The organism is Stenotrophobium rhamnosiphilum (genome assembly GCF_003052265.1).
GTDB classification, from domain to species: Bacteria; Pseudomonadota; Gammaproteobacteria; order Nevskiales; family Nevskiaceae; genus Stenotrophobium; species Stenotrophobium rhamnosiphilum.
In genome coordinates this window covers 400844-862216 of the sequence record NZ_QANS01000001.1, presented here as the reverse complement: position 1 = coordinate 862216, position 461373 = coordinate 400844, and the positions used below count along the sequence as shown (strand labels likewise).

At 54.5% G+C, this 461373-nt stretch carries 393 protein-coding genes, 4 tRNA genes, 2 pseudogenes and 1 riboswitch (2 of these 400 only partly in view); of the genes and pseudogenes, 170 read left to right on the top strand and 229 right to left on the bottom strand.

Going from position 1 to position 461373, the window contains the following annotated elements:
* From CJD38_RS18410 to CJD38_RS03850, 9 genes are all read left to right on the top strand, one after another.
* Window positions 1–1155: the final stretch of a pilus assembly protein gene (locus CJD38_RS18410; protein WP_161554152.1), read on the top strand. It extends 2343 nt beyond the left edge of the window; 1155 of the gene's 3498 nt are visible here — the last part of the coding sequence; the start codon falls outside the window, past its left edge; it ends in the stop codon at window positions 1153–1155.
* Window positions 1156–1181: 26 nt separating this feature from the next.
* The gene (locus tag CJD38_RS03885) at window positions 1182–1634 is read left to right on the top strand and encodes a type IV pilin protein (protein WP_240783514.1); all 453 of its coding nucleotides are present in this window, start codon (window positions 1182–1184) and stop codon (window positions 1632–1634) included.
* A 288-nt stretch (window positions 1635–1922) separates the two neighbouring features.
* Entirely contained in the window at window positions 1923–2465 is a 543-nt protein-coding gene (locus CJD38_RS03880; protein ID WP_146165911.1) for a GspH/FimT family pseudopilin, read from the top strand.
* Window positions 2466–2476: 11 nt separating this feature from the next.
* Complete coding sequence (gene pilV, locus CJD38_RS03875) at window positions 2477–3025, top strand: type IV pilus modification protein PilV (protein WP_146165910.1); 549 nt, start codon at window positions 2477–2479, stop codon at window positions 3023–3025.
* 17 nt (window positions 3026–3042) lie between these two features.
* On the top strand, window positions 3043–4047 hold the full coding sequence (locus tag CJD38_RS03870) for a PilW family protein (RefSeq protein ID WP_107938957.1): 1005 nt from the start codon (window positions 3043–3045) through the stop codon (window positions 4045–4047).
* A complete protein-coding gene (locus CJD38_RS03865; RefSeq protein ID WP_107938956.1) occupies window positions 4044–4697 on the top strand; it encodes a pilus assembly PilX family protein in 654 nt (217 codons plus the stop codon). The genes CJD38_RS03870 and CJD38_RS03865 overlap by 4 nt, the downstream gene beginning before the upstream one ends.
* 12 nt (window positions 4698–4709) lie before the next feature.
* Complete coding sequence (locus CJD38_RS03860) at window positions 4710–7265, top strand: pilus assembly protein (protein WP_107938955.1); 2556 nt, start codon at window positions 4710–4712, stop codon at window positions 7263–7265.
* Complete coding sequence (locus tag CJD38_RS03855; RefSeq protein ID WP_107938954.1) at window positions 7265–7726, top strand: type IV pilin protein; 462 nt, start codon at window positions 7265–7267, stop codon at window positions 7724–7726. The genes CJD38_RS03860 and CJD38_RS03855 overlap by 1 nt, the downstream gene beginning before the upstream one ends.
* Before the next feature lie 3 nt (window positions 7727–7729).
* Window positions 7730–8200: a type IV pilin protein gene (locus CJD38_RS03850; protein ID WP_107938953.1), complete on the top strand. Its 471-nt coding sequence runs from the start codon at window positions 7730–7732 to the stop codon at window positions 8198–8200.
* Window positions 8201–8202: 2 nt separating this feature from the next.
* On the opposite strand, the gene CJD38_RS03845 is transcribed toward CJD38_RS03850, so the two are convergent.
* Complete coding sequence (locus CJD38_RS03845; RefSeq protein ID WP_161554150.1) at window positions 8203–9138, bottom strand: NAD(P)/FAD-dependent oxidoreductase; 936 nt, start codon at window positions 9136–9138, stop codon at window positions 8203–8205.
* 233 nt (window positions 9139–9371) lie between these two features.
* Between CJD38_RS03845 and CJD38_RS03840 the strand changes: the two genes are divergently transcribed.
* Window positions 9372–11942, top strand: coding sequence for a DUF1302 domain-containing protein (locus CJD38_RS03840; RefSeq protein ID WP_107938951.1), 2571 nt, complete (start codon window positions 9372–9374; stop codon window positions 11940–11942).
* Between the two features lie 118 nt (window positions 11943–12060).
* Here the strand turns inward: CJD38_RS03840 and CJD38_RS03835 are convergent, their stop codons facing one another.
* Window positions 12061–13323 (bottom strand): MBL fold metallo-hydrolase, encoded by a 1263-nt coding sequence (locus CJD38_RS03835; protein ID WP_146165908.1) that lies wholly within the window; start codon window positions 13321–13323, stop codon window positions 12061–12063.
* Window positions 13324–13522: 199 nt separating this feature from the next.
* Here CJD38_RS03835 and CJD38_RS03830 point away from each other — a divergent pair, with 199 nt between their 5' ends.
* Complete coding sequence (locus tag CJD38_RS03830) at window positions 13523–15751, top strand: molybdopterin-containing oxidoreductase family protein (protein WP_107938949.1); 2229 nt, start codon at window positions 13523–13525, stop codon at window positions 15749–15751.
* Window positions 15752–15820: 69 nt separating this feature from the next.
* Here the strand turns inward: CJD38_RS03830 and CJD38_RS03825 are convergent, their stop codons facing one another.
* The 6 genes from CJD38_RS03825 to lgt all read right to left on the bottom strand — a co-directional run bounded on the left by CJD38_RS03825 (window position 15821) and on the right by lgt (window position 20373).
* Complete coding sequence (locus tag CJD38_RS03825; RefSeq protein WP_107938948.1) at window positions 15821–16387, bottom strand: NnrU family protein; 567 nt, start codon at window positions 16385–16387, stop codon at window positions 15821–15823.
* Window positions 16388–16506: 119 nt separating this feature from the next.
* A complete protein-coding gene (locus CJD38_RS03820) occupies window positions 16507–16764 on the bottom strand; it encodes an acyl-CoA-binding protein (RefSeq protein WP_206362865.1) in 258 nt (85 codons plus the stop codon).
* Window positions 16765–16812: 48 nt separating this feature from the next.
* Complete coding sequence (locus CJD38_RS03815; protein ID WP_107938946.1) at window positions 16813–18102, bottom strand: BamA/TamA family outer membrane protein; 1290 nt, start codon at window positions 18100–18102, stop codon at window positions 16813–16815.
* Window positions 18099–18590 (bottom strand): dihydrofolate reductase, encoded by a 492-nt coding sequence (locus CJD38_RS03810; protein ID WP_107938945.1) that lies wholly within the window; start codon window positions 18588–18590, stop codon window positions 18099–18101. The genes CJD38_RS03815 and CJD38_RS03810 overlap by 4 nt, the downstream gene beginning before the upstream one ends.
* 142 nt (window positions 18591–18732) lie before the next feature.
* Window positions 18733–19527, bottom strand: coding sequence for a thymidylate synthase (locus CJD38_RS03805; protein WP_107938944.1), 795 nt, complete (start codon window positions 19525–19527; stop codon window positions 18733–18735).
* Window positions 19528–19572: 45 nt separating this feature from the next.
* Window positions 19573–20373 carry a prolipoprotein diacylglyceryl transferase gene (gene lgt, locus CJD38_RS03800; RefSeq protein WP_107938943.1) on the bottom strand — a complete coding sequence of 267 codons (801 nt, stop codon included), beginning with the start codon at window positions 20371–20373 and terminating at the stop codon, window positions 19573–19575.
* A 116-nt stretch (window positions 20374–20489) separates the two neighbouring features.
* Here lgt and CJD38_RS03795 point away from each other — a divergent pair, with 116 nt between their 5' ends.
* Window positions 20490–20687 (top strand): hypothetical protein, encoded by a 198-nt coding sequence (locus CJD38_RS03795; RefSeq protein ID WP_107938942.1) that lies wholly within the window; start codon window positions 20490–20492, stop codon window positions 20685–20687.
* Window positions 20688–20741: 54 nt separating this feature from the next.
* Here the strand turns inward: CJD38_RS03795 and CJD38_RS03790 are convergent, their stop codons facing one another.
* From CJD38_RS03790 to CJD38_RS03735, 12 genes are all read right to left on the bottom strand, one after another.
* Window positions 20742–21911: a class I SAM-dependent rRNA methyltransferase gene (locus tag CJD38_RS03790; protein WP_107938941.1), complete on the bottom strand. Its 1170-nt coding sequence runs from the start codon at window positions 21909–21911 to the stop codon at window positions 20742–20744.
* Between the two features lie 164 nt (window positions 21912–22075).
* On the bottom strand, window positions 22076–23008 hold the full coding sequence (locus CJD38_RS03785) for a carbohydrate kinase family protein (protein WP_107938940.1): 933 nt from the start codon (window positions 23006–23008) through the stop codon (window positions 22076–22078).
* 54 nt (window positions 23009–23062) lie between these two features.
* On the bottom strand, window positions 23063–23422 hold the full coding sequence (locus CJD38_RS03780) for a diacylglycerol kinase (RefSeq protein ID WP_107938939.1): 360 nt from the start codon (window positions 23420–23422) through the stop codon (window positions 23063–23065).
* Window positions 23415–24887: an aminomethyl-transferring glycine dehydrogenase subunit GcvPB gene (gene gcvPB / locus CJD38_RS03775; protein WP_107938938.1), complete on the bottom strand. Its 1473-nt coding sequence runs from the start codon at window positions 24885–24887 to the stop codon at window positions 23415–23417. The genes CJD38_RS03780 and gcvPB overlap by 8 nt, the downstream gene beginning before the upstream one ends.
* A 90-nt stretch (window positions 24888–24977) precedes the next feature.
* Entirely contained in the window at window positions 24978–25478 is a 501-nt protein-coding gene (gene tpx, locus CJD38_RS03770; protein WP_107938937.1) for a thiol peroxidase, read from the bottom strand.
* A 13-nt stretch (window positions 25479–25491) separates the two neighbouring features.
* Window positions 25492–26850 carry an aminomethyl-transferring glycine dehydrogenase subunit GcvPA gene (gcvPA, locus tag CJD38_RS03765; RefSeq protein WP_107938936.1) on the bottom strand — a complete coding sequence of 453 codons (1359 nt, stop codon included), beginning with the start codon at window positions 26848–26850 and terminating at the stop codon, window positions 25492–25494.
* Between the two features lie 8 nt (window positions 26851–26858).
* The gene (gene gcvH / locus CJD38_RS03760) at window positions 26859–27251 is read right to left on the bottom strand and encodes a glycine cleavage system protein GcvH (protein WP_107938935.1); all 393 of its coding nucleotides are present in this window, start codon (window positions 27249–27251) and stop codon (window positions 26859–26861) included.
* A 34-nt stretch (window positions 27252–27285) separates the two neighbouring features.
* Entirely contained in the window at window positions 27286–28368 is a 1083-nt protein-coding gene (gene gcvT, locus CJD38_RS03755; protein ID WP_107938934.1) for a glycine cleavage system aminomethyltransferase GcvT, read from the bottom strand.
* 129 nt (window positions 28369–28497) lie between these two features.
* Window positions 28498–28587, bottom strand: a riboswitch (glycine riboswitch).
* A gap of 90 nt (window positions 28588–28677) precedes the next feature.
* Entirely contained in the window at window positions 28678–29832 is a 1155-nt protein-coding gene (locus tag CJD38_RS03750; protein ID WP_107938933.1) for a UbiH/UbiF/VisC/COQ6 family ubiquinone biosynthesis hydroxylase, read from the bottom strand.
* Window positions 29829–31025 carry a 2-octaprenyl-6-methoxyphenyl hydroxylase gene (gene ubiH, locus CJD38_RS03745; protein WP_107938932.1) on the bottom strand — a complete coding sequence of 399 codons (1197 nt, stop codon included), beginning with the start codon at window positions 31023–31025 and terminating at the stop codon, window positions 29829–29831. The genes CJD38_RS03750 and ubiH overlap by 4 nt, the downstream gene beginning before the upstream one ends.
* A complete protein-coding gene (locus CJD38_RS03740; protein WP_107938931.1) occupies window positions 31015–32340 on the bottom strand; it encodes an aminopeptidase P N-terminal domain-containing protein in 1326 nt (441 codons plus the stop codon). Before CJD38_RS03740 ends, ubiH begins: the two co-directional genes overlap by 11 nt.
* Window positions 32341–32355: 15 nt before the next feature.
* Window positions 32356–32925, bottom strand: coding sequence for a UPF0149 family protein (locus CJD38_RS03735; RefSeq protein WP_107938930.1), 570 nt, complete (start codon window positions 32923–32925; stop codon window positions 32356–32358).
* Window positions 32926–33089: 164 nt separating this feature from the next.
* Here CJD38_RS03735 and argA point away from each other — a divergent pair, with 164 nt between their 5' ends.
* The 3 genes from argA (at window position 33090) to CJD38_RS03720 (ending at window position 36661) form a co-directional block, all read left to right on the top strand.
* Entirely contained in the window at window positions 33090–34409 is a 1320-nt protein-coding gene (gene argA / locus CJD38_RS03730; protein ID WP_107938929.1) for an amino-acid N-acetyltransferase, read from the top strand.
* Entirely contained in the window at window positions 34406–35755 is a 1350-nt protein-coding gene (locus CJD38_RS03725) for an adenosylmethionine--8-amino-7-oxononanoate transaminase (protein WP_107938928.1), read from the top strand. The genes argA and CJD38_RS03725 overlap by 4 nt, the downstream gene beginning before the upstream one ends.
* Window positions 35756–35932: 177 nt before the next feature.
* Window positions 35933–36661, top strand: coding sequence for a 16S rRNA (uracil(1498)-N(3))-methyltransferase (locus CJD38_RS03720; protein WP_107938927.1), 729 nt, complete (start codon window positions 35933–35935; stop codon window positions 36659–36661).
* A gap of 103 nt (window positions 36662–36764) precedes the next feature.
* Here the strand turns inward: CJD38_RS03720 and CJD38_RS03715 are convergent, their stop codons facing one another.
* On the bottom strand, window positions 36765–37529 hold the full coding sequence (locus CJD38_RS03715) for a hypothetical protein (protein WP_107938926.1): 765 nt from the start codon (window positions 37527–37529) through the stop codon (window positions 36765–36767).
* Window positions 37530–37539: 10 nt separating this feature from the next.
* Window positions 37540–39630: a molybdopterin-dependent oxidoreductase gene (locus CJD38_RS03710; protein WP_107938925.1), complete on the bottom strand. Its 2091-nt coding sequence runs from the start codon at window positions 39628–39630 to the stop codon at window positions 37540–37542.
* A gap of 65 nt (window positions 39631–39695) precedes the next feature.
* On the opposite strand from CJD38_RS03710, the gene CJD38_RS03705 reads away from it, so the two are divergent.
* The 3 genes from CJD38_RS03705 to CJD38_RS03695 all read left to right on the top strand — a co-directional run bounded on the left by CJD38_RS03705 (window position 39696) and on the right by CJD38_RS03695 (window position 42638).
* Window positions 39696–40142, top strand: a complete 447-nt coding sequence (locus CJD38_RS03705; RefSeq protein ID WP_107938924.1) for a GNAT family N-acetyltransferase — start codon at window positions 39696–39698, stop codon at window positions 40140–40142.
* 61 nt (window positions 40143–40203) lie between these two features.
* Window positions 40204–41847, top strand: a complete 1644-nt coding sequence (locus CJD38_RS03700; protein WP_107938923.1) for an ExeA family protein — start codon at window positions 40204–40206, stop codon at window positions 41845–41847.
* Window positions 41844–42638, top strand: coding sequence for a general secretion pathway protein GspB (locus CJD38_RS03695; protein ID WP_107938922.1), 795 nt, complete (start codon window positions 41844–41846; stop codon window positions 42636–42638). The genes CJD38_RS03700 and CJD38_RS03695 overlap by 4 nt, the downstream gene beginning before the upstream one ends.
* A gap of 64 nt (window positions 42639–42702) precedes the next feature.
* Here the strand turns inward: CJD38_RS03695 and CJD38_RS03690 are convergent, their stop codons facing one another.
* Window positions 42703–44679: a hypothetical protein gene (locus CJD38_RS03690; protein WP_107938921.1), complete on the bottom strand. Its 1977-nt coding sequence runs from the start codon at window positions 44677–44679 to the stop codon at window positions 42703–42705.
* Window positions 44680–44714: 35 nt separating this feature from the next.
* A complete protein-coding gene (locus tag CJD38_RS03685; RefSeq protein WP_107938920.1) occupies window positions 44715–45791 on the bottom strand; it encodes a hypothetical protein in 1077 nt (358 codons plus the stop codon).
* A 129-nt stretch (window positions 45792–45920) separates the two neighbouring features.
* On the opposite strand from CJD38_RS03685, the gene CJD38_RS03680 reads away from it, so the two are divergent.
* Window positions 45921–47717 (top strand): ATP-binding response regulator, encoded by a 1797-nt coding sequence (locus CJD38_RS03680; protein ID WP_107938919.1) that lies wholly within the window; start codon window positions 45921–45923, stop codon window positions 47715–47717.
* A gap of 75 nt (window positions 47718–47792) precedes the next feature.
* Complete coding sequence (locus tag CJD38_RS03675; protein WP_161554149.1) at window positions 47793–48380, top strand: LuxR C-terminal-related transcriptional regulator; 588 nt, start codon at window positions 47793–47795, stop codon at window positions 48378–48380.
* Between the two features lie 64 nt (window positions 48381–48444).
* Here CJD38_RS03675 and CJD38_RS03670 read toward each other — a convergent pair whose 3' ends face one another.
* The 4 genes from CJD38_RS03670 to CJD38_RS03655 form a co-directional block, all read right to left on the bottom strand.
* Window positions 48445–49668, bottom strand: a complete 1224-nt coding sequence (locus CJD38_RS03670; RefSeq protein WP_107938917.1) for an acetylornithine/succinyldiaminopimelate transaminase — start codon at window positions 49666–49668, stop codon at window positions 48445–48447.
* Between the two features lie 104 nt (window positions 49669–49772).
* On the bottom strand, window positions 49773–50813 hold the full coding sequence (gene plsX / locus CJD38_RS03665; protein WP_107938916.1) for a phosphate acyltransferase PlsX: 1041 nt from the start codon (window positions 50811–50813) through the stop codon (window positions 49773–49775).
* Window positions 50814–50834: 21 nt separating this feature from the next.
* Window positions 50835–51032 carry a 50S ribosomal protein L32 gene (rpmF, locus tag CJD38_RS03660; protein ID WP_107938915.1) on the bottom strand — a complete coding sequence of 66 codons (198 nt, stop codon included), beginning with the start codon at window positions 51030–51032 and terminating at the stop codon, window positions 50835–50837.
* A gap of 37 nt (window positions 51033–51069) precedes the next feature.
* Window positions 51070–51582 (bottom strand): YceD family protein, encoded by a 513-nt coding sequence (locus tag CJD38_RS03655; RefSeq protein WP_107938914.1) that lies wholly within the window; start codon window positions 51580–51582, stop codon window positions 51070–51072.
* A 67-nt stretch (window positions 51583–51649) separates the two neighbouring features.
* On the opposite strand from CJD38_RS03655, the gene CJD38_RS03650 reads away from it, so the two are divergent.
* Window positions 51650–52237, top strand: a complete 588-nt coding sequence (locus CJD38_RS03650; protein WP_240783513.1) for a Maf family protein — start codon at window positions 51650–51652, stop codon at window positions 52235–52237.
* A 93-nt stretch (window positions 52238–52330) separates the two neighbouring features.
* Here the strand turns inward: CJD38_RS03650 and CJD38_RS03645 are convergent, their stop codons facing one another.
* Window positions 52331–52981, bottom strand: a complete 651-nt coding sequence (locus CJD38_RS03645; protein WP_107938912.1) for an HAD family hydrolase — start codon at window positions 52979–52981, stop codon at window positions 52331–52333.
* A gap of 9 nt (window positions 52982–52990) precedes the next feature.
* A complete protein-coding gene (locus tag CJD38_RS03640) occupies window positions 52991–53986 on the bottom strand; it encodes an RluA family pseudouridine synthase (protein WP_240783512.1) in 996 nt (331 codons plus the stop codon).
* A gap of 243 nt (window positions 53987–54229) precedes the next feature.
* Between CJD38_RS03640 and CJD38_RS03635 the strand changes: the two genes are divergently transcribed.
* Together CJD38_RS03635 and CJD38_RS03630 are read left to right on the top strand one after the other, a co-directional pair.
* Window positions 54230–56989 carry an Rne/Rng family ribonuclease gene (locus CJD38_RS03635; RefSeq protein WP_107938911.1) on the top strand — a complete coding sequence of 920 codons (2760 nt, stop codon included), beginning with the start codon at window positions 54230–54232 and terminating at the stop codon, window positions 56987–56989.
* Window positions 56990–56999: 10 nt separating this feature from the next.
* Window positions 57000–58340, top strand: a complete 1341-nt coding sequence (locus tag CJD38_RS03630; protein WP_107938910.1) for a UDP-glucose dehydrogenase family protein — start codon at window positions 57000–57002, stop codon at window positions 58338–58340.
* Window positions 58341–58385: 45 nt separating this feature from the next.
* On the opposite strand, the gene kdsB is transcribed toward CJD38_RS03630, so the two are convergent.
* Genes kdsB through msbA form a run of 4 tightly spaced genes read right to left on the bottom strand, consistent with a single transcriptional unit; the run spans window position 58386 to window position 62072 of the window.
* Complete coding sequence (gene kdsB / locus CJD38_RS03625) at window positions 58386–59144, bottom strand: 3-deoxy-manno-octulosonate cytidylyltransferase (RefSeq protein WP_107938909.1); 759 nt, start codon at window positions 59142–59144, stop codon at window positions 58386–58388.
* Complete coding sequence (locus CJD38_RS03620) at window positions 59141–59323, bottom strand: Trm112 family protein (RefSeq protein ID WP_107938908.1); 183 nt, start codon at window positions 59321–59323, stop codon at window positions 59141–59143. Before CJD38_RS03620 ends, kdsB begins: the two co-directional genes overlap by 4 nt.
* A 6-nt stretch (window positions 59324–59329) precedes the next feature.
* Window positions 59330–60319, bottom strand: coding sequence for a tetraacyldisaccharide 4'-kinase (gene lpxK, locus CJD38_RS03615; RefSeq protein WP_107938907.1), 990 nt, complete (start codon window positions 60317–60319; stop codon window positions 59330–59332).
* Entirely contained in the window at window positions 60297–62072 is a 1776-nt protein-coding gene (gene msbA / locus CJD38_RS03610) for a lipid A export permease/ATP-binding protein MsbA (protein ID WP_107938906.1), read from the bottom strand. The genes lpxK and msbA overlap by 23 nt, the downstream gene beginning before the upstream one ends.
* A 65-nt stretch (window positions 62073–62137) precedes the next feature.
* Between msbA and CJD38_RS03605 the strand changes: the two genes are divergently transcribed.
* On the top strand, window positions 62138–62479 hold the full coding sequence (locus CJD38_RS03605; protein WP_107939024.1) for a histidine triad nucleotide-binding protein: 342 nt from the start codon (window positions 62138–62140) through the stop codon (window positions 62477–62479).
* A gap of 148 nt (window positions 62480–62627) precedes the next feature.
* Here CJD38_RS03605 and CJD38_RS03600 read toward each other — a convergent pair whose 3' ends face one another.
* From CJD38_RS03600 to trhO, 14 genes are all read right to left on the bottom strand, one after another.
* Complete coding sequence (locus CJD38_RS03600) at window positions 62628–64148, bottom strand: sulfite reductase subunit alpha (protein WP_107938905.1); 1521 nt, start codon at window positions 64146–64148, stop codon at window positions 62628–62630.
* Complete coding sequence (locus CJD38_RS03595; RefSeq protein WP_107938904.1) at window positions 64141–65139, bottom strand: FAD:protein FMN transferase; 999 nt, start codon at window positions 65137–65139, stop codon at window positions 64141–64143. The genes CJD38_RS03600 and CJD38_RS03595 overlap by 8 nt, the downstream gene beginning before the upstream one ends.
* A gap of 70 nt (window positions 65140–65209) precedes the next feature.
* Window positions 65210–66025, bottom strand: a complete 816-nt coding sequence (locus CJD38_RS03590; protein WP_107938903.1) for a DUF4198 domain-containing protein — start codon at window positions 66023–66025, stop codon at window positions 65210–65212.
* A gap of 20 nt (window positions 66026–66045) precedes the next feature.
* Window positions 66046–66606: a DUF2271 domain-containing protein gene (locus CJD38_RS03585; RefSeq protein ID WP_107938902.1), complete on the bottom strand. Its 561-nt coding sequence runs from the start codon at window positions 66604–66606 to the stop codon at window positions 66046–66048.
* 16 nt (window positions 66607–66622) lie between these two features.
* The gene (locus CJD38_RS03580; protein WP_107939023.1) at window positions 66623–67255 is read right to left on the bottom strand and encodes a PepSY-associated TM helix domain-containing protein; all 633 of its coding nucleotides are present in this window, start codon (window positions 67253–67255) and stop codon (window positions 66623–66625) included.
* 14 nt (window positions 67256–67269) lie between these two features.
* Window positions 67270–67956, bottom strand: coding sequence for a Fe2+-dependent dioxygenase (locus CJD38_RS03575; protein WP_107938901.1), 687 nt, complete (start codon window positions 67954–67956; stop codon window positions 67270–67272).
* A gap of 10 nt (window positions 67957–67966) precedes the next feature.
* The gene (locus CJD38_RS03570) at window positions 67967–70246 is read right to left on the bottom strand and encodes a TonB-dependent siderophore receptor (protein ID WP_107938900.1); all 2280 of its coding nucleotides are present in this window, start codon (window positions 70244–70246) and stop codon (window positions 67967–67969) included.
* A gap of 188 nt (window positions 70247–70434) precedes the next feature.
* Window positions 70435–71286: a M23 family metallopeptidase gene (locus tag CJD38_RS03565; RefSeq protein WP_107938899.1), complete on the bottom strand. Its 852-nt coding sequence runs from the start codon at window positions 71284–71286 to the stop codon at window positions 70435–70437.
* Window positions 71286–73187, bottom strand: coding sequence for a threonine--tRNA ligase (gene thrS, locus CJD38_RS03560; protein WP_107938898.1), 1902 nt, complete (start codon window positions 73185–73187; stop codon window positions 71286–71288). Before thrS ends, CJD38_RS03565 begins: the two co-directional genes overlap by 1 nt.
* Before the next feature lie 131 nt (window positions 73188–73318).
* The gene (gltX, locus tag CJD38_RS03555) at window positions 73319–74737 is read right to left on the bottom strand and encodes a glutamate--tRNA ligase (RefSeq protein ID WP_107938897.1); all 1419 of its coding nucleotides are present in this window, start codon (window positions 74735–74737) and stop codon (window positions 73319–73321) included.
* A gap of 76 nt (window positions 74738–74813) precedes the next feature.
* Window positions 74814–76022, bottom strand: a complete 1209-nt coding sequence (locus tag CJD38_RS03550) for a hypothetical protein (RefSeq protein ID WP_107938896.1) — start codon at window positions 76020–76022, stop codon at window positions 74814–74816.
* A complete protein-coding gene (locus CJD38_RS03545; RefSeq protein ID WP_107938895.1) occupies window positions 76022–77572 on the bottom strand; it encodes an MBOAT family O-acyltransferase in 1551 nt (516 codons plus the stop codon). Before CJD38_RS03545 ends, CJD38_RS03550 begins: the two co-directional genes overlap by 1 nt.
* Window positions 77573–77706: 134 nt before the next feature.
* Entirely contained in the window at window positions 77707–78480 is a 774-nt protein-coding gene (locus CJD38_RS03540; RefSeq protein ID WP_107938894.1) for a glutathione S-transferase, read from the bottom strand.
* Entirely contained in the window at window positions 78473–79420 is a 948-nt protein-coding gene (trhO, locus tag CJD38_RS03535; protein WP_107938893.1) for an oxygen-dependent tRNA uridine(34) hydroxylase TrhO, read from the bottom strand. Before trhO ends, CJD38_RS03540 begins: the two co-directional genes overlap by 8 nt.
* A gap of 134 nt (window positions 79421–79554) precedes the next feature.
* On the opposite strand from trhO, the gene hisI reads away from it, so the two are divergent.
* Entirely contained in the window at window positions 79555–80025 is a 471-nt protein-coding gene (hisI, locus tag CJD38_RS03530; RefSeq protein WP_107938892.1) for a phosphoribosyl-AMP cyclohydrolase, read from the top strand.
* 58 nt (window positions 80026–80083) lie between these two features.
* Here the strand turns inward: hisI and CJD38_RS03525 are convergent, their stop codons facing one another.
* The 3 genes from CJD38_RS03525 to CJD38_RS03515 all read right to left on the bottom strand — a co-directional run bounded on the left by CJD38_RS03525 (window position 80084) and on the right by CJD38_RS03515 (window position 85024).
* On the bottom strand, window positions 80084–81274 hold the full coding sequence (locus CJD38_RS03525; protein WP_107938891.1) for a fatty acid desaturase family protein: 1191 nt from the start codon (window positions 81272–81274) through the stop codon (window positions 80084–80086).
* A gap of 152 nt (window positions 81275–81426) precedes the next feature.
* Window positions 81427–82533: a ferredoxin reductase gene (locus CJD38_RS03520; RefSeq protein WP_107938890.1), complete on the bottom strand. Its 1107-nt coding sequence runs from the start codon at window positions 82531–82533 to the stop codon at window positions 81427–81429.
* Between the two features lie 154 nt (window positions 82534–82687).
* The gene (locus tag CJD38_RS03515; RefSeq protein WP_107938889.1) at window positions 82688–85024 is read right to left on the bottom strand and encodes a DNA internalization-related competence protein ComEC/Rec2; all 2337 of its coding nucleotides are present in this window, start codon (window positions 85022–85024) and stop codon (window positions 82688–82690) included.
* 128 nt (window positions 85025–85152) lie between these two features.
* Here CJD38_RS03515 and CJD38_RS03510 point away from each other — a divergent pair, with 128 nt between their 5' ends.
* The gene (locus tag CJD38_RS03510; RefSeq protein ID WP_107938888.1) at window positions 85153–85488 is read left to right on the top strand and encodes a hypothetical protein; all 336 of its coding nucleotides are present in this window, start codon (window positions 85153–85155) and stop codon (window positions 85486–85488) included.
* Here CJD38_RS03510 and lolD read toward each other — a convergent pair.
* The 3 genes from lolD to CJD38_RS03495 all read right to left on the bottom strand — a co-directional run bounded on the left by lolD (window position 85483) and on the right by CJD38_RS03495 (window position 88758).
* Window positions 85483–86172 carry a lipoprotein-releasing ABC transporter ATP-binding protein LolD gene (gene lolD, locus CJD38_RS03505; RefSeq protein WP_107938887.1) on the bottom strand — a complete coding sequence of 230 codons (690 nt, stop codon included), beginning with the start codon at window positions 86170–86172 and terminating at the stop codon, window positions 85483–85485. The genes CJD38_RS03510 and lolD overlap by 6 nt on opposite strands.
* On the bottom strand, window positions 86165–87412 hold the full coding sequence (locus CJD38_RS03500; protein ID WP_107938886.1) for a lipoprotein-releasing ABC transporter permease subunit: 1248 nt from the start codon (window positions 87410–87412) through the stop codon (window positions 86165–86167). The genes lolD and CJD38_RS03500 overlap by 8 nt, the downstream gene beginning before the upstream one ends.
* Window positions 87413–87513: 101 nt before the next feature.
* Entirely contained in the window at window positions 87514–88758 is a 1245-nt protein-coding gene (locus CJD38_RS03495; protein WP_107938885.1) for a DUF3089 domain-containing protein, read from the bottom strand.
* 364 nt (window positions 88759–89122) lie between these two features.
* On the opposite strand from CJD38_RS03495, the gene moaCB reads away from it, so the two are divergent.
* From moaCB to CJD38_RS03480, 3 genes are read left to right on the top strand one after another with little or no spacing between them, the layout of a single operon-like run.
* Complete coding sequence (moaCB, locus tag CJD38_RS03490) at window positions 89123–90031, top strand: bifunctional molybdenum cofactor biosynthesis protein MoaC/MoaB (RefSeq protein WP_107938884.1); 909 nt, start codon at window positions 89123–89125, stop codon at window positions 90029–90031.
* A complete protein-coding gene (locus tag CJD38_RS03485) occupies window positions 90028–91221 on the top strand; it encodes a molybdopterin molybdotransferase MoeA (RefSeq protein ID WP_107938883.1) in 1194 nt (397 codons plus the stop codon). The genes moaCB and CJD38_RS03485 overlap by 4 nt, the downstream gene beginning before the upstream one ends.
* Complete coding sequence (locus CJD38_RS03480; protein ID WP_107938882.1) at window positions 91218–92228, top strand: uroporphyrinogen-III synthase; 1011 nt, start codon at window positions 91218–91220, stop codon at window positions 92226–92228. Before CJD38_RS03485 ends, CJD38_RS03480 begins: the two co-directional genes overlap by 4 nt.
* On the opposite strand, the gene CJD38_RS03475 is transcribed toward CJD38_RS03480, so the two are convergent.
* The 4 genes from CJD38_RS03475 to CJD38_RS03460 all read right to left on the bottom strand — a co-directional run bounded on the left by CJD38_RS03475 (window position 92181) and on the right by CJD38_RS03460 (window position 100636).
* The gene (locus tag CJD38_RS03475; protein ID WP_107938881.1) at window positions 92181–94856 is read right to left on the bottom strand and encodes a nitrate reductase; all 2676 of its coding nucleotides are present in this window, start codon (window positions 94854–94856) and stop codon (window positions 92181–92183) included. The genes CJD38_RS03480 and CJD38_RS03475 overlap by 48 nt on opposite strands.
* A 107-nt stretch (window positions 94857–94963) precedes the next feature.
* On the bottom strand, window positions 94964–96553 hold the full coding sequence (gene nirD / locus CJD38_RS03470; protein ID WP_107938880.1) for a nitrite reductase small subunit NirD: 1590 nt from the start codon (window positions 96551–96553) through the stop codon (window positions 94964–94966).
* Entirely contained in the window at window positions 96550–99099 is a 2550-nt protein-coding gene (gene nirB / locus CJD38_RS03465; protein ID WP_107938879.1) for a nitrite reductase large subunit NirB, read from the bottom strand. The genes nirD and nirB overlap by 4 nt, the downstream gene beginning before the upstream one ends.
* A gap of 175 nt (window positions 99100–99274) precedes the next feature.
* Window positions 99275–100636, bottom strand: coding sequence for an MFS transporter (locus tag CJD38_RS03460; protein WP_107939022.1), 1362 nt, complete (start codon window positions 100634–100636; stop codon window positions 99275–99277).
* A 93-nt stretch (window positions 100637–100729) separates the two neighbouring features.
* On the opposite strand from CJD38_RS03460, the gene mobA reads away from it, so the two are divergent.
* Window positions 100730–101347, top strand: a complete 618-nt coding sequence (gene mobA / locus CJD38_RS03455; RefSeq protein ID WP_107938878.1) for a molybdenum cofactor guanylyltransferase MobA — start codon at window positions 100730–100732, stop codon at window positions 101345–101347.
* Between the two features lie 754 nt (window positions 101348–102101).
* Here mobA and moaB read toward each other — a convergent pair.
* Genes moaB through moaA form a run of 4 tightly spaced genes read right to left on the bottom strand, consistent with a single transcriptional unit; the run spans window position 102102 to window position 104311 of the window.
* On the bottom strand, window positions 102102–102617 hold the full coding sequence (gene moaB, locus CJD38_RS03450; RefSeq protein WP_107938877.1) for a molybdenum cofactor biosynthesis protein B: 516 nt from the start codon (window positions 102615–102617) through the stop codon (window positions 102102–102104).
* Between the two features lies 1 nt (window position 102618).
* Window positions 102619–103044 (bottom strand): molybdenum cofactor biosynthesis protein MoaE, encoded by a 426-nt coding sequence (locus CJD38_RS03445; RefSeq protein ID WP_107938876.1) that lies wholly within the window; start codon window positions 103042–103044, stop codon window positions 102619–102621.
* 1 nt (window position 103045) lies between these two features.
* Window positions 103046–103291, bottom strand: coding sequence for a MoaD/ThiS family protein (locus CJD38_RS03440; protein WP_206362864.1), 246 nt, complete (start codon window positions 103289–103291; stop codon window positions 103046–103048).
* A gap of 3 nt (window positions 103292–103294) precedes the next feature.
* The gene (gene moaA / locus CJD38_RS03435; RefSeq protein ID WP_107938875.1) at window positions 103295–104311 is read right to left on the bottom strand and encodes a GTP 3',8-cyclase MoaA; all 1017 of its coding nucleotides are present in this window, start codon (window positions 104309–104311) and stop codon (window positions 103295–103297) included.
* A gap of 185 nt (window positions 104312–104496) precedes the next feature.
* Between moaA and CJD38_RS03430 the strand changes: the two genes are divergently transcribed.
* From CJD38_RS03430 to CJD38_RS03400, 7 genes are all read left to right on the top strand, one after another.
* Complete coding sequence (locus CJD38_RS03430) at window positions 104497–104871, top strand: hypothetical protein (RefSeq protein WP_107938874.1); 375 nt, start codon at window positions 104497–104499, stop codon at window positions 104869–104871.
* Window positions 104872–104942: 71 nt separating this feature from the next.
* Window positions 104943–105989, top strand: a complete 1047-nt coding sequence (locus tag CJD38_RS03425; RefSeq protein ID WP_107938873.1) for an agmatine deiminase family protein — start codon at window positions 104943–104945, stop codon at window positions 105987–105989.
* 14 nt (window positions 105990–106003) lie between these two features.
* Window positions 106004–106663: a sterol desaturase family protein gene (locus CJD38_RS03420; RefSeq protein ID WP_107938872.1), complete on the top strand. Its 660-nt coding sequence runs from the start codon at window positions 106004–106006 to the stop codon at window positions 106661–106663.
* Window positions 106664–106677: 14 nt separating this feature from the next.
* Window positions 106678–107577 carry a carbon-nitrogen hydrolase gene (locus CJD38_RS03415; protein ID WP_107938871.1) on the top strand — a complete coding sequence of 300 codons (900 nt, stop codon included), beginning with the start codon at window positions 106678–106680 and terminating at the stop codon, window positions 107575–107577.
* A gap of 113 nt (window positions 107578–107690) precedes the next feature.
* Window positions 107691–108170 (top strand): DUF6265 family protein, encoded by a 480-nt coding sequence (locus CJD38_RS03410; protein ID WP_107938870.1) that lies wholly within the window; start codon window positions 107691–107693, stop codon window positions 108168–108170.
* 30 nt (window positions 108171–108200) lie between these two features.
* Window positions 108201–109340, top strand: coding sequence for an acyl-CoA dehydrogenase family protein (locus CJD38_RS03405; RefSeq protein WP_107938869.1), 1140 nt, complete (start codon window positions 108201–108203; stop codon window positions 109338–109340).
* Between the two features lie 260 nt (window positions 109341–109600).
* Window positions 109601–110386, top strand: a complete 786-nt coding sequence (locus CJD38_RS03400) for a rhomboid family intramembrane serine protease (protein WP_107938868.1) — start codon at window positions 109601–109603, stop codon at window positions 110384–110386.
* A 180-nt stretch (window positions 110387–110566) separates the two neighbouring features.
* On the opposite strand, the gene CJD38_RS03395 is transcribed toward CJD38_RS03400, so the two are convergent.
* The 3 genes from CJD38_RS03395 to CJD38_RS03385 form a co-directional block, all read right to left on the bottom strand.
* The gene (locus CJD38_RS03395; RefSeq protein WP_146165907.1) at window positions 110567–110884 is read right to left on the bottom strand and encodes a hypothetical protein; all 318 of its coding nucleotides are present in this window, start codon (window positions 110882–110884) and stop codon (window positions 110567–110569) included.
* Window positions 110885–110959: 75 nt separating this feature from the next.
* Entirely contained in the window at window positions 110960–111352 is a 393-nt protein-coding gene (locus tag CJD38_RS03390) for an MAPEG family protein (RefSeq protein WP_107938866.1), read from the bottom strand.
* Window positions 111353–111407: 55 nt separating this feature from the next.
* A complete protein-coding gene (locus CJD38_RS03385) occupies window positions 111408–111911 on the bottom strand; it encodes a DUF4124 domain-containing protein (protein ID WP_161554148.1) in 504 nt (167 codons plus the stop codon).
* A gap of 170 nt (window positions 111912–112081) precedes the next feature.
* On the opposite strand from CJD38_RS03385, the gene ettA reads away from it, so the two are divergent.
* From ettA to CJD38_RS03365, 4 genes are all read left to right on the top strand, one after another.
* A complete protein-coding gene (gene ettA / locus CJD38_RS03380; protein ID WP_107938864.1) occupies window positions 112082–113746 on the top strand; it encodes an energy-dependent translational throttle protein EttA in 1665 nt (554 codons plus the stop codon).
* Between the two features lie 177 nt (window positions 113747–113923).
* Window positions 113924–114730 (top strand): TIGR00266 family protein, encoded by an 807-nt coding sequence (locus tag CJD38_RS03375; RefSeq protein ID WP_107938863.1) that lies wholly within the window; start codon window positions 113924–113926, stop codon window positions 114728–114730.
* The gene (locus CJD38_RS03370) at window positions 114730–115872 is read left to right on the top strand and encodes a M48 family metallopeptidase (protein WP_107938862.1); all 1143 of its coding nucleotides are present in this window, start codon (window positions 114730–114732) and stop codon (window positions 115870–115872) included. The genes CJD38_RS03375 and CJD38_RS03370 overlap by 1 nt, the downstream gene beginning before the upstream one ends.
* Window positions 115869–116909, top strand: coding sequence for a potassium channel family protein (locus tag CJD38_RS03365; RefSeq protein WP_107938861.1), 1041 nt, complete (start codon window positions 115869–115871; stop codon window positions 116907–116909). Before CJD38_RS03370 ends, CJD38_RS03365 begins: the two co-directional genes overlap by 4 nt.
* 1 nt (window position 116910) lies before the next feature.
* Here CJD38_RS03365 and CJD38_RS03360 read toward each other — a convergent pair whose 3' ends face one another.
* Together CJD38_RS03360 and CJD38_RS03355 are read right to left on the bottom strand one after the other, a co-directional pair.
* Window positions 116911–117906 carry an LLM class flavin-dependent oxidoreductase gene (locus tag CJD38_RS03360; protein WP_107938860.1) on the bottom strand — a complete coding sequence of 332 codons (996 nt, stop codon included), beginning with the start codon at window positions 117904–117906 and terminating at the stop codon, window positions 116911–116913.
* A gap of 7 nt (window positions 117907–117913) precedes the next feature.
* Window positions 117914–118972: an NAD(P)-dependent alcohol dehydrogenase gene (locus CJD38_RS03355; RefSeq protein WP_107938859.1), complete on the bottom strand. Its 1059-nt coding sequence runs from the start codon at window positions 118970–118972 to the stop codon at window positions 117914–117916.
* A 129-nt stretch (window positions 118973–119101) separates the two neighbouring features.
* Between CJD38_RS03355 and CJD38_RS03350 the strand changes: the two genes are divergently transcribed.
* The gene (locus tag CJD38_RS03350; RefSeq protein ID WP_240783511.1) at window positions 119102–119902 is read left to right on the top strand and encodes an ATP-binding protein; all 801 of its coding nucleotides are present in this window, start codon (window positions 119102–119104) and stop codon (window positions 119900–119902) included.
* A 20-nt stretch (window positions 119903–119922) separates the two neighbouring features.
* Here the strand turns inward: CJD38_RS03350 and CJD38_RS03345 are convergent, their stop codons facing one another.
* From CJD38_RS03345 to cysM, 8 genes are all read right to left on the bottom strand, one after another.
* Complete coding sequence (locus CJD38_RS03345) at window positions 119923–121314, bottom strand: TAXI family TRAP transporter solute-binding subunit (protein ID WP_206362863.1); 1392 nt, start codon at window positions 121312–121314, stop codon at window positions 119923–119925.
* A 63-nt stretch (window positions 121315–121377) separates the two neighbouring features.
* The gene (locus CJD38_RS03340; protein ID WP_107938858.1) at window positions 121378–122145 is read right to left on the bottom strand and encodes an S-methyl-5'-thioinosine phosphorylase; all 768 of its coding nucleotides are present in this window, start codon (window positions 122143–122145) and stop codon (window positions 121378–121380) included.
* Complete coding sequence (locus CJD38_RS03335; protein ID WP_107938857.1) at window positions 122142–122693, bottom strand: hypoxanthine-guanine phosphoribosyltransferase; 552 nt, start codon at window positions 122691–122693, stop codon at window positions 122142–122144. Before CJD38_RS03335 ends, CJD38_RS03340 begins: the two co-directional genes overlap by 4 nt.
* A 1-nt stretch (window position 122694) precedes the next feature.
* Window positions 122695–123672 (bottom strand): beta-N-acetylhexosaminidase, encoded by a 978-nt coding sequence (gene nagZ, locus CJD38_RS03330; RefSeq protein WP_240783510.1) that lies wholly within the window; start codon window positions 123670–123672, stop codon window positions 122695–122697.
* Window positions 123656–124132 carry a L,D-transpeptidase gene (locus tag CJD38_RS03325; RefSeq protein WP_107938855.1) on the bottom strand — a complete coding sequence of 159 codons (477 nt, stop codon included), beginning with the start codon at window positions 124130–124132 and terminating at the stop codon, window positions 123656–123658. Before CJD38_RS03325 ends, nagZ begins: the two co-directional genes overlap by 17 nt.
* Window positions 124116–124601 (bottom strand): CYTH domain-containing protein, encoded by a 486-nt coding sequence (locus CJD38_RS03320; protein ID WP_107938854.1) that lies wholly within the window; start codon window positions 124599–124601, stop codon window positions 124116–124118. Before CJD38_RS03320 ends, CJD38_RS03325 begins: the two co-directional genes overlap by 17 nt.
* On the bottom strand, window positions 124601–125935 hold the full coding sequence (rlmD, locus tag CJD38_RS03315; RefSeq protein ID WP_107938853.1) for a 23S rRNA (uracil(1939)-C(5))-methyltransferase RlmD: 1335 nt from the start codon (window positions 125933–125935) through the stop codon (window positions 124601–124603). Before rlmD ends, CJD38_RS03320 begins: the two co-directional genes overlap by 1 nt.
* Before the next feature lie 5 nt (window positions 125936–125940).
* Window positions 125941–126843: a cysteine synthase CysM gene (cysM, locus tag CJD38_RS03310; protein WP_107938852.1), complete on the bottom strand. Its 903-nt coding sequence runs from the start codon at window positions 126841–126843 to the stop codon at window positions 125941–125943.
* Between the two features lie 48 nt (window positions 126844–126891).
* Here cysM and CJD38_RS03305 point away from each other — a divergent pair, with 48 nt between their 5' ends.
* Window positions 126892–129165, top strand: coding sequence for a response regulator (locus tag CJD38_RS03305; RefSeq protein ID WP_107938851.1), 2274 nt, complete (start codon window positions 126892–126894; stop codon window positions 129163–129165).
* Window positions 129166–129177: 12 nt separating this feature from the next.
* Here the strand turns inward: CJD38_RS03305 and acpS are convergent, their stop codons facing one another.
* From acpS to CJD38_RS03210, 18 genes are all read right to left on the bottom strand, one after another.
* Window positions 129178–129561, bottom strand: coding sequence for a holo-ACP synthase (acpS, locus tag CJD38_RS03300; protein ID WP_107938850.1), 384 nt, complete (start codon window positions 129559–129561; stop codon window positions 129178–129180).
* Window positions 129562–129568: 7 nt separating this feature from the next.
* Entirely contained in the window at window positions 129569–130351 is a 783-nt protein-coding gene (gene pdxJ, locus CJD38_RS03295; RefSeq protein WP_240783509.1) for a pyridoxine 5'-phosphate synthase, read from the bottom strand.
* Window positions 130348–131049, bottom strand: a complete 702-nt coding sequence (recO, locus tag CJD38_RS03290; RefSeq protein ID WP_107938848.1) for a DNA repair protein RecO — start codon at window positions 131047–131049, stop codon at window positions 130348–130350. Before recO ends, pdxJ begins: the two co-directional genes overlap by 4 nt.
* A 7-nt stretch (window positions 131050–131056) precedes the next feature.
* Entirely contained in the window at window positions 131057–131947 is an 891-nt protein-coding gene (gene era / locus CJD38_RS03285) for a GTPase Era (protein ID WP_107939018.1), read from the bottom strand.
* The gene (gene rnc, locus CJD38_RS03280; RefSeq protein ID WP_107938847.1) at window positions 131940–132626 is read right to left on the bottom strand and encodes a ribonuclease III; all 687 of its coding nucleotides are present in this window, start codon (window positions 132624–132626) and stop codon (window positions 131940–131942) included. The genes era and rnc overlap by 8 nt, the downstream gene beginning before the upstream one ends.
* Complete coding sequence (locus CJD38_RS03275; RefSeq protein ID WP_107938846.1) at window positions 132623–133006, bottom strand: DUF4845 domain-containing protein; 384 nt, start codon at window positions 133004–133006, stop codon at window positions 132623–132625. The genes rnc and CJD38_RS03275 overlap by 4 nt, the downstream gene beginning before the upstream one ends.
* 33 nt (window positions 133007–133039) lie before the next feature.
* Window positions 133040–133840, bottom strand: a complete 801-nt coding sequence (lepB, locus tag CJD38_RS03270) for a signal peptidase I (protein ID WP_107938845.1) — start codon at window positions 133838–133840, stop codon at window positions 133040–133042.
* 36 nt (window positions 133841–133876) lie between these two features.
* Window positions 133877–135685, bottom strand: a complete 1809-nt coding sequence (gene lepA / locus CJD38_RS03265; protein WP_107938844.1) for a translation elongation factor 4 — start codon at window positions 135683–135685, stop codon at window positions 133877–133879.
* A gap of 110 nt (window positions 135686–135795) precedes the next feature.
* The gene (locus CJD38_RS03260) at window positions 135796–136044 is read right to left on the bottom strand and encodes a glutaredoxin family protein (RefSeq protein WP_107938843.1); all 249 of its coding nucleotides are present in this window, start codon (window positions 136042–136044) and stop codon (window positions 135796–135798) included.
* Entirely contained in the window at window positions 136041–137582 is a 1542-nt protein-coding gene (locus tag CJD38_RS03255) for a Do family serine endopeptidase (protein WP_240783508.1), read from the bottom strand. Before CJD38_RS03255 ends, CJD38_RS03260 begins: the two co-directional genes overlap by 4 nt.
* 432 nt (window positions 137583–138014) lie before the next feature.
* Window positions 138015–138554 (bottom strand): DUF1254 domain-containing protein, encoded by a 540-nt coding sequence (locus tag CJD38_RS03245; protein ID WP_161554147.1) that lies wholly within the window; start codon window positions 138552–138554, stop codon window positions 138015–138017.
* Complete coding sequence (locus CJD38_RS03240; protein ID WP_107938841.1) at window positions 138551–139123, bottom strand: DUF1214 domain-containing protein; 573 nt, start codon at window positions 139121–139123, stop codon at window positions 138551–138553. The genes CJD38_RS03245 and CJD38_RS03240 overlap by 4 nt, the downstream gene beginning before the upstream one ends.
* Before the next feature lie 12 nt (window positions 139124–139135).
* The gene (locus tag CJD38_RS03235) at window positions 139136–141259 is read right to left on the bottom strand and encodes a DUF1302 domain-containing protein (protein ID WP_107938840.1); all 2124 of its coding nucleotides are present in this window, start codon (window positions 141257–141259) and stop codon (window positions 139136–139138) included.
* 31 nt (window positions 141260–141290) lie between these two features.
* Window positions 141291–142967, bottom strand: a complete 1677-nt coding sequence (locus CJD38_RS03230) for a sulfatase-like hydrolase/transferase (RefSeq protein WP_107938839.1) — start codon at window positions 142965–142967, stop codon at window positions 141291–141293.
* Between the two features lie 31 nt (window positions 142968–142998).
* A complete protein-coding gene (locus CJD38_RS03225) occupies window positions 142999–144363 on the bottom strand; it encodes a DUF1329 domain-containing protein (RefSeq protein WP_107938838.1) in 1365 nt (454 codons plus the stop codon).
* A 156-nt stretch (window positions 144364–144519) separates the two neighbouring features.
* Entirely contained in the window at window positions 144520–145470 is a 951-nt protein-coding gene (locus tag CJD38_RS03220) for a patatin-like phospholipase family protein (RefSeq protein WP_107938837.1), read from the bottom strand.
* The gene (locus CJD38_RS03215) at window positions 145457–146965 is read right to left on the bottom strand and encodes a flavin-containing monooxygenase (protein WP_107938836.1); all 1509 of its coding nucleotides are present in this window, start codon (window positions 146963–146965) and stop codon (window positions 145457–145459) included. The genes CJD38_RS03220 and CJD38_RS03215 overlap by 14 nt, the downstream gene beginning before the upstream one ends.
* Window positions 146962–147810, bottom strand: a complete 849-nt coding sequence (locus tag CJD38_RS03210; RefSeq protein WP_107938835.1) for an SDR family oxidoreductase — start codon at window positions 147808–147810, stop codon at window positions 146962–146964. Before CJD38_RS03210 ends, CJD38_RS03215 begins: the two co-directional genes overlap by 4 nt.
* Before the next feature lie 111 nt (window positions 147811–147921).
* On the opposite strand from CJD38_RS03210, the gene CJD38_RS03205 reads away from it, so the two are divergent.
* The 4 genes from CJD38_RS03205 (at window position 147922) to CJD38_RS03190 (ending at window position 150928) form a co-directional block, all read left to right on the top strand.
* A complete protein-coding gene (locus CJD38_RS03205; RefSeq protein WP_107938834.1) occupies window positions 147922–149031 on the top strand; it encodes an AraC family transcriptional regulator in 1110 nt (369 codons plus the stop codon).
* Between the two features lie 446 nt (window positions 149032–149477).
* Window positions 149478–149969 carry a hypothetical protein gene (locus CJD38_RS03200; protein ID WP_107938833.1) on the top strand — a complete coding sequence of 164 codons (492 nt, stop codon included), beginning with the start codon at window positions 149478–149480 and terminating at the stop codon, window positions 149967–149969.
* Window positions 149970–150032: 63 nt separating this feature from the next.
* A complete protein-coding gene (locus CJD38_RS03195) occupies window positions 150033–150452 on the top strand; it encodes a hypothetical protein (RefSeq protein ID WP_107938832.1) in 420 nt (139 codons plus the stop codon).
* Window positions 150453–150577: 125 nt separating this feature from the next.
* On the top strand, window positions 150578–150928 hold the full coding sequence (locus CJD38_RS03190; RefSeq protein ID WP_107938831.1) for a hypothetical protein: 351 nt from the start codon (window positions 150578–150580) through the stop codon (window positions 150926–150928).
* A 175-nt stretch (window positions 150929–151103) separates the two neighbouring features.
* Here the strand turns inward: CJD38_RS03190 and CJD38_RS03185 are convergent, their stop codons facing one another.
* From CJD38_RS03185 to CJD38_RS03170, 4 genes are read right to left on the bottom strand one after another with little or no spacing between them, the layout of a single operon-like run.
* Window positions 151104–151982: a metal-dependent hydrolase gene (locus tag CJD38_RS03185; RefSeq protein WP_107938830.1), complete on the bottom strand. Its 879-nt coding sequence runs from the start codon at window positions 151980–151982 to the stop codon at window positions 151104–151106.
* 14 nt (window positions 151983–151996) lie between these two features.
* Window positions 151997–153238, bottom strand: a complete 1242-nt coding sequence (locus CJD38_RS03180) for an NADH:flavin oxidoreductase/NADH oxidase family protein (protein WP_107938829.1) — start codon at window positions 153236–153238, stop codon at window positions 151997–151999.
* Between the two features lie 2 nt (window positions 153239–153240).
* Entirely contained in the window at window positions 153241–153990 is a 750-nt protein-coding gene (locus CJD38_RS03175) for an acetoacetate decarboxylase family protein (protein WP_107938828.1), read from the bottom strand.
* Window positions 153990–154784 (bottom strand): SDR family NAD(P)-dependent oxidoreductase, encoded by a 795-nt coding sequence (locus CJD38_RS03170; protein WP_107938827.1) that lies wholly within the window; start codon window positions 154782–154784, stop codon window positions 153990–153992. Before CJD38_RS03170 ends, CJD38_RS03175 begins: the two co-directional genes overlap by 1 nt.
* Window positions 154785–154877: 93 nt before the next feature.
* Between CJD38_RS03170 and CJD38_RS03165 the strand changes: the two genes are divergently transcribed.
* Window positions 154878–155945: an AraC family transcriptional regulator gene (locus tag CJD38_RS03165; protein ID WP_107938826.1), complete on the top strand. Its 1068-nt coding sequence runs from the start codon at window positions 154878–154880 to the stop codon at window positions 155943–155945.
* 183 nt (window positions 155946–156128) lie between these two features.
* Here CJD38_RS03165 and CJD38_RS03160 read toward each other — a convergent pair whose 3' ends face one another.
* A complete protein-coding gene (locus CJD38_RS03160; protein WP_107938825.1) occupies window positions 156129–156638 on the bottom strand; it encodes a DUF1993 domain-containing protein in 510 nt (169 codons plus the stop codon).
* Between the two features lie 474 nt (window positions 156639–157112).
* Between CJD38_RS03160 and CJD38_RS03155 the strand changes: the two genes are divergently transcribed.
* Window positions 157113–157931 (top strand): class I SAM-dependent methyltransferase, encoded by an 819-nt coding sequence (locus tag CJD38_RS03155; RefSeq protein ID WP_107939016.1) that lies wholly within the window; start codon window positions 157113–157115, stop codon window positions 157929–157931.
* A 230-nt stretch (window positions 157932–158161) separates the two neighbouring features.
* Here CJD38_RS03155 and CJD38_RS03150 read toward each other — a convergent pair whose 3' ends face one another.
* The 3 genes from CJD38_RS03150 to CJD38_RS03140 all read right to left on the bottom strand — a co-directional run bounded on the left by CJD38_RS03150 (window position 158162) and on the right by CJD38_RS03140 (window position 163478).
* A complete protein-coding gene (locus tag CJD38_RS03150; protein ID WP_107938824.1) occupies window positions 158162–159319 on the bottom strand; it encodes an alpha-hydroxy acid oxidase in 1158 nt (385 codons plus the stop codon).
* Between the two features lie 84 nt (window positions 159320–159403).
* Window positions 159404–160909, bottom strand: coding sequence for an alpha/beta hydrolase-fold protein (locus tag CJD38_RS03145; protein ID WP_107938823.1), 1506 nt, complete (start codon window positions 160907–160909; stop codon window positions 159404–159406).
* Complete coding sequence (locus CJD38_RS03140; protein WP_161554146.1) at window positions 160899–163478, bottom strand: TonB-dependent receptor; 2580 nt, start codon at window positions 163476–163478, stop codon at window positions 160899–160901. Before CJD38_RS03140 ends, CJD38_RS03145 begins: the two co-directional genes overlap by 11 nt.
* Window positions 163479–163603: 125 nt before the next feature.
* Between CJD38_RS03140 and CJD38_RS03135 the strand changes: the two genes are divergently transcribed.
* The 3 genes from CJD38_RS03135 (at window position 163604) to CJD38_RS03120 (ending at window position 166072) form a co-directional block, all read left to right on the top strand.
* Window positions 163604–164245 (top strand): TetR/AcrR family transcriptional regulator, encoded by a 642-nt coding sequence (locus tag CJD38_RS03135; RefSeq protein ID WP_107938821.1) that lies wholly within the window; start codon window positions 163604–163606, stop codon window positions 164243–164245.
* A gap of 234 nt (window positions 164246–164479) precedes the next feature.
* Complete coding sequence (locus CJD38_RS03130) at window positions 164480–164809, top strand: hypothetical protein (protein ID WP_107938820.1); 330 nt, start codon at window positions 164480–164482, stop codon at window positions 164807–164809.
* 471 nt (window positions 164810–165280) lie between these two features.
* A complete protein-coding gene (locus CJD38_RS03120) occupies window positions 165281–166072 on the top strand; it encodes a fatty acid desaturase family protein (RefSeq protein ID WP_107938818.1) in 792 nt (263 codons plus the stop codon).
* A gap of 52 nt (window positions 166073–166124) precedes the next feature.
* Here CJD38_RS03120 and CJD38_RS03115 read toward each other — a convergent pair whose 3' ends face one another.
* The 6 genes from CJD38_RS03115 to CJD38_RS03090 form a co-directional block, all read right to left on the bottom strand.
* Window positions 166125–167135, bottom strand: coding sequence for an alpha/beta hydrolase (locus CJD38_RS03115; protein WP_107938817.1), 1011 nt, complete (start codon window positions 167133–167135; stop codon window positions 166125–166127).
* A gap of 2 nt (window positions 167136–167137) precedes the next feature.
* Entirely contained in the window at window positions 167138–167434 is a 297-nt protein-coding gene (locus CJD38_RS03110) for a helix-turn-helix domain-containing protein (protein WP_107938816.1), read from the bottom strand.
* A gap of 9 nt (window positions 167435–167443) precedes the next feature.
* Entirely contained in the window at window positions 167444–170785 is a 3342-nt protein-coding gene (locus CJD38_RS03105; protein WP_107938815.1) for a glycosyl hydrolase, read from the bottom strand.
* A gap of 41 nt (window positions 170786–170826) precedes the next feature.
* Window positions 170827–173346, bottom strand: a complete 2520-nt coding sequence (locus CJD38_RS03100) for a TonB-dependent receptor (protein ID WP_107938814.1) — start codon at window positions 173344–173346, stop codon at window positions 170827–170829.
* A 45-nt stretch (window positions 173347–173391) separates the two neighbouring features.
* Window positions 173392–175077, bottom strand: a complete 1686-nt coding sequence (locus CJD38_RS03095; RefSeq protein WP_107938813.1) for a carboxylesterase/lipase family protein — start codon at window positions 175075–175077, stop codon at window positions 173392–173394.
* A gap of 216 nt (window positions 175078–175293) precedes the next feature.
* On the bottom strand, window positions 175294–176208 hold the full coding sequence (locus tag CJD38_RS03090) for a helix-turn-helix transcriptional regulator (protein ID WP_146165906.1): 915 nt from the start codon (window positions 176206–176208) through the stop codon (window positions 175294–175296).
* A 333-nt stretch (window positions 176209–176541) separates the two neighbouring features.
* On the opposite strand from CJD38_RS03090, the gene CJD38_RS03085 reads away from it, so the two are divergent.
* The 5 genes from CJD38_RS03085 (at window position 176542) to CJD38_RS03065 (ending at window position 181889) form a co-directional block, all read left to right on the top strand.
* Window positions 176542–178152, top strand: a complete 1611-nt coding sequence (locus CJD38_RS03085; RefSeq protein ID WP_107938811.1) for a GMC family oxidoreductase — start codon at window positions 176542–176544, stop codon at window positions 178150–178152.
* 29 nt (window positions 178153–178181) lie between these two features.
* A complete protein-coding gene (locus CJD38_RS03080) occupies window positions 178182–179360 on the top strand; it encodes an MFS transporter (RefSeq protein ID WP_107938810.1) in 1179 nt (392 codons plus the stop codon).
* Window positions 179361–179382: 22 nt separating this feature from the next.
* Window positions 179383–180621 (top strand): serine hydrolase domain-containing protein, encoded by a 1239-nt coding sequence (locus CJD38_RS03075; RefSeq protein WP_161554145.1) that lies wholly within the window; start codon window positions 179383–179385, stop codon window positions 180619–180621.
* An 83-nt stretch (window positions 180622–180704) separates the two neighbouring features.
* The gene (locus CJD38_RS03070) at window positions 180705–181085 is read left to right on the top strand and encodes a hypothetical protein (RefSeq protein WP_146165905.1); all 381 of its coding nucleotides are present in this window, start codon (window positions 180705–180707) and stop codon (window positions 181083–181085) included.
* Window positions 181086–181139: 54 nt separating this feature from the next.
* The gene (locus tag CJD38_RS03065) at window positions 181140–181889 is read left to right on the top strand and encodes a hypothetical protein (protein WP_107938807.1); all 750 of its coding nucleotides are present in this window, start codon (window positions 181140–181142) and stop codon (window positions 181887–181889) included.
* An 18-nt stretch (window positions 181890–181907) separates the two neighbouring features.
* On the opposite strand, the gene CJD38_RS03060 is transcribed toward CJD38_RS03065, so the two are convergent.
* Entirely contained in the window at window positions 181908–182261 is a 354-nt protein-coding gene (locus CJD38_RS03060) for a response regulator transcription factor (protein WP_107938806.1), read from the bottom strand.
* 304 nt (window positions 182262–182565) lie between these two features.
* Here CJD38_RS03060 and CJD38_RS03055 point away from each other — a divergent pair, with 304 nt between their 5' ends.
* Complete coding sequence (locus CJD38_RS03055) at window positions 182566–182961, top strand: RidA family protein (RefSeq protein ID WP_206362862.1); 396 nt, start codon at window positions 182566–182568, stop codon at window positions 182959–182961.
* Between the two features lie 9 nt (window positions 182962–182970).
* Here CJD38_RS03055 and CJD38_RS03050 read toward each other — a convergent pair whose 3' ends face one another.
* The 6 genes from CJD38_RS03050 to CJD38_RS03025 form a co-directional block, all read right to left on the bottom strand.
* Window positions 182971–184155 (bottom strand): glycine C-acetyltransferase, encoded by a 1185-nt coding sequence (locus tag CJD38_RS03050; protein WP_107938805.1) that lies wholly within the window; start codon window positions 184153–184155, stop codon window positions 182971–182973.
* Between the two features lie 13 nt (window positions 184156–184168).
* A complete protein-coding gene (gene tdh / locus CJD38_RS03045; RefSeq protein WP_107938804.1) occupies window positions 184169–185197 on the bottom strand; it encodes an L-threonine 3-dehydrogenase in 1029 nt (342 codons plus the stop codon).
* Between the two features lie 68 nt (window positions 185198–185265).
* Window positions 185266–185553 (bottom strand): hypothetical protein, encoded by a 288-nt coding sequence (locus CJD38_RS03040; RefSeq protein WP_146165904.1) that lies wholly within the window; start codon window positions 185551–185553, stop codon window positions 185266–185268.
* Between the two features lie 10 nt (window positions 185554–185563).
* Window positions 185564–186547 (bottom strand): N-acetyl-D-Glu racemase DgcA, encoded by a 984-nt coding sequence (gene dgcA, locus CJD38_RS03035; protein WP_107938802.1) that lies wholly within the window; start codon window positions 186545–186547, stop codon window positions 185564–185566.
* Window positions 186547–187614, bottom strand: a complete 1068-nt coding sequence (locus CJD38_RS03030; RefSeq protein WP_206362861.1) for an N-acetyltransferase DgcN family protein — start codon at window positions 187612–187614, stop codon at window positions 186547–186549. The genes dgcA (CJD38_RS03035) and CJD38_RS03030 overlap by 1 nt, the downstream gene beginning before the upstream one ends.
* A gap of 123 nt (window positions 187615–187737) precedes the next feature.
* Entirely contained in the window at window positions 187738–188874 is a 1137-nt protein-coding gene (locus CJD38_RS03025; RefSeq protein WP_107938801.1) for an NAD(P)/FAD-dependent oxidoreductase, read from the bottom strand.
* Window positions 188875–189024: 150 nt separating this feature from the next.
* Here CJD38_RS03025 and CJD38_RS03020 point away from each other — a divergent pair, with 150 nt between their 5' ends.
* A complete protein-coding gene (locus CJD38_RS03020) occupies window positions 189025–190134 on the top strand; it encodes a helix-turn-helix transcriptional regulator (protein ID WP_107938800.1) in 1110 nt (369 codons plus the stop codon).
* Between the two features lie 24 nt (window positions 190135–190158).
* On the opposite strand, the gene CJD38_RS03015 is transcribed toward CJD38_RS03020, so the two are convergent.
* The 5 genes from CJD38_RS03015 to CJD38_RS02995 form a co-directional block, all read right to left on the bottom strand.
* Window positions 190159–191520 (bottom strand): L-serine ammonia-lyase, encoded by a 1362-nt coding sequence (locus CJD38_RS03015; protein WP_107938799.1) that lies wholly within the window; start codon window positions 191518–191520, stop codon window positions 190159–190161.
* An 82-nt stretch (window positions 191521–191602) separates the two neighbouring features.
* Window positions 191603–192832, bottom strand: coding sequence for a metal-dependent hydrolase family protein (locus tag CJD38_RS03010; RefSeq protein ID WP_107938798.1), 1230 nt, complete (start codon window positions 192830–192832; stop codon window positions 191603–191605).
* Window positions 192833–192853: 21 nt separating this feature from the next.
* Window positions 192854–194308, bottom strand: a complete 1455-nt coding sequence (locus CJD38_RS03005; RefSeq protein WP_107938797.1) for a M81 family metallopeptidase — start codon at window positions 194306–194308, stop codon at window positions 192854–192856.
* 99 nt (window positions 194309–194407) lie between these two features.
* On the bottom strand, window positions 194408–195391 hold the full coding sequence (dgcA, locus tag CJD38_RS03000) for an N-acetyl-D-Glu racemase DgcA (RefSeq protein ID WP_107938796.1): 984 nt from the start codon (window positions 195389–195391) through the stop codon (window positions 194408–194410).
* A complete protein-coding gene (locus tag CJD38_RS02995) occupies window positions 195388–196422 on the bottom strand; it encodes an N-acetyltransferase DgcN family protein (RefSeq protein ID WP_107938795.1) in 1035 nt (344 codons plus the stop codon). Before CJD38_RS02995 ends, dgcA (CJD38_RS03000) begins: the two co-directional genes overlap by 4 nt.
* Window positions 196423–196636: 214 nt before the next feature.
* On the opposite strand from CJD38_RS02995, the gene CJD38_RS02990 reads away from it, so the two are divergent.
* From CJD38_RS02990 to CJD38_RS02975, 4 genes are all read left to right on the top strand, one after another.
* Window positions 196637–198094 (top strand): M81 family metallopeptidase, encoded by a 1458-nt coding sequence (locus CJD38_RS02990; RefSeq protein WP_107938794.1) that lies wholly within the window; start codon window positions 196637–196639, stop codon window positions 198092–198094.
* A gap of 113 nt (window positions 198095–198207) precedes the next feature.
* On the top strand, window positions 198208–199584 hold the full coding sequence (locus CJD38_RS02985; protein WP_107938793.1) for an MFS transporter: 1377 nt from the start codon (window positions 198208–198210) through the stop codon (window positions 199582–199584).
* A gap of 66 nt (window positions 199585–199650) precedes the next feature.
* On the top strand, window positions 199651–201264 hold the full coding sequence (locus CJD38_RS02980) for a serine hydrolase domain-containing protein (RefSeq protein WP_161554144.1): 1614 nt from the start codon (window positions 199651–199653) through the stop codon (window positions 201262–201264).
* A 5-nt stretch (window positions 201265–201269) separates the two neighbouring features.
* Window positions 201270–202922 carry a serine hydrolase domain-containing protein gene (locus CJD38_RS02975; protein ID WP_161554143.1) on the top strand — a complete coding sequence of 551 codons (1653 nt, stop codon included), beginning with the start codon at window positions 201270–201272 and terminating at the stop codon, window positions 202920–202922.
* A gap of 191 nt (window positions 202923–203113) precedes the next feature.
* Here CJD38_RS02975 and CJD38_RS02970 read toward each other — a convergent pair whose 3' ends face one another.
* Window positions 203114–204115: a hypothetical protein gene (locus CJD38_RS02970; RefSeq protein WP_107938790.1), complete on the bottom strand. Its 1002-nt coding sequence runs from the start codon at window positions 204113–204115 to the stop codon at window positions 203114–203116.
* A 601-nt stretch (window positions 204116–204716) separates the two neighbouring features.
* Between CJD38_RS02970 and CJD38_RS02965 the strand changes: the two genes are divergently transcribed.
* Complete coding sequence (locus CJD38_RS02965) at window positions 204717–206888, top strand: DUF349 domain-containing protein (RefSeq protein ID WP_161554142.1); 2172 nt, start codon at window positions 204717–204719, stop codon at window positions 206886–206888.
* Window positions 206889–207031: 143 nt separating this feature from the next.
* On the opposite strand, the gene CJD38_RS02960 is transcribed toward CJD38_RS02965, so the two are convergent.
* The 9 genes from CJD38_RS02960 to CJD38_RS02920 all read right to left on the bottom strand — a co-directional run bounded on the left by CJD38_RS02960 (window position 207032) and on the right by CJD38_RS02920 (window position 221463).
* Complete coding sequence (locus tag CJD38_RS02960; RefSeq protein WP_107938788.1) at window positions 207032–207901, bottom strand: alpha/beta fold hydrolase; 870 nt, start codon at window positions 207899–207901, stop codon at window positions 207032–207034.
* Window positions 207902–207904: 3 nt separating this feature from the next.
* A complete protein-coding gene (locus tag CJD38_RS02955; protein ID WP_161554141.1) occupies window positions 207905–210502 on the bottom strand; it encodes a TonB-dependent receptor domain-containing protein in 2598 nt (865 codons plus the stop codon).
* Between the two features lie 291 nt (window positions 210503–210793).
* Entirely contained in the window at window positions 210794–211732 is a 939-nt protein-coding gene (locus CJD38_RS02950; RefSeq protein ID WP_107938786.1) for a spermine/spermidine synthase domain-containing protein, read from the bottom strand.
* Window positions 211729–213564, bottom strand: coding sequence for an RNA polymerase sigma factor RpoD (gene rpoD / locus CJD38_RS02945; RefSeq protein WP_107938785.1), 1836 nt, complete (start codon window positions 213562–213564; stop codon window positions 211729–211731). Before rpoD ends, CJD38_RS02950 begins: the two co-directional genes overlap by 4 nt.
* A 460-nt stretch (window positions 213565–214024) precedes the next feature.
* On the bottom strand, window positions 214025–216763 hold the full coding sequence (locus CJD38_RS02940; protein ID WP_107938784.1) for a winged helix-turn-helix domain-containing protein: 2739 nt from the start codon (window positions 216761–216763) through the stop codon (window positions 214025–214027).
* A gap of 123 nt (window positions 216764–216886) precedes the next feature.
* Complete coding sequence (gene choxAB, locus CJD38_RS02935; protein ID WP_107938783.1) at window positions 216887–218503, bottom strand: cholesterol oxidase; 1617 nt, start codon at window positions 218501–218503, stop codon at window positions 216887–216889.
* Between the two features lie 16 nt (window positions 218504–218519).
* Complete coding sequence (locus CJD38_RS02930; protein WP_107938782.1) at window positions 218520–220127, bottom strand: AMP-binding protein; 1608 nt, start codon at window positions 220125–220127, stop codon at window positions 218520–218522.
* Window positions 220124–220489, bottom strand: coding sequence for a helix-turn-helix domain-containing protein (locus tag CJD38_RS02925; protein WP_107938781.1), 366 nt, complete (start codon window positions 220487–220489; stop codon window positions 220124–220126). Before CJD38_RS02925 ends, CJD38_RS02930 begins: the two co-directional genes overlap by 4 nt.
* A 203-nt stretch (window positions 220490–220692) precedes the next feature.
* Window positions 220693–221463 carry an HAD family hydrolase gene (locus tag CJD38_RS02920; protein WP_107938780.1) on the bottom strand — a complete coding sequence of 257 codons (771 nt, stop codon included), beginning with the start codon at window positions 221461–221463 and terminating at the stop codon, window positions 220693–220695.
* A 225-nt stretch (window positions 221464–221688) separates the two neighbouring features.
* On the opposite strand from CJD38_RS02920, the gene CJD38_RS02915 reads away from it, so the two are divergent.
* Window positions 221689–222501 (top strand): TOBE domain-containing protein, encoded by an 813-nt coding sequence (locus CJD38_RS02915; protein ID WP_107938779.1) that lies wholly within the window; start codon window positions 221689–221691, stop codon window positions 222499–222501.
* Between the two features lie 3 nt (window positions 222502–222504).
* Here CJD38_RS02915 and CJD38_RS02910 read toward each other — a convergent pair whose 3' ends face one another.
* The 3 genes from CJD38_RS02910 to CJD38_RS02900 all read right to left on the bottom strand — a co-directional run bounded on the left by CJD38_RS02910 (window position 222505) and on the right by CJD38_RS02900 (window position 224211).
* Window positions 222505–223140, bottom strand: coding sequence for an ATP-binding cassette domain-containing protein (locus CJD38_RS02910; protein WP_107938778.1), 636 nt, complete (start codon window positions 223138–223140; stop codon window positions 222505–222507).
* Entirely contained in the window at window positions 223137–223844 is a 708-nt protein-coding gene (gene modB, locus CJD38_RS02905) for a molybdate ABC transporter permease subunit (RefSeq protein WP_107938777.1), read from the bottom strand. Before modB ends, CJD38_RS02910 begins: the two co-directional genes overlap by 4 nt.
* Before the next feature lie 100 nt (window positions 223845–223944).
* On the bottom strand, window positions 223945–224211 hold the full coding sequence (locus CJD38_RS02900; protein WP_107938776.1) for a DUF1244 domain-containing protein: 267 nt from the start codon (window positions 224209–224211) through the stop codon (window positions 223945–223947).
* 288 nt (window positions 224212–224499) lie between these two features.
* Here CJD38_RS02900 and CJD38_RS02895 point away from each other — a divergent pair, with 288 nt between their 5' ends.
* The 3 genes from CJD38_RS02895 (at window position 224500) to CJD38_RS02885 (ending at window position 229155) form a co-directional block, all read left to right on the top strand.
* Window positions 224500–225603 carry an efflux RND transporter periplasmic adaptor subunit gene (locus CJD38_RS02895; protein ID WP_107938775.1) on the top strand — a complete coding sequence of 368 codons (1104 nt, stop codon included), beginning with the start codon at window positions 224500–224502 and terminating at the stop codon, window positions 225601–225603.
* Between the two features lie 24 nt (window positions 225604–225627).
* Complete coding sequence (locus CJD38_RS02890) at window positions 225628–228795, top strand: efflux RND transporter permease subunit (protein WP_107938774.1); 3168 nt, start codon at window positions 225628–225630, stop codon at window positions 228793–228795.
* Window positions 228796–228909: 114 nt separating this feature from the next.
* The gene (locus CJD38_RS02885) at window positions 228910–229155 is read left to right on the top strand and encodes a hypothetical protein (protein WP_107938773.1); all 246 of its coding nucleotides are present in this window, start codon (window positions 228910–228912) and stop codon (window positions 229153–229155) included.
* On the opposite strand, the gene CJD38_RS02880 is transcribed toward CJD38_RS02885, so the two are convergent.
* The gene (locus CJD38_RS02880; RefSeq protein ID WP_107938772.1) at window positions 229152–229970 is read right to left on the bottom strand and encodes an LOG family protein; all 819 of its coding nucleotides are present in this window, start codon (window positions 229968–229970) and stop codon (window positions 229152–229154) included. The two genes, CJD38_RS02885 and CJD38_RS02880, sit on opposite strands and share 4 nt — an antisense overlap.
* Before the next feature lie 193 nt (window positions 229971–230163).
* Here CJD38_RS02880 and CJD38_RS02875 point away from each other — a divergent pair, with 193 nt between their 5' ends.
* Complete coding sequence (locus CJD38_RS02875; protein ID WP_107938771.1) at window positions 230164–231573, top strand: WS/DGAT/MGAT family O-acyltransferase; 1410 nt, start codon at window positions 230164–230166, stop codon at window positions 231571–231573.
* A gap of 169 nt (window positions 231574–231742) precedes the next feature.
* Window positions 231743–232819, top strand: coding sequence for a glycosyltransferase family 4 protein (locus CJD38_RS02870; RefSeq protein WP_240783519.1), 1077 nt, complete (start codon window positions 231743–231745; stop codon window positions 232817–232819).
* 107 nt (window positions 232820–232926) lie between these two features.
* Here CJD38_RS02870 and CJD38_RS02865 read toward each other — a convergent pair whose 3' ends face one another.
* The 5 genes from CJD38_RS02865 to CJD38_RS02845 form a co-directional block, all read right to left on the bottom strand.
* Window positions 232927–233739, bottom strand: a complete 813-nt coding sequence (locus CJD38_RS02865) for a hypothetical protein (RefSeq protein WP_107938769.1) — start codon at window positions 233737–233739, stop codon at window positions 232927–232929.
* 117 nt (window positions 233740–233856) lie between these two features.
* Entirely contained in the window at window positions 233857–234441 is a 585-nt protein-coding gene (locus CJD38_RS02860) for an HNH endonuclease (protein ID WP_107938768.1), read from the bottom strand.
* 237 nt (window positions 234442–234678) lie between these two features.
* Entirely contained in the window at window positions 234679–235689 is a 1011-nt protein-coding gene (locus CJD38_RS02855) for a hypothetical protein (RefSeq protein WP_107938767.1), read from the bottom strand.
* On the bottom strand, window positions 235676–236233 hold the full coding sequence (locus CJD38_RS02850; RefSeq protein ID WP_107938766.1) for an RNA polymerase sigma factor: 558 nt from the start codon (window positions 236231–236233) through the stop codon (window positions 235676–235678). Before CJD38_RS02850 ends, CJD38_RS02855 begins: the two co-directional genes overlap by 14 nt.
* A 71-nt stretch (window positions 236234–236304) precedes the next feature.
* Window positions 236305–238092, bottom strand: coding sequence for a vWA domain-containing protein (locus CJD38_RS02845; protein ID WP_240783507.1), 1788 nt, complete (start codon window positions 238090–238092; stop codon window positions 236305–236307).
* A 164-nt stretch (window positions 238093–238256) separates the two neighbouring features.
* Here CJD38_RS02845 and clpB point away from each other — a divergent pair, with 164 nt between their 5' ends.
* The 4 genes from clpB to CJD38_RS02825 all read left to right on the top strand — a co-directional run bounded on the left by clpB (window position 238257) and on the right by CJD38_RS02825 (window position 246725).
* Window positions 238257–240854 (top strand): ATP-dependent chaperone ClpB, encoded by a 2598-nt coding sequence (gene clpB / locus CJD38_RS02840; RefSeq protein WP_107939013.1) that lies wholly within the window; start codon window positions 238257–238259, stop codon window positions 240852–240854.
* A gap of 107 nt (window positions 240855–240961) precedes the next feature.
* Window positions 240962–243589 carry an MMPL family transporter gene (locus tag CJD38_RS02835; protein WP_161554140.1) on the top strand — a complete coding sequence of 876 codons (2628 nt, stop codon included), beginning with the start codon at window positions 240962–240964 and terminating at the stop codon, window positions 243587–243589.
* A gap of 18 nt (window positions 243590–243607) precedes the next feature.
* Window positions 243608–244198 carry an ABC transporter substrate-binding protein gene (locus CJD38_RS02830; protein WP_107938763.1) on the top strand — a complete coding sequence of 197 codons (591 nt, stop codon included), beginning with the start codon at window positions 243608–243610 and terminating at the stop codon, window positions 244196–244198.
* Window positions 244199–244244: 46 nt separating this feature from the next.
* Window positions 244245–246725 (top strand): TonB-dependent receptor, encoded by a 2481-nt coding sequence (locus CJD38_RS02825; RefSeq protein WP_161554139.1) that lies wholly within the window; start codon window positions 244245–244247, stop codon window positions 246723–246725.
* A 49-nt stretch (window positions 246726–246774) separates the two neighbouring features.
* Here CJD38_RS02825 and CJD38_RS02820 read toward each other — a convergent pair whose 3' ends face one another.
* The gene (locus tag CJD38_RS02820; protein ID WP_107938761.1) at window positions 246775–247617 is read right to left on the bottom strand and encodes an HDOD domain-containing protein; all 843 of its coding nucleotides are present in this window, start codon (window positions 247615–247617) and stop codon (window positions 246775–246777) included.
* A gap of 123 nt (window positions 247618–247740) precedes the next feature.
* The gene (locus CJD38_RS02815; protein WP_107938760.1) at window positions 247741–248343 is read right to left on the bottom strand and encodes a DUF937 domain-containing protein; all 603 of its coding nucleotides are present in this window, start codon (window positions 248341–248343) and stop codon (window positions 247741–247743) included.
* Between the two features lie 84 nt (window positions 248344–248427).
* Here CJD38_RS02815 and rlmKL point away from each other — a divergent pair, with 84 nt between their 5' ends.
* Complete coding sequence (rlmKL, locus tag CJD38_RS02810; protein WP_107939012.1) at window positions 248428–250749, top strand: bifunctional 23S rRNA (guanine(2069)-N(7))-methyltransferase RlmK/23S rRNA (guanine(2445)-N(2))-methyltransferase RlmL; 2322 nt, start codon at window positions 248428–248430, stop codon at window positions 250747–250749.
* A gap of 123 nt (window positions 250750–250872) precedes the next feature.
* Window positions 250873–252333, top strand: a complete 1461-nt coding sequence (locus CJD38_RS02805) for an alkaline phosphatase family protein (protein WP_107939011.1) — start codon at window positions 250873–250875, stop codon at window positions 252331–252333.
* 72 nt (window positions 252334–252405) lie between these two features.
* Here the strand turns inward: CJD38_RS02805 and CJD38_RS02800 are convergent, their stop codons facing one another.
* Window positions 252406–253599 (bottom strand): hypothetical protein, encoded by a 1194-nt coding sequence (locus CJD38_RS02800; protein WP_107938759.1) that lies wholly within the window; start codon window positions 253597–253599, stop codon window positions 252406–252408.
* A 338-nt stretch (window positions 253600–253937) separates the two neighbouring features.
* Between CJD38_RS02800 and CJD38_RS02795 the strand changes: the two genes are divergently transcribed.
* Window positions 253938–254225 (top strand): hypothetical protein, encoded by a 288-nt coding sequence (locus CJD38_RS02795; RefSeq protein WP_107938758.1) that lies wholly within the window; start codon window positions 253938–253940, stop codon window positions 254223–254225.
* Between the two features lie 73 nt (window positions 254226–254298).
* Window positions 254299–256704: a TonB-dependent receptor gene (locus tag CJD38_RS02790; protein ID WP_107938757.1), complete on the top strand. Its 2406-nt coding sequence runs from the start codon at window positions 254299–254301 to the stop codon at window positions 256702–256704.
* 66 nt (window positions 256705–256770) lie between these two features.
* Here CJD38_RS02790 and CJD38_RS02785 read toward each other — a convergent pair whose 3' ends face one another.
* The 3 genes from CJD38_RS02785 to apbC form a co-directional block, all read right to left on the bottom strand.
* Window positions 256771–257697, bottom strand: coding sequence for an alpha/beta hydrolase (locus CJD38_RS02785; RefSeq protein WP_161554138.1), 927 nt, complete (start codon window positions 257695–257697; stop codon window positions 256771–256773).
* A 157-nt stretch (window positions 257698–257854) separates the two neighbouring features.
* Window positions 257855–258424 (bottom strand): dCTP deaminase, encoded by a 570-nt coding sequence (gene dcd / locus CJD38_RS02780; protein WP_107938755.1) that lies wholly within the window; start codon window positions 258422–258424, stop codon window positions 257855–257857.
* 251 nt (window positions 258425–258675) lie between these two features.
* Window positions 258676–259764, bottom strand: coding sequence for an iron-sulfur cluster carrier protein ApbC (apbC, locus tag CJD38_RS02775; RefSeq protein WP_107939010.1), 1089 nt, complete (start codon window positions 259762–259764; stop codon window positions 258676–258678).
* Between the two features lie 81 nt (window positions 259765–259845).
* Between apbC and sbcB the strand changes: the two genes are divergently transcribed.
* Window positions 259846–261297, top strand: coding sequence for an exodeoxyribonuclease I (gene sbcB, locus CJD38_RS02770; RefSeq protein ID WP_107938754.1), 1452 nt, complete (start codon window positions 259846–259848; stop codon window positions 261295–261297).
* 174 nt (window positions 261298–261471) lie between these two features.
* Here sbcB and CJD38_RS02765 read toward each other — a convergent pair whose 3' ends face one another.
* Together CJD38_RS02765 and aqpZ are read right to left on the bottom strand one after the other, a co-directional pair.
* Window positions 261472–262914, bottom strand: coding sequence for an aldehyde dehydrogenase family protein (locus CJD38_RS02765; RefSeq protein ID WP_206362859.1), 1443 nt, complete (start codon window positions 262912–262914; stop codon window positions 261472–261474).
* A 129-nt stretch (window positions 262915–263043) separates the two neighbouring features.
* On the bottom strand, window positions 263044–263745 hold the full coding sequence (gene aqpZ, locus CJD38_RS02760; protein ID WP_107938753.1) for an aquaporin Z: 702 nt from the start codon (window positions 263743–263745) through the stop codon (window positions 263044–263046).
* Between the two features lie 131 nt (window positions 263746–263876).
* Between aqpZ and metG the strand changes: the two genes are divergently transcribed.
* From metG to uvrB, 6 genes are all read left to right on the top strand, one after another.
* The gene (gene metG / locus CJD38_RS02755) at window positions 263877–265934 is read left to right on the top strand and encodes a methionine--tRNA ligase (protein WP_107938752.1); all 2058 of its coding nucleotides are present in this window, start codon (window positions 263877–263879) and stop codon (window positions 265932–265934) included.
* 36 nt (window positions 265935–265970) lie between these two features.
* Window positions 265971–266663 (top strand): RnfABCDGE type electron transport complex subunit B, encoded by a 693-nt coding sequence (locus tag CJD38_RS02750; RefSeq protein WP_107938751.1) that lies wholly within the window; start codon window positions 265971–265973, stop codon window positions 266661–266663.
* On the top strand, window positions 266663–267295 hold the full coding sequence (nth, locus tag CJD38_RS02745) for an endonuclease III (RefSeq protein ID WP_107938750.1): 633 nt from the start codon (window positions 266663–266665) through the stop codon (window positions 267293–267295). The genes CJD38_RS02750 and nth overlap by 1 nt, the downstream gene beginning before the upstream one ends.
* A gap of 13 nt (window positions 267296–267308) precedes the next feature.
* Window positions 267309–267677 carry a hypothetical protein gene (locus CJD38_RS02740; RefSeq protein WP_107938749.1) on the top strand — a complete coding sequence of 123 codons (369 nt, stop codon included), beginning with the start codon at window positions 267309–267311 and terminating at the stop codon, window positions 267675–267677.
* Window positions 267678–267772: 95 nt separating this feature from the next.
* Window positions 267773–267849 (top strand) — tRNA-Arg (locus tag CJD38_RS02735).
* Between the two features lie 34 nt (window positions 267850–267883).
* Window positions 267884–269950, top strand: a complete 2067-nt coding sequence (gene uvrB, locus CJD38_RS02730; RefSeq protein WP_107938748.1) for an excinuclease ABC subunit UvrB — start codon at window positions 267884–267886, stop codon at window positions 269948–269950.
* Here the strand turns inward: uvrB and CJD38_RS02725 are convergent.
* Window positions 269947–271248, bottom strand: a complete 1302-nt coding sequence (locus CJD38_RS02725; protein ID WP_107938747.1) for a cytochrome-c peroxidase — start codon at window positions 271246–271248, stop codon at window positions 269947–269949. The genes uvrB and CJD38_RS02725 overlap by 4 nt on opposite strands.
* Before the next feature lie 154 nt (window positions 271249–271402).
* On the opposite strand from CJD38_RS02725, the gene acpA reads away from it, so the two are divergent.
* From acpA to CJD38_RS02710, 3 genes are all read left to right on the top strand, one after another.
* Window positions 271403–273055 (top strand): acid phosphatase, encoded by a 1653-nt coding sequence (acpA, locus tag CJD38_RS02720; protein ID WP_107938746.1) that lies wholly within the window; start codon window positions 271403–271405, stop codon window positions 273053–273055.
* Between the two features lie 131 nt (window positions 273056–273186).
* Window positions 273187–273263 (top strand) — tRNA-Val (locus CJD38_RS02715).
* 415 nt (window positions 273264–273678) lie between these two features.
* Complete coding sequence (locus tag CJD38_RS02710) at window positions 273679–274035, top strand: hypothetical protein (RefSeq protein WP_107938745.1); 357 nt, start codon at window positions 273679–273681, stop codon at window positions 274033–274035.
* 148 nt (window positions 274036–274183) lie between these two features.
* On the opposite strand, the gene CJD38_RS18335 is transcribed toward CJD38_RS02710, so the two are convergent.
* The gene (locus tag CJD38_RS18335) at window positions 274184–274486 is read right to left on the bottom strand and encodes a hypothetical protein (protein WP_146165903.1); all 303 of its coding nucleotides are present in this window, start codon (window positions 274484–274486) and stop codon (window positions 274184–274186) included.
* Window positions 274487–274595: 109 nt separating this feature from the next.
* On the opposite strand from CJD38_RS18335, the gene CJD38_RS02700 reads away from it, so the two are divergent.
* The 6 genes from CJD38_RS02700 (at window position 274596) to CJD38_RS02675 (ending at window position 279537) form a co-directional block, all read left to right on the top strand.
* Window positions 274596–275684 (top strand): phage/plasmid replication protein, II/X family, encoded by a 1089-nt coding sequence (locus CJD38_RS02700; RefSeq protein WP_107938743.1) that lies wholly within the window; start codon window positions 274596–274598, stop codon window positions 275682–275684.
* A gap of 65 nt (window positions 275685–275749) precedes the next feature.
* Window positions 275750–276058, top strand: a complete 309-nt coding sequence (locus CJD38_RS02695; protein ID WP_107938742.1) for a hypothetical protein — start codon at window positions 275750–275752, stop codon at window positions 276056–276058.
* Window positions 276059–276356: 298 nt separating this feature from the next.
* On the top strand, window positions 276357–276611 hold the full coding sequence (locus CJD38_RS02690) for a hypothetical protein (protein WP_107938741.1): 255 nt from the start codon (window positions 276357–276359) through the stop codon (window positions 276609–276611).
* A 735-nt stretch (window positions 276612–277346) separates the two neighbouring features.
* Window positions 277347–278159 carry a virulence factor TspB C-terminal domain-related protein gene (locus tag CJD38_RS18330; RefSeq protein ID WP_146165902.1) on the top strand — a complete coding sequence of 271 codons (813 nt, stop codon included), beginning with the start codon at window positions 277347–277349 and terminating at the stop codon, window positions 278157–278159.
* Entirely contained in the window at window positions 278159–278443 is a 285-nt protein-coding gene (locus CJD38_RS02680; RefSeq protein WP_107938739.1) for a DUF2523 domain-containing protein, read from the top strand. Before CJD38_RS18330 ends, CJD38_RS02680 begins: the two co-directional genes overlap by 1 nt.
* Window positions 278443–279537, top strand: coding sequence for a zonular occludens toxin domain-containing protein (locus CJD38_RS02675; protein WP_107938738.1), 1095 nt, complete (start codon window positions 278443–278445; stop codon window positions 279535–279537). The genes CJD38_RS02680 and CJD38_RS02675 overlap by 1 nt, the downstream gene beginning before the upstream one ends.
* Window positions 279538–279584: 47 nt before the next feature.
* On the opposite strand, the gene CJD38_RS02670 is transcribed toward CJD38_RS02675, so the two are convergent.
* Window positions 279585–280325, bottom strand: coding sequence for a ParB/RepB/Spo0J family partition protein (locus CJD38_RS02670; protein WP_107938737.1), 741 nt, complete (start codon window positions 280323–280325; stop codon window positions 279585–279587).
* 368 nt (window positions 280326–280693) lie between these two features.
* Between CJD38_RS02670 and CJD38_RS02665 the strand changes: the two genes are divergently transcribed.
* The 9 genes from CJD38_RS02665 to CJD38_RS02620 all read left to right on the top strand — a co-directional run bounded on the left by CJD38_RS02665 (window position 280694) and on the right by CJD38_RS02620 (window position 287496).
* Window positions 280694–281491: a tyrosine-type recombinase/integrase gene (locus CJD38_RS02665; protein ID WP_107939008.1), complete on the top strand. Its 798-nt coding sequence runs from the start codon at window positions 280694–280696 to the stop codon at window positions 281489–281491.
* Between the two features lie 372 nt (window positions 281492–281863).
* Window positions 281864–282397: a translation initiation factor IF-3 gene (infC, locus tag CJD38_RS02655; RefSeq protein ID WP_107939007.1), complete on the top strand. Its 534-nt coding sequence runs from the start codon at window positions 281864–281866 to the stop codon at window positions 282395–282397.
* A gap of 118 nt (window positions 282398–282515) precedes the next feature.
* On the top strand, window positions 282516–282713 hold the full coding sequence (gene rpmI / locus CJD38_RS02650; protein WP_107938735.1) for a 50S ribosomal protein L35: 198 nt from the start codon (window positions 282516–282518) through the stop codon (window positions 282711–282713).
* Between the two features lie 15 nt (window positions 282714–282728).
* A complete protein-coding gene (gene rplT / locus CJD38_RS02645) occupies window positions 282729–283088 on the top strand; it encodes a 50S ribosomal protein L20 (protein WP_107938734.1) in 360 nt (119 codons plus the stop codon).
* A gap of 79 nt (window positions 283089–283167) precedes the next feature.
* Window positions 283168–284172 (top strand): phenylalanine--tRNA ligase subunit alpha, encoded by a 1005-nt coding sequence (pheS, locus tag CJD38_RS02640; protein WP_107938733.1) that lies wholly within the window; start codon window positions 283168–283170, stop codon window positions 284170–284172.
* A gap of 57 nt (window positions 284173–284229) precedes the next feature.
* The gene (gene pheT / locus CJD38_RS02635) at window positions 284230–286596 is read left to right on the top strand and encodes a phenylalanine--tRNA ligase subunit beta (protein ID WP_107938732.1); all 2367 of its coding nucleotides are present in this window, start codon (window positions 284230–284232) and stop codon (window positions 286594–286596) included.
* Between the two features lie 24 nt (window positions 286597–286620).
* Window positions 286621–286914, top strand: coding sequence for an integration host factor subunit alpha (locus tag CJD38_RS02630; protein ID WP_107938731.1), 294 nt, complete (start codon window positions 286621–286623; stop codon window positions 286912–286914).
* Complete coding sequence (locus tag CJD38_RS18865; protein ID WP_107938730.1) at window positions 286901–287335, top strand: MerR family transcriptional regulator; 435 nt, start codon at window positions 286901–286903, stop codon at window positions 287333–287335. Before CJD38_RS02630 ends, CJD38_RS18865 begins: the two co-directional genes overlap by 14 nt.
* 84 nt (window positions 287336–287419) lie before the next feature.
* A tRNA-Pro gene (locus CJD38_RS02620) sits at window positions 287420–287496 on the top strand.
* 260 nt (window positions 287497–287756) lie between these two features.
* Here CJD38_RS02620 and xseA read toward each other — a convergent pair.
* Window positions 287757–289142: an exodeoxyribonuclease VII large subunit gene (gene xseA / locus CJD38_RS02615; protein WP_240783506.1), complete on the bottom strand. Its 1386-nt coding sequence runs from the start codon at window positions 289140–289142 to the stop codon at window positions 287757–287759.
* A 101-nt stretch (window positions 289143–289243) separates the two neighbouring features.
* Here xseA and guaB point away from each other — a divergent pair, with 101 nt between their 5' ends.
* The 5 genes from guaB to CJD38_RS02590 all read left to right on the top strand — a co-directional run bounded on the left by guaB (window position 289244) and on the right by CJD38_RS02590 (window position 294630).
* Window positions 289244–290707, top strand: coding sequence for an IMP dehydrogenase (gene guaB, locus CJD38_RS02610; protein ID WP_107938729.1), 1464 nt, complete (start codon window positions 289244–289246; stop codon window positions 290705–290707).
* Between the two features lie 41 nt (window positions 290708–290748).
* Window positions 290749–292323: a glutamine-hydrolyzing GMP synthase gene (gene guaA, locus CJD38_RS02605; RefSeq protein ID WP_107938728.1), complete on the top strand. Its 1575-nt coding sequence runs from the start codon at window positions 290749–290751 to the stop codon at window positions 292321–292323.
* Between the two features lie 107 nt (window positions 292324–292430).
* Window positions 292431–293576, top strand: a complete 1146-nt coding sequence (locus CJD38_RS02600; protein ID WP_107938727.1) for an HPP family protein — start codon at window positions 292431–292433, stop codon at window positions 293574–293576.
* A 23-nt stretch (window positions 293577–293599) separates the two neighbouring features.
* Window positions 293600–294070, top strand: a complete 471-nt coding sequence (gene tadA / locus CJD38_RS02595; RefSeq protein ID WP_107938726.1) for a tRNA adenosine(34) deaminase TadA — start codon at window positions 293600–293602, stop codon at window positions 294068–294070.
* 110 nt (window positions 294071–294180) lie between these two features.
* Window positions 294181–294630, top strand: a complete 450-nt coding sequence (locus tag CJD38_RS02590) for a MaoC family dehydratase (RefSeq protein ID WP_206362856.1) — start codon at window positions 294181–294183, stop codon at window positions 294628–294630.
* A 27-nt stretch (window positions 294631–294657) separates the two neighbouring features.
* Here the strand turns inward: CJD38_RS02590 and CJD38_RS02585 are convergent, their stop codons facing one another.
* The 16 genes from CJD38_RS02585 to CJD38_RS02510 all read right to left on the bottom strand — a co-directional run bounded on the left by CJD38_RS02585 (window position 294658) and on the right by CJD38_RS02510 (window position 319522).
* A complete protein-coding gene (locus CJD38_RS02585) occupies window positions 294658–295320 on the bottom strand; it encodes an ankyrin repeat domain-containing protein (protein WP_107938725.1) in 663 nt (220 codons plus the stop codon).
* An 85-nt stretch (window positions 295321–295405) separates the two neighbouring features.
* A tRNA-Val gene (locus CJD38_RS02580) sits at window positions 295406–295480 on the bottom strand.
* A gap of 71 nt (window positions 295481–295551) precedes the next feature.
* Window positions 295552–296973, bottom strand: a complete 1422-nt coding sequence (locus CJD38_RS02575; RefSeq protein ID WP_107938724.1) for a TolC family outer membrane protein — start codon at window positions 296971–296973, stop codon at window positions 295552–295554.
* A gap of 2 nt (window positions 296974–296975) precedes the next feature.
* Window positions 296976–298256 carry a condensation domain-containing protein gene (locus CJD38_RS02570; protein ID WP_107938723.1) on the bottom strand — a complete coding sequence of 427 codons (1281 nt, stop codon included), beginning with the start codon at window positions 298254–298256 and terminating at the stop codon, window positions 296976–296978.
* On the bottom strand, window positions 298237–299367 hold the full coding sequence (locus tag CJD38_RS02565) for an ABC transporter permease (RefSeq protein ID WP_107939004.1): 1131 nt from the start codon (window positions 299365–299367) through the stop codon (window positions 298237–298239). The genes CJD38_RS02570 and CJD38_RS02565 overlap by 20 nt, the downstream gene beginning before the upstream one ends.
* A 38-nt stretch (window positions 299368–299405) precedes the next feature.
* Window positions 299406–300533, bottom strand: a complete 1128-nt coding sequence (locus CJD38_RS02560; protein WP_107939003.1) for an ABC transporter permease — start codon at window positions 300531–300533, stop codon at window positions 299406–299408.
* Window positions 300534–300579: 46 nt separating this feature from the next.
* Window positions 300580–301272 (bottom strand): ABC transporter ATP-binding protein, encoded by a 693-nt coding sequence (locus tag CJD38_RS02555; RefSeq protein WP_107938722.1) that lies wholly within the window; start codon window positions 301270–301272, stop codon window positions 300580–300582.
* Window positions 301269–302483: an efflux RND transporter periplasmic adaptor subunit gene (locus tag CJD38_RS02550; RefSeq protein WP_107938721.1), complete on the bottom strand. Its 1215-nt coding sequence runs from the start codon at window positions 302481–302483 to the stop codon at window positions 301269–301271. The genes CJD38_RS02555 and CJD38_RS02550 overlap by 4 nt, the downstream gene beginning before the upstream one ends.
* A complete protein-coding gene (locus CJD38_RS02545; RefSeq protein ID WP_107938720.1) occupies window positions 302480–303688 on the bottom strand; it encodes a hypothetical protein in 1209 nt (402 codons plus the stop codon). Before CJD38_RS02545 ends, CJD38_RS02550 begins: the two co-directional genes overlap by 4 nt.
* Complete coding sequence (locus tag CJD38_RS02540) at window positions 303688–304518, bottom strand: alpha/beta fold hydrolase (RefSeq protein ID WP_107938719.1); 831 nt, start codon at window positions 304516–304518, stop codon at window positions 303688–303690. The genes CJD38_RS02545 and CJD38_RS02540 overlap by 1 nt, the downstream gene beginning before the upstream one ends.
* A 2-nt stretch (window positions 304519–304520) precedes the next feature.
* Window positions 304521–305696: a glycosyltransferase gene (locus CJD38_RS02535; protein ID WP_107938718.1), complete on the bottom strand. Its 1176-nt coding sequence runs from the start codon at window positions 305694–305696 to the stop codon at window positions 304521–304523.
* A gap of 6 nt (window positions 305697–305702) precedes the next feature.
* Window positions 305703–305996: a hypothetical protein gene (locus tag CJD38_RS02530; RefSeq protein ID WP_107938717.1), complete on the bottom strand. Its 294-nt coding sequence runs from the start codon at window positions 305994–305996 to the stop codon at window positions 305703–305705.
* A gap of 22 nt (window positions 305997–306018) precedes the next feature.
* Entirely contained in the window at window positions 306019–310395 is a 4377-nt protein-coding gene (locus tag CJD38_RS02525; protein ID WP_107938716.1) for a type I polyketide synthase, read from the bottom strand.
* Window positions 310392–317585 (bottom strand): type I polyketide synthase, encoded by a 7194-nt coding sequence (locus CJD38_RS02520; protein WP_107938715.1) that lies wholly within the window; start codon window positions 317583–317585, stop codon window positions 310392–310394. Before CJD38_RS02520 ends, CJD38_RS02525 begins: the two co-directional genes overlap by 4 nt.
* Before the next feature lie 48 nt (window positions 317586–317633).
* Complete coding sequence (locus CJD38_RS02515) at window positions 317634–318647, bottom strand: ABC transporter permease (RefSeq protein ID WP_107938714.1); 1014 nt, start codon at window positions 318645–318647, stop codon at window positions 317634–317636.
* Window positions 318644–319522: an ABC transporter ATP-binding protein gene (locus CJD38_RS02510; protein ID WP_107938713.1), complete on the bottom strand. Its 879-nt coding sequence runs from the start codon at window positions 319520–319522 to the stop codon at window positions 318644–318646. Before CJD38_RS02510 ends, CJD38_RS02515 begins: the two co-directional genes overlap by 4 nt.
* A gap of 512 nt (window positions 319523–320034) precedes the next feature.
* Here CJD38_RS02510 and CJD38_RS02505 point away from each other — a divergent pair.
* The 11 genes and pseudogenes from CJD38_RS02505 (at window position 320035) to CJD38_RS02460 (ending at window position 333189) form a co-directional block, all read left to right on the top strand.
* A complete protein-coding gene (locus tag CJD38_RS02505) occupies window positions 320035–320496 on the top strand; it encodes a MarR family winged helix-turn-helix transcriptional regulator (RefSeq protein WP_107938712.1) in 462 nt (153 codons plus the stop codon).
* Window positions 320497–320512: 16 nt separating this feature from the next.
* A complete protein-coding gene (locus tag CJD38_RS02500; RefSeq protein ID WP_107938711.1) occupies window positions 320513–321940 on the top strand; it encodes an efflux transporter outer membrane subunit in 1428 nt (475 codons plus the stop codon).
* Window positions 321937–323082, top strand: a complete 1146-nt coding sequence (locus CJD38_RS02495) for an HlyD family secretion protein (protein WP_107938710.1) — start codon at window positions 321937–321939, stop codon at window positions 323080–323082. The genes CJD38_RS02500 and CJD38_RS02495 overlap by 4 nt, the downstream gene beginning before the upstream one ends.
* A 26-nt stretch (window positions 323083–323108) precedes the next feature.
* Window positions 323109–324632 (top strand): DHA2 family efflux MFS transporter permease subunit, encoded by a 1524-nt coding sequence (locus CJD38_RS02490; RefSeq protein ID WP_107938709.1) that lies wholly within the window; start codon window positions 323109–323111, stop codon window positions 324630–324632.
* Window positions 324633–324746: 114 nt separating this feature from the next.
* Window positions 324747–326399 carry an isovaleryl-CoA dehydrogenase gene (locus tag CJD38_RS02485; protein ID WP_206362855.1) on the top strand — a complete coding sequence of 551 codons (1653 nt, stop codon included), beginning with the start codon at window positions 324747–324749 and terminating at the stop codon, window positions 326397–326399.
* A 210-nt stretch (window positions 326400–326609) separates the two neighbouring features.
* Window positions 326610–327476, top strand: a pseudogene (gene prmA, locus CJD38_RS02480) (50S ribosomal protein L11 methyltransferase); the annotation flags it as partial.
* Between the two features lie 9 nt (window positions 327477–327485).
* Complete coding sequence (locus tag CJD38_RS18860) at window positions 327486–327932, top strand: protein tyrosine phosphatase family protein (protein WP_366511304.1); 447 nt, start codon at window positions 327486–327488, stop codon at window positions 327930–327932.
* Between the two features lie 110 nt (window positions 327933–328042).
* Window positions 328043–328306, top strand: a complete 264-nt coding sequence (locus tag CJD38_RS02475) for a helix-turn-helix domain-containing protein (RefSeq protein WP_107938706.1) — start codon at window positions 328043–328045, stop codon at window positions 328304–328306.
* Window positions 328307–328387: 81 nt separating this feature from the next.
* Window positions 328388–329956 (top strand): bifunctional phosphoribosylaminoimidazolecarboxamide formyltransferase/IMP cyclohydrolase, encoded by a 1569-nt coding sequence (purH, locus tag CJD38_RS02470; protein WP_107938705.1) that lies wholly within the window; start codon window positions 328388–328390, stop codon window positions 329954–329956.
* A 268-nt stretch (window positions 329957–330224) separates the two neighbouring features.
* Window positions 330225–332675, top strand: a complete 2451-nt coding sequence (locus CJD38_RS02465) for a DUF6351 family protein (protein ID WP_107938704.1) — start codon at window positions 330225–330227, stop codon at window positions 332673–332675.
* A gap of 145 nt (window positions 332676–332820) precedes the next feature.
* Window positions 332821–333189, top strand: coding sequence for a NirD/YgiW/YdeI family stress tolerance protein (locus CJD38_RS02460; RefSeq protein ID WP_107938703.1), 369 nt, complete (start codon window positions 332821–332823; stop codon window positions 333187–333189).
* A gap of 209 nt (window positions 333190–333398) precedes the next feature.
* Here the strand turns inward: CJD38_RS02460 and CJD38_RS18325 are convergent, their stop codons facing one another.
* Window positions 333399–334016 carry a hypothetical protein gene (locus CJD38_RS18325; RefSeq protein WP_146165901.1) on the bottom strand — a complete coding sequence of 206 codons (618 nt, stop codon included), beginning with the start codon at window positions 334014–334016 and terminating at the stop codon, window positions 333399–333401.
* Between the two features lie 76 nt (window positions 334017–334092).
* Window positions 334093–335079 carry an AraC family transcriptional regulator gene (locus CJD38_RS02455; protein WP_240783502.1) on the bottom strand — a complete coding sequence of 329 codons (987 nt, stop codon included), beginning with the start codon at window positions 335077–335079 and terminating at the stop codon, window positions 334093–334095.
* A gap of 187 nt (window positions 335080–335266) precedes the next feature.
* Between CJD38_RS02455 and icmF the strand changes: the two genes are divergently transcribed.
* Window positions 335267–338527 carry a fused isobutyryl-CoA mutase/GTPase IcmF gene (icmF, locus tag CJD38_RS02450; RefSeq protein WP_107938701.1) on the top strand — a complete coding sequence of 1087 codons (3261 nt, stop codon included), beginning with the start codon at window positions 335267–335269 and terminating at the stop codon, window positions 338525–338527.
* A gap of 197 nt (window positions 338528–338724) precedes the next feature.
* Window positions 338725–339681, top strand: coding sequence for a KAP family P-loop NTPase fold protein (locus CJD38_RS02445; RefSeq protein ID WP_107938700.1), 957 nt, complete (start codon window positions 338725–338727; stop codon window positions 339679–339681).
* A 148-nt stretch (window positions 339682–339829) separates the two neighbouring features.
* On the opposite strand, the gene CJD38_RS02440 is transcribed toward CJD38_RS02445, so the two are convergent.
* Entirely contained in the window at window positions 339830–341122 is a 1293-nt protein-coding gene (locus tag CJD38_RS02440) for an adenylate/guanylate cyclase domain-containing protein (protein WP_107938699.1), read from the bottom strand.
* 358 nt (window positions 341123–341480) lie between these two features.
* On the opposite strand from CJD38_RS02440, the gene CJD38_RS02435 reads away from it, so the two are divergent.
* Both CJD38_RS02435 and CJD38_RS02430 read left to right on the top strand, forming a co-directional pair.
* On the top strand, window positions 341481–342248 hold the full coding sequence (locus CJD38_RS02435; protein WP_107938698.1) for an FkbM family methyltransferase: 768 nt from the start codon (window positions 341481–341483) through the stop codon (window positions 342246–342248).
* Between the two features lie 89 nt (window positions 342249–342337).
* Window positions 342338–342547, top strand: coding sequence for a hypothetical protein (locus CJD38_RS02430; RefSeq protein WP_107938697.1), 210 nt, complete (start codon window positions 342338–342340; stop codon window positions 342545–342547).
* A 100-nt stretch (window positions 342548–342647) separates the two neighbouring features.
* Here CJD38_RS02430 and CJD38_RS02425 read toward each other — a convergent pair whose 3' ends face one another.
* The 3 genes from CJD38_RS02425 to CJD38_RS02415 form a co-directional block, all read right to left on the bottom strand.
* Window positions 342648–343616 (bottom strand): esterase/lipase family protein, encoded by a 969-nt coding sequence (locus tag CJD38_RS02425; RefSeq protein ID WP_107938696.1) that lies wholly within the window; start codon window positions 343614–343616, stop codon window positions 342648–342650.
* Between the two features lie 109 nt (window positions 343617–343725).
* Entirely contained in the window at window positions 343726–344061 is a 336-nt protein-coding gene (locus tag CJD38_RS02420; protein ID WP_107938695.1) for an addiction module antidote protein, read from the bottom strand.
* A gap of 3 nt (window positions 344062–344064) precedes the next feature.
* The gene (locus CJD38_RS02415) at window positions 344065–344358 is read right to left on the bottom strand and encodes a type II toxin-antitoxin system RelE/ParE family toxin (protein WP_107939002.1); all 294 of its coding nucleotides are present in this window, start codon (window positions 344356–344358) and stop codon (window positions 344065–344067) included.
* 356 nt (window positions 344359–344714) lie between these two features.
* On the opposite strand from CJD38_RS02415, the gene CJD38_RS02410 reads away from it, so the two are divergent.
* From CJD38_RS02410 to CJD38_RS02390, 5 genes are all read left to right on the top strand, one after another.
* Window positions 344715–346853 (top strand): PQQ-dependent dehydrogenase, methanol/ethanol family, encoded by a 2139-nt coding sequence (locus CJD38_RS02410; protein ID WP_107938694.1) that lies wholly within the window; start codon window positions 344715–344717, stop codon window positions 346851–346853.
* 173 nt (window positions 346854–347026) lie between these two features.
* Window positions 347027–347449 (top strand): CC0125/CC1285 family lipoprotein, encoded by a 423-nt coding sequence (locus CJD38_RS02405; RefSeq protein ID WP_107938693.1) that lies wholly within the window; start codon window positions 347027–347029, stop codon window positions 347447–347449.
* 11 nt (window positions 347450–347460) lie between these two features.
* On the top strand, window positions 347461–348291 hold the full coding sequence (locus CJD38_RS02400) for a hypothetical protein (protein ID WP_107938692.1): 831 nt from the start codon (window positions 347461–347463) through the stop codon (window positions 348289–348291).
* A gap of 136 nt (window positions 348292–348427) precedes the next feature.
* Window positions 348428–349189, top strand: coding sequence for an SDR family oxidoreductase (locus CJD38_RS02395; protein ID WP_107938691.1), 762 nt, complete (start codon window positions 348428–348430; stop codon window positions 349187–349189).
* Window positions 349190–349491: 302 nt separating this feature from the next.
* Window positions 349492–350058 carry a lipocalin family protein gene (locus CJD38_RS02390; RefSeq protein ID WP_107938690.1) on the top strand — a complete coding sequence of 189 codons (567 nt, stop codon included), beginning with the start codon at window positions 349492–349494 and terminating at the stop codon, window positions 350056–350058.
* A 6-nt stretch (window positions 350059–350064) separates the two neighbouring features.
* Here CJD38_RS02390 and CJD38_RS02385 read toward each other — a convergent pair whose 3' ends face one another.
* The gene (locus tag CJD38_RS02385) at window positions 350065–353013 is read right to left on the bottom strand and encodes an HD domain-containing phosphohydrolase (protein WP_107938689.1); all 2949 of its coding nucleotides are present in this window, start codon (window positions 353011–353013) and stop codon (window positions 350065–350067) included.
* 170 nt (window positions 353014–353183) lie between these two features.
* On the opposite strand from CJD38_RS02385, the gene yjgA reads away from it, so the two are divergent.
* Entirely contained in the window at window positions 353184–353762 is a 579-nt protein-coding gene (gene yjgA, locus CJD38_RS02380) for a ribosome biogenesis factor YjgA (RefSeq protein WP_107938688.1), read from the top strand.
* Window positions 353763–353968: 206 nt separating this feature from the next.
* Window positions 353969–355591, top strand: coding sequence for a DUF1631 family protein (locus tag CJD38_RS02375; protein WP_107938687.1), 1623 nt, complete (start codon window positions 353969–353971; stop codon window positions 355589–355591).
* Here the strand turns inward: CJD38_RS02375 and CJD38_RS02370 are convergent.
* Window positions 355588–356037: a PaaI family thioesterase gene (locus tag CJD38_RS02370; RefSeq protein ID WP_107939001.1), complete on the bottom strand. Its 450-nt coding sequence runs from the start codon at window positions 356035–356037 to the stop codon at window positions 355588–355590. The two genes, CJD38_RS02375 and CJD38_RS02370, sit on opposite strands and share 4 nt — an antisense overlap.
* 82 nt (window positions 356038–356119) lie before the next feature.
* Here CJD38_RS02370 and CJD38_RS02365 point away from each other — a divergent pair, with 82 nt between their 5' ends.
* The 3 genes from CJD38_RS02365 to CJD38_RS02355 all read left to right on the top strand — a co-directional run bounded on the left by CJD38_RS02365 (window position 356120) and on the right by CJD38_RS02355 (window position 358359).
* A complete protein-coding gene (locus CJD38_RS02365) occupies window positions 356120–356971 on the top strand; it encodes a phytanoyl-CoA dioxygenase family protein (RefSeq protein WP_107938686.1) in 852 nt (283 codons plus the stop codon).
* 63 nt (window positions 356972–357034) lie between these two features.
* Entirely contained in the window at window positions 357035–357943 is a 909-nt protein-coding gene (locus CJD38_RS02360) for an MBL fold metallo-hydrolase (RefSeq protein WP_107938685.1), read from the top strand.
* A complete protein-coding gene (locus CJD38_RS02355; RefSeq protein ID WP_107938684.1) occupies window positions 357940–358359 on the top strand; it encodes a PaaI family thioesterase in 420 nt (139 codons plus the stop codon). The genes CJD38_RS02360 and CJD38_RS02355 overlap by 4 nt, the downstream gene beginning before the upstream one ends.
* Window positions 358360–358370: 11 nt before the next feature.
* On the opposite strand, the gene CJD38_RS02350 is transcribed toward CJD38_RS02355, so the two are convergent.
* The 3 genes from CJD38_RS02350 to CJD38_RS02340 all read right to left on the bottom strand — a co-directional run bounded on the left by CJD38_RS02350 (window position 358371) and on the right by CJD38_RS02340 (window position 360659).
* Window positions 358371–358613 (bottom strand): hypothetical protein, encoded by a 243-nt coding sequence (locus CJD38_RS02350; protein WP_107938683.1) that lies wholly within the window; start codon window positions 358611–358613, stop codon window positions 358371–358373.
* 91 nt (window positions 358614–358704) lie between these two features.
* The gene (gene fghA, locus CJD38_RS02345) at window positions 358705–359550 is read right to left on the bottom strand and encodes an S-formylglutathione hydrolase (RefSeq protein ID WP_206362854.1); all 846 of its coding nucleotides are present in this window, start codon (window positions 359548–359550) and stop codon (window positions 358705–358707) included.
* On the bottom strand, window positions 359550–360659 hold the full coding sequence (locus CJD38_RS02340) for an S-(hydroxymethyl)glutathione dehydrogenase/class III alcohol dehydrogenase (protein ID WP_107938681.1): 1110 nt from the start codon (window positions 360657–360659) through the stop codon (window positions 359550–359552). Before CJD38_RS02340 ends, fghA begins: the two co-directional genes overlap by 1 nt.
* A 142-nt stretch (window positions 360660–360801) precedes the next feature.
* On the opposite strand from CJD38_RS02340, the gene CJD38_RS02335 reads away from it, so the two are divergent.
* From CJD38_RS02335 to CJD38_RS02320, 4 genes are all read left to right on the top strand, one after another.
* A complete protein-coding gene (locus tag CJD38_RS02335; protein ID WP_107938680.1) occupies window positions 360802–361671 on the top strand; it encodes a DUF1295 domain-containing protein in 870 nt (289 codons plus the stop codon).
* A gap of 117 nt (window positions 361672–361788) precedes the next feature.
* Window positions 361789–362610 (top strand): SDR family oxidoreductase, encoded by an 822-nt coding sequence (locus CJD38_RS02330; RefSeq protein ID WP_107938679.1) that lies wholly within the window; start codon window positions 361789–361791, stop codon window positions 362608–362610.
* A 246-nt stretch (window positions 362611–362856) separates the two neighbouring features.
* Window positions 362857–363897 (top strand): Rieske 2Fe-2S domain-containing protein, encoded by a 1041-nt coding sequence (locus CJD38_RS02325; protein ID WP_107938678.1) that lies wholly within the window; start codon window positions 362857–362859, stop codon window positions 363895–363897.
* An 87-nt stretch (window positions 363898–363984) separates the two neighbouring features.
* Complete coding sequence (locus tag CJD38_RS02320) at window positions 363985–364308, top strand: 2Fe-2S iron-sulfur cluster-binding protein (RefSeq protein WP_107938677.1); 324 nt, start codon at window positions 363985–363987, stop codon at window positions 364306–364308.
* A 52-nt stretch (window positions 364309–364360) separates the two neighbouring features.
* Here CJD38_RS02320 and CJD38_RS02315 read toward each other — a convergent pair whose 3' ends face one another.
* On the bottom strand, window positions 364361–365218 hold the full coding sequence (locus CJD38_RS02315) for a PA4780 family RIO1-like protein kinase (protein ID WP_107938676.1): 858 nt from the start codon (window positions 365216–365218) through the stop codon (window positions 364361–364363).
* Window positions 365219–365316: 98 nt separating this feature from the next.
* On the opposite strand from CJD38_RS02315, the gene CJD38_RS02310 reads away from it, so the two are divergent.
* The 5 genes from CJD38_RS02310 to CJD38_RS02285 all read left to right on the top strand — a co-directional run bounded on the left by CJD38_RS02310 (window position 365317) and on the right by CJD38_RS02285 (window position 370253).
* Entirely contained in the window at window positions 365317–365592 is a 276-nt protein-coding gene (locus CJD38_RS02310) for a FeoA family protein (protein WP_107938675.1), read from the top strand.
* Entirely contained in the window at window positions 365589–367436 is a 1848-nt protein-coding gene (gene feoB / locus CJD38_RS02305) for a ferrous iron transporter B (protein ID WP_107938674.1), read from the top strand. Before CJD38_RS02310 ends, feoB begins: the two co-directional genes overlap by 4 nt.
* A gap of 4 nt (window positions 367437–367440) precedes the next feature.
* The gene (locus tag CJD38_RS02300; protein ID WP_107938673.1) at window positions 367441–367638 is read left to right on the top strand and encodes a hypothetical protein; all 198 of its coding nucleotides are present in this window, start codon (window positions 367441–367443) and stop codon (window positions 367636–367638) included.
* A 117-nt stretch (window positions 367639–367755) separates the two neighbouring features.
* The gene (locus CJD38_RS02295) at window positions 367756–368943 is read left to right on the top strand and encodes a hydroxymethylglutaryl-CoA reductase (RefSeq protein WP_107938672.1); all 1188 of its coding nucleotides are present in this window, start codon (window positions 367756–367758) and stop codon (window positions 368941–368943) included.
* Between the two features lie 341 nt (window positions 368944–369284).
* Window positions 369285–370253 (top strand): NAD(P)H-dependent flavin oxidoreductase, encoded by a 969-nt coding sequence (locus CJD38_RS02285; protein ID WP_107938670.1) that lies wholly within the window; start codon window positions 369285–369287, stop codon window positions 370251–370253.
* Window positions 370254–370334: 81 nt separating this feature from the next.
* Here the strand turns inward: CJD38_RS02285 and CJD38_RS02280 are convergent, their stop codons facing one another.
* The gene (locus CJD38_RS02280) at window positions 370335–372608 is read right to left on the bottom strand and encodes a beta-glucosidase family protein (RefSeq protein ID WP_107938669.1); all 2274 of its coding nucleotides are present in this window, start codon (window positions 372606–372608) and stop codon (window positions 370335–370337) included.
* A 272-nt stretch (window positions 372609–372880) separates the two neighbouring features.
* Between CJD38_RS02280 and CJD38_RS02275 the strand changes: the two genes are divergently transcribed.
* Window positions 372881–373525, top strand: coding sequence for a lysophospholipid acyltransferase family protein (locus CJD38_RS02275; RefSeq protein WP_107938668.1), 645 nt, complete (start codon window positions 372881–372883; stop codon window positions 373523–373525).
* 2 nt (window positions 373526–373527) lie between these two features.
* The gene (locus tag CJD38_RS02270; protein ID WP_107938667.1) at window positions 373528–373803 is read left to right on the top strand and encodes a YcgL domain-containing protein; all 276 of its coding nucleotides are present in this window, start codon (window positions 373528–373530) and stop codon (window positions 373801–373803) included.
* A gap of 24 nt (window positions 373804–373827) precedes the next feature.
* On the opposite strand, the gene CJD38_RS02265 is transcribed toward CJD38_RS02270, so the two are convergent.
* Window positions 373828–376230, bottom strand: a complete 2403-nt coding sequence (locus CJD38_RS02265) for an FAD-binding oxidoreductase (protein ID WP_107938666.1) — start codon at window positions 376228–376230, stop codon at window positions 373828–373830.
* 42 nt (window positions 376231–376272) lie between these two features.
* Between CJD38_RS02265 and CJD38_RS02260 the strand changes: the two genes are divergently transcribed.
* Window positions 376273–377298 (top strand): methyltransferase domain-containing protein, encoded by a 1026-nt coding sequence (locus tag CJD38_RS02260; protein ID WP_146165900.1) that lies wholly within the window; start codon window positions 376273–376275, stop codon window positions 377296–377298.
* Window positions 377299–377442: 144 nt separating this feature from the next.
* Here CJD38_RS02260 and CJD38_RS02255 read toward each other — a convergent pair whose 3' ends face one another.
* The 4 genes from CJD38_RS02255 to CJD38_RS02240 are packed head-to-tail and all read right to left on the bottom strand — an operon-like array spanning window position 377443 to window position 381942.
* Window positions 377443–378531: a calcium:cation antiporter gene (locus tag CJD38_RS02255; protein ID WP_107938664.1), complete on the bottom strand. Its 1089-nt coding sequence runs from the start codon at window positions 378529–378531 to the stop codon at window positions 377443–377445.
* The gene (locus tag CJD38_RS02250; RefSeq protein ID WP_107938663.1) at window positions 378528–379241 is read right to left on the bottom strand and encodes a glutathione binding-like protein; all 714 of its coding nucleotides are present in this window, start codon (window positions 379239–379241) and stop codon (window positions 378528–378530) included. The genes CJD38_RS02255 and CJD38_RS02250 overlap by 4 nt, the downstream gene beginning before the upstream one ends.
* A gap of 36 nt (window positions 379242–379277) precedes the next feature.
* Window positions 379278–380645 carry a glutathione-disulfide reductase gene (gene gorA, locus CJD38_RS02245; RefSeq protein WP_107938662.1) on the bottom strand — a complete coding sequence of 456 codons (1368 nt, stop codon included), beginning with the start codon at window positions 380643–380645 and terminating at the stop codon, window positions 379278–379280.
* A 58-nt stretch (window positions 380646–380703) separates the two neighbouring features.
* Window positions 380704–381942: a DUF445 domain-containing protein gene (locus tag CJD38_RS02240; protein ID WP_107938661.1), complete on the bottom strand. Its 1239-nt coding sequence runs from the start codon at window positions 381940–381942 to the stop codon at window positions 380704–380706.
* Window positions 381943–382076: 134 nt separating this feature from the next.
* Here CJD38_RS02240 and CJD38_RS02235 point away from each other — a divergent pair, with 134 nt between their 5' ends.
* Both CJD38_RS02235 and CJD38_RS02230 read left to right on the top strand, forming a co-directional pair.
* Complete coding sequence (locus CJD38_RS02235) at window positions 382077–382874, top strand: dienelactone hydrolase family protein (RefSeq protein WP_107938660.1); 798 nt, start codon at window positions 382077–382079, stop codon at window positions 382872–382874.
* A 106-nt stretch (window positions 382875–382980) separates the two neighbouring features.
* Window positions 382981–384045 (top strand): SDR family oxidoreductase, encoded by a 1065-nt coding sequence (locus tag CJD38_RS02230; protein ID WP_107938659.1) that lies wholly within the window; start codon window positions 382981–382983, stop codon window positions 384043–384045.
* Between the two features lie 243 nt (window positions 384046–384288).
* Here the strand turns inward: CJD38_RS02230 and CJD38_RS18855 are convergent.
* Together CJD38_RS18855 and CJD38_RS02220 are read right to left on the bottom strand one after the other, a co-directional pair.
* A pseudogene (locus CJD38_RS18855) lies at window positions 384289–384513 on the bottom strand (DUF1161 domain-containing protein); the annotation flags it as partial.
* Window positions 384514–384638: 125 nt separating this feature from the next.
* Window positions 384639–385007, bottom strand: coding sequence for a VOC family protein (locus CJD38_RS02220; RefSeq protein WP_107938657.1), 369 nt, complete (start codon window positions 385005–385007; stop codon window positions 384639–384641).
* A 136-nt stretch (window positions 385008–385143) separates the two neighbouring features.
* On the opposite strand from CJD38_RS02220, the gene CJD38_RS02215 reads away from it, so the two are divergent.
* The 6 genes from CJD38_RS02215 to CJD38_RS02190 all read left to right on the top strand — a co-directional run bounded on the left by CJD38_RS02215 (window position 385144) and on the right by CJD38_RS02190 (window position 389708).
* Entirely contained in the window at window positions 385144–385809 is a 666-nt protein-coding gene (locus CJD38_RS02215; RefSeq protein ID WP_107938656.1) for a glutathione S-transferase family protein, read from the top strand.
* A gap of 7 nt (window positions 385810–385816) precedes the next feature.
* Entirely contained in the window at window positions 385817–386833 is a 1017-nt protein-coding gene (locus CJD38_RS02210; protein WP_107938655.1) for a synaptic vesicle VAT-1 family membrane protein, read from the top strand.
* Between the two features lie 4 nt (window positions 386834–386837).
* On the top strand, window positions 386838–387215 hold the full coding sequence (locus CJD38_RS02205; RefSeq protein ID WP_107938654.1) for a cupin domain-containing protein: 378 nt from the start codon (window positions 386838–386840) through the stop codon (window positions 387213–387215).
* 30 nt (window positions 387216–387245) lie between these two features.
* Window positions 387246–387785, top strand: a complete 540-nt coding sequence (locus CJD38_RS02200) for a YaeQ family protein (protein ID WP_107938653.1) — start codon at window positions 387246–387248, stop codon at window positions 387783–387785.
* A 39-nt stretch (window positions 387786–387824) separates the two neighbouring features.
* Window positions 387825–388700, top strand: a complete 876-nt coding sequence (locus CJD38_RS02195; RefSeq protein WP_107938652.1) for a transglutaminase family protein — start codon at window positions 387825–387827, stop codon at window positions 388698–388700.
* 102 nt (window positions 388701–388802) lie between these two features.
* Window positions 388803–389708: an oxidoreductase gene (locus CJD38_RS02190; protein WP_107938651.1), complete on the top strand. Its 906-nt coding sequence runs from the start codon at window positions 388803–388805 to the stop codon at window positions 389706–389708.
* 3 nt (window positions 389709–389711) lie between these two features.
* On the opposite strand, the gene rssA is transcribed toward CJD38_RS02190, so the two are convergent.
* On the bottom strand, window positions 389712–390611 hold the full coding sequence (gene rssA / locus CJD38_RS02185) for a patatin-like phospholipase RssA (RefSeq protein ID WP_206362853.1): 900 nt from the start codon (window positions 390609–390611) through the stop codon (window positions 389712–389714).
* Between the two features lie 100 nt (window positions 390612–390711).
* Entirely contained in the window at window positions 390712–391050 is a 339-nt protein-coding gene (locus tag CJD38_RS02180; RefSeq protein ID WP_107938649.1) for a BON domain-containing protein, read from the bottom strand.
* Window positions 391051–391320: 270 nt separating this feature from the next.
* Here CJD38_RS02180 and CJD38_RS02175 point away from each other — a divergent pair, with 270 nt between their 5' ends.
* Window positions 391321–391617 carry a hypothetical protein gene (locus CJD38_RS02175; protein ID WP_107938648.1) on the top strand — a complete coding sequence of 99 codons (297 nt, stop codon included), beginning with the start codon at window positions 391321–391323 and terminating at the stop codon, window positions 391615–391617.
* A 15-nt stretch (window positions 391618–391632) separates the two neighbouring features.
* Here the strand turns inward: CJD38_RS02175 and CJD38_RS02170 are convergent, their stop codons facing one another.
* The gene (locus tag CJD38_RS02170) at window positions 391633–393348 is read right to left on the bottom strand and encodes a sulfatase-like hydrolase/transferase (protein ID WP_107938647.1); all 1716 of its coding nucleotides are present in this window, start codon (window positions 393346–393348) and stop codon (window positions 391633–391635) included.
* Window positions 393349–393509: 161 nt separating this feature from the next.
* On the opposite strand from CJD38_RS02170, the gene CJD38_RS18850 reads away from it, so the two are divergent.
* The 5 genes from CJD38_RS18850 (at window position 393510) to CJD38_RS02145 (ending at window position 399791) form a co-directional block, all read left to right on the top strand.
* A complete protein-coding gene (locus CJD38_RS18850) occupies window positions 393510–393791 on the top strand; it encodes a hypothetical protein (RefSeq protein WP_107939000.1) in 282 nt (93 codons plus the stop codon).
* A gap of 268 nt (window positions 393792–394059) precedes the next feature.
* Window positions 394060–395244, top strand: coding sequence for an acetyl-CoA C-acyltransferase (locus tag CJD38_RS02160; protein WP_107938646.1), 1185 nt, complete (start codon window positions 394060–394062; stop codon window positions 395242–395244).
* Window positions 395244–396209 (top strand): hypothetical protein, encoded by a 966-nt coding sequence (locus tag CJD38_RS02155; RefSeq protein WP_107938645.1) that lies wholly within the window; start codon window positions 395244–395246, stop codon window positions 396207–396209. Before CJD38_RS02160 ends, CJD38_RS02155 begins: the two co-directional genes overlap by 1 nt.
* Window positions 396210–396296: 87 nt before the next feature.
* Complete coding sequence (locus CJD38_RS02150; protein WP_107938644.1) at window positions 396297–397619, top strand: cellulase family glycosylhydrolase; 1323 nt, start codon at window positions 396297–396299, stop codon at window positions 397617–397619.
* A gap of 129 nt (window positions 397620–397748) precedes the next feature.
* On the top strand, window positions 397749–399791 hold the full coding sequence (locus tag CJD38_RS02145; protein ID WP_107938643.1) for an NADPH-dependent 2,4-dienoyl-CoA reductase: 2043 nt from the start codon (window positions 397749–397751) through the stop codon (window positions 399789–399791).
* Window positions 399792–399857: 66 nt separating this feature from the next.
* On the opposite strand, the gene CJD38_RS02140 is transcribed toward CJD38_RS02145, so the two are convergent.
* The 21 genes from CJD38_RS02140 to CJD38_RS02040 all read right to left on the bottom strand — a co-directional run bounded on the left by CJD38_RS02140 (window position 399858) and on the right by CJD38_RS02040 (window position 422042).
* Complete coding sequence (locus CJD38_RS02140; protein ID WP_107938642.1) at window positions 399858–400742, bottom strand: FecR family protein; 885 nt, start codon at window positions 400740–400742, stop codon at window positions 399858–399860.
* 27 nt (window positions 400743–400769) lie between these two features.
* Window positions 400770–402236, bottom strand: coding sequence for an O-antigen ligase family protein (locus CJD38_RS02135; RefSeq protein WP_107938641.1), 1467 nt, complete (start codon window positions 402234–402236; stop codon window positions 400770–400772).
* Entirely contained in the window at window positions 402233–402931 is a 699-nt protein-coding gene (locus CJD38_RS02130; protein ID WP_146165899.1) for a tetratricopeptide repeat protein, read from the bottom strand. Before CJD38_RS02130 ends, CJD38_RS02135 begins: the two co-directional genes overlap by 4 nt.
* Before the next feature lie 45 nt (window positions 402932–402976).
* Window positions 402977–405106, bottom strand: coding sequence for a GumC family protein (locus tag CJD38_RS02125; protein WP_161554136.1), 2130 nt, complete (start codon window positions 405104–405106; stop codon window positions 402977–402979).
* Between the two features lie 71 nt (window positions 405107–405177).
* The gene (locus CJD38_RS02120; RefSeq protein WP_206362851.1) at window positions 405178–405732 is read right to left on the bottom strand and encodes a polysaccharide biosynthesis/export family protein; all 555 of its coding nucleotides are present in this window, start codon (window positions 405730–405732) and stop codon (window positions 405178–405180) included.
* Window positions 405733–405766: 34 nt separating this feature from the next.
* Window positions 405767–407008 carry an outer membrane beta-barrel protein gene (locus CJD38_RS02115; RefSeq protein ID WP_107938638.1) on the bottom strand — a complete coding sequence of 414 codons (1242 nt, stop codon included), beginning with the start codon at window positions 407006–407008 and terminating at the stop codon, window positions 405767–405769.
* A gap of 27 nt (window positions 407009–407035) precedes the next feature.
* Window positions 407036–408466 carry an undecaprenyl-phosphate glucose phosphotransferase gene (locus CJD38_RS02110; protein WP_107938637.1) on the bottom strand — a complete coding sequence of 477 codons (1431 nt, stop codon included), beginning with the start codon at window positions 408464–408466 and terminating at the stop codon, window positions 407036–407038.
* On the bottom strand, window positions 408463–409785 hold the full coding sequence (locus tag CJD38_RS02105; RefSeq protein ID WP_146165898.1) for a glycosyltransferase family 4 protein: 1323 nt from the start codon (window positions 409783–409785) through the stop codon (window positions 408463–408465). Before CJD38_RS02105 ends, CJD38_RS02110 begins: the two co-directional genes overlap by 4 nt.
* Window positions 409701–410945, bottom strand: coding sequence for an O-antigen ligase family protein (locus CJD38_RS02100; RefSeq protein WP_161554135.1), 1245 nt, complete (start codon window positions 410943–410945; stop codon window positions 409701–409703). Before CJD38_RS02100 ends, CJD38_RS02105 begins: the two co-directional genes overlap by 85 nt.
* Window positions 410946–411066: 121 nt before the next feature.
* Complete coding sequence (locus CJD38_RS02095) at window positions 411067–412206, bottom strand: glycosyltransferase (RefSeq protein WP_107938634.1); 1140 nt, start codon at window positions 412204–412206, stop codon at window positions 411067–411069.
* 6 nt (window positions 412207–412212) lie between these two features.
* Entirely contained in the window at window positions 412213–413250 is a 1038-nt protein-coding gene (gene galE / locus CJD38_RS02090; protein WP_240625584.1) for a UDP-glucose 4-epimerase GalE, read from the bottom strand.
* Window positions 413251–413261: 11 nt separating this feature from the next.
* Window positions 413262–413936, bottom strand: coding sequence for a CDP-alcohol phosphatidyltransferase family protein (locus CJD38_RS02085; protein ID WP_107938633.1), 675 nt, complete (start codon window positions 413934–413936; stop codon window positions 413262–413264).
* Window positions 413933–414328 carry an FAD synthase family protein gene (locus CJD38_RS02080; RefSeq protein WP_107938632.1) on the bottom strand — a complete coding sequence of 132 codons (396 nt, stop codon included), beginning with the start codon at window positions 414326–414328 and terminating at the stop codon, window positions 413933–413935. Before CJD38_RS02080 ends, CJD38_RS02085 begins: the two co-directional genes overlap by 4 nt.
* Window positions 414325–415239, bottom strand: a complete 915-nt coding sequence (locus tag CJD38_RS02075) for a glycosyltransferase family 2 protein (RefSeq protein WP_107938631.1) — start codon at window positions 415237–415239, stop codon at window positions 414325–414327. Before CJD38_RS02075 ends, CJD38_RS02080 begins: the two co-directional genes overlap by 4 nt.
* Window positions 415239–416180 carry a glycosyltransferase family 2 protein gene (locus CJD38_RS02070; protein WP_107938997.1) on the bottom strand — a complete coding sequence of 314 codons (942 nt, stop codon included), beginning with the start codon at window positions 416178–416180 and terminating at the stop codon, window positions 415239–415241. Before CJD38_RS02070 ends, CJD38_RS02075 begins: the two co-directional genes overlap by 1 nt.
* A gap of 14 nt (window positions 416181–416194) precedes the next feature.
* The gene (locus CJD38_RS02065; RefSeq protein ID WP_107938630.1) at window positions 416195–417157 is read right to left on the bottom strand and encodes a glycosyltransferase family 8 protein; all 963 of its coding nucleotides are present in this window, start codon (window positions 417155–417157) and stop codon (window positions 416195–416197) included.
* Window positions 417154–418107 (bottom strand): glycosyltransferase family 8 protein, encoded by a 954-nt coding sequence (locus CJD38_RS02060; RefSeq protein ID WP_107938629.1) that lies wholly within the window; start codon window positions 418105–418107, stop codon window positions 417154–417156. The genes CJD38_RS02065 and CJD38_RS02060 overlap by 4 nt, the downstream gene beginning before the upstream one ends.
* Window positions 418108–418111: 4 nt before the next feature.
* A complete protein-coding gene (locus CJD38_RS02055; RefSeq protein WP_161554134.1) occupies window positions 418112–418960 on the bottom strand; it encodes an FkbM family methyltransferase in 849 nt (282 codons plus the stop codon).
* Window positions 418957–419697, bottom strand: a complete 741-nt coding sequence (locus CJD38_RS02050; RefSeq protein WP_107938627.1) for a class I SAM-dependent methyltransferase — start codon at window positions 419695–419697, stop codon at window positions 418957–418959. Before CJD38_RS02050 ends, CJD38_RS02055 begins: the two co-directional genes overlap by 4 nt.
* On the bottom strand, window positions 419690–421195 hold the full coding sequence (locus CJD38_RS02045) for a lipopolysaccharide biosynthesis protein (RefSeq protein WP_107938626.1): 1506 nt from the start codon (window positions 421193–421195) through the stop codon (window positions 419690–419692). Before CJD38_RS02045 ends, CJD38_RS02050 begins: the two co-directional genes overlap by 8 nt.
* An 85-nt stretch (window positions 421196–421280) precedes the next feature.
* Complete coding sequence (locus CJD38_RS02040; RefSeq protein WP_206362850.1) at window positions 421281–422042, bottom strand: TylF/MycF/NovP-related O-methyltransferase; 762 nt, start codon at window positions 422040–422042, stop codon at window positions 421281–421283.
* Window positions 422043–422277: 235 nt separating this feature from the next.
* Between CJD38_RS02040 and CJD38_RS02035 the strand changes: the two genes are divergently transcribed.
* Genes CJD38_RS02035 through CJD38_RS02020 form a run of 4 tightly spaced genes read left to right on the top strand, consistent with a single transcriptional unit; the run spans window position 422278 to window position 426042 of the window.
* Window positions 422278–423306: a putative sugar O-methyltransferase gene (locus CJD38_RS02035; protein ID WP_107938624.1), complete on the top strand. Its 1029-nt coding sequence runs from the start codon at window positions 422278–422280 to the stop codon at window positions 423304–423306.
* Window positions 423303–424235, top strand: coding sequence for a glycosyltransferase family 8 protein (locus CJD38_RS02030; protein WP_107938623.1), 933 nt, complete (start codon window positions 423303–423305; stop codon window positions 424233–424235). The genes CJD38_RS02035 and CJD38_RS02030 overlap by 4 nt, the downstream gene beginning before the upstream one ends.
* Entirely contained in the window at window positions 424232–425122 is an 891-nt protein-coding gene (locus CJD38_RS02025; RefSeq protein WP_107938622.1) for a glycosyltransferase family 2 protein, read from the top strand. The genes CJD38_RS02030 and CJD38_RS02025 overlap by 4 nt, the downstream gene beginning before the upstream one ends.
* Window positions 425059–426042, top strand: a complete 984-nt coding sequence (locus CJD38_RS02020) for a glycosyltransferase family 8 protein (protein WP_161554132.1) — start codon at window positions 425059–425061, stop codon at window positions 426040–426042. The genes CJD38_RS02025 and CJD38_RS02020 overlap by 64 nt, the downstream gene beginning before the upstream one ends.
* A 3-nt stretch (window positions 426043–426045) precedes the next feature.
* Here the strand turns inward: CJD38_RS02020 and CJD38_RS02015 are convergent, their stop codons facing one another.
* From CJD38_RS02015 to CJD38_RS02005, 3 genes are all read right to left on the bottom strand, one after another.
* Complete coding sequence (locus CJD38_RS02015) at window positions 426046–427014, bottom strand: bile acid:sodium symporter family protein (protein WP_107938620.1); 969 nt, start codon at window positions 427012–427014, stop codon at window positions 426046–426048.
* A gap of 55 nt (window positions 427015–427069) precedes the next feature.
* Window positions 427070–428149, bottom strand: a complete 1080-nt coding sequence (locus tag CJD38_RS02010; protein WP_107938619.1) for an acyltransferase family protein — start codon at window positions 428147–428149, stop codon at window positions 427070–427072.
* Window positions 428150–428321: 172 nt separating this feature from the next.
* Window positions 428322–429047, bottom strand: coding sequence for a Bax inhibitor-1/YccA family protein (locus tag CJD38_RS02005; RefSeq protein ID WP_107938618.1), 726 nt, complete (start codon window positions 429045–429047; stop codon window positions 428322–428324).
* Window positions 429048–429268: 221 nt separating this feature from the next.
* On the opposite strand from CJD38_RS02005, the gene CJD38_RS02000 reads away from it, so the two are divergent.
* Window positions 429269–429919, top strand: a complete 651-nt coding sequence (locus tag CJD38_RS02000; RefSeq protein ID WP_161554131.1) for a class I SAM-dependent methyltransferase — start codon at window positions 429269–429271, stop codon at window positions 429917–429919.
* Between the two features lie 31 nt (window positions 429920–429950).
* Here CJD38_RS02000 and curA read toward each other — a convergent pair whose 3' ends face one another.
* From curA to CJD38_RS01930, 14 genes are all read right to left on the bottom strand, one after another.
* On the bottom strand, window positions 429951–430991 hold the full coding sequence (curA, locus tag CJD38_RS01995) for an NADPH-dependent curcumin/dihydrocurcumin reductase (RefSeq protein WP_107938616.1): 1041 nt from the start codon (window positions 430989–430991) through the stop codon (window positions 429951–429953).
* 94 nt (window positions 430992–431085) lie between these two features.
* On the bottom strand, window positions 431086–432225 hold the full coding sequence (locus CJD38_RS01990; RefSeq protein ID WP_107938615.1) for a DUF5938 domain-containing protein: 1140 nt from the start codon (window positions 432223–432225) through the stop codon (window positions 431086–431088).
* Between the two features lie 59 nt (window positions 432226–432284).
* Window positions 432285–433112, bottom strand: a complete 828-nt coding sequence (locus CJD38_RS01985; RefSeq protein ID WP_107938614.1) for an SDR family NAD(P)-dependent oxidoreductase — start codon at window positions 433110–433112, stop codon at window positions 432285–432287.
* Window positions 433109–434032 carry a poly(3-hydroxyalkanoate) depolymerase gene (phaZ, locus tag CJD38_RS01980; RefSeq protein WP_206362849.1) on the bottom strand — a complete coding sequence of 308 codons (924 nt, stop codon included), beginning with the start codon at window positions 434030–434032 and terminating at the stop codon, window positions 433109–433111. The genes CJD38_RS01985 and phaZ overlap by 4 nt, the downstream gene beginning before the upstream one ends.
* Window positions 434019–435728, bottom strand: a complete 1710-nt coding sequence (locus CJD38_RS01975) for an alpha/beta fold hydrolase (protein ID WP_107938613.1) — start codon at window positions 435726–435728, stop codon at window positions 434019–434021. Before CJD38_RS01975 ends, phaZ begins: the two co-directional genes overlap by 14 nt.
* Window positions 435725–436486, bottom strand: coding sequence for a glucose 1-dehydrogenase (locus tag CJD38_RS01970; protein ID WP_107938612.1), 762 nt, complete (start codon window positions 436484–436486; stop codon window positions 435725–435727). Before CJD38_RS01970 ends, CJD38_RS01975 begins: the two co-directional genes overlap by 4 nt.
* 57 nt (window positions 436487–436543) lie before the next feature.
* Window positions 436544–438604 carry an acetoacetate--CoA ligase gene (locus CJD38_RS01965; protein ID WP_107938611.1) on the bottom strand — a complete coding sequence of 687 codons (2061 nt, stop codon included), beginning with the start codon at window positions 438602–438604 and terminating at the stop codon, window positions 436544–436546.
* 104 nt (window positions 438605–438708) lie between these two features.
* Window positions 438709–439188 (bottom strand): DUF3237 domain-containing protein, encoded by a 480-nt coding sequence (locus tag CJD38_RS01960; RefSeq protein WP_107938610.1) that lies wholly within the window; start codon window positions 439186–439188, stop codon window positions 438709–438711.
* 99 nt (window positions 439189–439287) lie between these two features.
* Complete coding sequence (locus CJD38_RS01955) at window positions 439288–440103, bottom strand: glucose 1-dehydrogenase (RefSeq protein ID WP_107938609.1); 816 nt, start codon at window positions 440101–440103, stop codon at window positions 439288–439290.
* Window positions 440104–440589: 486 nt separating this feature from the next.
* Window positions 440590–442956: a DUF1302 family protein gene (locus CJD38_RS01950; RefSeq protein ID WP_107938608.1), complete on the bottom strand. Its 2367-nt coding sequence runs from the start codon at window positions 442954–442956 to the stop codon at window positions 440590–440592.
* A gap of 61 nt (window positions 442957–443017) precedes the next feature.
* Window positions 443018–443896 carry a WD40/YVTN/BNR-like repeat-containing protein gene (locus CJD38_RS01945; RefSeq protein ID WP_161554130.1) on the bottom strand — a complete coding sequence of 293 codons (879 nt, stop codon included), beginning with the start codon at window positions 443894–443896 and terminating at the stop codon, window positions 443018–443020.
* Between the two features lie 89 nt (window positions 443897–443985).
* Window positions 443986–445368, bottom strand: a complete 1383-nt coding sequence (locus CJD38_RS01940) for a DUF1329 domain-containing protein (RefSeq protein WP_107938606.1) — start codon at window positions 445366–445368, stop codon at window positions 443986–443988.
* A 133-nt stretch (window positions 445369–445501) separates the two neighbouring features.
* The gene (locus CJD38_RS01935) at window positions 445502–447940 is read right to left on the bottom strand and encodes an efflux RND transporter permease subunit (RefSeq protein WP_107938605.1); all 2439 of its coding nucleotides are present in this window, start codon (window positions 447938–447940) and stop codon (window positions 445502–445504) included.
* A 331-nt stretch (window positions 447941–448271) separates the two neighbouring features.
* Window positions 448272–451001 carry a winged helix-turn-helix domain-containing protein gene (locus tag CJD38_RS01930; protein ID WP_206362848.1) on the bottom strand — a complete coding sequence of 910 codons (2730 nt, stop codon included), beginning with the start codon at window positions 450999–451001 and terminating at the stop codon, window positions 448272–448274.
* Between the two features lie 192 nt (window positions 451002–451193).
* On the opposite strand from CJD38_RS01930, the gene CJD38_RS01925 reads away from it, so the two are divergent.
* Window positions 451194–452168 (top strand): tRNA dihydrouridine synthase, encoded by a 975-nt coding sequence (locus CJD38_RS01925; protein ID WP_107938603.1) that lies wholly within the window; start codon window positions 451194–451196, stop codon window positions 452166–452168.
* A gap of 86 nt (window positions 452169–452254) precedes the next feature.
* On the opposite strand, the gene tssC is transcribed toward CJD38_RS01925, so the two are convergent.
* The gene (gene tssC, locus CJD38_RS01920) at window positions 452255–453793 is read right to left on the bottom strand and encodes a type VI secretion system contractile sheath large subunit (RefSeq protein ID WP_107938602.1); all 1539 of its coding nucleotides are present in this window, start codon (window positions 453791–453793) and stop codon (window positions 452255–452257) included.
* A gap of 46 nt (window positions 453794–453839) precedes the next feature.
* Entirely contained in the window at window positions 453840–454355 is a 516-nt protein-coding gene (tssB, locus tag CJD38_RS01915; protein ID WP_107938601.1) for a type VI secretion system contractile sheath small subunit, read from the bottom strand.
* 338 nt (window positions 454356–454693) lie between these two features.
* Between tssB and tssK the strand changes: the two genes are divergently transcribed.
* The 5 genes from tssK to tssH all read left to right on the top strand — a co-directional run.
* Window positions 454694–456043 carry a type VI secretion system baseplate subunit TssK gene (tssK, locus tag CJD38_RS01910; protein ID WP_107938600.1) on the top strand — a complete coding sequence of 450 codons (1350 nt, stop codon included), beginning with the start codon at window positions 454694–454696 and terminating at the stop codon, window positions 456041–456043.
* A gap of 13 nt (window positions 456044–456056) precedes the next feature.
* Window positions 456057–456719, top strand: a complete 663-nt coding sequence (locus CJD38_RS01905; protein ID WP_107938599.1) for a DotU family type IV/VI secretion system protein — start codon at window positions 456057–456059, stop codon at window positions 456717–456719.
* A complete protein-coding gene (locus tag CJD38_RS01900) occupies window positions 456719–458398 on the top strand; it encodes an OmpA family protein (RefSeq protein WP_107938598.1) in 1680 nt (559 codons plus the stop codon). The genes CJD38_RS01905 and CJD38_RS01900 overlap by 1 nt, the downstream gene beginning before the upstream one ends.
* A 56-nt stretch (window positions 458399–458454) precedes the next feature.
* Window positions 458455–458940 carry an Hcp family type VI secretion system effector gene (locus tag CJD38_RS01895; RefSeq protein WP_107938995.1) on the top strand — a complete coding sequence of 162 codons (486 nt, stop codon included), beginning with the start codon at window positions 458455–458457 and terminating at the stop codon, window positions 458938–458940.
* Window positions 458941–459047: 107 nt separating this feature from the next.
* A protein-coding gene (gene tssH / locus CJD38_RS01890; RefSeq protein WP_107938597.1) for a type VI secretion system ATPase TssH crosses the window boundary here: on the top strand, window positions 459048–461373 show its 5' portion. The gene runs 410 nt beyond the window's last position; 2326 of the gene's 2736 nt are visible here — the first part of the coding sequence; the start codon lies at window positions 459048–459050; its stop codon lies off the right edge, out of view.

Sequence of the window (461373 nt, the reverse complement as noted above, 5' to 3'; positions counted from 1 at the left end):
GCACTCGATATCACAGATGCGACGGCACCTATATTCTTATGGGAACGTTCCGCCGCTGACGGGCTCACCAACAGCGGTTACATCGGCCAAATCACCGGTCAACCTGTAATCGCACAAACTGCCAACGGCACTTGGTCTGTTCTCACAGGCAACGGTTACAACAGCGCTCAAAACAAAGCAGCGATGCTTCAGTTCGACCTGATGAGTGGCGCATTAACCGTTCATACAACAAGTACCACGACCGATAACGGACTCGCCGCACCCGTGGCTTGGATCGGCACACTGGCCAACAACATCAGTACGATCGCCTACGCAGGTGATCTCAAAGGCAAGGTTTGGTCATTCAGCCTTTATGATGAGACGACTTTGGCCGCCACGCCGAGTAGCACAGGTAGCTTGATCTTCTCTGCCACTGACGGAACTAAAGCGCAGCCGATCACCGCTGGCCTGTTGGCAGGCAAAGATCCAAAAACCGGCAATCTCTGGCTATTCTTCGGCACTGGCCAGTACTTTACGCAAACCGATCTTGATAACAGAGATGTACAAACCTGGTACGGCATCATCGTAAAGAGCGCAGACAGTACGCTCGTCCCCAACTTGGCGGCGTGGACTGGCAATCGAACATCCAGCTCCAGCAATGCCCTTGTACCGCGAAGTATTACTGCCCAACGGGATGCTACTTCAAGCACGCTGGCTGCTAGAACCGTGACTGTTCCAACAGATGGCGACATGGTTGGAAAATCTGGCTGGTTCCTTGATCTCGTGAAGCCACCGTCAACCGCACAAGGTGAGCGCATGGTTACGCCGAATCAGTTCCAAGGCAGTTTGCTGCTCGGCACTTCTCGCGTACCTATCGTCAGCGATGCGTGCAACCCTTCAGGTTCAGGCTGGATCATGGCGCTGAATCCTTTTACGGGCGGAAACCCATTAGCTGCTTTCTTTGATCTCAATAGCGATCAGCTATTTAACTCAGGCGATAAGATCGACGGCATTGCGGCAGCAGGTATCGGTTTCGGCTCAGTAGCCAACAATCCGATTTTCGTTGGCAACACGATGCTAACCAGCTTCGATAACGGCACGATCAGTAGTATCGATACTGCAGGCACGGTTGGAGCAGTTGCCCGATTGTCATGGCGCGAATTGGTTACGCACTAATGACCTCACACATTCAGAGAATGCATATGCATAAACGTCGCAACACCGGATTTTCATTGATCGAGCTTGTGATCGTCATGCTTGTTGTGAGCATCTTGGTTGGAATCGCACTGCCCTCTTACACGCAGCACGTCACTAAAACGCGACGTGCAGCAGCTGAGGCTTGCTTATCAACCTATGCAAACTATATGGAACGCTTCTACGCGACCAATATGGCATATGACAAAGACAGTACCGGTACAGACATCGTGCTACCTGGACTCGATTGCGCCACCGCGGCGAATACAGGCCAATACTACGACTACGCTCTCGATACCACTGCTGTCACCACCACATCAACTTATAAACTGCTCGCAACGCCAAGGGACGGCTCTGCGCAACAGAAAAACGATACAAAGTGCGGGACCTTGAGCATTAACCAAACTGGTTCACGTGGAAAAACAGGAACCGGCTCACTAACTGATTGCTGGCCGCACTAAAGAACAAAAAGACTCAGCAGCAAGTGCGGCGCTTACTCAAATTTAAGCGCCGCACAAATCAGCACCATCTTCGAATAGTCCACATCCTCGTCCATGCGTTAACTGCGACGAAATCGCTCCTCTAAACAGCGGAGCGGACTTTTGCATATAGGCAAAAAAATCCAATGAGCAGCGGTAACACGTCTCATAAATTTGCCTCGCGCGCGAATAATCTGCCAACAGAAAGCAAATCGCGCGGCCAGTAACTTCACAACTCTGTCGGCCGCACGCTCAATCTGGAGTGTGATAGTGCCGCATCAACGTTTCGACATCTTTCTTTCAGCAGAAACCGTACGAGCAAGGCCTCGCTTAAAAAATAGCGGCTTCTCCTTAATCGAGCTTCTTGCGGCGCTGCTGATTACAGGAATTTTGTCCCTCGTCGCCCTCCCCAGCTTTGCCAGCTTAATCCGCAACAATCGCATCGTTTCAGAAAGCAATTCATTACTTAGCACGCTGATGCTCACCCGCAGTGAAGCCATCAAACGTCGCGAGCCAGTTACCTTATGTAAGTCCAGAGATGGAAAATCTTGCAGCGCATCAGCAGCGCTTGATTGGAATCACTGCGCGATCATGTTTGCTGACAGCAATTCGAATCGGGTGCTGGATGAAGGTGAAAAGGTCATTCGGATTGAAGCGCCATTCAGCATGGCCCAAACGATTACGTTTAGCGGGGGCAACACTCTCAGCTATCGCGCAGATGGTTCGTCAACCAGCGGCACATTCACAATCAAGTCTGAAGATGTTCAGAAGCAGGTTGTCGTGAGTCTTGCCGGCCGGGCTAGGATCAAATAATCGTGCGCGTGATGTCTCGTTCTCTGCAAATCGGGATATCACTCATCGAAGTTCTGGTCGCAACAAACATCCTTGCAGTTGGTTTACTTGGTGTCGCCGGATTACAAACATCTTCGGCCGCCAATATGTACATCGCGTACCAGCACGGGCAAGCCGCTACGCTTGCACAAAGCATGCTAGAAAAACTTAGGGCGAATCGAACAGCCACGCTAGCTGGCTTGTATCAACACGAAAAAGGAAAAGCCCCCACAGCGCCCAGCAAGGATTGTTCAGAAGCAAGCTGCACTCCGGCAGAACTCGCCGCTTGGGATCTTGCGATTTGGCATTCGATGATTGCAGATACCAGCGCCAAGCCCTATACAAAAATTCCGCCCGGCCCGATGGCGATGTTGCCCTCAGGCCAAACCTCAATCACCTGCAAAGATACAAATTGCAGCGCAGCCTCAGTACGCCTAATCACGATCTACTGGGACGCTCATCGAAATGGCGCAACCGGTTCAAATTGCAATCCGGAATCTGCGTCTGATTTAGCTTGCTTTCGCTTGGCCTATGTTCCGTGAATTGTAGTTCGAGACAAATGGGCCTCTCTCTAATTGAGGTCATGATTGCCATGACCTTAGGTCTGCTAATCCTCGCCGGCGCCAGCTCAATTTTTATCAGCAGCAAGCAAGGATTTCGTGTTCAAGACAGCGCTGGTCGAATGCAAGAAAACACTCGTTATGCAATGAACCATCTGTCGCAGATTCTTCGTTCGGCGGATTTCTGGAGTGGCGTAGAGCCAGAACTTATTGCTATCGGCCCTCATGCGATCAACGGCCCAAGCGCAGCCAAGACCTGCAATAGCGATTGGATCGCCAACGTCCGCGATGGCCTGCATGGATACGAAGGCGCGGCAACTCCACCGATTGATTGCGTGAGCGCGAATGACTATGTCGCTAATTCAGACATGGTTGCGATTCGAAACGTCGATCCCAAGACGTTTACTGCTCCTGAAGATGTCGCATTAGCGACAAATGCCAAGCGACACTACGTTCGCACACGCGTTGGCGCCAATGGGTATTTGTATCAAGGCGAGATGCATAGCGATGCCGATAGTCACATCCCCAGCGGCGACGGTGTATTCAACTACGAATACGATTTTCAGCTTTTGTTTCTACGTCCTTGCAGCGTTAAAGCAGGCAATGCTTGCTCAAAATCTGACGACAATGGAAAGCCCGTTCCAACACTGGTTTCATTGCAACTGCAAACAGACGGTGGCGTTTCGCAAGTTGCTTTGGTTGATAACGTCGAACAGATGCAATTCGAATACGGCATTGATAGCGACAACGATCTCGTTGTTGATAGCTATCAGAAAGCCAGCGCAATCAGTGATTGGCGCAAAGTCATTTCAATACGCGCCGGCATCATCGTTCGCGGCGATGCCTTAGATCACTTCACAGATACAAAAACGTACTTCATGCCGAGTGGCTTTTGTTACGGCCCTAAATCGTCGAAATGTGCCGCCAAGTACACAGGCTACGAGCGTTACCAGCGGCGACTCGTCGTAAAAGACATTCTGATCCGTAATCGGATACGACAATGATGCTGCGTGCTCGAAACAATCGTCCCTCGCATGGATACGCATTGGTCACAGGCATCGTTTTCCTCGCCGTACTGACAACCGTCGGTGTATTGGCGCTCAAAAACGCCGGGCTGGAAAGCAGGATGAGCGCGAATAACAATCTGAACACCCAAGCTTTCGAGGCCGCGGAAGCGACGAGAACTTTAGTCAGTCAATTAATTGATCCCCACGTCTACAACCGCGGATGGCCCGTAGCTATTGGCGGCACGATCCCAAACAAAATTTTTAACCATCCCATCCCTGCCGGGATGACGCTCACTAGTAGCACCGGCAGCGCAGCACCCATCGATTGGTACAGCGCGCCATTAGAGCTCGCTTCTAGTTTTGACCGACTGGATATGAGCAGCATCCAGGTTCATTACAGCCGCAATGTCGCCAATGCCGAATCGCCCGAATTTGTACTGCAGGCATCTGCCACGGTTAAGAGACTTCGCGCCGATCTCAATTCAGGCTCCGACGTGGCAATGGCCTCCGGGTACGAAAGCCTAGGAAAGAGCGCGGCATCGGGTGGTAGCAGTCTGTATTTCAATGTAACGGCCCGCGGACAAGATCCAAATTCACAGGCAGTCGACTTCACCTCATCAATCTATCGCCACGTCATCAGGAATTAGCCGGAGAATCTCATGCCCTGGAGACTGGTCCGTCAAATCGCTCTTCCGATTGTTATTGGCACGTTGTGTCTAGGCCTTGCACTTTTATCACTACGAACGCAGGCCTCGCTGGCCAAACACATTTCGAGTCAATCAGAAGATTACTTTTACGATAGGCCTCTCGGCGCAACGGCTGTTTCTATTGCAGCGCATGCAAGCAGCGGCGCTGGTGCGGCGTATCAAGCGACGTACGCTGCTTCATTTACTGACGCTCAAAATAATACAGCGACTTGGATAGGATCACTGCATGCCGTATTCATCGACTCGATTGGGAATCTTCGCGAAGACGGTAACGGCGATGGCGTTCTGCAAGATAGCGATTACAGCGTTGATCCCGCAGTACGCATCTTCTTTGACGAAACAGACCATCAACAAAAAATAGCTCGCTTTAAGTTCAAGGTTTATCCCAGCGCGAATACAAGCGCCGCAACTGAGATCAAACCTCTAGCAGATCTGCATACGCTATGGGACGCAGGCAAACGATTATCTGATTTAAGCGACGTCACAACACAGCGTAACTACAGCGCAAAGGCGGACACCGGCCGCCACATTTTTACTTACCTCGACCTCAATGGCGACGGCGCTGCCGACAGCGACGAAGTTAAAGATTTTGCGCCTAAAAATTTTGGCGCCGGTAGCTTTGGGATTCTGAATGTTCCAGATGCAGTTTCAGCAAATGCTCTGGTCAACTACGTTCGCGGAGACGAATCCAATAACACCAAACTAGGCATGCGTAACCGAACATTGGATTACAACAATGATGGTGCAACTGAAGTGATGCGTCTGGGCGATATCGTCAATTCCAGCCCAACAGAAGTCGGAACTCCAGCGGAAGCGTTTGACCTGCTCTACAACGACAAGAGCTACGGGAAATTTCGGTCGAAATATTCGCAGCGCAGAAATATGGTTTACGTCGGCGCCAACGACGGCATGATCCATGCGTTTAATGCTGGCTTCTACAACTCGCAAACTCAGTCTTATGAGCTCCAAGGCTCAAAGTCTGAAACTCAGCATCCTCTAGGCTCAGAGATCTGGGCTTACATTCCTTACAACCTCTTGCCGCATCTCTACTGGCTTCAGTCCAAAAACTACGACCATGTCTGGTACATGGATGCCAAGCCACGCGTCTTTGATGCGCGCATATTCTCTGATGATGAAACGCACCCCGGTGGATGGGGAACAGTGATGGCGATCGGCATGCGCTTTGGCGGGGCTCCAATTAGCTTGAATGTTCGTGCCAATGCAAAAGGATTTAGCAATTTCACATCCAAGGGCGCGCCAATCACTGCGCTGACTCAACGCTCTGCCTATGTCCTCATGGATATCACTGACCCAGAGCAGCAACCAACACTTATTGCTGAGCTCACTGATCCCACTGACAACATGGGATTTACAACTTCTTACCCTACCGTCGCGGCATTTCGATCTAACGGAAGTGAAGACGATCAGTGGTATCTGATCTTTGGTTCTGGTCCCGAACCTAGCACGTCAAAAAACTCGTTTACAGCGACGACAAAGCGTTCTGCAAAACTGTATGTCTACGATCTAAGTCGCAAAGAATTCGTTACCAGCGGCAAAGACACCTATCTCTACGATCTCGGAACGCAGCAACAAACTGGTGCGCCGAATAGTTTTGTTGGCGATCCCGTTACTGTTGATTGGAATTTGGACTTTAGCGCGGATGCCTTGTACTTCGGCACGGTCGGCGGCACTGAAAGTAAACCTTCAGGCAAGCTGTTTAAATTGGACTTCAATTCCTCAAAAGCAGGGGCTAGCAAGAGTCCAAGTGATTGGTCAGCGCCAGCACTGCTCCTCAATCCGGGCAATCCGATTGTCGCTTCGCCTTCAATCACCAGAAACGAGCAAGGTGATCACTGGGTAATGACTGGCACGGGTCGCTACTTTTCTGAAGCAGATAAAAGCAGCAGTAAAGTACAAAGCCTATTTGCGGTTATCGACACCTTGCCTGAGGTCACGCCGAGTTTTAACAAGCTTGTGGACGTAAGCGACGCCAAGGTGATGAGCACAGGAGAGATACAAGGTATCAATGGCGCGACAACACATAGCGCACTCGCAAACCTAACCGCAGCTAGTAAGGGCTGGAAGCGTTCACTGAAGCAGAGCAAAGATGGCACCGCCGAACGCGTTATCACTCGATCTTCATTACTCGGAGACACACTCTTCGTCAGCAGCTTCGTGCCCTGCCTTGCGCCATGCATGACAGAAGCCAAGAGTTATCTTTATTGCTTGAACTACAAAACCGGCACAGCAAGTTTTGATTCTGCAGCTTGCGGCAGCCCTGAAGAAAAAGGCGATGCAACATCCAGTAGTTCTACTGCTGACCCTGTCAGTCTCGGAACAGGAATGAGCGCCGCTCCAAGCTTGCATCTCAATGGCGCAGAAAGAAAACCCAGCAATGAATTGAGTGTGATCACTCAAACTTCAACGGGCGGAATCACTCAGTTTCAAATAAAGCCTGGTTCTAAAACACGCAATGGAGAAATTGATTGGCTTGAGGCCAACAAGTGATGATCTCCGCGCGACTGACAGAGACAGGCTTTACGCTCATCGAACTGATCATCGCCGCATTAATTGTCAGCATCACTGCCGCCATCGCGATTCCCAGTTATTCCAGCTATCGCCTCCGCGCTGAGCGCAGCAATGGCGTAGCGTGCATGATCAATCTGGCGCGCCTTCAAGAAGCTTATTTCACTCGCCACAACAGTTACGCCATTGATCTGAGAGCGCTGGGTTACAACGCCACGAGTGCCGCAAGCTGCGCGCACACGAGCCAATATCTTTTAAGCGCATTTATTGTTGACGAGAAGACCTGCCCTTTGAGTCGCTGCTACCGCCTGCAAGCCGTACCGCAACACGCGCAGGCCTCTGATGGTGACTTGCATCTGATCTACAACTCCGCCGAGCCTGATCCTAACCTTCGCCTCAAAAAAGAGCGCGGCACATTGGGATCAGGAACACCGTGGATTTAATTAATGGAAAAACATCAGTCCGGCTTCACGCTTTTAGAATTACTAATCGCCGGAATGATAATGGCTGTGCTCACTGCAATCGCAGTGCCCAATTATCAAAGCTATGTTCTACGCAGTAATCGCGCCTTAGCTCAAGGCATGCTGTCTGATTTATCCGGCAAACAAGAAGCGCAGGCCTTAAATCAAGGCAAATACGCAACGAATCTTTCTGCGCTGCTAGGGAGCAACAATACAAATGCCACGCACTTCTTTCTGAATCGCCAAGGCCAAATCTCAAAAACTTTGAATGGCAGCGGCTCGAGTATTTACAAGATAGAACTGCTCGATCCCAGCGCAGCATCATTCACGCTGCATGCGGCCGCAGTCGGCACGCAAGAAAAAGATAAGGATTGCCGAACGTTTGCGCTCACTTCAGTCGGTCAGAAAAGTGCAACCGCGTTCAACGGTGCAACTTCAGCGCGCTGCTGGCGATAAATTCAGCCCGTCACACTCAGCAACAAGCGCTTCGCTGACGCAAGCGAGAGCGTAACGCCCAATCGAAAGTGCCCGGTGTTAACGAGCAGCCCCGGCGTCTCCGGCGCAGGGCCGATCAGCGGCGACGGCTGATCGGGATAAGGCCGCAAATTGGCCCATTGATGTTCAACTTCTAACTCCGCCGCCTGTGGCCAGAGGCGCACAGCACAGTCCAACAGAAAAGTTTTGGCTTGCGGTGTTGTGGTGACGTCAAAACCCGCTTCTTCCAAAGTGCTGCCGACGAGCACACGACCATCACGCCGTGGAATCACATAAGCCCGCTCATCCATGCAGATATGGTTGAGCAGCCCCGGCTCGCCTTTGAGCAAAAGCATTTGCCCTTTAACCGGTCTCACGGGCACAGCCGCTAAACCACCCGACCAAGCACCCGCAGCCAACACAGCCCATCGGCAAGCGATAACGCCCTTCCCGGTCAAAACCCCGGTCAGACGACCATTTTCTTTTTGCCAAGCAATCACAGGCGTCTGTTCAAGCAAGGTCACGTTTTCATGTTGCAGTGCTGCAACCAAAGCCTTGAGCAAATGTGGATTCCGGACTTGAGCGATGTCGGGAAACCAGCGCTCGCCGCTTGCGTCAACCATCGTCGCGCCACAGCGCCAGAACTCAGGATCGATGCCGGTTTGCTGATGAAGCGCCGCACAGTACTCCGGGAATAGCGCGAGGCTTTCGTCCAGCAATTCGCGGATCTCCGGCACCGGATCATCCGGTGGCAGCTGCGACAAAATCCCGCCCGCAGCCCAAGACGCTTCACGACCCGCCAACCCACGCTCAACCACACAGACTTTCAGCCCGGCACGCGCCAGTTCCAGCGCGGTCGTGAGACCAATAATGCCGGCACCAACAACGACAACGTCAGCAGATCGTGGAGCAGAGTTCACAGGCGGAATGATTACGCTTTTAGGAGCGCGAAAGGATACACGAAGCCCCGTTTCTATTGGCTTTTCCGCCTTCAATCGGCGCACTTTGAGCACTAGCCAAAAAGGGGCAAGGCGGATATTGTCGCGCCCAGCGAGTTGCCGCACCGTACCTGCATAAAGCAGGGCGCAAAAACCACCAAATGAGTGGTTCGGCAGGAGGATAAAAATGTCCATCCATTAGGGGGTACCCACCCATGTCCGCTAACACCTTTCGAGTATCGCGTTGTAGTGCCTTTTTGGCGCTTGCCGCCGTTCTACTCGCGCCGTTCAACGCATCCGCGCTTTCTTTTGACGCCGCCGTTGGCGACAGCTCGATCAACGGCGTGCTCAACACCACCATCACCATTGGCGGCGCTTGGCGTATGCAAAACCGCGCTGCTGATCTGGTCGGCAAGAGCAACTTGAATCCCGACGTCTGTGCAGATTTCCAATCCTGCCAAGGCGTGTTCAAAGACCAGACCACCCCGGCCCGCACACTCGCCGCGGCGCCCGGACAGTTTTCTTTAAATGCGGATGACGGCAACTTAAATTACGACCGCCACGATCTGGTTTCGGCCGTCGCCAAGGTCACGCAAGATCTCAAACTCAGCTACGAGAACTTCGAATTCTTTGCACGCTGGCTATATTTCTATGACGCGGTGAATAACAACTTCACCGAATATCACCCCAACCGCGTGACTCGCGAAAACTATCAGCAAGTTGGTTTCGCACCCGGCGATCGCGGCTTTGTAAACACCGGCGATCCTGTCACTACAGCGATCTTGCGCAACTTGGTTTACTTCCCGAACAACCGCATTTACGGCGCTGGTGGCGTTGTTCGCAATCGCCGCACGGACAGCTCAACGCTGAAACAAGTCGGCACCAATCTGCAGCTGATGGAAGCCGTACTCAGCGGCAAGTTTGAAATTGCCGGTGAGCGCTCACTCAACGTGAAACTCGGCCGCCAAACCGTTAACTGGGGCGAGAGCACACTGTTGGTCATCAACAGCCTCAACCAAGTGAATCCAGTTAACGCCAACAATCTTTATCGCGTTGGCTTCCAGTTAGAAGAAGTGTTCACGCCTGTTGGCATGCTCTACGCCAGTACGGAAATTGCTCCTGGCGTCGACCTTGGCGGGTTCTATCAGTTGGAATGGCAGCCGGTAGAAATTCCCGCACCGGGCAGCTTCATGAGCTTCCTTGATGTCGGCACCAACAACGCTGGCCGCAATGTTTCGATCAGCTTTGGTGGCGGTGCTGAAGATCCCAGCAGCTTGGCGCGTCCGCAAAACAATCCGCTAGCACTCATCGCTGGCACCTCGCTCAATATCGAACGCCTGCGCGACCACACGCCATCGCACTCTGGTCAGTACGGCGCGTCGCTCAAGTACTACGCTGAATGGCTAGGCAATGGCACCGAGCTCGGCGCCTACTTCATGAACTACCACTCGCGCCTGCCTTACGGCAGCTTCTACGCCACGCAAAATAGTTGCGCGCGTGCAGGTGGCAACTCGCAACATCGCGATGCCACCAATGCGCTCGATATCGTCAGCGTTGTCGGCGGCAATCTCTGCCCCGATCTGCCCATCAATCGCGTACTCCTCGGCCAAGATCCGAATCTTGCGAAGAGCAGCGTTGCGCCTTTAGATACCGCGCGCTTCCAGCTGGAATACCCGGAGAACATCAAGCTCTACGGCTTCAGCTTTAACACCACGCTGGGCGATTTATCGTTGCAAGGTGAAGTAGCCTATCGCCCGAAAGCACCGCTACAAATTGCGACCGTCGATTTGGCCTTCGCTGCATTCGGCCCAACACTCACGCGCTGCCACGACAACATCGGATGCGCAGGCTCCAGCAACGGCAGCATCGGCGTTGACGGCACCACGCATCACCCTAGCGACTTCACCACGGATGTCGCAGGCACCAACAATCCATTCCGCGACACGATTGATGCGGGCGTTGCTTTGCCAATCACGGTGGAGCTGACCAATACCTTGCTCGCTTTGGGTCTTGATCCGACCCAGCTCAATCTTCCGTCTGCAGTTTCGCTGGGACACATTCCTGGCTCTGCACGCGCCTTTCCTAACTTTGTGATTCCTTATCGTGGCGGCATGATTGGTGACAACGCAGCCACCGATTTGAGTCGACCACTCAATAGCAAAAACCCGGGTTACATTCGCGGCTACGAGTATTTCAAAACGCTGCAGTACAACTTCGGCGGCACTTATATCTCGGGCGCCAGCGATCCTTTGGCAGCCATCATCAACGCCGATCAGGTTCAGTCCGTATTTGAAATCGGCGCAACCCATGTGCCGAATATGCCTTCATGGAGCGAGCTGCAAATTGAAGGTCCCGGCACTTATACCAGCGCCACCGCAGGTGCAGACGGCACCGGTGCCGATGGTTCACAACGCGCCTGTTCCACCAACAAGAGTTGCACCGTCGGCCCTGATGGCCTGCGCTTTAACCCAACGCAGCAGCGCGATGGTTTTGCAACGCGCTTCTCGTGGGGCTATCGCATCATTAACGTCATCAAATACGAAAGCGTTCTGCCCGGCATCAGTATTCAGCCAACGATCATTTTTGCCCACGATGTCTCAGGTACCGCACCCGGCCCTGCAGAAAACTTTGTCGACGGCCGCAAGAGCATCGTCAGCTTCGTCGAGACGCGCTACAAATCAGCCTTCTCGTTCACGCTTGGTTACACATGGTTCACTGGTGGCGGTAGCCACAACCTCTACCGTGACCGCGACTTTGCACAGGCGTTTGCTAAGTATCAGTTCTGAGTTTTGTCTGCCTTCACGAAAAAGCCCCGGCATAACCGGGGCTTTTTTTATGGCCATGGATGGCCTGTACGTCGCGGGCGCAGGATGCGCAGGAGCGACGGGACTCAATTCAGAACATTTAAAGCGCCGCGCAAGAAGAGCCCGGCATCGGTTCTTTCCACTTGGGATCGTTAACCCAGTAATTGCGAACCTTCAAGTAATCCTCTGGATCCTTGAGGTAGTCGAGCTCCGGCGCATTCGGCAACGACGCAACCTCCGCACGCCATTGCACTTCATAAGACTCATCGCCAGGCCCAACCACTGGCAGCCAAGCATCGTGATGGTTAGGCAGCGAAAGACGTGGATGCGCGTGTTGCACATAGAGGCTCACATCTCGCAAGCCACTGGTGATCGCGCCGAAGCCGACGATCGTGCCGACCTGCACATCAACACAAGCCGGGAAACTATCTAGCGCGCATTGGATGTCTTCAGCAAAATCTTTTCCATCGGCAATCGGCCCCGCCGAGTCGTGCCAGAGCAAAGTGAAGTCACCCACTTTGAAGTGATAAGCCCAAGCACCACCGGGAGGTGAGTTGCCCGCCTCATCATCGAGAGACTCGAAGAACCACTGAATCTCCTGCGGATCAGTATTCAGATTCTGTAGAAAGACCAAAATCTCTGGCACAAATACCAAGGGCAGATTGCCGGTAGCCAAGTCGGCAGGATCAGCCGCCGAATGCACATGGCGGAGCACGCTGACTTCTTCCATGTCTTTCCAGATCTTGATGCTCTGAATCGTGCCGGGTGCAGGCACATTGGCATCACCCAGCAGCAGGCAAGAAAACGCATCTTGATTGCCATCACGCGCAGCCTGTCCGCGTGCGTTGTTGCAGGTGGTTACGCCGCCAACAATAGGTGCACCGGTGCGACCTGCGACATAGCCCATGTCTGCAGCATGATCGAAATGTCCGTGGCCAATAAAAATGATCTCAGGCGCAATCGCCACCAAGTCTTCGCGGCCAAGCGGCAAATAATCTTTATGCAGGCCAACAATCTCCCAAGCATCGAGCAAGAACAGATGTCCGCCCATCGAGGCGATAAAGCTGGCAACGCCCACCCACCACAGCTTGACCTGCGCCGGATCGGTAGCGCCCGGGCCGAGCAAGCGATCACGAGCGGCCTGCACTTCTGCGCTCACTGCGATTGGCGCAGCAGGTAGCGGCTTCCAATCCGTCGAGTACGACGCAACGCGCTTAACCGCGCACTTGGCTGTAGGAGGATTTGAAGCGCCATCCGTAGGGGCACTTGAACGGCCACAAGCCGCAATCGCCAAGATTAAGACAGCAGCAATCGTGCGCCTGGCTCGGCCTCGGAATTGATCGCTACAAGTACGCTCGCCCATGGTTATTCCTTTTTAAAATCAGAGCATTCAAACAGCACAATAATTTGAGCCCACGGCCAATGCCACTCACTTGGCCCTATCTCCACGAATTTACTACTGCGATAAGTGGTTTAAGGCCATCGAGTCGTCCATCAGGATGAGTCCCCTCCCCAGCCTTGTCCCTAGTATCTAGTCATCAGGGATTAAAGGCAGGGCCGCCATGCAAGAAACCAAGCACACCTTCTGCAGAATCTGCGAAGCCTCTTGTGGGCTCGTCGCTGAGATGGAAGGCGGCAAGATTATTGAGCTGCGTCCCAATAAGGATCACATCGGCACCGATGGTTTTGCTTGTATGAAAGGGCTAAACCAACACAAGATGTATGACTCACCAGATCGTCTGCAATATCCGTTGAAACGCGTCGGCGACAAGTTCGAACGCATCAGTTGGGCACAAGCCATCTCCGAGATCGGCGCAAAAACCAAAGCACTGCGTAAAGTCAGCGCCAATGCGATCTCGATGTACGTCGGTACCGCTGCAGGCTTCAGCTTGCTACATCCGATCTTTGCCGAAGGCTTCATGAAAGGCATCGGCTCGCACAACGTCTACTCCTCTTCAACACAAGACTGCGCAAACCGATTCGCTTCAGCGACAGAGATGTACGGCTTTCCTTTTCATCAACCGATTGTTGATCTCGACCATGTGAAGTACATGCTGATCATCGGCACCAATCCGGTGGTCTCCAAGTGGACGTTCATGCAGGTTGCGCACCCGGTGAAACGCTTGAAGGAAGTGCGCAAACGCGGTGGCAAAATTGTTGTGGTTGATCCGCGTGAAACCGAAACGGCGAAGGTTGCCGATGAACATCAATTCATCCGTCCGAACACCGATGTGTTTTTCTTCCTGTCGTTCTTGCACGAGTTGTTTGCACAGAACGGCGTAGATCGCGTGCGCGCGACACAACACATGACAGGTCTGGCTGATATCGAACAGTTGGCCAAGCAATGGCCAGCCGACAAGACTGCAACGCTGACGGGCATCCCTGCTGAACGCTTGCAGGGCATCGTGCGTGATTACATCAGCGCCGGTGCATCGGCCATCGTCACTGGCACAGGCCTAGGCATGGGTCGTCACGGCACGCTGGCGCATTGGCTGTCGGAGTGCATCAACGCACTCAGCGGCAATCTTGATCGCAAAGGTGGCACGCTCATCGGCGAAGGCATGTTTGATTTCGCGGCTTACGCCAAAAAGAACAAATTATTTAATCGTATCCAACGTTCACGCGTCGGCAATTTCCGCGAACTCAATGGTGGTTTCCCGGGCGGCATTCTCGCCGACGAAATTCTCAAGCCAGGACCAGAGCAGATCAAAGCGCTGTTTGTCACCGGCGGCAATCCGCTGATGACGATGCCCAACGCCAATCGCCTGCGCAAAGCCTTCAATGAGCTCGAGCTGCTGGTGGTGACGGATATCTATCTCAACGAAACAGCGAGCCTTGCACATTACGTGTTGCCCGCGACCTCGCCGCTAGAACGCGCGGATCTGCCGTTCGTGTTTCCGCTATTTCTTGGCATGCAGTCCAAGCCTTATATCGCCGCGACCGACGCCATCGTCAAAACAACTGGCGAGCAACGCGATGAAGCAACCATCTACACCGATCTCGCAAGCGCCAGCGGTGTAAGTCTGTTTGCAACCAAACCACTGCAGTGGATCATGCAGCTGATGAAACTTGCCAACGCACCGTTCCGCATTGGCAAGCAGCCTTCACTGCCGATCGTGTTCATCCTTGATCTGATCTTGCGCCTAAGCAAAGTCGGTCGTTTCCGCGATCTGGTCGATCAGCCGCAAGGCATGCAATGGCGCGGCGGCACGACGCCTGAAAGTTACTTGAGTAAACGTGTGGTCACGGATGATAAAAAAGTACAGCTCGCACCTGCGATGCTGATGGAACAAACCGCGCGATTGGAAAAAATATTTGCAGATGAAAGTGCAAGTTACGCACGTGGCGAGATGCGCCTGATCAGCAAACGCATGCATAGCACGCACAACTCATGGACGCAGAACATCGCCGAACTCACTAACGGCGAAATGGGCCAGACCAACTACGTGTACATGCATCCGGATGATGCGCTGGCTAAAGGTCTATCGGAAAAATCTGCTGCCGATATTCACTCAAGCACCAACACCATTCGCCTACCAGTAAAACTGCTCAGCACTTTGTTGCCGGGCACTGTGGCGATCCCACATGGCTGGGGACATCAAAACGCGCGCGGCCTTGGCATTGCCAGCAAACTTGGTGGTGCCAACGTCAACATTCTGGCAGCAGATGGCGCGGATGCGATTGAGTCGGTGTCTGGCATGGCGCATCTCACCGGCATTCCGGTGCGCGTAGAAAAAGCTGCGGGGCCGATTGATACCGGCAGTTGGAGTGGAATTACAGAAGCCGCTTAATCGTAGGCCGGGAGCATCCCGACTTTGGCAGTTCAGATGCGCGGAAGGCGGGATTCTCCCGCCCTACAGTTAGAACCCACCGCTAATGATTGGCATACCAGTGAAATAACGGTGCGTGAATATCAGCACCGCAGTCACCACTAATCCGATCACTGCAGAGATGATGGTCTTCGTCGCCCCAACCGGCGCAGGCTTCTGCCATACACCATCACGCCGATTGATAAAAATCACTTCCAGTACAGCCCACGCGAGCATGCCAGTGAACAGAATCACCGAGCGCGTCTCACCATTCGCCAGTAAGTGCGCGACAGCCCAGAGCTTCACACTCGTCAATTGCGGATGACGGATGATTTGCTTGATATCCGTCGGCGCTCTCGCGCTCAAAAATAAAATAACGGCAATCGGCATCAGCAACGTCGTCAGATGGCGCAGACCTGCAGGCGGCGAATACAACACGCCTTCTGGCATCGCCTTCCAACCGATGACGATCAGCACCAGCGAAAGAACCAGCGTCAGTGAGAACAATCCTTTGTAAGGATTAAGACCGATCGTGGCGATTACTTGCTTGCGAGTATCCACAGCAAGCGCAACGAAGAGATGGGTAACAGCCCAAAGCAGGATGCCGAGTACGAGCATGGCCAAAGTCCTCACTGATTGAACTTAGAGACTACAACATTACGGCGACGTTTTTCATGCACAAAAAAAGCGGCCTAGGCCGCTTTTTTGCACATCTCATTGCAGATTAAAACTGAGCTTTAGCCCAACAGCGACTTAACCTTGTCGATGTACTTCTGCATGGCTGCATCTTTGCCGGTGCCCTTGAGCTTGGCCCAAGCGTCGTACTTTGCACGACCGACCATATCCAACATGCCTGGGCGGGCGCCCGATACATCGCCGTCGCTGCCCTGCTTAAACAACGAATAAAGCGACAGCAAATCATCATTGCTGGGGCGCTTGGTCAGTGTTTTGACGTCTTTTAACGCCTGTTCGAATGCTGCCTTGATATCGGCCATTGCCATCTCTCCGTATTAATAAAAATCCCGACGTTTTATAGCACAGGCCTAGTGGCGTCCGCCAAAGAATCGGCCCTTGCTGCTGCCGTCCAGCGGTATCGCCCACCCGGCTTCAAATTCCAAGTTGATGAACCACGAGATACGCAGTCGCAGGCCCAGCAACACGTCTGCAGAAATATCCTGAAACAGCACAGAATTTGCGCTCTGCGCTACGTTGCCAGCTTCAATGCCCGCCACCACCCTTAACCAGTCCCAGCCAACAGGCCGCTGATAGGTCGCTGAAGCAAAGTAGAAAGAATTGCCCTCAAACGTATAGCGACGATATCCACGCAAACCCGCGCCACCGCCCAAGGAAAAAGGCTCGACTTGTTGGGGGCCATTAAATCCGGCTCCGAAAGACGAAGAAAGTTGAATCGTCTGATGTGGCACTTCACCAACAGGAATATAGCGATCGTATCCCGCACGAATTTTGGTATAGCCGTAATCGGAGACCAGGCCATTGATCGCATGCTCAGTGCGCAAAGTGAACAAGGTGCCTTCTTCGCTGTAGATCTTCAGGTGTAGATCGCGATATTCGGCAGTTCCCACCAATGCCGTGGCCTCGCCATATGGCGGTGCCGCACCAAGCCCGTTCCGATCTTCGTGCTGATAATAAACACCGCCGCCAACCGTCCACCCTTGGCTGGCCGCAGTCGTCGAGAAAGTTCGCGTCAATAGCGCTTGTGCCGCGACTTGGTTTTCCTTATACGGATCGCCCGTCAATGTATTGTTGCGCGGTGTTGCACTACGACTCAAAGACAACGATAAGTTTTGATTGGAGTCGGCAATAAATGGAGCGTAGTAGCTCGCCTCGTAATTGGTTTGCTTACCGTAACCATCTCGATTGGCATCGCTCTGCGACGCAGTGATCTCAAGACTATGGTTAAGCCCGCGCAAGTTGTTCCACTCCAGCTGTGCGCCATAGCTGTACTGGCCATCAACATTGGCACTCAGGCGTGGATAAGGCAGCAGAAAGAATTTTTCTTTGACGACAAAAACCACACGCACACCATCAGGCATGGGTTCTTCGCGCACAGTGACTGATTTGAATAAATCCAAATCCTGTATCGCCTGACGACTGCGCTCAAGCTGGTCCGGATCTGCAACATCGCCAACCTTCAGCGATATTTCACGCAGCATGGTCTTGGGCTGTGTTGTCTTATTGCCGGCAAAAGTGATTTCGCGAATCCGCGCAGATACGGGAATCGTCGCAAGTGACGTTGGCGTTGCCGGAGGCTCAGTTACTTGCGCAAAGGCGATGCCTGTCTGCAAAAGCAGTAGGCATAGCCAGAACCTCATCCGCGCTCCAGCGTCAGAAAGCTGTAGGCGTAAGCGTGACGTTCATCCGCAGGATGATCTTCACGCGAAGTTTCAGTGAGATTAATGCTGGAGAAATCGGGGAACCAGGTATCGCCCTGCTCACGTGCGTGCACCTGCGTGAGATAGAGACGTTGCGCGTGTGGCAAAGCTTGGCGATATAAATCTGCGCCACCAATCACCATCAATTCGCCTTGGCTATGTGCAGCCAAGGCATCTTCAAGTTTGATAAATGCGCGGCAGCCTTCTGCTGCAAAAGCAGGATCGCGACTCAACACCCAGTTCTCACGTTGCGGCAAAGGGCGACCGAGTGAGTCCCAAGTCTTGCGCCCCATCAAAATGGTTTTGTTCAGCGTCAGCGATTTGAAATGCTTGAGGTCATTCGGCAAACGCCAAGGCAAATCGCCATCGCGGCCAATCAGGCGATTATCGTCACAGGCAACGATCAGGCTGATGCTTTTATCAGTCACTACGCGAGACACCTCAAACTGCAACGGGGCGAGACGGAATAGCAGAACGTCCAGTGGACGTTCTGCCCGTCGAGCGCACGCGCATGGATGCGCGGGCCGGGGGTAGTGCGAATGCCTGAAGTAACGCCATGGATGGCCTGAATCAAACAGCCACGGGGGCTTTAATGTGCGGATGCGGATCGTAATCGGTCAGTTCAAAATCTTCGAACTTGAACGCGAACAGATCAGTCACATTCGGATTCATTTTCATCTTAGGCAAAGCGCGTGTTTCACGCGACAACTGCAGTTTGGTTTGTTCGAGGTGGTTCGTATATAGGTGACAATCACCCCCTGTCCACACAAAGTCACCGGGGCGCAGACCACACACTTGCGCGACCATCATCGTCAGCAATGCGTAGCTCGCAATGTTGAAAGGCACACCGAGAAAAATATCGCAGCTGCGCTGATAAAGCTGGCAAGACAAACGCCCATCGGCAACATAGAACTGGAAGAACGCATGGCAAGGCGGCAGCGCCATCTTGTCGATTTCACCGACGTTCCATGCCGACACAATCAGGCGACGTGAATCAGGATTCTTTTTGATCTGATCGAGCAATTGCTGGATCTGGTCGATATGACGACCATCCGCTGCCGGCCACGAGCGCCACTGCGAGCCATACACCGGACCCAGTTCGCCGTTCTCATCAGCCCATTCGTCCCAGATGGTGACGCCGTTTTCTTTCAGATAACGCGTGTTGGTTTCGCCTTTCAGGAACCACAGGAGTTCATGAATGATCGAACGCAAATGCACTTTCTTGGTGGTCAGCGCAGGGAATCCCTGCTCAAGATCAAAGCGCATCTGATGACCAAACACCGAGATGGTGCCGGTGCCGGTGCGGTCAGATTTTGTCGTGCCGTTTTTCAGCACGTGATCCATCAGGTCTAGATATTGGCGCATGGAATCCGAAACTTGTTTGTAGGGTTAACCCGCTTGGGGTCTATCTTACCTGCGACGCGTGTATGCCAGCACCAAGAAACAGGTGCCCGCGACAAACATTGGTGCCGACAGCGTCATGCCCATGGTGATCCAGTTCGTACCGAACAGATATCCCAGTTGCACGTCTGGCGTGCGCACCGTCTCGACCAACACGCGTGAGCAGGAATACAGCACGAGGAACAGGCCAGACACCGCCATGCGCGGGCGTGGCTTGCTGGCGAACCAGTACAGCACGGCAAACATCAGCAGACCTTCTAAAGCGGCCTCATAAAGCATGCTGGGATGACGTGGCAAAGGGCCGCCATGCTTGAACACCATGCCCCAAGGCAGCGTTGTTGGCGCGCCCCACAACTCACCGTTGATGAAGTTGCCAATGCGGCCCGTGAACAGACCGATAGGAATAACCGGCGCAGCAAAATCGGCAATCTCGAAAACATTGATTTTGCGCTGCCAGGCAAAAATGAAGTACGCGACGATGACGCCAATCAAGCCGCCGTGGAAAGACATGCCGCCTTCCCAGATGCGGAAGATGACCATTGGGTCATGCAGAAAAATCAGCTGCCCTTGATCGTCAAAGTTGTAGAACAGGGTGTAACCGATCCGGCCGCCGAGAATGACGCCCATGACGACGTAAAACAGCAGATCGCCAACGCGCTCCGCAGGCCAGTTGTTATGCGGCATCCGCGCACGGCGCAGCGCCAGCCACCAGGCACCCCAAAATCCCAGCAGATACATCAGTCCGTACCAGCGCACGGCCAGCGGACCCAAATGGATGGCAACGGGATCAATATCTGGATGTATCAACATAAATATTTTATTAATTCTTTATAAAATTCAAATGCCTAGGAACGGATTCTCGACAGATTCATAATCAATCACCCGCACATCGCGGGCATATTAAATCACCCTACATGGAGTAGAAAATGAAGCACACCGTTGCCACCCTGAGCGTACTCGTTGCAGCCCTGATTGGCGCACCTGCGATGGCCGCTGACGCTGCACCTGCTGATGCACCTGCCGCCGCTACCGCCGCTCCAGCCAAATCTGCACACAAAGCCAAGCACCATCGTGCACACAAAAAAGCTGCTGCACCTGCTACCGAAGCCGCGCCAGCCAACTAAGTTTTACACGACTTGCGGTGTTGCGGCGCTGTTCGAAAGAGCAGCGCCGTCTGTTCAAACAACGCGGCAAATATATCCCTTGAGATAACGCGTCTCAGGAATTGCAGGATGCACCGGATGATCCGGCCCCTGCCCGCCCTGCTCGAGAATCTGTAAACGGCGATTAGCCGTGCGTGCCTCGCGCAGCAACACGCGCTGCAACTGCTCCAGCTCCAAGTGGTGCGAGCAAGAGCAGGAAATCAAAATTCCGCCTGGCACCAACAACTGCATCGCCACGCGATTAAGGCTGGCGTAATGCTCCAAGCCTGCTTCCGCATCCTTCTTGCGCTTAATCAGCGCAGGCGGATCGACAATGATCACATCGAACTGACGCGTCTGATCACGCAGCTGCTTGAGCATATCCAGTGCTGAGCCTTTAATCGTCTCCAGCGTCGCGCCATTGAGTTGTGCATTGCGCTGCGCTGCGTCGAGAGCTGGCGCAGAGCTATCAATGCAGCTCACGGTCTTGGCGCCGAAGCCATGCGCACGCATCGCCCAGCCGCCGATGTAGCTGAACACATCAAGCACACGTGCATCACGCACGTAACGAGAGAGACGATCACGGTTGTCGCGTTGATCGTAGAACCAGCCAGTCTTCTGACCAGTCTTCAGCGGAATCTCGAAGCGCACACCAGATTCGTCGATCTCAACCGTATCCGGCACATCGCCAATTTCTTCGACAACGAGCGGCAGGCCTTCAGTCTCACGCATCGCCACGTCGTTGCGCAGCAAGATGCCACGTGGCTTGAGTGCAGATTGCAGTGCTTCAATCACCACAGGCTTCAGCGCATCCATGCCCGCTGTGCTCATCTGCACCACGAGCACATCACCGTAGCGATCAACGATCAAGCCCGGCAAGCCATCGGACTCGCCGTAGATCAACCGATAGTGCGGCGTCGGATACAAACGCTCACGCAAAGCCAGTGCGGACTTGATGCGGCCGACAAACCACTCAACATTGATATCGGCGTTGGCATTGCTTGAGAGCATGCGCACCGCCATCAATGTTTTCGGATTGATGTAACCAACGCCCAGCGCTTTGTTACGCGAGTCGAATACTTTGCAAAGGCTGCCCGCAGCGATATTGCGGAAGCCTTCGCCCGTATCAATCTCGTTGGAAAAAACCCAAAGATGACCTGCACGCAAACGACGTTCTTCGTGAGCCTTCAGCTTGATGGATAGCACGTCGGCTCCCGAATAAATTTGGTGCAGGTTTTAAAGCAAATCTGCTAAATCGTCATTCCCGCGTAGGCGGGAATCCAGTTGTTCTAAAACTTGCTGAGAGTGCAAAAACTGGATTCCCGCCTGCGCGGGAATGACAGAGCATTTTTAAACTGCATTGCGCTTACTTAAGCGAGGTCGTAGCGGAATTCTTTCTTGAAGCGTTCGCGGAACGAGGCCTGCGTAAAGCTGTAGTTCTGCGTGCCCGGACGTTCAATGTTGTACGCGCCCATCAGAGCAGCGATACGGCCGGTGGTTTCCCAATCCATGCCCTTGTCCAAACCGTACAGCAGACCGCCACGATATGCGTCGCCGCAGCCCGTAGGATCAGCGAGTGAATCTGCTTTAGCGCAAGCGACTTCCTGCATCTTGCCCTTGCTGTAAATCTGCGAGCCCTTGCCACCGCGCGTCACGATCAATGCATCGAGACGATCTGCAATCTGCTTCAGCGACCAGCCGGTGCGTTCCATCACGATTTCGGATTCGTAATCGTTCACAGCCAAGTAGCTGGCCTGTTCGATGAACGCTTTCAGCTCATCGCCGCTGAACATCGGCAAGCCCTGACCCGGATCAAACAGGAAAGGAATATTGGCTTCTGCGAATTGCTTCGCGTGCAGCAACATGCCGTCACGACCATCTGGAGAAACCGTGCCAACCTTGATGCCCTTGGTCACAACATCCTGCGTGTGCGCAAAATTCATCGCGCCCGGATGGAAAGCGGTGATCTGGTTGTCGTCCAGATCCGTCGTGATGTAAGCCTGCGCGGTGTAAGCGTCTGCAATCGTTTTGATGTACTTGCGATTGATGCCGTTCTTATCGAGCCAAGCGGTGTAACGATCGAAATCATTGCCGACCGTGCCCATTGGCAGTGCGTCACCACCGAGCAGATGCAATGCATACGCGATGTTGCCGGCGGTGCCGCCGAACTCACGACGCAGCTGCGGCACAAGGAAGGCGACATTCAGAATGTGCACCTTGTCCGGAAGAATCTCGTTCTTGAACTGGCCCGGAAACACCATGATGGTGTCGAACGCGAAAGAACCGCTAATCAATGCAGACATCACTCACTCCATATTTTTGTGCCGCTGCATTTCGTTGCAGCGACGTTTTGCTTTTTAGCTAAACAGCACCAAGCCCCAAACCACGGGAACCTGTACCAGCGAAAGATGTACGGCGGCAGAACCAAGATCCTTCGCACGTCCAGACAACTCGTGACGCTCAAGACCAATGCGATCGACCACGACTTCTACAGCGGTGTTGAGCAGTTCGGTGATCACTACACAGAACAGACTCATGATCATGATCGCGCGTTCAATGCCGCTGTCGCCAAGCCACACAGCCAGCGGCACCATAAGCAGACACAATATCGCTTCGATACGGAAAGCTTCTTCTTCACGCAGCGCCCAACCGAGACCGATGTACGACACCTTCGTCGCACGGAACAGTCTCGGCAGACCTTTCATTCCATCAGCCATGGGTCTGCGCCGGTTGATTCCAACGAACATCAAGCTGACGCACAGCACGCACGTCATCCAAGCGGCGCACTGGCATCGTATAAGGCGCGCCCTTTACATAGGCAACGTCTTTCTTGGCTTCTTCATAAATCGCGCACAGCGCTTCAATGAAGCTATCCAGCGTTTCCTTGTCTTCGGTTTCGGTCGGCTCAATCAACAAGCATTCCGGCACCAGCAGCGGGAAGTAAATCGTCGGTGCGTGGAAGCCGTAATCGAGCAAGCGTTTGGCAACGTCGGTCGCCGTCAGTTCAATTTCTTTCTTCTGACGCTTCAGCGTAATGATGAACTCGTGGCTTGCGCGGCGTTTCGGGAACGCCAGATCAAAGCCCTTCTCGCTCAGACGAGCCTGCAGATAGTTGGCGTTGAGCGTTGCGAACTCAGCAACGCGATGCATGCCTTCGCGACCCAGCAAGCGAGCGTAGATGTATGCACGAAGCAACACGCCAGCGTTACCCATGAATGCAGACAGACGACCAATGCTTTGTGGCAAATCGTTTTCATCGAGCCAGCGATAGCTGTCGCCTTCCTTGCCAACTACAGGAATTGGCATGAATGGCAGCAAGCGCTTGGACACGCCCACCGCACCCGCACCCGGACCACCGCCGCCGTGTGGCGTCGAGAAAGTCTTGTGCAAGTTCATGTGAATCACGTCGAAGCCCATATCGCCCGGGCGAACCTTGCCGAGAATGGCGTTGAGGTTGGCTCCGTCGTAATACAAAAGGCCACCGGCCTGATGCACGATCTCAGCGATTTTCTTGATGTTGCGTTCAAACACGCCGAGCGTCGACGGGTTGGTCAGCATGATGCCTGCGGTCTGCGGACCGACAGCAGCCTTCAGCGCTTCGATATCAACGTCGCCATCGGCATTCGTTGGAATCTCGCGCACGCTGCAACCGAGCATGACTGCCGTTGCAGGGTTGGTGCCGTGTGCTGCGTCAGGAACAAGAATTTCCGTACGTGCCGAATCACCACGTGCCTTGTGATAGGCGTTGATCATGGCGACGCCAGCAAATTCACCCTGTGCACCCGCCATTGGCGTGAGCGAGACACCAGCCATGCCGGTAACTTCTTTCAGGATCTCTTGCAGGTCGTACATGCAAGACAGGAAACCCTGGCTATGCGATGCCGGCGCAAAAGGATGACGTGCGAGGAACTCCGGCAACATCGCCAGCGAGTTACAAGCGCGCGGGTTGTACTTCATCGTGCACGAACCCAGCGGATAGAAGTGCGTGTCGATCGAGAAGTTCTTCTGCGACAGACGCGTGTAGTGACGCACGGCCTGCATTTCGGAGACTTCCGGCAACATCGGCTTGTCTTTGCGACGCAGATGTTCCGGGATCGCCGAAACATCTACTGCAGCAGAAGGCATCTGCGCCGTTGCCGTGCGAGTCGCACGTGAGTGTTCAAAAATCAGTTTTTCAGTCATGGTTTATTCACTAATTTATTCGTCTTGTAGGAGCGCCTCTTAGGCGCGATTAGCGCCATCGCGCCTAAGAGGCGCTCCTACACAAATTGCTTACGCAGCTGCCTTCAGAGCAGCTTCGTAATTGGGTTCTTCAGCGATTTCTTTAACCAGTTCGGAATACAGCACTTCGTTGTCCTCATTCAGAACAACAACCGAACGTGCAGCCAAACCTGCGAGCGGGCCGGTTTCGATCAGCACGCCGTAGTCCTTCGAGAAGGAATGACCGCGCATCGTCGACAGCGTCACCACATTGTCCAAACCTTCTGCGCCGCAGAAACGCTTCTGCGCAAACGGCAGGTCAGCAGAGATGCACAGAACAACTGCATCTTTAAGCTGTGATGCGCTCTGATTGAACTTGCGAACCGAGGTCGCGCAGGTCGGCGTATCAACGGAAGGAAAAATGTTGAGGATTTTTTTCTTGCCGACGTAATCGTGTAGCGAGACATCTTTCAGGTCAGCGCCAACCAAACGGAAACCAGGTGCAGCCGCGCCTTTTGCTGGCAGGTCGCCACTGGTTTGAATTGGATTGCCTTTCAACGTAATCGTAGCCATGGTCTTCTCCGATTTATGCCAGCACTTGTTTCAGTGCTTCGGCGTAGCGCTTGATTTGAGTATCTGTCTTCGTTTCTGTCGCACACACCAACACAGCATTGCCCAACTCTGGGTAGTGACGTGAAAGATCGAAACCACCGAGGATTCCGAGTGCTGCCAACTTCGGCAGTACTTCAGCAGCAGACTCTGGCAACTTGATGACTGCTTCATGGAAACGTGCGCCGCTAAACGCAACGCTCACGCCAGGAACCGCCGCCAACGCAGCAACCAACTTGCCGGTGTTGGCGATGCTGGCCGAAGCCACACGTGCCAAACCTTCTGGACCGACGAGCGACATGTAGATCGTCGCCGCAGTCACCAACAAACCTTGGTTGGTGCAGATGTTCGAAGTCGCCTTCGAACGACGGATGTGCTGCTCACGCGCCTGCAGCGTCAGTGAGAAGCCTGGCTTGCCGTCGAGATCCAGCGTACGACCGACAATACGGCCCGGCATCTGACGCACGAATTCCATCTTCGTGGTGAGGAAGCCGAAGTAAGGACCACCGGATGCGAGTGGCGCGCCGAGAGGCTGGCCTTCACCGCAAACGATGTCTGCACCCTTCGCGCCCCACTGGCTCGGCGGCTTGAGCAGCGCGAGTGAAGTTGGGTTGACGACAGCAACCACAAGTGCGCCCTGTGCGTGCGCCCAATCGGTGATCGCATCGACGTCTTCCAGCGTGCCGAAGAAGTTCGGCTGCTGAATGACGACGGCGGTGATGCCCTGTCCTTCGTGTTCTTTCAGCGATTCAAGCAGCGTCTTGCCTTCTTTAGGGCAGTAAGCGAGTTCAATCTGACGCAGACCTTGTGCATGCGTCGTCGACGTGACGACTTCCTTGTAAAACGGATGCACGGTCTTCGGCATCAAGATGCGGCCGGAGTCGTTCTGCTTGTTCGAGCGCACGGCCATCAGCAGTGCTTCGCCCAGTGCAGAGGCGCCGTCGTACATCGAGGCATTGGAAACATCCATGCCCGTCAGCGCCGTCATCATGCTCTGGAATTCATACAGAACTTGCAGCGTGCCTTGGCTCGCTTCTGCCTGATACGGCGTGTATGCCGAATAGAACTCACCGCGCGTAGTGATCTGCCACACCGCTGCTGGAATGTGATGCTCGTAAGCACCAGCACCGATGAAGTTCAGGCCAACAGCGTCCAGATGAGCGCGCTCGGACAGGATCGCGGCGACTTCCATTTCTGGCAGGCCTTCTGGAATTTTATCCAACTTGCCACTGCGCAGTTCGAGAGGAATCTCGTCGAACAGATCATCAATTTTCTTGGCACCAATTGCCGCGAGCATGTCGCGGACATCGGTTTCCGTGTGAGGAATAAACGGCATGCTTTATCTCAATTCAGTTCGTCAATCAGCTGCTGATAACCCGCTGCGTCGAGCAGTGCATCAACGTCAGCAATGTTGTTTGGCTTCATCTTCCACATCCAACCAGCTTCATACGGATCGGAGTTGAGGATTTCTGGCGTGTTGTTGAGCGCGCCGTTGGCTTCGGTCACTTCGCCAGCAATCGGCGCATAGACGTCGGAGGCGGCTTTCACCGATTCAACAACCGCGCAGGATTCATTCGCAGCCAGCTTGCGGCCAACCTTAGGCACTTCAACAAACACCAGATCGCCCAAAGCGTTCTGTGCGTGGTCGGTGATGCCGATCACGACGGTGCCGTCAGCGAGTTTCTTGATCCACTCGTGGCTTTTTACGTACTTGAGGCCTGCAGGAACATTGCTCATTTTTGTCTCCTTGAATCGAATATCGAGTGAAAAATTAAACTAGAACTTTACCGTTACGAACAAAAGGCGCTTTGACCAGTTTGGCCGCGACCCATTGCCCACGTATTTCAACTTCGCATGCACCTTCGGCTTTCGCATCAACGCGAGCAAAGGCAATCGAGCTCTTCATGGTCGGCGCAAAACCACCGCTGGTGGTTTCACCTTCTGCGCCGTTGGCGAAGCGCACTTTCATGTGCGCGCGGACGACACCGCGGCCTTCCAATACGAGTGATACAAATTTTTGCGGCGACTTGCCACGCAGCGCGCTGAGCGCGGTGCGGCCGATGAAGTCGCGATCTGCTGGATCCCAGCCGATGGTCCAACCCAAGCCAGATTCCAAGGGATGCTTGGATTCATCCATGTCCTGACCATACAGGTTCATGCCTGCTTCGAGACGCAGCGTGTCGCGCGCGCCGAGGCCGCAAGCACGAACGCCATCAGCTTCCAATTTCTGCCAGAGCTTCACGAGATCAGCATGCGGCAGCATCAATTCAAAGCCGTCTTCGCCGGTGTAGCCGGTGCGGCCAACAAACCAGTCGCCTGCGTACACGGCTTGGAAAACGCCAACAGCCTGTGCCGCAGCTGCGAGTTCCGACGGTAATTGTTTGATGACTTTGTCGCGGGCCTCTGGACCTTGTACGGCAACAATGCCGAGGTCATCACGGTATTTCACGCTCACGCCGAAAGCGGCAGCCTGCTGACTGATCCAAGCCAAATCTTTTTCGGTGGTGCCTGCGTTAACAACGAGACGGAACCAGTCTTCATTAATGAAGTAGGCAATCAAGTCATCGATGATGCCGGCGTCTTCACGCAGCATGCAGGAGTAAAGGGCTTTGCCCGGCGCGGTCAGCTTGGCGACATCATTGGCCAGAAGCTTGCGCAGGAATTCGCGGGTGCGCGGGCCGTGCAGATCAACGGCGGACATATGCGCCACGTCGAACATGCCAGCGCCAGCGCGCACAGCGTGGTGTTCATCAAGCTGAGACTGGTACTGGATCGGCATTTCCCAACCAGCGAAATCGACCAGACGAGCGCCCAAACGGACGTGCTCAGCGTGCAATGCAGTTTTTTTAAGCATACGGTTCCCGCGTTAATGAAGGTTTGCGAAAACCGCTCCTCTGTCCTTGGACCTGAAAGTTCGAAAGCGGTGTAACCCGCTTCTGCCTCGTCGGTGGCTCGTTTTGGCGAGCGCTCTCCAGAGTTTTACTACAGCACCGCGCTCCTTTTGCCTGAGCGATTCCGAGCGGTTTGCGCCTTCGGCCCCACCATTGAAGGTGGTTTCTCGCGCGGTACTGTGTTTACAAATACAACTGGCGCCATCTTAACCTTTCAAGTTGCGGGCTGGAAGTTTTAAATCCAAATTCAAGCACTTGAGACAGGTCAATATTTAGCCAACCGCGCGCCGCATTAATAAATTCTTCAACGGCGTCATGCGGTTGACCGCACTTATTCCGAGATTACGTAAGCTGTCCCAACTGTCTGTGCGCAATCCAAATGCGCGATTGAGACCATCGGTGACGGCGAGCATGTCGAGGTTGTCCGCTTTGCGCTCGCGCTCATAGCGCTTGAGCAGGCGCAGGCTGCCGAGGTCACGGCCAGCTTCGCGAGCGGCAGATAACTCGCGGACCATCACAACCGCATCAGCCAAGCCAAGGTTCACACCCTGCCCGGCCAAGGGATGCACCACGTGAGCAGCGTCGCCAGCCAGTGCGAAGCGAGGCAATGCATAGTCTTGTGCATGCAGCAGACGCAGCGGGAATGCGACGCGACGTGTACAGCCGGTGATCGCGCCCAACTCATTTTGTAGCGCCAACGCGAGACGCGCGCGGAACTCGTCTTCGTCCAACTCCAATAAATCTTCGGCGTCTTGCGCCGACCAAACGATAGAGCTGCGGCCATCGGTCAACGGCAGAAACGCGAGCGGTCCGCCGGGCAAGAACCGCTGACGCGCGACGCCGCGGTGTGGCAGTTCAGTCTCAACATGGCAGACGACGGCTTCTTGCGGATACGACCAACGCACGCATTCAATGCCCGCCCAATCACGCAGCTGTGAGTCAGCGCCATCAGCAGCAATCACCAGCGATGCAGAAATCTCTCGGCCATCATCCAATTGCAGGCGTGCAGCATCGTCATCTAATTGCAGGCCGGTGATTTGGACTTTTGTGTAAGTCGGCACCGACGCCAACGCTTTCCACAATTCGTCTAGCAGCAAACTGTTTTCAACAATGTGGCCGAGTTGTGCCACGCCCAAGGCTGAAGCCTCGAATTGCAAAGCCTCACCCGGACGCTCGTCCCAGATGCGCATGCCTTGATAGGCACTGGCGCGTTGCTGCGCAATGCGCGGCCACACGCCGAGTTCATTCAGAAAACGTGTTGAAGCTGGCGACAATGCATAAACACGCAGATCGTAATCCGACGCGTCATAAGGCTTGGGCGCTGCGCCGCGTTCAATCAAAGCGGTGTCGATGCCTGCACGATGTAGTGCCAGCGCTAAAGCTGCACCGACAACACCGCCACCGACGACTGCGACTTGATGCTTCATTCGCGTGCGAACTTCGAAGGTAAACCGCCGAGGCCAAGATTCTGGCGCATCACGGCGTCTTTCAACGGTGGCGTGAGATCCAGTGCGAGCAAACCGAGATGACGCAAACCACGTAGGCCTGGCACACGATTAGAGAAGGTGCGGACCAGACGGTCCGTAAATCCTGAAACACGCTCGCGATCATCGCTACGACGACGTTCGTACTCAGCGAGTGTTTCGGCAGAGCCCGGATCAGCAGCAGTCGCCAGCACATCAGCAACCGTCGCAACGTCACGCAGTCCCAGATTAAAACCTTGCGCCGCCACCGGATGCAGCGACTGCGCGGCATTGCCTGCAAAGATCACGCGTGGCGCAGTGAGCTGTGCACTCATCACCTGCGTCAGCGGATACGCATTACGACGACCAATTTCTTTGAAATTGCCCAATCGCTCGCCGAAGGTTTCGTAAGCCTGCTTCAAGAATTCGGCATCACTCCAAGCCAACATCGCTTCAACGTGATCGCTCGGCACCGTCCACACCAGCGAGCAAGCGTTGTCTGGTTTTGGCAACACGGCAATCGGGCCGCCGGGCGTAAAGCGCTCATACGCCACGCCACCGTGCGGACGGGTGACTCGAATTGCCGTAACGATGGCGGACTGTTTGTAGTCTTGCGTCTGCGCTGTAATACCCAGCAGTTTGCGTACGGCAGATTGCGCGCCGTCGGCAGCAACCACCAATCGCGTTGAAATTTTTTCGCCGCTATCTAGCAGCAACTGCACCGCATCCGCACTCTGCTCCATCGCCTGCAAACGCGCGGGGCAGATCAAACGAGCGGCAGTTTTCTGCGCAGCCTGCCAAAGCGTTTGGCCGATGTGACGAAACGGAATGTTGTAACCAAGCGCTGGCAGGCCCACGTCAACGGCAGCAAAGCGCGCTACGCCAAAGCGGCCGCGCTCAGAAATATGCGTTGAGGTAATGGGCGATGCTTCACTGAGTAGCGCGGGCCAAACGCCCAGGCTTTCGAAGATGCGGTGACTGCCGTCGTTGATGGCGATGCAACGCTCGTCCCATGAAGGACCAGTCTGCGGTGGAGTCGATGCTTCGATCAACGCCACACGCAAATTCAATGGCGCAAGCGCAACAACGAGACTCGCGCCGACGAGACCGCCGCCAACGATGACTACGTCATATTGATCGACGACTTCAGGCTGCACGCATCAAGCCTTCAATGCCCTTCACATCTTTCGGCACATCACCGGTCAGCACGCGCGGTGCTTTGTCAGTGACGACGACATCGTCTTCGATACGAATGCCGATGCCCCAGTATTTTTCATCAACGCCTTTCGTGCCCGGCTGAATGTAGAGGCCCGGCTCAACCGTCATCACCATGCCCGGCTCAAACGTGCGGAACTCGCCATCCATTTTGTAGCGACCGACGTCATGCACATCCATGCCCAACCAGTGGCCTGTGCCGTGCATGTAGAACTGGCGATACTTTTCAGTCTTGATCAGATCTTTGACGTTGCCTTTCAGCAAACCAAGATCAACCAAACCTTGCGTGAGAATTTGCACGGCGACTTGGTGCGGCTTGCCAACGGACTCGCCCGTTTTCAGTGTTTTGGTCGCCTGCAGATTGGCTTCAAGCACGACTTCGTAAACAGCTCGCTGTGCCTTGCTGAATTTTCCGTTGACCGGGAACGTGCGCGTGATGTCGGCGGTGTAACCGTCAAGCTCACCACCCGCATCAATCAGCAGCAGATCGCCATCGCGCAGCGCTTGATTGTTTTCAACGTAATGCAGGATGCAGGCGTTATCGCCACCACCAACAATCGAACCGTAACCCGGCTCCATATTGTTGCGGCCGAAGTGTGCGTTGATTTCGGCAGCGACCTGCCACTCATTAATACCCGGCTTGGCATAACGCATGGCGATGCAATGAGCTTCAGCGCTGATCTCGCAGGCTTTGGCCAAGATTGCGATTTCGGCAGGCGTCTTACGCAGACGCATTTCGTGCAAGCTGGTTTCCAGTGCGACGAATTCTGTTGGTGCAGCGCCGCCGCGACGTGAGACTTCGCGAATAGTGCGCACACAGGCCGTGATCTTGGGATCAAGCTCGGCGTGTTCGCCAAGGTTGTAAACCACGCGACTACGGCCCGCGAGCAGCGACGGCAGAATTTCCTGAAAGTCACCAATCGCGAATGCTTGGTCAGCACCGTAATTACGCACTGCGCCTTCTGGACCTTGGCGACGGCCATCCCAGATTTCGCGCTCGGTGTTGCGATCACGCACAAACAGCACGAAGGCACCCGCCTTGCGACCCGGCGCGAACACGGCGATGCAATCTGGCTCAGGAAAACCCGTCAGATACTGAAAGTCGCTGTCCTGACGAAAGCGGTAATGCGTGTCACGCGCGCGGATGACTTCACTGGCAGACGGAATAATCGCAACACCGCCCGGGCCAATCTGCTTCATCAGCTTGGCGCGGCGTGCGGCGAATTCCTTGAAATGGTTAGCTGCGGCGGGCTTCATGTTCAGCTCGGCTGATTAATGCAGTTTCTTCGAGCTCTGCGGGTCTGGCGTTGGGCGTGGACGCATTTCCATATAGACCAACTGCGCGCCGACGCGGATGTATTCCACCAGTTCGGCGTAAGCGGTTTCTTCCAGCTCGACGTTGTCTTCGCCATCAATGCTGGCGCGAGTGAACTGGGTGAAGTCCTCAATGATTTCTTGCAACTCTTCCGAGCAGGATTCCAGATCGAGGTTTGGCCGGGTCGACAAACCAAACAAAAAGCCCTCGCACCATGCGACCAACGCAGCCACGCGCGATGGCAGTTCGCTATCGTCATGCGGCAGCAGCGGCGCAAAAGCGCCTTCGTTGTCTTGCAGCGAGATCAAGGTCTGCTCGCGCGCCTCGACCAACGCCTTTTGAGCAGACGTATCAATCGTTAGCGATTGATCGCCAGCAGGATCGAGAAGGAGAAGGAGATCGACTTCATTCGACTGCTTAACGCACAGCGCGCCACACAGCGCGCCATGAAAAGCAGCGGTCTCATCGACAAAACCGACCTGTGCCAACACGCTGCTCAGGCCTTCATATTGGATAGTTTCTTGCATGTGGCGATTATACCGCTGCGACCTCTCCACGGTCGCATTGACGCCGAATCAACACGATTATTCGCTGAATATTTGCCTAGCGACGCTGTGATTATTTGTCGAATTATTTTCAATAAAATCAATCGTCGCTGACGTTGCGCGCCGTGCATCCCTATAATCGCCGCATGAAACCGACTGACTTCGTTTCCGCACTGCGCGGTTGTGCACCTTATGTGCACGCCCACAACGGCTCCGTTTTTGTCGTCGCCTTTGGCGGCGAGGTCGCGGCGCGTCCGGATTTCGACGCCTTTATCTATGACCTCGCGCTGCTGCACAGCCTCGGCGTGAAGCTGGTGTTGGTACATGGCGCGCGCCCGCAGATCGACAAGCAGCTAGAACTCAACAGTCTCAAAACCGTCTACAACCACGGCCTGCGCGTCACCGATCGCGCCGCACTGGAGTGCGTCAAAGCTGCAGCCGGTGCGCTGCGTATGGATATCGAAGCCAAACTCAGCACCGGTCTGGCCAGCACCCCGATGGGCGGCGCGCAGTTGCGCGTCGCCAGCGGCAACTGGGTCACCGCGCGGCCGGTTGGCGTGCGTGGTGGCGTTGACCATCAACACACCGGCGAAGTGCGGCGGATTGATGTCGATAGCCTGCACGACGTGCTGGCGCAGGATCGTATTGCTCTACTCTCCAACACCGGCTACTCGCCCACCGGCGAGATCTTCAATCTGCGTCACGAAGACGTTGCCACCGCCACCGCGCAAGCGCTTGGTGCGGACAAGCTCATCTTTGTGGTGCCGTCAGATCCGGATCATTGGAAGCTCGCTGAAGACACCGGCGACGACGGCCAAATTTCGCTCGTCGTTGCCGAAAAGCTGCTGACCGCCAAACATCTCAAGGATCAGGATCGCGCTTATCTGCAAGCTGGTATCACTGCCAGCCGCGGTGGTGTGAAACGCGTGCATCTGGTCGGAGCCGACAAAGACGGCGCACTGCTGCGTGAGTTGTACACGCGCGACGGCGTTGGCCTGATGCTCTATGCCGATGAAGATTACGAGTCGACACGCCAAGCCACCATCGAAGACGTTGGCGGCGTGCTGAGCCTGATCAAACCACTGGAACAAGCAGGCGTTCTGGTGCCGCGTTCACGCGAGCAGTTGGAACTCGACATCGAAAACTTCAGCATCATTGTTCGCGACGGCACCGCCATCGCCTGCTGCGCGCTGTTCCCCTTCCCACAGAATCAGATGGGCGAACTCGCCTGCGTCGCTGTGCATCCGGACTACCAAAGCGCCGGTCGCGCCGCTGCGCTACTCAAGCGCGTCGAAGCCGAAGCTAAGAAGCGCAAGCTCAAAAAACTCTTCAGCCTCACCACGCACACGCCACACTGGTTCATCGAACACGGCTTTGAGCGCGGCAAGATCAAAGATCTGCCGGTGCAGAAGCAGCGTCTCTATAACTACCAGCGGAATTCGCTGGTGCTCATTAAAAGCTTGTGAGCAACGCCGAGTGGGTTGCCCGTAGCCGGGCACGCGTCTGGAACCCCTGCACGCAGATGAAAGATCACGAGTGGCTGCCACTCGTGCCGATCAAGAAAGCCGAAGGCGTCTGGCTCGAAGATTTCGAAGGCAAACGCTATCTCGATGCAGTGAGTTCGTGGTGGACCAATGTCTTCGGCCATCGTCATCCGCATATCGTTTCATCGCTCAAACAGCAGCTCGACGAAATCGATCACATCATGCTCGGCGGCTTCACGCACCAGCCTGCGGTGGAGCTGGCTGAGCGCTTATGCACGATTGCGCCGCCGGGACTCACGCGTTGCTTCTATGCGGACAATGGTTCGTCAGCAGTAGAAGTCGCGCTGAAGATGAGCTTTCACTACTGGCGCAATGTCGGCAAACCTGCCAAGCAGAAGTTCATCGCACTCTCCAACGGCTATCACGGAGAAACACTGGGCGCGCTCGCAGTTGGTGATACTGGCTTGTATCGCGAGACTTATGCGCCGCTGTTGATTCAACCGATCATCGTGCCCTCGCCTGATTGCTATGAGCGTCGTCCCGGCGAATCCTGGGAAGATCACACGCGCCGCCAGTTCGAACACATGGAAGCCGCGCTAAAGAAGCACGCGCACGAAGTCAGCGCCGTGATTCTGGAACCGCTGGTGCAATGCGCGGGTGGCATGCGCATGTATCACCCGGTTTATCTGACGATGTTGCGCGAGGCCTGTGATCGTCATGGCGTGCATCTCATTGCAGATGAAATTGCTGTCGGCTTTGGCCGCACCGGCAAACTCTTCGCTTGCGAGTGGGCCAAGATCACGCCGGACTTTTTGTGTCTCTCGAAAGGCCTTACCGGCGGCACACTGCCACTCGCCGTCACGCTAACTCGCGAAGAAATCTACACCGCCTTCTACGATGAATACCGTAGCGGCAAAGCTTTTCTGCATTCGCACTCTTACACCGGCAATCCATTAGCTTGCCGCGCCGCACTGGCAACGTTGGATTTATTTGCGGACCCAACCGTCCTCGCACGCAATCGCCAACTCGCGCAGATGATGTGGGCTGGCACAGACGAGCTGCGCCGTCATCCTTACGTTGCTGAAGTCCGTCAGCAAGGCATGATTCTCGCCATCGAAATGGTCAAAAACGCACGCAAGCGCGAACCCTATCCAAGCGAAGAACGCCGCGGCATGCGCGTCTATCAATATGGTCTTGAGCATGGCGTGCTGCTGCGCCCGCTCGGCAATGTCGTTTACTTCATGCCGCCGTACGTGATCGATCCAGAAGAAATTGGTTTGATGTGCCGCATTGCCACCGAAGGCATCATGGAAGCCACCAGTGACTAGCACTAGCTGTTTCTTTATTCCCTCTCCCCGCTTTAGCGGGGAGAGGGCAAGGGTGAGGGGCGCCGACGTAGTCGGCATACGCGCTCCAATGAAAGGTTTGCTCCAGCTTCAAGAGCCCCTCACCCCGCCCTCTCCCCACATTCGTGGGGAGAGGGAGCACATAACGAGACCCGTGCAATGACTAGCCGCGTCTATATCGATCAGCCGCTGTCCGCAGGCGGAACAATCACGCTACCGGAAGACGCCGCACGCCATCTCGTGCAAGTACTTCGCATGCGACTCGGTGACAGCTTCATCACCTTCAACGGTCAAGGCGGCGAATACGCTGCAACACTTAGCACCGTCAGCAAGCGTGAAGCGCAGGCCAGCATTGGCGAGTTCAATACCGTTGATCGCGAATCACCTCTCAACATCACCCTCGCCCAATGCGTCTCCAAAGGCGATCGCATGGACTACACCTTGCAGAAGGCGGTAGAACTCGGCGTCAGCAACATCGTGCCACTGATCTCTTCACGCACCGTCGTCAAACTGGACGCCGAACGCTGGGCCAAGAAAATCGAACACTGGCAAGGCGTGATCATCTCCGCCTGCGAACAATCTGGCCGCACACGCGTGCCACAACTCGCAGCGCATCAAGATTTGGATTATTGGTTGCGCAGCAGTGCGAATGACAGTTTGAAATTGGTGCTTGCACCGGGCGCTAGCAAACAGCTTCGCCAACTTGATCCCACGTCACGCGCCATCACACTTTTGATTGGCCCTGAAGGTGGACTCAGCGAAGTGGAATGCACACTTGCAGCCAAACATGAATTCATCCCACTCGCGCTAGGCCCACGCATCCTTCGCACTGAAACGGCAGGCGTCGCTGCCCTCGCTGCTATTCAGGCTCAGTGGGGCGATTGGTAGTAGAAGCGCTTTGTAGGCTGAGTTAAAGCGCAGCGAAACCCAGCACTCAACTTGCAAGAACTGCTGGGTTTCGTTTCACTCCAACCCAGCCTACAAGCTATTTTCATTCTTTCAGCTGTTGATTTCGACGACTAATCGATTCTTCCGCCGTTGCGATAATGCTAGGCGCCCAAGGATCCGGTGCATTCATGCCCTCTCGATACACCACTTGCGCTACTCGCGCCTTTGAAATTGCGCATTCAAAATTACCTTGAGCTAGACAAAGACGAGCGTACTCACTGAGCAGGAAGTGATGAGATGTTGTGGCCAGCGCTAGCGACATACGATTTTCAGGCTTTTTATTTTTGCGCTCGAAATTGTAAGCTCCCAATAACTTAGGAGCCGCTATATCCAAATCGTTTTGTGCAAGTGAATATTGGCCCATGCTTCTGAATACCCCAGATCTATAGACAAATGTATTCATTGCTGACCACGTATCATTTAGATACTGCGCGTATTTAATGGATTGCGTTAAGTAATGAATTGCGCTATTTGCGTGGCGCAAGCTGAACTCATTAAGTCCAAGTTGCTGATAAATTGGATAGCCTTGAGCATCTGAACCGCTAAGGTCCACAATTGTCCTTAAACCTGCCTGGCAGATTTCCAATGCCTTTGTAAATTGATCCTGCAGAGATGTAAACGCCGCTCGATTTTGCTGAGACGCAGATCGGCACTCTGCATAAATCGATTCATAAGGACCCACGGGCTTAATGGCAATATCCTTATATTCTTGACTTGTCGACGTCAACTGCGAGCACGAAGCCAAAGTGAGTGCCAGTAAAGGCAAGAAAGCAAGAAGTCGGATTATTTTACGGATCGTAATCAGCATTGATTACCACCTACGCCGCACGCTCAACAGATACCAACACACCATTAAGCGCAGCATTGCCCGAGATATCGAGATAGGTTTCATCGGTTAAATCATTGCTGCTCGTGCCCGCATGTGCCGTGGCAATAGCAACACGAGTACCTTCACGGTGGTGCCCCCAGCCATGCGGCAAGCTGACGACGCCCGGCATCATTTCGTCGCTGGATTTCACAGCAACGGTGACTTCGCCAACACGCGAACGCACGCGAACATTTTGTCCGTCGCTCAAACCACGTGAGCCAAGATCGCTTGGGTGCATCAGTAGCTGATCGCGCGCTTCGCCTTTTACCAAGCGATGGAAGTTGTGCATCCATGAGTTGTTGCTGCGGACATGGCGGCGGCCAATTAAACGTAGTTCATCTTTGACCGGCGCAACGTGAAGTTCTTTGGCGAAGGCGACCATTTCTTGCAGCAGCTCTGGCGGCGCGGCTTGAATGCGTTTGTCTTTATGGAACAGACGCTGCGGCAATGAAGGTTTCAATGCGCCGAGATCAACGCCATGCGGATGTTGTTTGAGTTGATCGAGTGAAAGTTTATTGGGTCCGATGCGCAGGCCCATGTCGACAATCTGATCTGGACGAGGCGAAGGCCGCACGGGTTGACCAAGCGCCGCAGAAATACGTGCGCCGAGTGCGGCGAAGATTTCCCAGTCGTGCATAGTGCCTTCTGGTTTTTCGAATAGTGGCGTGTTGAAGCGCGCGGTGTTGCGGACGGCGAAGTGATGGAAGATCAGATCGTAATGATCATGTTCCAGTGTGCAGGTCGGCGGCAGAATGACATCGGCATGGCGCGTGGTCTCGTTCATGTAGAGATCAACGCTGACCATGAAATCCAGCGATTCCAGCGCACCTTCCAGACGACGACCATTCGGCGTCGACAACACGGGATTGCCTGCGATGCTGATCAACGCGCGCACCTGCCCTGCTCCCGGCGTTTCGATTTCTTCTGCCAGTGCAGCAACAGGCAACTCGCCACCAAACTCCGGCAATCCACGCACACGCGTTTTCCACTGCGCAAAGTGGCCGGGCTTGCTCATCGGGTTGTGCACTAGATCTAGCGCAGGCTGCGGGAACAGCATGCCGCCTTCGCGATCAAGATTACCGGTGAATAGATTGATCAACTGAATCAACCACTGACACAGCGTGCCATAGCGTTGCGTTGAAACGCCCATGCGGCCGTAACAAGCTGCGCCGTCTGCGCTGGCGAATTCACGAGCGATGCGCTGGATGTCTGCCGCTTGCACATTGCAGTATTGAGCGAGCACGTTGATATCCAGCGATTGAACGGCACGCGCTGCATCTTCAAGGCCATCGGTGAATTCACCGACACGACCCGGCTTCGCAAGATTTTCATCGAGAATGGTTTTGAGCAGTGCCGCCAAAAATGCAGCATCGCCGCCGGGCTTGATGAAGTGATGCTCATCGGCCACCAGCGCAGTTTCACTACGCCGCGGATCAATCACCACCATCTTGCCCCCGCGCGCATGCAGGGCTTTAAGGCGTGTGCGGAAAGCAGGCACCGTCATCAAGCTGCCGTTAGACGCCATCGGATTAGCACCGAGCACGAGGAAATAGTTGGTGCGGTCGATATCGGTAATCGGCACCATCAGTTGGTGCCCGTACATCCACATCACCAGAAGTTGGTGAGGCAATTGATCAACTGACGTTGCCGAATAACGGCTACGTGTTTTGAGCGGGCCGATGAAGCTTGATGACGTGGTCAGCACGCCATAGTTGTGAACACTCGGATTGCCCAGATAAGCAGCAATGCTGTCGGCGCCGTTTGCCTTATGAACCGCGACGAGTTTCTCGGCGACGAGATCGAAAGCCGCATCCCAACTCATCTCTTCCCAACGATCACCGACTCGACGCATCGGACGACGCAGCCGATCTGGATCTTCATAGATATCTTTGAGCGCGACGGCCTTGGGGCAGATGTGGCCATGCGAAAGCGGGTCCGCGTCATCGCCGCGTATCGACAGAATCTCATTGCCATCGACGCGAAATTCCAAGCCGCAGATGGCTTCGCAAAGATTGCAGGCGCCGTAATGAGTGCGTTCCATAGTGACCCCACCTTTAAACTGATGGTGCAGAATCTACTCTTTCTGCTGCTGACTGAGAAACACTGATGATTTCCGACTGGCACCTCTGGTCGACACTGACGCCGGATACGCTCCACGACTTTCTGCGCCTTCGTAGCGATATCTTCGTGGTGGAGCAGAACTGCGCTTACTCGGATATGGACGGCGTAGACCCGCAATGCGAGCACCTTTGCATACGGGGCGCTGAACAGCAGTTGCTCGCCTATTTGCGTCTGGTCCCGCCCGGCCTCAAAGCGCCACAGCCTGCGATAGGCCGACTCGTGGTCGCTCAGAGCGCACGTAAATCCGGACTTGGCCGCGCCGCCATGCTGGAGGGCATCCTCCGCTGCACCGAACGCTATCCCGGCCAGGACATCTTCTTGTCTGGCCAGCAGCACTTGGAGGCCTTCTACGCCTCGCTAGGCTTCGTCACATTTACGGAACCCTATCTGGAAGATGGCATCCAACACGTCAATATGCTCAGAAAAGCCTGAATATGCTCAGGAAAGCCTGACCGCTATACTCCAACCCACTATAAGCACTAGATAAAGAGCCGTGTACGCAGAATATTTCCAACTTCGGGAGATGCCTTTCACCATCAGCCCGGACCCTGCCTATCTGTATATGTCGCAGCGCCATCAAGAAGCGCTGGGGCATCTGCTATACGGCACCGGTCAATATGGTGGCTTTGTACAGCTCACCGGCGAGGTCGGCACCGGCAAAACCACGATGATCCGTACGCTTCTGGAACAGCGCCTGCCAGATGTCGATGTGGCGATGATTCACAACCCACGTCAGGGCGAGCAAGAGTTTGTTCAAACGGTGTGCGACGAGTTGGGCATCAAATATCCCAAGCGTGGCACGACGATGAAAGTTCTCGTTGATGCGCTCAACGAACACCTACTGAAAACGCACGCTGAAGGTCGTCGCACCGTTTTAATCATCGACGAAGCGCAGAACCTGCAGCCAGAAGTATTGGAGCAAGTGCGCTTGCTGACTAATCTGGAAACGCACAAAGAAAAACTCTTGCGCATCATGTTGGTCGGTCAGCCTGAGTTGTCTGATTTGCTGGCACGACCCGATCTGCGTCAGTTGGCTCAGCGCATCACGGCGCGTTATCACTTGATGCCGTTGTCAGAAAATGAAACCGCCGAATACATTCGCCATCGCCTGCGTGTTGCTGGCAATGACCAAGAAATATTTTTGTCTACCGCGCTTCGCGAGGTTCATCGTCACTCTGGTGGCGTGCCTCGATTGATCAACATCATCTGCGACCGCGCTCTGCTCGGTGCCTACGGCAGTAATAGTCGTATCGTCATTGGCGATATGGCCGTTAAAGCCGCAGGTGAATCGATGAAGATCGAAACGTCACGGTCGCGTAACAACGCCATCCTAGATTTCTTTAGTCGAATGGAAATTGTTTTCGCGCCGCTGGCCGTGATCTTGACCGCTTTGTTGGCCTATCAAGTTGTAATGGATCGCCGTGCAGCGCCTGAGCTGGCACCGCCACTGGGCGTTACAGCGCCAGCCGTTCAAGCACCTGCTGTACAAGCTCCGGCCCCGACTACGCCGGTTGTTGCTGCCACCGCATCAGCGCCACAACTGTTGCAAGCCACGCAACCACTACCCGTTGTGATGTCGCGTTTGATCTATCTGTGGGCACCCGCTTTCCACATGCCTCCTGATGGCAACTTTTGCCAAGGGCTGCGTAGCGAAGGGCTGGAATGCTTTAAAGAGCGTGGACGATGGAGCGACTTAACTGCGCTCAATCGCCCAGCAATATTAACGCTGCAAACTTCGAACTCTGCAGAGCACCATGTATTGCTACGCGAACTGAGCGCAACGCATGCAACGCTAGATACCGCGATGGGTCCACAGCGTTACACGCGCGAAGAAGTAGAGCGGCTCTGGAACGGCGAGTTCTTGCTGCTGTGGCGTCCAGAAGTCAGCGTGAAAATTATTGGGCCTGATAGCCGCGGTGATGCCGTTGTCTGGCTGCGCCGCCGTTTAGCCACACTGAATGGCAAACCAGCGACGGGTCCGCTCTCCGCATTCTTTGATAAAGAATTGCGCGCCGACGTTCTACGTTTTCAATCTGCACGCGGGCTGGAGAAATCAGGTACCGCACGTATACGCACCTTGATTGCCTTGGGCGACAATCAACCCAATACGCTCGTGCTCGCGAGAATTATGCCGTGAGCTACATCCTTGAGGCGTTACGCAAAGCTGAGCGTGAGCGCAATCCCACGCAATCAGAACAGACGCCGGCCGTTCAGCGGCCACGCTTTTCTCAGATTTCAAATCTGAACCAATTGCGTCGCTATCGTCCTGTCATCGTTGCCGGGCTTTGCTTGAGCTTGATGATCGCGCTGTCCGTCTCATTGTTAATCCCTCATGCGCCTGTAGTTGCTGCAACAGATGTTGCACAAGCCAACACATCTCAAGCAGCAACACCCGAAGCACAAGCACTGAATAGTGCCTACACGCCCATGCTCAATCAGGTGTATGGCGATGGCCGAGTGCCGACAACGCTTGATGATTTGGTCGATGCAGGCAGCGAAACCCCAAGCGAGGAGTACTCGTCATTAGGTGACGCAGAAAGTGCTGCGCCGCTTGGCGATACCGCATCGTTGGCCGCAGTCGATAACGTCGAAGAACCCGCTAGCGTTGAACCACAGCCAGCGCCTAAACGCGCCGTTGTCGTTCCCGCGACCTCGGTAGAACGCGTGCGTCTCGACCCTGCCCCGACAACGTCACAATTCACCAAGCTGAGAGATATGCCTGCAGATTATCGCGCGGCGTTTCCTGTGATCAGTCTTGATGTGCACTCTTACGATGGCGCACCACAAAAACGCTTCATCATGACTGCGGGCAAACGCTACAACGAAGGCGACGCACTGCCCGAAGGTCCGCGTGTTATGCAGATTATTCCTGAGGGTGTGGTATTTGAATTTCACGGCGAACAGGTGTTGTTCACTATTCCGCACTAAGGCATTTATTTTCTCCAAAACAAAAATCCCCCGCAATTGCGGGGGATTTTTGTTGGGTCGAAACCTATAACTGCGGCGAGCAAGAATAAGTGTTAGCGGGATTTGTGAGATCACCATTCGAGTAAAGGACACCCTTGGTTTTCATGTCTGCTCCCAAACTGATCGCCAAAGTCTTTTGATCCGGGAAAGTCTTAGGCTCGACGTAGGAAATACTAGCCGTCTTGCTCGCACTGTTTTCAGCATTCGGAAATACCAGCGGGTCTTTCATCTCCGATAGCGTCTTTGCAAGGAAACTCAGGCTGCCGATCTGCGCCGAACCATCGCTATTGATCGTCAGAGTCGTCGGCGTTTTGACATTGCTACCCGCACCGAAGACGGGGCTGCAATCCACTGTTTCGGTGCGTGCCTGAGCCGCCACAATGTTCTTCAGATCAGCTGAGGCAGTCGATGTTGTTGCTGGCGCCACGTTTCCTGCGTTCCCAAAACAACTCAAGGTGCGGTTGGTACCACCCTCTTCCACATGCACGCTGTTCGGATAAAAAGTGCCATCAGGTTTGAAACCCAGAACCACGTAATCACCACCATCATCGCGATTAAACGACAACGTGAAGAAACTGGATTCTGGGCCACCAGAACTGCTCACGCTGCCCGAGCTGTTGGGGCCAAGTAGTTCCTTATTTCTGAATGTGCTACTGCCGTTTGTGGCGATAGAAAAGCTAAAAGTCTCGACCGGCTGCCCAGGCGAAGCAGTGCACTTGAGCGTGTAATTGCCTACGTAAATCGACTTCAGCGATTTTCCAAACAAGCTTGTGCTCGCTGTCGGCGTCACTGGATCATTGGTCGGGGTGCCAATACGGAAGTGTCCCTTAACCGAAATCGAATCCTGCGTGTTGACCGCCTGACCCGTTTTGTACAACTGGGCATCGAAGCTGCCTTCGATTGCGCCGCTGTAGTTACTGCCGCTACGCGTACCCACCTTGGTAATGGTGAGAGAGCAACGGAAGCCCGGGCTAAACGTACCCGCGCCAGTACGCGTGCCAGCGGTGTTGTAACCATTGCTCACGGCAAAACCAATTTCGACATTGGCGAGTTGCGCACTCACACCATAACCACAGTCGTAGGTGCCTAGTGCATCCGGAATATTGCGGAAATTGACGTAGCTGTTGGCCTCTGGACCAAACACAGTCACTTCATTCAGCAAGCCAGCTTGGCTACCAACGTTGATCGTGCCGGGACCGGCCCAGTAGCGCAGCTTGTTACTTTCAACTGAGCCAAGCACCTTGCCGGTCGTTACATAACGCACGCCGGTTTCGCTCGCTGACAATGCAGTGTCGGGCGTGTCACCAGGACCAGTGTCATCACCTGCTTCTGGCAAGCCAGCGCCATCTACATAATCGTCGCGGGCGTCTTCGTAGCTACTGCCTGCATCGGCGAGTGCTTGCTTGTAGGCCTCCAAAATAAGGTCATACAAATCTTCTGCACCACCGGCCACGATGGCGGAGGTCAAAGGATCAAAGCTGCCGGGAGGCAAGTCATATCCTGCGTCGGCGAGCGCTGTACGCAACTGAGCCACAGCTGCGGCAATGCCATTAGCCACTTGCTGACGCAGCTCGGGCGAATTATTCGCAAACCACACATCGAGGGCTTCTCCACCACCTGCAGAATTGACCACGGCTGCAACAATCAGATCAGACAGCGGTGTGATGTTGGCCGTGCTGGTCGTTGCCGATCCACTCGGCGTTTGCGCGATCGAATAGAAAGTGCCCGCTGGTGTGCCGCCGGAAACTTTCACATAACAAGGCAAGGAATCAGCCGGAACCGATGTGCTCCACTGCCCGTTGCTTGATGTGATGGCATTCGCGGTAACGCCATTGCCACAACGCAAATTCACATTGCCGCCGAAAATCGGCGCACCGGTAGCAGCAACGCCACTTACAGTAGTGGAACTCACCGCGCTATCTACACCGTTATCATTAATATTGCAGCCCGCAAGCGCGGTGATGCCTAACGCCATAAAGGCGTACTTCAATTGGTATTTCATGGATTCCTTTCCTGAGTATTGTTAGTGCGAAAGACTTACTTCGCCGCACCTAACGCTTTTGCAAACGCTGTAGCCGTCGTCGTGATCACCTGGCCTGCGTCCTTGCGATAAGCCTCCGCACTGTTGGCGGTTACGTCATAGGTTTTCTTTTTGGTGGAATCGATGCTGCTGTTACCCAGCAAGAGTCCCATCGTCATGCTCACAGCATTGGCAACGCCATCACTGCGTTTTTGTTCGCCGCTGGTAGTTTCAGTGCCGGTGTAAATGCTTTCATCGCTCTGCAACGCTGAGTCCAGATAAACCGCGCCGCTGTGGCGAGGACGAGTGCTGGTGGTAAAGGTGCGCGCACCACTGTCGGTAACAAATTGCCACTCGGTGTCTTGTGCAGACAGATTGGTTCCCCACTCCGACTTCACTTTCGCACTGCCCGTTGAGAACAAAACTTTGTGCCCGTGATCTTTGATCGTTGCAAAGCCGACGATGTAGTGCACATGCAGCAGCGTTGCGCCTAAGGACTTGGCCACATCACCTTCGATAGAGCCGCGCTTTTGATTTTGCGAATCAAAGCGTTGACCGAAGGTGCCGCGATTGGTTTTGTTGCTGCCGGAATAAAACGCCTTCAGTCCTTGCGAGGTAAAAATCTTGCTCAACCAGGGATCACCCTTGCCAAAGGTGCTATCGCTAATGCTGTAGGGCGCTTCGTTGCCATATTTTTGTACCAGCTCTTGATAGCCGGAATTCGCTGTCAGCACTGCAGGATCGACGACTTCGAAACCTGCTTCCTTCAACGCAGCTACGGTATCGGCATAAGCCTGATCGGCAATCGTTTGGAAGTCGCTGTCTGCGACGCCACGCAGGCTCGAAGTCATAAATGCAGAGGTTCCAGACTGATTACTGCCACCACCCATTTGCGTGTAAAACTCCACGCCAAATTCGGCAATCGCTACTTTTTGAACACCTTTGATCGCTGAAGCCTTGTCGTCACCGACATCAGCCGTCGCTGCTTGCACCCATGCAGGCGATAGCAATAGTGTGAGTGCCAGCATCGCGTGGCGAGACAGCTGCATGGGCTGCCAGGTGAATGAAGAAAATTTGAGGTTTAATATTTTCATGGGAATTATTCATGGCTGTCTTTGGTGATCGAATTGGATTCTTTATGCCCCACCTCCAACAATCCCCCCGTGTGGGGGTGTTACAACAAATTGCGACAGAATTTCGCGTAAAGCATTTATGCTGTGCTTATGCACAATAGAGAAATCAAATTATTTCAACATCAGGTTTATCCGCATCATTTAGCGGTAGAGCTGTTGGCGATGGGTGCGCGAAACATCAAGCCTTATTTGGCGCTGATCGTTGCGATCGCGCTGTCAGTGCATTCCATCAATACATCCAACCCAACGATTGTTGCGCTGTGGTTGTCTGGCGCTTTCCTGTTGTTTTTCGCAGGCAGTTGGTTTCGTTGGCGCTACAAAGATCTGAAAGCAAAGAGCACCAACCACAATGAATTGAGACGAGCCGAATTCATCATCGTGTTCTATTCACTGCTAGTTGGATTGCTCTGGGGCAGCAGCAGTGATTTGCTGATGGTGAAAGGCGAAATACGTCAAAACATGATCGTGGTAATCGTGTATCTGGGCTTTTGCGCTGGCGCCAGTTCAATGGCGATGTTCGGACGTGCGCACCTTATCGTCGGCGGCCTCAGTAGCCTGATCGTTTTCTTATGGCCACTTCGAACGATCTTTCCCGAAGATTGGTGGTGGCTCGCGCCAGTGATCGGTTTGTATGGGTTCTCGCTGCTACTCGCTGCGATCGACCGCAATAAAATTCTTGTCAGCAATCTCTTGCTGCGCGATGAAAAGCACGCGTTGTTAGAACAGCAACGCATTGAGACTGAGCGTGCGAATAAAGCGAATCATGAGAAGTCCGCATTTCTTGCAGCGGCCAGTCATGATCTGCGACAACCACTGCATGCTTTGATGCTGACCAGCCACGCACTCTCGCTGAGAACGCCTGAAGGCGAGAGTCAGGTATTAGTGCAGCGCATTGTTGAAGCGGGCCGCGCGCTGTCGTATCAGTTCAATCATCTGATGGATCTGTCACGACTTGAGAGTGGCACTTACAAACTCAATGCCAATATTTTTTCTCTTTCGTCGTTATTGCAGCAAGTGATCGCAACGCACCGACAGGTTGCAGATCACAAGCACATCGATCTCCGCCTGCGAATCGATCGCCGTCTATTGGAGACAGGCCTACAAACTGATGCAGCCCTACTCAATCGAGCGCTCGATAATCTGATTGATAACGCACTCAAGTTTTCGACTGGAGGCGGTCGCGTGTTGATCACAGCACGTCTGAAGAAAAAACATATTCAACTCGCTGTGCATGATCGCGGCATGGGTATCCCTCTTGATCAGCAAGAGTGGATCTTCAAGCCTTACGTACAGCTCAATAACCCCACACGTGAATTGAGTCATGGCATTGGCCTTGGCTTAAGTATCGTGCGTGAAGCTATTTCATTGTTGGGCGGCCAACTGACGTTGCGTTCAAAGCTAGGGCACGGCAGTAGCTTTGTGTTTTCCTTGGATCGCGCAATCTGTTGCCAAGTGCCGCAGATCGCTAGCAGCAAAGCGCCGTTGTCTCACGAACAATTACTCGGCAAAAAATTGCTGTTGGTCGAAGACGATGCGATGGTCGCCAGCGCATTAATCAACTGGGCTCAAAACTGGGGCCTGCGCGTTGAGCACTATATGGATCCGCGCAAAGTGCCGGCCTCTGTAAATCCTGATCTGATCTTGAGCGACATCCGTCTGCCGGGCGAACGCGACGGCATTCAATGGCTCGTGGAATGGCTGGCACTATGGCCAAAGACGCGCGGTCTGTTGCTCTCTGGAGAAATCTCTGCAGAGACCGATCAACGTGCCGAGGCCGAAGGACTGCTGCTGTTATCAAAACCTGCCGACCCTGAATTGCTGCTGCAAACGCTCATCAGCATGACCCCTCCAGAGAGGGATGTTCAGTCGACCAAGGCAACGGTCTAATACGCCATGATTGCAGCCCATCCTTCCGCAGTGCGAGACTTCCAACCCTCAAGCGATTCCGAGGCCACTACGGCTATGCGTCTGTTGATTGTGGATGATCATCCGATGACCTGCGCAGGACTCAAGAGTCTGCTGCAAGCCTGTTATCCCAATGCACTGATCAATGCTCAGCACGACACGCTCGCGCTGGAGCAAAACGCAGCGCAATGCGATTACGTCTTTCTCGACATGCATCTGCCGGGCGTGCGTTTTGTGGAGTTGTTGGACACGCTGCACATTCATTTGCGACACGTCATTCTGATCTCGGCATCACCCGAGCCAGAGATCGTCGAACAAGCTCGTGCACGCGGCGTGCTTGGCTTGCTGCTAAAGAATGCAAACGCAGAAAAGATTCTTGATGGCTTCAGTCGCATCCAAGCGGGCGAAAGAGTGTTTGAAGAATCCAGCGAATTACTGGGCACTCGCCAGCCGACTCTGACTGCACGCCAACAACAAGTGTTTGATGCACTCGTCGGCGGACTTTCGAATAAACAAATCGCACGCAAGCTCGATATCAGCGAACACACAGTGAAGGATCATGTTGCTGCAATCCTGACGCTGTACGGTGCACGTAATCGGCTGGAGCTGTTGTTGTTACAGCAACGTCAAACTGCGATCGTCTAAAAAAATACTTCAGAAATAATGAAGCCCCCTGCATCTACATGCAGGGGGCTTTTTACATAGCGACTTAAGCGTTAACAGCTTGCGGCTGAGCGCAGAGTTCGGCACAAGCAGCATCAAGATGCTGCAAGCCTGCAGCGACTTCTGCTTCAGTGATGTTGAGCGGTGGCGCAAAACGCAGAACGTCTGGACCTGCAACCAAGCACCAAACACCTTGTGCCAAGCCAGCATTCACGACATCTTTTGCGCGACCTTTCCAAGCAGCACTCATCGGCGCACCAACAAGCAAACCTTTGCCGCGTGATGCATCAACGATGCCGTAGCGCTTACCGATCGCATCAAGGCCCGCGCGCAGTTGCGCGCCACGTGCGAGCACGTTCGCCATCACTTCAGAGCCTGTGATCTCATCGAACACAGCTTCTGCGACAGCACAGGCCAGTGGATTGCCGCCGTAAGTAGAGCCGTGCGTACCGAATGCCAACGTTTCTGCATAGGCAGCCGTTGTCAGCATCGCGCCAATCGGAAAACCACCGCCTAGACCTTTAGCGGTCGTCATCACATCAGGCGTTACGCCCATGCCCATGTAGGCGTACAAATCACCGCAGCGACCATTGCCGGTCTGCACTTCATCAAAGATCAGCAGTGCATTGTGCTTGTCGCAAAGTGCGCGCACGCCCTTCGCAAATTCTGCTGTCGCTGGCGTCACGCCGCCTTCGCCCTGCACGGGCTCCATAACAACAGCGCAAGTGTTCGATGACATCGCAGCTTCCAACGCAGCGAGGTCATTGAATGGCAGATGCGTGATGTTGCCCGGCAGCGGCTCAAAGCCCTGCGAATATTTTGGCGTGCCGCCAACCGTGACTGTGAACAGCGTACGGCCATGAAAAGCGTTGGTGAACGAGATGATTTCGTTCTTGCCTGCTGCCTGCTTATTGCCCCACAGACGCGCCAGCTTGAACGCAGCCTCGTTCGCTTCTGCACCGCTATTGCAGAAGAACACGCGATCAGCAAACGTGGCTTGCGTGAGCTTCTTCGCCAAACGCAGTGCAGGTTCGTTGGTCATTACATTTGAGACATGCCAGAGCTTGGTCGCCTGTTCCGTAAGAGCGGCAACCAGTTTTGGATTGGCGTGGCCCAGTGAGTTCACGGCGATACCGCCCGCAAGGTCAATGTACTCGCGGCCCTGTTGGTCCCAGAAACGCGCACCCTCGCCTCGCACCGGCACCATCGCGGCAGGCTGATAATTGGGAACCATCACCTCGTTGAAGGTTTGGCGCGTTACTGTAGACATGGCACTCACTCTCTAGGTAGAAAAAACTCAAAGCCCGCACGAAGGCGAGCTGGAAACCACAGCGAATTTTAACGGATTTTTGTGCGCGCCATCAGCGCGCGGGCCTACTTGAGCGGTTCAAGTGCCGGTTCAGAGCCCAAGGTCGCGGCCAGCAGCGCTGCGATGCGTTTAGGCACGTCCTGCTTCACTTCGCGCACGGCGACGTGAATGGCGTTGGAAAATGCCAGCGCATCAGCACTGCCATGCGATTTGATGACGATGCCGTTCAAACCAGCAAAGCTGGCGCCGTTGTAATGGCGTGGGTCCATACGCTTGCCGAGTGCCTTCAGCGCAGGCATGGCCATCGCTGCAGCGGCTTTAGTGAAGATGTTGCGGGTGAATTCTTCCTGCATGAACTGCTTCATCATCTTGGCCACACCTTCGCCGGTTTTCAGCGCGATGTTGCCGACAAAGCCGTCGCAGACAACGACGTCGACGTCCTTGAGGAAAATGCCGTCGCCCTCAACGAAGCCGATGTAGTTCAGGCCAGACGTGGCAAGCATGCCAGCCGCGGCCTTGATTACTTCGTTGCCTTTGATTTCTTCTTCGCCGATGTTGAGCAGCGCAACCGTCGGACGTTCAATGCCATGCACCGCATTGACAATCGCAGAGCCCATCACCGCGAATTGCAGCAGCTGCTGCGCATCACACTCGGCGTTGGCGCCCAGGTCCAACATGTGGACATGGCCGTTGATCGAGGGAATGGCGGAGACAATCGCTGGGCGTTCAATGCCCGGCAACATCTTCAGCACGAAACGGGCGGTCGCCATCAGCGCGCCAGTGTTACCAGCGGAGACAGCAGCCTGAGCCTCACCCTCTTTAACGAGGTTGATGGCTACCCGCATCGAAGAATCTTTTTTGTTGCGCAGCGCCTTGGAGGGCGACTCATGCATCTCGACGATTTCGCTCGCGTGGCGAATCGAGATTCGACTGACGTCGACATGCTTATGCGCAGCCAGCGACGCAGCGAGTATCGCTTCATCGCCAACTAGGATCAGCTTCAGTTCTGGGATCTCCGACAACGCCAAAAGAGCTGCGTCCACAGTCACCGTGTGACCGTGATCGCCGCTCATGGCGTCGATGGAGAGAACTACGGGTGCGACCATTAGAGGGCGCCCGTATCAGGCTTATTCGCCTGCGACTTCCGGGGCAGCGCCCTTGTCGATAACTTTCTTGCCGCGATAGAAACCGTCTGCAGTCACGTGGTGACGCAGGTGGGTTTCGCCCGAGGTGGCGTCAACCGACAGTGCTGGTGCGGTCAGACCGTCATGTGAACGGCGCATACCACGCTTGGAGCGGGACTTCTTTGATTTCTGAACAGCCATTTCAAACTCCGTGGATCTATGCGATCCCTAACAAAAGCTACAACTTAAATTTCTTAAGCGCCGCGAAAGGATTCTCTCGACGCGGTTCCTGTTTTGGTGCGGCAGATTCTGTCGCACCAGCACCAATACCATTGACAATATTTTCGCATGAATCACAGCGCGGCAACATTGGCAGCGCGAGCAGCAATTCATCTTCCAGCAAATCTCTTAGCGCCAGCTCGTCGTCCTGCACCCAGTAAGGCTCGCAGTCCTGCATCAAGCGCTGCTCTTCTTCTTCACTCGACACCAGCCGCAAATCCAGCTCGTGTCGCAGGCCCAACTGATACGGTTTGTTACAACGGCTACATTCCAGTTTCAGCGGCCCTTCAACCACACCGGTCAACGCCGGCAACCCGATGATCTTGCAAGCCAGCAGATCTACCTGCATCACGCTTGCATCGTCTGCCAACAAGCCTGATAACTTAGGCAGTGTGCTCAGCGCCAATTCACCGACATAATGTTCGCGGCGATTAACAGCTGTAGAAACGCGAATTTTCTGCGGTATTGGCATGACGGCCCTCACGGGGGCGCGAATGATAGAGTTCGCCCCCTTTCAAGTCAAAGATTTGGACACATTTGTGGATCTTTCAGCACAAAATCCGCTGATTCTGGCGTCTGGCTCTAAATATAGGGCCGAATTGCTGTCGCGCCTGCAGCTTCCCTTTGTCGGAATTGCGCCGAATCTGGACGAATCGCCACTCTCGGATGAACTGGCTCGCCCCCTGACTCAGCGGCTGGCGCTGGCCAAAGCACAGAGCCTTGCCAAGCAGTATCCAAATCGATGGGTCTTGGGCTCCGATCAGGCCGCCAGCAGTCAAGGGCGCATTCTCGGCAAACCGGGAACTGTTGAACGAGCCGCCGAGCAACTCAGCTTTCTGTCCGGCAAGAATGTTGAGTTCTTTACCGCCGTAGCGCTGCTGCGAAATGATGAAGTCTTTACGGCGCTGGATGTCACGACCGTTCAATTCAGAATGCTCAGCCCATTCGAAATTGATCGCTATCTGAAAGCAGAGTCGGTGCTGGATTGCGCTGGCAGCTTTAAGTGCGAGGGCTTGGGCATCACTCTGTTTGAGAGCATTCGCAGCGAAGACCCGACGGGGTTGATTGGTTTACCGCTGATCTCAGTCAGACGATTGTTGGCGCAGGCCGGATTAGCACTGCCCTAACGTAGGGTGGGTAGAACGCAGTGAAACCCACCATCGCGGCTATATAAGACAACGGTGGGTTTCGCTCCGCTCTACCCACCCTACATGTGTGTCTTAACTTTTAAGCCAGTTCGGAAGATGTCGAACGCTTTCCAGCAATGCACCAGCGCCCGCATCCAACATGCGCTGCGGCGCATGAACGCCACAAGTCACACCTAAACCCGGCATACCAATAGCGCGCGCCATGGCCATGTCGTATTCGGTGTCACCAATCATGATGGCGTCTTGCGCTTTGATACCAAGCTCAGTCACCAGCTCCGTAAGCATCAGTGGATTCGGTTTCGACGCGGTCTCGTCTGCCGTGCGGCTGGTCAGCACCAACTGACGCAGATCTGCGTGATGGCGCAGCGAACGGTCTAGACCCTTGCGGCTTTTGCCGGTGGCAATCGCGATTTGATAACCGGACTCGTGCAGACTCTGTATCGCCTCCAAAGACCCCTCAAACAAAGGGGCCTCGCCCGCGCCTTCTGAAAGCCACTGCGCTCGATAGCTGCTGAGCAACTCATATAGATGAGGCAGTTCGATTTCTGGATAGAGCTGACCCAAGGCTTCGTTCAAGCCCAAACCAATCAGCTCACGAATCGACTCGTCTGATCGTGGCGGCAACTTCAACGCAGTGATCGCGCGCTGCATGGCGCCGACGATCATGGCCGCGGAATCAGCGAGCGTGCCGTCCCAATCAAAGATTAAAACTTTGTACTTCAAAGTTTGGCCCTAACGCGGTTTACGTGGACGTTCACGCGCACGAGGTGCCGGCCCAACGGGCCCCTGACGATTCAGCTTGTCCAACACCGCACGCAACTCATCACCCATCGCCGCACTCAGCAGCAACTTGGGGAACTCGCCGTCTTTAGGCAGGGCAAACAAATGCGAATGCAGGAACATGCGCTTCAGACCCAGTTCCTTGATGAACTTCTGGCTCTCGCGATCACCATATTTAGTGTCGCCCGCTACCGGATGGCCGAGTGACAGTGCGTGCACGCGAATCTGGTGGGTACGGCCGGAGAAGATCTGCACTTCGCAGAGGGTCGCATCGCGATACTTGGCTTTGGGCGAGAAACGCGACTTGGCTGGCTTGCCGTCGTCGTCAATCTCAACCATGCGCTCGCCGCTTTCGAGGCGGTTGCTGATCAGGGCGGAGTCGACATCGCGGTCTTCACCGCGCCACTTGCCGACCAGCAACGTGAAATAGCGCTTCTCGGTCGTGCCCTCTTTCAGCGCTTTTTGGGCGCGCAGCAAGGCTGGACGGGACTTGGCTAGCAGCAGCACACCGCTGGTATCACGGTCGAGTCGGTGGCACAGCTCAATAAAGTCATATTTATTGAGCGCGCGCATGGCTTCGATCACGCCATAAGGCAGGCCACTGCCACCATGAGCCGCAAAACCGGCCGGCTTATTGATGGCCACATAGTGCGCATCTTCAAAAATGATCGATTCGCGCAGGCTGTTCAAAACCTTGTCTGGCGGGCGGACAGCCTCGCCCTTCTCAGCCAAGCGAACGGGTGGAATACGAATTTCTTCGCCCAAAACCAGTTTTCGCTCGGGTTTGATGCGTCCGCCGTTGACGCGAACCTGTCCTGAGCGCAAAAGTCGGTAAACATGCGACTTTGGAACGCCAGGCATTTGTTTTAAAAGGAAGTTATCAATGCGCTGACCATCTTCCTTCTCGGAAACGGTATGACGGCGCACTTGTTGTTGATTCTGTGTCAAAATATGTCACTCTGGATTTTAGAGCCGGAGTTTTCCGTTACCGCACTTGCGGTTATGGATTTGTGGCGGCGGATCTGCTCGACATTGTAACAGCCCCACCGCACCGAAAATTTTACGTCCGACGCCTTGCGGCGGACACCCGTAAACAAGCGTTCCCGTAAGACGGCGATTAAAAAGGCAGGCGCACAGCGCCGCCACAAAAGTCCTCCCGCCCTGCGGTTGAGCGCTTCAATAGAGAATTACATGAAACGTATTTTGATCAACGCCACACAGCGCGAAGAGCTGCGCGTGGCGATTGTTGATGGACAGAAGCTGTTCGACCTTGATATCGAAATCGCGAGTCGCGAACAGAAAAAATCCAATATTTACAAAGGCAAAATCACTCGCGTTGAACCTAGTCTTGAAGCCTGCTTCATTGACTACGGCGCAGAACGCCACGGCTTTTTGCCAGTAAAGGAAATCGCCCGCTCTTATTTCAAATCAACCTCCGGCAACCTCCGCGATCAAATCCAGGAAGGTACCGAGATTATTGTTCAGGTTGAAAAAGAAGAACGCGGCAACAAGGGCGCAGCCCTCACCACGTTTATTTCGTTGGCTGGCCGTTATTTGGTGTTGATGCCAAACAACCCTCGCGCTGGCGGTGTTTCACGTCGCGCAGAAGGCGAAGAGCGCGAAGAAGCTAAAGAAGCGTTGTCACAATTGCAGATGCCAGATGGGATGGGCGTGATCGTTCGCTCCAACGGTGTGGGTCGCACCGCAGAAGAACTGCAGTGGGACGCCAACTATTTGGTCGAAATCTGGAACGCGATTGAAAAGGCTGGCGGCGAACGCTCTGGCCCGTTCCTGATCTATCAAGAAAACAACATCATCCTGCGCGCACTGCGCGATTACCTGCGCCCGGACATCGGCGAGGTGATGATCGATAACCCTGAAATTTACGAACAGGCTCGTCAACACATGGAACATGTGATGCCGCAGCACTTGTCGCGTCTCAAGTTGTACAGCGACGAAACGCCATTGTTCTCGCGCTTCCAGATCGAAAGCCAGATTGAAAGCGCGCACGAACGTCAGGTGCGCCTGCCTTCCGGCGGCAGCATCGTGATCGATCACACCGAAGCGCTGACCTCGATCGACATCAACTCCGCCAAGGCAACCGGCGGTAAAGATATCGAAGAAACTGCATACAACACCAACCTTGAAGCCGCTGATGAAATCGCGCGCCAGTTGCGCCTGCGCGACTTGGGCGGCCTAGTCGTCATCGACTTCATCGACATGAACTCGCAGAAGAACCAGCGCGAAGTTGAAAAGCGTTTGGAACGCGCGAGCGAAATCGACCGCGCTCGAATTCAGGTCGGTCGCCTGTCGCGTTTCGGTTTGCTCGAAATGTCACGTCAGCGTCTGCGTCCTTCGCTGGATGAACACACGCAAATCGCTTGCCCACGTTGCTCTGGCCGCGGCCAGATTCGCTCGGTGGAATCGATGGCGATGTCGATCATTCGCTTGATCGAAGAAGAAGCAATGAAAGACCGTACAGGTCGCGTGATTGCGCAATTGCCAGTCGACGTTGGCACCTTCTTGCTCAACGAAAAACGCGCGCAGATTCGCGAGATTGAAGGCCGTTGCCGCGTCAGCGTCACGCTGGTGCCTAACCCAAGCCTGCATTCGCCTCACTACGAAATCAAACGCATCCGTGGCGATCATTTGGCGCAGGAAAATAATGCGGGCGTGAGCTACACGCTGGCGCAAAATTTTGATGCGCAAGCGCAGGAAGAAATCACCACGGCCAATGCAGCGCCCGTCAAGCCGATTGCACAGGCTGCGGTGAAGCAGATTGTTCCTTCAACACCTGCACCAACGATCGCAGTCGCTGCGCCAGTTGTTGTAATGCAGCCTGTTGCTAGCGGTGACGGTATTTGGAAACGCTTCATGCTTTGGCTCGGCATTGGCGCAAAGGTAGAAGCGCCTGTTGCTGCGCCTGCTCCTAAACAGCAGAACCGTGGCGGCCGCAATGATCGTGGCAATCGCAACAACCAGGGCCGTGACGGTCAGCGTCGCGACAACAATCGTGGCGGCAATGATCAACGTCGTGAAGGCAACCGTGACAACAATCGCGGTGGCGATGAACAGCGTCCGCAGAATCCGCAGCAAAACCAACAGCGCCAGCAGAATCAGCAGAACCAACCCAAGCGCGATGGTCAACAGCAGCCGCAGAATCCACAGCAAAACCAGCCGCGTCAGCAGAACAATAATCAGCAGCCTAAACAGCCGCGTGAAGATCGTCCGCAACAGCAGCAGCCGCGTCGTGAAGACCGTCCGCAGCAGCCACAACAACAGCCACAGCAGATTGTTGCTGAAGGCGTTGAAGGCGCACCGCAGCAAGGTGAGCGTACAGGTGAAGAGCGTGGCGATAACAACGGTGGCCGCAGCTTGCGCGGACGTCGTAACCGTCGCGGCCGTGGCCGTGGTGGCAATCGCGACGACCGCAATGGCAACGCACAGCAAGTCGATGCTGCAGCAGCACAGGAAATTGCGGGCGAGAATGCTGAAGCGCCAATTGTTATCAATGAATTCGTGAATGAAGTTACCACCGCACCTAGCGCTGGCCTTGAGTTCCGCGAAGTCGTAGCGCCGCAGTCAGAAACGTTCTCGGCTCCTGAACAAGAAGTGGCTGCAGCACCGAGCTACAACGAACAGCCTGCGCCGCAGCCAGTTGTTGAAGTTGAAGCAGCACCCGTTGTTGCCCAAGTTGAAGCGCCTGTTAGCGCGCCGGAAGTTGAAGTAGCAGCTGCGCCAGTCGTCGCCACCCCTGCTCCAACACCGGTTGTCGTTGCACCACGCATCGAAGAAGCACAGCAGTCACTGTTCCGCCCAGTTGCACCAGCAGCGGAATACATCCTGCCTGAGATCAAACCTGCGGCTGCACGTGTTGAACCAGCAGCACCTATTCAAGTTGCAGCTGAAACGGCAGCACCTGAGGCCTCAGAAGAACGTCAGCAAAGCTAAGGACTAGCGCATGGACATCACCATCTTTGGTTCTGGCTACGTTGGTCTTGTCACTGCGACTTGTTTTGCAGATGCAGGCAATGATGTTGTCTGCGTTGACGTTGATGCCCAACGCGTAGAAACGCTGCGTCGCGGCGAGTGCCCGTTCTATGAACCGGGCCTCGCCGAGTTGGTCAAGATCAATCACGCTGAAGGTCGTCTGCGTTTCACAACAGATGCCGCCGAAGGCGTGAAGCATGGCCAGTTCCAATTCATCGCCGTTGGCACGCCGCCAGGCGAAGATGGTTCGGCCGACCTTAAATATGTGCTGCAGGTGGCAAACACCATCGGCCAGCACATGACTGAGCACCGCGTCATCATCACCAAGTCCACGGTTCCAGTCGGCACCTGCGACAAGGTTCGTGCGCAACTCGCTTCAGCTTTGGCAGCACGCAATGCAGAGATCGAATTTGATGTCGTCTCCAATCCCGAATTCCTCAAGGAAGGCGCGGCGATTGCAGACTTCACCCGCCCCGATCGCATCGTGATTGGCGTCGACAGTGATCGTGCAGAGAAACTCATGCGCGCACTGTATGAACCGTTTAATCACAACCATGATCGCTTGATCTCGATGGACGTCCGCTCTTCCGAGCTGACCAAGTACGCAGCTAACGCATTGCTCGCGACCAAAATCAGTTTCATGAATGAGTTGGCGAATCTCTCAGAGAAAGTCGGCGCAGATATTGAAAACGTCCGCATCGGCATTGGCTCTGATCCGCGCATCGGCTATCACTTCATCTACGCGGGCTGTGGCTACGGCGGCTCCTGCTTCCCCAAAGATGTGAAAGCTCTCGTACACACGGCGCAACAGGCCGGCATCAAGCCGAGCATTTTGAGCGCGGTGGAAGAAGTGAACGAACGTCAGAAGACGGTGCTGTTCTCACGCATCAACGCGCACTTTGGTGGCAATCTCAAAGGCAAAACCATTGCAGTCTGGGGCCTGTCGTTCAAACCGAAGACCGACGACATTCGCGAAGCCACCAGTCGCGTGTTGATGGAAGCATTGTGGGATGCAGGCGCTATTGTTAAAGCCTACGACCCGGTTGCGATGCACGAAATTCAAAAGGTCTACGGTGATCGCGCTGATCTCAAACTTTGCGACAGCGCAGAACAAGCGGTCGATGGCGCTGATGCGCTAACCATCGTGACGGAGTGGAAGCAATTCCGCAGCCCGAACTTTGCGCGTATTGCCAAGCTGCTGAAACAGCCCGTGATCTTTGATGGTCGCAATCTTTACGATCCAGAACTGATGCAACGTATGGGCTTCACCTATGTTTCTATTGGTCGTCAGCCGATAACGACAGAAGCTTAAAAACAAAGAGCGTCGAAAGGCGCTCTTTTTTATTGTGCGTAGCGCTTAGCTTTTTAACAGCGCAGCAACCACTCCAAAATCATCTTCAGTATCTACACCACGCGGCGGCGGATTCTCTGTCACACCCATGCGAATACGCAGACCATGTGCCAGTGCGCGCAACTGTTCGAGTGCTTCGCAATCTTCCAGCGCGGCGGGTGGCAGTGAACTAAAACGCGCGAGTGCATCGACGCGGTAGGCGTAAAGCCCGATATGACGGAACACCAAACCTTCAGGTAACTGTGGGTTGTCGCGCGTAGCACCCGTGCGCTTCCAAGGAATTGGCGCACGTGAGAAGTACAAAGCGTTCTTGGCCTCGTCCATCACCACTTTTACAACATTCGGATTGAGCCAATCTTCTACCGAGTGAATCGCGTGACATAGCGTCGCGATATGCGCGCTCGCATCTGCTGACAACAAGTCTGCACACTGACGAATCAGTGCAGGCGGCATCAGCGGTTCATCGCCTTGCAGGTTCACCACAATCGTCTGCGCGCCCCAACCTGCTGCACGCGCAATCTCATCGATGCGATCAGTGCCAGAGTTATGCGTAGCGGCCGTCATGCGCACATCCGCACCAAACGCTTTGCAGGCATTCAGTACTTCGGCATCGTCAGTGGCGATGATGACTTCTTCTGCACCACTCTTACGCGCAGCTTCCCAGGCAAAGCGAACGAGCGGCTGGCCATTGATCTCGCGCAGTACTTTGCGCGGCAGGCGCGTAGAACCAAGACGCGCGGGAATCACGACCTTAAACGAACTCATGCCTTCAGTTCGTCTTCAGTGAGCGGACGGGCTTCTTCTTCCAGCATCACTGGAATGCCATCACGCACCGGATAAGCCAGACGCGAAACCTTGCACCAGAGTTCATTGCGGTCGGCATGCCACACCAACGCTGCTTTGGAGACTGGGCAGACGAGAATATCGAGTAGACGCTTATCCATAGGACTCTATCGCTTAAGACTGTTCACTAATTTTCGCACAAGCGCGGTGTAGTCCGCGTGCAGATCGGCCACTACAGGCACAAAGCGCCAATGTGGCTGGGCAAAGGCCGAGCATTTAACGGCGTCTTTTTCAGTCATCAACACGGGGTGCGTATCGCCGAAATTGAGATCGCTTGGGTTGAAAGCATGATGATCGGGGAAAGCATGGGGAATCACATTGATTCCCTGCCAGCGAAGCTGCCCAAAGAAGCGCTCCGGATTGCCAATGCCAGCCACCGCATGCACCGTCTGCCCTTTAAACCCGGCTAGCGGCTCACGCACGCCAGCAAACGTGTGCGCCTCAGTCATGCGCAAAAACATATCGGCATGCTCTGGCGCATCACTCCGCCACCCGCCACCGTTGACGACTGCCAGCTGCACCTCACGCAAGCGTGCAGGCGCTTCACGCAAAGGACCCGCAGGAATCAGTGCACCATTACCTAGTCCACGCATGCCATCAACGAGGCAAATTTCCAGATCACGCGCCAAGCGGTAGTGCTGCAAACCGTCGTCCGCAACGAGCACATCCACGCTTGGATTTTGCGCAAGAAGAAAACGCGCTGCGGCACGACGATCCGGATCGATAACCAAAGGTACGTTCAGGCGGCGTGCCATCAGCAGAGGCTCATCACCGCTGTACACAGGATTACTTTCACCGTGCACAGCCATCGGATATTGCGGCGCTTCACCACCGTAGCCGCGGCTGATCACACCGGGCGTGTAGCCCCACTCGCGTAGACGTTCCACCAACCAAATTACGAAGGGCGTCTTGCCTGTGCCACCAAGGCTGATGTTGCCAACAACAATCACAGGAACCGGTAAGCGCTCTGCTTCAGCAGTCAGACTCGCGCGACGACGACGCGAAATGATTCCGTAAAGCCAAGAGAAAGGCAGTAACCAGAACGGTGCTGGTTGATCGGAATACCAAATCGACTCAAGCCAAGTTTTTAGAGGCATCTTCTTCGAATTGCATACGGTAGAGCGCTGCGTAGATACCACCCTTTTCTAGCAATTCAGCGTGACGACCTGATTCCGCAATGCGTCCATCCTGCATCACAACAATCTTGTCAGCACTCTGTACCGTTGACAGTCGGTGAGCGATCACCAAGGTCGTACGGCCAATTACCAGCTTTTCTAAAGCAGCTTGAATGTAACGCTCAGACTCCGTGTCAAGCGCAGAAGTAGCTTCATCAAGAATCAAAATCGGAGCGTCTTTGAGCAGCGCACGTGCAATCGCAATGCGCTGACGCTGACCACCCGAAAGCATCAAACCGTTCTGGCCGATGTGAGTGTCGAGCCCGTCCGGAAGTTTCTCGATGAAATCCCATGCATAGGCTGATTTCGCAGCCTCGATGATTTTCTCGCGTGATGGCATTTCTGCCATGCCATAAGCAATGTTGTCCGCGATGCTGGCATTGAACAAACGCACTTGCTGATCGACCAGTGCAATCTGCTGACGCAACTGCGTCATTGGATACTCACGAAGATCATGACCATCCAACAAAATTGCGCCGCCATCGGTATCGTAGAAACGTGGCAGCAGCGCCAATAGCGTTGACTTACCGCTGCCAGATCTTCCGACAAACGCTACGGTCTGGCCCGGCTCCACCGTGACTGAAACGCCACGCAGTGCATCGCCGAGTTCTTCGCGATAACGGAAACGAACATCTTTGAATTCGATATGACCGCGAGCGCGTGTCAGTTCACGAGAGCCACCATCTTGTTCAGCCGGTTCTGCCAAGAGATGAAAAATATCCTGACCTGCAACCACGGCGCGCTGCATTTTTTCGTTGACGCCGGACAAAGCCTTAATCGGATTCATCAGGCCAATCATTGCGCCGAGGAACGAAACAAAAGTACCTGCGCTGATCGTCGCCAGCATCTCTGGCTGCGTCGCAAAATAAACAATCGCTGCAACTGCGAAAGCAGCAATGAACATCACCACTGCCGAGCTACCTGCCGCAGTCGCCTTAACCTTGAGCGACAAGAAACGGTTGTGTTCGTTGATGCGTTTGAATTCAGCAGCTTCGAAATCCTGACCGTTGTAAACCTTCACAACGCGCTGAGAGCCAATGCTCTCTTCCGCTGCCTGCGTCACGCTGCCAACGGATTCCTGAATGCGATGACTGATTTTGCGGAAGCGCCTACTGACATAACCCGTAATCAGGGCAATGATCGGGCCGAGTACAAAGCAGAACAGACTCAATTCCCAATTCAGATAAAGCATCCACGACAGCAAGCCGATCAGCGTCAAGCCTTCGCGAATAATGGCGGTGAGTGATGTCGTGGTTGCATCCGCAACTTGTTCGACGTGGTAAGTCAGACGCGAGATCAGTTGACCCGAGCTGCTCTGGTCATAAAAACGCACGGGCAACTTGAGCAGATGATTGAAAACTTCGCCGCGCAAATCCGTGACCACGCGCCGACCAATCCAAGCCATGCCGTAAGTCGACATGAAACCGCCCAAGCCACGCGCGAGGAACATCCCGATGATGATGGGCGGAATCCAGCGGGTGGATTCAATATCTTTGCCGACAAAGCTCACATCTAACAGCGGCTTCATCAGCGCCAAAAAGCCGGTATCCACCGCCGCGCACATCACCATGCCGATCACGGCAAGAATGAAAACGCGCCAATGCGGTGCCGCGTAGCCCAATAGGCGGCGGTAAACGACAAGTGGCGGCAAATAGTTTGGAGCGGAATCCGACATGACAGATAGCTAAATTGGCGTGCGCCAATGTTAGCATTCAGCCACTTTCCAAGCCGGAATCAGCCGTGTCCAAGACCCTGTTCGAAAAAATCATCGCGCGCGACATCCCCGCCAGCATCGTTTACGAGGATGACCAATGTGTCGCCTTCAAGGACATCAACCCCGGCGCCCCGGTCCACGTGCTGCTGGTGCCGCGCAAGCCGATCCCACGTCTGTGTGATGCCACTGTGGAAGATCAGGCCCTACTCGGCCACCTGATGCTCACGGCGGGCAAGGTTGCCGAGCAGCTAGGCTGTGGCGATGCGTTCCGCCTGGCTGTGAATAACGGCGCGGGGGCTGGGCAGTCGGTGTTTCACCTGCATCTGCACATTATTGGCGGCCGCCCGTTGACTTGGCCACCAGGGTGAGCCGGACCGAGCTAGCGAATGTCCTGTGGACATTCGCTGGTCCGGCGAACGCCCGCACAAGGATGTGCGGGCCGGTGGTAGTAGATAGAAATATTGTTGCGCCATGGACGGCAGCACAAACTCAATAAAAAAGCAGCGAACCAAGACGTCAGTAAACGTCGCGCCGATAACGGCCGTCCGCAGCTAATTGCTCCAACTGCTCGGCGCCTAGAATATCGTTAAGTACCGCGGTCACTGCTGGCGCCATACCCTCAAGGCTGCCGCAGACATGGATGGATGCGCCGTCGCTAACCCAGCGGCGCACTTCATCAGCAGCCTTGCTCAAGCGTTGCTGCACATAAATGCGCTCGGACTGGTCGCGTGAAAACGCGAGGTCCACACGCTGTAGAAAGCCATCATTCCGCCAACCTTCAATTTCTTCGCGATGATAAAAATCGTGGTCAGCGCTGCGCTCACCAAACAGCAACCAGTTGCGACGATGTCCGGCGGCAACGCGCGCCTTGATGTGCGCGCGCAAGCCCGCCAAACCTGTGCCATTGCCAATCAAGATCACAGGGCGATCATCAGTCGGCGCATGAAAGCTGGGATTGCTGCGAATACGCACGGCAATGGTTTCGCCCACCTTCGCATGCTCAGTCAACCAACCGGAGCCAAGACCCAAGCTTCCATCGGATTGACGCATCTGTCGCAACAACAATTCCAAGCGTCCGTCTTTCGGAATGGAGGCAATCGAATATTCACGATGCGGCAGCGGCTTGAGATTCTCGACTAGCTGTTGAGTCAGTTCTTCTAACTGGCGCGGTAACAAACAACGTGCGAGCCAATCTGACAGTACTTCTTCGCGCTCTTCATGCCGCAACACGGTTGCCGCAGGCAACCCAAGAACCTTCAACGCTTCATTCACTTTCTGCTGTGAATTACGCGGACCAATTTCGACGATGTCGCCTGCGCTCCAGGTGAGCGGCTTGCCTTGCGGCTCTAGACTCAAGTGATAAACCGCGCCGCCTGCACTGCCAGCATTGAGCAGCGTACGTTCGACCAAGCGCCAGTCTTCATATTCAGGCTCAGTCCAATCGGGCACCGCTTGGCCATCACCCAAAAGTTCTAAATGATGCTGCCAGTGGCGCAGCGCACCTTCGTCTGCGTTATCCACTTCAACCGCATCAAATAGCGGCTGCGCGCCGTGGCGTTTCAACCAGCGATCCAATTCACGGCCAAAACCGCAGTAGTGACGATATTCCTGATCGCCCAGCGCCAATAAACCGTAGTTCAGACCTTTGAGATTCGATTGCCCACGCATGACCTTGCGGACAAACGTAATCGCTGTATCAGGCGGATCGCCCTCGCCCGTCGTGCTCACCACAAACAAGGCACGACTACTGGACTGCAACGTGGTGAGGTCGACATCGCCCAAAGATTTGAGATTCACAGACTGCCCCGCAGCCTGCAATGACTTTGCAGTCTGCATAGCAATACGCAGTGCATAGCCCGTTTGACTGGCGTAACACAGCAGCAAGGGCGTATCGCCAGCAAGCGTTGGTAAAGACAAGCGTCGCTGCTGACGTATGCGTCTCCACGCGATGAATGCACAGAACAGCAGCCAGACGAAAACAACAGCTGCCGCATGTAACACGCGTTGCCCTTGCACGCTAAGCAACCATTCACTCATCCGACAGCGCCTCAAAAGCAGGCGTCATGCGCTCTTCAAATTTATCGCCGTTGCGCAATACAAACAGCGCGGCTATATCGCAGCTATAAGCGTATTCGTAGGCCTCGGTTGGACTCAGTACGCCCAGCAAAGTCGCCAAGGCATCGGCCTGCATGCACTCAGCGTGCAGCACCGTGACTGAGGCCAGCGCATGCGTTACGGGTCGGCCACTGCGCGGATCCAGTGTGTGCGCGTAACGCTGCCCTTCAAATTCAAAAAATCGGCGGTAGTCGCCGGAGCTGGCAACTGATAAACCATGCAAAGCCAGCACGGTCCGCGGCAACTTTGCGCTGAGTTGCTCTAGCTCCACCCACCACGGTTGGCCATCCGGTTTGCACCCGTTACCTCGCAACTCACCACCAACCTCGACCATCCAATGATCAATGCCAGCGCCTTGCAGAAAGCGGGCGATTAGATCGACGGAGTAACCTTTGGCGATGGAGGAAAAATCCAATTGCACGCCACCCGGTTGCAACGCGCGGCGTTGTTCTTTATCGAGTTGCAGTTGCTGCCAACCCACGCGCGCACGCGCGGTAGCAATTTCTGAATCAGATGGTGGCGCACTGCGACGCGGTGCTGGGCCAAAGCCCCAAACGTCAACCAGCGGACCAATGGTTGGATCAAACGCACCACTACTTTCTGCGGCATGCGCATAAGCAGCGGAGAGCACTTCAAAAAATTCTTTGGGCAGCGTCACCCAAGTTCCAGCAACGGCACTGTTGTAAGCGCAGAGATCAGACTGCGGCTCCCAGTGACTCATCTGTGATACAACGCGATCGAGTTGTGCTTGCACGCCAGTGTTCAATCGCGGCAAATCTGCCTCGACGGCGACCAATTTTACCGACCACGTGGTGCCCATCGTTTCGCCATGCAGCGCATGCACTTCCGCGCCAATCGCATGCGCAGGCAGCGAGACCGGATCAAGCGTCAACGGGATAAGAACGCGATTCATCGAAACAAACTATGAGCTCAAACATTGAGGCGCCCATTGCCGAAAAGGCAACAGGCGCCTGCATGGTCAACTAAGGCGACAACACCTCAAAGGTTGCGGTGTAGCTGCTGCGGCGTTGCGTGGCTGGCTTTTCAGCTTTGTCATCGCTAACAGATGCCGAGAGGTAATAAAGACCAGGCTGCGACCAGTTGATCGTGAAGCGGCCATCTTTATCCGTCTTCAATTCAATCTCGTTGATCGCATTGCGATAGCGCGTGCCGTCTGCAATCGCTTCCACTTCAACGTCTGCTGCAGGCTTGCCATCAAGCAGAAACTGAAAGGTTGCTGGTTCGCCAGAATACAAATCGTTAAAACCCGTCACCTGCACCAGCTCCAAACCCTTACCAGTAGGCTTGAGCGCCGTGGTATTCGGCTTGCCGGCGGTAACGAAAGTTTCGATGCGGCCAATCGATTGAGTCACTTTTAAATCTTTTGCGTTGGCTGGCACTTCTTTGGCAAAACCTTCTGCTGTAAATGTCGTGCCACGTGCTGGCCAGCGCTTGGTCTGGCCATTGTCATCCCAACTGGCGCCAACGCTGCTATTAACGATAGCGACTTTGTAGGTGCCCGCTTGCTGCAGCTGTAGATCAAATGTCGCGCGCAGTTTTCCGGTGGCGGAATTTTCCGGCAATACAACGCTGCCATCTGGCGCGGTGATCACAAGATTTTCGACACGAGCCGCGTTGTTATCACGCACAAACGGGTCGGTCGAAACACCTGCGTCAAACGTTACCCACTGACCCACGTTGAGCACGGTCTTGGATGGAGCGAGCCATTGCTTATGTGCAGTCGCAGTGAGCGGCAAACAGATTGCAGCCAAGACCATCGTTTTGAGAAAAATTTTCATCGCAGTACTCCGGTCTGACCTTAGGGCTTCACATCAAGAACGATGGCGCCCAACTCGCGCTCACCCTTGGCCTTCAACTGCTGCGCCTGCTTAACAGGCCACTGGAACGGAATGTCGATCAGCTCACGGCCGCCTTCTTCACGTGCCGATTCCACGACCAACTTGTACTGACCGGCTGGCAGATTCGCGAGTGCGCCACCTTTGTCTGAATTGAAGCTCAGTGCATGTTCGCCAGGCGCGCGCGTTGCGCCGCTAACGCCATCAACTGGCAACTGCAATTCGCGACCGCTACGACGCCACCATTGGCGCAAATCAGGCAACCACTTCACGCCGCCAGCAGGATTTGGCGCGGCCGCCGGTGCACCACCGGTCGCTGCAGGCGCTGCTTTTTTCTGTTGATACCAAACAGAAAGATTCGCGGCGACGCTCTTGTCCTCGCGCTCCAACCAAACGGCAACGTAAGGACGGTGATATTCCGCCACATCGATGCGCGGCACTTCAATCGACACGTTCAAGTTGGCGGCAAGCACCGTGCCCGGTAATAGCGCGGCGCACAGCGCGAAAGGAATGCGATGACGCATGAGAAACCTCAATTCTTTAGTGGATAAACAAAATCGCGAGCACTAGCGGAATCACCAATCCCAAGCCAACGATTGGCCAAGTGATGGGACGGTTGCCCGCGTGAATCTGCAACAGAAATAAACCCGTGATACAAAAAATTAAACAAGCCACCGCAAACGCATCTATGAACCAACCCCAAGCCACACCCGAGTTGCGGCCTTTGTGTAAATCGTTGAAATACGAAATCCAACCGCGGCTGGTTTGCTCGTATTCCGCTTTGCCTGTTTCGAGATCAACATTGATCCATGCATCTCCGCCCGGACGTGGGAGCGAGAGATAAACCTCACCGTCAGACCACTCCGCTTCGCGCTGCTCAACATCAACCTTCCACTGTTGTTGCACCCAGTCATGCAGCGCAGGAGGCAACGGCGCCTTGCCTTCACTCTTGGCAGCTTCTACAGAGGCACGCAGCGCATCAGGCAGTTGTGCTTTTTGAGAAACCACTTCCGCCTTGGCCTCAATCTGAGACGCATGGTTGAGCGTGATACCCGTCGCGGCAAACAACAGCATGCCGATCAAGCAGAGCGCTGAACTAATCCAGTGCCATTGATGAAGATGCTTCAGCCAGAAGGCTCGACTTTTTTGATCTGCATCGCGTGGAGATTTCATTGCTTTGACGCGTTTCAAACTTGAACCCAGCGTCGTAGCAAGTTGTGGTAGACGTTGGTCAAGCGCACCAGACTAGGATGTTGAGGGGAATCGGTAGTAAGACGCTGAATCGAGTTATCAAGATCGAACAGCAAGCTACGGTCAGCATCGTCGCTGACTAAGCTTTGCACCCAAAATACGCAGGCAAGGCGTACTCCTCGAGTGACGGGAGTTACATGATGCAAGCTACTGGAGGGATAGACCACAACATCACCTGCAGACAGCTTGGCTGAATGTGCCCCATAGGTATCTTCCATCACCAGCTCGCCGCCTTCGTACTCTTCGGGCGCGCTAAGAAATAGAGTTGCAGAAACATCAGTACGGAATTTAATTCCAGTACCCGGCAGAAGACGGACCGCGTTGTCTACATGAGCGCCGAAGTGCATCCCGCCTTCATAGCGATTAAACATTGGGGGATAAACGCGGTTGGGCAGCGTTGCACTGATGAATAATGGATTGCGCTCTAACGCCGTCAATACCATGTCACCCAACTCACGTGCAGTTTGCGAATTTTCTGCAATCTGCTGGTTACGCTTAACCTTGACCCCTTGAGTGCCTGCAGTAGCGCGGCCATCCACCCAATCGCCACCCGCATCCTCCAGTCGCTGCCGCAAGGCTGTGATTTGCTCAACAGACAGCAACTGGGGGATACGGACAAGCATGGCGTTTATCTTAGAAGCGGTAGGTCCCAGTAATGATAGCGGTACGACCACGGCCCGGAGTAGCGCGTCCACCTTCGGAAGCCACAACAGCGTCGTAGTAGTCCTTATCCAGAACGTTTTGAATGTTCAACTGCACATCGTACTTAGGCTGGCGGTAGGCCAGAGTGCCGTCAACGCGCCAGTACGAATTGACTGAGGTCAGGTTCGAGGTGGTGATGTAACGGTCGCCCACGTAGTAAGCACCGCCGCCAATTTCCCAAGCTGTCAAAAAGCTGTAAGTAGTCCACAAAGAACCACTGCTCTTCGGCGTATTAGCGAGTTCATTGCCTTGAATCGACATCATTGGAGGTGGAGGATTCGCGCTAGAACTCGTATCCACAGTAGGGTCAGTGGTAGCAGCCACACGATCCTTAGACTTCACCAGCTCGCTATCAAGATACGTATAGCCAGCAATGATTTGCCACTTCGAAGTAATGCGGCCAACCATACCGAGTTCAAAGCCTTGAACCTGCGTATTACCTTCAACCGACACTAGATTGGTCACAGGGTCAGTGGTACGTGCATTGTTCTTCTCAACTCGGAACAACGCGGAGCTTACGGACAGATCGCCATCGATAAGATCGAACTTGGCACCAGCCTCGTAGGAGCGGGTGGTTTCTGGCTCAACCAGCGACTGCGCAGCCGATAGCGTTACAGCTTCTGCAGAAGGATTGAACGAAGTGCCATAAGAAACGTAGTAGCTCTGCTTTCTATCCGGTTGGTAGATAACACCACCGCGATAGCTGAGTTCATCGTCATCACGTTTTAACCGTACCGCAACTCCAGTCGCGTTAGTAATGGTCTTGGCATTCGCATCGAAGCTATCACGACGCAGACCCGCTACAACTTTCCACTCTGGAGTGATGGTTAGCGTTTCATTGATGTAGATTCCGAGTGTATCCGCCGTGCCCTCGGTATGCGTTGCAGCGCGGGTGCGCGTCAGGCCTGCCGGAGAGGCGTTCGGTTCGAAAGTGCCAAGATTGTCGAGCACACGAGCAGACCATGTGTACCCTTGGTTCTTGGTCATATCGCGGCCGATTTCCACACCGCCAATCAGCGTGTGCTTCAATGAACCCGTGCTGAAATCTGCGACGAGATCGGTCTGATTGAATACTGAGGTATCCGTAATTTCACGGTCGCGACGATCTGACTGGACAGTGATCTGATCAACCGGCGTGCCGATAGGCGAGACTGGGCAAGTTCCCGCTGGCTTATTAAAGGCCGCAGTACAAACGCGATACGGCGTTGGTCTAGCAGCAAGGTTGGTCTGCGAAGCTTGGAACTGGTTGCGAAGCTTCAGTGATGAATTAAAACGATGATCTAAGGCCAGCTTACCAACATAGGTATCTTGGTTGAAGAAATCGTCGGTATCGCCGTAGAACGTGCTCGAAGAAACTTTCGAGGGTTTACCGAATGAGAACGGGATGCCGTAGTCCGGAGTGTCACGGTTATGCAGCACCAGACCTGACAAAGTGAGATCAGTCTGCTTGCTGAGCGCTACGCGCAGCGATGGAGCAACGCCCCAGTCTTTATTCTCAACGACATCGCGAGTCGAGCTCACGTCCTGCCACATCAGCGCAACACGCACTGCGCTGGTATCCGAAAGCGGACGGTTCACATCAACGGTTGTGCGGTAATAGTCATCCGTACCAAGCGAGGCGGAAACTTGTGTCAGCTCTTCACGCGTAGGCGTTTTGCTTACTTGGTTGATAACACCGCCCGTGGAGCCGCGTCCAAAAAATAGCGACGAAGGGCCTTTGAGCACTTCTACGCTTTCCAATGCAAAAGTATCGCGCTTGTATTGACCGCGATCACGAACACCATCGAGATAAATATCTGTGCGTGCAGTAAACCCACGCAGGTTGACGTTATCACCGATCTGGCCGCCCTCACCTGAGGTCATCGTGATGCCAGGCACATTGCGCAGCGCATCGGTCAATGAAGTCGCATTCTGGGCATCGAGAACCGCGCGATTAACAATATTCACAGTCTGCGGAATATCACGAATCTCAGTTGGTACGCGTCCGCCAATGGTCGCTTTATCAGGCGTATAGCCCGTTCTATCACGCTCGCCGACAACCTTTACAGTTGGAAGATTGGTGACATTCTCAGTTTGGACAGCATCAGCTTTTGCTGGCGCGCTTTCGTTAACTTGAGGAGCTGTTGCAGGCGCATCCTGAGCCGAAGCAATCGAAGGAATGGCAAAAAGCGTGGTAAGCGCGGCCGCAACCGGCGTCAAACGAAACTTCATCTCTCAAACTCCCTGTGGATAGTTGAATGCATGGGCCTTTAGGTGAATGCCGTGCCCCTGCATTCGCCGCCTCTGCCTTTCGCGAACGACTTTTGCCGGTCTGCGATAGAACACTAGTCTACATGAGAATCATTGTTATTTACATCTGTATCCGAAAATATTTTGCGGCACATCAAACCCACAGAAGCTTATTTTTTGCGGCTGACCGGCATTGGCGGCAGCAGCTTTTCGGGATCAAGTCGGCTGCGGAACCAGTTAATGCCCCAATGCAGATGTGGCCCGGTGGCCCGCCCTGTCATCCCCGACAACGCAACCACATCGCCCTGCTTCACCACATCACCGACTTTGGCTTTGAGTGCAGAGAGATGAACCATGATCGAAGACACGCCCTGTCCGTGATCGATGATGATGGTGCCGCCAGTGAAATACAGATCAGGCTCAGCAAGGCTGACAACACCATCAGCAGGTGCACGAATCACAGTGCCCGTGGGCACCGCCACATCAACACCATAATGCGGTTGTTTGGGGATGCCATTGAGAATGCGTTGATTGCCGAACACGCCCGAGATACGGCCAGTGGCGGCCCAGATAAAGTTTTGGCGAAAGCCAGTCTGTGGCGTGTCGCGGTCACGCGCGGCATTTAGCAGCACCGCTTCGCGTTCAATACGTGCGGTCACTGCTGCGGGTGGTTCGACTTTGTCTGGCAGAAGACCATCAATGCGTTGAATCGACCAAGCGCGCGCGGCCACTTTATATGGCCAGATTTGTGGCGCTGCTTCTGGACTGGTCTGAACTTTAATTTCTGCATCTGGCTTTTCATCACGATCTAAACCAAATACAAAATCACCGTCCGGCGACACGCTGAGCGCACGGCCGTTAAACCAAACTTGATTGCCCGGCACCGTGTTGCCGATCAACATCGAGCCTTGTTGCCACTGACCCTTCAGTGTGAATGGCAGCTTGCTGTCAGCGCCGTTAGCAAATGCCAACGGCGCTACCAACAAAGACAAAATCAACAACAGGCGCGATGCGAAGTGCATTAGCCCAGCAAATGCTTGGCAACATCAGCCAACGGCATCGTCACCTGACGCTCTTCGCCAAGGCGACGCAGCGTCACAGTTTTTTCTTCCGCTTCTTTGCGACCAACCACCGCAATCACCGGCACCTTCTGCACCGAATGTTCGCGAATCTTGTAGTTGATTTTTTCGTTGCGCAGATCGGTGTTGGCACGCAGATTCGCGTCCTTCAGTAATTCGCAGACTTCCTTCGCATAACCGTCAGCATCCGACACAATCGGCGCAACAACGACCTGCACCGGTGCCAGCCAGAACGGCAGCGAGCCCGCGTGGTGTTCAATCAGAATGCCGATGAAGCGTTCCATCGAACCAACGATGGCACGATGCAACATGATGGGACGAATACGCTGCGAGTTCTCATCAACGTACACGGCATCGAGACGCTCGGGCATCATCGGGTCGTACTGAATCGTACCGACCTGCCATGAGCGACCGATCGAATCCTTGAGGTGATATTCAATTTTAGGGCCGTAAAACGCACCTTCACCGGGCAGTTCCTCCCAAGCCACGCCAGCCGCACTCAACGCAGCGCGCAGCGCGTTTTCAGCGCGATCCCAAGCCTCATCTGTACCCAAGCGCTTATCAGGGCGCAGTGCCAGCTTGACGGCGAGATCAGTAAATCCGAAATCGCTATAAACCTTCATCGCTTGGCTGTGGAAAGCAGTCACTTCGCCTTCAACCTGCGATTCCATGCAGAAGATGTGACCATCGTCCTGCGTGAACGCGCGCACACGCATGATGCCGTGCAGCGCACCGCTCGGTTCATTGCGATGGCAACCACCGAACTCGGCGTAGCGAATCGGCAGATCACGATAGCTATGCAGGCCAGCGTTATAAATCTGTACGTGCCCCGGGCAGTTCATCGGCTTCACCGCATACGTCCGCTTTTCGGACTCGGTGAAGAACATATTGTCCTGATAGTTATCCCAATGGCCTGATTTTTTCCACAGACTCACGTCCATGATCTGCGGGCCGCGCACCTCCTGATAACCGCTCTTCTTGTACACGCCGCGAACGTACTGTTCGACAACCTGCCAGATTGCCCAGCCTTTCGGATGCCAGAACACCATGCCCGGCGCTTCTTCTTGCTGATGGAACAGATCGAGCTGCTTGGCGATCTTGCGGTGATCGCGCTTCTCCGCCTCTTCAACCATCTTGAGGTAAGCCTTGAGGTCATCGTCGTTAGCAAAGCACACGCCAGTGATGCGCTGTAGCTGCGCATTGTTGGCATCGCCACGCCAGTACACGCCGCCGACGCGAATCAGTTTGAACGCAGTGCCAAGCTTACCGGTTGAAGGCAAGTGAGGACCCAGGCACATGTCAAGCCAGTTATCGCCCTGCTTATAAATGGTGAGTTCTTCGTCGGCAGCAATGCCGTCACGAATCCACTCCGCCTTAAACTTTTCGCCAGCCTTCTCGAAATGTTCAACGGCAGTTTTGTGATCCCACACTTCGCGAGTAATCGGCAGATCGCGCTTGACGATATCGCGCATCTTGTTTTCGATCGCTTCAAGATCCATCTCAGTGAATGGCGTATCGCGAGCGAAGTCGTAATAGAAACCGGTCTCGGTTGAAGGCCCGAAAGTCACCTGCGTGCCAGGGAACAATTCCTGCACGGCTTGCGCCAGTACATGCGCAGCATCGTGACGAATGACTTCGAGTGCTTCGGGCTTATCGCGGGTCACGATCGCAATGGTGGCGTCGCGATCAATCGGACGCGTCAGATCCCACAGCTCGCCGTTGACTTGAATAACGGCAGCCTTTTTAGCGAGGCCGGGCGAAATTCCCTGCGCAATCGCAAGACCGCTGATCGGTGCATCGAACGACTTTTGATTGCCGTCCGGAAAAGTAATTTGAATAGCCATGTTTGTTTTCTCTGATCTCCCTCTCCCCACGGCTGTGGGGAGAGGGTCGGGGTGAGGGGCTACTTGATAGAAGCCCCTCACCCTAACCCTCTCCCCGCAAGCGGGGAGAGGGAACTGCATATTTTGTGAATTTAGTTTTTGCTTTTGATGGTTGCAACAGCGGCTGCAAGCCGCGCCAACGTTCGTTCACGCCCCAGCAAGAACAGGGTCTGGTCAATCGGCGGCGAGATCGCCATGCCGACCACAGCAACACGAATCGGTTGAGCAATTTTGCCCAAGCCCAAACCTTTGCCTTCAGCAAAACCATTGACGGCTTCATGCAATGCAGGCGCAGTCCACTCAGGCAATGCGGAAAGATTTGCAGCGAGTTCTTCGAGCAGCACAGCAGCGTCAGCGGTGAAATGCTTGGCGGCGTCTTTCTCGTTGTAAGCCTCAAGATCTTCGAAGAGGAATTTGCTCTTCTCCGCCATCTCGACCAGCGTGCGGCAACGCTCGCGCTGTTGTTCGATCACGGCTTTAAGATCTGGGCCCTTGGCTGGATCAGCACCGATGCGACGCAGATGCCAATCAAACTCTGGCGCAACAATCGCGGGATCAATGCTCTTCAAATACTGGTGATTCACCCAGTAAGCCTTCTCCATGTCGAAGCGCGCCGGTGAGGCGGAGACGTGGTCGAAATCGAACTTGGCAAACATCTCTTCACGCGTGAAGAGTTCCTGATCGCCGTGGCTCCAGCCGAGGCGGATCAGATAGTTGAGCAGCGCATCCGGCATGAAACCCATCGCGCGATATTCCATGACTCCGAGTGCGCCGTGGCGCTTCGACAGCTTGGCGCCATCGGCACCGAGAATCATTGAGACGTGTGCGTAAGCCGGCAGCGTTGCACCGAGTGCCTGCAGAATGTTGATCTGACGCGGCGTGTTATTGACGTGATCGTCGCCACGGATAACGTGGGTGATGCCCATGTCGTAGTCGTCAACCACCACGCAGAAGTTGTAGGTGGGCACGCCATCACCGCGAGCGATGATGAGGTCGTCGAGTTCTTTGTTGTCGAACACGATGTCGCCCTTGATCAGATCTTTAAGCACGACCTGACCATCGACTGGATTCTTGAAGCGAACGACTGGCTTCACGCCTTCTGGCGGCGTCGGCAAAACTTTGCCCGCCTCAGGACGCCAGCGACCGTCATAGCGCGGCTTTTCCTTGCGAGCCTGTTGTTCGGCGCGCATCTGGTCGAGTTCTTCTTTGCTGGCGTAGCAGTGATACGCGGTACCCGCGGCGAGCATCTGCTGCACCACTTCGGCGTAACGATCAAAGCGCTTGGTCTGGTAAATCTCGTCAAAATCGGAGTTCAGACCCAGCCACTTCATGCCTTCGAAAATCGCATCCACCGCTTCCTGCGTCGAGCGCTCGCGGTCAGTGTCCTCAATCCGCAGCAAGAACTTGCCGCCATGCCGTTTGGCATAGACAAAGGAGAAAAGCGCGGTACGGGCGCCACCGATGTGCAGAAAGCCGGTCGGACTGGGGGCAAAACGAGTGATAACGGTCATGGCAGAGGCAGCAGAAATAAGGGCGCAAGTTTAACACCCCGCCCCTCTGAGGAGCCCGATAAAGCTCAGTAAACGCTCAGTCTTTCTGACTACCGGCTTTTTTGGCCATCTTGGCAACAGCGACATCGATCTCGGGATTCGCCGCCGACCAAGCCGCGACTGCACGGAGGTAGCCGGCATCGTCGCCTACACTTGCGTCCGTCAAGCGTTCGCCGAAATTCTCGATTCCACTCGATTGGCCCGCATAAACCTGCCGCATGGCACGGTCACCAATGACGCTACGGAAATGCGAGGGCTCCAAGTAGCCGGTCATCATGGTGCCGGTCTGATGCAGCTCAAACTTCTCGGTGGTCAAGGCATTGAGCTTGCCGAAATCCCAGAGTTGGACGTCCTGTTTGAGTGCCGCTGTTGCGGTTGTAGCTGCCAGCTGATGCTTCCACGCGAGATAAGCCGGTTGCATTCCGAGATGGCGCAGATAGTCGTGCAACGTCGCATGCATCGGGTTAATCACCACGCGCAGCGAAATTTTGTTGGCCGCACATATCGCCAAAATCTTCTGATACTCAGCCATTGCCCCTGCGCCACGGCCAGTGTGGATATCGAAGGCCGGGCCCGTCATCAGCAGCGTGCCAATGAATGCGAACTGCTCCTGCATTCTCTGATCAAGATCGCGACTGCTATTCATCACCGCGATTGCCTGCAAGCTTTCCGGGTTGCGGTCGCCGTTGGCGGAGATGGCCGCCAACTGACGTTTTTGCGTTCGCAACAGCAAACTGCGATGCGACGCGTCATAGCCCAAGGCCAGTCCCACCAGTTCGCCTGCTGGGAACAGCTGCATCTGATCTTTCGCGTTGACCGCCAAGCGTGGTTCGCTGAAGCCGGGCGCAGTAAGTTCAGGAGATGTAAACGTTTCCAGATCTAGCGCGAGCAATACTTGGTGTACCGACCCGAGCGCCAGTGCATGCTGCAAATGGCGTCGTGCTTCATAGAGATGGCCGTTCGCAACAGCGGCGTTGTAGGGCCGCTGGCACCCAGGCAGTTCGGCAGCGCGGTAACCGACTTCTGCACGGCTGTTGCCTAGAATCAGACAATCCGGACGATAAACCCGCATGGCATACGGCTTGGCCATGCGCGTGCTGGTGTCCGCCTGAATAGGCTGCGGGCCAGCTTTCAGCTGCGAAAAAACACTGAAAGGATCGGTGCATAGATTAAATGCAGCGAGCGGTAGCGTCAGCGCGAGAAAAACCGCAGCCAGCGTCAAAAGATATTTAGGCAGGCTTAGCATCAGAATTGGAAATAGAAGAATTCACGAATCTGGAACATCAGCATGAACGACACCGCCGCCATGCCACCCAAGGCCACTGCCCACTTCAAACTCGGTCGCCACGTTGGGCGCCACACCGATTCGGTCAACAGTTTCTTGTCGATATTGTTCTGCGTTGGTTTATAGGCCGCGAACAACTGCTCAGTGTTCGGGCACAGATACAACACGGCCAATGCAACAGCCAGCGTTGCCATCATCGGGAAGCCTTTGCTCGCAGGCGCCGCAGCAAATGTCACACCGATTTGCTGAAGCCACACACCGAATTCACCGAATCGCGGCAGTAGGTTGATCGGCAGCGCAAAACCATTAAAGCCCAACATGCCGCGCAACATGGCCCAACCCATCTCTAGCGTCGGGAACATGAAAATGGTCAACGGGATCACATAGCAAACGAAAGCCAATCCGCGACCGGCAATGCGACGACGCAGCGTCGATACGGGTGGCGGCGTGGGCTGCAAAAACTCATCCCACAAACTGTTGACGATCAAAATGCTGCCAACCAGCGCGCCCCAAATAATGTAGTTCCACCCTGCGCCATGCCAGATACCGCAAACCAGCATCACCGACATGCTCGCGAAGTATTTGCGCAGACGCCCGTAGCGACTGCCACCGAGCGGGAAGTAAACGTAGCTGCGCAAGAAAGTCATCAGCGTGATATTCCAACGCCGCCAGAATTCGGCAGGCGATGTCGCCTTGTAAGGCGAGAAGAAGTTAAGCGGCATACGCACGCCAAACAACAAGCCGATGCCCGCAGCCATATCGGCGTAACCGGAATAGTCGAAATAAATTTGCAGCGCGCAGGCGGTCATGACCGACCAGCTTTCGTAAAAGCTGAGTGACGTTCCATTCGCCAGCAATCCATAGGTGCCAACAAAATAACCGCCAACGTTGTCAGCGATGCCCACTTTCTTGAACAGGCCGATGATCAGCAGAGAGAAGCCAACGGCGTAATCGATCAGCGGTAGATTGCGATCGTAGAAGCTCGAGAACTGCGGGATGATCTTCGAGTGATGCGTGATCGGGCCAGCGATCAAATGCGGGAAGAAGACGATGAACAGGCAGTAATTAACGAAGTCCCTTTCAGGTGCCTTCGTGCGCCAAGTATCGACGATGTAGGAAATCTGCTGGAACGTGTAGAACGAGATCGCGAGCGGAAGAATGATCGCCAAGGGCTCATGCGTTTCGCCAGAAATTTGGTCGAAAACCTGCTGCAGAAATCCGGCGTATTTGAAGTAGCCGAGAATGCCTAGGTTATAGAGCAAGGCCGTCCATAACTGCAGCATCCGCATCGGCAAATCCAAGGCCAGCAACCGTCCGAACAGATAATTGCCGCCGATTGAAGCGAGGATCAGCAGTAGGAAAACCGGATTCCACCAGCCATAGAAACACAGCGAAGCGAGAAGCAACCAGCAACTTGCCGCGCGGCCGAGGCCCTGGCGCTTGAGCAGCAGAAAAACGCCCCAAGCCAACGGCAGGAACCCGAGCAAAAACTCGTAGGAATGAAACAGCATGCAACCCCCCGATTGCAAAAGACGCGGCGCACTACATTTTTATTTTTAATGTCAGCGCGAAACGAGTATATCAGCCAATAAGCGCTGTTCTTTTTACAGCAATCAGCGCTGTGCCGCTCGTTTGGGAAAAAGCTTTAAGCGTCTTTGCGCTTAGCCTTGGTCTTATACGGCTCAGCTTTCGCAGGCTTGGTGGGCTTGGCTTTGGTCCAGATCAGTTGATCGCCTTCAGGTCCAGTGGCACGGATCGGCGCCCAGTTCTCAACGGTGCCAGGTTCGCCAGATTTCCACAGCGGATATTTTTTCATGGCCTGCGCAAAGCGATCCGAACGGATGCGCGTGGTCAGCCAGACTTGTAGCAGCGGAAACGGCGCAGCATCAAACCAAGCCTGATCGGTGCCGGCGAACTGACGCACGAAGGGGAAAATCGCGTAATCGGCGAATGAAGGCGTGCCACGAACCAAGCCGCGTCCTTCGTTGTAACCGAGGCAACGCTCAAGATGGCGCAGAAATTCCACGGCCAGTTCGCGGTAATGCTCTTTCGGATGCTCAGATGTTTCTGAGTGATATTTGTAGCGATCCAGATTCTTTTTGAAGCTGGTGTCGTTGGCCAGAATCAGTTCGGCGGTCAGGTTCTTGTGGATGCCCTGCCACTCTTCTGGATCGTACTGATCCAGTGCCCAACGCATGATGTCCAAGCTCTCTTCGATCACCGTGCCGTCGGCCAACTGCAACACTGGCACTGTGGCTTTAGGCGAGATCGCCAAGAGTTCGGCGGGCTTTTCACCCAGTTCAATTTCGCGAACTTCAACCGGCGCCTGTGCATACGCCAGCGCCATGCGCGCACGCATTGCAAAGGGGCAGCGACGGAAGCTGTAGAAGATCGGCAGTGCGGCAGTGGTGTCATTCATGGTTTTTCTTCTTGGCCGCAGACTTCTTAAAGGGTACGCCGATATGGCGCTTGCCGCGCTTGGCAGCTAATTCAAATTGCTTGGCGCGTTCTGCAAAACGTGCGCGTTGTTCTGGCGAGGATTCGTTAATGCAGTGCGGGCAAGATACGCCCTTCTTGTAGCTAGGCTGCGTCTGTTCCTCAGCCGAAACAATGTGGCGGCAAGCGAAGCACTCCACATAGCTGCCGGGCTGCAGGTTCTTATCGACCGTCACGCGCTGGTCGAACACAAAGCATTCGCCTTCCCAAAGATTCTCGGACTGCGGCACCGTTTCCAGATATCGCAGGATGCCGCCCTTGAGGTGATAGACCTGCTCAAAGTTCTGCGACTTCAGAAACGAAGTCGACTTCTCGCAGCGGATACCGCCGGTGCAGAACATCGCAATCTTCTTGTGCTTTTTATCTGCCAGCTCAGTTTCGACGTACTTGGGGAACTCACCAAAAGTATTCGTGTGGGGCGAAATGGCGTTCTTAAAGGTGCCGATATCGACTTCGTACTGATTGCGGGTATCGATCACCAACACGTCCGGGTCCGAGATCAGCTCATTCCACTCTTTGGCATCCAGATAGGTGCCGACGATATTGGCCGGGTCAGCGCTCGGCACGCCCATGGTCACGATCTCTTTCTTGAGCTTGACCTTCATCCGGTGGAACGGTTTGTCCTCTGTGAAGGACTCTTTATGTTCCAAGTTGGCGAATCGCGCATCCGAACGCAGATAGGCCAGCACCGCATCAATACCCGTGCGAGTGCCGGAAATCGTGCCGTTAATGCCCTCTTCCGCCAGCAAAATCGTGCCGCGGATGCCGTACTGCTCACAGCGCGCCAACAGGGGCGCCTGCAGCTCGCGGAAATCCGACAAGCGTACAAAGTGATAGAGCGCGGCGACGACAATCTGGGACATTGGGCGACAGTTACAACCTATTTAGGGCGCGCATGATACTCCTCGGCGCCCTTGTACGGCCGAAAATCGGCCCCAAACTGATGTTCCTGTGGGATAATCGCGCCCGTTTTTTCGCCAGAACCGTGTGTACCGCCATGACTACTGAAGTCGAATTCCAGAAACGCCTCACCATCGAACAAGTCGAAGAAGGCAATGACCTTGCCCCTAAATTCGACCGCGACGGCCTGATCGTCTGCGTCACCACCGCCGCCAACAGCGGCGAAGTGCTGATGGTGGGCTATATGAACCAAGAAGCGCTGAAGAAAACCATCAGTACCGGCGAGGCCCATTACTGGAGCCGTTCGCGCCAAGTGCTCTGGCACAAAGGCGCGACCAGCGGCCTCGTTCAGAAAGTGCTCGAACTGCGCATCGATGACGACCAGGACGCCGTCTGGCTCCGCGTCGAAATCCCCGGCGACGCCAGCTGCCACGTCGGCTACCGCTCCTGCTTCTACCGCTCCGTCCCCACCGGCGAAGGCGACCACACGCTCAAGTTTGAAGAATCGGAAAAGATGTTCGACCCGAAAAAGGTTTACGGCGACGCGCCGAATCCGACGATTCTTTAATCGCTCAGCTGCAAGAAAAAACGCCCCGGAAGGGGCGTTTTTTCTTGGGCCTGAGCAATCAATGCGCTGGCAACGTCGAGGCCGTAATTCGACCACCCGGAAACGCCAAGCGCCAGATCGTCCATGTCGTAGTTCCAAACTGCTTGGTCAACGAACCCGTGTTGTAAGGCAGGCCATACCGATCAGCCAATGCCTTAACGCGTGGCGACACTTGTGGATATCGGTTGCTGGGCATGTCAGGAAAGATGTGGTGCTCAATTTGATGGCTTAAGTTGCCACTCAAAATATGGAACAGCTTGCCGCCGCCGATGTTGGCGCTGCCGAGCAACTGACGCACATACCAGCGCGCACGGGTTTCGCCTTCTACTTCTTCTTTGGTGAAGTGATGCACGCCAATCGGAAAGTGTCCGCAGAAGATAATGATGTTCGACCAAACGTTGCGCATCAGATTAGCCAGTGCGTTACCCGCTACGATGAAGGCAAACGCGAGCAATGCGATGTGCAGAACATCTGCTTGCAGAAACAATGTGACAGGCACGGTGAGTAGCGAACCAAGCGCAGGCCACAACAAATAATCTTTGCGCAATTGACGTACGGCCTTCCAAGCGATGCGACGCAGTAACGGGCCAGCAGATTTGAGAGATTTTTTACCTTCCAGAATTTTGTCCACTTCCAAGTCGTGTATTGCCACGCCCCACTGGAACAAAATATTGAGCAGAAAATTAGTGATTGGTTGGAACAGGTATTTAGGCTTCCAACGCTGATGCGCGGTGACACGCATAACGCCATAGCCGACGTCCGGATCTTTGCCCAACACGTTGGTCCATGTGTGGTGCACCACGTTGTGGCTGTGCTTCCACTGATCACTGGGGCAAACGTTGTCCCACTCCCATGTGTTGCTTTGGATATTGGGATCGCGCATCCAATCCCACTGCGCGTGCATGACGTTGTGGCCGATCTCCATGTTCTCGACAATTTTGGCGATACCCAACATGGCGCCACCAAAGCCGAGTACGAGCAGAAACTGTGGCCAGCCTGAATAAGGCAGCGCAGCCGCAGGCAGCAACAGCAAACTGAGGAACATGACGATGCGGCCGCCCAGCGCGAGGCTGCGTTGCCAGCGGATGATCTTGAGGATGTAAGCGCGATCTTCTGCACCGCGTGAATCCATCACTTCATTTCGAATCGCGTCCATCTCGCGGCCGAATTCTTCAATGTCGCCAGCAGATAAATGTGTGGGCATGCCCATGGTTTGCTCCCTGCCAAAATTTAATTAGCGAATCGCTAGAAAACTTGTCATCCCCGCGGAGGCGGGGATCCAGTGTTGCTTTTTGTTTTGTGCCTTTTGCTGACAAAAACTGGATTCCCGCCTACGCGGGAATGACAGATAAAAAGCATTGGTCATAAATCCAACTCCGCGTCGCCTGCAGCCGCGCAGACACAAATTTGCACCACCTGCCCCACTTCGTTGAGCAATGCGTTGGTGCGCAGATCACGCACACAGCCGCTCTTCAAAGTGGCATCGCAGCCGTGGCAAATCCCCATGCGACAACCATGCGCTGGGTTGAGGCCGTGGTCTTCGGCTAGGCGTAGCAAATTGATGATGCCGTCTGATGGAGCATCGACTCCACTATTCATAAAGCGCACGGTGCCAGCAGTGATCTCGTTGGGTGCGGCGGCAATCTGTGTACGGAAGCGTTCTGTGTGCAGTTGTCGATTGAGCCCTGCTTCAGCCCATAACGTTTCGACGGTATCCAGCAAGCCTTGCGGCCCACATGCGTAGGTGTCGCGCGTGCGCCAATCAGGGCAAACGGTGGCGAGTGTTTCGGCATTGAAGTGGCGTTTGGCTGCAACGGTTTCGCCCGGCTCACGGGTGTAGACCAAGTGCAGTTTGTAGCGTGGATGCTTCTGCGCGAGCGCTTGCAGCTCTTTGCCGAAGATCACGTCGTAAACGTGCGGTGCGTAGTGAATGTGCACCACGTCTGGCAGACGCTCTTGCGCGATCAGGCTACGCAACATGCTCATAATCGGCGTGATGCCGCTGCCCGCGCTAATGAACAGCGGCTGCACCGGATTGGCATCGGGCAGATAGAAATCACCCTGCGGCACGCCGATCGGCAGGTAATCACCTGGTTTGATTTGCCGCACCAAGTGATGCGACATGCGCCCACCGGTGATGGCCTTCACTGTGATGGTAATGAGTTCGTCATCGCGCTCCGGCGCGGAGCTGATCGAGTACGTGCGCGTGTAGTGCATGCCGCCGATCGGCACGCCAATACGCAAATGCTGACCCGGACGATGGCTACGCCAATTGGCACCGGGCTTGAGCGTGATGGTTCGCGCGTCAGCGGTTTCATCCCATACCTCGACTACTCGCGCTTGCAGGGCGTGAGTGGTCCACAGGGGATTCACCAGCTCCAGATAATGAGAGGTGCGCAACGGCCACGCGAAGGCGTCAGTGAGCGCAGTAAATTTCCGCAACAGCCACGGCTGTGAAGCTTCTTGCATGCACGGTCTCCTCTTACTTTTTATGTACCGCTGTGATGCAGCGAATCGCGCCTTTGGCGCTTTGTAAGGGTGCAGCTAGGAGCCACTATCCCACTACAGAGTGGCGGTGTCGAGGCTCATTGGCGACAGATCGCCGGACTGAGAATCGATGCACTTAGTCGTCCGACTTGGCACGTTTTTTAGGTTTATCGACGGCGTTCAGATCAATCGTCAGAGCCTGCGCCGGAGCATTCCAGAAATGGAATTGCTGCTCTCGTGCAAACTTCGGCGTGCTTACACCGTGCTCGTCTATATGCAGACTCGCAGCCCCGCGCAAACCGGTCACCACCTGCTGCGCATCGACCTTGGCGTAACGAGCCACAACACTGGGCGTGGGATGGCGAAACTGGCTGTGCCATGCGGCGCTGTGGATCACCCATTGCGGCATCACCGCGTCAATAAAATCTTCGGAAGATGAGGTGCGGCTTCCGTGATGCGGGGCCAGAAGTACATCCGCTTGCAGGCTATAAAGTTGCTCCTTGAGCAAGCGGTACTCCGCTTTCTTTTCGATATCGGCCGGCAGCAGTGCGGCATAAGAGCCAGATTCAATACGCAGAACGCAGCCGCCGTTATTGCTCGACCATTCACCGCCGTCAGGATGCAACATCTCAAAAGACACGCCGTCCCACTCCCACTTCTGGTCATCGCGGCAAGGCGTGGCCGTGAGTGCACCAAGTTCTTTATCGACAGTCATGAGTTTGCGTACGGCATCTGCACCACCCGAGTGATCGTTATCGGCATGTGAGATCACCAGCATGTCGATGCGACGCACACCCTGATTCAGCAAGAACGGCGCAACGATGGCGGAGCCTGCGTCGAAACCTTCATCAAACGCGGGGCCGGTGTCGTAAACCATCGTGTGATTCGCGGTGCGTATGACTACCGACATGCCCTGCCCTACGTCCAGTGCGGTGAGATCAAAGCCACTCTTGGGTGCTTGGCTGATCGGGAATAACAAAGGCAAGAAACACAGCAAACCCAACACGCGCACTGGCAAACCGCGCGGGGCGAACATGAGCAGCGCGCCGATGAGCGCAAGTGCCAATGCCGGCGCAGGTGCGGTGGCGGGTATCCACATGTGCGGCAAGTTTGTCGCGAGCCAATTCAGTCCATCGTGCAACCACGCAAGCGCTTGCGCGCACCATTGCATCAGCGGCATGCCCCACGCAGGAGCGACGGCGGCGAGCAGAATCGCGAGCAATAGAATCGGTGTGATCAAACTAAACAGCGGTACTGCGAACAAATTCAGTAAGGGCGCAAACCACGACACACCGTGGAAATACCAGACCGTGAGTGGCGCCAACACAAGACTGAGCATGAGTTGCAACATGACGAGGCTGATCCACATGCGCGGCGGCTGCAGGCGACTCATCATCACGTAGAAGATGGCCGCGACCGCGCCAAACGATAACCATAGGCCAGGACTGAGCACTGCGAGTGGATCAAGCGTGAGTACAACGAACCACGCCAGCGCTAACACTTTGGATGGCTGACTCAATCGCCCCATCCACGCTGCTGCACTGATAAACGCGAGCATTAGAAACGCGCGCTGCACAGGCGGTTCCCAACCCGCGAGTAATGCGTAAATGAATGCGAATAACGTTGCGCCCAACATCGCGGCTTTTTGCGCGGGCAGCCGCAGCAATAAGGGCGGCCACAGGCACCAGAGCCAGCGGATAACGAAAAAGGCGATACCGGAAACGATGGCAATGTTGAAACCAGAAATCGCGACGAGGTGCGTTGTGCCTGTGACACGAAACAAGTCCCAGTCACCGCGACTCAATTCGCTCGTATCACCCATCGTCAGCGCGATGAACAAGCCGCGCGCTGAACTTGCTGGCAGCCAGCTGCGCAGTTCGTCAATCAAAGATTGCCGCACTTTGAGCAGCGCATAACCGTTGTTGTCGCTGCAACGCTCAGCACTTTTCACCGTTGCTGTAGCGCCAATGCCTTGTCGAAATAACCAACCTTCGTAATCGAATCCACCAGGATTCACCGAGCCATGCGGTGGCCGCATGCGCAGCAACATGCGCCAGCATTCGCCGCCTTCGAGTGTCTGATAGCTGCGATACCTAGACGCGCGAATACGCGGTGGAAAATTTGCGCCCTTGGTTTCAAACAAAAAGCGCGAAGTGTTTGAGGGACTTTTATCAGTCGCCTCACCCTCGCCCGCATACGTGTTGCGCGTGACATCCGGCAGCGATGCGATATGGCCCTGCACCCAAACTTCTTCGCCATACCGAGCTTCGGGCCAACGCTGATCGAGCAGTGCCTGCGAGTGCCACGTCACCAGCAGCACGCCAAACACGGCGCAGGCGTAAATCGAACGCCATCGCCAAGGCAACAAAGCGGGAATGGTGAGCGCGGCAAGTAAAGGGGTTTCTGGCAACGCCGGTTGGGCCAAGAGCCCGAGGATTCCTACAGTAAATGCAAGCGCGTGGAACGGCGTCATGTGTAAAAACTTGCGAAACCCTTTGCTTTATTAAATGAGAATAATTATCATTTGATCAACAAAGCCATGTTATCTCACCCAGCAGGGATGCCCATGCACACTAGGTCACAAAACGCAGGAACCCCGCGATGACGTTAGTCGCCAGCCTGTTGATGTGCACCGCTGGGGCGCTCTGGATCGGGCGTCGTTCTTGCAGTCTTAGCTGCGACGACTGCTGCACGCGACTATTGAGCTGCATCCTGCTGAATGCAGCCGCGCTATGCATTTGGATCGCCTTTGCCGAGACAGCGCAGGCATTTTTACTGTGGCTTGCGCACGGGCTCGGCATCAGCATTTTCGTGCTCACGGTCAATGTCACCGCCAGCCTGAAAACGCATAGCCCACGGCCACTACAGCCCGTTGCGGGCTATGTGATCGTGATGTTGTTAATCGGAATTTGTGGCCCGGCTTCCGGCGCCTTATGAAGCAGGATTAACTAGCGCGCCGCTATCAATCGTCAGCGTGCGATCCATCTTCGCTGCCAAGCGCAAATCGTGTGTGACCACGATCAAGCTCGTGCCGAGTTCCTGATTCAGTTCCAGCATCAGCTCGAATACGCGATCAGCTGTTTTGCTATCGAGATTTCCGGTCGGCTCATCCGCCAACACACAGGCTGGACGCGTGACCAGCGCGCGTGCAACTGCAGCGCGTTGACGTTCGCCACCTGAGAGTTCTCCAGGCTTATGTTCCAAGCGTTGGCCCAAGCCAACACGATCCAAGAGTTCTGCTGCAATACGCTTTGCTTCCACCATCGGCGTACGGCGAATCAACAAAGGCATTGCGACGTTTTCGACTGCGGAGAATTCCGGCAGCAAGTGATGGAACTGGTAAACAAAGCCAAGTGCCTTGTTTCGCAACTGCCCGCGCTCTTTATCCGTCAGTGCCGACATCTGCTGCCCGGTAACCCAAACCTCGCCCTTCGTAGGCGCATCGAGTCCGCCGAGGATATGGAGCAACGTCGACTTACCACTGCCAGACGAACCCACAATCGCAATGCGTTCGCCGCGCGCTACTTCAAGATTGATATCACGCAGCACGTCGAGATTCAGACGGCCATCGTCAAAAGTTTTGAAGACGCCTTCCGCCTTCAATGTCACTTCATTACTCATAGCGCAGCGCCTCCGCTGGATTCACGCGCGAGGCGCGATAAGCGGGATAAATAGTGGAAAGCAAACCCAGCGCCAGCGACAGCATGCTGATGCGGAACACATCGGATGCCTTCAACTGTGACGGCAGATCGCTGATGTAATAAACGTCTGGAGAAAGGAACTGCTGGCCGGTCAGTGCTTCAAGCAATGGCACCAACTGCTCAACATTCAGCGCCAGTAGCACACCGAAGATCACGCCGAATAATGTACCGACCACACCGATGATCGAGCCCTGCACCATGAAGATCGCCATGATGCTTCGCGGCGTGGCGCCGAGCGTACGCAGAATCGCGATATCCGCCTGCTTGTCCTGCACCACCATCACCAGCGTGCTGACAATGTTGAATGCGGCAACGCCGACAATCAGCGAGAGGATGATGAACATCACCATCTTCTCCGTCTTTACTGCGCGGAAGAAGTTTGCATGACTGCGCGTCCAATCCGACACGTAATAAATATTGGGCAACTGCTGCGCCAACTCGCGCGAAACACGCGGGGCATCAAACATATCGTGCAGCTTGAGGCGCACGCCGGTGACTCTGCCGGGCATACGCAACAGCGCTGCAGCGTCTTCAATATTGATCAGCACCAAGCCGCGGTCATATTCATACATGCCCACTTGGAAAACGCCTGAAACCGTAAAGCGGCGGAAGCGCGGAAGCACGCCAGCCGGCGTAACCGTGGCCTGCGGAATCATCAGATCCACTTTGTCGCCCACGCCAACGGCCAACAACTGCGCCAATTCGCGACCGAGAATGATGTTGTATGAGCCGGGCTTGAGATCGTCGAGCGTGCCGACTTTCATGTGCGTGGCAACGTCATCTACCTTGGTTTCGTCGGCGGGAACGATGCCGCGCAGCATGGTGCCGGAAAGCTCACTGCCGACTTTGACCATGCCTTCGCCATCGATATAAGGCGCGGCGGCGACAATTTCAGGATTCTTGCTGGCAAGCTTTACAGCCTCATGCCAATCCGCCAGGCCCTCGCTGGAACCCGTAATGGTGGCGTGCGAAGCCATGCCGAGAATGCGCGTACGCAGCTCGCGCTCGAAGCCGTTCATCACGGACAGCACAGTAATCAGCGCCATCACACCGATGGCGATGCCGATCATCGAGGCCAGAGAGATAAACGAGATGAAATGATTACGCCGTTTGGCACGCGTGTAACGCAGGCCGGCGAAGAGTTCGTAGGGATGTCGCATAGTCGGCAATTAGACCATACGACCGGATTAAAGTTGAGGCGATTTGCTCGCCTCAACCATAAGCCGGTCGGATCACTACGATCCGACCGACCCACCCCTCATTAATGGGCTGCGAGCCAGGCAGCGCTCTGCGACTGCGCCAAACGCACCAAATCGCCCTGCGCCAACCAGATATCGGCCAAGTGCATGCCCCAACCCGTGCCGCCGTAAAACTCGGCCGGATAGTCATCAGCACGTGGATCGCTGGCGTTGGCAGCGATGCGAATTCTCAGATAGTTAGTCCCCGCCGCATCCGCAACGCACTGACCACGAATCTGGCCGGGCACCGCGAAGAAGGGCGTGCTCGACATCGTGCTGAGATTGGTCACGCGGTCGGCATACGGGCCGCCAGTGCCATGTGACTTGATCAAGACCTGAAAGATCGGCGGCAACAGATAAGGCATGGTCATGTCCAGTGTTGCTTCACCACCAGTCAGCGCTGCCGGATTAACGCAGAGCGCTCGATTGCCCGGCGTCACGGCACGGCCATAACGCGGTGCAGACAATTCCGGATCACCTTCGCGATAGCTGGAATAGGCAATCACACAGCCCGTCTGATCGGCGTGACGGCAAGCCGGCGTCTGAGCAAACGTGCCGCCGACATCTGCACCGTTTGGCACTTCTACCGCGCTACCCATGAGATGAGCTGCGACAAGGCGATCATGCAAGCCGGGTTGGGTTTCGATTTCTTCAGCCACTAGACGCTTCAGAATCGTGGCGCCCTGCGAGTGCCCCACGAGAATAAATCCACGGCCCTTGTTGTGATACTTCAAATAATTGGCAAAAGCCGCTTTCACATCGCCATAAGCCATTTGCTCAGCAGCCGTGGCCAGGTCGAGCGGCAATAACGGGCCAGCCAGCGTGCTGATCGCAAGCAAAGTCAGCGTGCGTTGCCGATAAATCGGAGCGAATACGCGGCACACCGAACCGTAGTTGCCAACCTGCGAAAGCGTTGTCTGTCTTTCGTTTTCGTCAGCCAGCGCGTCAGAATTCGTGATTAGATCGGTACTGGCAGTCGGATAGACGTAGAAGCAATCCACTGGCGCGTTGTAGTTAGCGTAGATACGACTCATCGTCGCAGCACCATTCGCCTGCACAGTGCGTGTTGCGAGGCTGCGATTACAGATATTTTGGCTGTACGCCATGCTCGGATGGCAGAGCCAGCTATTCATATCCTGATAGTTCACCGCACCCGATAACGACAGCGCGGGCACTGCAATTGGCGCTGCAGAAACAGGTAATGCCAATGCCAGTAGCAACGTAGACAAAAACACGCCATAACGACGTAAAAGCTTACCGATCATCATGTGCTCTCTCCTCGCACGCCCCACATCAATGTGGAGTCAGATTTATTTATCGCCCGAGGTAATACCGTATCGGGACGGCGCTTTATACGTCACTTACTAAGCCACTAGCGGCCGAAGTATGTTTTGACGACAAGGACTTAGTAACGCAAATACATCGCAGCAGCTAAGACCAAGGGAATGGAAAAAGCGGGAAATTCTGATGCGTCGAGTTGGTCAAACCCATTACTAAACCTTATCAATCTTTAGCTTTTGGCCCTGCGCAAGCGCCTTATTCTTACGCGAAATACAGGCCGGCCCTATCTGCAAGGGAAATCTTTCCCGAAAAGCCTTTTGCCTAGGCATCGCATGCGTCAAACTTGCGCCCATGAAAAATGTCAGCGCCAAACCCGACACCCTGCGCACCGCCACGGCGGCCTGCGTTCTGCACATGCCCCCCGATTGCGTGACCCTGCTGCGCGAGCGCAAAGCCGAAAAAGGCGATGCACTGGAAATCGGCCGCATGGCCGGCATGCTCGCGGCCAAGAAAACCTGGGAACTGCTGCCGCTATGCCATCAACTGCCGCTGACGGCGATTGATGTGATTTACGAAATCGGCGAAGCGCAGGTCGGCATCACCGTTCGCGTTGAAACCATCGCCGGAACAGGCGTCGAGATGGAAGCATTGACGGCCGCCAGCATCACCGCCCTCACCATCTACGACCTGCTCAAGCCACATGCCGAACAGGATCGTTTGCGCATCACGGATATCCATCTGGTCGAGAAGACCGGTGGCAAATCGCAATACGCTCGTGCGCTGTCACCCTTGGGTCGCGCCGTGATTCTTGCCACCTCTGATGCCGTCAGTAGCGGCAAGAAAAAACCAACAGCGGCACAAATCGTACGCGACGGCCTTGAGATTGCAGGTCTGCATGTCGAAGCTACCGAACTGCTGCAGAACAACGTGGAGCAAATCACCGAACGCCTGCGTCACCACCTTTCACAAGAAGTGGATTTGATCGTGACGGTGGGTGGCACCGGCGTGCATCAGGGTGATCAAACGGTTGCCGCAGTACGTCCCTTGCTCGACAAGGAATTGCCAGGCTTTATGGAAGCTGCCCGTAATTACGGACAGCGCCGCACGCCTTACGCGATGCTATCTGCCGGCGTCGCCGGCATGAGCGGCAAGACCATCGTGATCACTTTCCCTGGCAGTTCGCGCGGCGCGCAGGAAACCTTGACGGCACTGATCTCTGGCATCGTCCACGCAGTTCATAGCTTGCGCCGCGGCGGATGATTTCCCTCGCCGAAGCATTAGCGCTGTATCCCTTGCATGTGCGCCCGTTGCGAACACAAGCTGCACCGCTTCAGGCAGCACTCGGTCATGTGCTGCGCGCACCGACACAAGCGCGCTGCGATCTGCCGCGCTTTTCACAATCTGCACTCGATGGTTATGTCCTTACCAACGAAGATGCCGCTGCGCCCTGCACGCTCACCATCACCGATAGCATTGCTGCGGGTGACACCGGCGAATTACGTCCACTGCAAAACGGCGAATGCCAACGCATTCTCACCGGCGCACGTGTACCGCCCAATGCGGGCGTCGTGGTTGCGCAAGAACGCGTCAGCGTCGTTGGCGACCAAATGACGCTGAAAGAAGCGATGAAACCCGGTGCGAATATTCGCTGGCAAGGCGAAGAGTTGCGTGAGCATTCAACCATCGGCAAAACTGGACAGCGCATTACCCCCGGCCATCTCGCATCACTCTCTGCAGCAGGCATTGATCAAGTCACCGTCACTCGCATGCCACGCATTCGCGTACTCGTCAGTGGCGACGAAGTAAAACCTGCGGGCACACCCTTGCTCGATGGACAAATCTGGGATGCCAACGGTCCGCTCGCCCTCACATGGCTACGCTCACAAGGTTACGAAGCAGAACTGCGCTACATCGGTGATACCCGCGAAGCCGTCAGTGAAGCGCTCAGCGCCGCATTGGATGAAGCAGATTTAGTCATCAGCACCGGCGGCGTGTCAGTCGGCGACAAGGACTACATCATTCCAGTGGCTGAAAGCCTCGGCGTCGAACGTGTGTTCTGGCAAGTCGCGCAGAAACCCGGCAAGCCTTTGTATTTTGGACAACGCGGTGATCGCACTTTGCTTGGTCTGCCCGGAAATCCTGGTGCCGTATTGATCGGACTCACGCTACATGTACGCGCTGTGCTCGACATCTTGGAAGGTGCCGCCAAACCGGGCGCCGCGTTTTTCTCTGGCGTACTTGCTCAAGAAGTAAAAGGCGACGCCAAGCGCGATTGCCTGCACCGCATGCGCTTAGATATTAGCGACGATGGCCGCGCACAACTGCAGCCATTGCCGCATCAGGATTCACACATGCTGAGCAATCTCGCTAACGCAGATGTGTTGGCGCACCTGCCTGCGCAATCGCAGCCACACGCTGCGGGCAGCATTGTGAAGTGGACACGTTTATGAGCAGCACGGAAAGCGGCATCATCGACGACACGCTGCAAGGCCGCATCATCGCCATCCCGGAATCACGCGAGCTCGATATTTTCGCTGGGCTACTCACGCGTCGTGGCGCAAAAGTTTTGCGCTGCCCCTTGGTCAGCATTCTCGATGCACCCGATCCAAAGCCAGTCATCGCTTGGGTCAATCAATTCTGTATTGGTGAATGCGACGATCTGATCTTGATGACGGGTGAAGGCTTGCGCCGTCTATTGTCTAGCATCAGCCAGCACGCGCCGACGCTGCGTCCATTATTTGTTGACGAGCTAGCGCGCGTACGCAAATTTGTACGCGGCCCCAAGCCCGCAAAAGCATTGCGCGAATTAGGCCTAAGCGCAGAAGTCATTGTCAGTCCAGCAACCACGCCCGGCGTAATCGAAGCGCTGTGTAATGCGGGCGATCTGCACGGCCGCGTGATTGGCGTGCAGCATTACGGCACCGAACCTAATCTATTGCTGATGGATTTCTTGCGTGAAGCTGGCGCCAAAGTACGTGAGGTTTATCCCTACGTTTATGCCGATGACAGCGCTGATCTCGAAGTGCTCAATCTGATTGATCGCCTCGCTGCAAACGAAGTCGATGCGATTGCTTTCACCAGCCAATCGCAAGTTGAACGTTTGTTTAAGCTCGCCCAAAAGGCACAGCGCGAAGTCGAACTGCTGAGTGGCCTGCGTCAAACCATGATTGCCGCAGTGGGTCCGGTGACGGCAGCGAGTCTTGAAGAACACGGCATCACTGTCGATGCCGTTCCGCTCGGCACTTACTTCCTCAAGCCGCTCACGCAGTTACTGGTNCGGCACTTACTTCCTCAAGCCGCTCACGCAGTTACTGGTACAGAAACTCGCACGATAATTTGTAGGGCGGGAGCATCCCGCCTTTCGCGTGAAAGTCTTGATGCGCGAAAGGCGGGATGCTCCCGCCCTACATCAGGCTGCAGTTTCTTCCGCAATTGCCGCACACTGAGCGATCAGTGATTTAATCTCTGGCACGCAAGAGCCGCAGTTGCCGCCTGCCTTGAGACAAGCCGTCACCTCGCCTGCCGTTTTGAGACCGCGTTTGCGGATCGCATCCGTGATCGTGTTGCGCCCCACACCAAAGCAGGAACAAACCGTAGGGCCTGTGTCCGCCTGCTTGTTTACAGGCTCGCCAATCAGCAAGCCAACGCGATCAATGTCTTCAAGTTTCTTCTTGCCGAACAAACCTGAAAGCCAAGCACGTGAAGGCAAATCAGGGCGCGGCGAAACATAGATGCACGCTTTGATCCGTTCGCCATCCATCAACACACCGCGATAAATACCTGCGGTCTTGTCTGAATATTCCAGCCAATCTGCATCTGGCGATTCTGCATTGAGCAGCGTGCGTCCGAGTTCGTTCCAGTTCTGCACCACGCCGCGTCCGCCCAATTCATAGCGAATGAATTGCTGTCCTTGAATGCGCGTCCACCAAGTGACGCCATCGACATCCAGCGCATCGCGACTGAGGATGAAGCCGTGCCACGCAACACCAAATGCCTCTACTCGAACTGGCGTGTGCTTGAACTCTGGCTCGCCAGAAACTGGATCGACTGCCGGATTCACCAAAGCGCCGACGCGTGCGTCTGAAGCAAATTGATTGTTCCAGTGGATCGGCACAAACACCGCGCCGCGTCCCTGCTCTGGCGTTGTCTTGAGACGTGCGACCAAGGCGCCCCAGCGTGTAGCGACGCGCACTAGTTCACCATCACGCACGCCGCTCATCAACGCATCGTGTGGATGCATATCTACAAAGGGCTCGGGAATATGACTCGCCAGTTTCGGCGAGCGGCCGGTTCGCGTCATCGTGTGCCACTGATCGCGGATACGACCCGTGTTCAACACCAGTGGAAATTCTGCGTCGGTAGCATGGGCTGGGCCACGTGGCGGCGTTGGGATAAAACGCGCCTTGCCATCAGCGTGGAAATAACGGCCATTCTCAAACAGACGTGGCGTTCCCTTTGCGTCGGCAAGCACTGGCCACTGTATGGGATCCATCGCATCGAAGCCTTGGCGATCGAGTCCGCTTAATCCATTGATATCAAAACAGCGCGAACCCTCGTTTCGATACGCCGACAGACGCGCATGCTCATCAAACACTTCATGCGCGCCACTGAAATTAAAACCTTCCGCGTAACCCATGCGCTTGGCGACTTCGCCAATGATCCACCAATCTGGCTTCGCTTCTCCGGGTAGCGGCAAGAACGCGCGTTGACGTGAGATGCGGCGATCAGAGTTGGTCACCGTGCCATCTTTCTCACCCCAACCTGCGGCGGGCAGCAATACGTGTGCATAAGCGGCAGTGTCAGTTTTTTCGATGATGTCGGAGACCACCACCAACTCGCATTTGCTCAGCGCGGATTTCACCTTGTCCGCATCCGGCAGTGAAACTACCGGATTGGTCGCCATGATCCATACGGCTTTGACCTTGCCCTCATCAATCGCATTAAACAGATCAACTGCCTTCAGGCCCTGCTTAGCAACGATGGCAGGACTCTTCCAGAACTCTTGCACGATCTCGCGATGCGTTGGGTTAGCCAGTTCCATGTGTGCAGCCAACATGTTGGCAAGGCCGCCCACTTCGCGACCGCCCATTGCATTAGGTTGACCCGTGATTGAGAACGGACCCATGCCGGGCTTGCCGATGCGGCCTGTCAGCAAGTGGCAGTTAATGATGCTGTTGACCTTGTCAGTACCGGCGCCGGACTGGTTCACTCCCATTGAAAAAGCAGTGATGGCTTTTTCAGTACGCGCGAACATCCGATAGAACTCGCCGAGCACTGAAGGCTCGATGCGACAGGCACGCGCTACTGAGCGCAGGTCGCCTGCGGTGTTGTCGGCAATCGCTAACGTTCGTTCAACATCAGTCGTGTGACCATCAACAAACTTAGTATCAACGACGCCATGCTGATGCAGATAAGTCAGCAGACCGTTGAACAGCGTCACGTCAGTGCCAGCACGCAGCGGCAGATGCAGATCAGCTAACTCGCACGTTGCGGTGCGACGTGGATCAAGCACAACGATCTTCATCTCTGGGCGTTGTTCTTTCGCCTTGACGATTCGCTGAAAAAGAATTGGATGGCACCATGCAGTGTTGGAACCCACCAACACCACAAGATCGGCCAACTCCAAATCTTCGTAGCTGATTGGCACCAAGTCTTCACCGAATGCGCGCTTATGTCCTGCAACAGCGGAAGACATGCAGAGTCGCGAATTGGTGTCGATGTTGGCAGTGCCAACGTAGCCCTTCATCAGCTTGTTGGCGACGTAGTAGTCCTCCGTCAGCAACTGACCAGAGACATACAAGGCCACGGCGTCAGGGCCATGCTCATCAATAATTTTGCGAAATCCTTGCGCAACGTGATCGAGCGCTGCATCCCAACCCACGCGCTCGCCGTGCATCTGCGGATACAGCAGACGGCCGTGATCACCCAGCGTTTCGCCGAGCGCAGAACCCTTCACGCAGAGCTTGCCGAAGTTGGAAGGATGCTGCGGATCGCCGGAGATATCCGCACCGCCATCCTTGCGCGGCGCGGCAAGCACGCCACACCCGACCCCGCAGTAAGGACACGTTGTCTTAACAGCGTTCATGTAAAGACACTATTCATTTAAAGTTTCGATGAGATCGGGTGAACTGTAGGAGCGCCTCTTAGGCGCGATAGAGCCATCGCGCCTAAGAGGCGCTCCTACAAATTCTCTCACGCAGGTTCGCAGAACGCTTGGCCAAAAAGCAGTTTCTGACGAATCGACGTGATGTCCGTATTTTTCTGCATCAGCTCGAAGTACCAAGGGCCGTCGGCAACATCGCCGAAAAGCACAGCGCCCTTGATGCGGTTGTCTTTGATCACCAGACGCTTGTAAACGCCGCGCTTGGGATCGCGCATCACCAAATCTTCTGTGCCTTCGCCGCCCATGAAATCGCCAGCAGAGAACAGATCAATGCCGGTGACCTTGAGCTTGGTCGAAGTGATTGAGCCTTTGTAGTGAGCGAAGCCCATCTGTGCGAGATGCGTAGCGCAAACATTTGCCTGTTCCCACAGCGGCGCGACGAGGCCGTAAGTGGCCTTGCGGTGTTCAACGCATTCGCCGACAGCGTAGATGCGTGGATCATAAGTTTGCAGCGTGTCATCGACAATCACGCCACGGCCGCAACGCAGGCCGCAGCTTTGCGCCAGTTCGATATTCGGTTTGATGCCGACCGCCATCACCACCAGATCAGCCGGGATCACGGTATCGTTGTCTTTGAAGCGCACGCCGATTACATGATCGTATCCGAGGATTTCTTCGGTCTGTGCTTCCATCATGAAGGTGAGACCGCGAGCTTCGAGTGACGCTTTGAGCATCGCACCGGCGTGCTTGTCGAGCTGACGCTCCATCAAGCTGTCCATCAGATGAACAACCGTCACTTTCATGCCCTGACGCATCAGGCCATTAGCGGCTTCAAGCCCGAGCAAGCCACCGCCAATCACAACGGCATACTTACCTTCTTTCGATGCATCGATCATTTCATCGACGTCGTGCAGGTCGCGGAAGCTGACGACACCCTTCAGATCATTGCCCAGCACCGGGATGATGAAAGGATTGGAGCCTGTCGCAAGCAAAATGCGGTCGTACTTGGTTTCATAACCGCTCTTCGCACGCACTGTGCGTTCGCGACGATTGATCTGCACCACTGGATCAGACGTGTGCAGCGCGATGCCGTGACGGCCATACCATTCGCGCGTGTTGAGCATGATTTCTTCAATCTGCTTTTCGCCCGACAACACCGGCGACAACAGAATGCGGTTGTAGTTACCGTGCGGCTCAGCACCGAATACGGTGATGTCGTAAAGCTCTGGCGCGATGCGCAGCAGTTCTTCAACCACACGCATAGCCGCCATGCCGTTGCCGATCACCACCAGATGTTCCTTGCGACCACTGCTGTTGATTTTGCTGGTCGGCACGGTGACACGTACGCGGCCGTCGACTACATGCGCTTTATACGCACGCACCGAGGCAATCGGATCTTCAATGCACTCGCCCGTCTTGAGATCGTAGTGCTGCTTATAGATTGGCGATGCGACAACGACGCGCCCGCCTAAGTCGCCAACCAAACCACGTGCGAGAACATTCGCGCCGCTATTCGCGTCGTAGTTGCCGATGGCGTAGAGATCTTCGCCATCACCGACACGGAACACAGCAACTTGACGCTCATCAAGCCAAGCGCAGACGCCGGTATCCGGCAGGATGTCTTCAAGCGCGCAGATGTCGACAACTTGATCTAAAGGATTGGGCAGATTCTGGTTCATGCTGCTTCTCCCAAACGCTGCTTACGCGCATGCGTGCGCTCATCAAGGCTGGCCGGACGAATTTGGCCGCGCTCTTCGACAAACAAAACGTTGTTATCCAGTTTCTCGCTGTTCACAAAGTGACGGAAGCGCTTCAGCGTCTGTGGATCTTCCACTGCCTTCTTCCATTCGCACTCGTAAGTGTTCACGACCAGCTGCATCTCAGCTTCCAACTCAGCAGCGATGCCGAGTGAATCTTCGATCACCACTTTCTTCAGATAGTCGAGACCACCGGCAAGGTTGTCGAGCCAGACGCTGGTGCGCTGCAAACGATCTGCCGTGCGGACATAAAACATCAGATAACGATCGATGTACTTGATCAGCGTTGCCGTATCCAGATCACCTGCGAGCAGGTCAGCGTGACGTGGCTTCATGCCGCCGTTACCGCTGACATAAAGGTTCCAACCCTTCTCGGTTGCGATGATGCCGACATCCTTGCTCTGCGCTTCAGCGCATTCGCGAGTACAGCCCGATACAGCAAACTTGAGTTTGTGTGGCGAACGCAAACCGCGATAACGGTTTTCGATATCGATGGCCAGCGTAGTGGAATCCTGCACGCCGTAACGGCACCAGGTACTACCGACGCAGGACTTCACCGTGCGCACAGACTTACCGTAAGCGTGGCCCGATTCAAAACCTGCTGCGATCAATTCATTCCAGATCAGCGGCAGCTGATGGATCTGCGCACCGAGCAAGTCGATACGCTGACCACCGGTGATCTTGGTGTAAAGACCATATTTCTTTGCGACTTCACCAATCACGATCAGTTTGTCTGGTGTGATCTCACCACCCGGGATGCGTGGGATGACTGAGTAAGTGCCGTCCTTCTGAATGTTGGCGAGATAGTAGTCGTTGCTGTCCTGAAGCTTGGCATGCATCGGCTTGAGGATGTGCTCGTTCCAGCACGATGCGAGGATGTTAGACACAGTCGGCTTACAGACATCGCAGCCCAAACCCTTACCGTGCTTAGCAAGAAGATCATCAAAGCTGTGGATCTTGCCGACGCGCACAAGGTGATACAGCTCTTGGCGCGAATACGCAAAGTGCTCGCAGACATGGTTGTTCACCGCAACGCCGCGACTTGCCAATTCATGTTTCATGATTTGGTTGAGCAAGCTGCTGCAACCACCGCACGACGTTGCAGCCTTGGTTTTCTTCTTGAGATCGCCCAGCGTGACGCAACCGGAGTCGACCGCTTCGCAGATCGCACCTTTGCTGACGTTGTTGCATGAACAAATCTGCGCACTCATCGGCAGTGCTGCTACGCCGAGACCACTGGACTTCGCGCCGCCTTCACGCTGCGGCAGAATCAAATCTTCTGGGTGCTGTGGCAGTTCGATCTGGTTGAGCATCATCTGCAAGAGCGTGCCGTACTCTTCGGCCTCGCCCACCATCACTGCGCCGAGCAAATACTTGTTGTCATCAGTGACAACCAGTTTCTTGTAAACCTGTTTCACTTCATCAGTGAAAGCGTAGACGCGTGATGTTGAAGTCGCACCGTGTGCATCGCCGATCGAGGCAACGTCGACACCAAGCAGCTTGAGCTTGGTCGACATGTCAGCACCCATGAAGGCGTCGCCGCCCTTGCCAAGTGCGTGATCAGCCGCCGTCATCGCCATCTGATAACCAGGTGCGACGAGACCAAATATTTTTCCGCCCCACAGTGCGCATTCGCCGATGGCGTAAACGTCCGGATCGCTGGTCTGGCACTGATCATTGATCGCGATGCCGCCACGCTCACCCATCTTCAGGCCACTGAGCTTTGCGAGTTCATCGCGTGGACGAATGCCTGCAGAGAACAGAATGACGTCAGTTTCCAATTCGCTGCCGTCCGCAAATTTCATCTTGTGGCGGTGCTTTTCACCGTCAACAATTTCCAAGGTGTTCTTACCGGTGTGCACGCGCACGCCGATTTCTTCAATCTTCTTGCGAAGGATGCGGCCACCGCCATCATCAACCTGCACCGCCATCAAGCGTGGCGCAAATTCGACAACGTGAGTTTCCAGACCCAAATCCTTCAGCGCTTTAGCGGCTTCAAGGCCAAGCAAACCGCCACCGACAACGACGCCCACTTTGCCTTCCTTACCGCTGGCTGTGATCGCTTCCAAATCTTCGATGGTGCGATACACCAAGCATCCCGGACGATCCTTGCCCGGCAGTGGTGGAACAAATGGATAAGAACCCGTAGCGAGCACGAGCTTGTCGTACGCAATGTCGCGGCCCTGCGAGCTGCGCACCATTTTTTGTTCGCGATCAATCGCAACAGCTTTGTCGTTGAGGTGCAAGGCAATGCCGTTGCCCTCAAAGAAACCTTCGGCAACCAATGACAACTCTGCGGCGGTTTTGCCTGCAAAGAATTCTGAGAGATGGACACGGTCATAAGCTGGGCGCGGCTCTTCACACAACACCGTCAATTCAACATCGACGCCGCTGCTGGCGACGCGCTCCAGAAACTTGTGTCCGACCATGCCGTTGCCGACCACAACAATGCGCTGCTTCACGTTCATGCCCCTCGCTGTCTTGCTGATAACTGCTTACAAGTACTTAGGAGCAAGCGACGTGCCAACTTCGTGCATCAAATACCACTTTTGGAGTGAATATTTGCCCTCAAACGGGGCGTGCCTTTTCTGAGGGCATAAAAAAAGCGGCCCGACAGTGCCGGGCCGCCCTGATTTGACTGACTTAAGCGGCGACAGCTTCGCCGGGCAGACCCTGCTTTCCGGCTTCTGCCTCGCGCTGCGCCTGCGCATCCTCGAAAGCCTTGCGCTCATTGCTGTGAGCCTCGGCCGAAAAGCGCACCAACAGTGCACACACCGCGGTCGAGATAACAAAGATGCTGAGGATAAATAGACATTCCTGAGCGGTGGCCGTGCCTTTCATCAAGAAACCAGCTGCCACTGCGCCGACGTTGCCGCCCGCACCGATGATGCCGGCTACGCCGCCCAGCGCTTTGCGATCAATGAATGGCACCAATGCATAAGTTGCGCCGCAGGCCATGTGGGTAAACAGACCGAACACCAGCATCGCGACAACTGCGAGCGCAGCGCTATCCATCAGCGAGAAGCACAGTAGGCCGACGCCTTCGCCAACGATGAGTGCGAACAAAAGTGCGGTACGACCATTGAGGCCACGCTTCTGCGCCACGCGATCGGAGAACAAGCCACCCATGGCACGCGCAAACAGTGCGAGCAAACCAAAGCTACCAGCCGCAAAGCCTGCTGCCTTCAGCGAAAGTCCAAATTTATCGACGTAATAAAGCGCCGCCATGTTGTGAATGAAGATCTCCACACCGAAGCAAGCACCATAAGTCAGGAACAACAACCAGACGCGATAGTTAGAGGCTGCGAGCTTGAAGCTCTGCAGGCCCTCGCGCTTGCCTGAGGAAACGAGCTCACCACTAGCACGCAACTCTGTGTAATTGCCTTCTGGGCAATCCTGTGTATAGCGCCAGTAGAAGAAAGACATGATCACCATCAGCACGCCCGGCACAACCAGCGCGATGCGCCAGCCCAGCGACTGCTCAACGCCCATCAACACGATCGCAGCGAGGATCAACGGCATCAGCGTTTGTGCCATGCCACCACCGAGATTTCCCCAGCCTGCGGCGGTTGCGTTAGCAGTGCCGACCACGTTCGGTGCAAACATCACCGAGGTGTGGAACTGCGTGATAACGAAGCTGGCACCGATGGCACCAATCGCTAAACGGAAGAACAAGAACGCTTCATAGCTCTGCGAGAACGCCACGCCGATCACTGGCAACGCGCCCAGCAACAACAAACCGGTGTAAGCCTTACGCGGCCCGAAACGGTCGCACATGGGGCCAATGATCAAACGCACCAGAATCGTCACCGCGACTGCGGCAATATTGATGTTGGCGATCTGATCCTTGGTTAAACCAAATTCACCTTTGATCACCGGCATCAGCGGTGCGCAGGCAAACCAGCCAAAGAAGCAGACGAAAAATGCCATCCACGTCAGGTGAAACGCGCGCATTTGCGGCGTGCCGAAACTAAAAAGGTCGATGCGAGTCGCCTTGTGCATCAATTTCACGTTTACACTCCAGCCATCAAAAGGACTGCACCTTTATAGGCAACGCACGTGCCAGCGCACCAAGCTGGTTCTGCTGAACGGAATTTCATGACGCGCACCAACTCAGTGCCTGATTTCACCCTCACCGGCTGCGTTCTCGCGGGCGGTATGGGCACGCGTTTGGGTGGCGTTGATAAGGGCTGGCTTGAGATCGCAGGCGCGCCCCTGATTCAACGCGTGCTGGATCGCCTGCAAACGCAGGTAAATACCGGTCTGATTAATGCCAATCGCGGCATCGACGAATACGCCCAATTTGGCTGGCCTGTTGTCGCCGATTTGGTCTCAGATTTCGCCGGCCCCCTCGCCGGAATCAGTGCAGCGCTTGATGTGGCACGCACCGATTGGGTGCTTTTTGTGCCCGTTGATGCAGCACGACTACCCGACGATCTTGCGCTGAGATTGTGCGCAGCCGTGAGAGAAAATGGGGCATCTGCTGCATTCGTGTGCACCAGCGACGGGCCGATGCCGGTCTGCTGTTTGGTCTCACGAGACCTGCGCGACAATTTAAGGCAGCAACTTGCTGATGGAGAGCGCAGCGTTATTCGATGGCTGCGGCAGCACAATGCGGCATCGGTTAGTTATGACGAGTGGCCGCGAGAGTATTGGAGTGTGAATACGCCGGAGGAGCGGGTGCGGCTTGAGGTGTTGCTTAGCGCTGAAGCTTAGGCTTAAACGCGCTTCGCGAGGCTGCTGCCTGTTCTGATTGAGATGGCTTATTTCGCGCTGTGGCGCGAGTTACTTTCTTTGCTTGTGCAAAGAAAGTAACCAAAGAAAACACACCCTGCGTACGCGTCGGAACAAAAAGACGTTCCGATTCCCTGTGCTTCTCGTCTTGGCCGGGGTGCGTGACAGGACATCCCTGTCCAGACACGCACGCTTCGGCATCCTGCCTTCGCCCGCGCTATTCGCGCGGCTATTACCGGCCAAGACTGCGATGCTCGGCGCTGCCGAAGGGGCCCGACATCAAAAACAAAGCGACTCTTGCTGTTAATGAGGAGAGAGTCTCCTCAATGGCCTGAGCGATTCTTTAGAAGAGTAAAAGTGTTGGCGGCACTTTTGATCACATCAATCACTGCATCACGGCTCATTCGCTCGCTAGCTGATGCGATGTAGAAGTGGCTTTGCTGTGCCGGGTTCCCTTCGACAACGCCGAGCATCACAGCACTGATCGGTTATTGCCGACGCTTTGCGTCGGGCGAGGCAGGAGCCGAGCGTGCATGCCTGGCCATGGATGGCCTGTCATGCACCCCGATCAGTGCGAGAAGCGCAGGGAACCGGAACGTCTTTTGTTCCGGCGTAGTCGCAGGGTGCCCTTTCTTTTGGTTACTTTTCTTTGGGCACGCAAAGAAAAGTCACTCGCGCCACAGCGCGAAAGACGCCACATCAAAGAAGCGCAGGCAGTAACCCAAAAGAGCCCGATCTAGCGCTCAGTAAGCCGCGGAACCAACTTCGCGAAATTGCACGGCATCGTGCGCGCATCCAACTGCGTCAGCAGCAAGTGATCCCAAGCGGTTTCACAAGCATCCACACTGCCCGGCACGCAGAAAATGTATTTGCCGTTAGCGACACCCGCAAGGCAACGCGATTGCATTGATGAGCTGCCAATACGTTGATAGCTGATCGCGCGGAACAGTTCACCAAATCCAACCAGCTCTTTATCGAGCAGCGGCGTAATCGCTTCTGGAGTGCCGTCACGCCCCGTCACGCCAGTGCCACCGGTGGTGAGAATCACCTGCGTTTTATCATCTACCAACCAGTTCGAAACCACAGCACGAATGCGGTAAATGCTATCTGGCGTAATCGCACGCTCTGCGAGTTTGTGGCCGGCCTGCGTCAGGCGACTAATCAACGCATCGCCTGCGGTGTCGTTTTCCAGCGTGCGCGTATCCGAGATCGTCAGCACACTAATCGACAGCGGTAGAAATTCTTTAGTCATTTTAGTTTTCTGATTTCTCTTGGATGTGTTGGCCTTCGACAAACGTGCTGCGGCCATCAAGATAATACTCTTCCTTCCACACTGGTACGCGCTGCTTCAGCGTATCAATCGCCCAGCGCGCAGCTTCAAACGTTGGGCCACGATGACCACCGCGCACGACAACGACAACAGACAACTCACCAAGCTTGAGCAAGCCGGTGCGATGCACGAGACGGCAATGGCGAATATCGAAACGTTGCAGCGTTTCTTGCTCAATCTCAGCTAAAGCTTTCTCAGCAAGAGGCGCGTAAGCGGTGTAGTCGATGGCTTTGACTCCATCATCAAGACGCACAGCGCCACCGAACACGACAAGCGCACCGCAATCCGGATCATCGGTTTGGGCGATGAGTGATTCGATATCGAGGGTTTGATCAGTGAGGCGATTCATTTCAGCCTCCGCTCACAGGTGGGATCAAGACGAGCACTTCATCACCCATCAACGATGTATTCCGATGAACCAAGGAATCACCGATAGCAATTGCAGTCACTTCAAGGCGATCAGCTGCATTGGGAATGCGCTCTTCTACTGCAGCCATGGCATCAGCAACAGTCGCAAAATCTTTCAAATCCACCGTCAGACTTTGCACACCGGCGAGACGGCACAGCACACCATTCAATTCAACTGTTACCTGCACAGATCAGCCCCCGAGTGCATGCATGCTAATCGGACGCTCAACATATCCAGTCGCCGCATAACCTTCTTCCTTAAACCAAACATGTCCACGTATTGCGTTGAGCAATGCTTCGTCATCTGCACCGTTGCGTAGCGGCGCGCGCAAATCGCGGCCTGTGGCAGAGAACAAGCAAGAATAGAGTTCGCCAGTTGCTGTGAGACGCAAACGGTCGCAGCGCTGACAAAACGGTTTTGAAATCGTGGAGATCACGCCCAACTTGTAATCACCACCCACGCGGTAATAGCGCGCGGGATCATCAGTAGCGGGCATCGCCTCAAGCGCAAACTCATCACGCAATGGCGCGAGCATTTCGGACTCAGGCACTACACGTTCTGCAGACCACGCGCCGCTGCCATCCAGCGGCATGAACTCGATGAAACGCAACGGCACTTGTTGTGAACGCGCCCAACGTACGAGCGGCAGGATTTCGCTTTCGTTATAACCGCGCATGATCACAGTGTTGATCTTGACCGGCAGGCCTGCGTCTCGCGCAGCAAGAATGCCTGCGGTGACTTCTGCGGCGCTGCCGTGACCACCTGACATGCGTGCGAATACGGTTTCGTCTATCGCATCGAGACTGACATTTACATCATCCAGCCCCGCACTTAATAAGGTCTTGGCGCGTGCGGCGAGCAAGATGCCGTTGCTGGTGAGCGAGACGCGCTCTAAACCTTGAGCACGCAAACTCTGACATTGCTCAACAATCTGATTGAGATCTTTACGCAGCAGCGGTTCGCCGCCGGTCAGTCGCAACTCCTGAATGCCGAGCCGACCCACAAAGAGCTTGAGCAGACGCATCAACTCTTCTTGCCGCAGGATCTGATCTTTGGGCAGCCACTGCGGCTGGTCCGGCATGCAATAAGGACAACGCAGATTGCAGCGATCGGTCAGCGACACCCGCAACTTGCGTTTCCGGCGACCCAAACGATCGACCACAACCCCATCCACGCTGCTCCAAACCACGGGGGCAACGCTGTTCATGGGCTTAATTGGGAAAGTTGGGGAATCCATTGCCGTCGGTTCGCAAGCTCTATGCCTTGCTGCGTCTGTCCAGAGTATTTGTCCACAATAGCTGACAACTATATAACGAAGCACCCACATTCGACGCTTTGTGTGCTCCTGAAGCGGTGTTATAGTCCACGCAAAGATTTGGGGCTAAGTGACTTATGCAAAAGACCTTATTACTGGCAGCAATGGGCATGTTCGCGGTCTATACGACTGCTCATGCAGACAATTTGGCGATGCCGCAAACAGCGGAAGAAGCCGTACCGAGTGCTACAACTTCGATCCCCGCTGCCGCGCCGACGTCGATCAATCTGCCACGCAAGGGCGCCGGGATGGCTCAAGTCGCTAAGGAATTTGGCGAACCTCAGGTCAAACACCCTGCCGTAGGTGGTGGCCAGCCACGCCAGCCGCCAATTACGCGTTGGGATTACGCAGGTTTCTCGGTTTTCTTTGAGAACACCCACGTGGTTGACGCCGTGCGCCCAGACCAACCCGCCGAAATTCATCGTAAAGAAGAGCTCAAAGCCGCGCCCTGAGGCGCTCAGCGCGGTAAAATGGGAAACCTAATCGGGGCGCGAAAGCGCCCCGCTTCATTTGTGAGTTCCAGATGACACCTTCGTTACAAACCATCCACAGCACGATTTTTCCGGCCGAATGGGCGCCACAAAGTGCCATTCAACTGACCTGGCCGCGTGCTGATGGCGATTTCGCCAAACACTTTGATGCCGTCGAGCGCAATTTCATCGAGCTCGCTGCGGCCATCAGCCACTATCAAGACGTGATCATTGCTTATGGCCTTGACCCTGCCGCGCTGAAGCAGCGTCTAAGCAAAGCCGGTGCGATTGCTGAACGCGTCAAAATTTTCGCTGTGCGCAGCAACGATGTGTGGGCCCGCGATCACGGCCCCGTCACGGTGTTCCGCGCTGGCAAACCCGTGCATCTGGATTTCATCTTCAATGGATGGGGCAACAAGTTCGACGCGACACTCGACAACACTGTCACGCGTCAACTCGCTGATCTCGGCGCGCTCACCGCACCGATCGAGACGCTGGACTTCGTACTCGAAGGCGGCGGTATTGAATCTGATGGTCTTGGCACGCTGCTCACCACCGAACGCTGCCTGCTCGCACAAACGCGTAATCCGCAGTTCTGCAAAATGCAGATCGAAGAAAAACTCAAAGCGTGGCTGGGCCTTTCACGCGTGTTGTGGCTCACACACGGCGATTTGATTGGCGATGACACCGACGGCCACATCGACACCATCGCGCGCTTCTGCAACGCACGCACGATTGCGTATCAGGCTTGCGATGATCACAACGACGAGCATTACGACGATCTCAAAGCAATGGAGCGAGAGCTACAAGCCCTGCGCACCGACGATGGTCAGCCCTACACGCTGGTGCCACTGCCCTTACCTGCTGCGACCTTTGATGAAGACGGCAAACGCTTGCCTGCTGGCTATCCAAACTTTTTGATCCTGAACGGTGCCGTCCTCGTACCGCTTTATGGCGATGCCAAAAACGATCCGATTGCACTGGAGCGTCTGCGCCCGCACTTTCCGAATCGCGTTGTCATCGGCATTGATTGCCGTGCACTGATCAATCAATACGGTAGTCTTCACTGCGTCACCATGCAGATTCCGGCGACGCCTTAATACGGAGGGCCGTTATGAGTGAGTCGGTCGAACATTTTCGCGAGCAGTATCGTGAACAGTTCATCGGCCCGCGTTATAGCGGCTGGGGGCACTTTGCGTTCACCGTTACGGCATCGTTAGCGTTCATCGCCGTTTGCATTGCACAGATACACGCTGTGCGTACGCTGGAATGGCTGACGATTCCACTCACCTTTCTCTACGTTAATTTTGCAGAATACTTTGGTCATCGCGGGCCAATGCATCACCCGCGCAAATTCCTCGGCAAGATTTTTGAGCGACACACACGTCAGCATCATCGCTTTTTTACCGAGAGCGAAATGGCGTTTGGGAGCTCAAGAGATTTTAAAGCGGTGTTGTTTCCACCGATTTTGATTGTGTTTTTCCTGTTCGCCTTTGGCACGCCCATCACGCTATTGCTGATCTGGGGTATTTCCAGCAATGTCGGTTGGCTGTTTGCCGCAACGGGCACCGCGTATTTTCTAAACTACGAGCTGCTGCACTTTTCGTATCACGTCCCGACAAGTTCGTGGATTGCGCGCCTGCCGGGGATGGCAGCATTGCGTCGACATCACACCCTGCACCACGACCAGAGCTTAATGGTGCACTATCATTTCAACATCACATATCCGATTGCGGATTGGGTCATGGGCACGTTGTATCGCCCAGCTAAATGAGAAAGGTCTTAAATATGAAATCGCCCGCTAAATCAAAAACGCTGCGCGTCGGTCTGGTGCAACAGCCTTGCACGTCGGATCGCGATACCAATCTCAAAATGTCGGAAGACGGCATTCGCGCAGCTAAGGCTGGCGGTGCGCAGTTGGTCATGCTGCAAGAACTGCACACCTCACTTTATTTCTGCCAGCACGAAAGCACTGATCTGTTTGATCTGGCTGAACCGATTCCCGGCAATTCCACCGCATGGTTGGGCGCACTCGCGAAAGAGCTCGACATCGTCATCGTCGGCTCACTGTTCGAAAAGCGCGCACCCGGCCTGTATCACAACACCGCAGTCGTGCTTGAGCGTGACGGTTCGCTCGCAGGCGTGTATCGCAAAATGCATATCCCAGATGATCCGGGCTATTACGAAAAGTTTTATTTCACCCCCGGCGATCTTGGCTTTACGCCAATTCAAACCAGCGTCGGCAAACTCGGTCTTCTCGTATGTTGGGATCAGTGGTATCCAGAAGCAGCGCGCTTGATGGCGCTGGCGGGTGCAGAGCTGTTGCTCTACCCAACCGCCATCGGCTGGAATCCAGCTGATGATGCTGACGAACAACAACGCCAGCGCGACGCTTGGGTCACGATCCAACGCTCGCACGCAGTCGCCAATGGCTTGCCGGTACTCGTCGCCAATCGCGTTGGCTATGAAGGCGATCCGACCAAGCAAACCGCCGGCTCACAGTTCTGGGGCCACAGCTTTATCGCAGGTCCGCAGGGCGAGTTCATTGCCAAATCTGGCGAGAAGGCTGACGTGCTGGTTGCCGACGTGGATTTGGGACGCAGCGAGAACGTACGCCGCTGGTGGCCGTTCTTGCGTGACCGCCGCATTGACGCTTATGGCGATCTGGTTAAACGCTACCGCGATTAAGTCCAAGCCCGGCACTTGTGCCGGGTAGCGTTACGACTCATCAAAGCGCGCTAAAATCGCTGCCCTAGGTTCCGGGCGGCTCGCTCCGGCTCATGCACTTTGAGGAGAACACCATGCGTATTCCCGTTCTGATTGCTGCCCTCGCCATTTCTACCAACGCATTTGCCGCAGACACGCCACGCGCAACTGATTTCAAATGGATGTCCGGTTGCTGGGGTTATGAAAGCGGCGGCAGCAGTTACGAAGAGCATTGGCTCGCGCCTAGCGGCAACACCATTCTCGGCATCGCGCATCGTGATGCAGATGGGTACACGCGTGACTTCGACTACCTCCGCATTGTGACCAGCGGCACTGGCTTCGATTTTGTCAGCCAGCCCAAGGGCGACCCTGAACTGCGTTACGGCATGACCACGCAGAAGAAAGGCAGCAGCGTAACGTTTGAAAGCCTTAGTGGCCTCGGTTTTCCAACACGCATCACCTACGAATACACCGCACCTGATTCTCTCAAGGTTCGCTTTGAAGGTCGCAGCGAAGCCAATCAGCCGATGATGAATATCTTCCCGATGAAGCGTAAATCCTGCTCCGTCAATTAATTTCCTTCTCTACTAAAAAGTCCTCAAACCATGTCATCAGAACTAGAACTGTTTCGCGACAACGTCGTTCGTTTCCTCAAAGACAACGTCGAGCCCCACTACGAAAAATGGGAACGCGACGGCATCTTCCCTAAAGACCTCTATCTCAAGATGGGCGAAAATGGCCTGCTCTGCGTAGACGTTCCTGAAGAATACGGCGGCATCGGCGCAGAGTTTGCGTTCTCGATGGTGGTGCTGGAAGAAACCGCTCGCATGGGCTTCCTTGCGCTCGCATCAAATCTGTCAGTGCACTCTGACATCGCCGCGCCGTACATCCTGCATCTGGGCAGCGAAGTACAGAAGAAAAAATATTTGCCGAAAATGGTTTCCGGCGAATGCATCGGCGCTATCGGCATGAGCGAACCGGGCGCGGGTTCAGATCTGCAAGGCATCAAGACCAGCGCGCTGCCTGATGGCAACGGCGGCTATTTGATCAGCGGCTCCAAAACCTTTATCACCAACGGCCAACACGCTGGCGTGATTGTGCTTGCAACGAAGACCGATCCGAAAGCTGGTGCCAAAGGCACCACGCTGTTCACCTTCGACACTTCAGTCGCAGGCTTCAAGCGCGGCCGCAATCTGGAAAAGATCGGCCTGCACAGCGCTGACACCTCAGAACTGTTCTTCGACAACTGCCCAGTCGCAGCAGACGAAGTTCTCGGTCGCGTTGGTGGTGGCTTCGGTCACTTGATCGACGAACTCCCACGCGAACGCCTCGCCCTCGCCGTCACCGCCGTTGCTCACGCACAAGGCGCGCTGGATAAAACCGTCGAATACGCACTCACGCGCAAAGCTTTCGGCACCAGCATCGCAACCTTCCAGAACACACGTTTTGAATTGGCCAAGTGCAAAACCGATATCGAAGTACATCGCGCCTACGTCGAGAAATGCACCAAGCTCTACGCCGACGGCAAAATGGATGTCGCCAGCGCCGCCATGATCAAACTCTCTACCACCGAAATGGAAGGCCGCGTCACCGACGCTTGCTTGCAGCTCTTCGGCGGCTACGGCTACATGGTTGAATACCCGATCTCACGCTTCTGGTCAGATGCACGCATCCAGCGCATCTACGGCGGCACTTCGGAAATCATGAAGGAAGTAATTGCTCGTACGCTGGTGGGTCGCGGGTGAGCCGCGCGCTGTACGCGAAGTACAGCTTCGCGTACAGCGAATGCCCGGCCACGGAGCGTTTGGCCTAGGCAAGGAATGACTCAATGTCATTCCGAGTTAAGCCAAACGCGGGCAGGACTTACAAATTGTGATGAAGTTGCGCCATGGATGGCACAGCCATAACCATGGAGATGTGAGCACTTTTAAAAGCCCCGCAATGCGGGGCTTTTTTGTACCTGCCAACGATGAAAAGGAAACGTCCATGTGTTTAACTTCGGCCCATGAAAATTTCAAAGCAAACTGAACGCAAGCTAGAACGCTTCGCGATCAAAGATTTGACGCTGTACTTGGTTGGTGGCCAAGGCCTTGCCTTGTTGCTAGGCCTGACCATGCCGGGCTTCATCGACTATATGCTGCTGATCCCACAAGCTGTGATGAGCGGCCAATGGTGGCGCTTATTCAGCTTTGTGCTTACCCCACCCTCCGGCACTCCACTCTTTGCAGCGTTTGCCTTGTACCTGCTCTTTTTCATGGGCCGTTCACTGGAGAATCAGTGGGGAACGCTCCGCTATAACTTGTTTGTTCTCATCGGCTATCTGATGACGATAGCCGTAGCTTTCCTTATCCCCTACGGCGTAGCCAGCAATAACTACATCACCGGCTCCATCTTTTTAGCCTTTGCGTTCCTGTTTCCAAATTTTGAAATCATGTTGTTTTTTGTTCTGCCAGTAAAAATTAAATGGCTGGCGCTACTGACATGGATTTTCTATGCGTTTAGTTTCTTTACTGGGGACTGGCTAACACGCCTATTGATTCTGGCCGCAGTCAGCAATTTCTTTGTGTTCTTTGGCAAAGATATCTACTACAACGCTCGTCACGGTCATCGCAAAATCAAGAACCAAGCCAGAGAAATTGCCACACGCGACCAACCTCGCCACGTTTGCACCGTTTGCGGCATCACGGACAAGACAAATCGTGAGATGGATTTTCGCTACTGCACCAAGTGCGATCCACCTGTGGCTTACTGCATGAGCCATTTGAATACGCACGAACATAAAAAGCCTTAAGTAAAAATCCCCCTTCAGGGGGGCTCTTTTCGTGACGGATTGCGCGGACGCGATATTCGTTATGCGGTCTTCTCTTGAACGCTAACAGCAGTTAGCGATTGGCGTTACCAATAACGCCACCTCAAGAGGAGATATTTCATGTGTGGATGCTCAACTAAAAATCAGACGACTAAAAAAGTACTAGCTCATCTGGAAGCGGAGGTAGAAAGTCGAGAAATGAGTGCCGTTAAAGGAATTGGCATGTTTGTATTGCCAGCGCCTGAAAATGGAATCCTTGAAAACAAAGTTGTACGCGTTGGAGACCTTGACTACGTCGAAACCCAAAAGCGCGGACACAACTGCGTCGCCTTCAAATGGCTGCCGTACGGCTATGCCTTCGAACATGATGGAAAGACGGTAAGGCTCATGCCTGGTGACGAAAGAAAGCCTTGGATCTGCATTCCCAATCGATGCATTACCCAGGATTGCACCGACGGCTGTGCATGCACCGGAAAGCATTGCGGATAGCATCAAAAGTTTTCTCAAATAAAAAGCCCCGCCAATTGGCAGGGCTTTTTTATTGCCGCAAGAAAACTACCTCAACATCGCGCAAACAATGGCACCGAGATCACCTAGCAACAACACTGTAGTTGCCACGAAACTAATCATCATGCCAGCGCCACGCTTTTTGGCTTCAGCGATATAGCCTTGCGTGTAAAGAATGCGGCCAACGATCCAGGCTGCGCCTAATGCTGCGGCCCAAATGTCCGAGACATAGATCGCGAATAGCCACAGTGCGGGCAAATGCATGATCAAGCTTTCGAGTGTGTTTTGTTGCACGCGGAAAACGCGTTCGAAATCGGCGTTGCCGCTTACTGCTGGCGCGCTGATTTTGTATTTGCCGCGGGCCTTGCCGACTAAGGCGATCGTTGCCCAGTAGACCAGTAGCGAGAGCACTGTGATCAGTGCGGTGTGGTGGTATTGCATGTTTTCCCCTTTTTGTTTTGAAGCTTAAGAATATTTTTTGTGGCAGCTGTACGGCTTATTTGCCCTGCTTCGATGAAGTGTTGGTGACTACGCCGTCTTTGAAGTAAACAACAGTGCGCGAACCATCCGGGTATTTGTACGTCCACCCTTCTCGCACCACGCCAAGATTTTCGTTGTGACTGGTGGAATAGGGCTTGCCCAATATGCTGCGCACCTGCTCCTGGTCCATGCCGGCGATGACCTTGCCTTCGACGCGCGCATTGCGGATCACTTCTGCCTGCTTTTTCTGCGCCCGATGCTCTTTATTCCAAGCTTCGTTGGCCTTGTCGCGTTCCTGCGTTTCTTTGGAGATGCGCTGGTCGTATTGCTTGGCCAAATCCGGCACCTTGGTCGCTGGCACTACCTGCAAGGGCTTGGGGGTATAGGCCTGTGCGTCGTCGGCACAGGGTTTGTCACCGAACACCGTTGTGCCGTCCTTTTGGCAACGGAACACCTCGGCACTAGCGCCGAAGGGCAACAGGGCAAGGAATAAGGTCGCGGCAAGCGAAAAGCGGAACATGCGGCCTCTCAAATCGAATAAGGGCCTGATTATAGGGCCCGATTGTGTCGGCATTGCTTGCCCAGCGTCACAACGGCTGACAAGCCCGCCCTAACCACGGATAATCCGCGCCTCGCAAATGCTGCCCACAAGGCCATTTCGCGGCATAACCCATTAGAGGCAACGAGCAAATGAGTCAGTACGTTTTTACGATGAACAAGTGCGGCAAGATTGTGCCGCCCAAGAAAGAGATCCTGCGTAACATCTCTTTGAGCTTCTTCCCCGGCGCCAAGATCGGCGTTTTGGGCTACAACGGCGCGGGTAAGTCGACGTTGCTGAAGATCATGGCCGGCATCGACAAGGATTTCGTCGGCGAAGCGCGCCCGCAGCCGGGCCTGAAGATGGGCTATCTGCCTCAGGAACCGCAGCTCGATCCGACCAAGAACGTTCGTCAGAACGTTGAAGAAGCGATGTCGGACATCACCAACGCGCAGGCTGAGCTGGATCAGGTTTACGCCGCCTACGCTGAACCCGATGCAGACTTCGACAAGCTCTCAGCTCGTCAGCAAGAGTTGGAAGCGATTCTCGCTGCCAGCGACGGCCACAACATCGACGTGATTCTCGACAAGGCTGCTGAAGCGCTGAACCTGCCGCCATGGGATGCCGACGTCACCAAACTTTCCGGTGGTGAACGCCGCCGCGTTGCGTTGTGCCGTCTGTTGCTCTCCAAGCCAGACATGCTGCTGCTCGACGAACCTACCAACCACTTGGATGCTGAATCCGTTGCTTGGCTGGAAAAATTCCTGAAAGACTTCCCCGGCACCATCATCGCCGTAACCCACGACCGTTACTTCCTCGATAACGTCGCTGGCTGGATTCTCGAACTCGACCGCGGCACAGGCATTCCTTGGCAGGGCAATTACACCAACTGGCTGGAACAGAAAACCAAGCGCCTGTCGGAAGAAAGCAACAAGGAAGACGCGCGCCAGAAAGCGCTCAATGAAGAACTCGAATGGGTGCGCAAGAATCCTAAGGGTCGTCAGGCCAAGAGCAAGGCGCGTATCAAAGCGTTTGAAGAATTGTCATCGCAGGAATATCAGTCCCGCTCAGAAACCAAAGAGCTCTACATTCCACCTGGCCCTCGCCTCGGCGACATCGTTATCGAGGTCAAAGATCTCGGCAAGAAGTTTGGCGATCGTCAGCTGTACTCCGGCGTTAACTTCACTGTTCCGCGCGGCGCAATCGTCGGCATTGTCGGCGCTAACGGCATGGGTAAAACCACGCTGTTCCGCATCCTCACCGGTCAGGACAGCGACTATCAGGGCGAAGTCACTGTCGGTGAGACCGTGAAATTTGCCTACGTCGATCAGAGCCGCGACTCGCTCAACGGTGACAACACCGTGTTTCAGGAAATTGCTGAAGGCAACGACATGTTGCAGATCGGCAACTTCTCGATGCCAGCGCGCGCTTACATCGGCCGCTTCAACTTCAAAGGCGAAAGCCAGCAGAAGCGCGTCAAAGAACTCTCGGGCGGTGAACGTAATCGCGTGCACTTGGCCAAGCTGCTGCTCACCGGCGGTAACGTTGTGCTGCTCGACGAACCAACCAACGATCTCGACGTCGAAACGCTGCGTTCGCTGGAAGAAGCGATTCTCGACTTCCCTGGCTGCGCACTGGTCATCTCACATGACCGTTGGTTCCTCGATCGCGTAGCAACGCACATCCTCGCATTTGAAGATTCTGGCGAAGTAATCTGGCACGAAGGCAACTACCGCGATTACGAAGATGACTTCCGTCGTCGTACCGGCAACGAGCCGGGCGTGAATCGCCGTACACGTCACAAGAAGCTGGCTTAAGCCACTTCACGCAGTACAAAAGCCATCCGCTCTTATCAAAGGCGGGTGGCTTTTTTATTCCCAACAAACGCAAGTGCGGCGAATCAGCGTCGTTTTGTTAAAGTGGCGTAGAAGATTTATCGCTTTCTCCTAGCAGGACGCCGGGACAAAACCACAATTAAACAGACGGGAAATTTCATGAGCGACAACCGCTTCGAATATCGTATTGAAGGTTCTGATCTTCAGTTTGTTCAGCTCACGCTTTCACCCGGCACAGTGGCCGTCGGCGAACCCGGTTCAATGATGTTCATGGACGATCCAGTCGTTATGGACACCGTGCTGGGCGATGGCGCTAATGAAGGTTTCTTTGCTCGCATTGCTGGCGCCGTTAAGCGTGCTTTCACGGGTGAGAGCATGTTTTCTACGCTGTTTAAAAACCCTACAACGCAACCACAGCGCGTCGCGTTTGCAGCGCCCTCTCCGGGCAAAATTATTGCAATTGATCTGGCTGCCAATGGCGGCGCCATCATTTGTCAGAAAGGCGCATTTCTAGGCGGCACTCAAGGCGTACGTGTTGGCATCGCTTTCAAGAAACGTCTGCGCGTCGGCTTCTTTGGCGGCGAAGGTTTCATCATGCAGAAACTCACCGGCACTGGCATCGCGTTCATTCATGCCAGCGGCACGCTCAGCGAACAAACACTCGGCCCGGGCGAATCACTGAAAGTAGACACCGGCTGTCTCGCCGCGCTGCAAACTTCAGCAACGTATGACATCCGTTATGTCGGCAAAGCCAAGACGGCAATCTTTGGCGGCGAAGGTTTGTTCTTCGCACATCTGAAAGGTCCGGGCCAAGTCTGGTTGCAATCGCTACCCGTTCAGCGTCTGGCGAAAGGTTTGTTTGCGCATGCATTCAGCGCGCGTGGACGCTCACCGCTAGGCCGCCTTTATCTGGTCGCGATTGTGATCTTTGTCATCGCCAGCTTGTTCATTGAACCCAGAGCCTAATGCAGCCGCAGATTGCAGTACGCGTACAAGCAGCCACCCTGCCTAAAGCAGGTGTGGCTGCAACGCTGCGTTTTAGCGGTGAGACTTTAATTGTCGAAGGCCCTGAGCTTTCACTGCGCGCGGAAAGTGCACAGGTCAACGTACACGTTGGCGGCTTTGATGATGATCAGTTGTTTCTGCATTGGCATGATGGCCAAACAAGCTGGTCGGTAACGCCGATCGATAAAGCATCGCATCAAGCACTACTTGCCCAGAGTCCGTCAGCATTATTGCCACACTTACGCAAAGGCCAATTCAAAGCCAAGGCGCAACGCTTTAAGTGGAACACCGTACTCACAACTTTGGCTTTGTTCGTGTTGGCGATCGTCCTAGGCATTTGGCAGTTAGATCGCGTCGAGCGTTGGCTGGCTGCACAGATCCCACTCTCCACTGAAAAACGTCTGGGCGAAGCCACACTCAAGAGCCTGAAAAATGATGACGAACTGGATCAAACCAGCGTGGCGGCAAAAGCAGTTAGCGAAATTGGTGGTCGCCTCACCAAAGGATCGCGTTACGAATATCACTGGTTCGTCAAAGAAGATGACAGCATCAATGCTTTCGCGATGCCCGGTGGCGTTGTCATCGTGCACAGCGGATTAATCGCTAATGCTGATAGCCCAGAGCAACTTGCCGCTGTATTGGCGCATGAAGTGCAGCACGTCGAACAACGACACATCCTGCAACAGATGATTCACTCGGCAGGCTTGGCCACCGTGTTGGCGCTCACGATGGGCGATGTCAGCGCCATCGCGAGCGTGCTGCTGCACTCCGCTGGTTCCATGCGACACAGCCGCGAACTCGAAGCGCAGGCCGATGCAGGAGGCGTGAAGGCTTTGGTTGCAGCAGGCATTCAACCCAAAGGCATGGCCGAATTCTTTAGCAAATTGATGGCTAAGGAAAAAGAGAAAGGTGCGGATAAAAATCCTGCGATACTGAGCTTTCTCTCCAGCCATCCGGCTACTGACGAACGCTTGGCCGCGATGCAAGTTGAGATCAAGGCGAATCCCTGCGATTGCCAAGCGATCAAAATGGATTGGGCCGCTGTTAAAGGGAGTTTAAAGAAGTCCGAAGCGAGACCTGTCAAGCAAGGTAAATCATCATGACCACGCGACAAGATTCCTTATCGCATGCACAGACCGTAAAACGTCTGTTCATCAAGGCAGAGCGAACGCCCGCGCAAATGTTAATGATGCGCTTGGCGATTCTGGTGACACTCGTCTCTATGATTCTCGCCATCTTCTGGTTTGATCGCGAGGGTCTTAAAGATCAGATAGATGGCCATGTCAGCTTTAGCGATGTCGCCTACTTCACGGCGATGACGATCACCACCGTCGGCTATGGCGACATCGTGCCAGTGTCTAAACGCGCTCGCATCGCCGATACCATTTTTGTCACGCCGCTACGACTCGTGATTTGGCTAGTGTTTCTCGGCACCGCTTACGAACTCGTATTACAACGCTGGCTGGAGGCTCGCCGCATGACTCACATTCAAAAAACATTAAACCAACACCTCATCATTTGCGGATTTGGTCATGGCGGAAAAAGTTGTGCTTCAGAAGCAGTGGCACGCGGCACGCCCGCAAGCCAAGTGCTCATTCTTGAACGTAATACCAGTGAGCTCGCACTAGCTGCAGAAGCGGGCTATATCGGCCTACTCGGCGATGCCACACGCGAACAGGATTTGATTGATGCCGGCATTGATCGCGCCAGCAGTGTGCTGATTTGTCTGGGCCGCGACGACGCGGCCGTGCTTACCGTGCTCACGGTGCGCCAACTCAACCCTAAAGTGCGAATTGTTTGTTCGGTTGCTGAAGAAGAAAACATCAAGCTCATCAGTCAGGCCGGCGCTAACGCTACCGTCGCGCCGTCGATTGTTGGCGGATACCTGATGGCGGATTCCATCGCATCCGCACACGTTGCTGATTACATCCACGATTTGATGTGTGTAGATGGCCATGTACGCCTTGTCGAGCGCCCTGCTCGCGCAGATGAAATCGGCAAAGCCATGCGTGATCTTAGTCCCGGCCTTGTGGTGCGTCTGCTTCGCCAAAACGAACGCATTGGCTTTTGGGAAGGTCCGCGCGCGAAGGTTCAGACTGGAGATGTGTTAATCGAAATTCAGGCTAACGCAATCGCCTGATCTATTCTGCGAACACGCGCGCCAGTAATTCGTAGCTACGCAAGCGCTCGGCATGTCCGTGCAGGTTCGTCACCACCATCACTTCATCAGCGCCACTTTCGCTAACCAGTGATTCGATCTGGGCTCGCACTTTCTTAGGATTGCCGATCACCGTGCGACTGCGATATTCACGCACAGCTTCAAGCTCAAACTCGGTGTAAACATGAGCCTTGGCTTCTTCAGGGCTCGGCAACGGTCGGAACTCGCCACGACGAATGCGTAACCACGCAAGATCCATTGTCGTCGCAAGGTGATCCGCTTCTTCATCGGTCTCTGCACAAACCACGGCGACACCAAGAATCGCGTTCGCCTTAGGAAACTGCGCTGAGGGCTTAAAGCTGTCTGCATAAGCATTAAACGCCGGGCCCGCAGGCGTGGGGCTGAAATGACTGGCGAAGCTGTAACCCATGCCTGCATTGCCGGCGAGTCTTGCACTCGCACCACTAGAACCGAGAATCCAAATGGGTGGCAGTGGCACATCATCTGGAATCGCGATCACTTTGCGGAACGGGTGATTCGCAGCGAATTCCGTCTGCCCACAAAACGCCAACAGCTCAGCGAGTTGCTGCGAAAAATCATGGCCGTCACTGGCCTCCAGCGCGCGGCTAGCAGCCTGATCAGAACCAGGCGCACGGCCAAGACCCAAATCAATGCGCCCCGGATACAAAGCTTCCAACGTGCGAAAAGTTTCCGCCACTTTCAGCGGCGTGTGATTCGGCAACATGATGCCGCCAGAACCCACACGGATATTTTTTGTTACGCCCGCGATATGGCCAATCAGAATTTCTGGCGCAGCACTGGCCACGCTAGGCATGCCATGGTGCTCTGCAAACCAGTGGCGAACATAGCCGAGTCGGTCCGCAAGCTGCGCCAGATCCACCGTGCGACGGATCGCCTCCGACGGCGTAGTGCCGGTCGGCACCGGCGCCAAATCGAGAACTGAAAGTGGGATGCGCACTTGTGCCTTATGCCGCAGGCTTAAGCGTTGCCATATCAATCACAAAGCGATACTTCACATCGCTCTTGAGCATGCGCTCGTAAGCTTCGTTGATCTTCTGGATTGGAATGATTTCAATATCTGAAACAATCTTGTGCTCGGCACAGAAGTCGAGCATCTCTTGCGTTTCCGCAATGCTGCCGATCAGCGAGCCGCTAAGCGAGCGACGCTTGTAAACGAGATTGGCAACGCTCGGCGATGGATGCGGATGCTCAGGCACGCCGACCAAGGTCATATTGCCATCACGCTTCAGCAAACCAAGGAACGCATCGAGATTGTGTGACGCTGCAACGGTGTTGATGATGAAGTCGAGGCTGTTCTTGCAAGCCTTCATCTGATCCTTGTCTTTCGAGATCACGACTACGTCCGCGCCCATGCGCTTGGCATCTTCTTCTTTGCCCGGCGAAGTGGTGAATAGCGTGACGTGTGCGCCCAAGGCGTGAGCGAACTTAATCGCCATATGTCCCAGACCACCGAGGCCGACCACACCAACTTTGTGACCTTTACCAATTTTCCAGTGATGGAGCGGTGACCATGTCGTCACGCCTGCGCAAAGTAAAGGCGCAGCACCTGCAGCATCGAGTGACTCGGGGATGCGCAAAACAAACTTGTCTTTAACGACGATGTTGTTGGAGTAGCCACCAAAGGTTCGGCCACCAATGACTTTCTCAACACCACCATAAGTCCCCGTAAAGCCTTTCTCGCAATACTGCTCATCACCTTCATTGCAGCTGGCGCAGCTTTGGCAAGAATCCACCATGCAGCCGACGCCGACGCGTTGACCCACTTTAAAGCGCGTTACGTCTTTTCCGATGCTGGTGACGCGGCCAATGATCTCGTGACCGGGCAGACTGGGATATACCGTGCCGCCCCACTCATTGCGTGCCGCGTGTAAATCAGAGTGGCAAACGCCGCAATATTCGATTTCGATCTGCACATCGTCAGCGCCCGGATCACGACGCACGAACTCGTGCGGAGCCAGCGGCGTAGTAGCGCTGGTGGCGGCATAGCCGAAGGACTTGAGCATGACATTCTCCAATCTAATGAATGATGATGGCCGTGAGGCCTAGAGTCAGGGGCTGATTCTATGCGCTTCTGCGGCCCTCGTTCTGTTTTAGAATGTGGGCATTCATTCTGTAATAACAAGTTCATCGACATGAAGAAACCTGTCCGTAAAGCAAAACCCAAGGCGCGCGCCAAACCTCTGAAGGGCCCTCTGGCTTGGCGCTGGCATGGCGGCAAGCTCAAGCCGATTAACTTTGTGCAGGCCGTCGAACTGGACGATCTGATTGATATTGATCGTCAGAAAGCCGCATTGGTTCAAAACACACTGCAATTTGTCGAAGGTAAGCCTGCCAATCACGTGCTGCTCACCGGCGCACGCGGCACCGGCAAGTCATCCATTGTAAAAGCCTTGTTAAATCACTTTGCCTCGCAAGGCCTGCGACTGGTGGAAGTGCCCGTGCACGATCTGATTGATCTGCCGGATATCGTTGCGCCGCTGCGTGGCAAGAAAGAACGCTTCGTGCTCTACGTAGACGATTTCTCAGTGTCAGCTAACGATTCTGCACTCACCGCACTGAAGACTGCACTCGATGGCGGCATTGAAGATCCGCCCGATAACGTCCTGATCTACGCCACGTCCAACCGTCGCCACCTGATGCCGGAGACGAAAAAAGACAATCTGGAATATCACTGGATGGATGACGAACTTCATCCAGGTGAAAGTACTGAAGAAAAGATTTCGCTGTCCGAACGCTTCGGCCTATGGCTGTCGTTCCACTCTTTCAATCAAGAACAGTATTTGAATTTGGTACGACTGCACCTGCGCAAGCTCGGCATCAACTCAATTGATGAAGAAGGCGAAAAGCTCGCGTTGCGTTGGGCCCTCAATCGCGCCTCACGCTCCGGCCGCGTTGCCAATCAGTTTGCGCGAGATTGGGCCGGCAGACAGTAAAAGATAAGGCGCGCTGTAATTTACAGCGCGTCTGCTTCTGGTGCTGGCGCTGGTGCCGCGGGCACCAGCCGCATACGCACAAAGTTGATGTGCTGGCGCAGGACGTAAATCTGATCTGCAAACGCCGCGGGCATCTTGACTGTAATCACCGCTTTTTCGATATCGCTTAAGCGTTGCATCAGCGCTTCACGCTCAACAGCATCCAAGGGCTGCAAGGCTGCGCGCTCTAGCGCCATCAAATCGCCGTAGTAACGATAGATGCGATTTTTAATGCGCCAGCCGTAGATCGACGGCACCATGCGCAAGCCCGGAATCAGTACAACCAATATCGGCAGCAACACCACCAAGGTGCGATCCAACAAGCTCGCTAACCAGAACGGCAGGTTGCGATACATAAAGCCTTTGCCAGATTGGTAATAGCGTGATGCGTCATTGCTGATTGGAATATCGCGCTGCAAAGGTGCGGGAAACTCACCGGCTTTCTGCATCAGCGTGGCGCGTCCATTCACTTCACGCGCTGCTTCAATCAAGAGATCAGACAAAGCGGGATGCAAATCCTGACGCGCGATCAATTCAACGGTCGGCGCCAACATGATTGTTGGCTTGGCCGGCAGGTTTTCACCAAGATCAAAAGCCCCAGCTGGAATTTCAATTTTGCTTAAGTAACGAAAGCGGCGCAGATAGCCTTCTGCCTGCGGGTAATCGAACAGGTTGACGCCGGGCGTGTGCAGCAACTGACGAAGATTTGAAGGCGCCGCCGAATCGCCGGATAAAAATATGGCGTCGACCTTGCGATCAATCAGCGCTTGCATCGCGACTGCGCCTTCCAAGGTTTCCAGTTTTGTCGGGCCTTCATCGGGCTTGATGCCATTGGCCTTGAGCAGCGCTAGCGCCAAGAAGCGCGTGCCGCTCCCTTCCCTGCCGATGGCAATGCGCTTGCCTTTGAGTTGCGACAGTCGCTCTATCGCTTTCGGCGCGCGATAAAAAATTGAGACCGGCTGATAGAACACACTGCCTAAAGAAACCAGATTGCTGACATCCGTGTCCGTAGCCAAGCCGCTCGGAACAAAACCAATATCAATCTTGGAATCGGGATCTGCCAACTGTTGCAGATTGTCCAAAGAACCTTGTGATGGCAGCAGGTTGAGTTTGATGCCGTTGCGCTTAAGGATGACGGCATACTTCTCGGCATTCTTGCGATACGTACTGCCCTCGCTGCCGCTCACCATATTCAAAGTATCGGGTGGCGCAGGCCGCACAAAGTGCATCGCGATAATCAGCGCCAAAGCGCTCAGCACAAGCACTGGGCCTAGAGACAGTGACAGATCGCGCCAAGAAATTTTCGAAACTTTCGGCAGCTTACTCAACCAGCGGCGAGCCTTAACCTGCTGCTCTTTTTTTTGATCGATCACTTTGCAATCTCCGTTTGCTTCACTTCAAAGGCTGCAAGCTGTAGGAGGCCGGTCAAACCGACCTTACATTTCTTCGTCCTTGGCGACGAGAGCGGGCAGCGCACGTGACAGGATCGCACGAATCTTGCCCATACCAATTTCTATCGACTGATGAATCTCTGCATGAATGTCGCCATTGCCCATGATGCCTGCGCCCCAGTTCACGCTGAGTGCGAGGCAGGCGTAATCAAGGCCCAGTTCACGTGCGAGTGAGGCTTCTGGCATTCCGGTCATACCGACCATATCGCAGCCATCGCGCTTCATGCGCTGAATCTCCGCCGTCGTTTCCAAGCGCGGCCCTTGAGTCACGCCCATCACACCGGATTCAGCGATATCAATGCCCGCAGCCAATGCCCCGTGTAACAACTCGCGGCGCACGCGCTCGGAGTACGGTTCCGTCATCTCGACGTGCTTAAGCTCAGAGCCTTCGCTGCCATCGGAATAAGTGAATTCGCGGCCGTAGGTGTAGTCAATCACATCATGCGGCACGGCAACGCCCGCAGGTGGAAACCATGGCGCGATGCCACCGACAGCTGCAATCGCAACAACACTTTTTACGCCAGCTTCACGCAACGCCCATGCATTGGCGCGATAGTTGATCGCATGCGGCGGAAGCTTGTGGCCCTCGCCATGACGCGCGAGAAAAATCGCGCGCACGCCGTAGACCTTGCCTTCCAGCAATGGTGCTGATGGTTTGCCATATGGCGTATCGACATCGTGACGCTTCTCGATCACCAAGCCCGGCCACTGATTCATGCCAGTGCCGCCGATGACGGCGATTGTTGTACTCATAGACCTTTCACCGCATAAATTGCAGGCAGCTGACGCCAGTAACTTTTGTAATCCATGCCGCAGCCGAAGACGTAGCGATCTTCAACGGTGACGCCCACAAAATCCGCTTTAATGCCCGGCGCTTTGCGGTCGTGAATCTTCTCGGCCAGCACGGCAACTTTGACGCTCGCGGCTTCCATCTTCTGCAGCGATTCGATGATTGCAGCCAGCGTATGGCCTTCATCAAGAATGTCGTCGATCACCAACACATCGCGACCACGCACAGAAATTTCCGGGTGCGCTTTCCACAACAAGCCGCCACCAGTGGTCTCACCGCGATAACGCGTGGCGTGGAGATAATCGATCTGGAATGGAAACTTGAGACGCTGTGTGATTTCCGATGTCGGGTGCAAACCACCAATCATCACGCAGAGAATCAGCGGCTTCTTTTCTTCGTACTGGACCCGAATCGCTTCGGCCATGCGGTCATAAGCAGCGGCGATTGCGGCAGCGTCGTGCAGGCAATCAGCGTTCTTAAAAATATCCTGCGCTTCAGCGTGACGTTCCATCTCAGGCCTCTTTGCGATACAACTTTTTCAGACGATCACTCGCCGCTTTCTGCGGCTTTAAATCTTTAAGCGATTCGAGCAAACCAAGCACGCTGGCGCGGTCGTTACACACAGGCAACATGTCGCAGCCTGCATCCAGTGCAATACGTGCGCGCTCTTCCATGGAGCCGACAACAGCAGCGCCGTGCATGCTCAGGTCGTCACAGAAGATGGCGCCTTCGTAGCCTGAGCGCTTACGCAGCAGATCCTGAATCCAAATTTTCGACAACGATGCTGGCGTGTGATCCACCGAGGTGTAGCGCACGTGAGCCATCATCAGCGATTCAATGCCGTCTTTGATCAGCGCTTCGAACGGTTCCAAATCTTCTTGCAGTGCATCCATCGAGCGACGATCAACCGGCAGCTCAAGATGCGAGTCCGCAGCGACTGCGCCATGACCCGGATAGTGCTTGCCAGTTGCAGCGAGACCTGCTGCGTTGAGACCTTCGCGGAATGAGCGTGCGAGTTCAATGATGGTTGAGCAACGATTGTCGAAAGCGCGATCACCAATCACCGTGCTCACGCCAAAGTCGCGATCCAACACCGGGGCAAAGCACAGGTCGATGCCGTAGCTCGAAAGCTCTTGCCCGATAGTGAGACCGTGTAGACGCGCTTCGTCTTTTGCTTTTGCAGAATCTTCTTCGCAAAGTTTGCCCAGAGTGCGCATTGCAGGGATGCGAGTGAAGCCAACGCGAAAACGCTGCACGCGGCCGCCTTCGTGATCCACTGCGAGCAGCAAGCGCGACTTACGTGGAACAGCGAGAATTTCTTTGCACAGCGCTGCAAGCTGTTCAGGATCACGATAGTTACGCGTGAACAGAATCATGCCGCCAACCAGCGGATGCGCTAAGACCTCGCGGTCTTCAGCAGTCAGCTCTAGCCCAGCAACGTCCACCATCAGCGGGCCAAGGTGCGTCGATTGTTTACTCGTGGATGTCAACTTCTGTCCCCACCGGAATCCGGTCAAAAAGTTCGATGATGTCGGCATTGCGCATACGCACGCAGCCTTTAGAACCGGGTGCGCCGAGGCGCGTACTGTCCGGTGTACCGTGCAAATAAATATAGCGGCGGAAGGTATCAACGCAGCCCAGGCGATTGCGCCCCAGCTCCGTGCCTGACAGCCACAGAATGCGCGTGAGAATCCAATCGCGCTTCGGAAATTTTGTGTGCAACTCCGGCGTCCAGATTTCGCCAGTAGGGCGACGACGCACCATCACTGATCCTGCTGGAGCACCCGCGCCAATCTTGGCGCGAACAATATGACGGCCACGTGGCGTGCAACCGCTGCCATTGATTTCGCCGATACCATTGCCACCTGTCGACACAGCATATTCCGCCACCACGCGATCACCATCGCGTAGCTGCATGTGCTGTTTGGTCAGGTCAATGTCGATCCGCATCGGGCCAGGTTGAATAAGGGTGGATAGCGAGGTAGTGATTGTAATAGCGCCGGTCGTCCGTGAGTTCGCGTCCGACCCATTCTGGGCGCGAAAAAGCCTGATCGACCGATTCCAGCTCGATTTCGGCCACGATCAGGCCCGCATTGACGCCCAAAAACTCGTCAACCTCCCAAGTCAGACCTTCGCGTTCGACGTAATGGCGGACTTTTTCCAGCGTGCCAACGCACAGCGTTTCCAAAATCTTGCGCGCATCGTCAGCCGGCATCGGGTATTCGTATTCGGCACGGGCAGCGCCGATGACGGCAGCTTTGATATTGAGGCGTGCTTCTGTGCCTTCCAGACGCACACGTACCGAAGCACGACCACCCTCGCCCGCCAGATAGCCCTGACGCATCTCTAGCGAGCGCGCTGCCTCAGTGCGCCAGCCATCGCCAGTCACCAGAAACTTGCGTTCGATCTCAATGCCCATCAGTTCACTCTCTCGAACAACGCCATGCTTTCAACATGCGCCGTGTGCGGAAACATATCCATTACGCCTGCACGCACCAGCTTATAGCCATGCTCGTTGACGAGCGTACCGGCATCGCGCGCCAGCGTACCGGGGTGACATGACACGTAGACGATGCGCTTGGGTTTCTTGGCTGCAATCAGCGGCATCATTTCTTTTGCGCCGCTGCGCGGAGGATCAAGCAACACAGCATCAAAGTGACCCTGCATCCACGGCGCATCGACACTCGGCGTAAATAAATCGGCTTGATCGAATTGGATCTTTAAGCCCAGACGTTCGGCGTTTTCACGCGCGCGTTGCACAAGGCCCGCTTCGCCTTCGACGGCAACGAGTTCAACGCCCGTCTTTGCCAGAGGCGCAGAGAAATTTCCAAGGCCACAGAATAATTCCAGCACACGCTGGCCCGGCTGCGGCGCCAGCCATTCAATCGCGCGGCGCACGATCTGCTGGCTGATCGAGCCATTAATCTGAATAAAGTCGGTGGGCTGAAAACGTAGTTTTAGATCAGATCCGTCTGGCGAGTAATCCAACACGCGTGCAGGTGCTGACAGCGGCGTAATGGTTTCCGGTCCGCCCGTCTGCAAATAAAGATCAACGCCCTCATCCGCGGCAAATTGACGCAGACGCTCAAGATCAGCATCACTCGGCTTCTCGTTGACGCGGATCACCATGGCAACATGCTCCGCTGCGGCGATTTCAATTTGTGGCAGCGCCAAACGAATATCGAGATGATCAATCATGCGTGCCATCGCTTGCAGGCGTAGGCCCACACGCGGATCCAACACATGACAGGACTCCAGCGCTGCGAGCAACACACTTTCGCGCTCACGGAAACCAACGTAGGTCACGCCGCCTTTCTTCAATACATGCTTCACACTTAAACGGCCGCGGCGGCGATAACCCCAGACAGCGCCCGTGATCGGCGCGACGATTTCTTCAGCGTTAACCTTGCCAATACGTGCAAACGCTTCCAGCAATTGTTTTTGTTTGAAGACAATCTGACTCTCAGGCGCCAGATGTTGCAGCGAGCAACCACCACAAATTCCAAAGTGTGCGCACTTGGGTTCGACGCGATCAGGCGAAGCTTTGTCGATGGCAACAATGCGGCCTTCATCAAGATCACGGCCGGTGCGGGTGTACTTGAAGCGCACCAGTTCGCCCGGCAGAGAGTCGGCGATGAACGTAGCTTTACCGTTGATACGCGCAACGCCGCGACCATCAGCAATCAGGTCTACGATTTCCGCGCTGAATTCGCCAACGGGCAGCGTCTTTTGTCTGCGATTCTTTCTAGACAACTGAATTAGTCCGGGAACACGCCAGTCGAGATGTAGCGATCACCGCGGTCGCAGATGATGGCAACGATGGTGGCGTTTTCCACTTCTTTGCAAATCTGCAAAGCCGCCCACACCGCACCGCCGGATGAAGGACCGCAGAACAGGCCTTCTTTCGATGCCAACAAGCGCATCGTGTTTTCAGCGTTCTCGCTATTGGATTCAATCACGCGATCGACGCGCTTTTGATCAAATATTTTTGGCAGATATTCTTCTGGCCACTTGCGAATACCGGGGATGCTGCTCTCACCGTCTGGCTGTACGCCAACAATCTGAATCTGCGGGTTCACTTCTTTGAGGTAACGCGAAGTGCCCATGATGGTGCCGGTAGTGCCCATCGACGACACAAAGTGCGTGATGCCGCCATGGGTATCGCGCCAGATTTCAGGGCCAGTGCCTTCGTAATGCGCGCGTGGGTTATCGGGATTCGCAAACTGATCGAGCACGCGGCCCTTGCCATCAAGCTGCATCTGATCCGCCAGATCGCGCGCGCCTTCCATGCCCTGCTCTTTGGTGACCTGCACGATCTCTGCGCCAAATGCTTTCATCACGGCGCGACGTTCTGCCGACATATGTTCCGGCATGATCAGTACCATGCGATAACCTTTAACCGCTGCGGCCATGGCCAGTGCGATGCCGGTGTTACCGCTGGTGGCTTCAATCAGCGTATCGCCTGGCTTGATCTCGCCACGCTCTTCAGCGCGACTGATCATCGAATAGGCAGGGCGATCCTTGACCGAACCGGCCGGATTGTTGCCTTCCAGCTTGGCCAACAAGGTGTTGTTGCCGATACCCGGCAGGCGTGTCAGCCTCACCAGCGGCGTATTACCGATAAAATCGGCGAGACTGCGATAGCTATTGGGCGTGTTCATAGCCCAATTTTAACCTTTTGCCCGACAAGGAAAGACTCAGGATGGGCCTTGAAGCTTAAAAATATCTGGAACCTGCGCTTTCACAACTGGCCATGGCTGTTTTTGCCGGTTTTGATTGGCCTAGGAACCGCCCTGCTGTGCATGGCGATAGGGGTTCTGCCGCCCTTTAGCGTCCAGCTGATGACGATCTGCTTCAGCATTACCCTGTTGGCGATCGCCATTTCCATGATCGGCATGGTCCGTGTCGGACGTCCGCAACGGGACTTGCTGCGCGCAGCCCGTAACCTGGCTCAGGGCCGCATGGAAGCACGCGTACCCAACTATTTCCACGGCACCACTGGCCAGCTAGCGGAGCAAATCAACATGCTCGGTAAGCAGGTGAAGTCCCATCGAGACCATATCGACGGCAGCGTCGTGCAAATGACGTCTCATTTGCGACAAGATCAGCAGCGCCTGCAAACCTTGAACGAGGAACTGAGCAACGCGCTGGCCGAGTCACGAAAAGCCGCCGCGGCCCAAGCAGAGCTATTTTCAAATCTCTCTCACGAGCTACGCACACCACTCACAGCGATCCTCGGCTATACCGACCTCATCCGCCGCTCCGGCCTCAGTCGCGAGCAGGAGTTGCATATCGCCACTGTTGGCAAATCCGCGCGCGGCATGCTGGGCATGATCAACGACCTGCTCGATTGGAGCCGTATCGAAGCCGGACAACTGCAATTCAACGAAGACAAGCTGGATATCAACGAAGCCGTTGAAGACATCACCGCACTGCTCGCCCCACTGGCTTATGACAAAGATCTGGAGTTGGTGCGCATCGTTTATCACGACGTTCCAACGCAACTGCGTGGCGACCCACAACGCCTGCGCCAGATCCTGACCAATCTGCTCTCCAACGCCATCAAGTTCACCAACGTCGGCGGCATCGTGTTGCGCGTTTTACGTGAGCGCGATGAGCAGGACAAAGTCTGGGTCAGTTTTAGCGTTACCGACACCGGCGTCGGCATCGCACCCGAACAACAGAACCATTTATTCCAAGCCTTTCACCAAGCCAGCGGCACCGTTGGCGGTAGCGGCTTGGGCCTTTCGATCACGCGCAAACTCGCGGAACTGATGGGCGGCAATGTTGAGATGAAAAGCATCGTCGGCGAAGGTTCAACCTTCAGCGTGATGTTGCCGTTCAGCAGCACGGAAGCGTCGTCAGCGCCCACTTCAGCCGAGCCTCACTTGCGCGAGCGGCAAGCTTGGGTGTTGGAGCCGCACGCCACAGCGCGCTTGGCTTTAACGCATTGGCTTGAGTTTTGGGGTATGCATGTTCACAGCTTTGAAAGCATTGCTGAGCTCAACATTGCGCTCGCCACGCGCAGCCCCGATGTCGTCATCGTCGGCATGAAAGAAAAAGATCACGACGATCCTGATTATCTTGCCGCGTTCCAACGCTGCACATGGCGCAAGCCACCGCTGCTGGCGCTGATCGCATCTTCTTCAATTGATATGCATGCACGCGTTCGCGAAGCAGGCGCAGCCAACTGCTTGCCGAAGTCCGTGAGTCAGCTCGGTCTGTTCCGCGAGCTTGTCAATCTCACCAGTCTCAAGCCCGCGCAGAAGCAACCGCTGGCAGGACGACGTGTGTTGATTGCCGACAACAACGCCGTCAACCGTCGTTACATCGCCACGCTTTGCGGAGAACTGGCACTCACCGTGCAAGAAGCCGCCGATGGACGCGAAACCCTGCGCTACTGGCGCAACGCTGCACCGGAATATGTATTGCTTGATGCGCGCATGCCTGAGGTCGATGGACTCAATTGCGTACGCGCGATTCGCGCCGAGACGGTGCCCGGAACGCTACGCAGTCGAATCATTGTGATCAGCGCGCACCTTGAACCAGATGAGCGCAAAGCCTTGTTAGCCGCGGGTGCCGATGGCGTACTGCTAAAACCTTTCGATGGACGCGAACTCTTACGTACGCTGGCACCTCAGTTGGTCGCACCGCCACCGCCCGTTTCGGCAATGCTCACGGCTGATCCTGAAATGCTGGTGCTATTGCGTGAAGAATTGCCAATTCAGATTCGTGAACTTGAAGATGCCTTGTTCAAAAACAATCTGACCGCTTCGCGTGACGCTGCACATCAATTACGCGGCACCGCTGCGTTCTATCATCTGACAACGCTCAAGCAAGTGACTTCGGCTTTTGATCTTTATTTATTGCAGTTACACAGCCTGCAAAATGATCCTGTTTGGCCCGGAATGCTGGCCGAGATACGCACATCGTTGGATCAAGTATTGAATCAACTCAACAACAGATTGAGTTATAGCAGCTAAGAAAAAGACCGCTTAGCTCGCCGTCTCCAGCACCACCATCGCGCAGATCATTCCGCCTTCATCTGATAGCGAAACGTGCCCGCCGCTAATTCCTTTGCTGCTCAGGAGTGCCTTCAACACTGGGCTGTAAATGAGCACCGGTCTGCCATTGGCCTCACGCACGACGCCGGCATCACGAAACCCCAGTTCATCCCGGAAACCCGTACCTAATGCTTTGGAGAATGCTTCCTTGGCAGCGAAGGCCATCGCCAAATAACGGACCGGTTTCTGGTTGAGCGCAAATTCTGCTCGTTCAGCGTCACCAAGAATTTTGTCTGCGAACTTCTCGCCATGACGATCCCAGACTTTCTGGATGCGCTCCTGACGCAGAATGTCGACCCCGATGCCCCAGATCATAGGTGCCTCATTTTGCGTTTCTAGCTTCAGTCATCGCACGACGCATTTCAGCGACGGCCGCGGGCAATCCCACAAATAGTGCACGCGCCACAATGCTGTGGCCGATGTTGAGTTCAACAATCTCTGGAATCTGTGCAATCGGCGCGACGTTGTCCAAGGTCAATCCATGACCAGCATGCACTTCAATGCCAGCCTTGTGCGCTGCACGTGCGAATGCAGCGATGCGCTTGAGCTCAGCAGCGCGTGCGCTGCCTTTGGCATCAGCGTAAGCGCCGGTATGAATTTCCAGGTGCGGTACGCCAGTGCGTTTTGCAGCAGCGAGTTGGCGTGGATCAGCATCAATGAATAGTGCGACTTCAATGCCCGCTTTTGCGAGACGCTGGCAAGCAGCAGTCACCTGCGCTTCATTGCCTGCGACATCCAAGCCGCCTTCAGTCGTCACTTCTTCGCGACGCTCTGGAACCAAACACACAAAGCGTGGCTTGGCGCGCACGGCAATCGCGACCATTTCATTGGTCACTGCCATTTCAAGATTGGTCGGCGCTGCACTTTTAGCCAACAAACGCGTGACGTCGTGATCCTGAATATGACGACGATCTTCACGCAAATGAATAGTGATGCTGTCTGCACCGCTGCTCGCTGCGATCAGCGCGGCCTCCACCGGATCTGGATACGGCGTGCCGCGCGCCTGCCGCACGGTGGCGACATGGTCGATGTTTACACCGAGGCGAATCGTGCTGCGCTTTGAATTGCGGGTAGCCATAAAAATATCCGGTAAACCTGCGCTCATTTTACTCGTAATGAACTGCGAAGCTGTCGCAGCATGACGGGAGTCTCCAACGTCTTGCCACCTAACTGATTCTGGATCGCAGCCTTCAGCAGTCGGCGAGCGTGCGACTGCGCCTCTGAACTGTCGAGCGTTTCCTGCGCCAGCGCAATCAGATGCGCGCCCAGAAAGGTTGATGGCCCCTGCACTGTGGGTATCGGGCCTTCAGCCCAGTCGTATTGGTAATGCAGCTCGGGCTCCAGATCATCGGGCAGTTGCAGGCCATAGCCCAGCTCATCCAGCAGTCTCTTCTCAAAAATCCGTAGCGCGCGTTCGGCGTCGCTATCTGCCAACTGTGTCAGCGTCAGCGCATAGGTTTCGAACAGGCTTGGATGTGGGTCTTGGCGTTGCAGCAGCTTGAGAATCAGCTCGTTGACGTACCAGCCGTAGAACACACGCTCGCCAGAAATCGGCAGCGATGGGCCTGCAGCTTCAACAGCCGTCAGTCCACCCAGTTCTCCAGACTGCGTCCAACTCAGCAATAGCGGCTGCAAAGGCTGCAGCAAAGCGCGGGTTTTGGATTTGGGTCCGCGTGCACCGCGCGCAACAAAGCCAATGCGGCCATGCTCGCGGGTGAACGCTTCCACCAGCAGGCTGGTGTCGTTATACGGACGCGCGTTGAGAATGTAGCCCGGCTCCAACTGCACGCGGGCACGGGTCATCGCAGATTTACTCTTCCGAGTTGCTTAGACCAAAGCGACGCAGGGCGTGCATGTCGTCACTCCAGTTCTCGCGCACAGCGCACCAGAGTTTGAGGAAGCATTTGCGCTCAGTCATGCGTTCGATATCACGACGTGCGCTGGTGCCAACAGCCTTCAGCGTTGCGCCCTTCTCGCCGATCACGATGGCTTTCTGGCCTTCGCGCTCGACCATGATCACGGCTTCGATGCGATCCATATTGCCGTCGACTTCAAACTTCTGAACCTGAACGGTCAATGCGTAAGGCAATTCCTGATGCAGATTACGCGTCAGTTTTTCGCGAATGATTTCGGCGACAGCAAAGCTGGTGTCGTGCCCAACAATCATGTCTTCCGGATACAGCGCATCGCCTTCCGGCATGCGGCTGGTGAGTTCTTTGATCAAGCCTTCAAGATTGGATTTGCGCAGTGCCGATAGCGGAATCACAAACGCAAAGTTGCGCTTGGCAGCGAGCTTTTCCAGCAATGGGAAAAGCTTTTCCTTGTCGACAATCTTGTCGATCTTGTTGATGACCAAACCCACTGGGGTGTCGAAGTTGCTGAGACGCTGCAACACAGCTTCGTCTTCATCCGTCCAACGACTTGAGTCAACGACAAACAACAGCAAATCAACGCCATGCATCGCACCTGCTGCGGTGTCGTTCATGGCACGGTTCAGCGCCTTCTTTTGAACGATGTGCAGACCCGGCGTGTCGACAAACACGACCTGACCATCTGGGTGATGCAACACACCCTGAATGCGATGGCGGGTAGTCTGCGGTTTATGCGAGACGATGCTGACCTTCTGCCCAACGAGGACATTGAGCAGTGAGGACTTACCGACGTTAGGTCGGCCAATGATGGCAACAATACCGCTACGCATGAGCATTCTCTGAAAGTTTCTCCAGCATCATCGCTGCAGCACGTTGCTGGGCGATACGGCGACTGGGACCGGCTGACTGTGTCGTTTCCACGGCATCAGACAGCGAACAACGTACTACGAATTCGCGCTTATGGGGCGGGCCAGATTCGGACAGCACCTCATAAACGGGCAGCGCTCGGGATTGCGCCTGTAAAACTTCCTGCAGACGGGTCTTGGCGTCTTTAAGCGTCTCGTGGTCCGGTAAGTTGGACAGAAACGCGGCATACACATGCAGTGTGACCTTGCGAGCGGCATCAAAACCGGTATCAAGAAACACTGCGCCAATAACCGCTTCCAGCGCATCCGCAAGAATGGAATCACGACGGTACCCGCCGCTTTTCAGCTCGCTCTCACCAAGGTGCAATACCTCGCCAAGCTCCAGCTCGCGTCCAATCAGCGCCATCGTTTCTTCGCGAACCAGGCTGGCGCGCAAACGAGACAACGCGCCTTCTTCTGCACGAATCTGCTTGTCATAAAGCTCAGCACCGATCACAAAGTTGATCAGGCCGTCGCCCAGAAACTCCAGGCGTTCATTGTTCTGCGCACCAAAACTGCGGTGCGTTAAAGCCTGCGTCAGCAGCGCTGGATTCTTGAATTGATAATCCAGCCTGCGACACAAACGTTGAAGCAAATCACTCATTCAGACGCTGCTACAGGCACGGTATCTTCAAACGTCAGCACCAGCGAGATATTCGAAAACAAAGGCGTGCGCGCCTCGTAGGCATATGAAATCGAGCGACCACGGTCACTGCGAATCAGTTTGACCTTCTTGTAATCAAGATAGTCGATGCTGTCGATATCCCAGAAACGCTCCAAGGGACGTAACAGCGCACTGCTGTCCTGCGCGCTAGCAACGCCAGCATCCTGAGAAACGTTGTGGATCGCTTTTGCGATCTTCATTTGGTTCAAGTAAATCGGCCAGCAGCGCATCACAAGCATCGCCGTAAAGCCGATCACCGCGAAAACAAACAGAAGCCCAAACATGCCAAGGCCGCGTTGTCTCTTTTGTGAATGATTCATTGCCCCACTCCCTATCAGATGTTGTGCCTAGCCTTACTTTACTTGGTTCCCAATGCGTGAGAAATCCACGCGGGTGTTTTCAGCGTCCCAGCTCATCCAGATGAAGAAAGCTTTGCCGACCAGATTAGCTTCCGGCACAAAACCCCAACGGCGGCTGTCATCGCTGCCATCACGGTTATCGCCCATCGCAAAGTACTGACCGTCTGGAACGGTGAATTCCAGAATGTCGTCGTTCGGGCGATCCGGGTTGGTCAGAATAAAGTGTTCAACGCCGCCCAGATCTTCTTTAAATCTCAGTGCCACGCTCGGTGGCGGCAGGCTTGGCGAAGCAAATACGCCAGACTCTTCCTGCGACATCTTTTCGCCGTTGATGTAGAGCGTCTTTTCGCGATAAGCGATGCGATCACCCGGCAGACCGATCACGCGTTTGATGAAATCTTTGCTGGTGTCCACAGGCCAGCGGAACACAAAAACATCGCCGCGCTTAGGCTCGCCCACATTAATAAACTTGTGGTGAACCACAGGATCACGCACGCCGTAAGCAAACTTGTTAACCAGAATGAAATCACCGACCAACAGCGTCGGAATCATTGAGCCTGATGGAATGCGGAACGGCTCAACCAGAAATGAGCGCATGCCCAATACGATGGCGATGACCGGAAAGAATGAGCGGCAGAAGTCGATGAAAGCATTCGGCTGATCCGTTTGGCCCGGCTGCAATGCGGCCTGACGCTTAGGCGCCAGCACCCACTTATCGAGCGCCCAGAACACACCCGTGAACAGGGTCAGGACAGTCAACAGCACTGCAAAATCAAAATGAATATCGGACGACATCACGGCTTCCTAAATTGAACGGCAATAAAGTGCGGCTTAGCCGCCCTTCTTCCTTTCCATGCCCAGCACGGCGAGGAAGGCTTCCTGTGGAATTTCCACACTGCCAACCTGCTTCATGCGCTTCTTACCTTCTTTCTGCTTCTCAAGCAGTTTGCGCTTACGGCTTAAGTCGCCGCCGTAGCACTTGGCAATAACGTTTTTACGCAGCGCCTTCACGGTCGTACGCGCGATGATCTTGGCGCCAATGGCAGCCTGAATCGCGATATCAAACATCTGACGGTGAATCACATCCTGCATACGCTCGCAGAGATCGCGGCCACGGTTGGCTGAAACGCTGCGGTGAATGATGGTGGACAGTGCATCAACCTTGTCGCCGTTCACGAGCACGTCGAGCTTGACCAGATCGCCTGCTTCGAAGCGTGAGAATTCGTATTCGAAAGAGGCATAGCCACGCGACACGCTCTTGAGGCGATCGAAGAAGTCGGTGACGACTTCTGACAGCGGCATCTCAACTTCCAACTGCACCTGGCTGCCGAGGTAGCGCAGATTTTTCTGCGAACCGCGTTTTTCCATGCACAGCTGCATCACGGAGCCAACGTAATCCGGCGGCATCAGCACGCGGCAATCAATGATCGGCTCACGAACTTCGTCGTACATGCCCGGATCTGGCAGCTCTGCGGGGTTATCGATTTTCTTGACGGTGCCGTCGTTGTACAGCACCTCGTAAATTACGCTCGGTGCAGTAGTGATGAGATTGAGGTTGTACTCACGCTCCAAACGCTCCTGCACGATTTCCATGTGCAACAGGCCGAGGAAGCCGATACGGAAACCAAAACCCAAAGCGCCGGAATTTTCTGGCTCGAAGACCAAAGCCGAGTCGTTCAAACGCAGTTTCTGTAGCGACTCGCGGAAATCTTCAAAGTCGTCTGCATCAACCGGAAACATGCCCGCGAACACGCGAGGCTGCACTTTCTTAAAGCCCGGCAACTGCTCAACCGAAGCGTTGCCCGACATCGTCAGCGTGTCACCCACCGGCGCGCCGAAAATATCTTTGATACCTGCGATCAGGAAGCCGACTTCGCCGGTCTCCAGTGCATTCTTAAATACGCGCTTGGGCGTGTGCACACCCAGCATCGTCACTTCGTAATCTTTGCCGGTCGAAATCACGCGGACCTTCTGGCCCTTCTGGATGCGGCCATTGATCACGCGTACCAGCGAGACCACGCCCAGATAGTTGTCGAACCAGGAGTCAACGATCAGCGCCTGTAGCTTGCCGTCTGGGTTGCCTTTAGGAGCAGGCAGCTTGGCCACGATCTCTTCAAGCACATCCACCACATTGAGACCGGTCTTGGCAGAAATGCGCAGCGCTTCGCTGGCTTCAATGCCGATGACCTGCTCGATTTCGTCTGCGACGCGCTCAGGTTCTGCGTTTTGCAGGTCAACCTTGTTGAGCACCGGCAACACTTCCAAATTCATTTCCAGCGCGGTGTAGCAGTTGGCAACGCTCTGCGCTTCAACGCCCTGTGAGGCGTCCACCACCAACACGGCACCTTCGCAGGAGAACAGCGAACGCGAGACTTCGTATGAGAAGTCGACGTGCCCGGGCGTGTCGATGAGGTTTAGCTGATAGGTTTCGCCATTCTTCGCTTTGTACTCCAGCGAAACGGCCTGAGCCTTGATCGTGATGCCACGCTCGCGCTCGATCGGATTGTTGTCCAAAACCTGCGCCTGCATTTCGCGCTCTTCAAGGCCACCACAGATCTGAATGAAGCGATCCGCCAGCGTTGATTTGCCGTGGTCGATGTGGGCGATGATGCAGAAGTTACGGATGTTCTCTTGTTTCATGGAAACGCGGCAGGATACGGCGACAAAATGGCCGCGGAGTATAGCCGTTTAGGGGTTTTCTGACCTCGATTAAGGCCTTAAACCCCGCTTTATCAGCACTTTATTCGACTTTAGCCGGGATTTTTCAGGAAATCTGCCACCGCTTCAGCATCAAAACGGGTCGAACACAGCACCTCCCCGGCAGCTGTCAGCAACACCGGAATCTTCAGGCCATAGCGGGTTTTCCACTCTGGGCGGCTATCCACATCGGCCCGCTCAAGCTCAAAAGTGGTCGCGCTGAACTGCGTGAACAGGGCGAACTCGAGTTCTTCGCAGAGCTCGCATTCTGGCCGGGACAGCAGCAGCAACTTGGGCTTCATGGCTTGCCAGTGGAAGGCAAATCCAAGGCCAAGAACAGCGGCGCGCCGCGACGCTGCACCAACAAAGGCACGCTAGCGCCCGGCGTCAAACGCGTGACGACCTCAGTCAGTCTCTGTACGGAATCAACCTGCTGGCCATTGATCTGCAGCAACACATCGCCCGGACGAATGCCGGCGCGCAACGCTGGACCATCACTGACATCGCTAATCAGCACGCCACCCGCAACAACTTGCGCGCTGCGGCGCTGCTCAGCCGTCAACGGAACCGCAACCATGCCCAGCGGACCAACCGGTGGCTTGGGCTGTGGCGCGACATCCTGCGCCTGTGCGTCTAGCTGAGCGTCGAGCTTCCCGACTTCAACCTTGATCGTGATCTTTTTGCGCTCGCGCATCACTTGCAGCGTCACGATCTCGCCCGGATCGGAACTGCCCACTTCTGGCGGCAACGAAGTGGAGCTGGCCAATACGTGATCGTTGTAAGTCAGGATCACATCACCAGATTTGAGTCCGGCCTTCTCGCCCGGGCTACCTGAAATCACTCGCGCCACCAGCGCGCCTTCTGGCTTATCCATGCCGAGCTTCTGCGCCGTTGCGCGATCGACTTCCTGCACCACCACGCCCAGCCAACCGCGCGTGACCTTGCCGTGCTCCTTGAGTTGGCGCGCGACCTTGGCCGCGACATCAATAGGGATTGAGAACGACACACCTTGATAACCGCCGGACTGCGAATAGATCTGCGAATTCACGCCAACCACTTCGCCCTTGAGATTGAACAAAGGGCCACCGGAGTTACCGGGATTGATCGCGACGTCGCTTTGAATAAACGGCACGTACTGTTCAGTTTGCAGCGCACGGCCCTTCGCAGAAACGATGCCCGCAGTCACCGAGTAATCGAAACCAAAAGGCGAACCAATCGCCAACACCCACTGACCCGGGCGAACCTTGCCAGAATCCGCCAGCTTCACCACCGGCAAATCCGTCGCATCAATCTTCAGCAACGCCAGATCGCTAGGCTCATCGCCACCAATCACCTGCGCCGTGAACTGACGACGATCAAGCAAACGCACCACCACTTCCTTGGCATCACGCACCACATGGAAGTTAGTCAGGATGTAGCCATCGTCCCACAGCACAAAACCGGAACCGAGTGACTGCGATTCAGAGTCATCTTCGCTAGGCGCAGCTTCTTCGCCGCCGTGCTCGTTGTAATACTTCTTGAACCAATCCGGCAGTTGCTCAGAAGCATCACCCTTGGGCGCGCCCTCAGCATTCGGTTCTTCAGTCGCCGAAGCCTGCTGCTGTGCAGGCAGCGTTGCCGTCACCGCACTGATATTCACCACCGAAGGACTGACCTCGTCCACCAGATCAGCAAAATCCGGGCGCCCAGAAAACTGCCCACGTTCGCAGGCCGTCAGGCTAAGAAGAATCAGAGGGGCAAGCACGGCCATCGAAGACCGCAGTCGCAAACGAGTCACAGGCATCACACCACTCCCGGCCTCGCCGACTGTGGCGAGCTTGATCAGATATGTGGATTTCAAAGCAAAGCGGGAGGAAACACAACCTAAATAAGCGGATACGACGAAATCTTACAGCCATCCCGGGGCTTTTTAGCCTTTTATAGACCCGCTGATTGGATCAATTTTAACCGCGTGGGGCGATAGCTCAACTGGGAGAGCGCGTCGTTTGCAATGCAGAGGTCGGGAGTTCGATCCACCTTCGCTCCACCATACACTCCAAGGGGTTAGGCTCGCGCCTGCCCCTTTTTGCTTTGTGGAGAAAAGCCCGCGGTCCACGCTAATAAATCCACGCAAACCACCTCTAAGTGGGTCAATATTCAACGCGCCGCAACAAGTAGCTGGCAGATTTTTATTGTCCGTGGTTATCCCCGCGATATCTGCATAGTGACGGGATTCTGCGTAGCCAGAAAAGACTTACTGGCTAAATTCATATGAACTTGATCGCGCGCTCAGCTACAAGGGACTGCAATTCTGCTGCGCTTGAAAATCCTGTTGCAACTGCCGCAACTGGGCTTCGTCAGTGATCAGCGATCGAAACAGGACCAGTCCTTTATCACTAGGCGCTTTAATGACTTGCGCTCCTGCTGGCAGATCAACCGACACGCCCTCACGCACTAAGACCAAATTGAAATGCTTGTTGCCGCTTGCATCAGCTTGCAGCAGCGAATCATTGATTGCAGCGAAGTTGCTGGTATCCGAAGCAAAGGCCGACACCGAGACGTAACTCCTCTGCACCGGCGCTGTAATCAACAATGGATGTTCTGAGATATCAAAAGCGCAGGCGGTATAGAGCAGGTCCGGACTTGGACGCACCACCGTGCGCGCATGAGAATCTGGGCGTGGCGCATGCAGGGCTTTGTTGTACCCACCAACGACATCAGCAATGCGATGGGCGACGTACGCATTAATCAGATACGGCAAGGCCGCAACCGTCGCCAGATTGCTCAAGCCCGCAATCAGAATGAATACCGCAATCAGCTTGAGGACTTTCACTTGCAGCCCCCTCGCGTAATCACAGGCAAGGCGATGCCGGACAAGTTCTCGTGAACTGTGACATCCGGGTTGTAAAGTCGAAGCGTGATTGAAAACTTTCCACTCTTCGGCGCAGGCAACCAGTTGTGCGCTTGGGCTGTTGCTGAAATATGCACGCTGTAACTTTTATCCGCTGCAAATTCCAGGTTGCCCGCGTGTCGCGAATAGATGCCAGCAACGTTATCGACGAGATAATGATCTGCGCCATACATCGTCAGACTCCACCAACGCGCTGGCAGCGTTGATCCACGAAGACTGTAATCACAGGCGCCGTCTAAAGGCTGACCATCGCTATCAGTAAACGCGGTGTAGTAGATCGCCTCTTTGTTCGAGAGTGCATAAAGGCCCGCTACAGCAATCGCGGCACGCTCATAGATATTAGCGCTGTCGCTACCGGTGCTGGCACTCGTCGTCCATGAACCGTTATGAACTGCAAACCGGTTCATCAGGTATGCCACGACAGGCTTTGTCGCAAGCACGCCCGTCAGACAAGCAATGACGACTAGCGCAATCCAATATCTTGTTTTCATCTTGCCCTAGGGCTAGAGCTGGAAGCCGATGAATGCCGAGACATTGCCGCGATCGCGCAGCAAATTGAATTCGCGACCGCCTAAGTAAAAAGTATTGGTGACGCCGCCAAAGAAGCGATCGAAGTAATTGAACTGAAGCTGCAACACCACTTGTTTTCGGCCAGAGATGAATTCGCCTGAAGGCAATGGCGCTGTTCCGCGAAAATCATGGAAGTAGCCCAGAACCGGAATCAGTTTGATGCCTTCGAATACATCGTTGTACTCAAGCGCGAATAGCGAACGCATGCCAATGGAAAGACTGTCGGCGTAACCATTGGTTTGCGAGGTCGCATTCTGTCGGCCCGCTGCGCTTGACGCCTGCTGCTGGCTGTTTGCGATGCCTGTTCCGTCGATGCCCGCACTGTGATGCGTCGCGGTGCCCGGACCTGCCAATTGCAACTCATTCAAGCTGGGAAGATTGAGAACTTGATAAGCCCCCAGTTCCACCAATGCGGTGATTGATGTGGCACCAAAAGGATTGTCGCTTGCGCCGCCTGAGTAGAGGAACGACGTCTGATAGGCAAGCGTCTTACGACGAATAAAACCGTGCACTGTCTGCCCGGGCTCTACCACTTGCTTGAGATAAGTCGTGTAGAGATAGTCCGGCACAGCCACTCGCTGACCCGGAATATCCTGAACTGCCAAGCTAATGGTCTGCTTGGGGAAAGCGGGCTGTAGCGCGGCGAAACCAACGTCGACCGGATCAACCTGCAGCGGCTGATTGGGGCGATAAACAACTTCTCCTGACCAAGCCACGCTGCCCAGCGAAGTGGTGAAATTGAAGCCGAAGCTATGAATATCTTCCGGGTATTCCAAAAAGTATCGCGCGGTATCAACTGGCGTAGGCTCCAGTCCAGTCACAGGAACCGAAGTGAAGCCACCGCACGCAGCTAGCGCATCAACTGCGTTGGTCGCGTCAGAGGCGCACGATTTCTGCGCAGCATGAAAGCTGAAGATCGGCAGTCGGCTATGAAGATTGCGGTAATAAATTCCAAGCGTCGTATCGTTCAGCTCGTGAGCAAAGTAGCTGGCTGAGAGGCCGTATTGGCCACTGTCGCGCGCATCCTGATCTGGCGCGCGGTTGTTGGTGCGTCCTGCTTTTGAAAGCAGCGAAGCGACGCCAGGCAGGCGACCTTCTTTACCCACTCGATCCATTGGATCTTCGCGATTTTTGCCGTTACCGATCTGCGCATAGGTGCCGCCTGCGCCGACGGGATCAGAAGTCGAGAAGTAAGAGCCTTGTGGAATCAGTGGCGCACCAACCCATTTGAATTGATAGAAACCCTGTAGAGAAAAATTTTCAGTCAATGAAGTATCCAGTGCAATCAGCGGCACTGGCTTGAAGATTTCTTTGAGATCCGCGCCCGGCAAATTGGCGACGTTAACGTCTGGAGGATTGATGATGTTGAGGCTGTTCAACACCAAGAAACTGCTCTGTCCTTGGTTAAGCACGAAGTTGCCGACCTTGAAGCGAATATTGTGATCTTCATTCAGCGGTATCGCGCCAGACACATAAGCGTTCAATAACTCGAAGTTAGAGCCAATATCTTTTTCCGCGCTCTTAGCGCGTCGCGTGTGCTCAGGCTGGAAGCCGTTGTTACTGCTGTTGTTGGGATGATATTCATCGAAGCCGCTGTTAATGGCATCGTAGAAATAGAGGCCGCTGAGATCGAGACCAAACTCGCCATAAGTGAGCTGAAGTCTTGGCGAAAGCTTGAGCGCGCCATTGACCAGATCACCCTTGTCGTAATTTAGATCGCCGTTGTCAGCGTTGATCGCCAAGGAACCAGGCAGCGCCAAAAAAGCTGCGTTGCCAGCAACCGTCACGCAGCTGATGCCGCCATTCTTGTCATCGCAAAAACCTTGTTGCCCCGGCAGATTGGTTTTAGCAATCTGATCAGAATCGCGTGATTGCGTACGAACGCGCGCGCCAGCCGTGACCATCAGATCGGCCGAGCCAGTGAAGCCGCTATCGCCAAGATCGAGAACAGCAGCAGATGCCACACATGGCAATGCAGCTACAGCGGCCACGATCCACGAAGTTCCCCCCAGCAGCGCCATACGTGGGCGCTGCTGGCTTCGTTGTTGATTCCCCATTTTTTATCCCCTTCCCCAAATCTTGTAGCTATCAATTCGACCAATAAACATATTCAGCACCGGGAGGCGCTGGAAGCCCCATCGGATAATCAATCTTCACCGGCGCTTGCAGCAGCGATGGCCACAACGGCTTGACCATCTCCTTACTTTTCACAGCCATCAGCGCTTTGAGCTCTGCAAGCTTGTCTGGATCTTTGGCAGAAAGATCGACCTTCTCCGTTGGATCATTCTTGAGATTAAACAACCAATCCTTCTTCGGCTTCTCGGCCGATTGAAGTTTCCAGTCGCCAGCAAGCAGCGTGCTGTAATCACCCGATCTCCAATAAAGCGCGTCATGCGGATGACCCCCGTCTTTGCCTTGGATGAAGGGCACCAGATTTACGCCGTCGTAAACCCTATCCGTTGGCACAGCTGCGCCAGCAGCAGCTGCGGCCGTCGAGAAAATATCGACATGCGCTGCGGCTCTTTGATAGCTCACGCCTTTCGGCAATTGGTTGGGCCACTTCATGAAGAAAGGCACGTGGATGCCACCTTCAAAGAACGTTGCCTTCCAACCGCGATAAGGTTTGTTGATATCCGGCAAGCCGATGTAATGCGCGCCGCCGTTGTCGGTGGTGAAGATCACCAGCGTGTTGTCTTCGAGACCCTGTTCCTTCAGCGCAGCAGTGACCTTACCGACGCTGCGATCCAACGACTTCACCATCGCGGCATACACACGCATGCGGTGATCCTTGATCTGCGGCAGCGCATCGTAGTCAGACTTAAGTGCTTGCAGAGGCGTGTGCACGGCATTGAATGCGAGATACATGAAGAACGGCCGCTTCGCGTTGGCATGAATCGCTTTAACTGCCTCATCTGCCAGGTAGTCCGTCATATAAGCCTTGGGACGGAAATAATCGCCATCGTTATGAACAACGCCGAACGGAAGATTAGGCCAGATGAACTTGTCGATCGGATCGAAATCCTGCTTCGAATTCACGACGTTCGGATCGTCTTCAGGCAAGAACATCGAAGCCGCCTGATAAAAGCCCAGAGATTCATCAAAGCCAACTGAGAGTGGCTGAAAACGCTTGGCAGATCCCAAGTGCCATTTGCCGAGATGAATCGTGTGATAACCACGGCTCTTCAACAACGCAGCAATCGTCGTTTCGGAAGTCGGAAGCCCCATGTCATCCATGGGCGGCTCTTGGTCCTCCAACTCGGAGTGATAAATCACTGGCGGATCATTAGGACCTGTGTGACCCATATCATTGCGAAACTTGCTGATGACCTTGGAGAACTCTTTAGGCACCGGCGTGAACTCAAAACCGAAACGCGTTGCGAATCGGCCTGTGAGAATCGCAGCGCGAGAAGGTGCGCAGGTCGCATTACCTGCGTAACCCTGCGCTAGCGTCACACCATCATGCGCAATCGCATTGATGTTCGGCGTTGGCACTGCACCGTTAGCGACGCCACCACCGCCAAAGCTCAGATCGTTGTAACCCAGATCGTCAGCGAGAATGACGACGATGTTCGGACGTTTTTGTCCGGCCAATGTTGGCGGTGTTTCGCCAGTCGCCCATGTCACTTCCTGTGGCTCGCCAACAGGAGGCGCCATCCAACCCGCGATATGCAGAATCACATAGTCGCGCGCGATCGGCCCCAGCACAGCAATGACGGCAACAATCACAACGAGGATGAGCGCAATACGGCGGAGTCTCGGCTTCATTATTTATTCTCTGAAATTATTGGGTATGGCATTACTGCCGGCCCGAACTCAAAATGCGCTGCGGCGTGAAGTAGTCAGCGGAAAACTTCACATCAAATTTGGCGACGTATGGAAGCTCGTTGACAAGATTGGTCAACACGTAACGACCCGAGGTGAAGTCGTAAACAGCCATCGGCGCAGGCACCACAATCTGATTCACGATCAGCGGGAACAAATGACCTTCCTGATACCGCCACAACTGATTGCGTGAGTCGTAGCAATCAACCGCTGCAATCGTCCAACTGTCTTCGTCGATATAGAAAACGCGTTTAGCGATGACATTCTTCTGGCCGGGAGCCAGCGTCGCCTCGACAACCCATACGCGGTGCAATTCATAGCGCAGATGTTCCGGTGCCAGATGACGCGCGCGGATCAAGGCGCTGTATTTCAGCGAAGGTTGCTGGAGGTGATAGTTGTTGTAAGCGATATACATCGCGCGCTTGCCCAACAGCTTCCATGAATATTGTTTGAGCGAGCCATTGAACATGTCGCCTTGATCAATGGACACGCCACCATCGGTACCGACCATCGGCGCATCAAAGCCCAGCGAAGGAGCCTTGAGTACGCGGTGAGTGCCCGGCGTATAAAGCCAAGCTTCTCTTGAGCCGTCCTGATATTCCCAAGCCATCGTCACCTGCCCGGCCAGTCGTGGCGGCGCGACCTGTGTGCGGACCAACTGGAAAATCATGCCGCGCTTATCTTCCTGCGCCATTTTCGGATTGGCGTATTGAAAGCGCACGGACTGCGTGTAGCTCGCGCTATGAATCCCACCATCGGGGCTGACAACCAGAAAGTTGCCGGTCTGATCCACCGTGCTGCCGAGGTATCGAACCTTATGGTTCCAGATCGCCTCCATGCCGGTTTTTGGAATTGGAAATGGAAAGCCCAGCTTCGAGTCCTTTAAGTCGTCGCCGCCTTCGAGATGCGCAGTGGTCGCATTCTCTTGAGTCGCCTTGGCGATGAAATCAGGGTACGCGGCCGTTCGTCTCGATTTATAAACATTCAGGAAGTACTGCGGATAACGCTCCAACATCAACTGCGCGCCGGCGGGCAGTTCAGTCACATACTTTTTGTAGTTGTCGTGGGTGATCTTGAGCAGCGGTTTATCTTCGGAAAACAGCTCCGGATAAAAATTACCTTGCTTGAAGTTGGCGAACTTCGTTCCGAAATCAGCAGGCTTGATGCCGCCCGTCCACGCCGGGATTCGGCCGTCAGCGCTCGCCGCTTTTTCCGCGCCAACTTCCGTCAGCGATTGACCGATCTGGGCAGCCTCCGCGGTGGAGACCTTGGCGTTTGCTTGGCCAGCCAGCGTCAAGCATAGAAATGCAGCGAGAAAATTCAGCCCCGAACGCGACATTTTTTCACCCTCAGAATCGTATTGAACGAGCGTGGCACACGACAAAGAGTCGCCCTGACCACAATGCGCGCGGAGTATGCCTTGCTCAATTTGGCGAGCTTTAGCTCTAGAGGACACTGTATTAAAAATTATAACGATATGAAGAAATTGCAGAAATCATGCCACCGCTCGAAGCGTTTCTGGCGCGGTTCGCAGCGCAGTCTCAAATACCCTCAAGCGCCTGCGTGGATCCATCATATTGGAGCCAAACGCCTTCAGGTCTGCCGGGCCCGGTTCCAAGCGAACAACACGGATGCCCGCATCACGAAGCTGCACAATTTCACGATCAACGATGCGAGTCATGTATCGACGCATGTAGCGTTCGATCTTCGTCGCCATAGATGTGGGATGGTCGAATTGCGTCGATGCCATAGGAGCGATGACGATGGCCTCAGTCACATCACTGCCCAGCAATAAATCCGCAGACGTCGGCGATAAAATGCCACCGTCCATGAAGGATCGATCACCGATCTGAATCGGCGGGCACCAGCCGGGCACGCCATAGGACGCACAGACCGCAAGATTCATCGGCGCTTCTGGCGCGTCATCGCGACCAAACGCAACACGCTCGCCACTCTTGGCATCGGCGGTCACGATCCAACAAGCCGGATGTGGTGCCCATTCTCCCTCAGGAACAACGCTATCAATCACGCGCATAAATGGCGTCATGTCGCAACGGCCTTCTGGCAACAACCCGCTGACTCCGGCAAGTAAACCCACTTTGCCGCGTAGCCCTTGAATCGCCAGTCTCGCCGCAGGAAAACGCAGAGCCGGTCGCGGCGGCAGTGCACCGCCGGTATCGGTGTCGTGATTCCAGATGCAGTCTTCGGCCGTACCGTTCTGACTTGCCATCATTTGATCAACGCTCACGCCAGCCGCAAGCAGTGAGGCAATGACGGCGCCTGCGGAAGTCCCGATCAGAATGTCCGCTTCACGCGCATCCCATTTCAACTGCCGTTGCACCGCATCCAACATGGGGATGGTCCAAGCCGCACCCGCAACACCGCCGCAGCCGAGTACCAAGGCGCGTTTGGCTCCAGACTTTTTCGCACGATCAAGCCGCTTCACGAGCGCTCTCCTTTTTTGAAGCTTTGAGCGATTGCGTTGCGTAACTACCGATATCAAAGCGCGCCAGCAGTCGTCGCATTTCTAGCGTGCTCCAAGGAAACCCCGTGCTGTTGCGACCGTTGGTATCGAGGTAATAGCTGGAACAACCACCCGCATTCCAGACTGTTCCCCGTAGATCACGCTGTACTTTTTCGTTGTATGCGTTCTGCACTTCACGCAACACTTCAACGCGAGCAATTTTCTCTTTCCGCATTTCGCGCAGCGCACTCATGATGTAAGCGAGCTGCGACTCAATGACGACAAACGCAGAGTTGTGGCCAATGGCGAGATTGGGGCCCAGCACCAGAAAGAGATTAGGAAAACCCGTGACGGTGGTGCCGCGATAACCTTCCGGACTTCCTGCATAGACTTGTGACAGCGAGCGTTGCCTGTCCACACCGAAGACATGCGCCATGCTCGGCTGTTCTGTAACGTGGAAACCAGTCGCAAGAATGATCGTGTCGATCTCGCGTTCACTGCCATCCGCACCAATCAATGTACGTCCACGCAATGAATCGACGCCGGTTGCGAGCACTTCAACATTGGGTTTGGTCAGCGCACGGTAGTAGCTATTGGAAAGTAGTACACGCTTACAACCCAGCGTGTAATTCGGCGTGACCTTGCTACGCAATTCAGGATCTTTGATCTGGCGATTCATCATTCCGTAGGACATGCGCTGCGCATATTTGAGCAAGCTCGGATGGCGAAAGCCGATGCCGAAAGTTTCGAAGCCTGTGTAGAGCATCTTGCGCCAAGCCTGCGTGACAAAAGGCAGGCGCAGCATGCGATGTCCGAAGCTTGAAATTTTTCCATCAGACTTCGGCAAAACCCAATGTGGCGTGCGCTGGTAAACCGTCAGTGATTTAACCTTCGATTGAATCTCTGGAATGAACTGAATTGCTGAGGCGCCGGTGCCAATCACCGCGACGCGCTCACCATTGAGATCGTGCGCATGATCCCAGCGCGAAGAATGAAAAACCTTGCCCGGAAAATTTTCGAGTCCCGGCAGATTGGGTATTTGCGGATCATGCAGATAGCCCGTGCAGGAAATCAGAACGCGCGCGCGGTAATTTCCTTTGGGTGTACGCACCAGCCAACGCATATCGTGTTCATCCCACGCTGCGGATTCGACTGGCTCACTAAAGTGGATATAAGGCTCCAGCTGATATTGGCTCGCAGTCTCTTTCACGTAGTCAAGAATTTCAGATTGCTTCGCGAACATGCGAGTCCAGTCCGACTTCTGTGCGAATGAATAGGAATACAGATGCGAAGGAACATCACAGGCACAGCCCGGATAAGTGTTGTCGCGCCATGTGCCACCGAGCGCATCTGCCTTCTCCAACACAACGAAATCCTTGATGTCGTTATCGAGCAACTTGATCGCCGCACCGATACCGCTGACGCCAGCACCGACAACGACGACTTCGATCTCACGCGATTTTTCGTAGGCATTCATCGCAGTTTCTTCGCCGCAGTCAGAGATTCGATGCGCTGCGTATAAGAAGCACGCTGCTGGTGATCAATTTTCTCCAGCCCCGCCCGATCATCAATCGCATGACGTAAGCGACGCATGAGCCACTGCGGCGTGAGGTTGAGCACGGCAGGCGTTGAGCCGAGATAGCTAGGCACCGCGACTTCACGTCGCTGGTGCTTAATCGCATCGACCACACTGCGAGCAACATGCCCGGGAGAAACTGACGGAATGCCGCGAGCCGCATCAGAGCCCGAAGCCAATTCGGTTCTCACCTTCGACGGCATAATGGTAGTGAAGTGAATGCCACTGTCGCGATATTCCTCACGCAGTGTTTGCGTTAAGCCCAGCACTGCAAATTTGGTGGCGCAGTAAACCGCCAGACCCGGCACTGGCATGACGCCAGCCAATGAAGCGACATTGACGATATGGCCCGTGCCACGAGCAAGCATCTCTGGCAGCACCGCCTTGCAACCATGAATGACGCCGCGCAGATTGATGTCGATCTGCGTATCCGACATTGCATCCGTTTCATCAGTGAACGCGCCAATCGGCATGATGCCGGCGTTGTTGATGAGCACGTCGATGGGCCCGAGCATGCGTCGCGTGGTGTCCAGAAATTTCACAAACGACTCGCGGTCGCGCACGTCCAAACGACCGCCATATCCACCCAGAGGTTCGGCAGCTTTCAGCGCCAGATCAGCGTCGATATCTCCCAAGCTGACTCGCGCGCCCTGCTCTGCCATGGCCTTTGCGATGGCGAGGCCAATGCCGCGACCTCCACCCGTGATTGCAACCACTGCGCCCTTGAGCGCTACACCCTTTGCCATGACGACTCCTTAGATTCGGTTCCCGTTTAGTCGGGTCGATGGAGCATTCTGTGAAGAGTTCCGCGTGGAGCGTGATACGCAAGCCCGACAATTCGCTTATCATTTTCAGCCATGAAGCGTCCGGACAGATACGCCAAGCCCACCGTTCCCGTGTCCTATCTCCAACTGCTGCTGGAGATCGTGGCCGAGCACGGCATTGATACGCAGGAACTGTTCAAAGGATTGCCCGTCTCTCCAAATTTGGTGGACAGTCCAGCCTCACGCATGTCGGCCCTGCAGTGGGGCTTGCTGGTAAATCGCGCGATGCGATTACTGCAAGAGCCCGCGCTCGGTTATGAATGCGGCTTGCGAACACGTCCCTCTGCGCATGGATTTCTCGGCTACGCGGTTTTGAGTTGCGCGTCAGTACGCGAATCGATGGAGCTTGTAATTCGCTACTTCCAGACACGCCAGCGTGACTTCGGAATTCGCATGCTGATTGAGCAGGATTACGCGGCAGTCGAAGTGTTTGAATTTCATCCGATCATCCCGACGACCAAGAAACTCCCCACGCAAATTTCCGCAGCGGCACCCGATGCTGCGAACCAGCTCTTATCGCTTCGTCGTTTTTTCTACGAACACATTCTGCTTGGCGTCGCACGCGGAGCAGCAGCGATGCTCGGTCGAGAGTTACTCGATCTCGGAGGTGAACTGTGTTTCGATTGGGCAGAGCCGGAATATCACGCACGCTGGAAAGATCGCTTGCCGCCGGTTCGATTTTCCCGATCAAGTAATCAACTGCGCTTCCCAATCAGATTATTAGAAATGCGCCCCGTGCTAGCGGATCCGCTGGCCACCAAACAGGCGATCGAATTATGCGAGCGCGAATTAGCGCAGACCGGTGCAGCGGGTGACAGCATCGTCCTTCGCGTCTGCGCTGAACTTATTCAAGCCAAAAACGGCGGCTATCCTGATCAAGAAACATTAGCCGCCAAGCTACACATATCGAGCCGCACGCTCGCTCGTAAACTCAAGGATGACGGCAGTTCATTCCAGCAGCTGCTTGAAGAAACTCAACGGCGTGATGCCTGCGATCTGATTGAAAACACCGAGCTTGATCTACAAGAAGTAGCCACCCGCCTCGGCTACCAAAATCCCGCAAATTTCACACGAGCCTTTCGTAAGTGGACCGGTGAGTCACCGAGCCTTTATCGACTGCGATGCTTGAACGTGAGCAGCTGAGCGAAATTCCCTCGCCCATAAAAAAAGCCCGCAGTGGGGAACTGTGGGCTTAAAAGGATCGGAAGCTTGGGGAACCTTCCTCGAGACCAGGGAGTAATCTCGTGAAACCTAATCTACAGATTCAAATTCGCAGCAACTGGAAAAGCGGATGAGCGATGTCGAAAGACAGGTGAACGGCGCGATTCGTTTTAGCTGTGCCACATGTTGCTGTCTGCTAACAGCCCATAGCTGACGGTCGCCACCGTCCGGTCTCCTGAACCTCGTTGCTCTTCGACGGTCATTAGCCAAATGGGTAATTGCCTTTGCGGTCTAATTCGGCAACAGTATCTGCACAATCATAAGAAATCAGCGACTTGCGAATGAACCGCCCGAGAAAAACCGCCCAATTGCGGCAATTATTCACCGCTATTAGGCGGTCTAATTGTAGTTAGGGAGAAAAGAAGCGTATGTCATTCCTTCAAGCGGCAGGCTTGGCAATCAGGCTCTTCTCGTTGTGGGTTTTTCTTTATTCGTTGCAGGCTCTCGCCGTTGGTTTTGCATTGCGAAACACCATGGCTTTTCCGCTTACAACCCCAGAGGGCTTACTGGCCTTCGCACCCACATTCATTTCTTTTGGCTTGGCAATTTTCCTTTGGCGTTTCCCGCTGGCAATAGCACGCATACTCGTCCCGCGAACTTCAGAAGCTGCAACCGCCATAACGCTTAATGAGGCATGGCAACTTGGCAGCGTCATGGTGGGCTTACTTGCTATTTCTAGCGCCGGCCCAGAATTGTTAAAAGCATTTGGTTTTGTGTTCTTCGCTACTCAAGATGATTACGGCACGTTGCCTACTGAACACAAAATTGGTCTATTTGCTGCGCTCGCTAAAACTGCTTTTGGTCTTTTTCTCGTTTTTGGTAGCAAACAGATCTATCGGCGGTTTAGCCATGCTCCCTAACAAAGCACTTCAGCCGACCCACGCGCTTCGCGCGCGGTCGGCTGAGTTTGGGCGTTAGAGCGTATGAACAAGGAATATCGGCGATCCAACTTACGCCAACTGACGCACGGCTACGCGGGCCAGTACATCTTCATATCCGGGCTATGCGTCGTTTTGGCTTGGCAGAGCAAACTGAGCTGGATCACGGCAGGCCTGCTCACCGCCACTTTGTTCGCGACACTCGTAGCAGTGACCTTCTTTTTGAGGGCCCGCGGCCCGCACCTATCGATCCAAGAAACTGAGATCCAAACCAAGAAGTTCTTTGGCGGCAAAGCAGTTGTTGAAGACGTGCGTAACTACTCGCTCGTCATCAGCACGGACTGGATTGCTTTCAGGAAAAAAGGGCAGCAAGACATTATCGTCAACAAGGCGATCTTCGACGCTGAGGTCTGGGAGGAATTACTCACTGACCTTAAAAGCATGCCATTCAAGGCGGTTATCTAATGCGCTCTAACAACAGGTTGTAGAGAGGCGTTGAATGTCTGCTTCTGGCACCGACCGGCCTAAAACGAATGCTTAGGCTCCTCTGAAGTACTTGTAAGTATTGAGCGATTCAAACGAGATCAAAGATGACTCCCGAGATGACTGATCTTTTACTCAATTGTCAGATCGCGGCACTTCCTTTCGCATGGACAGCGATGCTTATTGCTGGGCTGCGCTTCTACAAAGATACTGCATATAAATCGGCAGCCGTGTTTTCTCTTGGAATGGGCGTTCTTGTGTTATCAGAGCTCTTATCGTTCGCCGCGTACAAGATCTGGCCTGTAGTTTATGAACGAGATATCGGCATTGTTCAAGTTCCCTTTCGTGACTCGATGGTCTGGTTCACCATGGGGCTAAATGTTTTAGGCCTTTTAATCAGTTCAATTGGACTTCTTACCTTTAGTTGGGCCCGAGGCCTAAACCGAAAGAAGCATTGAACGTCCGCTATTGGCACTAACCAGCCAAAGGCAACGTAGCCCGGGTGAAACCCGGGATGCTCAGTCACTAAACGAAAAGCCCCGGGTTGCACCCGGGCTACAACTTGAAGAAGAGCATCAAGATTTAGCGTCCGCTCTTGGTACTAACTCGACGACTAGAATCAGCCCCAAGCATTCATGTCCGAATCAGACTTGGCATCTTCAAAAGATAAGCCAATGCCTGCTCCGTCGAGCCCTCGTTCAGTGGGCTATGACGAGGTGAGAAATATCCCAGTGCGCGCCGCACTAGAAATCTCGGCGCGGGCACCTTCCCTTGTCGCGCGGCACGCAGATAGTCAGCTATGCGCACGCGTTGATATGGCAGCTGCGGATCTTTGGACACGAGTTCTTGCACGCCGACCCAAGCAAGCGATGCAAACAATGGAAAGACGAACGCTGCTGCTGTCGTGCGCAGAAAAATATTTCCGCTGATATCGCGAAACACAGCATCGCAAACTTCCCGATGCTCGACCTCTTCTGCACCATGCCATTGATACAACTGCAGCATCTCTTGATCGACGGGCAGCTGTTCAAGACTCTTGGCGTTCAACACCCAATCGCCGAGTACACCTGTCAGGTGTTCGCTCGCTGCAACCATTGCCAGTCGCGTTTTTAACCAAGCCAAACGCAGGCGTGGGCTTTTCAGTTTTTGTCCGAATGGATCAGAGCCCAGCATTCGACCGAACACCCAATCCAGCAACGCTTCGTATGACGAGACATCTACACCCAGCTCTGTCAGTCGGCGATTGCCCAGCGTGTGCGCGTGGCTATGCGCGCCTTCTTGCTTGATGAATGCCACGGCTGCCTGCCGCAATTTTTCATCGCGAATTAATGGCAGCGCTTCGCGAACGGCCTGACAAAACCAACGCTCCGGCGCTGGCGTGATCGGCTGCAGAACATTGAGCATCTGCGAGGCCAGTGGATCGCCGGCAATCCAGTGCATAGGTGTCTCACTGAAATCGAAACGTGGGCGGCGCGGTGTAATGTTGTGTGTCTCCTTGATCAGCGCGCTCATGTCTGTGCTCCGTTTTAGTTCTGCGTGACGATGTTGAAGCCCATACGCGGCGCGAACGCCAACACTGTGCGCAACAGACCCCCTAATGGTTTTGGATCGCGCGCAGCAGCGATGCTGCGGAACTGTGCGGCGTGCCAAGCCAATTGAAGATAGGCATCTACAGGCTTGTAACCGACTCGTGGGATAGCCGGTGGCTCGGCCGCAGATTCTCCGGCCAACAAACGTTTTGCTACATCAGGCTGCATCGCAAACGGTCGCGCCATTCCAATCATCTCGACCACGCCTTCCGCTAGGATGCGTTGCATCAGTTCGACATTGCGCAAACCACCAGTCAGCATCAGCGGCAATTTGCTGCGACGGCGCAACGCTTCTGCGTAAGACAAGAAATAAGCATCGCGACCCGCTTGTTTGCTCGATGCAAAACCTAACTGTGCAGGCGACTCGTAGTTGCCGCCGGAAATTTCCAACAGGTCGATGCCTTCGGCTTCCAGTGCCAATGCGATCTCCAGCGATTCTTCTTGTGACAGACCGCCTTTCTGGAAGTCTGCTGAGTTGAGTTTTACTGACAAGGCTTTATTCGGCCCGATTGCTGTACGCACAGCGCGTACCACTTCAATCAGAAAACGACGGCGCTTCTCTGGGCTTCCGCCCCAAGCGTCCGTGCGAACGTTGGCTAGTGGCGACAGGAATTGCGAAAGCAGATAGCCATGCGCCGCGTGCACTTGCACGCCATCGAAACCAGCCTGCACCGCTAACGCTGCTGTGGTTGCATAGCGTGCGATCTGTTCGTGAATCTCCACCTCAGTGATCGCGCGCGGAATGCGGACGATATTCATCGCTGGCAGATCAAGGCCGACTGCAGACGGACCTAAAGGTTTTTTCAGCAATGGCAGTACTGCTACGCGGCCAGGGTGATTGATCTGCATGATGATCGCGCTGCCATGTGCATGTGCGGCTTTCGCCCAAAGCTTATAGGCAGACAGGAAACGATCGCTCTCGAGAACCGCGTTGCGTGGTTCGACAAAGGCGCGGCCATCAACCATGACGTTGCCAGTGATCAACAACCCTGCCCCGCCGCGCGCCCAAGCTGCATACAGCTGTTCGATTTCAGGCGTTGGTGAGCCGTGGCGATTCGCAAGTTGCTCGCTCATGCCGGATTTGGCGATGCGATTGGCAATGGTGAGACCGCAAGGAAGTGTCAGTGACTGATCCAGCGTTGCAGCAGCAGATGTCAATTTAGTGTTGGTGTTTTTCATGATCAAAGTACTCGCGGGTTGAACTGACGCAAAAGAAATAGCGGATTGCTCACGCGTGGAATTTGTAGCGGTGGAATCAATCCAGCAGAAAGATCGACGCGATGAAGACGGGCTTCGACTACTTTTCCCAATCCCATTTCATGCAGCGGATCATTGGCGTTGCCGTTAAAACGTAATTGCATGTCGACGCGGCGCACTTCAATCGGATGTTCCTTCGGCGTAAAGCGAACTTCGCGTGGAAGACTGAGGCCTAGATTGCCGGTCACGTTGCGATGCGGCAGTCCGAGAATCGGTGGCGCGTCGTGCAATACCTCGCCGAGCTTTGCTTCCATCTCGATCAAGCTGCTGCCGCGACGTGATGCTTTTGCAACGATGCGCCGACCATTGTCATCCCATGCTATTTCGCCAAGCTTCTTGGGATAACCCAACAACTCGCGGCCGATGATCATGGCGCGGTCGTCGTCGAGGATCATCCAAGGACAGAAGATGCCGTAGCCGCGACCCGCTTTCACATGCACGAATAAACCGGCTTCGTGATACGCGTCGGTATAAACATTTTCAGGAAAGTAAGCGCAGAACAAATCTGCGCGAGCAGGCGTGGCCAATTTAATACCGCTTGGCAGCCAACGCGTCATCGCCTTCTCATCCACCTCAACAACAGCGGTCAGATACTGCGCGTTGCGATAAAGCTTGCCGCCTAAGCTGGCCAATGCCCAAGGCGTACGCAAATCTGAGAGCAGTTTATTGAACATTAGGCGAGCCTCGAGAAAACCTGCTTGAGCACGGGCAGCAAAATGCTGCGCGGGGTGTAGCGGCCGCCAACGGTCTGCGCTTGCGCGACAAAACCTGGAATGACAATTCGTTTGTTGCGCGCCATGCCATCAATGCCTGCATGCGCTACTGATGAAGCGCTGACCCACAGCGGCCCCAGACGATCAAGCTTGGAGACGCCTGCGACTTCGGTAAATGCGGTGCGTGTTGGGCCGGGTGCCAGCAAGGTGCAGGAGACGCCGGTGCCGTGCAGTTCACTGTGCAGTGCTTCTGCAAATGAATTGGCGAAAGCCTTGCTAGCTGCGTACGTCGCGTTGGCAGGCGTGGGTTGATGGCCCGAGGTTGAACCCACGATCAGAATCGCACCGGTCTTGCGCTGGATCATTCCGGGCAATACAGCGAGTGTCAGATCCTGCACGGCGACGGCATTGAGTTCTAACTCCTCACGCTCACGCTCGGCATCAAGATTCGCAAGCTTGCCGAAAGTTGCGAAACCAGCGTTATTGCAGAGGATAGAAATATCCGCGGCTGCCAATTCATCGCGAAACTGCTTGCGTGCTTTTCGATCTGCAAGATCGCAGGGCCGCAAGTCCACCGTCACTTTGTAGCTGTCGCGCAACTCAGCAGCGAGCGCTTCCAGCTTTGCGATGCGACGGGCGACAAGAATCAGCGAATGACCGCGCTCGGCGAGCTGACGTGCGAGTTGTTCACCGATGCCACTGGAGGCGCCAGTGATGACGGCGCGGGATTCGGAACTAGGCTGCGGAAGGCTCATGGTGCTTTTCTCTGGAGTGCTTTGACGGCGCTCAGTGTCCGTCCGCTAGCACTTCATACGTGATGCGATCAGCGGCCAATTCGCTTAACATAAATGGCCAACACGAACGTCGAGCTCGTCATTTCCAGCAAAGATCCCCACGGTCTGAACCGCCCTAGCCTGCCGGTGGCCTATCCGCTGTTGCTGCTGGAAATGCTCAGCGAGCGCGGTCATTCAACAGAGCAAGTGGCGAGTGATAGCGGTATCGCGGCCCATGTTCTGGCCAAGCCTGAAGGCCGCATCTCGTTGACGCAGTGGACACGACTTGCCCTTCACGCGATCCGCCTCAGTGGCGAACAAGGTCTTGGTATCGAGTACGGACTTCGCCTGAAACCTTCAGCGCATGGCTTTCTTGGCTATGCGGCGATGACAGCACCGACGCTGCGCCAAGCCATCACATTAGCGACGCAGTATTTCCGCATGCGTTTGCAGTCTTATCACTTACATCTTGCTGAAGACGGTGAGAGAGCCGTGCTGGAAATTTCGCAGGCTCATCCCATTCCCGTGCTGCGTAGCTTCTTCTTTGAATGCTTGCTCGTGAGCATGAAGCAGCTACCAGCGTCATTCATTGGCGAAAAAGCTGAGGAAGTTGAACTCTGGTTCGATTGGCCAGAGCCAGCGTACTTCGCACGCTATCGTGATCGCCTGCCCCCTACACGATTTTCGCAGCCCGCAAATCAATTACGTTTTCCGCGTCGCTATCTTGAGCGTCAACCGATGCTCGCTGACGACAGCGCGCACGGCCAAGCGATCGCGCAAGTAGCGCGTGAGTATGCCTCCGTCAGAAGCGAAGACGAGAATCTCGTGCCAAAGGTGCGCGCTGCATTGATGCTCGGCGATACGAGTTACCCGTCACTTGATGAGTTGGCAGAGCGCCTGCACATTTCCTCACGCACCTTACGGCGCAAACTTGATTTGCAGGGAGCGAGCTATCAAGCACTGCTCGATGAGGCTCGTCAACGCGATGCGCGACAGTTGCTTGAATCATCAGCACTCGACATCCAAACCATTTCATCGCGCCTAGGGTTTCTAAATCCACCTAGCTTCACGCGCGCTTTTCGAAAATGGACCGGCGAATCACCGAGCCAATATCGGCTGCGATGCTTGAACGTTAAAAACTGAGTGAAATTCCCTCGCCCATAAAAAAAGCCCACAGTGAGAACTGTGGGCCTAGAAAGAGCGGAAGCTTGGGGAACCTTCCTCGAGATCAGGGAGTAATCTCGTGAAACCTAATCTACAGACTCAAATTCGCAGCAACTGAAAATATTGCGAGTCTCCACGAAAGCCGAGGAGATTCACTTTGCTTCAATAAACACCCATGTAGTCGCGCTTGCCGATGGGCATGCCGTTGTGACGCAGGATGGAGTAGGCCGTGCTGACGTGAAAAAAGAACTGAGGTAGCCCGTAGTTGGCCAGATACGCTTGGCCGCTCAACTTCTTTTCCTTTGGCGTGCCGGGCCGAAGCACAACCTCAATACCTTCCTTACCTTCAAACTGCGCCGAGGTCACGCTATCCAGAAAAGCGATGGTTTGTGTCAGCAGAGCGTCAAGATCACCAAAGGTTTTTTGATTGCTCTCAAAGGCTGGCACATCGACACCTGCAAGCCGCGCAGCAATTCCCCGTGAGAAATCAGCCGCAATCTGCACCTGCTTAACTAGGGGAAACATGTCTGGAAATAGACGCGCTTGGAGGAGCGCATCTGGCTCTATGGCTTTCGCGGAAACATGCTCTTCTGTCTGGACAAGAATAGCTTTCAGAGCCGTCAGCATTTGTTTAAAGACGGGAACAGAGTGGGTATACATCGGATGGTTCATGCGAAGTCCTGGTGGGATTGAATCGAGGCGAGCCCTGGGTTGTGGGCTTGTGAGGCCAGACGGTTAAATGCCGTCGGCCGCGTGACGTGGTTGAGAGTATTCGCCAAAGGTTTGAGCATCTGGCCGATATAAACAGTAAGCAATTTCGATGAGCTGGGCGCGAGGATATTACCGGTGCTGTCAAAGTCATGCTGCTTGTTAAGAATTGATCAGCCTACTTATGGAGTTAATGACCGACTGACGTGGAGATTAGTCAAGCACTATCAGCCCATTTCAGCCCGTCGCAAGTGGCCGCTTTAGGGCAGCCAAATTGCGTAAATTGATTTAGCGGTCTAATCCAGCGATAGTACTTTTAGACCCACGCGAATTCAGGGCCTTGCGAATAATCTGCCCAAGAAAAACTGCCCAATTGCGGCAATTATTTATCGCCATGAGGCGGTCCCATTGTAGTTAGGGGCCATGAAGGAGATGCAGATGACTCAGCCTGAAAAGTGGCAGCTTGGCGGTAACGCTCCAGAAGTTTACGAGACTCAGTTGGTGCCCGCCCTCTTTGGCCCATGGGCACCGTTGCTGGTGGCGCAAGCGACACTGTGCGCTGGCGAGCGAGTGCTCGATGTGGCATGCGGGACAGGCGTGGTTACACGCTTGGCCGCAGAACAGGTGGGGCCGACCGGTCATGTCGTCGGTCTTGATCTCAACGCAGGCATGCTCGCGCGCGCGCGCGCCACGCCATCCCCGGCGGGTGCCGCCGTGGATTGGCAAGAAGGTGACGCTGGTGCGCTCCCGTTCGAAGCGAGCAGCTTTGACGCCGTCATCTGTCAGCTCGGGTTCCAATACTTCCCAGATCGAGCGCAGGCCGCGCGCGAGATGCTCCGTGTGCTCAAACCCACTGGACGACTTGTCGCTCTTGTGTGGCGAGGGCTCTCTCATAGTCCCGGCTTTTCGGCGCTCGCAACAGCCCTAGAGCGGAACGTGAGCACGGCAGCCGCTGCGGTCATGCGCGCGCCCTTTGTCTTTGGTGACAGTCCCGACGAGTTTCGCGGCTTGCTCGCGCAGGCAGGCTTCCGAACCGTTCGCGTCGGTGCCGACGTGCGCATGGTCCGTTTTTCGTCGCCAGCGGCCTTCGTGCAACATCAAGTGGCGGGATCACCGCTGTCGCCCCACGTCGCGGCCGTCGGCGATGCCGCGCGTGAGACCTTGCTCCGCGAGGTCACTGCCGCAATGCAGGCTCATATGAACGATGACGGATTGGCGTTTCCGATCGAAGGTCACATTGCAGTGGCTCAACCATAATCAAGGGCCGTGCATACGCCTATCTCGCACGTAGATTCCGCAGGTCTACTGAGAATGCACCCTAGCAAGGCGCTCTAGAGGGACGGCCGCTTTGTGGCAGTGAATCCAAAAGTGTGGCCGGCAGCACTTGGCACGAATCAGCCCATAGCGAACATTTTCCAAGGCAAAAATACGGCTGTAAAATTCTGATCAATTCAGTCAGCGTTTGCTTTCAATTGCAGACTCACCGTCTATGCAACATTAAGTTGTCGGACATGCTGCGGGCCGAGCTCTGACACCGATGTGCAGCCGAGCAGGTTTAGACTTCGTGCGATTTCATCGTGCAGTAGCGTCAATGCCCGATCCACCCCTGCCTCGCCTCCTGCGGCAAGACCATAAAGATACGGTCGACCAATTGAACAAGCATTGGCGCCGAGTGCCAAAGCTTTCAGTACATGCGTGCCGCGTCGAATGCCGCCATCAACGATGAGTTCCAGCTGATTGCCGATGGCATCACGAATAGGCGCAACTGTTTCGATCGGAGATGGACAACCGTCGAGCTGCCTGCCTCCATGGTTGGACAACATCGCTGCGGTTGCTCCAATCGACACTGCCAGCTTCGCATCCTCTACCGTGCTCATGCCTTTGATAACGAAAGGTCCCTGCCATTGTTCGGCGAGCCAAGCTGCATCTTCCCAAGTGACACTACGATCAAACTGACTGTTCACATATTCGATCAAGCCCATTGCTCCGTTACCGAGCGCATCAACACGATGTGCGACATTCGCTAAACGGAAATCCGGATCTCGCAATAAATTGAACAGCCATTCGAAGCTCGTGGCATAACTAAAAAAAGAACTTGGCGTAATGCGTGGCGGCATCGTCATGCCATGTCGATGGTCACGCTCGCGATTGCCTGCGACAGCGGTATCGACGGTCAGGCACAGAGCCTTGTAGCCAGCCTTTTTGCAGCGCTGCACCAACTCTCGGGTCAGCTCGCGATCTTTGAAGATGTAGATCTGGAACATCTTTGGGCCCGTCGTGGCAGCTGCTACATCTTCGAGACTAGTCGTCGCCATCGTCGACAAGCTATAGAGCAATCCGTGCTTATCTGCTGCCCTCGCTGCGCCGAGCTCTTTGTGATGATGGAACAAGCGCGACATGCCCGTCGGACTGAGAAGCAACGGCATGCGCAGATCACTGTCCAACACTCGCGTGCTCAGATCAACTCTGGAAATATCGTTCAAATACCGTGGCAGTAACTGATATTGCTCGAACGCGCTGGTGTTTCGTCGCAGCGTCCATTCGTCATCAGCACCACCGTCGATATAGTGAAACATCGGCGCAGGTAATTTTTTCTTCGCTCGAATGCGCAGGTCGTCAATGTTGTAGCAACGCTTCAGGCTCATGAATGCTTTCCTATTCTTTGTAATTTAAGCGCCTGTTACATCACCGCGGCTGAGCTGAACAATCAGCCTTCGGCGAGAGCGTCATTAAGACTCGATGCAATAGAACGAGCGCAAAGCCTCTGCTATTGCATTTGGGTAGATGGTGGAATGTGTTTCACCATCGAAGCACTGGAAGTTAACCTTCATTTCTGAATGCTGTTTCCTCACCTGCAAGGAAAGTGCTTCGGTTTCAGGAATGCCGGCAATCTGACAGAAGCGGTTCGTTTTTTCGTCACCGCCGACAGCGAAGAAAGCTTGGCGTGCCGACTTGGACAGCGCTTGCGAAGCCTGCGAATTTTGCGGCTCTCGCATCAACCATGAGCCACTCATGCCCACGCCAGGACTGATGATTGCGTAATTGCGAAACGGCGATCTTTCCTGCTTAAGCGTATAAGCGACAAAGGTTCCGCCGGCAGAATGGCCAAGGATGTCCAAGTTGTTTTCATCGACTGGTAACTGTTGCGTCAGCGTCGGCAATAGTTCGTCAAGCAAGAAGCTGTGCAGCTGTGAAGCCTTGCCGACACACTTGCGTGCGTCCTGTCCGCGAGTTGCGAACAGCGCACGGAAGATGCGACCCAGTCGGTCGTCGAAGCGATAACCATCGGGTGGCGGTGCAAACTCTTCGAAGCGGCGAAAGCCGAATTCAACGGCGCCTTCCGAGCGAGGAATGCCGATACCGATCACCATGATCTCTTCGATTTCGCCGCGTCGCGCCATGCGCGCTGCAGCTTCCGCGACGGTCGAGAATTCGATATTGGCGTCGAGCACCAACAGCGTCGGATACCGACGGGACGGATTTGCGGCAGCAGATGCGGGTAGAACCGCAAAGACTTCGAAATCACGTTCCATCTGCTGCGAGCGAATCACATACTGGCTGAGATTCTCGGGTGCGCTTGCAGTCATGGAACGCAGCGCGCTGATGAATGGCCGCAGCGCGCCAATCGTTTTACTGAGAAATGGATTGCTGAGCGGCACGATCTCGCTGCCATATTCATGACCCGTACCGAGATGTCGACGTAGTCCACTCACCAACATCGGCACGCGATTGGTGTCGTTGTTTAGGTCGCCCACGCCAAGCAGCGGCTGCAACGCAGTGGCACCAACATTGCGCAAGATCGCTTCAACAGTGCCAACCAATCCACTGAACAATGCGACTGAACCAGGCGCCACACGATACTTGTCGCGACACCAAGGCAGTAGCTGCTCGGCAATGAACGCACCGTGACGCTGGACGTCGTCGGTGGTCACGGTCGGCGTTTCAAAGCAGACGATGATGCTTTCTTCGATCTCGCGAGTCTGCGCCATCAGACGACTCATCTCGACGGCTGAACCAAATATGTCGCAGGCGTTGAGCAGCACGACAAGTGGATAGTGACGCTTGGGTTTCTCTACGTAAGACACTGGGACTGCAACGATGACGCGATACATCACATGATCATTGCTCGCCTTCAACTCGTGGCAATCGATACCAGTATGTCGTCGACAGGTCGCGTCGCGCAGGCTGATAGAAAAGCGGCTAGCCGACATCGAAGTCATGATTTCAGAATTCATAACTGAGTCGCAGGCCAACGGTGCGTGGCGTGGTCACGGTGTACTGCACGGTGGGGCCAGAGACAGATGTGATCGCGTGGCGGTCCAGCAAGTTGTCGGCGAACAGCTGTACGCGCCACTGGTCGGTGCCGGCACCGATGCTTGCTTTAAGTAGGGCGTAACTCGGCACGGTAAAGTCGCCGTAATCGATTGTGTTACCCAGCGCATCCTTTTGAGGTGCTGGTTCAAACACTGCGTACTGCGAGCCGATGAAGGACAGCGTAGCGCTGGCATCGCCGTTAAGATCGAACGGCAAATAAAAGGTCACATTCGCCGTGGTGCTGAGCGTCAACTTCGGCATGTTGGGCAGCTTGGCGCCTTTCTGCACGGTGGTGGGATCTTCAGATCGAGTCACTTTGCCGTCGTTGAATCCAGCATTGGCCAGCAGCGTAAGGTTTTCGATTGGCAACCATGCCACGGACGCTTCAGCTCCATAGGCCACCGCGTCTCCAGCATTGTCGAGATGACCGAAATTGGAAAGTGGAATACTGCCGAGCATCGCGGTTCCCACAACCGTGCCCTGAATGTCCTTCCAGTCGATGTGATAGACCGCAAGATTGCTGGTGAGTCGGCCATCCAGCCAAGTGGACTTGGTGCCGATTTCTTTGTTCAACACATAGTCGGGTCGAATGATTGCGGGGCCTGCGTCCAGCGTCGCCAAGATGTTGGATGTGCCGGAACGGAATCCGCGACTGACTGTGGCGTAAACCATGTGGTCTGCGTTGAAGTGCCATGAAGCCGAAAGCTTGGGCAAAAATCCCTTGCTGTTCATACGCTGCTTAACGTGCACGCTGACCGTTTGAGTTTCGGGATCGATGTTGTTGGGATCAGATCCGATGAGAAAGGCCTCGACGCCAGACAGATAGGAGTCGAAGTAGAAGTCGATGTCCTCGCTGAAATAACGCAAGCCGGCGGTGATTTCAAAGCGTTCAGGAATCACGTTCCACTTGAGTTCACCGTACGCAGCATATTGGGTGAAGGCCTCATCGCCAAAGCCATGCTCCTGTTCCCCCTGCAGAGGATAAAAAGCACCGAGGAGGCCGCTAAGCAGGCCGCCAGTGGGATCGATGTCAGGAATATTGTCTTCACGCTTTGTTTCATCAAAGGTCTGGCTGCGGTCGCGATAGAAAGCGCCAGCGATCCAGTCGAAGCGTTCGTCGCCATTGGACACCAATCTCAATTCTTGCGAGAACGAATTGAGATCAGTGATAACGCGAGTCGAAGCGTTGCTGAATATGTCTGGCGGTTGGCCTAGGCCCAGCGTCAGAAATTGCCCGTTGACCAGCGTCTGCAAAACCGGCGTGCGGCGGCGCATGTCTTTGTCTGTGTCGTAAAGCGCACTGACTGAGGTCAGCTCGGCAAACGGCAATGTCCAGCGTAGCGTTAGCGCATTGATGGCGAAATCAGTCTTCGCGTACTGATCTTCCACATGCGAGTTGGTCAGATCTTCCGTGTGGCCGGGTTCCACGACTGGAAACTGTTTCTTGTTGCTGTGATCTTGAAGGTGCAAGAAATCCGCTTGGAAGTTGTCGCTGACTTGCCAACGCAGCAGGCCACGAACGGAGTCTGCGTCTTCTTCGTCGGCATCCGGACGGTTGAGTGCCGTGTAGTCGACATAGCCGCCGGTCTTACGCTTGGTGCCGACGATGCGTGCACCGATGTGGTCTTCCCACAGCGGGATGTTCACAGCCAGGCGAGCGTCGTAGCTGTCGCCACCCTGTTGTGTCTGGCTGCCCATAAGCGTGCCGCGTACTGTCCATTCGTTTAACGAAGGTTCGCGAGTGATCATCTTGATGGCGCCGCCCATGGAGCCTTCGCCATACAAGGTGCCTTGCGGGCCTTTCAGCACTTCGATGCGTGACAAGTCATAGATGTTGAGATCGGGAAAAACGCCTGAGCCTTGGATCGCGACATCGTCGAGATAGACACCGGTCGTGGGCGAGCCATCGCCATAACCAAGATCTGAAGCATTGACGTTGGAGATGCCGCGCATGGCGATTCTTGCCGTGCCATTGCCAGACTTTTGCAGCGACACGCTAGGCACTTGCAGCAGGTAATCCTGCATGCCGGTGACACCTGCTTTGTCGAGCGCGCGCCCTCCGAATGCATGTGCACTGCCCGCAACGTCCTGCACATTTTCGCTGCGATACGAGGCGGTTACTTCAATGCTTTCGAGGCGGGGACCCGCTGCTGGCGCTTCCGGCGGGGGGATCGCATTTGGACGCTGTGGGAGCGGAATCACATCAAGCTCTGAAGCAACTTCAGCAGCAGAAGATTCAGGTACAACAGATTCAGTAGGAGCGGATTCAGTCGTTGAGGATTCAGCCATTGGAGATTCAACGTTGAGCACGTCCAATAGGTCCGCTGCGACCGTGGCGTTATCGGCTGGCGCTGTGCTGTTCGGCGCTGCAGTCGTGGGCTCAACCGGTGTTTCTGGTGCTGTCGTTTCCTGCGATGATCCAGTCACAGCCCAGCAGGACGTTGTCGCCACTGCTGCTGCGATCAGCAGTTTTCTTGTCCAAAGATTCATTCTCGCTCCTGCCATGCACGTGGCACGGTTATATAAACTATTTGTTTTTATAAACACTGTGTTTATAAAAATATAGCGTTTAATATACTCAGACGCAAGCCGACGCCTTTAGTCAGGACCTTTGAATGAACCAACCAGCGGGCAATCCCCGTAAAAAACCGCGCTTAAGCCGCGAGCAGCAAAAAGCCGCCCGCGTGCAAGATTTGCTGGAAGCCGCCCGCGTGATGTTTCGCGAGAAAGGCTACGACGCCGTCACCATTGATCAGGTCGCGGAATATGCCGGGTGCTCACGCATGCCGGTCTACACCCTGTTCGGCGACCGGCAGAATTTATTTTTCGAGCTGTGGCGCAGCGCCACAGCTGATCTCGAGCAGAGTCTGTTCAAGCACTTTGTGCCGGGCACCCCGCTGAGACGCAATCTCAAGCAACTGTCTGCGCTGTTGGCCGACAGCTTCAACACGGAAAAGCCAGTGGATGATTCCGAGCGCCTGTTCTTTGTCGTGCAGACGATCTCACTCAGCCGCCCAGACATCGCAGAAAAAGTGTCGGATCTGGCGCGCAAAGTCATCAAGGATGTTGCGCGGTGTATCGAGCAGAGTTCTCTGGCCCGAGGTGAAAAATTGCGTAGCGACGCCGAGACAGTTGCGTCACACCTCGTTTCGTATATCAACGGGATGGCCACCGTTCAATTTCAAACCCATGCCCGCTTCGTTAAGGCCAAGGATCTGATCCCGATCTTTGACGGAATGGTTTTTAAAGACGCATAACGAATGTACGCTGTTGGCACTAACCCGACGGCTAGAATCAGCCCTTTCCTGTCAATTGCAAGCGGCCGCTTTAGGGCATCCCAATTACGTAAATTGATTTAGCGGTCTGATCGGGTGATAGTGATTTATAGAGCCAAGCGAATTCAGCGCCTTCAGAATGACCCGATCGACAACAACTGCCGAAATGCAGCAATTAATTACCGCCATTAGGCGGCCCAATTGTAGTTAGGCAAAATGGACTTGGTCACCGCCAGCTTCAAGGTTGTAGGTATTCGTCCAAGCGGTGAGCGCATCGAAATTGAGCTGCTTATAGGCAAGCCTTTTCTCAATGAAAGCAGTCCAGTCCAACAATGGCGCTGTCCCGTGTCGTGCAAGCCTCTTTATGGTGGCGTCATAAACATGGCGGGGGCAGACGCCGTACAGGCCCTTTGCGAAGCTCTCAAAAATGGTTTCGGTCAATTGGCTAGCTTCAAGCACTATGGCGGACAATTGCTATACGACGATGGCACAGATTTCTCACTTGAGTACTACGAATTCCCTTCATCAGGGCAAAACAATGCCTAATCAGGCATCCAAGCGGACGGGCTACGCTTGCCGCTTAACTTGAGCGTTAGATATACATGGATAGCTCATCTCTAGCTAAAGCACATTCCCGAAGATTGGCTGTTGCATTCACGCTCCTTGGCCTATTCGTATTCCTTGCTATTGCGGCCATTTATCGCCAGAAAGGAATCGCTACGGCTGCTCCGCTAGCGTTGACCTTCCTAACCGTAGCCTTATATTTTCGTTGGCTAAGCAAACGCGCTGCGGCATGGCGCTCTGCAAATCCCACCTCATGGAATCAAAGTGTGCCATTCAGCGTGTTTGGAGGCCTCAAGACAACAATGCTCTTCGTCTCCCTCACCACATTTGTCATGGTAGTTAGCAGTGTTGCCCTTCATTTACTACGCATCTAACAAGACACTCCAGTTGACGCCCCCGCTTCGCGGGGCCGCGCCTGAGTTTGAGCGTTGTTTATCTTGGGAGAGCTAGCACTTGTCTGAACTCCGGGATGAACGTCTCAAGAGCATAGGCTGGAAGGATTTGCGCTACCTCACCAAGTTTGAGGTGGCGTACGAACTGACTCTTTCGGCACCTTGGCTAGCCGCCTCTTGGTTCGCTGCGGCGCATGAGTACTATCTGCTCGCACTGGGCGCATCGTTCATGTTCTTCCTAACAGGCCTGCGTCAAGTCCATAACGCGTACCACTACGCGCTCGGCTTGTCTCGTAGCGCAACCGAGTGGGTAATGTTTGCACTTAGCGTATTTATGCTTGGCTCAATGCATGCAGTGCAATTCATTCACCTGCGTCATCACCGCTACTGTATGACTGAGAATGATGTAGAGGCGATGAGCGCTCGTATGCCTTGGTGGAAAGCGATACTGATCGGCCCATTATTCCCGTTGCATATCCACAGTAAGGCCCTTGAAATAGCGGATGCTCGCTATCGTCGGTGGATTTGGGCTGAGCTTCTGGCGAATGTCGTGTTCATTCTTATAGCCTTCTTTGCTCTGGAAGCTCAATGGCTCAAATATCACGTCACAGCCATGCTGGCGGGCCAGTGTCTGACCGCATTCTTTGCTGTCTGGACCGTGCATCATGACTGTCATTCTGAAACGGCTTTTGCCCGAACTATTCGCCATAAACTGAAGGCACTTATCACCTACAACATGTTCTATCACGTCGAGCATCACCTCTTCCCAGCTGTACCGACGTGCAAACTGCCCGTTCTCGCGCGGCGCTTGGATGCGGTGGCGCCGGACCTTGCTTCAAATAAGGTGTTTTAGAAAACGCTCGACAATGCTCGCAAGCTAAACAGTAGTTGGAACGAAGAGAGCCTCAGTGTCGCGCAATAAAACCAGCAGTCGCGTCGTAAAGCGGCGCAGCTTCCGGCAATGGAAGCACTGACCATCCATGCGTCATGTTGCGACCTTGGATGTAAGTGACATCGACACCTTGTGCTCGTGCTCGCTCAACAAATTGAAGAGAGTCCACATGCAGAAGATCAGCCGTGCCGCTAAAGATTAGCGTTGGCGGAAGGTCGGAAAGATTGCCGAGAACGGGACTGACGTGCGGATCATCGAGAAGCGTGTCGCGGGCCCATTGTTTGGCCGCCCAGACGAGTGCAGGCCGCGATAGCAGCGGATCGATATCTTCAAGAGCTGCCTGCGCAGGGTTATCAGCGAGCAGATTAAGAAACGGTGAGAACAGGACAATCGATCCGGGCATTGGCTTTCCTCGTTCGCGCAACTCCATGGAAAAACCTAACGCCAACCCCCCACCTGCAGAATCACCGGTGATGGAAATTCGATTCGCGGGAAATTGCTGAATCAGCCTGTCGTAAAGCTGCGCCATCATCGCGTACGCGTCTTTCCAATCATGCTTGGGTGCAAGCGGATAATTGGGCACTATCAATTGCGCGCCTGTGCGTTCGGCGAGGCCCTTAACTAAATTCCACTGGAAGTCAGCCATCGGCCCCACATACGCGCCGCCATGAATGTAAATAATTGCGCGATCAGGTTTCGAATTTTTCGGTGACACGATGTAGTAGAGATATCCGCCGATCGACTCTGTTCGGATATCAAACTGCTTTTTTAACTTGTCACTGGGTCGCGCATCACCTTCAGCCTGTCTCTTCTGGACAAGCTCTTGGTAGCGGTCGACGTTTTGCATCGTCGACTTCACTTGCAGCATCGGCAGAACAGCAACACGAACGAGATGCGTCACCATCGATTCTCCAGACCTGAAGCTGGAGATCTTCACTGCCACAATTGCCAGCACCAGCAAGGCAATCGCACTAATCAGAATAGTGCGGCGTCGACTGCGTGGATGAACGTTCGTTTGAATCATAGTCAGGCCGTCAGCAGTGCGGGCTCAAGCGCACAAGCACATTTCTCACAAAGCAGACCCGAAGCAATGAGACGATCAGCACGAGCGATTCGAAGTGCATCTTCGCGAGAGGTTGCGCCAAGCTTCAGGTAGGTATTTTTCAAATGCCACCTGACGGTACTGGATGAGATACCCAAAACCTGAGCTGTTCCTTTCATGGAAAGTCCCTGCCCCGCCCACGCGAGAATTTGAAGTTCTCGTTCAGTTAGCGATTCCTGAAGTTGGCTCCGGATTTCAATCCTGAACTGATGAATACTCATGCGTTTATCTCAAAGGAACTGGCAATGCTGAACTTCCAATGAAACTGGTCCGATTAGTCCTGATTGACGCAGCGGTGTCGTCGGCAGATACGGCAAGCTCTTTAGTCCTGTCACGCTCGTCGCACCTGTCTGCGCATCTCCTATCAGGCGATTGACCCAAAGATTAGCGACTGAAATCTCAAGCTCGTTCTCGCCTACTTGCAGCGCTGATGTAACGTCGATTCGGAATGGCGACTTCCATGCATAGCCGACGGACTTGCCATTGACCTTCAACTCCGCAACATCGCCAACGCCTCCAAGATTGATGAAGACATGATCATTTCCCTGCGGCTTGGAGGAAATCTTGAACGACGTACGGTATGTCGCAACTCCTGAAAAATATTTGATTGCGGGATTCTGATTTTCAGACAACGAAGATAGCTGCGTCAGTTGTGCTGATGTCGGCGCGCCGCGATCCGCTTGGAATGCGACTGACCACGGCCCTTCAATGTCGATCATCTTTTTCACGGCACGCTGCGGAACCTCAAGCTGAGTTCGAGTCGCTCTGCGTTGAAAAACAACGAAGACTCCATCTTGAGGTCTCAGACTCATGCGCAGCTTGGTGACGTCGCCTTCAGTTCGATATGAGACGGGTTCTACTGCGCCTGTTTCTGCATTCCAGATTTCTGGAACTCTTCCTGACACACGGAATCCAGCATCAAACTGTTTAGCCACATCAGTCGCGTTATGAATGAAGTAAATCTCAGCCTCGCGTGACTGGCGATGCACGAACAAGATATCGGACAGAACGTCAGCATTGATTGGATCAAAATCTGGAGTCACCTGGATTTTCTTGAGTGCAGCCTCGACATCGCGCGTCGCGATGACACGACTCTGATATTTCTTGCTGCGCCAGAGTTCGGTCACCAAGCTGGAGAATTCAGACGAATCATCTGCAAGGCTTGGGCTGGAAGTTGGAGCCATTCCGACGATGGTGGCGCCGTCAGCAACTAACTTTTTCAAACGCCGCAACACGGGGACGGTCATCTTCTCGCTGCTTCCGCCCAAGTACAGCAATCGGTATTGCGCGCCACTGCGACTGACTAGCTTGCCTTTCACCACAGACAATTCATTCAAAACAATTTCAGAATTGACGAAGTCATAGGCATATCGACGCGGAGCATCCTGCACGGCCTTGTCGTGATACAGCGCAGTGAGAGGCCCTTCTTCTCCATAGAAATAAGCAACGTCCGCAATATTCTTGCCTTGCTGCAACAAGTAGCTGGAGCGAGAGATATAGGTAACCCAAGGTTTCGCTAGCCCCGCCCACGAATCCAGTCGATTGAAATCCAGACCAAAGATAGAAAGCGTAAGACCGGGGCCTTTGCTATCAATCGGCTGATGAACCGACGTGTGCAAGACGGGTCGGTTGACGCCCGCTGCGAACAAGCGATTGATCATCGGCAGCAAATCTGCGGGGCCATAGCCCCAAGGGTGTAGTGCGGTCGTTAATGATTCAGCTGCCACCAGCGGTTTGCCGTAAACATGCGCAACAGAAGCCGCACCTTTTAAATCGGCAAAAAAAGTAGGATCTGATTGGGTGCCGACAGGATGCGTCCAGAAAGCACCCATGGGGATATCAGCCGGAGCACGCATCCCCATATCATCGCCAAGCGATGGCCGTCCATTTTCTAGCGCTTCGCTGTAGTAAAAAAGCCCGCGGTCGTGTGCTGCTTCGGCAACTTTTCCGTAATGCTCGCTCGCGATCAAATCGGCCAAGGTGCGTCGAAAGTCGTAGAGAAAATGCTCACTACTGATTCGATCGCCAACAATAGTGCCTGTGAGAGCCGGCAGCCACGGAATCGGGTCATAACCTCGAAGACGCTTAAATTGCGCGATGAACGCAGGCGTCCAATTACTCGCTTTCACTTCGATACTGTCGGTCAGAACGGCACGCACGCCACGCTTGCCTATCAATTTGTCGCCGACCGCTGAACGATAGGTGTCGAAGTAGTGATTGATGTATCGACCAACCGCTGCGCCGTCGTACTTGTCGACTTCTAATCCAGTCGCTTCCTTTGTTGCAGGATGATTCGTGGTTCCCGTCAAGGAATATCCCACCCTTAGGATTCGCCATGTTCCTTCAGGCGGAGTCCAAGCGAGCGTGCCATCCGCATGAAGAAAAGATGTCACGTCGCGCACCGACGCCGTTGGTGCGCCAACATCATTCGAGCTATCTGCTCGCTCGATGGCGTAGTAGTCCGGAACAATCGCAAATCCAGCCTTCGCCTCAAATCTGTCGATCCTGGACTCTGAGGACAATCGGAGTTCAGTCACAAGCGCAGATGGTTTCAGCGGCCCAAAAAAGTTCTTCAGGCTGATTGAAGAGCCTTCTGCCGGTATAGCGAATTTTGGAATCACTGGCGCGACGTGTGTCAGCAATACGCGGAAGCGTTTCGCCGTCACCGGATCAAAGCTTGCTGTCGATGGAACGCCCGTCAACGGCACATCGGTCACACGTTGCCAGCCAGTGCCTTCTTCCACTTCTAAACTGGCTTGGTATTTCGATCCAAATAACGCGGTCACGCCGGGAACGAAAACCGTGATTGAACGAATCGTTTGAGAAGTTGGGTACTCAATGGACACCCAACCCGGTTTCTTTTCGTCGCCAACCGGCACTTCAATTCCAGTGTCGTAGCTGTCATCGACAATGGATGCCGATGCCACTTCCACTCCATCGGATAGTGAAATCTTTGGAGTAGGCAGTGACTTTGTTTGCTCAATCGGAAAAGCCAGCACTGCAATATCGGAATAGAAGCGTGGCAGAACGGGCTTCTCGACTGCGCGGTAGGCTGCCGCCGGATTTGCTGATGGAGGCAGCGCCTGGAAAGGTCCTGCTACATCAGAAGGCGTCGGTAATGGCTGCGCTAAAGCTTGTCCGCCAGCAACATCAATGCTGGTCCACACCAGCTTCTTCATCGCATCTTGCGGTGGAACCCATGGCCCTCCTGTTTCACTCCAACCAGGAGAGGCGGCAATCCCGAATTCCATACCGAGCTGATCGGCCAAACCAACCGCATACGAAAATGCCTCATCCCACTCTGGCGACATGTAGATCAGTCGCTTGTCTACAACCTGCGGAGTTGAAAGAGACGCATCAAAATTATGCACGCCGCCGATTCCGACTCTCTGCATCCACTCGAAGTCTTTACGGATTCCTTCTTTGGTGACATTGCCATTCATCCAGTGCCACCACACTCTTGGGCGAGCAGCATTCGGAGGATTGACGAATCCCGCGTACAAAGGATCAACGGATTTCAGCGTCGGATTCGCAGCTTCTGCATGTGAGGAGCATGGCAATGTCGTAGCCATTGCACAGCCCACCAGCGCGAAACCAAGCGAGCGGAGAATCCTCACAGATCAAGGCCCAATCGAATGGTGAAAGTACGTGGCTGGTTCAAAACGTACTGATTTATTTTTGTGATCTGATTGAGTGCCGTGCTAATCGATCCAGTCACCGGAACTGTCTCGTTGAGTATGTTGACGATATTGAAATTCAGACGCAGGCGACTCGTCTCAGATCCACCCATCAAAGAGAGTCCCGCATTGAGCGTTCCGAAATCATTGATAGGAATGTCGTGCGTGACGTTGCTAAATCCTTTGCCGATGTAGTTGTAACCCACATCAACGCCCGCCAGTACAAACCACAGCGGCTTCATGTATCGGATGGAAGCATTGTATTGGCTTCGCGCTGCGCCAGGCATTTGCGCGCCAGACTTGACCTCCACACCACCCACTGCGGTAAACGGCGCAGTGATATACGCATCAGTAAGGCCGCCTGACGCTGAAACAGTCAGACCGTCGACAGGCGGATTCCACAGGAAATTAGCCTCAAAGCCTTTACTAACTGCAGACGAAACATTGACGTAGTAGTTCAGCGGAATACCCTGCGTCGCCTGCTGAATAATCGGGTCTTTGTACTTGATATAGAAGCCGGTGATATCTGCTTGCAGCGTTTGATCTAGCCAGCTGGTTCGCAGTCCCAATTCGTAATTCCACAGCGAATCGGATTTATAAGTTGCAGGAACGCCGTTGGTAGCCGTTGATGGAACCTGCTGAAGGCCGCCGAATCGAAAACCTTTGCTGGCTAATCCATACAGCGAGATATCTTCGCTGAAGCGATAGGTCGCAGAGAATTTCGGATTGATTCCATGCTCCGCGATTCGACTCGTCAGATCCACCGGCATTAGATTGTTCGACGCCAGCACCAGAACGCCTGTCCCGACGAATCCTCCCGACACGGAAGTCGAATAGAAGCGCGCACCCGCTGATAAATCGAGGTCGTCCCACAATGTGTAAGTGAGATCGGTAAAGAACGCGCGCTCCTGCGATTTTGCCTTGTTCACAGCGTAGAGCAGTGAAGTGGTCTGCGTGGTGAAGTCAACGATACTTCCAAGAACACCCGGCAAGGAGTTCAACAGGTCATTGGCGGAAATATTCTGGTGAAGAACCGTATCTCCGAGCATGTTGAAGTCGAGTTTGTAGTTGTAGAAGTATCCGCCGACCAGCCACTTGAATGGCCCATCTCCCGTCGATTGCAGTCTCAACTCCTGAGAGAACGCACGAGAATCGTCGTTGACTGCAAGGAATAACCCCAGTTCTTGCGGATAGCCCTGCGGTGGAGAACCCGTGATGATCGGGGTTAAGTCATTCGAGACGAAAAGATCCTTGCTGATGAAAGAGGACAGTGACACCACTCGCATGGAATCAAAGTTGTAATTCACTTCAAATGAATCCAAACCAAACTTGTTCTTCAAGGGTTGGTCCAGAATAAATTTATCGCTCTCACGCGGGCCATTCGGTGAGTCTGCAGACGAGGTTGCATTCGGTGCCGAAAAGTTTTGAGTGAGATGTGTCAGCTTGAATTTCCAATCTTCAGACGGAGTCCACAACAAGATTGCGCGGATTTGATCGCCCTCTCCCTCGTCCACTCCCCGCTCTGGCGGATTGGTTCGCGTATTGGCGTATAGGCCTGGGGTGTTGCGCTTGATATAGGCAAACCTGAGTGCCAGTCCATCATCCTTGAGGATGGGCACGTTGATCGCGGCACCATTCGTAAATGCGCTCGTGCCTTGATCAGGGCTCGTGTACAAAGAGAAGCCTCGGAATTGCCATTCACCAACGACGGGATCCTGAAGCTCATAACGAACTGCACCAGACAGCGCTGCGCCACCAAACAACGTTCCCTGCGGTCCTTTCAGTACCTGCACACCGGACAAATCGAAAGCACTTAAATCAGGCGTAATACCGTTGATGTAAGGATCAGTAAAAGCTGTATCGCCAATGAAAATACCGACAGTAGCCGGGTTGGTAGAAGTTGGATTCGTGTCCGTGCTGATACCGCGCATTGAAATGCGGGTGAATCCAGAACCCTGCTGTGAAGCAACAACGCCGGGCGACTGCTGAATGAAGTCGTTTAGATTCAACTTGCCTTGGTTCTCCAAGTCCGCGCCGGAGAACGCTGAGATTGATGCAGGAATATCGCGAATCGATTCTTCTCGCTTGGTTGCAGTGACAACGATTTCTTCAATCTGTCGTGAGTTGCCTACTGGCGCATCAGCGACCGAGGCTCCTGCCTGTTCGCTGACAACCGGGATATTGGGCAGATCAACGACAGCCGCGTTGTCATTGCTTGGCAGCACGTCAGCTGATGGCTGGGCAATGGTATCTTCGGGCGCGCTTGTGTCACCGGAATTGATGATGTCATTCAGAAGTCCGTCATCAAAAGATTGAGCTGGCGCTGGTGACGCGTTTTGCTCCGCCTGCTGATTGTCTTGTGCACTCACCTGAAACGTAGTCAGCGCCAGAACCAAACAATATCCTACGACAGATAAACCCCTACTACCCACAATGATTCTCGTGATCTTGCTCATGGTTCCAGCGTTCTCCTAATTTTTTAAATTGCCCACGCACTTCTTTCAGCGCACGGACAAATCGACTTCTTGATCGGTAGCGTTGAATACGAATTTTTTGGTCTTACCTTCCGACGGGCTCCACGCATCCCACGTTGCCGTGAGCTCTGGATTATTCGGATCGCCAGATCGGACAAATGCGCCGATCGTTCGCATCATGATTTTGGACAAGGCTTCTCTGCCTGCGCTGTTGCGCTTGGAGAAATCCATTGAGAAGAAGTTGTTTGAGAAATTCCCAAAGACGAACGCCAGATCGATGGCGTGTCCTGCGCCATACAAGGTTCTCCAAGGTTCTGGGCCTTGGTTCCAATCAAATCTGTAGGCGAATACTTTGGGCTCGTGCCGAGCCATTGTGGTAATGGCGGCGTTCGCCTGATGCTCTGCGGCTTTAAGAATCAGCCATGCATAGGCGTCGTAAAATCCGGAGCCCAAAGCTGGCAACAGATATGGCGTGACCAAATCTTTCAGCTTCAACGTCGGCGCGGCATCAGAATCCGTTTTCAACATCAGGGTGAATCGCTCAGCGTCAGAGACTTTCATGACGTTCGCTGTGAATAGCTTTGCTTCATCTCGGGTCATGCCGACAATTGTTGGAACGCGGTTGAACTGCCCCTTTTCGAAGACATCATTGAGGTCGGCAGGAATAACGGCGCCATCGCCAAAACACGTCGGCACTCGACGCAAAGCAGGATCTTGGCCTTGAGCAGTAAGCAGTTGAGCTGTTGTTTTTGATTTCAGGTAAGCCTTGAGTTCGGAAGCATTCTTATTTTCCAAATACTCTTTAGCTGCGTCTTTCGACTTAGCTAAGCCGTCATCCATTACCAACTGCGTAGCGAACTTTCTTGAGAATTCATAGCCCTTCTCTCTCGGCGTGGAGACGATGATTCCACTGAGGATGATTGCTTTCTGAAAGAGACCCGCGCCAAGCGGAGAGCCCATCACGCTATATACGTTGATGGCGCCTGCTGATTGGCCCATCAGAGTTACGTTAGCTGGATCACCGCCAAAAGCAGCTGCGTTTGATTGAATAAATCGAAGCGCCAGAAGGATGTCTAAGGTTCCAAAATTTCCAGAGCTACTCTTGGCGTCGTCGCTCTGAAAAGCCGGATGTGTCATCCATCCGAAAATACCCAGACGATAATTGACGGTGACGACAACAGAGCCTGTTGCGGCCGCGAGCTTCTCACCTTCGTAAACAGGATCGCCGGAATAGCCAGCGATATTGCTGCCACCATGTACAAACACGATGACGGGCAATCGACTTGCAGAATGATTGGGTTTCCAAACATTCAGCGTCAGGCAATCTTCACTGCCGACAGGTTTGTCGAAAGCTTCAACGTTTGATGCACCCCAGACTTTTCCATCTGGCGGAGGCCCGTAAATTGAACCGAGTTGCGCGCACGGGGAGCCGAATACATCGGCACTTCGCACATCAGTCCAAGGCTGGTGCGGTTCTGGTGCTTTCCAACGGAGATCGCCGATTGGTGGCTTGGCATAGGGAATTCCCAACCACCGAATTCCAGAGCCTCCAGTTGCTTGTGTTCCGCGTAAAGGTCCAAGTGTGGTGCGCGCGGTCAATAACGAGGCGTCAGCGGCAGAAGCGCTAAGCTCGTTCGCAAACGAAGAACTGGCAAGCACGATATTCATGGCGACGAATACGGCAGCTTTGGTGAGTGACTGAATACGCGACACCGCTTACACCGCCGGACCTGCCGCTATGGCGGCAACTCTCAGCAAACCAGCTGCCGCGACGCACAGGCCTGTCTTTGTAATAACGGCGTTAACCATTCCAGTCTCCCAGTTCTCGATTTGGGAGTTAAGCACCCAATGGCAAAGGGGTCTTTTGGAGGCGAAGCTACTTTCTTTGCGATCCTGATGGCATTACGGCCGCTAGCCACTCAGCGACATCTACTGCACCGATACGATGCGTCCCTGTCGTGGGGAGATTCCAAACTCTTTTCGGAACGCAGTGGCGAAATTTGCTGGGTGCTCGTAGCCAACCATGAGGGCAATGTCGGTGATTGTGTAGTTGGGCGAGCGAAGCAATTCGCGTGCACGATTCAGACGCACGTTGCGAAGGTATTCGTAAACCGGCACGCCGTAACGCTCACGGAACAAGCGAGACAGCTTGGATTCATTGGTGCCGACTGCATGCGCAAGTTCAGTCACGGTCAGCGGCTGGGCGAACTGTTGATGAATGCGTTCCCGCACCGATTCCAATTGCGCGATCACGCGAGAAGGCAGTGTGTCTGGTGTTTCTGATGCACCCAAGCTTTGGAACATATCGCAGAGAAGCTCCACAATCTTCGCTTGAAAGTACGCGCGTCTAATTACACCGGTGTGCGTTGAGACCAAAAGCGCACGAGATGCGGCGACCATCGATGGTGTCATCGGCAGCGAACCGCAGTAGAAGTTCATACTTTTGTCGGCCAGGAACTGACGAATCTGACGTGGCAAATCACGGCAGTCGCCTTCGAAATAGCGACTCAGAAATTCGGCGTCGCAGCCCAGCATGATTGTTGAAGTCACGCCCGGTTGAACAAGGCAATCCTTCTCAACGTCGCTGCCATCGAGAACAATCGCTGCCTCGTAGGGCGCCAACTCGAGGAGATGTTTACTCCCGAAACGGAATGATGCGTGACCTTCTAGACGAAACTGGATTTTGAGACAGTCGTGACCGTTCACGCGTAACGCGCCTTCGCGGTTGAGTTCGTAGCGCTCAGAAAGTGCGAAGACGTGATCCTCTGGCCGATACATCATGGCCTGGCCGGAACCCAGTTCCGCCGGTATTCGAAGTACTTCTTGAACCAACTGACCGTCCACTGGCCGCCTCGTTACTCAACTATCCTTCGATCCAGTGGAGCAGCTTTACCCCCTTCGGTCAATAGCCGAAGAGCCTGCACCGGAGCCTGCGCCTTTATGATCAACGCATCGTCACCAATCTATCCCATATACCAAGAAACCACGCGGTTTCTAGGCGTCCAAATCGACACGCAAAGGTGTTCGTCAGGAAAGGAAAGGAAGGCTCAATTGCCCACATGCTCAAATTGACCATCAACCGATATAACGTGAAATCTTGGCCGCCATTTGTTGGGCCAAGCCTGCCAATAATGGTTGCCGCGCAGATGCACTCGAAATTCAAATTAAAAGCAGACCATGACTCAATCGAACGAACTTGTTTCTGACTACGTGATCGTTGGTGGCGGCAGCGCAGGCGCAGCACTAGCCTATCGCTTGTCAGAGAATCCGGCGGTGAGCGTAACGCTGCTTGAAGCAGGCGGCAGCTATCGCAAGTTTTTTTTTACGGTGCCGCTTGGCGGTGCCCTCGCCTACGACAATCCCCGCTACAACTGGGGTGAGTGGGCCGAGCCAGACGCCACACGTGGAGGACAGCGCGACTACTGGCCACGCGGCAAGGTACTCGGCGGCAGTTCATCAATTAACGGTCAGATTTTTGTTCGCGGCAATCGCGAGGATTACGACCGCTGGCGTTTAGCGGGTAATCCGGGTTGGGGCTGGGACGATGTACTTCCGTATTTCAAAAAGCTGGAGACCAGCCTCGCCTTCGGCGGTGAATACCACGGTAAGGACGGGCCTGTGCATGTATCGCCAGTGTGTAGCCCTCATCCATTAGCTGAGACATTTGTGCAGGCGGCGATACAGGCTGGAGTTCCCGCAAATCCCGACCTCAACGGCGCACGCCAAGAAGGCGTTGCACAGAACCAAGTGTCGCAATTCAACGGACGTCGAGACAGCACCGCATGGGCGTATCTTGATCGCGCACGCCAACGACCGAACTTGAATATCGTCACTGGCGCAATGGCCACGCGCGTTCTATTCGAAGGACTGCGTGCTGTTGGCGTTGAGTTCCGCCGTGGTAGCGCATTGTCGACGGCGCGCGCGCGACGCGAAGTCATTTTGTCTGCAAGCGCTGTCGGCTCAGCAAAGCTGCTCATGCTCTCAGGTATCGGCCCCGAAGCACATTTGAAAGATTTGGGAATTCCGGTTTTGCTCAACCGCCCGGGCGTTGGCAGCAACTTGCAAGATCATTGCGGCCCTTGGATGACGTGGGAGATGCGACAGCCCACCATGAACAATCAATACAACCCGTTCTCGCTCGCAAAAGCGTTGCTGAGATGGTGGCGTTCTAAAGACGGCCTCATGACGATGCCGGGCTGCGAGTCGATTGCATTCGTTAAATCTCAACCGGACCTGAAAGAAGCTGACGCGCAAATTCACTTTACGCCGGTTGGCTTGGAGCACCAGGGAAGCAAGCACCAGATTTACAAGTTTGCATCAGTCTCTCTAATTCCTAATCTGGGAAATCCCATTGGGCGCGGCGATGTGCGACTGCGCTCTGCAGATCCAGCAGATGCTCCGTTGATTCGTCCGGCCTTAATGGATGAGCGTGATCTACCAGCGTTTGTTGGATTGATCCATTTATGCAGAAAGATCATGGAGAGCACGCCTATGCGCGAGCAGGTCGTGCGCGAAGTGAGCCCTGGCCCGGCTGTATCGACTGAAGCAGAAATCGTCGCTTATCTGAAAGCGAAGTCTCTCCCGCATTACCATCCGGTAGGTACATGCAAAATGGGAGACGATCCCGCTGCAGTTGTTGATGCCAGATGCCGAGTACACGGCGTTAACGGCCTGCGCGTGGTGGACGCATCGATTGCGCCTACGTTGGTGAACGCCAACACAAACGCGATGGCCATCATGATTGGTGAACGCGCGGCTGATCTGATCAAAGCTGATGCTGCCCTCTAAGATTGCCCATACCGATCAGTGAGCCATTGATGACGCGGAACTTCGATTCGTCTTACCTCCAATCCGGGCGCTTTCTGTTCTCGCTCTTGCTGGTTGGCATGACCGGCATGTCGAGCACAACGATCGCTCCGATTCTGCTCGGAACATTTATCGACGGGCTTGGCATCAGCGAACAGCAGGCGGGCTACGTTTTCGCCATGGAGCAAGCCGCGTACATGGTTGGGCTACTGTGGTTCTCACTACATGGCCACGTGTTCAAACGAGACCAAGTTGCCACCATTGCAATGTGGACCGTTCTTCTCAGCTGCGCGCTGACCACTCTGGCGAGTTCGTATCCGCAATTAGCGGCGGCGCGAATACTGGCCGGGCTTGGTATCGGCGTCACGCTTGCAGTGCTCTATAGCGCACTGGCCGCGCGACCCAATCCGCAACGTGATTACTCAATCGCGGGTGTGAGCCTGCTGTTGTATGCAGCTGCGCTTCTGATGTTGTCCGGTGTGGTCGCGCGCGACTTCGGTTCTTCAGGCTTGATGGCGCTTTCCGCCGTGTTAGCAGCCGCAGGCCTTTTGAGTGCGCGACGATTGCCAAGTCGCATGCCACCGCAAACGGATGCAAGCAGCGGAAAAATACAGCCAAGCGCAAGCGGAAATATCGGTGCACTAATCCGATTGGGTTTAACGATGTTGTTCGTTTACGCCGGACACGCAGCGCTGTGGACTTATCAAGAGCGCATCGGCTTGCACGTGGGCCTTGATCAGCAGAGCGTGGCGCTGCTTCTTGGCATCTCAGTATTAGGCGGCGCTGCAGGTGCTGCGCTGGCATTGCTGTGGGGGCAACGTTCTGGTTTATTAATTCCACAGGCGGTGAGCTATTTGATCGTCATCAGTTCAGCGCTGCTATTGGCACACGGAAATTCTGTCGCGACATTTGCAGCCGGAGCCGTGCTGATCAAGATTGGTTGGTTCTTGGGGCTGCCTTATTTGCAAGGCGCTATCGCAACGCTCGATTCGTCGGGTCGCTGGAATAGCGCAGGCGGAGCACTGCAAGCTGGCGGCGCCGCACTAGGCCCTGCGATGGCTGCAACAGTTGTCTCCGGCGGCTATAGCTATGTCGCTTGGGTCAGCGTGTCTTGTTATCTCATTTGCTTGCTACTTTCAGTGGGCATTCTTGTGCAGATGGATCGCCGAGCTCGAAAGTCAGCTTTGTAGACGATTCGACAATGGAGTTTTGATGAGCGAATTCGAGCGCGCCAAGCGTGGCTTCTCTGCTGAAGAAGCCTACGATCTGCAGCGACAGTATCGCGCCAACAACATCGCCGTCGCTGGCGAGCAGGCGCTTTACATGTATCTCAACATGCCGCAGTTCTTCCCGCACCAAGTCGTTGCGCGAGGGGGTGCGGTGATGGATCTTCCCCTCGCCGCTGACATCGACATTGAGGGCAGCATTGGCGCCGTTAGCGCATGCACGGCGTTGGGCGAACTGACGCTTGATCAACTTCTGAATGACCCTCGCTCTCGTGTGCAGGGCTTTATCGTGTTGCATCGCGGACGCATCGTCTTTGAGCGCTATCCGGGCATGCGTCCTGAAGACAATCATCTCTGGTGGTCTAGCGCGAAAGTGCTCGCTGGCACCCTCGCCGCGATGCTGGTCTGCGATGGAGTGTTAGATCCGACGCGCCCGGTTGAGTATTTTCTTCCAGAGTTCGCAGCCAGCGGATGGCAAGGTACGTCGGTTCAAGACGTCGCCGATCATTGCAGCGGAATCAATGCCGAAGAATTGGAAATCAGTTCCTACGCTTCACCTCAATCAGAATTAAGTCGTCTCATCATGGCCGAGCGAATTCTTGAACCTGAAGATGGTCGCGAAATGCTGACGCACAACGAAGCGCTTCTCAGCATGACCCGCAAACGGCCTGCAGGCGAAGTCTTTGAATACTCGTCCGCCAATACCAATATGCTCGGACTGATCATCGAAAAAGTGACAGGCCGCCGCTACGCAGATGTGCTTAGCGAGCGCATATGGTCGCGAATCGGAGCAGAACAAAACGGCATGATGGGTCTCGCGCCTCAAGGAAACGCGATTGCACACGGCATGTTTTCTTCAAGCCTGCGCGATCTTGCCCGACTGGGCTTGGCCTTCACTCCCACCGGACAGCGGCAACGTCCAGTGATCTCGAAAGAAGTGCTGCGAATGATCCAGAACGGCGGTCGGCCGAATTTGTATCCACTGTCAGCCAAGCGACCCACACTTACGGAATGGTTTGGCGAATCACCCGAGGCCTGCTCATGGCAATGGGACGCCGTTTTCCGAGACGGCGATATGTTCAAGGCAGGATTCCATGGCCAAGCGCTCTACGTCTCACCCACACGTGACGTGGTCGCCGCCTTCTTCTCCACCAGCGATGAACGCGCGCAATTTCACTATCTGCGTCCGATTGCGCAGAGTAGTGCTTTCGATATAACCGCTTAATCAAAATTCTTGTTGTCGCCTTTGGTAGGATCGCTTCCAGAAATCGCTTCATCGATATATTGGAATTCAGGTCCAACCGGCGCATGTCTCAGTCAAATTCAAAACGCTACTTACGAGCTAGCACGCTCTGCTTAGCCTTTGCGCTAACGTTCTTGAGTGATGCACACGCGGGCGGCTGCGTCGCTCGAACAGAACAAGCGCTCAAACGCGACGTACAGTCCAACAGGGTCGTGATCGGCGTTGCGATCAGTGGCGCAGAAAGAGTGCGTGGGATTATCGATTTTAAAATCGACTTCGCAATAAACAGTAGCGGTGAAGTGACTTATGCGAAGCTCAAAGAAACCAATGCGCCAGATAAGGATGCAGTTGACCGGATTGAATCAACGTTCAAGAAGATAATTTTTGATCAAGCGGACTGCGACAGTCAGGAAGTACGTGACTTTTTGGTCTCGGTTTATTTGTAATAGAAGTGATTTGAAATCTTTATTAGACTCTGTGCAATTAATCAGGAAGATTTCATGCCGCAAGAAGATTTAATCAGAGGACTTCGAGTTCACAGTACTACCCTGCTCTTCTTTCTCAGCGGCATCACATTTGGCGCTTACATTGCACACTATTGCGCCAAACAGTCCAAGGCTATTAATCAACGATTGGGGCAAGAGGAACGTATTCCCGCGATCCTTAACGCAACGCTCTTCTTACTTTCATATAGCTCTATTACTTTGTCCATTGGCCATTTTATCTTTCAAGAGAATGCTGCCATAGAAAATACAGGTGGGGTAGTAGATTGGATTTTGACCATCTCACTTCTTACTTGGGGCTTCATGGCTCGAAATCGAATGAACAAATTACTCGCGTCTTCGCGGGATCAAACAACGTGGTTTTCCGGACTATGGACGTTCCTTTTTACTCCGCTGTACTTCAACTATAAGATCAATGTCCTTAGCGAACCTCCAGCAGGGCTACAGATTTATTCTTATCCAGCATGGGGTAGCGCAGAGAGGCAGCGTCACTTGGAGCAGCAAGTCGCTTTAAAGATGCAAAGTCAGCCCTCTCTTCGAGCCGCAATAGCATCGAAAGAGAGCAATCTCATATTGGAAAGATTCGCGACAATAACGCGGGAAGGCTCTACATACCGATTAGAAATACGGCGAGACACTGAAATCGGTCCACTGGATATTCAAACCGATTTTTCAAATATAAGTGAGCTTGGAACTTACCTTTCAGAAAGAACTGCTTTTCGTATCAGAGATTTTGTTTCTCGCTGACAGCAGGTATAGCTGCCACTATTCAATAATTTTCCGCAGACGCGCTTTCAACAAAGCATCTTCGCGAGAGCTTGCGCCGAGTTTGTAGTAAATGTTTTTAACATGCCATTTCACTGTGCCTGGAGAAATGGCCAACTCTCGTGCAGCGCCTTTAACGGATAGTCCTGTTCCGAGTAGCTCGAGAATTTCTATTTCGCGCGGCGTCAGAAATCCAAGAAGAGAAGTATTAGCTGCTGGGGCTTTGTAGGCCTGCACCGCTGGCACTTGCGTGGAATCAGAAACAACGACGACAAAAGAACCGTAGCCATTGAACATGTCTCCATAACCTTGAGCATGTGTTTGTGCCAGAAATGACTCATTGGAAAATGACATTAGGCTACCTATTAGTGCGGTAAGCAGAAGATGCAAAGTTCTCGATGGAAAATTGTGTACGAATATTACTTTTACGTTGCGGTTTTCGAAAAAATTAGGTGTTTCCCCGTAACGCCAACAAAGTGCGCATATTGGGATCGATTTGGGCCACTGCGCTCCACCTTATTCATGCAATAGCGTTGCCAATATCAAACCCATTGCGCAGGTACCGCAGGTTTATTTTCAATTCCGGTGTTTTCTTGGTATCTGCCGATAGCTCTTTTATCCGACACTGCGCTTTAGACATTCATACACGGATAAAACAGTGATCCAATACATCGGCAAACCCATGGTTCTGGCCAATGGCAGCACAGTGCCTCTCACGCCTGCTGTTCGCGCTGGGGATTTTGTTTTTGCATCGGGCCAGTTGGGCCTTGATGACAAAGGTGTATTGGTCGCCGATGACATCACTGCACAAACGCGACAAGCCATTGAGCGCATTCGCACCATTCTTGGGCAAGCAGGCGTGGGCCTCGACGCTATTGTTAAGGTCAGCGTGTGGATTACGGACAAGGCGGATTTTGCGGCTTTCAACAACACCTACCGCGAGTACTTCCCGAACAACCCACCCGCTCGCTCAACGGTAGTCAGTGATTTGCTGATTCCCGGCGCAAAGGTAGAGATCGAAGCGACGGCTTATGCGGGCGCTTCACAGAAGTAGCCATACGACTTACATCAATCTCTTTTTCACCGCGGTGAACGCAGCGATCGCTTGATCTAACTCATCAAGCGTGTGCGCTGCTGACATCTGCGTGCGGATGCGTGCTTTGCCTTTTGGCACGACTGGATATGAGAACGCGGTGACGTAAACGCCCTCAGCTAACAAACCCTCAGCGACTTTCGCTGCGAGCGTAGCGTCGTGCAGCATCACCGGGATGATGGGATGTTCACCGGGCAGCAATTCAAATCCGGCAGCAGTCAATCCTTTACGGAAGTGCTCGCCATTTCGTTTCAGTGCCGCTCGCAGATGATTGGCGCTTTCTGCAATCTCCAATGCCTTGATGGCTCCAGCAACGACGACGGGCGGAACGGTATTGGAGAATAAATAAGGCCGCGAGCGCTGACGCAGCATCTCAACGATTTCGCTGCTGGCGGCAGTAAATCCACCGCTGGCACCACCTAAGGCCTTGCCTAGCGTGCCGGTGATGATGTCGACCTTGCCGATGCACTGACGATATTCGTGAGTGCCTCTGCCGCTGCTACCAACGAATCCGGTGGCATGCGCTTCATCAATGTGCACCAGCGCTTGATACTTCTCAGCCAATGCGCAAATCTCGTCAACGCGGGCAATGGTCCCATCCATAGAGAACACACCATCGCTGGAGATCAGCACAAAGCGAGCGCCATCACTGCGCGCCTGCTGAAGCTTCTGCTCCAAGTCCGCCATATTGTTGTTGCTATAGCGATAACGCTTGGCTTTGCACAAGCGAACACCGTCGATGATGCTGGCGTGATTCAACTCATCAGAGATAACGGCGTCAGCTTCCGTGAGCAGCGTCTCGAACAAACCACCGTTTGCATCAAAGCAGGATGGATAGAGAATCGTGCTCTCCATGCCCAAGAATTTGGATAGCGTCGCTTCCAGCTGCTTGTGAATCGTCTGCGTGCCGCAGATAAAACGGACCGAGGCCATGCCATAGCCCCAGGTCTCCAAGCCGCGCATGGCCGCCTGACGCACTTCTTCGTCTTGCGCCAAACCCAGATAGTTATTCGCACAAAGATTAATCAGGCGCTTGCCTGAAACACCGACATGACTATTCTGCGGCGTCTCAATGACGCGCTCGCCTTTGTACAAACCTGCCGCGCGTATTGCGGCGAGCTCAGATGTGAGGTGGTCGCGGTAAGCCGTATTCATCGTTCAATCCGCCCTACTTCGACCAATCAAGAATGACCTTCGCCGCTTTGCCGCTATTCATGGCATCGAAGCCATCGGCGAACTCGGCGTAAGGCAAGCGATGCGTGATGATCGGGCGCAGATCGAGGCCCGAGTCGATCATCGTCGACATCTTGTACCAGGTGTCATACATCTCACGACCATAGATGCCTTTGATCGTCAGCATCTTGAAGATCACCGTATTCCAGTCGATAGCGACTTCGCCAGACGGAATACCAAGCATGGCGACTTTGGCGCCGTGGCAAAGATTTTCCAACAGATCGCGGAATGCAGATGGATTGCCGGACATCTCAAGGCCCACATCAAAGCCTTCTGTCATGCCCAATTCCTTCTGCACATCAGCAAGCTTTTCCGTGCGCACATCAACGCCACGCGTCGCACCCATCTTCACCGCAAGACGCAAGCGTTCAGGATTGATGTCAGTGATCACAACATGGCGTGCACCGGCATGACGACATACCGCAGCTGCCATGATGCCGATGGGGCCAGCGCCCGCAATCAACACATCTTCTCCAAGAACTGGAAAGCTCAAGGCCGTATGAACTGCGTTGCCGAATGGATCAAACAGTGCTGCAACATCCAGATCGATATCGTCGCGATGCACCCAGATATTCGCCATCGGCAACGACACGTACTCAGCGAATGAGCCGGGACGATTAACGCCGATGCCACTGGTGTGCGCACACAGATGACGACGACCGGCCATACAATTTCGGCAACGACCGCAGACGACATGGCCTTCGCCAGAAACGATTTGGCCCGGATGAAAATCGTTGACGTTGGAGCCGACTTCAACAATCTCACCGACGAACTCGTGACCCACGACCATCGGCACAGGAATGTTTTTCTGCGCCCACGCATCCCAATTCCAGATGTGCATGTCGGTGCCGCAGATTGCGGTGCGCTTCACTTTAATGAGGACATCGTTGATGCCGATCTCAGGCTCTGGAACATCTTTGAGCCAAAGACCTGTTTTTGCTTCTTGCTTAACGAGTGCTTTCATCGTGTCATCTCATATTGAAAGCTGCGAATCGATTGCCTACTCAGGCTGATACGCAAACCAGATAGCGCTTAAATCCAAAAGGCTGGCGCTGGAGTTTCATCAACATTGCCTGCGAGCACTTTGGGGAACACCACTCGCAGCACTTGATTGACTGTTGGAATACTCAAGAACTTGCACTCCAACAGACGCGATGTCGGCTCGTCGCGGCAAAGCATGTCCAGCGTCATGCGAATCTGTGTGCCGTTCTTTTCGAAACTGAATTTCTCCGGCGTTGCATTGCGCACGGAGATCAGGTGAAAAACACGCACCGCAACCAGCGGATCTGCTTCCGCAGAAATCTGAAAGCGGCACTTCACCACAAGATTTTCATCCCCAGAATTCAGGCCATGGCGGCGTCATCACGCCATTCTTGTAGACGATGCCACCGGGCCAGTCTTCTGATTGCAGCATCGGGCCGTCGAGATCATTGATCTCGCACAGCTGCGCCAACACCATCGCAGGCGCCATCGCCAGAGAGCCGCCACACATGCAGCCGCTCATCAAACGGAAACCCAGCTTCTGCGCTTCGCGCGCAAGTTCCAGAGCCGTGGTTAAACCGCCGGTCTTGTCGAGCTTGATGTTGATGAAACTGTAACGACCGACCAGACTCGGCAGATCTGCAACGGTATTAATGGATTCATCCGCGCAAATCGGGATCGGACTTTCGTATCCGCTCAAGCCATCATCAAAGCCAACCTTCACCGGCTGCTCCAACAAATCAACGCGGAGCTCAAGCAACGCAGGCATAAAATTCTTCAGGTCTTCAACCGTCCAAGCCTGATTCGCATCGACAACCAATTTCGCATTCGGCGCAGCAAGACGCACAGCACGCACAGCGCCGAGCGGATCGGTCTTATCGACCTTGATCTTGATCCATGCGTTATTTGCCAACACGCGTGCAGATTTTTCGTATTCAGGTATTGCACGAATACCAATGGTGATCGCCGTCGTGATCGCATCGCCACGATCCAGACCAGCGCGACGCCAAGCGCGGACGCCCGTTATTTTTGATTCCAAATCCCACAACGCAGCATCAAGTGCGTTGCGCGCACCGCCCGCAGGCAATAGCGACAGAAGACCGGCGGGATCAACGCCGTTTTCAACCGATTCACGAACCTGCTGAATCTGTTGCAGCATCGTCTCTGGCGTTTCACCAGCGTACATAACGCCCGCAGCCTCGCCTCGCCCGACGAGATTGCCGTAGCCAATTTCAACAACGACGACATCCGCCGAAGTCTGTGCGCCGCGTGCAATGACGAATGGTTCGTTCATCGGCCACGAACGCACATAGGCCTTGAGTGTGCGTTTCATTAGGCAAGCATCCGGTCGACGACAGCGGTCATTGATGTCTTCAAAGGATCGAAACAAGGCAAACCCAGCTCACTTTCCGTGTCAGCAAACAACTTGCTACGTTCAGCATCACTAAGCGCCGAAGTGTTGAAGCTGATGCCAACCACGCGTGCATCGGGATTGGTCAGCTGCGCAGCTTCTTCATACTGTTTGATCGCAACTTTCAGCGACGGCGTCGGAAAATCCGGCGCAGCAATAATGTGCGTGCGATACGGGTCATGGCAAAGCACCATCGCGTCAGGCTGCGAACCATGCACCAAGCCCAGCGTTACACCGGCATAGGCGGGATGAAACAACGAGCCCTGCCCTTCAACGATGTCCCAGTGCGCAGGCGCTGCATCTGGCGACAAGCACTCGGCAGCACCAGCGGTGAAGTCAGCAACAACTGCATCCATCGGGATGCCGCTGCCTGCAATCAAAATGCCGGTCTGGCCGCTGGCGCGGAAATCTGCATCAACGCCACGATCACGAAGCGCCTTCGTCAAAGCGAGCGCCGTATATTTTTTGCCGAGTGCGCAGTCAGTGCCCACTGTCAGCAATCGCTTGCCGCTGCGCTTGCGGCCAGTGCCCGTAGGCAGATTCTCTGGTGGACGACGCACATCAACCAGGCGCACGCCACGTGCCTTTGCTGCATCGGCGAGTCCGGGGATATCTGCAAGCGAGGTGTGCATGCCGCTGACGATATCTAGACCGGCTTCGATGCCTGCGAACAAGCTAGGAATCCAGCTCTCTGAAACGCGTCCGCCAACTGGCGCAATACCAATCAGCAGCGAGCCCGCGCCTTTCGCCGCGGCCTGCGCTGGATTCATCTCAGCGAGTTCCAGCGTCACTGCACAGCCCGGCAAAGACCATTGCCCTACGCAAGATTCTGGTGCCCAATCGCGCAGTCCAAATGCTGTCTTGGCCTGAGAGAAATGCGTCGCTTCTCCAAGGAATAACAGGTATGGCTTACGGATGACGACCGTCGTGGCGAAGCCTTCGGCGTGGTCGACTGTAGCGGTTTGAGGCTGAGTGGAAAGCAGTTTCAAGATTCATCTCTTGGTTAATTTCGACTGTGTCAGTAGACCAGTTGAGGATGGCGCGTCGCATCCGTAATAACGCGGGAAATTGCTACTTCCTGCGCACCACAAGCGAGCATGAGCCCCACTGCATCAGGTGTTTTGCAATCGTGCTGGTGAAAGTTTTTCTGGACTGAGGCCTACGTCGATCAGATCAGCAGGCAATGCCTGTCCAAGTACCTGTGAAGCAGCGAAGCGCGACAGTGCCGGTGCAGTCTGCACGCCATAGCCGCCCTGTCCTGCGAGCCAGAAAAATCCCGGCGCATCGGATGCAAAGCCAGCAACAGGCGTGCGGTCTGAAACGAAGCTGCGCAAGCCAGCCCAACTGCTGTGCATACGCCGGATATCCAGCGTGGTCGCACGTTCGATGCGATCCACTGCAATCGCCAGATCCATGTCATCGGGCACTGCATCGCAAGGTTCGCTCAAAGTTTCATCCGCAGGTGAAATCAGCAGACGACCCGCATCAGGTTTGAAGTAAAACTCTTCGTCGATATCAATCGTCAGCGGCCAGTGCTCCATGCCTGCGCTGGCGGGCACATCAACCAAAGCTGCAGTGCGTCGCATCGGTTGAAGGCCAATGCCCTTAACGCCTGCCATGTTGCCGACTTGCTCTGCCCACGCACCTGCTGCGTTGACCAAGATGGGCGCTTCGAACTCACCCGCTTCAGTGCTTACGCGCCAGACGTTGCCGATCTTCTGGATCGTGTTCGCGCGAGCGTTGCAGAATAATTTTCCACCGTTGCGCTTGAGCATCGACAGATAGCCTTGATGCAAAGCATGAACTTCGATATCGCTCGCACCTTCGTCTAGCAACGCTCCAGCGACGTATTCAGGTCGCAGCAATGGCATACGTTCGAAAGCTTGCGGGAGCGTCAGGCGCTTGGCGGTGAGTCGCATATCCGCCTGATCAGCGAATGTTTCCAAGCCACTGAGTTGGTCTTCCCGCGCCACGAATAGAAATCCACGCGGTGTCAGCAGTGTTGTATTGGTGAAGCCCGCCGTCGGAGAAGTCAAAAACGACCGGCTTGCACGAGACAAGGCGCGAACAGTTTCGCCACCATAGCTCTCAGCAAACACTGCGGCTGAGCGGCCGGTGGTGTGATAACCAGGCTGCGCTTCTTGTTCAAGCACGGCCGCCCGCACCCCCGCGCCTAATTCAGCCGCCACCCCTGCGCCGACGATGCCGGCGCCAATGACGATAACGTCAAATTTTTGCAGATCAATCATGGAACTCAGCCTAATCGGCAGACCTGTTGATCACATCAGTAAATACACCGAATAGTGCGTACTAAGGCATAGGTGGACTTAGGTGTAAAACACCTAATTTCAGGTGTTTTTACCTAGCGCCCAAGAAAGTGCTATGGATATACTCAATCCATGCAAAACATCCGCAACCGCCCAGCCAAACTTCTTGATGACTCGCACGCCGCAGTCGTCGAGCTACAGAGCGCGCTTGATCTCGACAGCATCTGGAAAAGTTGCCTGAAGCTGGTCCGGAATCAATTGCCACATCGTTCATGCAGCCTCATGTTCAATATCGTTGGCTTCGAACCAACGAGCGCCAAACACCATGTCGAGTATTCACGCAATCCTGACTATGTGCCGGCGACCAGCCTGACCATTTCTGGTCCGTATCTCGAGCGTCACCCCAAGATTCAGCTTTACACCTATTCGCAGATCGTCTCGGAAGATCCGGATGCGATGCGTCGGCGTGTCGAGCAGGAGCCTGATCCGGAATGGACCGATTTCGTCCATCTGGCTTTCTGGCGCGATGAGCAGCCAGAAGCGGTTCTGAGTATTCATCGCCCACCCGAGCAGTCAGAGCTCAGTAGCGATGACCGTGCCTTCCTCGAGTACCTGCACCCGATGATCGAAGCCAGTCTTCGGCGCATTCGTGCACTCGAGCAAGATTGCGCACGTCGCCTCGCCTACGAAGATCTTTTGTACCGCATGCCGATTGCGACCTTGTTGATCGCACAGGATGGACACCAGCTGTTCGCCACCGCAGAAGGTAAAAAGCTCAGCGAGCGCTGGAACCGCGGTCTGCGTGAAACGGCCGAACGCAAACTGTCGCTGCCTGAAAATTTGATCCATCTCTTTGCCAGCAGCCCCCAGGCTGTGGGTGGAAAAACGCTGAAACTACATCACCCGCACATCAAAGGGCTGACGGCAACGGTAGAACGTAATTTGCACACGGCCGCTTTGCGCGAACGTCCTTGCTACGTCGTCACCTTGGCCGATGAACACAACGATGAAAGCGATGACAGCAAGGCATCGGCACAGCCGTCACCCGAAGCTTGGACCGCGCTACAGAAGCTCTCGCCAACTGAACGTCGTGTTGCTCTTCTAGTTGCCAAGGGTCTGCGCAATGATGAAATTGCCGAGCACCTGTGCCGCTCACGTCGCACGATTGAATTCCAGCTCAACTCGATTTACCGCAAGTTGAGCCTCAGCCGCCGCACGCAGCTGGTACTCGCACTCAGCTAAAACTGATGTGCGAGTCTTGTCGCGTTAACACTCAACGACATTAACCGCCAAACCTCCCAACGAGGTTTCTTTGTAGCGCGATTGCATGTCACGTCCGGTTTCAAACATCGTCTTGATCACTTGATCCAGCGTGACTGAGTGTTCTGATCCTTCTTGCATCGCCATGCGAGATGCGTTGATGGCTTTGACTGCACCAATCGCATTTCGCTCGATGCAAGGAATCTGCACCAAGCCACCAATCGGATCACAGGTCATGCCCAGGTGATGCTCCATGCCGATTTCAGCGGCATGTTCAATTTCGATATTGCTTCCGTTTAAAGCAGCAACGAAACCCGCCGCGGCCATTGAGCAGGCGACGCCTACTTCGCCCTGGCAACCGACTTCTGCGCCAGATATGGAAGCGTTTTCCTTGTAGAGAACGCCAATCGCGCCCGCTGTTAAAAAGAAACGCAGCACTCCGTCCTGATCAGCACCAGGCACAAAGCGTTCGTAGTAACGCAGTACTGCGGGGATGACGCCAGCTGCGCCATTCGTAGGCGCAGTAACTACACGACCTCCGGCAGCGTTCTCTTCGTTAACCGCCATCGCATAAACATTGATCCAATCCATGCCCACCATCGGATCGTTGCTGCTCTGCTCCGCGAGTCGCGCATGCAAGCGTGGTGCACGACGTTTTACGTTTAGACCACCCGGCAATATTCCGGAGGTGATAAGTCCGCGTTCCATGCAGGCACGCATCGCGGCCCAGATGTCATCGACGTACTTGCGCACCACCGCTTCGCCATGACGCGCTGATTCGTTTTCTAGAATTACTTTCCAAATCGGAAGATTTGCAGCAGTCGCGCGATCAAGCAATTCTCTTGCGCTTGAGAAAGGATGCGGCACTGCATACGCAACCTCAGCCTGTGCAGATTCGCCTTCAAGCAATACGAAACCACCACCGATGGAATAGTAGGTGCGGCTTTGCAGGAGTTTCCCGTCAGCATTGAATGCCCGACACGCAAGTGCATTGGGATGACCCGGCAAGGTCAAATCTCTACGCCACAACAGATCCGTTTTGATGTTGAAATCGATCGACTGCTGACCGAGCAAATTCAGGCGCTGATTCGTTTTGATCGAAGTAATGATCGGTTCGATGCAGTCCGGATCGACTGTGTCTGGACGCTCGCCGCTGAGTCCCAACAAGACTGCGCGATCAGTGCCATGCCCTACTCCGGTCAGTGCCAGAGATCCAAACAGTTCTACCTCGATTCGCTTTGTTTCCAGCAACTGCCCATAAGTCGCGAGTGATGTGGCAAACGCATGCGTTGCACGCATCGGACCAACCGTATGTGAACTGGAAGGACCAACGCCTATTCTGAAGAGGTCAAGAATACTCGTACGCATGTCGTCTCAAAGTGTGTCGCTGTGATCCTTCTGCCAACAAACACTTCGACTGTTGTGTGTGCCGATCCGGTTTAGCGCCTACCTAAATAGTGCGCTTGATGAACTTGCCGTCCACCATGATCAGCGACAAATGCGCGCCGTTGGCTGCCAGTAGATCAATGTTGTCGAGAGGATTGTCATCCACGAGTAGCAAATCTGCCAGATACCCCCGCATCACAGCACCAAGCTGTCCGGCCATGCCTATGATTTCTGCATTCACTACCGTTGCGGAATGCAGGATGTCCCAGGCTGACAACATGTTCCGGCGCAGCGTGAACTCTGTTCCCTGACGCACATGCATCGGCCCGATCAGATCACTGCCGAAGCCCATTTTGACGCCAGCCTTTTTCATCACTGCAAGGCCATCCATAGCGGAGTCTGCAACGCGACACAGCTTTTCGTAAGACACCGCGTCGATGCCGAAGGACTTGCCCTCATCTTTGAGCGCGAAGATCGTCGCCATTGTCGGCACGACAAAAGCTCCACGTTCAGCAACAAACTGTGCTGTTTCTTCTTCAATTAGCGTGCCATGTTCAATCGTGCGAACACCGAGTTCGACACAGCGACGAATGGATTTGTCCGTGTGGCAATGTGCCGCAACATAGGCACCACGGCGATCGCACTCTTCAACGATGGCGCGGATTTCTGCGTCGGAATACTGGCAACGCTCAAGCGGATCGCTCGGCGACAACACGCCACCCGATGCCATGATCTTGATGTGGTTGGCGCCTTTGCGTAGTTCTTCACGTACAGCCTTGATGCACTCATCAACGCCATCCGCAATCACGGCCAAGAAGTTATGGGTTGCACCGCAATCGCAAAACGATGCCGAAGCATAGTTCTGACGAAGATCGCCATGACCGCCCGTTTGCGACAAGCACAAACCGCCGTAGTAATAACGAGGGCCAACAAAGAATCCGTCACGCAGCGCCATCGCCATGCCGTGATCACCGCCCGCAACATCACGGATCGATGTGAAGCCGCAGCCGAGAATGTGGCGCATGAACTTCTGCGCGTATTGAGCGCGATACGTGATCGGTGGCTCGGGCGAACCGAACTTCAATGACTCTGCATAAATATGCACATGAGCATCAATCATGCCCGGCATCAGTGTTTTGCCTTGGCAATCGATGCGATCGGCGTTCTCCACCTGAATCTTCGACTCGGAGACTTCGACGATGCGATTGCCGTCAATCAGTACCGACACGCCTTCTCTGATCGTAGGCGATACGCCATCAAACAGTCGGGCATTTTCTAGCAGGACATACGACATTAGGTTTTTCTCACGATGCCGTTACGATGGATTTTCTACTTTAGGCCAGTAGTTCAGGCTGCGCTTAACGAACGGAATATCAGCAAACGTTTGCGAAGTTGATCCCGGCGTTCCGATGTAGAGCACCTTCTTCGCAATAGGCGCGAACAGGGCATGAAAATGCTGCGATGACTTCACGATGATCATCTGCTTGTCTTCCATCGAAATGCCAAGGTTCTCGAAGGCATCTGGTGAGAACACTTGCGTGCGTCGCGTGTTTAACACGATATCGATGCCGTTCTGCGTTTGAACCCACACGCCCGTCCCCAAAGGATAGATCGCACCAAGTCCACGCTGACTGTGTTCATCATTAATCGCGCGCACAGTGACGCGCACATCAATCGGATCACCAGACTGCGGGCCACATTTTCCGCCGAGGCGAAGATTAATTTCTGCACCCACGCCGGCGCTTTTGCAGATTGCCACTGCACCCAGATCCCAGAACGCGCCGATGGCAGCGTTGCTGATGCCCATCTCGATCATCTGCTTGAGCACGAAAGTGCTATCACTCATCGCACCACCACCTGCATTGTCGCCAATGTCAGCCAGCACAACCGGGCCTGCTTTTTCAGCATTGGCTTCGGTCAATGCCGCAGCGATTGTCATCGGTGCTTCGTAAGTCTGCGCACGCAGATCCCAGAACTCGCGGCCTAGTTGCTTGGCCAGAGCGTCGGCTTTTTCCAAATCGTTGTCGGTGACAACCCACAGCATCGCGCCGTTTTCTACAACGTCTCCCCAAGGGAATCCGTGGCCTAAAGAAACTGACAACACGCCATCTTTGCCTTCAAAAGATTGCATACGCTTGACGAAGGAAATCATCGGCTCCTTCGTCGTGTGCCAGATGCCGACCATGCGGCAATCGTGCACAGCGGTCACGGGCTTGATATTGCCCTTGGCCTGCTGGGTCGTCAGTACGTAAAGCTCACGCAGACGATCAAGGCCGTCGGTATGCGGATACTCTTTGTAAGCAATGATGATGTCTGCGCTCTTGCGCATCAGTTGCGTGTAATGGCAGTGCAGATCCAACTCCATGCCAATCGGCACATTGGGGCCGACAATCTCGCGCACATGCTGGGTGAGATCACCTTCGCAATCGTCATAACCCTGCGCGACCATCGCGCCATGTAGCACCAGCAACACGGCATCCACCGGCATTGCAGCTTTCAGATCATCAAGAATGGTTTGACGGAATTCTTCATACACCGCACGCAGCGTAGGGCCCGAAGGCTGTGCAAACGCTGCGAGACTTTCAACAAGCTGATGTCCGTCTGCTGCAGCGAGCTTCTGTAGTTCAGCATGAAAAATGCCGATGCCGGTTGGGCTCAGCGCGCTGCCATCACCGTGAAAGACGCCAACCGCTTCAAAATCAATACGCCCTGTCGGCGCAACCGCAAATGTATTGGTTTCAGTAGCAAAGGTAGCGGCAAAAATCTTCATGGAAATCCTAATCAAACAGCGTGATTTGTAATATGAATCTCGCAGGTCAGCCCTGCGTACACATCCGTATAAATACTAGGAGTTCGCCTGCCGACGATCCTAGCCCCAAAAGTCCGGCCAAGGGGGCTGCATCTTGCCGAGATCACAACGGATTCCGCCGGGCCAATCTTCTGCAAGCAGCATCGGGCCGTCCAGATCATTGATCTCGCACATCTGCGCCAAAATCATTGCGGGCGCCATGGCGAGCGAACTCGCCACCATGCAGCCGCTCATGAGTCGGAATCCGCAGTCCTGCGCGGCATGAGCAAGCGTCAGCGCAGAGGTCAATCCACCGGTCTTGTCGAGCTTGATATTGATGAAGCTGTAGCGGCCGACAAGATGCGCTAGGTCATCAATCGTATTGACCGATTCATCCGCACAAATAGGTATGGGGCATCGCACGCCTGCCAAGCCTTCGTCGCGACCAACGGCCAGAGGCTGCTCAAGAAGAGCAACGCCGAGCTTTTCCAGCTCAGGCGCAAACTTAATCAGATCGTCCAGTTCCCATGCCTGATTGGCATCAACAATCAGACGCGACTTCGGGGCTGCTCTACGGACAGCCGCTACGGCCGCAACAGGATCATCCTTCGCGACTTTGATTTTGATCCATGGATGACCGGACAGCTGTCGAGCAGCGGTTTCATAAGCATCCACGGAACGCATGCCGATGGTGATCGCGGTTTCGACGCTATCACCCGATTTCATCTTTGCGCTTTTCCACGCGGGGATGCCGGACTGTTTGGCTTCCAAATCCCACATCGCCGCATCAATTGCATTGCGTGCGCCGCCAGCCGGGAGAAAATGCAAAAGCTCTGTTCGGCTAGCGCCCGCTTCAACAACGCCCTGCGCCTGCGAAACCTGCTTGATCAATTCATCAATCGTTTCGCCGCGATAAGTCACGCCAACGGCTTCGCCACGCCCCACATGTCCATCACCTTCCAACTCAACAACAATGACGTTGGCGGTTGTGCGGCTGCCGCGCGCGATGACAAACGGCTCTTTGAGCCGCCAAGAGCGAGTACTGACTTTTAGCTTACGTTTCATCGACCAAGCATACGGTCGATTACCGGCTGGAGCGAAGTCTTCAGAGGATCAAACGCAGGAACACCTAAACGTTGTTCGGCATCGCCCAACACTCGCTGACGAGTCACCTCATCCATGTTTTCCGTGATCAGGCTAACGCCGACCAAGCGAATCGCAGGGTTCGTCAGTGCGCCTGCTTCGAGATAGCGAGCCGCAGCAACTTCGAGACTCGGCGTTGGGAAAACTGGCAGCGATTTAATTCTTGAGATCGCAGGGTCGTGGCACAGCACCAGCGCATCGGGTTGCGAGCCATGCAGCAAACCAAGCGTTACGCCTGCGTAAGCGGGATGGAACAGTGCACCCTGCCCTTCAACGATATCCCAGTGATCAGGAGCCGCATCCGGCGACAAACATTCTGCTGCACCAGCGCTGAAATCAGCGACGACGGCATCCATCGGCAAGCCGCGACCCGCGATCATGATTCCGGTCTGGCCGGTTGCGCGGAAATCAGCATCAATGCCTTGAGCACGCATCGCGTTGGCAATCGCCAGCGCGGTGTATTTTTTGCCGAGTGCGCAATCGGTTCCCACTGTCAGCAAGCGCTTGCCCGTGCGTTTGCGGCCGGTGCCTGTAGGCAAATCCAATGGCGGGTTGCGGACGTTGATCAAACGAACGCCGCGCGCTTTGGCTGCTTCAGCGAGGCCGGGAATATCTTCCAGCGAATCGTGCATACCACTAACGATATCCAGACCCGCATCAATCGCCAGACGCAGCGTAGGAATCCAGTTTTCAGCAATCTGCCCGCCCTTAGGCGCAACGCCGATCACCAACGAACCCGCGCCTGCAATCGCAGCGGCGGCAGGCGTCATGTCAGGCAAGCCCAAGGTCACCTTGCAAGCCGGGAGACGAATCTGGCCCAGACACAGTTTCGGCGCCCAGTCGCGCAGACCGAACGCAGTCTTGGCACGCGCGTCGAAATCCGCCTCGCCGAGGAAAAGCAGGTACGGCGTACGCAGAGTCACCGTGGTTTCAAATTTGGAGGCAACGCTCATCTGAATAGCTCTCGGAAAATTGACCGAGGCAGTAAAGCAGCACGGACTCGGTATTCACATCAGAAGAAACACGGGAAATTGGTGCTTTTGAGCAGAAAGGCACCACTCGGCCCCTCTCCAATTCCGGTGATTCCTCGGTATGGCGCTGCCCCGTTTGATCGCACACTCCCCGCTGCAATTTCCGAACGTTTCCGGTTGGTCTAGAGTTGAGCCCATGAAGATATTCGCAGCGACGCTGATTACCGAGACCAATACTTTCGCCGTGGTGCCGACCGGACGCACTGATTACGAGACCTACGGCATTCATCTGAATGACGCCAGCATCAAGGATCCCGCTGGCGTTGGCGCCATGCATGCCGAACTGAAACGCATGGCAGCGGCTGACGGCCATGAAGTCATCGAAAGCCTTTGTGCGTTTGCACAACCGGCTGGACGAACACTGCGCGCAGTCTACGAAGAATTTCGTGAACGAATCCTCGCGGATTTGAAGCAAGCCATGCCGATTGATGCGGTGCAGCTGTATCTGCACGGCGCGATGGTTGCTGAAGGCTATGACGATTGCGAAGGTGACTTAATCGAATGCGTACGCCAAATCACCGGCCCCAGCATCCACATCGGCGTTGAGCTCGATCTGCATTGTCACTACACGGAAAAAATGCAGAGCAATGCAGATGCGATCATTTGCTACAAGGAATATCCGCACACCGATATTCTCGATCGCGAGCGCGAGCTGTATCGAATCATGCTTGATCACGTTGCCAAAAAGATCTCGCCAGTAACGGCGATGTACGACACCCGCATGGTCGCAAAGTGGGCAACCACCAGCGAGCCAATGCAATCGTTCGTCGCACGCATGAAATCATTCGAAGGCAAAGACGGCATTCTTTCGGTGTCATTCGGTCATGGATTTCCCGCAGGCGATGTCGCAGATTCCGGCGCACGTTTCTGGGTAATTGCCGATGGTGATGTCGAAAAGGCTGCGAAGCTTGCGGCGCAATTGGGCCAAGAGATTTGGGATCAGCGAGAAACCGATTCTCAAACATCGCCCTTGTCTGAAGTGCTCAAGCAAGCGAATCAATCCAAAGCGACTCCAGTGGTCTTGGCCGATACCGGTGACAACCCCGGTGGCGGCGCCATGAGCGATGCCACGTTTGTATTGCGCGCCCTGCTGGACGTTGGAATCAGCAATGCGGTTCTCGGCTATTTCTGGGATTTAGGCGCGATACAGCTATGCAAAAGCGCAGGCATCGGCGCAACACTCAATTTACGCATCGGTGGAAAGTGCGGCCCAATGTCGGGTGATCCTGTTGATCTGAAAGTCACGGTTCGCGCGATTCGTGAGAATCAGTTTGAACAGGGATTGGGCATGCGAATGCCGCTGGGAACGGTCGTCTGGGTTCAATCAGACGATGGCCTTGATCTGGTTCTGAACTCCATTCGAGGCCAGGTATTTTCTCCCGAGACCTTCAAGTCTCTGGGCATTGATGTCTTGAAGAAGCAGTTGATTGTGGTCAAATCCAATCAACATTTTCACCAAGGCTTTGCGCCGATTGCTGGCGAAATTATTTACCTGATGACCCCGGGAACCACTGACCGGAATATGGCGGCAATTCCCTACAAGATTCGCAGCCTCAATTACTGGCCACGGGTAGAAAATCCATTTGCGGACTAATGGCTTAGCCAGACACCATTCCGGTGTTTTCCCGTATGGTCGATATCAAAATATGAAAGCACACTCGGGATTAGAGTCGCTATTCGCAGACTCTGTTCGCGATTAAGGAGCAAATGAATACCAACAAGCCTTTAAAGCGCAGCATCCTGCTGGCCTTTGCACTCCCAGGAGTCATGCAAGGCTTTACGCACGCGCCAGAAGCGCAGGTGCAAGGCATCTATGCGGCGCATGCGGGAATATCACTGGTCGCTCTGGCTTCCGTGCTTTTGCTAACGCGTCTGTTTGACGGCCTCACCTATCCATTGATTGGTTATCTGACGGACAGAACGTTTCGCAATACAGGTAGTCGCAAACCTTGGATTCTCGCTGGCACCGTCGTCACCGTGATTGGCTTGTGGTTTTTGTATCGCCCACCAGCGAACGTTACCGTCACCTACTACGGCATTTGGATGGCAGTGACTTACGTCGGCTGGAAACTAACCGAGATTCCGTACATCGCATGGAGCTTTGGTTTATCGCGCGACTATGTAGAACGTGCGCGCATACAAATGTGGCGCGGAATCGCGATGCTAACCGGCGGATTGGTTTTCTTTCTGGTGCCGTTTATCACCAAAAGTCTGGGCATAACGCCAACCACCGAACTCAACTTTCAGACGCTAGCGTTTACAGCGCTGGTCATCGTCGTCTGCGTTCCTGCGATGAACCTCTACGCGCTCGCCACAGTGCCCGATGGTGAAGCTGCCCCGCCACAAATCAAGAAGCCACGCCAAAGCTTGCGCGAGCTGGTCATGATGATTGCGCGCAACGGTCCGCTGATGCGACTGCTACTTGCTGTCTTCCCTGCCTCGATGGTAGCCAGCATGTCGGCAAGTACGTCTTATCTCTTCGTGACCAGCTATCTCGGCCTCGGCAAGCACTATGCGGCGATCATGTTGATCGTTATGCCCTTCTCATTGCTGAGCCTGCCGTTCTGGGGCTGGATGTGTCTGCGTTTTGAGCGCCATCGCGTCGCAGCGATTGCACTCGTAATTACAGCCTGCGCTTCTGCTGGCATGGGCTTTATTCCAGTGGGCGAAACGGGTCTGATCCCGATGATGATCCTGAATCCGATCAGCATTTTCTGCATCACGGCCCTCGTGGTAGCAATTCCGGCCATGATTGGAGATGCCTCAGACCATGGACGCCTGCAATCTGGCGAGGATCAGTCCGGCATTTATTCCGCGGTTTATTCCTTCATGATTAAATCAATCCACGGGATTGGCGCAGCAGCAGGTTTGGCGCTAGCAGGCTGGATCGGCTTTGATGCCACGGCCACACATCAGACCCCAGAAGGCGCTTTCGCAATCAGATTAGTCACTGCGTGGCTGCCTTTATTTGGGGCCGTAATTTCTGCTTTCCTCATTTGGACATTTCCGATCACACGCGCAAAGCAAGCGGAGACTCAAGCAGCCCTAAAAGCACTTGATGAGAAAGCCGCAAGCGCTGTCTGAACGAACCATTACAAAAGCTGTATGAACGAGGCTAATGTGGAAAGCTCCATCACGAACACTATCTCCATGGCGATCGCTATTTTCGACAAGCTGCTTGAAGCGCTGAATAGCAAGGACGCGCCTGGTTATGTCATCGGCGTCGCCAAAGATAATCAAACGATTTACAGAAGAGCGACTGGTCTAGCCAGCCTCGAATTCGCTGTTGCCAACACGCCTGAAACGCGGATGCGCATCGGCTCGACCACCAAGCAATTCACCGCGGTGTCGATCATGTTGCTGGTAGAAGAAGGCAAGCTGGATCTTGATGCACCGGTCAGCACTTACCTCACCGATCTGAAGGGCCCGAACGGTAAACCTACGCTGCGCCAATTGATCGGCCACACCAGCGGCGTGCGTGATGCGTTGGAGAGCACGGCGTTCTTCCTCACCGAAGGACTGTTCCCGCAAATCCCTGCAGGCCTCACACACAAATGGTCGTCTGAATTCACCAGCTCAAATTTTGAACCCGGCGAACGCTGGAACTACAGCAACTACGGATACATGATGCTGTCGTTGGTGGTTGAAAAAGTTTCTGGGCTTTCGTTTGCCGCATTCCTCAAAGAGCGTCTGTTCACACCGCTGGGCATGGTTGATTCAGAGATGGTGCCTAACGATATGGACCTCTCACTGGGTCTGGCGGCTTCGCATATTCGCCAGCCTAATGGCGTTTATAAGCGCGGCATTTATCCCTGTGAAGAACTGACTGGCGGTGGCGGCATCGTCTCCACTATCGATGACATGCTGCGTTGGATGGTGCATCTGCGTAAGCCTGATCGCGTTGGCACTCCTGCCATGTGGGCAGAGATGGCGCGCTTACCAAAGTTCAACAATGGCGTAGAGCACAACTATTGCTTCGGCTTGAAGCGACAGTTGCATCGCGGCGTGAAGATTATTCATCACGCAGGCAGCACCATTGGTTCCACCTGCATGATGATGACGTTTCCCGATCATGCTTTGGACATCATCGTGATGGCCAATCGCTCGGACAGTGATCCTGCCGGTATCAGTTTGAAAATTGCTGAGGGTTTGTTGGGCTCGGCTCTGCAAGCACCGACAGTCGCGGCGAAGTCCACCGGACGCGAAGCACTCGCAGGACACTACTGTTCCCCAACAACGAAACTGGTCTTTGGCATCAAGGCCCACGAAGAGAAACTTGCGTTCTCATTGATCGGCACGCCTGAGGGCTTCTTAAAGGATCAAGGTGACGGTCTTCTGGGCAGCGATTCGACCTCTGGCGAATTCACGTTGCGCTATGACTTGCCTGAAACTGGCAAGCGCATTGAACAGATCGAATTCGAAAACTGCGGCATCAAGGAAACATTGATTCACCTTCCTGATGTTGCACCTACTGCTCAAGACTTGGCCGCTGATCTGATTGGAACCTATGTACTGGCCGACTTTAATCAGCCAGTAGAAGTGATCATTGATGAAGGCAAGCTCTATATTGACCTGCACTCGCGCTACGCCCCTTGCCGTATGCCTCTCGAAGCACTTTCCAGCGACGCCTTTATTTTCACAGCGGCATTAGGTGGACGTCCTTTTCATGGAACCATCGTTATCGAAAGAGATGGGAAGAAATCGACCGGCTTTTTCCTCAGCACTTCCCGCACCAGAAATCTATATTTCTCGCGTAGCAAATGAGCCGCATGAAAACCAACACCATCAATAAGCGTCTGGACGAAATCTTTCAGCCCTGGAATAAAAGTGATGCGCCAGGATTAATCGTTGGCGTTGCATCAAAAGGACAAGCGATTTATCGCCGTGGCTTTGGTCTTGCCAGCATCGAGCACGCCACCGCCAACACGCCGCAGACGCGTATGCGTATCGGCTCGACGAGCAAGCACTTCACCTCACTCGCAGCGCTGTTGCTCGCTGAACAAGGCAAGCTCGATATCGACGCAGCCGTGCGAACCTATTTGCCTGAGCTGAAGGGTGTAGCAGGCGATGCAACGCTGCGCGAAATGATGTTGCACACCAGCGGCCTGCGCGATCCTTACGATCTGCCTTCGCTTCTATTGCACCGCGGCTATCCGCATATGGTGAGTGATGGCGCGGGGCTGGAATTGAGCCAGCGCTTTACCAGCAAAAACTATGAGCCGGGCGAGCGCATGGTTTACTGCAACAACGGTTATCACCTGCTATCAAAAGTAGTTGAACGCGTCAGCGGTGAATCGCTTGGAGTTTTCTTGAAGAAGCACATTCTGGATCCGCTCAATATGGCGGATACGGAACTGTTGCCGAGCGACCTTCGAATCACGCCCGGCATCGCGACGCTTCATTTGCCACAGCCTGACGGTAGTTATGTACGCGGCATTTATCCGAGTGCTGAATTGCTCGGCTCCGGCGGCATGGTCTCAAGCATTGACGACATGCTGAAGTGGCTGGCTCATCTTCGCGGCGAAAAGAAAGTCGGCAGCAAACGCAGCTGGAAACAAATGCTTGAAAAGCCGCGCTACACCAGTGGCGCAACAGGCGACTATTGCTTGGGTCTCACGCGTGAGTTCTATCGCGGCGTTGAAATCATTCATCACGCTGGCGCTGTTCTCGGCGGCACCTGCCAGATGCTCACCGTGCCCGAGCACGCACTCGACATCATCATCATGTGCAATCGCATGGACGGCAGCGCGCCCGCATTGGCGTTGAAAGTCATTGATGCCGTGCTTGATAAATCTGCATTGGAAGCGCCGAACAATCCCCTGCCCGCGAAGAAATGGAAAGCGCTGCACGGCTACTGGTATTCATCGCGTTCGCATCGCGTCTTCGGCGTGCAAGCGCATCCGCAAGCAGGTAATCCGGAGCCCGTACTGGCACTGTCAATTCACAATGCCGTCAGCGGCGTATTGAAGAAATCAGGCAACCGATTGGCGATCAACAACCCGGGCCACGGCGTTGTAGAACTGCATTTACCTAAGACGCTTAGCAAGAATCTCAAGACGCTGGACTTCAGCGACAGCGGCCACCGCGAACGTTGCGTGCGTCTGCCGCAGAAAGTCGCAAATGCACAGCAAGTTTTTAAAGGCTTGATTGGCCGCTATCGCTACGACGAACTCGATACAGAAGTCGCGATCACTTTGGAAGACGGCACGTTCTATCTCGATCTGTTGCCGATCTACGGTAAATGCCGCTTCAAACTTGAAGCATGGTCTGACGAAGTCTTAGGCGGCAGCCTAGTCGGCACGTCATTCATTCCCTTGCCAGCAAATCTAACGTTGGCGATTGAACGCAAGGCTGGAAAAGTAACCGGCCTCTGGCTCAACAATCTGCGTACGCGCAATCTGTGGCTGGAACGTTGCGGCTAGTGTGCAGTGAGTGGAGCGTTAAACATACAAACGGCTTTCGCTGAAATATTTATTGAGACCGATTTGTGCCAGGAGCAGACGTGCGCCAATGCGGTTAGTTCACAGATCGAAACCGCGAATACAGATGAACAAGCGCCTCTTGGTTACCCTCGCAAACCTAACAAGCCTCGCAATGGGCGATAAAAACCGTACTAACGCCCGTCACTGACTTTAAGGGAGCGTGACGCTACTTCCTCCGGGCCCCATTGGTCTTTAAGTGCCTTGAGGTAGTCAAAAGCCGCAGCGACACGCGGCGCAACCTCCGACTTCTGCAATGTCGCTGCGCTTGCGCCGACGAGCTTCAATTGCTGCCGCCAAGCATCAACCTTGGCCCCCTCGGAATTCAGGTTGACGGGCAGCAACTTTATGTGGGCTTGGTTCCAGCCCATGCCGACATCGAACTCCGCGGCATATTCTTTGCCGGCCTCTACCGTGGCCTTGAGAACCGACAGGCGCTCCGAAAACCCGATGAACGTGTGCGTACCCGGGTCAACCCGCACCTGCACGTACTGGTTGCCGAGCAGACTGCCTGCGTAGCCGGCCTCGCTCCATATCGTGAACGGGACCTGTGCAATCAGCTTGGCCGGCCGGTAGAACGTAATCACAGCGCTCTGCGCATCGACGTGCAACGGTTCGGCGCTGGTGTCAGTCAGCCCTAGGTCCAGTAGCTCGGGATTAAGCAGCAGATTATCGTAGGCGTCGTTGGGGCGCGGTTCCTTAAGAGGCGCGCTCGTGGTGGTCTCCATCACCATCGAGATGCCCAGATCGCGCGGCACTTCTTTGAGAGCGCCTGTCGCATAGTCAACGGCGGCGAAGACCGTCTGGCCGCCCCGATTATCGACTGTCATATATGCAAAGCCGGCCTTGCCCTGCACAAAGTTGACACTGTTCAATCCCGCTTTAGTTTTGAGCAGCACATGCGAGCCACTCGCCAAGTCAGCGACGACCTGGTCGTTGACCGCCACCCACATACCACGCCCGCTGCCTTGAAACGCGCTGCCGCGGATTAGGTAAAGCTGCGTTTCTTGGGCCGATGGCGCAGGCGGAGCTTTGTATCGGGCAACCATCTCTGGCTTGACGTTGTAATGCGTACTACATGCGCCGAGCATCGACGCGACAAGCAGGCCGGTGGTCCGTAGCAACTTTGAGTGCATGTGTTTTCTACTCCCGTGTTGTGTCTAAAACCACAAAAACAGGTGGTTTCTTCATGCAGATTTAAGGCCCAACGCTCAAGTTATCTGAATACCTTGTCTAAGAGATTTTCATCAATCATCTCGATCGCTCGCTCGATAGTTGGAGCCGGTGCCAACTGGTTCCAGCTCCATTTAATAACGGCAATTAATTGCTGCCTTGCGGCGGATTTATTCAGCGGCATCATTTTTAAAGCCGTGATTTCTTATGGTTGTTTTTGAACTATCGCCGGATTAGACCGCAAATTCAATGTCCTTTCTTGAAAATGAAATTGCGAAGCCTGACCGGCGGCTATGGGCTGGCCCTAGTCGTCGAGTTAGTGTCAATGGAAGTCGTTTGGGGGAGACTTTAAAGGTAGGTGAAAACAGTTAGAGCATGCTTTCCCGGCGAAGGTAGAATGCTCGCCCGGTCTAAATGCTGTTCAGGTTAATAATGTCACTGTTCTCGCGCCTCTTTCGCAAAACGCCATCGCTCCCTACTCCGGCGCCAACGCCTCAATCGGCGCCATCTGAAAAAATCAGCGCAGCTGAGCGCGCAAGGGCTGCTGTTGAGGAAGACAGAGCTTTGCAGTCAGCCATTGATGGCGGAGACATGCAGGCGGTGATGCGACTGGTTGTTGCGGGGACATCGACCCGAGTTCGCCAAGCGGCGGCCCGGACGATCGAAGATCCGGAAATTCTGCGACAGCTCATCCGCGATATCCGCGGTGGCAATGACAAAAGTGTCTACAAGATTCTGACGGCCAAGCGCGATGCCCAGCTTGAGCAGGCCCGCAAGCTGGAGGAGTTGCAGGTCGAGATCAATGCAGCCGCGGAAGCCCTTGAGCGCCACAGCCAACGCGCTTACGACGCCTTGTACAGCCGGCGACTGGATCAGTTCGAGCGTCGCTGGGAAGCGTTGGCTGCTCAGGCTGATCCAGCGCTGCGCGACAAAGTTCAGCAGTGGATCGACCGCTCACGCGAGATCGGTGCAGAACCTTTGCGCCAAGCGGCGGCGCAGGCTGCACGTGAGCTGGCGGTCGCCAATGCGGCTGCAGAAAAACAGCGCCTGCGCGAAGAACAGCAGGCGCAGACATCCGTCGCCGTCGCAGAGCCGGTACAGCTTGTCGAGCAGCAGAAGCCAGTGCTGACTGAAGAGCAGCAGGCTGAACAAAAAATCGTTCGCGAAATCGGTGGGTTGATTCGCAAGGCACGTGAAGCGCTCAGCGCTGGTAGCACCTCTCACGCATCCGGGCTTCGACGCACGATTGAAGAGAAGCTGGCAGGCGCTCCGCCCGCGTCAGCCAATCTGGCCAGCCAGCTAGAACAACTTGACCAGCAGCTCACCGAGTTGAAGGACTGGAAGAGTTTTTCAGTCGCGCCGAAGCGCGCAGAGCTGATCGCGGAAATGGAGTTGCTCGTCGAGGCGACGCTCGATCCTCTGGCGCTCGCCGAAAGAATCAAGAGCTTGCAGGATGAGTGGCGCATTCTCAGCAAGGGCGCCAGCGAAGGGCCGGAAGAAGATTGGCAACGCTTCCAAGCAGCATCCAAGAAAGCGTATGAGCCATGCAGCGAATATTTTGCGGCTCAGGCGCTTGTCCGTAAGGAAAACCTTCAGCGCCGCGATGCCTTGCTTACCGGCTTGCTTGCGTTTGAGGCGGGACAAAACTGGGAGCAGCCTGACTGGCAGTCCGTCATCAAGGCCCTACGCGAGACGAAACAGGAATGGCGCAACTGCTCGCCAGTGGAGCGGCAGGCCGGCAAACAGCAACAAGAAAAGTTTGATGCACTCGCTGCGAGCCTGCAGGGTCGACTGGATGCTGAGTACACGCGCAACCAGCAAACGAAAGAGTCGCTGATCGAACGTGCTAGTCAGGCGCTCGCCAGCAACGACGGTCGCAAGGCCATCGATGCCATCAAGGATTTGCAGCAGAAGTGGAAGATCGTGGGTCCGCTGCCACGCGAGATTGATCAACGCCTGTGGACAGAATTCCGCCAGCATTGCGATGCCGTGTTCCAGAAGCGCGAGCAGGAGTCCGCCGCCTTCACCGCCGGACTCGAGGAAAACCAGAAACAGGCGATTGCCCTGTGTGAGCAGATCGAGACCATCGCTGCGCTTGAGGGGCCGGAGTTGTTGGCGAGTGCGGCAACGCTGGCCACATTGCGGAGTTCTTTCGAGGCACTCGGCGAGTTTCCGCGCGCGAATACGCGTGAGCTGCGCAACCGATTTGATAAGGGTCTGGAACGTTGCGAAAAATCATTCGCGCGCCAACGTGTACGCGACGCCGAGCGTAGCTGGAGCGATCTGTTCGAAGCCGCCAACCATGTGCGTGCTTATAAGCTTGCAGTGGCTCGCGGTGTGGACGCAGAGCAGATCGACACTTTGAAAGCAGCTGCCGAAAGCTACATTGCATCCGTCCAAAAATGGCCAAAGAGCGGACTCGACACGATCAAGAAGGCGCTCGCTAACGAACACTCAGCAGATCTCGCAGCGAATGAAGAAGCGCTGAAGCTGCTCTGCATCCGGGCTGAAATGCTGACGGACATGCCAACGCCGCCGGAAGATCAACCGTTGCGTCGCGAGTATCAGTTAAAACGTTTGGTGCAGAACATGGGCCAAGGCGTCAAAACTGATGCGGTGCAATTAGACGCGATGGAGATCGAGTGGATCGGTGTTGGCCCCGTCGATGAGGCGGTATACCAGCCGCTACTGCAGAGATTCCGTCGCTGCCGCGAGCGGGATAACGCCAAGGCTTAATCGCTCGATTGGAGAGCGCTATAAATCGAAGGGATGAGGCCGCTTAATTTCGCTAGCCGTAGCCCGGGTGCAACCCGGGGCTTTTTTATGACAGAGCATCCCGGGTTTCACCCGGGCTACGTGGCCGATTTCACATCGTTTCCTTAGCGGGAAGCCAAGCTGCGTAAGAAAGTCAGGATGTGATTCGCGACGGTTACAGCGTGCTTCTCTTCACTGACCAAGGTGCTGTGATTGGCACCTGCAACAACAACCTGTCCGCTCAGCGCAGGCGCTTTAACCATCAACGCATCATGAAGGATTCGCACTTCTGCGAGCGTCGCTGCTTGTGATGCTTTCGGCGCACTCCCAGCAAGGATCGCCCAGCTCGGATGCGTGAGTTCTTCGGCAAGAGTTGCAACATCCGCTTGAACGGTTGTAATCGCAAGCAACTCTTCCTTCACATTCGGGATGAATGTAGGTGAAGAAAATTTTGTGATGTAACCCTCGAAGCGTTCGCGCTCGATCTTCTTGCCGCTCAGATACCAAAACGCTTTCGCCAATCCAGAACGTGCAGCCCAGTGCAACATATGCATCGTGCGAAACGCGCGGTTGTAATCTGATTTCTTGATGACGTGCTTCGTGGGTGTGGCATCCAGCAAAACGATGCCAGCGACCTGATCTGGATATTTCGCGGCATAGTGACGCGCATAGAGCCCGCCCAAGGAATAGCCCACGAGAACGAAAGGTTTTTTGATTGGCAATTGTTCGACGAGTTTGGCTAGGCGTTGCGTGTTGGCGACTGCACTACGTCCGAAATCATCGCGCGGACTCGTGCCGGAACCCGCACGGTCGTAAGTGAAAACTCGACCATGCGCGGCAAGCACCGGCTCAATCAGACTCCAATCAGCGGTACTGCCACCACCACCATGCTCCATCAACACATCAGGTAATTCTCCTGCGGTTCCGGCACTTCTGTAGTGCAAGGAGCTCTGACCAAGATTGACGATTTCTTCGTGAATTGCGGGTGAGGACATGGCTTAAAATTTCGCAGAAAGGTTCAGTCGGAAACTACGCGGCTGTGTGAATACATACGGACGCGGCGTGACGATGGCCGACAACTCTGGGCTGCCAGGAACCGTGCCTGAACCGCCGAGTGCGGAAGTGGCTGCACTGGTGCCGGTCAGATTGTTGATTGAAAGGCTCATGCTGGGAACGAAGGAAAGATCAGCGCGGGTCACAGAAAAGCTGAGGTTCAACAAGTTATAGCCGCCCACTTCAACGTCGTGAACAATGTTGTTCCAAGCCTTACCTTGATAGGTGTGCTGCAGTGCAGTCTGCGTTTGCCACTCGCCTATGCCAAAGCCATAGCTGATCGTATTCGAAGCTTGGATTTTGGGTGAGCTCGGCAACGCGGTGCCCGGCTGAACCACAGTACCGCTCACATCCGTAAAGGGCTTCGAAGTCTCGCTGACGATATACGACGCGGCCGATTCCAGCTTTAGCCCAGAAATTGGCGTGAGATAAGTGATAGTGGTTTCGCCACCGATGTTGCGAGCGCCACCGACGTTGTCGGTATAACCACTCGTTTCATTCTTAACCTGATTGACCTGCGGATTTTTCCAGATCACGTAGAGCGCGGTGAAATCGAAACGGAGCGTGCTGTCCATCCAATCGGTGCGCACACCCAATTCATGATTCCAAAGCGTGCTTGATTTAAATTTCGGCGGGACCGAGCCAAGCGTGCCGACGTTAAAGCCGCCGTACTGGAATCCTCGCGACACGGTGCCGTAAAACATGATGTCATCGGTGAAGTGCCAGGTTGCAGCAACCTTTGGACTAAAGCCCTTGCCGACTGACTCAAGCGTTTGCGAACTACCCGATTCCCCGTTAAGGCCACCGACCACAGAAAGTAAGCCTGTCTTTACGGCGGTGCCCGAGACGCCAGCTTCATAAACTCTTGCACCAAGGGTGAAGGTCCAGTCATCACCGACCTTACGTGACACTTCGCCGAATACAGCTTTCTCGCTCGCTTTGATTGGGTGGAAACCGGCTTTGGTTGCGATGATGCCGTTCGGGGTATAGAGACCTGCCAGCAGCTCTGGCGGAACAAGATTGAGCAAATTTGCGATGAGCGGGAGCGCGGGATATGCGTAGAGGATCGTGTCCATATCCGCTTTGTAGGTGCTGTAAAACACGCCACCCATCCAAGTCCATGGGCCGTCGCCTGGCGACACCAATCTGAGTTCCTGCAGATATCCGCTGGTTTTAACATCTCTCGTCGCATGCAGAGTGCGTATACCCGCCTGCGCTAGCGGCAGCACAAGATAAGAGGTGTCCGCGTCGTTGAAACTGTTCTTGGTCTGGTAGCTCGTAATCGATACCAACGTGGCCCAGTCGAAGTTGTAGCGCACATCGAGGTTGGCAAGGCTGTAGCCATTGCGAACCAGCGACGGAGCAACAGCGTCATCACGTACGAAGACGCCTTTGTCGTTGGTGATGTAACCCAACTCATCCGCATTGCGCTGCCCTCTTACGTACCAGAGATTGACTGCGAGATCTTCGGTCGGCTGCCACAAAGCCATGGCGCGACCGGTGCGTGTATAGCCATCATCGGCATCAACTTTCTTGTAAGCCGGATTGTCGATGTCGAGCAGGCCGGGCTTGTGCTGCCATGTACCGGCAAAGCGCATGGCGACCTTTTCGCCGACCGGAATATTCAGTACGCCAGCAAAGCTGGGTTCAGTGCCGCCGTCAGTCACGTGTACCCAGTCAGCAGAAACTCGCCCACCCCAACGACCTAGCTCAGGACTGTTGGGCACATAGCGAATCAAGCCAGCCAATGAAGTCGCGCCGAACAAGGTGCCCTGCGGACCTTTCAATACTTCTACGGTGCTCAGATCCCATGGATCTGGATCCGCAATCGTGTACGAACCATAAGGATCGGACATCGGCACGTCGCCATAGACAATGCCGACGGTCTGGTTGGTTCCGGTATCTGGGCCTACGCCGCGAACGCTGAGCTTTCTTTGAATGCCCGCGATTTCGTCTTGGCTGTTGATGCCGGGCACGGATTGGATAAAGTCTTTGAGTTCGTGCGCACCCATCTCTTCCAACTTATCGCCGGTCAGTACAGCGATGCTGGCGGGAATTTCTCGCACCAATTGTGGGCGCTTGGTTGCAGTCACCACGATTTCTTCAAGGTGCGTTGGCGCTTCACGGATGGCTTGCGTCTCGGCCCCCGATTCTTCTTTCTTGAATGCGACCGGAATCAGTGCGTAGCTCGCGTCCGAATTTGGTGCAGCGTCTGCTGGCGTTGCTGATGGCGACTCGGCTCCAGCGTTGATTGCAGCATTGTCTGTCGATGATGCAGGTGTTGCCGCAGCTGGAGTATCACTAGCGGTATTGGTCTCTGACGAGGCTGCTGGCGTGGCATCAGTAGAAGCAGCTGCGGGAGCTGATGCGGGCTCTGCTGACTGAGTTGCCAGTAGCGCGTCGAGGTCCATATCGATACTTGAGCTGTCTGTCGACGATGGTGCCGCAGGAGCTGGAGTTGAAGCATCGGCCGGCGACGAGGTCGCTGGCGTGGGCTCGGCAGATGATGGCTGCTGAGCCGAAGCGGCTGCGGCTGTTAACAAACAGGCCACACTCATAGACGTGAATACAATTTTCCCTAGCACCGCGCATTCCCCTAGTGTCGTGAATCCCCGGTGTTACCCGGAGCAGCGAACTCACTGCGAGATTTGAATGTATCTATCAGGGCTGGAATCCACTATCCAAGGAAACACCAGAAAACCACAGGCCAATATTAAACACTGGCTTCGTTATTTTTTAGATATTCAGTGGGAAAAATGCAGAAAAACCTATGTGGGGAGTGGCTTTATACCGGGGCGATCTACTGAGACGAGCGTCTAAAACCTCGGGATTCCCTAATATTTCTGTCGCTTCTGACTCCGCTGCAACAGACGCGCGAATCGAGGGAAATCGAGTCCATGTTCTATTTGAAGCTGGTTCGCGCGCGACCGGATCTTGTCCCAGTCAGGAGAAAAATCTGCGTCCTTAAACGCGAACACAACTCGATTGGCGCTGCCGTTAACATCCGCAACCAGGAGCTTGTTAGAAAACACCTCAGCAAGAAGCGCCAAGTGCGCGGCCAGCTGATCGCCTTTGCCAATCAGGTTTAAAGCCAGCACGCCATGAGGGCGAAGTCTTGCGTACAGGTTTTGATAGAAGGAAGTGCACTTAAACGTTGGTGCAATACCAATTTTGTCGCAGCCATCAAGCAAGACGACATCCGCGTAAGCGTCTTCTGTCGCGAAGTAATCAGCGGCGTCTGCATGCACAACGTTCATTCGCGAATCCTGCCGAGGCAGTCCGAACAAATCACTTAAGGCAATTACATCCGCATTCACTTCAACCGTGGTGATGCGTGTAGATGGCAATTGCCGGTAAGCAAACTTAGTCAGTCCCCCGCCACCCAATCCAACGATGATGATGTGTCTGGGCTTGGCGGAGAATAAAAGGAAAGCCATCATCTTGCGTGCATACGCAGAGATGAGTTCATTCGGCTTGTCCATATTCATTTCGCTTTGTGCAAAGCGAAAATCGAAATGAAGACGTCTTGTGATGCCATCGTCAACGACAAATGGCTTGGCGTAGTTTCCACCCAGCAATCGTTTCACCAGATCATTGCGATCTGCAGATGCCGGTTCTTTCAGCCAAATAACGCCGTGCTGGTCAACAAGATCACCTGGGATTGAGCACCAGGTGTCTTTATTGTTGACCGCAGCTTCTTCGAGTTTCGCAGACCATGGCAAGCAATGATTTGGAGCATTGCTGTCACTGGCCCACGAAACGCTATCGCTCATTCGTCGAGGAACGAACGCAAGTGTGTCGCGCGCAATGGGTGACGCAGTTTGCGGAGCGCTTTGCTCTCGATCTGACGAATGCGCTCACGGGTGACCTGGAATTGTTTTCCAACTTCTTCCAGCGTGTGCTCAGTATTCATATCAATACCAAAACGCATACGCAGCACTTGCGCCTCACGCGGCGTCAGGCTTGCGAGAATCTGGTTGGTCGCTTCAGACAACGATTGCAGAATCGCGGTTTCCTGTGGGGATTCCGATAATTCGTCAGCAACAAAATCGCCGACCTGTGAATCGCCTTCGTTACCAACTGGTGTTTCCAGCGAGATAGGTTCCTTGGCGATTTTCAGCACCTGGAAAACTTTCTCTTCTGAAAGCTCCATCTTCACGGCCAGCTCTTCCAACGTTGGTTCGCGGCCCACTTCCTGCAGCATCTGGCGCGAAATGCGGTTGAGCTTGTTGATCGTTTCGATCATGTGCACAGGAATACGGATCGTACGTGCCTGATCGGCAATCGAACGCGTGATGGCCTGACGGATCCACCACGTGGCGTACGTCGAGAATTTGAAGCCGCGACGATATTCAAATTTGTCGGCCGCTTTCATCAAACCGATATTGCCTTCCTGAATCAGATCGAGGAACTGCAGACCACGGTTGGTGTACTTCTTCGCAATCGAAATCACGAGACGAAGGTTGGCTTCCACCATTTCCTTCTTCGCGCGGCGAGCCTTGGCTTCGCCCACATTCATGCGGCGATTGATGTCCTTGATCTCATCGAGATGCAGCAGGCTATCGCTTTCCTTCTGACGCAGCGTCGCCTGGAGCGCAAAGATTTCTTCCTTGCGCATGTTCAACTCGGAGGAATACTTACGCTTGCCGCGGATGGCTTTCATCACCCACTCTTCGTCGGTCGCCCCGCCCTCTTTGTACATGCGCAGAAATTCGTCGCGCGCCATGCCTGCGTCGACCAAGCAGATGTGCATGATCGCCTTTTCGGTTTCGCGGATTTCAGTCGCCTTGCCGCGCAAGTTCTTGGTGATCTCGTCGACCATCTTTGGCGACAGTTTGAACGTGATGACCAGTTCGCAAACGGCGGCACGCTTCTGCTGTGTCTTCTTGTTGGCGCTGCCGAGCTTCAACAGGGCATCGCAAGCTTCGTCATAAAGCGACTGCAGCTCAGCAAATTTCTCTCCGATCAGAACCAGATCAGGACCGGTGTCGGCGACTTCTTCGACGACGTCGGCGGCGTCATCACTTATTTCGGCTTCATTGACTGGCTCAGGAGCTGGCGCAGGCAGTGCGATCTCGGCGTTGAGGTCGAGGAAGCCGGTAATGATTTCGGCAACACCTTTCTTGCCCGCTTTGTAGGCCTCGAAAGATTCGAGCAGGATGGCAATCGTTTCTGGGTACAGCGCCATTGCGTACATGGCTTCGCTGAGGCCTTCTTCGATGCGCTTGGCGATGCGGATTTCGCCCTCGCGATTGAGCAGTTCAGCACCGCCCATTTCGCGCATGTAGATACGCACAGGATCGGTCGTACGGCCGAACTTGTCGTTAACCGTCGCATTGGCGACGACTTCTTCGGCGGCTTCTTCTTCTTCTTCCGCGGAGGCGACTACAGCAGGCTCAGCAAAAAACTGGGCTTCTTCGTTGGTCGGGGCTTCTTCGTGAACCGGAATGCCCATCGCGTGGATCATGCCGATGATGTCTTCGATCTGCTCGGAATCGACGATTTCGGGCAGGTGGTCAGCGACCTCGGCATAGGTCAGAAAATTCTTGTCCTTGCCTAAAGCAATTAGGGTTTTGATTTTGGACTGCTGATCGGAAACATTCATCGACTATCTCTCGTGCATTCTTAAACACTGCGGTACGGCCACTGACATCCTTAAAAGCTCTGTGAACTGAGCTCTCAGGCGTAAGAAAATATCTTCAACTGGCGAAGGGCCGGATAAACACGGGCCCCTCACAAACAATAGTGACGACGCACCTATAGGGCGCTGCTCGACATTGACACTGGCCCAGAATCGTTGCGGTCTGGTTTTCCGACTTGGTTAGCGCGAGTGCGCGTGATGCATGGAGCCGAGACAAACAGCTCGACAGGGCGCTACGGTCGGTGGAAAAGCTGGGCGCGACACTCATCGTGTGCCGCTAGGGTTAATCTGTGGGTTCTACGCCGAAGTTCAAGCGAAGATTGCGTGAGTCGATGAGAAGGTCACGCGGTCAGTAATTATACATTAAGCCGGACTTCTAAGCGGCGCTCCCGCGTACGTAAGAGCCGGGGCAAGGCTCCAAAACTCAAATCAAGCGCAGATCACGCGCTTTGACCAAGGCCCCGGAGCGGTTTTTGGCGCCCAACTTCCCGTAAATATTGTGTAAATGCCAGCGCAGGGTGCCTTCCGAGATAAAGATGGACTCGGCGATTTCCTTATTGCTCATGCCAGATTCCAGGCGCTTGAGAATGTTGATCTCACGCCGGGTCAGCTCGCCAAACTCGGCTCCGGCCGAGCTCGAAACCTCGGCCACCTTGGCCGTGGCCTGTGCGGTTTTGTTGATTGAACGCAGCAGGCGGCGGACGATTGGCATCGTTTCCGGATAGTCCGCTTCTGCCCTGCTCATCATCTCCAGGACCACGCCAAGCTCTCGGCTCTCATCAAGATAGGTCCGCAGATATTGGCGCGGCGCTGCGATTTGTAGCGCTTCGTTCATGCAGCTGAGCGCCTTGGGCATTTCATTATTGAGCTTGTAGGCAACCGCTTTGAGGCCCAGCAGCTCCGCCCACCGGTGATAAAGACCGAGCTCCGCGGAATGTTGTATCGCGGGCTCCAGTGCCTCTAAAACCTTTGCCGGGTCTTTGCGGACATTGATACGCAAAGCGACACGCGATGCCTTGTCGGTGATTAAACCGGATACAGGGTCAGCCGTCGTCGGCAACAGAATGCCCCGGCTCATCGCCAGCTCTTGCGCTTCTTCGTAACGCTCTTCGCGGCCCAACCAAGTGCACTCTTCGGTCGCCAAAGTGATCACAACACGTTGTAGCTCACGACGCGCACCGAGGGCTTGACCCTCATGCAAAATGGCATAAGCGGAGGCGTAATCGCGACTTAAGAATTTCAATCTTGCTTGCGTCAAATACGCCAGGATCATCGCATCGGCAGGTCCGTAGTCCTGCACGCTGCGCATGGATTGTTCGATATGTGTTTGCGCCTGATCGGCTTCATCAAACTCATAGGCCACCGCGGCCAAGATGGTGTGCAACAAGCTGGAATGCGCGCGATGACCATTGAGATGCTGATCAATCAGCTCCAAACCCGCCAAACAAACCTGTCTTGCTTCGCGATAAGCGCCGCGTTTTAAATGCAGCAGCGCTTCAACATAGATGCCCCAAGCCAGCCCGTAATGTCCCTCGCCCTGCTCGTGCCAGCGACGACCTTGAGCGGCTATCGCCAATCCAGCGGGAATATCACTCGTTGTCTTATATCCAAACGCCAAGACATTGGAGATGTGGCCTTTCTGCACGGCAGGCGCATCGGGCCAGCGTTTAATCCACGCCAATGCCGCGTCTCGCGCCGCAATGCCTTCATCACGCAGACCGTGCGAAATGGCCACCTGCAGTTCAGTGGCGCTGCGTATGCCATCAATCGCCTCTTGATCCGGCTGCGGTGCTTTCTCCAAGCGTGCAAGAATTTTTCTAAGGCGGTGCAGCTGGGCTTCAACCTCTGCCTGTCGAGGATAAAACGCTAACGCAAAAGCGTAGTTGATACGGATAGTTGGAAAGCGATCAACCCATTCTTCCGGCAACTCTTGCATCCAGTGCATCAAAGTTTGGTGATAGCCGCGGCGATAGATCAGTTCTTCAACAGACTGAGCGACCCACTCAGTGGCGTCTTCCCAGTCACGGGCGCGGATGGCGCCGTTGATGGCTTCTTCGACATGACCCTGCTCGTAAAACCAACGTGCGCCTTCAATTTGAATTTCGCGACAGCGCTCTGGCTCATTTCGCCGGAAGTGTTCACGGAAGAAGTGACCCACCAAGTGATGAAAGCGAAACCACTCGCCGTGGCGATCCAAGGGAATTAAAAATAGATTGCGCGCTTGTAGCTCTTCGAGCAATCGCGTGGCGTCGGTAACGCCGGTGACTTTAGCGGCGAGTGCTGCATTGACGCGATCAAACTGCGCGATGCGTTCAACGAAACCACGCATGCGCTCATTGAGGCCGCTCAACACCACCTCGCCCAAGTAATCGACCATGCTGCGATCAGTACCGGTGAAGCGCGCGATCAATTCATCGCGATGTGTCTGGCTACTCAATGCCGCAGCAACGAGTTCAAGCGCAGCGGCCCAGCCCTCGGTCTTATCCATTAGCTGCTGCACTTCTGCAGGGTCTAGCGAATCGCCCAAGCGAATCGCCAAAAACTGTGAAGCTTCGTCCAGACTAAATTCCAACTCACGCACGCCAATTTCAATCAGTTTGCGACGAACACGCAAACCACTGAGCGGCAAATTGAGCGCCAAACGACTACCGAGCACGTATTGAAAGAGACGCGGCGAGTAGTTGATCAGCCAGTGAACGATCTCTAGAACTTCTGGGTGCGTGACGGAATGCAGATCATCAAGAAACAACACGGTTCTTGTTTCGACGCGGCCCAAGTCTGCGGCCAGCGATTCCAGCAAAGGTTTGATGCCGCCAGTGGGTGCGCCGACCAACTGCGCCAGCACGTCGCGACCAATTTCGCGGCGAATACTTTGGAAAGCGGCAACCAAGTGGCGAAGGAAGCGCGCCGGATCGTTGTCTTCTTCGTCCACCGACAGCCATGCACAAGCAACATCTGGCGAGCGTAGAACTTCGTGCCAGCGCGCCATCATTGTGGATTTACCATAACCCGCCGGTGCACAGATCACAGCCACGCTGGCCACGCCGTCGATCAACTCACGAGGAGGATCAAGCTTGGGCCGCGCTAATAGCTGACCAGTACCGACGCCGGGATAAAGCTTGGCTTCTACGACACTAGCTGTCCGCACCCGTGGGGTCGGCATTGGTGATGATTTCCGCTCTGTTCTATTTGTAGAGCGAAATCCTATCCGCGATCTGGGTCGCGTGCCAATCCTGCATAAAACTTCACGTGCCTGGCACCACCAGACACGTGAGTGATCGTTACTTTACGTTGCAGCCTTCTGCGCTTGCGGAATAAACGACATCGCACGCTCGGCCAGTGCCGTGATCGTCAAACTCGGATTAACGCCGAGATTCGCGCCCAGCATGGAGCCATCGACAACCATCATGTTTTTGTAGTTAAACACGCGATTCTGCGAGTCGATAACACCGCGCTCAGCCGTATCAGCCATCGCACAACCACCCATGCAATGCGCGGTCATCGGCACGTTCATGAAGATTTCGCTCATCGAGCTTTGTGCAATACCACCGGTCGCCAGTGCACCTTTGCGCGCGAATTCGTTAGCAGAAGGAATAAAGGTTGGAATTGGATCGCCTTCCGTCACCAGCTTTTCGCGGAACGGCCAGTACCAAGGACGCTTGTAGCGCATGTTGATATGACCATCGACCGTCTGCATGCAGAGGAAGATGACTGTCTGCTCAGCAAATCCGAATGGCAGCAGCGAACGCAGCCCTTTAACCGGATTAGCGATCAGCAACTTGAACATCGCTCCCAGCCATGAGATCGGGCGCGACCAGCCTGGCTTGCCGTCTGTCAGCACGGTGAACAAGCTGCTCATCATGTCGGAGCCCGCGGGATATCGAACGGCTTCGATATGCGTGTGCTCATCAACGTAAATGCCGGAGCCAATACCAATGCCCTTAGACATATCAATGCCAGCGCCGGGATAACGAACCGAGAGCAGAGACTCTGAGTTGGTGCGAACGCGATTGCCGAGATCGTCAGAAATGTTGGGCAGTGAGCCGCCCTGCTTCAAACGGAACAATAATTCCTGCGTGCCAAGAGACGATGCGGAGAAAATAATATTGCGCGCGAGGTAGGTGCGCTTGTCGCTGGGCGGACCAAACGTCGGCGTGACAGTGACTTCATAACCATCGCTGCCGTCGGCCTTGCCGTTTACCGGGCGCACGTCGAGCACCTTGGTTTCGGCGTGAACTTTTGCGCCGTTCTTTTCAGCCAGATAAAGATAATTTTTGTCGAGCGTGTTCTTGGCATCGTGCCGGCAACCGACCATGCAAGAGCCGCAGCCGATGCAAGATTTACGATCAGGGCCTGCGCCGCCAAAAAACGGATCGGCATAAGTCGTTCCGGGGCGATCGCCTTCTTTGCCGAAGAACACACCCACATCAGTTGGATAAAAAGTATCACCAACGCCTGCGGCGACGGCCATCTTCTGCAACATCAAATCAGCGTTGCCAAGAATCGGATTGCGCGCGACGCCGAGCATGCGCTTGGCGGTGGCGTAATGGCCGGGCATCACTTTCTGCCATTCATCTAAGCCAGCCCATGAGCCATCGGCCCATACGCTATCCGGCGGCACCAGCAATGTTTGCGCGTAACCGATTGAGCCACCGCCCACCGCGTTGCCATGCATGATCACCACATGCTTAAAAAAACGCATGCTCAAAAAACCACGCAGCCCCACAAAAGGCATCCACAAGAAATTGGCAATATTCCAATTGGTCTTCGGCATGTTCTCGGGCGTCCAGCGACGGCCCATTTCCATCACGCCGACGGTGTAGCCCTTTTCTGTAAGGCGCAGCGCGGACACGCTTCCGCCAAAGCCTGATCCAACGATCAGGTAATCGTAGTCGTATTTCATTTGGGTACTCAGTTCATTAACCGCGCAGTTCGCGACGGAGAATTTTCCCTACAGGAGATTTAGGCAGTTCGGTTAGGAACTGGATCTGACGCGGCACTTTGTAAGCCGTGAGATTTTTGCGGCAGTGATCAATCAGCACCTGTTCAGTCAGAGCACCATCACGCTTCACCACAAACACCTTCACTGCTTCACCGGTCTTTTCATCAGGCACGCCGATGCATGCAGATTCCAGCACGCCCGGGTGTTCTGCACACACGGCTTCAATTTCATTGGGATAAACATTGAAGCCAGAGACCAACACCATGTCTTTCTTACGATCAACGATATGGAAATAGCCGTCTTCATCTTGCATCGCCATATCGCCAGTGCGGAAGAAACCATCTTCAGTAAACGCTTTGGCATTTTCTTCTGGCTTGTTCCAGTAACCACGCATGACCTGCGGGCCGCGAGCACAGAGTTCGCCTGCCTCGCCTTGCTTCACTTCCTTACCATCGTCGTCACGGATAGAGATTTCAGTCGATGGCAAAGGCAAACCAATTCCTGCGCGGAACTCTGGAATGTCGGTGCGATTAACGGTCAGCACTGGCGAGGTTTCGGAGAGGCCATAGCCTTCTACTAATTTCTTGCCCGTAACTTCTGCCCAACGACGCGCCACCGCAGGCTGCACTGCTGAACCACCACCCATGGAGAGATGGAGTGTGGAGAAATTCAGTGCATCAAAGCCCGGCGTGTTGAGCAAGCCGTTAAAAAAAGTATTAACGCCAGTGATGGCGGTGCAACCTTCAAGCTTCATCGTCGCAACGAGGCCCGGCATATCGCGCGGATTGGTGATCAACACGTTCTTGCCACCCAGACGCAGGAAGCTCAGCGTGTTCACCATCAAAGCAAAGATGTGATAAATCGGCAGCGCCGTGATGATCACTTCGCGACCCGGCTTGAGCGTGTCACCTAGCCAAGTGCCGAACTGCTCAATGTTGGAAAGCATATTGCCGTGCGTCAGCTCTGCGCCCTTCGACGGACCGGTGGTGCCGCCGGTGTATTGCAGCAGCGCAGTATCCGAATGACGTAACTCACGCGCGCTCATCACACTGTTTGTGGACAGCGCTGTGTTCAAAACAGTCGCGCCAGAGTGGTCATACGTGGCGCTACCTGACTGCGGCATGCCAGCCATTGGCACGACGATAACCGTGTCTACCGATGTTTCGGCCAACACTTCGTTCACAGTCGCTACAAATGGCTCGGCAACAATGATCGCGCGGGCTCCAGAATCACGCAGCTGATGTTTGAGCTCGCGTGGCGTGTACATTGGGTTAACGTTTACAACCACGCAGCCTGCGCGCAACACACCGCTAACAGCGAGCGGATACGCCAGAATGTTCGGCATCATCAAAGCCACGCGCTCACCAACAGCCAAACTCAAATCGACTGCGAAGAAAGCGGCAAGGCGTTCGCTCAGCGCATCGAGCTGCGCATAACTCAGCGTGTTGGCCTCTTGTACAAAAGCCGTGTGCTCGGAGAAAGCACGGCAAGCTTCTGCGATGAGTTCGCCCAAGCTGTTATGGCGGAGCGTAGAAATATTTTCTGGCACACCGACGGGATAACTTGAGAGCCAATTTTTTTTCATGACATGGCCCCGGTCATTGCGGGTTGCGCATTGGCCGGAGGCGTCAGCACGCCAAGTTCATAGGCGGCTTTAATCGCCTGCAGTCGTGTACGAACTGAAAACTTGGAGTAAACATTTTTGAGATGAAACTTAACGGTGTTTTCTGACACGCAAAGGCTGCGCGCGATTTCCTTGTTGGAAACACCGTGAGCTAAACAATCGAGAAAACTTAGCTCGCGTTCCGTCAGCGGTTCAATCAAACGGTAATCACCGGCTGTGCCTGACCATGCGGTACTGGATGCGATATTAGGTTTGCCTAATTGATGCTCGCCCGCTTTGTGCTTGGAAAAATCAACACGCACCACAACATGACCAGCTTCCATATCTCTCTCTCCAGATGATTGGACGAATAGTTCTGTGGGGAGATTTGACCAGCCCAGCCGCCAACAAACGCCTAACAAAAGTTAGGGTTTTGCCAACAACCGATGCTGCACCGCAACAAAGGCGGCCGCGCTTACAGCGACCAAAGCGGTCGAGAGAATCAATTCAAACTATTGATACTTATATATTTTGTAGATTTATTCGATCAATGCACAGCCAGACTTCTGAGCAAGGTCATCGGCTCAAGCGATATCGGCAGCATGCATCTCAACAAGTCATGGATTTCTGCCGGGTCAGTGGCGATGGCATCGGGTTCCAATGCACAAAGGCTGGCGACATCGGAACGGCCATAGGCCAAGCCGATGCTGCGCATACCGATTTGATGAGCCGCCATTAATTCCCATGGATGGTCCGTCAACAGTACCCAGTTACGCGCCGCGCTGGCGCTCTGCTCGACCATGATTTTCATCAGCGGTGAGCGAATGCCGGGACAGGTGGCGTGCTCCAGCGTGACGACACTGAGGGTCATCTGCGACAGACCGTAGTGGTGCAGAATTTTGTGTGTATTGCGTGAGCCGATATGCGTCAGATAGTGCAGTTCAAAACGCGAATCCCGCGCAAGCACTTGCGCCAATCGCACACCACTTTCGCGTATGCGGCAGCGGAAACGTCCACTGTCATTAAAGTAGCTGTGATAGCGCGCAGTAGCATCGGCGATGACGCGTGTGTCTTCGGTGCCGAGCAGTGTCGATAACACTTGGCTGATCGGCCGACGGCCGATGCCGGCCTCCTCCATCTCGTCGATGGTTGGCGCGAGACCCTGTTCGATCATGGCCCAACCGACACTATCGGCGATGCCGGGCATCGGATCGAGCAGCAGCGTTTCAACATCGAAGATCAGCTGAATCCGCGCGTCACTTTTAATGACCGGGGTTGGTTCCGCCAATAGCGGAACAAAATCAGATTGCAGGTTCATGCCTTTCCTCGCGCGCGGTGCGATTTCGCTGACCGTGGCTTGGCTCAAAAGGCTTGGCTGGGTGCTTTGTATTGAAGTGTTGGCACCATCAAATGCCTGCCTTCACTGTTATCCAAATGATAATGCCTATCATTTGTAAGTCAAGCCAAGCCCCAGCTTTATACTCAGCCGCCTCGAGTTTCAGGCGCTTACGCTTGAGACGCACTCATATATTTAAGGTCAGACATGAAATCCGCCTCACTCCGGATCCGCAGTGCTTTAACGCTTGAAGCGGGCGGCGAATCTTTTGCCGGACAACGCTGGATGGCCTTGCTCGAAAACATCGAGACGACGCAGTCGATTTCGGCCGCGGCCAAAGCCATTGGCCTGAGCTACAAGGCCGCTTGGGATGCAGTCGAGGCAATGAATAATTTGTCGGAAAAACCGCTGGTCTTACGCAGCAAAGGCGGCAAAGGCGGCGGCGGAACCACGCTCACGCCACGAGGGCGTCAGCTCGTAGAAACATTCAGAGCCGTAGAAATCGAGAACAATCGCTTTCTCGAAGTGCTGAATGGACGAATCAAAAATTTTGGTAGAGATCTGCAAATTCTCGGAAGGATGACCATGTTGACCAGTGCACGAAATCACTTTTCCGGAAAAGTTACCCGCATTAAAAAAGGCAGCGTCAATGATGAAATTGAATTGAAGCTGTCAGGTGGTGAGCGCGTGGTTTCGGTCATCACCTGTGAGAGCACGGAATCACTGGGACTGAAAGTAGGCTCTGAAGCGATTGCCTTGATCAAAGCATCGTGGGTGATTGTTGGCGTTGACGATGGCGAGCAGGAATTAAAACTGTCGGCGCGCAATCGACTCAATGGCAAGATCACGCGCATGACGCCTGGCGCGGTGAACACTGAAGTTGTTATTGGGCTTAAAGGCGACAACTCCGTAGCTGCCATCATCACCAATACAGCTGCGAAATCGATGAAGCTGTCTGAAGGCAAAGCAGCTTACGCAATCTTCAAAGCATCCAGTGTGATTCTGGGCGTAGCGGCTTAAGGCTTACTCGCCCAAGCGACCGTCTTCCATCTTAAGAACGCGATCCGCCAGGTAATCGACTTCCGCTTGCGCGTGCGTGACGTAGATCATCGGGATGCGTGTTTCTTCTTTCACTCGTTTCAGGAACGGAAGAATCTGCTGCTTGAGTCGATCATCCAGCGACGATAGCGGTTCATCCAGCAACAACAAACGTGGCGAATACAACAGCGCTCGCCCTAGCGCCACACGCTGGCGTTCGCCGCCGGAGAGTTGATCCGGTCGACGCTGCAATAGCGGTTCGATCTCAAGTAAAGCAGTCACGGTTTTGAGATCCAAGTGACGCTCATTCGGATTCAGTCGATTGAACCCATAAAGCAGATTGTCACGCACCGATAGATGCGGAAATAACATTCCGTTTTGAAACACCAAACCAAAATGGCGCTTCCACGCTGGCACAAAGATGTCGCGTTGCGTGTCGATCAGATCAACGCCAGAAAAATTCAGCGTGCCTGTATTCGGGCGTAGCAGTCCCGCCAATAAAGCGAGGAAAGTGCTCTTGCCCACACCTGAAGGACCACAAATACCGGTGACGCCGCCGTTCAGCTCCACTTGCGCCGCAAGCTGGAACTCACCGCGCTTAAAAGTCAGATCAACTTTCAACGCAAGCTCCGGTCGCTCGCGTAACCCAACTGGCGTTCAGCGCGTCGACTAATGATGTGGCTGGCGAATAAAGCCACCATCGCCAAAGCAACCGAGAGATAGACCAAACGCATAGCTGGCGATTCGCCGCCCGGCACGTGGGTGTAGCTATAGATGGCGAGCGGCAAGGTTCGCGTTTCGCCAGGAATGTTTCCAACGAACGCCATCGTCGCGCCGAATTCGCCGAGGCTGCGTGAGAAGCACAACACGCTGCCCGCAATAATGCCCGGCAATGCGAGTGGAATTGTGATGGTGAAGAAGGCACGCCAAGGTGTTGCGCCCAGCGTGGTCGCGGCCTGTTCAAGGCGCGGATCAATCATGCGGAACGCGAGTCTTACCGGCTGCACCATCAAGGGAAACGCCATCACCGCAGAAGCCAGAACTGCGCCCTTCCAAGTAAAGGCAATCACGATGCCAAATTGCGCCAACAACCAAGCGCCAACAGGCCCCTGCGTTCCCAGCAACAACAGCAATAAATATCCCGGCACAACCGGCGGCAACACCATCGGCAGTTGGATCAATACATCGAGTAACAACTTGCCGCGAAACTCATAACGCGCCATTACCCAGCTCAATGCGATACCGGCCGGCAGGCACAGTGCAGTCGCCCACAGTGCAACCTTGGCAGAGAGGTATAAGGCTTGAATTTCTTCGGGGGTCAGCAACGAATCAACATCCGCTTCGATATGTATAGAAGTATATAGCGTAAGTCTGGGCTGAATAAGTCACACCAGAACCAACCCCCTCCCAAAACGCAGGGGCCGCTTATTTAGCTTCTGTTTGATACTGCGACTTCCATTCCGCGTATGGCATGCCGTAAACACGCTCGCGTGCAGCATCGTAACTCACCTCAAGGCCGCGCTCTTTTGCGGCTTCTGCGTACCACTTGGCCAGACAGTTGCGGCAAAACCCGGCGAGGTTCATCAGGTCAATGTTTTGAACCTCTTTATGAGCATCAAGGTGGGCAAGCAGGCGTCTGAATGCTGCGGCTTCGATATCCGTCTGTTGAGCAGCCTGTTGAGCTAGGTCCATCTGAAATCTCCAATCATTTGTTTGATCACTGACCGAAATTGTAGTGCTTAACGTAAAAAATGATGCTGTCTGCCGCTTTGGCAAGAATTTATCCCACAACCCTGTCAGCTCATGCCAAACCGACCGATCGACGCATATGTAAAGTCCCCTAAAGCATTGAGCTATCACGCGGATGGACGATTACGCGTGTTAGCATTTACAGCATCATTATTCAGTCAATCACCGTCGGTTTCAGCATATGAAATTGACCATTTGGAACGGCCAAGCGCCGCACCTTAGTTGGAAACCATGAAAAAAAGACAAACGGGCGCAGCACGTACCTGGAGCATCGCTGCGGCAATCATCGGCGTTCTTGTGATCTGGATGATCTCGGGTCTCATTTTTGGTAGCTCACATAAATCCGAAGATCAAAACAAACCTGTTGCTGAAAAAGCGCTGAAACGCTTCAAGGTTTCAGTTCGCTCGCAGAACGCAGAAACCGTTCAACGCGAAGTCACCTTAAACGGCGACACCACGCCAGATCAGATTGTTGTCATCGCATCGCAGATCGAAGGTCAAGTCACCGCCATCGGCGCACGCAAAGGCGCACGCGTTAACCAGGGCGCATTGCTTGCGCGCGTTGATCCACGCGATTCCGAACAACGTAAAACCCGTGCTGTCGCAATATTCAAACAGCGCGAACTTGAATTTGAAGGCGCACGACGTCTGCGCGAAACCGGCTACGTCACCGAATCTGAAGTAGCCTCACGCCAAGCTGCGCTGGAAGTGGCACGCACCGACATTAAAGAAATTGATCTGCATCTGAAAAACCTCAGCATCCTCGCGCCAGTATCTGGCGTGCTCGAACAGCAGAACATTGAAGTCGGCAGCTACGTAAAAATTGGCGAGCCGGTTGGCAAGCTGATCAAGATTGATCCATTGATTGTTTCTGGTGGCGTTGGCGAAAACGATATCCGCTACATCAAGGTTGGCGATTCTGCAGAAGCAGAAATTCTCGGCCGCCAGCTCAAGGGCCGCGTTAAATTTGTTTCTTCACTCGCAGATGACAAGACTCGCACCTTCACGGTCGATATCGCTGTAGACAATCCACGCGGTGAAATCCCGGCTGGCCTGTCGGCACGTATTCGCCTGTCTGTGCAAAACATTGCCGCACAGAAAATTCCTTCATCGCTGCTGACTTTGTCCGATAACGGCGCTATCGGCGTTAAGCATGTCGTTGACGGCAAGGTTGTATTCACCAAAGCGGACATCGTTCGATCGAATGGCGATGCAGTTTGGATTACCGGCGTGCCCTCAACCATTTCACTCATTACTCGTGGCCAAGGTTTTGTTGCCGCTGGCGAGAGTGTCGATGTAGAAGCTGAAGCAGCGCCCGCTGCTGCTGCCAAGTAAGTTGCGCCAGAGCCGCTCGCACTTATGAAAGCCCTTCTTGATGCCGCTCTAGACCGCGGCCGCATAGTTTTGCTGTTGCTGGCAATTATTTTTGTTGCTGGCGCGATTACGTACGCCTACATCCCTAAAGAATCGAGCCCTGACGTTCCGATTCCTTACATCTACACCGCCGTGATGCACGAAGGCATCTCACCAGAAGATGCTGAACGCTTACTGACACGTCCACTGGAGCAAGCATTGCGCTCCATTGAAGGCGTGAAAAAAATGACGGGCAAAGCGGCGCAAGGTTTTGGCTCTGCCACTTTGGAATTTGAAGCAGGCTTCAATCCAGAAAAAGCCATGCGTGATGTTCGCCGCAAAGTCGATGAAGTGAAATCAAAACTGCCTGCCGACAGTGAAGAACCCATCGTCAACGAAGTAAACATTGCGCTGTTTCCTGTTCTGGTTGTGACCTTGTCTGGTCCTGTACCAGAGCGCACGCTGCTGCAAGTCGCACGCAATCTCAAAGACGATCTCGCCAGCGTCAAAGGTGTTCTGGAAGTCGACATCGGCGGCAATCGTGAAGAGATGGTCGAGATTTCGATTGATCCATTGAAGATGGACAGTTATGGCATTTCACAGAATGAACTGTTCAGTCTGTTTTCACGCAACAATCGTCTGATTGCTGCAGGCACGCTACAAACCAGCAACGGCCAGTTCGCAGTGAAATTGCCGGGCGTACTTGAAAGTGTTGAAGACGTACAGAATCTGCCGGTGAAAGTTTCTGGCGATCGCGTTGTTAAATTCTCTGACATCGCCACGATTACTCGCGCATTCAAAGATCCTCAAGGCTTTGCACGTCGCAATGGCGAAACTGCCATCACGCTGGAAGTGAAAAAGCGTATCGGCGAAAACGTCATTGAAACGATTCAGCGCGTTCGTGATTCGGTCGCTCAACATCAAAAGCTCTGGCCCGAAACGATCAAGGTTGATTACTCGCAAGACGCGTCCGCGGAAATCAAAGAAGGCCTGAACGATCTGCAGAACGGCGTACTCACTGCCGTCATTCTCGTCGTCTGCGTACTCATCGGTTATCTCGGCTGGCGCACCGCGTCCCTCGTCGCGATTGCAGTGCCGGGCTCATTCCTGATCGGCATCCTCGTGCTGGCTGGCATGGGTCTTACCGTCAACATCATCGTGCTCTTCAGCTTGATCATGGCAGTGGGCATGCTCGTGGATGACGCCATCGTCGTCTCGGAATATGCCGATCGAAGAATGTGCGAAGGCTTTTCGCCTGAGGCCGCTTATCGCGACGCCACCAAACGCATGGCATGGCCAATCATTTCATCGACGGCTACGCGCCTCGCCGCTTTCTTCCCGCTGCTGTTCTGGCCGGGAATGCTCGGCGGTTTCATGCGCTACTTGCCTATCACCTTATTGGCGACATTGACCGCCTCGCTGGTGATGGCGCTGATCTTTATCCCGGCACTCGGCGCGCGCTGGGGCCGCAAGGATTCACATTCGGAAGCAGAACAGAAACACATCGCGATCGCCGAGACCGGCGATCTGAGTGAGCTCAGCGGCGGCACGGGTTCTTACCTGCGCGCACTGACCTGGGCAGTGGATCGTCCCGTCAAAACTTTCTGGATCGCGATTGCGATGCTGATCGTTATTTTCTCTTCGTATAGCTTCTTGGGCTCTGGCGTGGAGTACTTCCCGGCCAGCGAACCGAACAGCATCATGGTCAACGTGCATGCACGCGGCGATCTCTCGATCTACGAAAAAGATACAGTGATGCGCGAGACAGAAAAACGTCTGCTGCCGATGACTGAATTCAAAAGCGTCTATGCACGCACCGGTGGCGGCGGTGGTCACGAAGCTGCTGCGGACAACATCGGCGTGATTCAGCTGGAACTCAAAGATTGGAAAGATCGACGCAGGGCCAACAAAATCGTTGAAGAAGTACGTCAACGCACCGCAGGCATGCCAGGCGTCGTGATTGAAGTTATTCAAGAACAAAATGGCCCGAGCCAAGGCAAACCGATTCAGATCGAATTGTCCTCGCCTGTGCCGGAGTCACTGAACGAATCCAACGAACGTCTCGGCAATGCCACGCTCGCCATTCGCTCCGCGATGGAAAAGATTGGCGGCTTTACCGATATCGAAGACACGCGCCCACTCGCAGGCATTGAGTGGCATTTGGTGGTTGATCGCGCTGAAGCCGCGAAGTACGGCGCTGACGTGATGCTGGTCGGCAACACCGTGCAGCTGGTCACCAATGGCGTACTGCTCGGCAAATATCGCCCTGAAGATGCGGACGATGAAATCGATATTCGTGCTCGTTACACCGAGCCTTATCGCAATCTGCAGCAGCTCTCGAATCTACGTATCCAGACCGCAAGTGGGCTGATCCCTGCTTCTAACTTTGTCGAACGTAGCGCTGCACCGCTGGTTAACGCGATTCGTCGCGTCGATGGACGGCGTGTGATGAAAGTTGAAGCTAACGTTGCGTCCAACGTTCTGGCAGACAGCCAAGTCAAAGCGCTGACACAGTATTTTGTAAAGCACCCTTACGCCGGATTCAACGACGGCACAGTGCGCATACGCTTTCAAGGCGAACAGGAAGAACAAGCTGAAGCGGCCGCGTTTCTCGGCAATGCATTTACGCTCGCAATCATCCTGATGATTGCCATCCTCGTCACGCAGTTCAACAGCTTCTATCAGACCGTGCTGATTCTCTCGGCAGCCCTGTTCTCAACGGCTGCGGTGATGCTGGGCCTGATGCTGCTGCGCGAGCCGTTTGGCATCGTCATGAGCGGCTTGGGTGTGATTTCGCTGGCGGGCATTATCGTCAACAACAACATCATCCTGATCGACACCTACAACCATCTGCGCGCAGACGGCAATGGCCTGCCGCCACGTGAAGCGATCTTGCGTACGGGCGTGATGCGTCTGCGTCCGGTGCTGCTGACGGCAGGCACGGCGATTCTGGGCTTGCTGCCGATGGCGTTTGCGCTAAACATCGACATCATCCATCGCTTGGTCACGCACAACGCGCCGTCGGCAATGTGGTGGATACCGCTCGCTTCGGCTGTTGCAGGCGGCCTCGCCTTCGCCACGCCGATTACACTAATTCTGACGCCAGCCTTGCTGATGTGGCGCGAACACCGCGCAGAACGCAAGGCCGCGCGTTTGCGCAGGACTCACGCTTAAACACCCGCTCAAACGAAGCTTACACAAGGAATTTTCGTCGCCCACTTCACAGGGTTCTAAAAGCCTGCTAAATAGCAAAAAAGCGTTTTGAATCTTCTTCGTTGTAGGAATGCAATGGCGAGAAAACCGAAAGTACAGCTGAAACCAGAACCGGCGAAAACCAACGTCGATGAATTCTCTGACGACCTCGATGGTCTCGAAGAAGAAGTCGTGATCGTTGAACCAGTCGTTCCTCAGGCCAAGCTTCGCGACTGGCGCGACGTTGAGAAGCTCAAAGAAGAGCGAGATTTGCGTCGCAACGTCGACGACGATCTCGATCTCCTCGACGATCTCATCGGCCGCGCAGGGCGACGCAGCTAAACCCGCTTCTTGACGCGAGACGCTGTCGATTTCTTCGGCAGCGCCTTTTCCTTTTTCACTGTGGGCCAAGCATCTTTCTGTCCGGAACGCGCGCGTTCAGAATGTGAGCTGCCCAAACCCTTGCTGACAATCTTGAAAGCTTCGTCGATGCTATCGACGATCTTGAACAGCTTCAGATCTTCCCGCGAAATAAGGCCAGCATCCGCCAGCGCCTTGAAATTCACCGCCTTGGTCCAGAACGCCTTGCCATAAAGCACGATTGGCATCGGCGCAGATTTGCCGGTCTGGGTCAGCGTCAGCAACTCAAACAACTCATCAAACGTTCCAAAGCCGCCAGGGAAAATCACCGCGGCCGCTGACAAGTTCACAAACCAGAACTTGCGCATAAAGAAGTAATGGAACTCAAAAGCATGATCCGGCAGCACGCTCGGATTGATGTGCTGCTCAAACGGCAAGGAAATATTCAAACCGACATTGAGCTTCATATCGACACGTGCAGCGCCCTCGTGGGCGGCCTGCATGATGCCGGGGCCACCACCGGTGCAGATGTGGTAACGCTCGGTCGGCGCATGCTCTTGCGTGGTCCAGGCTGCCAGTTTCTCCGCTAAGCCTGCGGCAGCAGCGTAATAACCCGGTTTGTCGCCCGGCTGGATACGCGCCGAGCCAAAGAAGATTACTGTGTGCTTGATGCCTTTGCGCAGCAGGCGCTGGTCCGGCTCCATGTATTCGGTCTGGATGCGCAGCATGCGGGCGCCGTCGCTGTGCAGAAATTCCGTGTTGTCGTAAGCCTTAAGCGTTTTACTATTTTTTTTCATTGGCCTGCTTCTTGCTTTGGTCAGGAATGACGGGGCTGGCATGTCATTTTGGTCGTTCCTTATACCAACAATACCTGCCAAGTTCTTGTCATGTTTGAGGTCGATACTGTGACAAAGAGCGGAACCGAGCCGCACATAGCGGGTCGGACTAGGAGTCTTAACAAAAGAAGACGCTGACCATGAAGGAAATGACATGAAGCGACTCACCCCCATTGATACCGCTTTTTTGCTGATGGAAAAGCGGCAACAGCCCCTACATGTGGGCGCGCTGATCCTGTGCACTCCGCCGCCGGGCGCACCACCTGACTTTGCCAACCAACTCGCTGAACGCCTGCGACACTGCACCACCGCCGCATCGCCCTTTAACCGTCGATTGACCGGCGGCGGAGCCATCAAGTTTTGGTCAGAAGACGAAGACTTCGATATCGCCCACCATTTTGTGCACTTAGCCTTGCCCAAGCCCGGTCGCATCCGCGAGCTATTAGCGATGGTCTCGCGCGTGCATAGCCAGCATCTGGATCGCGCTTATCCACTGTGGCGCGCTTATTTGATCGAAGGGCTAGAAGACGGCCGCATCGCACTCTATTTCAAGATTCATCACTCATTGGTGGACGGTATAGCCGGCATCCGACTGATGATGAAATCGATGTCGATCGACGTCGAAGATTCACTCCTGATGCCTGCCCCTTGGGGTGTGCGCACACGCAAAACGCAGCACGCTGCGCTGCCCATTCCTACACCCGGCGCAGGCACGTTTAGCGCGCTGACACGACTTGCAGGTTCCGGCTACAAATCTGTGCCCGCTGTGGTGCGACAGTTGCGCCAAACTTTGAGTGACTCGCGCAACAAACATCCAGAGGCCATTACCAGCCTGCAAGCACCACGTTGCATTCTCAACCAGAAAGTCAGCGGCTCACGTCGCTTTGCCGCGCAGTCGTATTCCACGCCACGCGTAAAAGCCATCGCTAAAGCTTTCAATGCCACTGCTAACGATGTCGTACTCGCGCTGTGCGGCTCGGCGCTGCGTCGTTACCTGATGGAGCTCAACGAGCTACCTGATCGTCCATTGATCGCCTTGGTGCCGGTCTCCACGCGTCATGACGATAGCGAGAGCGGCAATGAAATTGCGTTCGCACTCGCCAGTCTTGCCACCGATGTCGTGGATCCAGCGGATCGTCTGCGCGCGGTTAAAGCCTCGATGGATTACACCAAAGAGCGCTTCCGTCAGATGACGCCGTCACAAGTGTTGGCCTACAGCGCCGCACTGATCACGCCGGGCGCTCTGGCTTGGCTGACGGGGCTGGATCGCAAATACACCATTGCCAACACCGTGATCTCGCACGTACCGGGCCCGCGTCGGCCCTTGTATTGGCAGGGCTGCAAGCTAGATGGCATCTATCCCGCTTCACTCGTGCTCGACGATTTTGCGCTCAACATCACGTTGATCAGCCGTCACGATTTCATCGACTTCGGCATCATTGCCTGCCGCAAAAACCTGCCGCGCGTGCAGAAGCTGCTGGGTTATATCGAAGAGGCGATTGTGGAGCTTGAAACGACGCTGGCACCAGAAGTGATTGAAGTGCCAAAGAAGAAGCGCGCCTAGAAACTGCTCTAGCTGTACAGCGGGCCATCCTGCACACGCACTCGCGCGCTAGTGCGTTTTTTCTGCGTCTCTGGCCCGAATAGCCTCTAGAATAAGAGCAGATAAAAATTGCCAAAGCATCAGGTAGCTAGAGAGTGCTTTTCACGAGGGAGTTGGACCATTGAAAATCATGCAAGTCATGTTTTCGCGTGGCCGTGGCGGACTCGAACGAGTCTTCTTCGATCACGCTGAATTGCTTGCGCGTCGCGGGCATATTGTTCATTGCGTCATCCTTGATCACGCTGGCTACGCTGAAGAATTGAACAAGCTGGCGGCACAGAGCAATGGCACGATCATCTTGCATATTTGCCCTGCCAGCGGCTTGCATCGCATGCTATTTCCGTGGGCACTGCGCCGACTAGTCAAGCAGATCGGCCCAGATATTATCGTTGCGCACGGTGCCAAGGTCACCAGTCGACTCAGTCAACTACGCCCGCAACAAGTGCCATTAGTCGCAGTCACGCACAACGAAAGCCCGCGGCTAATGAAGGCGACACATTTGATTGTGCTCTGCGAACATTTACGCAAGTTATTTGCAGCGCGCGGATTCTCTCCAGCGAACATGCACGTCATTCCCAATTGCTTGCCCTTGTGCGCATCCAACGTACCGCAACGCCAGCAAACCACGACCGACCGAATTTTAAGAATCGGCACGCTATCCCGCTTAGTCAGCAAAAAAGGGGTTGATATATTTCTGCGCGGCTTCCGTATCGCACTCGATCGCGGACTACAAGCAGAAGCCATCATCGGTGGCGATGGCCCTCTGAGAGCAGATCTCCAAAAGCTTTGTCATTCACTAAAGCTAGATGCACACGTTAGCTTTGCTGGCTGGGTCTCAGACTCCAGCACTTTCTATGCTGATGTTGATTGGATATGCATTCCATCTCGCGACGAACCTTTTGGGCTGGTTGCCTTGGAGGGGTTTGCATATGGCGTGCCGGTAATCGCGTCAGCGGTTGGCGGCTTAGCAGAGATGATTACTGATGGCGTCAACGGCGTTCTGTTTCGTAGCGATGATCCCGAATCGCTTGCCGAAGCGCTCTTAAAAACTTACAGGCAGCGCGATCAAATCGGCAAAATCCGAGAAGCCGCTTATGTTGGTTTGCAGCGATATATGCCCGAGCAGATTGCGATGGAAATTGAATCTGCCTTGTTAACGGCGATAGTCGACATTCAACGCGACGTTGCCAAAGAAAAAACCACCTAATCAAACCGAGCTGATTTTTTAGATCAGCTTACTTAAGCGCGCAAACGACGTTTGCTTCTTCCCAATAAACCGGAGGCTGTTTCGATCAGAAACAGCCTCCGATTGATTTAGGGTGCTGCCGCAGGAGCAGGAGCACTCGCTGCCGGGGTCGAATCAACTTGCGCCGGTGTCACAACGGGTGAAGCACTGACGCCTTCAACTACAGGCGCTACAGGCTGCGTTGCATCACTTGTGGGAGCCACTGGCTCTGCTGCGGATTCTGCTGCGGATTCTGCTGCTGCCTTAGCTGCTGCCTCTGCAACTGCTTTTGCTTCTGCTGCTGCTTTAACAGCTGCGGCGGCGGCCGCATCGGCTTCTGCCTTCTCCGCAGCAAGCTTCAAGGCCTTGGCCTTTGCCGCAGCAATACTCGCATCCACTGCCGTGCTTACAGAAGCAAAGAAATCCTTATAGAAGGCAGCATCGGTGACGTTGCCCTCTTTCGTCACAACAGTCTGATACTCCGTACCCGTAGGGAAGATCGGAATAATCCAGAGCAACTTCCACCAGGTGTGCCATTCGCGATGCAGAATAGTCTGCTGGCTCGCGGCGATGGTCACGATGCTGTTCTCGTCTTCTGCGTTCACATCAGCCGTGGCGACGATGTTGTACGACACGTCTTTTTCCACAGGATCCTGAAAATTGCGGGTCGCTTTGATCAAGCCGGAACTGGGATCCGCGCTTTCCATCGTGAAACCCTGACGAATCAGCGTTATTTTTACTGCACGGAAAGTTTGATCTAGAGGCGCTGCAAAAGTTTGATGGTTGCCCTTGATCGCAGACTCAGCCGCAAACGCTTTATGGTAACCATCGTTGGTGGCACAGCCACCCGCTAGTGCAATGGCCACAGCCAAAGCAATCGCATTGCTCAGTTTGATAAACATCGAAGACCCACTCCCAAGATTTAGCGTTGAATCGTAGTTTTAATAGTTGAAGCAACAACGATTCTATACACAGGTAGAAGCCGTGTAAAAACGGCTGCTACCTAGGAGTTTTTTTGCCTAAGCCGAACGCAGTCTGGCGCGCCCCTGTTTGGGGTGCTTACGTGCATACGCCTGCAAAAATTCCATTTGGTCAGCGAGGATGCGACGGTTCTGCAAAATCAGATATTCCGCAAGATTGGGCGTGTACGGCACCGCCAAGAGTTTCATGCCGGATTCTTCTGGCGTGCGATCGTCCTTGCGTTGATTGCATTCGCGACAGGCACTCACGCAGTTTTCCCAAACGCTCTGGCCACCGCGCGAAGCGGGATACACATGGTCACGCGTCAGCTGTGAGATCGGGAACGATGAGCCGCAATAGAGGCAGAGATTGCGATCGCGCTGGAACAGCGTGCGATTGGTCAGCAGCGGCGTGCTGCGTTCATACCGTTTGGATTTGTCAGCGACGGCGATGATCGAGCCGATTTCGATAGAGCTGCGTTCACCCGTGCGAGCACAAATGCCGCCGTAGATCGTAAAGCGCCCTTCACCCGCCACCCAGCGAACACGCTCGCGGCTGTAAAGAGTGACCGCTGTTTGCCAGCGGATCCAGGAAACCGGTAGACCACCGGCATCGAGTTTCAGAATTGCAGGAATGCTCTCCATAACTCCTTCTCACTTCAAAATTCAGCGGGTTTTTAACGCCTCCCGCAAGGCCATCTTCAGTAGCATGGTATGTGATAAATATTTAACTAATGTGAAAACTATACTCAAACTTCAAACAAGGCAAGTTTCGATGGACCATTAAATCGAGCCCCAAAAGCTTGCCGGTCATTTTTTGACCAGCGAACAATACTCCGGAAATCCAAAGCGTGCGGCCGAACGCGGGGAAATGAGCCCCGATTAGCAGCCGCAACGCAGGCGCAATCCCTGGTCTTTTTGAGGAGCGCTGAGGCATTCCGCCTTGCCGTGCTGAGCAAGAATTGCTTCTCGTGACACACCGGGCGCAAAGATCAGCGCGCCATCACTCAAGCCGATCACAGATAAGCCATGCCACTGCTGCGGCGTTTTGAACATGCCGCTATCGTCGCGGCTCAGCGCCAAATCGCTGGAACAGCTTTGCAGCCAGTGATCGATTTGCGTCTCTGCAGTCGCTGGCGCAATGGATGCCCCCGCCGCTGCCATGCGCCCTTCTGGCGCGGATCGCACAGCCTTGGACATCGCCATCGGAGGTGGCGCTGGTGCAGGCGCAGGTTTAGCTGGCGCTGCATCTTGCAGTACGAAATTTTGCGCTTCGGATTCTGCTGATGACTTTGATGCCAACTCCGCATCACGTCTTGATGGCGGCGCCACATCTGCTTGAACCTCCGGCGCTGCGGCGATTATCGGTTCTGCTGCAGGCGCAGCCATCGCGATGGCAGCACTGGCTGCTGCCATTTCTTTTTTCATCTCACTCTTCATCTCACTTCTTTGCCGCTGTGCTTGATCCGCTTTGGCACGTGCCTGCGCCATTTGGGTTGCGGCTGGCGACTGCGGTTGTGCTTGCGTCGGAGCAAGTTCTGGCTGAGCAGCAGCAAGATCTTGCGTCGCTTCATTGGCAGCTGGCGCAAAAACAGCGCGCTCAGCAACAGGATCCTGGCGCACTTGCAGAAACACGCCCAAGGACAGCACCAACACCGCCGCTGCAGCGAGTGAAGTGTTCCAAGGCCGCAACGCACGTGGTTTTTTGGCAACAACAACAACAGGCGCTGCAAGCGCTTGTTCACTCATCCGCAGAATGGCTTCGTCCACAGCCGTAGGCGATTGTTCTTGTGCGTTGGCGCGATACACCTCGCGCACCTTGCCGCGACCGGCGAGAAAATCTTCCAGCTCGCGATCGTCGGGTTTTTGCGGGGTTTGTTCAGGGCCAGACATCAGCAAGTTCTCCTCTGAGTTTGGCGAGCGCATAACGCAAGCGCGACTTAACGGTTTCGCGACCTACACCTTGAGTGCTAGCAATTTCTTCCAGCGACAAGCCACCTTCGGCCTGCAATAAAAATGCTTCGCGCTGCTCAATCGACAAAGCATCCAGCGCTTGCATCAAGCGACTGCCCTGCTCGGCTTGCGTCGCACGAGCTGCGGGCGTGTGATGTTCCGGCGCAGCCACTTCGGCAGCAACATCCAACTCTTCTTGCGGACGCTCAGCGCGCCAGTGATCCACCAAACGATTGTGCGCCAGACGATAAAGCCAAGTAGCAAAACGCGCGCGCGGCTCATAGATGTTGCGCACCTTGATCACGCTGGCCCAAACCTCTTGCGACAACTCTGCAGCGAGCGCTTCGTTGCGACAGCCACGCAACAGATAACGCCAAACACCATCCTTGTGTCGCGCATACAAAGTCGCGAACGCAGACGCCTCGCCTGCTGCGTATCGCAGCATCAAGCTTTCGTCAGTGTGTGGATCATCGGGGACAGACATTCCCCGATGATCCACAACTCTGCAGCTTACGGCTAGAGCCTGCAACACATATATTCCTAAATACTTTTAGCTCACTCGATCATTTGCGGTGTTGGCGCAACGCTCACCTGCGCACTCAGGCTCTGCGCCAAACCGACCAAGCGCACGAATTCACCAACAGAGTTGCTGTTATCAACGGCCTGCGCGCCTTTGGCCAAGGTCGCAATTTCGTTATAGCCGTAGTTGCCGGTGTACGTGCCGCCTTTGAGCTTTTGGCCAAAGGCTGCAACCGCAGCACCAAGGCGCAGTGACTCACTTGCCGCTGCGATACTGTTGCGCGCTTGTTCGCGACGCACCGGCTCTTCGATCAAACGGCTGGTCGATTCATTCGGGCGCTTGTAACGCAGGCGCACAAATGCGACTTCACCAGACTGACCAACACCCGGCGCTGCAAAGCTGGACTTCTTGCTATAGCGCAGAGGATCAACGCTGTCGCCGCCTTCGCCGCTCAACAAGATTTCGTAAAGCGCTGTCACTGCATGGCCTGCGCCAATTTCACCAGCATCGACCTTGTCGTTGTTGAAGTCTTCACGCTTCAGCGCGCGGTTTTCGTAGCCAATCAAACGATATTCAGAAACCTGCGCAGGATTGAACTCGACTTGAATCTTCACGTCCTTGGCAATCGTCAACAGCGTTGCAGCGCTCTGCGCCACTAACACTTTCTGCGCTTCTTGCAGACTGTCGATATAGCTGTAGTTGCCATCACCTGCATCCGCCACCTGCTCCATCAACTGATCGTTGTAGTTGCCTGTGCCAAAGCCCAGCGTCGTGAGCGCAACACCAGTCTTCCGTTTTTCTTTGACCATGTCGATCAACGATTCAAAGCGCGTAACACCGACATTAAAGTCGCCGTCGGTCGCCAGCAGAATGCGGTTGTTACCATTTTTGATAAATGCTTTTTCAGCCTGCTGGTAAGCCAGCTGAATGCCGCCAGCACCATTGGTAGAACCACCGGCATCGAGACGATCAATTGCTTGCTCGATGGTGGATTTCTGATCGCCAGAGGTTGGCTCCAGCACCACAGCGGTATTGCCCGCGTAGGTCACAAGGCTGATGCGGTCATTTGCTTTGAGCTGACGCGTCAGCAACTTCAGCGCGGATTTCACCAGCGGAAGTTTGTTGCTGTCTTGCATCGAGCCAGAAACATCGACCAGGAACACCAAGTTAGATGGGGGCAACGGGCCCTGCGGCAGATACCCTTTGATACCAACGCGCAGCAGTTTGGTTTTGGTATTCCATGGTGTTGGAGCCAATTCGGTCTGCACTGAGAACGGTGTTTCGCGGTTGTTCGGCGCTGCGCCTGCCAGATCGAAGTAATTGATCAACTCTTCAACACGCACGGCATCCGTTGGCGGCAAACGACCTTCATTCAAGAAGCGGCGAACATTCGCGTAGCTGCCCGTATCCACATCAATGCTAAACGTCGACACCGGTTGCTCGGCTGCGCGATGGATGGGGTTATCGCTCAAATGCGCATAAGCCTCGCGATCCTGCGGCTGAGGCATCGGCATCACATAGGCCTCACGCGTCATCATGCCCATCGCCATCGATGGCGCAGCGGCCTTGGCTGCATAGTCGCGACGCTCTCGCTGCATCACCGCGTCTTGTGCGCCAGCCAACAGTGATGGCGCAAACTGCGGTTCATTCTTGATTTCGCTTTCCACGACCACATTGGTCACTGGCGGCGGCGCAGGTTTAGGCACAACAGTCGCCGAATCTTCCTTGGAAGTCGGCGCGGTGGTGCCACAGGCGGCAGCAAAAACAATGGCAGCGGCCATTAAGGTCAGGCGGAAACGAGGCAGGTTTTGAGGGTTCTTCATGGATAGCTCCGGGGTTGGTCTATCCATAAACGGCGCTCGCGGCCGAATGGGGTTAAGTTGTTGGAAATATATTTTGGCGGCGGCTTTGGCGCCTGAACCGACTTGAAATTCTGGCCACCAGCCGCACTTTATAAGCATCAAGATTGACGGATTGGATGACTTTTATGCGTATGGACAAACTCACGAGTCGTTTTCAGCAAGCGCTGTCAGAAGCGCAGAGCCTCGCCGTGGGCCGCGATAATCCAGCGATTGAGCCGGTGCATTTGATGCAGGCACTGCTGGATCAGGGCGATGGCTCCACCCTGCCCTTGCTACAGAATGCGGGCGTTAAAGTGGACTTGCTGCGCAGCAAGCTAACGCAGGTGCTTGAGCGCCAACCCCGCTTGGGCGACAACAACGGTCAGATCAATGTCGGCGGCGATTTAGGTCGCTTGCTCAATCTGGCTGAAAAAGCTGCACAACAGCGAGGCGATCAGTTCACGACGACTGAGTTGTTCGTGCTAGCCGCACTCGACGACAAAACCGGCGTGGGCGAAGCGCTGAAAGCCGCTGGCGCACGCAAGCCAATGCTGGAAGAAGCTATCAATCAAGTCCGCGGCGGTCAGAAAGCGGACTCTGCTGGCGCAGAAGATCAGCGTCAGTCACTCGACAAATACACCATCGATCTCACAGCACGTGCTGCTTCGGGCAAGCTCGATCCCGTGATTGGTCGCGACGAAGAAATCCGCCGCGTCATTCAAGTGCTGAGTCGCCGCACCAAGAACAATCCGGTGTTGATCGGCGAACCGGGCGTGGGTAAAACCGCCATCGTCGAAGGCCTTGCACAGCGCATCATTAATAGCGAAGTGCCCGAGTCGCTGAAGAACAAACGCGTACTCACGCTTGATCTGGGTAGCCTCATCGCAGGCGCCAAATTCCGTGGCGAGTTTGAAGAGCGCTTGAAAGCCGTGCTCAGCGACCTGGCCAAGCAGGAAGGCAAGGTCATTCTGTTCATTGACGAAATCCACACGCTGGTCGGCGCAGGCAAAGCCGAAGGCGCAATGGATGCGGGCAATATGCTCAAGCCCGCGCTCGCACGCGGTGAACTGCATTGCGTGGGCGCGACGACGCTGGACGAATACCGAAAATACATCGAGAAAGATGCTGCGCTGGAACGTCGCTTCCAGAAAGTGCTCGTGGGCGAACCAAGCGTGGAAGACACCATCGCGATTTTGCGTGGCCTCAAGGAACGTTACGAAGTTCATCACAAGGTCGACATAACCGACGGCGCCTTGATCGCTGCTGCAAAGCTGTCGCATCGCTACATCACCGATCGCAATCTGCCGGACAAGGCTATCGACTTGATAGATGAAGCCGCATCACGCATTCGCATTGAGATCGACTCCAAGCCGGAAGTGCTGGATCGTCTCGACCGTCGCCTGATTCAGCTCAAGATCGAGCGCGAAGCGCTGAAGAAAGAAGATGACGACGGCGCCAAGCGTTCACTCGCTGCGCTTGAAGAAGACATCAAGAAACTTGAACGCGAAGCCTCCGATCTCGAAGAAAAATGGAAAGCCGAGAAAGCGTCTGTTGCTGGCAACGCAGGCGCCAAAGAAGAACTTGAGCGCGCACGCATGGACATGGACACCGCACGTCGTGCTGGTGATCTGCAGCGCGCGGCTGAATTGCAGTACGGAAAAATTCCAGAGCTGGAAAAGCGCTTAGCTGCGGCCAGTGCTACCGGCAGCGCGCCGAAGAAATTCGAGTTGCTGCGCACCAGCGTGGGCGACGAAGAAATTGCCGACGTTGTTGCACGCTGGACCGGCATCCCCGTCAGCAAACTCCTCGAAGGCGAACGCGATAAATTGCTGCGCATGGAAGATGCGCTGCATACGCGCGTCATCGGTCAAGACGAAGCCGTTATTGCGGTGTCAAATGCCATCCGTCGCTCGCGCGCAGGCTTGAGCGATCCCAATCGCCCGATTGGTTCCTTTATGTTCCTCGGCCCTACCGGCGTTGGTAAAACCGAGTTGTGCAAAGCCTTGGCGAACTTCATGTTCGATACCGAGGACGCGATGGTGCGCATCGACATGAGCGAGTTCATGGAGCGCCACAGCGTTGCGCGCTTGATCGGCGCGCCGCCGGGCTATGTCGGTTATGAAGAAGGCGGCATGCTCACTGAAGCTGTGCGTCGTCGCCCCTACTCCGTGATCCTGCTAGATGAAGTCGAGAAGGCGCATCACGATGTCTTCAACGTACTGCTTCAAGTGCTGGACGATGGTCGTCTCACCGACGGCCAAGGCCGCACTGTCGACTTCCGTAACACCGTTGTGGTGATGACCTCCAATCTCGGCTCGCAAGTCATTCAAGAAATGATGAGCAACCAAACCACGCGCGGCGATTATGCGGCGATCAAAGAAGCGGTGATGGGCATTGTCGGCAGTCACTTCCGCCCCGAGTTCATCAATCGCATCGACGAAGCCGTGGTGTTCCATCCACTCGGCAGCGCGCAGATTCGCAGCATCGCCGCGATTCAAGTGCAGCGTGTGGTCAAACGTTTGGCCGAGCGCGGCATTGGTATCGAGTTCAGCGAAGCGGCATTGGATCTGCTTGCGGAAGCGGGCTTTGATCCGGTCTACGGGGCGCGCCCACTCAAGCGCTCGGTGCAGACCTTGGTCGAGAACCCACTCGCCCGCAGCGTGCTCGATGGCCAGTTCGCCAATGGCGATCACGTGCTGGTTGAAGCTGTGGATGGGCTGTTGCAATTTAAGCGTAAAAACTAAGCCTTAATCCCCTCCCACAAACGGTGGGAGGGGGTAAAAGTGCCCCTAAAGCCCCAGCCCGGGCGCAGTCCTTTAGAATGCGCGGCATTCTTTCGAACCGCCCGCCCATGAGCTCGCACACAGCCGCCATTGTCACCCGCGTCCTCACCGCCTGGACGCTCGCTGTTCAGCGCAACGCGGGGGCCGTCGTCATCGCTTTCGCAGTGCTGACTGGTGGGGCCGGTTGGTATGCGGCAACGCATCTGCAAGTTGATGCGGATCCTTCATCCCTGCTCTCACCCGATCTGCCTTGGCGCAAAGCCGAAGCGGCCTATAGCAAGGCATTTCCTGATTCCGATAAGACAATCGTTGCCGTTATTGAGGCAGCGCCAGAACAAGCCGACGACGCGCTACAACGCCTTAGTGCCACGCTCGCCGCACAGCCTGAGTTCGCAAAAGTTTTCTCACTTGGCAGCGGTGAGTTTTTCGAGCGCAACGCGCTGCTGTACCTCGACGCTGAACAACTTGATGGTCTAAGCACTGCGCTCGAAACCGCACAGCCCTTCTTGGGTCGCCTCACTGCAGACCCAAGTCTCGCTGGCTTGTTTGGCTTGCTGCAGCAAGCGATGACGCAGCCGGGCGCATCGCTACCATTTGAACTATCAACAATCACCGATCCGATCTCTAAAACCGTCAACGCTGCAGACGCAGGCCAAAACCTGCCCCTGTCCTGGCAATCCTTGGTGATGCCAGTGGACCTGTCTGGCGGCAAACGCTTCTTGATGATCAAGCCGAGCGACAAAATCGAAGATCGCGCAGCCGTACTCAAAGTTCGCAGCACGATTGCCAGCCTGCAACTCGACGCCGCACACGGTGTGCGCGTACGCCTCACCGGCTCAATTCCGATGTGGTTGGATGAAATGGATGCAGCCTTCGATGGCGCAATCCTGTCCGGCCTCGCCTCGCTCATTCTCGTCGCCGGTTTTCTCTACGCCGGTTTGCGCTCGCTCAATCTGGTGTTGTCTTGCCTTGTCGCATTGATCAGCGGCCTGATACTCACCGCAGGTTTTGCAGTGATTGGTGTTGGCCGCCTCAATCTCATCTCGATTGCATTCGCCACGCTCTACATCGGCATCGCCATCGACTACGGCGTGCAATTCGGTATGCGTTATCGCGAGTTGGTTGCGGGTGGTCTCTCCAGTCACAACGCGCTGACAGAAACAGGCGGCAAGTTTGGTGAAGCCCTCGTGCTGTGCGCACTAGCAACACTCGTCGGTTTCTACGCCTTTATTCCAACCAGCTATCGCGGTGTTGCCGAACTCGGCGTGATTGCAGGCACCGGCATTTTGATTGGCTTGTTCACCAGCCTCACGCTACTGCCCGCACTCATTGAGAAGTGGCCACCAAAAGCAGATAGCACCAAGCCAACACCTTTGCCGCAGGCGCTGACTTGGCTCGGCAATCTGCCAATTCGCCATCCGCGTGGCACACGTCGCACGGCATTGGTCTTGGCGCTCATCGGTCTCGCTACGCTGCCTTGGGTCAGGTTCGACTACAACCCAATGCACTTGAAGCCGCCGCATACCGAATCGCTGGAGGTTTTCGAAGATCTCGCCAAAGGTCCTGAATCGCCGCTCAGTGCATCGCTGCTTGCGCCATCCGCTGAGCAAGCTGCGCAGCTCAGCAAGAAACTTAACGCATTGCCTGAAGTCGGTCGCGTGCTGAGTCTCGAAAGTTTTGTTCCTGCACAGCAGGACGATAAATTGATGACGCTGGATTCGCTGAACCTTTCACTTGGCGTAAGTGTTCCTGAAAATCTTGAACTCAAGCCGGTTGATCCGGTACGCGATATCGCCGCTATTACTGCGCTGCGCGATGCAGCACGCGGTTATGGTGGAGATGCTTCTACTAAAGCTGCGGCCACACATCTCGCTGACACGCTAGATACATGGCTAAAGAAAACTGCCGCGGCACCTATAGTTGAGCAAACAACACGTCTGAGTCTGCTCAGCGATGCTCTGCTCGGTGCAATGCCAAAGTTGATGCGTCGCCTGCATAACTCGCTTTCTGCAACGCCCGTGACACTAGCTGATCTGCCTGCCGATCTTCGCCGTCAGTGGGTCTCCGCCGACGGCCAATATCGTCTCGATATTTCACCTAAAGAAAATGTTAACGAAGATGAAGCACTGATTCGTTTTGCCGATGCGGTGCAGACCGTCGCACCACAATCCACTGGCGCACCTGTCGCCTACGTTGCTGGCGCGCGCACGGTGATGGGCGCATTCGCACAAGCCTTCACTGGCGCATTCATCCTGATTACGATTCTGCTGCTGGTATTGCTGCGGAGCTTTAAAGACACCATCCGCACGCTGGTGCCTTTGGTTCTTGGTTCGCTGTTACTGGCTGCGGTATCGGTCGTGATTAATCTGCAGCTCAATTTCGCCAACGTCATTGCCCTGCCTTTGCTGCTCGGCATCGGCGTCGATATCGGCATCGTGATTCTGTGGCGCGCGCGCAATGCCACAGCGGATGAAAGCAACCCTGTAATGACCAGCACTGGCGCTGCCGTTGCGATCTCGGCACTCACCACTTTGACCAGCTTTGCCTCGTTGATGCTGTCGGTCCACCGCGGCATGTTTAGCATGGGTTTGCTACTCACTGTAGGCCTGCTGCTCTACTTGGCCTGCACCTTCCTTGTGCTACCCTCGCTGCTCGTGAAAACGCCCCATAAAAGCGTTCCCGAAAAGCAGAACTAATAGATCAAGAGTCCAGAAATGCTGAGATTTTTTGCACTGTTTTTATTTGTCATCGGCATGCCGACGGCCTATGCCGCATTGTCGCCTGCTGACACCGTCACCACCTTCCATGCGGTGCTGCTCGACAACATGAAACATGGCGCGTCCTACAGCTGCAAGGATCGCGGGCAACGCCTAAATCCGGCCGTCGATAACACCTTTGATATGCCGTTTCTGGCGCAGCACGTATTGCGCCGCCAATGGCGCACGCTGAGCACTGCACAACAAAACGAATTCACCGCGACCCTGCGAGACATGGTGATCAGCACCTACGCCGCTCAGTTCACCAAATTCAACGGCGAAAAGTTCACCACACTGGACACGCAAGATAACGGCAAAATGCGCGCCGTCCGCGCTGCGTTGAATCTGCCGTCTGATGATTCAGTTCATTTTGAATACATCCTTCGCGAGACGCCGGCTGGCTGGCGTACGATCAATGTGATTGCTGAAGGTGTGAGCGATCTGGCGCTGCGCTCGGCACAGTACGACAAGATTTTCAAAGATCAGGGTTTTGATGGCCTGATCAAACAAATTAAAGAACAAACGGCCAAGCTTAAAGCCAGCTGCTAGTTGTGCGCTCTGACTGCAAGGACGCGAATTCGCAATGAGGAAAATAATGAATTATCGATTGGCGGCACCGTTGCCGCGTTTAGCTTTTGCGTGTGCCCTAGCTGCTGCCGCTCTCACTGAAGCGCATGCCGCAGATCCTGAGCAGCGTGTGCTGCCAACGGTGATTGTCACCGGCCAAAAAATGGCGCAGACGCTGGAGCAAGTTCCTGCTTCGGTCACCAGCATCGACGGCGATTTCATGCGTGAAATCGGCGTGATGGATGTCGACACGATGCAGAACTACGCTGCCAACGTCACCATCCTGATGACGTCATCCGCTGCACAGGTCAGCGTGCGTGGACTCGGCACGCCCAACTCCAATCAAGCATCCGATCCTTCCGTCGGCACCGTGATTGATGGTGTGTTCTATGGCCGCTCCAGTTTCGCTACGGCATTCGTGAGTGATGTTGATCGCTTTGAAGTTCTGCGTGGCCCGCAGGGCACGCTGTTCGGCAAGAACAGCACTGCGGGTCTGCTCAACATCGTGACGCGCGCACCAGAAGAAGATGGCGTCAATGCGCGCATGGAAGTGCTCACCGCAGGTTACGGCGCACGCACCTACCGTCCAATGTTGAATCTGCCTTTGATGGAAGGCGTTGCTGTTCGCTTTTCGGGTAACTACTCGATGAGCGATGGCGTGCTTTACAACACCTTCTTAAAGCGCGACGAACGCAACCCACGCCAATACACCTCGCGCCTGCGCATCAGCGTTGAACCTGCAGAGGGTTGGAGAGGCGACATTGAAGGCTTTACCTCGAATCAGTTCGAGAACTTCAATATCTTCAAGATCATTTCTGCGTCAGAAGCGATGACACAACTGATTAAGGATCGTGATCCCGACTTCGACAGCAATCCACGCAGCAATCGCAACTCATCCAATGTTCCGTCGAAAGAAGCCAGCATCATCAGCGGTGCCAATTTCACGCTGACGCACGATATGGGCGGCACGCTCGACATCAAGAATCTTGAATTCACTTCAATCAGTGCTTACGGCGAACAGTTCACCAAGGCACGTGATCTCGACGCGGATTTCACACCTGTCGTATTCATCCGCGACTCACTGATTCAACCCAGCCCTTATCGACAGTTCAGCCAGGAACTGCGCTTTAGCGGCAACAACCCTACGCTCTTAGGCTGGGGCCACGGCTTCTCATTTGTCACCGGGCTTTACTACTTCGATTCGAATTTCAAAACGTCCGACAAATTTGAGATTGAGAGACTTTCCGAAGCGCTAGCCTATGAGGGAGCAGCGAACGGCGACGATATACCTCAACCTATTCGTGGCGCGATTTATCAAGCTTCACCCCTTCTAGAGACAGTACTTTCAGCTCTTACTTCCGCGGGGATCGATACCGCCCAAGCTGCCAGAGTTAACCTCACTCAGCACGACAAGGCGTACGCCATCTTCGGTCAGTTTGAACATATGTTTTTGCCTGAATGGGCGCTGATTGGTGGAGCACGTTTCGGCTACGAGAAAAAAGATGGCGTCGCCAGCAGCGAATCCAATGGGCTGCCAGTCATCAGCCTGCTGCCACAGCAGTTGCAGGATGAGCTAACGCAAAACGCGGTCGTTTCACCGATCATCTCGCAACTCACGGGCCAGCCCGCGAAATGCGGCATCTCGATTATTTCTCTGATCGCACATCAGTGTAATCACGTCTCACCGGTGTCAATCGAAGAAAGAGATTTCTCGCCGAAACTTGGCGTGAAGTGGACACCGAGTAGAAACACGAGCGCCTATGCGACGTTCTCGCGCGGCTTCAAGAGCGGTGGCTTCAACGCACTGCCACTGGCTCCGGATAATCTTGAGTTCAAGGCAGAGCGTGCGACCAGTTATGAAGTCGGCGGCAAGACGCGTTTGATGGGCGGCTCAATGAATATTTCGGCGTCGGTATTTTCCACCGACTTCGACAATCTTCAGATCTCATCTTTCCAAGACAACAGCTTTGTCATTCTCAACGCAGCAGCTGCACGCTCACGCGGCTTTGAAGTGGATAGCCGCTGGTTACTGCCAATCCGTGGCCTCTCGCTGAGCAGCTCTCTGGGTTTCGCAGATGCACGTTACAAGAGCTATCACGAGGCACCTGCCATTGCAGGTTCCGGAAAATCCACGCAAGACCTCACCGGCAAGCCGCTGGCATTTGCTCCACGCTGGACTGGAAGCCTGATTCCATCCTACTCACAGAACGTAGACCCACTGGGCTTGGTCGCAACCTTTGCTGCAGACATTCTGTATCGCAGCAGCCGTTATCTCGACGTTGATGACGACGAGCGCAAACTGCAGCCCTCCACCACCATCCTCAATGCACGCGCAATCATTGCGCGCCCTGACGATAGCTGGGTGATCAGCGTTGCGGCTCAGAACATCACCAATCAGTTGATCTACGATCAAATCGTCGGCCAACCATTGGCGCCGGGCAACTTAGCTGGCGTGCGTACGGATCGCGGTCGCTTCTACACGGCCAACCTGACGATGAATTTTCAGTAAGGGTTCTGCTAAATAAAAAAGCCGGCGCAAGCCGGCTTTTTTATTGGGCCTACGCAGCCAGCAGCGCGTAGCTTTCTTGTAGCTCATCGTGAATATCGCCACCCTCAAGAACGTCGACTTCCGGACTGATATCAAGCTTCTGAAACGCAGGCACGCGTGTGCGATCAATGTCGGCCAGCGCGGTATTCTGTCCAACATGACTCTGTAAGTTGGCGACCGTAACGACATCGGCGTAATCCGCTGGGCCATCGTGGCGACGCGAAAAATCCAAGTGCAGCATCGGCACGTCAACAATCTCTGGCGGAAAATTCCACACGCGCAACACGAGGCAACCAGTGCGTGGATGCAGTTGCTGTAGCACTCGCTCCAACGCCGCCGGATCTTCGTTGATCTCAGGAAAGTCATCGGCGAGCCGCAAAATCGGCAACACGCCAATCTCATGCGTTAGACCCGCCAACATGGCCAGTTCAGGTTTGAGCACGGTGAAATGCGCGGCCATCACATGCGACATCGCCGCAATTTCCTGACTGCGCACCCAACTCGCTTTCAAGAAACGGCCAACAAGCTCGGAGCGCGCACGAAACAGTTGCGACATCGTCAAGGTGGTGACGATGCTATTGGTTAGATCGATACCGAGTCGCGCAACCGCCATCTGCAAATTGTCGATTTTGCGTATTGAGCGTTGCGCGGAGCTATTCGCGATTCTGAGCAGACGCGCTGCGGTTGCAGGATCGCGAGAAATCTCGGCAGCCATGCGACTGGCGGTGACGTTCTTGTCACGCGCCAACTCCTGAATACGCAATGCCACTTCGGGCAACGTGGGCAATGGCAGACGATCTTTTGCAATGCCTTCACGCACTGCATTCATCAAACGCTCTTCGATTTTCGACATACGTTCCCCCGGTATCTTTGTTAACCAAGAGTGACGCAGATCAGATCACCGCAGCGGCGCGGTCGTCGCGCCAATGCTGTCGTCCGTCGGCCATGCGCCGGACGACAGCACAGTCAAAGAATTTCAGCGCCTAAAAATCTTGCCCAACACATCATCAGCAATACTGCTGACATTGTATTTTTCGAGCAGTGTGGTCACCGCAGCAAGCGGGTTGTTGCCGCCTTCGGCCTGAGCGCCACCGCCGAGAAAACCACCGACCATCTTGCCCAGTGGGCTATTCAAAGCGGTGTTCACCAGATCACCAACTGGCGACTCCTGAACTTTAGCCAGCGCACCCATCACCAGATTGGTCATGGCCGGCAATACTTGGGTGATCTTGTCCGCGGCGACGCCGGTCTTGTCGGCCAGGTGGGTCACGATCAGGTTTACGGCTTCGTTGCTGCCGAGCAGCTGTTCGATGGTCTTCTGGCCCTTGGCGATGCCGTCGGCACTGAAAGCCTGCGATAGGTTTTGCAGATATTCCTGATGGCCGCCGTTTTTGAGGATGTCCTGCAGCTTTTGCACGCCGCCGGGCTGGGCAACGGCGCTTTTGGCGGCGTTGATCAGGGTCGGCACAAGGTTTTGTACGGTTTCGCGGGCCTGTTCGGTGTTGAGACCGAACTGGCTGGCCAGCTTTTCGACGGTCTGGCCGCCCTGAGAATTGAGGATGGTGTCGACGATATTCATGTCTCTCTCTGCATGATTGGCGTGGAAGCCGAGGTTATCGCAAAAAGCTGTCTGAAAATTGATGCCTCGGGTGATAATAGGGGCATGAGCGCCTTCCCTTTATTCGCCACCTGCCCCAAGGGCGTGGAACCCCTACTAGCCGCCGAGCTGGCAACCTTTGGCGCAACCGACGTTAAAGAGCGTAATGGCGGCGTCTCATTTACCGGCGAACAGCTCGTCGCTTATCGCGCTTGTCTGTGGTCGCGCCTCGCGATCCGAGTGCTGATGCCGCTGACGACCTTCCCGCTTCCGGATGCCGATGCGCTTTATACCGGCGCCAAGGCCATCGACTGGACGGATCTGTTCGAGCTCAGCAGCACCTTTGCAATTGAAGTGGCAGGCAACTCGCCGAATGTCACGCACACCAATTTCGCCGGCCTGAAAGTCAAAGACGCGATCGCTGACGTTTTCCGCGAGAAATTTGGCGAACGTCCGAACGTCGACGCCGATAGCCCGAACATCCGCGTGCATCTGCACATGGACAAGCTCAACGCGACGCTGAGCCTCGACCTTGCTGGCGACAGCTTGCATCGCCGCGGTTATCGCTCACGCAGCGTTGAAGCGCCGCTGAAAGAAAATCTAGCCGCCGCAATTTTGATTCGCGCCGGTTGGCCCGCGTTGATGGAACAGAACGCGCCGCTGCTCGATCCGATGTGCGGCTCCGGCACGTTGGTGATTGAAGCCGCGATGATGGCAATGGATATCGCGCCCGGTCTTGAGCGCCTGCGCTGGGGCTTTGAGCATTGGCTCGAGCACAAGCCTAAAGTCTGGAACGATCTCGTTGCCGAAGCACGCGCACGCAAAGCCAAAGGCAGGGCGAAGAAATTGCCCTTGATGATGGGACAGGATCTCGACGCCAGCACGATCAAATCCGCACGCCTCAACGCAGAACGCGCAGGGCTCGAAAAATATCTGCAGTGGCAGGTGATGGACGCGTCTGAAATGCGCCCCATCGGTGAAAAGGCTGGCCTCGTCGTGGTCAACCCGCCTTACGGCGAACGCCTCGGCGCTGAAGCAGAAATCATCAAGCTGTATTCGCTGTTTGGTTCTGCATTAAAGATGCGCTTCACCGGTTGGAAGGCTTCTGTGTTCACCGGCCGCGCTGATCTTGGTCCGCGTATTGGCCTGCGTACTAGTTCGATCTACGCACTGTTCAACGGCGCCCTACCCTGCAAGCTGCTCAACTTTGATCTCGCACCTCGCACGATGGCAGCGCCTGTTGCTGTCGAGCCTGAAGTTGCTGAGATTGATGTTGAGAACGAAGTAGAAGAAACCAACGAAGCACCCGCCGCGCCTTTAAGCCCATGGGCCAAAGCAATGGCAGCGAAGAAAGCGGCTGCAGCTCCACCAGTTGCTGTTCAGCCAGAACCACTGCCCCTCACCGGCGGCGAAGACTTCGGCAATCGTCTGCGCAAAAACCTTAAGCATCTGACCAAGTGGGCCAAGCGCGAAGGCGTTAGCAACTATCGTGTGTATGACAACGATCTGCCCGAGTACGCAGTCGCTGTCGACATCTACGAAGCCGATGCTCGTCACGTGCATGTACAGGAATACGCTGCACCGAAAACCATTGATCCGGTGAAAGCTGAAAAGCGTTTGCGTGAAGCGTTGTCACAGATTCAGCAGATTCTCGAAGTGCCGGGCTCACGCATCCACTTCAAGATTCGTCGCGCACAGAAAGGCACAGCGCAGTATCAGCGCATGGATCAGCAGGAAGAATTTCTGGAAGTTGAAGAGCATGGCTGTCGCCTGCGTGTGAACTTCGAGGACTATCTCGACACCGGTCTGTTCCTCGATCACCGCCCGCTTCGCTATCGCATTCAGCAAGAAGCGATCGGCGCACGCTTCCTCAATCTGTTCTGCTACACCGGCTCAGCCAGCGTGCACGCGGCTGTGGGTGGTGCATCGCAGACAACGTCGGTCGATTTGTCCAACACCTATCTCATCTGGGCGCAGCGCAATCTGGAACTGAACGGTTTCTACGCCGAAGATCCAGACCGCCGCAGCTCGCAAGACAATAAACATCGCTTGCTCAGAGCCGACTGCATTTTCTGGCTGCGCGAAGAAGCGGCCAAATCGCGCCCCACGCTTTATGATCTGATTCTTTGTGATCCGCCAACCTTTTCCAACTCCAAGAAGATGGAAGGCACGCTCGATACGCAGCGCGATCACGTTGAACTGATCACGCTCTGCAGCAAGCTGCTGACGCCCGCCGGAAAGCTGTATTTCTCCACCAACCGTCGCGGCTTCAAGCTGGATACCGCAGCGTTGGAAGGACTCAAGATCAAAGACATCACTGCACAGACGCTGGGCGAAGATTTCAAACGTCCACCGCCGATGCACAAAGCCTGGTCGATCGAACTCTAAGCCTGCACCAGAGGCATATTTACCTCTGCTTGGTCATCGTTCTGTAAATCGATCATGTCATCATCGTTTTTCGATTAACGATCAATGGCGCGGACATGTATCCGCCCTGATTAGGGGAAGATGATGAGTGAGAAGGATCCGAAGTCCACGGTTGACGCATCGCGCCGCCGCTTTTTGGCAGGCATTGCTGCCGCTGGCGCTGCAGGAAGTGCGGGGCTTTCCGCTTGCGCACGCAGCGAACCAACGACTGCAGAGCAGCTGATGGCTGCGCTACCCAATCCGCAAGATTCGGGCATCGATCACATCGTCGTTGTGATGATGGAGAACCGCTCCTACGACCATTTTCTCGGTTGGCTGCCAGGCTCTGACGGCATTCAGGCGGGCCTGAAATATCCGGACAAGAACGGCGAGATGCAGTCGACTTATCCGCTGGCACCAGAGTACCAAGGCTGCACGCTTGAAGACCCGGGCCACAGCTACAAAGACGGTCGCGAGCAATACAACAAAGGTAAGTGCGACGGTTTTTTGAAAACGGTGAACGATGCTTCCGTCACCTTCCCGATCGGTTATTACACGCAGAACGATCTGTCGTTCTACGGCGGCGCGGCGCCCGCATTCACTACTTGTGATCGTTACTTCTCCGGCATTCTGAGTTCGACCTTCCCGAATCGCATGTACATGCACACGGGGCAAACCGATCGCAACAGCAATGGTTTTGATATCTCGTCACTACCAACGATCTGGGATCGCTGCGCTGCCAAAGGCGTGAGCACGAGTTACTACTTCAACGATTTGCCGATCACCGTACTTTGGGCCACCAAATATCTGGGCATCAGCAAACCATTTAATGATGCCAACCTGGGCTTGGTCGGCTTTATCGCAGACTGCAAAAACGGCACGCTGCCTAACGTCTCGTTTATCGATCCCAATTTTGGTCTTGCCGTCGGCGAAGGCTACGGCATTGCACAAGACGATCATCCATTTGCTGACGTGCGCGATGGTCAGGCTTTTCTCAATCAAGTTTATAAAGCCGTCAGCACCAGCCCCAACTGGGAAAAGACGCTGCTCATCATTAACTACGATGAGTGGGGCGGTTTCTTTGATCACGTTAAACCACCTGTTGGCCTCGTGTCAGACGCCGAAAAAGCAGTCGGCAATCTCGATGGTCGTTTAGGTTTCCGCGTGCCTTGCTTGTTGATTGGCCCGCGCGCAAAACGTGGTCACATCACTCATTTTGATTTTGAACCCAATTCAATCCTCGATCTGATTCGCTGGCGCTTTGGACTGGATCCTTTGTCGGTGCGTTCAGACAAGGTCAACAATTTGGCGATTGCTTTGGATTTCAAAAATCCACCGAATCTTTCTGCGCCTGTATTCAATGTTGCGCCGGGTCCGTTTGGTCAGCTCTGCGTCAATCAATTGCTCGATACGGGTCATCTGCCTGGCGTGCCTTCCCTGCCTATTCCTGAACTCGGCAAATCAGCACCTGCAATGACACCTGAGGTTTATCAATCACGCCTCGATCATTTTGCTGACTGGCAAAATCTGTATGACATGGGCGTGCAATACGGCTTTATTCGCTAGCGCACTAAGTATCATCTGCAAAAAATAAGGGCGCCTTTCGGCGCCCTTATTCGTCCTACGCCCTACTACACGCTACATGCAGAGCACCGACAGCAACGGCACGCCAGCAAAGATACAAGTGCCACCCGAGCCGCCACCACCGAGCACACCGCCGAGGATTGCGGTAATGGTGCTGGTCACAGCCGGCAATACGGTGTTGAGCAAACTGGTCACTGCGTTAGCACCTGATCCACCAGCAGGCAGTGCCGAGAGTGCACCAGTCAGCTGCGACAACAAGCTGGTGAGGAAAGTCGCACCACCTGCGCCAGAGCTTTGATTCAAGGTTGAGAGTACTGGAGCCAGCGCGCTGGTCAGCGTGCTCTGCAAGGTCGACAGCGAAGCGCCAGAACCCAATCCCGTGCCAAGCAATGAAGTGATCTGCGTGATCGCAGCGGTGATCGGATTTGAAATTGCCGTGCTGCTGCTCGATGACTGAATCGCATTCACTGGCAGAACATTCAACAGCAGATTGTTCAGCAGTGATGTCACTGTCGTCTGTAGTGCTGCGGTAGTCGCCGTTGGATTGCCGCCTGCTGCGGTCTGCAGCAAGGACACCAGACTAGTCACCGTGCCTTTCACCGTCGTCAGTACGCCGCCGAGTACAGGTGCGGTCTTCGCTGATGCTGGCAACTGTGCATAGGCAGTATCGAATGCAAGGCTGATCTGTGAAAGCTGTGCAGCCAACGTGCTCAGTGAAGGCGTGCTGCCAGAACTGCTCTTAATGTTGGCCAGCACTGGAAGCAACTGATCGCCCAGCGCAGCAAGCGGTGTACCTGCGAGTGGATTAGTGCTCACTGCCGTGGTTGAACCCGTGCCATTACAGCCTGCACCACCCGCGAGCGAAGTCAGCATCTGCTGAAGATCTGAAGCGAGCTGCTGCACTTGAGTTTGAATCTGTGCTGCGGCGCCGGTGATTGCCGCAGGATTTGTTGCAGCGGCCTGCACGCTATTAGCCAGCGAGTTGACGATATTGAGTGCGTCACCATTCACTGCAAAGTCAGCGCAGCTGACAACACCAGCGAGCGGCGTGCCTGCAGTGGCGACTGCCAGTGGTTGCAATACAGAAGTAGAAAGCGTGTTTTGTACTGGTGTCAGCGGACCGACGACTGCGCTGCGCGAATCAACACCAGGTGATCCTCCATCTGTAGAACTTTCGCCACCACCACCGCAAGCAGAAAGTAAGAGTGTGGCGACGAGCGCCGTGGGTATGCCGAGTTTTTTTATCATGTTGAACTCCTTCTCCGATTGGTGGTGCCGGTGTCTGCATCGCTGTGCGCATGCGCCCGTGCAAAAAAGATATCCATCAACCACGTCAGAAAATTCCCATGCCCTGCCAACGGCAGGTGTTTACCGAAGAACGGTAAACGTCAAACCGCAGAGCTACTCATCAATACCGCTCATCCGCTAAACGTAAACAAACAGAACCCGTGCGCCGAATACGATGCGCGGGCTTTCAGTAAAAACAGAATAAAGAGCAGCAAGAAACGGAACTTTTCCATGCCGCCACGACTCTTGAAGTAATCACCTATCTCTTCATGAGTCGGAACCGACCTAAGTATCTGGGCATGCTAAACCTCCGTAACATCCGCCATCTCTTCATTGCGCTCGTCTTTCTGGCGAGCCAATGGCTATTGGTGGTGCATGCAACGGAGCACCAGCTTAAAGCCGACGCCGATGTTGCCTGCCAGCTCTGCTCTATTGCTGATGCCAGCGGTACCGCTCCAGTAGCACTCCAGATTCCTAATGCCTCGCCGCTTGAATCGTTTGAGCTGGCGCTTTCGGCATCCGTTGCACCTTCTTCAACCCAGCTCCAACTGCCGCCCAGCTGCGGCCCTCCCGCAAACCTCGCTTAAACGAACGTCGATTTAAGTCGACCTAATTTCGCGCGCAGCGCTGCTGTGCGTACCGTTCATTTGCGAGGACACCATGTTTACTCTGAACCCACTGGCACGCGCGCTGCGCCTGCCGTCTGTGCTACTGCTATCTATCGCCTCCGGTTTTATTTCTCCGGCTTCCTATGCCGCCAATCTTGAAACTACCTCTGCCGATGAAGGTGCAGTAGAAGGTCATTTGCGCGATAGCGCAGGCTCACCCTTTGCAAAAGCTGAAGTGCGCTTGCTCGATAGCGATGGCACTTTGATTGGCAGCACTATTGCTGACGACAAAGGTCATTTTCACTTCCACGGTCTCAAAGCTGGCAGCTATCACATCGTGCTGTCGCGCTCTGGTTATGTCGACAGTGACACGGTTGTTGTCGTCACTGCAGGCCAAGAGACGCACACCGATGTTCAGCTGGTCGCCAAGCTCACAACCGTAACGGTGACCGCGGAACGTCTGGAGCATGCACGCAATTCTCTGTCACCTAGCACGGGCAGCAGCCAATACGTTTTTGACCAGACCACTATTGCCAACTTGCCGCAAGGCAAGAACACGCCGATGAATCAGTTGCTGTTACAAGCACCCGGTGTAGCCAACGATTCTTTTGGTCAACTCCATGTGCGCGGCGATCATGCGGATCTGCAGTACCGCATCAACGGCATCATCATTCCGGAAGGCATCAGCGGATTTGGTCAGGCACTGGATACACGCTTTGCTAATCAGGTGAGCTTGCTGACTGGCGCGTTGCCTGCACAGTACGGCTATCGCACAGCGGGCATCGTCAACATCACGACGCCAAATACTTTTGATGGTGGCAGTGTCAGCGTTTATGGCGGCAGTCACGGCACGTTCAATCCGAGTATTGAATACGGCACCACCACCAAGGATGGCGTCAGCATGTATGGAACGGGTCAATTCCTGAATAGTCTAGTTGGCGTTGAAGCACCGACAGATAGCTATCACCCGATTCACGATCAAACGCAACAGGGCAAGGGCTTCGGGTATCTATCGTTCTATCCCGCTGAAGACATGAAGGTGAGCGTTCTGGCTGGGACCAGTTTTGGGAAGTATCAGATTCCGAATAACCCAGGGCAATCACCCGATGCAGATTTCTGCGCGCAACTCGGTGGTAGTAGTTGCGGCTTTGATTCGAGCAATCTCAATGATCGCCAATATGAGCGCAACACTTATGGCCTCGTCGCACTGCAAGGACAATCTGGCACGCGGCTGACCTATCAGGTCGCCGCGTTCTCGCGAATCAGTTCAGTAGAATTCTCGCCAGACACCGAAGGCGAACTGGCCTTTAATGGCGTGGCTGCAGATATTTATCGCCGCAGCACCACGGCAGGTTTGCAGAGTGATATCGGCTATCGCATCAGTGACGATCACACTCTGCGCGGTGGTGTGTTCTTCAGCAATGAGAACGATGTTTCCAACAACACCTCGCAAGTATTCACAACGGATGCCGGCGGCAATGTGAATGGTGGCCCGGTCACTATCATTGATAACAACCCCAAGAGCGGCAATCATCTCTTCGGCGTTTACGCGCAGGACGAGTGGGATATCACCGACGATCTCACGCTGAATTACGGTCTGCGTTACGACAAGCTCAACGCTTATATCAACGCCAGCCAGCTCAGCCCCCGCTTTGGAATGATCTGGAACGCCTCCACCGCAACAGTCGTGCATGCGGGTTACTCACGCTACTTCACGCCGCCGCCAAATGAGTTAATCAGCAACGCCACCATCAGTAAGTTCGACAACACGACGAATGCGCAAAGTGGTCCGAATGATCCTGTGCAGGCTGAACGCACACACTATTTTGATATTGGCGCTACGCATCAATTCACACCCAATCTCAATATCGGCGTCGACAGCTACTACAAGATCATTCATGGCTTGTTAGACGAAGGACAGTTTGGTTCTGCGCTGATCTACACGCCGTTCAACTACGCAAAGGGCCGCATCTATGGCATCGAGATGACGACTTCGTATCGTGATGGTGCGTTCAGCGCGTACAACAACATGGCGCTGTCACGCGCTCAAGGTCAAGGCATCGACTCTGCGCAGTTCAATATTGATCCGGCTGCACTGGCTTACACACAGAGTCATTACATCTATCTGGATCATGATCAGCGTTTCAGTGGTTCCGCTGGCGTCTCGTATGTATACGAGAACACGACCTACTCACTCACTGATCTCTACGCCAGCGGCCTGCGCACCGACGGCGCAACAGTGCCCAACGGCGATCGCCTGCCGTTCTACAATCAGCTGGATGCTTCTGCGCAGCGCAGCGTGATCACACCGGGGCTGGGCAAAATTGATCTCAGACTGGCGGTGATCAATCTGCTTGATCGTCAGTACGAGATTCGTGATGGCGAAGGTGTCGGTGTTGGAGCGCCGCAGTTTGGTCCACGCGCTGGCGTGTTCTTGGGTATCAAGAAAGACCTATAAAACAAAAGCCCGTCACTCACGATAGTTTCGCGAGTGACGGGCTTGTTGCTGGCTTAACGCTGAGGCTTATACGCTCAGAGCGGGTGCATGCGCCGCGGCAGTTTTGCGTAGGAATGCAAAAGCCTTCGACCAATAGAGTCGTGAATTTTCACGCCATGCAAAAACGTGGAAGGCGTGAATCTCGCGTGGGTAGTAATGCATTTCTGCGGGGATACCCAAGCGACCACAGGCTGCTTCAAGACGTTGCACGTCTTCGCAACACAGATCCCAAGTACCGACACCAGAGAACACCGCCGGGAAAGGTTTATCGGGTGCGCCACATTCTTCGAGCACACGAATCGGATCGGCCATCATGATCAGCGCACTGGGCTGCACCAAGCTCGAACCCAAATAGGCTTTTGCGATATCGCGTGCCGCACGCAGTGCCAACCAGCCTGCACCCGGATTATTGTTCTGGCGCGCAGCGTTGGTGACTTGCAGGTAAGGCATGATCGGTTTCACGCCGATGATTTTCGCTTTGGCGTTGTAGACTTTTTTCGCCCACGACTCTGGACGCTTGTAGCTTGCAGCGATGGCAACAGATAAAGCGAGATTGCCGCCAGCAGATTCACCTGCAACCACGATGCGCTGCGGATCACCACCGAAGCTCGCACAATTCTCAGCAACCCAATTAAATGCTGCGCAAGCATCTTCATGCGCACAAGGAAACTTGAAGCGCGGCGCGAGGCGATAGTCGATGTTGAACACAAGATACTGCCCGCCCCAAGCACTGGCACGCGCAATACCGCGATGCGTGTCTTTGGAGCAAAGACTAAATGCGCCGCCGTGAATGTAGAGCAACACCGGCATCGGGCGCGCTGCAAACTGCGGGCGATACACATCCAGCTTATTAAAAGGATGTGGGCCGTAAGACAGGTTACGAATCACTTCAATGTTGTCACGCAATAAACGTGCGCGCGATATTTGCTCAGTCATCGCCGTAGCGATTTTCATCGTACGGTTAAGCGCCCGACGCCTAAACGATGGGCGCAGATTAAAACGTGGATCGTCGACCGCTACAGCCATTGCAGGACCCCTACTCAATTTATTTTACGGCTACACCCCATGTACTACTTTTCGCCGTTCCGTCTTTAGCGGAATCCATTGTTACTTAAGTCTTGGGCAGCGTGACGCCCTTTTGTCCCTGATATTTGCCCCCTCGATCGGCGTACGAGGTTTCGCAAACCTCATCCGATTCGAGGAACAGGAACTGTGCAACGCCTTCGTTGGCGTAAATCTTCGCGGGCAGTGGCGTGGTGTTGGAAAATTCCAACGTCACGTGGCCTTCCCATTCTGGTTCCAGCGGCGTCACGTTAACGATGATGCCGCAACGCGCGTAGGTGCTTTTGCCCAAGCAGATCGTCAACACGCTGCGCGGAATCTTGAAATATTCCACAGTGCGAGCAAGTGCGAATGAGTTCGGCGGAATCACGCAGCAGTCGCCGGTGAAATCAACGAAGCTTTTCGGATCGAATGCTTTCGGATCAACGATGGTCGAGTTGATGTTGGTGAAGATCTTGAACTCGTTGGCGCAGCGCACGTCGTAGCCGTAGCTGGAAGTGCCGTAAGACACGATCTTGTGACCGTCTGCTGCAACACGAACCTGCCCCGCCTCGAATGGCGAAATCATGTCGTGTGAAGCTGCCATGCGACGAATCCACTTGTCCGATTTGATGCTCATTGTTTCCGTACTCTAGTTTTATAGGCTGCTGCGTTTGTCGCAGAGCTGCCTTATTGAACCGGCACGAATGGATTTGAAATGAATCGAATATCCACTCATGAAGTCATAATTTATTGCTGACGCGATTCGTGCCGGTTCAATAACAATGATTACCATTTTATTGATTCGGCCAGCCCCGCAAATATCATCTAAATGAAATACTGCATAAACCCAATAAAATGTGCGACTGCTTCAAACTTCACCTGGCCGAATCAATCTTCTGTGATCTCAATCTTAGGGAATGCGACCCCTGAAACACCATAGGCGAGTCGTGCCGACGCCTTGCGAGCGATGTCGCGATAGCGCTGCGCTTCATCCGACTCTGGCGATGCTACGACCGTTGGTGTGCCGCCATCGGCCTGCTGACGAATCTGCAAGCTCAAAGGCAGTTGGCCTAACTGCTCAACGCCATACTGCGCGGCTAATTTTTCGCCACCGCCTTCACCAAAGATTGCTTCGTGATGACCGCAATTGGAGCAAGCGTGATAACTCATGTTCTCGACGACGCCCAGCACTGCAACTTCTACGCGCTGGAACATCGCCAGACCTTTGCGTGCGTCGAGCAGCGCGATGTCTTGTGGCGTGGTCACGATCACAGCGCCGCTGATCGGCACGCGTTGCGAGAGCGTGAGTTGAATGTCGCCGGTGCCTGGTGGCAGATCGACAACCAGATAATCAAGGTCTTCCCAATCAGTTTCATTAAGCAACTGCGACAAAGCCTGTGTTGCCATCGGGCCGCGCCAGATGCTCGGCTGTTCTTCATCAATCAGGAACCCAATGCTCATCACCTGAATGCCATGCGCGGCAACCGGGTGCATGCGCTTGCCGTCGGATGACGTCGGACGGGTTTTACCAACACCCAACATGCGGGGCTGGCTAGGGCCGTAGATATCCGCGTCCAGCACGCCAACGCGTGCGCCTTCCAGAAACAGTGCCAGTGCGAGATTGGCTGCAACGGTGGATTTGCCGACGCCGCCTTTGCCGCTGGCGACCGCAATGATGTTGCGAATGTTTGGCAACGGCTGCAGGTTCTTCTGCACTGCGTGAGATTTGATCGCCCAGCTGACCTTGATTTCAGCGTCACTATCGACCGTCGCTTTCAGATGATTGCGGATGTTCTCGATCAGCGTGGCGCGATAACCGTTGGCGGGAAATCCGAGTTCGATCTCCACGCGTGGCTTGCCCAGCCACTTAATATCGACGCTCTTCACCGCTCCGGCGGCGACGAGGCCACGGCCAATCAGCGGGTCTATATAGCTGTCCAGCGCGGCCATCAGGGAATCTTGGTTCAACGACATCAGTTGTTCAGCTCCATGCAAGTCCGTATTGTCCCGCATGGCGTCACCCTTGAACACCCTTGCGCTTTACGAAAAACAGGCTCCATGACTTCTCCCGCAAGCTTCTTTTGGCACGATTACGAGACTTTTGGCGCTGATCCGGCCCGGGATCGCCCCTCCCAATTCGCCGGACGGCGGACCGACGCCGAGTTGAACCCCATCGGCGAGCCCCTGATGGTGTACTGCAAACCCGTCCTCGACGTACTCCCGCACCCAGACGCCTGCCTGATCACTGGCATTACGCCCCAACAGGCCCTGGCCAAAGGCGTGCCGGAACCCGAATTCGCTCGCCAGATCCTCGAAGCCTTCAGCCAGCCCGGCACCTGCGCCGCCGGCTACAACTCGATCCGTTTCGACGACGAAGTCTCGCGCAATCTGTTCTATCGCAACTTTTACGACCCGTATCAGCGCGAGTGGTTTGGCGGCAATTCCCGCTGGGATCTGCTCGATGTGATGCGCCTCTGGCATGCGCTGCGTCCCGAAGGCCTCGACTGGCCCAAGCGCGAAGACGGCGCCACCAGCTTCAAGCTCGGCCACCTCAGCGCCGCCAACGGCATCGTCCACGAGCATGCACATGACGCCCTCTCCGACGTCGATGCCACCATCGGCCTCGCCCGCGCCCTGCGCAAAGCACAGCCGCGCCTGTTCGAACACGCGCTGAAACTGCGCGACAAGAAATTCGCCGCGACGCTGTTCAATCTGCGCGAACTGACGCCGGTGTTGCACGTCTCCGCAAAAATCTCCGCTGCGCGCGGTTGCATCTCTGTGATCGCGCCGTTGGCCATGCATCCGACCAATAACAATCAGGTCATCACCTACGACCTTAGCGTTGACCCGACTGAGTTATTGGAACTGGACGAAGACGAGCTATATGACCGCGTCTTCACCAGCGAAGCTGATCTGCCCGAAGGCATGACGCGCATTCCGCTCAAGGGCGTACATCTCAACAAGAGCCCGATGTTGGCGCCACTGTCCACGCTCAATCCTGATCAAGCCGAGCGTTGGGGCATCGATCTGAATCGCTGCCAAGAACATCGCGCCATTCTCCTGCGCGCGCGCGAAGCGCTCGCAGAAAAAGTCCGCACTGTATTTTCAGCACCAGAATATGACGAGCGTGATCCTGAGCTTTCGATATACGGCGGCTTCCTTCCTGACGCCGACAAACCACGCCTGCAACGTGTGCGTGATTCAGCGCCAGAAGCGCTAACGCAATTCCAAGGCATGTTCAGCGATGCGCGCTATAACGAGCTCCTATTCCGTTATCGCGCGCGCAACTATCCCAAGACGCTCAATGCAGATGAACAAGGGCAATGGCATGAGTTCGTCACACGCAAATTGGATTTTGATACGGGCTTGGCGTCACTAACGCTGGAGCAGTATCAGGACTTGCTGACGGAATATCAGACGTTAGAGAAAGATCCAGCCAGACGCGCGATTCTTGATGCGCTCGCAGCATGGCCGCAGGAATCAGGGCTGCTGGATTTCCTCAAGAACTAATACGTAGGGTGGGTAGAGCGCAGCGAAACCCACCATCTTTTCATCACGCAGAAAGGTGGGTTTCGCTGCGCTCTACCCACCCTACATTTCTGTTTTTTTGTAGGGTGCGCTGTGCGCACGCGTTGCCGAGGTCAGCGCCAAACCGCGTGCGCACAGCGCACCCTACGGCCCAAACTATCTTTTAATTTCCGCCGACTTAATCACCGTCATCTTCCGCACCTGCATGTCATGCAGCGTATGCGTAATACCGCCAACGCCATAACCAGAATGACGTAAGCCCGCGAACGGCATCCAGTCCACACGGAATGCGGTGTGGTCGTTGACCATCACCGCAGATGCATCAAGTCGCTCGCCACAACGCAGCGCCGTATCGATATCACGCGTGAACACTGCGGCTTGGAATGCAAACGGTAAACGATTAGCGTCAGCAATCGCAGCGTCCATTTCATCAAAGGTGTAAACGCACACCACTGGACCAAAGACTTCGTGAACTGAAACTTTGGCATCCGGCGCAGGATTGAGCAGCACAGTCGGTGCGTAGCAGTTGTTGGGCAAGCGTCGACCGCCGCAGAGCAATTCCGCACCCCCCGCCAGCGCTTCGTTGACCCAATTCTCGATGCGATCCACTTCAACCGGATCAATCAGCGGACCCACTTCGGTCTCAGCTAATGTTGGATCACCGACAACAAGCTTCTTCGCGGCCTCAGCCAATTGCTCTGAAAATTCTTTAACCAGTTTGCGCGCGACAAACACACGCTGAACTGACACGCAGACCTGCCCTGCGTGATAGAAACCGCCCTTGGCGAGCAGCGGCACGGCCTGCGTGAGATCTGCGTCAGCCGCGACGATCACTGGCGCAACACCGCCATGTTCGAGTGCACAACGTGCGCCAGGCGCGAGGTGTGAGCGCAAGTTCCAACCGACTTTGGCGCTACCAATAAAACTTAAGAACGCAACGCGCGTATCAGCAGCGAGCTTGGACGAAAGCTCGTTGTTCTCCGGCATCAGCGGCTGACACCACTCAGCGGGCAAACCAGCTTCACGCAGGATTTCGACAAAACGCATGCACATCAGCGGCGTAGTGCGTGCGGGTTTGACGATGACCGGGCAACCGGCGGCCAGCGCTGGGCCGACCTGATGAACGATGAGGTTGAAAGGATGGTTGAAGGCGCTGATCGCAACGACCACGCCAATGGGTTCGAGCTGGGTGAAGGCGATGCGATTGGCGCTGGACGCGGTAACGCCCATCGGGATCACTTCGCCCGCATCGGCGCGCAAACTCTCAACACAGATTTTCAGGCAATCAATCGCACGCGCGATTTCGACTTTGGAGTCGAGCAAGGGCTTGCCGCCTTCACGGGCCGATTCCACTGCGAGATATTCAGCGCGCTCGCGGATCAGGCCTTGGGCTTTTTCCAGAATTTCGATGCGCTTGGCGCGAGACAACCAGCCGTCGCGGTTGCGGAATAGTGCGTAAGCCGTTTCGAGCGCCTGCTCAACGGCGACGGCATCAGCCATCTCTACTTCGCCAATGGGCGTGCGGTCCCAAGGCGCAACAACGGTCACAAATCCGGCAGCGCTCTTTGCGCCGGGAATCATCAGTTCGTATTTATGCATGACTGCCTCTATTCGTTATGGGCCAAGCATAAAAGAAGAAGCCGCCCTGCGGCGGCTTCTTTTATGTACAGGATGTACGGTATTGCGGCGGAGGCAGGATGCCTAGGAGCCGCAAATGCTGCAAAAGCGTTACTTCTTTTCACCATGCAACCAGCGCGAGATAAAACCCGCAGCTAGTGCACCCGCAATTGGCGCCAGCCAGAACAACCAGAGCTGCTGAATTGCCCAACCACCGACAAACACCGCCTGACTGGTGCTGCGCGCTGGGTTCACCGAGGTGTTGGTGACAGGGATGCTAATGAGGTGAATCAGCGTGAGGCCGAGACCTATCGCGATCGGAGCAAAACCCTTTGGAGCACGGTCATGCGTAGCGCCCAGAATGATGACGAGGAACATGAAGGTCATCACCACTTCACTGACCAAGCCTGCTTCCATCGAGAAACCGCCCGGGGAGTGTTCGCCGAAACCGTTGGCGGCGAAGCCCGAAGCCACCAAGTCAAATCCCGGCTTGCCGCTGGCAATGCAAGCCAGCACTGCAGCACCTGCAATGCCGCCAGCTACCTGCGCGAGGATGTAGGGCAGCAGATCGCCCGTCGGGAAACGGCCGCCAGCCCAGAGACCAAACGACACTGCGGGGTTCAAATGGCAGCCAGAGACATGGCCAATGGCATAGGCCATGGTCAGTACCGTCAGGCCGAAAGCTAACGAGACGCCAGCAAAGCCAATTCCCAGGCTGGGGAAGGCCGCCGCGAGCACCGCACTACCGCACCCACCCAAAACCAGCCAGAACGTGCCGATAAATTCGGCAGCCATACGCTTACTGATAGGCATTTTAGAAACTCCTCTGGTGAAGATATTGTGCTTTTTAGGCACGAGAAATTACTGCAAACCCCTTCTGTGAAACTGTGCAGCAGTACCGTCGTGTCATAATTTGCGGCCTTGACCGTTTTCAGTCCCTTTCTATGACGCGCCGTATTCTAGTCACCAATGCCCTGCCCTATGCCAACGGTCCGATTCACCTCGGCCATATGGTGGGCTATGTCCAGGCCGACATCTGGGTGCGCTACCAGCGCATGCAGGGCCACGAAGTGCACTACGTCTGCGCCGATGACGCGCACGGCACGCCGATCATGCTGGCCGCTGAAAAGGCAGGCGTGACGCCGGAAGCCTTTATCGAAGGCATCCGCGTGCAGCACGCACAGGACTTTGCTGACTTCCATGTGGACTTTGACCACTACCACAGCACGCACTCGGAAGAGAATCGCGTGTTGTCGGAATCGATCTACAAAGCGCTGAAAGCTACGGGCGCAATTGCGAATCGCGAAATCCAACAGCTTTACGATCCGGTCAAGAACATGTTCTTGCCAGACCGCTACATCAAGGGCGAATGCCCCAAGTGCGGCACGGCTGATCAATATGGCGACAACTGCGAGAACTGCGGTGCGGCGTATTCGCCGACCGACTTAAAGAATCCGCACTCAGTTGTTTCCGGCGCCACGCCGGTGATGAAGGACTCCGAGCATTACTTCTTCGAACTCGGCAAATTCCAGAGCTTTCTCGAAAGCTGGCTGGACGGCGATGTCGCGCATCCTGCCGTCAAAGCCAAGCTCAAGGAGTGGTTTGCTGCGGGTCTGAAGGACTGGGACATCTCACGTGATGCGCCCTACTTCGGCTTCGCGATTCCCGACGCACCGGGCAAGTTTTTCTACGTGTGGTTGGACGCGCCAATTGGCTACATGGCCAGCTTCACCGCGCTGTGCGCGAAGAGCAAATTGAATTTCGATGACTTCTGGAAAGCGGGCAGCAATGCCGAACTGCACCACTTCATCGGCAAAGACATCGTCAACTTCCACGGTCTGTTCTGGCCTGCGATGTTGAAGGGCTCGGGCTATCGCACGCCGACCAAGTTGCACGTCAACGGTTACCTCACCGTCAACGGCGCCAAGATGAGCAAGAGCCGCGGCACCTTCATCAAGGCGCGCACTTACCTCAACCACCTGACGCCGGAATATCTGCGCTATTACTTCGCCGCCAAAGTGGGCGCGGGCGTGGATGATCTGGATCTCAATCTCGAAGACTTCGCTGCGCGCATCAACAGCGATCTGGTTGGCAAGTACGTCAACATCGCTTCACGCTGCGCCGGTTTCATCGAGAAACAGTTTGGCGGCAAACTCGCTGAATTACTCACGGCTGAGCAACTCGCAGAACTGGCAACGCACACCAGCGCGCTGAAAGACATCATTGCCGAAGCTTACGAGCGCGGTGATTACTCCGAAGTCGCCACACGCGTAATGCGTGCCGCCGATGCGGCCAACGAATCCGTACAACGCGTCGCGCCTTGGAAGCTTGCGAAAGCTCCTGAGCAACAGCTGGCACTGCATCAGTACTGCACGCTGTATCTGAATATCTTCCGTGCGTACACGATCTATCTGAAACCCGTGTTGCCCGCGCTCGCGCAGCAGGTCGAGCAGTTCTTCAATGTTGAAGCACTGCGCTGGAACGATGTTGATGCGCCGTTACTCGGCCACGCCATCCGCCCTTACGCCGCACTCGTGACGCGTATCGAAAAGAAATCCACCGACGCCATCGTTGCCGAAGAACTGGCCAGTGCGCCGCAAGAGAAAAAGCCTGTGACTACAGAAGCTCCAGCCAAACCTGCCGCAGCGCCACAAGCGGCGCCTGCAGACAATGCACACATCTCTATCGATGATTTCAGCAAGGTTGATCTGCGCATTGCACGCATCGCCAACGCTGAACACGTTGAAGGCGCAGACAAGCTGTTGCGCCTGACGCTGGATCTCGGCGAATTGGGTCAGCGCCAAGTGTTCGCTGGCATCAAATCCGCTTACGCACCAGAAACTTTGGTTGGCCGCTTGACCGTCATGGTCGCCAACCTCGCACCACGCAAAATGAAATTCGGCATGAGTGAAGGCATGGTGCTGGCAGCTAGCGGCGACGCTGGTGGCCCGTTCATTCTCTCGCCCGACAGCGGCGCGCAACCCGGCATGAAGGTGAAGTAAGCGCGAGCTTTTGCGCTTGCCTCACGTTCTTTTGCGATGACTGCGCTCAACTCCCTCGCCGATCAGATCAATCAGCTGCTGCCGCAAACGCAGTGCACTAAGTGCGGCTATCAGGGCTGTAAGCCTTATGCAGAAGCGATTGCGAGTGGCGCGGCTGAGATCAATCAATGCCCGCCCGGTGGCGAGCTAGGCATTCAGCGTCTTGCTGCACTGCTGAATAAGCCCGTGCTGGCGCTCAATCCCGTTAACGGCATTGCGCAGATTCAACGACTCACGGCGGTGATTGAAGAGGCTGTGTGCATCGGCTGCACGCTGTGTATCCAAGCGTGCCCGGTGGATGCGATTGTCGGCGCCAATCAATTGATGCACACCGTCATTACTTCCGCCTGCACGGGTTGCGATCTATGCTTGCCGCCCTGCCCGGTTGATTGCATCACGATTGAACCGCTGGCCGCAGCGTTGCCAGATTGGTCGCAACGTCGCATCGAAGCCGATACCTTGCGCACACGTTACGAATCACGCGAGCTACGTCTGCAACGCGATATCGCAGACAAAGCGCAGTCCCGCGAACTGAAGAAAGCCGCAATGATTGCTCGCGCTAAATCTGCTGATCCGAGTGAAGCGCCACGCATCAACACCGCTTACGATCCTGTTGCCGCTGCACTCGCACGCGTACAGGCCAAGCGTGCTGCCGAAGCATCAGCTGATGCACCGCCGAAGAAGCACTGATGAATCCCGCCAAGCGCCACGAAATATTTTCGCGTCTGCGTGCGGCCAATCCGCATCCAACGACAGAGCTACGTTTTAACTCGCCGTTCGAATTGCTGGTTGCCGTGGTTTTATCTGCACAAGCCACTGACGTTGGCGTGAACAAAGCAACGGCAAAGCTTTATCCCGTTGCCAATACGCCTGAAGCCATCTTTGCGCTCGGCGAAGCGGGCCTGAAGGAATACATCAAGACGATTGGCCTGTATCAAACCAAAGCCAAGAACGTGATTGGCCTGTGCAAAATGCTGATCGAATTGCATGGCAGCCAAGTGCCGCATGATCGTGATGCGCTTGAAGCGCTGCCAGGCGTGGGTCGCAAAACTGCGAATGTGGTTTTGAACACCGCGTTTGGCGAACCAACGATGGCTGTCGATACACACATCTTTCGCCTCGCCAATCGCACCGGTATTGCTCCCGGCAAAGACGTGCGCGCCGTCGAAGATAAATTGGTGAAAACCATTCCATCAGAATTCATGCGCGATGCGCATCACTGGTTAATTCTGCATGGCCGTTACACTTGCATCGCCCGCAAGCCCAAATGCCCGGAATGTTTGATTCGCGATCTCTGCGAGTTCAAACAAAAAACTATTTAAAGGATTGCTCTCCATGCTGCCGCCAACCAATTACGCTCGCCGCCGTCCTGTACTACCTATCCTGTTATTCAGCGCTGGCCTGGGTATCTGCATGTATTTCGGCCAGGAGTGGTATCAGCTGCCGAAATATTCCGAGAGCGATATTGATGCCTCGACCGAACTCAATCTGAAGCTAGATCTGCAAAACCGCGGCCCCAATCTTCAGCCCACCAGTAAAGATGAACTCGAAACGATGCGCGCAAGAGTTCGCTTTGAGATCACCAGCTCGATTAAAGCCGAGCGCGACAAAATCACTCAGCGCTTCAGCATTGGCCTGGTCGCGCTAGTGCTTGGTTTTGGCCAATTGGTGATGGAATGGCTGATGCGCCGCGGTAAAAATTAATCCGTTCCCGCCCCGCCTTTTGCATGAATACAAGCACTTGCAATGAGACCGCACTCGTCGCTTTGAGTGAATAGTTCCCTTATCATCCGCACCACGTCCCCGTAGCTCAGCTGGATAGAGCGGTCCCCTCCTAAGGGACAGGCCACTGGTTCGACTCCGGTCGGGGACACCAAAATGCTTTCGCCTCGCGCTATGCTTCGCCTCTTATGCGCGACCCTTCTGAAGCCACTGCTGAATCTGCAAAAGTCGTCCGTCTCCGGGCACGTGCGGACGACAAATTCCAACTCCAATCTGACTGGCCACCGGCTGGCGATCAGCCTGCTGCGATCGAAAAACTGGTGCAGGGTCTGCAAGATGGGCTCACGCATCAAACACTGTTGGGTGTGACGGGCTCGGGCAAGACTTACACCATCGCCAACATGATTCAGCAGGTGCAACGCCCTGCGCTGATTCTGGCGCCAAACAAAACGCTGGCGGCGCAGCTTTACGGCGAGTTCAAGGAATTTTTCCCGAACAACTCGGTGGAGTATTTCGTTTCCTACTTCGACTATTACCAGCCTGAAGCTTATGTTCCGTCGACCGATACTTTCATCGACAAGGACAGCGCAGTAAACGAGCACATTGAGCAGATGCGCTTGTCTGCCACCAAGGCACTGATGGAAAGACGCGACGCGATCATCATCGCCTCCGTCTCTGCGATTTACGGCTTGGGCGATCCAGAAAGTTATTTCAAAATGATGTTGCACCTGAACAAGGGCGACCGCATTGGTCAGCGCGACATCATTCATCGCCTCACCTCTATGCAATACAGCCGCAACGATGTTGCTCTGGAACGCGGCACTTATCGCGTGCGTGGCGAGATCATCGACATTCATCCGGCAGAAGCAGAAGACGAAGCCGTACGCATTGAACTGTTTGATGATGAAGTGGAAACGCTGAGTTATTTCGATCCACTCACTGGCGAAATCCGCCGCAAAGTGCCGCGTCTGACCGTGTATCCAAAATCGCATTACGTCACGCCGCGCGAAAAAACTTTGGGCATGCTCAGTGAGATTCGCCTCGATCTTCAGGATCGTCTCGAATACTTCAAGAAGAACGACAAGCTGCTGGAAATGCAGCGACTGGATCAGCGCACCAATTTCGATTTAGAAATGATTCAGGAACTGGGCTATTGCTCCGGCATCGAAAACTATTCGCGCTATCTGTCGGGCCGTCCGCCCGGCGAGCCACCGCCGTGTCTGTTGGATTATCTGCCGCCCGACGCGATCACGATCATTGACGAATCGCACGTCACCACACCGCAGCTTGGCGCCATGTACAAAGGCGATCGCGCCCGCAAAGAAACTTTGGTGCAGTACGGTTTCCGTTTACCTTCAGCAATGGATAACCGTCCGCTGCGCTTTGATGAATTCGAGCGCATTTGTCCGCAAGTCGTTTTTGTTTCGGCGACGCCCGGACCGTATGAAGCCGAAAAGTCTTCACAGATTGTTGAGCAAGTCGTACGCCCAACGGGCTTGGTCGACCCGCAAGTCGAAGTGCGTCCGGCTCTGAGTCAGGTTGATGATGTACTCGGCGAAATACGTTTGCGCGTCGAGAAGAAAGAACGCGTGTTGATCACCACGCTGACCAAGCGTATGTCAGAAGACCTCACCGATTACCTCGACGAACACGGTGTCAAAGTGCGCTACCTGCACTCCGATGTCGACACCGTTGAGCGCGCCGAAATCATTCGCGATCTGCGCCTCGGCAAATTTGATGTGCTGATCGGCATCAACCTGCTGCGCGAAGGTCTCGACTTGCCAGAAGTTTCGCTGGTCGCGATTCTTGATGCCGACAAAGAAGGCTTTTTGCGTTCCGAACGCTCGCTGATTCAAACCATCGGCCGCGCTGCGCGTCATATCAATGGTCGGGCAATTCTGTACGCCGACAAAATCACCAAGTCGATGCGCACCGCGATGGACGAAACGGATCGCCGTCGCGCCAAGCAAGAGGCTTATAACGAAGCCAACGGCATCACGCCGAAAGGCGTGCAGAAGAGAATCGCTGACGTCATGCGCCTCGGTTACGAGGAAAGCACCGGCAGCGCTTTGGCGCTGGCTGCTGAATCCGCCGCGGAATACAACGTCACCACGCCAGAAAAACTCAGCCGCGTTCTCTCCAAACTGGAAAAAGAGATGAAGCAGCTTGCACAGAACCTGGAGTTTGAGGCCGCCGCGCAGAAACGCGACGAAATCAGAAAACTGCGTGACCGTATGATGGTGATCGCTGCTTAATTCGCCGCCTTTTCCTCTACGCGATAACCGTCGGTCAGAGTCTTCAAGAACGCAATCACATCGCGAATCTCGGCATTGTTGAGCACAGGCTTGTCACCAACAGCTTGGCCAAATGGCGGGTCCATGTTGATGTTGGGATGATAAGCCGGCGGCAAATCGTTGAATTTTTTCACCTGCCCTTTCGCATCTCGTGGATACCACTTCTCTGGCTGGGTATCACGCTGGACATAAAAGCGCAGGACGTCTTCCAAGCTATTGAATGCTCCGTTGTGGAAGAAGCGATGTCGTAGCGCCACGTTCCTCAACGAAGGCGTACGGAAGGCGCCACAGTATTTTTTCTCAGCTGATAAATCCTTGCGCATGGGCCCACACAAACCCATGTCGAAATAATTCAGATCGGCATTGGCAGGCAATTTTTGATTGCGTGGAACGCCCACGGCGATATATCCGAAATCACTGAACGCTGGAAAAGCGCCGCCCTTGATAGTCGAAGGATGGCAGCTCGCGCAATTACCCTTATTAGCGTCGTTGAACAGAGCCAAGCCTCGCGCTTCCTGCGGAGAGAGCTTCGCTTGCCTTCTCAAGACTGCATCGTATTTGCTGTCATAAGGATAAAAATCCGCGGGACTTTGCTGGAACACTTCCAGCACGAGTAGCGCTGCGTTAAAAGCTTTCTCGTCGTTGTCCAGAACGTCCAATCCGAAAGCATCACGAAAAGCGGATGCGTATGCCGCATTTCGAATCTTCTTCACGACCGCAGCCGGATTCTCATTCGCCATTTCCAAAGACGAAAGCAAAGGCAGACGTGCCTGATCGTGGACCGTGTCGGCGCGACCATCCCATGTGTGGCCACCAGCTGGCCCCTGGTCGATGCTGTCATCGCCATCATCATCATGGAAATGCTCGCTGAACGACGGCACGCTCTGCAGGTAACGTAGCGAAGGCGCCGCACGCGTGCCTTGCAAATTCATTTTGGCACCGCCCATTTGCACCGCAAGATCATTGGCCGGTCCATATGCACGCTCAGGGCTGTGGCAACTCGCGCAAGACACTTTTCCTGATGCAGACAGGGATGGATCCATGAACATGGATCGCCCCAAAGAAGTCATCACCGCAACAGTCGGGTGCTTTTCAAAAGTCGTTGTATAGAACGCTTTTTTTGTTGCTGAAGTGGCGGCATCTGCTACCTGTGTGGCACTCGAATGAGATGACGCATCACCACAAGCAAACTGAAAAGTAAGCAGCACAGACAGAAGTGCGCCAAGAGTAAATTTTTCTAGGGAAAATTGAATTTTCATAATTTTTATTTGAACAAAATGCGGTGACAGAGCAATTACATTTATTCGATTTTTACTTTGATTTCCTTATCAAATTTTTACCCGCGACGGACATAACTCTGTCACAGGCCGACACGATGATTACCTACGCAAATTCCACATTATCGGAGCCCCAATGAAATTTTCTTTTCGCCTTTTTCTACTCGCTGCAGCACTCGCTGCGAGCTTGAGTGCTTGCACCAACAACGACACTTCGGATCGCAGTGCAGCCGTCACCGCCGCGCTGCAAGACAAGGTTCAGAACATCGTCGTGATCTACGCTGAAAACCGCAGCTTCGACAATCTGTACGGAAACTTTGCCGGTGCCAATGGCATTCCTGGCGTGAATCCAACTGCCGTCGGCACCTTGATTCCACAAACGGATCGTAACGTCGCAGAAACCGTATTCACCAGCCTTCCTCAGGTATGGGGCGGCGCAACCGCTGCAGGACAAACACCCGTTGTATCTGCAGCAGATACGCTGGCTGCCAACCTGCCCAACAAGCCCTTCCCGATCGAAAGCGCTTACGGCGCCGGCAAAGAAATGCCGATCTCCGTCATCACGCGCGACCTCTATCACCGCTTCTATGAAAACCAGATGCAGATCAACGGCGGAAAGAACGACAAGTTCGTCGCCTATGCTGATGCTGGCGGCTTGGTGATGGGTTATTACGATGGCAGCAAGATGGCGATGTGGAATGTCGCCAAACAATTCACGCTGGCAGACAATTTCTTCATCGGCGCATACGGCGGTTCGTTCTTGAACCACCAGTACCTGATCTGCGCTTGCGCACCGGAATATCCAAATGCTGATGACGCTGCATCGCCAGCCAAAAATTCAATCTCTGCGATTGACACAGATACGTCCGGGAATTTCCTGCCACGCTTAACACAGAAACCAACTTCACCCGCATCTGCAATTGACGGCGTTCCTACCTTCGTCAACAGCAGCACGCTTACGCCAAAGAATTATTTTGGTGACGGCAAATTTCATGCGATTAACACCATGCAGCCGCCGTATCAACCTAGCAGCAACGCACCCGCTGCAAGCGATGCCGCAAAGCTTTACGCCGATCCAAGCAAGGCCAATACACTGCCCGCTCAGACCGCAACGAATATTGGCGATCTGCTAACCACCAAAGGCGTGAGCTGGAAATGGTATGCCGGCGCTTGGGATCAAATCTCAACGGCCGCCAGCACCACTCGCGACTTCGGCAGCAGCGTTCCCGGTGCGGCGCCGACCTTCCAGTTCCACCATCAGCCGTTCAACTACTACAGCAATCTGGATCCTGTCACCCACGCTGCACAGCGCAAAGCGCACCTGCAGGATTACAACGATCTGGTCGCCGACATCGCTGGCGGCACGCTGCCGCAGGTCACCTTCTATAAACCAGAAGGCGATCTCAACCAACACGCCGGTTATGCCTCAGTTAAAGCAGGTGACGATCACATCGTCGACTTGCTGACCAAACTGCAGGCCAGCCCACAGTGGAAGAACATGGTGGTTGTGGTGACTTACGACGAAAACGGCGGCTTCTGGGATCACGTTGCGCCACCCAAGGGCGATAAGCTCGGCCCAGGCACGCGCATTCCTGCAATCATCATCTCGCCTTATTCCAAAAAGAACACGGTCGATCACACGCAATACGACACCGCTTCTATCCTGCGCCTCATCACGCGCCGCTTCGAGCTGGATACCTTGCCAGGCCTGACTGCACGCGACACCGCACTAAAAGCCAACGGCTTTGCTCCGATGGGCGATCTCACCAACGCACTCACTCTTCAGTAATAGGCGGTGATGTAAATGAGGGCGGCTTCGGCCGCCCTCATTTTTTTTGCTCGACGCCATATTTATCCACAAACTTTGCTTGCGTCTCATCCCTCACACCGTTATTCTGCGCGCCCTGTTGCTCAGGCAATAGGCGCGTAGCTCAGCTGGTTAGAGCACCACCTTGACATGGTGGGGGTCGTTGGTTCGAGTCCAATCGCGCCTACCAACTTCGGTATTTGGCCAATGTATGCCCCTTTCGCTTGCGTAAGGGGCATATTCTTTTGCGCTATCCGGGTTCTGCCGAGCCCATTTCTGTAGGCGATCCCACCAGCGCCGCGATCCGTTAATACCTGCGCTAGGTTGGCGCATCATCGCCTCCATAGTCGCTGGAACAGGGTCTAGCCCCAAATATTCTGCGCACCCAGCCGCAACGTCAGGTGACACCGGTTTTTCAGTGCGCATGTTCGATATTGCCTGCGGAGTGACCCACAGTTCTCGAGCTAATGGGCGAACTCCGCCTGCTTTCTCAATGGCCGCTTCCAAGACGTTCATGTAAACCTATAGTTGACAGTGGGTGTCAACCAATTGTATACATCTCCCTGTCAACCGTGGGTTTACACGGTTATCGATCGGGGGATCAAATGATAGATGCGGATTTAACAGAACTCGGCAACGCCATTGCGATTGCATTCGAATTTGGCATGTTCGTCGCGTTCTTCTCGGGGGCAGCCGGATATTTCCTCGCTCGCGAGATTGCATCAGTGATCCGTTGGCAATACCGCATTCACCGCTTTAAGCGTCATGTCGCTGTTCGTCGCGGAATAGAAGCCGCCCGAAACGTAGCCGCTCTTCTCGCCTCCCCCATTCCTGGTTGGTTGCGTAGCGACATAGACGTTCCTTCTACTCAACCTGATCCTCTTGATGATGGTGAGGGTGGAATGTCATTTCTCCGTGGTGTTTCCACTCGCGATAGTAGTGTCCGCGAGCGTGACGAGTGATTCGCTTCTCCTGGTATCACTACGTGGCCATGATCGTCGTGGCGTATCTCGTTCGCTTCGCGATGAAGCACCTTCTGTCATGACTGACTGCAAGAGTCTTTTCCGCGTTCACTTACGCACTCGCGCTGACGGCTCAGTCCAGCTCGTACTAGGTCAGTCGTACTATCGGAAATGGTCGCTTGAAGCCGGTGCCGAGATTCAGCGCCAGCAGCAGGCAATGCATGACGCAGACCGCGTTGGCGACGCAGATGCGCACTACACCGCTCGATGCCTTCAGGACGTCACCATTTCGCTTCAGAGCGCCCTGAATAGCCACTGGAGTCCTGAGGCTGCGGAATTGGCGCAGCATCGACGTGAGGAGTATCGCCCTCTCACGCTCGGCGAATATGACGCACTCAATCAGCAGCGGGTGCAGACCTTGGGGGGTAAGGCGCGCAGCGCCGGCCCCCATGGTGCACCCGCTGAGGCTGAGTCGAAATTCGCAATTTTCGAGAGCGCGGAGCTTTACGTCCATGTAACACGTAAAGTTAGTCCCGAAAACGGGAAAATAGGGCCTCAAAGTGCTTGAGTCCTCCTCGAAAGTAGTTAGTTTCGAGACCGCTCGTCAATGGCGTGAGCAGTCCAAGGTTTTCGAACTCGAAACCGAGCCATTCGTGTACATCGACTGGGTCACGATTTCGCAGGTTCACCTCGAGGGCGGTCTGCCTCTCGTCAATGATGGCCACAAAACCGACACCGACCGCGACGGCGTACTCGAGTGCATCGTCACTAAGCGTCAGGAACTGCTTGGCAGTTATGACGACAAGATGTATCTGCGTTCCGATGGCAACCGTGTGGAGTTTCACGGAAACATTGCTCGATATGAGCGGCCAGACAACGTCTTTGGATACGGTTGGAACGAAACGATCCGTCGAGTTAATCGGCTTTTAAATCTTCACAACCTGCCCCCTTTCACATGCGGCGACGTTCAACGATTCGCAGACAAGTCGTGGTCGTATACAGGCGCTCGTGTATCGCGCATCGATATCACGCGTAACTACTCCTGCGGTAATGAGCAGGATGCTCGTCAGCTCATTCTAAAACTTGGCAGCTTCCACGTTGGCCGACAAAAAGGCTCAGTTACTCCGGACGGTGGAACGGTTCTTTTTGGTTATGGATCCAAGTATGCATCCGGCAAGTGCTATCTCAAACACGTTGAGCTTCAAGACAACCGCAAGAAAAAAAGCGGCAGTCACGTTGGTCAAGACGTAATCGATTTCTGTCGCGATGCAGGTGTTGTTCGCGAAGAGTTCACGCTGAAGAGTCGCTACCTCACACAGAAGCAACGCTGCTGGCTTGCGCAGATTGACACTCAATGGCTTGAGGCGGTTTTCCTCGACCGAAGCCAGGTAAGGAACCTTATGGATATTTCATATCGCGATACGACCGCGCTCAGTGCTGCGGCTCGCGGCACTTTGGCTCGCTACGAAAACGGTGAACCCTTGAACCTCAAGAAGACAGCGTTCTATCGGCATCGCAGGGAACTACTCGTTGCTGGGTACGCCGATATCGGCGTTTCAAAAAACGTAGTGGCGATTTCACCTTCGGTGAAAGTTGTTGAGGTTCAGCGAATGGTTGCGCCTGACTGGTATCGACGTAAGTACGGATGATTTTAAAGCTCCGAGACCAGGGCGACCTCGGATCAAGCTTTTACGGCCCATAACTGGAGATTGTCATGCTTGAAAAAGTAAAAGTAACCGGCGTTAAGTGGTTTCAGGATTCTATCGACGGCAAGGCCTTCGATACTGGCACTGCTTTCATTGAGGAGCGTCTCGATGAATCGAAGGGACGCGCTAAGGGCTACGCCTGCACGCCCTATCGCCTGGGCAGCGCAGCACTAGCGCAGGTCTTGGCAAAGCGTGAAATGCCACTTGTCTGCGAAGTTGAATTCGATCGCGTAACGAATGGTAAGGAAACCCAGATCATCATTGCGGATATCCGTCCGCTCGGCGAGAAGTCTCCACCAGTTGCTAAGGCTGCATAACTTTCGAACTCGAAACATCATGTTCGTTTTTACCTGCCCCGACTCACACGTAACCGTCGTCACTAGCGGCGGCGCAGACGTCCCTGCGTGTGAGACGGGGTTTGGTTCCTGGACAGAAGTACCGACGCCGTTCCTTCTTCAAACAATTCCCAGGGAGCAAGTAAACGAATTGCTCTCGGTTCAGATTCTTTTTGTTGTCGTGATTTTCGTTTCTGACGTAATCGGAAAAGCAATCGAAGGTCGCAGGTAATTTAAGGGCGAAACGGCCAGCCCTCTTTGAGGCCGATGGAGGTTTTTTATGAAGAAGCACCTTGTTGCACAGTTGTCGGCCATCAAGCGCGGCGCTGAGAAGTTTGCTGTTGTTGCCGCCGTTGCGTTGGCTCCTGCTGTTTCGTTTGCTGCTGGCGAAGCTGCACAGCCTGACGTTGCTGAAGCTGTCGCCTACGTTGCCGCTGGCATCGTGACGTACATGCTGATCAAGAACTCCCACTTCCTGATGAACGCTGCTGCGTACGTCAGCAATTGGGCTTCCCGCGCATTTGGCGGCAAGTAAGGAAAACGGGCAGGGGTCGACACCTGCCTTTTCTTATTTATGACCATGCTCAATTTCATCATAATTGAAGCGACGTGGTTTATCGCACTCATCGCTCTTGCGCGGTCTTAAACCATGCGAATGATTAAACCTCTCTGCGCATTTTTTCTTCTGGCAATTACCGTCCAGGCGAACGCCGCGATTTACTGGACTACGTCATATACAGCAGACGGTAATTTCAGTAGTTACGGTGCTGCGCTTCAATACGGCATCGACAATCACATTCCGCAGCCATGCGCGCAGCCGCTTTGTTCGCGCACCATTGGCCAGCCATACGCATATACATCAGGCTGGAAGATTGATTACACGCAAAAAAACTCGTCGGGAAATAATTTTAATCCTGGCAGTGTAACTGCACAGCTTTCGTGCACCTCTCCGAATCTTCCGAAGATCGCAGGTACGCCTCCTCGTTGCACGAATGGCCCCACATGTACGCCACCGAAGGTTGAGAAGCCAGATGGTACGTGTGGTGACCCATGCGGGACCAACAGCAAACAGGTCAAGGGACAATCTGATTTATTCATGCCGCCTAGCTCGATCTGCTATTCGAATTGCACGATGGCATTGCAGGGCCAGGGCGATCCTGGTCAATTTGCAGCGGTAGTGCTTGGCGTTGTAACGAACCCCTCGAAATATAATCACACGTGGGTCGCTAAGTACAAAGAGAATGGAAGCACCTGCACGGGTAACAGCGGGATGGTTCCTGATGACACGCCGGGTATCGTTCAAGACGCACAGACAAAAAACACTGCGCAGTGGAAGCCTGGAAGTTCCTGCGGATATATCAACGGAAAATATAAATGCATTGGCGCGGTGCCAAGTGGTGGGTGCGTCAAAGATCAAGACGGCGAAGGAGTCTGCACGACGTCGGGCGGAGTACAGCCTACTTCACCGCCTGGGCCGGATACTGGAACCGCAGGCGTTGCCGCTGAACCTGTTGCGGCGATCACGACGAACAACACAACGACGTCGATCTTTAACACCACGACGGTCAATAACAGTACTAACGGACTAGGCTCTGGTACGTCTACGGGCGCTCCTCCTGGCACGACACCTGATCCGGATGACGATGAGCCGAACACAACGTGCGGTGGTGAAGGCCAGCAACCTTGTAATGCCCTAGGCGGCGGTACTGACTGCACGAGTCCACCAAGCACTGAGGGCGACCCAATCGCTGGTTACATCGCCGTTCAAGATTGGAAACAAGCGTGCGCTTTAAGTACGCCACCACCTGAGGCAATTTCTGCAGCGATTGATGAAGGTCTTGGCACTACGGAGCAAGGTGGCTTGTTGCATCAGACTGGTGAACTCGATGTCACGGGTTGGTTTGATTCGAACGCTGCTGCGGGTGGCGGCTGTCCTGCTGACATTCCTGTCTCGTTGCCGCAACTGAGCATGTCGGTCAGCATTCCATTCAGCAGCATGTGTCCTTACGTCACACTGATTCGCACGCTCGGACTGATCTCTGCCGCTTTGTACTCGCTATACATCGTCCAGGGTGCGTTCTAATGCCGTTCCTCTTGGCAGGCCTTGCATCAGTCCTTGGCAGCTTGATTCCGAAAATCCTGTTTGCCCTGGGCATTGGTTTTATTTCTTACCAGGGCGCTGATGTGCTGATTAGCCACGTCACTGCATACATTGCGACGCAGCTCTCTTTCAACGGTGGACAGTTTCCTGATCTCTGGCAGATGTTCGGCTGTCAGATCATGCTGAACATGGTTCTCTCTGCGTACAGCACGAAGCTCACGCTGATTGGCGCAACGAAGCTCGTTATGAAACCGGCTGCGGTGTAATGGCCTCAGCAGTCATTAACCTGGTCACTGGTATCAACGGTGCAGGCAAAACACTTTGGCTACTGCAACACATCGAGGAGATGCGTAAGCGCGAAGGTCGCAAGGTCTATTACTTCGCCATCAACGGCATCAAAGAGAAGGGCGTTCTGACCGAGTGGGAAGAGCTACAGCCCTATGATCGTAAGAATCCAGAGTTAGCCAGGCTAAATGATCCGATGGCGCTTTGGTCGCTTCCCCAGGGCGCAATTATCCTGGTCGATGAAGCCCATAAGACATTTCCGAATCGCAAGCAAGGCTCACAGGTTCCGCCCTGGGTCGAACCGTTTGCAGAAGCCAGGCACGACGGTTTTACGTTCTTCTTTGTTACGCAGGTAGGCGGCGACCTGGATATTTTTATCCGTGGTCGCGTCGGCAGTCATTGGCATTTCGAACGATCCTGGGGAATGGAACGTTCAAACATGTTGCAGTGGGAAAAGTACAAGAACCCAAACAATGATCGCGAACGCAAAGATGCGAAAATTGAGGCCTTTAAATTTCCCAAGGAAGTCTACGATTGGTACATCAGCAGCGACGATCACCAGGTTAAAAAAACGATTCCCTGGGGTAAGCTCAAGTGGATCGTTATCTATATCGGCCTGGCTGTTATTTGCATCGTTTTTGCCATCCACAAGATGTGGAACGGTGTTTCCAAAGATGAACCGAAAGCTGACGTCGAGAAGGCCTCAGAAACCGCCCAGTCAGTGCCTACGAAGCGCGTTGCACTCAACGCAACCATAGATGGCCCCGAGTGGGCTTCGAAGCTCAAAGAGCGAATTAAAGGCCAGCCAGCGTCAGCAAAGATGTATGACGATACATTCAAGGCTTCGACGTTTCCGAAAATCTCTGGATGCAGTGAAGTGATTTGGGACAACGTCTACCGCTGCACATGCAACACGCAGCAAGGCACGACCATCACGACGATGTCGCTCGAGCAGTGCACGTTCTATGTTAAGAACGGCTGGTTTGATCCCAGTAAGCCGAACGGTAACGACAATGACAATCTTCCAACACAAGGCACGCCAGCGACGCAGTCAATGAGTTTTGCGAGCAAGTAAAACGGGGCAAAGGATCGCTCCCCTGCCCCGCTCCTACCACCACTCAGCTAGCTGAAGAATCTAATTGCTTCAGCTTCGTCCTTGAAGATAAGCGATACAACGAACTCGTCGCGCTCCTTGGTGTTCTCGATGATGTCTTCGATTGTTCCGCAGCCTTTGTCCTTAGCGCGCATCGCCAGTACCTGGTCAATTGAATCCGGCAGCGGTAATTCTGCTTGCGCCTTCTTCCCAGTTTTCGACGTCGAAACTTTTCCGCGCCCGAGGATCTCGCACGCAATCGCGTAGCACTTCTCTCCGTCTGTTTCAGACACGAGCTGCGCCATCTGGTCATCGTTCGCTGTATCCGCTGCGTGTCCGATCGTGTTGTATTTCGACACCCAAGCCGCCGACTTACCTAGCTCCGCAGAAAGCTCGTTCTGCTTCGTTCCGTTGAAGATCGACGTATAGACAGCAATTCCGATTTCTAACGGAGTCAAGTCGTCGCGCTGAGTGTTCTCGATCAGGTGCTCTACTTCGAGGCTTCCTTTCGCGTCGCGAAGGACGCACGGAACCTCTTTGAGGCCTGCCATCTTCGCCGCTTCAAGGCGTCTGTGGCCTGCGATCAGCTCTGCGCCGAAATCTGGAAGATCGCGCACAACGAGTGGCTGAATGATCCCGCGCTTCTTAATGCTGGCCGCGAGTTCTTCTAGATCGCGCAATTCCACGCGTGGGTTGTCATCGCTCACTTTGATGAAGCTGATTGCAATCATCGTTGGCTTTGCTGCCGTCTTAACTTTTGCTGCGTTCATGTGATGTCCTCTTTGTGGTGGTTGATGCCGCTATGTCGGCATGCGTGCCGGCATAGCCAACGGCGACCAAGTCACACAAAAGCGCAGCGGTTCTGATGGCGGGTCAACACCGAAGCCCGCAGGGGGAAAATGAGGCGTCAAACGGGGTCGCTTTTTACCTCGTTTGTCGGCTCATTTTTCGTGTTGAGGCGACAGCAGAATTTGTGGGACAGACACACTAGAATGAGAGGTGATATCTCTAATAAGAACAGACACATACTTTGGGATTTGATGCTCCCCTTACGAGGAATTGGCCCGCTCTGGCAGACCGCTGGCTGAGGGAGGGCCGCGCATGGAAATCAGAGCGCACGCTCGATCTCGAGCGTCAGATGCTGGAGTGGTTTAACCCTCGCCTTTCGGGCCTTAAGATCGAGCAGATTGATGACGACTGCATAGATGCTCTCGTCGAGGAGCTGGTGCTCAGTGAGCGGAAGCCGTCAACGGTGAACCGCTATCTCAGCTTGCTGAGGGCAATGCTAAATGCGGCCATCCTCTGGCGCTGGCTGAAGTTCGCTCCGAAGGTTCGCCAGGTCAAGGATCGCGCGAAGCGCGTCCGCTGGCTGACCTTCGGTGAAGCCATGCGCCTACTTACCCAGCTGCCTCCTCACCTTTCAGACATGGCAGCTTTCAGCCTCGAAACTGGACTGCGCCGCAGCAACGTTACCGGCCTAACTTGGACGCAAGTAGATCTCGATAGATCCGTGGCGTGGATCCATGCCGACCAGGCTAAAGGTCGAAGAGCGATTCCTGTGCCTCTTTCCTCCACGGCCTGCGCGATTTTGCGCAAGTGGATTCTTCAGCATCATGAATTTGTATTTGTGTATCGCGGCCGCCGCGTCATTCAAACGAATACGAAGGCATGGCGATTGGCTCTCGATCGAGCTGGCATTAAGAATTTCCGTTGGCATGATCTGCGCCACACATGGGCGAGCTGGCATGCTCAAAATGGAACGCCTCGGCACATCCTTCAGGAGTTGGGCGGTTGGTCAGATGAACGCATGGTAAAGAATTACGCTCATCTTTCTGTTCAACATCTGACGCCGCATGTGGATCAGCTTCACAGCGTCTTGCGTCAGGGATCGTTACCCGTAGGGCGGATACGCAGAATCCGTGAGCCTAGCGAATAGAGCCCGGCCTACGGCGACGCCCAGCCCTCACTTCTAAATGACCAGGCATTAAAAAACCCGCACTGTCGCGGGCCTTTCGTCTACGATATCCCCTTGAGGATCCTCGGACTTTGACATGGTGGGGGTCGTTGGTTCGAGTCCAATCGCGCCTACCAAACATTGAAAACCCTCCGGTTTCGGAGGGTTTTTCATTTGTACGGCCATCAAGGCGCTGAGATTCTTGGGAAGAGCGGCCATTTCCCCAGAAAACGCGGCTTATCCCGCTGAAAAATCACCAAATAACTTGAGTAACGCGGGCGAGGCCTTTACAATCGCGCCCCCGATCCCCTCTTCGCCTGTGCGTTGTGGGTTGTATCGTGGAAACGGCTTGAACTGGAGGGCCTTAGCATCGCTGGCGAAAAAGAAGATAGACGTAATGGTGAAATCACCACGTCGAGAGTAAGAGTTATCGGGTCTGACGGCTCGCAGGTCGGCATCATGTTGACGCGAGACGCCATTGCCAAGGCCGAAGAAGAAGGCCTTGAATTGGTTGAGATTTCGCCTAACGCGGAACCTCCTGTTTGCAAGATCATGGATTACGGCAAGTACCTTTATCAGAAAGATAAAGCTCAGCATGCCGCCAAGCGCAAGCAGAAGCAGATTCAGGTCAAGGAAATCAAATTCCGTCCGACCACCGATGAAGGCGATTACCAGACCAAGCTGCGTCAGCTTCGTGGATTCCTCGAAGACGGCGACAAGGTCAAAATCACGGTCCGCTATCGCGGCCGCGAGCTAGCCCACCAGGAACTGGGTCAGCAACAGATGGAACGAGTCCGCAATGACTTGGAAGATCTGGGTTCTGTAGAACAGTGGCCAAAGATGGAAGGCAAGCAGTCCATCATGGTCATGGGTCCTAAGAAGAAATAAGTTTTTCTCCTTGCCGCTCACGGTGAGGAACAAAAAGAAGTCCTATCAAATGTTTTGATAGGCCCGGCAAGCTCCCAAACGGGATGTGAAACCGGCAACACTGAAGATGGAGGCAATCATGCCTAAACTGAAAACTGTAAAAAGCGCGGCGAAACGCTTTTCCAAAACTGGAAAAGGCGGCTTCAAGCGCGGCCACTCCCACAAGCGCCACATCCTGACCAAAAAGTCGGGCAAGCGTATCCGTCAGCTTCGCGGTGAAGCACCAGTGCACGCCAGTGACGTGCGCGAAGTGCGTCAGATGCTGCCTTACGCTTAATCGGGAGAATTTAAAATGGCAAGAGTTAAACGTGGTGTAACGGCGCACGCGCGCCACAAGAAGATGCTGAAGAAGGCGAAGGGCTACTACGGCGCCCGTTCGCGTCAGTTCCGCTCCGCTAAGCAGCAGGTCATCAAGTCGGGTCAGTACGCATTCCGCGATCGTCGCGTGAAAAAGCGTGAGTTCCGCGCTCTGTGGATCATCCGTATCGGTGCAGGTCTGGAAGAATTCGGCGTTTCATACAGCCGCTTCATCCATGGTCTGAACCTCGCTGGCATTACGCTGGATCGCAAAGTGCTCGCTGACATGGCTATCCATGACAAGCCTGCTTTTGCCAAGATCGCAGAACAGGTCAAGGCCAAGCTCGCCGCTTAATCGCGACCTGTAGCAAAAGAAGTTCCAAGGGGAGCGGCGACCAGCCCTCCCCTTTTTTATTTTCCGAGCCTGAATATCCATGTCCGAACAATTGGATGAACTGAAACTCACAGCCCTCGCCGAAATCGAGGCCGCTAGCGACGCTCGCGAGTTAGAACAACTGCGCGTCGATCTCCTTGGCAAAAAAGGCCGCGTCACCGAACTGCTCAAAGCACTCGGCGGCATGGCGCCTGATGAGCGCAAATCATTTGGCGAACTCGTTAATCGCGTCAAAGAAGCTGTTGCTTCTGCACTTGAAGTGCGCGGCGCAAAACTCGCTGAAGGCGCACTGGCGGCACAGCTTGCTGCAGAACGTATCGACGTCAGCCTGCCCGGTCGCGGCGAAACACTCGGCGGCCTGCATCCCGTCACGCGCACGATTCAGCGCATTGAACGTCTATTCGGCGAACTTGGATTCGCCACCGTTGAAGGCCCGGAGATCGAAGACGATTTCCACAACTTCGGCGCACTCAATATTCCAGAACTGCATCCCGCACGCGGCATGCACGACACCTTTTATGTGAAGAACGGTGAGATGGTGTTGCGCACGCACACCAGCCCGGTGCAGATTCGCACGATGGCAAAAATGGTGAAGGAAGGCCGCAATCCGCCGATCCGCATCATCTGCCCTGGCCGCGTGTATCGCTCCGACTCTGATCGCACGCACAGTCCGATGTTTCATCAGATTGAAGGCTTGTACGTTGGCGAGAACGTTTCGTTCGCTGATCTGCAGCACGATCTCAAAACTTTCCTTTCGCGCTTCTTTGAGCGCGAAGCAGAAGTGCGTTTCCGCCCTTCTTACTTCCCGTTCACCGAGCCTTCGTCCGAAGTCGACATCAAGGACGAAAAAGGCCGTTGGCTGGAAGTGCTCGGTTGCGGCATGGTTCACCCAAAAGTATTCGAAGCCGTCGGCATCGATCCCGAGCGTTACACCGGTTATGCCTTTGGCCTCGGCGTGGAACGTTTCGCGATGCTGCGCTATGGCGTGGACGATCTGCGCAACTTCTTTAATAACGATCTGCGCTTCTTAGAGCAGTTTCAATAATTATTAAGTCACCTCGCCTCAGATAGAGCGCGAGAGCATTTCTATTGGATTAGAAATATGAAACTTAGCTACAACTGGTTACGCGAGTGGGTCAATCCGTCGGTATCGGCGGAAGACCTGACCTCGCGCATCACCCTCGCTGGCCTTGAGTCAGATGCTGAACCGATGGCTGGGGAAATTCCGACGGGCGTTGTCGTTGGTCGCATCGTCAAAGCCGAGCGTCATCCGCAGGCCGATCGCTTGCAGGTTTGCGAAGTCGATGTTGGCACTGGCAGCAATCTGCAGATCGTTTGCGGTGCAGCCAATGCGCGCCCGAATCTCAACGTGCCCTGCGCTACCGTTGGCGCAAAGCTGCCAGGCGGTTTGGAAATTACGCAGGCAAAACTTCGCGGCGTCGATTCTTCCGGCATGCTGTGCTCGGCCAAAGAACTCGGCATGTCCGAGAAATCTGAAGGCCTGCTGGAACTCGATAACGAAGCCAAACCCGGCACACCGATTGAGCAGTACCTCAGCTTTGCTGACGACATTCTCAATCTCGAACTGACGCCTAACCGTGGCGACTGCCTCTCCGTGCAAGGTCTCGCTCGTGAAGTCGGCGCGCTCTATGGTTTGCAGCTGAAGCGTCCGAACATTCCGAACGCCGTTGTCGAAGGTCACGCGCAGATCAAAGTTGAGATCGAAGATCTCGAAACCTGCCCGACCTACACCGGTCGCGTCATCACCAAGCTCAATCCGAAAGCACGCACACCTGATTGGATGCGTGAACGCCTGCGCCGCTCCAACATTCGCGTCATTCACCCGATCGTCGACATCACCAACTACGTGTTGCTTGAGCTCGGCCAACCGATGCATGCGTTTGACTGCGACAAAGTTAGCGGCGGTCTGCGCGTACGCAAAGCCAAGGCTGGCGAAACGCTGACACTGCTCAACGAACAAACCGTGACGCTGAACAACGGCGAGTTATTGATTGCCGATGATCGCGCACCGCTGGCACTGGCTGGCGTGATGGGCGGCGCTGAATCTGGCGTCACCGCCAGCACCACCAGCATATTCTTCGAGAGCGCCTGCTTTGCCTCTCATGCGGTTGCGCTGACGGGTCGTCGTCACAAGTTGAATTCTGATTCGCTGTATCGCTTCGAGCGCGGTGTGGATCCGGGCTTGCAGAAACTGGCACTGGAACGCGCGACGCAGCTGACGCTGCTGATTTGCGGTGGCCAAGTGCACCCGATTAGCCAGGCCGGTCGCCAACAGGCTGAAACCACCATTCGCCTGCGTCACTCGCGCCTCAAACAACTTTTGGGCGTCGACATTCCGGCAAAGGAAGTTGAAGCCCTGCTCGCTCGTCTCGGCATTACGCTGCGCAACGAGATCAACAACAGCTGGCTGGCTCGCATTCCGAGCCATCGCTACGACCTGCGTATCGAGCACGATCTGATCGAAGAAGTCGCACGCATGTATGGCTACGATCGCATCGTCGCCAAACCTTACGCTGCGCAACTTGCGCCGACTCGCTTGCCGGAAGAGCAGCGCCCGCTGGCTCGCATTAAAGATCAGCTGGTTTCACGTGGCTGGCAGGAAGCGATCACGCTGTCGTTTGTTGATCCGCGCATCCAGTCAGTACTGACGCCGAATATTGCTGCGATTCCACTCGACAACCCTATCGCTGAAACCTTGGCGGTGATGCGCACCACGCTGTGGAGCGGTCTGATCCCGGTCTGGTTACATAATCACCAGCGCCAGCAGAAGCGTGTACGCGTATTTGAAAGTGGCGTTTGCTTTGAAGAACGCGACGGCCGCATCGTCGAAACTGCACGCATCGGCGGCCTCGCCGCTGGCAGCGCACGTCCAGAACAATGGGGCACCACCGTTCGTGGCGTGGATTTCTATGACGTGAAGGCTGATGTCGTCGCGCTGCTCGGTGGCGCAGCAGATGAATATCGCTTTGAAGCCGCAGAGCACAGCGCGCTACATCCCGGCCGCAGCGCTCGCATTTTTCGCGCAGAACAAGCGGTTGGTTGGATCGGCGAGCTACATCCACTCGCCGTTAAGCAATTAGATTTGCCGGAGGCGCCGTATGTCTTCGAACTGGACTGGAATGCGATCCAAAACGTTGCTCCGCCGAAGACCAAATCACTCTCCGAATTCCCTTCGTCACGTAGGGATTTAGCCATAGTGGTTGACGAAAACATTTCGGCAAGCGAGATTGTTGATGTTGCCAAGCAGTCTGGTGGCAATTCATTGCAGAAAGTTTTTGTGTTCGATATATACCGTGGAAAAGGTCTAAAAGATGGATGCAAAAGCGTCGCTTTGGGCTTGATTTTCAATGATTATTCCCGCACCCTAACCCTTGAAGAAATTGATCGCTCGGTGGCTGAGATAACACAGTCCCTAGACCATAAGCTCAAGGCCTCGATCAGGACCTAGGCATCAGGAAAGAGGAACCACAACGTGGCGTTAACAAAGGCTGAGCTAGCCGAAGCGCTCTTTGAGGAACTCGGGCTGAATAAGCGCGAGGCGAAAGAATTCGTCGATATGTTTTTCGAAGATATTCGCGAAAGACTCGAAGCAGGTGCCGAGGTAAAGCTGTCTGGTTTCGGTAATTTTGAACTCCGTTCAAAGAATCAACGCCCTGGACGCAATCCTAAGACTGGCGAAGAAATTCCTATTTCCGCGCGGCGTGTTGTTACGTTCCGTCCCGGCCAGAAACTGCGTCTAAGAGTAGAAATCGATGCGGGCCGCTGAGCAACACAAATTAGCTGAACTGCCGGAAATTCCGCGTAAACGCTATTTCGCTATTGGCGAAGTTAGCGAGCTGTGCGACGTTAAACCGCATGTTCTGCGCTACTGGGAACAAGAGTTTCCCCAGTTAAAGCCAGCTAAGCGTCGCGGCAACCGTCGTTACTACCAGCAAGATGATGTGCTGATGGTGCGCCGTATCCGCAGCTTGCTGTATGAACAGGGCTTCACCATTGGTGGCGCACGTCTTCGCCTGCGCGAAGCCAGTCTCAAACCGGCTGTCAGCGTCGCACCATTGGCAGCACTGCCGACTGTAGAAACGGCCGCAAAAGCAGCCACCGCACCACGCGGCGGCGTACGTCGCGCCAGCGAGATCAAACGTCTACGTTCCGATCTGGAATCGCTGCTGAATCTGTTCCCTAAATAAGGGCAAATTGCTTTCCACCGGGGCGCGCATCCGTTACCATGCGCGCCCCTTGTTTTGGTCGTCGTTTTTGTTGTTTTTTCTTGTCGGGGCGTAGCGCAGCCTGGTAGCGCACCTCCTTGGGGTGGAGGTGGTCGGAGGTTCAAATCCTCTCGCCCCGACCAATTAAAACTCCCAAACTCAGTTCACAGAGCCATCCATGGCACTGAGTCCTGCCCGTACATCCATGTACGTGCGTTCAGCATCACAGCGAGCAGTGCTCACTAAGCGTGATGCCTCACCCTCTCGCCCCGACCAATTAAAACTCCCAATCCATCTTTAAGCAGCCGATGTTTACGCTGCGGATTTTGCGCGTGCTACGGATCTAGCGTTAATCGTGTGCTGGCGGTGGGTTTCGCTACGCTCTACCCACCCCACACATCGTTTATTCCGGCGAGTGTGTGCGCTTTACTTCGGCATCAACGCGACCGCGTGCCAAACGCACATCCAATATTTCGCCCGGCTTTAATGCTGAAGCATCCGTAATCACCTCACCCGCTGCGTTACGCGCAATCGCGTAACCGCGATCAAGCACGGCCAAGGGACTGAGGCTGCGGAGCAACGACTCTGCAGCATTCAAAGCAGAATTCTGTTTCTGCAAACGCATCTGCAAGGCCGAAGCGAGCCGCGCTTGCAGCGACTCCGTCCGTTCACGCGTGAGACGAATCGCTGACGCAGGTTGCGCCGCCAATAAACGCGAATGCAGATATTGGAAACGCGCGTGCGCGCGCTGGCCATCATTGCGTTGGGCCTGAACCAAGCGTGATTGCAATTCTTTGAGACGCTGCCCTGCGTCCTGCAAGCGTCGGCCTGGATGCAGCAATGCAAGGCGCGCTTGAAACTGAAGCAACTGCGCATCTGAATTTCGCAAAGTTTCCGTGATGGCTTCCGTGAGCGAAGCATCAAGATCATCAACGCTGCGCATCCAATCGCGAATATCGGGGCTCACCAACTCCGCAGCGGCAGTTGGCGTCGGCGCACGCAAATCAGCAGCAAAGTCTGCGATGGTGAAATCAATCTCGTGACCAACACCGCTCACTACCGGCAGCGTGCAGGCACGAATCGCGCGTGCCACAGCTTCTTCGTTGAAAGCCCAGAGATCTTCGAGCGAACCGCCACCACGCGCAAGAATAATGACGTCAGCCTTTGGCGCACGCTGCGGCAATTCCGCCAGCGCACGCACAATCGCCGGAGCCGCTTCCACGCCCTGCACCGGCACCGGATACAGATAAACCCGCGTCAGCGGAAAGCGTCGCGACAGTGCCGCAAGAATGTCTTGCAGCGCCGCACCGGTTGCCGAGGTAATGACACCGACACCACGCGGCACGCGCGGAACGGCTTTCTTGCGCTTGTCGTCAAACAAACCTTCGGCCGATAAACGCGCCTTGAGCTGCTCAAAGGCCCGCAGCAGCGCGCCTTCACCCGCTGGCTCCATGTGCTCACAGATGAATTGCAGCTCGCCACGCGCCGGATAGACGCTGACTTGGCCGCGGATCAGAACGCTATCGCCATCACGCGGCTGTGGCCGCACATTGAAATTGGCGCCCTTGAACATGGCGCAGCGAATCTGCGAGCGCGCGTCCTTGAGGGTGAAATACCAATGGCCCGAGGCCGGGCGCGAGAAATTGGAGATTTCACCCTGAACCCAAGTCCGCGGCAGCGCGTCTTCCACCAGCGCGCGCAGAATCTCGGTCAGTTCCGAGACCTGATAAATCGTGCGACGCGGGTTGGACTCTGGCAAAGCCATGCGTTCTCTGGGGTGCAAAATCATGAAAATCCACAGGCCCAACAAGCGTCTGCGATCTTTTTTGTAACGCGACTGCTGAAGCGAGGGATCAAAGTCCGTATAATATCGTTTTGGCGGAGCCCTAAATGACTCGCATCGAACAAGACGCCCTGACTTTCGACGACGTCCTGCTACAACCGGCCTATTCTGAAGTCCTACCGCGCCAGGTTGATACCTCTACCCTGCTGACCAAGCGAATTCGCTTGAACATTCCGCTGCTGTCCGCGGCAATGGACACGGTCACCGAATCCAAGCTGGCCATCGCGCTCGCTCAGGAAGGCGGCCTCGGCATTATCCATAAGAACATGACTCCGGCCCGTCAGGCCGCTGAAGTCCGCGCCGTAAAGAAGTACGAAAGCGGCGTGATTGTGGACCCAATCGTCGTTCCACCGACGATGACCATTGGCGAAGTGATCAAACTGACCCGCGCCAGCCGCATCTCCGGCGTGCCGGTGGTTGATGGCAAGGAACTCGTCGGCATCGTCACCAGCCGCGACCTGCGCTTTGAAACGCGTTTCGACGAACCCGTCTCCCGCGTGATGACGCCGAAAGATCGTCTCGTCACCGTCAAAGAAGGCGCGAGCAAAGAAGAAGTCGTTTCCAAGCTCCACACCCATCGCATTGAAAAAGTGCTGGTGGTGAATAACAAATTCCAGCTGCGCGGCATGATCACGGTCAAGGACATTCAAAAGTCCTCCGACTTCCCGCTCGCCTGTAAAGACGAAAAAGGCAGCCTGCGTACCGGCGCTGCAGTTGGCACCGGCGCAGATACCGATGAGCGCGTTTCGCTATTGGTTGAAGCGGGCGTTGACGTCATCGTCGTCGACACCGCACACGGTCACAGCAAAGGTGTGATTGATCGCGTTCGCCTGATCAAGAAACAGTATCCGGATCTGCAAGTCATCGGCGGCAACATCGCCACCGGCGCTGCAGCCCTCGCACTGGTTGAAGCTGGCGCTGACGCAGTCAAAGTCGGCATCGGCCCTGGCTCGATTTGCACCACGCGTATCGTCGCTGGCGTTGGCGTGCCGCAGATCACCGCAGTGATGAACGTTGCTGATGCGCTGCGCAAGAAAGGCATCCCGCTGATTTCGGACGGCGGCATTCGTTACTCCGGCGACTTCGCCAAAGCCGTTGCTGCAGGCGCTTACGTTGCAATGGTCGGCAGCATGCTGGCCGGTACCGAAGAAGCACCAGGCGAAATCGAGCTCTACCAAGGCCGTAGCTTCAAGAGCTATCGCGGCATGGGCTCCATGGGCGCGATGGCACAGGGTTCCAAAGATCGTTACTTCCAAGACACCACGGCTGAAGTTGAAAAGCTGGTGCCAGAAGGCATTGAAGGCCGCGTGCCTTACAAGGGCTCGATGGGCGCGATTGTTCATCAAATGGTTGGCGGCCTGCGCGCAAGCATGGGCTACACCGGTTGCCAGACGATTGAAGAACTGCGCACCAAAACCACCTTCGTCAAAATCACCTCGGCAGGCATCAAGGAATCGCATGTGCACGATGTTGCGATCACCAAGGAAGCGCCGAATTACCGCGTTGAATAAGCCACAACCCCGACCTTGTGTCGGGGTTTTAGTTTGAAGCCATGAAAAATATCCATTCCGACAAAATTTTGATTCTCGATTTCGGCAGCCAGGTCACGCAGCTGATCGCACGTCGCGTGCGCGAAGCGGGCGTTTACTGCGAGCTGATGCCATGGGACTGCGGCGACGACGCCGTTCGCGAGTTCGCACCTAAAGGCATCATTCTCTCTGGCGGCCCTGAGTCCACCACTGCAGCCGGTTCACCACGCGCGCCACAAGCCGTGTGGGATCTCGGCGTTCCCGTCCTCGGCATTTGCTACGGCATGCAGACGATGGCGATGCAGCTGGGCGGCACCGTCGAAGCGCATGACCAGAAAGAATTTGGCTACGCACAGGTTCGTGCACGCGGCCACTCGGCGCTGCTCAAAGATATTCAAGATCACGTCAACGCTGAAGGCCACGGCCTGCTCGATGTGTGGATGAGCCACGGCGATCGCGTTACTGCGTTGCCTGCAGGCTTCAAATGCATTGCTTCAACGCCTGATTTGCCCTTCGCAGGCATGGCTGACGAAGCACGTCGCTATTACGCCGTGCAGTTCCATCCAGAAGTCACGCACACCACGCAGGGCCAAGCCTTGTATGAACGCTTTGTGCACGACATCTGCGGCTGCGGTCGTGCATGGACGTCAGGCAACATCATTGATGACGCCATCGCACGCGTACGCGCACAAGTAGGCACCGGCAAAGTTCTGCTCGGTTTGAGCGGCGGTGTTGACTCCAGCGTTGTTGCAGCACTGCTACACAAAGCGATTGGCCCACAGCTCACCTGCGTATTCGTTGATACCGGCTTGCTGCGCCTGCACGAAGGCGATGCGGTGATGGAACTGTTCGCCAACAACCTCGGCGTTAAAGTCATTCGCGCGAATGCTGAAGAGCGTTTCCTTTCGCAGCTTGAAGGCGTGTCTGATCCAGAAGCCAAGCGCAAAATCATCGGCAAAGCTTTCATCGACGTATTCGAAGAAGAAGCGGGCAAGCTCAAGGATGTCGACTTCCTTGCTCAAGGCACGATCTATCCGGACGTCATCGAATCCGCTGGAGCCAAGACCGGCAAAGCGCACGTCATCAAATCGCATCACAACGTTGGCGGCCTGCCCGCGCACATGCGCATGCAGCTGGTCGAACCGTTGCGCGAATTGTTCAAAGACGAAGTCCGCACGATTGGCGTTGAACTCGGTCTGCCACGCGAAATGGTTTATCGCCATCCGTTCCCAGGCCCCGGCCTCGGCGTTCGTATTCTTGGCGCAGTGACCAAGGCCAGCGCTGACACGCTGCGCAAAGCGGATCACATCTTCATGGAAGAACTGCGTCGCTCGGGTTGGTACGACAAGACCTCGCAGGCCTTCGCAGTGTTTCTCCCAGTGAAGTCTGTTGGCGTCACTGGCGACGGTCGTCGCTATGAACCTGTCATCGCATTGCGCGCTGTACAAACTATCGACTTCATGACCGCACATTGGGCTCACCTGCCCTACGATCTGCTGGATGTTTGCTCGCGTCGTATCGTTAACGAAGTCGCTGGCGTATCACGCGTTGTGTACGACATCAGTGGCAAACCACCCGCAACGATTGAGTGGGAATAACGCATAAAAATAAGAACTGTCATTCCCGCGCAGGCGGGAATCCAGTTTTGATTTTTTACTTCATGCAGCGCCAAGCAAAGAAAAACTAGATTCCCGCCTAAGCGGGAATGACGTATTTAAAATTGAATAGCCTCCGCCCTTTCCTCGCTAGCTTTCTCCCCGGCCGCGCTCGTGTTGGCGGACAAGAACGTCTGCGCGCTTTCATCGGTGGCAGCATCGGCATTCTCATCACGGCGTTGATCAGTCGTTGGTTTGCAGGCGCAGACTCAATCACGCCTTGGCTTATCGCACCACTCGGTGCGAGCGCAGTGTTGGTGTTTGCACTGCCTGCGAGCCCGCTTGCACAACCTTGGCCAGTAATCGGCGGCAATACCGTATCCGCCTTGATCGGCATCGCCTGTGCGATTTACATCCCTGATCCCGCTTGGGCTGGCGCGATTGCCGTGGGCTTTGCGATTGCTGCGATGTTTAGCTTGCGTTGCTTACATCCGCCCGGCGGCGCAATCGCACTGTTTGTCGTGCTCGCGCACGCAACGAGTTTTCACTTCGCAATCTTCCCAGTGCTGTTGAATTCTCTGCTGATGGTTTTTGCAGGCGTGATTTACAACAGCCTCACTGGTCGACGCTATCCACACGGCCAACAAGCCACTGCGCCGCTATCGTCGACTGCCGCACGCTTCAGCGCTGCTGATCTCGACGTTGCACTGACACGCTATAACCAAGTGCTCGACGTCAGCCGAGATGATCTTGAAGAGTTGCTGCATCACGCTGAACTCGCTGCGTATCAACGTAATCTCGGTGCCTTGCGCTGTGCGGACATCATGTCGACCTCGCCGCTCTCGGTGCAGTTTGGCACTCACCTTGATGAGGCTTGGGCGCTGATGCGTGAACATCGCATCAAAGCATTGCCAGTGATTGATATCAGTCGTCGCATTGTCGGCATCGTCACAGTCGCTGACTTCATGCGCCAAGCGGATCTCGATGCACGTACCAACATCGGCAAAAGCCTGCGTGAAGCCGTACGCCGCACGGGCGCGATCACCGCTGAAAAACCAGAAGTCGTCGGTCAGATCATGACGCGCAGCGTACGAGTGATGAGTGCGCAGCGACATATGATCGAACTAGTACCGCTGTTCTCTGAAGACGGCCACCACCACATTCCAATTATTGATGACGACAAGCGCCTCGTCGGCATCATCACGCAGACAGATCTGGTCCGCGCGTTGTATCGTGCGGTTAAACCCGGCGCTTAAATTCAGCCGCTTATCATCCAGCCATGAACACTGAAGTCAGCACTCTCAACGACGACGAACGCTGGATGCGCCATGCGCTAACGCTCGCGCTGCGTGCGCAAGATGAAGGCGAAGTGCCTGTCGGCGCCGTGCTCGTGCAAGACGGCGTGATTGTCGGCGAAGGCTGGAATCGCCCTATCGGCAATCATGATCCCAGCGCACACGCTGAGATGCTGGCGATGCGCGCCGCTGCGCAAGCCATCAGCAACTATCGCCTGCCCGGCAGCACGCTTTACGTCACGCTTGAACCCTGTGTGATGTGTGCAGGCGCGATCATTCATGCGCGCGTGTCACGGCTCGTATATGGCGCGCACGATCCCAAGGCTGGCGGCGTGCATTCGGTCTACGACGTCATTTCAAACCCGCGCCTGAACCATCGTCTGGAATGGACTGGCGGCGTGCTTGAGCCTGAATGCGCCACGGTACTGCGCGATTTCTTCCGAGCCCGGCGCTAATCGCGCATCAATTGCGGGTAAAAGCAGCCCATCCGAGCCTAGGCCTCGCTGTTGGGGCCAAGATTCATTAATATCGCCCCCACAATAATTCGATGGTTAAGGGGAGCGGTATGAGCTTGATGTATCTCGAGGACTTTCAGCCTGGGCAGACGTTTGATCTGGGTAGCATCGAAGTCACTCACGACCAAGTCGTGGATTTCGCCAAGCAATTCGATCCGCAGCCTTTCCATATCGATGTTGACGCCGGCGGACAGTCGATCTTCGGCGGCCTGATCGCCAGCGGTTGGCACACCTGCTCATTGATGATGCGCATGTTGGTCGACAACCTGTTCTCGCGCACCGCTACGCTCGGCTCACCTGGCGTGAATCAGATTCGTTGGATTCTGCCTGTGCGCCCTGGTGACACGCTGCATGCGAGCACACGCGTGTTGGCCGTGACCTCATCGGTCAGCAAGCCAGATCGCGGCACTATCGAATTTCACTACGACGTGCGCAATCAGAACGACGAACCCGTCCTTGCGATGCAAGGCATCAGCATGTTCCGTCGTCGCGGCGACTAAACGCTCGCGCCGAATATCTTCGGCGCTTTAGTTACCAGCAAGTTCCAACAACGCGGCCGTGGATAAATGTCCACGGTCGCGTGCAATTTGCGCGGCAGTCTTGTTGTCTTCAGTAACAAGATGGCGATCAACGCCACGTGCGAGCAGCAGCTTGCACAGACCTTCAAAACCACGCGATGACGCCAGATGCAGCGCAGTAACGCCGCTGCCACCAACGTGATGTACGTCGGCACCAAAGCCAATCAAAAGCGGCGCAAGGCTCTCGCCTAACGCGCCAGCAATTGCTGCGTGCATGGGTGTGTTCTGCATCGGGTTTTGCGACAGCGCATCCAAAGGCGCACCGAGCGCAACCAATACCAACGCCGTATCACGCTGACCAAAGAACGCAGCGAGATGCAGCGGCGTCCAACCATCTGGGCTGTACGCAGCAATCTGGCTTTTATCGGCGACCAACAATTCAGCAACACGTGTTGCATCACCGTATGAAGCGGCTTCAAACAAACTCAGCGGACGAAATTCGCGCAGCAGCGTGGCGATGTCATGCGCGCCGTTGTAGAGCGCGAACATCAGCGGCGACAAACCACCCGGCAAATCCGTCGTTGCTTGCGCGGCATCGCGCTCCAGTGCGGCTTTGGCGGCGACGAGATCGCGATCTTGGATCGCGTGCATGAGAGGGCTGACTGCTGACATGATTCACGTCCTGCGAATAGATTGCTTCACAAACAAAAAACGCAGTGAACACAAGACGTTAACTTGCGATCACTGCGTTGTGTCTTGGTGGACAGTACAGGATTTGAACCTGCGACCCCCGCCGTGTGAAGGCGATGCTCTACCACTGAGCTAACCGTCCAAGGGGCGCAGATGATAGTGAGCCACGCCCTGAGCGTCAAACCGCTGCCCACTTCTCGATCCGACTGCCGATTAGGGCGTGACCAGCAACCGGTCTATCGACTCCAGATCACGCAACAGCAGGCCGCCACCCGTGGCCTTCAGACGCAAGATGGCGAGCAGATAGTCATACCGTGCGCGATCGTAGTCACGCTCAGCCTGATAACGCTGGGTCTGCGCATTCAGCAGATCGATGCGACTGCGGGTACCAATTTCGAGTCCGGTTCGGCTGGCTTCAAAGGCAGAAAGGCTGGAGGCGACCGCCTGCTTATAAGCGCGGATACGCGCGGCGCCAATCATCACGGCCTGATAAGCAGTGCCAGCGTTACGTTGGGCAAGACGCTGTGCACCGTCGTACTCCGCTAGTCGCTGCTCCCGAAACGCCTTCGCTTCGCGCGAAGCCGCGCGCGTTGCGCCACCAGCAAAAATCGGCACCGAGACGCCAACACCCCAAGACATGCCAGACGATTTGGTCGGCAATCCACCAGCCTCATTATTGAGATCGGTATAGCCGACAGTTCCTTTTACCGTTGGCAGATAACGTGAATTCACGGCGCTGACGGCGTGCTCCGCAGCACGGTATTGCAACAACGCGGCCAGCACATCGAAATTGTTGGAGCCGGCTTCCTTAACCCAAGCGGCCGAAGCCGCGCTCTTCAGCACCGGCATGGGAGCATCCGCGCGCAAGGCGGCAATTCTTGAAGGAATCACCTCGGCAATCAAAGGCACCACACGTACGCGACCGTCGTCGATGCTGCGCATCGGCTCTTTGGTAATTTCTTCCAGCGCCTCAATTGCCGCGGTCTGGTTCTGCTCCGCATCCAGCGCATTAGCGACGCTGAGGTCATAACGCGCCTGCACGTCTTGAACGTCGGTGATGCTTGAGATGCCGACGTTCATGTTCTGCTTGGCCAATTCCAATTGGCTAGCCAGCGCATCGCGTTCGGCGGTGGTGGAGTGCACGGCGTCATACGCCGCCAGCAAGGAGAAATAATCTTCAGCGACACGCAATGTCAAAGCCTGCTGCGCCGCCCGGTAATTGAGCTGCGCCAGAGCAGTTTTCTCGCTGGCTTCCTGCAAACGGTACCAATGCTCGAGATCAAACAAAGGCTGATTCAGAACAACGCTGAGATGGGTGTCACGCCCGCCATTGGATTGATTCAAGGTCACCGGCGTTCCGGTAGCTGGATCGATGTAGTTGATCGAGGTATCGGAGCGATCTTCGGTCCACTGGTAGCTGCCGTTGACCTGTGGCAACAACAGGGCGCGCGCAGCAGGTTCACTTTGCAAGGCAGCATCGCGCGCGTACTGAGCAGCATTAAATGTCGCGTCGTTTTTCTGCGCTTTTTCGTAGAGCTGCAGCAAGTCACCCGCGTGCGCCGCGAATGGCAACAACAGTGCCAAGCAAAGAAGACCCGGGGTAACACGCACGAAGTGCGCTCGAGAGAAGAACATGATCAAGAACCTGCCAAACGTTTTTTTAAAAAAGCTTCGAAAGCATCGAAACGACCATTACTGCTCAACACCCGCGGAATATTGATCGCTAGCTCAACGCGATCATCAACACCCGCAAGACCGGCGAAAACACTTCCAGTGAGCGGAACGACAACCATGCCGTCCATGCGAAAACCGTCGCAGGAAAAATCCACCGAATTGAAGCGGCCCAGATTGGAAACCACCGCTGTCTCCAACGCCTTGCGTTGGTGATAATTCTTTTCGTTGCGTGACACTAGGCGATCCAGCCAGCTCAGCGGCAACCATTTGAAAATGTCGAGAATGCTGGGATAGAGCGTCTCCATCTTCTGATCCAGCATCTCGTGCAACTTGCGTTTGAAATCTTCCGCGCCCTCGCCCTTTTCCATGCGCACCAGCAACATATTGGTAAAGTTTGCGGTAGAAATGAGCCCCGGGACGTGGCGACGCAAATCCACCGGCACGCCAATCGACACCGGCAAATCGGAATGCTGGTGAGTAAATTCCACCATCGCCTCAACAATGCGTCCAAGCATATTTTTTTGTGGCGCACCGAGATCAAGAAGACGCCAGTCATCGCCGCGTGCCATGCCTTGTGGCATGCCGGTCATCGCAACTGTCTTAATATGGCGCGAAGTGGACCGAACCGCACCGACGCTCATCATCACGTCGACGTCGCTGAACGCAACGTTGGTTCCCAACAGTGGCTCGCCACGTAATGCATGGAACAGTTCACTCATGAAGTGCATGGCACCCTTGCCGTCCATCACCGCATGATGGCCGCGCAACATCACCAGCATGCGATTATTCGGCTGATGCATCACCAGCAATTCAGAGGTCAGTCCGTCATTGAGTGACAGCACGGTTTCATAAACAAAATCCGCTCCATCACTGGACCGTGCGTCCCAGCTGCAATCTTCAACAATGCGCAAGCGCGTTGGCTGACCATCATTCAACCAGCGTGCACGAAATCCGTCGCCGACCAATCGTAGGCGCAGGCCCGGATTGACCGCTGTGACTTGATCCAGTGCAGCCTGCCAGCGCTCCGCACTGATACGGCCTTCACCACGAAAGATGAAGCCGTTCTCGCGTGTGATCTCCAGCGTCCGTGGGCTGCGCCCGACACAGCTGTGGTAGTACTCCGGCGTCGACAACGGACGCACAATCTCGGATTGCCGTTGCAAAGGCGGCAAGGTACGACGCGGCTTGAGCACTGGTGCCAACACTAAAGGGGCGGCCACTGAGTTAGGTGGATCGAAGGGCATCGACAATCTCCAAACGTGAAGCTCTGAAGGCAGGCAGAACACCGCCGAGAACACCCATCAGAATTGAAAAAAGAAGAACGTCAAAAATAATTTCTGGTGTCATGACAAGATTGAAAACGACTTCAGAAAAAGTCTGCACATTGGTCGTCGAGATCTGAACCATTTGTGTGAGTGAAGCGAGCACGAGGCCGATGACGCCTGCGGTCAGGCCTAGCAACATGGCTTCCTTCAGAAAGGCCATCACGATATTTCCTCGACGAAAACCCAGCGCGCGAAGCGTGCCGATCTCGCGCGTGCGGTTGGCCACGCTGGCGTACATCGTGATCATCGCGCCAATGATGGCGCCGATCGAAAAGATCACGGTGATGGTCTGCCCGAGGATGCTGATGAAGTCCGACATCTTTTCAGACTGGTCAGCGTAAAAACGATTTTCGCGCTTGATGTCGACCTTCAGTTTCGGCTGCTGTGCCAGTGCTTCTGCAAAACGCTCATAACTACTGCCGTCGCGTAGACCGACAATGACCGATGAGTAAGCACCGCGGCGAAACGCCTGCATCATCTGCTCACTGTCGCCCCAGATTTCGGAATTGAAGCCACTGCTGCCGGCATCAAAAACGCCGACGACTGTCCAGCCGCGCAGTCCGAATGTCAGAATATCGCCCAGCTTCAGACCAATTTTTCCGTTAGCGATTCCAGAGCCGACAATAATTTCAGAAGAGTTCGGTTTAAAGATTCGGCCTGATACCAGCTTGGCCTGTGGCCGCATTTCCAAACCATGCGCAGTGGTGCCGCGCACGACGACATTGGCCAGACCGCTACTATCCTTGCGCGGAAGATTGACTAACACCAAGACCTCACGCGAGATGCGCGCCTGCCCTGCGGCATTACTCGCGAGCCCCGGCAGCGTCTCCATCAGATTGGCCTGCTCGCGTGTAACGGTGCTCTGCACCTCAGTTTGCGAACCCTGCCGAATCACCACCACATTATTTGCCGAACCGGTACCGGCCAAGGTCTGGCGCAAACCTTCCGCCATCATCAGCACCGTCGCAAACACAAAGACCACCAGCGCCATGCCCGACGCAGTCAAGATCGTGGTGAGCTTGCGCGCCATCAGGTTGCGCGCCACGTAACTGGTTGAAAGACCCGCGCTCAAGTGACTGCTCGCAAGCCATCAACAATGGAAATGCGGCGACTGTTGAACGCCGGTGCAATCGCCGCAATGAGTCCGATGAAAACAGCAGAGCCCAACTGCTGCATCAGTGTGAACGAGGTCACTTCAAATACCAGAAACAAATCGCGTGTTGCACTGAAGAAGGCACGCGACAAAGGAAACGTCAGCACGATACCGAGCACACCACCGGCAACCGCGATACTGAGGGACTCACCCAAAATCAGCATAAAGACAAAGGCGTCACCAAAACCCAAGGCCTTGAGCGTGGCGTATTCGCGCATGCGCTCACGCGCGGCCATCGCCATCGTATTGGCCATCACCGCCATGATGATCAAAATCACCACATAGGCAACGGTCTGAATCGCGACCAGCACGGTATCAACCATCGCGATAAACCCGAGCTGGAACGCTTTCTGCGTTTCTGTGCGGGTTTCAGCCAGAGAGTTGCGAAATAAACTATCAATGCTGGCCGACATGGTCGCGGCCTGCGCTGGATTGGAGATATTGCTGATGAACAGGCTGCCACGATCCGCCATCGACGGCAGCACCGTTTTGATGGTTTCGTTGACGTAGTTCCAATGCAGCAGGAACTGGCTCTCATCGACCTTGTCATCAGCGCCGGTGTAAATGCCGCGAACAGTGAATACCCAGTTGCCGGGATAGACCGTGCCGATCAAGGGCACGGTGTCACCAATCTTGAAGTGATATTTGTTGGCCGTCTTGCGACCAACGATCACGCCGCGACGGTCACTCTGGAACGCAGAGAGCTGATCCGCGGGAACAATAAACTCCGGATAAAGTTTGAAATAGCTGGAGTCATCAATCGCAAATTGCGGAAAGAAATTCTTGTCATTGATATAGATGCCGCCGAACCAATTGGCCCAAGTCACTCCCGTCACTCCAGGCAAGCGACGAATACGCTCGCCATAAGTCACCGGCAATGAAAAGCTCAGCGAGGCTTCGCTGCGCGTGATCAGACGCCCTGAAGAACTCAGTTCCGCACCGGCATACCACGAGTCCACCACCGTACGCAGCAGCCCGAAAGAGACGATGGCAACAGCAATGCCCGCAATCGTCAGACCGGTGCGCAGGCGATGCCGCCACATATTCTTGCGAGCAAGGCGAAAGATATAGGTGAACTGATTGTTCAAACTAGTGACCACCGCTGCCGCTGAGCAGAACGCCCTTCTCCAGATGCACGCGACGACGCGCACGCTCCGCACACTTGGGATCGTGCGTCACCATGATGATGGTCTTGCCGAGTTCGACGTTGAGGCGATCAAGTAGATTGAGAATATCGTCAGCAGAGTGACGATCAAGATCGCCTGTCGGCTCATCAGCGACGATCAAGGTCGGATCACTGATCAGCGCGCGTGCAATCGCTACGCGCTGCTGCTGTCCACCAGAGAGTTCATTCGGATAGTGATCCATGCGATCAGCCAGCCCCACCATCGCCAATGCTGTCTCGGTATGCTCACGACGCTCGGCACGACTGAGATCCGTCAACAGCAAAGGCAGTTCGACGTTCTCAAAAGCATTCAGCACCGGCATCAGGTTATAGAACTGGAAAACGAAACCGACATTGCTGGCGCGCCAGCTCGCCAAATCGTTTTCCGGCAACATCGCAATATCGACACCGTCAATCAACAGACTGCCGCTACTTGGCTTGTCGATGCCTGCAATCAAATTCAGCAAGGTACTCTTGCCCGAACCCGAGGGGCCCATCAGCGAGACGTATTCGCCTTCAGCAATTTCCAAGTTGATATCAAACAGGACCGGCACGGGCTGCGTCCCACGCTGATAGGTCTTGCTCAATTGCCGGATACTGATCAGCGACTCACTCACGGCGCATCTGCCAGCTTGATGCGATCGCCATCAGACATTTTGCTACCCGGCGCCAAAACCAGTGCATCGCCTACTTTCAAATTGCCACTGACCGCGCGCACGCCGCCGAGCACCGCACCCACCTGCACTGCAACTGCATGAGCACGACCATCAGCGCCGATCTGGAACACATGGCTGCCACCCTCGCCTTCGACAATCGCTGTCGGGCTTACTGCCATTACAGGCTTTTGTTGATCTGCATTGACCGCTTGCGACAAGAAGGCGACGCGAGCGCTCATGTCCGGTAGCACGTCGGGATCACGATCAAGGAAACGTACCTTGGCAGTGACCGTGGCACTGGCGCGATTGACGGTTGGCGCGATGATGCGTACCTCCGCGCGGTAGCGACGATCAGGATAAGCATCCAGCACGATCTCGCAGGGTTGGCCCATCTTGATTTGCGCCAATGAAGATTCCGACACATCGGCATCCACTTCCAGCGAATTCAAATCAGCAATCAACAGCACCGCACCTTTTGCGTCTGCCGCCGACGCCAACGGTGTGACGATATCGCCGACGTTAGCCGAGCGCGACAGCACGGTGCCATCGAAGGGAGCAACCATCTGTGTCGAATCAAGATTGGTTTTGGCCAATTGCTCGTTCGCACGTGCGGCAGCAAGTGAAGCCTGGGAACTTTTCAAACTGGCAGCAACGCGCGCCTTGCGTGATTTTGCATCCTGCAAATTGAGCACGGACAGCAAACGCTTGTTGAACAAAAGCGTGGTGCGATCGAGGTTGCGGTCAGCGTCCTGCATTTCGTTTTCTGCAGAGGTCACGGCTGCCTCGGCGACTTGTCTATTCGCACTTGCAGCCTGATAGCTGGCAGCGACATCGCGGCTCTCCAAGCGTGCAAGCACCACACCTTCCTTGACGACATCGCCTTCGCTAACGCCAATCCACTCAACGCGTCCGGTGCCCTTGGGCGCCACAGCCGCCTTGCGCTGCGCAACAACATAGCCGGTGGCATTCAACACCTGATACTGCTGTGAAGGCCAGGCACTGACCACTTGCGTAGCCTGTATCGCCGTTGGCTTGGGCAGCAATGCGTAGACAATAATCGCCAGCGTAGCGCCAGCAATGATCCATGTCCGTGTGTTACTGCTGCGACGTTTTTTCGGCGCAGCGTGAGCGCCGCGATTGACGCGCAGCTTTTCGAGATTGATGTCGTTCAAGAAGAAGGTCCTGCTGAGAAATGCTGTTGGAATGCGTTGACCAGTTCGTCAAGCTGGCCCTGATGGTTATAGGCTGCAGGTGACGAGAATATTGCGCAGACGTGATCGGGATAATTCACAAATATGAAATTGAGTTTTCCAACCGCACCGGGAACGCCGTAAGCACGCTCGGCGGCGAAGCCAGGAAAATTAAACAGCTCTGCCTTCAAGCTGCCCATCGACACCACGCCGCCGGTCGGCAACGCTGGCGTCACCGTGTAGAGCGCTTTGTCGATCTCCGGACGCAGCTGACGCAACATGTACCAAACCGGAATCCACAGCAGCGTGCGAATACCCGGGAACTGTCGGCAATCGGCATAGGCCTTAACGCGATGCCCGAGTTGAACCATCAGGCTGCGCGATGTCGCACCCGGCGGCACGGTCAAGCGTAAATAGCCGGTGAGATTGCCGATACCCATTTCCTGAATTCGGAAACCGCGATAATCAACTGGAATAGTGAAGCCGACATCGCCAGCCTCTCGGCGACGCGCCCACTCGCCCAGATACGCAGCGGCCTTGGTCAGCAACTGCGGCACATCGCGATTGATCACCACGCGCCGCCAGATGTAGCGCAGCTCTTTACGCTGCTCCGGTGGTGCGACCTGCAATACCGGAATACATTGCGCAGGCGGAGTCACCGGTTCTTGCGGAATCTTGTCGGCGTACTGCTCCTGCACATCGAAATCGCTGAGGGTTGAATCTGAACCCATCGGCGTTTCACCACGCAGCACACGGCAAACATCCATCATCCAATGAATGCAGCCACGGCCATCGATGGCAGCATGCAGCGTACGAAACACGATACGCGTATGGCCATCGCGGCAAGGTACCAACAGAACATCGGCGACTGCGCGCTGTGGATTCAGACGCTCATTCAGAAAGGGCGCATTGAATTCACTGCTGCCGTCCCAATCGGATAAAGCTTGTTGGCGCACCAGCGGTGCACGACCGCTGTCCACCCATTTGCACCAGCCGAGAAATCCACGCAGTCGCACGCGGATGGCGTGATTGCTGGCAGCCGCAACATCAACCGCCGCCTGCAGCTTCGCTGCATCAACATGTCCAGTGCCTTCAAGAATGCCGTCGACGTGATAACGATAGGCACCATGCAGCACCAGCGAGTAACGCTCCAGTCCGGAAACGCGGCGGGAGTAAGGCTTTGCCATCAGATAACTCCGTGCGGCTGTACGAGAGCCGCAACTTCGGATTTTGAAATAGAGGGCACTGCGACCTGAGGCAATGCGAGAAATTCCTCAAGCAAGGCACGCAGTTCAATCGGTGCTTCCTCAGGAATGTAGTGACCACAATCCAAGGTCACCAGGCGTGTTTGCGGTAACACTTGCGATAACTTTTCAGCCGCAGAGAAACACGGCGAGTGCTTGCCATAAATAAGCAGCGTCGGAATCTTGAGATCCTGCAACTGCGTATCGGACTCCGAGGCCATCGCGTAGACGTCTTCACGCAAAGTGCTCTCGAACAGCAGCGCAACCAGACGCTTTTGCAAACGCTCACGTCGGCGGCCAGTGAGGCCACGCGTTACGGCAAGTTCGTCCTCCACCCAAGCCGTCAAGCCTTCGCGAGTTTGCACACGCATCAGGCTCGGCGCGACGTGTTCACGCGCAGGCATCGGTGCATCGACCAAGACCAGACGACGTACACGTTCTGGATTCTGCAATGAATAATGCAAGGCAATCAGCGCGCCCATGCTATGCCCGACCAAATCGACTGGTTCTTGATCAATGCCGTGATGCGCGAGTACCGACTGCAAATCTTGCACCTGCGTATTCAGGTCATAGCCCGACGACGCAAAGCTGCTGTCGCCATGGCCGCGCTGGTCGTACAGCACCACTTTTCGCTGCGCAGAAAGCGGCAGCGCCGCTGATGAGAACCAGCTCGCCATATTGCCGATGACGAGGCCATGCAGCATGACGACGGTTGGCCCCCGCCCTAGGCTCATCGTCGATAACTCTGTGCCGCTAACCGAAACGGTATCCATGCTCAATGCACCGGTCTGACTGAAGGCGACGCTTGCGCCGCAATTAAATTGGCAGCGCCAACAGCGCCCGGCGCAGCGAGCATGCTTTGAGCAAGGCGCTTCGCGTTCGCAGCTAATTCGGGTGTGCTGAATAATTTTTCGATGGTGCTTCGTGCCATCGCTGGTGTGACCTTGCCGTGACGCATCGACAGGCCAGCTCCGGCATCAATGACCTGACGCGCGATCACCGGCTGATCATCTCGGATCGGCGCAACAATTAATGGCAGGCCGCGACTCAGTGCTTCGCAAACCGTGTTGTGTCCAGCATGGCAAATGACGCCGTCCATTTGATCCAGCAATTCAAGTTGCGGCACGTAGGAACGCACCAACACATTCAGCGGTGCCCGTTCGGCGAGCGATTCCGGTGCCACCATTACGGCTTGAATCTCGGGCATCTCGGCTAAAGCCGCCATCATCACTTCAAAGAAGCGCGTGTCACGATCACGGCTCACCGTGCCTAAGGAGATCAGCAGCTTGCGGCTATCGCTGCGCAACCAGTCCCACGGGAAATCCACTACGCGTCTTCCATTACCTTTTGTCGGGCCAACGAAGTGGTACGGCGCATCGACGCGTGGATGTGCGTTGCCCAGTAAAGTTTCGTTGGAAAAAACCACCACCTGATGTGGTGAAAAATCCGGACGCTCAACACGCAGTTCTTTAGGCAAATAACTGCACTGCAAGCTCATGTACTGCTGCGCAACCCACTCATCGACCGTCGGCGACATCTTGAGAATAGAGGCAGTCGTCGTCACCAACGTTGTCCATGGCACCCCCAATTTACGCGCCACCAAGGCAGCACCGGGCAACTGGTGATCCACCACCATCACGTCCGGGCAGAAGCTGCGCGAAATCGCTTCAAGCGGCGTCAACATGCGCAGCGCAATCGGCAGCGTGTAATCCTCGAAGAACAGACGCACGCTCTCCAGACCGCGCACCTGCGGGTCAGCGATGCTCGGGCCATCGACGTCCTCGGCATCAAGTGGATAGACCCATGCGCGCGGCGGCAACTTGTCGCGAATTTGTTTGGCATGCACTGCCCACGCAATCTGATGACCGCGCTTTTCCAGTTCTTCAGCCACTGCCAATGCCGGATTCAGATGTCCGGTGAGTGGTGGAACAGAAAAGAGAATGCGCGCCATGATCGATCAGGCCTCGGGCGTCGCCAACGCTGAGGTGATGAACCCGGTGAGATCACCCACCGATAAACCGATCAACTCATGAATGCTCTTACCTGACAGCCAGGAAATGATGCCGAGCTGGTTGCCAAAATGGTTCTGGATAGCGTCTGCAATTTTTACGAACTCGATACTTTCAAGTTCAAGATCGTCATTGAAACGCGTCTCCGGACCGATTTCGAAATCCTCGATCCAGTCTTCGTTGACCGTGCTGCGTATCTGCTGAATGACGACTGCAAGTACATCGTCGTATGAAGTGCTCATGGCTTTAGGGTTCGATAGAAAGTTAGACGGAATGGGCACGCAGCGCGACAGCGGGTTGTGCAAGGCTCCAGCCGACGATGCACTCGCGTAAGGCGTGGGTGACGACCCAGTAGCCGTTAACGCAAAAGCAATCACTGTCGCGAGCCGTGATGACGTAATCGTGCAGGCGACCTTGCAGGCCGGTGCCGCAAAGCTTGGCAACAACTTCCTTGGCGACCCAGCCGCGGGTGTATTCGGCGGCAGTATTTTCAGCAGAGAACATGGCCATCTCCGCGGCACTAAAGGTGAGCTCGAGAAAACTGGGTGTGCGCTCTTCAACAACTTCAATATCTATGCCAACCGCTTGCTCTCCGACAATTGCGACAGCAAGCGTGCTGCTCTTGAGATTTTTGTGTGCAATGGAAATATGCAGCGAGTTCGGCACCGTCTGCGTGACGTTGGCGCGCAGTTTGGGTGCCCCGAACTCATCGTTGTCGATGCACATTTCCTGCGGCCACACCGCTGCAACACCACGGTGCTGCTGTAGCCATGCGCGGACGGCATCCTTGGCAGCAACACGACCCGCCAGCCATTGACGTCGCCGACGTGGCGGCAGGCCGTCATAGATTTCTCTTTCGCTTGCACTGAGATAACGGCGGCTAAGATAGTCGCGCAAGATTGCGGTGTCGTAACGATCATCAAACAACGCGACATTCGGCGGCACGTTCTGCGATGCCTGCAAATGCGAAAGCTTGCGGCTGGCGACCCAGAAGGCCTTATCCATTTGATAGCGTCGCGTACGCCAGCCGTCGATAGCGATGCACAGGTTTCCATTGGCATTGTGCAGCTGATGATCCGTCACGCAGTTGAGTGCATCGAGATCACGCACGCGTACTTTCGCGTTGGTGAGTTCACCCGGCTGCGGATCAGGCGCAAAGAAACGTATGCGATCAACACCGATCGGCATCGCCAAGCAATCGCTAGGCTGCTCCATCACCCAGTAACCAGCGAGCTGCCCCATATTGTCGAGCAGCGAACCTTTTCCTGACGGTACGCATAGCGTGCCATCAATGCCGTTATCGCCAATGCCGTCAAAGACAGCGACACCCTGATAGGCCGGGCCGTGAAACATCCAGCCTTCGCGATAGAGTTCTTCGGCGCTCACCTCCGTCTTGCGCCGGGACTGCAGCGCCGCAGACGGCAACAGATCAGCTGCGGGATAGTCGTCCGCCACCGTCACGCGCGCCTTGAAGTAGCCGATGATCTCAACGTCGAATTGATCAGTACCGACGGCTTCAACACTCAACTCAACCGTCAGTGCTTTGCTGACCGCTAGCCAGTTGTAAGCTTGGATGTTGCTGACCTCAATCACCTTGCTTCGCGGCAACATTTCTTCCACCGCTTCACGCACCAGCATCACTTCCATCGTCATCGGCACTACTGGATGACGGTCCGCCACGATCGGCCAAGCCGGACGTTGCGGATACAACTCGTGATCCTTGACGTAGGGAATCGTCGTTTCGATATCAAGATGACGCAGCAACCGCTGCGATGTCGCACCCGCGACGATGGATGGCACAGTCGCAATCATCGGGGTCAGCGGCACTGGCACCTGGCGATGACGCTGCCACAAGGCGAGCACTTCACGCCCGCTGCGCTCGATATCTACCAGTGTGTCGCGCACCATGGTGCCGACGAAATCGTTGGCGGCAACACTCGACAACTCCGAAGGCATCGAGCTTGCAAAACTGGCCGGCAACAAATGTTGTTCCAGTGGCACGGAGATACGAACCAGTGGCACGCCGAGAGAAAGCTTGCGTGTGCTGACGCTCAAGGGTTCGACAACATCCTGCACCGACGCTGCCGAAGAATTCAGCAACAGGCGCAGATCAAACGTTGCGCCCTCGACCCACAGTGCAGCGCAAAGCTGCTGCAACTGTGCCAGCCCGCTACGACTTTCATGATTGGAACGCAGCGCCAGATGCGGCTTGCCGCTGAGCGTGTCCGAAATAAAACCAGTCAAGGACCCGGTGCCAACTTCCACAAACAACCGCACGCCTTCTGCATAGAGGTTTTCGGCCAACTCGCGGAAACGCACAGCTTGCAGCAGATGATCCAACGCCAGTTGGCGCTTGTCGCTCATCGCTGACGGGAACGGCGCAGCGGTGGTCGCCGACCACACTGGCACCGACGGTTGCAGCAATTCCGCCGCACCGAAGAATTGGCGATACCAATCCATGTGATCAGCAAACAGTGGCGAATGGAATCCGGAAACAAAAGGTAGAACGCTGACAAACACCGCTGCCGAACGCAGACGCTCGGCAACGATCGCAATTGATTCACGCGCACCGCAGGCGATCACCTGATGTGGGCAGTTGTCATGCGATATCGCGATGCGCTCCAAACCCACCATCGCTTCACGCAGACGTTCCTTATCGCAAGCCGCGGCAAGAAACTGAACATCGGGAAACTTCACCGCATCGAAATCAATTCCGGCATTGGTGCGATCAGACAACGCCTGATCCATCATCCCGGAGCACAACATCGCACTCCATTCGCCGACACTGTGGCCCGCATAGGCTTGTGCGTGTATGCCAAGTTCGGTCAATCGATCAAACAGATAGCGATTGAATCCCATCAGCCCAACCACCACACGACTCAGTGACTGACTTGGATCCTGTGGCTCGCAATGCGGGGGCAGAGGCTTGCCGAAGTAGCTCGCCAGATCATCGGCCTGTGGCTGGAAAGTGCTGTCGACACCGGGAAAGACAAACGCAATTTTTCCACCGGCGCCGATCAATCCAGACGGCGAGAACCAGATTTGCTGACGACCTTGCCAAGGCTTGCCTGCGCTGACGACCTTGCGAGCAGTCGCCAGTTTTTTAAGATCCGGTGCCAACACGATCAAGCGGCAGCGAGCGTCTCGCGGATTTACATCGTTCTCACCTTTATCTAGACGCAGCAACAATTCTTCCGGCGTATCCGCCGACAACATCAGCACCGTCGCAAGTGGCGAATGCGCTACTGGCAGCGCCGCTGTCTGCGGTAGACCGCGCAACACCACGTGCGCATTGATGCCGCCAAAACCAAAAGCATTCAGCGCCGCCACGCGTTGCTCGCGCGGCAAGGTCCAAGGTTCGCTGCGGCCGATGGTGCGAAAACGTGTCGCTGCCATTTTCGGATGTGGCTTATCGCAGTGCAGAGTCGGCGGCAGTACGCCGTGATAGACCGACAAGGCCGTCTTGATCAGGCTGGCCATGCCAGAAGCCGGCATCGCATGGCCAATCATCGACTTCACAGAACCGATCACTGCTCTTGGCGTCACGCGCTCATGCGGCCCGAAGAATTCGCCCATCGTCTCCAACTCGATGCCGTCGCCAGTCGGCGTGCCAGTGCCGTGTGCTTCGAGCAAACCGATTTCATCACGTCCGAAAGGAACGTTGGCCCAAGCTTTATCGAGTGCAATGCGTTGACCACTGACCGATGGCGCAACCAAGCTTGCAGAGCGTCCATCGCTGGATGAACCCGCGCCTTCAATCACTGCGTAAATTCGATCACCGTCGGCCAAGGCATCATCGAGTCGCTTGAGCACGGCCATGCCGACGCCCTCGCCTGCGAGAATGCCGTCAGCGTCTTCTGACAAAGGTCGGATCGTGCCGCTGCGCGACAATGCACCAAGCTGGCAGAAGGTGGCCCAGAACGTGAGATCGTGCGTCAGGTGCGCGCCACCCACCAACATCAGATCGGTCTCGCCGCGTTGCAGTGCCGCGCAACCTTGTTCGACTGCAATCAGCGAACTCGCGCAAGCAGCGTCCAGCGTGTACGCCGGACCATGCAAATCCAGACGATTGGCCAGACGCGAGGCCAACAGATTGGGGATCATGCCCGCCGCGACATCCGGGCCGTAATACGCAAATTGTTGCTCCAAACGACTGCGCACTGCAGCCAAGGCATCAGCACCCAGATCAGGAAATAAATCTTTGAGCGTTTGCAAAATCTGCGGCAGTAAACGCACATGCTGTTCGAGACGCAGCACGCCAGCGCCAACATAATTGCCACGGCCGATGATGACGCCGGTGCGCTCACGCGCAAATTCCTTGTGCTCGTATCCGGCATCACGCAGCGCTTCGTAACCTACCTTCAGCGTCAGCAATTGATCCGGCTCAATCGACTCTGTGGCTTTTGGCATGACACCAAACAGCAGTGGATCAAAATCCGCGTAAGCGTCGACGAAGCCACCACGCTTGCAATAGAAGCGATCGATTGCCTTGGATTCAGGATCGTAAAAGCTGGCGTCCCAACGACTTGCAGGCACTTCGCTGATGGCGTCAACGCCGTCCACAATATTGCGCCAGAAGCGCCCAAGATCAGGCGCGCCCGGAAACAGGCAACTCAAACCAATGATGGCGATGCGGCTCAAGCCGCCGCCTCTGCGGGCTGCTGAGTGCTGCGGCCGTCAAAATTTTCCGGAGCACCGCACATCAACAAGATCTGTGCGTCGCCGGTCAGATGCGACAACTCGCGCAATAAGGCGTCAACGCCTTCCTGTTGCGGAATCAGGCCAATGCCTTTGCGCTGGTACTCGTTCTTCAAGGATTCCGAAACCATGCCCGTGTCGGCCCAAGGGCCCCAGTTGACCGACAGCACGCGACCACTGATACGGTTCTGCCAGCTATGCGCCAATTTATCGAGCACATCATTCGCCGAGGCATAGTCAACTTGCCCGCGATTACCAAACGCGCTGGCAACGCTGGAGAAGAACACCACGAATTTGACGTCATCGCGGATTCGGCGATTCAGCACCATCGCGCCGCTGACCTTGGTATCGAACACACGACCAAAGCTCTCGTCGGTCTTGTCGCGTACCAGCTTGTCTTCGACCACACCGGCGCCGTGAATCACACCATCGATACGACCACGACGCGCATAGACGCTGTCGATGAAGTGCATGAACGCCTTGCTATCGCGCACATCCAGCTTGACGTAATTCAGACTGCCGCCCGCTGCAATCACCTGCGCATAAGTTTCACGCGCTGCGCGATCAGCCAGAATGCCGCGCGTCTGCACTTCGATTTCCGCAGGCTTGCGCTTCGGGTCTGCAGCCAACAAGGTCTGACGCAATTTGCGCGGATCATCGATACCACGCGTCAACTCCTGCTCTTCCTGCGTCGGCATCGAAGAGCGGCCGACGATTTCCAGATGGCAGCGATAGCGACGCGCCAGCTCAATCGCAATCAAGGCCGTAATACCGCGCGCACCGCCAGTGAGCAGCACCGTGCTTTCCGGTGTCAGCGGCAAGCCGTCCAACGAGCCGGTGGTCAATTCCGTCGGCACGATCTCGCGCACGAAGCGTTGACCGGCCTGGTAAGCCACTTCAGGCAATGGATTCTGATCCAGCAGTTCTTGCTCGATATAACCGGCGATCGCATCAAGTGATTCGGCAAGATCGAAATCAACCCAACGCGCGTGCAAATCCGGAAATTCCTTGACGACCGTCTTGACCAAGCCCGCGAGCCCTGCGCCATAGCTGAATTCCGATCTGGCGTTCGCCGAACCAAAATCTCCACGCAGCGTGCTGGCGACCAAAATGTGTCGTCCTTTTTTCTGCAGGGAATCACGAGCAACAGCGAACAATCGTTTCACATCGCGCAGGCGACTTGCTGGATTCAAGCTCCAGAGATGGACCAATCCATCAATCTGATCCAGATCCGATGGCAGTGCCTTGGCGCTGGGGAAATCAACAATCTGGACCTCAACACCGCGTGCTTGCAGCAAAGCAGCGACGCGCGGCGCCAATCCCAAACGATCATCGCTGATCAGAAATTTCTTGCCGACCAGCGCATCAGCAACAAACTTCGGCGCTGGCGCATTCTTGAGACGCAAGATGTACCGGCCGAGCGGAATACTTTGTGATTGCGTTGGCGCGCTAGCAGTCACAACGGGCGCGGCGGCTGGCGCATAACGCTGCTCCAACCAAGTCGTCATCGCGCGCAGTGTCTTCAGACTTGAGAGCTGTTCAAGCATCGCGTCTTTGTCACTGCCGTTCTCAACACCGATACGCGTGCAAAGCTGACCCACCACTTCCTGACGCTTGATCGAGTCGATCGACAGATCTGCTTCCAGATCCAGATCGGGATCCAGCGATTCCGGCGGATAGCCAGTGCTCTGACTGATGATATCGAGCAACATCTGCCCGACCGGCGGCTGCGCAGCAGGCCCTACCGTGATCGCGGCCAGTGCAGGAACCTGCGTTTCAAGTCGCTCAGACTTCGCCACTTCTGCAACAAGCACTGACGCCGTTGGCGCAGGCAATTTCTCAGTCAACCATTGACTCATCGCACGCAAGGTTTTCAGCGCAGTCAATTGTTCAAGCAAGGCATCAGCGTTGGCACCGATGGCACTGCGCAGCGACATGCGCTGCGACAGCTCGCCAATAATTTCCTGACGCTTGATTGAATCGATCGATAGATCCGCTTCGAGATCAAGATCGGGATCCAGCATTTCGGCCGGATAGCCGGTGCGCTCGCTGACAATCGATAGCAGCACTTGCTGGCTGTTGAGTGCAACGGATGCTTCGCTGACGACAGCAATAGGCGCTACAGCGAGGACAGTGGGTGCGGCTGCGATGGTAGCGACCACCGATGAGCGCTCACTCGCATGTACGGCGACCTGCGCGCCCGGCGCACCGAAATAACCCAGCAGCACATCACGCTGCGCGTGAACCAGCTCGCGCATATTTGCGAGATAACCGACCAAGGCTTGGTCGCCAGAAGTAATGACGGCAGGCGCAACCACTCCTGCGATTGCGACAGATGCAGGTGTCGACAGTGCGGCCGCAACATGAATCACCGGCTGCGTGATGACAGCTGCCGCGTAAGCAGGCGCATTGCCCTTGAGTGGCCATGCACGACCACCATTCACCAGCCAAGTGGTGGCAGACAATTTCTGTGGCTTGCTCAAATCCAGTGCTTGCGTGCGACCTGCGAACAAAGCGCTGGCATCGAAATTCGGCAGCAACACTGCCAGTTGTGCCAAGGTCTCAAGCAAACCGGCGAGTCCGCGATCTTCCGGATCAAGACCAATCGCCGTGTGTGTTTGGTCCTTGAGAATGCGACCAACCAAACCGGTCAGCACTTTGCGCGGACCCACTTCAAGGAATAGTCGCGCACCATCCGCATGCATGCGTTCGATCTCAGCGACGAAACGAACTGGGCTGACGATATGGCGCGCCAAGCTGGCACAGATGTCCTTGGCGTCATTGCGATAAGGCTCTGCGTGCTCATTGGAATACACCGGCCATTGCAAAGCACCGACGACTTGCCCGCGCAACGCTTCGGCGTAATTGGCTTCGCCTGCTGCCATCAAAGGCGAGTGGAATGCACAACTGGTATCAATGCGCTTGTAGCCAATATTGTTTTGGCCGAGGAAAGCGCAGGCCGCTTCAACATCGACGGTCGGGCCTGAAATCACGGTCTGTATCGGGCTGTTCTGATTCGCCATGACCACGGTCGGGAAACCTGCGAGCAAAGGGCGCAGGCTCTCAACGTCTAGTCGCACTGCGGCCATCGCGCCGTTGTCACCACCACTGATGGCAGAAACAATGGCCTCTGCACGAGCGCGTGAGAGCGTCAGCAAGGTCGATGCATCAAAGGCACCGGCGGTGGCCAGCGCCACCAGTTCACCATAACTGTGTCCAGCTGCCATATCCGGCTGGATACCAAGACGCTGCAACCACTCGAATGCCGCCTGCTCAACCAAACCGAGTGCAGGTTGCGTTATGCGGGTGTCCGTCAACTCCTGTTGCTGGCGCTTACGCGTGGCGTCATCGTAGGCCGTCGATGGATAAATTCGTGACAGCTCATCACGGCCTGCGGCCAATAGTTCTGCGCGCGGCGGAAAGTAAACCAGCAGATCACGCAGCATGCCGGTGTATTGACTGCCTTGGCCTGAAAACAGGAACGCGACTTTGCCGACACTATCCGACTCACCGCGACGATGGATGTTCGTATCGGCGATGCCCAACAACAGCGCTGCTGCAATTCGCTTGCTGAGCGTAGCGAGGTCTTCGGCGACGAAGGCAATCTGCACCGCGCCATCGCCCATCTGCCAAAGGGTGTTGGCGAGGTCACGTAGATTCAGTGGCGCATCCGAGGCGTCAATAAATGCAGCGAGTTCGCGCAGCATGGCCTGCGCATCCGCGTCACTGACTGCACGCACTACAAATAATTCAGCAGGCAGATGCGCTGCACCAACCGCGCTTTGATGTGCTGGATAAGCGCCCAACACTGCGTGGAAATTGGTGCCGCCAAAACCGAAGGCGCTGACCGCAGCGCGCGCGACAGCAGCATGTGGTAACCACGGCGCAGGTTTGCGATTGAGTTGGAAAGGATTGGACTCCACACGATAAGCCGCATTCGGCGTCGTGATCTGTCCCGTCGGCGGCAGCACGCGATGGTGCAGTGCCTTGGCAATCTTGATCATGCCGGCGATACCAGCGGCACACTTGCTATGTCCGATCTGGCTTTTCACCGAACCCAACACCGCTTGACCTGGCACTGCACCCGCAGCGGTGTAAACCTCGGTCAGCGTCTTCAACTCGGTGCGATCACCAACAACAGTGCCGGTGCCATGCGCTTCAACGAGCCCGACTTCTCCAGGCAACACACCCGCCTGCCAGTAGGTTCGTTCTAGCGCACGCTTCTGTCCTTCTTTACGTGGCGCAGTCAGGCCCAGACCTTTGCCATCGCTGGAACCTGCAATGCCATCAATCACTGCATAGATGCGGTCGCCATCACGCTCAGCATCCGACAGACGCTTGAGCACGACTACACCAACACCTTCACCGAGGGCGATGCCATCGGCTTCGTTATCAAAGGAACGGCAACGGCCCTTCGCGGACAACGCGCCGACAGATGAGAACATCAGGAAGTCGGCAATACCGTTATGGAAATCTGCGCCACCCGCCAGCACCATCTCGCTGCTGCCTGCGCGCAATTCCTTGACGCCGAGTTCAATCGCAGTCAGCGAGCTTGCACAAGCCGAGGTCACCGAATAATTGACGCCGCCTAATCCGAGACGATTGGCGATGCGACCCGAGATCACGTTGACCAACATGCCGGGAAAAGAATCTTCGGTCAGGCTTGGCAAAGCCTTGGCTAGTGCCTCTGGTATTTCGCCGCAGTATTGCGAGAACAGATTGCGAAAGGTGTACTGATTGCCAAGGTCCATGCCGGCCTCGGCGCCAAAAATCACCGAAGTTTTCTCGCGATCAAACCAACGGCTGTTGTAGCCGGCATCATCAATCGCCTGCTGCGCAACCGCCAAGGACAACAACTGCACCGGCTCAATCGCGGCAAGCGATGCGGGCGGAATGCCGAACTTGAGCGGATCAAACGGCGTGTCATTGATAAAGCCGCCCCACTTGCTGATGCTCTTGTCGGCAGTGACGGTCGGACGGTAGTACTGCTCGACGCTCCAGCGATCAGCAGGCACTTCCGTGACCAGATCGCGACCTTCGAGAATATTGCTCCAATAGCTTTCAAGATCCGGCGAGCCTGCATACAGACAAGCCATACCGACGATCGCGATCGACTCTGAATTGCGTGCACGCTGCAGCGCGGGAACCTGAACCTTGGCAATGTAATCCGTCGCGCCGCGAGTAACTTTCGCGTGCAACTCGGCGACCGTGATCACTGCGCGCTTCATCGCGATGATCTGACCAATCATGTACATGCCTTCGGCGGCCTGAGTCTCGGCGCTGATCGCAGAGAGTTTGCCGTCGACATAATCAACGCCTTTGGTCGCGATGCGTAGGCGACCCACCGTGAGCGCCTCCATCTGTTTCCAGATTTCTTTTTGTTCGATGCCGTCGTTCTGCAAACGCGCTTTCTCGCGTTCGAACAAATCAAGGAAACCTGAAGGCAGGCAGCGGATCGCATGGCCCGGCGCGGTTTCGACCAAGGCGGTTTCTCCACCGACAATCGCACTCTGTTGAAAACTCTCAAGCACCGCGCCGTCACTAACGGCCTCAGCGGTTGCGATATAAGCGGTGCCCATCAGCACGCCGATTTTTGCACCACGCGCAGCCAGCGGTGCTGCAATCGCAGCGACCATTGCACTAGAGCGCTCATCGTGAATACCGCCAGCAAACAACACATGTAGCTGTTCGGGATTTTCAACCTGCGACAACAACGCAATCGCCTGCTCCCACAACACAAAGCTGTAGCGCGGACCGACGTGGCCGCCGCACTCGCGACCTTCGAAAACAAAGTGCGTGGCGCCGTCCTTGAGGAACAGATCGAGCAAGCCCGGTGAAGGCACGTGCAGATAGGTGGGGATGCCCATCTCGATGAAAGGTCGCGCCTGCGACGGACGACCACCTGCGAGCAACAACACCGTCGGCTTGAACTCTTTCACCAGTTCCAATTGCGGATTGAGAATTTCCGGCGAACCGAAACCGAGCAAGCCAACACCCCAAGGTTTATCGCCGACCTGTTGCACGGTTGCTTCGAGCAGTTCGCGGCAGGCGGCTTCACGCATCAGCGACAAAGCAAGAAAAGGCAGACCACCAGCGTTGGCGACTGACGCCGTAAAGGCCGCGGTATCGCTGACGCGCGTCATCGGCCCCTGCGCAATCGGATAGCGCGTGCCGTGTGAACGCGCCCATGCATTGTTCTCGTCCAGCACGCGCAAGGTTTGCGCCTGCTGGACTTGTCCGGCAATTCGCTGGCGCAGTGTCTGCACCAAGGCTTCGATATTGGAGCACTCACTCAGAACCAAACGCGACAGCGCCGCATCTTGGCCTAGCGGTAACAAGCTGCCCGCTGCAATCGCTGCGCGTACGGCAGCGGAGTCGCTGTTTTCCAAAGCGGCAACTTCACGCTGACCACGTGCGTAGACGTGATAACCGGCGACTTCACGTGCCTCACTGCCGTCCATGTTCAAGACTTGAGTCTTGAGTTCCTGCGGCAAGCTGCTCTCGGGAAAAGCGGCAAGAATCGAATCCACCACCACGCCGTAAGCGCCACCGGCAAATGCGCCCGCCGTGGTGTTGAGTGCGATGCCGCCTTGGCACCAAACAGGAACGGCCTCACCTGACTGCGCTGCGACCAAGGCCAGCAGTCTTTGCAGCAGCACGAAGCTGCTCTCGCTACCGATGCGACCACCACTTTCTTGTCCCTTCGCGATGAGGCCCGAAACACCGGCCAGCAATGCCGCTTGCGCTTCAGCAACTGAGCAGACCTGTGCCAGCACTGGCAACTTGCGCCAATCGGCAGGCAAGCGCGATAGATCACCGTCGACGATCAGAAAACTGATGTTGTGCGGCAAAGCCAGATCGCTGACGTCGACTCCGTCGGCAATGCGCAAACCCAAATCGGAAGTACGATCCTGCGCAATCTGCGCCCACAGCGACGGCCACTCTTGCGGCTTGCGTCCAATGTCCAGCGCAACGGCAACATCATGTCGCGCCAAGGTGCGAGCCAACGGAAGATCTGCACGTTCCAAAGGCGTGATCGCCAACAGGCGGAATTTTTCAGAGTTGGAGATCTGCGGAACGCACAGCAGGGATCCACTTGCCTTGTCGGCGTTTAATTCGGTTCGCTTATCCACACAACACCTTCCATCCCTGGCAACCAGCTCGTCAGCTGATCTAAACAATCAATCTTGGGTCCAGCGAAATATGCTTGCGCCCAGCGCAAGGAACAGCAGCGTCATCAAAGCCATCACCGTCAGCGGCTTGGCGATATCGGCAAGACCAGCACCGTCCAACATGACGGCACGAGCAGCCTCGAGCATGTGCGTCAGCGGAAACAGTTGGGACAGGGTCTGCACAAAACCTGGCGCGCCATCTAGCGAGAAGAACACGCCAGACAACACCAACATCGGCCACGAAATCAGATTGAGTAAGCCACCCGAAAGCTCTTCGCTGGAAATACGCGCAGCGACGAGAAGGCTCATGGCGATCATGGTCATCGAACCCAGCGCCGCCACCAGCAACAGATTGAGATAGCTGCCTTCCATGCGCAGATGCAGCAGCAAATTGCAGGCGGTGAAAATGCCTCCGCTAACAACCACCATCAGAATCAGGCAGGCCAGCAATTGAGCGCTGATGAATTCAAACGCGCGCAGCGGCGTACCGTTGAGTCGCTTGAGATAACCGGATTTGCGATAGCGCACGATGACGTGACCAATCGCAAACAGACTCGAGAACATGATGTTGAGTGACAACAATCCTGGCACCAGCCAGTCGGCGTAACGGATGCGCGCACCGGTCACCGGTTGTTCTTGCGCGGCAGGTTCTGTCACCAGCAGCATTTTCTGCAGAAGGCTGCCCTTGGCGGATTCACTATTGATCCAGTAACGCGAAGGATGGCTGCGCAGGTCCAACAGCATGTCGATGCGCTGACGCTGCACCTTGGCAATCGCCTTGTCCGGCTCTGTCTCCTTATAGAAGGACACTGCGGGCGTGCCGAGAAAGGCATTGCTCTCTGCGGTGAGTGGCAAATCGCCGATCACGCCGACTTTCGCCACTGTTTGTGCGCCACCGGAAAACACCGTCGCCATGCCAATGACTAGCAAAGGTGCAAACAATAGGTTCCAGGCCAAAGCGGAACGATCACGCAGCACTTCAAGAATGCGCGCCTTGATCATCGCGATAAGACGCTTGCTCATGAGCGCAGCTCCTTACCAGTGAGCTGGATGAACAGGTCTTCCAATGTTCTCGGTCTGATCTTCAGCTGCGCCAGCGACAGTCCCGCATCCAACAGCTTGCGTACGGCAGCGTTGACATCCGCGCTGAGGATTTCGACGCGGTCTTCTTTATGGACCAAGGGAAGATCGATTTCACGCCCTGCCACTTCGGCGGCGGGCAGTTCGAGAACGCTGTCATTGAAATGTTCGGCCAGCAGGTTCTGCGGTGAACCACGAGCGATGACGCGACCATGGTCCATGATCGCGATGTCGTCACAGAGGAGGTACGCCTCCTCCATATAATGAGTGGTCAGCACCACCGTGGTGCCACGCGCTTTGACGCTACGAACCAATTCCCAGAAATTGCGACGCGCCTGTGGGTCAAGGCCAGTGGTCGGCTCGTCCAGAAAAACCAGATCAGGATCGTTGACCAGTGCAATCGCGAGCAGCATGCGTTGACGCTGACCGCCAGAAAGCTTGCGATGATCGCGATCCAGATAGTCTTCCAGATGGCAGGCTTCAATCAGTTGATCGAGCGGCATCGTCCGCTGATAGAGCGAACGGAAGAAGTTGAGGTTCTCGCGGACTGTCAGGAAATCCTGCAGCGCAGTGTGTTGAAACTGCATGCCCACGCGCTCGCGGTAATTGGCATCGAGCGTTTTGCCGCGATAAAGGATTTCGCCGGAAGTGGGTTTGACCAAACCCTCCAGCATTTCAATCGTCGTGCTTTTGCCCGCGCCATTAGGGCCAAGCAAACCTAAGCATTGCCCCTCTTCAACCTCGAAGCTGACCCCATTAACCGCCTTAACTTTTGGATAAAACTTGCGAAGTTCGCGTACAGCAAGCACGGAGGCCATATTCTTTTACAAAGCCATTGATGAAGCGAAGACGGAACAGCGCTGCGGCGTACGGGGTGCCATTGCAACAAAGTCCGCGGGGTCTACTTCTTACTAACGAGCCTTAACTTTTCTTAATAAATGCGCGTTTTACATTTTTATTACAGTTTTATTCAGTTATTGCGCTGCAACATCATTAAAACGCTAATAGCAGCAGTAACATAGCAACACTGGCTTTCCCATTATGTAGGACGATATATATTGTTTTAGTGGAAATTTCTGACAAATCAAGTCGATTTTTTTACCAAGCAATGTCTGACAAGCCAAACTTTGCACCAATTAATTACTTTTATAGTAAGAATAGGCTTACAAATCCCCAAAATCAGTCAAGACGGCGTCCATTTCGGCGCACGCCACTAGCCTCCTGAACGAATGCAAGCATCGCCACGGTCGACTCGCTCGTGGCGACTTTACTTTTGGCTCAACTGATATTAATGTTTGCTTAAGCAACTATTGCCGAGGCAATGTTAGACATGCACAAGCATTACCAACCCGAGGGCTATCGCGCCCGGACCAGCATTGGCTATCTCATCAAGCGCTCACACAGCCTGATGAGCGAATGCCTGGAAGTCGCTTTTGCGCAGAAAGACTTCACGTTCATGCAGTGGGTCGTGCTGATGACCGTGCGCGACGGCCTCGCCGTCACCGCCACCGATATCTGCCGCGACTACCGCCACGATCAGGGCGCATTGACGCGCGTGATCGACCAACTCGAAACCCGCGGCCTGCTGGAACGCCAGCGCAGCACCGAAGATCGCCGCGTCGTGCAACTCGCACTCACCGAACAAGGCAGCAAAACAGTGGAATCACTCATCCCTGTTGTCGTTGAACGTCTGAACACCGCACTGGATGGCTTCACCGTTGACGAAGTCGGCGAACTGACCCGTTTGCTCGGAAAGCTCGTCAGCCGCGTTGAAGTGGAAATGCAGAAATAGTGCGTTGGGGAATGTCATGAAATTTCATCTAGTGGCTTTGTCATCTCTCACGCTCGCCCTCACCGGCTGCGTACTCGCGCCCGATGTTCCCTCGCAAGCCAAAGCGCTTGAGGCAACACAGCTCGGACTCGCAGGCCCCACCGCCGCAAAAACAGCTGAGGGTTGGTGGACGATTTATCAGGATCCGCAGCTCAATCGTTTAATCGACGACGCACTGCGTGAAAATCCAAGCATGGCGCTCGCACTCACACGCGTGCGCACTGCGCAGGCGCAAGTTCAAGCAACGTCAGCAGCAACGCAACCAGGTTTCACATTGGATGGCACTGAGGTTTATCAGCGCTTTCCAGAACGCGACATCGTGCCGCCGCCATTTGGTGGTGGACATTACTGGCGCGGCAGCGTTGGTCTCAATCTGAGTTGGGATCTCGATTTCTTCGGACGTCAAGCCGCCATCATTGCGCAGAGTCGTTCGGCAACTAAAGCCGCCGAACTCGACGTTGCCGTAGCGCGCGATGTGCTCTCCGGCACCATTGCAGAAGCTTATCTCGCACTTGATCAATCTTATGTACTGGCCGATCTCGCACGTCGCCATGAAGAACAGCGCCAGAACATTCTTGATCTCACTATCAAGCGCGTGAAAGCGGGGCTCGACACACGCAGCGAACTGCGCGCAGCAGAAGCTGCCGCACCGCAAGCGCGACTGCTGCGCTTGCAGGCAGAAGCGAATATTGATTTGGCCGTGCATCGCCTCGCCGCATTAACCGGTCGCGGCGCTGATGCTTACGCCAACATCCAACGCCCAAAGATTGATCTCACCACATCATTGGTGCTGCCCAATCAATTGCCGATTGATCTTCTAAAACGCAGGCCGGACATCCTCGCCGCACGTGCACGCGTTGACGCTTCTGTCAGCGCACAAGAAGCAGCCAAAGCCGCGTTCTATCCAGACATCAATCTCAGCGCCTTCGCAGGCTTCGCTGCGATTGGTTTAGACAATCTGTTTGTCTCTGACGATCGCGTCTACGGCGGCGGCCCTACTTTCCATCTGCCACTGTTTGATGCGCAACGCCTCAAGGCCAGCTATCGCCGAGCATCAGCTGAATCAGACGCCGCAGTCATCAGCTATAACCAAACAGTGCTGCAAGCCGTGCAACAAGTAGCCGATCAACTCACGCTGCTGAATTCATACAAACAACAAATTGCCGAAAGCAGTGAGGCTTTAGCTGCCAGCGAAGATGCTTACCGCATCGCTGAGCTGCGTTATCGCAACGGTCTCAATAGTTATCTCAGCGTGCTCAATGCTGAAACCGCTGTGCTCAACGCGCGTCGCACCAAGATTGATTTAGTCGCCTCGCAAGCCATTGCACGAGTCACTTTGCTGCTCGCCGTCGGCGGTAGCTTTGATCCAGAAATTCCTAATGCTCTCAACGGAGCCGCTTCATGAATACCGAAACAACCACTAACGACAGCAAGCGCAAGCGCGGCCTCTTGATTCTTGCCGTACTCGTCATTGTCGGCATCCTGGCTTGGACCGCGCATTGGTTCATCTACGGGCGTCACTTTGAATCGACTGACGATGCTTATGTCTCCTCCGATATCGTGCAGATCACCAGCGAAATTCCGGGCACGGTGATCGCGCTACATGTCGACGATACGCAGAGCGTGCAGAAAGGTCAGGCGCTTGTGGAACTTGATTCCGCCGATGCGGAATCAGCGATGGCTTCGGCCGAAGCGGATCTCGCTCGCGCCGTACGCCAGGTGCGTGGCTTGTTTGCACAGAACGGTCAGTTCAATGCACAGATCGCTGAACGCCAGGCCGCACTTAAGCGCGCGCAGAACGATTACAACCGTCGGGTTTCACTAGCGGCTGATGGCGCGGTCTCCGGCGAAGAACTGGCACATGCGCAAGACGCCATCACTGAAATCAGTGCAAGCCTCGCCGCCGCACGCGAACAGCTCAATGCCACGCATGCGCAGACTGAAGGCACGACGATTGCCAATCACCCGCAGGTATTACGCGCTGCCTCGGCAGTACGTGATGCTGAGCTCGCGCTGCATCGTACGAAGTTGATTGCGCCCATTGCTGGCGTTGTCGCCAAACGTAGCGTGCAACTCGGCCAGCGCATCGCTGCAGGCACCCCACTGTTCGCAGTTGTTGCGCAGGAAGATGCTTGGGTTGATGCCAACTTCAAAGAAGTGCAGCTAGAGAAAATGCGCATTGGACAACCGGTAGAACTGCACGCTGATCTTTACGGCACTGACGTTGTGTATCACGGCAAGATCGCAGGCTTTGCAGCAGGCAGCGGCGCAGCCTTTGCGCTATTGCCTGCGCAAAATGCATCGGGCAACTGGATCAAGATCGTGCAGCGCATTCCGGTGCGTATCGCACTTGATCCTAAAGAACTGCACGATCACCCACTGCGCGTCGGCTTGTCGATGAGTGTGAAGGTCGATGTTGCTGACACTTCGGGCTTATTGGTTGCCACACAAGTGCGCACAACACCGCGCCCGGTTGGCATCAGCGACGCTGACAACAGCGACGCGCAAGCACGTATCGATCGCATCATCAAAGCTAACGCTGGTTAAGAGCACACGCCGTGAGCGCAGCCGCAATGAAGCTAGACCCCAGCGCTAAGACGATTACCGCCTTAGCGCTGGCGCTCGGCACCTTTATGCAGGTGCTGGACACCACGATTGCCAACGTTTCGATTCCGACGATTGCGGGCAATCTGGGCGTCAGCCCTGATCAAGGCACATGGGTCATTACTTCATTCGCCGTAGCCAACGGCGTGTCGGTGCCGCTGACAGGTTGGTTGATGCAGCGCTACGGCGTCGTCAAAACTTTTGTGTTCTCGGTGTTGATGTTTACCATCGCTTCATTCCTTTGCGGCATCGCATGGAGTTTGGAATCGCTGGTCGCGTTTCGTGTACTGCAAGGCGCCGTATCGGGCCCGATGATTCCTGGTTCACAAGCCTTGCTACTCGGAATTTTCCCACCAGAGAAACGAGGCACTGCACTCGCGATTTGGTCGATCACGACGTTGGTAGCGCCGATCTGCGGGCCATTACTTGGCGGCTATATTTCTGACAACTACACCTGGCCGTGGATCTTCCTGATCAACATTCCATTCGGAATTTTCACTGCCTTCGTTTGCTGGCGTTATCTAGGCAAGAGTGAAACAGCCACACGCAAGCTCCCTATCGACACCGTCGGCCTCGGCTTGCTGGTGACGTGGATCGGCGCGTTACAGATCATGCTCGATCGCGGCAAAGATCTGGATTGGTTCCACTCCCCGCAGATCGTCATCCTCGGACTCGTTGCACTGGTCGGCTTTATCGCCTTCATCATCTGGGAGCTTTACGAAGAGCATCCGATTGTTGATTTGTCCCTGTTCAAAAACTGGAACTTCACACTCGGCACCATCGCCATGTGCTTTGGCTATGCCGTGTTCTTTGGCAACGTGGTGTTGCTGCCACTGTGGCTGCAAACACAAATTGGCTACACCGCAACGTGGGCCGGTTTAGTCGCGGCGCCTAGCGGAATCGTGGCGGTATTAATCTCGCCCTTTGTCGGAAAATATTTGCAGAAAACTGACGCGCGCTGGTTTGCGATCTTTGCATTCGTCACCTTCGGCCTGTCTTACTTCATGCGCGCCAACTACGTGGCTGAAGGCAGCTTCTGGAGCTTTGTGTTGCCGATGCTGGTGCAAGGTCTGGCGATGGGCACGTTCTTTATCGCGCTGGTCTCCATCGCCCTGCATGGCCTGCCCGCATCACGCGTGCCTGCCGCATCGGGCATGACCAACTTCCTGCGTATCACTGCGGGCAGCTTCGCCACGTCCATCACCACCACACTGTGGGATCGCCGCGAAGCATTTCACCAAACGCGTTTGGCAGAAACATCCAGCATCTACGATCCTGCACTGACGCAACCGCTCACTGAACTCACCAATCACGGCTTTTCGTTGACGCAATCGATCGGCATCCTTACTCGTGGTCTGCAGAGTCAGGCTTACCTGATGTCGTCAATCGACTTCTTCTGGATTTCCGGTTGGATCAGCTTCGCGCTGATTGGCGTCATGATGCTGGCAAAGCCTACGCGCAATCAGGGGCCGGTGACGGCTGCAGCGGATTAATCTCCAACAACATAGCTGCAACACAGATATCCCGATTACCCAATACGGTGGGTAGTGGCTGTGCACGCGGACGTGGCGCAAAATGCTGGCTAGATATTTGATTGGATGGCCGCCATGTCTGCAGCAGAACGTTTCGTTACCCACTCCGTAGAAAATCAGGCGACGCCAGTCGGCGATTACAACGCTTACACCACGGATACTGCGCTGCGTGAAGCCATCACACGTGAAGGTGGCGCTTGGGCGGATTCACATCTGAGCGAATTCGGTGGCGTTGCGGGTGGCGAGCTGATGCGACTCGGCTACACCGCTAACGAAAACAAACCCAAGTTCAAACCGTTTGATCGCTACGGCAATCGCATCGACGAAATTGAATTTCATCCGAGCTATCACCGGGTGATGCAGCTTGGCATGCAGTACGGCGTGCATGCTTATGCGTGGCGTAACATCGAAAAGACTGGCGCGCATGTTGCGCGCGCAGCGGTGTCGTATCTGCATAGTCAGGCTGAAGCTGGTACCGGTTGCCCGCTGACGATGACGCACTCGGCGATGCCTGCGCTTATGCATCAACCGGAAGTCGCCAAATTCTGGGGGCCGCTGATTCACTCTTACGAATACGATCAACGCGTATTGCCTGCCGCACAAAAAACCGGCTGCACCATCGGCATGGGCATGACCGAGAAACAAGGCGGCTCTGATGTGCGCGCCAACACCACGCGTGCGTATTTACAGCCCGATGGCAGCTACGAAATTGTCGGCCACAAGTGGTTTTTCTCTGCGCCGATGTGCGATGCGTGGCTCGTTCTGGCCTACGTTGATCGCGGCATTACCTGTTTCATGATGCCGAAGATTCTGGCTGATGGAACGCGTAACGCCATTCGCATTCAACGTCTCAAGGACAAGCTCGGCGATTGGAGCAATGCGTCGAGCGAAGTGGAATTCCATGGCGCTTGGGCTGTGCGCGTCGGTGAAGAAGGCCGCGGCGTTGCCACGATTTTAGAAATGGTTTCGCTGACGCGTCTGGATTGCATGATTGGTTCAAGCGCACTAATGCGCCAAGCTAGCGTGCAAGCACTACACCATGCAGCATCGCGTAAAGCCTTCGGAAAACGTTTGATCGAACAGCCGCTGATGCAAAATGTGTTGGCGGATCTGGCGCTGGAATCTGAATCACACACTGCACTCACCATGCGTGTTGCGCGTGCAGTCGATGCATCCCCGCGTAACGAAGGCGAAGCTGCTTTCGCACGCATCGCTACTGCCATCGGTAAATATTGGGTTTGCAAACGCACACCAGCCTTTGTTAACGAAGCGCAGGAGTGTTTAGGCGGTGCTGGTTATGTCGAAGAAACCAATCTGCCACGTCTCTATCGTCAAGCACCTTTGAATTCGATTTGGGAAGGCAGCGGCAATATCCAGTGTCTCGATGTGTTGCGTGCATTAAACAAAGAACCTGAAACGCGCGAAGCTTTCTTTGGCGAACTGCTTAGTGTGCGCGGCGAGAACGCTGATCTTGATCGTGAGATTCAGTGGCTGTCACAAGCCTTTGAAGATCGCGCCACGGTTGAAACCCGCTCACGCCTGATTGTTGAACGCATGGCGCTGGCCCTGCAGGCCACGACGCTGATTCGTGCTGGTAACAGCGCTGTTAGTGATACCTTCTGCTCGAGTCGCTTGGGTGGTGGGCATGGCCTTGTTCTTGGCACCCTCGCCGCGGATGCGCCGATGGTGGAGTTGATTAAGCGCGCTTCGCTGACTGGCACGCTGTAACTAAATGGTTTCCCTCTCCCCGCTTGCGGGGAGAGGGTCAGGGTGAGGGGCCGCTCGGTCTGCAAAGTGTGCAAGCCCCTCACCCCAGCCCTCTCCCCACTAGCGTGGGGAGAGGGAGTTATCTGTTCGTGGGAATCACCGGCGCGCACCTTATAATGCGCGCCCCTTTCTCGTGATCGCCCGAGAAAGACCACGCATCAGGATTCCCACATGGCTTGGCTGCAATTGCGCATCTCCAGCGCACACCCCGAATTTGTTGAAGAGATTCTTCTCGGCAATGGCGCCGTCGGCGTCAGCTTTATTGATGGCGAAGACCGTCCAGTGCTGGAGCCTCTGCCCGGCGAAACGCCGCTGTGGGAAAACACCGTCACGCTCGGCTTGTTCTATGACAACGTTGACCTCGCCCCCGCACAAGACGCTTTGCGCGAGCTGCTGCCAGACGGCGACACCGTCACCATCGCCAGCGAACTGATCGAAGATCAGGACTGGGTCCGTGCTTGGCTCGATCATTGGCACCCGCTCAAGTTCGGCGAGCATCTCTGGGTCGCCCCGACCGAGAAGATTGGCGAGATCAACGATCCTGAAGCCATCATCCTCAAGCTCGACCCGGGATTGGCCTTTGGCACCGGCACGCATCCAACCACCGCGCTGTGTCTGGAATGGCTGTCGCACCAAGACCTTACAGGCAAAACCGTTCTCGACTACGGATGTGGCTCCGGCATTCTCGCTATCGCCGCACTCAAGCTCGGTGCAGCGCATGCCATCTGTGTCGACATCGACCCACAGGCCCTGACCGCCACCGAGAACAACGCCAAAGAAAACGGCGTGCTCGAGCGCATCCGCGTCATGCTGCCGGCTGACTTCGTGCCCTTCCCGGCCGACTTCGTCATCGCCAACATTCTCGCGCGCCCATTGATTTCATTGGCGCCTTTGCTGGCATCCAGCGTGAACGCCGGTGGCAAGATCGTGTTGGCTGGCTTGCTGGAACGTCAGCAGGAAGAAGTCCGCGAGGCCTACGCCACATGGTTCACCTCTGAACCCGATCAGATCAAAGAAGGCTGGACGCGTCTCGCAGGCGTTTGCCGTATTCCCTCACTGATCAGCTACGTACACATTTCGAACACCATCGCCACCGCAGGCCAACCGCAGGCGGAACACTTCGCGCTGCTGGCTCGCGCGGGCTACAAGACTGTCATCAACCTTGCAGTGCCCACCTCATCTAATTTCATGCCGAATGAAGTTGAGCATTGTGCGCAGCAGGGTCTGGACTACATCCATCTGCCTGTGGCTTGGAATAACCCAACCCGCGAAGATTTCGAAAAGTTTGTGACAGCGATGAAATCGCTCAGCGACAGCAAAAGTTTCATTCATTGCGCGCTCAACAAGCGAGTGTCGGTATTCGTGTTTCTCTACCGCGTCATTGAGTTAGGCGAGACAGTGGAAGTGGCATCGCAGGAACCGCAACAAATTTGGGCACCTAATGAGATCTGGTCCAAGTTCAAGCACGACATGCTGGCGGGTTTCAAGCCCTGAGCAAAAAATAAGCGAAACCGCTTTTTTATGCGAACCGTTGTAGGTATGATTGCCGGCCGTTTTGGGGTGGGCCTAATTAGCAAAACAACAGGGCTGGGAACAAAACAGAAATGTCCGCGCAAAGAACTCTCGACTCAAAACCACTGTGCAATTCTGTTTCAGAATGTCTCGATGATTATTTCGAGGCTCTGAACGGACATGCACCCAAAGATCTGTACGACACGATCCTTGCGCAGGTAGAACCACCGTTGCTGCGTGCAACGCTGAGCTATTGCGATGGCAATCAATCGCGCGCAGCCGACATGCTCGGCCTCAACCGCGCCACGCTGCGTAAGAAACTGCAGCAGTACAAGATCAAGGCGTTGTCGTCATAAGTCTAAGGTCACACAAGAATTCCACACCATGCCCGCTCACGCGGGCATGAACATTTTTAAAGTCTGCTTTCGAGCTTAATCATGATCACTCCAGTACGCCGCGCACTCCTTTCCGTCTCCGATAAAACTGGCATTGTTGAACTCGCCGTTGGCCTCGCCGCACGCGGTGTTGAGATTCTCTCTACCGGCGGCACCTTCAAGCTGCTGAAAGATTCAGGCGTTGCTGCGACGGAAGTCAGCGAGCACACCGGCTTTCCAGAAATCATGGATGGCCGCGTCAAAACCCTGCACCCGAAGATTCACGGCGGCATCCTCGCTCGTCGCGGGCAAGACGATGCAGTGATGGCAGAACACGGCATCGCGCCGATTGATCTGGTCATCATCAATCTCTATCCCTTCGAACAGACCGTCGCCAAGCCGGGTTGCACGCGTGAAGATGCTATCGAAAACATCGACATCGGCGGCCCAGCCATGCTGCGCGCTTCGGCAAAAAACCACGCTTGGGTCACCGTTGTTGTTGAGCCTTCTGACTACGCAGTGGTGCTCAAGGAACTTGATGCTGGCGGCGTAACCCAAGCCACGCGCGAAACACTCGCACTCAAAACTTTCGCTCACACCTCACGTTACGACGGCGCAGTTGCTGCGTACCTGAGCAGCGCAACCGCAGCGGATGGCCAGCGCGAAGCATTCCCTGGCGTGTTCAGCGTTCAGCTCAACAAGAAGCAGGAAATGCGCTACGGCGAAAACCCGCACCAGCGCGCCGCGTTCTACGCAGAGCGCAACGCACCAGCCGGCAGCATCAGCGCCGCAGTGCAGATTCAGGGCAAAGAACTTTCGTACAACAACATCGCTGACGCCGACGCTGCGCTGGAATGCGTCAAAGCATTCGTGAAGCCCGCTTGCGTCATCGTCAAACACGCCAACCCTTGCGGCGTTGCCGTGAGTCTTGAAGGCATTCTCACCGCCTACAACCTCGCTTATCAGACCGATCCAACCTCAGCCTTCGGCGGCATCATCGCCTTCAACCGCGAACTCGATGCAGAAACCGCTAAAGCAATCTGCGATCGCCAGTTTGTTGAAGTGATCATTGCACCTACCGTCACCGCAGAAGCCAAAGCGATTGTTGCCGCCAAGCAGAACGTGCGCTTGATGGAGTGCGGCGCATTGCCTTCGTCGCCAATCGCCACCTTCGACTACAAGCGCGTCAACGGCGGCCTGCTCGTACAAGACAACGACCTCGCACTACCTTCGGCCGACAAGCTCAAAATCGTCACCAAGCGCGCACCAACGGAAGCTGAAATTCACGATCTGATCTTTGCAGCGAAAGTTGCCAAGTTCGTGAAATCCAACGCCATCGTCTACGCCCGCAACCGCCAAACCATCGGCGTCGGCGCAGGCCAGATGAGCCGCGTGTACTCAGCCAAGATTGCAGGCATCAAGGCTGCTGATGAGAAGCTTGAAGTTCGTGGTTCGGTAATGGCATCGGATGCCTTCTTCCCGTTCCGCGATGGTATTGATGCAGCAGCCGCCGCAGGCATCAGCGCCGTGATTCAGCCAGGTGGCTCGATGCGTGATAACGAAGTCATTGCGGCGGCTGATGAAGCCGGCATGGCGATGGTCTTCACCGGCACGCGCCACTTCCGTCACTAAGCATGACGCGTCAACAAAAAAGGCGACCTTCGGGTCGCCTTTTTTGTGCATGAACACTTTTGCAGAACAAGCGTAGGAGCGCCTCTTAGGCGCGATGGCTCTATCGCGCCTAAGAGGCGCTCCTACAGGCCTTTTACGTTGGTATTGCAACGATATTTACTATCGCCCCACCCCTCACTCCACGCGCATACTGGCCACACAAAACATAAAGCTCAGCCCTCAACGTAAGTGGCTGAGCGCATCTAGTTTTATTTTGAGGAGAAACACCATGAAAGCGCGAGCCCACTCACGCCTGAAGAATTTGCTGTCTGTCTTGGCGCTCTGCGCCATCAGCAGCGCGATGATCTCGTGCAGCCGCAGCAGTCCCGCAACAGAATCTGGTTCAGGTTCTGGCGGAGCCGGCGAAGTTGATGCCGACTTCCACACACTGAAAACGCCGCTACTCGCCGCGCATCAGTTTGAATTGATCACGCTGTCAACGCTGCCCGACACCGTCTCTGACGGCGACGTGTTGCTCGCCGTTCGCGGTCTTGATGCAGCCGACACTGTGCGTGTGAAACGCAACGGCACCGATGTCAGCAGCGTCTTCACTCGTCAAAGCAATGGCGATTGGAATGGCTTAGTCAGCGGTCTTAAAAAAGGCGCCAACACACTCAGCGCAACAGCCACCGGCCCAAGCGGCACACGCAATGCTTCACTCGTGGTGCGCAACCATCCAATCACTGGCCCGATCATTTCTGGCCCTCATCAAAAGCCCTTCATTTGCGAAACCAAAGAAGCGGGCCTTGGCGATCCAATTGATGACAACTGTTCGGTGAAAACGGTTTATCAGTGGTTCTATCGCTCATCGCTGACGCAAGGCTTTAACGAACTGGCTGATCCTTACGCCGCATATCCTGCAGACGCGATGACGACGGTCACTAAAGATGGCGCCGCTGTGCCCTTCGTTGTGCGCGTGGAATCCGCGACGATCAATCGTGGCATCGCGCGCATCTCGGTGCTCGATGATCCGCACGCACGTGGTCGCGACAAACCATTCGCACCCACGTGGAATCACCGCGTGTATTACGCCTACGGCGAATCTTGCGGCACCGGTTATCACCAAGGCATCAACGACCCAACCATCGTGATGGCAGGCTTGCCAGACCCCAGCAACATCGACACCAATCGCATCCTCATCAATCTGGTCGGCATTGACCAACGCCTGGGCAAAGGCGATGTCATCGTTCACTCGACTGCGAGTGCTTACGGCGTTAACTGCAATCCGATGCTGAGCATCGAAACCGCGATGATGATCAAAGAACACATCACCGAGCAGTACGGTTTAATTGACGATGTGATCGGCACCAACGGTTCAGGCGCAGCGCTTCAGCAATACAACGCAATCAACAACGCACCGGGCCTACTCACCGGCGCGATGCCCACCGCAACTTTCGCAGACGTTGCCAGCACTGCGATGACTGTTGTCGATTGCGGCCTGCTCAATCACTACTACAGCACGCGTTCAAACTGGACAGGCTTCAAGCAAGCCGCAGTCAATGGACATCTAATCACCACCGATGCACTTACGCCCGATAACTCGCCCGCGCTCAACAGCATCTGCGCCAGCTGGGTCACCGCCTTCCTCGACGTAATTGATCCAACCAAAGGCTGCGCCAGCGCTGTCCCCGAGGCGATGCGTTACAACAAAGAAACCAAGAAAGGCGTGCGCTGCACCGTTCAAGATGCACAGGTGAATATCTGGGGCCGCGATCCCAAAACCGGTTTCGCACGTCGCCCGATGGACAACATCGGCATTCAATACGGCCTCGCCGCACTTAACGCGGGCACCATCAGCACCGATGAATTCATTGATCTCAATCAAAACATCGGCGGCTTCGGCATTGATGGTGACTACATCTCTGAGCGCATGGATATGGGCGCCGATGTTGCTGAACTCGCTCATCGCGCAGGCCAAGTGATTGGCCGCGGTGCAATCGCTGAAACACCAGTGATGGATCTCGCACCCTATCTCGATTTGATTCCAGTGCTGAACATTCACGAATCCATCCGCCCATTCACCGTGCGTGCACGTCTGCGCAAATACACGGGGCAAGACACTGTGCCGAGTTCAGGCCTTACGCAAAGCATGTGGCGCGGTGTGCTGACGCAGCCTGATGCATTTTCCGCGATGGATAAATGGATTGCAGCAATGCATAACCCAACGTCAGAAAATCGCATCGCCTCAGTTCAAGCCGCGCGCCCATCTGATGCACAAGATCGCTGCGTCATTGGCACACTCGGCGGTCGCTTGGAATTGCCTAACGCATTGCTCGGCCCACTCGGCATTCAAGCGCCATTGCTCCCATCAGCAGGTTTACCGGGCGTTGTGATTCCACTGCGCGTTGATGTTCCAGAAGAGTTCGACACACCGAACTCACCAATCGGTCCGTGCCAAACCTTGTTGCCCGTTCCCGGCACACCACGCATGGCCGCAGGCATGCCGCTGACCGATGACGTCATCAAATGCCAACTCAAGCCAATCAATGCAAGTGACTACCCCGCTGGCATCACCGAAGCTCAACTCAACAAACTGCGCACGCTCTATCCACAAGGCGTTTGCGACTACACCAAGTCTTCCGTCGGCTTTACCGAAAAGAGCATGTTGTGGCCAAGCTTTGGTGGCGAGAAACGTGTGGAGCCTTATGGACTCCGCTGGAGAGTCGCGCGTTCAAATTAATGTAGTCCGTAAAACAAAAAGGCGACCTTCGGGTCGCCTTTTTTATTGCAGATGAAATCGGCATGGGCATTCTTGTCCAATCGTTCAGTCCAACACGGCAAGTACCATCCTTTACGCCTTCAACTACTGACTGGAGATTTTTCTCATGAACAGAATTTCCCCAACACTCGCCGCCAGCATGCTCGTCACCGGCCTGACCACATTCGCATCCGCCGCAACAGCGCAATACATCGGCCCTTCATCGTCTGCAACGTACAAATCGATTGATGAAGTCACCAAGAATCCAGTTGAAGATATGCCCGTCGTTCTTGAAGGCTATTTAATCCGCAAGGTGGGCAAAGAAAAGTACATCTTCTCCGACGGCAAAAAAGAAATCCGCGTCGAGATTGATCAAAAGCATTTCCCCGCCACAGCCATCAGCGAAAAAACGCGTGTGCAGATTCGCGGCGAAGTAGAAAAGGATTTCATGGAAAGTCCGGAGATTGATGTTGATCAACTGGTAGTGATGAATTAAAAAAGGCGACCTTCGGGTCGCTTTTTAATTTCTGTCATCCCGAACGCAGTGAGGGATCTTGCTGTAACGCTTTGCTTTGCATGCCAACAGCAAGATTCCTCGCTGCGCGTCGGAATGACACCGCTATCGAAGAGCTAAAGGAATCCGTAGCCCGGGTGAAACCCGGGGAACTCCACCATTAACAAACAAGAACCCGGGTTGCACCCGGGCTACCTCACCACACTATTCTGTTGTTTTCTTTCATAACGATCCTTGTAGTGGTTCTCTGGTCCGGCACCACTGTCGGCATCCCAGCATGCATCTAGTTCTTTAGCTGTGGGATCAATTCCCGTGGCTTGGAATGCTGAGTTTGCTGAAAATATTTGTATCGAACATGAGCCGCCATAAATGGCATGTTGCGCCACATAAAATTGTCCTGGCATAGGCTTGAAAGACGCATGTGCCACGCAAAAGCTGTAATTCACCGCCACCGTTCCATATCCGTATGGACTTCCTGTCACCGCGCCCGGCTGAACTAAAGGAACACCAATTCGAAATGGGGTTCCATCCGCAGGAATATTTATTACTACGGAATTTCTATCTTCCCCATTGTCGGAGAATTTCCCGTTAGCTGAGTCATTGTTGAGGATCGCAATTACCTGCCTTGGAGAATCTGAACATTTATAGCCACTGACTACACCGGGGTAGTTAACTACCCACATACGCTTTAAATAACTGGTTGTAACAATTTGAAGTGTGGCGGTTCCCGCTCCACTAGGCTGTACATATTTTTGATTGCATGCAGATGTAATTAAAATCATCGGCAGTAAGACCAATACTTTTTTCATAATTTAGTTATCAAGTAAGAGTGCTTAACTAAAATAACCCAAACTTATAGGGCAAGTGAAGAGCACATTTAACCGCCTACTTTGCATCGCGCCGATAACGCCCCGGGCTCTGGCCCGTCCACTGCCGAAACGCGCGATGAAACGCGCTGGCTTCGGCGAAGCCGAGAGATTGTGCGATGGAGAGCACGCTGCGTTTGGGATCGGCGAGTTGTTCCAAGGCCAAGTCACAGCGCCGTGCATTCATCTCAGCACGATAGGAGGAACCCTCTTCTTCCAATCGCCGACGCAACGCCGTCGGATGCAAATTCAAATGCTCTGCCAATCCTTCAAACGTTAACCAATCTTCTGGCGCGGTATCGCGTAGCAAGCGGCGCACTTGCACCGACACACTCTTGGGATTGCGATATTTGACGATGAAGTTATGTGGCGCGTCTTTTAGGAACTCGCGTGAGGAGCGTTCGGTTTGTACAACGGCTGTTGAAAGATCAACCGCGGCAAATTCAAAACGTGTTTCGGAAGAAGCGAACGTCAGATCATCGCCGACGATATGTTCGTACTCACGAAACCACGCTGGCTGCGCATATGAGAAGTAAGCCTTGTGAATGCTGATGCGTCGCCGCACTAGCCAGCACATGAGGCCGTGCAGCATCACGAACAAAGTCTCGTGAGCGAAGATGCGGCGTTCCAGTGGCAAGGCACCGGTGTCGACGAAGCGAATCACCGCCTCCGTTCCATCCAGCTCCAACTCAAGCCGTGTGTCTTCAATCAGCAGATTGATCAGGCGTGCACCGCGAATCAGTGCCTCACGCAAAGTTGGCGTGTGCAGCATCAGGTGGCAGAGCGTGGCGAAGCTACCGACTTTCATCGGTCGGGTGTCGAGACCAAACAGTTCGTCATCGAGGGTTTCGGCAATCGTCAGCCAGAGGGTGCCGAAGGCGTCAGCACTGACTCGGGCGCGGTCAGAATCCAGCGCCGCGGCTGAAATTCCCGCCTTTTGCAGCACCGGCGCCGTATCGAAGCCACGACGCTCCAGAGAACCTAGCGCCTGGCGGACGAACGCCATGGCGATTGTTCCCTTTTCCGTCACAGATTTAGCGGGGACTGTTTTTGGCATCTACCCTCTATGGAGTACGACTTTTTGGCCTAAACATGGCAAATTCTGTCACAGCATACGGCAGTTTTAGGCATCGTCCAAAACAGCCCTGTGCTTTAACCTGCCGATGTCTAGAATTCCCTACAAAAGTGCCCCCATGAGCAACGAAACCGCTACCGCCCAGAACCTGCCCGCGCCTGAACGCAAACCGCTGCGTTTCATCACCGCCGCTTCGCTGTTCGACGGCCACGATGCCGCCATCAACATCATGCGCCGCATCATCCAGCAGCTTGGCGCAGAAGTGATTCACCTCGGCCACAACCGCAGCGTGGAAGACGTCGTCACCGCAGCATTACAGGAAGACGCCCACGCCATCGCGCTGAGCAGCTACCAGGGCGGCCATGTTGAGTACTTCAAATACATGGTCGACATGCTCAAAGAGCGCGGCGGCGAAAACATCAAAATCTTCGGCGGCGGCGGCGGCGTGATCGTGCCGGAAGAAATCAAAGAACTGCACGACTACGGCGTCGGCCGCATCTACTCGCCACAAGACGGCCAGAAGCTCGGCCTCGAAGGCATGATCAAAGACATGGTTGATCGCGCCTCGCACACGCTCGAAGGCAAGGCAGAAGACCTGCTCACCAAAACCCAGCTCGGCGACCGCCGCTCACTCGCCCGCCTCATCACGCTGATCGAAGCCGGCAAGCTCTCCACCGCACAGATGGAGAAAGTGAACAAAGCTGGCGCTGCACGCACCGCACCCGTACTCGGCATCACCGGCACTGGCGGCGCAGGTAAATCATCCGTCAGCGACGAACTCATCCGTCGCTTCCGCCTCGACCAGAACGACCAGCTCAAGATCGCCATCATCGCGGTCGATCCTTCACGTCGTAAATCGGGCGGCGCTCTGCTCGGTGACCGCATCCGCATGAATGCGATCAATCACCCCAACATCTTCTTCCGCTCACTCGCCACGCGCGAAGGCGGCATGGAAATCTCTCCTGCCCTGCCTGGCGCCATCGCCGCATGTAAGGCTGCAGGCTTCGATCTGATCTTCGCGGAAACCGCCGGTATCGGTCAGGGCGACGCAGCGGTTGTTGAACACGCTGACGTCTCGCTCTACGTGATGACGCCAGAATTCGGCGCCGCTAGCCAGCTCGAAAAAATCGACATGCTGGATTTCGCCGACATCGTCGCTGTCAACAAATTCGACCGCCGCGGTGCAGAAGACGCCGTGCGTGATGTCAGCAAACAGGTTCAGCGCAACAAAGGCGCGTGGAGCAAGATGCCGCACGAGATGCCGGTGTTCGGCACCATCGCTGCGCGCTTCAACGACAACGGCGTCACCGCGCTCTATCACGGCCTGCGTGAACAGCTCGCCGCCAAAGGCCTCAAGCTCAGCGAAGGCCTGCTCGCCAAGCCGCAAGAAAAGCATTCCACCAGCGCACGCCAGATCGTGCCTGGTTCACGTGCACGTTATCTCGCAGAAATCTCCGACGCCGCACGCGGCTATCGCAAACGCGCTGAGCATCAGGCCCAGCTCGCACGTGAGCGCCAGCACCTACGTGAAACCATCCGCATGATGGAACACAGCGCGCATCCGGTTGAAGATCTCAAAACCGAAATGCACAAGCGCATGGACCACCTCACTGCAGAGTCGAAGAAAGCACTGCACGACTGGCCAGCCGTGCGTGCGTCCTACTCGGGCGATGAATTTGTCTACACGGTTCGCGACAAAGAATTCCGCACGCCGCTCAACCGCCTCTCACTCAGCGGCACCAAGATTCCTCGTGTTGCGCTGCCCAAGTTCAGCGACGAAGGTGATTTGCTGAAGTGGTTATTACTGGAAAACCTGCCCGGCTACTTCCCGTACACCGCAGGCGTGTTCCCCTTCAAGCGCGAAGGCGAAGACCCAACGCGTATGTTCGCTGGCGAAGGCGGCCCCGCACGTACCAACGCGCGCTTCCACCTCGTGTCGAAAGGCATGCCCGCGCATCGCCTCTCCACCGCGTTCGACTCCGTGACGCTCTACGGCGAAGACCCAGCACCACGCCCAGACATCTACGGCAAGGTCGGCAACAGCGGCGTCAGCATCGCAACGCTCGATGACATGAAGCAGCTCTACGCTGGCTTTGATCTCTGCGCGCCGACGACATCCGTGTCCATGACCATCAACGGTCCGGCACCAACGATTCTCGCGCTGTACTTCAACGCCGCGATTGATCAGCAGGCCAGCGAGTTCGAAAAGAAACACGGCCGCCAAGCCAACGCCAAAGAATACGAAGAGATCAAGACTCGCACCCTCGCCACCGTGCGCGGCACCGTGCAGGCCGACATCCTCAAGGAAGACCAGGGCCAGAACACCTGCATCTTCTCAACGGAATTCGCGCTCAAGTGCATGGGCGACATTCAGCAGTTCTTCATTGAGAACAACGTTCGCAACTTCTACTCGGTGAGCATCAGCGGTTATCACATCGCCGAAGCCGGTGCGAACCCAATCAGCCAGCTCGCCTTCACGCTCTCGAATGGATTTACCTTCGTAGAAGCGTATCTGGCACGCGGCATGAAGATCGACGACTTCGCGCCCAACCTCAGCTTCTTCTTCAGCAACGGCATGGATCCGGAATACTCCGTAATGGGTCGCGTCGCGCGCCGCATCTGGGCCGTGGCGATGAAGGAAAAGTACGGCGCCAACGCACGCAGCCAGATGTTGAAGTACCACATCCAAACCTCCGGCCGCTCACTGCACGCGCAGGAAATCGACTTCAACGATATCCGCACCACGCTGCAAGCACTGATCGCGATCTACGACAACTGCAACAGCCTGCACACCAACGCTTACGACGAAGCCATCACCACCCCGACCACGGAATCTGTGCGCCGCGCACTGGCGATCCAGCTCATCATCAACAACGAATGGGGCGTGGCCAAGAACGAGAACCCGAACCAGGGCGCATTCCTGTTCGACGAACTCACCGACCTCGTTGAAGAAGCCGTGCTCAAGGAATTCGAGCGCATCAGCGAACGTGGCGGCGTACTCGGCGCAATGGAAACCGGCTACCAGCGTGGACGCATTCAAGAAGAGTCCATGCACTACGAGCACAAGAAACACGACGGCTCGCTGCCCATCATCGGCGTCAACACCTTCCTCAATCCAAACGGCGACAAGCACGAAGCCACCACGATTGAGCTGGCACGTTCGTCAGACGATGAGAAGCAAGACCAGCTCACTCGCCTCGCCTCCTTCCACGATCGCAACAAAGACAAGGCACCGGCTGCATTGGCCAAGCTCAAGGAAGCTTGCATCAACAACAGCAATATCTTTGCTGAACTGATGAACGCGGCGCGGGTTTGCTCGCTGGGGCAGATTACCCATGCCTTGTTTGAGGTGGGCGGGCAGTATCGACGGAATATGTAAGTGTTATTGCTGTAACAACAAAGCCCGCGAAAGCGGGCTTTGTTATTACAGGGATCGATTCAGCTAGAGACAGCATACTTTGCGAAATTAATGAATATAGATAAAGTCGACTCACTCATTTGGACCTAAATCTGTTTGATTTTTCTTATCAAGCGGCAGCAACTCTGAAAGTACCGTATCACTTCCGGAATAATTCAATGAATAGAAGCTCAGAAGACTCAGAGATGGCCGATAGCCAAAGCGTTTGGAGCGATGATGTTCTGGATAGAGAGGGCTACGCATTATTCCTTCAAAAACTACTGATTGAACAATCTCAAGAAAGCGCCTTGCGGGGCGCAGGATTAACAATAGCGCTCGATGCGGAATGGGGGACAGGTAAAACTTTTTTCGTAACACGCTGGCTTCAAGATTTAAAAAATCAAGGATACCCAGTAGTACTTTTTGACGCGTGGCAGAACGATCTTGGTTCGGAAGGCGCAACAGCATTAATGGCGTGCATGAAGGCTGCTCTTGATGAGCAAACCCAGAAATTACCCAAATCCAAACAGATTAAGAAATCTGCAGAAGCCGCTCTGCAATCTGCAATGCACGGGTTTCGAAAAGCAGTTTTGCCAGCAGCCAAGGTGCTTGCGACCAGCTTGATTAAGAAAACCACAGGCATTGCAGTAGAAGAAATCGTAACTGCTGTCGCAAATAATGCAGAAACCCCAAACGATATTGCTAAAAACGCCATAGATGCGGCAGTTCAAACGACTGAAAGTGGCCTAGATGAGTTGTTTAAACACATGCTGGACGAACACTCAGCAAGATTAGAAGCCATTAAAATTTTCAGGGGCGGAATCGTTGATCTACTTGGAATATTAAACGATCAAACCGACTTGAAATTGCCACTATTTGTCTTCGTTGATGAAGTAGACAGATGCAGACCCTCTTACTCCATTCAGTTGCTTGAAGAAATTAAGCACATATTTGGAATGAAGCATATTTGCTTCATTGTCTCCACAAACCTAACTCAACTTCGAGAATCCATAAGAGTAGTTTACGGATCCGAATTTGATAGCCATAGTTACTTAAGACGATTTTTTGATCTTGACTGCCGCTTACCACTCCCAAATTTCAACAGATTTCTTCCTTGCCGCAAGCCACCATGCTGACACTGGCACCGATCAACAGTGCGGTCAAAAGCACTGCTTTGCTGGTTTTGAAAGCATCCATCGTTAATCTCCGTGAGCGATTAGTCGCGCCCCAGAGTAGCTCATATGGATAGATTGCATAGTGCGGTATCACACTAAACACGCCGCATTACGTCAGTGAATACACCGGCACGGGCTCTGCAAAGCCTTTGAGTGGTTCTGGTGCGCGATCTTGCACAGAGAGGCTGTGCTCATCAGCTAGTGCCCTGCGCGTGCCTTCATCGAGAAGCACTTCGCCATCTTCTGCACGCTGACATAAACGTGCTGCGAGATTGACTGCATTGCCGACGGCGACGTATTCCAAACGCCCAGCGCCTTGAATCGCGCCGATGGTGGTGGCACCTGTTGCAACACCAACACCCAATCCCAGTTCATCTGATTGAGCGCGAAGAAGTGGGCGTGCAAGTCGCATAATGTCTTGTGCAAGTGCGATGGCTACGGATGCTGTGTCTTTTAATGGCACAGGCGCGCCGACCAGAATCAGGATGCCGTCACCTGCATGATCTTTGACAGTGCTTTGATGTGCGTCCGTGACTTGGCCGACTGCTTTGTAGAAGGCTTCTAGTAAATCGACGACCTGTGATGAATCGCGCTCTCGTGCATAGGCGGTGAATCCACGGATGTCGCAAACCACTACGGAGATACCTCGACGCTCGCGATGCAGCAGTGCATTGGGATCTTCGGCACGCATCATTCGCGCAACTTCGGGCGAGATGAACTGGCTCATGAATTTGCCACGCTCACTCTGAATGATGAGATAGCGAACGGAGCCGTAGAGGAAGATCAACAGACCGATGGTGAGCGAAAGCGTGAGCCAGTGTTGATTGAGGATTAGCGACACGAGGAAAAACGGCGCAGCGATGAGCAAAGCTTTTAAGCGAACAGATTCGGCGCGATCAGACTGCACGAAGAACAGGATGATGATGGCGATGCTGGAGAGCAGCATCGACAGGCCGAGAAACGGCATGAACAGCGCAAACTCCAAACCGCTGGTGCGAACAAAGCCGGAATGATTGGCAACCGCAAGATCTGGCGCAATCATCAAATAGCCGAGTCGCATCAATCCAAAGATAACGATCAAGCCCTGTGAAATGCGGAAGAGCACATTGACGGCTTTGCGCCAACCGCCGACAACCGAGCTTTCACCAATGCGCCGTCCCCACTCGATGCCGGCGAGGATGGCGACACTCTCAAAAATTGCGCCTAAGGTTTCGATCCAAAACAGCGGTAACACTCCAGCCTCACGCCCAATGCCAGAGATCAATACATCTGGAGCGATGATGCCCATGGCCAACGCCAGCGCGCGCGATGCGCGACTGCGTGGGTCAGTCACAAAAACAATAATCGCCAAGCCCAAGCTGAGCAGCGCGACGATTAAAAATGATAGGTCCAGATCCTGCATGGTGTGGGACGAGTGATTAATGGATTACATGCTGACAGATTTTGCGAAGCGCGTGCGGCGGGAGAATCGCACCAATAGCGTCAAAATCTTTGCCTTGCCAGAAACAAGATGCCGAGGTCATTAGCTATCTGCCTCAGACTTATTGACTACCGCCCCTTATTTTTTCAGTTATGCCGCATCGATTTCGTTGTTTTCACATCTGATAAAGTGTGCTCTTGAGCGGTGATATGCGCTCAACGCGGCGATTAATAAAACCGACTGCTTGAGAAAATGGTTTATTGGTGCCGTTCTATATTAAGAACTATGCTGAACACGGTGCCATTGAATTTAACGCTTGCCATTTTTTGGAATTGCCATCATGAAAGCAACAGTTCGTAAAAGAGTTGCACGCATAAGAACTACGTTTGGACAATTTAGTTTTCTAGCAGCACTGCGTGTCCTTGCTGCCGAAATTACACGCAAATTGTTCGACCCGCATCAGACGATAAGTTATGCCCAAACAGGCGAAGATCGCATTCTAATAACGATCTTGGATCGCCTCGGATCGAACGGAAATTCGGGCTTTTATGTAGACGTCGGTAGCAACGATCCGATGATGTGCTCCAATACTTATGCTCTGTATAGGAGGGGCTGGCGAGGGCTCTGCGTTGATGCCAATGAAGAGTTGATCAGCAAGCACCAAAACATACGCAAAAAGGATATCTGCGTTTGTGCGGCAATCTCGAATGTAGAAAGTGAACTGGTTTTTACATACTTTAATAACCCTTTGGTGTCGTCACTCGACCCGGCCCACGTCAAAAACTGGACGGATTGGGTCGGTGTTAAACGCACAAAAGTAGTAAAAACTCGACCGCTGAGTTCAATATTTAAAGAACGTGATATTCCAAGTACATTTGATATTTTGACGATCGACATCGAAGGTTACGACTTCGAAGCGCTGACCTCTTTTGACCTTGATCAATACCGGCCCAAAATCATCATTATTGAGATGCATGGCTATGACATGACAGGTCAAAGTCCCAATAAAATCTATGACTATCTAAAAGATCATAACTACGTCATGGTGGGATTTGCAGTAATGAATGGTTACTTTGTAGATGCGCCACTGCGACCGCTTTTGAATTAGAGCGTGTCTGCGCGGCGCTGAGTTCTCCCACCCACACCCCCACTGGGCCGTCTCTGTACGACCACATAACGAGACGGTCCGACAAAAACATGAAGCAACCACCCTGGAAGAGACCCAACCCCGCTGGCAAGACGAAGAGCAAGCTAAGCCCTGCTCAAGTCGAAGCTGCGCGAGAACGTGCAGCGGCCGCAGGTCGGCGGTATCCGAACTTGGTGGACAATATGTGGGCGGCGAAACAAGACGCCGCCTCATTGACTGGAAACGCTGGCGGCAAATCTGATCCCTCGCCACTCAAGTGATTCAAGCAGTTGTAGGGTGAGTTTCGCTGCGCTCTACCCACCCTACGATTCGCTTCAAATGTCATTTTTGAAACCAGTAAAGCTAGGCTCGATTCTTTAATTATTGCTTTGCGTAGTCACGCAATTCCGGCTCTGCACTCGTGCCTTGCACAGTGGAAACCAAGAAGTCACTCCCAAAGTTAGTAAAACCACGTAGCGCGGTGATGGCGCTGGTGGGGTCTGTGACACTGGGCATGTAAGTGGTGAGGCAGACATCGGATGGCAAATGCGCGAGGTTGATCGCTTGCCCCGGATGATCAAGCGCATCAAGCACCAGCAAGTAAGTGAGATTGTCGGCAAGGATGGTGAAATGCTCGATGGGACGCAGCGGGCAGATGTCTTGCAACACGATGTTGGTGGCGCCTTCGAGATGACTCACAGCAGGCTGCGGCACGATCACTTCATCGAAGCTGGTAGCGATGGAGGTGTAGACGATGTCTTTGGGTAAAGGCCGAGCATTGAGCGCAGCGAGAAAGTTAGAACCTGCTGCGATCTGCCACACCGACGGAGGACAACGTCTGCCTGCATTGCACGCAAACTCAGCCGCAGTGGTTCCGTTATGCGGCGTAGCCAACGAGATGTAGGTGGATACCTTGGACGGAATATCAGGCCAAAACTTTAGCGCCCACATTTCATTGAGCGGTCCGTGTTGATGTCCGAATAGAACAACCTTGCGGCCACTCTGTGCAGATATCTTGCGCACGGCGTAGACGACATATTCGGCAGCATTCTGTAGATCACCGAAGCCCCGATCAGGAATCGAGATGCTGCACGTTGGGATGCCGAGTGATGGCAGTTGCTGGAGATAATTCCAACCAAAGGAATCCTGCGCATTGGTAAAGGTAGGTGTGATCAGCACGGGATCGCGCGTTGCACCGACGATGTCGGGCGTGCAGCTCAGGCCCGCATCGAGCTGAGCCTGCGACAAAGTCAGCGCGGGTCCTTCTGCAGATGCGGAACCAGTGACTTCGCTACTGGTGCCCGTACAGCCGGCAAGCGCGCAGCTCAACAGCATCAAGAGTTTTTTCATGGCCCCAAGCTATACGCGCGTACCGGGCAATCACATGGCCGCTGCGCCGCAGGATCGGTGTTTATAGCCACTTCAAGGAAGCCCTGCGAAATGAGGGCCAGAAAATTACTTAAGCCGCGGCGCGCCTAATCCGCTTGCTTACAGCTTTCTGCTTTACAGCACGAGCAGGGACTACGGCCACTTTCAAACCTAGTGAAGTAATCACTTTTGATACCGTTGCAAACTCCGGACGAGATGTCCCGTTGAGTGCTTTGTAGAGACTCTCGCGACCCAATCCTGCATCTCGTGCAATCTGCGACATGCCCTTGGCGCGCGCAACGGTGCCGAGTGCGACGATCAGCTCTTCTGGACTGCCGTTCTCTAACGCGTCGTTGAGGTAAGCCGCGATGGACTTGATATCAGTCAAATAATCAGCGGCATCAAATTTTGTGGTTTTGAGGCTCATGTCTTACTCCAATTGTTGCGCCAACAGCTTGGCCTTGTTGATATCGCGCCGCTGCGAAGATTTATCACCAGCGCACAGCAGAATCACAATTTGACGGCCACGCTGCGTGTAGTACACGCGGTAGCCCGGCCCGAGCGGAACTCTCAGCTCCGATACACCCTCACCCACCGATTTGTGATCGCCGAAATTTCCACTGGCCATTCTCTCGATACGCCGAGCGATTACTGCGCGGCTTTGAATATCACGGAGGTTAGCCATCCACTCGGCAAAGGCTGCGGTTTGACGTATTTCAAGCATTTGCATTGTATCCTATTAGATACAGTAATCAAGGTACGATTTCTCAATTTTCTAGCGCCTTGGTTCGCACTGCCGTGATCGAATGCTCAGCCACGTAGCCCGGGTGAAACCCGGGGCTTTCTATTGATGATGTGGCGTTTCCCGGGTTGCGCCCGGGGTACCTGGTCAAGTGATTTTTCGTAGGGCGGGAGCATCCCGCCTTCAGCGAAGTGAGGTACGCGAAAGGCGGGATACTCCCGCCCCACAGGCCCTCGCCTACTACGTTCGGTGGATAGCTCCCCCGCCCGCTTTTCGGACAATGAGGCATTGTGCTGCGCGCCTGTCGCGCTGCTTGGAATTCTTTGGGGAAATCATCAATGCGTATTCAATTCCGGACGCTGTGCCTGTCACTGCTGCTGACTGTTCTGTGCGGCAATGCTGCGGCAACGGTTATCGACGATGCTGCGCTCAACAAAACATCCGACGGCAGCAACTGGGCTGCGTGGGGTCGCACGTTTGATGAGCAGCGTTTTAGCCCGCTCGATGAGATCAACACCAAGACGGTTTCGCGCTTGGGGCTGGCTTGGTCGCTGGAGTTGAATGATGTCTGGAACGTATCGAGCCAGCCGCTTGCTGTTGATGGCGTGATCTACACCGCGGTTGGTTACAGCCACGTTTACGCAATCGACGCACTCACCGGCAAGGAGTTGTGGAACTACAACCCGAAGGTAGAAGCACGCAAGATGGGTTTGGCTTGGGGCTCGCGTGGTCTCGCGTTCTACAAAGGCAAGGTCTATGCAGGCGTGCAAGACGGCCGTTTGTTTGCGCTTGATGCCAAGACCGGCAAGTTGGTTTGGGAAGTGCAAACCACCGATCCCAAAGACAACCGTTACATCACCGGCGCACCGCGCGTATTCAACGGCAAGATCATCATTGGTCATGGCGGCGCAGACTTCGGTCACGTGCGCGGCTACGTCACAACGTATGACGCTGAAACGGGCAAGGAACTGTGGCGCTGGTTTGTGGTGCCGGGCAATCCTGCTGATGGCTTCGAGAACGAAGCGATGGCTGAAGCTGCCAAGACCTGGACCGGCGAGTGGTGGAAATTTGGCGGTGGCGGCACGGTCTGGAATGCAATGACCTATGACGCCGAGAAGGATGTGATTTATTTGGGCACCGGCAACGGCTCGCCGTGGAATCACAAGCTGCGTTCACCGAAGGGCGGCGACAATCTCTATCTGTGCTCAGTCGTCGCGCTCGACGCTAAGACTGGCAAATACCTGTGGCACTACCAGACCACGCCGGGCGAGAGCTGGGATTTCAACTCGACGATGGACATGGTGCTTGCCACCGTCAACATCGACAACAAGCCACGCAAAGTGATCATGCATGCACCGAAGAATGGTTTCTTCTACATGCTAGATCGCGACACCGGCAAACTGATCTCGGCTGAGAAAATCGGCAAGGTGACGTGGGCAGAGCGCATCGATCTCACAACGGGTCGCCCAGTTGAAGTACGCGGCGCGCGTTATGAAAACGGTGAAGCGCTGATCTGGCCTGGCTCCGGCGGCACGCACAACTGGCAGCCGATGGCGTATAGCCCGGACACCGGCTTGGTCTACATCCCAGCGCGTGAGATGGCGGGCTATTACAACGATGGCGGCCGCGATCCTCGCACATGGCAGATGAAGAAAGGCGATGTGATGGGCCTTAACGGATTCTTCGATGACATTCCGAAGACCGCAGGCACCACTTCATTGTTAGCGTGGAATCCGATCACACAGCAAAAAGCCTGGAGCAATCCGACGCCAGGCGCAACGGCAGGCGGCGTGATCGCAACGCATGGTGGCTTGGTTTTCCAAGGCCGTGCTGATGGCAAGTTTGTTGCGACAGATGCAACGAACGGCAAAGAACTTTGGAGCTACGACATGGGTGTCGGCACGCAAGCCGCACCGATGACTTACACCGTCAACGGCAAGCAGTACGTCACCGTGCTCGCTGGTTGGGGCGGCGCTCCATCGCTACTCGGTTCACTCGCTGCACAACATGGCTGGGTCGGTCGCCAGTACCCTCGCCGCATGCTGACGTTTGCGCTTGATGGCGCTGCCAAATTGCCTGCATCGCCCGCGCCTGTTCCGGGCAAGGTCAAGGCCATTGACGATCCTTCGTTCAAGGTTGATCCAGTCGTCGCAGAGAAAGGAAAGCTCGTGTTCCAACAATGTGTGATCTGCCATGGCGTGTCGGCCGTTGCAGGTGGTTACGCACCTGATCTGCGTGCATCACCCATCCCACTCAACTCGGCTGCGTTCAAAATGATTGTTCAAGGCGGCGCACTTCAATCACGCGGCATGCCACAGTTTGAAACGCTCAGCGATGAAGAACTGCATCAACTCCAAACCTACATCCGCGATCGCGCGCGTTACGAGCCTAGCGCTTGGGACGATATCAAAGCGATCTGGAACTTCGTTGTGTTGATGGTCAAGATGGAGTTGGTGAAGCGCGGCTGGATTGATTGATACGCCAGCATCTCGTTTAAAACAAAGCCCGCTTTCGCGGGCTTTGTTTTTATGGGCGGGGTTAAAAAATCTATGGCCACCTCATCTAGACATACAGCGAATGCTGAGTAAAAATTGTTCTAAAATAAAAAAACGCCCATGTATAAAGGCGCCATAAAACAGGGAGAAAAATAATGGCTTTACGCGCACTCTGCGTTTCATTGGCGAGCTTGATGCTTGCTGGCTGTGCCACTGGCTATCACGACGCCAGCAATCCACTGACCGGTTGGGCCGGAGGCTTCTGGGATACCAAAGGTCCTGGCCAGCTAATCAAGATTGGTTTCAGCGGCAACGGCTTCATCAGTCGCGAAAAGGTAGGCACTTATGTGTTGTACCGCAGCGCAGAAGTAACTCAACGCGAAGGAAAAGATTTTTTCGTGATGTATGAAAATCTTCCCGCGGCAATCAGCGATAGACGTAGCAGCGAACGCACGGTGTCGACCATCGGCGGCAAGGCCGCTACTTACGTTTATGTTCTGCTGAAAACAGAACCTGGCCCGGATGTACTTTCTGCATCTGAAGTCATTGCCCGGCTACGTCCGGAAGTTGAGCGCTAGGAGAAATAACAATGATCATTTCATTCCGAACGCTTGCCACTGCCGCCACTTGTTTCCTACTCGCTGCGTGCGGCATGCAGCCCTACAAACTCCCCAGTAACGAACCCACCGCACAACTAAACCTCGCCGTAAACAAGCGAGCGTGGATCTGTGCCGACGGCAAGTCATACGCGCTAGAACCCAATCAGGCGGGCTACGTGACCATTCCTGCCGGACATCGAATTGTTGTTGGTTCAAGTTTTTTTGAGCAAGGGTATAACGTTCAATACTCCTGCTATCCGCGAGTCAACTTTGTTCCTAAAACGGGCGAAACTTACTATCAGGATTTCCAGATTGAGGCTGAAAAATGCACTGCCTTCATCTACCGAGAAACCAATACCAATCCTGCAGGAGTTGATTTCGAACCCAGCATGCGCGGTAGCGGCTCATGCGACACCGTCTTCTGGGCCGAGCCTCTGGCTCCGCTACCTAACGCGGCAACTCCTAAGCTGACATTTGCGGCGCCATCAGTCGCGACAGCGCCAATACCTTCACCGCCACAGACCGCAGTTGCCGCAACTACGCAGCAACAAACTACTGCGCCTCGCGAAGCGCCTATTCAGGCTGCAATAGCTTGTGGCGATGACATCGCTGCGATAACCAGTTCGCTGAGCGGCAATAGCGAGCGCAAACTGTTGCGAGTGGATTGCCAACTCTATCCGACACCGAATGGCTCGATGCGCGGGTCGCTCCTATCAGCAGGCAATGCAATTGAGTTGGTACGCAATATCTCTAACGCAGAAGGCGCGTGGTGGTATGTCAAGGCAACGGGCACCGTCGGTTGGATTCTCGTGCGGCGCTGATGCTCGTTTAACAAAAAGCCCGCGAAAGCGGGCTTTCTTTTGAACCCACCTCAACAGGTAGGGGGTCTGCCCTACTCATTACAGTTAAAATCAGCGGGTGTAATCCACTATCGCCACTCTTATCCGGACTCTTCTCATGGATCTCAAAAACAAAGTTGTTGCTATTACCGGTGCAGGCCAAGGTATTGGTCGTTCTATTGCTGAAATGTTTGCTGCTGAAGGCGCGAACATTGCACTTATTGACCTGAAGGAAGAAGGCCTTGTCGCAGCGCGTGAGGCTTGCGAGAAGCTTGGCGTGGTGGCGCGTGGTTATACCGCTAACGTGACGGATGAAGCGGCGGTGGATGCGACGATGGCGGCCATCGTTAAAGACTTTGGCCGATTAGATGGTCTCGTCAACAATGCGGGCATCACCAAAGACGCGATGCTGATCAAAGTAAAAGATGGCGAGATTGTGAATCGCATGTCGATGGATCAGTGGAACGCGGTGATTGGCGTTAATCTCACCGGTGTTTTCCTCTGCGGCCGTGCTGCGGCAGAGCAGATGATTCGCCTCGGTAACGGCGGCGTGATCGTAAACATCTCCAGCATCTCACGTGCCGGCAATGCTGGCCAGACCAATTACAGCGCCGCCAAAGCTGGCGTGATCGCAATGGCTACGGCTTGGGCCAGCGAGTTGGGTCGTTACAAGATTCGTACTGGCAGCGTTGCACCTGGCTTTACGCGCACCGAGATTCTGGCCGCGATGAAACCTGAAATTCTGGAGAAAGCTATTGCGCCGGTGCCGTTGAAGCGCATGGGCGATCCTTCTGAAATTGCCAAAGCTGTTCGCTTTATTTTCGACAACGATTATTTCAGTGGTCGTTGCATTGATGTGGATGGTGGTTTGCGGCTTTAAGTTTTTTCGTAGGGCGGGAGTATCCCGCCTATCGCGCGAAAGGCGGGATGCTCCCGCCCTACATCAGTATCAATAGAAAGCGCCGGTGAGTGATCACCGGCGCTTTTCTTTTCTAAGACCGGTTCAGATGTTCTCGTTATCTAACGCTTGCGTTGCACCGCAAACGAGCTCAGCACGCCGAGCACCTGCACTGACCGCAGGCAAAGAAAACAGAGCAGTGACGGAATTGTTTCGCTTTTTCGACTAAATGCGTCCAAATTAGATTGATCGTCGTAATACCTTCATACCCACTGGAGTTAGATATGAACGGAATCATGAAGTGGAGTTGGACGGCGCTGATCGGCATATTCAGCACTGCCCCTCACGCAGAGTCACCAGCGACAGCCCTGCCAGTACCTTTGGTTGAGAGCGTCGATCTGAAGCGCTTTATGGGAAGTTGGTATGTGATCGCACAAATCACCGCTGACAGTGATCGTGGTGCCCACAACGCCGTCGAAACCTATTCGATGAATCCAGACGGCTCGATCGCTACGGTCTACCGCAACCGTCAGGGCAGCTTTGATGGCCCTGAAAAAGTGATGCATCCCGTCGGCTACGTGGAAGATGGCAGTGGCAATGCACTTTGGGGCATCCGACTCTATTGGTGGCTGCCCTTCAAGCTTGAGTACCGCGTGTCATATCTGGAAGCCGATTATTCCGTCGTGATCATCGCGCGCAGCAAGCGGGATTACGTCTGGCTGATGAGCCGCAAACCGAATATGAGCGCATCGGATTTAGCGCGCTATACCGCGCTCATTGGTAGCTGGGGTTATGACACCAGCAAGCTTTTAAGCGTGCCTCAACGTTGGCCTGAATCCTCAAGCAAATAAACCGCGTCAACTCAGATAAGGCGTGATGTCGGTCAGATCAATTTGCTCAGGCGCGAGAAAACGCTCTGCATAACGCATGTACACGCCGCTACGCAGGAACAAGTTGAATAGGTCAGGATCGACGTGACCTTTGAGCTTCATCTTGTGCAGGATCGCAACCGACTCAGATAAAGGCTTGGCGGGTTTGTAGGGCCGGTCGGATGCAGTCAATGCTTCGAAGATGTCAGCAATCGCCATGATGCGTGCCGGGATTGATAACTCTGCCGCGGTGAGTCCACGTGGATAGCCACTGCCGTCCATCGCTTCGTGATGCGTACCTGCGTACTCGGGTACACGTCGTAGCAGCGCAGGAAACTTTGCGCCTTCAAGCATGCGAATCGTATGGATGATGTGCTCGTTGATCTTAAAGCGTTCCTCTCTCGTGAGCGTGCCACGTTCGATGCACAGGTTGTACAGCTCGCCTCGGTCGTAAAGATGCTCTGGAACTTTCATACGGAAGCCTTCAGTCAGCGCACGTTTTTCTTCTGGCGGCCGCGGAATCAAGTGCCATGGCTGGTCAGCAATTAGCGATGCAAGCGCCGGCAAACTGACAGGCGTGCTGGATTGACGACGTTCTTTCTCTTCGTAAGAAATTCCAAGCCGATCATCGAAATTTCGCAGCCAAGTTTGTTTGCCGATGGCCTGCACACGAGCAATATCCGCGGCTGCCATATTCTCGCTTCCCACATTACAAGCAGCGATAAAGACGTAATCGCCCTGCAAAACCGCTGCGCGTTGAGCGTAGATTTGTTCTGCAGTTTCAGCATTCATGCGGCCGGCTAACTGCGCTTGCAACACTTCAATCAAGGCATCACGTAGCAAGACTTCAAAGCGCGTACGGATTTCATGCAAGCGGTTATAAACCGTTTCAAGCTTGGTCGCTTTATCCAAGACGTGCTCGGGACTCGTGATCTTGCCGCAATCGTGTAGCCACGCACCGACGCGAAATTCGCGCCACTCTTCTTCAGTCCGAAAAGAAAAATTGGCCAGCGGACCACTCTCAGCAACATTTGCTTCCCGCGCAAGCATCATCGCGAGTTCAGGCACACGCGCACAGTGACGCCCGGTGTAAGCACTCTTGGCATCGACAGCGTCACCCAGTGTGCGCACCAAGGTATCGAGCAAATTCGTTTGTGCAGCGATCAGTTTTTGATTTTCGAGCGCGACGGTTGCCTGTCCAGCAAGCGCTTCCAGATAAGTTACCTGCGGTGAAGAGAAAGGCGCGATTTGATCGGTATCGGCATCGCGCGCGTTGATAACTTGCATCACACCAATCACACGATCAAGCGTGCGCAAAGGCAAGGATGCGATGGTCTTTACGCGAATACTGGATCGCTCGCGGTTGTACTTGCGCAGGTTGACCAACTCTTCGCGCTGATCCAAGTCGAGATCATCAACAACATGCACGACACCACTCAGCGCCGTGTACACCGCGAGTGACTGATGCTTCATCTCCGGCAACTTCATGTCGAGCGCAGACAGGCAATGCGGCGGCTCCATGCCCAGCGTCGCCACTGGCCGCAGCTTGTCGTCTTCGTCACGCAGGAACAGCACTGCAGCTTCGGCGCTGGACATCTCGCGTGCAGCTTCAAGGACAGCCTCCAGCAAAGCCTGCCGGGTCTTCTTTTTGACTAGATTGGCACCTATACCAATCAATCGCGCCAGATGTCCGGACACCCGCTCAAGTGTGCGCGTGCCTTTAGCGAGGGCATCTCGCATTGCATCGTGAGCATGCTCCAGCGCCCGCACCTCACGCACAGCCGAACGCCTATGCTTTTGCTTTTCCATCGGCGAAAAATTCAGATGGCCGATGCGCTCTGACTGTTGCACCAGCCTCTGCAGAACGCCGGCCATGGCACCGGTACTGAACCAAGTCAGCGGCAAAAGAATCATAAGACCGACGATGGCCACCAACCATGCATCACGCTTTGCTGTCTCGGCTGCTTGCGACATATCCGCCAGTGGCGAAAGCAATAACAACCGGTACTGCGTTCCAGGAATTTTGGCGATGGCGTGCCAAGCCAGCAGAAACGGCTGGTCAGCCAAAGACACCAGACTCAATTGCCCTTCAGCCAAACGATCAGTCACAGCTGCAGCCGCTACCAGTAAGGGATGGCCTAGCTGAGCGACAGGCTTCATCCGAAATTGCGAGAGCTGCTTCCATCGCTCACCCTTGGCACGGAATGCAACGATGCGATGCTGATCGTCGAACAACAAAGCCGCACCGTTGGCACTCACCGGCACCCGTTCCAACAGGCGGTCGATCAGACCCAGTGGCGACGTCATCGACACCACACTCTCACCAGAGCGCAATGCCAAAGTCATCGCCAAAGAATTCCAGGCTGGGGCGAGATGAGGACGGCTGAAGTAAGGACCTTTCGAGCGCAGCGCGCCCAAATACCACTCGGACTGTTCGGGGTGGGCGTCCAAGGAATAGCGACGCTGCGAGAGCAAGCGGTGGTCAGCCGTGTAGTAACTGACCGAGACCATCCTGCTGCCATCCGCTTGCACAGCGAAATGACCCATCGTGTACGCACTGCCAGCAGGCGCTTCGGGATCACGCTTGAGAAAGTACAGCATGTCGCGAGGCCGCGTCACTGCAAAACTATGCGGAACAGCTTGATCCAGAAAGCTTTGCGCCAAGGCTCGGCTGCTTGCCTCAGTGTAAATATCAGGCATCGTCGGCAACAGACTGGCGACGGTACCAAGGTAGCTCGCGTACGACTGCATCATCGCGTCGATTTCGCCGAAGGCGCTATGTGCCAGCAGGCGGAAGTTTTCACGTCCGCTTTGCTCAATTTGCTGATGTGCGCGTCCGAGCACAAACCACAGGAAGGCGCCGGAGAGCAGAAAAACAAACGCGACCACTCGTAAGGTCGCAGTAATCTGAAACGGTAAGCCGGCTTGGCGCGCCATAATTTATTGCTCCCAACCGCTTATGACGTCTCCTTGTCTTGTGGTCCTGAGCCCTAGCAAACCAATAGGGCAAACGAGGCTACCGTCCTTAAGCGATACGTAGCGCCACCCCTGTATCTTTTATCTACATTCCCCCCTTAAACCGTCGGCTTGAGCACAGACGTCGTATCATGTCGGCCTGCAATAAGAATTCAGTCATGCGCCGCTATAAAGAAGAACCTGAACAACAGTACGACGGTCCCAGCAAAACCCAGCAAAAGAACGCGATGCTGGAGTTGCAGGTACTGGGCGTAACCCTGCTTGAGCTGCCGGAAGAGCAGATCGACCTGCTGATTGACGAGGTAGGTCCGCTGCGCGAAGCCATGCGCGATCTGCGCCGTATTACCGCTCATGGTGCGCGCAAACGTCAGGCCAGCTACGTCGGCAAACTCCTGCGTGACGTGGACGTCGAGCCGATGCGCAAGGCACTGGCGGTATGGCACACGCACAAGGCGCGCGACGTCCGTGCGCTGCGCGAGATCGAGCAGTGGCGCGAAAAGATGATCGGCAGCGAAGCTGGCTGGGCCGAATGGACCACCCGTTACCCTGTCGGCGACACCAAACAGCTGCGCGCGCTGGTACGTGATGCGCGCCGTGACCGCGAAATGTCCAAGGTCACCGGCGAGAGCCAGAACGGCCGCGCTTTCCGCGAGATGTTCAGGCTGGTACGCGAAATTCTGTTGGCCCCGAAAGCGCCGCCAGAAGCCTGATCCACCACGCTCGGGCCGCCAAAGCGCCCGACTTCAGTGACAGTGCTGGTCAGTAATTGAAAAAATGCGTCACTGACTTACACCGAATTGCGCCGGAATATGGCATCCTCAATCTAAAGAATAAGAGCCAAGGATCGGATGTCATTGTCAATTTTGCATAAAGTGCCTGCACGGAACTGCGCGCGCGTAACGGGGCTGCCTCAGTCATGAGATCCGAGCCTCCATCGCGGCCACAATCCGCCCATCTGCAGCGTTTGAGCATTGCGGCGGCCGAAGAATTACGCAAAACCGTCCGCAGCACGCTTAAAGAACTCTTCGGCAATTTCATGCCGCAGTTCATTGCTGCCGTGAAACACGCCGCCGACAAAGCGCTGAACCCGACTGAAGCACAAGGCTTTCAGGTACTGACGCGCGCACTGAATGATCGCCGCGAGCTCTGGATCGAGTCGTTTGTACAACACATCGATGCCCACCTCACCGGCGGCACCCTGCCCCAGCGTCAAGCGCGTGGCGGTCAGACAACGACCAACGATGACTCGATTGCCGTTGCCAATATCGAGCTGCGCGCTGAGGCGCGTTTTCACAAGCTGGTGACTGAGCTGGATGCTCGCGTTAATCGCTTGCGCCTGATGCTCTATGTTCCGATTTACACCAAGGCGCTGGCCCCTGCTGGCCTGTGCCGCGCGCTGCAAGACACCGCAGACGAATTGCAGTGGCCCGGCCGCAACCGCGCGCTGCTGTTTACCAAATTTGATGAGTTCTTCATCGCGGGCCTTGAAGAAGGCCTGTATCGCTCGCTGATCGCTGCTTTAACGCGCATCGGCATCGAGACCGCAAAGTCTGCGGCCGATCAGGACGAGCTCAAAGTTCAAGCCGCACCACCGCGCCAGCGCAAGCCGGCGACGTCGATGCAGGCGCCAGAAGATATGACGCACATGGACTCCGAGACGGTGTCGATGTTGCAGTCTTATGCGCTCAAATCAGATGGCGAGGGCTACACCGATGGCCTGCTCGCTGCCGACTTGTTGGCACTGGCTGAACAACGCCCTCTGCCCGGTATGGCACAGGGACAAAGCTGGATTCCCCTGCAGCGTATTGCGCTGGCGGGACACTTTCTCAACGAAGCGATTGGCGACACCATCGTGCCGGACTCGATGCTCCCTGAGCACGAATCCATGCGTTATCCCTTGATGAAATCAGCGCTGACAGATGAAACGCTATTCACCGCTGCCGCTGCGCATCCGCTGGCCAACATGATCAATGAGATGTTGCTGAAGTCGGCAACCTCACGCGTTACCGGCAATGCTGAAACGCGTCGAATTGCGGACCTGCTGCAACAGGTGCTGGTGCAGTTCAATCTGTCGCCAGAATTTGTTCGCTTGTCGATGCAGAACGCCGAGCCGATTCAAGAAACGCAGGTTCAGCGCTTCTTTGAACTGCAACGCCAGCAGGCACAGCAGCGTCGTGATTTTGTGATCAGTGAAGCGCGCCGCGTCGTCGCTAATCAGCTTGAGCGTCTCACCTTTGGTCGCGATACACCTGCGCCAGCTATCACCTTCCTCAACGTTGCATGGGGCCCACTGCTGACCAAGCGCTTGCTGCAACATGGAGCGGGTCATCCCTTGTGGCACGCTGGCGTCACGCTGATGGAACAGTTGCTGGACGAACTGGATATGCGCGAGCCTGAGGAAGTGAAGACGACTGAGTGGCAAGATCTGACCAACGCGATGATCAAAGCATTGATCGCCGAAGGCTTGTCGCAAGAAAAGCTCAAGATCGCTTTAGGCAGCCTTGAGCTTTCACGCAAAACACCGCGAAATTCGCTTTAAAGAAACTTCGGCACACCCAACTTGAGACCCTTGCCCGGCAAGGCCATCAACGTTGAGGTGCCATGCGCAATCAGTTCGCCTCCGGCATCAAACACACTGGCTTCGGTGTAGCTGATCACGCGACCTGCGCGCAGGCATTTGCCGACAGCGCGCAGCTTTCCGCTCGACACCGCTTTGAGATAGTTGAGCTTGAGATCGACGTTGACCAAACCAACGTCGTCCGGCAATCGCAGAAATCCTGCCCAGAACGTTGCCGTATCAATCAACGTGGCGAGCACGCCACCGTGAATGATGCCGAAGGGCTGAAGATGCTTTTCGCCCAGCGTGACGCCGATGATGCAGCTATCGAAATCAATCTCATCCAGCGACATGCCAATCAGCGCAGGATATGGCGCGGTAAGCACGCTTTCCTTCAGGGCACGGATATAGTCAGGGTTAGGCGTCATAGCATTTTCCACGTGTAAGTGATGACACAATTTTAGCTTTAACGACGAGATAAGCATCATCCCCTCTCGCGGAGGATCACAGATGGAATCAGCAACAAGCAACTTCGATGTGGATGCGCACGTACAGCGCATACATCGCGACGGTTACACCATCATCGAAGACTTCCTCTCAACCGAAGATTTGTGCGAGGTGCGCGCAGGCTTGACGCCGTATCTAAATACGCACGCAGGCCGCAATAATTTCGAAGGTTATAAAACTGAGCGCGTCTATACGCTCGTTGCACGCGGCAAGATTTTTGAGAAGCTCACTGAAGAACCACGGGCGCTTGCGCTGCTCGATAAGTTTTTACAGCCGGGTTACTTACTCACCGCAAGTCAGGCGATCTGCATTCACCCCGGCGAAACACCACAGCCGTTACATGCAGACGATATGTTCTATCGCGTTCCGCGCCCTCGCCCATCAATCAGTATTTCCACCATCGTCGCCGTAGATGCTTTTACTGCGGAGAACGGTGGCACTGAGATTTTGCCCGGTAGTCATGCATGGAGTGATGCCGATGTTGCAGGTGTTTACGATGGCCTTGATCACGACACCGTGGCGCAGCAAGCGTTGCTCAAACAACTGATACCTGTACGCATGCCGGCTGGTGCTTGCGTGGTGTTTGCGGGAACGTTGCTGCATCGCGGTGGCGCGAATGTTGGCAACTCGCCTCGTCTAGCGTTCTCGAATCAATATTGCGAACCATGGGCGCGTACGCAGGAGAATTTCTTTCTTGGCGTGCCGCCGCAACTCGCGCGTGAGATGTCGCCCCGCGTACAGCAATTGCTCGGCTACAGCATCTGGCCACCGTTCATGGGACAGGTCACTGCGCGCCACCCAATGAAAGCGCTAGACGCGGATTGGATTGCGCCCGTACTCAACAACAAGCTGTAAGCGCTGGCCTCGTACATCAGGCAAAATCAGCCGCAGTAAAACTTCATTCAGGGAAGGCTTCTCATGTCGAAATGGATCAAACGATTGCTGGTCACGGTGGTTATTCTGGCTGGCGCTTATTACACGCTGGTCGTCTACAGCCCTAGCGCAGGCACGCAGTACAGCATCGACATTGCCAAGGTTCGTGCGCTGGCCAACTCCATCCCCGGCGATAAGCCTCTGGAAATTCGCTACGAACACATTATGGATTTTCGCTTTGCCGAAGCGATGGTCGTCGCAGGCGATCCGTGGAAGTGGACACCAATTTCGGTCTATTCATGGCAACTGGTTTACCCAGACAACACCGTGATTGTTGATGCCGCAATGAATCGCGAAATCGCCGAGCCTGAAGCGTTGGTGCCGATGTATAGCGACAGCACTTATCTGCGCATGCAACAAGCGCTGGAGAAAGCCTCGCAAATCGTCATCACGCACGAGCATATGGATCACATCGGCGGACTCGCTGCACATCCACACCTTGCTGCCTTGCTGCCTGCGCTCAAGCTCACTGAAGAACAGTTCAACAATCGCAAAGGCATGGAGCCTTCTGTGTTGCCTGAAGATGTGGTGAAGGATTACAAGCCAATTAAATACGACGGCATGATGGCGCTCGCCCCAGGCGTAGTGTTGATCAAATCTCCCGGCCACACGCCGGGCAGCCAGATGGTTTATGTGCAGCGTGCGGATGGTCGTGAGCTGTTGCTACTCGGCGATGTCAGCTGGCATATGCGCAATATCGAACTCGTACGCGAACGTCCTTTATTCATGACGCTGGTAATTGGCGAGAACCGCAGTCAGGTCGTTGGCGAATTCCAAGCGCTGCATGATCTGCAGAAGGCTGAGCCCACGCTCAAGCTGGTGCCGGGACATGACGGCGCAGTGGTGAGAGAACTGCTCTCAGAAGGATTGGTCACTCCGGGTTTCAAACTATGACGCTACAGGCGTGGCAGCAAGAGATTCTGACGTCGGTCGAAACCCATCCACTCCATCGCATGATGGGCGTGGAGAAAATTGAATCAGGCAATGGCCTTGCCACCATCGCGTTTACCGTAGGCGAGATGAGCGTCAATGCGCGCGGTGCGTTTCATGGCGGCGTCGCTTATACGATCTGCGACATGGCCTGCTATTCAGCGCTGCTTGGTGTTTTGGTCGAAGGTGAAAATGCGGCGACACATGATATTCATGTCTCGCTGATTCGCGCCGCCATGCGCGGTGATCGCATTGTCACCACTGGCAAGGTCATCAAGCGTGGGCGCAGCGTGGGGTTTATGGAAGCTGAGATGCACTGCAATGACGAACTGATTGCACGTGCCACGGTAACTAAATCAATCTTGCGCTCTCGTAGCTAGAGCGCGCTGCGCTAGAGGCCGTCGCGGCCCGGCGCTAAAGACAACAGTCGATCTGAAATTTGCTGGCTACAACCGCGTCCAAATGCCGCGGTGTAGCCACCGCAGTTACGCTCATCTTTCAGATTGGAAGCGCCCGCCCACTGGTACCCTTCTTCATACGTGGCGCAATAACGCACGCAAGGATTCACCACCGGCGGCACGCTTGCGCAGCCTGCCAACAAGCTAGATGCCAATAGAATGATGCGAAGTTTCATATAGCCAGAAAACCTGAACACGCGGATGTAGAGCTTTGTAGCAAGCTTGGCAGTGATTAGGAAGCTGCCAAGCCCCTAAGAAAAGTAAAGCTCAACTGTTGAGCACCGCGGCATGGTGCGCCAGATGATCAGCGATGAACGTCTGGATAAAGTAATACCCATGGTCATAGCCCTCATGCCGACGCAGCGTCAGCGCTTGGCCGGAGAGTTCAGCCGCAGCTTCCAGTGATTCTGGCGCCAATTGCTGTTCGAGAAACTGATCGCCCAGCCCTTGGTCAATCAGGATCGAGCTGGGATACTTTTTATTACGCATCAACTCGCTCGCGTCCCAGGCTTTCCAAGCTTCGCGGTCATCGCCGAGATAGCGCGAGAACGCCTTTTCACCCCAAGGCACAGCGCAAGGATTGGAGATCGGCGCGAACGCCGATAGCGAATGCCAACGACCGGGATTTCGCAGCGCGTTCACTAATGCGCCATGCCCGCCCATGCTGTGACCAAACAGACCGCGGCGATCTTTGCGTGCAGAAAAATTTTCTTCGATCAACGCAGGCAGTTCTTCATTGACGTAAGTGCCCATGCGGTAATTAGTTGCCCACGGTTCTTGGGTCGCATCAAGATAAAAACCTGCTCCGACACCGAAATCCCAAGACTCGCTATCACCCGGAATATTGAGGCCACGCGGTGAGGTATCGCAGGTGACGATCATTAAGCCCAATTCTGCAGCCAAGCGCTGCGCACCAGCTTTAATGGCGAAGGTTTCTTCCGTGCAGGTCAGGCCCGCAAGGAAATATACGGCGGGCACTGTATGCGTTTGCGCCTGTGGTGGTACGAACACGGCGAAGCGCATCTCGATGCCAGTGCTTGTGCTCAGGTGGCTATAAAAGCCTTGCGTACCGCCGAAGCAAGCGTGCGTACTGCGCGTCGTAATGGCGGACATCAATACACCACGACGCTGCGAATGCTCTCGCCGCGCGTCATCAAATCGAAGCCTTCGTTGATTTGATCCAGCGTGAGTTTGTGCGTGATGAGTTCGTCGATGTTGATCTTCTTGTCCATATACCAATCAACAATCTTTGGCACATCGGTACGGCCGCGCGCACCGCCGAAGGCCGAACCTTGCCAGCGACGACCCGTGACAAGCTGGAATGGACGCGTTGCAATTTCTTTACCCGCTTCGGCCACACCGATCACGGTGGAGACGCCCCAACCCTTGTGGCAGCACTCAAGTGCTTGGCGCATGAGGTTCACATTGCCGACGCATTCAAAGCTGTAATCCGCGCCGCCCTTGGTCAGTTCAACCAAGTGCGCAACCAGATCGCCGTCAATATTTTTCGGATTCACAAAATGCGTCATGCCGAATTGGCGTGCGAGTTTTTCGCGTTCTGGATTGAGATCAACGCCGACAATCATATTGGCGCCAACCAGTTTCAAACCCTGAATGACGTTGAGGCCGATTCCGCCGAGACCAAACACAACGCAGTTGGTGCCTGCTTCAACCTTGGCGGTGAAGATCACCGCGCCGATACCGGTGGTGACGCCGCAGCCGATGTAGCAAACCTTGTCGAACGGTGCATCTTCACGAATTTTTGCCAACGCGATTTCCGGTAGCACGGTGTAGTTGGAGAACGTCGAGCAGCCCATGTAATGCAGGATCGGCTGGCCATTGAATGAGAAGCGGCTGCTGCCATCCGGCATCAAACCCCTCCCCTGCGTCGTGCGGATTTTCTGGCAGAGATTGGTTTTTGGATTGAGGCAGTACTCACACTCGCGGCATTCCGGCGTGTAGAGCGGGATGACGTGATCGCCTTTCTTCAGTGATTTAACGCCGGGGCCAACATCAACAACGATGCCCGCACCTTCGTGGCCGAGAATCGCTGGGAATATGCCTTCTGGGTCCACGCCGCTGAGTGTGTATTTGTCAGTGTGGCAAAGGCCAGTCGCTTTGATTTCCACCAATACCTCACCCTCGCGCGGCCCAGCCAGATCAACGGTTTCGATGGACAGTGGCTGTCCAGCAGCAAAGGCAACGGCGGCGCGAGTTTTCATGAGCGGGCTCAAACGGAATATTTGGGGGCCTGATTCTAACCGTGAGTGCGCCTGTTATCTCGTCCTCAGTGATGAGGCTGGCCGCCTCGGGTAACGGCATATTCGCTTCCATCAAAATATAGAAACTCGGGGAGTTCAGTAAATGGCAAGCAAGGCATCAGCACTTGGCCTGATCACGGTCGCCTATGTCGTCTGTATCGCAGCCGGTTGGGCTGCTTTAGTAAACTTGGATATCGCTGCACCGTGGGACGCATTTGTTGCGGACGTGGTGGCGACGGTTGTTATTTTTGGCTTCAGCCTCGCATTCAAAAATTCCAGTTTCTACGACGCTTACTGGAGCGTGATTCCACCGTTGCTCGCAATGTGGTGGTTTGAACATCACGCACCGGGCATTGACCCCACGCGCGCGTATCTGGTGATTGGATTGGTTTGGCTGTGGGCGATTCGCCTGACTGCTAACTGGGCGACGTTCTGGGAAGGCCTGAGCCACGAAGATTGGCGCTATCCGCTGGTACGTAGCCGCGCTGGCAAGTATGGCGTGCTCGCTGATTTTGGCGGCATTCACCTGTTCCCAACCATTCAGGTCTTTCTTGGCTGCTTACCGATCTACGCCGTGATGACACGCGGTACCGCGCCACTGGGTTGGCTGGATGTCGTTGCCACCATCGTCACGTTTGGCGCGATTGCGATTGAGATGATTGCGGATCTTCAGCTTCACGCCTTTATCAAAACGCGTAAGCCCGGCACCTTCATCACCAGCGGCTTGTGGGCTTGGTCACGTCACCCGAACTATTTCGGCGAAGTCAGCTTCTGGGTGGGACTGATGTTGTTTGGTCTCGCCGCTGCGCCTGATCAATGGTGGTGGGTTTGCTCGGGTGCCGCTGCAATGGCCCTGATGTTCCAGTTCGCCAGCATTCCGTTAATGGACGAGCGCAGCGCTGAGCGTCGCCCGGCTTATCGCGAACACATGAAGAAGGTTTCTGCGCTGGTGCCTTGGCCACCTAAGCGTTAAGTCGTTCCTGCGTCGCTGGGCTCATTTAATGGGCCCAGCGCACGCAATATTCACGCAGTAAATGCCGCCAATTTGCTACCGTACCTGCCCTTTTGAACAAATTCTTTGGGCACTTCCATGGCACGCAATGTTTTGATCACCGGCGGTAACAGCGGCATCGGCTACGAAATGGCTTTGGCGCTAGCCAAACAAGGTGATCGCGTGATCATCGCCGCACGTAGCGAATCCAAATCGCAAGAAGCGATCAGCAACATCAAGGCCGCTTATCCCGCAGCGCAGATTGAATCGCTGCCACTGGATCTGGCCGACTTCAGCAACGTCGATCAATTCACCAAAACACTGCTGGCGACGATGCCGGTCATTGACGTACTGATCCTCAACGCGGGTCTCTACACCCTGAAACTCAGCACGCTGGCCAACGGCTACGAGTCGATGATGGGGATCATGCACTTCGGTCACTTCCGCCTTGCGCGTCATCTGCTGGATGCAGTGAAAGCCGCTAGTGCGGGCCGCATTGTCGTCACCAGCTCAATGATTCATAACTTGGGCAAAATCGACGAAGCGAGTTTCAAAGATCCTTCGCGTCACAGCACGGGTTTGCATTCTTATGGGCAGGCCAAGCTGGCCAATTTGCTGTTCACGCGCGAACTGGCCCGTCGACTCAAGAACACCAAGGTCAGAGTCAATGCCTTCCATCCAGGCGCAGTTGCCACTGGCATCTATCGTCAGGTTCCGGGCTTTTTGCAGCCTTTGATCCGACTCACCATGCTGACCCCAGCACAAGGCGCCGACACCGCGGTATGGCTCGCAACGTCACCAGAATTGGCCGATGTCAGCGGTGAGTATTTCATTGGTCGGAAGCGGAAAACCGGCAGCAAATTGAGCCGAAATACCGATCTGGCCAAGCATCTGTGGCAGCTCAGCGAAGCGGCCATGTAGGCAGCCGCCAGCAGCCCTGATAAGCTAATTTTGAGAACGATTTCCCGTTTTTAGCCGTTCTCTAGCTAGATGGGCTGTTTTTTAAGGCTTTTGTCTGCCTCAAAATGCAGTGAAACGCAAGACCCATCCAAAGGAAGAATACTTGCGTAAATGAGCCCAATCTTCAGGCTCCCTGCGGTGTATCCGCGTGTGCGTGGTTAGCAGCAGGCTCAAATAAATTATGAGCGCTCTGGAGGCGAATTCGTTATGACGTCCAACCCTACTCCCATCAACCTGAAGATGCTGCTGGAGTCACAGACTCTTAAGCGCGCACCATTCCCCGTCCCTGTGGGCTGGTACTTCATTGATTATTCCGAAAACCTGAAAGCTGGCGAGCTTCGCAACATTTCGGTCTTCGACCAGGAATGGGTGCTGTTCCGTAGCGAATCAGGCGACAAGGTCGGCGTGACCGATCCTTACTGCCCTCACCTTGGCGCGCACATCGGCCACGGCGGCAAGGTTTGCGGCGACAACGTTCGTTGCCCGTTCCACCACTGGGAATACGACACCGATGGCATGTGCAAAGCCATCCCTTACGCCAAGGTAATGCCACCCATCACCAAGAAGCAGGCAATTCTGCGCACGCTTCCTACGGTTGAGAAGTACGGCATGATTTGGTCGTGGTTCCATCCGCTCTGCGAAGCACCACATTGGGAAATGCCTTACATCCCAGAAATCGAAGACGCTACCGGCTACACCGGTTCACGTCGCGGCAGCTGGACCGCCAACACCTGCATTCAGGAAATTGCTGAAAACGGCGTTGACGTTGCTCACTTGAAGTTCCTGCACAACGCACCGGGCATTCCACCTGTTTCTGCTGCCTATGACGGCAACCAGATGCGCCTCGACATCGGCAACGGCTACATCGTTGGCGACATGTTCGGCCCTGGCTTGAACGTGATGCGCTTCAACCAGAAAGATCCTGTTACCGAAAAAGTCATCACCGCAACGATGATCTCGTACTCGGTGCCAGTGACCCACGACACCACGCAGATGAACATGTCGTTCCGTCATGTTGATTACGCAGAAGGCAGCCCAGAACTGGCATTCACCAAGAAGCAGATCGATCACATGATCGGCGCTGCTGAAGGCGAAGAAAGCGCCGGCTTTGAAAGCGTCGACTTCATCGTTTGGAACAACAAGCGTTATCGCCCTAACCCGCTGCTCTGCGACGGTGACGGCCCGATCTTCCCGTTCCGTAACTGGTTCAAGCGCTTCTACGTTGATGCTGATCTGTCTAAGATCTAAATCAGCAAGCGTTTCGTAGTTCATAATGCCGCCGGTTCAAAACCGGCGGCATTTTTCACTTTTAAAGATTTAGTTGGAGAAGATGTAATGGCAGAAATTCGCGTAACCGAGCGCAACGGCGAAGCACGCACCATCAGCGCTGACAGCGGCCGTCCATTAATGGAAGCGCTGCGCGATGCCAATTTCAATCTGCAAGGCACCTGCGGCGGCGCCATGTCCTGCGGCACCTGCCACGTTTACATCAAGCAAGATTGGAACGATAAGCTGCCTGCCAAGAGCGAAGACGAGCAGATGATGCTCGAAGCAATTGCAGATCTGGTTGAAGTGCGCCCAACCTCGCGCTTGTCTTGCCAGATCGAACTCAGCGATGCGCTGAGTGGCATTGAAGTTGAGATTGCGCCAGAAGTTTAAGAACTGTATTACCCCTCTCTCCTGCTAGCAGGAGAGAGGATTCTTCAAGCAGCTACTCATCAAACTCCGCTGCTTCGCGTCCACGCTGACGCCGCTCTGCTTCATCACGCGCTTCATCAATCTGCGCCAGCACGCTATCAACGTCTGCTGATTCTGCCGCATGTTCGAAGCGGCCAGTGAGCACGCTATCGGGCTTGAGCTCGCTGCATTGATACAACTTCCAAATCTCGTAGGCGTATTCGGTATCGCGCAGCTCGGGTGCTGAGCGACTGAAGTACTCCGTCATGTTGTTCACATCACGCAGCAGCATGCGGAAGGCGTTGTTGTTGCTTGAAGCGTCAACAGCCTGCGGCAAATCGATGACGACCGGGCCTTCGGCGCCAAGCAATACGTTGAACTCTGACAAGTCGCCGTGAATCAACCCTGCGCAAAGCATGCGCACGATCTGGTTCATCATGAAGGCGTGCCAGAGGATGGCTTCTTCTTTGGTGACATCAACATCGTTGAGGCGCGGCGCGGAGTTGCCGTTGTCATCAACGATCAGTTCCATAATCAGCACGCCATCAAAGAATCCGTGCGGCTTGGGTACACGCACGCCAGCGGCGTCGAGGCGGTATAGCGCGTCGACTTCAGCGCTCTTCCAAGCCAGTTCCTGCTTGCGGCGACCGTGCTTACTGCGCTTGCCCATGGCTCGTGCATCGCGGCTGCCGCGCACTTTGCGACCTTCCTGATATTCCGCCAGCTTCTGAAAACCGCGGTTGATCGCCTCTTTATAGACCTTGGCGCAGCGGATGTGCTCGCCGCAGGCCACTACGTAAACCGATGCTTCTTTGCCACTTTTGAGCGGGCGAATCACTTCGTCGACGATGCCATCGTCGACCAGCGGCTCAAGTCCTATAGGTGTTTTCATCCGCCATTGTGAACGATCCGCGGGGATGACTGCAGTTAAGTGTGAATATCCGTGAAAAGGCTGGCACACGGGGCCGTCTAGGGCGATAATGCGAATCAATGACAATTGCGAAAGATCCCACCACTGCGCCCAGCGCCAGCTTGCTGACACTGGCCTATAACGAGCAGGCCTTAGTACGTGCGGTGCAAGCCACGAGCTTGCACGACCCTATCGCCCGTCGCTTGCGTGAACTCGGATTTGTTCCGGGCGAGCCCGTGCGCATCGTGGCCAAAGGCCCGGTCGGCGCTGATCCATTGCTAATTCAAATTGGTTTCACTCGATTTGCCCTGCGCCGCGCTGAAGCCGCGCGCGTGTTGGTGGAGACTGCACTGTGAGCGCTGTGAGCACCGCGGATACCTTGCGCATCGCCCTCGTTGGCAATCCCAACTGTGGCAAAACTGCTCTGTTTAATCGCCTGACAGGCTCACGCCAAAAGGTCGCGAACTACGCTGGGGTCACGGTAGAGCGTAAAGAAGGTCGCTTCGCCGATTCCAATGGCCGCAATGTGCAAGTGCTCGATCTGCCTGGCGCTTACAGCCTCGCCGCAACAAGTCCTGACGAAGCCATCACCCGCGACGTCTGCATGGGAAAATTCCCTGGCGAAGCAAAACCCGACTTGCTGGTCTGCGTCGTCGACGCCACCAACCTGCGTCTGCACTTACGTTTTGTGCTGGAAGTACAACGTCTCGGTCTGCCGATGATTGTTGCTCTCAACTGCTCAGACCTCGCACAACGTCGCGGCATCACCATTGATCGTGCGCGTCTGCAAAAAGAACTCGGCATGCCGATTGTTGAAACCATCGCCGTGCGCGCTGGCGGCACGCAAACACTCGTGCAGCAACTAAGTCTCGCCAAACCTGCGCCACCGCCTGCGTTGCCAGACGGCAGCGATCTGCACGCCATCGTTAATCGCATGCTCAGCAACTCCGTCACCATGCCAACGCGCACCGCCGCGGTTGATGACGCACTTGATCGCGTGTTGCTACACCCCGTGTTTGGCCTCGCCATTCTTACGGCGGTGATGTTCTTAATGTTCCAAGCCGTGTTCTCTTGGGCAACGCCACTGATGGACGGCATTGATGCTGGCGTTACTGCCACCAGTTCCTTCATCAGCAACCTGATGCCTGACGGCATTCTGCGCAGCTTGATCGTCGACGGCATCATCGCTGGCGTAGGCAGCGTGGTGATTTTCCTTCCGCAGATTCTGATTCTGTTTTTGTTCATTCTCGCTTTGGAAGAAAGTGGTTACCTGCCACGCGCAGCGTTCTTGCTTGATCGCTTCATGGTCGGCGCAGGTCTCACGGGTCGTTCATTCATTCCCTTGCTGTCGAGTTTTGCCTGCGCAATTCCGGGCATCATGGCCACGCGCAGCATTCAAGATCCGCGTGATCGCATCGCAACGATTCTGGTTGCACCGCTGATGACGTGCTCGGCGCGCTTGCCGGTGTATGCATTGCTGATCGCTGCATTTATCCCAGCTAAAACCGTGTGGGGCATTTTCAGCCTGCAAGGTCTGGTGATGTTCGCGCTGTATTTCGCTGGCATCGTTTCCGCACTCGCTGTCGCAACCGTGATGAAGATGTGGAGCGGCAATCGCGCTGAACACACACTGATGCTGGAGTTGCCGAGCTATCGTTTGCCAAGCCCGATGAACCTCGCACTCGGCCTATGGGAACGCGCTGCTATTTTCTTGAGCCGCGTCGGTACCATCATTCTCACGCTGACGATTGTGTTGTGGGCGCTGTCGAGCTTCCCTGCACCGCCTGCTGGCGCAACGGGTCCGGCGATTGAATACAGCCTTGCTGGCCAGATTGGTCTCGCCATGCAGTCGATATTTGCGCCGATTGGTTTCAATTGGCAGATCTGCATCGCGCTCATTCCCGGCCTCGCTGCACGTGAAGTAGCCGTGAGCGCACTCGCAACGGTTTACGCTCTCTCTTCAACCAGCGGCGACGCTGAGTCGGCGCTGCTGCCTCTCATCACCGCACAGTGGTCACTGGCAACCGCGCTGTCACTGCTAGCTTGGTATGTGTTTGCTCCGCAATGTCTTTCCACCCTCGCAACGATTCGTCGCGAAACTTTGTCATGGAAAATTGTCGCGATTTCAGCAGGCTATCTGTTTGGCTTGGCCTATCTGGCCTCGTTCATCACCTATCGCGTCGCATTGGCGCTATCGTAGGGACATGACGCTCTATCACGCATTCGAAATTCTTCTGGTTGGCACCGTTGTTGGCGCCTGCTCAGTTTCGGTTGCGCGTCGTTATCTCCCCGCCCTGCGCGAATGGATGCATCTGGGCCCGGTAGACGCAAAGCCCACAGCCAATTGCGGTAGTAGCGGCTGCGATGGCTGCTCGCCGAGCAAGCAAGCTCATCATCATTGAGCGCTAGCCGTCTTCCACGGCTTTGGCGACTTCACCTTAAGTTTTTCCGGCCAATGTTCTGCCTTGGCGTTTGCGTCAACTTCCCTGCATGATCGAAAGAATATCCGGGGAGAAACCATGAGCAGTGAATCCAAACCGCGCGCAAAAATTCCGCGCAATAAAGATAACGATTACACGCGTGATGCCGCCGCTGCGCGCCGCGAATTTGTGCGTGAACAAACTGGCGCGACGCTTGAACATGTCGGCAGCTATTCGTTTGATCCTTCGATGCTGCCGGGCAACATCGAAAACTTCACCGGTGTCGCCCAGGTTCCACTAGGTCTTGCAGGCCCGCTGCGTATCAACGGCGAACACGCGCGTGGTGATTTCTACATTCCGATGGCAACCAGCGAAGGCACGCTGGTGGCGAGCTACAACCGTGGCATGCGTTTGCTCAGCGAATGCGGCGGTGTGAAAACCACCGTCGTCGAACAGTTCATGCAGCGCTCGCCTGTATTTATTTTTGACGATGCGCTCACCGCACGTGAGTTTGGCGATTGGATCACTGCGCACTTTGATGCGATTAAGGCAGCCGCAGAAACCACCACCAGCGTCGGCAAGTTGCAACACATCGGCCAGTACGCTATTGGCCCGCTGCGCTATTTGCGCTTCAACTACAGCACTGGCGATGCCGCAGGCCAAAACATGGTCAGCAAAGCAACGCTCGCTGCTTGCGAATGGATCGTGCGCACGCATCCAGACAAGCCGCGCTACGTCCTCTCCGGCAATATCGATACCGACAAAAAACATTCGCAGATCAACACACTGCTCACACGTGGCAAGCGCGTGGTGGCAGAAGCGGTGATCAAGAACGACGTGCTGAAAAGTTTGATGGGCGTGAGTACGCAGGATCTGTTCCGCATGCGTCAGATTTCTCAGGCCGGTGCGTTCATGGTTGGCAGCGCCAACAACGGCGCGCACGCCGCGAATGGTTTGACGGCGATGTTTATTGCAACGGGACAAGACGTCGCAAATATCGCCGAGTCCCACGCAGCGACAACCTATTCGCAGTTGCTCGATAACGGTGACTACTACTGGTCGATCACGCTCACCTCACTGATCGTCGCCACGTATGGCGGCGGCACGGGCTTGGCAACGCAGAAGGAATGCCTGGACATACTCGGCTGCTACGGCAAAGGCAAAGCCGACAAGTTTGCTGAGATTTGCGCAGGCGTAGTGCTGGCGGGTGAAACGTCGCTGAGCAGCGCAGTGCTAGCGGGTGATTGGGTTTCTAGCCACGATCAGTTTGGCCGCAACCGCCCATAAATAAAAATGGGCTGATGTAAAACGACGGTTAGACGTTTCGCATCAGCCCAGATTAGCCAGCCCGCTTAGCGCTTGGCTTTCTTTTCAGCTTTAGCCGCCTTCTTTTCCTTCATCGTCTTAGCTGGCTTCTTTTTGTCGTTCTTCTTACTGTCCATACCTTTACTCATGCGCACTCTCCTGTTGTGAAGTTTCCTTCTACACCGGATGGCTGCGAAAAGCTAAACATTCTTGATCCTCGCGTGCATTTCGTGCGCATGTTCAGCCTAAAAGGTCAACGGAGATACAGAAGGCGGGATGGCATAAACTGCGGCCACAAACTTTTCTATTAGTAGGTATCCCTCATGGCTCTTCCTGAAAATCTGCGTCGCCTGTCCTTCCCTGTCATCGCTTCGCCGATGTTCATTGTGTCCAATCCTGAGTTGGTGATTGCACAGTGCAAAGCCGGTATTGTGGGCTCCTTCCCTGCGCTCAACGCTCGCCCTGCAGCGGAACTGGAAGTCTGGCTCAAGCGCATCACCACCGAACTGGCTGAATGGGATGCTGCGCACCCAGAGTCGCCTTCTGCGCCATTTGCCGTGAACCAGATCGTGCACAAATCCAATGATCGTCTGCAGCACGATCTCGACATGTGCGTGAAGTACAAAGTGCCGGTCATCATCACCTCGCTCGGCGCACGCACCGATGTGAACGAAGCGATCCACAGCTACGGCGGCGTGGTGTTTCACGACATCATCAACAACTTCTTCGCACGCAAAGCAATCGAGAAAGGCGCTGACGGCTTGATCGCTGTCGCGAATGGCGCAGGCGGCCACGCGGGCACGATGTCGCCATTTGCCTTGATTCAAGAAATCCGCGAATGGTTTGATGGCCCGCTCGCACTGTCGGGCTGCATTGCTCATGGTGGCGCTGTACTGGCTGCACAAGCGATGGGCGCAGACGTGGCCTATATCGGCTCTGCCTTCATCGCCACACACGAGGCCAATGCACCGCAGGGTTACAAGCAGATGGTGGTCGACAGCGGCGCAGACGACATCGTCTACACCAACAGCTTCAGCGGCGTAAACGGCAACTACCTCAAGCCGAGCATCGTCAACGCCGGTCTTGATCCGAACAACCTCGTACAAGCTGATCCAAGCAAGATGGACTTTGGCGCGGGCGACGGCACTAAGCAGGCTGGCCCCAAGGCTTGGAAGGACATCTGGAGCGCTGGTCAGGGTGTAGGTGCAGTCAAAGATGTTGTGAGCGCTGGCGAACTTGTTGCACGCCTGCGTCGCGAATATCAGGCTGCCAAAGCAAAACTGGCGATCTAAGTAAGATTCAGTGTCAAATTAAAAGGGCCGACTCGCATTTGCGGGTCGGCCCTTTCGTTTGTGCGTCGTTTGTAAATCAGATCAGCTGCACGAACCAACGGTCATTGAAGTATTGGCCCGGCTGAAAGTCAGCTTAAGAGGAAGATCACGCGAATGCGCGCCAGCTTCGACGCTGTAGCAACCATCAGCCACTTTCCAAGCGCTGCTGTCCACGTCCCAATATGAAAGCGCACGATCATTGAGCGTGAATGTTGTGCGGACAGAAGCACCCGCTTTGAGCCATTGCTTAGAAAAGCCTTTCAGCACACGCGGCGGCTGCGGTACTGCTGCCGAAGGCGCAGGCAAACCGAGATACAACTGCGGCGTTGCCCAGCCAGCACGACTGCCGGTATTGCGTACATTAAGACTGACCGTGAGTTTTCCAGCGCCCGCTTTCACTTTCAGATCGCTGTATTCAAATTGCGTATAAGACAAGCCGTAGCCAAAGGGAAATGCAGGCTCGACGGATTGTTTGTCGTACCAGCGATAGCCCGTGAAAACGCCTTCGGTATAGAGAATCTGATTCGCGACACTGGGATACTGCAGCGGATTACCAGCCGTAGGCGTGTCGCCTTCTGCCTTGGGGAATGTCACCGGCAGACGACCACCCGGATCGGTATCACCGAGCAAGAGGCGCGCAATCGCATCACCGCCTTCTTGTCCGGGATACCAGACTTCCATCAATGCGGCGACCTGATCACGCCAAGGCGTCAGCACTGGACCTGCAGTCTGCAAAACAACAACGGTCTTCGGATTCGCTGCTGCAACAGCAGCAATCAGCTCGTCCTGTGGCTTCTCGCCGATTTCTGGCAGTCCTGGCACGAGCACAGACAAAGGCAAATCCGGGCAGTCGAGTGACAAGCAAGTTTTATCAACGCCTTCACTAGCTTTGTCAGCGACGAAAATAATGGCTACGTCCGCTGTCGCTGCAAGCGTTGCGGCCGCGGCGGCATCAGTGCCCGCGTTATGCACGATTTCTGCATTCGGCAAACGCGCAGTGAGACCATCAAGTGGAGAAATGAAGCGGCGTGGAATCACCGCCGAAGAACCGCCGCCGCTCGGACGCACTGTGGCTGATGCGCCGAAAACAGCAATGCGATTCAGTGAAGACGCAGACAGCGGCAATGTGCCGTCATTGCGTAGCAGTACCGCGCCCTGCTCGGCCGATTCGCGCGCAACCGTCTGGTGAGCATCGGCATCGATAGCTGCATCGTCGCGGACGTAATTCGCGCGATCAAAGAATCCAAATCGGAACAATGTGCGAAGAATATTGCCAACACGAAGGTCGACCGTTTCTTCTGTGACGAGACCTGCGATCACCGCGACTTGCAGCAGCGCTGGTGTGTAGAACATGCCGAGCGGCATCTCGATTTCCGTGCCGTTATTGATCGACAACACCGTGTCTTTTACTGCGAGCACGTAGTCAGAGACGACGAAGCCGTCGAAGCCCCACTCATCACGCAACACCTGCTGTAGAAGGAACTCACTGCCACAAGCCGCGGATCCATTCACAAAACCATAGGCGCACATGACGGTGGCAACATCGGCTTCGCGCACTGCTGCTTCGAAGGGGAACAGATGCATCTCTCGCAGCGTGCGTTCATCCACGATGTGATTGATCAACTGGCGACCGCCCACTAGCGACGTGATCGGCGGTAAACCAATCTGACCTTCCTGTGTGTTCATCACGTAGTGCTTGACGTTGGCCATCACGCCTTCCGTCTGTGCACCGCGAATCCATTCGACGCCGAGACGTTCCGCTAAATACGGATCTTCGCCATAAGTTTCGAAAGTGCGCCCCGCGAGCGGATTGCGCATGATGTCGAGCACCGGCGCGTGCAGCAGATCGTTGCCTTTGTGACGGACTTCGTTAGCCACGGCTTTGCCGGTGCGTTGCGCAAGTCTGGGATCAAAGCTGGAAGCCAGCGACAGCGGCGTTGGAAATGCAGTGGCCTCACTGCCGCGAACACCGACGGGGCCGTCGGACATGCGCAGATCTGGAATGCCGAGTTCTGGAATGCCGTTACTGATACCGGCGTAGGGATCGCCGCTGGCTGCAGAAATGATGTCATCGCCAGCGAGTAGGCTGAGCTTCTGCATCAGCGTCATTTCGCCGAGCAGCAGATCGGAGCGCGCAGCTGGCGAGAGCTTGGGATTACACCAAGGCCGCGTCGTCACATCACCGCAGCGACTAGGGCCTTGGCCCGCCGATGAGGATGAAACGGGCTCGGATGAACCACAGCCGCTAATCAACACCGCCACAACTGCGCACAGAGCCGCCGGAACCCCGGCCGCACGATAAATTCGAGTCAACATTACTTCCCCTCTCTGCCTTTATGAATTGCCGGTTGTGAAGAGACTCAGCTCCTGTAGGCACTCAGGAGCCTTCTTCCACCAGCTACTTTCTGAACTCTACCGTTGACAGGTCGCCATTGGAATCGCGTCCAGATTTTTACCAGTCAAGCCTACCAATCCAAGGACAGTAGCCGTGCGCCATGCCCTATGCGGCCGAACCTGAGATAATCACTGGGCCGACGCCACCGTAGCGTCGGCCTTTTTATATACACGCTTTAAAACAGGGAAAAATCATGAGTCTGCCAATCGGCCCCCAAGTACCACGCCGCGGCAATGCGTTTTCGCGCACGCTTGGATATTTGATTCTCCGGCTGATGGGCTGGCGCTTGGCTGGGGCGATCCCCAATGTGCCGAAGATGGTGCTGCTCGGCGCGCCGCACACCTCCAATATGGACGGTGTCATTGGCCTCTCGACGTTGTTCGCACTCGGCATTCGCGCCAGCACCATGATCAAAGACAGTGCGTTCAAAGGCGCCATGGGCAGCATGTTGCGCTGGATGGGCGCGATCCCGATTAATCGCCGCAGCGCGAAAGGCGTGGTTGAACAAAGCATTGACGCTTTCAACAACAATCCAAAAATGTTTCTACTGATCGCGCCAGAAGGCACGCGCAGCAACGCAGAAGAATGGAAGCGCGGCTTCTATCACATCGCTCATGGCGCACAGGCGCCGATTCTGCCTGCGGCCTGCGACTACAAGAAAAAAATCATCACCTTCGGCCCTGCCGTGATGCCGAGCGGCGATTACGCCAAAGATCTACAAACGATTTTGGAGTTCTATCGCGACTACGGCGTAGCCTGTCACGAAGAATTAATGTCCAAGCCTCTCTGCGACATCAAGGGCATCAAGTGGACGCCCCCAAGTCAGAAGGACGCTTGAGTATGAGCAACGAGAAAATTCCATGCGCGGTGTATCGCTGTAGCAAACAGGTCGAGATGTATCTGTATCTGCGTCCTGACCTGAAACCTGAATCACTTCCGCCCGAGTTGCTCAAACGCATGGGCTTGCTCACGCACGTGATGGATATTGATTTGGCCCAACGCAAACTCGCGCGCGTCGACAACGATAAAGTGATCGAGAAGCTGCGCGATCCCGGTTACTACATTCAAATGCCACCTAGTGGGCATATCACCGGGCATTTGTACTTCGGCGATTAAGTCATCTGCCAAGAATTGGGCGTATCAATAATCGAATATGTGCTCTAACTTAAATCCTTTACGCTGCACATCGACAACCAACGCGTTGAGGTATTTAACATCGGTCAGCACTCCTAAACGCACAACGCTGCTGTCCGTTACAACTGCTGATTGGAATACTGCCGCGCCTTCAGAGAAATCATATTTCCAAACTGCAGGCGTGATGATCGTGACAAGAATTTTGTGACTTCCTGCAATTTCGTCAAAACGCGCACCAGTCACGGCAAGCTTCCCTACCACCTCACGAAACGGCTCGTAGCGAGGCACCACGATAATGGTCTTTCCATTCGGAAAACGCTGAATAACTTTCAGACGATCATCAAGACGTTCCGCATGCTGCGAAAGATTTTCCACAATGCTGTAGATCTTGCCTTCATCTTCATCGTAGACGCTTTTTGACCCTAGTCCGATTAACCAGCCATAAGCCGTCTTAATGAGAAATTCCGAGCTGAAGAATAAGCGTCGCTCGATTTTTCGAGGAAAATTATCGCCCTGCCACGAAGCTGTCTTCCAGAATTCTTTCAGCTTGCTCCAGAATGGAAATTCGTACCAAGGGTAGACATAGATAAACTGGACATATTCCGCATTATATTTTTGTATGAGCTGATCTTCTTGTGTAAGTGCCGGACTTGAAACCCATTCTGATAGTCGTCCAATCGTGTTCTCATACACTCCCTTGATCGCCAACTCTACGGTGTAGCTAGTACCGATCACCAAGTTCATGAGATGAGCACCCCAATTCATCGGGTACTTATCTTTCGTCAAACTGTAGGTATGTCCGTATAGCCTCCAGAATTCAGCAATGCTCGCGAAATACGGAAAACTGCTCGGCGGCTTAGACTTCAAGTGCTCCGCATATTCCTGCGGATTAAACACAATGTACCACTCAGGAACAGTCAGGAAGGTATTACTTTCTGCACGCTGATACCCCTTAATTCCCTGAAGAACTCTCTCAATCGAGCCACTGGAACTTGGCGCGTACTTGTCCAGTAACTTGTTACGAAATTTGAAAGTTGGATCCAGCTTTTCCTTTAGTGCAAAGTATTGCGCAGCATTAGGGTACGCTCGGTGAAATTGCTCGGGGGTCGCATGCGGCTGATACGGTAGATAATAATCGCCGCCGACTGATAGCACTGCATCAACCATCTGACGCGTCCAATCGCCAACGTGAGCACGCGCGGCTCCATCGGTATCCTGCTTGTAGTAAACAACAAATGCGAAAACTTCAGTTCTCGCCCATGCCAGCAAAGTTCCTGGATCAGGCAAGGCATGACGAATAGAAACGTTCACTACGTCCACATCGTTCTTGCTGAAGACCTCTCGCATCTTTGGAATAAATTCTTCGAATTTTTCAACCGGAACAAAGTATTCCTGCAAGACAAATGTTGATTTGTCTCGACTTTTCGGTTCTAGCTCATGCACGTCATAACTTGCCTCATGATTTCTCCATACAACCATCTCGTTACGATAAATGTATGGGTCAATGACGTACTCGCGCAGTTGACGCCCAAAAGGAGCTTCTGCAATCCAATTTAGAATGCGCGGTTCCCAAACATATTTAACATCCTTGGGAATAAGTCGATCTTCGACAGTTAAAGGCTTACTGGTCTGGTACCAAGTGACCGAACTAACCGTATCAAAATCTGGCGGGTAAATATCGCCATTGGTGAAGATTGCCGTCTTGTCGTTGCGGATATTATTGAAAAAGAATTGCCGGTACTGAGTAGCAGGCATACCCACGACACGTCGTTCAACCTTGACGTTGTCTGCAAGATTCAACGTCGCCTCCGCAATCACTCCGATGCCGCCATATCCGCCAATCGCAGCATAGAAAATATCCGAATGCACTTTAGGGCTGCACTCGATCAAACTACCATCAGCCAATACCAACTTGATCGACTGCACGGACTGCACTAATGGACCCTTACCAACATAACGGCCATGTACATTTACGCTGAGTGATCCGCCTACCGTAAAATTTGAATAGGTCTGCATAATCTGCAGAGAAAGATTATGTGGGTCGATATAGTCCTGAATAGTTCTCCAAGTAATCCCCGGTTGAACAGTAATGCTCTTATCTGCCTCAGAGAATCCAACAACCTTATTGAACTCACGGAGATCAATAAACAGTGCACCGTCAAATGCCGTTTGGCCGCCTTGACTAAACTGTCCTCCGCCAATAGAAATAGGGCCTGAATGTGATTTCACCAGAGCCTGAATTTCCTCAATGGAGTGAGGCTTGACCACCCGGTCTACTTTGATCGGGTTCAACTGAGTGATATCGTTAACGACAATGCCCGCAGGCTTTGTCTGTGCGTACGCTGAAGGAACAACAAGTAAAACTGCTAAGAAAACCAATGCTGGCAATCGAACTAAAACAGAACGCATACACAATTCCCCTTCAATAGCGAAAAACTTGGAGGCAGTCCCTTGAGCGAACATCCCAGCCCCTTAAATCACAATTTAAGCCGTAGAGACCTTTTAAAGCTAGCGACGCTGTTTGCAGTCTCATTGATGGCAGGCTGCCAATCCTCGGAGAACAACAGCAGTTCAGCGACAACAGACTCCGATAAAAAACTTCTTGGCATGCAAAACAGGGACGCTCTAACCGAGAGCTCTAATTTCAAAGCAATCTACGGAAACCCACAGTTACGCGCCGCATTCTTTCTATTCTTACAGAATGTATTTCATCTTTATCCTGAAGATAGTTTTCACAAATTAATTGAAGACATTACTTTGGTTGGCAAAACGGACCAAGATATCTACCGGAAGGTTCAATCTAAACTGCCTACAATCAAACCATTTCTGTCAGAAGCGACATACGCACTGCCCGCGCTGTGGAAACAAAAAGAAGAGCTTTCGCGCGAAACTCTGCAATTGCTGGGCACATCGTCAAAAATTAATGGCTATCTAGAAGTCGGCTCTACCGGACGCTACCTCAGCAAACTCCGCACCATGACTGAAATCAGTGGTGACATAGTGACTGTTAATGTTGCCGCGCCTACGTATTCACCAGTCGATATTGCAGAACGCGGCCAACTTAATAAGCTCGGCCGCTACGTATCCCTGAACAATTACGAGCCTGTCAGCGACGTCGCAGACAACAGCATTGATGTCGTCGCCAATTACATTGGCTTTCATCACTCCCCGCCCGAAAAGCGCGATACATTTATGCAATCACTCTATCGAACCATACGGCCAGGCGGGCGCTTGATCTTGCGAGACCATGATGTGAGTTCAGCGTCAATGAATCGAATGGTCGCGTTGGCACATGATGTTTTTAACTTGGGAGTCGGCGCTGATTGGCCAACCAACCAAAGCGAAATTCGCAATTTCACATCCATCCCTGAAATTGTTACCGCACTTGAAAAGACTGGCTTCAAGTACAAAGGTACCGCCTTACTGCAGGCTGGCGATCCAACTCATAACGCACTAATGGAGTTTGTGAAGGTTTAATAATGGAAATGCAGTCAATTAAACTCCCGAAATCGCATTCATACGTGCTCAGAAAACACATAACCGAGCATTTTCATTTCAACTACCAGCCGAATCGTCAGTGATCTTGATGTTTACATGTGGCATAGCGATGTTCCTGACGTCTTACGGCACGATGGCCAGAAAGAGAAACACGAAGAACAAGACCAGATGCACCGCGCCTTGAAGCACGGTCGAGCGACCACCTGACAGCGTCATCGCAGAAATCATCAAGGTCAGCAACAGCATCACCATCTCTTTCGGCGGCAGTCCGAGATCAAGTTTCAATCCCAGCAAGATCGACGTCGCGGCCACAACCGGAATGGTTAAGCCAATCGTCGCCAACGCAGAGCCCAGCGCCAGATTGAAACTGATCTGCATGCGATTCAGCATCGCAGTTCGCACCGCTGCCAATGTCTCCGGCAACAGAACCATCAAAGCAATCGCGATACCGACCACGGCATGTGGTGCAGACGCTGCAACCACAGCGCTCTCAATACTCGGTGCCAGCACCTTGGCAAGACCGACCACAGCAACCAAGCAAACAAGCAAAAGACCGAGGCTAGTCATCGTCACTGCCACTGTCGGTGGCACCATTTGCGCACCTTCAGTCTTCACGTTGACCGGAAGAAAGTAACTGCGATGACGAACGGTCTGCACAAAAATGAAAACGCCGTAGAGCGTTAACGAAACTACTCCGACAAAAGCAAGCTGTGCAGTGGAGAGTGTTGGACCCGGCGTAGTCGACGTAAACGCGGGCAGAACCAGCGTCAGAATCGTGAGTGTTGCCAAGACTGAAAGCGCAGGGTTGGTCCCTTCCACACGGAAAGCCAACACACGATGTCGCAATGCGCCCATTAACAAGCAAAGGCCGACAACGCCGTTGCAAACAATCATCACCGTTGCAAAAACCGTGTCGCGAGCTAGCGCACTCGCTGTTTCACCACCAGACAACATTAGTGAAACGATCAGCGAAACTTCAATCACCGTCACTGCTAATGCCAGCACCAAAGTACCAAACGGCTCACCGACACGAAGTGCGATCACTTCTGCGTGATGCACCGCGACGACAACGGCGGCAATCAATGCCGCGATCACAAATCCCATCAGCGTCCAGCCTAGCGGACGTCCCCAAACTGCGGCGAGCACGATGCAAGCCACCACTGGCAGCGCAATGCACCAGGCCGTAACGCTGAATAAAAGTTTACGAATCATTTTGCCTCTGACCGTCCAGGAATCGTCAGCCCTTTGATAACCGCAGGACGTGCAATGAACACCTCAAGCGCACGAAGCACGTGCGGAAAATCCTTGATGCCGACGAGTTCGCCCGCTTCATAAAAACCAATCAGGTTACGCACCCATGGGAAAGTCGCGATATCCGCGATGCTGTACTCGTCGCCCATGATCCATGCACGATTCTGCAATCGTTCATTCAGAACGCTCAGCAGGCGCTTTGCTTCTGCAACGTAACGATCACGCGGACGCTTATCTTCATAATCTTTGCCAGCAAATTTATGGAAGAAGCCGACCTGCCCAAACATCGGGCCAATGCCGCCCATCTGCCACATCAGCCACTGAATGGTTTCGTAGCGACCTGCGGCATCTCTGGGAATGAACTTGCCGGATTTATCTGCCAGATAAATCAGCATTGCGCCCGACTCAAACAGCGGCAGCGGTTTTCCATCCGGCCCTGCGGGATCAATCATCGCGGGGATTTTGTTGTTGGGATTGAGCGATAAAAACTCTGGCGACAACTGATCGTTGGTTCCGAAATCCACCAAATGTGCCTCGTACGCAAGGCCTGTCTCCTCCAGCATGATCGAAGCCTTAACGCCATTCGGCGTTGGCAATGAATACAACTGGATTCGCTCAGGATGCTGTGCAGGCCATTTTTTGGTGATGGGGAAATCAGAGAGTTTCATCAAACCTATCCTTGGATTTAATCAGAACCAGACAACTCATCAAACCGCAGTTCGCATCGTGACAAATTCTTCTGCTGCTGTTGGATGAATGCCAATCGTCTCATCGAACACACGTTTGGTCGCACCGGCTTTCAGTGCAATCGCGATACCTTGGAGAATTTCTCCCGCTTCATCCCCGACCATATGACAGCCCAGAACCTGGTCGGTTTCAGCATCCACCACCAATTTCATCAGTGTCTTCTGCATATCATCCGTCAGTGTGAGTTTAAGCGGACGGAAACGGCTCTCGTATATTTTGAGCTTATGCCCAGCTTTGCGGGCATCTTCTTCTGTTAAACCGACAGTACCAATGTTGGGTTGCGAAAACACCGCCGTCGGAATGAGCTTGTAGTTGAGCGGGCGATATTCTTCAGGGCGGAACAAACGTCGCGCCAGCGCCATGCCTTCTGCGAGTGCAACGGGCGTGAGTTGTACACGACCAATGACGTCGCCCAGTGCGTAAATCGATGGCACCTCCGTACGGAAACCTTCATCGACTTTGATATAGCCTTTGTCGTTGAACGTAACTGCGGCGTTCTCCAAGCCAAGATTGTCGAGCATCGGGCTGCGGCCGGTGGCGTAGAACACGCAATCCGTATTCAACACACGCCCATCTTTCAAGGTTGCGGCAAGACTGCCATCCGCTTGTTGATCAATGCGCGTGATGTCGGCATTGAATTGAAGATCGATGCCTTTTCGCTGCATCTCATCCCGCAGATGTTCGCGCACGCTTTGATCAAAGCCACGCAGAAATAAATCGCCGCGATGAAGCTGCGTTGTTTCTGCTCCAAGGCCTCGGAAGATTCCTGCGAACTCGACAGCAATATAACCGCCGCCCACCACGATCACACGACGCGGTAGCTGCGGCAGAAAAAACGCTTCGTTGGAAGTAATGGCGTGCTCCGCACCGGGAATATCCGGCTTATGCGGCCAACCGCCCGTCGAGATCAGAATGTTGGCAGCGCTGATACGTTGATCATTGATCTCAACGGTGTGCGCATCCAGAATTTTTGCGTGGCCTTCATGAAGCGTGACGCCGCTACCGAGCAACAACTTGCGATAGATCTCATTGAGCCGATGAATCTCGCGATTCTTGTTGACGATTAGCGTGGGCCAATCAAATTGCGCTCCTTCTACCGTCCAGCCGAATCCGCTGGCATGCGCAAGATCTTCGTGAGTGTGCGACGCGTGGACCAAAAGTTTCTTCGGCACGCAGCCGACGTTGACGCAGGTGCCGCCTAGATAGCGACTCTCAGCCACTGCAACGCGGGCGCCGAAGCCCGCAGCGAAGCGCGCGGCGCGCACGCCACCGGAGCCAGCGCCAATAACGAAGAGATCAACATCAAACTCAGCGGCAACAGTGTTCATGACGGGCTTTTTGTGCGAGTGACACCGAGATAATGCCTGATAACGCCAAGACCTTGCCTCAGTGATGCAACATCAAGAACACTTGCAGCTCACCGACCATAAAGCCCAGCACCGCGCCGACGGTGATCAGAATCCACTCGTCTTGCTGGAACGCTGGACGCAGCAGGCCTTCGAATTGTTCGGCAGTGAGGTCCTGCATCTTGGTCGACAGGGTGCGCTCAATGTCCATCGCATCGGTGGCGTACTTCTCAACATGCTTGAGCGTTTCTGGCATGCGCTCGACGATGCGCTGAGCAATCGTGCGTTTCATCTCTTGATACTTCTTGCTGCCAACGGTAAAGACCACAAAAGGCTTGGCGATACCGGACTGCGCATCCACCATGTTTTGCACGTGCTTTTGCACCAGATCCGCTAAGCGATCAGACAATGGGCCATGCAGGATGCCGTTGATAACGTTTTCTGGCGTGAGAATTTCTTTGGCGATGAGGCGGCCGTATTCCGCTGCCACCTGCTTACGACGCTTGATAAACATGCCTTGCCAGACGAACACGCCGAAGAAGCGCTTGGGTTCTTTCGGTTCAAAAACCATGCGCAGCGCAAGCCAGTCCGTCAGCCAACCTGTTAGGCCGCCAAAGATCGGCATCACCCATACCGAGTGCGTGCCCGCCCACGTGATGGCCTGCACGATGCCTAGCGCGAAGCCAAAGTACAGACCGGAATTACGGATAAAACGAAACTCCGCACGTCCAACGTCGCGGAAGATGCGGTTGAGCAGCGTTTTGTCTTTCATCAGGCTGGCAACCATCGCAGCCTTCAGATCGAACACTTCGTTGATGTTGGCTTTGACTTCCGCCATAAATTTGCTGACGACCGCAGGTGAATCGCCCTGGATGCGTTTCACCATCAGCTTCTTCAGCGTTTCCGGTGCCGCTTCCCACAGACCGGGTGAATAAGCCGCAGCGATGTCACGCGTGATTTCTTCAATCGCGGCGACCATTGGTTTTTCAATTTCTGCAGCAACGCGATCCGGATCAAGGCGCGAAAAAATTTCTTCAGTCGTGAGCAACTTGCTGGTCAGCATGTCGACCGCGATTTCAGTCATGCGGTTGGCTTTGCGCGGCACAATGCCTTGCCAGCCGAAGTAAGGTTTGATGCCCCAGAACTCGATGGGATGGAACATCATATTGATCGCAACGATCTTGGTAACGAAGCCAATGCCTGATGCAATAAATGGCATCGACAGATACAGGATCCAATTGTTTTGAAAGTCGACGACGATATCGTTCCAGCTGAGCATTCGCTTTCCCCGTAATTTTTACCTTTAACGGCAGGCTTTTATCCTTTTCTCCGCTATTCTCGGCCTCATGCCAGCTGCCACGCCCAGCGCATGATTTGCCGGAAATCCCATTTATTCAAGATACCACTACACCCATGACAAGCCACTACCCCACCGCTGTTCCCGGCTTTGATGCCGTCTCGCTCACCTTGGAAGGGCGCGAGCGCGTCGTCTACCGTCGCGGTGCGGGCCGGGCGGTGATCGTGATGTCGGAGGTGCCGGGCATCACGCCGCAGGTCGCACGCTTTGCGACGCGTGTAGCGGATGCAGGCTTCTCAGTGTGGATGCCGCAACTGTTCGGCACACCCATGCAAGCACTTACGCCTGCGAGCGTTGCCAACACACTGGCGCGGGTTTGTATTAGCCGAGAGTTTCGATTGCTCTCGGCAAATCAATCCAGCCCGATTGTGGACTGGCTACGCGCCCTCGCCCGCCATGCCCATGAGGAATGCGGTGGCCCGGGCGTGGGCACCGTAGGCATGTGTCTCACCGGCAACTTCGGTTTAGCGATGATGTTGAATGCGCCAGTGATCGCGCCTGTGTTATCGCAACCCTCGTTACCCGCCGGGCCTACGCGCGCACAACGCAGTGGACTGCACGCAAGCGCCGAAGAAATCGCGGCAGCGCATGAAAAAATTGAGCAGCAGGGTGCGCGCATTCTTGGATTGCGATTCAAACAAGATCCGATGTGTCGCGCTGAACGCTTTGAGCGACTGAGCGAAGAATTTGGCGTTGCGTTTGAGAGCATCGAAATTGATGAGCGCCACGCAAACCCGCGTGCGATGAAGCCTGCGCATAGCGTCGTCACCACACATCTGATCGATCGCACAGGCGAGCCTACGCAAGAGGCCTTAGATCGCGTGCTCGCGTTTTTGGGTGAGCAGCTCAATTAGAGATCAGATTTCAATCTTGGCCGACAAGACATACAGAATGGCCGCCACGGTCCACTGAAACTCGGGCACACTGCACGCCGATCTATTCCTTGTCTGAGAGACGTCTATGACCACCATCAACCCCAAAGCGCCAGTACTGGTAACAGGCGCCAGCGGCTACATCGCTAGCTGGATTGTTAAATACCTGCTGGAAGCCGGCCACACCGTGCACGGTGCGGTGCGCGATCCCGCTAAAAAGTCTGGCCTCGAACACCTGCATGCGCTCTCAAAGCAGCATCCAGACCGTCTCAAGTTGTTCAAAGCTGATCTGCTTGTTCAAGGCAGCTATGACGCGGCAATGGAAGGCTGTGAGCTGGTAATGCACACCGCCTCGCCGTTTGTGATCAGTGGCTTTAGCGATTCAATGGAAGCACTGGTACGCCCAGCGTTGGAAGGCACTCGCAACGTGTTGGAAGGCGCTAATCGCGTTAGCAGCGTCAAGCGCATCGTGCTCACCAGCAGCGTTGTAGCCATCCACGGCGACAACATCGACTCACTGAATGTGCCGAACAACACCTTCACTGAAGAACATTGGAACAGCACCAGCACCGCCGATCACCAGCCCTATCCCTATTCCAAAACAGTAGCGGAACGCGAAGCCTGGGCCATCAACAGCAAGCAATCGCGCTGGGACATGGTCACGATTAATCCAGGCCTCGTGCTCGGCCCTACGCTGACCAAGAGCAGCGACTCCGCCAGCATGGGCATCATGAAGCAGTTGGTCGGCGGCATGATGTTCCCTGCTGCACCGCATTTGCAGATGGGCTTGGTCGACGTGCGCGATGTTGCAACCGCACACATCAAAGCCGGTTACACGTCGACCGCCAAGGGTCGCCACATCACCAGCGCTGGCAATCCAACGATGCTGCAACTGGGCAAGCTGCTGCGTAAGCGCTTTGGCAACAAATATCTGTTCCCGTTCATGCAAGCGCCGAAGGCGATGATCTGGTTGATTGCGCCACTCGCAGGCATGACTCGCAAGTACATCAGCCTCAACGTGGGTTATCCAACGCGATTTGATGCCAGCAAGAGTCAACGTGAACTGGGCATGAAGTACCGCACGACCGAAGAAACCGTGTGTGATCACTTCCAGCAAATGCTCAACGATGGCGTGATTAAGCGTCGCGGTTAATTCACGACTTAAACCACTGTAAATAAAAAGGCCGGAGATAATCCGGCCTTTTTTGTACCTTAGACTGCTGAAAACTTACTGCTTAGCAGCACCCGGCTTGGTCATCACTGGACCTTTCATGGCCGGCGCTGGAGCAGCAGGCGCTGCTGCAGCCTTAGCAGCGGGTGCGGCGTGATGTTCAGCTTTGGCTGGAGCAGCAGCTTTGGTAGCAGCCTTAGTTTCAGCATTTGCAGCCTTAGCAGCGCCACGGGTGTAGACGATCTGCTTGGAGCCAGCTTCGCAGCTGCCCACTACTTTCTGACCTTTAACGTCAGCGGCAGCAACAGCTTCAAGGGTATAGCCCTTAACGCCTTTGCCATCGAGCTTCTTTGCAATTTGTGCTTTCACTTCATCGCAAGGCGTGCCTGCGAATACGGGCATCGCAGCGACTGCTGCAAAAAGCCCAGCCATCAAGATTACTTTTTTCATGTCGTTCCCCTGCTAGGTTTGTATTTCAACATCTGTTTTTCGCGGGCGGCAAATTGAACCGCTCTCGTTCCCTGTCTCGGCTGAATATAGCATTTGTCGCGCTGGTCGCTAACCCGCCACTGGGCCTAGCCCATATGGAAGAAAGCCAGCTTGTTACCGTCCACATCACGGCAATAACCGGCGTAAAAGCCATCGCTACGAGGGCCAGCTGGACCTTCATCCTTGGCGCCCAGTGAGATGGCCTTGTTATAGAGCTGGTCAACCTGCGCCTTGGTGTCGCAGGTTAGCGACACCATCACGCCGTTACCTACCGTTGCGGCTTTTTTGTCATACGGGCTGATGACACAAAGGCCTGGGGTGCCCGGCTTGGTGGCCCACATGATGAAAGTTTCAAACTCCATCACGCGCTTCGCACTGATTTCGCCCAAAAGGGCGTCGTAGAACGCAGCCGCGCGCTGAATATCGTTGGTACCGAGGGTGACGTATCCGATCATTTGTTTTCTCCTTGAGTTTTATGAACTTTTATTAGCGCCAAGTTTAATCCCGCATCCACCCTGCGCGCATCCCCGTAACGTAGCAGGCCCCTCGCATCTGTGGTTTGATGCGCCACCACTTTTAATCGGATCGACCATGATCACTGTCCACCACCTCAACAACTCCCGCTCGCAGCGCGTGCTTTGGCTGCTTGAAGAACTCGGCGTTGAATATCAAATCAAACACTATCAACGCGATGCCAAAACCATGCTGGCCCCGCCAGAGCTCAAGGCCGTGCATCCACTGGGGAAGTCACCTGTAATTACCGACGGCGACCTAACCATCGCTGAATCCGGCACGATCATTGAGTATCTGATGGAGCGCTATGGCAACGGCAAGCTCATTACCGCGATTGGCACGCCCGAGCGGTTGCGTTACAACTATTGGATGCACTACGCCGAAGGCTCGATGATGCCGCTGCTGGTGATGAAGCTGATTTTTGGCGTGATTCCAAAACGCTCTCCCGCTTTGATTCGCCCGATTGCCAAAGCGATTGTTGCCAACGTTGAGAAAAATTTTCTCGGCCCCAATATGCGTACGCATCTTGATTTCATCGAAAGTGAGCTCAACAAGAGCACTTGGTTTGCAGGCGAAGAAATCACAGCAGCAGACGTGCAGATGAGTTTCGTGATGGAAGCTTCATCGGCACGCGGACCCGAAGGCAATCGTCCTAAAAGCGCAGCCTTTGTAAAACGTATTCAAGATCGTCCGGCCTATCAGCGTGCGCTGAAAAAAGGCGGACGCTATCAGTTAATGAGCTAAGGACAGCATGAAACAAATTTTTATTAGCGGCCGCGGTGGCCCAGACAAATTGGTACTGCGTGAAGCAGCAGACCCGCAGCCACAGGGCAAGGAAGTTCGCATTCGCGTCAAAGCCAGCGGCATTAACTTTGCTGACATCATGGCGCGCGAAGGACTTTATCCCGATGCACCTAAACTGCCTTGCGTCGTCGGCTATGAGGTCTCTGGCATCGTCGATGCAATCGGTGCAGACGCTGATCCGAGCTGGCTCGGCAAAGCAGCATTCTGTCTGACCCGATTTAATGGTTATTCAGATGTCGTCGTGGTTCCGGAAAATCAGGTTTTCTTAAAGCCTGAAGCACTCAGTCACGAACAAGCTGCAGCGATTCCGGTGAACTACCTCACGGCATGGCAGTTGCTGGTTGTAGTGGGCTCACTTTCAGCCGATGAAACCGTTCTGATCCATAACGCTGGCGGCGGCGTTGGCTTGGCTGCAATTGATATCGCGCGCCATATCGGCGCGACGATCTACGGCACCGCCAGCAGTGGTAAACATGCGTTCCTGAAAGAACGCGGTCTGCACGAAGCAATCGACTACACACGTGGCGATTGGGCTCAGGACGTGATGCGTCTCACCAACAACCTCGGTGTTGAACTGATCACCGATCCACTGGGCGGCACCAACTGGAAGAAAAGCTACAAAACGCTGCGCCATACCGGCCGTCTCGGCATGTTTGGCCTGTCGAAAGCAACAGAGTCTGGACTGCCTGGCCCGCTACGTTTGTTGGGGCCTGTATTGGGCATGCCTTTGTTCAATCCAGTTTCACTAATGAACGACAACCGTTCAGTGTTTGGCGTGAACATGGGCCATCTCTGGCATGAGCCAATGAAAATCCGACGCTGGATGGACGTGCTGTTGCAAGGCGTTGCAGATGGCTGGGTGCGTCCGCATGTCGATAAAGTATTTACGTTTGCACAAGCCGGTGAAGCACATGCTCATGTTCAAGGCCGCAAGAACATCGGCAAAGTCATTCTGACGCCTTGAGCTGATGAACGCCGCGATACTCATTGCTGATGAATCTCGTGAGCGCCTCACAGAAGAGCAGTGCCACATTCTGGAATTATCCAACACCGCGGGCGATGAAGCTGCATCCATCGCCCGCGCTCGTGTTGCACCAGGAGTGACCACGCGCTGGCATCGCCTAGACGGCATTGCCGAGCGTTATGTGATTCTGGAAGGCAGTGGCGTTGTCGAGGTGAGTGATTTTCCTGCGCAGACAGTTGGCGTCGGCGATGTCGTCGTCATTCCACCCGGCGAGCGTCAGCGCATTCACAATAATGGTGCACAGGATCTGTTGTTCCTAGCGATCTGCACACCGCGCTTTCGCTGGGAAGCTTACGAAGACATCGACAACGCGCCGCGCTAAGCGCCGTCTCTCCTGTAAAGTGTGCAAGGTATGGCACTCACATCAACTCTCTACAATTTCTCTGTCCAGCTTTCGGACATCGACCGCAACGTTTACGAAACGCTGGAACTGCGCATTGCGCGGCATCCTTCGGAGACGGCGGAATATCTGCTTACGCGTCTACTCGCCTACTGCCTTGAGTATCAGGAAGGCGTGGTATTGAGTGAGGGCATTGCTTCAACTGATGAGCCTGCCGTAATGGTGCGCGATCTCACTGGACGCATCACCGCATGGATCGAAGTCGGCACACCTGATCCTGAGCGCTTGCATCGCGGCAGTAAACTTGCGGGCCGTGCTGCGGTCTATATCCAGCGCGACCCCACTCAATACCTCGCGCAGCTTGCAGGTCACAAAGTGCACCGCGCCGCTGAAATTCCAATCTACAGCTTTGGCAGGGAATTTATTCCAGCTGTTGCTGCCAAACTGGACCGTCGCTGTGCGCTTTCAATCTCAGTGACAGAGCGCCAGATTTATCTGGATGTTGCAGGTCATAACTTTTCTACAACGATTGAAGATCATCGTTTCGCCTGAATTACCTGGAATTTGATACAGGTATGAGATCAATACGCCATGCCTATACTCACAGTTGAACACAAGACGGTTTACCACTACGCGCAGTCGGTGATCTTTAATGAACACCGACTCATGTGCCGTCCGCGCGACAGCCATGATCTGCGATTGATTGAAACCGCATTAAGCATTTCTCCAAACGCCAATGTGCGTTGGTTGCATGATGTCTTCGGCAACTCCATTGCGATTGCCGCATTCACTGCGCCGGCGATGGAACTCACCTTCGTCTCATCGTTTACCGCAGAACACTTCCCTGCCAAAGAGCAGGAAATTGTGATTGAAGATTACGCACAATATCTGCCGTTCAATTACGCCGCAGAAGATGTCTCTGATCTCGGTCGCACACAAGAAAGACACTACGCCGATCCAGAACGTCGTGTTGATCTATGGGCTAAAGCCTTTGTGATGAACAGCAAAGCAGCAGGTACTTTGGAAGTCTTGACTGCGATTACCAAAGCGATCCATGCACAGTTCAGCTACGCGCGACGCGAAGAGATGGGCACGCAAACGCCAATCGAGACGCTCGAAAAAGGCACCGGCAGTTGCCGCGATTTTGCGCTGTTCATGATGGAAGCCGTCCGCAGTCTCGGCATGGCCGCACGTTTTGTATCCGGTTATCTCTACGATGAAAAACTGGTTGGTGCAGACCAAGGCGTTATCGGCGGTGGTGCTACCCATGCTTGGGTGCAGGTCTTTCTGCCCGGCGCTGGTTGGGTTGAGTTTGATCCCACCAATGCCATCATCGGCGGGCGCAATCTGATTCGCGTTGCGGTTGCGCGCGATGCGACGCAAGCCGTTCCCCTAGCCGGCAGTTACACCGGCGGAACAGATGACTACCAAGGCATGACGGTTGAAGTAACAGTCGTCGTTAGTTAAAGCCAGTCAGGATGGCTCAGCCGTTTGGCTGAGGCTAAACAAAGGTAGTGACGCTAACTTGCAAGCACGCTTGGCTGAGCGATTTACACAGGATTGAATCAAATGAACAAGAAGTGGACCCTCGCAGACATGCCGAGACTCGATGGCAAGCTTGCACTTGTCACCGGTGCAAACCGTGGCCTCGGACTGGAGATCTCCGCTGCGCTGGCCGCTGCAGGTGCCCGCGTTGTGATGGCTTGTCGTGATTCAGAAAAAGCCGCGGCTGGCGTTGCAGAAGTACAGCGACGCGTACCCAATGCTTTAGTCATCCCGATGAAGCTTGATCTTGCCTGCCTCAAATCCATTCGTGAATTCGCCGATGAATTTGGCAGAAAATTTTCGTCGCTCGATATTCTCGTTAACAACGCCAGCGCAATTCTGGTGCCTTTGCAAAAAACCCGCGACGGCTTCGAGATGCACATGGGCACCAATCATTTCGGGCCTTTTGCGCTGACAGGTTTATTGCTTGATCTTCTACGCAACAGTCCTGGCTCACGCATCGTCAACACCTCGAGCATGGCGCATCGTCTAACGCCGGGCATCGACTTTGATGATCTCAACTTCTCTCGCAAGGCGTACAAAGACATGGACGCTTACGGCAAGAGCAAACTCGCAACGTTGATGTTTACGTTTGAGCTTGATCGTAAATTGCGCCAGTCTGGATCGAACGTCATCGCAACGGTTGCGCATCCTGGCTACACGGCAACGAATCCTGATTACGGCAATTTCTTTATGCGCCTGATGACGAAGATGATGGCGCAAGCTCCAGCGATGGGCGCCCTGCCTGCGCTGTATGCAGCAACCGCGGCCGATGTTTCAGGCGGCGACTTCATCGGCCCCGGTGGCTTCAAAGAATTGAGCGGCTATCCAAAGAAAGTTGATTGTCGCCCAGAAGCACGCGACCCCAAGCTCACCGCAAAATTGTGGAGCTTGTCAGAGCAGCTCACAGATTTTAAATATCAGCTGTAAGTTTTAACCCAGTCGCGCCCAGCTGCGAATCATTCCAGCGTTTTCCTCGACCAAGCGGCGACCTTCATCGATCGCCTGCTTGGCACGATGAAAGTCCATCAGCGCGTAGTCTTCCAGCATCGGAATCAGCGTCATCTCTGGTGGATCACCGGCCATGCGGCTGCGCGTAACGCGGTCTTGCATGATGTTGACGCTAGAAGCGACGACGTCGAAAAAGGTGGGATTCTCACCATCACTTTTCGACAAGTAATCAACGGCCTTATGCCACAAGGTGCGTTCAGTTTTGTTGGTGACTTCATGCTCTACTTCTTGCGCGCTGGTGCGCGACAAATGCGCGCCCACTAACTGCGCGTTGAGATTTACAGCAATCACCACATCCGCACCGAGTGCGCGACAAGGCGACACTGGAACCGGATTTACCAGTCCACCATCAAGCATCCAACTGTCGCGGTATTTCACCGGCGGAAAAATTCCAGGCAATGCACAAGACGCGCGCGCTGCTGGAAGAATTGGGCCTTTGGTGATCCAAATTTCACGGCCTGTTTTCATCTCTGTGGCAACACTGACAAAGCGCTGTTCCAGTTCTTCAATATTGGGATTGCGATGATTAGCTTCGAAGAAGCCAAATAATTTTTCGCCTTTAACCATGCCGCCAGAGAAGCTGAGATCCATCAGCTTGAAGACGTCGCGCGAACTTAAGGCCTGAACCCATTTTGAAAACTCTTCGAGCTGACCCGAGACATACACCGCCCCGACCAGTGCGCCGATCGAAGTGCCTGCAACCACTTGCGGTCGAACACCAATTTCTTCCAGACCTTGGATGATCCCAATGTGCGCCCAACCACGTGCCGAGCCACTGCCCAGAGCGAGGCCGATTACCGGCTCCGTCTTTGTCTCTTTCATTGCCATCCCCTAATCAGGTCCATGCATTCTAAACGCAGAATCAAAAAAACCCGCCAACACATCCATGTGTTGGCGGGCCACTACTCGAGAAATCTACAAGTTAGGCAGACGTCTTCAGGCGAAGGTCGTTCTTGACGTCCTTAACACCGTCCACATGCAAGGCAACGTCTACGGCCTGATCAATCTGCGCGCTAGACACTACGAAGCCTGAGAGCTGTACCGTGCCATTCACGGTAACGACGTGCAAATCCAGAGACTTCAGGTTCTTTTCAGTCAAGAACGCTGCCTTCACCTTGGCCGTAATAGCCGTGTCGGAAGTGTATTGTCCGGCTTCGCTACGCTGCTTGGCTGGGGCGTCTGGGTTGCTGGCGGCAATTGCGGCCATTGATAAACCGCTCGTCGCCAGAATTGAGGCAAGAATAATTGCTTTAGTCTTCATAAGTAATAATCTCCAATATCAGAATGTATCCTTTAGCGTGCGCCATCAGGCAAGTGCTAAAGAATCTCGATCGCAACGCATAAAGCCAAAGATGAATAGTGGGTTCCGGTAAATGTTTACTACAGTGACCGGATTGGTTTTGATGCGGTACGGGTTCATCCTTACAAAACCAGATGAACCTAAGCTGAACTCGTCAGCAGCAAGCCTGTCAGACTGTCACAGCTGCAATGGAATGTTGCTCATCACTACTTTGCATAGGAGGGAAACGATATGAATATTTTTCGTAGCTTGTTCTTAGGACTTTCGCTGCTACTCGCTGGCGCTGCATTTGCAGCAGAGCCTGTCGTACTTCTCAATGGCAATACGAGCCAAAACATCACGGCACCTAACACCGTTGATATTCAGCAAAACACAGGCTCACGTTGCGAAGCACGTCCTGTTGGAAACTGCGGTTCTTGCGCAGTGTCTTGCCCTGTCGGCAAAGCAGCTATCTGCAAACCGGGACGCGCCGTAGGCAAAGACATCGAAGCCTCATGCACGACGGATCCATCTTGCGTCTGCAAGTAAACAGCGAGGCGAGTTCTATTGACGGAACTCGCCTAGCCCTTCGCTAAAGATATAGCCCTTGTAGCTCTTCACTAGGGCTTGGTCTTCGCAATCGTCTAGCTTGCCTTCGCAAAGTCGGCGAATCGCCGAAAGTGCTTCGAAGTATTTGTCTTGCTTCACACCTGCGAAATCGGCGACCAAACTTGGCACCAGCGCGATATCCGTCAACGGCAAACGCGGCAGCATGTGCGAGCCATAGTTGGTTCGAATCTGAAATTGCGTAATGTTTTCTGGCCTCGTAAATTTGAAACGATACGGCGGAGAATCATCTTCGTAGTAAGCCTGATGATCACCAAAGTAGGTGAACAGCATCGGGCGCTCAGAAGCGGCGAGATATTTATCCATCGCCGTCACACCAACGTTCAGCGTACGCAGCTTGTTCACGTAGTGCGTGAATTTTGCGGCGAGTTTCTGTGAGAGCCCGCTGCGACCCAAGTTGTACTCTATCTTGGTTTTATCCGAATACGGCGCATGCTCATGCACGGACAGCATGTAGACAAAAATTGGCTTGCTGCCATCTGCGCCTTTGCGATGCTCTGTGATCAGCTTGCGCGCAGCGTCAGAAAGCCGATCGCTATCAGCGATATCCCATTCGTCGCCCTTGATCTTGTCGTACTCAGGAAAATCACGCAGCGTGAGAATGCGATCAAAACCCAGCGCGGCATAAGTACGCGCTGCACCGTAGAAACGTTTGGGCGTGGGCATCAACACGACAGTGGCGTAGCCATTGGCCTTGAGCAGACTAACGAGTGTTGAATTGAGCTTTGGGCTCACCGTGTTGAACACGAGGCTGCGACGCGCGCCGAAATCATCCGGCAGCATGCCAGTCAGCATCGAGAATTCTGAAAGCCAAGTTTTGCCGCCGAATGTGTGTGTGCGCATGAGACCTGATGCACGCGTGCGGTCATTCTCTTCAAACATTTCCATGCGCGGCAGGCGTGCATTCGGCAAACGGAAATTCTGCGGATTAAACGTTGATTCGTTGAGCCAGATCACAATATCTGGCAATGCCGTAGCGGTCGGCCGCAATGGCGTCAGTAAATCTTTCTTGGTGACAAACAGCGTTGGGTCTTCGGTATGTTGTGGTGGTTCAAATTCGAAAACGCTGATGGAGTAAACCAAACGACTCATCACGCCGCAGGTATTCATGTCGCCGCAATTCGCGTCGTCTCGGAATACTTCCCACATGTGATATTGGCGGTTGGAATAATTGAAGGCCAACAACGATACAAACACCGCCGCAGCCAGCCAGCGCCAACGTGCGCTCAGAGATTTGGAGCCACGACTATCGTAAAGCGCATCAATCACCAGTAGCGCTACAAACGCCATGAATGCCGCCAACGTTTGCCACAGCAATGGATAGCGCCAAACGATGATCCAATTCGCAGGCTCGGTGACGAAGCTGTAATCGGCCACGGCCAAACGATCGCCAAAGTATTCAAACTTCAGCTCGCCGAGCACATAAAGAAAAATGCTGAAGCAGGAGGCAATCGACAAGCTGCTAATGCGTCGACCACTAATCGCTAACGCCAAGGTAAATGGCAAGAAGAACAAGCTGAGATTCATCACCGCGCAGATGGCGTCGTCGGTGTTCTTCCACGCCAGATAGAGCGCAACAGCGGCTGCGCTGTAACGCACGAAGATCAGCAGCGCCTTGAATGCAGGGCGCCAAGGCAAGCTGGGCAATTTCATAGATCTGGGAGATGACCGCACGGAACGTGCGTTGTGGCGCACATTTTAGCGAACAGCGGGTCTATACGATATGGCGATGCGCTAGGCTTGCTAGACAGTGCTTCAGCTGCCATTCAGGTGAATCCCTTGTAATGGCTGCCATCACCACTCAGGGAGATCACATGAAAAACCAGAAACTACTCGTTGCCGCCAGCGCCGCCGCGCTCCTGCTGCTCAGCGCCTGTTCTAAGGTCAATGCCGATAACTACGCCAAAATCGACGCCGGCATGACCCGCGATGAAGTGCACAGCATCCTCGGCTCGCCTGACGACTCCTCTGGCGGCGGCATCGGTGACCTGACGATGACCACTGAAACCTGGAAAGGCAGCAAGCAAACCATCCGCATCAGCTTCGTCGGCGATAAGGTCGCCTTGAAAGCCCTCGGCGGTAAAGACGAGAAGTAAGCCCTAAAGCCGCTGTCCCCGATGCGCCCTGCTCCCTCTCGGAAGCAGGGCGCATTGTTTTACGACTCCCAGATCAGCTCGTCTTAACGAGTTCGTGAAACGTGCCAATATATTTATCATTTATATAATTGATAAATATTATAAAACATACAGTGCGCGCTCAGACAGAGATTGGGGCACCTCCCCTCCCTCCTTAAGTAGTACACAGAACAGCCTGCTCGGCGATAATGCGCGCCCTCAATCTTCATAGAACCCCGGAGCGCTCGTCATGTCGCAGGACCCTATCGTTATTGTTTCTATTGCCCGTACACCGATGGGTGGCATGCAGGGTTTCCTCTCGCCGTTCAGCGCCAGCCAGCTTGGCGCGGTCGCGATCAAAGCAGCAGTAGAACGCAGCGGCTTGCAGGCTACGGACGTTGAAGAAGTCATCATGGGTAACTGCTTGCCTGCCGGCCAAGGCCAGGCTCCAGCCCGCCAAGCCTCACGCGGTGCTGGCCTGCCAGATTCCGCTGGCGCGCTGACGATCAACAAGATGTGCGGCAGCGGCATGAAAGCGATCATGCTCGGCCACGACCTGATCAAGTCAGGCACCAATAAAGTCGTTGTTGCTGGCGGCATGGAAAGCATGACCAACGCGCCTTACCTGCTACTGAAAGCTCGTGGCGGCTACCGCTACGGCCACGCGCAGATGTACGACCACACCGCAATGGACGGCCTCGAAGACGCTTACGAGCGCGGCACCGCGATGGGCGTGTTTGCTGAACGCACCGTTGAGAAGTACGGCTTCACGCGTAAAGAGCAGGACGACTACGCGATTGAATCTCTCGTACGCGCCAAGCGCGCCAACGAAGACGGCAGCTTCGCTTTTGAAATTGCTCCAGTTGAAGTGCAAGGCAAAGCGGGCGTTGAGACGCTCGACAAAGATGAACAGCCAGCTAAAGGCAAGCCGGAAAAAATTCCGTCGCTGAAGCCCGCATTTAAGAAGGACGGCACCATCACCGCTGCCAACGCCAGCTCGATCTCCGACGGCGCTGCTGCTGTCGTGCTGATGACGCAGAGCGAAGCCGCCAAGCGCGGTCTCAAGCCACTGGCCAAGATCGTTGCTCACGCTTCGCACTCGCGCCTGCCTGCTGAGTTCACGATTGCACCTGTCACCGCAATTAGCGACGTGCTGGCCAAGGCTGGTTGGGATATCGCTGGCGTTGATGTCTGGGAAATCAACGAAGCGTTCGCAGTCGTTGCGATGGCGGCGATGAAAGAACACAAGCTCGACCACGCCAAGGTCAACATCAACGGCGGCGCCTGCGCACTGGGCCACCCGATCGGCGCTTCCGGCGCTCGCATCGTTGCCACGCTGATTGGCGCGCTGAAGAAAACCGGCGGCAAGAAAGGCGTTGCTACGCTTTGCATTGGCGGCGGTGAAGCCGTCGCTCTCGCAGTCGAGATGCTTTGATGCGTACGCTGCCGCTGATACTGGCCACCACTCTGCTGGCTGGCTGTATCAGCGGCGGCGATCCTGATCCGCAGACCACTGCGGTAGATCCTGCAACACTCTGCGTTGCTTCCGCATGTGGAGTGAAAACACAGCTGCTAGATATTCCCAGCGCTGAGAACACGCTGTTCACGCCGACAGGTCGACTGTTTGTTTCTGGCAGCGATAGCGTTTACGAAGTCACCAAAGATTCCAGTGGCTGGCATGCCACATCGCTCGCGACGACCAAGGCCAATTTCACTGGCTTGGCACAACGCGGCAATGTGATTTACGCCGCGGCCTTCGACGGCAATCTCTACGCTGCACGTCTTAACGACAATCCACCTGCCTTCAAAGCGATTCACGCGCTTGGCATGAGCTCTGCCAACGGCATGACGGCCGGTCCTGATGGCGAGTTGTACATCGTCAACGGACCACTTGGCGCCTCTATTCCAGCGCCGAAAATCATTCGCCTACGTTTCGGCAGTGACCCGATGAAGGTCACCGAACAAATTGATTGGCTCACCAGCAATCTGTATTTTCCTAACGGCCTGCAACGCCGCGGCAATACTCTGGTCGTCAGCGATAGCGATGTACTCAATGTCGCGATCGGCGCAGTGAAGTCGATTGAGATTAAGGCCGATGGCAGTGCGGGAGTGCCACAGCTGATTGGCAGCTTCCCTAGCCTGCCGGATGAAATTGGCTTGGTTGGCGATAGCGTTCTCGCGGCGTTCTACAGTAACGGCCAGATTGGCTTGATCGACGCCAGCGGCACCTTGGTTTCGCAGACGGATTTGCTGAGCTTCGAAAATCCTTCTTCAGTGAAGCTGGGTCAGCCGCCGATGTTCGAGCGAGGCGACCTGCTGGTCACAGAGAAAGGGCTGATCATCATCCCGCCAATCCCCGGCTATGGCAGCAAACTGTCGGTGTTTCAGCGCAAGCCTTGAGTCTTGTTGAAGACCGCCGATTGACAGCGATGCCGTTCCGTATCAGTTTGCACTGAATACAAACATTCGTCGGCAGCGGACAAAGGAATGACCTCAGAGATGGCCAGCAAGCTCATGCAGTTCTGCAGCTTCACGCTTGTCCGTAAATGTCTGCAGCTAGGCTTGCTCGCGGCGTTGTTATCACTGCCTGCCCAAGCGGGTACGCTGCCGACATTGGTAATGCCGGAAGGCGTTGGCATCAACATCCACTTCACTCGTGGCCACGAGAAGGAGTTGGATATGATCGCCGCCGCCGGAATACGCGTGGTGCGCACCGATCTCAAATGGGATGAAACTGAGAACTATAAAGGCGTTTACGACTGGTCGGCTTATGACGAGCTAGCGGCCAATCTTGCTAAGCGCGGCATGCGTCCTCTGTTCATTCTCGACTACTCCAACGCGCTGTACGAAAAAAGTACGCCCAAGATTTTTCAGAGCCTTTGGTCTTATCACGAGGTCATGTCGCCTCGCAGCCCCAGCAGCATCGCCGCATTTGCACGCTGGGCGGCCGCGGCCGAGCGGCATTTCAGCAAGTACAACGTGATCTGGGAAATCTGGAATGAACCCAATATCAAGTTCTGGAAACCAAAGCCGAATGTTGAGGAATACGCTCGCCTCGCGATGGCCACCTGCAACGCAATTCGCGCTGTCAACACCAATGCGACTGTTATCGCACCTGCCGCCTCAAGTTTTCCATGGGATTTCCTGGAAGGGCTTTTTAAAGCCGGCGTTTTAAGCTGCTTGGATGGGGTTAGCGTTCATCCTTACCGTTTATTCAAACTGCCTGAAACGGTTACGGAAGACTATGCCCGCTTGCGCAAATTGATTGAACAGTACACCCCTGCAAATATCAAAAAGACCATCCCGATTCTGAGTGGCGAATGGGGATACCCCACCGTGATCCGTGGCATTCCGCTAGAAGATCAAGCTGATCTTGCTGTGCGCATGCAACTCATCAATTTGCTCAACGGCGTTCCGCTTTCCATCTGGTACGACTGGAAAAATGATGGCCAAGAGCCAGGTAACTACGAACACAACTTTGGCATTGTCGGCAGCGACCTCACACTCAAACCAGCATACGACGCAATCAAGACCCTCACCGCACAACTGACCGGGTACCGCTTGGTGCAACGTGTAGATATCGGCCATCGCGACAATTACGCCTTGCTGTTTGCCAATGCCAAAGGACACAGCAAACTCGTTGTCTGGACCGCCGGCCGCGCGAACAACGTCCGCATTGCAGCACCGACATTGCCCCGCAACACGCAGTTGACCCTGATCGACGGCCGCGGCTTGCGAAGTGCACTAAAGCTAGACGGCAACTGGATTTCCATCCGGCTAACGAACTCACCGGCCTATATTGCCCCCTGAGACATCGGCAGACGCGCCCGCCTATCGCTGTCCTTGCAGCCAATTGCGCAAGCCCCGGCGACTGCCACCATGCACTATCGGCGTTGAGCTCATCGCGCCAAAAGAATTTAATCCTTGAGGGAGTTGTCCGTGTCTAATCTTTATCCGCATTTGCTGGCGCCGCTGGACCTTGGCTTTACCAAGCTCAAAAACCGTGTGTTGATGGGCTCCATGCACACCGGTCTCGAAGACCGCAAAAAAAACTACCCGCGTCTCGCCGAATATTTTGCTGAGCGTGCACGTGGTGATGTTGGCTTGATTGTCACCGGCGGCTTCGCACCGAATATCGCCGGCTGGGTCTCCCCTTTCGCGGGCCGCATGACGACACACAGTCACGCCAACAGCCATCGCGTGATCACCGATGCGGTACATGCTGAAGGCGGCAAGATTGCCTTGCAGATTTTGCACGCAGGTCGTTACGGTTATCACCCGCTCTCAGTTTCAGCGAGCCGCGTTAAATCCCCGATCACCCCATTCGCACCGCGCGAACTTTCGAGCAGCGGCGTGGAAGGTCAGATTCGCGACTTCATTCGCTGTGCAGTGCTCGCACGCGAAGCCGGATACGACGGCGTTGAGGTGATGGGATCTGAGGGATATTTCATCAACCAGTTTCTCGTTACGCACGTGAATAAGCGCACCGATGAATGGGGTGGCTCATATAGCAATCGCATGCGTTTGCCAGTCGAAATTGTCACGCGCATGCGTGAAGCCGTCGGCAAAGATTTCATCATCGTCTATCGCTTGTCGATGCTTGATCTGATTCCAGAAGGCCAGAATTGGGATGAGACGGTGCAGTTGGCAAAGGCTATCGAGAAAGCTGGCGCGACGATCATCAACACCGGCATCGGCTGGCATGAGGCGCGTGTTCCGACTATTGCCACCAGCGTTCCGCGCGGCGCGTTTGCGTGGGTAACGAAGAAGATGAAAGCAGAGCTGAGGATTCCGCTCTGTACGACGAACCGCATCAATGCGCCAGATGTTGCCGAAAAGATTCTGGCTGATGGCAGCGCCGACATGATCTCGATGGCGCGTCCGCTCTTGGCTGATGCGGAGTTCGTTAAGAAAGCTGCAAACAATCGCGCCGATGAAATCAATACTTGCATCGCTTGTAACCAAGCCTGCCTTGATCACACGTTTGCCTTGAAGATCGCGAGCTGCTTGGTGAATCCACGCGCCTGCCATGAAACAGAGTTGGTCTATACGCCAACGACTCAGAAGAAACGCATCGCAGTTGTTGGCGCAGGCCCTGCAGGTCTCGCCGCATCAACCGTGCTCGCTGAGCGCGGTCATGAAGTGCATCTGTTTGATGGCGCCGCTGAAATTGGCGGGCAGTTCAATATCGCCAAACAAATTCCGGGCAAGGAAGAGTTTTACGAAACGCTGCGCTACTTTGGTCGCAAGATTGAAACGACGGGCGTCAAGCTGCATCTCAACAAGCGCATTGACGCTGATGAGTTGATCAACGGCAAATACGATGAAGTACTACTCGCGACTGGCGTGACGCCGCGCGATCCAAAGATCAAAGGTCAGGACGGCAATCCGAAAGTGCTGTCTTACATTGACGTCCTGCTTCACAAGAAACCCGTCGGCAAACGCGTTGCGGTGATTGGCGCAGGCGGCATTGGCTTCGACGTCTCCGAATATCTGGTTCAAGGCGGTCATTCGCCAACGCTGCATCTCGACGAATGGCTCAAAGAATGGGGCGTTGCCGATCCCTCAGTTGCACGCGGCGGCGTTGCTGGCGTTCGCCCAGTGATCGCCCCACCTGCGCGTGAAGTTTTCCTGCTGCAACGCAAAGCCAGCAAACCTGGCGCTGGCCTTGGCAAAACCACGGGCTGGATCCATCGCAGCACACTGAAGATGAAGAACGTCGAGATGATGGGCGGCGTGAATTACGAAGCCATCGACGAGCGCGGTTTGCTAATCAGCTTCGGCGAGAAGCGCGAGAAAGCAACGCTGCTGGAAGTCGACAACATCGTGCTGTGCACCGGACAAGTACCACTACGCGCATTACAAGAACCGCTGACTGCGGCAGGCGTAAAAGTCCACCTGATTGGTGGCGCTGATGTCGCATCTGAGCTCGATGCCAAACGCGCGATTAACCAAGGAAGTCGCCTTGCAGCGACGCTGTAAGAGCGATCAACATCCTGTCTATAAAAAAGCCCCGCTAATGCGGGGCTTTTTCATTTGAACAAGAAATTAGTTGGGACTCACAGGATCGTCAGGATCTGAATTTCCACGGCCACCGCAAGGCACTGCATCGTACAACTGCGATAAGACTGTGCGGCAAGCTTGTGTTGGCGAGACAGGCTCTGTGCGTGGGTCATGCACTTGATCACCATCCACGACAATGGCTACATTTTTGAGATCAAACTGAAGGCTGGTATACAGAACATCCAGATCAAGGTTAGCGCTCGCAACAACCGCTGGCTTGCAGCCTTCACAGCTCACCACAACACCTTCACCCGCCACTGGTGATGCGCAGCCGCCGACAGTACAAACCGTTACAGAACCGACCTTGACCAGTACCTTTAAAACCTTATCGACTTGTGTAGCCAAATAGTCAGCGCCTTGAGTCGTGATAACAGCGATGGACGTTTTCAGCGTGTACGGTGCCGACGGCGCTGCAGCAACTTTGCGCAGGTTTTCAGGGTTGAATCGCGTGCTTGATGAGGTGTAAACACCGCGCGATGCATTGGCAGCAACCGCCTTACCAATTCGGCCGGTAACCGTATGCACTGACCCTTTCAATAACGTGTAAGAAGCAACGCCGCCGTTACCTTTTTTCGGAGGCAAAGCATATTTGTTGATTTTGAATGCGCTGTCCGGGGCAATCGCAAAGAGCGATGTATCCGACATCTGCCACTGCGTCCTGCCAGTGTCGGTCGTAAAAATCATATCGCCGACACCGAGGATGTTGCCGACGATCGCTATATCAGTTTGAGCACTGCGCTGAATTAATACACCACCATCGGCTGTTAACAATCGGCCAGTGGCTGCGGGATCATTAGAGGCGACGACTGCGCCTGTCCCAAAGAATGAGCCGCAAGCTAAAACGGCGGCTGCAATGTTCGCAATTTTCATCGTACTTCCCTCACACTTGCTGACAAATTAAGCCGTCAGCGCTTCATTTTTTCCTGAGACTTTTTCTCCTATCCGTGGACGTCGAGGACGATCTTGGCTACAAGCTCCTGCCATAGCCATCATGATTACATAGGTAGCAGCATTCGCGGGTATCTGCAAGTTGAAGTCTGTCACGCTATGGATTGCCAGTTCTGTGCTGGCCATCAAGAAAGCGAAACAAATTCCGACTCTTACGCGATCATTTCGTTTGCGGATCACCAAGACTGCATGCAAACAGCTAAGCGCCGCCAATATAAGCAGGATTGAAGTTCCAGGAATTCCCGCCTCAATCAAAAACTGGGCGTAGTCATTGTGGGCATGATCGTAATAGCCATAAGAATCGTCTGGCTGTCCTTTGCCAAAAACGGCAGCAAACGTCCCCATGCCTGAGCCACTAGGCGAATATTGCTCTATGAGGCCCGGATAGGCCTTAAAGGCAAAGGTTCTGGCTTCGGTCTCAGTATTGGTCTGCTCCAAGCGAGTGGTGAGCTTTTCCAAGCCGTACCAATTACTGACGATCCAGACATCAACAACGACCAAACTTAGAAATAAAACAGCGCTTTTTACAAACAACTGCCGTTCTTTGTAGAACAAATAAATAGGTCCCAATGCAATCAGGGCACTAAAAAACGCCAAGTTTCCGCCACGAGAACGGGTCAGCACTAAGCCGACCACGATGATTGCTAGGAATACGCGAACACGAAGCCGCGTACTGAATAAGAAATCCAACAAGGCGACTAAGCGTTTCTTCCAAGTGCTCAGATCCGCCACTTTAAGATCAGCGAGAATCAAGCCGATGGCCATCGCAGCACCGAGCTCAAGATAGCCAGCCAGATGATTACGATTCACAAAAGTGCCGGTAGCAAAACCTAAGTAGGCAGTCTTCTTTTCAAAAAATCCGTACTCAAGCCCAGAGAGCGTCATGATGCCGCCGTAGACGGCCTGCGCCAGCGCCGAAAACACAATCACCTGCCCCAGCATCTTGAGTCGGCCACGATCGCGTGCCAGACCAATCACCAGCACATATAGCGAGAAATACCCCAGTGATAGCATTACTTTTTGATGAGTACGCTCGGGCAGCAAGCTGATGGGCCACTCAGACTGCACAGCCAGGTCGGGAAACACTGAGGCGTAGTACTGAGCCGCGCTTGGCGCCAACCTCGCCAGCCAGTCAGGACTCAAGGGAATCGTTTGAAAAAATATCCAAGCGAGCCACAAAGCCCACAACAAAAGAGGCCAGAAATAGCGCTTTGGCAAAAACGCATCTTTATCTGTTTTGAAAATCTGGTTGCCCAGATAAATCACACAAAGGATGCCTGCCACGACACCAAGAGCCGCTTGAGCGCCAAAGCGATTGCTGCCCCACGGCAAGGGCAACCATGCCACCAACACCAGCAGGGCTCCGAATAAAACGTGATCTAAGGTCAACCGCGCTGGGGTGGTCGGCTGCTTCATGACTTTTTGACCGGCTTACGAAAGCAGCTGTCAGCTTCAGCGCCAAAATTGGAGCAAAGTCCATGACGCCATCGCGCAGCGGCGCACCAAGCATTGGTGTCAGCCTGCAAGATGATGGTGTTGTCGCAGAGCAACAACTCTTGCTCTTCTACATAGGCATACCAGAGCACTACCGCTGGCTTGGTCCAGTATGCGAATCGAATGCTATTCAACCACTGCGCGCGCAAGCTGGGGCTGGACTGAGAAAACACTCTCAGACCGACGACGGCTAAAGACATGTGAATCGGTTTAGATTTTCGCGCCCACGTTTGGGCCTGCAAGACAGCCCGATCAAGGCGCTGATCAAAAATTCCAGCGTTGACGAGTGCCAGCGCGTAATCGCGCCATAGATAGGCATCTGCAGGCGCAAGCGTCAACGCCTTCACATATTCATCGAGTGCCTTTTGAGGCTTGTTCAGAAACAGATCGTTACTGGCTTGCGACTGCACGGCTCGCGCGCTGTACGGCTGCAACTTGAGTGCGATGCCCGCGGCCTGTTGGGCGACACTTCGAGTTTCTGAAGACTGCCCGCGTTGCTCAGAGAAACGCAGATAAGATTCAGCGAGAATCCAACGTGCATTGCTATAGACGCCGCACGCGACAAGCACGATAAGCGCGCTCAGCAACAACAGCCTCGTCGACGGCTGAACCCCCACGCAGATCTCCCCTCTCAAGAAACCCCAAGCAACCGCAAGTAATCGCTATGCGTAGTAGCGATAATCGTAATAGTAAGTACCGTAACGCTTAGAGTGCTTCTTCATATTGACGGCATTAATCACAGCACCAACCAGCGGTGCGCGTGCCTGTCGCAACTGTCGCACTGAGTTCTTGATCAAGTTACGTGTTGTGCTTTCTGCCTTCACAACAAAAATAACTGCGTCCACATGCTGAACGAGCAGCAAGGTGTCGCTAACAGCTTGGCAAGGCGCAGAATCAAAAATGATTCGATCGTACTGAGCAGCAAACGATTCAATCAGCAAATGGAATTTCTGCGAAGCCAGAACCTCACCCGGATTGGGTGGAATTTGTCCGACTGGAAGGACGTCGATCTTTCCGGATTCGATGCGGTGAACACACTTATCCAAAGGAGCGGTGCCGGACAGATATTCCGTCAGGCCAGGCAACTTATCGGTCATTCCCAATGACCTGCTAACCGATGCACGGCGCAAATCGCAGTCGATCAACAGCACACGTTCCATTTGACCAAACGCCATCGCCAGATTGCAGGAGATGGTCGTCTTACCTTCTTTAGGCGCCGACGATGTCACCACAATCTTCTTTCGCTTATGCGAAAGGTCAGCCAACAGAAGACCTGTTCGAATACTGCGCAAGCCTTCGCTAAATCCGGTCTTGGGCTCGGCGACAAACTGCGTCGAACCCTTTGCCTTGTCCTCAAACTCCGGCAACGCAGACAGAACCTGCAAGCCGGTTAAGAGCTCCATTTCTTCAGCGGAAACGATGGTGTCGCTGAGCAAATGTCGCAGCAGCGCACTCAGGATACCGAGAGCAAAACCAATGGCCAGGCCCCACAACAGAATTTTCTTCTTCTGTGGCTTGAACGATTTAGACGGAACAACCGCTGGGTCGATTACTCGTGCAACAACTTCTTGATAGTTGCCAGCAGATTCCGTCTCTTTGAAACGTGTCAGAAACAGATTGTAAAGATCGCGGTTGGTCGCAACATCACGCTGCAAGGCATCCAATTGAGCCTGCTTACGATCAAGACCACGAACCTGATTGCGAACACCTTGATCCTGAATACTCAACTGACGCTCAGTTTCAGACGCCACTTCATAACCCGCCTTGACGCCTTGAGCAGCAATCAACAACTGGCTGTGATACGAAGCCGTCGCAGAATCCAGCGCAGCTTTGGCAGTGGCCATGGCCGGATGCTTGGCGCCGTAGCGTGACGCCAGCGATTTCAGCTTCTGCGTCTCTTCAAGTACGCGAGTTTTGGCATCTACAACGACTTTATCGTTGAGCAGAACGCTGATGTTCTCGAGCTGTGCAAAATTATTTCCAGCTTCTTTGACCTTTTTATAGGCGCTGGCATATTCCGTTTTCTTACGCTGCGCTTCTTGAATTCGTTGCGCGTTATCTGTGACCTGCTGTTCAACCAAGCCACGCGAACCGCCACCAACGCTGACGAGCTGTTCTTTGTCACGGAAATCCTGCAACGCACCTTCGGACTTATTCAAGTCTGCACGGATCGTTTCTAAACGTTCATTCAACCAAGTCGTCGTCGTACGCGTCATCGCAAGACGCGATTCCAAATTGCTTTCGATAAAGACTGCTGAAAGCGCATTAGCCACTTCAGCGGCAAGATCTGGGCTCTTTGATTCGTAATGAACACGGACCAGCTTGGTGCCGTACATCGGTTCAATAGTCAGATTGGCGCCAAAAAGATCTACTGCCTTTTCCAACGTTCGGGCATCTTCTGCTGCAGAGTCCTTGGGAGCGCTGGTGTCAGCCAGAAACGGCAGCCAAGACAGCCAATCAATATCGGCTAAACCACCACCAGACTTCATTCCAAAGTCGGGATTCTCAATCAGCTTGAGTTTTTTGATCGTGCGACGGGCTAACTCCCGGGTTTCGAGAAGACCGTATTCAGTGCCAACCTGTTCGTAAGTTCCGTAGCCAGGATCATAAACATCCTGCACTTCTTTAATTGGACGATTGGATCGATTTTCGATCTGCAACAACACGGTCGCACGATAAATGGGGGTCGTCGCAAAAATCCACAGACCTGCCAAAAGCGTAATGACGACGGTGACGCTGAGGATGCCCCAACGGTGCTGAACAAGCGCACCCAACAATTCCCTCAGATCCAAAAATTGCTCATTAACGAGAGAGTTTCCTGCCGTGTTTCGACCCACATCATCTTGAGCCGGGGGGAAGTTATTCAAAAAATGCTCTCCTCAACAATGATCGTATCCCCTGGCAGAATTTGGGTATCAAGCGAGACCTTCCGCTTCTGGTTCTGGGTTTGTCCCTCACGCACGATATAAATGTTTCGCAACGAAGCCCTATCGGTAAAACCACCCGCAATGGTCGCTACCTTTTCTACAGTTAATCCGACAATGTAGGGATAGCCACCAGGTCGCACTACTTGTCCTGTGACATAAACAGGACGATAGGCCACCACACGGACACGTACGTCTGGATTAACCAGATAGCCAGCTCGCAAACCTAAGCTGATGTCCTGCTGCAAGCGCGAAACACTCTTGCCCCTAGCGACAACGCTGCCTAGAAAAGGATATTTAATGGCGCCATCGGCCTGAACTTGCGCCTCAATCGTTAAATCAGATTCATCACGAACCTCAACACGTACAACGTCGCCAACTCCCAAACGATATTCAGCCGTTGTAGCGACAGTACTCTGCCCGGGCAACGGAGCGGCAATTGCGACAGAACAACCAAGCAGGCCCAAGAGGGCCATAAAGCTAGTTTTCAACATGTGATTTCGTGATGACTTCCAAGGTATTTCAATTTTAACGGTTGTAGCGGACGCCCAGATAAACCGAGGTATCTCCGTAGTCACGGCCCACTTCGTTAGAGTCACGACGCGAATATGAAGCACCAGCAATCGTCATCAGGCGCTTCTTCAGGAAGTAGTTCGCTTCAACAGCAAACGTATCAAGGTTGTCGACGCGGTTAGAGCCAATGAACTGAGAATTGACGCGCGAATAGATAACGCGCGAACGCAAGTAATAGCTAAATTGGTGAGTCCAATCGATCAAGCCAAAGCGATTCTGCAACAACTGCACATTCGCCAAGTAGCTTTGCTGACTCTGAACACCAGTCTGGAAAGTGAACGTTGAATAGATCAACGGAGCCCAAGTAATGGTCGCATTCCAGTCCAATGCATTCAGCGAATCTTTTGCTGGATTATCGAAGTTGCGACGCAGCTTACCGATACGCAGGTCGCCTGAAGTTGTGCCTGTTGCAATCCAGTGCATACCTACACGGTAATGCGTCGTCTGGTAATCGCGGCTTGGAAAGTTAGCCGCTTCTACGTCATAGCTCACATTGTTGTACATAACTTCTGCAAGCAGTGCCGTCTTGGAGCTAACGTTGAAGAAAGCCGTTTCGCGAATTCTCCATGAATCAAAATCGAGCAACTGCGTTTGATCACGATTAGTTTGATATTCGCGTCCCATCCAGCCAAGGTCGGTTTCAAGATTGATCAACGCGCCCGGTGCGCCAAAGCGATAACGTGCAGTCGCTGCAGTCTGAATCCATTTATCCAAACCCTGATCAACAGGCACGCCATTTTCCGTGCGGATCGAGCCAAAGGGGTCATGGCTAAACCGCGTGATGTAATCAAAATGAAAGTTATGGCGGGTCAGTGCGGCCCAATCCAACTTGCCACTAATCGATCCATCGACGTAACTATCAGGGCCTTCATCAACGCCCGTATATTTGGTTGCTTCGAGTCCGGCACCAACTTCATATTTCAGCTTTTTAGATTCGCGCAGAAGCAAAACGCTTGGCGTCAGCACAAATCCAAAACTGGACTTAGGGTTGTCCTCAGTGAGATAGAAATTGCTGTTGTAAATCACCTGCCCTCCAACTGCAGCCGTACCACGTAGCCCAGGAGCTAAGTGAACACCAACTGCGTCATTAGGTGCTTGGGCGCTGGAGCTCGGAGTGCTCTCCACAGCATCCTGCGCCTGAGCCAGACCAGCGAAGAAAAAAATCGTGCTTGCCAGCAACACTTTTTGCATTTCCATCCCCTTAAAACCTTTTATAACTAGCAACTAATATGCCTGAGGCGAAGTTAAACCTCGCACAAATGTAAGTACGAGTATGACAAGATCAAAGCCAATAGACCAATGCTCGATATAGTAAAGGTCATATTCAACTCTTCGCTGCATTTTTTCTGGGGTGTCCGTCTCGCCTCGATAACCGTTTACTTGGGCCCAACCGGTGATCCCCGGCTTCACCCGATGCCGGTGCATGTAATTCCGGATGATGTTGACGTAAAGCTCATTATGTTCCGTGGCATGCGGCCGAGGCCCCACTAAAGACATGCTCCCGGTCAGCACGTTGATCAACTGAGGCAGCTCATCCAAACTGCTTCGTCGAAGCCAACGCCCCACCCGCGTAACCCGAGCATCTTCTTTTTTAGCTTGCGTGACAACACCCGGCACTTCATCATGTAAGTGCATGGTTCTAAACTTAAATATGGTGATTTCTTCACCGTTCCAACCATGCCGCTTTTGACGGAAAAGCACTGGACCCGCACTGTCCATGCGAATCAGTAGGGCAATAAGCAATAAAACCGGAATCGCAAAGATGGCTATAGCCGTCCCTAACACCCGGTCCTCCATTGCCTTCAAAACTCGATCGACTGCTGTCGTCGGGGAGCTGGAAAGCTCAACCGTTAGCAGACCCGCAGCCGTACTTACCGGCATTTCGCACAGGGTGGAAATCAGGCCATCGGGTACAACTCGCAGTTCGTAAGGCAGCTCAGACAAGGCCTCAATACTGGTGCGTAATTCATCCAGATTAGCCTCGTCGATGGCAACCCAGACCTGATCAATGGCCAAGCGCTGACGGACGCATATTTGGCGAGCTTCAACCGCACGCCCCAGATAGGGCAGCCCGCCAAACTCTGCAAGCTGCGAGGGGCTCTCGGCCAGATAGCCCACAACGCGATAGCCATCTGCATTGTCCGTGACTAACTGGGCCACCACTCTCGATGCCAAAGTGCCATTGCCCACTAGCAAGATGGTTTTCGCGTCATAACCCCAAATGCGCAAGCGACGCAAAGTGGAACGCGCCAGCAAACGCATGGCGGTTAATAAGATGAATAAGTAAACCAGCCAGATGCCCGACCAGAGTCTGGAAACATGGATCGTCGTCTTGCTGATGGCGGCCAACACCACCAGCAAACCGACCACCAGAATCAGCGCTGACCAAAGCCGTAGCAATTCAAGCGTCGGCGGAATATCACGCTGACTGCGATATGCGCCGTACTGCGCCAAGGCCAAGGGCAAAATGAATGCGATCAATAACATCGCAACCTGATGCAGCGGTATCGTCAAATAAGTCGACAGCGGTTCGCCACGAAAAGCAGCCAAGGTAAATGCCGCCATGCAGGCAGCAAACACCGCCACGACGGCGTCGATGAACGGACGCGCCATTGCGACGGTTGCAAGCAAATCTGGCAAAAACTTACGACTCATTCAGCCGCCCCCAACAGCTTTTGATAACAAGCTTCAATTTGCTCGATACGACCATGAGCGCGCGCATCGTAATCCATCCAAAACCGCTTATACGCAGTTTGCCCCATGACGTGGGCATATTGTGGATCTTTATGAAGTTGCGCCACTTTTTCCGCCAGATCGGCGGCATCGCCGGCACGGAAATGTAGGCCCGTCACCCCGTCTTCAACCAGCGTTGCTGGCGCACCGTGATCGGAAACAATAACGGGCACGCCTGCGGCAGCCGCCTCCGCAATAATCATGGGGGAGTTCTCGTACCACAGCGACGGCAGCACCAAAGCCTGCGCCTTCTGCAAGCGCTTAGTCAGTTCTGCCTTTGGTAGCCAGCCGCTGAAGTTTGCATCCGGCCATTGCTGTCGCAATTCGGGCAATAGCGGGCCATCACCCCATACTTCAGCTGGAATCTGCGCAATGCGGCAAGCCTCAAGATAGAGGTCCACACCCTTCTCTGCTGCGATACGTCCGGCATATACCACCGCCGATCTTTGCTCCATCGATTGCAACGCAGACTGCTGAAGTGTCGGCAGATTATCGACAACCTCAATCGACGAACCCTTGGCATGACTCGCGATCTTTTCAGCCGAAAACTTTGATACGGCAATCATTAAATCAAACTTGCGCGGAATACCGGCCCCATATCGCCAAATGAATTGACGCACGACACGCCACACTTTGTGCGCATACCTACGCGAATCGCAGTTGCGTGACACACAACTCATCGACATCGGTTGACGCGTGCAAACGCGACGCGTCGGATAGTCATACAAACCGCCATTAGGGCAGACCGAGAAATAATCGTGCAGCGTGCAAACCAATCTAAAGCCCTTGCGATGCACCATCGAAACAACGCTGCCCGATAAAGCCTTGGACCAACCATGCAAGTGAACGATTGTAGATTCCTTCGGAAGTTGGGTTAGCAGCGCACCCAATGCATTTGCCGCAGAGGCATTCCATAAACCATTCACGGCTGCCTTCAGCCGGTTAGGCTCATCCAGAATTGTTCGTTGCCCCAATGAAATCCACTCAATACCTGTCTGATTGACAGGGGGCGTTCCACAAGCGGAAAAGAAAATTACACGGTGTCCCTTGCGAGCCAATGCTTGAGCATCCTCTAGTGCCACTAGAGCCGCGCCGCCATCAACCTCGCAACTATCATTTGCAACAATGATATTCAGTTTTACCGTCATTTCCTTTATTACAAACCAACAGGTTTGGCTGAGAGTGGAACCGCTTGTTGTGCGTCTTGCTTCATTTTTCCTAAATGAATCACGCCGAGACACAGCAACAAGCCGAACGGAATCGTCGGATTAAGTGCATTGATGTTCGGCTGTGCCCATCCCGAAACGATAACGCCAAAGGCGCACACCAACAAAACATTCCTATGCAATCGCCCGGAATTACTCGCCCGCAAGAAGCGCGACTGCCATGCCAAATAAGGAGGAAACAGCATCGCTAGGACATATCCGGTAAATCCAACGATACCGGACGCATGCAATACCTGTAGATACATATTGTGAGCGGTATAGAGCCACTGATAACCCGCGCCAAAGAATGGCGAGTTCGCAAACCCCGTCAACGCAATTTCCCTGTCGTGTGCACGAATGGCATCTGAAACTGCCGAGCCACTTTCCAGGCGCCTAAACACCGAAGTCGAGCCATCAAGACCAATGATGTATTTCTGCACGACGAAATAAGACACCACAATAAAACCAATGGCCATCAGATTAAAGCGCGCGCGGTGTGGCAGCTCGTGGTACATCAAAATGAATATTGCCAAGGCCATCGCCATCAAGGCGTAAATGGCTGTACGCGAACCCGCATAACCAATCGTGCGCCACATCAGAAACGCAGCAACGAGAACAAACAAACGCAGCAAAATTTCTTTTCTCTCCATGAAAAGCAAAACCAATATCGGAAAGGCAATTGCAGTATTCAGGGCCAAGGCATTGGGGTGCCCGGTCAAGCCTTTCGAGCGATGGAAGGTTATCCAGTGCGCATCCACATGACCCGGAATCCATCCCATGCAATAAAGAACAGTGAACAAAGCACCGTAAATTGCACCCGCTAACCAAAAATAAGTTAGGACGCGCGCCTCACCCATCGTCTTTATGCGCAAAGCCAGAAACACCTGCGGAAAAATAATCAAGGCCGCGAAGATCACCCTGAAGTTTGGAAATTGCCCAAACTCAATACGAAAATGGTTATTGATGAAAGTATGAATAAACTCGATGTACTCAGCCGCCTTCATCGGTTCAGGCATGAACTTGTTAACGAGAAAACTCAAGGTTATTAAAATCGCGATACCCAAGTAGATCGCGTAGAAATAGATTCTTTCCCGGTTGAAGCCGCGCTCACATAAAGCAATCACGCCCGCAAGCGCAAAGAAGAAGTCGCCATATGACATCGACTCCAGCAAGCGCACGCCGCTCAAGGGATTCATGAACAAGGCTGCAGCGAGCACCCACGACGACACGCTCGTAGGCCATCTCAGTGCAGTTTCCTGCTGCAGACTGTTGTTGCGATTTAAAAAGTCCATACGATCTTAGGGTTTCGAATCCACATCAGGCAGCATTTCGGGGAAGCTGGCTTTCAGCTGTAACAGCCGAGACTACACTTCTAATTTTTTTTCCAAAACTCTCTGTCGAAAAGCCTTCGGCCACATCCCTGATCAGGGTCGGCGACCATTCGCGTTTTTCGAACTCACCAATGGCAGCGTTCAAAGATTCTGCCGTCTGCTCGTCAAAGAAGATTCCAGAGACATTTTCGACAACTGTCTCAGTAGCCCCTCCAGATCGATACGCGACGAGCGGCGTGCCGCAGGCCATCGCCTCAATCGGAACAATCCCAAAATCCTCTTCCTGAGGAAACATGACGGCACGCGATTTCTGCATCAAATCCAATTTTTCTGCATCTGGAAGCGCAAAGTGCCACTGAATATTACTGTTAGATAAGCTCACTAGCTTGTCTGACAACTCATTCTGAATTGACGACACGATGGTCAGGCGACGACCAGAATGATTGAAAGCCTCTACGAGCAAATCAAATCGCTTGTAAGGAACGATTCGGCCTACAGCAAGGTATCCGCCTCTAGATCCAGTCCCAACCTGGAATCGATCCAGTGGTATTCCAGGATGAACAATGACCGACTCTCTAGCGTAATACTGAAGAATTCGTTCTGCCGTTGTGGCCGAATTCGCGACAAAAGCAGTGACACGTTTAGCCGCCTCTAAATCAAGCGCACGCATTTTCGGGAGCAGAAAGCGCAAGCCAAGACTGACAACATAATCCATCCAGCCAAATCCTGGACGCGCCATATAGTCTTCAGCATGAGACCAATAATATCGAGTTGGCGTATGGCAGTAACAAATATGAGCGGCCCCAGGCCGAATCACGACATGCTTGGCTTCTGCACTGGCGGATGAGATGACGAGGTCATATGCCGACAGATTGAACCCCCGAAATGCATAGGGTCGAAAAACCGCTGACCATTTATGTCGATTCGCAAGAAACGGCAGCTTCGCCAGCCATGATTGCGTCACACGATGCCCACGCAACATGGGGTGATCGCCCTTCACCACCGAGGTAAATACGTCTGCATCTGGAAATAGACGCAACAAATGTTCGAACACCAGTTCAGCGCCACCGCGATCAGTAATCCAATCTGCAACGAGTGCCACTTTCATTTTTTTGTTAATTTCCATGTACTTTTATTGGCCGCCGCCGTAACCCTGCGGGTTCTTGCTCTGCCAATTCCAAGCATCACGACAAATTTCTTCAATGCCACGTTCAGTGCGCCAGTTTAATTTCTCAGCGGCAAGCGCTGAAGACGAATAATAAGATGGCAAATCTCCGGGACGACGCTCAACCACGCGTGCCGGAATCGGCTGACCGCTGACGCGGCGAAATGTCGTCAGCACATCCATCACCGAGCAACCTGCGCCAGAACCAAGGTTCACCACCAAGGGTGCAGCCTCCGTACCTTCCAAAATATGCTGCAAGGCCACGACATGGCCGATCGCCAGATCAACCACATGAATGTAATCCCGCACGCCGGTGCCATCAGGCGTCTCGTAATCGTCACCCAAAATCTTTAATTCCGTCCGCAGACCAGATGCCACTTGACTGATGTACGGCACCAAATTGTGCGGCTCGCCATTTGGATCTTCGCCAATCAATCCACTGGCATGTGCACCCGCCGGATTGAAATAACGCAGCAGACCTACACGCCAGCGCGTATCTGCAGCAGCCAGATCCAATAGCACCTGCTCACACATGCGCTTGCTGTGACCATACGGATTCACAGGCCTCAGCGCCGCGTTTTCAGTAAGTGGTATTTCAGATGGCGCACCATAAACCGTCGCCGACGAGCTGAAAATCAGATTGCGGCACCCTGCAGCCTGCATCACCGAAAGCAGATTCAAAGTGCCCTGAACATTGATCTCGTAATACTTGACTGGCTCGCGGCAAGACTCGCCAACTGATTTAACCCCAGCAAAATGAATCACTGCATCCGGACGAAAATCCCGGAAGACAGCCGCCACATCAGCCTCTGAGCGGATATCGCAAACCTTATACGGAATTTTCTTGCCCGTGATCTTTGCTACCGCATCAAGGCTGCGTGGTGTGGAGTTAGAAAAATCATCGAGCACGAAAAGCTCATAGCCACGCTCGCTCAACTCCACCAGCGTATGTGAGCCGATATATCCCGCACCACCCGTGACCAGCACTCGTTTCATCACATCCATTCTCAAATCATTTAAGCGCGCGCCAAGCGCAGCTTGGCCAATGAAACAGCGCGTGCCAGCGTCAGCAAGCCGTAGCTCGCGACATAAATCAATAGCAACTCAGGCCACTCTCTGAGCATGCAAAGCATCAGCAAAAACACCGGAGTATCCAGCCATTCTTTCACTGCAAAACGCAGGCGATTCGCATTGCCGCTCAAACTCATCGGCGGTGCCGCTGCGACCTTGATCGAGGTCACGGTATGGAGGTAAACCGACAAACCGGCGAGTAGCAATGCGGCACAAAAATATCCGAGCGGGTTTGGCACCACGACAGTCAGCGCAAGACAGATAGCACCCTGCCGGATGTGGTCGCAACTCACATCCAGCCAAGCACCAAACGGACTCTGCCGACGCGTTGCGCGTGCCAGTTGGCCGTCTGCGCAATCAAAAGCAAATCCCAACTGTAATAGTGCAGCAGCCAAAAGCGCGCCGCTCAATCCACCACACCAAGCATAGGCACTCGTGCCTGCCAGCATCACAATCAAACCAATCAACGTCACAGCGTTAGGGCTCAAACGCAATGCATGCGCGGCGGCTGCCACGACACCGCCAAAGGGCTGACTGATATACCGCGTCAGTAAAGCCTGATCCGGCGTATCGAATCGGCGCGTTAGTAGCTCACGGGATTTTTGAATCGGTAACGTCATATCGAGCGTATCTTTTCAATGGTGACGGTCGTCGAGATCGCCGGCGTACGCGTTAGATAACGCACTTCACAGATATCCGAGAACTCGTCAAATCGACCTGCCCAGTCATCACCCATCACCAGCACATCAGCCCGATGCTCCAGCAGATATTGACGCTTGAGTTCCAATGATTCTTCCGCAAACACCTGATCAACACAGCGTAAGCCAGAAACGATTTCCATGCGCTCGGCCAAGTTATAAACCGGATCACGCTGCTTCTTGCTGCGATTGAGTTCGTCCGTTGAAATGCCCACGATCAGATAATCGCCCTGCAAGCGCGCGCGCTCCAACAGGCGCAGATGCCCAACGTGGAAAACATCAAACGTTCCAAAAGTAACGACACGCTTACTCATCCGCCTTTTCTCTGTTTGGCCCACTCAGCAATATGCTGTAAACCTTTACGCCCCGTTAGCGATGCCGCCAACAAACCCCAGCCCCGCTTGCGTGTTGGTTGCAGCACGATCACGCGCGCCAGCGCGCGCCAGCCTTGCATCCAATCGCCGTACAACAATTCGAATCGTGCGCGGGTATAGATGTGATGTGCTGCCACCGTTGCATCACGCGAAAATAATTCAGCGTGCTTTTGCTGCAAGATGCGCAGACTGGTCGGACGATTCTGATGCTGCCCGACCAAGCTGTCATGCGAAACCGTTGAATGCACCAGCACTTCGGGTAAATGATGAATCGGCCCGAGCAATGCAATCCGCAACAAGAGATCCCAGTCTTCCCAGATCTTCATGCGCTCATCAAACTGCCCCGCCTCAATCACCACACGTTTGGGCACGAGCCAAGTCTGGGTGCACCAAATTCCGTCCATCAACAGCGATGGCCAAGGCTTGGGTCCAGAGTTGCTTCCAACGTCGCCAAACGGAACCTCAATCGAGATTTTCCCGTCCATGCGCAGCAAACTGCAGTAACTGGCAACACAATCCACACCGCTCAGAGCCGCAAACTGTCGGTCCAGTTTTTGCGGCAGCCAAAGATCATCGCTATCCAAAAACGCCAGCCACTCACCACGCGCCTCGGCGATACCTCGATTGCGCGCGGCCGACACTCCAAGATTCCGCGGTTGCTGGACATAGCGCAGCCTGGGGTCAGGAAAGGTCTGGATTAAAGCGGCAGTCCCATCACTGGAGCCATCGTCCACAACGATCAACTCCAAGTCGGAGTAAGTCTGGCCCAGAACACTAGCGATTGCACGCCCAAGGATGTGCGCGCGATTGAACGTAGGAATAATGACACTGACCTTTGGCATGGTGCTCATCAGCGTCCACGCGCCCTTTTCCGCCGATCAGATAATCCTATCAGTGCAGAAGCCGTATCCGGTGGCAGAATCAGCATCGGTAGCAATAGATAAACTCGAAGTACCCGAGGATAAGCGACCAAAGCGCGAAACCAGAGGCGTAGCGCCAAACTGCGCTGGCCAGTCAGCAATGCACTAACCGCCGCTTCATAACAAAGAATGCCAATAGCCAACGGATAGGCCTGCAAACGCTTCTTGTGCAGTTCGAGAATCTTCAGATTGGACACGACGCGTAGCGGCTTTTGAGCCGACAAGCTACTGCCACTCTGCTCGTATACAACAGTGACGAAATCCTTAACTGTCGCCAAGCGTCCGTGGTCGAGCAGACGCAACACCATTTCATAATCTTCGGAAATTGGAACTTCAGGGTTGAATCCTCCAATTCTCTTCAGCGCCGATTTTCGAATCATCGCGGTCTGAAGATAGGCAGTACGTTCCTCAATAAAACGTTTGGTATCCACCCAAGAATCGTTCGTCGACACAGGCCACGCAAAGACCTTCGTCTTAACATCGGCGATGTAGCGAATCAGCGGCCCGCCCACCAGATGGCATTCCTCACCCAACTCGGCCATCAGCGCCATCTGCTGCTCAAGCTTGCCCGGCAGCCATTCATCATCGTCATCCTGAAACGCGATGAATTCGCCTAGCGCAGCCTCGATCCCCGTGTTGCGCGCAGCCGCAGCGCCACCACCAACTTCGCGGCGGATATAACGAATGCGGGGATCCGTCAGAGCAAACCCTGCGACAATTTCAGCGGCAGCCGCCGTCTTTGAAGCGTCGTCGACAACGATGAGCTCGATGTCGGCATAACCCTGCTGCAACACGCTGTGTATCGCACGCGGCAGGGTATGCGGGCGGTTATGCGTGGGGATGATGACACTGACTTTGGGAGGCGTGTTCACGATCGTGTCGCCGCCTAAGTCTGCTTCGATAATAAAAGCTTCGCCGCTCGCTGCTTCAGCGCTTTCGCAGCAACCAACCAATCGAACACGCGGTACTGCAAGCTCGGTGGCAGCGGACGAATCAATCGATAAATGAATTCACGCCCTTCAAGCTCATAGTTCGGCCATGGCGTCTTCGCACGATATTGCGCGTAGAGATGACGCAGCGGATGTCGGCTGAGGTAATGCCATGGTTTTGAAATACTGATGAAGTGAACGATCGCGGGGTCAGCCAATGCTTCGCGAATTTTTTCTGCAGGCACCGGAATATGGCGCGGCGCCAATTCGTAAAAAGTGGTTTGCAGATTCCAGCGTGGATGCAGCATCAGACATTGTTTGTAGAACAAGGCATTGATCGCATCCTGATCAGGGCAATTGATCTTGGGATGCGCCGTCACATAGTCACGGAACTTGCCGATGACCTTCTCGTCACGCATGCGCTTGAGGTTCATCAACAACATGCCGCTATTCACATAGTCTCCCAACGTAGGAAGACCCAACTCGATCAGCGGCCAAGGCTCCATCGAGGGATACAGCGGATTACACACCGCGCCCCACAGATAATTGGAGATGTCCATTTGCCACAGGGGCGCAAGATCGTTGACGACGATGATGTCGCAATCGAGATACAGCGCCTTGTCTAAACCCGGCGCCAGCTCCGGGAATAACAAACGGTACCAATAAGAATAAGGTCGTGATTCGCCGATCTTCTCGCGAACCAGCTCATCACTGATGCCGTAGGTTTGCAGCGGCGTTCCCGATGCGCTCAGCATCTGCCGCAAAGACTCAAGCATGTCAGCCGAGAGTCCGTCGTAATGCAGGAAGTGCACTCGCACCGGCATGCCTGCCTTCTCAACCACTGACAACAGCATAGTTGCCGCGTGCGGCAGGAAACGTTCATCCGCCGCGCAAACGAGTTCTAGTGTTGTGGCGCTCATGCCAGCAACTTCCGAAGACGGTTTTTAATGCGGAAAGCTAATGGCCACCAAGCCGTCGGCAAAGGACGGATAACGGCATTCGCTAGCGTAAAACCATCTGGATTTTTCTTTGGCCACGGCGTCTTCTTGCGAGACTTCCAATACAAATCCCGATGCGGATGCGTACACATGTAATGCCAAGGCTTGGTGAGGTGGTAGCCCTCGAAATGAAGCAGGCCCGGCTCACGCAAAGCCTCTTGCATCACCTGTTTACCAAAGGTGTGCTCACCGTGATTGCAGAAGAACAGAGTGTTCTGACAATTCCATCGCGGATGCAGATGCACGCGTCGACTCGCCAGAACAATGTTGAGCGCGTCCTGATCCGGCCATGACAATTTCCGTCCAGGATTGCGCGCAAATTCAAGGATGCTCGCGGTGCTGTCATCAGCACGCATCTGCTTCAAATTGAACAGCAGTACGCCGCTGTTGAAGTAATCGTTCTCGCTGGCCAATCCCAGTTCCACAGGATGTTTGCGAACGTGGGGCTCCATCACGTTATCTACCGCCGCGAGCCACTGACCTTCCAGCGGCGTTTCCCAAAGCGGGCGCAAGCTGGACATGGCGATGATGTCGGCATCCATGTACAGAATCCGATCCAACTCCGGCAACAATCGTGGCAGCAACACGCGATACCACATGATTTGCGGAATCGATGGGATGCGCGGCAGATCACTCACCGCCTCATCCGGAATCACGAGTGGATTCAGCGTTGCGCCCTGTGCCCTGATCCAATCGAATAGCTGATCGCGCGCCGCGCGATCCATATTCGGCGAGTGCATGAAATGCACGGTTATTTTTTCGGGTGCATCACAGGCAAAAACCGACGCCAGCGTCGCCGCGCAGTGCGGAAGATATTTACCGTCTGCAGCGCAAGCGATATGCAATTGATCGGCATTGTTCGCCGGCATCATGCGATCACTCCACCGCGCCCTCAGTCCACAAGCTGCGTAGATGACGGTCGCGGAAAGTCGGCTGACTCATGTCCAAACACCAAGTATCGAGAATCTCTTCAAAGACCTCATACCCGCTTTTGCGTAAGTATTCTTGTGCCGCTGCACGATCAACTGGATTCAGGTGATGGTGTTCGTAGATCACAAGCTTCGGACGGTAGCGAGGGAAATCGATCGTCTTCAGAATCTCGAAATCATGACCTTCCGTATCGATGTGGATCAGGTCGATCTGCTTCACATTGTTCTTGATGCAAAGCGCATCGAAGGTCGTCACGTTGACATTCGACTCCGTGAGTCTTTCGCGAAGATCCGGAATCAAATCTTCATGTTTGAGGACGACCTCGCGCGAGAATGATCCCAGCGCGTCGTACCAGCGTGGCGGCTTTTCTAGGTTCTGTTCTTCTTCGGCATTGCGCAGATGGTAGAACGGCATGACGCCCGCCTGCTTGCTGATCGCAATATTTTCCAGCGTTAATCTGGGATTGTTGCCGTGTCGCAGTTTCAGCTTCTCAAAAACATAAGGAACCGGCTCAACCAGAATGCCCTTCCAGTTCTTGGTGCGAATCGCATCCTTCAAAGGATCGAGCTGATCACCGTCGTTAGAACCGATCTGGATAAAAAATGCATTGGGATAAAGCCGTGCAAATTCCGGCACAACGCGCGGACTGCGAAAGCGGGCTTCCTTCAAGCGCCGTTCAACACTCGCGAGCGCGCGCCCAGGAAAACTTTTGACAGGCAGTAATGGCTTGAAGCTTCCGACGACGGCAAGCGAGCTGGCGATGAGGCTGCGCCGAATAGTGGCTGATAGTGTCACGAGGTCTTTTCCGCTGATGGCTTCCGTGCGATGACGGCAAAAACGAGGGCATTAAGGGCCTTGGATTGATCGTTATCCAGACGATCCGCCAAGGTCACGAAGCACTGCATGATCATGATATAGGCCCGCTGCATGAATCGGGGCAGTTTAAGGACCGTCGCATCCTGTAAGAACTGCACGCCAGTTGCGCCCAGCCCCATCAACCCTTCGAAGTGAATCACTTCGAATCCGGCCTGTTCAACGGCATGGCGCAGACCGTCTGACGTCCAGCGCCAATAATCGACCGGATCGCGATGCAGAACCATCATGCCGTGGGTACTCAACAGCAGTTGGCCGCCCGGCTTGAGCACTCGCAGTGACTCGCTCAAGTAGACGGCAGGATCGCCGACGTGTTCCAGCACCTGCGTGGAAAGCACGGCATCTACCGTGTTGTCTTCCACACCCAAACGTCCGCTGGCGTCGATCACCACTTCCGCTAGTGCATTGCCTTGCAGATCTGCACCGATGTATTTGACGTCATCGCTGAAGAAATTCCGGTAAGGCTGATCGGCGCAGCCAAAATCCAGCACACGGCTTGAGTGCACGAGTTGCAGACGCTCAATCAGTCGCCCAATCGCCTGCGGCAATACGGTCGCGATATGACGCATGTAATGGGTACGCGAAGGACGGCGAATCCACGCACGATCAACGATCAGATAGCGCGGCGCGGCCTTGGACTCAGAAGTGGAACTACTCAATCGACTTTTTCCTCAATATTCTCGGAATCTCTGCCAGCGTACGGCGTCCAGACGGCATCATCAATGTCACCAGCAGCCAAACGATGCTGGTCAATGTACCGATGATCAGGAGGTTCAGAATCGCGGACGGCTGCTCCAGCCACGGACGTAGAAACATAACGGTCGCGCCGCAGGCCGCCGCGATGACGGGAGGCAACGACGTAACCAGCACCTCCGAGACCTTGAATGAGGTACCTTTGAAGGCATAGGCCAAGCAGGGCCAGAGCAGCGTAACCACGCCAACGGTATAGCCCCAAGCCACGCCCATGATGCCGTAGCGCAGGCCAACGGCAAGGCAAATGAGCATCCAACCCCAGCCCAATATGCCCCAGTGCATCATGCGACGAGTGTCGTTTCTAGACAGGTAAATCCAGCCGGTTGTCGCGCAGATAGCTTGTGCCACGGTGCCCAGGGCGAGAATTTGAAGAACCGGTACCGACGCCACCCATTGCTTGCCAAACAGCAACCTGATGACGTCAGGGGCACAGGTCAGGACGAGCATGGCTGCGGGAGCCAGAATAAAAACGATCAAACGCACCGCCGTTAAATATTGAAGGCGGAAGTTTTCCGTGTCGTGGCCCAGGCGCGACAACAACGGCGAAATGATGCGTGCGGCCGGCTGTTGCACATAGCCGGTGATCATCTGCAGCAGATTAAATGCGCGGTTGTAATAACCGACCGGCGCAGCGCCGACGTATCGGCCCAGCATCACGCTGTGAATATTGTGAGCGACGAAGTCCAGCAAGCCGAACAAGATGAGGTTCTTGCCGAAATGGATCAGCTGCGCCGCACTGGGATCGTAGCTGGGCGCCTGTGGCCGCCAGCGACAGTAGTGCCAGTGCAGCAGCGTATTGATCAATCCCGAGATCAGAATTGGCCACACTAGCGACCAAACGCCAAAGCCATTCAGAGCCAAAATAATCGATAGCAGTCCACTGACGGCTGCAGTCACTAACTGCAAATGTGCGAGCGTTACAAACTCCAGACGACGCTGCAGCAGCGCGCCATGCTGGGCGCAGAGACTATTGATAAAAAACCCCATGGCCAAGGCCATGCACATCAACTCGAGATCAGGGTCGTGATAGAGCGCCGCAACCCATGGAGCAGCTGCTACGCCGATGAGCGTGATCAAAAATCCCGCTGCGCTGTTGATCCAAAACAGGGTATTCACTTGGCGGTGAGTCAGCGTACGTGCATGCACCGTGGCAGCCGTCAGGCCGAGATCACGGAAAATGCCGATGATGCCGACAGCGCCCAGAATCATCGCAACCTTGCCGAAATCAGCAGGCGTCAACACTCGCGCCGTGACCGCCAATGCAGCGAACTGCAATAACTGAGTTACCGCTCGCGACAGGATGGTCGCTGTCCAACTCCGGACTTCACCGGCCTTGGCCTGGGCGGCGTCGGGCGACGGATCAAAGCTGTAAGTTGAAGCGTCCTGCCCCATCGTGCGAATCATCGAAACAGTCGACCGGCCACGATACCCACAATGCTGTGTTTCATGGCCGATGACTTAAAAATAGAATGATCGCGAGTGCTATTTATTAGGGCTTGATCGCAAGTCGCGCGGTGTAATCCACACGATGGAGAAAGACCGGCGTCGCCGAACCGTCAGCGAAATATTCGTCAGTGGCGCGGCGGGCTCCTTCCCAATGACCGTAGTCATCGATGATCAGAACGCCATTGCGCGTCAGCAGCGGATAAAGATGGACGAGCTCATGACGCGTGGATTCGTACCAATCGGTATCCAATCGCAGCAGCGCCAATTCGCTAGGCATTGTGCCCGGGATGGTTTGCTCGACCGGCCCACGTACAAAATGAAAACGCTCAGCCGGATAGCCGCTTTGCAGCAGCACATCACGCACTAGCGACTCATTGAAAATTTCGGCATTGAACAGACCGTCATAAATCTTGCCACCGGCCTTTTGTGCAGCCTCCCAGTCCACGCTGGCTGGTGCGTGGAAAGGTGAAGTGTCGTGATCGGTCGGAGCCGTCATGCCTTCAAACGTATCGTAGAGGTAGATATCGCGATCACGTACGCCGAGGTCCATCAATTTGAGGGCCATCGCCAACACGGAGCCGCCGCGCCAAACGCCGCACTCGGCAAACGCGCCGGGCAGATCACGCTTGACGATGTATTCGACGGAGTCGAGCAGCGAAGCCATGCGCTCCGGGCTCGTCATCGTGTATGGACGACAACGTGCAGCAATTGCCTCATCGGCGGGAGACAGTTGCACAGTCGTCCCAGCAACCACTGGCTTAGGAAATAGCTTTTGACGTAGGGGCCGGAGCAGAGACTTCAACATGTAATCCAAGGTCTGATGTTGTAAATTGCAGGGATCATACATTCCTTGCCGTGAAAAACGCTAAGATGCGGCGAGAAGCCCGGGGATGATCGAACTCTGATCAGGGCAGGATAAAAAGACAGGCTTTTAAGCCGCATGAACTGCCACCAGAGAAGACAGCAATTTGTAGTCTGATGCCTACAAATTGCGACTAGGGCCCCAATTTTTGAAGTCACCACTTGTTAAGGACTAACGCGTGCCGAAACCAGTCACTCCTGTCGAAAAGATCAAAGACCAAATCCAGCGTGGACTTGCCAAGTTTGGTTACCAGCTCCGCAAATTAGAAGCTCCCGTCTTTTATGACGAAGCTAAGCCGTTGCCAGCCGATGCCACCTCGACGCTGAAGGGGGACAACCCTGAATTGCTCTCGCTGCGCCAACGCTATGCCGCCACCGGTCTGCCGGTTGTGACCCCAAGCACTTGGTGGAATCAGGAGCGTCTCAGCACTTACCTGCACTTCGCCTATTACCGCGGCGACAACGCCTACGTCTACGCCTATCGCGAACAAGGCGATCTGGTCAGCCGCGCCCGCTTTTTCCTGTATGCCCGTTACATCCAGGAACGTGATCCAAGAGGCCTGCTCAATTCCTTGAAGGAAGACGGCGCCTTTGGCTGCTGGACCTACGACTACGATGGCCTGCCGACGGTCAGCCGCGATCTGCTCGATTCGATCAATGAAATCTACTTCCTTGATCGTCACTTCAAGATCTTCGACAAGCCCAAGCTGCGCATCCTCGATATCGGCGCCGGCTACGGACGCATGGCAGATCGCATGCTCAATGCCCTGCCTAATATCAGCGAGTATTACTGCACCGATGCGATTCCAGACTCCACCTTCATCTGCAGCTACAACCTCAAGTATCGCGGGCTGACGGATCGCGCCAAGATTCTGCCGCTGGATGAATTCCAGTCGACCTTGCAGCCCGGCCAGATTGATCTGGCCATGAACATCCACAGCTTCTCGGAATGCACACTGGAAGCCATCACTTGGTGGCTGCAACAGCTAGTCCGCCTCAAAGTGCCCTACTTCATGCTGATCCCTAACGAGCCAGATGAATTGCTGAGCCGCGAGGCCGACGACAGCCGCAAGTCGTGGCGTCCATTGCTGGAACAGCTTGGATTTGAGCAGGTTGCTACCGAACTGATTTATTTGGACAAGGGCATGGCTGAATTCATGCTCACCAATGACCGCATGATGCTCTTCAAAATTAAGTCCGCTGCATGATTCACGTCGCCTGCGCCTCGGATGATGCCTACGCGCCTCATGCCGCCGCACTGATTCACTCCCTGGCTAAAACCCAGGGAGATCGTGGTGTGCAAATTTATTATCTGCACGACCACACGCTGACCGCACCGGTTCAGGCGACGCTGAAATCTTATTGCGACAAACTTGGCGTCGGGCTGCGCTTTCTCGAGGTCAAGGGGGGCGAAACCACGGGCGATCTACCCGCTTGCTCCTTGATTCCAGAATTGGCGTGGTATCGCACGCTGCTTCCGGATCTGCTGCCTGAGCTTGATCGCGTTTTGTATCTCGACACCGACATTGTCGTGCGCGAGTCCCTCGCCGAATTTTTCGATGCGGATATTGGCGACACCTACGGCGCCTGCATCAACGACTACCTGGCCGCTATCGCACATCCGGAAGTGGCGAAGAATATTGATATCGCCTACGAAAAGTATTTCAACTCTGGCGTCATGTTGCTGAATCTGAAAACGCTGCGTCGCGATGGTGGTGGGCAGCGCATTCTCGACATCGCTAGGAAGAATGTCGGGCACCTGCACTTTCCAGATCAAGATGCGCTCAATCTCGCGATTGGTTTCAACATTCACTTGGTCAGTCCGCGCTGGAATTTTCCGGCACTCAGCACGGAATATTTCTCCAAATATCGCGGGAATCCCGCGCTTACGATGGCGTCTTGCAAGCAAGTGCTCAGCAGCGATTTCCGTCCGGTCATCATTCACTATTCAGCACATCCAAAACCTTGGGCCACGTTCAATCCCCTGCCCTATTTTGCGGACTACCACCATCACCGCGCGCAGACACCTTGGCCGCGCAGTGCCGCTGACAGCGCAAAGCTGCGCCGCCGCGCACTGATACCGCTGCCGCTGGTGAAATTGATCAAGCGAATCAAGCAAGGATTGAAAGGGAAATGACCGCGCCGCTGGTCAGTGTAATTTTGCCCACGCACAACCGGGCAAAAACACTGCGTCGCGCAATCGACAGCGTATTGGTGCAAACCCATCGCGAGTTGGAACTGATCGTCATCGACGATGGCTCGACTGACGAAACACAAGCGCTGCTCGCAAGCTATGACGATCCACACCTGAAAGTGCTGACGCCCGGCAGACTCGGCAGCGCAGCCAAAGCTCGCAACTATGGATTGACGGTTGCCGGCGGAGAGTTCATCGCGTTTCAGGACAGCGATGATATTTGGCTTGTTGAGAAGCTTGCACGACAAGTGGCATTTGCTGCAGAACATCCTCAAGCAGCAATGACGGCATGTGGCTATATCGTGGTTCGCGCCAATGGCGCTCCGCCGCGCTATCACGGCAAGGAATTGCTAGCAGACGATCACGATTTTCGCGTCCTCTTCGGGGGCCGTGGCAGTCAGATATCAACGCCTGCATGGCTGGTTCGTCACGATCATCTTCGACGCATCGGCGGATTCGATGAAAGCTTTGAAATGTGGGAAGACTGGGAGTTGTCGCTCCGGCTTGAAGCCAATAGCAGTCCCTGTCAGATGTTGAATGAACCCTTGCTGCTGGCCTTCGACACGCCCGGCAGCGTCAAGCACAACACCGCCCTGCGCTCATCGACATTGGAAGCCGTGATGAAAAAGCATCCGCAGTGGCTATCGCAATCGCGCCGCGTGCGCGCCAATCATGCGCGGCTGTGCATGCTGTATGAGGTCGAAGTGGGTCGCTCCGATCGCGCCAGACACTATCTGTGGGAAGCATTGCGTCACGATTCGACCTATTGGAAAAACTGGGCCAGCATCGCGCTCAGACTTCCGCGATTACTGGCATCCTCAGCACCATGAGCCGTGACGCCATCCATATTGCCTGTGCTGCAGATCGGAACTACGTTCCGCACATCGCAACGCTATTGCAGTCGCTAGCAATCAATCATGGCGGCGAAGGCGTGACGGTGCATTTCCTTCACGATGCAACTGTCGATGCCGAACAACTCGCGAAGTTGCGAGCACAAGTTGAAACGCTTGGCATGCAACTCGTCTGCCATCTACCGACCGAAGCGCAGCTAGCCGGATTACCAATCACCGAGCGTTATCCGCAGGTCGTGTGGTTCCGCGTTCTACTGCCGGAACTGCTGCCTGATGTTGAGCGCATTCTCTACGTCGATGCGGACACGCTGGTTCTGCAAAGCCTGCTGCCGCTATGGCAGCTTGATTTAACTGGCATGCCACTAGCCGCTGTGCAGGATGTCATTAGCCCAGCGCATGCCCATGTTCCAGCCGATATTGGACTGAGCAGCGCTGAGGATTATTTCAATTCCGGCGTGCTGCTGATGAATCTGAAAGAGATGCGCGCCAGCGATTTTTACGGCCGCATGAAAGCCTTGGATCGCAAACGCTTTGCTGCCGGATTCCCCGATCAGATCGCGCTCAACACCGTTGCCGAAGGCAAGTGGTTACGTCTGCATCCGAAGTGGAATTGCATGACGCCATTCATTGAAGGCACTGAACGCTTCTCGGATTTGCAGAGCCACAATGTGCAGCAGCGACTGGCTGGCGCATCGCCCTGCATCCTGCATTTCGAAGGTTATTGGCAGCGTGCCAAGCCTTGGCAATATCGCTGCGATCATCCCTACCAGTGGCTATATTTGCACTATCGCAATCTCACGCCTTGGCCCCTGCAACAACTGGAAGGGCGCAATCTGAAAAACATCATCGTCAAACAAATCCCGCGTAGCTTTCTGGATTTCGTAGCGCGCTGGCGTTAACAGTTACTGCTGCGGTCGCGCCGCGTACCGCTGCGCCAGAACCGCACAAACCATCAGCTGAATTTGATGGAACAACATTAGCGGCAGCACCATCATCCCAATCGTCTGGGAAGTGAAAAGCACTTTGGCAATTGGCACGCCGCTGGCCAAGCTTTTCTTAGAGCCGCAAAAGACAATCGTAATTTCGTCTTCCTTGTTGAACCCGAGGCGTCGGCTCAGCACCGTCGTCAAGACTAAAATCAGGGCCAAAAGACCCGAGCTAATCAGCAGCAAATAAATCAAAGCCGACAATGGCACCTGTTGCCAGATGCCCTCCACCACGGCCTGACTAAACGCGGTATAGACCACCAACAGAATCGAGCCCTGATCCACCGGCCGCACCAGTTGTGGGTGACTGCTCACCCAGCCACCAATCCATCGCCGCGCAATCTGTCCCAATACAAAGGGCAGTAAAAGTTGCAGCACGATCTTGCCAAAGGAATCAAAAGAAATTGCTGCGCCGGTATGCGGCATCACCATCAAGCCGACCAACATCGGCGTCAGGAAGATGCCCGCCATATTGGAAGCCGAAGCACTGCACACCGCTGCCGGCACATTGCCTCGCGCCATTGAAGTGAAGGCGATGGACGACTGCACGGTCGAAGGCAAGGTGCAAAGAAACAACACGCCCAGATAAAGGTCCGGCGTGATCACCGTCAGCAACGCCGGTTTCAACACCAAACCCAACACGGGAAATAGCGCGAAGGTGCATAGCAACACCACCAGATGCAGGCGCCAATGCGTAAGGCCCGCAATCACCGCGTCACGCGATAACTTGGCGCCGTGCAAAAAAAACAACAGCGCGACACCGACATTCGTCACATGATCAAAAACCTGCGCCGTTTCACCGCGGCAGGGCAAAACGCTGGCCAGCGCAATCACAATAAGCAGCGCTAGCGTGAAATTGTCAGGTAGAAAGCGAGGACGCGTCATATTCAAGGTCAATCTGTCTGCGAATTACAAAGCGAATTCTGAAAGCGAAAAAATTCTACGGGCCCGTAACGGCAACAGGCTTCACCGGCCTTCTCTGCAAAGTCCGACCTAGATTGATAAATCTCTTCTCAACTAGCGTGTATACCAAATGCGCCACCAACAAGGTACTAGCAACGGCAATAACCGCGACCAGCAAGACAGGAAAGTCGAACGGCGTGAGCCAATAAGCGACCATCCTAATCACGAGCGGATGGAATAGATAAACCGAGTAGCTGATCGCGCCGGTCCAAACCCAGAATCGTCCAGTGATACGAAACTTCTGAGTAAAGAAAATGAAAGTTGCGATTGAGAAAGCATAAGTACAGGCATACCGCGTCCAGGTTTCCCCATAGCCCATATCGGTGCGATAGGCCATGTAGAACGTCAGTGGCATGGCAAAACAATATAAAGCCAGCACCCAAGTCGCATATTTTTTTGCTACGGCGCAATGATCAACCAAGGCATCACGCCAGATAGAACCAAAAAACATCAACGACAATGCCAACGGCAAGGCAACCGGAAACCTCATGTTGAATACATCTCTAGCAACCCCCATCAACATGGCCAGAACCATCATGCCGATGACCATCGTCAATCTGAACTTTATTTTTCCCAGCAGTCCGACTGCGAATGCACTTGCACAAATAATGTAAAAAACTAATTCAATAAATAATGTCCAGTAAACAGGACTGAGATCGGCAATGCCGAGCGCTGTCTGGAACATGGTGATATTGGCAAGTATGAGTCGTGTTGGTGGCATTACAGCACCAGCAATGCTCATCGCCAACAGCGCACATCCCATCGACAACCAATACGCGGGATACAGTCTTAAAAATCTTGAAATCGCAAAATTTCTAAGCGCGCCTTCGCCTTCTTTAAGGCTATACGGGATCACAAAACCGCTGATGATGAAAAACCAGATGACGCCCATCTTTCCTGCGTCAAGAACGTAGCGCCAGAAAAAATGATCGGAGTCGCCACCAAGCAGAGGCACAAAGTCATGTTGAAAAACAACCAATAAAGCTGCAATTCCACGAAGGCTGTCGATATAAAAGAATCTTTCAGATTCTTTTACTATTTTTTCGTTTTGCTTCATCGAATGTGGCTGGTCATCATCAATTCTAGTAGTGGGTAATGCTAGCTTAAAAACGTTACTATCAGGCCTGAATTAGGCCCAATGCACCCGAATTCTCCCCCTAAAATCGTTGCATTAGGGACAGGCAACAAAAAAGCCCCGCAGAACGGGGCTTTTTTGTTGAAGCGTCGAATTAATCGTTGTTAGACGCAAAGCCCAATAGATGCAGCAGGCTGGTAAACAAGTTGTAGATCGAGACATACAGCGTAACAGTCGCGAGGATGTAGTTGGTCTCACCGCCATTCACGATTTCACCGGTCTGATACAGGATCAAGCCGCACATCAGGAGTGCAAACATGGCAGAAATAGCCAGCGCCAGCGGCTGCAACTGAATGCCGAAGAACGAGGCAACCAACAGACCGAGGCTCAATACGAAAGCCAGCATGATGCCGCCAGCCAAGAAGCCGCCCATGAAGCTGAAATCACGACGCGAGCGGATCGCGTAAACCGACAGGCCAACAAAAATTGAACCGGTCAGGCCAAGCGCCATCGTCACGATTTGCGGGCCGTTGGCAAAGCCTTTGAGGTACATATTGATTACCGGGCCAAGGCCGAAGCCCAGCAAGCCAGTGACTGCAAACACGGTGTAGATGCCATTAACCGAATTTGCGGTGCGTGGCACCACAAACCAGAGAAGGCCCATGGAGATCAGCGAACAGGCCAGACTGACGCCATAAGGGACGTTCAGCATCATCGACAGACCGGCCATCGCGGCGCTGAACAACAGCGTCACGGAGAGCAGCAGATAGGTGTTGCGCAGAACCTTGTTCGTTACCAGCAGGGATTCACTGCGTGGCTCGACATACACGCCCGGCTGGTTACGCACGGGGATAGGCTGCAGCTTTCTGTCGTAATTCATTGTTCAGTTCCGTTTAGCGACTTCAGGGATGACCGGCTTATTCTAAGCTGACTAAGCGCGACCGTCTTGTGACACTTGGAGCGGTTTCTAGTTCCCTGAAGAAAAAAGAGGGAAATTACCGCCCTTATTGATCTTAGATTACAATTTTCGGCCTAAGGGGAATAATAATGCTCAATGGCTTGGCTGTACCTAAACTCGCGGTTTTTGATCGTGAGGTTTTCTTGCTTGATGCCGTGCGCGGCAAGAACATCCTCAGCGTCGGCCTGGGCGGTTTTAGCGACCCACGACCTTATTCGTTTCACCTTCATTCCGCTGATTTAACCAAGACCATCTCGGGCAGGCTTGCAGCCGCCGCATCAACAGCAACATTTGTTGATCTCAGCCGCGACGCACTTGAGGCCTTTAAAACAAAAGTTAATGCCTCCTATCACGAGTTGGACATCACCTCCGACTTCAAAAGTTGGCCTTCCGCAATACAGGCACAGAAATTTGATGTGGTCATCTTGGGCGAGGTGATGGAGCATCTGGATAATCCAGGCGCCGCGTTGCGCAATCTGTCCCAGCTTCTGACAGAACAGGGCAAGTTCATCATCACCGTTCCAAACGCGTTTTCACTCAGCGGCATCGTGAAAATGTTCTTTAGTGTTGAAAACACGCACCCAGAACATACCTGCCACTACTCGTATCTGACTGCCAAGCGCTTACTCGACATGAACGATCTGAAACTCGTCGAAATGTCTTGGTATCGCTGGCCAAAATCGGGCAAGCGCGGAGTGCTGCAATTTATCCTGCAGTCACTATCAGGTGCCGTATCGCGACTACTGCCGCAATTCTCTCAAGGCATGATTCTCGTTACCGCGCGCCAAAAATAAAATGCGCGGGCACGAGTAAAGATTCACCGCTTCATGTAGCTTCGGTTTTCTCAACACGCACGACGACCTTCCCAAAGTTGTCGCCACGCAGCAGACCCATCAACGCGAACGGCGCACGCTCCAATCCTTCGATCACGTCTTCGCGGTAGTGGATCTTGCCTTCCTTGACCCACTGACTCATGTCGCGACGGAAGTCGGCATGGCGCGTGGCGTAGTGGTCGGTGATCACAAACCCCTGCACGCTTGCACGTTTATTGAGCAAGGCACGCATGATTTGCGGCGCGGTATCGATAGGGCCAGGTGCCGGGCCGTTGAGCCAAGCGATGATTCCGCAAAGCGCTACGCGTGCGCCGACGTTGAGTAGCGGAATTGCCGCCATCAGCGGATTGCCACCGACGTTTTCAAAGTAGACATCGACACCATTCGGACAAGCCGCAGCAAGCTGTTCGGCAAAGTCCTCGTCATAGTGATTGATGCAGGCGTCATAGCCGAGCGTGTTGACTGCGTATTCGCATTTGTCGTCGCCGCCAGCAATACCCACCGCACGACAGCCTTTGAGCTTGGCGATCTGACCCACAGTGCCACCGACCGCGCCGGTCGCGGCAGACACCAAAACTGTATCGCCTTCTTTGGCCTGACCGATGTCGAGCAAACCGACATAGGCAGTGAAGCCAGTCATACCGAGCACACCGAGTGAATACGATGGTGGCGCGAGCGATGCATCAATCTTCATCAGCCCTTTGGTTGATACCGCCGCATAGTCCTGCCAACCATTCATCGAAAGCACCACATCACCAACGGCAAGCGATGACGAACGCGAAGCTTCAACGCGACACACCGTAGCGCCCACCATCACTGCGTCAATCGCGACTGGCTGCGCATACGAAGGCGCATCGCTCATGCGCGCACGCATGTAGGGATCAATCGACAGATATAAAGTGCGCAGAAGAACCTGCCCATCTGCGAGTTCAGGCAGTGGCACTTCTTCCAAACGAAAATCAGCAGCGGTCGGCGAACCAATCGGACGTTGCGCCAAAACAATTCGGCGATTGAGAGGTGCTTCAGTAGTCATTGTTGAATGTCATCGAAATATTTTCGAAAGCATAACGTACGACGGGGCGGCCCTGCGAAGGACCGCCCCGTCGTATTTACCGCCGTTGTGCTGCTTACTGCGGAACTGGCAAGCCGTTGAGCGTAACTTCTGGCGCTCTGACGAAGCCGAAGTTCTGCAGAACACCGAGCAACTCGCGATGACCCAACGCCTGACAGCCGGAAGCAAAACCATAACGCTTAGGCGGCGCTTGGAGCAGGTGGTGCGCAAAGTAGGCCTGCAGCAAACCGGTTTGCTTGTAGTTCTGGTTGCCACGGATGATCACGTGCTTGAAGCCCAGCGGGCCGCTAGCCATGACGGAGTCAATCGAAATATTGACCAGCGGATTTTCACGTGGCGGCATACCAGCTTGTACGCTCGCGGCCATTGCCGACAATGCCTTCTCCTGCTCAGCAGGTGGCAGCGGACGGATATCCGCATCGATCTTGGCGTTCATCGCAACCACGTTGTCCATCACGGCGCGCGCAAAGACGCCGCCCATAACTTTGCAATTAAGCACGCGTGGATCGTTCTTGAACCAAACCGGATGTGCGGTGCCGCCCCAAGGCAGAACCAACGCGGTTTCGTGCTGGCCCGGGACGATGGCATCAGCCTTGGCACCAGCAGGCCACATCACGTACTTGTTGTTCTCAAGATAGAAGAAGTCAGACGTGAGGATGCTGAAGATTGTCTGCACCGAAGCGTAGGTCGGGAAGCCCTTCCACAACACCAACATATCCAGCGTAGTGAGGCCTGGGGTCTCCAGTGCGATCTGTGCGGCGATTTCGCCGGTGGTGTACATCTGCGCGATACCGGGCGAGAGACAGAGTTGCTTGTCAGCAAATTTCTGGCCCCACTTCTCATCGCACTCAATCATCCAGTTCTGCTCACCGTTGGTATCAGTGTAATGCACGCCTTCTGCAAGGCAAGCTTCTACGGCTTCATTACCCAGCTTGGCAAACGGGCCGACCATGTTGAGCATGACCTTGGCGCCTTTCAGCACTGCACGCAAAGCTGCAACTGTGTGTTCCTTAACTTCGACGATTTCGTAATCGGCCGTCTCGATGCCAGGAACCTTGCTGAGAACTTCTTTGATGCTGGCGCCATTACGGCCAGCAGCAATGAAAGGGATATTGAACTCGCGGCAATATTCTGCAACGAGACGGCCCGTGTATCCGGTAACACCGTAAATGACGACTGGTTTTTTAGCACTCATGTTGTTTCTCCTGCTTGATCTTGTGATTTGTGATTTAAGAAATTGTGGTGAATAAATACTTAGAACATGAAACCGCCGCTGCACACGATGACCTGACCACTGATGTAGTCAGACTCGGGCAGACATAAGAGATACACCGCACCAGCTGCTTCTTCAGGTGTGCCTGCACGGCCGAGCGGGATACCCTGCTCCATCGTCTTGAGCACTTCTGGATTCACGCCGACCTTGATGTTTTTTCCATCGACCGCAATTGCTGAACCTGCGCCCGCTGCAGCTTCAGTTAAACGCGTACGAATCAAACCAAATGCCACGCTGTTGACGTTGACCTTGAAACGGCCCCATTCCTTGCACATGGTTTTAGTGATGCCGTTGACGCCCGCCTTGGCAGCGCCATAACCAATTTGCCCGGCATTGCCGCCGACACCAGCAAGCGAAGAAATATTGACGACCTTGCGAAAAACTTCGCGACCCTGATCTGCTTCTTCTTTCGACTTCGTGCGGATGAAATCCGCCGCCGCGCGCAGAATTCGAAACGGTGCAGTCATGTGTACATCAATCATGGCCTGCCACTGTTCGTCGGTGGTCTTCTGCACCACGCTGTCCCAGGTGTAACCCGCGTTGTTGACGATGATGTCAACGCCGCCAAACACATCAATCGCAGCGCGCACAAAACGATCACCAAAATCTTTTTCAACAACACTGCCAATGACCGCAATGGCATCCGAGCCCACCGCACGAATCGCTTCTACTGTTTCTGTAGCAAATGATTCATCAAGATCATTGACCACTACGCGTGCTCCATCACGCGCTAGCTTTAACGCAATTTCACGGCCGATCCCTCGGCCAGATCCTGTTACCAATGCAACCTTACCTTGGAGTTTTTTCATGCTTTATTTCCTAATGCCGCCTTTGAAACTTTATTTTGTGGAGAATCCAAGAACTCGCGAATTACTTGGCTAGAACCAACAGGATCGGAGACCAGGAACAAATGCCCGTCGTTGACTTCATGCAGACGACAATTGCGAATGAGCTTGGACATGATTTGAGCGTTGATCAGCGGAATCACCGGATCATCGTTGCCAGCCATGATCAACACCGGTTGTTTGAGCAAGGGCAGCCAAGGCAGGCTCGTCCAACCGCTAATCGCGAGCTGTTGCATCAGATAACCGAACTTGCTGGTAGGCATCATGCGCGGGCCAATCTCTCGTATCAGTCCCGGCTGATTGCGCGCAGCCCCACCGTAAATCTCACCTGCAATCTTGCGGCGATAAACCGGATCATTGAATCGACGCGGTGTGATGAACTTGAGCAGGATGCGCGGATCCAGAATCATCGGCATGCCCTGCCCTGTTGCGCAGAGAATCAGACGACGGCAGCGCTTGGGGTTTTGCAATGCAAACTGCTGCGCCAACGTTCCGCCCCATGACACGCCAAGTACATCAACTTGCTCATAGCCGAGTTTGGTGAGCACGCGCTGCATCAGGATCACTAACATCCACATGCGGTACGGATGCATCGGTAGCGACGATTTGCCAGTGCCCGGCACATCAATCGCAATCGTTTCCAGATCACCTAGCTCATCAGCAAATGGCTCCAGCAATTCAAGACGAGCGCCAATGCCGTTAAACAAAACCAAGGGCGTGTGCGCTTCTGCACGTCCAGGCCAAATCGCCACACGAAGGGAATAGCCCATCACTTTTACGCGGCGCAGACGCATGCTGCGCTTGGCACCCACGCGCAGTTCGGCGTAAGTCCGATTAGGATCGAAGTGAGCCTTGTTGCCCGCGTATACGCTAGACGCGGTCATGGATATATGTTCCCGGCGCAGCGCCAATCGGTGGGTATTTCGCGTTGCCTTCTGCCTTCGGCGCATTAATCAACTTGCCGCCGCGTTCATGTGTCCACGCTACGCAATGATCCCACCAGCTACCTTGATGCTTGGTCGCTGTTTTGTGCCACTCACCAGCGGTCGCAGGGAGATGATCATTGAGGAAGTAACTCGCCTTGGGATTACTTGGCGGGCAGACGATGGTCTGGATGTGTCCGCTATTACCCAAAACAAATTGGCTGCGCTTGCCGAGCATCTGCGCGCTGCGATAAACGCCCTGCCAAATGCAGAGATGATCATTGGCGGCGCCCAGCACATAACTATCGATATCCAAATCCGCCAATGGTGCGACAGGCTTACCGCGCACCAGCATTTCGCCATCCGAAACCAGCGGATTGTTTTCTACAAAGGCGGTGAAGTCGTAGTTGTACTGAGCGGTCATGCCGGTGCCATCGCCATTCCAGTAAAGAATGTCGAAAGCGGTCGGCTTGATGCCCATCAGATAGTTGCTGACCCAATAATTCCAGATCAGATCATTGGCGCGCAGCATTGCGAACAGCAGCGTGAACTGGCGCGCGCTCATGCGTTTCTTGCGCATTTCTTTGCGCACCATCGGCATCGCTTGTTTATCGACAAAAGCACCAATGGCTGGCGCATTCGACATCGCGGCCATATCCAGGGGCGATACAAACAGCAAAAGACTATTGACCTTGCGCTGACCTACCGACTGATGATGTGCCACCAGTGACGTTGCCAGAGGTCCTGCCCCGCACACTGCCCACATATTGACGGAATCGCTCTTCGAAATATTGAGCGCGACATCGAGACCTTCATCAATCGCATCGATGTAATCCGGCATGCCCCAGAAATCATGCTCGGGCTTTGGATTTCTCCAAGCCATCACATAAACGGTGAAGCCCTGCTGCACAAAATATTCCATCACGCTGCGCTTGGGCGCGATATCAAAAGCGTAGTACTTGTTAACAATCGACGGCACGACAAAGATCGGACGCTCACGAACCTGTGCGGTCTGCGCGGTGTATTGCAGCAGTTCAAACATGTCATGACGAAACACGACCGAGCCTGGCGTCGCAGCCAGATTTTCACCGACCTTGAATGCGCTCTCATCGACCTGTGAAGGAATCGGGCGACCTTTGGAAACATCGTCCACAAACATCTTCAAGCCAGCCCACAAACTCGCACCGCGAGTTTCACGCGCCTTGCGCAGGGCAGCAGGATTGGTCGGCAAGAAATTGGTCGGCGCCAAAGCGTCGGCAATCTGCGTCATCAGAAATTCAGCGCGCTCAACCTGATTCTCGTTGAGACCTGATTCCTTGGCGTAGGCTTGCAGGGCGTCACGAAGTTCCAGATAACCTTGTAGAACACCATTGAACAACTTGCTGTCCTTCCAAGCAGGATCAGAAAAGCGCCGATCGCTGGGATCTGGTGCTTGCGTAGATTGACCGGTCACAACGCTGCGGATGCCTTTTAAAAATCCAAGGCCTGCATTAATCACTGCACCCGGCTGACGTCTCGCTTGCTTGGCTAACTCACCTGCAACATCGATCAAATCGCTGGGGCGAAAATCACCGAGAACATATTGGCCAAAGACATTATCGACACTGGGCTCTTGCGTCGAACCCGATCCTTGTGTCTTTTTGCGCCTAGCGCTCACGCGGTCATGCCTCCATCCACGACGAGGTCGGAGCCCGTCATGTAGCTGGAATCATCTGAAGCCAGGAACAACACCGCTTTACCAATTTCTTCTGGGCGCGCAAAACGGCCCATGGGAATACGGCCTAACGTTTTAACTGCAAAAGCTTGTGCGTCTTCAGGCTTTAATGCCGCGAGCGCACCCGCCACCATCTGCGTCTCGGCAAAGCCAGGGCAAACATTGTTGATGCGAATGTTGTAGCCAGAGCGTGCGCAATGAATCGCAGCAGACTTGGTGAAGATGCGAACACCGCCCTTGCTGGCGTTGTATGCAGGGATCAGTGGCTCGCCAATCATTCCTTCAATCGAAGCAATATTGACGATGGAACCGCCTTTCTCCTTCATGCGCACAATTGCAGCCTGTGTGCCAAAAAATACGGCGCTGAGATTGATATCAATCGTGCGTTGCCAATCTTTCAGAGAAATATCTTCAACGGTTGAAAAGCTACCAACGCCCGCGTTATTGACGACGACATCAAGGCGGCCCCACTTGGCGATAGCCGCATCAAGCGTGGCATCCCAATCTGCACGATTGGTGACGTCTTGAACGCGGAACGCAGCATTGGCGCCGAGGCGCTTTGCTTCTGCTTCACCCGCAGCAACATCAACGTCTGTAATCAATACCTTTGCGCCTTCTGCGAGCAGCGCTTCTGCCGCGGCAAGGCCAAGGCCACGTGCTCCACCGGTTACAACGCAAACTTTGTCCTGAACTCGTTTCATTGTTTCGCTCTCCACAAAGCCGAGCAGTACTCATCGACCTTGCATTTCATTGAGGAATTAAGCGTTAGCGCTCGCATCAGATGGACGCCACTGGTAATCAATCGATTCCTGCGCGAACGTCACGAAGTAGTCAATCGACGTCGGATTCATCATCGCGTCACGGCTCGCAGATTTTTCCAAAGGCCAGCCCATTAGCAGCTTGCGGATGGGAACTTCCATCTTCTTGCCCGTGAGCGTGTATGGAATCTGTTCGATGGCGTACATGCGATCAGGCACATGTCGAGGGCTGCAGTCTTCGCGCAATTTTGCAGAGATCTTTTTCTGCAGAACGTCGTCGAACACAACGTCGGGTTTCAGACGTAAGAACAGTGGCATGAAGAAGTGGCCGCCTGGCAGCTCAACACAAACGATCAGGCTGTCGGCAACGCCTTCAACCTGCTCAACCGCACGATAGATTTCAGCAGTACCGATACGTACGCCATAACGATTGAGCGTGGAGTCGGAACGACCATAGATATAGCAACCACCGCGCTTGTTGATCTTGATGAAATCGCCGTGACGCCAGATCGGATTACCGTCTGCGTCTTTGAAGGTATCGAAGTAAGCATCGTGATAGCGCTTGCCGTCGGTGTCTTTCCAAAAATACACCGGCATCGAAGGGAAAGGTTTAGTCACAACCAGTTCGCCAACTTCATCAACCAATTCTTTCCCGTCGTCGCTCCAGCTGTGCACGTCCATGCCGAGCATGCGCGTCTGGATTTCACCGGCGTGGACCGATTTGGTTGGCGTGGCGCCGACGAAACCAGAGCAAATTTCAGTGCCGCCCGACTGCGAAGTCACCCACAGATCTTTCTTGACGCTGCGATAGCACCAGTTGAATGTTTCCGGCGTTGAAGGAGCGCCAGCAACCATCATGGTCTCCATCTTCGACAGATCGTATTTCTGACTCGGAACCAGACCCTCTTTCTCCATCATCTGCACAAAGGTCGGGCTGGCACCAAAACTGGTAGCGCCGGTTTCGGCGGCGACTTTCCACAGCAAATCAGACGGAAACGCCGGGCTGCCGTCATAGAGCACCGCAGAGCTGCCGGTAATCAGTGAGGCCATCACCAGATTCCACATCATCCAGCCTGTAGTGGTGTAGAAGAAGAACACTGAGTTTGGTTTCAGATCGAGCTGGAAATGCATCAGCTTCTGATGCTCAAGCAACACACCGACATGGCTGTGCACGATGGCCTTAGGTAGACCGGTGGTGCCTGAGGAGAACACCACCCACAGCGGATGGTCATAAGGCACGCGCTCGAACTTGAAGCTCTCACGCGAAACATCAGCGTGACTCATCAATTGCGACCAGCTAATCGTATGCGGGATGTCCGGCACCATATTGCCGGCTTCGATAAACGGCAGCCAGACAATGCGCTCCAGCGTCGGCAACTCGCTTGCGATACGACGCACTTCAGCTTCACGGCGGAACACTTTGCCGCCAAAGCGATAACCGTCAGCTGCAAACATCAGCTTCGGCTCAATCTGCGAAAAGCGCTCGATCACCGTCTTGACGCCGAACTCCGGCGCAGCGGATGACCACACCGCGCCAATGGCGGTGGTCGCCATCATGGCAATGGCCGTCTCCGGCACGTTAGGCATATACGACACGACGCGATCGCCTGGCTTAACACCGAGTGTGCGCATCTGCGTCGCCAGAATTCGCACCTGCCGTGCCAACTCATGCCACGTCATATGCGCTAGCGGCGTCGTCTCAGTGAGATGGTGGAATACTTGTTCGTCCGCCTTTGCTGTGCGCTCATGGCGCAACAGGTGCTCGGTATAATTGACGAGCGAGCCTTCAAACCACTTGGCATTTGGCATGATGCGGCGGTCCAGCACCTGCTTGTAAGGTGTTGATGACTCAATCTTGAAGTAGTCCCAGATCGATGCCCAGAAATCTTCGATATCGGTGACGGACCACTGCCAAAGCGCATCGTAATCAGCAAAATCTTTGCCGCGATTAATGCGCAGCCATTCCATGTATTGAGTAACGTTGGAATTGTTTTTGAACTCTTCTCTAGGAGTCCACAACAATTGTCCTTCGATTACTTTCTCCTTGGGAGCTTCACCCATAACCATCCTCCTCTTGTTGTCATACCCGCACTACGGCGAGTACGTATTCCACTTACTCGGTGCTGATCTCCTCAGCACAACTTTTTATTAGGCAGCTGAATCCTTCAGCGCACCGCGTATACATCGTAAGAAGCCACAAACTTCTCTAAATCGACATCACCCACACCAACGCACATCACGCGCTGCAGCCAGAGATAATCCGGATGCGCGGTGCGAAACTGAGGGGAAGTACGCAGCGTCAAGCGTTTGGGCAAATCGCCGCGTAGAAACTTTTCATATCCATCAACACCAAGATCTCCATAACCGAGGTAGCTGAGATAAATCAGCGCGCCGTCGTTGGTTTCTATCGTGGTGCGTACATCAAGCACGCCAATGCCATCTGGTCGCACGGTGAACCAATCACCACCGGCATGACGCAGATGACCTTTGATCTTCGGTCCATCGACATCACCACCAGTGATGTAGAACGTTGCGCGAATACCTTCTGGCACTGGCCCAATCACCTCTGGTGGCGCCTGCAAAGTTCCGGTGTAGGAAAACAGGCGATCCATCTGATATGGATGCGCTTGGGGTTGCTCACTCATCGCGATACCTCCAGCAAGCAACAAAGCCAGCAGCGCCCAGCCACAGAGCTGGACGCTTAGCACTAGCCAATAGGTCTGGGAGTTTGGCCATGCCAGCGATTAGATCGCCGTGTAGCCGCCGTCGATGGTGAATTCAGTGCCCGTCATCCAGCGCGAAGCATCCGAAGCCAGATACACCACAGCACCCGCAACATCGGATGGCTTGCCAAAGCCCAGCAAATGACCTGCTCCGACAGCTGCTTCAGCAGTAGCCACATCAGGTGCCAAGCCGAGATCAACAAAATGCTTCATGAAGTTGTCGCCCATCTCGGTGCGAACAATTGCTGGGTGTACAGAGTTAACGCGAACACCGGTGCCGAGCTGCGCGCATTCAACAGCAGCGGCCTTGCTCATCAAGCGCACAGCGCCTTTGCTGGTGTGATACGCGATGTGACCCGTCGTGCCAATCAATCCTGCAACAGAAGAGAGATTGATGATGCTGCCACCCTTGCCTGCTGCGCCGCCTGGGGCCATCGCACGGATCGTGTGCTTAATGCCGAGGAAGACGCCGTTGACGTTGACGTTCATCACGCGACTGAAATCTTCATTGGTGCACTGCGTAATGAAGGCTGCAGTTTCAATACCAGCGTTGTTCAGCAGAATGTCGTAGCCGCCAAACTGTTTGATCGCTTCAGCAACAGCGGCTTCCCACTGCGCTTCATTGGTGACGTCATGCTTGAAGAAAGCGGCGCGACCGCCAGCTTTGACGATTCCATCAACGGTAGCCTTGCCTGCTGCTTCGGCAACATCAGTGACGAGCACTGCGGCACCCATCTGAGCAAGCGCGCGAGCAGACTCAGCGCCAATGCCACCACCACCGCCAGTCACCAGTGCAACCTTACCTTCAAGTCGCTGAGATTTTGCGTAATCGTGCATCGTTGTTCTCCTGATAATTTTTAGTATTTAATTTTTTCCGGCAATTTGTTGCTAGCTTTTTCTGCTGGCATTTTTTGCTTCCATTTGCGCGTCGGAATCTCTCTTTTCGAACACGCACAAACCGCCCTGTGTACGTAGGAGGCTACGCCGTGATAACCCTCTTACCGCTACCCGCAAGGGTAGTTTTAACGTAGGAGATTTGGCATGAAACATCGCTGCAGCGCAGCATTTTTTCTGCGTGTAGACGTTTCAGATTTAACGAATTTTTTGGCTCAAATTTAGCGCCAATTTCTGATGAGATTATTTCTCATGCAGACACGAAACAGCATCGACTCAAGCGACACTTTTCATGGTGATTTTCCAGCGAATGGAGAACGCCATGAATTTCACTACCCCACAAAAAGAAAAAGGCGACCACCGTAGTGGTCGCCTTAATGACTCCATGTGCGGGGAGGAGTCGGGGGCCGTCAGCGGAGAAACTCCGCTTTAGAACTGATAACTCACACGAACGGTTGCTTCGTCTGCAAAGTCTGCAGTCGAGAGTGCATTGTTGTTGGGGTTTCCGCCCAACTTGCCGTTGATGTAGGTGTAGAAGAAATCAACCGACAGGTAGCCGCGTGGTTTCCACACGATGCCTGGCTGCACCAAGATGCCGCCCTTAGGATCGTAAAGCGTCGCAAAGCCGATGCGATAGATGTCCTGTGGGAACGGCTGCTGGAATGCCAGAGCAACGTAGTTGGCGCTTCCAATGCCTTTACCAGGACCGTTGTCGTCGCCGCCGTAGCCTTTAAGCGAACGGCCGAAGATGTCGTCCGTTGTACGGTGCATGTACTGCAACACGACATACGTTGCTGGGAAAGACTGCGTAAAGCGATGGTACTTTTCCATCACCAGTGCAGTTACGTTGCTTTTATCCGTCAAGAAGCTCTGACCAAGATCTGGCGACGTGAATACGCGCTTCGGCGTGTAGGTATTTTCGAGGTTGATGATCAACTGATCAAAAATGGAGCCCGGTTCGCCTTCTGTAACATAGCTCACGCCGACGCCGAAGTTATTTTCAACAAAGTATCTGCGCTCGATATGACCGCGCAAACTGCCACCGCCAGCGAGGAAGAAGGTATCCAGCTCGCGTCTAGCATCAGTGATGTTGTCAACTGTCGAAGCAAATACTTTCTGCGTAGCGTCTTGGAAATAGGGCTTGCCCGTAAGCGGATCGTTGACTTTCGGATCAGCAATCGCTGCATTCAAACCATCAAGACCATTGAGACGCACCATTGCAGCGTAGTGGAACCACTCCTGTGAGGAGTAAACGCCACCTGGCGAAGCTTCGAATGCCGTTTCAGCAAGCGCAGGACCCGAGTTGCCCCCGTTAGCTGCGTTCACAACCGCACCAAAGGTATTCAAAGTGCCGTTTGAAAACGTGTTAGGCAGGGCCTTGTTTACACCGCTCTTGGTCCAACGGAACGCGCCATCAGGGTTGTAGCGACGAACTGCCATCGCTTGGAAGCCCCATTGGCCAAAGTTGCCTTTGACACGCATGCCGTAGCTGTACTTATTGTCGTAGCCACCTTCCGAGTACATGTCATGCACGGTGAACTGCGCCGGAATAACGTTGTACTGCGTGTTGGGGTTGCCGTAGATCGTTGGCTGGAACTTCTGGAAGTAAGCGTCTGCCAGTAGTTCGTCGCTGAATTGATAACCAACACGCAATGCGAGTGCTGGAACGCGTTCATCAGCAAATTCTTCCTGAGCGTAATCGAGTACCGAGTGGCGGCGCAGGTCGAGACCGTCAACGACGTCAAGGACGCGGAAGAACAGCGCCTGGCCCCAAGCAATCTGCTGGTTACCCAAACGAACGTTCAAAGGACCGTGGTTGTAATCAAACAACAGCGTTGGGAAGTAAACCAGGTAGTTCTTGCCAGACCACTCCAAAGGATTCGGTTTGGAATTGCCTTCGACGCGATACTGGAAGTAATTCGGACGGCCCTGATACAGCGCCGGGTCGCCACCAGAAATACCACCATAGATGCCGTTGACCGAGTTCTCGTTGAAATCTTTGTACTTGCCTGGATCATAGGTTGCACGAACACGAGCAATGAACTTGAGATCATTGGTGAGCGTCATGCCCATTTCCATTTCAGCACGCAGCATGTGCAAATTGAAAAGGTTGTGTTCGTAATCAATTGGACGCTGAACGTTGCCACCTGTATTCGGCAGCAATGCTTGCAGAGGAGCTGGAACTGCAATCGTGCCCCAACCTGTCGCACCGGTCAGACCCGTAAAGACAGGATCCAAAGTGTTAATAACGCTTGCGGGAACACCCAGAATACCTAGCGTATTGCCAACCGTGGTCTGAATCGCGGAAGGAGGCAGTGCACCCTGAATTGGCACGCTCTTGCGATTGAATGGATTGCCCGTTTGGTTATTGGGGTTAGCCGAGCCGGTCGAGAATGCAATTTCTGGACGGATAAAGCCGCCGAAGCTGACATCAAAATGACTAAACCAACCCTCAGATCCTTCAGCCGGCGCTTCATCTGATGGCGCTGCATCAGCAACCACTTCTTCCGATGCAGTCGCTTCAACAGCAACAGCTTCTGCAGGTGCTTCTTCAACTGGCGCTGCATCTACAGGCGCAGCTTCTACCGCAGCGGCTTCAACCGGTGCAGCGTCAGCAGGTACAGCTGCTTCATCTGGTGCTGCTGCCACAGCTTCAGGAGCAGGCGCTGCTGCATCCGCAGCAGGCGCAGCCTCTTCAGGCATCGCAGTTGTGTCTTCTTCTCCACCAGCAAACGCTGATGTGGACAATGCGAAGCAGAATCCTGCTAACGCAATCTTTTTATAAACGGTATTCATTAGATTGACCTCTCCCCTATGGGATCAACAAACGACTGAACGAACAAGATCTCTACGCTAATTAGTTAATCTTGACCCTGACGATTTGCCCTCTATTTCCAACCGCCAGAATCTGCGCGTCGGAACCGGTGATACCCTGATACCACGCGGTTGTAATTTCTGGATTCGTTGCATGATTCCATGTGCTGCCATCATCGGTGCTGATCAACATGTCATGCATGCCGGTGATGTAAACCTTTCCATCTGCACTTGAAGTCACACCCAACAAAATTGCTGGAGTACTGGTCGTCAGCGGCTTCCAAGTTGCACCGCCATCGGTTGTGCGCAGCATCGAGCCCGCCTGACCTACTGCGTAGCCAACGCCATCTGCACGAACGTGCATTGCAAAAACTGAAGCATCACCCTTGTTCAAAGTCTTCCAGGTAGCGCCACCATCAGCACTGCGAAGAATCAAGCCGAATTCACCAGCGATCGTCAGCACGCCCTTCTCATCAGCGCTTGCGACGTAAAGATGCGGCTCTTCTCCTTGCGGCATGATGTTGATCCACTCTGGCGAACTCTTCTGCCAGTTCAAACCGCCATCAGTAGAAGTTAAAACCGTACCGAAAGCGCCAACAGCAACGGCGACGCCACTGCTGTTCACTGATACTGAGAGCAAACGATTGTCGGTGCCGGTTTCGGCTTTACTCCAAGTCTTGCCTTGTGCGCGGACAAAAACCTGGCCCTGCTGTCCAACCGCAATCGCATGATCTTTGTTGACGGCTACGCCAAGAAAAGAAAGCTCACCGACGCTAGCTGCAGACTGTTTCCAAGTCTTGCCAGCATCTGCACTTTCCATGATCTGCCCGCCAGCACCGACTGCAACGCCAGTGTTGCCATCAAGTGCAATCGAGAAAAGTGCTTGGTGCACCGTCCCCGTAACAATAGGCTTCAGTTGCATGGTGCCCGCTGCGACCACATTGGGGGCATAAGCCCCCAATGTGATTGCGGCAAACGCAAAAAGTGAAACGACTGGTTTTACAGCACGCATTAGGCTGAACCCAAACGCTGGATCGCCTGAACCGTCAGGTACTTGTTGTAAACGTCGACACCGTTGGTGGAGTAGCTGCTCTTGTAACCACCAGTGATTTCCTTAGCCTGCACGAAGCGACTCATGCGGTTGGCCTGGATGTCATGACTGTGCACATACACCCACGACCATGACGGATTACCGCTTTCATCTTTAACCGTCATCTTGTCATTGGAGTACTGCGCATAAGCAGGCTCGAACGATTTCCACATTTCGCCGCGGCGATCGTAGGTGTTGTACGCAACGTACATACCGTTACGAACGTCGATCCAAGTACGCTTCTTGCTCAGCGGAGCGCGCGGATAACCCGTTGGCTCGGCTTCTACAATCACGGTTTCTGGAATCAGCTCTGCATAGGTTTCGAAGAAGGTTTGGCCCTTCGGTCCGCCATGCACTTTACGTTCGTAGTTAGCGTTGTAGCCGCCGTTAAAGTTGCGACCACCAACGAAACCGAGCATTGGCTTACGGCCAACAATCTTGTAGTTGCCCCACGTCAGCATCGGATCACCTGCCGCCCATGCGTCGGACAGGAAGATGGTGACGCCTGGAACCAACGGTTCAAAACGCTGGTTGGTCGGGAACTGACGAACGCGCTTAAACGCAGGCAGGTAACCCTGAAGATCCGGGAACTTGCGCTGGTCGTAATACCAAGTGTTGAGGAACGAAGTACCGGCAACGTCTTGTGGTGCAGTGAACCACACCGACTGATAACGAAGCAGATCTTTCTTGCCGCCCCACACCTTGCCATCGGAACGCGCGGTGGTGTTGAGTTCAGCCCAAACGAAATCGTAGGTGTAGGCCAGCGTGCCATCCGGCGCGATGTCCCAGTCACGAACCGCATACTGCGAGTAATCGTGACGGCCCCAAGCCAAGGTCAGGTTAGCCGTGGCTTCGATAGCGTTTTTGAAATCAGGAAACGGGTTACCACCGATCCAAGGCTGGCCATCTTGCGTGACAACGTTGTTGTTGGCATCAAGCTTGGCCTTGCCCTTGTTCTTCAGCGTGGCAGCAAGATACGGAGCCGGGAACAACTTCGTTGCGTCCTTGGTGGACTCAACGATGTTGATGCGACGACCCATGGTCTTAACCTGCTGATAAGCGATTGGATCAAGCAGATCCTTAACCGCTTCAACATTGTTTGCGTCTACAACATCACCAGGCTTGATCTTGCCTTTGGTGTACATCGAAATCGACAGAAGTTCATCTGGATAAGCCTTACTGGTATCACCAGTATTGCCAATCATTGGCCATAGAGGAGCCAGAACACCTGCGCTGGCACCAACTGCAGCCTTTTGAAGCAACATACGGCGGCCGTAATCAAAGTCATATTTTTTAATACGCATCACTACTCTCCTCTACGCAACAACCTTTAGTCCCGCAGGTTGCACACGGGTACCCGCCTACACCGCACGATGCAGGCGTATACACACTAAAACGTTATAAATGTCCGTTTGGATGCTCATATCCATCCTTCAATCAGACCGACTTTCCACTTTGCATATCTGAATCAGCCGAGGTGAACTGCGACAGATCCACACCTTCGCCAACCAGCAAATCTTTACGTGCTACAAACTTTGGCTTGACCAGATACACCAGCAACGGCAGTGCAACCAGCGCCAGAATCATGTTGATCAACATCGTCAGCACGAGGAGCAAGCCCATGTCCGCCATGAACTTCAGGCCTGACAGGAAGTACCAAGGTAGAATGCCGACGAACATGATGGATGCCGTGAACATGATCGCCTTACCGGTAGTCGTCAGCGATGCAGTGATCGTGCGGCCCCAATCGTGATCATGCGCGTGGTATTCCTCGCAGATACGTGACAACAGATAGATGCCGTAGTCGATGCCGACACCTACACCGATGGCCGCGACGAGCAGCGAGTTGATATCCAGACCAATGCCGATCATGTGCATCGAAGCATTGAGGATGAAGTTGGCCATGTTCACTGGAATCAGCAGGATCAAACCTGCAACGATCGAGCGATAAGCCAAGCTACAACCGATCAAGATCACGATGTTCAGCAAACCGATGATGACCCAGTGGAAGCGATGCACAACATCGTTCATTGCTTGCTGCAATGCGATGGTGCCCGTGCCGAGGCGAATCAAGAAATCTTTGTGATCCGCGCCAACAACCGCAATCGCTTTCTTAGCCTGTTCCAGCGCTGAGTCCACCGTGTCCTGCTTGTTGTCTTTGTACCAGAGTGACACCGTGCCGTTCTGCAACTCGAAGTCGATCACATTTGAATAGGCCTTGGGGCTGCTACCCATGAGTACCGAAGCTACCGCTGCGTTGACCGCCATATTGGTTGGGTCGAGCGGCATCCAGCGAGTATCACCACCAGAGAACAAACGGTTGCCCTCCATCAGATAGTCGCCGAAGGACAGCGTTGCACGTGGCGGATGATCTCCACGTTCAATCAAGGCCTGAATCTTCTGCATCGTCATGATGGTGTCAGCTTGCTGCATCAAACGACGCGGATTTTTCTGGTCTTTACCTTCAAACACAATTTCAAGCGTGTTCACACCTGGGAACAAGCGATTGATTTGGCGAACAGACTCGTTGAACTCTGAGTCGTCCCACAGCAAGTTACTTCCTTCAACCGGGTTACCAATGCGGATTTGCAATGCGGTAATCACCGCAACGACTGCAATCACCGCCATAAAAATCGTGGTCACGCGTGCGCGCTTACCAAAGGATAGGCTCGCCAAAAAGCGCAACAGGCCTTGAAACCCAGTCTGGAATTTGGTGACCTTGCCATGACCAATAAGGTCTGCAACGTTGCGAGGTGCTGGAAGTGCCGCCAACTGCAGCGAGATCAGGACCACACCGGTAGGAATCAACCAAATGCACCAGAAGCCGCAGAACAGTGCAAAGCGTTCCATTGCAGGAATTGGCGCTACGGCGATGAGGAAGATACCGACGATGTCCGTGAAGATACCGAGTACTGACGGCGCCATCATCACACCCATGGTGATTTCAGCAGCCTTAACGCGATCTTTCACGTGCCAGTAAATTTCGTAGTAGCGCTCAGTAAACTGCACGCAATGTGAGAACGTACGCGCTACGAGCAACAGCGGCACAATCATCAACAGGGGCTCAATCGGCGACTTCAGCCAGCCGACAAAACCAAAACCCCAAATCGCAGCAACCGCACTCGTAAAGATTGGCGTGACTACGCCAACAACGTTACGCATGTACAGAACCAGTGCCAATACCAACATGCCGAGCGTGACTGCGAAGATCCAGTTCGTCTGCGAATTGTATTGATACACCCAGCCCGTCAGAACTGGCTGACCAGCAAGATAAATGTCGTGATCTTTATCGTGTGCCTTCTTAACGAGGTCATGCACGTATTTGAATGCGACGCCGTAATCCAAGCGCGATTCAATAAACGTTGCGTTGATCAGCGTTGCCGTTGCGTCGTTCGAGATCAGGAACGTTCTAGCGCCGGGTGATTTATCAACACGACCTTTGAATTCCTGAATTTCTTCAGCAGTCGCTGGAACGTGATCTTCCATCAACGGGCGAACGTCAATGCCGAACGGAGTGGCTTCGGCGTAACGAGCCTTTTCGGTTGCGATCGAGAGAATCTGATCGTGATCAACGCCAGGCGAAAGATCGATATCGCGAGTGAGGTTCCAAACCTTGTTCAGCGTTTCGGCGTTGTAGATATCGCCGTTCTTACGCTTGACAACGATGGTGACGGTTAAAGGATTGCCGAAGTTCGGGTGATCCTTATAAACCTTAACGTAAGGGTCATCCTTAGGCAGCAGGTCGGAGAAGATCGTCTTGAGCTGAACTTGCGGAATACCGGCAGCAAAGCCCAAGGTGATCAGTGTGAAAACGGCCCAAGTGAATTTGCGATGGGCCATCACCCATGCAGCAATGCGGAAACGCAAGGAGAGCATGGACGCTTACTCGTAAGCAGCGCGCGCCACGCGGCGCTCGCAGAAATTGGGACGCGGCAGCGCGGGGATCAAACAGATACCAAGCGTCGGATGACTACCGACAAAAATAGCAGTGCTCTTCAGCATGCTCTCCTCCTGTTGTATCAAGTCTTTGTTGCACTGCGGCATAAAACATCGCCAACGTACAACCAGCTTGAGTGGTTTATGCGATGCAATTTGAAGCTTGCACGACATTGCCGCACTACACGGACGGGTAGTTTTTGTGCCAGATATTTCTTACCTAGCCCTACCCGTCCGTAACAACAAGTCCCACGAGAACGCTTAACTCAATTTAATGCAACAGCCCCAACTGTCGCGCAGCAGTGATCGCTTGCAAGCGGCTGCCTACTGAAAGCTTTGAATAGATATTTTTTAAATGAAATTTAACGGTGTTTTCAGAAACAAAAATGCGACCCGCCATTTCTTTATTTGAAACACCATTTGCCAAGAAGATCAGAATTTCCTTTTCACGATCGGTTAGAGGCTCCAGCGGCTCTGGGCTCAAGGGATTCGATGTGCGCGTCAGATCGGTTCCTGAAGCATGCAAAAGTTTTTCCAAGTGTTCGCGATCTGTTCCGAACGGAACGTCTTGCGAGCCTGCATCCAATACCGCCTGATACTCTTCTTTGAGCAAGTGCAGAATCGTATTGCCTTCATCCAAATAACAGCGCACAAAGCCACCAGGCGCGCCGAGCTGCAAAGCTTTTCTCAAGCTACGATGAGCCGCATTGCTAGCACCGCGCTTGACCTGCAACTGCGCATCCAGCAAATACAATTTGATTAGGCGATAACTACGGTGACGATGCTTAGCCATATCATCCGTCAGCAACGCAGTCGCCACAGATGCATCTGTTTCATGAATGGCTAAACGAATTCGTCCAAAGGCTTCGCCCTCGAATTCATCTGCAAAAAATATCCTATCTTCTGATAGTGGCGAAGCAGGCGGAGTAATGGTTGCTGCTATCGCGCGGCCTTTTTCAATGCCACTCAACAAGAGACCGCGACGTACGCGCTCCCAGTTCACAATTCTAAGCAGACGCTGCCAGCCATTGGCATAAGCAATGTGCTCCGCCTCATCCAGAATTTCGAGCGCTTTATTCGGACGGCCACGCGCATCATGCGTACGCGCCATCGCCATATAAGCAACAGCGAGAAAATCCAGAAGTACCGTGCTGGTAATGACGTCGTGATACTGAACAAACAAGGACTCGACCTGATCCAACTCGCCTGCCTCGTAAAGTGCCCAGACATAGCAAGACACCAACGCTGCAGACGCAAAAGATTTGTCGATATGCATGCGCTGCTCAGCGAATGCCTGACGGAAGCAGTCAAGCGCTTCACGCAATTGGCCTTGCGCCATCAGTGAGACACCGCGCACGCCAACCGTGTAGCCACTGCTAAACGCTGCGTCGCCGCGTTCACCATAAGCACGAGCCAGCGCTAAGTATTTTCGCGCACTTTCAAAATTGCTCGAAGCAAAATAGTGATAACCAACTAGGTTTGCACCCGCACTGAGTTCGAAAGCACTGAATCCCTGCGGGTCACGTCCCTCTAATTCGACACTACTGATAATTTCAAAAGACTTGGGCAAATCATCAGCACAAATTGCCGCCATCGCTAGCGCGACAGCAGAGTCTTTGGTGTTGGCGTAATCACCACTGCCCTTAAAGGTTTCAAGCAACTCAAGCAAAGGCTTCAGTTTTTGCGTACGTCTAAGGAAAATGAGTGGCCATGCAAACTTGATTGCGAGGTCTGGACGCTTCGCAATTTCTTCGAAAGGCAGGCGGTCATACCAACGCTCAACCGTAATGAGCTGCGCACTCACCACCAGCTGCGTCATCCAGATATTCATTACATCTGCTGCCATCGAGAACTTCTTTGCAGCAATGGCGTGATGCACTGTTTCTTCGTACATGCCCTGGCTTAAGTGCCAATCGGCAGCGCGCTCATGGACTTCACGTGCGATGTCACTCGATTGACTACGCAACTGCTCAGCCAAGAACGACGAGAACAAGGCGTGATACTTAAACCAATGCAGATCGCTATCGAGGCTGCGCAGGAACAAGCCTGAACGCTCCAGCTCCAGCAATATTTCTCGCGAGTTATTCCAGCCAGTCACCGCATCACACAGCGGCCCTGAAAGTCTTTGCAACAAGGACGTGCGTAGCAAAAATTCCTGCACCTTGGGTTTCTGCAAGGTCAGCACATTGTCTGCAAGATATTCTGCAAGCTCGCGCGGACGATAATTACCAAGATCGCCTAGCGACTTACGTACCGCAGGATTGTTCAGCGTGAGTTTGAATAGCTGCAAAGCAGCCGGCCAGCCTTCAGTGCGACGATAGATCGCACTTCTCTCGGTTTCGTTAACCAAAAGATCATCAGAGCTGGCAAAGAATTCTTCGACTTCAGAAGGTGAAAAGCGCAGATCATCAGCACGCAAGATCAATGCTTTTTGATTTACAACCAAACGCGCCAAACCGAGATCGGGTACTGATCGTGAACCGATGAAGAACCGTGCATTTGCAGGCACACGCTCCACCAAATCACGGAAGCAGGTCATCACGGACTTATTATTGAGCACCTGAAAATCATCAAAGAACAACGCAACCGGCCGCCCTATCTTGATCAACTGATCAATCATCCAATCTGTTTTTTCACGGCGCTTTTCTGGCGTGCCAGATTCAGCGTCTTCTGACGCCATTTTTTTAAATGCCGCGGTGATCGAATTCAGCAAAGCTTGCAGGTGAATTGCAAGGCGACGTTGATCGTTATCTGCTTCGTCCAGCGTCAGCCAACCCGTTAGATAGCCGCGCTCTTCGCAGAGGCTCTTGATCTGCTGCATGGTCGTTGATTTGCCGTGCCCGGCGGGCCCCTGCAAAACAACGACGCGCGCGGATTCATTTTCAAAGATCCGCTGAATAATCGAGGCACGGACAATGGCCTCGCTGCGCATAGTCGGCGCGAACAGCTTGTGGCCATACGCCTCTTGGGGCGAACGCTGGCTGGTTCGTTCACTACTCACTGTTGATGCTCTCCTCGCACTGATACTGCGAGCGAAAACTCCATCGCAAGCAGGTACGGATGACTATTAGGTTCTTTTTACCATCCGTGGTTAATTCTGAGTATAGGCATGTATTTGTCTACATGGGCACAGTATTTATGCCGCAGTGCAGCGAAAAGACTAAAATACCTTCCTGAATTCAGGAACCTGTACATGCAACTCGCTTTGGCACCAATGGAGGGTCTGGTCGACGAGATCCTGCGTGACGTGCTAACCCGCGTCGGCGGCATCGATTGGTGTGTTACTGAATTCATTAGAGTTAATGATCGCTTACTACCCGAGCACTACTTTCGCAGACTCGCTCCAGAACTGGATCACGGCGCACAAACCCGAGCCGGAACCCCCATGCGAGTGCAATTGCTCGGCTCAGACCCGGTATGTCTTGCCGACAACGCCGCTCTCGCCTGCACGTTAGGGGCGCCCGTCATTGACCTCAACTTTGGTTGCCCGGCAAAAACCGTCAATAAATCACGTGGTGGTGCAGTACTGCTGAAAGAGCCAGAACTACTCCACGCCATCGTCCGCGAAGTGCGTCGCGCTGTCCCCACCCATATTCCCGTCACTGCAAAAATGCGCTTGGGCTTCGAGACACCAGATGTTGCGCTCGACTGTGCACGCGCACTCGCCACGGGTGGCGCATCACAAATCGTGGTTCACGCACGCACCAAGGTCGATGGCTATCGTCCACCTGCACACTGGGACTGGATTCCACGTGTGCAAGAAGTCGTCTCAGTACCTGTATTTGCCAACGGCGAAATCTGGACACTGGAAGACTGGCGTCGCTGTCGCGAAATCAGCGGCGCAGAGAATTTCATGCTCGGCCGCGGCCTTGTTGCCAAGCCTGATCTGGCACTACAAATCGCTGCAGAAAAAAATGGCGAAGAAGTTGTACCAATGACGTGGGCAGAATTATTTCCGCTCGTACAGGATTTCTGGCGACAAGAACGCATCAAACTCGCACCGGGTTATGCACCAGGCCGTCTCAAACAATGGCTGGTGTGGCTGAGTCGCAGCTACGCGGAAGCAGGAGTTATGTTTGATGCCGCGCGGCGCGAAACGGATTGCGAAAAGCTGGACGCACTTTTGCAATTGCCATCGCTTACTCGAGCACCGCGTTTAGCTGCTTGAGCTTCACCCATCTTGCACATAACAAAAGCCCCCGAAAATCGGGGGCTTTTATTACATGACCATCTTGTACCTACAGCCCGCCGACCTTAGTTTTTAGCCTTCGGCATCTGCGACACCAACGACAGGCCAATATCCATTCCTTCCACTTGGAAGTGAGGGATGATGAAGAGCTTGATGCGGAAGAAGCCCGGGTTATCGTCGATATCTTCTACCGTCACTTTCGCTTCACGCAGCGGATGTGAAGCTTGCAAGTCATCACCCGGATCTGTCATCTCAGTAACGAGCGTTTTAATCCAGTTGTTGAGTTCAAGCTCCAACAGTCGCCGATCTTTTGTCGTGCCAATGTTCTCGCGCTGAATCAGCTTGAGATAGTGCGCGATACGGGACAGCAGAAAGATATAAGGCAGTCGCGCGTTAATACGGCTATTGGCTGTCGCTTCTTTGGTGTCATACAAGGCCGGCTTCTGTGACGAGTTGGCTGAGAAGAAACAGGCAAAGTCGTGATTCTTGTAAAACGACAAGGGAATGAAGCCAAGGTTGGCAAATTCAAACTCGCGCGTTTCGGGAATCAGTACTTCGGTAGGAATCTTGGGTTGATGCCCCGTGCCTAAGTCATACAAATGCACCGGAAGATCATCTACCTTGCCGCCAGCCTGTGGGCCGCGGATCTGAACACACCAACCATTGCGGATAAAGCTTTGAACCACGTTAGCGCCAAATGCGAACGCGGCATTGACCCACAAGTAACGATCATGATCAGGGCCTTTGACGGCCTCCTGATAATTGAAGCTACGCACCGGAGTTGTATCCGGGCCATACGGCAAACGACCAAGCACGCGCGGCATAGTCAGGCCGATGTAACGCGCGTCGTCCGTTTCGCGGAAACCTTTCCACTTGATGTATTCAGCACGATCAAAATAGTTGCCGATGTCCTGGATGGCGGCGACCTCTTCCATTGTCTCCTTGCCAAAGAACTTCGGCCCAACCGAACCAATGAACGGCATGTGTGCGGAGGCTGCAACCTTGGAAACATTCCGCAACAGGGCGATGTCTTGTGGCGAATTGGTGAATTCATAATTTGAAATGATTGAGCCAATGGGCTGACCACCCGGCGTGTCGTACTCCTGCGTGTAGGCATGGCGATACAGGCCGCTCTGTACCACTTCTGGCGTATCTTCGAAATCTTGTTGCAAGCCTTCCTTAGAACAATCGAGCACTTCGATGCGGACGTTCTTGCGAAAGTCAGTACGGTCGACCAAGAATTTCAGCCCGCGCCAAGCAGATTCAATCTGCTGAAATTCTGGCGCGTGCATCACCGCATCCAGATGGCGGCTGATTTTTTGGTCCAGCGCATCGATATGAAAATCGAGAAGTGACTTATCGAGACGATCTACAGGTCGGCTCGACTCGCCGACCATTTTAAGAAATACGCTAACGGCGCGAGATAAGCGCTCATCAGTCGGTGCGTCAGACAAAGCATCATTGTCTTGGAACGCTTCTATAGGGCGCGCACGCGAAACAGGCTTGAGGTTAATTTTCTCAAAGAGCGAGGCATAGACACTGCTCTCATGTTCGATAGTCTTGGTGGCACTTGAGCCAACCGACTGATTTTCATTCTGTGACATGTTTTCTCCCGTTGTAATTATTCGTTCAGCATTAGAAGAGACAAGATCAAGCATTGCCTTCAGGCAACATGCTTGAGGTTGCAATTTTTTCTAAATCTGTACGCAGACTCGCTGACAACGATGGGTTTTTGACAATCTTTTCCAACTCGCGACGGAAGGTTCCGTTATCGAGAAGATTTGATTTGAGATCGCGCAAAAGATTTCGCATGGCCATCAAGGCCTGCAACTCAGGAATCTGACGCGCCACTTGCTCTGGCTCAAAATCCTTCATCGACTTGAAGTCCAGATCGACGTTCGCTTCAGAGCCATCGTCTAACAACGTATTCTGGATTGTGATTTTCGACTTCGGATTAAATTCACCTAGAACCGCATCAAAGTTGTTTTTATTGATGTCGACTTTTTTACGTTCAGCCAGCGAGCCCTTCGCTTGGCCCGAGCTGTAATCACCCATTACCAACATCTTGAGTGGAAGCTCTACGCGCTTCTGCGCGCCGCCGGTGTGCAAATCCAGTGAAATATTTACCCGGGCTTTTGGAATTTCCCGCTGGAAGCTATCTGTCATTTTCGTATCCCCAGAAAGTTGAACTACTGACGGTGAATCCGAATGAAGTGATTCGGCTTATCAACGTCGACCTGAACACCACCCGCTTATAAAAATCGGACGAGCCACGATTTGCTTATCGGATATTTAAGCGACCCGTTTACTTTCGGATATGAGTCGATTTTTAAGGGCGATCGATTAGATCGTTGAAACATTGATAACGTCAAAGGGATACATGTGACCGACATCACTAATAAATTTTTCGCGAGACGCACATCACACTTTATCGATCATCAAACGACTTTCCGTAAGTTAGGATCGAACTCAAACATAATTCCTACAAATAAAAACGGGAAGCCATGCAGATTTTCAAACCACTCTGGCATGAGGGCCTAATTCTTACGCCGCAACATTTTCAGCAGCAGGAGCAGTGGCTTCATTTCAATCAGCATCAATTTGCATCGCTTGCAATTGCAGAACCGTGGGGCGTAATTGATGTACAGCTTGAAGAAGAACTTCTTGTCGCTAATCGTTTAACACTCACTCGTCTGAAGTTGCGCTTTTCAGACGGCACTCTCATCAACACTGCCGCAACGGATGTTCTTCCACGCTCTCGCGATCTTTTGCGTGATGTTCCAGCAGACGTACAAAGCGTGCGCATTTTTGCCGCCCTTCCTTTGATGAATGCCAACGGCAGTAATTGTCGATTTGACGAACAAGCCATATCGCACCCACGTCGATACATCAGAGAGTTTATTGAGGTCTCTGATCTTCATGGCACTGGCGCAGAGGAAATGTCTGTAGAGAGACACGCTGTGCATTTGCTATTCGACTTCGAACCACATGCAGAAAACATCGTCTGCGTAGTCGCCCGCTTGGTTCGCGGCACGCGCGGACAGTTTGAAGTCGACCGTACTTTTGTGCCGCCATGCCTGTCCTTGGCAGCACATCCGCGCCACACAGAGCGCATCACACGATTATCAGAAATCCTTCTCGCCAAGAGTACTGTGCTCTCCGCACGCCGAAGTGAGCGCATTGATCAAATTGCAGAGTTCGGCGTATCAGATGTTTCTTTGTTTTGGTTACTGCATTGCATCAACACGCATTGGCCACGGCTTTTGTTCTTCAATACACATATCAATCAACCACCAGAGCGCCTTTACGAATTAATGGCCGGGCTAGCTGGCGCTTTAATGACATTTTCAACACGGATAGCTCTAACCGCGATTCCGCCTTACGAGCACGCGAAGCAAGAGGAAGTCTTTGCAACACTCGAAGGACTCATTCGTGAATTGCTTGATGCCATTATCCCGTCACGTGTCATCCCTATTGGCCTGACACGCAAGAGTCCAACAACTTGGACCGGTCAATTCAACGATGAAAGACTGCTCGCAGGCGCGGATTACTACCTGTCAGTAAATGCCGCCATGCCATCGTTCCAGCTTATTGATCATATTCCCAAGCTTTGCAAGATAGGCGCGCCTGACGATATCGACCATATCGTCAATTCTGCATTGGCAGGCATTCCCTTGAAGCCAGTACAACGCGTTCCAGCGGCAATCCCTGTTCGATTGGAGAACCAATACTTTGCACTTGATGCCAGTAACCCGGCTCATGCGCGAATGTTGGCTGCACGCGCTTGCCAACTTTATTTGCCGACAGCAATCCCCGATGCCTCGCTAGAACTCTATGCGGTGCTGACTTCATGAAGACCCTCATCCCATGAACCCATCCGACAAACTTTCTGTGCGCGCCATGCTCCGCGATACGGCGTTAGAAGTTTCCCTACTTGCACAAGGTGCAACTACCACATCAGTGCCACAGCTACGTGAACGCTGCCAACAATTGGTTCGTGACTTTGAGAAAGCACTGGAGTCGCGCCGTATTCCAGCCGACGTTCGCGAGGATGCGGTTTATGCGCAATGCGGACTATTGGACGAATTTGCGCTGACATATCTTCCAATTGATAAGCGTTACGAGTGGGATTCCAACCCCCTACAAGTTGAGCGTTTTAGCAACCACGATGCTGGCGAGAGGATTTATCAACGCCTGTCGGCTCGCATGCTCGAACCGCATGCCAATATCGAATTGCTCGAGTGTTATTCCACGATTCTTGGATTAGGTTTTCGCGGACGCTATGCACGCGCAGGAGAACCCCAACGTGCAGCAATTGTAGTTGCACTCAATGAGCGCCTAGCCAGCACGAGGGTCCCGCATGAAGGATTTATCGTTGACAGTACGCGCCCTCCTCGATTCGCTTGGCTGCGTCAACTCTCGCCGTGGGCAATCGCTGCAATTGCGTGCGCTGCCGCTGCATTGATCTGGATTGCATGGGGGCAATCACTTGACGAGCAGCTAGCCCAACTTCTTCGAGCTAAAGCGTAATGAGCGATTTTCGTCTGGGATATCCCGAACGAACGCTGGTCGCGCTCGGCGCATTTCTCACGATCGTCATCGTCACCTGCATTCTACCTTTGCGCAGCAGCGTATCGATGGCACTAGCGCTAACAGTATTTGGGAGCGCCTTAATACTCATTTTTTTGCGTACTCAAAGGCAGCGGCGCGCACAACATCAAAGCAATTCTGTTCTGGCGGCTTTGGGCGCAAGCACAGTCAATATTCCTGCAGCCCTACGCAATCACATGCCACTGATCATGATGATAGGCGATTCCCTAGAAAGTATTTTCTCTACTGACCCTAACAGCAGCGAACATATCGCTCGCGTAAAGGGCGGAGCCATCTGGTTACGCGTCAATCGCACCGTCGATTTACCTAAGCTGTGCAGCGCCGTTTACACATGGCGTGATAGCCGCGCTCCTAATGGCGTCATTCTTACAATCACTCCAGACCTTCATACCCAAGAAAGCCTGGACAATACGCTGCATTTAGCACGTCAAGTACTGAGCGATAGCAGTAGGTTACTTGGCAAGCATTTATCTGCTTATCTAGCGGTCTATCAGAAACTCACTCGCACAGACGAAGGCGCTTATCAGTGGGTCGGTCTCTCATCAGCCAATCAGATTGATAACTTAGATTCGATAAGTACGTTTTTAAGCGTGGCTGAAGCGCCGGATCAAAACATAAAGTCTGATGTAGATGCGCGTCCTTCTGCTTGGCGCGCCGCCGGCATGACATCGTTAGTCCGCTGGACTCAGAAAAATATTATTTCAAGCTTATTAGACCGTCGACAAACTTCGATGCCTTGGCCATTGCACGGCATCGCATGGATCGATTGCGGGCCAGCCACCAAAGCTGACTCACCATGGAATCTTCATCTGCAATCGCAAACCTGTTTGTCGCCAGCGCTATTTACAGCCACGACACAGCCATGGCCATTACCCGAGCCGTTTCTGGAAACCTTGCCACAGCAGCAATGGGTATCGCCTCGCATACGAGCTCTTACACACGCCATCGTGATTCTCGCCTGTCTAGGCGTGCTCGCAACATGGGGAGCCGTGAAAAACAATGATGCCTTGATGACCTCTGTCAGTGAAGATATCAACCGCTTCTACGCAACGCCTGTTGATCAAGACAGCGCACGACGTGATGCTCTGGCGGCTTTAACTAAAGAGCGCGATCGTCTCGATCGCTATCAACGCATAGGCACGCCAATACGATTAGACCTTGGCATGTATCGCGGTGATGCACTTGTTCCGGAACTCAATCGGGCCATTGCCTCTTACCAACCCCCAGCACAACCTCCCGCAGTCATTACGCTGGATGGCCTTTCGCTGTTTGAGAGCAGTAGCGCAGAACTCAAATCTGGATCAACTCGCGCCCTGATTAGCGTACTTGACGTTATCAAAGCGCATCCAGGCAAACGGATTCTTATCGCTGGACACACCGATAGTTCAGGCGATGCTGAGAAGAATCAGCGTCTTTCTGAAGAACGGGCTGGCGCCGTACGTCACTGGCTGATGGAAACCTCTGGCCTACCTGTATCTACCTTTGCCATTCAGGGCTATGGCGGCGGTCGTCCAATTACCGACAACACAACAGCAGAAGGTCGTGCGCGCAACCGTCGCGTAGAAATTACTTTGATTCCGGAAACAACCGGAACTTAATAACGCCCGAAGCATGAGCAACGGGATTTTTGATGTACTTAACGGAGGAGATTCAAATGGCAATTCCTGCATATATGTGGATCAAAGATGACGGCGGCGCCGACATCAAAGGTTCCGTCACGGTTCAAGGTCGCGAAGGTAGCGTTGAAGTTGTCGCACTCGACCATAGCGTTAACATTCCCACCGATTCAAATACCGGAAAATTGACTGGCACGCGTGTTCACAAGCCAATCACATTTACCAAAGAAACTGACGCATCGACGCCATATCTCTACAAGGCCGTCACCAGCGGACAGACGCTCAAATCAATCGAAATGAAGTGGTACAAGATTGATGACGCTGGCAAAGAAAAAGAATACTTCAACACCAAACTAGACAACGTAAAAGTGGTTGCCGTACGCCCTAAAATGCACGACATCAAGAATCCAACGTTTGAAAAGCACAACCATCTTGAAGAAGTCGAACTGCGCTACGAAAAGATCACATGGTCTTACAAAGACGGCAACATCATCCACGCCGATAGCTGGAACGAGCGCTCTTAAATCAGCGCCCACTTGAGAGCTGGCACAGATTGCCTGATTTTCATCAGGCATGTGCCAGTGCTCTTTTTTACCCGTCTCTGCTCGACCGGAACGCTTGAACTCCAGCCATGACCCATCGTGACCTTTCGCCGTTCCTACGCCGTCTCAACGATCATTGCGCACGGGCGCTCACCAATGCAGTGAGCCTTTGCGAAACCAGAGCACATCGCGAAATCGAAGTGGAACACTGGTTAATCAAGCTGCTTGAGCTTGGCGATGGCGATATTGTCGGAATCACACGCCGCTATGAACTCGACGTCGATGGCATCTGGAACGGCCTGCTCAGTGCCATCAACCGACTTCCACATGAGTTACGAGGCAAACCCAGTTTGTCGCATCGGATTGGACAACTGATGGAAGCCGCGTGGGTCAAAGCGTCACTAGAAGATACTGGAGCTGGCGCTCCTTCTATTCGCTCCGCGCACCTGCTTACAGCACTTGCGGAAGCGCCACAGCTGCTTCGTGCACCTGATGCTTGGGCCTTACTTTCGATTTCACCCACGCAGATCGAACATCTACGAGCAGAGCTCGACCGCATTTCAATTGAAGCGCCAAGTGCGGTTCACACTCAAGCAAGCGCAATCTCAGAAGCAGTACCTGAGACGATCAATATTCAAAGCAAGGATTCTTCAACTGCCGCGCCCGCTAAATCCAAAGGCACAGAAACAAGAGAATCCGAAGCCCTACGTCGCTTTACGATCGACATCACCCAGAAAGCACGTGATGGAAAGATCGACCCCGTCTTTGGGCGTGACGTCGAAATTCGACAGATGATCGATATCCTTGCGCGTCGTCGAAAGAATAATCCCATCCTCGTCGGCGAACCTGGCGTCGGAAAAACAGCACTGGTTGAAGGTCTCGCGCTCAAGATTGCAGATGGCGATGTCCCCGCTGTGATACGAGACGTGAGCGTGCTCACGTTGGACCTCGGGCTTCTCCAAGCAGGCGCAGGTGTTAAAGGTGAATTTGAACAGCGCCTGAAAAGCGTCATTGAAGCCGTTCAACAATCAGTGACCCCTGTTCTGCTCTTCATCGACGAAGCCCATACACTCATTGGCGCAGGCAATACCGCAGGCGGCGCAGACGCTGCCAATCTACTCAAACCTGCACTCGCCCGCGGAGAACTTCGCACGATTGCTGCGACCACGTGGTCAGAATACAAACAGTACTTCGAGCATGACGCAGCGCTCGAACGTCGCTTTCAAATGGTTAAGGTTGATGAGCCCAATGATGAGAACGCCTGCCTCATGCTGCGCGGGCTGAAGGATCGTTACGCACAACACCATAACGTTCACATTACCGATGCAGCTGTTGTCGCTGCCGTAAGACTTTCGCGCCGCTATCTCACGGGCCGTCAGTTGCCGGATAAGGCTGTCGATCTTCTCGACACCGCAGCAGCGCGCGTTCGTATGAGCATCGAAGCGACACCGATTCAGATCTCAACACGTACCGCTGAACAAGCCGCCCTTTCCGTGGAGCGCAGTGCGCTATTAGATGATCAAGTCGCCACATCAACGGATGCAAGCGAAAAAATAGATGCCATCGATAAGCGTCTCTCGTCATTAACAACAGAGCTGGATGCATTCAATCTGGCATTTAAAGAACAGCAACTAGCCGCAACAGCGCTGATTGGTTTGCGCCAGCAATGGCAGACTGAACCCAACGAAGCCATTCGCGCAGAATTGCAAAAATCGATCCAGAGTGCACATGGCTTGATGGACAAGCTAGATCACGATGCCCTGATTCAGGTAGAGGTTGATGAAGCCTCCATCGCTCACGTTATTGCCGACTGGACTGGCGTACCCGTCGGCAGCCTGCTCGAGGATGAACTAGCAACACTGCTCGACCTGGAAGCTCGTTTCAACAAGATTGTTGTAGGTCAGGAAGATGCAATAAGCGGGCTCGGCAAAAGCCTACGCACAGCCAAAGCTGGCTTGAAGTCCGACGAAGCCCCGCTCGGCGTGTTCCTTCTCGTCGGACCATCGGGCGTCGGCAAAACTGAAACGGCACGAACCCTCGCAGACTTGATGTTTGGCGGCGAACGTTCATTGGTCACCATCAATCTTTCCGAATACCAAGAAGCCCATACCGTATCGCAACTCAAAGGCTCACCGCCGGGTTACGTGGGTTATGGCCAAGGTGGCGTGCTCACGGAGGCCGTTCGTCAACGCCCATACAGCGTTATCTTGCTGGACGAAGTTGAAAAGGCGCACCGCGACGTACTCAATATTTTCTATCAGGTTTTTGATCGCGGATTCATGCGCGATGGTGAAGGTCGCGTCATCGATTTCCGCAATACCGTGATTCTGATGACCTCGAATCTGGGCAGCGATCAGATCATGGCAGTGACAGACACTGCAGCAGAAACCAATAGCGTCGCCGCCAATAGCATGC

What these genes read in the sequence shown, in the direction of transcription:
- CJD38_RS03885 (WP_240783514.1), top strand. Translation starts at nt 1,182, where the DNA reads ATGCATAAACGTCGCAACACCGGATTTTCATTGATCGAGCTTGTGATC.
- pilV (WP_146165910.1), top strand. Translation starts at nt 2,477, where the DNA reads ATGTCTCGTTCTCTGCAAATCGGGATATCACTCATCGAAGTTCTGGTC.
- CJD38_RS03870 (WP_107938957.1), top strand. Translation starts at nt 3,043, where the DNA reads ATGGGCCTCTCTCTAATTGAGGTCATGATTGCCATGACCTTAGGTCTG.
- CJD38_RS03865 (WP_107938956.1), top strand. Translation starts at nt 4,044, where the DNA reads ATGATGCTGCGTGCTCGAAACAATCGTCCCTCGCATGGATACGCATTG.
- CJD38_RS03860 (WP_107938955.1), top strand. Translation starts at nt 4,710, where the DNA reads ATGCCCTGGAGACTGGTCCGTCAAATCGCTCTTCCGATTGTTATTGGC.
- CJD38_RS03855 (WP_107938954.1), top strand. Translation starts at nt 7,265, where the DNA reads ATGATCTCCGCGCGACTGACAGAGACAGGCTTTACGCTCATCGAACTG.
- CJD38_RS03850 (WP_107938953.1), top strand. Translation starts at nt 7,730, where the DNA reads ATGGAAAAACATCAGTCCGGCTTCACGCTTTTAGAATTACTAATCGCC.
- CJD38_RS03840 (WP_107938951.1), top strand. Translation starts at nt 9,372, where the DNA reads ATGTCCGCTAACACCTTTCGAGTATCGCGTTGTAGTGCCTTTTTGGCG.
- CJD38_RS03835 (WP_146165908.1), bottom strand. Translation starts at nt 13,323, where the DNA reads ATGGGCGAGCGTACTTGTAGCGATCAATTCCGAGGCCGAGCCAGGCGC.
- CJD38_RS03830 (WP_107938949.1), top strand. Translation starts at nt 13,523, where the DNA reads ATGCAAGAAACCAAGCACACCTTCTGCAGAATCTGCGAAGCCTCTTGT.
- CJD38_RS03825 (WP_107938948.1), bottom strand. Translation starts at nt 16,387, where the DNA reads ATGCTCGTACTCGGCATCCTGCTTTGGGCTGTTACCCATCTCTTCGTT.
- CJD38_RS03820 (WP_206362865.1), bottom strand. Translation starts at nt 16,764, where the DNA reads ATGGCCGATATCAAGGCAGCATTCGAACAGGCGTTAAAAGACGTCAAA.
- CJD38_RS03815 (WP_107938946.1), bottom strand. Translation starts at nt 18,102, where the DNA reads ATGAGGTTCTGGCTATGCCTACTGCTTTTGCAGACAGGCATCGCCTTT.
- CJD38_RS03805 (WP_107938944.1), bottom strand. Translation starts at nt 19,527, where the DNA reads ATGCGCCAATATCTAGACCTGATGGATCACGTGCTGAAAAACGGCACG.
- lgt (WP_107938943.1), bottom strand. Translation starts at nt 20,373, where the DNA reads ATGTTGATACATCCAGATATTGATCCCGTTGCCATCCATTTGGGTCCG.
- CJD38_RS03795 (WP_107938942.1), top strand. Translation starts at nt 20,490, where the DNA reads ATGAAGCACACCGTTGCCACCCTGAGCGTACTCGTTGCAGCCCTGATT.
- CJD38_RS03785 (WP_107938940.1), bottom strand. Translation starts at nt 23,008, where the DNA reads ATGTCTGCATTGATTAGCGGTTCTTTCGCGTTCGACACCATCATGGTG.
- CJD38_RS03780 (WP_107938939.1), bottom strand. Translation starts at nt 23,422, where the DNA reads ATGGCTGATGGAATGAAAGGTCTGCCGAGACTGTTCCGTGCGACGAAG.
- gcvPB (WP_107938938.1), bottom strand. Translation starts at nt 24,887, where the DNA reads ATGACTGAAAAACTGATTTTTGAACACTCACGTGCGACTCGCACGGCA.
- tpx (WP_107938937.1), bottom strand. Translation starts at nt 25,478, where the DNA reads ATGGCTACGATTACGTTGAAAGGCAATCCAATTCAAACCAGTGGCGAC.
- gcvPA (WP_107938936.1), bottom strand. Translation starts at nt 26,850, where the DNA reads ATGCCGTTTATTCCTCACACGGAAACCGATGTCCGCGACATGCTCGCG.
- gcvH (WP_107938935.1), bottom strand. Translation starts at nt 27,251, where the DNA reads ATGAGCAATGTTCCTGCAGGCCTCAAGTACGTAAAAAGCCACGAGTGG.
- gcvT (WP_107938934.1), bottom strand. Translation starts at nt 28,368, where the DNA reads ATGCTTAAAAAAACTGCATTGCACGCTGAGCACGTCCGTTTGGGCGCT.
- CJD38_RS03750 (WP_107938933.1), bottom strand. Translation starts at nt 29,832, where the DNA reads ATGAAGCATCAAGTCGCAGTCGTCGGTGGCGGTGTTGTCGGTGCAGCT.
- CJD38_RS03740 (WP_107938931.1), bottom strand. Translation starts at nt 32,340, where the DNA reads ATGAAGCCCGCCGCAGCTAACCATTTCAAGGAATTCGCCGCACGCCGC.
- CJD38_RS03735 (WP_107938930.1), bottom strand. Translation starts at nt 32,925, where the DNA reads ATGCAAGAAACTATCCAATATGAAGGCCTGAGCAGCGTGTTGGCACAG.
- argA (WP_107938929.1), top strand. Translation starts at nt 33,090, where the DNA reads ATGAAACCGACTGACTTCGTTTCCGCACTGCGCGGTTGTGCACCTTAT.
- CJD38_RS03720 (WP_107938927.1), top strand. Translation starts at nt 35,933, where the DNA reads ATGACTAGCCGCGTCTATATCGATCAGCCGCTGTCCGCAGGCGGAACA.
- CJD38_RS03715 (WP_107938926.1), bottom strand. Translation starts at nt 37,529, where the DNA reads ATGCTGATTACGATCCGTAAAATAATCCGACTTCTTGCTTTCTTGCCT.
- CJD38_RS03710 (WP_107938925.1), bottom strand. Translation starts at nt 39,630, where the DNA reads ATGGAACGCACTCATTACGGCGCCTGCAATCTTTGCGAAGCCATCTGC.
- CJD38_RS03705 (WP_107938924.1), top strand. Translation starts at nt 39,696, where the DNA reads ATGATTTCCGACTGGCACCTCTGGTCGACACTGACGCCGGATACGCTC.
- CJD38_RS03690 (WP_107938921.1), bottom strand. Translation starts at nt 44,679, where the DNA reads ATGAAATACCAATTGAAGTACGCCTTTATGGCGTTAGGCATCACCGCG.
- CJD38_RS03685 (WP_107938920.1), bottom strand. Translation starts at nt 45,791, where the DNA reads ATGAAAATATTAAACCTCAAATTTTCTTCATTCACCTGGCAGCCCATG.
- CJD38_RS03680 (WP_107938919.1), top strand. Translation starts at nt 45,921, where the DNA reads ATGCACAATAGAGAAATCAAATTATTTCAACATCAGGTTTATCCGCAT.
- CJD38_RS03675 (WP_161554149.1), top strand. Translation starts at nt 47,793, where the DNA reads ATGCGTCTGTTGATTGTGGATGATCATCCGATGACCTGCGCAGGACTC.
- CJD38_RS03670 (WP_107938917.1), bottom strand. Translation starts at nt 49,668, where the DNA reads ATGTCTACAGTAACGCGCCAAACCTTCAACGAGGTGATGGTTCCCAAT.
- plsX (WP_107938916.1), bottom strand. Translation starts at nt 50,813, where the DNA reads ATGGTCGCACCCGTAGTTCTCTCCATCGACGCCATGAGCGGCGATCAC.
- rpmF (WP_107938915.1), bottom strand. Translation starts at nt 51,032, where the DNA reads ATGGCTGTTCAGAAATCAAAGAAGTCCCGCTCCAAGCGTGGTATGCGC.
- CJD38_RS03655 (WP_107938914.1), bottom strand. Translation starts at nt 51,582, where the DNA reads ATGCCAATACCGCAGAAAATTCGCGTTTCTACAGCTGTTAATCGCCGC.
- CJD38_RS03635 (WP_107938911.1), top strand. Translation starts at nt 54,230, where the DNA reads ATGAAACGTATTTTGATCAACGCCACACAGCGCGAAGAGCTGCGCGTG.
- CJD38_RS03630 (WP_107938910.1), top strand. Translation starts at nt 57,000, where the DNA reads ATGGACATCACCATCTTTGGTTCTGGCTACGTTGGTCTTGTCACTGCG.
- kdsB (WP_107938909.1), bottom strand. Translation starts at nt 59,144, where the DNA reads ATGAGTTCGTTTAAGGTCGTGATTCCCGCGCGTCTTGGTTCTACGCGC.
- CJD38_RS03620 (WP_107938908.1), bottom strand. Translation starts at nt 59,323, where the DNA reads ATGGATAAGCGTCTACTCGATATTCTCGTCTGCCCAGTCTCCAAAGCA.
- lpxK (WP_107938907.1), bottom strand. Translation starts at nt 60,319, where the DNA reads ATGCCTCTAAAAACTTGGCTTGAGTCGATTTGGTATTCCGATCAACCA.
- msbA (WP_107938906.1), bottom strand. Translation starts at nt 62,072, where the DNA reads ATGTCGGATTCCGCTCCAAACTATTTGCCGCCACTTGTCGTTTACCGC.
- CJD38_RS03600 (WP_107938905.1), bottom strand. Translation starts at nt 64,148, where the DNA reads ATGAGTGAATGGTTGCTTAGCGTGCAAGGGCAACGCGTGTTACATGCG.
- CJD38_RS03595 (WP_107938904.1), bottom strand. Translation starts at nt 65,139, where the DNA reads ATGAATCGCGTTCTTATCCCGTTGACGCTTGATCCGGTCTCGCTGCCT.
- CJD38_RS03590 (WP_107938903.1), bottom strand. Translation starts at nt 66,025, where the DNA reads ATGAAAATTTTTCTCAAAACGATGGTCTTGGCTGCAATCTGTTTGCCG.
- CJD38_RS03585 (WP_107938902.1), bottom strand. Translation starts at nt 66,606, where the DNA reads ATGCGTCATCGCATTCCTTTCGCGCTGTGCGCCGCGCTATTACCGGGC.
- CJD38_RS03580 (WP_107939023.1), bottom strand. Translation starts at nt 67,255, where the DNA reads ATGAAATCTCCACGCGATGCAGATCAAAAAAGTCGAGCCTTCTGGCTG.
- CJD38_RS03575 (WP_107938901.1), bottom strand. Translation starts at nt 67,956, where the DNA reads ATGCTTGTCCGTATCCCCCAGTTGCTGTCTGTTGAGCAAATCACAGCC.
- CJD38_RS03570 (WP_107938900.1), bottom strand. Translation starts at nt 70,246, where the DNA reads ATGAAGTTTCGTTTGACGCCGGTTGCGGCCGCGCTTACCACGCTTTTT.
- CJD38_RS03565 (WP_107938899.1), bottom strand. Translation starts at nt 71,286, where the DNA reads ATGCACTTCGCATCGCGCCTGTTGTTGATTTTGTCTTTGTTGGTAGCG.
- thrS (WP_107938898.1), bottom strand. Translation starts at nt 73,187, where the DNA reads ATGGCTATTCAAATTACTTTTCCGGACGGCAATCAAAAGTCGTTCGAT.
- gltX (WP_107938897.1), bottom strand. Translation starts at nt 74,737, where the DNA reads ATGACCGTTATCACTCGTTTTGCCCCCAGTCCGACCGGCTTTCTGCAC.
- CJD38_RS03550 (WP_107938896.1), bottom strand. Translation starts at nt 76,022, where the DNA reads ATGCTAAGCCTGCCTAAATATCTTTTGACGCTGGCTGCGGTTTTTCTC.
- CJD38_RS03545 (WP_107938895.1), bottom strand. Translation starts at nt 77,572, where the DNA reads ATGCTGTTTCATTCCTACGAGTTTTTGCTCGGGTTCCTGCCGTTGGCT.
- CJD38_RS03540 (WP_107938894.1), bottom strand. Translation starts at nt 78,480, where the DNA reads ATGAATGACACCACTGCCGCACTGCCGATCTTCTACAGCTTCCGTCGC.
- trhO (WP_107938893.1), bottom strand. Translation starts at nt 79,420, where the DNA reads ATGTCCCAGATTGTCGTCGCCGCGCTCTATCACTTTGTACGCTTGTCG.
- hisI (WP_107938892.1), top strand. Translation starts at nt 79,555, where the DNA reads ATGACTACTGAAGTCGAATTCCAGAAACGCCTCACCATCGAACAAGTC.
- CJD38_RS03525 (WP_107938891.1), bottom strand. Translation starts at nt 81,274, where the DNA reads ATGGGCATGCCCACACATTTATCTGCTGGCGACATTGAAGAATTCGGC.
- CJD38_RS03520 (WP_107938890.1), bottom strand. Translation starts at nt 82,533, where the DNA reads ATGCAAGAAGCTTCACAGCCGTGGCTGTTGCGGAAATTTACTGCGCTC.
- CJD38_RS03515 (WP_107938889.1), bottom strand. Translation starts at nt 85,024, where the DNA reads ATGACGCCGTTCCACGCGCTTGCATTTACTGTAGGAATCCTCGGGCTC.
- CJD38_RS03510 (WP_107938888.1), top strand. Translation starts at nt 85,153, where the DNA reads ATGACGTTAGTCGCCAGCCTGTTGATGTGCACCGCTGGGGCGCTCTGG.
- lolD (WP_107938887.1), bottom strand. Translation starts at nt 86,172, where the DNA reads ATGAGTAATGAAGTGACATTGAAGGCGGAAGGCGTCTTCAAAACTTTT.
- CJD38_RS03500 (WP_107938886.1), bottom strand. Translation starts at nt 87,412, where the DNA reads ATGCGACATCCCTACGAACTCTTCGCCGGCCTGCGTTACACGCGTGCC.
- CJD38_RS03495 (WP_107938885.1), bottom strand. Translation starts at nt 88,758, where the DNA reads ATGATGATCGGTAAGCTTTTACGTCGTTATGGCGTGTTTTTGTCTACG.
- moaCB (WP_107938884.1), top strand. Translation starts at nt 89,123, where the DNA reads ATGAAAAATGTCAGCGCCAAACCCGACACCCTGCGCACCGCCACGGCG.
- CJD38_RS03485 (WP_107938883.1), top strand. Translation starts at nt 90,028, where the DNA reads ATGATTTCCCTCGCCGAAGCATTAGCGCTGTATCCCTTGCATGTGCGC.
- CJD38_RS03475 (WP_107938881.1), bottom strand. Translation starts at nt 94,856, where the DNA reads ATGAACGCTGTTAAGACAACGTGTCCTTACTGCGGGGTCGGGTGTGGC.
- nirD (WP_107938880.1), bottom strand. Translation starts at nt 96,553, where the DNA reads ATGAACCAGAATCTGCCCAATCCTTTAGATCAAGTTGTCGACATCTGC.
- nirB (WP_107938879.1), bottom strand. Translation starts at nt 99,099, where the DNA reads ATGAACGTGAAGCAGCGCATTGTTGTGGTCGGCAACGGCATGGTCGGA.
- mobA (WP_107938878.1), top strand. Translation starts at nt 100,730, where the DNA reads ATGACGCGCACCAACTCAGTGCCTGATTTCACCCTCACCGGCTGCGTT.
- moaB (WP_107938877.1), bottom strand. Translation starts at nt 102,617, where the DNA reads ATGACTAAAGAATTTCTACCGCTGTCGATTAGTGTGCTGACGATCTCG.
- CJD38_RS03445 (WP_107938876.1), bottom strand. Translation starts at nt 103,044, where the DNA reads ATGAATCGCCTCACTGATCAAACCCTCGATATCGAATCACTCATCGCC.
- moaA (WP_107938875.1), bottom strand. Translation starts at nt 104,311, where the DNA reads ATGAACAGCGTTGCCCCCGTGGTTTGGAGCAGCGTGGATGGGGTTGTG.
- CJD38_RS03430 (WP_107938874.1), top strand. Translation starts at nt 104,497, where the DNA reads ATGCAAAAGACCTTATTACTGGCAGCAATGGGCATGTTCGCGGTCTAT.
- CJD38_RS03425 (WP_107938873.1), top strand. Translation starts at nt 104,943, where the DNA reads ATGACACCTTCGTTACAAACCATCCACAGCACGATTTTTCCGGCCGAA.
- CJD38_RS03420 (WP_107938872.1), top strand. Translation starts at nt 106,004, where the DNA reads ATGAGTGAGTCGGTCGAACATTTTCGCGAGCAGTATCGTGAACAGTTC.
- CJD38_RS03415 (WP_107938871.1), top strand. Translation starts at nt 106,678, where the DNA reads ATGAAATCGCCCGCTAAATCAAAAACGCTGCGCGTCGGTCTGGTGCAA.
- CJD38_RS03410 (WP_107938870.1), top strand. Translation starts at nt 107,691, where the DNA reads ATGCGTATTCCCGTTCTGATTGCTGCCCTCGCCATTTCTACCAACGCA.
- CJD38_RS03405 (WP_107938869.1), top strand. Translation starts at nt 108,201, where the DNA reads ATGTCATCAGAACTAGAACTGTTTCGCGACAACGTCGTTCGTTTCCTC.
- CJD38_RS03400 (WP_107938868.1), top strand. Translation starts at nt 109,601, where the DNA reads ATGAAAATTTCAAAGCAAACTGAACGCAAGCTAGAACGCTTCGCGATC.
- CJD38_RS03395 (WP_146165907.1), bottom strand. Translation starts at nt 110,884, where the DNA reads ATGCTTTCCGGTGCATGCACAGCCGTCGGTGCAATCCTGGGTAATGCA.
- CJD38_RS03390 (WP_107938866.1), bottom strand. Translation starts at nt 111,352, where the DNA reads ATGCAATACCACCACACCGCACTGATCACAGTGCTCTCGCTACTGGTC.
- CJD38_RS03385 (WP_161554148.1), bottom strand. Translation starts at nt 111,911, where the DNA reads ATGTTCCGCTTTTCGCTTGCCGCGACCTTATTCCTTGCCCTGTTGCCC.
- ettA (WP_107938864.1), top strand. Translation starts at nt 112,082, where the DNA reads ATGAGTCAGTACGTTTTTACGATGAACAAGTGCGGCAAGATTGTGCCG.
- CJD38_RS03375 (WP_107938863.1), top strand. Translation starts at nt 113,924, where the DNA reads ATGAGCGACAACCGCTTCGAATATCGTATTGAAGGTTCTGATCTTCAG.
- CJD38_RS03370 (WP_107938862.1), top strand. Translation starts at nt 114,730, where the DNA reads ATGCAGCCGCAGATTGCAGTACGCGTACAAGCAGCCACCCTGCCTAAA.
- CJD38_RS03365 (WP_107938861.1), top strand. Translation starts at nt 115,869, where the DNA reads ATGACCACGCGACAAGATTCCTTATCGCATGCACAGACCGTAAAACGT.
- CJD38_RS03355 (WP_107938859.1), bottom strand. Translation starts at nt 118,972, where the DNA reads ATGCTCAAGTCCTTCGGCTATGCCGCCACCAGCGCTACTACGCCGCTG.
- CJD38_RS03350 (WP_240783511.1), top strand. Translation starts at nt 119,102, where the DNA reads ATGAAGAAACCTGTCCGTAAAGCAAAACCCAAGGCGCGCGCCAAACCT.
- CJD38_RS03340 (WP_107938858.1), bottom strand. Translation starts at nt 122,145, where the DNA reads ATGAGTACAACAATCGCCGTCATCGGCGGCACTGGCATGAATCAGTGG.
- CJD38_RS03335 (WP_107938857.1), bottom strand. Translation starts at nt 122,693, where the DNA reads ATGGAACGTCACGCTGAAGCGCAGGATATTTTTAAGAACGCTGATTGC.
- CJD38_RS03325 (WP_107938855.1), bottom strand. Translation starts at nt 124,132, where the DNA reads ATGCGGATCGACATTGACCTGACCAAACAGCACATGCAGCTACGCGAT.
- CJD38_RS03320 (WP_107938854.1), bottom strand. Translation starts at nt 124,601, where the DNA reads ATGGGCATTGAGATCGAACGCAAGTTTCTGGTGACTGGCGATGGCTGG.
- cysM (WP_107938852.1), bottom strand. Translation starts at nt 126,843, where the DNA reads ATGAACACGCCCAATAGCTATCGCAGTCTCGCCGATTTTATCGGTAAT.
- acpS (WP_107938850.1), bottom strand. Translation starts at nt 129,561, where the DNA reads ATGATCTGGGGCATCGGGGTCGACATTCTGCGTCAGGAGCGCATCCAG.
- pdxJ (WP_240783509.1), bottom strand. Translation starts at nt 130,351, where the DNA reads ATGAGCGCAGGTTTACCGGATATTTTTATGGCTACCCGCAATTCAAAG.
- recO (WP_107938848.1), bottom strand. Translation starts at nt 131,049, where the DNA reads ATGACCCGTGCCCGCGTGCAGTTGGAGCCGGGCTACATTCTCAACGCG.
- era (WP_107939018.1), bottom strand. Translation starts at nt 131,947, where the DNA reads ATGCGTAGCGGTATTGTTGCCATCATTGGCCGACCTAACGTCGGTAAG.
- rnc (WP_107938847.1), bottom strand. Translation starts at nt 132,626, where the DNA reads ATGAGTGATTTGCTTCAACGTTTGTGTCGCAGGCTGGATTATCAATTC.
- CJD38_RS03275 (WP_107938846.1), bottom strand. Translation starts at nt 133,006, where the DNA reads ATGAATCATTCACAAAAGAGACAACGCGGCCTTGGCATGTTTGGGCTT.
- lepB (WP_107938845.1), bottom strand. Translation starts at nt 133,840, where the DNA reads ATGTCGTCCGATATTCATTTTGATTTTGCAGTGCTGTTGACTGTCCTG.
- lepA (WP_107938844.1), bottom strand. Translation starts at nt 135,685, where the DNA reads ATGAAACAAGAGAACATCCGTAACTTCTGCATCATCGCCCACATCGAC.
- CJD38_RS03260 (WP_107938843.1), bottom strand. Translation starts at nt 136,044, where the DNA reads ATGAAGCCCAAGTTGCTGCTGCTGTCCCGGCCAGAATGCGAGCTCTGC.
- CJD38_RS03240 (WP_107938841.1), bottom strand. Translation starts at nt 139,123, where the DNA reads ATGAAAACAAGATATTGGATTGCGCTAGTCGTCATTGCTTGTCTGACG.
- CJD38_RS03235 (WP_107938840.1), bottom strand. Translation starts at nt 141,259, where the DNA reads ATGGGGAATCAACAACGAAGCCAGCAGCGCCCACGTATGGCGCTGCTG.
- CJD38_RS03230 (WP_107938839.1), bottom strand. Translation starts at nt 142,967, where the DNA reads ATGAAGCCGAGACTCCGCCGTATTGCGCTCATCCTCGTTGTGATTGTT.
- CJD38_RS03225 (WP_107938838.1), bottom strand. Translation starts at nt 144,363, where the DNA reads ATGTCGCGTTCGGGGCTGAATTTTCTCGCTGCATTTCTATGCTTGACG.
- CJD38_RS03215 (WP_107938836.1), bottom strand. Translation starts at nt 146,965, where the DNA reads ATGAATGCCTACGAAAAATCGCGTGAGATCGAAGTCGTCGTTGTCGGT.
- CJD38_RS03210 (WP_107938835.1), bottom strand. Translation starts at nt 147,810, where the DNA reads ATGGCAAAGGGTGTAGCGCTCAAGGGCGCAGTGGTTGCAATCACGGGT.
- CJD38_RS03205 (WP_107938834.1), top strand. Translation starts at nt 147,922, where the DNA reads ATGAAGCGTCCGGACAGATACGCCAAGCCCACCGTTCCCGTGTCCTAT.
- CJD38_RS03200 (WP_107938833.1), top strand. Translation starts at nt 149,478, where the DNA reads ATGTCATTCCTTCAAGCGGCAGGCTTGGCAATCAGGCTCTTCTCGTTG.
- CJD38_RS03195 (WP_107938832.1), top strand. Translation starts at nt 150,033, where the DNA reads ATGAACAAGGAATATCGGCGATCCAACTTACGCCAACTGACGCACGGC.
- CJD38_RS03190 (WP_107938831.1), top strand. Translation starts at nt 150,578, where the DNA reads ATGACTCCCGAGATGACTGATCTTTTACTCAATTGTCAGATCGCGGCA.
- CJD38_RS03185 (WP_107938830.1), bottom strand. Translation starts at nt 151,982, where the DNA reads ATGAGCGCGCTGATCAAGGAGACACACAACATTACACCGCGCCGCCCA.
- CJD38_RS03180 (WP_107938829.1), bottom strand. Translation starts at nt 153,238, where the DNA reads ATGAAAAACACCAACACTAAATTGACATCTGCTGCTGCAACGCTGGAT.
- CJD38_RS03175 (WP_107938828.1), bottom strand. Translation starts at nt 153,990, where the DNA reads ATGTTCAATAAACTGCTCTCAGATTTGCGTACGCCTTGGGCATTGGCC.
- CJD38_RS03170 (WP_107938827.1), bottom strand. Translation starts at nt 154,784, where the DNA reads ATGAGCCTTCCGCAGCCTAGTTCCGAATCCCGCGCCGTCATCACTGGC.
- CJD38_RS03165 (WP_107938826.1), top strand. Translation starts at nt 154,878, where the DNA reads ATGGCCAACACGAACGTCGAGCTCGTCATTTCCAGCAAAGATCCCCAC.
- CJD38_RS03160 (WP_107938825.1), bottom strand. Translation starts at nt 156,638, where the DNA reads ATGAACCATCCGATGTATACCCACTCTGTTCCCGTCTTTAAACAAATG.
- CJD38_RS03155 (WP_107939016.1), top strand. Translation starts at nt 157,113, where the DNA reads ATGACTCAGCCTGAAAAGTGGCAGCTTGGCGGTAACGCTCCAGAAGTT.
- CJD38_RS03150 (WP_107938824.1), bottom strand. Translation starts at nt 159,319, where the DNA reads ATGAGCCTGAAGCGTTGCTACAACATTGACGACCTGCGCATTCGAGCG.
- CJD38_RS03145 (WP_107938823.1), bottom strand. Translation starts at nt 160,909, where the DNA reads ATGAATTCTGAAATCATGACTTCGATGTCGGCTAGCCGCTTTTCTATC.
- CJD38_RS03140 (WP_161554146.1), bottom strand. Translation starts at nt 163,478, where the DNA reads ATGAATCTTTGGACAAGAAAACTGCTGATCGCAGCAGCAGTGGCGACA.
- CJD38_RS03135 (WP_107938821.1), top strand. Translation starts at nt 163,604, where the DNA reads ATGAACCAACCAGCGGGCAATCCCCGTAAAAAACCGCGCTTAAGCCGC.
- CJD38_RS03130 (WP_107938820.1), top strand. Translation starts at nt 164,480, where the DNA reads ATGGACTTGGTCACCGCCAGCTTCAAGGTTGTAGGTATTCGTCCAAGC.
- CJD38_RS03115 (WP_107938817.1), bottom strand. Translation starts at nt 167,135, where the DNA reads ATGATTCAAACGAACGTTCATCCACGCAGTCGACGCCGCACTATTCTG.
- CJD38_RS03110 (WP_107938816.1), bottom strand. Translation starts at nt 167,434, where the DNA reads ATGAGTATTCATCAGTTCAGGATTGAAATCCGGAGCCAACTTCAGGAA.
- CJD38_RS03105 (WP_107938815.1), bottom strand. Translation starts at nt 170,785, where the DNA reads ATGGCTACGACATTGCCATGCTCCTCACATGCAGAAGCTGCGAATCCG.
- CJD38_RS03100 (WP_107938814.1), bottom strand. Translation starts at nt 173,346, where the DNA reads ATGAGCAAGATCACGAGAATCATTGTGGGTAGTAGGGGTTTATCTGTC.
- CJD38_RS03085 (WP_107938811.1), top strand. Translation starts at nt 176,542, where the DNA reads ATGACTCAATCGAACGAACTTGTTTCTGACTACGTGATCGTTGGTGGC.
- CJD38_RS03080 (WP_107938810.1), top strand. Translation starts at nt 178,182, where the DNA reads ATGACGCGGAACTTCGATTCGTCTTACCTCCAATCCGGGCGCTTTCTG.
- CJD38_RS03075 (WP_161554145.1), top strand. Translation starts at nt 179,383, where the DNA reads ATGAGCGAATTCGAGCGCGCCAAGCGTGGCTTCTCTGCTGAAGAAGCC.
- CJD38_RS03070 (WP_146165905.1), top strand. Translation starts at nt 180,705, where the DNA reads ATGTCTCAGTCAAATTCAAAACGCTACTTACGAGCTAGCACGCTCTGC.
- CJD38_RS03065 (WP_107938807.1), top strand. Translation starts at nt 181,140, where the DNA reads ATGCCGCAAGAAGATTTAATCAGAGGACTTCGAGTTCACAGTACTACC.
- CJD38_RS03060 (WP_107938806.1), bottom strand. Translation starts at nt 182,261, where the DNA reads ATGTCATTTTCCAATGAGTCATTTCTGGCACAAACACATGCTCAAGGT.
- CJD38_RS03050 (WP_107938805.1), bottom strand. Translation starts at nt 184,155, where the DNA reads ATGAATACGGCTTACCGCGACCACCTCACATCTGAGCTCGCCGCAATA.
- tdh (WP_107938804.1), bottom strand. Translation starts at nt 185,197, where the DNA reads ATGAAAGCACTCGTTAAGCAAGAAGCAAAAACAGGTCTTTGGCTCAAA.
- dgcA (WP_107938802.1), bottom strand. Translation starts at nt 186,547, where the DNA reads ATGAAACGCACACTCAAGGCCTATGTGCGTTCGTGGCCGATGAACGAA.
- CJD38_RS03025 (WP_107938801.1), bottom strand. Translation starts at nt 188,874, where the DNA reads ATGATTGATCTGCAAAAATTTGACGTTATCGTCATTGGCGCCGGCATC.
- CJD38_RS03020 (WP_107938800.1), top strand. Translation starts at nt 189,025, where the DNA reads ATGCAAAACATCCGCAACCGCCCAGCCAAACTTCTTGATGACTCGCAC.
- CJD38_RS03015 (WP_107938799.1), bottom strand. Translation starts at nt 191,520, where the DNA reads ATGCGTACGAGTATTCTTGACCTCTTCAGAATAGGCGTTGGTCCTTCC.
- CJD38_RS03010 (WP_107938798.1), bottom strand. Translation starts at nt 192,832, where the DNA reads ATGTCGTATGTCCTGCTAGAAAATGCCCGACTGTTTGATGGCGTATCG.
- CJD38_RS03005 (WP_107938797.1), bottom strand. Translation starts at nt 194,308, where the DNA reads ATGAAGATTTTTGCCGCTACCTTTGCTACTGAAACCAATACATTTGCG.
- dgcA (WP_107938796.1), bottom strand. Translation starts at nt 195,391, where the DNA reads ATGAAACGTAAGCTAAAAGTCAGTACTCGCTCTTGGCGGCTCAAAGAG.
- CJD38_RS02995 (WP_107938795.1), bottom strand. Translation starts at nt 196,422, where the DNA reads ATGAGCGTTGCCTCCAAATTTGAAACCACGGTGACTCTGCGTACGCCG.
- CJD38_RS02990 (WP_107938794.1), top strand. Translation starts at nt 196,637, where the DNA reads ATGAAGATATTCGCAGCGACGCTGATTACCGAGACCAATACTTTCGCC.
- CJD38_RS02985 (WP_107938793.1), top strand. Translation starts at nt 198,208, where the DNA reads ATGAATACCAACAAGCCTTTAAAGCGCAGCATCCTGCTGGCCTTTGCA.
- CJD38_RS02980 (WP_161554144.1), top strand. Translation starts at nt 199,651, where the DNA reads ATGGCGATCGCTATTTTCGACAAGCTGCTTGAAGCGCTGAATAGCAAG.
- CJD38_RS02975 (WP_161554143.1), top strand. Translation starts at nt 201,270, where the DNA reads ATGAAAACCAACACCATCAATAAGCGTCTGGACGAAATCTTTCAGCCC.
- CJD38_RS02970 (WP_107938790.1), bottom strand. Translation starts at nt 204,115, where the DNA reads ATGCACTCAAAGTTGCTACGGACCACCGGCCTGCTTGTCGCGTCGATG.
- CJD38_RS02960 (WP_107938788.1), bottom strand. Translation starts at nt 207,901, where the DNA reads ATGTCCTCACCCGCAATTCACGAAGAAATCGTCAATCTTGGTCAGAGC.
- CJD38_RS02950 (WP_107938786.1), bottom strand. Translation starts at nt 211,732, where the DNA reads ATGAGCGATAGCGTTTCGTGGGCCAGTGACAGCAATGCTCCAAATCAT.
- rpoD (WP_107938785.1), bottom strand. Translation starts at nt 213,564, where the DNA reads ATGAATGTTTCCGATCAGCAGTCCAAAATCAAAACCCTAATTGCTTTA.
- CJD38_RS02940 (WP_107938784.1), bottom strand. Translation starts at nt 216,763, where the DNA reads ATGCCGACCCCACGGGTGCGGACAGCTAGTGTCGTAGAAGCCAAGCTT.
- choxAB (WP_107938783.1), bottom strand. Translation starts at nt 218,503, where the DNA reads ATGAAATACGACTACGATTACCTGATCGTTGGATCAGGCTTTGGCGGA.
- CJD38_RS02930 (WP_107938782.1), bottom strand. Translation starts at nt 220,127, where the DNA reads ATGAAAAAAAATTGGCTCTCAAGTTATCCCGTCGGTGTGCCAGAAAAT.
- CJD38_RS02925 (WP_107938781.1), bottom strand. Translation starts at nt 220,489, where the DNA reads ATGGAAGCTGGTCATGTTGTGGTGCGTGTTGATTTTTCCAAGCACAAA.
- CJD38_RS02920 (WP_107938780.1), bottom strand. Translation starts at nt 221,463, where the DNA reads ATGAACCTGCAATCTGATTTTGTTCCGCTATTGGCGGAACCAACCCCG.
- CJD38_RS02915 (WP_107938779.1), top strand. Translation starts at nt 221,689, where the DNA reads ATGAAATCCGCCTCACTCCGGATCCGCAGTGCTTTAACGCTTGAAGCG.
- CJD38_RS02900 (WP_107938776.1), bottom strand. Translation starts at nt 224,211, where the DNA reads ATGGACCTAGCTCAACAGGCTGCTCAACAGACGGATATCGAAGCCGCA.
- CJD38_RS02895 (WP_107938775.1), top strand. Translation starts at nt 224,500, where the DNA reads ATGAAAAAAAGACAAACGGGCGCAGCACGTACCTGGAGCATCGCTGCG.
- CJD38_RS02890 (WP_107938774.1), top strand. Translation starts at nt 225,628, where the DNA reads ATGAAAGCCCTTCTTGATGCCGCTCTAGACCGCGGCCGCATAGTTTTG.
- CJD38_RS02885 (WP_107938773.1), top strand. Translation starts at nt 228,910, where the DNA reads ATGGCGAGAAAACCGAAAGTACAGCTGAAACCAGAACCGGCGAAAACC.
- CJD38_RS02880 (WP_107938772.1), bottom strand. Translation starts at nt 229,970, where the DNA reads ATGAAAAAAAATAGTAAAACGCTTAAGGCTTACGACAACACGGAATTT.
- CJD38_RS02875 (WP_107938771.1), top strand. Translation starts at nt 230,164, where the DNA reads ATGAAGCGACTCACCCCCATTGATACCGCTTTTTTGCTGATGGAAAAG.
- CJD38_RS02870 (WP_240783519.1), top strand. Translation starts at nt 231,743, where the DNA reads ATGCAAGTCATGTTTTCGCGTGGCCGTGGCGGACTCGAACGAGTCTTC.
- CJD38_RS02865 (WP_107938769.1), bottom strand. Translation starts at nt 233,739, where the DNA reads ATGTTTATCAAACTGAGCAATGCGATTGCTTTGGCTGTGGCCATTGCA.
- CJD38_RS02860 (WP_107938768.1), bottom strand. Translation starts at nt 234,441, where the DNA reads ATGGAGAGCATTCCTGCAATTCTGAAACTCGATGCCGGTGGTCTACCG.
- CJD38_RS02855 (WP_107938767.1), bottom strand. Translation starts at nt 235,689, where the DNA reads ATGTCTGGCCCTGAACAAACCCCGCAAAAACCCGACGATCGCGAGCTG.
- CJD38_RS02850 (WP_107938766.1), bottom strand. Translation starts at nt 236,233, where the DNA reads ATGTCTGTCCCCGATGATCCACACACTGACGAAAGCTTGATGCTGCGA.
- CJD38_RS02845 (WP_240783507.1), bottom strand. Translation starts at nt 238,092, where the DNA reads ATGAAGAACCCTCAAAACCTGCCTCGTTTCCGCCTGACCTTAATGGCC.
- clpB (WP_107939013.1), top strand. Translation starts at nt 238,257, where the DNA reads ATGCGTATGGACAAACTCACGAGTCGTTTTCAGCAAGCGCTGTCAGAA.
- CJD38_RS02835 (WP_161554140.1), top strand. Translation starts at nt 240,962, where the DNA reads ATGAGCTCGCACACAGCCGCCATTGTCACCCGCGTCCTCACCGCCTGG.
- CJD38_RS02830 (WP_107938763.1), top strand. Translation starts at nt 243,608, where the DNA reads ATGCTGAGATTTTTTGCACTGTTTTTATTTGTCATCGGCATGCCGACG.
- CJD38_RS02825 (WP_161554139.1), top strand. Translation starts at nt 244,245, where the DNA reads ATGAATTATCGATTGGCGGCACCGTTGCCGCGTTTAGCTTTTGCGTGT.
- CJD38_RS02820 (WP_107938761.1), bottom strand. Translation starts at nt 247,617, where the DNA reads ATGTCGAAAATCGAAGAGCGTTTGATGAATGCAGTGCGTGAAGGCATT.
- CJD38_RS02815 (WP_107938760.1), bottom strand. Translation starts at nt 248,343, where the DNA reads ATGAATATCGTCGACACCATCCTCAATTCTCAGGGCGGCCAGACCGTC.
- rlmKL (WP_107939012.1), top strand. Translation starts at nt 248,428, where the DNA reads ATGAGCGCCTTCCCTTTATTCGCCACCTGCCCCAAGGGCGTGGAACCC.
- CJD38_RS02805 (WP_107939011.1), top strand. Translation starts at nt 250,873, where the DNA reads ATGAGTGAGAAGGATCCGAAGTCCACGGTTGACGCATCGCGCCGCCGC.
- CJD38_RS02800 (WP_107938759.1), bottom strand. Translation starts at nt 253,599, where the DNA reads ATGATAAAAAAACTCGGCATACCCACGGCGCTCGTCGCCACACTCTTA.
- CJD38_RS02795 (WP_107938758.1), top strand. Translation starts at nt 253,938, where the DNA reads ATGCTAAACCTCCGTAACATCCGCCATCTCTTCATTGCGCTCGTCTTT.
- CJD38_RS02790 (WP_107938757.1), top strand. Translation starts at nt 254,299, where the DNA reads ATGTTTACTCTGAACCCACTGGCACGCGCGCTGCGCCTGCCGTCTGTG.
- CJD38_RS02785 (WP_161554138.1), bottom strand. Translation starts at nt 257,697, where the DNA reads ATGAAAATCGCTACGGCGATGACTGAGCAAATATCGCGCGCACGTTTA.
- dcd (WP_107938755.1), bottom strand. Translation starts at nt 258,424, where the DNA reads ATGAGCATCAAATCGGACAAGTGGATTCGTCGCATGGCAGCTTCACAC.
- sbcB (WP_107938754.1), top strand. Translation starts at nt 259,846, where the DNA reads ATGACTTCTCCCGCAAGCTTCTTTTGGCACGATTACGAGACTTTTGGC.
- CJD38_RS02765 (WP_206362859.1), bottom strand. Translation starts at nt 262,914, where the DNA reads ATGCATAAATACGAACTGATGATTCCCGGCGCAAAGAGCGCTGCCGGA.
- aqpZ (WP_107938753.1), bottom strand. Translation starts at nt 263,745, where the DNA reads ATGCCTATCAGTAAGCGTATGGCTGCCGAATTTATCGGCACGTTCTGG.
- metG (WP_107938752.1), top strand. Translation starts at nt 263,877, where the DNA reads ATGACGCGCCGTATTCTAGTCACCAATGCCCTGCCCTATGCCAACGGT.
- CJD38_RS02750 (WP_107938751.1), top strand. Translation starts at nt 265,971, where the DNA reads ATGACTGCGCTCAACTCCCTCGCCGATCAGATCAATCAGCTGCTGCCG.
- nth (WP_107938750.1), top strand. Translation starts at nt 266,663, where the DNA reads ATGAATCCCGCCAAGCGCCACGAAATATTTTCGCGTCTGCGTGCGGCC.
- CJD38_RS02740 (WP_107938749.1), top strand. Translation starts at nt 267,309, where the DNA reads ATGCTGCCGCCAACCAATTACGCTCGCCGCCGTCCTGTACTACCTATC.
- uvrB (WP_107938748.1), top strand. Translation starts at nt 267,884, where the DNA reads ATGCGCGACCCTTCTGAAGCCACTGCTGAATCTGCAAAAGTCGTCCGT.
- CJD38_RS02725 (WP_107938747.1), bottom strand. Translation starts at nt 271,248, where the DNA reads ATGAAAATTCAATTTTCCCTAGAAAAATTTACTCTTGGCGCACTTCTG.
- acpA (WP_107938746.1), top strand. Translation starts at nt 271,403, where the DNA reads ATGAAATTTTCTTTTCGCCTTTTTCTACTCGCTGCAGCACTCGCTGCG.
- CJD38_RS02710 (WP_107938745.1), top strand. Translation starts at nt 273,679, where the DNA reads ATGATAGATGCGGATTTAACAGAACTCGGCAACGCCATTGCGATTGCA.
- CJD38_RS18335 (WP_146165903.1), bottom strand. Translation starts at nt 274,486, where the DNA reads ATGGGGGCCGGCGCTGCGCGCCTTACCCCCCAAGGTCTGCACCCGCTG.
- CJD38_RS02695 (WP_107938742.1), top strand. Translation starts at nt 275,750, where the DNA reads ATGCTTGAAAAAGTAAAAGTAACCGGCGTTAAGTGGTTTCAGGATTCT.
- CJD38_RS02690 (WP_107938741.1), top strand. Translation starts at nt 276,357, where the DNA reads ATGAAGAAGCACCTTGTTGCACAGTTGTCGGCCATCAAGCGCGGCGCT.
- CJD38_RS18330 (WP_146165902.1), top strand. Translation starts at nt 277,347, where the DNA reads ATGGTTCCTGATGACACGCCGGGTATCGTTCAAGACGCACAGACAAAA.
- CJD38_RS02680 (WP_107938739.1), top strand. Translation starts at nt 278,159, where the DNA reads ATGCCGTTCCTCTTGGCAGGCCTTGCATCAGTCCTTGGCAGCTTGATT.
- CJD38_RS02675 (WP_107938738.1), top strand. Translation starts at nt 278,443, where the DNA reads ATGGCCTCAGCAGTCATTAACCTGGTCACTGGTATCAACGGTGCAGGC.
- CJD38_RS02670 (WP_107938737.1), bottom strand. Translation starts at nt 280,325, where the DNA reads ATGAACGCAGCAAAAGTTAAGACGGCAGCAAAGCCAACGATGATTGCA.
- CJD38_RS02665 (WP_107939008.1), top strand. Translation starts at nt 280,694, where the DNA reads ATGCTGGAGTGGTTTAACCCTCGCCTTTCGGGCCTTAAGATCGAGCAG.
- rpmI (WP_107938735.1), top strand. Translation starts at nt 282,516, where the DNA reads ATGCCTAAACTGAAAACTGTAAAAAGCGCGGCGAAACGCTTTTCCAAA.
- rplT (WP_107938734.1), top strand. Translation starts at nt 282,729, where the DNA reads ATGGCAAGAGTTAAACGTGGTGTAACGGCGCACGCGCGCCACAAGAAG.
- pheS (WP_107938733.1), top strand. Translation starts at nt 283,168, where the DNA reads ATGTCCGAACAATTGGATGAACTGAAACTCACAGCCCTCGCCGAAATC.
- pheT (WP_107938732.1), top strand. Translation starts at nt 284,230, where the DNA reads ATGAAACTTAGCTACAACTGGTTACGCGAGTGGGTCAATCCGTCGGTA.
- CJD38_RS18865 (WP_107938730.1), top strand. Translation starts at nt 286,901, where the DNA reads ATGCGGGCCGCTGAGCAACACAAATTAGCTGAACTGCCGGAAATTCCG.
- xseA (WP_240783506.1), bottom strand. Translation starts at nt 289,142, where the DNA reads ATGATTTTGCACCCCAGAGAACGCATGGCTTTGCCAGAGTCCAACCCG.
- guaB (WP_107938729.1), top strand. Translation starts at nt 289,244, where the DNA reads ATGACTCGCATCGAACAAGACGCCCTGACTTTCGACGACGTCCTGCTA.
- guaA (WP_107938728.1), top strand. Translation starts at nt 290,749, where the DNA reads ATGAAAAATATCCATTCCGACAAAATTTTGATTCTCGATTTCGGCAGC.
- CJD38_RS02600 (WP_107938727.1), top strand. Translation starts at nt 292,431, where the DNA reads ATGACGTATTTAAAATTGAATAGCCTCCGCCCTTTCCTCGCTAGCTTT.
- tadA (WP_107938726.1), top strand. Translation starts at nt 293,600, where the DNA reads ATGAACACTGAAGTCAGCACTCTCAACGACGACGAACGCTGGATGCGC.
- CJD38_RS02590 (WP_206362856.1), top strand. Translation starts at nt 294,181, where the DNA reads ATGAGCTTGATGTATCTCGAGGACTTTCAGCCTGGGCAGACGTTTGAT.
- CJD38_RS02585 (WP_107938725.1), bottom strand. Translation starts at nt 295,320, where the DNA reads ATGTCAGCAGTCAGCCCTCTCATGCACGCGATCCAAGATCGCGATCTC.
- CJD38_RS02575 (WP_107938724.1), bottom strand. Translation starts at nt 296,973, where the DNA reads ATGTTCTTCTCTCGAGCGCACTTCGTGCGTGTTACCCCGGGTCTTCTT.
- CJD38_RS02570 (WP_107938723.1), bottom strand. Translation starts at nt 298,256, where the DNA reads ATGCCCTTCGATCCACCTAACTCAGTGGCCGCCCCTTTAGTGTTGGCA.
- CJD38_RS02565 (WP_107939004.1), bottom strand. Translation starts at nt 299,367, where the DNA reads ATGGCGCGCAAGCTCACCACGATCTTGACTGCGTCGGGCATGGCGCTG.
- CJD38_RS02560 (WP_107939003.1), bottom strand. Translation starts at nt 300,533, where the DNA reads ATGTGGCGGCATCGCCTGCGCACCGGTCTGACGATTGCGGGCATTGCT.
- CJD38_RS02545 (WP_107938720.1), bottom strand. Translation starts at nt 303,688, where the DNA reads ATGGCAAAGCCTTACTCCCGCCGCGTTTCCGGACTGGAGCGTTACTCG.
- CJD38_RS02540 (WP_107938719.1), bottom strand. Translation starts at nt 304,518, where the DNA reads ATGGATACCGTTTCGGTTAGCGGCACAGAGTTATCGACGATGAGCCTA.
- CJD38_RS02535 (WP_107938718.1), bottom strand. Translation starts at nt 305,696, where the DNA reads ATGGCGCGCATTCTCTTTTCTGTTCCACCACTCACCGGACATCTGAAT.
- CJD38_RS02530 (WP_107938717.1), bottom strand. Translation starts at nt 305,996, where the DNA reads ATGAGCACTTCATACGACGATGTACTTGCAGTCGTCATTCAGCAGATA.
- CJD38_RS02515 (WP_107938714.1), bottom strand. Translation starts at nt 318,647, where the DNA reads ATGAGCAAGCGTCTTATCGCGATGATCAAGGCGCGCATTCTTGAAGTG.
- CJD38_RS02510 (WP_107938713.1), bottom strand. Translation starts at nt 319,522, where the DNA reads ATGGCCTCCGTGCTTGCTGTACGCGAACTTCGCAAGTTTTATCCAAAA.
- CJD38_RS02505 (WP_107938712.1), top strand. Translation starts at nt 320,035, where the DNA reads ATGCACAAGCATTACCAACCCGAGGGCTATCGCGCCCGGACCAGCATT.
- CJD38_RS02500 (WP_107938711.1), top strand. Translation starts at nt 320,513, where the DNA reads ATGAAATTTCATCTAGTGGCTTTGTCATCTCTCACGCTCGCCCTCACC.
- CJD38_RS02495 (WP_107938710.1), top strand. Translation starts at nt 321,937, where the DNA reads ATGAATACCGAAACAACCACTAACGACAGCAAGCGCAAGCGCGGCCTC.
- CJD38_RS02490 (WP_107938709.1), top strand. Translation starts at nt 323,109, where the DNA reads ATGAAGCTAGACCCCAGCGCTAAGACGATTACCGCCTTAGCGCTGGCG.
- CJD38_RS02485 (WP_206362855.1), top strand. Translation starts at nt 324,747, where the DNA reads ATGTCTGCAGCAGAACGTTTCGTTACCCACTCCGTAGAAAATCAGGCG.
- CJD38_RS02475 (WP_107938706.1), top strand. Translation starts at nt 328,043, where the DNA reads ATGTCCGCGCAAAGAACTCTCGACTCAAAACCACTGTGCAATTCTGTT.
- purH (WP_107938705.1), top strand. Translation starts at nt 328,388, where the DNA reads ATGATCACTCCAGTACGCCGCGCACTCCTTTCCGTCTCCGATAAAACT.
- CJD38_RS02465 (WP_107938704.1), top strand. Translation starts at nt 330,225, where the DNA reads ATGAAAGCGCGAGCCCACTCACGCCTGAAGAATTTGCTGTCTGTCTTG.
- CJD38_RS02460 (WP_107938703.1), top strand. Translation starts at nt 332,821, where the DNA reads ATGAACAGAATTTCCCCAACACTCGCCGCCAGCATGCTCGTCACCGGC.
- CJD38_RS18325 (WP_146165901.1), bottom strand. Translation starts at nt 334,016, where the DNA reads ATGAAAAAAGTATTGGTCTTACTGCCGATGATTTTAATTACATCTGCA.
- CJD38_RS02455 (WP_240783502.1), bottom strand. Translation starts at nt 335,079, where the DNA reads ATGGCGTTCGTCCGCCAGGCGCTAGGTTCTCTGGAGCGTCGTGGCTTC.
- icmF (WP_107938701.1), top strand. Translation starts at nt 335,267, where the DNA reads ATGAGCAACGAAACCGCTACCGCCCAGAACCTGCCCGCGCCTGAACGC.
- CJD38_RS02445 (WP_107938700.1), top strand. Translation starts at nt 338,725, where the DNA reads ATGAATAGAAGCTCAGAAGACTCAGAGATGGCCGATAGCCAAAGCGTT.
- CJD38_RS02440 (WP_107938699.1), bottom strand. Translation starts at nt 341,122, where the DNA reads ATGCAGGATCTGGACCTATCATTTTTAATCGTCGCGCTGCTCAGCTTG.
- CJD38_RS02435 (WP_107938698.1), top strand. Translation starts at nt 341,481, where the DNA reads ATGAAAGCAACAGTTCGTAAAAGAGTTGCACGCATAAGAACTACGTTT.
- CJD38_RS02430 (WP_107938697.1), top strand. Translation starts at nt 342,338, where the DNA reads ATGAAGCAACCACCCTGGAAGAGACCCAACCCCGCTGGCAAGACGAAG.
- CJD38_RS02425 (WP_107938696.1), bottom strand. Translation starts at nt 343,616, where the DNA reads ATGAAAAAACTCTTGATGCTGTTGAGCTGCGCGCTTGCCGGCTGTACG.
- CJD38_RS02420 (WP_107938695.1), bottom strand. Translation starts at nt 344,061, where the DNA reads ATGAGCCTCAAAACCACAAAATTTGATGCCGCTGATTATTTGACTGAT.
- CJD38_RS02415 (WP_107939002.1), bottom strand. Translation starts at nt 344,358, where the DNA reads ATGCTTGAAATACGTCAAACCGCAGCCTTTGCCGAGTGGATGGCTAAC.
- CJD38_RS02410 (WP_107938694.1), top strand. Translation starts at nt 344,715, where the DNA reads ATGCGTATTCAATTCCGGACGCTGTGCCTGTCACTGCTGCTGACTGTT.
- CJD38_RS02405 (WP_107938693.1), top strand. Translation starts at nt 347,027, where the DNA reads ATGGCTTTACGCGCACTCTGCGTTTCATTGGCGAGCTTGATGCTTGCT.
- CJD38_RS02400 (WP_107938692.1), top strand. Translation starts at nt 347,461, where the DNA reads ATGATCATTTCATTCCGAACGCTTGCCACTGCCGCCACTTGTTTCCTA.
- CJD38_RS02395 (WP_107938691.1), top strand. Translation starts at nt 348,428, where the DNA reads ATGGATCTCAAAAACAAAGTTGTTGCTATTACCGGTGCAGGCCAAGGT.
- CJD38_RS02390 (WP_107938690.1), top strand. Translation starts at nt 349,492, where the DNA reads ATGAACGGAATCATGAAGTGGAGTTGGACGGCGCTGATCGGCATATTC.
- CJD38_RS02385 (WP_107938689.1), bottom strand. Translation starts at nt 353,013, where the DNA reads ATGGCGCGCCAAGCCGGCTTACCGTTTCAGATTACTGCGACCTTACGA.
- yjgA (WP_107938688.1), top strand. Translation starts at nt 353,184, where the DNA reads ATGTCGGCCTGCAATAAGAATTCAGTCATGCGCCGCTATAAAGAAGAA.
- CJD38_RS02375 (WP_107938687.1), top strand. Translation starts at nt 353,969, where the DNA reads ATGAGATCCGAGCCTCCATCGCGGCCACAATCCGCCCATCTGCAGCGT.
- CJD38_RS02370 (WP_107939001.1), bottom strand. Translation starts at nt 356,037, where the DNA reads ATGACGCCTAACCCTGACTATATCCGTGCCCTGAAGGAAAGCGTGCTT.
- CJD38_RS02365 (WP_107938686.1), top strand. Translation starts at nt 356,120, where the DNA reads ATGGAATCAGCAACAAGCAACTTCGATGTGGATGCGCACGTACAGCGC.
- CJD38_RS02360 (WP_107938685.1), top strand. Translation starts at nt 357,035, where the DNA reads ATGTCGAAATGGATCAAACGATTGCTGGTCACGGTGGTTATTCTGGCT.
- CJD38_RS02355 (WP_107938684.1), top strand. Translation starts at nt 357,940, where the DNA reads ATGACGCTACAGGCGTGGCAGCAAGAGATTCTGACGTCGGTCGAAACC.
- CJD38_RS02350 (WP_107938683.1), bottom strand. Translation starts at nt 358,613, where the DNA reads ATGAAACTTCGCATCATTCTATTGGCATCTAGCTTGTTGGCAGGCTGC.
- fghA (WP_206362854.1), bottom strand. Translation starts at nt 359,550, where the DNA reads ATGTCCGCCATTACGACGCGCAGTACGCACGCTTGCTTCGGCGGTACG.
- CJD38_RS02340 (WP_107938681.1), bottom strand. Translation starts at nt 360,659, where the DNA reads ATGAAAACTCGCGCCGCCGTTGCCTTTGCTGCTGGACAGCCACTGTCC.
- CJD38_RS02335 (WP_107938680.1), top strand. Translation starts at nt 360,802, where the DNA reads ATGGCAAGCAAGGCATCAGCACTTGGCCTGATCACGGTCGCCTATGTC.
- CJD38_RS02330 (WP_107938679.1), top strand. Translation starts at nt 361,789, where the DNA reads ATGGCACGCAATGTTTTGATCACCGGCGGTAACAGCGGCATCGGCTAC.
- CJD38_RS02325 (WP_107938678.1), top strand. Translation starts at nt 362,857, where the DNA reads ATGACGTCCAACCCTACTCCCATCAACCTGAAGATGCTGCTGGAGTCA.
- CJD38_RS02320 (WP_107938677.1), top strand. Translation starts at nt 363,985, where the DNA reads ATGGCAGAAATTCGCGTAACCGAGCGCAACGGCGAAGCACGCACCATC.
- CJD38_RS02315 (WP_107938676.1), bottom strand. Translation starts at nt 365,218, where the DNA reads ATGAAAACACCTATAGGACTTGAGCCGCTGGTCGACGATGGCATCGTC.
- CJD38_RS02310 (WP_107938675.1), top strand. Translation starts at nt 365,317, where the DNA reads ATGACAATTGCGAAAGATCCCACCACTGCGCCCAGCGCCAGCTTGCTG.
- CJD38_RS02300 (WP_107938673.1), top strand. Translation starts at nt 367,441, where the DNA reads ATGACGCTCTATCACGCATTCGAAATTCTTCTGGTTGGCACCGTTGTT.
- CJD38_RS02295 (WP_107938672.1), top strand. Translation starts at nt 367,756, where the DNA reads ATGAGCAGTGAATCCAAACCGCGCGCAAAAATTCCGCGCAATAAAGAT.
- CJD38_RS02285 (WP_107938670.1), top strand. Translation starts at nt 369,285, where the DNA reads ATGGCTCTTCCTGAAAATCTGCGTCGCCTGTCCTTCCCTGTCATCGCT.
- CJD38_RS02280 (WP_107938669.1), bottom strand. Translation starts at nt 372,608, where the DNA reads ATGTTGACTCGAATTTATCGTGCGGCCGGGGTTCCGGCGGCTCTGTGC.
- CJD38_RS02275 (WP_107938668.1), top strand. Translation starts at nt 372,881, where the DNA reads ATGAGTCTGCCAATCGGCCCCCAAGTACCACGCCGCGGCAATGCGTTT.
- CJD38_RS02270 (WP_107938667.1), top strand. Translation starts at nt 373,528, where the DNA reads ATGAGCAACGAGAAAATTCCATGCGCGGTGTATCGCTGTAGCAAACAG.
- CJD38_RS02265 (WP_107938666.1), bottom strand. Translation starts at nt 376,230, where the DNA reads ATGCGTTCTGTTTTAGTTCGATTGCCAGCATTGGTTTTCTTAGCAGTT.
- CJD38_RS02255 (WP_107938664.1), bottom strand. Translation starts at nt 378,531, where the DNA reads ATGATTCGTAAACTTTTATTCAGCGTTACGGCCTGGTGCATTGCGCTG.
- gorA (WP_107938662.1), bottom strand. Translation starts at nt 380,645, where the DNA reads ATGAACACTGTTGCCGCTGAGTTTGATGTTGATCTCTTCGTTATTGGC.
- CJD38_RS02240 (WP_107938661.1), bottom strand. Translation starts at nt 381,942, where the DNA reads ATGCTCAGCTGGAACGATATCGTCGTCGACTTTCAAAACAATTGGATC.
- CJD38_RS02235 (WP_107938660.1), top strand. Translation starts at nt 382,077, where the DNA reads ATGACAAGCCACTACCCCACCGCTGTTCCCGGCTTTGATGCCGTCTCG.
- CJD38_RS02230 (WP_107938659.1), top strand. Translation starts at nt 382,981, where the DNA reads ATGACCACCATCAACCCCAAAGCGCCAGTACTGGTAACAGGCGCCAGC.
- CJD38_RS02220 (WP_107938657.1), bottom strand. Translation starts at nt 385,007, where the DNA reads ATGATCGGATACGTCACCCTCGGTACCAACGATATTCAGCGCGCGGCT.
- CJD38_RS02215 (WP_107938656.1), top strand. Translation starts at nt 385,144, where the DNA reads ATGATCACTGTCCACCACCTCAACAACTCCCGCTCGCAGCGCGTGCTT.
- CJD38_RS02210 (WP_107938655.1), top strand. Translation starts at nt 385,817, where the DNA reads ATGAAACAAATTTTTATTAGCGGCCGCGGTGGCCCAGACAAATTGGTA.
- CJD38_RS02205 (WP_107938654.1), top strand. Translation starts at nt 386,838, where the DNA reads ATGAACGCCGCGATACTCATTGCTGATGAATCTCGTGAGCGCCTCACA.
- CJD38_RS02200 (WP_107938653.1), top strand. Translation starts at nt 387,246, where the DNA reads ATGGCACTCACATCAACTCTCTACAATTTCTCTGTCCAGCTTTCGGAC.
- CJD38_RS02195 (WP_107938652.1), top strand. Translation starts at nt 387,825, where the DNA reads ATGCCTATACTCACAGTTGAACACAAGACGGTTTACCACTACGCGCAG.
- CJD38_RS02190 (WP_107938651.1), top strand. Translation starts at nt 388,803, where the DNA reads ATGAACAAGAAGTGGACCCTCGCAGACATGCCGAGACTCGATGGCAAG.
- rssA (WP_206362853.1), bottom strand. Translation starts at nt 390,611, where the DNA reads ATGAAAGAGACAAAGACGGAGCCGGTAATCGGCCTCGCTCTGGGCAGT.
- CJD38_RS02180 (WP_107938649.1), bottom strand. Translation starts at nt 391,050, where the DNA reads ATGAAGACTAAAGCAATTATTCTTGCCTCAATTCTGGCGACGAGCGGT.
- CJD38_RS02175 (WP_107938648.1), top strand. Translation starts at nt 391,321, where the DNA reads ATGAATATTTTTCGTAGCTTGTTCTTAGGACTTTCGCTGCTACTCGCT.
- CJD38_RS02170 (WP_107938647.1), bottom strand. Translation starts at nt 393,348, where the DNA reads ATGAAATTGCCCAGCTTGCCTTGGCGCCCTGCATTCAAGGCGCTGCTG.
- CJD38_RS18850 (WP_107939000.1), top strand. Translation starts at nt 393,510, where the DNA reads ATGAAAAACCAGAAACTACTCGTTGCCGCCAGCGCCGCCGCGCTCCTG.
- CJD38_RS02160 (WP_107938646.1), top strand. Translation starts at nt 394,060, where the DNA reads ATGTCGCAGGACCCTATCGTTATTGTTTCTATTGCCCGTACACCGATG.
- CJD38_RS02155 (WP_107938645.1), top strand. Translation starts at nt 395,244, where the DNA reads ATGCGTACGCTGCCGCTGATACTGGCCACCACTCTGCTGGCTGGCTGT.
- CJD38_RS02150 (WP_107938644.1), top strand. Translation starts at nt 396,297, where the DNA reads ATGACCTCAGAGATGGCCAGCAAGCTCATGCAGTTCTGCAGCTTCACG.
- CJD38_RS02140 (WP_107938642.1), bottom strand. Translation starts at nt 400,742, where the DNA reads ATGAAAATTGCGAACATTGCAGCCGCCGTTTTAGCTTGCGGCTCATTC.
- CJD38_RS02135 (WP_107938641.1), bottom strand. Translation starts at nt 402,236, where the DNA reads ATGAAGCAGCCGACCACCCCAGCGCGGTTGACCTTAGATCACGTTTTA.
- CJD38_RS02120 (WP_206362851.1), bottom strand. Translation starts at nt 405,732, where the DNA reads ATGTTGAAAACTAGCTTTATGGCCCTCTTGGGCCTGCTTGGTTGTTCT.
- CJD38_RS02115 (WP_107938638.1), bottom strand. Translation starts at nt 407,008, where the DNA reads ATGGAAATGCAAAAAGTGTTGCTGGCAAGCACGATTTTTTTCTTCGCT.
- CJD38_RS02110 (WP_107938637.1), bottom strand. Translation starts at nt 408,466, where the DNA reads ATGAGTCGTAAGTTTTTGCCAGATTTGCTTGCAACCGTCGCAATGGCG.
- CJD38_RS02100 (WP_161554135.1), bottom strand. Translation starts at nt 410,945, where the DNA reads ATGAATCCCTTGAGCGGCGTGCGCTTGCTGGAGTCGATGTCATATGGC.
- CJD38_RS02095 (WP_107938634.1), bottom strand. Translation starts at nt 412,206, where the DNA reads ATGGAAATTAACAAAAAAATGAAAGTGGCACTCGTTGCAGATTGGATT.
- galE (WP_240625584.1), bottom strand. Translation starts at nt 413,250, where the DNA reads ATGGATGTGATGAAACGAGTGCTGGTCACGGGTGGTGCGGGATATATC.
- CJD38_RS02085 (WP_107938633.1), bottom strand. Translation starts at nt 413,936, where the DNA reads ATGACGTTACCGATTCAAAAATCCCGTGAGCTACTAACGCGCCGATTC.
- CJD38_RS02080 (WP_107938632.1), bottom strand. Translation starts at nt 414,328, where the DNA reads ATGAGTAAGCGTGTCGTTACTTTTGGAACGTTTGATGTTTTCCACGTT.
- CJD38_RS02075 (WP_107938631.1), bottom strand. Translation starts at nt 415,239, where the DNA reads ATGAGCACCATGCCAAAGGTCAGTGTCATTATTCCTACGTTCAATCGC.
- CJD38_RS02065 (WP_107938630.1), bottom strand. Translation starts at nt 417,157, where the DNA reads ATGAGCGCCACAACACTAGAACTCGTTTGCGCGGCGGATGAACGTTTC.
- CJD38_RS02060 (WP_107938629.1), bottom strand. Translation starts at nt 418,107, where the DNA reads ATGATGCCGGCGAACAATGCCGATCAATTGCATATCGCTTGCGCTGCA.
- CJD38_RS02045 (WP_107938626.1), bottom strand. Translation starts at nt 421,195, where the DNA reads ATGATTCGCACGATGGGGCAGGACGCTTCAACTTACAGCTTTGATCCG.
- CJD38_RS02040 (WP_206362850.1), bottom strand. Translation starts at nt 422,042, where the DNA reads ATGTTGAAGTCTCTGCTCCGGCCCCTACGTCAAAAGCTATTTCCTAAG.
- CJD38_RS02030 (WP_107938623.1), top strand. Translation starts at nt 423,303, where the DNA reads ATGATTCACGTCGCCTGCGCCTCGGATGATGCCTACGCGCCTCATGCC.
- CJD38_RS02025 (WP_107938622.1), top strand. Translation starts at nt 424,232, where the DNA reads ATGACCGCGCCGCTGGTCAGTGTAATTTTGCCCACGCACAACCGGGCA.
- CJD38_RS02015 (WP_107938620.1), bottom strand. Translation starts at nt 427,014, where the DNA reads ATGACGCGTCCTCGCTTTCTACCTGACAATTTCACGCTAGCGCTGCTT.
- CJD38_RS02010 (WP_107938619.1), bottom strand. Translation starts at nt 428,149, where the DNA reads ATGAAGCAAAACGAAAAAATAGTAAAAGAATCTGAAAGATTCTTTTAT.
- CJD38_RS02005 (WP_107938618.1), bottom strand. Translation starts at nt 429,047, where the DNA reads ATGAATTACGACAGAAAGCTGCAGCCTATCCCCGTGCGTAACCAGCCG.
- curA (WP_107938616.1), bottom strand. Translation starts at nt 430,991, where the DNA reads ATGACTACTGAAGCACCTCTCAATCGCCGAATTGTTTTGGCGCAACGT.
- CJD38_RS01990 (WP_107938615.1), bottom strand. Translation starts at nt 432,225, where the DNA reads ATGAGTGCTAAAAAACCAGTCGTCATTTACGGTGTTACCGGATACACG.
- CJD38_RS01985 (WP_107938614.1), bottom strand. Translation starts at nt 433,112, where the DNA reads ATGAAAAAACTCCAAGGTAAGGTTGCATTGGTAACAGGATCTGGCCGA.
- phaZ (WP_206362849.1), bottom strand. Translation starts at nt 434,032, where the DNA reads ATGACCGCGTCTAGCGTATACGCGGGCAACAAGGCTCACTTCGATCCT.
- CJD38_RS01970 (WP_107938612.1), bottom strand. Translation starts at nt 436,486, where the DNA reads ATGAAACGAGTTCAGGACAAAGTTTGCGTTGTAACCGGTGGAGCACGT.
- CJD38_RS01965 (WP_107938611.1), bottom strand. Translation starts at nt 438,604, where the DNA reads ATGGGTGAAGCTCCCAAGGAGAAAGTAATCGAAGGACAATTGTTGTGG.
- CJD38_RS01960 (WP_107938610.1), bottom strand. Translation starts at nt 439,188, where the DNA reads ATGAGTGAGCAACCCCAAGCGCATCCATATCAGATGGATCGCCTGTTT.
- CJD38_RS01955 (WP_107938609.1), bottom strand. Translation starts at nt 440,103, where the DNA reads ATGCACGATTACGCAAAATCTCAGCGACTTGAAGGTAAGGTTGCACTG.
- CJD38_RS01950 (WP_107938608.1), bottom strand. Translation starts at nt 442,956, where the DNA reads ATGAATACCGTTTATAAAAAGATTGCGTTAGCAGGATTCTGCTTCGCA.
- CJD38_RS01945 (WP_161554130.1), bottom strand. Translation starts at nt 443,896, where the DNA reads ATGCAACTGAAGCCTATTGTTACGGGGACGGTGCACCAAGCACTTTTC.
- CJD38_RS01940 (WP_107938606.1), bottom strand. Translation starts at nt 445,368, where the DNA reads ATGCGTATTAAAAAATATGACTTTGATTACGGCCGCCGTATGTTGCTT.
- CJD38_RS01935 (WP_107938605.1), bottom strand. Translation starts at nt 447,940, where the DNA reads ATGCTCTCCTTGCGTTTCCGCATTGCTGCATGGGTGATGGCCCATCGC.
- CJD38_RS01925 (WP_107938603.1), top strand. Translation starts at nt 451,194, where the DNA reads ATGCAACTCGCTTTGGCACCAATGGAGGGTCTGGTCGACGAGATCCTG.
- tssC (WP_107938602.1), bottom strand. Translation starts at nt 453,793, where the DNA reads ATGTCACAGAATGAAAATCAGTCGGTTGGCTCAAGTGCCACCAAGACT.
- tssB (WP_107938601.1), bottom strand. Translation starts at nt 454,355, where the DNA reads ATGACAGATAGCTTCCAGCGGGAAATTCCAAAAGCCCGGGTAAATATT.
- tssK (WP_107938600.1), top strand. Translation starts at nt 454,694, where the DNA reads ATGCAGATTTTCAAACCACTCTGGCATGAGGGCCTAATTCTTACGCCG.
- CJD38_RS01905 (WP_107938599.1), top strand. Translation starts at nt 456,057, where the DNA reads ATGAACCCATCCGACAAACTTTCTGTGCGCGCCATGCTCCGCGATACG.
- CJD38_RS01900 (WP_107938598.1), top strand. Translation starts at nt 456,719, where the DNA reads ATGAGCGATTTTCGTCTGGGATATCCCGAACGAACGCTGGTCGCGCTC.
- CJD38_RS01895 (WP_107938995.1), top strand. Translation starts at nt 458,455, where the DNA reads ATGGCAATTCCTGCATATATGTGGATCAAAGATGACGGCGGCGCCGAC.